Origin of the sequence: Pseudodesulfovibrio indicus (genome assembly GCF_001563225.1) — a bacterium.
GTDB lineage: Bacteria > Desulfobacterota > Desulfovibrionia > Desulfovibrionales > Desulfovibrionaceae > Pseudodesulfovibrio > Pseudodesulfovibrio indicus.
Genome location: NZ_CP014206.1, coordinates 967,377 through 1,421,804, shown reverse-complemented (window position 1 = coordinate 1,421,804; position 454,428 = coordinate 967,377). Strand labels below are relative to the sequence as shown.

The window sequence follows — 454,428 nt, the reverse complement described above, 5'->3', positions numbered from 1 at the left end:
GGGCGGCCTCGAAGTCGTTGATGATCATCTCGGCGACCTTCTGCGGGTCGGGATCGACGTTCATGCAGGAGCCGATAAGCTCTTTGGTTCCGCCGTAGAGGAAGTCGCGGACCTTTTTCGAACCCTGCACCGGCGCGTGCACGCAGTGGTAGGAGTCGAAACCGAGCATGCGGAAGGCCAGGGCAGCGCCCACGCCCTTCTCGTTGGACCATTCCGGCGTGACTTCCGCGAACGGCAGGTCCTTGATGGGATGCCCGGCGAAACCGGCGATGGTCGCGAAGGTGCCCACGGCATGGGCGTTGTCGATGCATTCACCGAAGTGCAGAACCGGCGGCAGGTTGTCGCCGAGAAACGCCTTGAGGCTGTCGCCGCACTTTTCGCGGGCTTCGGGCCTGCAATAGCCGAGCTTGGCCATGGGGAAGGAAGCGCAGCCGTTGGTGAAGACCAGGATGTTGTTCTTCAGCAGGATGTCCACGATGTCCACGATGGCCTTTTCAAAGACGATGCGGGTGTTCGTGCAACCGGCCAGGTTGATGATGCCCCGTATCTTGCCTTCCTTCAGGGCCTCGGCAATGGGCTCCACGCTGCCGCCGAAGTGTTCGCTCAGCACCTCGAGGCCGAAGCCGACCTGGGCCTCCATCTCGTAGGGCGGGATGTGCCGTTTCACGTCGCGCCGGTTGGTGAAGCTCTCGATGGCGCGGGTGACGATCTTCTCGGCCAGCTCGGGCAGCTTGTCGATGTCTTCCAGGTCGCGCTTGTAGCCGATGTGCTCGGCGCCGGGCAGCCGGTTGGACTCGTTGGTGGTCACGACCACGGTCTTGTAGCAGTTGGCCACGTCCATGATGCCGGGGAAGACCTCCTGGATGTCCGCCAGCCACAGGTCGAGCGCGCCGGTGGCGACCACCAGCTCGGAGCCGTTGGCGTTGGACAGGGGGATGACCCCGCCCAGCCGGTACATGGAGGACAAGCCGGAGCAGCAGATGCCGTAGAACTGGATGCCCTTGGCCCCGGCCTCCTCGGCCATCTTGACGAACTTGTCGGTCCGGGCGGTCTCGATGACCTTCATGGCCATCATCGGGGCGTGGCCATGGATGGCAATATTGACGGTATCCGTTTTCAGCGCGCCGAGATTGGCCTTGATGGTGCTGCGGCTGGGAACGCCGAACAGGCAATCCTGGGCAATGGAGCCGCCCACCACGCTGTTGAGGGAGAAGGTCAGTCCCAACCGGAGGAAGTGGTCCATGGCCTTGCGCCAGTCGCCCTGGGTGCCGACCGTGGTCTGATGCAGCGCCTCGAACACCTCGTGATAAGAGCTGATCGGGGTCAGGCCGAGCTCTTCCCATACCTTCTGGCGCTCTGCCGGGGCGATTGCCTTGAGGGTCTTGTGCGTCCCGGGCACGGTGCGGCTCATGTCTTCGAGCAGGATGTCGGCGATCTCGCCGGCCAAGGTCTCGACGGTCTTGCCCTCGGTCTCCAGCCCGTAGGCCTTGGCCACGCCCATGACCTTGTCCTTGCCGACGATGGGCAGATCAACATTGCCCTCGGCGGCCTTCTTCATGGTCAGCATGACCTCGCGGGCGCGGGCGCCGTGTCCGGCAACGCCGCCGGCCGCCGAACGGACCATGTTGCGGGCCACGATCAAGTCGGCGTTGGCCCCGCAGGTTCCCCTGGGCGAACGCTCCGTGATCTTGCACGGCCCGAGGGAGCAGATCCGGCAGCAGACCCCGGCAAGGCCGAAGGTACAGTGCGGTTTCTGCTTGTCGAACCGATCGAAGCAGTTTTCCACGCCCTGCTCGTCCATGTACTTGAGCATCTCCCGGACCGCCGGGTCCGGGGCGTGGTTCATCACATCCTCTTTGCTGGCGAAGGATTCGCGGTAGGCTTTGACCGCATCCTTGTAGTCGGTAAAATCGTTGTCGTGGTGGTGATGGCCGTGACCATGCTCATGCGAATGGTTGTCGCCGCACATAGCAAAACTCCTTGGCTTGAAGATTATTCAGCAAGCGGCGGCGCGTATCGCAAGACCGAGCGGCAACCCCGCCCCGGCCAAACGTCCTTCCCGGACAGCACCGCCAGACCGCAAACCCTTTCCGTCAAGGGCAATCCTCGTGCCAACACCTCGCATTGGTTAATCAGCTGATATAACGATGTATTTGCTGATATTCACAAAAGGCTGAGCGACGAAATTCCGTTGCATAACGATATTTCGTTCCTTCATCACCGAGTTCTCGTTGATGAACGCTGCCCGGAAGACGTGGAAGGGGAGGACTCGCGGTCGCCGTCGGAAAGTTTCGAACTAGAGAGGGAGGAAATAGCAGCCCGCACGGACGGCCCCGGAGCGGATAACCACCCGCCGTCACGGGAACTTTATTTCCGACGATCTGTGACCTTACCCAAAACACGCCCGGCCTTGGCGACAAGCTGCGAAACCGGGCATGCTCCTTGCTCAGTAACAAGGACTCATTGCGAGTATCCATTCCAAAAGTTCACTCCCGCAGGTCGGCAGAGACATAATAAACGCCATCAACCAGCCTAAAACTCTCCGATTCTGTACTGCGGGAGTGAACAACAAACTCAGGAGACGAAATGATGACCTATAACGAGATGCAATCCGTATTGATGAAGGAGCTGCGCCTGTACCACTATCCGGTCGCGGTCAAATTCTTCTTCGACGAGAACGAGCTGGAGGCATTCCGGCAAAACGCCCCGGAAATCCACGCGCCGCTCAAGCCCATGACCTTCTGCCAGTGGGAGATCGCCGCCCGCATGCAGGGCCAGATCGTCTACGCCGAAGTGGACGGCCTCGGCTGCGGCAATGCCCGATTCTGCTTCGGTTGGAAGGACTTGGACGACGCCGAGATCAAGGGCCACGCCAAGTATGTTCAGGACCTTGAACAGGCGAAGCGCTTTGTCGTCAGCAAACCCATGCTCGAGACAAAGCCGCTCGGCATTGCCGTGGCTCCGCTCGGCTCCATCGACGGCCTGTACGAGCCGGACACGGTGCACTTCTACTGCGACAACATGCAGGCGTATCACCTGGCCGTGGACTACATGGCCGCGACCGACACCCATCCGCTCCGCCCGAACATCACCATGAACTCCTCCGCCTGCGGCGGCAACGTGTTCTCCTTCATGGAGCAGGAGTTCAACATGCTTCCCGCCTGCTCCGGCAGCTACAACGCCGGCAAGACCGAACGCGGCGAGATCAACGTGATCATCCCCGGCAGCAAGTTCACGGCCACATTCCAGCGGCTCATGGACCGCATCGAGAAGGCGAGCAGCTCCATCACCCGGCCCGGCGACGGGTTCCCCGGTGCGGACATCTGCAAGAACTGTCCGCTGATCATCTTCAAGAAACAGTAGACAGCATCCGGACCACGAGAAGACAGGCGGCTCCCGACGGGGCCGCCTTTTTTCGCGCCGATGACCGACGCAAAAAACATGGGGCGGCCCGCCAGTTCGGCGGGCCGCCCCTTTTACGTCGCGAGCCGGGCTATGCGACCGGGGTTAGCGCCAGCACAGGTTCGACCGCGCTTCGTTGAAGTCGGCGAGGATCATCGCGGCGACCCTCTTGGGATCGGTGTCCACCTTCATGCTGGAGCCGAGCAACTCCCGGGTGCCGCCATAGAGGAAGTCGCGCACCTTTTCCGAGCCCTGCACCGGCGCGTGCACGCAGTGATAGGAGTCGAAGCCGAGCATGCGGAAGGCCAAGGCCGCGCCCACGCCCTTCTCGTTGGACCATTCCGGCGTGACCTCGGCAAAGGGCATGTCCTTCATCTGATGCCCGGCGTACCCGGCGATCTCCCTGAATGTGGCCACGGCGTGGGCATTGTCGATGCATTCACCGAAATGCCACACCGGAGGCAGCTCACCCCTGAGGAACATCTGCAGCTTCTCGCCGCACTTGTTCAGGGCCTTCTTGCTGCAGTACCCCAGCTTGGCCATGGGGAACGAGGCGCAGCCGTTGGTGAAGACCAGGACGTTGTTCTTCAGCAGGATGTCGACGACTTCCACGATGGCCTTTTCGTAAACGACCCGGGTGTTGGTACAGCCAGCCAGGTTGATGATGCCCTTGATCTGCCCGTTGATGATGGCGGACGCCACGCGCTCCATGCACCCGTAGTGGGCGTCGAGGGTCTCCAGGCTGAAGCCGACCTCTGCCTCCATCTCGTGGGCCGGGATGTGCCGCTGAACATCCCGGCGGTTGGCGAAGCTCTCGATGGCGCGGGCGACGATCCTGTCCGCCAGCTCGGGGAGCTTGTCCAAATCCTCCAGGTCCCGCCGGTAGCCAATGTGCTCGGCCCCGGGCAGCCGGTTGGATTCGTTGGTGGTGACGACCACCGTCTTGTAGCAGTCGGCCACGTCCATGATGCCGGGGAACACTTCCTGAATGTCCGCCAGCCACAGGTCCAGGGCGCCCGTGGCGAGCACCAGCTCCGACCCGTTGGCGTTGGACAGGGGAATGACGCCGCCGAGCCGGTAGAGCGAGGACAACCCGGAACAGCAGATACCATAGAACTGAATGCCCGCCGCCCCGGCCTCTTCCGCCATCTTCACGAACTTGTCCGAGCGGGCCGCCTCAATGACCTTGGTGGCCAGCATTGGAGCGTGCCCGTGGATGGCGATGTTGACGGTGTCCGTCTTCAACGCGCCGAGGTTCGCCTTGACGGTGGTCCGTTTCGGTGTGCCGTAGAGACAGTCGCTGGCGATGGAGCCGCCGACCACGCTGTTCATGGAGAATGCGATGCCCAGCCGCATGAACTGATCCATGGCCTTGCGCCAGTCGCCCTGAGTGCCGACCGTGGTCTGGTGCAGCGCCTCGAAGACCTCATGATAGGAGCCGACCGGCAGCAGGCCCAGTTTCTCCCAAGTCTGCCGACGCTCGGGAGTTGCGACCGCATCCAACGTCTTGTGCGGCCCCGGCACAGTGCGGCTCATGTCTTCGAGCAGGATGTCGGCGATCTCGTTCGCCAGCTCCTCGACGCTCTTGTCCTTGGTGGCAAGGCCGAAGGCCGAGGCCATATTCCTGACCGTCCCCTTGCCGAGGATGGGCAGGTCGACTTCCCCGGCGGCGGCCTTCTTCAAGGTCAGCATGACTTCGCGCGCCCGCGCACCGTGGGCCGCCACGCCGCCAGCCGCCGCACGCACCAGATTGCGGGCCACGATCAGGTCCGCATTGGCCCCGCACGTGCCCCGGGGAGAACGTTCGGTTATCTTGCACGGTCCGAGCGAGCAGATGCGGCAGCAGACGCCCGCAAGGCCGAAGGTGCAATGCGGCTTCTGCTTGTCGAAACGGTCGAAACAGTTCTCGACGCCCTGCTCATCCATGTATTTGACCATCTCCCGAACCGCCGGGTCAGGGGCCTGGTCCATCACCTCCGCCTTGCTGGCGAAGGTTTCGCGGTAGGCTTTGACCGCTGCGGTATAGTCGGTGAAGTCATTATGGTCATGGTGATGTCCATGCTCATGGGAATGCTGTTCTTTTTCCATGTAATGCCCCTTCTGGCTGTGTTGTTCGAAAGGGCTGTGGAGGACGCTTGCGTCACTCAACCCCCTCGGAAGTAGGGTTGTGGATTGGCAAGAGGCGTGCCAGGTGGCATTGATCGCTTTACAAATTGAATTTATTGGATAAACAGATTTACCCCCACAACCGGAGCAACGAAATTCCGTTGATCCAACCTTCTCCGCCGTTGCAACAACGGAATACCGTTTTCAGCACTATGACGAGAGGGATTCCAAGTCGGTTGTCGCTCCTGTGGAAGCTCTATCCCCGGCAATACGGATGCACGGCTTGATTGTTTCCACCCATTCACGCTGTTATCAGAGGTTCAATCCCTCATGGGTCGCCAAGGAAATGCACGGCTGCGCGCAGATTGCGCAGGGCATATCCTCTTGGCCGGCTCCAGGTTGTCGGCTCGTTTCCTCTCGGCCACCCGCGCGAAAGCCGAAACTTCGGGATCGTCTGCCCCACGTTCCCCCACGCCGCGGCATCCGGCGTGCAGCCGGGTTCGGCCCGGCGGACGGTGCCGCCCCATCGCCCCCCTGAACGACGCTGCCGCACCGTCGGCGTCGCACCCGCCGCATCAATTTTCACCCGCTACTCTTTACCACGATTTGGCACTAAACTTACCAACGGTTTGACACCGACTTTGCAGGTGTTACGGAATCCCACATCGTGCATATGATAGATTTCATCTATATTACCCATTGACGAATCTGATATCTGAAGGCCTTGAAAATAAGGGGGTTACCTTCATTTTTGTCGTTTACCCCGATCGCACCTTCTCAATATTTTTCTATGTGCTTAATTTAACAACTTGTAATAATTGAATTTTATTTTATTATTCAAGTCGAAACCCCTACGTCGTGTTCCATTATTCCGCAGCGGCGATTCCGCCCTGCTCAACCAAGGAGGCCATCTCATGAAATGTGACCGCCGAAGATTTTTGAAGCTCACTGCCTCTTCGGCAGCGTGTCTCTCCCTGGCTCAGATCGGAGTCGTCCTGACGCCGATAAAGAGCTACGCCGCCGGTCTGAAGATCGACGGGGCCAAGGAGATCCTGACCGTCTGTCCGTTCTGCTCGGTGAGCTGTTTCGCCATCGGGTACGTCAAGAACGGCAAGCTGGTCAGCGTCGAGGGCGACCCGGACTATCCCATCAACGAGGGTTCCCTGTGCGCCAAGGGCGCCGCCATGTTCTCCATGACCACGTCCCACCACCGGGTCCAGAAACCCATGTACCGCGCTCCCCACAGCGACAAGTGGGAAGAGAAGAGCTGGGACTGGATGATCGACCGCATCGCCCGCAAGGTGAAGGACACCCGCGACAAGCAGTTCGTGGCCAAGAACAAGGCCGGGAACCAGGTCAACCGGCTGGAATCCATGTTCCTCATGGGCACGTCCCACGCCAGCAACGAGGAGTGCGCCCTGACGCACCAGTTCGCGCGCGGCCTGGGCGTGGTGCACATGGACCATCAGGCCCGCGTCTGCCACAGCTCCACCGTTGCCGCCCTGGGCGAAAGCTTCGGCCGGGGTGCCATGACCAACCACTGGATCGACATCAAGAACGCCGACTCCATCCTGATCATGGGCAGCAACGCCGCCGAACACCATCCCATTTCCTTCAAGTGGGTGCTCCGGGCCAAGGACAAGGGCGCGACCGTCATGCACGTGGACCCGAAGTTCTCCCGAACCTCGGCCCGTTCCGATTTCCACGTCCCCCTGCGTTCCGGCACCGACATCGCCTTCCTCGGCGGCATGATCAAATACATCATCGACAACGAGAAGTACTTCAAGGAGTACGTGGTCGAATACACCAACGCCTCGATCATCGTGGGCAAGGACTTCGACTTCAAGGACGGCCTCTTCTCCGGCTATGACCCCAAGACCCGCACCTACGACAAGTCCAAGTGGGCCCTGGAGTTCGGCGCCGACGGCGTGCCCAAGCGCGACAAGACCCTCAAGGACCCGCGCTGCGTGTTCCAGCTCCTGAAGAAGCACTACTCCCGCTATTCCCTGGACAAGGTCTCGGCCACCACCGGCGTGCCCGAGGAAACCCTGCTCAAGGTCTACAAGACCTACACCGCCACCGGCACCGGCACCAAGGCGGGGACCATCCTCTACGCCCTGGGCTGGACCCAGCACACCGTGGGCGTGCAGAACATCCGCACCTCCGGCATCATCCAGCTGCTCCTGGGCAACATCGGCATCGCGGGCGGCGGCATCAACGCCCTGCGCGGCGAACCCAACGTCCAGGGGTCCACGGACCACGCCCTGCTCTACCACATCCTGCCCGGCTACATGGCCATGCCGCAGGACAACTGGGACACCTACGAGGCCTACAACAAGGCCAACACCCCGATCAGCAAGGACCCGCAGTCCGCCAACTGGTGGCAGCACAAGCCCAAGTACTTCGCCTCCCTGCTCAAGGGCTGGTTCGGCGACAACGCCACCAGCAAAAACGGCTTCTGCTACGAGCTGCTGCCCAAGATCGACAAGGGCGGCGACTACTCCTACCTGTTCATGTTCGACCGCATGTACCGGGGCGAGATGACCGGCGGCTTCTTCATGGGCCTCAACCCCATGAACAGCGTCCCCAACACCAACAAGATCCGCAAGGCCATGGACAACCTGGAATGGGTCGTCTGCGCCGAGCTGCACAACTCAGAGACCACCGACAACTGGCACCGGCCCGGCGTGGACCCGAAGGACGTCAAGACCGAGTTCTTCCTCCTGCCCTCCGCCCACCGCCTTGAAAAGAGCGGCTCCGTGACCAACTCCGGCCGCTGGCTGCTGTGGCACGGCCAGGCCGTTCCACCCCAGTACGAGGCCCGGCCCTTCGCCGAGATGTACATCCCGATCATGAACAAGGTCCGCGAGCTCTATGCCAAGGAAGGCGGCACCTTCCCCGACCCCGTGCTCAAGCTCGACTGGCCCGACAAGTTCGATCCCGAAGACCTGTGCCAGCGGATCAACGGCCGCTTCACCCGCGACACCAAGGTCGGCAACAAGACCTACAAGAAGGGCGACCAGGTTCCCTCCTTCACCGCGCTGGGCGACGACGGCTCCACCTCCAGCCTGAACTGGCTCTACGCCGGCAGCTGGACCGAGGAAGAGGGCAACAAGTGTCTGCGCCGCGACCCGAAGCAGACCCCCATGCAGGCCAAGATCGGCCTGTTCCCCAACTGGTCGTGGTGTTGGCCCGTCAACCGCCGCATCCTTTACAACCGCGCCTCCGTGGACCTGAACGGCAAGCCCTTCAACCCGGACAAGGCGGTCATCGAGTGGAAGGACGGCAAGTGGATCGGCGACGTGCCCGACGGCGGATGGCCGCCCCTGGCCACCGGCAAGGGCAAGTACCCCTTCATCATGCACACCCACGGCCTGGGCCACCTGTTCGGCCCCGGCAGGCAGGACGGTCCCTTCCCGGAACACTACGAGCCGGTGGAGACCCCGGTGGACAGCAACCTGTTCTCCAAGCAGTTGAACAGCCCGGTGTACAAGTTCGCCACCAGCGCCATGGACATCCTGGCCAAGCCGGCAGACCCCAAGTACCCCATCGTGCTGACCACCTACAGCCTGACCGAGCACTGGTGCGGCGGCGGCGAGACCCGCAACGTGCCCAACCTGCTCGAGGCCGAGCCGCAGCTCTACGTCGAGATGAGCCACGAGCTGGCCGAGGAGAAGGGCATCAAGAACGGCGAGGTGATCATCGTGGAGTCCATCCGCGGACAGGTCGAAGCCGTGGCCATGGTCACCATCCGCATGCGCCCGCTCAAGGTGCACGGTCGCATCATCCACGAGATCGGCATGCCCTACTGCTTCGGTTGGACCACTCCCGGCAGCGGCGACTCCACCAACAGGCTGACGCCGTCGGTGGGCGATCCGAACACCACCATCCCGGAGTACAAGGCGAGCTGCGTGAACATCCGCAAGGCGGCCAAGATCACCGAACTGGCCACCCCATAAGGAAAGGAGACCGTCATGACCAAATCCATATTGATCGACACCTCCCGCTGCACGGCGTGCCGCGGATGTCAGATCGCCTGCAAGGAATGGAACGAGCTTCCGGCCAACAAGACCTACCAGGTCGGCTGGGGAAGCCACCAGAACCCCAAGGACCTGAACCCCAACAACTACAAGCTCGTCCGCTTCAGCGAGAACCTGGACAACGGCGTGGTCCGCTGGAACTTCTTCCCGGACCAGTGTCGGCACTGCGAGGTCCCGCCCTGCAAGGAAGTGGGCGACGTGTACCTCGATGAGGCCATCGTCAAGGATGAAAAGACCGGCGCGGTGATCTTCACCGAAAAGACCGCGAAGTTCTCCGCCGACGAGGCCGAGCAGGTGCGCGAGGCGTGCCCGTACGACATCCCCCGGCGCAACGACAAGACCGGGCTGTTGTCCAAGTGCACCATGTGCAACGAACGCATCCATGCGGGCATGCCCCCGGCCTGCGTCAAGTCCTGCCCCACCGGGGCCATGAACTTCGGCGATCGCGCGGACATGCTCAAGCTGGGTGAACAGCGGCTCGCCGTCCTCAAGAAGAAATGGCCCGGCGCGATGCTGGCCGATCCCGAGGACGTCAACGTCATCTTCCTGCTGATCGACAAGCCCGAGCACTACCACACCAAGGCCGTGGCCCAGGCCGGAACCGGCCCCATGTCCAAGCAGCAGTTCCTGGCGACGCTGGCCCGCCCCTTCAGGGCAATGAAAAGCTAGAACACCTCTCAACCTTCCCTCTCCGGGCGGGGCGCATCGCGCCCCGCCAAAGGGGGGAGCATGGAGCAACCATGACCATGACCACCGCCCTGGCAAGAATTGAATCCACCGTCGAAGGCATCCGCACCCGCGACGCCGCCTACCACCCGCTGACGGAGCGGTTCGGACCGCTCTTCATCATGGGGGAGCGCGCCCGCGAGGCAGCGCGCAACCAAGGACTCCTCGTCCCGGACGTGGACGAGGCGAGGCTGGCCGACGGCGTGCCCGTCCTGACCGGGCTGGACCTCACGCCGTGGGGCGAAGCGCTGACGAAATCCGCCGGGCTCCTGCTGCCCGTGATCGTCAAGACCCTGGCCCTCGCCCCGGACCACGCCGAACGGCTGCGCGAGCTGCTCCTGGCCCCCGGAAAAACGGCCGAGCTCCTGCGGTCCCGCCTGGACGGCGGCCCGGACCGGCTGGTGGACCCCGCAATCTCCGCCGGGATCACGCCCACGGCGGCGCTGCCCTTTGCGGTGGACGCCGCGTCCGGCCCGGTCCTCGGCTGCCTGGCCGAATCCGTGGGCGGGAAACTGGCCGGGATCACCTGGGAGCGCGGCCATTGCCCGGTCTGCGGCTCCGCCCCGTCCATCGCCCAGCTCGCCCCGCCGGACAGCGGACAGTCCGAGTACCTGGTGGGCGGTGGCGGCAAAAAATTTCTGCACTGTTCCCTGTGCGGGCACGACTGGCACTTCAGCCGGACCGCCTGCGCCGCCTGCGGCAACGCGGACGACAAGACGCGGGAGCTGCTCTTCGTCGACGGGGCCAGGCATGAACGGATCGAGGCCTGCCGCGCCTGCGGCAGCTACCTGCTCTGCGTGGACCTGCGCGACTACGCCGAACGGCCCGACCCGGACGTCCTCCAGCTGGGGCTGATCCACCTGGACATCCTGGCCCGGAAGCAGGCCCTCAATCCCCTCGCCAACACCCTCTGGAACACCCTTACCTAGGCGGACCCATGACCACTTCGCTCCTGCGCATCCCGACCGTTCCCCTCTCCCCGCTGCCCGAGCCGGTCCCCGCCGCCACGTCCCGCGAATGCACGGTCCCCTTGCGGCGAATGGGCGAAGGCGGACTGGCGGACCGCGAGGACGTCATCGCCGTGGAGGCCGACCTCCTGGTGCGGGCCGGGGATCATCCCGAAACGGTCCTGTCCAGGACGCCGGGAGACGACCTGAACCTGGTGGTCGGACACCTCCTTTGCGAGGGAAGAATCCGCTCGGCGGCCGAGGTGGAGCGGATCTCGTTCACCTACGGCTCTCCGGCCGAAGTGGCGGTGACCCTGCGCAAGCCCGGCCCCGCGCCCTGACCGCGGAGCGCCCGCCCCTGCGCATCGCCCCCGGGATGCTCTTCAAGCTGAAGGAACTCTTCGAACGCAGGCAGAACCTCTTCCGCAACACCGGCTCGACCCACGCGGCCGCGCTCTTCGATGCCGACGGGGCGCTGCTCGCCTACGGCGAGGATGTCGGGCGGCACAACGCCTTTGACAAGGCCATCGGCCGCGCCCTGCTGGAAGGCACGCTCGGATCGGCGGCCATCGGCATGCTCTCGTCGCGCATCGCCCTGGCCATGGCGGCCAAGGCCGCCGCGGTGCGCCTCCCGGTGCTCTGCGGCTTCTCGGCGGCCACCAGCGCCGGGGTGGACGTGGCCAGGGCGCACGGCATCACCCTCGTGGGCCGGCTTCGGGGCCGGTCCTTCGACGTCTACGCCAATCACTGGCGGCTCGGAAACGAACAGGACTTCTAGCGGGTCTGGAGCAGCATCAGCCCGACCAGGGCGGCCAGCAGCACGGTCCAGATGAGGGCCGCCTGCAGGGTGGCCTTCTTGGCGCGCTCTTTTTCATACCAGGAAAGGGGACGGATGCCCTGGGCCAGGAAGGTGACCACGCCCGCCAGGTTCAGGCAGATGACGTTGGCCGCGAAGAGCAGCCCCGCGCCGCCCGCCTCCGGGAACATGGACGCACCCAGGAACAGGCCGCAGGCGATGAGCGGCGGAAGCAGGGACAACGCGACCATGACCCCCACCAGGGAGGTGGGGACGCCCAAAGTCACGGTGATAATCCCGGCCGCGCCCGAGACCATGGCCAGGATGATGTCCGAAAATTCGGTCACGCTGCGACTCATCAGCTCCTCGGACGGGTCGGGCAGGCCGAGCAGCAGCCCGGCTCCGGCGGACAGCGCAAAGCACAAAACCACGCCCACGGTCAGGGTCTTGATGGACTCCCAGGTGAGCTTCCTGTCCCCCAGGGTGGTGGCCAGGGCCAACCCCACGTTGGGACCGAGCAGCGGGGCCAGGACCATGGCCCCGATGATGATCGCCACATTGCCGCGCATGAGGCCGATGATCCCCACCAGGGACGAGAACAGCACGAGCATGGCGTAATGCCGGGAGAGCAGGGTCGTGTCCAGGACGTCGGCATACAGCTCCTCGCGGCTGATGCGGCCGTTGCCGTTCCCGTTGTCCTCTTCCTCCCCTGCCTGATCCCCGTTCTTCTCCGCCTCCTCTTCCTTGGTCAGCGGGTCCAGCCGGGGCAGGGTCGCCTCGGCCGGATAGACCACGATCCGATACTTGTCGGTCCAGGCGAAGAGGTTCTCCATCTTGTCCAGGACGTCCTCGGTCTCGCGCACGTCCAGGACCACGCGAAAGGACAGGGACTCGCCGTCGTCCAGGGGCGAACCCCAGAACACGTAACCCTCGTCGGACTGGCGTTCCTCAAGGGACTTGGCCACGTCCTCCTTGTCCTCGCGGGGAGTGACGATCTCTATAACGCGCAGTGCCATGCAATACCTCGCAATGGTTGATCCGCGAGGAGTAGCACAAAGGGCGGGGTGAGTACATCCGCCGATCGGCCCGCCCCCCGCTTGCGGGGGGCGGGCCGTCCGTCCGGACTAGGAGGCGCCGAGCTCTCCGATCAGGCCGTCCAGCTCCTTGGCGATGGAGGCCAGCTCGTGGCAGGCGCGGGCCGATTCGGCCATGGCTTCGCTGGTGTTCCTGGAGATGCCGTGCATCTCATCGGTAGCCTTGGTGATCTGTTCCGAGGCCGCGGACTGCTCCTCGGCGGCTGCGGCGATACCCTGGACTTGGTTCACGGAGTCGCGGGAGACCTCCACGATGGCCTGCAGGGAGTCGCCCGCGTCGCGAGCCAGGGAGGTACAGATCTCGACCACGCGGGCCACCTTGTCGGTCTCGCTGACGTTGCGCTGGGCCATGCTCTGGATGGCGCCGATGGCGTTGCCCACCTCGGTGGTGGCGACCATGGTCTTTTCAGCAAGCTTGCGGACCTCGTCCGCGACAACGGCGAAGCCGCGCCCGGCGTCGCCCGCGCGGGCCGCCTCGATGGCCGCATTGAGCGCCAGCAGGTTGGTCTGGTCCGCGATGTCGTTGATCACGGTCATGACCTTGCCGATGCCGTCGGCCTGTTCGCCCAGCTCGCCCATGTTCGCCTTCAGGGTGGAGGCAAGCTCCCGGACCTCGCCGACGGTGGAGGCCACCTTGACCACCACGTCGCGTCCGGCCTGGGCCTGAACCTGGGCCTGCTCGGCGTTGAGCGCCGCCTCGTTGGCGTTACGGGCCACCTCCAGCACGGTGGAATTCATCTCGTCCATGGCCGTGGCCGTCTCGGTGGCGCGGGCGCTCTGCTCTTCGGCCCCCCGGCGCGATTCCTCGACTCGGTCCAGGAGCTGGCCCGAGGCCGTGGTCATGCGCTCGGACAGCCGACCGGCCCGGTCCGCGACCCGCTGCATCTTGCGCTGGGAATCGAGGATGTCGGTCTGGTCCACCACCACTTCCAGCGCGCCGACCACGTTCTGGTGCTCGTCGAACAGCGGCGAGGCGTACCCCTTGATGTCCACCGCGCCCTTGTCCAGGGTCCCTCTGGTGGTACCCACGCTCCGTTTGCGGGTGCGCATGGACTGGGTGCAGACACAGTTTTCCGTTTCGCAGATGTCGGTATTGAAGACCCCGCTGCACGGCTTGCCGAGCAGTTCGTGGTCGCTCCTGCCCGCGATCTCCTGGGCGTTCTTGTTGAGGAAGAGCAGCTTGTGGCTTTGGTCCACGGAGAACACCGGGAACGGGAAGGAATCAAAGGTGGCGGTGTAGGTGTCGGCCACCCGGTTCATGGACCGGATGAGCTGGGCGTAGGCCCCCTCGTAGCGCGTGGCGTCGCCGCGCGTCCGGATCACGCCGCGCCCCACCTCGCGGGCCGTGGCCTCACAGTCGTCGATGAGCGCGCTCAGGGTCGCCGGGATGCGGCTCACCGAACGGTGGATGGAGCCGATCTCGTCCTTGGAGGCCACGGGCTCGCCCTCGGCCAGGTTGCCGCGCGAGACGTCCTCGGCCAGGGCGCGGATGCGGTCCAGGGGACGGAACACGGCGCTCGGCCAGGGCGCGGATGCGGTCCAGGGGACGGAACACGGCGTAGCGCAGGACCACCAGGAGGGTCAGGAGAGGGACCACCACGGCCAGGCCGAAGAGGACCAGGACCAGCACCGAGGCGCTGTCCAGGATGGCGTTCTGCAGGGAGATGTCGCGGGCCAGGGTGATCACGCCGATGTTCTTGCCCTGATAGTCCTTGACCGGCAGGTAGGCCACGGCAAAATCCCCGACAATGGCCACGTAGCGCCCGTCCTCGGCCCGGCGCAGCAGGTCCGCCGTGACCGCGCCGTCGAGCTGGGCGTTTTCCTTGCCCGCCACCCGGACGAAGGCGTCGTCCACCAGCGGGTATTTGGCCGGGTCCTGGAGATTGGTCGTGGTCGGCAGCAGGGAACTGTTCATGTACAGGGTGTAATAGCTGCCCTCCTCGTCCTGGAAGAGCTTGAACACGTCGCCGTAGCTCTTGAGCACCTCCACCGAGCCGAGGCGGTTGCCCGCCGCGTCCTTGACCGCCACCAGGCCGCGGATGGCGAACCCGCCGCGTCCGGGCTCGATGCCCCGGCGGGGCTGGCCGTCGCGGTTCACGTCGATGACGGTCTTGCGGAAGCTCGAAATGTCGTCCGAGATGTCCACCCAGTTCCCGTTGCGCTTGGCCTGCTTCTCGCGCCACATGCGGGCCAGGCTGCGCGCGTTGGGCAGGTGGAAGTGGAGCTGGAGCTTGGACCCAAGGGTCTCGCTGTACCCGGCCATGGTGGAGGCCAGGGCCAGGCGAAGCCCTTCGCGGGCGGACTGCACCACCGGGTCGCTCTCGTCGTTGATGTTCCCCTGGTGGGCCAGGGTGAAGGCCTCGATCACCGCGGGCATGCGGCTGAAGAGGGCTGCCTCCTCCTGGGCGCGGACCGCCGCTTCCTCGGTGTTCTGCTCCAGGGTTCTCGCGGCGTCGCCGACCAGCATCTCCGCATAGGAGGTCCTCAGCTCGTCGAACTGCCCGCTCAACAGCAGATAGCCCCCGCAGCCGATCAGAAGGACCAGCGGGATGGTCGGCAACAGGATCTTGAATTTGATGCTCATATTCGTGCTCCGATGACCAGGGATACCGCCTCCTAGGACAGCCCCCCGAAATGTATAAAGAAATGGCACCCGGCATAGAAAAACAGCCGTACCGTAACACGGTTTAATAGGAACGCAACACGTCGGACACAATTATATTGGACAAGTTCCAACATTCACAAAATAGGTTTCCCCATCCGGCAACGGTTCTCCCCAGACCCAACACGCTTGTGAAAAATCGACATATCTCCCGGGAACGCCCGATCCCGGCTTCCATGGCCGAAAAGGGTTGCGCAGGAGATTGTTTTATGTAAGAAGGCGACCTCCACGGACGGGCAACCCTCCGCGGAAGATCGCACCCACCGAGGGAGCGCCTTCCGCCCCATGCGTCCCCATCGTCTAGCCTGGTCCAGGACGACGGCCTTTCACGCCGTTAACAGGGGTTCAAATCCCCTTGGGGACGCCAAGGAAACACAAGGCCTTACGCACACCGCGTAAGGCCTTTTCCTTTTCGGGCGCGGCGTGGATATGGCGGTGTGCGGGGCTGGGTTCCGGGACGGAGGGGTCATTCCCCGGAGGACAGGAAACGGCCCAGGGCGGCGGCGAGAGCGGACAGCTCCAGGGGCTTGGACAGGTAGTCGTCCATGCCCGCGTCCAGGAAGGAATGCTGCTCCCCGGCCATGGCGTAGGCGGTCAGGGCGATGATGTGTATGGCCCGGTTTTCCTTGCCCGCATCGCCCTGCCGGATGGCCCTGGTGGCGGTCACGCCGTCCATGACCGGCATCTGGGCGTCCATGAGCACCACGTCGAAGCGCTCCGTCCTCAGGATGTCGAGGGCCTGCCTGCCGTTTTCCGCCCACACCACCCGACACCCCAGGAGCGACAGGTAGCGCTTGGCCAGGATGGCGCTGACCTTGTCGTCCTCGGTCAACAGGACGCGCAAGCCGGTCAACGACACGTTGTCCTGGCGGGCCCATTCGGGGCGGTGGATCTCCTCGTCGATGCGCTTGAAGGGGATGCTCACGTGGAACGCGGTTCCCTTGCCCACCTCGCTTTCCACCGAGATGCTGGCGTCCATGAGTCCCGCCAGCCGCCGACAGATGGCCAGCCCGAGCCCGGCACCCTGGTTCTTGCGGATGTTGCCCTTCTCTCCCTGAGTGAAGGGGGAGAACAGCTCCGTGAGCTTGTCGTCCGGAATGCCGAGGCCCGTATCCAGGACCGACAGGAGGATGCGGACTTCGTTCTCCCGCGCTTCGGGCAACTGGCGGACCTCCACCGAGATGGACCCTCCGGCGGGCGTGAACTTGAGGGCGTTGCCGATCAGGTTGATCAGGATCTGCTGCAGGCGGACCGCATCGCCGATCAGTTTGGTGTGCGTTTCCGGGTCCAGCATGGAGGTCAGTTCGACGCCCTCCTGGCTGGCCAGGGGCAGGAAGATGTCCAGCGCCTGGTTGAGGACCTCGAACAGATCGAACGGCTCGTTGATGATCGACAGCTTGCCCGCCTCGATCCGCGACAGGTCGAGGATGTCGGAGAGCAGCCGGGTCAGTCTCCTTGAGGACTGGGCGGCCAGAGAGACGTACTCCTTCTGGTTTTCGTCCAGGTCGGTGGATTCCAGCAGTTGCAGCATGCCGAGAATGCCGTTCATGGGCGTGCGGATTTCGTGGCTCATGTTGGCCAGGAATTCGGATTTCGACCTGTTCGAGGCCTCGGCGGCCTCCTTGGCCTTGAGCAGATTCTGCTCGGCGGTTTTCAGGCCGGTGACGTCCTGCACGGTCTCCACCGCTCCCAGGATGTCGTTGTCCGGCCCGACGATCAGGGCCGCGGAAAAGGTCAGCCACTTGCCGTTCTCCCCATGTCGGGGAAAAAATCGGTGAACACGCAGATCTCCAGCATGTTCTCGACGCCGCATTCCGCCTTGTAGATTTCGGCAATGGCCCGGTCGTCCTGATTCAGGAGCAGATCGCACAGGCAGGGCCGCCCGTCCTTGTAGAACGCCTTCCAGTGATTGCTGCTGTGCTGGACATCCTTCTCGGCAATGCCGGTCAACTGTTCGATGGCCGTATTCCAATGCAGGACCTTGTGGTCCCGGTCGATGAAGAACATGGGGACAGGGGAGCCGTAGACCACGGCGTTCAGTTTCCGCTCGCTGTTCTCCAGCCGTTTCTCGGCCAGCTTGCGCGAGGTGATGTCCTGGTTGGCGCCGACGGTCTTGATGGGCATTCCCCGCTCGTCGCGGATCAGCCGGTAACGGACCACCATATACCGTTCCTTGCCGTCGCGGCGGAGGATCCGGTGCTCCAGATTGACCTCGAAGAAGGGGTCGCTGGTGGAGAACAGCTCCTCCAGCGCATTGTTGACCAGATGCATGTCGTCCGGGTGCATGAACTCTCTGGTATAGGTCTCGGCGGGCATGCGGCAGCCGCCTTCCTGTGCGGCGGTTGTGCCGTAGAGGGCGTAGAACCGGTTGTCGAAGGTGAAGATGTTTGTGGCCAGCTCCATCTCCCACGGCGCCATTTCCGCGAGGTCCAGGACGAGATCCATCTGGGCCTGCCGGACAGTCAGGTCCTGGGAATTTCCGGTGCCGGGAAGCGGGCCGGGATGAATGACCTGTAGCTCCCGGATGGTCTTCCTGGCACGATCCAGCTCCTGGACGAGGCTTTCATTACGGGCAAGAAGCTGTTCATAGGTCGGTTTGTCTTCGTCAGTCATGGCGTTCCATTCTACCCGTGCGGTTCTCCCGTTTCGCTCCATAGAATCATAGAACGCCAAGTATTCCAATTAGAATATTCGCCACGGACGGCCTCTTGGCGAAAACGGCCTGCCCCGGCGCAGCGCGGGTCGGCTCCTCTTCGCCCCTGGAAGGACGGCGCTCCGGCCGGGGCGGGGTCAGGCCGTGGAGTCGAGCAACAAGCGCACGGCCACCCTCTCGCCGGGCGCAAACCTCGGCCCGAAGGCCGGGCAATGGGCCTCCACATCCGGGAACCCGGGGGCGTCCTCCCGGTGCAGGACGTAGCGGACGTACGGCCCCATGAACTGGGCTTCAACCACCGTGAACGGTCCGCCGGGGGCGCGCTCGGGCAGGACCCGTTCGGGCCGGACCACGACCTGCCCGTCCACCACGGCCGGGGGCGCGCTCCACTCCCCGTCTGGCCAGACGGCGCGGGGGATGCGGTTGGCGCTGCCCAGGAACGCGGCGGCGAACGGCGTGGCCGGGCGCGCGTACAGATCTTCCGGGCTTCCCACCTGCTCCAGCCGCGCGTCGCGCATGAGCACGATGCGGTCGGCCAGGGCGAACGCCTCCTCCTTGTCGTGGGTCACGAAGATGGTGGTGATGCCGAGGCGACGGCGCAGCTCGGCCAGCTCGCCGCGCATGGCCTCGCGCAGCCGGGCGTCCAGGTTGGAGAACGGCTCGTCCAGCAGGAGCGCGTCCGGGCCGGTGACCAGGGCGCGGGCCAGGGCCACCCGCTGCTGCTCGCCGCCCGAAAGCTCGTGTACGCGGCGCTCGCCGTACCCCTGAAGCCGGACCATGGCCAGCCCGTCGAGGGCCGCCGCGCGGATGGCCGCCTCGCCCATGTTGCGGCGCGAGCGCAGGCCGTAGGCCACGTTGTCGAGGACGTCCATGTGCGGGAACAGGGCATAGTTCTGGAACACGAAGCCGAGGTTGCGTTCCCGAGGGGGCAGCGCGCGCACGTCGCGCCCCCGGATGCGGATGGTCCCGGAGTCGGGCTGCTCCAACCCGGCGATGAGCCGCAGGGTGGTGGACTTGCCGCACCCGGACGGACCGAGCAGGCAGCACAGTTCGCCGGGGTGGAAGCGCACGGTCAGATCGCTGACCGCCGGAGTCCCTCCGAAGGTTCTGGTCACCCCGGCCAGCTCGATTTCAGCGCCGGGAGAGGAGTTCTCGTTGCTCGTCGATCGCGTCATGACTCTTCCTGTTTCCGTTTGCGGCCACGGCGATGAGCGCCGCGCCGATGCCGGCCATGGCCAGCATGACGGTGGAGAAGGCCGCCGCCTGCCCCACCTCGCCCCGGACCACGGCCTCGAACACGTCTACCGCCAGCAGCCGGGTGCCGGGGGTGATGATGAAGATGATGGACCCCAGGGCCTGGACCGAGGTCACGAAGGCGTACAGACCGCCCGCGAGCATGGCCGTGCGCACCGACGGCAGGATGACCCGCAGGAAGGTCCGCGTGCGGGACGCGCCCAGGCTCAGGGAGGCCTCCTCCTGGGAACGGTCCTGGGTCGCCAGCACCGACGCCCCGGCGCGCAGCCCCATGGGCAGCTTGCGGATGACCAGGTTCAGGACCACGATGGCCCAGGTCCCGGTCAGGATCAGGGGCGGCTTGTTGAAGGCCAGGGCGTAGCCCACGCCGATGAAGGTGCCGGGCACGGCGAACGGCAGGGTGGCCAGGATGTCCAGCGCCCTTGAGCCGGGAATGCGCACCCGCTTCACCAGATAGGCGAGCAGCTGCCCGCCCACGGCGGAGAGCACGCCCACGGCCAGGGAGAAGAACAGGGTGTTGCGCGCGCTGGCGAACCCCCGCGTGAACACGGTCTCGAAATACATGAGCGTGGGCGTGAACCCGCCCCCCAGGTGGCGGGTGAAGGCCGCAGCCAGGACCGCGCCGAGCAGGGCCAGCATGAACAGGGAGAAGAGCAGGCACGCGGCCCACACCGCGCGTCCGGCAAAGCCGCCCAGCTCCAGTCGGGCCGTCCCCCCGCCCCGGTCCGCTACCCGGTCGCGCCCGAACCGCGACTCCAGGACCCCGTAGCCGGAATAGGCCAGGAGGCAGAAGCCGAGCAGGACCACGTTCAGGGCCGAGGCCATGGACGGGTCGTACCGCCCGATGAGCTGGGTGTAGGAGGCCGAGGCCAGGGTGTCGAAGGGGCCGCCCACCACCAGCGGGGTGCCGAAATCGGACATGGCGTGCATGAAGTTGAGCAGGAACGCCGCCGCGCCCAGGGGCGAGGCCAGGGCCAGGGTGATGGTCCGCAGCACCCGCCAGGGGCGCGCCCCCAGGGAGCCCGCCGCCTCCTCCAGGGCCGGGTCGATATTCCGCAGGGCCGCCGCCGAGAGCAGGAACGCCGTGGTGGTCATGTCCACCACCTGCAGCACGAGCACGCTCTTCCAGCTGTACACGTCCCAGGAAATGTGCAGCCAGCGGTAGGTGACCAGGCCGTTGCGGCCGAACAGGAAGATGTAGGCGATGGAGGTCACGAACCCCGGCAGGATGATGGGCAGCAGGGCCGCCGCCCCCATGAACCGCCGCAGGGGGGCTCTGGTCTTGACCACCACCACGGCCATGGCCCCGCCCAGCAGGGAGGCCAGCATCGCCCCGGCCAGGGCCACGCCCAGGCTCGACCGGACGACCCCGGCAAACCTCGGCCCGGACCACAGCCGGGCGTAGGCCGCAAGCCCCCACTCCCCTCCCGGCCGCAGGCTCTCCAGCAGCACGGTCAGCGCCGGGTACCCAACCAACAGGAGGAGCACGGAAAAGGCGACGCAGGAGATCGAAAGCCCCTGCCAGGTCCGCACGGGGGTCATGGGCGGCTCCTCAGGCCGACGGCCGGGCTTCCGACAACAGGGCCGGAAGCCCGCACCGGGCCGCTATTGATACTTGGGGAACCGCTTGTTGAACTCGCCCACCACCCGCTCGCGCTCGCTGCCCCAGTGCTGGATGTCGTAGGGCACGAGGTTCAGGTCCGCGAGCCGGGGCACGCCGGGCAGGGGCTCCACATTCGTGGTCGGCACGCGGGGCGAGGCCTGCATGAGCACCTTCTGCCCCTCCGGGCTCAGGCACCAGTCCACGAAGGCGCGGGCGTTCTCCGGGTGCCTGGCGTTGGCGATGACCGACACGGGCGAGGGCCAGGCCAGGACGCCGTCCTCGGGATAGACCACCACGAGCGGTGCGTCCGGGTTGGCGTTGGCCATGATGTGCGGGTCCGGGGCGATGCCCACGGCGTACTCGCCGGACAGGGCCATCTTGCCGGGGGCCGACCCGCTCTTGGTCAGGAACGGGATGTTGGCGTAGAGCTTGTCCAGGAACGGCCAGCCGTCCTGCTCGCCCTTGATCTGGAGCACGCCGGAGACCGTGGTGTAGGCGGTGCCGGAGGTGTTCAGGTTGGAGGCCGAGACCTCGTCGCGGTAGTCCGGCGAGGCCAGGGCTTCCCAGGTCATGGGCACCGCGAGGTTCTTGGAGGCCAGCCGGTCCTTGTTGGCCAGGAACCCGACCACCACCAGGGAGACGCCGGTCCAGTAGCCGTCCGGGTCCTTGAAGGCCGCGTCCACGCGGGAGCCGTTGGGCGCCTTGTACGGGGCGGTCAGCCCTTCCTTCTTGGCCTGGATGAAGGCGTCGGACCCGCCGCCGAACCAGACGTCCGCGCCGGGGTTGGCCTTCTCGGCGCGCAGCCGGGTCAGGACCTCGCCAGACGACATGGTCAGGAACTCCACCTGGATGCCGGTGGCTTCCTTGAATTTATCCGCAATGACCTCGGGGCCGCCGTAGGCCACGTACATGGTCAGTTTCTTTTCTTCCTGTGCCGAGGCCGGGGTGGCGAACAGACCGGCCGTCACCAGCAGGGCCGCAATGAACCCCGCGAATTTCAATACGCGCATTTCGCTCTCCAACTCCTAGAGGTTGCCGCAGGACATTTCCACCAATGCGGCAACGTTACAGAAAAGGGCGGATGCCGAACAATTGTAATGAACTATAATTCAGGACACTCGAATAGATTGAAACTATTCCACTGACAGCTATCCGGCCACGTCCAGCGGCTCCCAGACGTTGACTTCGGCGGGCCCGGCCACGAGGTCGGCGGTGGCCTCGCGCATGGCGGCCATGTGCGGGGCCTTGGCGTGGGCAGCCAGGTGGGCCGGACTTTCCCATATCTCTTATCTATAGCTCCATTAATTTGGTTATTTTTAATGGAAATAAATCATTATTTTAGATAGTTAAATATAAACCGATATCAACATTCAATTAATGTTGACTTGAATATAAACTGCATTTATTTTTTAGTAAATTTATGAAAAAGCCATGGTCAACAGATTTAAAATTCTAGAAATAACCCTTGAGGGCGGAGAACGGCTCCCTGTTCTGCTTGCGCCAGACGGAACGCTTCCATTTCTTCCGGCTTATTATGTTATGAGCATGTGCAGGCCACGAGATTCAGCCAACACCATAACTGTCAAGCTGACGGCTATTAAAATTCTGCTCGAATGGGCTGCTTTAAATGAGATTGATCTGAAAGAGCGATTTCGATCTGGTAAAATGCTCACCGGCTCTGAAAGAGACAACTTGCTCCATGCCTGCCGCTTACATTTCAATACTCTTATGGCCCTCCAACAAACCACCGTTGTCAAGCTTGGTGGTGACGCAATCAAAACCGTAAATAATGCTACTGCTGCTCAAAGAATTCACTATATTGCCCATTATCTGAACTGGATGGGCTCAGAGCTCATCAAAAACATAGATAGAAGCAGGCCTGAGTTTGGCCAACTACATAAAGTCAGGGCAAATTTTGTAGACGAGTTGAGACTAAGAGCTGTGAGGCGCATAGGCCGGAGCCAAAGCCGAAGTAACCCCCCAAGGGGATTTAGCAAGAAAGTTCAGGATCGAATCGTAGAAGTGATCGTTCCTGGACATCCTGACAATCCATGGAAGAATGCCTTTGTTCAAATTCGAAACCAACTCTATATCACGATGTGCCTAGCTTTTGGCCTACGCATTGGCGAATCTCTTTGCATTAAGCTTCAAGATGTAAGGCTATCTGGCAACTGCCCCCGTATTGAGATTGTTCGCCGCCCTGACGATCCAGAAGATGATCGGAATCCAGCCCCTCAAGTTAAAACATTGCCCCGTCCGCTCCCCCTCAATTCAAATCAGGAGAAAAGCTGGACACCGCTGATTCATCGATATCTTACTAACTACCGAAGACGACTAAAGAAAGCCAGAAACCACAAATTCTTCTTCGTTGCACGTAATGGTGAAAAGCTCTCTTACAGTTCGGCCATTTCAATCTTAAAAACACTCAGAAATGTGTCTGGAATTCCCGACGATCTGACCCAACACTTAGTTCGCCATGCCTGCAACGAACGATTCTCCGAAAACGCAGAAGCTCTACAAATGTCAGCAGATGATGTTCGTGAGGCTCGACGACAATTAATGGGATGGGGACCAGCATCTAGGATGCCAGAGCTATATGATCAAAGATTTATCCAGAACAAGGCTCACGAAATCTCGATGGAGATGCAGGAGGATTTTTTTATCAATAGGAAGCTTAAATGAAGCAGCTGCAAGAGAATCTATTTTATGAACTCCCTAGGGTAGCCTTCACGCTTGACGGACAAACTTACGACCCAAGAGAAGATACCTGGATGTTCTATGACGGGGTACACAGACACTATATTCACTTCAATTTTCTCAGAGAAATTTTTACTGATGCATTGTTTAATAGCACAAAACGCTATTTCATATGGCGAGTGGCTAATTACACGTTTGCCACATCTGAAAAATACTATACAAGTCTAAAAAAATTTGTTCAGTCGACATACTGTGACAACACAAAAATCGCAAGCATAACATCTTCTGAAGTAATATCCTTTATTTCAACGCACAACAACCCAAATACCAGCGCACAGATAAAGACCCTATGTTGCCATTATCACAAGCTTGGCCTCACTGGAGTAACTAAAGAGACTTATGAACAATTAAAAGATATCAAAGTAAAGCACCCACCGCCACACACTGCAGTTAAGACTTGCGACCCAAGACAAGGACCATTCACTGAAGCTGAGTTTCAATCACTAAGCGATGCTGTCCACGAAGCATATTTAAATCATAGCCTTGATGATAATACGTTTCTTCTTTGGCTTTTGCTTGCAAACCTTGGACAACGCCGGAGACAAATAGCTTGGCTAAAAGTGTGTGATTTTATCACTGAACACGACGGAAGGAACTCAATTAGATTTTTTATCAACATGCCAATGGACAAACAAGGGCATGTTGAACCTCGCACTGATTTCAGAAGGCTGCAAATTCATACGGAATTTGCAGCGTTTATTCAAACAAGAATCGAAGAAATAAAACAAGACTATCTCAGACTAGGTTTTGATGAAGATTATGATCTGAATCAGTTGCCTTTACTTCCAAAGTGGACAAACACAACTAAAGGGCGTTTAAAATACCACATGCCCACTGAAACCATTGCTTATTTAATTTCTAATAAGCTTCTTAAGCACACGGGGAAAATCCTAAATCGTCAAGGTGAGAATTTGAATATCAACTCACGAAGATTCAGGCATACTCGCGGCACCAATTTAATGCTCAACGGCGCCTCATTGGATTCAATTGCTTACAACCTATGTCACTCAAGAAGGAGTTCAGCAAAGAGTTATATCGAACTTGGGGCAAAGCATGCTGAGATTGTGGACAAAGGCGTCGCTCCCTACCACAAACCTGTAGTCGAAGCTTTCAATAACAAAATCTTCAAACGTCCCAACATTACCGGCACTCGCCAGACATATATTCCTGTAGGAGCTGCGCAACAATTTGAAGAAGCTGGCCTTTGCGTTAAGCCTACTGGATGTGCAATTTATTTGCCCGATTCAAACGAACCGGAGACCTTTCTCGCTCGAGTCCCATTCTCTTGTTATCGCTGTCTATCCTTCAATGCTTGGGACAATATCGAGGTGCACAAAGAGCATCTTGAAATATTGGAACAAGAACGTGACCGATCGCTACAAGCGTTCAAAGAGGACGGCCCAGCCAGACAACCCGGCATGGCCGTGGCCCTAGACCCAACCATTATTGCTATAAAAAGTGTCATCGCCAGGATCGAGGCTGGGACCATTTCCGAATTTGAAGAAATGGAAACCGACATGGTTGATTCCTTTTGAGGTTGCTTATGCCCGAGAATATCACCCCTCAAATCCTCGCCAAACTGGAACCGTACCTTGAGCAACTAGACCAAACCTGGGAAGCTCAACCCGAAAACCAGCGTCACCCCACGCTACCTCTAACTGTTGATGGTAAAGTCAACGTGCGAGGTATTGCAAAAGTCATAGGCCTGCGCCAAAGCCAGGAACAACATTTCTTCCGCAAGCCAGAGCTGGCCGCACCGATTAACTCTCTAGCTCAAATTCAAGGGGTCAAACCCATTGGCTCCCGTATGTTAGCAGACCACAGCGATAAAGCTGCTGCAGATCGCCTTGCGAGGACGGCTACAGAGAAGAACAACCTTGCCCGCGTTCTAGCTGAAAAAGAGGCTGAGATCGAATCCTTGCGCGACGAAAATGCCATGCTGCACGCGCGGCTGGCTCAGATCGAATCCGCCGGGACTGCAATCCGTACCGATTGGCCGGAGGACTAATGCAGATCCGAGTCACGCGCATAGTCAGCCAGAAGACTTTCGGGACGATTTTTTCCGGAGAAATTCTTGATGGCGAACAGATCGGCGACCATGTCCAGGTCAAATTCATTGCCGCTAGGATTGTAGGCGTTCCCTCTGTAGATGAGACATGGGAAGTCTCCGGGCCTATCACGAGAACCAAATGGGGAGATCGGGTGGAGGCTGAGTACGCCTATCGTCAAAGACCCACAGGCAAGCTCATGATACCTTTTCTCGCCAACAACTGCCCCGGCGTAGGGTCTATCAGGGCTAAGCGGCTATGGGACCGCTGGGGTAATGACCTACCATCTGCCCTTTCCAGTGGTAATGTTGCTGAAATAGCAGAAGTGATTGCGCCAAACCGTCCTCTTCTCTCTCTCCGACTTGCATCATTAGTTATCCGTGAATGGAAACTGCAGGAAACAAAATCCGACCTGGCTGCATGGTTCCAAAAACACGGAATTGATTCCCCCCAGCTTTTTAAAACATGCTTCGCCACATTCGGTACAAATGCCGTGAAACGGCTCCGTAGCAATCCGTGGTGTATGGCTTCAATGATGAATTGGGAACAGTGCGATGCGCTTGGCTTAAAGGTACTTTCTGAAATTGGATCAGATGCACCTCTTGACTCAAACAAGCGCCTCCTTGGGGCCGTTGATTCATCCGTCAGAGACATTTTAACGTCCGGCTCTACCTCAGTTAGCCTGTTCGGCTTAAAAGAACTCCTGAAGGCCAAACTGGGGGACTCCAAGCTAGTGCATGACGCCATACAACTAGGACTTAGATATGGTGCGATCCTCCATGACGACAGCAAATGGATGGCGCCAGGATCGGCTTACATGGAAAGCGCTGTTGTCGGTGCCTTGCGGCGGCTTGAAGACAGCGGCAAAATCAAGGTCGATGAGCAAAACGTCAAAGATATACTGGCGACGCTCAGTGTTGGCCACGTGAAGCCCGACGTTGAGCAGTTTCGGGCTATGTTTCACATCCTGCGCTCTCCTTTATCGTGCCTGGTGGGCGGCGCTGGAACCGGCAAGACCACGATACTGCGCTACATCGTGCGGCTCTGGCATCGGCTAGGCGGCAATGTTTTGATGGCTACATTGAGCGGCAAAGCGGCGTTGAAACTATCACAGTCAACTGGCCTACTAGCAAAGACGCTGACCCGCACCTTGGCAGAGCTCGAAGAAAAGAACGACACCAATAACGACCTGGCTGAAATCAACGAAAAGACGTTGGTTGTTATAGATGAAGCCAGCATGGTTGATCTAGCGACGTTCCATGCGCTGATGAAGCACATGAAAAAAGGTTCCCGGCTACTTCTATCTGGTGATCCGGCACAACTCCCCCCTATTGGCTTCGGTCTCGTCTTTCATGAACTTGTGAAGGACTCTTCCATTACGGTTAGGCTCAAAAAAATTTATCGCCAGAACGCTGATAGCGGTATTCCTTTGGTGGCAAAAGCTTTACGCAAAAGGTATATGCCTGCTTTTTCTCTCTATCAAGGTAGGGGCGAAGGTGTCTCCTTCATCCCTGCTGCGCTGGAAACAATTCCGGCAATTATTGAACAGGTAGTTACCGACTTCGGTGGCTTTGATTATTTGACGATCGTCACCTCAACAAACAGTGGCCCGGCTGGTGTGGATCGTCTCAACCGCCTGTTCCATGATAAGCACAAACATCAGAATGGACAATTTGAACTCAAAGGAAGCTTGGGCCAATACTTCTGCCCTGGGGAGCCCGTAATCCACCTCAAGAACGACTATCAACGGGGGGTCTACAACGGAAGCCTAGGCCACATATTGGGTGTTGATATCGACAAATACAGTCTCACCGCAAAACTTGACGAAAGGATTCTTACTTTCGATGCAGATCAGCTCATAGACCTTTCTTTGGCTTATGCGATGACTTGTCACAAGTGCCAAGGATCTCAGGTAAAGCGAGTCATTGTGCCGGTTTACAGAACGAGACTACTTGACCCTTCATGGCTCTATACAGCAATCACAAGGGCCGAGAAACAGGTTGTACTCGTGGGTGATAAAAAAGTGATTGAACAGGCTCTAGCACAAAAGTTCGCGGCCGATTGCCGTAGCGTTGGATTTAGGTGGTAGAATGAAAAAACCACAGATCATACACTTCACACCAAAGCGTGGAGTAGACGCAATCGAAAACATCACCGCCTTCATTGAGAAAGCCAAAGGGTGGAAAGTCTTTGGTGACGGAGTTAATTGGGAAGACAACAAATGGGACATGAATGAGCATGCACAATATCGAGTGCGCGCGACTGCATCAATTCAGTGGACAAACTTTGATACCGTACCTGGCAGATGGAATAATAAAACTCCACTTTTGAAGCAACCTTTCCTCGATTTCGCCAAAGCCTATTTAACCTACACACAGGGTTTAAAGCCTACAAAAACATATCTGAACACATTGTATGCGATGCGGGCATTGGAAAGAGCTCTCTGTAATCGCTCAAATAAACCATGCCCCACGAGAATCGATGCTAATGCTCTCAATGCCGCCCAGAAACTGCTTTATGATAAAGACAGAACGAATAACAAAAAGCAAGTTTCCATTCTTTGTAAAGAGTTGGAGAGGTTGAGCCTTTTCCTCAACGAAAGATGTATGTTGCGATGCGCGCCTTTCGTTTGGAAACACTCGGTCAAGTTCACTTCTCCGGACCAAGTTATCGGGAATGATTTCAAAACATACAGGGCTGACAAACTACCTACTGATACTTGCATCTATGCCCTAGCCGACATCTACAACGGCACGGATAATCCAAAGTTCAAACTGGCCGCGACTGTCGCTTTACTGCTTTTTTCAAATCCCTCTCGAATAGGAGAACTTCTTACGCTTGATCATAAATGCCTCATACGTGACTTTCAAAACGACCCAGAGGCTCTGGCAATTAGATGGTTCCCGGAAAAAGGGGCTGATCCATTCATAAAAAGTATAATGCCCTCTTGGCGTGATCTAGTCGTAAAAGCAATCGCTGAGATTCAACAAATTACAAATGAAGCTCGCAATATCGCCAGATGGTATGATAAAAGACCTGACACAATCTACCTCCCTAAAGAACATGAACATTTAAGGGGGAAAAATGAATTAACATCAACAGAGGTAAAAGAGCTTTTATCTGTGCCCGTTGCGGCATCTTATTTTGCTAATAATATTGCTAAACTAGGAAAAAGAGATGGATTTGAATGGCACTATTCCTTTCATGAAATTGAACAATTGGTCATCTCTCGACTACCTAACGGAATGCCATTTCGTCTAAATGAACAAAAGCTAAGGTTTAGCGAAAGCCTATTCATTGTACCATATAACTTCTTTAACCCCCGCTCCAACGCGCTCTCCAACGTTCTATTTGAGCAGGTTAAATACTCTCATCTGAAATCGCTGTTTGGAAAGAAAAACAAAAAATCAATGTTCGACAAACTGGGCATGTTTGAACCTGATGGGTCAAAAATCATATTCAATCCTCATTCAGCGCGGCACTGGAACGAGACCACATCAGAATACGGCCTTGTCGATCAGAATGTTAGAGCGGCATACGCAGGAAGAAAAAGCGCAGGCCAAAACAACTGGTACAGTCACGCAGACAAAACCATCACCTCTCGAAAAGCGATAGAGATTAGAGACCAGGCTGATATTATCCCCCCTAATGTCGATACAGGGATAGATATTTACAACCAACCAGCGACTTTATCTAGTTTAGTAAAAAACAGATTCAACCCCATGAATGATACCTTCAACGAAATAAAGGCTGAAGTGACCAATGCTGGCTTTTGCCTTTTGGGGATGGATCAGACGTGCAAAAAACTCCATGACCACTACCTCTGCAGTGACCACCTCTACATTAAAGGCGACCCTAGACTTGAATCCGTAATCCCTGTTGAAATTGAAAAATTGGAATCAGATAATAAGCAATGGCAGGAGACCGCCAATGGAGATAAAAACCCAATTGTGGTCAGGAATAGGCAAATTCTCCAGGTTCTTAACAACATCATGGTGATCCTGGCCGATTCACATATCCCCAAAGGTTCTTTTTTTCGACTCGCGCACGGCAAGGATTACTCTAAAACCCGAGTGACCTATTATCAGAGAAACAAAAAACTCCTGGGCGATATCAAAGGTGGAGCCATCCCTTTAATTAAAGTCGGTGATTTATGCCTAAGCACTTAACTCCGGAACTAGTCGAGCAGATAGTTGAGATCTTAAATGACTGGTGCGGTAAATTGACTTGGCCACTTGTTGTGGCAGCCGTTGAGCGCGATCTTGGCTGGAAATATACTCGTCAAACGCTCGCAAAAAATGATGACATCAAGGACGCCTTTCTTGTCAAAAAAGAACAGCTGAGCGTCGAGGGGTATGCCCCGGCCTATTACACCCCCCGCGAGATGAAGAAGGCTCTGGATCGCTTGGATCGACTTGAAGCCGAGAATAAAATATTGAAGCAAAAAGTTAAGGCCCAGGCCGCCCAGCTAATGCAGTGGGCATATAATGCTGGCATTGAGGGGATAACTGAGGACAGGCTTAATTCTCCGCTACCGTCTGTGGATAGACGTTAGGGACCCTTCAAATTTCACCTGCGCACGCTTGAGCAAACGACCCCATCATGATCGCACTCATTGTTTCCAAGGCCAGGAGATGGGCCCAAAAAAGATCGCAAAAACAAGAGCCAGCCAGCTCGTGCCTGCCAAACCAACTGGAACAACAATATCAAACCAAAAAAAGCGGTGTATTATACTTCTTTGATGAGCCCAAAAACTTCTAGAAAAATGGGTTCATCCGGTTAAAGCTAAATTGAACCTAAGTATTTTTAATCACAATGAGTTAGGCCATTCCAACTTTCTTGTAACAAGAAAGTTGGAATGGCCTTTTTGTTGTTGTCTGTTTGAATTTTAAGGAGGACCATCATGGCCTGCTGTTCGAGTATCGCCTTCCTCGTTCTTTTTCAGAAAGATAGGATTTTCAGACCCAGAACAGCTGACATTCACCCCTTTTTTACCGGGCAAATTCCATTTTAAATAGAACAATTCATCCTGCAGCCATTAATGAAATATTTCGCCCATCGAACCGGTTTTGAGTGGCCTGAAACCCAAACAGATGGCCTATCCCATCCTTTGCGCCAACAGCAGCCAGTGTCGATTATACTTATTAAACGGTAGCTTATTGGAAATAGCTACGATAGTTTTGCTGCTCGAAGCATCAAATATCGGACAATAGCTTATCAAGCTCTACCGACAAGGCCTTGGCCAATTTGATCATGGTCAGCAGGGATATATTCTGGAGCCCTCTTTCCATTCCGCTGATATACGTTCTATGTACATTGGCCAATTCAGCGAGTTTTTCCTGGGACAATCCAACTTTTTCTCTTTGGCAACGCACGGAAGCGCCAAATCTTTTCATAGCCTGGCGTTCCCGTTCAGTATAACTCTCAACGTCTTTTGTGGGCACAGCACACTCCTTGGGTGTACCCAAGAGTGCTTGACGAGATGAGTATATTTCTACAGAGTATACTCTTCATCTGTGCCAGTTTTTTTGAGAGTGACCTAGTCAACTCTATTTGTGAGGAGAGGACAAATGGTTAAAGTTGAATCAGAAAAAGAACTTGAAAACTTTTTGGCTCGCACTCTCGCCGGAATTCCCAATATGTTGGTGGAAAGACAGGTAAGACTTGGCCCCTATGGCAGAGCGGACATCTTAGCTTGGACAGTTTTAGATCTTGACGGAGTCAAGACGCTGTTGGGACATGTCATTGAAGTTAAAAAAGAAGACGCCGGCCTAAAAGCTATTTTCCAACTTAGTAGGTATGTAAAAGGGGTTGAAGTTTCATTTATTGACTTAAAGAATAAAAATCCAAGCGTTGTAGATGACGTATTTGTTCTTGGCTCATTGTTTTGTAATAATGTCATTGATACAGAAGAAGTTGGGTACTTGTTGGCGCAAATGCAAAATATGTATATATATAAATACTTAATTAGCATGAAGGTTGGAATAAAGGCGAAGAGATGGCCTGGATGGATTAATGGAATAATTGATCATCCAAAAGGCTGTGCCATCATAGACATAAATGATTTACTAGCGGCTGAAGAGAAAAGCGCTGATAATATAAATTTTACAGCAAAATACTATAATCCATTTTGGGATATATGTATTTAATACGGCATGATGCCTTACTCGTGTCTGGTATATAGTAGGTTAAACTCGATAAGGGGAATTAATGGCAATACTCGGGCGATGGCGCTGTATTAAAGATTATGAGGGTAAATATTTTCTGACTGGTTACGTGTCTGGCCATCCACGGTTAGGCTGGGGAGAGATCGTAACTAACGAAGTCAACCCTGCGGAGTGCAAGCCAGGCGCTAAAGTTATCTCAGCTTCCGGCACAGAATATGAGTTACTTGAGGAACTGCCAGCTGATCAAGTCCCCCACTATGCTGTGGATATTATTCTTGACCGGGCAATGAGCCGCCTAACAAAGCGTGAGATTGGCACACTTCACGATGAAGATTTGTTAAAGCTACGCAGCTTAGTTGAGAAGATGGTATGCGGAGAGTTGGATTAATCAAGATAGAAGTGGGTCCACTTCTACCGAGAATCAAAACATAAAAAACCAAGTAAACAATCAGATCATCCAAATTGTCTGATGGGCATATAATGCTGGAGTAAAAAGTCTCACAAAAGAAATTTTGCCCCCCTCCCCCTGGTTCATAGAGAATAGAGGCATCTCAGCCCGTAAGGTAGTGTAACAATGGCCGGACGACACTCTCCCCAGCACGTCAACAAAAGTCCATAAGTGTTTGGAGCGGAAGGACCCTATTTCGAGTTGTGAAGGAATGCTTTCGAGCGATCCTGTAAGCTTCTTTCAGCCTGGTAGTCTTGGTGAAATCAACCTCTGGACTCGCTCCTGAAAACATGTCCTCAAGTTCTTCAAGATCAAAGCAGTTGCAATTAGGTTCTCCGTTGTCCGACAAAACTATTGTCCTACATCTAGGACACTCTCCCCACCTGATCGAATCACGCGTAAATACGGGTCTAGTATTCGTGCCGATTAGGCTATGCCCTTTTCTGATTGGAAAGCCTTCAAGGATAACCAGATCACCATTGAATTCTACCCAAAGCAAAGCTTTTTCCATTTCCCGTTCGGCCAACGCCCCTGCGGGTTTGATTTCGAGAAAACTATCATAGTTGGGCAACCAAAAATCAGGACAGTATCCGATCCCCTCATCCAATAGAAAACTATAGGGCTCATAGTCATATTTGATGGATAGGGCATCCATAAAAACCGCCCATTGAGCTTCCAGTTTGGATCGAAAAGTGTGTTCCCCGTACACCACCCTATGTGCCGAACGAGAATATTCACGGCGGTATTTCATAAAAAGACAATCTTAGTTGATAATGTGAGAATCAATAAATGATGTAGCGAAATGATCTCATTAATATATCCTTGCCCTTTTCCATTTTGGTATGAAGCATAAATGACGTACCCATGGAATTCAGTACCAGATGTGCTACGCCGCTATTGAACGGAAAACTTCATCCAAAGCGGCCTGTGGTCTGACACCAACTCTTTCATCGGATCATGGCCAAGTTGCTCCCAGCCTGGTTGGTGGCTGCATCCTCCGACTTCGTCAAAATGGAGAATGCCCCAGTCCTGGCCGAACTGACCGCCTGATGGCCCTCCAGTGAACTTTTCGGCAACACTCGGGCTGAGCATGACGATGTCATACACCTTGGCATTATCATCAGATATTGTCGTTGAAAGCCACTGAGGATCATCATTAGGTAATCCCAATCCCGAGGCATGTGAGAAAGTTGGTTCGACGATTTCATTAAAATTCGGGTCAAAGATCGTGATGTTCGGCGCGGAGAAGTCACCATCATATTTAAGGTGTTTTACGGACTCTTGCTCATCGCCAAACCGGTTGAAATCCCCCAAAACGATAATGTCCGGATCTTGACTGTATTTCGAAGGAGTCGGCGTAGAAAAGATCATGTCGATCTCTTGGTAGCCATCGATTCGTTTAGATTCATTACCCCACGCTAAGTGAGCAGAAATAAGCGTGAAGTCGAAGTTGCCAGTTAACCATTTTGTACGGACAAGATCGCGCCCGTCAATTGGGATGAGTTGGGTGTACTTGTTAGTCCCAGGAATTACTTGTGGCGTCACCACTTCCGCCTTGAACATGAATGCCATGCTTTCATACATACGAAACCCGTATCCAATATTGTCGCTGACGAAGTAATCGTAGTTAATGCCGTGACGAGTTTTCAGTGTAGCAACTAAATCTCGCATTGCAGCCTTGCCTGGGTCACCATATTCGAGTTCCTGAATCGCCACTAGGTCAAATGCCCCCACGGCAATGACATCGGAAATCGCGGTGATGCGCTTGGGAATTTCAGGAGAGTTAAGAGTCTCAGGATTAGTGTACTTTTCTGCGAGATTCCCGAGAATATAAACATTGAAAGTACCGATGATGATCTCCCCATCAGCTCTACTGGGGCAGTCCATGCCCGCATGCGCGGGGGCGATGGCTAAAATCAGAATGAAAGAAATCAGGAATCTCATTGTATACCTCCTTAATATGTCCAGACCATATCAGAATCGGACGTACTGGTGGCTAAATTATCAAATGATCGTTAAAACATCCAGAAGCACCCCTTATTCTCTACCAGTCCATTATCCGACTAACGCAGTATGGAATATAAATTCAGACAGATAGCCTTGACATATAGGCGGCACGAATTATTTTCGACTATCCGGGGTAACATCCAAGAAGTGGAGGAGAAATGTCACTCGACCTTCAAAAGCATTTCAAAAAATTTCACGAGGCCATTGAGCTGGGGAATCTGGATGACACGAAAATCCTGCGCGAAAAACGGGATCTGCTGATCGCTGAACTCAACGAGAACCTGGAGGACGGGCTCAGCTTCGCGCATTTCAACCAGGGCTCCTATGCCATGGGCACCGGCATCTTCCCCAAGGACGGCGATTATGACATCGACGTCGGGCTGCTTTTCAACGCGACCACTGACGATTACAAGAACTCGGTGGAGCTCAAGGAAAAGGTTTATGACGCTCTAGATAGGGCTAGCCGCAATGCCGATATCCGGCGCTCCTGCGTGACTGTCCAATATGTCCGTGAGAACGTACCTCAGTACCACGTTGATCTAGCCATCTATGCAAAAGACCCCAACGAGTATTCCAACGATATCTACATTGCAAAGGGCAAGCGGAACTCTGATGCCGACAAGAAGTTCTGGGAGAAGTCCGACCCCAAGGGGCTGCTTGCCAAGGTAAACAAATATTCCGACGACCCGGATGAACGCGCCCAGATGCGCCGTGTCATCAGGTATCTGAAGAAGTGGCGCGACAAGACGCTTGGTGGCGAAAAACCCTACAGCATCGCCCTGACGGTCTGTGTCCTGAACCACTTTATTCCTAAGCGAAACTTTAATGCGACCTACAACGACCTTGAGGCCCTGATCCTCCTGGTCGACACTCTACTGTTCGTCTGGGGGGACGGCCTCAAAGCCATGTTGCCAGTCGAACCGTTCTGCGACCTCAACGCGGATTTGACTGATATTCAGATGAGCAATTTCAAAAAAACCATGGAAACCCTCAAGGGAGCCTTGCTTGAGGCCGCCGACTGCGACCTTGAAACTGACGCCTGTAAAATCCTTCGCAAGCAGTTCGGCGACGATTTCCCGGTGCCGACTGAGGCAGAGACGTCCCAAAAGACCAAGCGGGCTGTTGCCCCGGCCGGAGCGAGTGCGTGAACCTGGATCTGGATCAGGTTGAAGAATGGTTGGCCGCACATCCAGAGATCCACGACGTCGCCAGGCGAGAGGTTCTGGATGGCAAGCCTTCTTTTGAGCACGAGAAGACCTGTCTGGCTGCATGGGATGTGACCTGTACCATTGATGGCGAGCCCCATGATCTCGTCGTCGTCATCACCAATCAGTTCCCGGCGGACATGCCCAAGGTCTATCTGCGTAATCCGGAAAGGTACGAACTGCTCAACCATGTGAATTGCCATGGCGATATCTGTTTCTGGGATCGGCGCGCGGGTGGATTCTTTGCAACCTCCCGCCCCCGGGACATTCTGTCGTCCGGCATATACGCTGCCCTTAAGAGGTTGGAGGAAAGCCTCAAGGAGCCAGATCCAGACAACCTCGTCGACGAATTCGAGGGATTCTGGCGCTGGCTCAAGGGCAAGCAAACTGTTGCCTTCTTTGCCCCGCCAGCCAGGGAATCGGTTCGGATGACAGTCAGATCCACTCACAAAGGATCCACTATCACGTATGCCGGAGAACTCCCGTCGGCGGCTTATGCCCAGCGTTTCAAAAACGGTGATCCCGAGACAGCCTGGTACTTTCCCCTCGACACTCCTGTGTTGCCGCCCTCCTCCGACACAGTGTCGGCGGCCTACGTGCGCTCGCTGTTTGGTTCGGTCAAGGTGAAGACTTCCAAGTTCGACGTCTGGATGAAAAACGGAAAGTTCCGTAAAAAACCGTCAGGGAAGAAGTCCAAGTTCAGGAAAAAATCGGAGAAGGACAGGCCCAGGACATCCCAGACTCAGCACTATACCTTTTTCTTCTCCACCCCTCGGCCCGCAGGCGGGCATGCCCTCTTCGGGGTCCACATAAAAGGCAGGAGCAAGGAGAATTTTTTTGAGAGCGACAGCGAAAAGCCGTGGGAGATCACTCCAATTGAAATCGAACACCACTACAGGGAATTCATGACCGAAAGAGCTGGTGCAGAGTACGACCTAACGGAGGTGTCCGTGGCCGTCGTCGGCTGTGGGGCTGTCGGCTGCCGGGTGGCCGAGAAGTTGACACTCATGGGAGTTGGCGAACTCGTCCTTGTGGACTCCGATTATTTCACTCATGAGAACGTCTTTCGCCATTATCTCGGGAGCAGTTCAATTGGAACAAAGAAGGCCAAGGCGCTTGCCGACAACCTAGCCAGTGAACATGTCGGCCTTTCGACCGTTTGGAGACATATGGGTCGGGAGGAATGGCTTGAGGACCACGAGGGCGAAGCAAAACGAATGGATTTTATCGTCGACGCAACCGGCGACTTCAACGGAATGCGCGAAGTCAGCCGACAGCGGGAGGGCATGGGGCTGCCTCCAATACTTTTCACCTGGGTGGAAGCCGCGGGAGTCGGCGGCTTCGCCGTTTTGGACGGCGATACCAAGGGCTGTTTCAACTGCCTGGTCAGGGATCGTGACCAGGGCCCGTACATGACCTGCCACTATCTAAAGCCCGACCAAGTCGTGGCTAAGGACTTGACCGGTTGCGGCAGCTTCATACCCTTTTCTGCCCTGGATGCCGAAAAGACTGCTATCATGGCCTGCGAAATGCTTTTGGACACCATCAATGACCCAGAAGGATCCCCGAGCATGTACCGTTCATGGCGAGGCCGGGCAGACGTGGCCGAAAAGATGGGGCTGGAATTCAATCCTTCTTTTGAGGCGGACTCTCCTCTCTCAGTGAAGGATTCCCGAGACTTTGCAAGTGTCATCTGCCCGGTATGCAGGGGGAGATGATGAGGATGAATTTTGCGCTGTCAAGCGGCAAGCTGATTCTCATGGAGGAAGCTGTCGAACAGATGCTTGGGTATCGCCAGCTTGACCTCAAGGACAAGGAAGCCGGTGGCTTGCTCATCGGACGCTTTCCTCTTCAGGGAAACCATCGCGTAGTCGAATCGGTGACCGTCCCGTATTTCATGGACCGCCGTCGCAGATCGTTTTTCTTCCGGTCCTGTTTCCACAACCTGAAACTCCATAGGGCATGGAAGATATCTAGCAGCACCCTGACGCTTCTTGGGGCATGGCATACACACCCTGAGCCGGTGCCCACCCCGTCTTCGACTGACCTGAAGGACTGGAACAGTCTTCTTCGAAAAGGGAAATACGAGGGCTCAAGTCTCGTTTTCCTCATCGTTGGGACAGAAAGGACCAACGCCTGGATCGGATTCAAAAACGGCGTGTGCAAACAACTCACGGAGTTATAAAATGAAACTTTTTCAGACGATATGGAACGGGATCACGTGGCTATTCACCATGTGGCTGAAATACAGATCTATGGACCCGGGTCTTAGGGCTGCCAACGGGGTGTTTTTGGCCGGGACGTTTGGGGCAGGGGGGGCTGGGTTTTGTCTCAAGGCCGACCTGGAGTTTCCTGTCTTGTCTTCGGTCACCGCATCGTGGGGCGCACAGGCCCCGCTTTGGATGTCTATCAGCCTAATGGCTGTCGGTATTGTCTGTTTCATCTTGCGCATCAAACATTGCGAGAAGAGCTGGTCGACCGCCCTAGTGTATGTTCGCGGCCTATCCAGGATGGCTGAGGCTCCTCCCAGAGATGACCTACCATCCAAGTATACCTTGGGTCGTGTAATCCCCTTTTCCTACCCGATCATTGACCGGGCAACTCCAGAGGAGAGACTCGACGAATTGAAACAAATTGAGCGGGACCTGAAACATCGGATATCCTCCGAGGAGCAAAGCCCCAAGCACGTGCTTTTCGCCGGTTTGGCAGATGTCCCCCTGCTGTATGCCGCAGGATGCCTCCTGGGGACGCGCAAAGGCCTTGAGGTTATGGATTATGACCGCAATGCACTTAAATGGAGCACTCTTGATGAGTGCGACAGCGGCAAGCGGATTGAGATAGCCAAGCCCAAGGAACTTAAAAAAGACTTGGCTATCGTTATCCCTTTCACCATTCCCATACATGATGAGCAGATCCCAGAGCACCTGCGTGACTGCATTGCCCGGGTCGAGCCTCAGTGGGACATCAAGACCGATGCAGTCCTTTGCGAGCGGCAACTCACGGAGATTACGGCTGCAATCAATGATTACATCCGTGACGTCCGCGGAAAGATCGAGCGGGTTCATCTCTTCCTCGCCACCGGCGCTTCGAGCGCTTTCAAACTGGGGATGTATTATCAGGAAAATGCCTATCCCGAGACGTTCGTTTACCAGTACGACTCTAAGACTAACCAGTACGTATGGGCTGTCAGAGTAGATAAGGGGCGGCAAGAAATAGTTCAGGGGTAACCTACATAGCTGCTAATAAACCAGTTAGAATCGGTTAAGATAAAAAATAATTATGAGGCAAGGACCCGCAGCGTATCAGCTTTGGAAGACGCAATTAACAGTTATGGCGTGCCAGCACATCCATAGGTGGCATATGGCCCTGGGCCTAGCTCTGGGTTTCAAGCCTCGTTAAATCCTCTCTATGTTGGAAGATAACGCTAAAAAATGATTACCGCCTCTTCCTAAAAAACGCCGCTCAGTGGTTCAACAAAGTGGACCCACTTCTGACTTTACAGTTTGACGTCCTGTTTTGATGAGGTATATCAAATTCTAAAACTATCAAAACATAATACGTTTATGATATTTTGGCTTTTGTATAATCCTTGCCATTCCAAATTTTAGGGTAATTTTGGGGTATGAAATATGTCTACAACTGAAACCAAAAGAGATGTGATCGACTATCTTTGGGAATGGGCCGAAGAAACCGGGAACTGGGCAAAGATTCTTGTTCAGAAGGTAGTCCAGAAAGAAGGCCACTTGGTAGAAGCTGAAAGGGACGAGGTCTATTCCGCTTTTCTGCAGGGCATTGGTCTTGGTAAAAAGGGACAGGAAACTCCAGAAATCACGAGGCCCGCATTTAGTGCTTCAGCAGTAGATATTGAGCTTGTTAAAATTAGCGATATTTGCGGTGTAAACCGTCTTGCCTCTAAACAGTCCCTTGAGTTCTCCAAGGACATGACCGTAGTTTATGGTGAGAACGGAACTGGTAAAACTGGTTATGGTCGTGTTCTAAAGAATTTTGGATACTGCTACGATGCTGAAACCAAGATTCATCCTGACGTAAATGGTGGCTGTAGTTGCAAACAGTCAGCCTTGATTACTTACAAGGCAGGAGGCATAGACCAAGTATTCACTTGGGACGGAGCCAATGAGTGTATCGATTTGGCTGGCATTTCTTTTTTCAACAATAATTGCGTTCATTTAAGTTTGGATGGTGAACGGACTTTGTTGGTAAGTCCTATTGGATTCCACCTATTCACCGTTATGATCAAAGAGTTAGACGAACTGTCAAAGCTTCATAAAGCAAAGATTGCGACGATAGACACCTCTCTATCATGGGAAGATTCTTTGCATGACGAAACCGAGGTGCAAAAATGCGTTTCTTCTTTAAATAAAAAGACAAGAGATAAAGATATCGATGATCTTGCCTTATTTACAGTTAAGCATGAGGCTGACCTGAAGGCCAAAAAAGACGAGATAAAAAAGGTCAACAAAGAACTTCTGAGCAAAGAGATCACTGACCGAAATCAGCATATCACTGAGCTTGATAGGCTAATCAAGGTTATTGAAGGACAGCAGACCAAAGTGTCTGAAAAGTCTTTGAAAGAATTTGCTGAGAACCTTACCAGCCTGGATATGCTAAAGAGTAAGGAACAGGTCGGTCTAAAAGATGTTGTCGAGGAGAAAGGGGTTCAGCTTTACGACTCTCCTGAGTTCATAGCTTTCATCAAGGCAGCTGACCAGTACATCACCAAGATCGGCAAAAAAAATTACCCGTCAGGGGAAGAAGAGGTTTGCGTTTACTGTCAACAGAAATTGTCTGACAAATCCTCGCTTGAGTTGTTGCAAAGCTATCGAAAGCTTCTGAACGATACAACTCAACAAGACATTGCCAAGGTTACAAAAAATATAAAAATTTTTGCAGACATAATTGCTTTGTTTTCAGAGGAAAACCAATTCAATATTGCTGTGTATGGGATAGATGATGACTCTGCCGCAATCCAGCCAGATTTTTTAAAGACGTACAACTCTGCGATTAAAGAACTAAAAAAGGTTGTCTCGCGCCAGGTTGCAAAAGATGTCGCAGATTATAAATTCGCAGTACCATTCGATGAAACTATTTCAACTTTGGAGGCCAAAAAAGAAGAAATTGAAATCTCTCTGGCAAACAAAAATGAAACTCTTTCAAACCTCAACGAGGTAGAAGCTAAGCTGCAAAAGGCAATCAATGAATTGGAAGACAGGAAGACACTCAGCGAGAATATGGCAGATGTCACAACCGCTCTTGCTAAGTTTAAAATCAAATATGTCCTTGAATCAAACTCCAAGCTGTTCTCGTCTAGGAAAATCAGCGACAAGACCACTGCTGCGCGAAATGAGTTAGTCGCTGATGAATTCCAGAAGACCTTTGAAGCTGAGTTAAAATTTTTTAGACGTTCAAATGCTCCTGTGAGCATGAGCTTTAAGACTGACAAGGGGCAGTCCAAAATTGTTCAGTCTATCAGCGATAGCTACAAATTAAATGAAATTTTGAGCGAGGGAGAGCAGAAGGCAATTGCTCTCGCTGAATTTTTGACTGAGCTGCAATTTGATAAAGGCAAGTCTCCTGCGGTCTTCGATGATCCTGTCACCAGTCTTGACCACAAAATTATTGATGAAGTCGCCAGACGACTTTTAAAGCTGTCAAAAGAGAGGCAAGTGATTATCTTTACGCACAGTATTCTTCTTCTAAACAGTATCAGGCAGCTATCTACATCTCCGCTCTATTCAGGCGTAATGCTCAATATGTATGAAGTTCAAATGGATGAAAAGAATACAGGGTACTTAGAACGGATTCGTGCTCCCAAAGAAGAGTCTTTTAATAAGTTTAAAGCTGATATTAGCAATATATTCAATCTCCCCGCTGAAGAGCGCGATTCAAAGAGAGATCAGTTGGCTGCTGATGGGTACGGCCTTTTGAGATCTGCTATTGAGGTCCTAGTAGAATCGCACGTGCTTTGCGGTACGGTAAGAAGGTATCAGAAGAATGTTGCCGTTACGAATTTCGAAAAAATTAAGACCGACAAGATTGATGAGCATCGAGAGAACTTGTCGATCATTTTCAGTCGCTGTTGTGGGTTCATTGACGGGCATACGAACCCTGATGAAATCCCAGACAAGCCCGACCTTTACTCTTTGAAGGCAGACTTTGATGCTGTCCAGGTAATATTCAAGGCATTTAATTAATTTCTAACTTTGCCACTGAAACAAGGTGTTCAGACCTCTGCCCGTAGAAGTGGGGTGGACCACCGAGCGACGATTATAAGGTGGACATGTTAACGAGCGCTCTTCCGGTCCAGGCCAGAGGGGGTACCCCCTTTGGCTTGGTCCCGCCAAGCAGCGTAGCTAAACTGTTCACCTTCAAAACGCTGTTGGTGGTCCGAAGAACCGAGGCCACTTCTTGCGGGCCATGCAATGGCAAAGCATTACCAATTGATAAAATCCAGAGGCAAACGGCACACCCGTTTGCAGGGGTACTAATCTACCTGTACTGGAATGATCCTCGAATCATGGTATTGGTTCTGAACAATACAGCAATTTATCCAAAGTTCCTTTGCTAAAACTCATATGATACAGATAGATAGTATCAATATATTTATCTACGATGCTAACTAAAGATCTGACTGAATCGCAATAAATTCCATAGCTGTTCCATCTACAACGCCCCCGACACACTTCAAATAGATCACACACATAGCATCTTGTATCGGGCTGATGCAATGAAGGCGTTAAAGAGTCGGAATAAATGTTTCCCATTGAGCAAGCTGCAGTGTCACCATGGACGTTATCGCCAGCTCCTTCGGGGCATACGAATATATTGCCATCCACATCTATAGTAATACCTTTATATCCAGATAGGCAGTGAAGATAATTATGCTTTTCTTTAACACCTTCCTTTCTAATCATAGCTAATGATAAAAAAGGTAGTATGATTTTTTTGCAAGTACCAGAATCGATATCTTCAAGCCACCTGTTCATTAGTATTTCATAACCAGTTATCAATTTTGAAAGAAAAACTTTTTCCGATCCATCTAGTCGACTATCAAGTTGAAAATGAATGTAATCAAAATGTTCATATAAGCTTAGAAGGTCTTTCCCAATATCCCCATCTTCAGTAATAGTAGCACGCCCAATAACGAGACCTTTATACCCAACAGACTGAAGCCAATTAATAGATTCACAAATTTTATGATAGACTTCACTTCCTCTGGAGTTAGAAATTGTATCACACGTTCCATCAAATGATATGTGAATTATTTCCAGTTGGTTAAGAGCTTCAATTGGGATTTTACTGATCAAAATGCCATTTGTTTGAATCTGAAATGAGGCGTTTCCTTGAAATTCACTTGTGTAAGTATCAATAATTTCTGTGATATATCGGATATTACAAAGTGGCTCACCTCCAAAAAAAATAAATGTTGGATGTGTGCAATTCACTTTATCTAAATAGTTCTTTAGTTCTGATTTGCTGTATGTCGGCGTTCTATTTATGCCTCTTTTCTCATAACAATATTTACATCTTAAATTACAAGAAGTAGTTGTGTGCAAATTAATATATAAATCATGCGGTGGATTTTTTGTCAGTTTGTAGTTTGATAATTCCAATATATAATTAGGCACATAAGATCTCTCTAAGTAGAAGACTTTAACCTTTTCGGGCAACTCCCAGAACGCTCTAATCTGACTCCTACAGTTACTTGAGCCACACATGCATTGGACGGGCTTATCTTCATAGTTTATCGTAGTCGAGTAATCCCAAGTTAGCTCTTCTCCCAATTCAATATATTTTATTGCTTGGAAAGCAAAACCATCTTCATAGGAGATAAAAGCACAGTTTGGGTCGCAGGAATGGTTTAAGAACTCATCTATTGACTGTTGTGCCTTGGACCCTTTCATCGGACCAAGATATTCGTTTACTCCGACTTGAACAAAACGGTCACTAGTTTCATCATATGAATCTAGAAATTCCTTAGTGCTATAAAGTTCTCCATCTATAGATGTAATTATTGCACCTTTTTGAATGTTTTGCTTAGCGTATGCGCCAATTCCAGAAATATCACTGTCTTTTATGGTGACATCAATACCCGTATCCGACTTAAGCACTCTTTCAGATTCGAGACATATAGAATCTTTTGGAATTTCTTCCCAAAAAATGCTTAGATCATGCATTTTTTGCCGCAACTTACCCCAAAGCGAATTTTGAATAGGCAATTGGGTGGCATTGCAACCATTATTTGGTTCAATCAAAGATTCACGGATTAAATCACAGAAAAAGCGGACTGAAGCACTTACCTGGAATTGCACAGAATTTATATGATATTTTCTCCATGTTTCGTTATGATCAATGCTCCATCCGTAGACTTTAGAAACACCTCTATCAGCATCTGAAATCTTAACCACAATCGTATCATTTCCAAAAAGCTCTTGTTGGCTATCAGGAAGGTAAAGATGATTTTTTGCGCATTCCATTTTATCCGACAAAATATTCATTACATCATCACTGAAGGAATATGCATAGACGCAATTTCTAACCTTTATATTTTTTAAATCATGTAAATTCCATATATCCTCATGTCCAACTAAACGTGCAGGAATAATTTCTCCAAACCATGAAATATAGCCTATTTGCGTTGGTGCTGAGCTTGCTTCAATTAGATCATTGTTGTGTATCTCAAGCGTTGGGGAAAGTACAACTTCATCAACCAAAGTATCAACAGACCAGCTTACAGGAGCATTCCCTTCAAATTGGTTTGCTGTAGAGATGGTATCTCTTTCAAATATCGTAATGTCAATTTTTTCTGAATCTTTGAAATGCTCGAATATGACAAAACGAATCATTATTTCAATGATGCCCGGATTTAAACCGCAACACATCAAAAATGTATTACCATGCTCATTTACCTGCTGGTATGTATAGGGCATTAGTTCAGAGTATCGATATTCGTCCTTATATTTTATTGAACTACAGGCTGTATCTATATATATGGAATCAAATTCATTGATAGTCTGTCTAATTTTATATGTATCTAATCCAGCTGTTAGATTTAAAAAGAATATTTTGTCTTTGCTGATACTTTCTAAGAATTGGTGGAAGCTTGTGTCATCTGATATGTCCAACTGTTTAAATTTAACGAAATCATCATTACAGTCCATTAATTTAATATCAACAATATAGCAACATGAGAAACTCCTGATATAATCTGAGTACATACTATAAAAAGCCGTCCCAATGGATCCAAAACCGGCTATAATCAATGTATATTCATGCATGAGATCAACCGCATATAAATTATGGAGTTACATCTGTAAATTGAACGAAGTATGCTGACTCACTATATATGTCATCTACTGATATCATTTTTATCTTCATGACATCTCTTATTTCATCGATGTACTCAGAAACAACTGCAACATGCAAACGCAACAATTGGCAATATTGATTTACTCTTACAGCGTTACTTGTAATTGCTTGTACTGGGCATCTGCCTCCACAGTAGGCATGAATGCCACAATCATAGCAATTTAACACTTTCTTATATTCAACTAGATGCGATAGGTCTTGGTCATTAATACTGATGGACCCATCATCATTTATCCTGCCTAGACTATATTCCATCGGAAGATCAGCGCATGTTTGTATATTCCCCGACACAATGTCGTAATTTCTGGATAACTCGACTCCACATGCTGAAGAACCCCGATTTTTCCTGCATAGCAAATATAAAATTAATTCATTTATATGCAAGATTGACAAAATCGAACCGCAAACTTTCATCCGATCAATGTATGTCCTCATGATATAGTGAAGATCATTCTCGTAATCTTTTGAGAAAGATCGAAGGTCGCAGAATGGATCATCCTCCTCAACAAAATGCCAAAAGAAATGGTTAACCAAAGATTCTGACTCGAGGCTAACAAATGAATTGAAAGCACTTCTTAAAGACTGCTTTTCTCTTAATGTTGTCCACATCAGTTTTTGTGCTGAGCATTTTTTGTCTCTGAGTTGTCGCAAGTTGTCTACTATCTGCTTGTAATTTGTTCCTATCCGGATATTGTCATGCTGCTTTTGCTCGCCATCTATCGAAATAGAGTAAAGCCAAATATTATCTAGAAATATATCATGTGTAGATATGGCTTCAGGAATATTCATTCCATTGGTGTAAAGCATATATTTTATGTGACATTTTGACGGCTTGCTGTTCTCAAGGATTTCAATTGTTTTTATGATAGAACGTGGAGCAAGAAGAGGTTCTCCTCCATAAAAACACACTGCAACATCAGTAGCATTATCCCTATTAATTAATTGGATGATTGCTGCCGCATCTCGCTCAGGAACACTATCATGATTTTTTTTGATCGTAGAGCTGTTAAAAGTAATACAAGAGTTTATACAGCCTTTACACCCTGCATTACACTTCATGGTTACCGTTAGATGGATGTAAAGTGGAGTATGCTCTTTGGGATAATCCAGTGCGCATTTCTTATTATGAATAATGACTGCATCATGTGCACTGAGGTCACCATATTTATCATGAATAATATTTTCTACTTTCAATATACTTATCCTCTTTGATTATCTTCGTTGAATATCAACTTGAGCATTTATCCAGTTATCAATCCGATCTTTGTCAAACCACACGGGTTCTAATCTTTGAAGCTAGAATCTTCCCCTTTCTAGTCATAGATAGCACTTGGATCGTCTTATCCTAACTAAAGGAAATGTTATTAACTCTTCAAATCTTCGCCATCTTGTTATCACGTCAGCTTTTCAACGGCAATATTCTGCGGCAACAAGATTCTTCTCATGTCATCGACATCATGCCCCGAGTCTTTCACAATGAAAACTCAGATACCGTTGCAGTTCCGTAGCATTGGCCTTCGCCGTGACCTGTCCCTCGTCACGGTTCAGGACTGGTACAGCCGGGCCGTCCTTTCCTGGCGGCTCTCAAACACGATGAATGCCGATTTCTGTGTGGCAGCCCTGGAGGAAGCTATGAACCGCTATGGCGTGCCGGATATCTTCAACACGGATCAAGGGTCGTAGTTTACCAGCTACGAATTCACACGGACGCTCAGGAAAGTGGGAGTGCGCATCTCTATGGAATGGCCGTGGCCGATGGATGGACAATGTCATGGTAGAGCGCCCGTGGCGTTCGCTGAAGTACGAATGCATCTATTTGCGGGAGCTGGAAACGGGAAGCGATCTGAGGCGGACCTTGGCTTGGTGGTTTGATTTCTACAACACACGCCGGCCACATTTCACTTTTGACGGCAGGAAGCCGATGGGAATATATCAGAATGGCTCCAGGCCAGAGGCGGTACCCCCTCTGGCCTGGACCGAAAGAGCGGCGTAGCTCGTAAACATGTCCACCTTTAAATCGCCGTTCAGTGGTCCGAAGAACCGAGGCCACTACTCAACCTATTTACTCGAAAACAACCCCACTCTAGGGACGTTGTCCTTTGAGAATTAAAAATAGCAGCAAATGAAAATGACGGTAGATTGATTCTATCGATTTTTTGCCCAATCCGAAGATCTAGACAACATGTCACTCTAGATAGAGGACATCGTAAGTCGATTTGAGGTGTTAGGTCTTGTTGGACCACTCCGCGGCATTTTAGATGAATAGAATTGTCCTAGGTCATTTGGGCGGTTATCAGAGGCGAATATATGAAGTTGTTCGGTTGTTAAGTTTTGGGCCAAGTTTTAGCGGATCTTGACCAAAAACCTTACCGAGATGAGAAAATCAGTCCAATAATATCCAAAATACATACATTAAATCAAGTAGCTACATACATACTCAACACATAGTTCTTACACATATGCCAGTATAGAAGAGGAAGGCGGCCCCGTATTCCGAGCGGTGCAGGTCGTAGCGCAGACACCCCTCCTCGCCCCGGACCAGGGGGACGACCTTGAGCAGTTCGCGTTCAAGGGATGCTTCGCTCCCTTCCTTGGCCATGATCGAGGCCGATACGTACGTCGGTGCCATTGGTACTCCTTGTGTTGGCCGAGGGGGGCATGCCCCACGGCGCGGCCAGCCTAGCCCACCGCTTTTCGGAGGGCAACCGGACGGATGTGGTCCGGCGCGATAAAACATTGTAACCCCGGGCGCGCGACGAACGATAAAAGCAATGGAGCCCGGACGCTCCACGCGCAGGAGCGGTCCGGGGGAATCGACACGGGACCCGCCTTCGCGCAGGCTGCGGACGGAGAATCTTCCTCCTCCGCCGCGGGCCGGGCGCAGTCCTTTCGACCCGTCAGCCCCAACGCTTCGGGCACCGTCTCCCGCCCTGCATGGGACAAGGTCGATCTCCGCGGGGCCGCGCCCGTGTGCGGCCCCGCAACGAAAACCGGAACGTCTCCACTTGTGGCCGGGCGCTCCATGGGGCATGTTGGAATGCATGACTCCACAACGGTAAAAGGGTCGAATGGCCGGACAACTGGAAGACGTACAGGTCATCGAGCGGGTGCTCGATGGCGACCGGGACGCTTTTGCGCTCCTGTTGCAACGGCACGAGGCCCACGTGGCCCGGCTGGTGTCCGCCCATGTCCCGGCGGGCCAGTCGGCCGAGGTGGCCCACGAGGCGTTCATCCGCGCCTTCAGGGGATTGCCGTCCTACCGTCCGGTGAAGCCGTTCAGGAACTGGCTGACCACCATCGCCCTCCGCTGCTGCAAGGATTACTGGCGAAGGGAGTACCGGAACAGGGAAGCTCCGGTGTCCGATTTGAGCGAGGACGGGCAGCGCTGGCTGGACACGGCGCTGGCCTCGGACTCCAGGGAGACGTTCGAGACCCAGGTCCGGCAGCGGGAATACAGGGAGATCCTGAACGCCGTGCTGGCCCGACTGGCCCCCCTGGACCGCATGGTCCTGACCTTGAGTTACATCGAGGAACGGACGACCGGGGAAACGGCGGAGATGCTCGGCATCAGCGTACCCAACGTCAAGGTGCGCGCCTTCCGGGCGAAACGGAAGCTCAAGGGCTTTCTCAAACGCTACGGCATCCAAGGAGAGGAGCATGAAGCGTAACACCATCATCGAATCCTTTCGCGAGATATTGCGCCAGGGCCACGAGGCCCGGCCCCGGTGGCGTCCCGACCAGGCGTGGCGCGACCGCGTCATGGCCGACGTGGCCGCACTGCACGGTTCGGCCATGGCCGGGGAGCTCGACCGGCTGGCCCCGCGCTTCACCCTGGCTGCGGCGGCCCTTTCCGGCGTCTGCCTGCTGGCTTCGGCCTGGGTCCTGCGCGATCTCTCCATACAGATCATGGTCTCCCTGTCGAGCCAGGCGCTCCATTACGGGACCTTCGGTCCGGGAATATAGGGGGCCGCCATGCTGAGATGGAAGATATGGACGGCATTCGGCGCGGTGTTCCTGGCGGGCGCCCTGGTCGGCGTGTTCGGCACGGGCGTGTTCCTCAAAATGCGCTTTGCGCCCCCGTCGGACCGGGAGACGTACCGGGCGGAAATGACCGAACGGCTGACCCGGACCATAGCCGACGGGCTCGAACTGACCGCGCCCCAGACACAGGGCGTCCGCGCCGAGGTGGCTGAAACCCTGATCCGGCTGGACGGCGTGCACGCCGAGCTGCGCCCCCGCGCCCAGGCGATCATCACCGAGGGCATCGAGCGGGTGAAGCAGGCCCTCCCCGAGGCCAAGCGGCCCGAGTTGGACGAGCTCATCGAGCAGACGAGAAAGCGACCCTTCGGCCTCTTCCGCCTGCCCCCGCCCCCGCCGCCGCCCCCCTTCCCTTAGGGGCCGGTGCTAAACCCCACCCAAACGAAATCCCCTTGTCCGCAGGGACCAAAGTTGATAGGGGACTGTTTCCACAGGCAGCCACCCTGCGCCGCACGGCGCAAGGGCATCCCGGCAGGACAACGCATCCCGGTGCGCACCGCCGGGACTGCAGCAACAAACGGCGCGCCCCCGCGATTTTCGCGCAGGTGCGCCAGCTGCAAGGCGCAAGGAAAGTTCAGGACCGCCGCGTATTCTTCATACGCAAGGGTCTGAAATTTCCGCAGCAACGCCCCAGACGGCGCGCCCCCGCGATTTTCGCGCAGGTCCGCCGGCTGCAAGGCGCAAGGAAAGTTCAGGACCGCCGCGTATTCTTCATACGCAAGGGTCTGAAGTTTCCGCAGCAACGCCGCAGATGGCGCGCTCTCGCGGTTTTCGCGCAGGTGCGCCAGCTGCAAGGCGCAAGGAAAGTTCAGAACCGCCGCGTATTCCTCATACGCAAGGGTCTGAAGTTTCCGCAGCAACGCCCCAGATGGCGCGCTCTCGCGGTTTTCGCGCAGGTGCGCCAGCTGCAAGGCGCAAGGAAAGTTCAGGACCGCCGCGTATTCTTCATACGCAAGGGTCTGAAATTTCCGCAGCAACGCCGCAGATGGCGTGCCTGCGCGAAAACCGCACGGAAGCGTGTCGGCACCGGTGTGTCGCTTGGTCTTCAAAACCAATGTGTGGCAGTGATGTCACGGGCAGGTTCGACTCCTGTACGCTTCCGCCAATGGCTACAAAAAGGGGACAGTCCGAAGACTGTCCCTTTTCTTTTACGCGATGATCCCAGCGCCGGGCCTGCGCGCAAGCGGCAGGACTTGTCCGGCAAAGCGGTTATCCTCTTTTCATGCTCAATCCGATTCGCCGCCGTTGAACATCGATGCTGAGCACGGTCACTTCCACCTCTTTGCCGGCGGCCACGACGTCCGAAGGATCACGGACAAAGCTGTCCGAGAGCTGGCTGATATGCACCAGGCCGTCCTGATGGACGCCGATATCGACGAAGGCCCCGAACTTGGTGACGTTGGTGACGATGCCGGGCAGCTTCATGCCCTCGTGCAGATCCTTGATGTCGCTCACACCTTCGGCAAAGGAAAACACGCTGAACTCGGCTCGCGGGTCGCGGCCGGGCTTGGCCAGTTCATTCATGATGTCCCGGAGGGTCGGCAGGCCCACCTCATCGGAAACATACGCTTCGATGTCCACGCGAGCCCGGGAATCCTCATTTGCGACCAGTTCGGAAACAGAGCACCCGGCGTCCTTGGCCATCCTTTTCACCAGCTCATACCGCTCGGGATGGACGGCGCTGCCGTCGAGAATCTCCTTGCCCTTGACGCGGAGGAATCCGGCGGCCTGTTCAAAGGCCTTGGGGCCAAGCCGGGGCACCTTGAGCAACTCGCGCCGTGAAGCAAACGATCCGTTCGCGTCGCGGTAAGCCACGATGTTCTCGGCCAACACCGGGCCAAGACCGGAGACGTGGGTGAGCAGCTCCACGCTGGCGGTGTTCAGGTCCACGCCTACGGAGTTCACGCACCGCTCCACAACGTCGTCGAGCCCCTTTTTCAAGGCGACCTGATCCACGTCGTGCTGGTATTGTCCCACGCCGATCGACTTGGGATCGATCTTGACCAGCCCGGCCAGCGGGTCCATGAGCCTGCGGCCGATGGAGACGGAGCCGCGCACGGTGAGATCAAGGTCCGGGAACTCGCGCCTGGCCGCTTCGGAGGCCGAATATATGGAGGCACCGGACTCGTTGACCAGAATGACGGGAATACCGAGCCCAAGCTCGCGCACAAAGGTTTCGGTCTCGCGGCCCGCCGTGCCGTTGCCTATCGCCACGGCTTCGACGTCGTACCGTGAACACAGATTGCGCAGTATGTGCGCCGCGTCGGCCTGCTGCTTCTTCGAGCCGGTCGGGTAGATCGTGGTGTGATCCCGGAGTGCGCCCTGGGCGTCGAGAACGGTGAGCTTGGCACCCGTTCGAAAACCGGGATCAAGGGCCAGCACGCGCTTCTGGCCAAGGGGCGCAGCGAGCAACAGCTCGCGCAGGTTCGAGGCGAAGACGCCAATGGCTTCGGCGTCCGCCCTCTTCTTGATTTCCGAACGGACCTCGTTTTCGATGGAGGGGCGAAGCAGTCGCTTGTAGCAGTCTTCAAGGGCCGCCTCGACCTCCCGGGCATCGGGGCCGGAACCGTGGACCAGCTCGCGGACCAGCAGGGCCACGCCGTCATCGTCCGCCGGTCGCAGAGAGAGCCGGAGAACCTTTTCCTTCTCGCCTCTGAACATGGCCAGGGCCCGATGTCCCGGCACGCGCACAAGCGGCTCGTCCCAGTCGAACCAATCCCGGAATTTCTGCCCTTCCTCCATCATCTTCTTGACGACCTTGGACTGAAAACGGCCCCGCTTCACGAACAGGACGCGGAGGGCACCGCGTATCCCGGACCGCTCGCTGACGTCTTCGGCAATGATGTCGCGCGCTCCGGCAAGGGCGGTCTCAACGTCGGGGACACCCTTGTCGGCGTCGACAAAGCGTTTCGCCTCCAATGCGGGATCAACGCCCACCTGCCTGAAGATCAGCTTTGCCAAAGGAGCCAGGCCGCGTTCCTTGGCAATGCTCGCGCGGGTCTGGCGTTTGGGACGGTACGGAAGATAGATGTCCTCAAGGATCGTTTTGTCCCTGGCGTTCCCGATGGCTGTTTTGAGTTCATCGGTGAGGAGGTCCCGTTCGGCCAAAGAGGAAAGGATGGAGTCGCGGCGCTTGTCCAGTTCGGCCAGCTCGGTGAGCCGGTCGCGGATCTTGCCGACGGCCACCTCGTCCATGCTGCCCGTGGCTTCCTTGCGATAGCGAGAGATGAACGGGACCGTGGCCCCTTCGCCGAGGAGAGAGGCCACGGCCTGTACATGCCTGCCGGAGAGCGCCAGCTCTTTCGAGATGCGCTGGATATGATTGTCGTTCAAGCTGTTGTTCCTGTTTCTTGTACTACATGGGTGATTGTCTCTTCACCGGGACGGCATCCCTGGCCGGCGAATCGACACACTCCCTATCATGGCCTCCCTGCCGACGCCACCGTCCTTGGGGGCTTCCCCTGCATTGCCCTCCACGGCCCTTTCGTCTTGGCCCTGTATGGTGAACCGCCCTTGGAAAGCCGACGAGCACCGGCCCTCCCGAGCGCTCCCGCCGATTTTCATCCTGACGCTCACCGATGCCGTTCCGCGCGGCGGATTCCGGCCACCGGCAGGGCGGGACAAACAAAAGAGCGCCTGCCCTTCGAAAGAAGGACAGGCGCTTGAGCCGTCAGGCCTGGTACGGGAACTACCAGCGAGGACGCTCTTCGCGGGGCTTGGATTCGTTGACCTTGAGATTGCGGCCACCGAATTCCTTGCCGTCGAGAGCAGCGATAGCTTCCCGGGCGCCGGCATCGTCCATCTCGACAAAACCGAAGCCACGCGGGCGGCCGGTTTCGCGGTCCTCGATCAGCTTCACGGAAGTGACTTCGCCAAACGCCTCGAAAGCGGCGCGCACTTCGTCTTCAGTGGTGGACCAGGACAGATTGCCGACATACAGATTCTTAGACATTCAAATTCTCCAAAAGAGTGATAATGTATGGCGCCCGTGCGCCGAAAAAAGGGAGCCGCGTACAAGATGCGTACACGGCTCCTCGATAGACTTGTAAACTTGAAACCAGCGCTGGCCACAATTTGACCGCGCCTTCACGGGTGCGGCTGGTGCAAGCCGTATTCATCCCCCACTTGCGCCCATAAGTCAAGAAATATTCGATAACAATGAAAAATAGTTAGTAAAGCACACCCAAACCCGCGACAAAGCTGCAGAGAATCAACCTGTTAGGGATGAAACCGAGACAGGCCCGGGTGCGCTTGTCCAGATCGGGAACAGGTCGATCCGGAGACGGCCCTTCCCTTTCCCCCATGCCGGACCGGAGCGCTTCCGCCCTCCCCCATATCTCTTCGACGGCCGAACAGTGCCGACCATGCAAAATTTCGGGCAGCGCATTTTCCCTCCTGTAAAAATTATGATAACGCATATCCATAAACAGGAGGTCCAAGAGGGGAGGACGACAGCAAAGGAGAGAATTATGAGGAGACCATTCCTTTCAACGGCGGCGGCCATCGCCGCCCTGCTCCTGGCCGCGGGGTTCGCCTTCGGCTACGGAGGCGGAGGCGGAGGCGGAGACATCGGCGGGGTGGGCAGCACGAATCTCTACGGCAACACCGGCACCACCGGCCACGGGGCCACGGTGAACAACCCGGCTGCGTACACGCCCTACTGCAACGGGGTCACCGACAGGGACTCCTACATGGCCGAGCGCCAACGGCTCGATCAGGAGTACGAAGCAACCCAATCGGCGGAGACCCTGGAACAGATCCAGCATGGCGTCTTCGTTTCCCAACTGGCCTGGAACGAGAACCTCCAGGTCACCCCGGGCGTCCGCCACCTGGCCTTTGTCCTGGAGTGCATGATGGCCCAGGGCGCGATTCCGCCGCGCCACGCGGACACCATTCTCGGCATCTACATCCTGAACCAGGTCCAGAACGGCAACATGCCGGACCCTTCGCAGACCCCCGGCGCGTGGGAACTCAGCGCCCCGGCCGTCAAGGATGAGGGGACCGGTTCGCAACAGACCGCAACGGCACCTCCCGCTCCCGCCGCTCCCGCTGCTCCCGCCTCTCCTCCCGCACCGACCACCACGCCCGCCCAGTTCCAGAACGACATCCACGACCACCAGTCCGCCCAGGCCGCGTTTCAGCAATACAGGGACACCCACGAGCACAGCGAGATGAGCGGACTCATGGTGAACTTCAACGACGAGGAGCAGGTCAGCCTGGTCATCTCGGCCATCGCCTGGGACGAGACAAAGGACCTTGATCCCGCCACCCGCAAGCTGGCCGTGGTCCTGGAGAGCATGATCGCCAGCGGCTCGATCACCCCCCGGGCGGCCTACGCCATGCTCGTGATACGAACGATCGGCAAGAACGGCTGATCCGACACCAAAGGGAGAAACAATGCGAAATCAGACAAGACATATCGCTGTTGCCCTGCTCTGCCTGGCCCTGGCCACGGCGGGGTGCGTATCGGCCAACAAGAACACGGCCGCCACGGCGGTCGCGCCCGCGCCGACCTACCAGCCCATGCTGGACGGCGAACTCGCCGGGCACCAGCAGATCGCGGCCCTGACCCTCGACCTGGCCCGCAGGAACATCCTGCCGCCCGGGCCGGACGTGACCCTGGCCAAGGACGCCTTCGTGCGTCTGCCCCCGGCTCCCCAGGGGTTCCGGGAGACCGGCTCGGCAGTCTCCGGCGCGGCCCAGCCTGGCGACGGGCTGTATTCCCTGGAGATGGTCAGGACCTTCGAGGACGGCTACGGCCGCCGGTCCGCCGTTCTGGACCTGGCGGTCTACACCCTCTACAAGCCGGACGGCCGGGCCGACAAGGCCAGGGCCGAAGCGCTGCGCGCCGACTACGTGACGGCCATGCGCGGCAGCTCCGGCGAGACCCGCGCCGAGATCGGCCAGGCCGTGGCCGACTACCAGCGCAAGGCCGGGCTGCTCCCGGACGGCGTGCTCGGCCCGCAGACCGCCGCGTCCCTGGCCGCGTCAACGAACATCCAGGAATTCCAGGCGCTCACCTCGACCCCGCTGTACACGGCCAGCCCGGAGATAGAGTTTCACCTCCTGGACGAGAGCTACGGCCGCAACGCCCCCGCCACCTACCTGAACGGATACGGCAGCCTGCTCGCCGTACGCCAGCAGGCGGTCCAGCCGGAACAATACGCCGCCACCGTGAAGAAGGGCGGCCAATACCTGGCCCTGGTCTACTTCAAGGACCTTCCCGCCCCCGGCACCCTGATCCAGATGGCCTTCTCGTCCAGCGCCGGGTCCCCGGGCTCCCGGTCCGATTCACAGTCCCCGGTGATGTACGCGGAGGGGACCGACTGGCCCGTGATCGTCACCCCGGTGACCCTCAAGAACACCTCCGGGAGCCTCTACGCGCATGTGCTGGTCAATGGCCGGATCAACGGCTCCATAAAGCTCAAGTGACCGCCGACCGCTCTGCCCGGAAACGGGGGACGTCCTGACGGGCGTCCCCTTTTCATTGGAATAACTGACTATTGTCCCACCGGGGAAAACCATCCGATTCTGGTGGACTGGCGCAGGCGTCGGTGCTAGGTTCCGTCCCTTGCAGGATTGGAGGTTCAGCGATGTTCAGTTTATTCACCAATTACAGGAAAGCGGCCTTGAAGTTCCTGGCCCAGCATCAGATCGGCCAACGACTGTTCTCCACCGGAGACGGCGGTCGCAAGATGCGCTACCTGCGCGAAAAGGGCTACGTGGTTTCGGAGCGGGTCTCCGAAAACCGCTGGGTCCACGAGATCGTCAAGAAGCCTTAGACACCCACCTTCGGGCGATTCGGCCTGCCTTCCGGCAGGCCTTTTTTTTTGGCCTCCGGCCACGGCCTCCCCCACCCCGGTCCCGGCCAGTCCCGGTCCGCCCGCCTGCTCCCCCCTTCGAGCCGCGACACCCCGTCCCCAGGCGCGCCTATTTTACAATAATATACTTTTTCAGTCTGATTTATGCACAGTGTGAATTTTATCGCAAACCCCTTGCCGGGCCTGCGCTTGAGCCCCCTCTTGAAAATGATTTTCATAAAACCTACTCAACAGGTTCCTGCTTTAAATCGGATAGTTACAGCGATAACAAGAACAATTATCAACTTAGAATTTCTTCTTGACGAACCCTTTATAACTAACATACCGGGCCAGTATGGATTAAAAACCTCGTGGTTGAGTAGGTATTTTAACCTACCGAACCAGGGGAGTTTTAAGACCAGTTTTTCAGCGCGGCGGACAGGCCGCGCGTGGGGGCCGGAAGGGTTCCGGGAACGGAATCAGGGGAACGGGCCGAGGAGGCCGGTTCATTGCCATCAACGCTTTTGAGTAAAGGGATCGACACATGGCAAACGGTAAACGGATACTGCGATTGACTGTCCTCGCGATCGCGCTGGCCGGCGTGCTCGGCTTCCAGTTGGAAGCCATGGGCATGCTTTCCGCGGCGGACGACGCCGCCGGACGGCCCGACGTGATCATGATCGACACCATCGCCAAGCTGGAGTCACTCGAACAGTCTGCGGCCGTGTTCAAGCACGACGCACACACCAAGGCCCTGAAGGATCAGGGCATGAGCTGCGAGTCCTGCCACAAGAAGGATGAGAAGGGGAATCTCTCCCTGACCTTCAACCGGACGGCGGGCGAGGAATTGTCCGCGTCTCAGCTCAAGGACATTTATCACGACGGCTGCATCACCTGCCACGTCAAGACCGACGAGAAGGGCTTCAAGACCGGCCCCATGGTCGGCGAGTGCCGCGGCTGTCACCAGGCCGAACCCGAGGCCGTAGCCGCCCGGGTGGACGCCGGCATGGACAACATGCTCCACTTCATCCACTGGGATTCCAAGGTCATCAAGGCCGATCCCGGCAAGGACACCAACTGCGGCGCCTGCCACAAGAAGGCCGGTGAAGAGGATTCCTGGCGCTTCTCCGAGGCCGCCAAGACCGAGCCGGTCAACGAGCTGTTCCACAACCAGTGCGTGACCTGCCACCAGTCCCTGGCCGAGAAGAAGGCCGAGCGGACCGGTCCGGTGCAGTGCGCCGGCTGTCACGGCGACAAGGAAACGGCCGAGCGCAGCGCCGAGCTGGCCAAGGATCTCAAGGCCATGGGCGGCATCGTCCCGAGGCTCCCGCGCAAGCAGCCCGACGCCGTGCTGATGGCCCCCGAGGTCAAGCCGGAAGCCGCCGATCAGGTGGCGGGCATGGCCGGCGTGGCCTTCGACCACAAGTCTCACGAAGCCAAGACCGACTCCTGCCTGGCCTGTCACACCTCCGGCGTGAACGCCAAGATGGACACGTCCTTCCAGGCCCTGCACGACGTGGCCGACCCCGCCTCCTGCGTGGGCTGCCACGCCGTTGAGCAGAAGAAGCCCGAATGCGCTGGCTGTCACGCCCTGCGCCCGGCCGCCAAGGTCCTGACCGAGACCTCCTGCGCCGCCTGCCACAACGTCCCGGCCGAGAACGCCGAAGGCGTGAAGCTGGTCGCCGCTCCCGAGGAAGTGCGCGAGGCCGAGGCGGCACTGATCATCAATGCCCGCCCGCAGGCCCCTGTCTACGTGGCCGAGGCCGACATCCCCGAGTTCGTGAACATCGGCGCCATCGCCGACAAGTACCAGGCGAGCAAGATGCCGCACCGCAAGATCGTGCTCTCGCTCATGAAGGGCATGCAGGACAGCAAGCTGGCCACCGCGTTCCACGGAACTCCCGAGGCGATCTGCGCCGGCTGCCATCACAACAGCCCGGCCACCAAGACCCCGCCCAAGTGCGCGTCCTGCCACGGCAAGCCCTTTGCCGTCGAAGGCCGTCCGGGTCTGAAGGCCGCCTACCACGGCCAGTGCATGACCTGCCACACCGAAATGAAGCTCGAAAAGCCCGCCGCCACCAACTGCGTCGCGTGCCACGAGAAGAAAACCAACTAACCGAAGGAGAATACGATGTTACGCAGAACCTTCCTCGGATTGTTGGGCGCCGCTGGCGCGAGCGCAGCGCTGACCACGTCGGCCCAGGCCGGAGGCAAGCAATTCGGCCCGCACCCCGACACCCACGGCGTGCTCTTCGACGCCACCCGCTGCATCGGCTGTCGCAAGTGCGAACTGGCCTGCAACGAGGTCAACGAGCTGCCCGCTCCCGACAAGCCGTTCGACGATCTGACCGTGCTCGACACCGAGCGCCGGACCGACGAGAAGACCTATACCGTCGTCAATAAATACCAGACCCCCGCCGGGCCGGTGTTCCGCAAGAACCAGTGCAACCACTGCCTGGAACCCGCCTGCGCCTCCGCCTGCTTCGTGCGGGCCTTCAAGAAGGAGCCGAACGGCGCCGTCACCTACGACGCGTCCGTGTGCGTCGGCTGCCGCTACTGCATGGTCGCCTGCCCGTTCTCCATCCCGGCGTACGAGTATGACGAACCCCTGACCCCGCGGGTCATGAAGTGCACCATGTGCTACCCGCGCCTCCAGGAAGGCAAGCTCCCCGGCTGCGTGGAGAAATGCCCCAAGGAGGCCCTGACCTTCGGCCTGCGCACCGATCTGATCAAGATCGCCCGCAAGCGCATCGAGGCCTACCCGGACCGCTACCAGGACCACATCTACGGCGAGCACGAGATGGGCGGCACCAGCTGGATGTACATCTCCGGCGCGCCGTTCTCCGAGATCGGCCTGCGCGAGGACCTGGGCACCGTCTCGGCTCCCGAGCTGACCGCCGGTCCCCTGGCCGCCGTTCCCATGGTCGTGGGCCTGTGGCCGGTGCTTCTGGGCGGCATCTACGCCGTGAGCAAGCGCAACGCCAAGATCGCCAACGACGAGCGCGTCATGGCCGTCAAGGACGCCTTGAAGAAGGCGGGCGCAGAGGCCGAGAAGAAGCTCCACGAGGAGCTCGGCAAGGCCGAAAAGGCCAGCCAGCGCCGCATCGAGGTCGAAGTCAAGAAGGCCGTGGAAGAGGCGCTCGCGCCCAAGCCGGAGGACGCCGAAACCAACGAGGAGGAGTCCTAGGATGTCTGTTGAAACCACTGCGGCCGCGAAGAAATCGCTCTTCACGCCGTTCAATATCATAGCTGGAATCATTCTCATCGCCGGGCTGGTGGTCACGGTGATGCGCTTCACCGGCGGCCTCGGCGCCGTCACCAACCTGGACCAGAACAACCCGTGGGGCATCTGGATCGGCTTCGATCTGATGTGCGGCGTTGCCTTGGCCGCGGGCGGCTACACCACCTCCGCCGCCTGCTACATCTTCGGCCTGAAGAAATACCACGCGGGCGTCCGCCCGGCCATTCTGACCGCCTTCCTGGGCTACGCCCTGGTGGTCTTCGCCCTGGGCTACGACGTCGGTCGTCCCTGGCGGCTGCCCTACCCCATCTTCGTCCAGCAGGGCACCACGTCGCTGCTCTTCGAAGTGGGCCTGTGCGTCATGCTCTACCTGACCGTGCTGTTCATCGAGTTCACCCCCGCCATGTTCGAATGGCTGGGCTTCAAGAAGATCCGCAGCATCGTGGTCAAGATGACCCTGGCCCTGACCATTCTGGGCGTGGTGCTGTCCACCCTGCACCAGTCCTCCCTGGGCGCCCTGTTCACCATCGCGCCGTCGAAGCTGCACCCGCTCTGGTACTCCCCGTACCTGCCGGTCTTCTTCTTCGTCTCGTCCATCGCGGCGGGCATGTCGATGGTCATCTTCGAGGGCACCCTCTCCCACAAGCCCATGCACCACTTGATGGACAGGGAGTACCTGGACAACCACGACGGCCTGATCCTCGGTTTCGGCAAGGCCGCTTCCCTCGTGCTGTTCGGGTACTTCGCCATCAAGCTCATCGGCCTGGCCTACGACAACAACTGGCACTACCTGACCACCGGCTACGGCGCGTGGTACCTGGTCGAGATGCTCGGTTTCGTGGCCCTGCCCTCCTTCCTGTACGCCGTGGGCGCACGGGACAGGAATATCACGCTGATCAAATGGGCCGCGGGCCTGACCGTCCTCGGCATCATCGTCAACCGGTTCAACATCTCCATGATCGCGTTCAACTACCAGCTCCCGTCCGCCCAGCGGTACTTCCCGAGCTGGGGCGAGATCACCATCTCGCTGTTCGTCGTGACCATCGGCGTGGTGGTCTTCCGGTTCATCACCACCAGGATGCCCATCTTCTACGAGCATCCCGACTACAAGGGCGAACACTAGGAGGTTGCCATGGAATTCTACACTGTGCAGGACTACTACACCTTCACCAAAGGCTGCGTGTACCTCATCATGGGCGGAATCCTGGTAGCGGCGACCCTCTACTGGCAGTTCCTGATGGGCGGAAACAAAAAGGACGACTAGCCGTCACGGCCATCGTTTCAACCACAACGACATGACAATCAAGGAGAAGCGGAAATGTACGATTTCCTGACAGGGCCGATGCTCTGGGCGACGTTTCTCGTCAGCTTCGGCGGCCTGCTCGTTCGCGCCGTGATGTATGTCAGAGGCCTGAATTGGCAGCTCGACCGCGTCGCGTACCGTCCTCAAATGAAATACGGCCTGCGGGGGGCATTCGCTCCATCCTGGCCTTCATCATCCCGTTCAAGGCCCGGCTGTGGCGCGTGCGCCCCGGTTTCACCATCATCTTCTTCGCCTTCCACATCGGGCTGCTCGTCACCCCGATCTTCCTGGAGGCCCACAACGTGATGCTCAAGGACGCCTTCGGCATCAGCCTGCCCACGCTGCCCACCTCGGTGGCCGACGTACTGGCATGGACCTGCCTGGTCGGCGGGCTGTTCCTGACCCTGCGCCGCATCGCCTTCCCCGAAGTGCGCATCATCACCACCTTCTACGACTACCTGCTGCTGGTCATCACCGTGATGCCGTTCATCACCGGCCTGATCGCCAGGTACGAACTGGGTGACTACAACTTCTGGCTGGCCGCCCACATCCTGAGCGGCGAAATCTGGCTCCTGGCCCTGCCCTTCACCAAGCTCAGCCACGTCCTGCTCTTCTTCATGTCCCGCATGCAGCTCGGCATGGACTACGGCATCAAGCGCGGCGGCATGAAGGGCACCGACATGGCCTGGTAAACGGGCGCAAGCCTACTTAACGGAGAACCGAAATGCCTGAAGGAAAATTCTGCAACAAGACGCCCATCAACACCGACGAGCAGCTCAAGGCCACGCTCGGCGACAAGGGCGGCAAGCAATATTACGAAGAGATGAACCATCTGGACGTGGACTCGGACAAGCTCTGGGCCACCATCCAGAAGACCATGAAGTCCAGGACCAAGACCTGGCTCGAAATCTGCGCCCACTGCGGCCTGTGCGCCGAGTCCTGCTTCCTGTACCAGGTCAACGGCCGGGTGCCCGAACAGGTCCCGTCCTACAAGATCCAGTCCACGCTCGGCGTGATGGTCAAGAAGAAGGGCAAGGTCGACAACGAGTTCATGCAGATGTGCATGGAGACCGCCTGGTCCAAGTGCACCTGCTGCAACCGCTGCGGCATGTACTGCCCCCACGGCATCGACATGGGCGTCATGTTCGGCTACCTGCGCGGCCTGCTCTACTCCCAGGGCTTCGTGCCGTGGGAGCTGAAGATCGGCTCCGGCATGCACCGCGTGTACCGCGCCCAGATGGACGTGACCACCGAAGACTGGGTCGAGACCTGCGAGTGGATGGCCGAGGAGAACGAAGAGGAATGGCCGGGTCTTGAGATCCCCGTCGACAAGGAAGGCGCGGACATCATGTACACCTGCAACGCCCGCGAGCCCAAGCACTACCCCGAAGACATCGCCGAGGCGGCGATCCTCTTCCACGTGGCGGGCGAGAACTGGACCGTGCCCTCCGAGGGCTGGGAGCAGACCTCCCTGTCCATGTTCGCCGGCGACTGGGAATGCTGCAAGGACAACGTCCTGAACGTCTACTCCGCCCTGGAGCGCCTGAAGCCCAAGCGCGCCATCGGCACCGAGTGCGGCCACGCCCACCGCGCCACCGTCATCGAAGGCCCGTACTGGGCCGGCCGTCCCGACGGCCAGCCGCCGGTCCCCTACATCCACTACGTCGAATGGCTGGCCGAGGCCCTGCGCACCGGCAAGCTCAAGATCGACCCGTCCAAGCGCATCAAGGAGCCGGTCACCCTCCAGGACTCGTGCAACTACGTGCGCAACCAGGGGCTCAAGGACGTCACCCGCGAGATCATCAGCTACATCGTCGAGCCGGGATACTTCGTGGAGATGGCGCCCAACAAGGAGCACAACTACTGCTGCGGCGGCGGTGGCGGATTCAACGGCATCGGCAAGTACCGCGAACAGCGGAACATGGCCCTGCGCAAGAAGATGGAGCAGATCCTCGACACGGGCTGCAAGCTCGTCATCGCGCCTTGCCACAACTGCTGGGACGCCATCCGCGACCTGGAGGAAGAGTACGAGATCGGCATCCGCTGGTCCTTCCTCAAGCCGCTGGTCATCAAGATGCTGGACGTGCCCGAGCATCTCCGCCCCGAGGAATAAACGGACGAGCAACCAAAGGATGAGGTGAACTATGTTCAAGAAGATTCTACTGGCAACCAGCGGTGCTCCGTCCACCTTCGGCGCCGCCCGCGTGGCCTTCGACATGGCCAAGCGGTACGGGGCCGAGGTCCTGGTGTTCAACGTCATGGGCGTTCCCACCAAGGCCTTTTCCCAGGTGGTCAACGACGTCCGCACCGGCGAGGAGATCGAGGTTGACGACGAGTACCGGTCCTGGGTCGAGGAGGAGCTGAAATCCACCTTCGAGAAGCAGATCGAGTCCGTGAAGTACGCCAAGATCATCACCACCACCGGCGTGCCGCACCGCGAGATCCTGCGGGTCGCCCGCGCCGAGGACGTGGACCTGATCGTCATGGGCGCCAGCTCCGGCGACTCGTCGGCCTACCGCAAGGGGTACCCCGGCTCCACGCTGCAGCGCGTGGCCAAGGCCGCCCGCTGCCCGGTGATGACCGTGCACCGCGAGACCGCCTCCTACTGGGGCGGCTTCGGCAACATCGTCTTCGCCACCGACTTCTCCAAGCAGGCGGAGAACGCCTTCAAGTTCGCCCTGGCCCAGGCCAGGGACCTGGACTGCGACCTGACCCTGTTCCACGCCCTGGACATCAGCGGCAAGGTGCTGGACCAGAACGCCATCGAAGACCAACTCATCGCCGCCCGGACCCGCATCCGCGAGACCTACGGCCCGATGATGGGCGACTTCAAGAACTTCGACATCGAAGTCTGGGAAGGCGTGCCCTACGTGGAGATCGTCAAGCTCGCCCGCGAGCGGTCCGCCGACCTGGTGGTCATGGCGCACCATTCGCGCGAGCTGGACCCGGAACTGGCCCGCATCGGCTCCACCATGGAGCAGGTCATCCTGCGCGCCGGTTGCCCGGTGGTCAGCGTGTCCAAGCCGGACAAGGTATAGAGTTGAGAGGGCGCGCCCGACGGGTGTCGGGCGCGCCGTGAAAATATTAATGCCGCAGCCGGCCTTGGCGGGAGCGGCTGCGGCAAATCAAGAATCAACCGAATGATTCGTGAGTACCAGGAGGAATGCTATGTCCAAGAAGATCCTGATCGTCGACGACGACAAGGAAATCCGTTCGTATCTGTCCGAACTGCTCGGTGACAACGGTTATGAGACCGTGACCGCCACCGACGGGGCCGAGGCTGTCGAGATCGCCAAGACCGAGAAGCCCGACCTGATCACGCTGGACCTGGAAATGCCCAACGAATGGGGTCCGCGGTTCTACCGCAAGATCAGCCAGGACGAGACGCTGAAGCGCACCCCGGTGGTGGTCATCAGCGGGCTCAACGCGATCAAGTACGCTATTCCCAAGGCGATCGCAAGCCTTACCAAGCCTTTTGAACCCGCCCAGCTGCTGAAGATCGTCAAGGACGCAATCGGCTAAGGGCAACCGGGTTGGATTTACCGGCCCGCGGATCGTTCACGGTTCGCGGGCCGAATTTTCCGACTTGAACTCGTGCGCAGGTTGAGTATACGTTTCATCCGTTGCGGGATAATCCCGCCACTTGAACACAGGTAGAGCTCATGCCAAAGAAAATCATGGTGGTGGACGACGATCCGGACATCGTCGATTACCTCATCAGCGTATTCGAAGACCACGGATACGATACCTGCCGCGCTTCCGACGGAATCTCAGCCTATGAAGTGGCCATGGCCGAAAGGCCGGACCTCATCACGCTGGACATCGAGATGCCCCACGAATGGGGCCCGCGATTCTACCGTCGGCTTACCAGTGAGAAGGAATTCTCCGACATCCCGGTGATCGTCATCTCCGGGCTTTCGGGAATCCACCTGGCCATCAGGCGGGCCGTGGCGACCATCAAGAAGCCCTTCGACCCGGCGGATGTGATCCAGATCGTGCGGGAAGCGCTGGGCGATTAGCCCGGCACGTCAATCCAGGGACTGGGGACCCGTTCGCAGGCGGCAGCAGGGGGCGGCGGCCGGAACGGAACTCCCGGAGGGTGTAATGGATTTCAAACGGTTGCTGCTCGTTGATGACGAGGAAGGCGTTCGCCGCTTCCTCGGCCTGTCGCTGATGGACCTCGGCTACGAAGTCGAAACCGCCGCCAACGGCCGCGAAGCCCTCGACATGTTCGACGGGTTCAGGCCCAATATCGTCTTCACCGACATCAAGATGCCCGTCATGGACGGCATAGAGCTCCTTAAGGCCATCAAGGAGAAGTCCCCCGACACCGAGGTGGTCATGATCACCGGCCACGGCGACATGGACCTGGCCATCGAGTCGCTCAAGTTCGACGCCTCGGACTTCATCACCAAGCCCATCAACAACGACGTCCTCGAGGTCTCCCTGGAGCGCGCCCGCGAGCGGTACCGGATGAAGCTCCAGCTGCGCGAGTACACCGAGAACCTGGAGCGGCTGGTGGAGGAGAAGACCCAGCGCATCGTCGAGCTGGAACGCCAGAAGGCCGCCTCCCAGGTGGTCGAGGGGCTGTCCGCGGCCCTGTCCGACGCGGCCCGCGACGTGGAGACCGGCTACGGCCTGTTCAACGAGCTGCCCTGCCTGGTGTCCATCCACAACCGCTATCTCGAGATCGTGGCCCACAACACCCTGTTCGAGGAGCGCCTCGGCAACCAGGTGGGCAACAACAGCTTCGATATCTACTCCGACCGCAACTCGCCGGGCAACGCCTGCCCGGTGCAGCGCACCTTCGAGACCGGGCGCGGCCAGCGGAGCAAGGAAAATTTCCTGGGCAAGGACGGCGAGGAAATTCCGGTAACGGTCTTCACCGCCCCCCTGCCGAACACCGAGGGCGACATAGAGCTGGTCCTGGACATCTCCGTGGACATGACCGAGCTCAAGCGCCTCCACGACGAGCTTTTGACCACCCAGTACAAGTACCAGCGGCTGTTCGACGAGGCCCCCTGCTACATCACCGTGCAGAACCCGGACCTGTCCATCGCCGAGGCCAACCGGCGGTTCATCGAGGACTTCGGCGAGGCCTCTGGCAAGCCGTGCTACACCGCCTACAAGCACCGCGACGAGCAGTGCGGCGACTGCCTGGTCCGCGAGACCTTCAAGGACGGCCTGTCGCGCCAGCACGAGACCGTGGTCACCACCCTCAAGGGCGAGCGCAAGAACATGCTCGTCCAGTCCGCGCCCATCCACGACGTCTCCGGCAAGGTCGTCCAGGCCATGGAGATGTCCACGGACATCACCGAGATCCGCAGGCTCCAGGACCACCTGACCTCGCTCGGCATCATGCTCGGCTCCATGTCCCACGGCGTGAAGGGCATGCTGACCTCCCTGGACGGCGGCATCTACCGCCTCGAATCCGGCCTGAACAAAGGCGACGAGGAGCGCGTGGCCGCGGCCACCAAGACCCTCAAGTCCATGATCGGCCGGGTCAAGAAGATGGTCCTCGACATCCTCTACTACGCCAAGTCGCGGGAGCTGGAGACCGAGACCGTGGACGCGGCCGAGTTCCTGCGCTCCACGTCGGACATCGTGGCCCCCAAGGCGGAGACCGCCTGCGTGGAGTTCATCCGCGACATCCCCGACGGCCTGGGCATGCTCAAGGCCGACACCGCGGCCCTGTCCGCGGCCCTGGTCAACTTCCTGGAGAACGGGGTGGACGCCGGCGAATGCCGCATGGGCGCCCGGCTCGAGTTCTCGGCCCGGCGCGAGGGCGCGGAACTCATCGTCACCGTGGCCGACAACGGCATGGGCATGGACCGCGAGACCAGGGACAAGATATTCACCCTCTTCTTCTCCTCCAAGGGCAAGAAGGGCACGGGCATCGGCCTGTTCATATCCAACCAGACCATCGAACAGCACGGCGGCTCGATCACCGTGGAGTCGGCCCCGGACAAGGGTTCGACCTTCACCATCACCCTGCCCGCCGGCGACGGGGCGTAGGGGCTCGGGAGGGACGGCGCGCCCGATTGATTGTCGCGCCGATTTTCCCTATGCTTCCGGGGCGCACCCTGCGCGACACCTTCTTTCGCCCCCAGGAACGGTTTTATGAAACTGACCACACGCAGCAGATACGGCACCCGGTTGCTTCTGGACATCGCCCTCCACTCCCCGGACGGCAGCCCGGTCCCGAGCAAGGACACCGCCGACCGCGAGGGACTCTCCCTCAAATACCTCGAAAAGCTCATCAAGATGCTCAAGCAGGCGGGCTATGTGAAGGGCAAGCGCGGCCCCAACGGGGGCAACGTGCTGGTCCGAAAGCCCGAGGACATCTCCATCGGCGAGGTGGCCCGCATCCTGGACGGCGAGGAACAGGTCCTGGGCTGCGAGGGCGACCCGTCCACCTGCCCGCGCGCGGCCGTCTGCCTCAAGCGCTCCATCTGGGACGACGCCTCCCTGGCCATGTACCGGATGCTTGATTCCTACACCCTGCGCGACCTGATGAAGGACGCGTTCCTCTGCCCCGAGAACCCGCCCGAAATGACCGAATAGCCGGGCCCCGGCCCGCACCGCGAGGGAGGTGTGAAGGTGCTCAAGAGATTCCGCGAGAGTCTGATCGCGAAGATGATCCTGTCGGGCGGCGTGACGCTGCTCCTGTGCATCTTCCTGTGGACCGGGTTCAACGTCTACTACTTCAAGAGCAACGTGGTCTCCAACGTCATGTCCGACATCGAGATGGTGTCCGACACGATCATGCTCGCCCTGCACTATGCGATGATGCTCGACAACGAAGAGGACATCAAAGAGAACATCAACAACATCAGCAAGCAGGAAGAGATCGAGTCCATCCGGGTCTACAACAAGCAGGGACGCATCGTCTTTTCGAACATCCCGGAGGAGATAGGCAAGGTCATCTCCCAGCACGCGCCCTCCTGCTGGATCTGCCACCAGTACGACCCGCCGCCGCCCAACATGCCGCTCGAGAAGCGCACCCGCATGGTCGAGTCGGGCAAGCGCCAGCTCATGGCCATCATGACCCCCATCGCCAACTCAGAGGGATGCTCGCCCGGCCCGTGCCACGTGCACGAAAAGGACGAACAGGTCCTCGGCCTGCTGGACGTGACCGTGAACATGGAGTCCAAGAACGCCATGATCCTCATGTTCGAGCGCGCCAACATGGGCATCTCGGTGGTCGTGTTCGCGGCCACCTTCCTGGCCCTGTTCGCCTTCACCTACCGGTTCATCTTCCGGCCCATCCGGCGGCTCATCACCGCCACCCGGGGCATCAGCGGCGAAAAGGGCCACACCGACATCGACATCGAGCAGGTGGACGAGATCGGCACCCTGGGCGAGGCCTTCAACATGATGGGCCGCAGGGTCACCGAGAAGCACCGCGAGCTCATGGAGCAGCGCGAGGAGTTCCGCAACCTGTTCGACAACGTACCCTGCCTGGTCTCGGTGGTGGACACCGACTACCGGGTGATCCGGCACAACAAGGCGTACGAGCAACACTTCGGCCTGCCCATGGGCAAGCGATGCTGGCAGGTGAACAAGGGACGGCTGGAGAAGTGCGAGGTCTGTCCCGTGGACCGGACCTTCCAGGACGGGCTGCCGCACATGTCCGAGGAGTCGGGCATGGCCAAGAACGGGCATCCCATCCACTGGATCGTGTACACCTCCCCGGTGCGCAACGAGGACGGCAAGGTGGTGGCCGCCATGGAGATGATGATCGACATCACCCACCGCCGCGAGCTGGAATCCAAGCTGGCCGCGTCCGAACACCGCTACCACGCCATCTTCGACTCCATCCCCAACGCGGTCTTCGTCCTGGACCGGGAGACCCTGGAAATCCTCAACTGCAACGAGCCCTCCCAGGAGATGTACGGCTGGACCCAGCTGGAGCTGCGCGGCCGTTCGTTCATGGGCTTCTTCCGGCCCGGCGAGGCCAAGGACTGGGAGGAGCAGCTGCGCACCTGCCCGGCCATCGAGCTGTGCACCCACGTGGACAAGTCCGGGCGGCAGTTCTTCGTCTTCCTGCGCATCTCCCCGGCCCGGTTCGAGGAGCGCGACACGCTCATCGTCACCTGCACGGACGTGACCCGCAAGGTCGAGGCCGAGCAGCAGCTCATCCAGGCCAGCAAGATGACCACCCTGGGCGAGATGTCCACGGGCGTGGCCCACGAGCTGAACCAGCCCCTGACCATCCTCAAGGCGATCTCGAACCTGCTGACGCGCAAGGTGGAGAACGGGACCGAAGTGGCCCCGGACATCATGCGCGAGATGGCGGACGGCATCTCCACCCACGTGGACCGCGCCGCCAAGATCATCGAGCACATGCGCGAGTTCGGGCGCAAGTCCGACCTGCGGACCATGCCGGTGCAGGTCAACGAGGTCCTGGAACGCGGCTTCGAGTTCTTCCACCAGCAGCTCATGGTCCACAACATCGAGGTGGTCTGGGACCTGGACCCGGACCTGCCGCTGATCATGGCCGACTCCAACCGGCTGGAGCAGGTGGTCATCAACCTGCTGCTCAACGCCCGCGACGCCATCGAGGACCGCTGGGCCGGGAACAAGGAGAACCCGGACAAGCGCGTCCTGATCACCTCGGCGGGAACGCCCGACAAGGTCGTGTTCCGCATCTGCGACACGGGCGAGGGCATCCCCCCGGCCATCCGCGAGCGGCTGTTCGAGCCGTTCTTCACCACCAAGAACGTGGGCAAGGGGACCGGCCTGGGGCTGTCCATTTCCTACGGCATCGTCACCGACTACGGCGGGGACATCCGCGCCTCCTCCTGGGACGAGGGCGGCGCCTGCTTTGAAATCACCTTCCCCAGGGCCGAGTGCGAACTGTAGGAGACCTTCACAACCCTTCGGTTTTTCTGTATGCGACAGTGACAAGACCATTTCAGGAGCCTCCATGCGCACATTGATCCTTGTCTCCCTCGCCGCCGTCCTGCTCGCCCTTTCCTCACCGGCCCGGGCCTCCTCCCGCGTCGCCCTTGTCATCGGCAACAGCGACTACGAACAGGCCCCGCTGCAGAACCCGGCCAACGACGCCACCGACATCGCCACCGCCCTCATCGAGCTCGGCTTCGAGGTCAACCTGCTCAAGAACGGCGACAGGAACCAGATGGAACGCGCCATCAACGCCTTCGGCAAAAACCTACGGGGGGCGGAGATCGGGTTGTTCTATTTCGCGGGCCACGGCGCCGAGGTGGAGGGCATCAACTACCTCTTCCCGCTGCACGCGGGCATAGACTCCGAGGCGGACGTCAAATACCGGACCGTGGACTCGCGGTACGTTCTGGCGGAAATGGAGGGAGCCGGGCCGCGCTCGTCGATCATCATCCTCGACGCCTGCCGGAACAACCCGTTCGTCCGCAAATTCCGCTCGGCCAACCGGGGACTGGCGATCATGGATGCGCCCCTCGGCTCGGTGGTGGCCTTTGCCACCTCTCCGGGCAAGCTCGCTTCCGACGGCCAGGGGCGCAACGGCGTGTACACCAAATATCTGCTCAAACACCTGCGCGATCCCAAGCTCTCCATCCGCGAAATACTGCTCAAGACCCGCATAGACGTGGTCGCGGAGACCGGCCGCCGCCAAATCCCCTGGGACGCCTCCTCCCTTCTGGCCGAGGTCTACCTGGGGGCTCCCGTGTCCGACGCCGACCGCCCCGTCCCGTCCGTCCCTGCATCCGACGAGATCAAGGACAACCAGGCCATGGTCTTCAACCGCACCACCTGGACCGAGCCGACCACGGGCATGGAATTCGTCTGGGTCCCGGCGGGCTGCTTCACCATGGGCGAGGACCGGCTAATGGGCGACAACTCCCCGGCGCACAAGGTCTGCCTGGACGGCTTCTGGATCGGCAAATATGAAGTGACCCAGAGACAATGGACAACGGTCATGGACTCCGATTCCTTCTACAACAAAGGCCTCGGCAAGCCCGCGGACGGCATCTCCTGGGAGCAGGCCATGGAATTCGTGCGCAGACTCGGCGAAACGGGCTCCGGAAGATACTCCCTCCCGACCGAAGCTCAATGGGAATACGCCGCTGCGGGGGGCGCCAACCCCGACCAGGACGTCACGGACTACAGAGACGTGGCCTGGTATCACAGCAACAGCAAGGACGGCTCCCATGACGTCGGGACCAAGGCCCCGAACGCACTCGGGCTGCACGACATGTCCGGCAACGTCTGGGAATGGTGCCGGGACGACTACGACTCCTCGGCGTACGAGAAGCATGATCCGAACAACCCGGAGGTCCGGGAGGATTCCCGCCTGAAGGTCATTCGCGGCGGAGGATACATGTCCCAGGTGCGGGATTTGAACGTCAGGAGCAGAGACAGAATGGCCAAGAGCCAAGGCGCCAGACAAGCCTCCATAACGAGCAAACTCGGTGAACGAAGAGGGCATGACTATCATCTGAGTTCGCAGTTCTCGGACGTCATCGGCTTCCGTGTTGTCCGCATGGACCAGTGATCCGGATCGAGACTAACGCCGATTCAAACAATAAAGGCCGGGAACGTTTCCCGGCCTTTTTTCGCGTCCTGCCCCTCAAAAACGCAAAAATCTGACACTTTCCTGAAAAAATAACCTCTTTCTACTGCCAAACTGCGCCAATCTCTGCTATGAGGGTCACAATCCCCCACTGCATCCGGGCCGGGGGCTTGTGGTCCGGAGCGACGGGGCATCGCAACCAGGAGGAGGTATGGAGCGAAAAACCAAAGCGGTCCTGTTGGTCCTCTGCGGCATCGTGATCGCATTCCCGCTCTTCAGCATGACCTACTACACCATGGTCAGGACCTCGACGCCGGAGTTCTGCGGCTCCTGCCACGAGATCCGGCCGGCCGTCATGGCCTGGAAGACCTCGACCCACGTCAACAACGCCCAGGGCTTCGTGGCCGACTGCATGGACTGCCACCTGCCCGCGCCGCACGACACGGTCGATTTCTTCTTCACCAAGACCATGCACGGGATGAAGGACGTCTTCGCCCATTTCACGGGCGGGGACGAGACTTATGATCGAAAGGTCATGCGCGAGCGCATCTGGTCGACCATGAAGAACGACCAGTGCATGAAGTGCCACCGCAACATCCTGCACATCCCCGGCAAGCGCGGGGCCATGCTGGCGCACCGCAAGGTGCTCTATGCCGCGGGCGGCCAGGAGTATCGCTGCACGGACTGTCACCGGGACCTGGTCCACAACGACAGGCAATTCTTTGACTACAAGCAGTTCAGCGCGCCCTACCGGGCCAGCGGGCTGCCCCATCTGGGCATCTAGGAGGTTTGCTTATGTATCGCAAGGTCATTCTCATGCTCGCGGCCCTGGTGGCCGTCACCGCGCTGGCCACCGCCGCCGGCGCGCAAAACTTTCCCAAAATGCGCGAGCTGCGCATGGACCGGGCCACCCCGCCCCAGGGCACGGCCTGCATCGAATGCCATAAACAGGAGACCCCGGGCATCTTCGCGGACTGGGCCATGAGCCGTCACGCCTCGGCGGGCATCACCTGCCTCGACTGCCACCAGGCCGAGCCCGGCGACCAGGACATCAGCGTGGACCACGAGAAGTACTACTCCATGGGCAACCTGCCCATGGGCGAGAAGCAGTACTTCGTGCCCATCGCCTCCCCGGTCACGCCCAAGGACTGTTCCCGCTGCCATCCGGACGAGGCCAAGTCCTACGCCAAGAGCAAGCACGCCAACACCATCGAGATCATGTGGAAGCTCGATCCGTGGCTGAACGGCGGCATGAACTCGGACAACGAGCGCAAGACCGGCTGCTTCTACTGCCACGGCACCGTGCTCAAGATGAAGGACGGCAAGCTCGATCCCGACACCTGGCCCAACGTGGGTGTCGGCCGCCTGAACCTGGACGGCTCGCTCGGCTCCTGCACCAGCTGCCACACCCGGCACCGCTTCTCGGTCATGGAGGCCCGCAAGCCCGAGACCTGCGGCCAATGCCACCTCGGCCCGGACCATCCGCAGATCGAGATCTACAACGAATCCAAGCACGGCGACATCTACCAGGCGTTCAAGCAGGAGTACAACTTCAACTCCGCCCCCGGCGCCTGGACTCCCGGCGTGGATTACCGCGCCCCGACCTGCGCCTCCTGCCACATGTCCGGCTCCGGCAACCAGCCCACCACCCACGACGTGACCGAGCGGCTGTCCTGGGAGACCCAGGCCCCGCTGACGGTCCGCCCGGCGGACTTCAAGCCGTTCCCGTCCGGCACCGACTGGAGCGTGGAGCGCGACAAGATGAAGGACATCTGCAGGCAGTGCCACGGCCAGTCCTGGATCGACGACTTCTACACCCAGCTCGACACCTCGGTGGAGGAGTACAACGAGGTTTACTTCAAGCCCGCCAAGAAGACCCTGGACGAACTGTACGAGAAGGGGCTGCTCGACAAGACCAAGTACTTTGACGAGCACCTCGAGGTCCAGTTCTACGAGCTGTGGCACCACGAAGGCCGCCGCGCCCGCATGGGCACGGCCATGATGGCCCCGGACTACGCCTGGTGGCACGGTTTCTACGAGTGCAAGCACCGCTTCAACCAGTTCATGGAAGAGGCCAAGCACCACATCGACTCCAACACCAAGGCGTACCGCTACCCCGACTTCCCGAACGCCACGGGCGATCCGACCCGTCCGGAGCAGATCTTCGGCAAGAAGTAGCCGCATCCCGAACAACCAACCGCAAGGGGGCCGAAAGGCCCCCTTTTCCGTGCCCGGGGCCAGGCCCTCCTTTACGTTGACCTACCGAAAAAAAACCGTGATATTAAACAAGAACGATTACTGGCGGCAACGGCGATCCCGGAACGGAGTACAGTGATGAGCGACCAATCCCCCAAGAAAGACTGGCCGCGGCCCAGCGCCGCATCGCCGAGCTGGAAGCGAGCCTGGAAGAGGTCTCGGCGGCCGCCTGCGAGGACCGCTACAGACAGGTCTTCGACAATGCTCCGAGCGGCATGGCCATCGTCAATCTGGAAGGAGACATCCTCCTCTGCAACGCCGAGGCGGAGCGGTTCCTGGGGCTGCGCGACGTCCCGGAGGAGGAACGCAACACCAAGCGGCTGTACGCCAACATCAAGGATCGCGAGCGGCTCTTCACCTTGCTCGGCCGCGAAAAGCACATCCGCAACTACGAGGTCCCCATGCGCCGCCTGAACGGGGACCCCATGTGGGCCAGCCTCAACGTCCGGAACATTCTGTACGCAGGGCAGGATGCCTATCTGGTCGCCTTCTCGGACATCACCGAGCACCGCGAGGCCCTGCGCCACCTGGAGCTGGACGAGATCCGCTTCGAGAAGCTGTATGCCCTGTCCCAGATGACCCAGCGGTCCGAGGCCGAGATCCTCGATTTCGCCCTGGCCGCCATCACCGAGGTCACCGGCAGCCCCATCGGCTTCATCTTCCGGGTCAGCGAGGACGAGTCCGAACTCTCCCTCTTCTCCTGGTCGGGCGAGGTCATGGCGCAGTGCGGGCTCGGCGCCTTCCCCGACAGGCACCGCCTGGAAACGGCCGGGCTGTGGAGCGAAGCCCTCCACCGGCGCGAACCGGTGATCATCAACGACTACCAGGCTCATCCCGACCGGCGGGGGTATCCCGATGGCCACATGCACATCGTCCGCCTCCTGAACATCCCGGTCTTCGACGAGCAGCGCATAGTCCTTCTCGCGGGAGTCGGGAACAAGGAACAGAACTACACCGAAGAGGATATCCGCCAGATGATGCTGATAATGAGCGGCACCTGGCGCACCATTCAGCGGCGGCGGTCCCGTGCGGAGCTGGCCGAGGCCCGGGCCCGGCTGGAGGAGAAGGTCATGGAGCGCACGGCCAGCCTGGAGGCCGTGAACCACCAGTTGGTGGAAAAGGACCGGGAGCGCGAAGAGGCCCGCGCCGAGCTGCTGCGCTACGAGCGGATCATCGAGACCAACCCCGACCTCATCTCGCTCATAGACAGGGAGTACCGCTACATCATCATCAACGAGTCCTGCGCGCGCATGTTCGACCGGCGGCGGAGCGAGGTGGTCGGCCAGACCGTGGACCAGCTCTTCGGCGAGGACTGCTTCGACATCCGGCTGCGGCCCGCCATCGACCGCGCCTTTGCCGGGGAGACCGTGCGCGAGGAGGCGTGGATCGAATTTCCGACCCGGGGGAGCGGTACATGTCCATCTCCCACCAGCCCGTCCGGGTCCAGGGCGACCCGGAGACCTACGTCTCCTTCGAGGCGCGGGACATAACCGACCTCAAGCGCAGCGAAGAGACCCTCAAGGCGTTCGCCGAGCGCCTGGACCTGGCCACCAATGCGGCCAACATCGGTATCTGGGAGTGGGACCTTTTGACCGACGCCCTGCACTGGGACCAAAAGATGTTCAATCTGTACCGGATCGCCCCGACCGACCCCGACGAGCTCTACGACCTCTGGCGGCTGCAAGTGCACCCCGACGACCTGCCCGCTGTGGAGCGCGAAGTGGCCCGGACCATCGAGGGCCAGGGACTGCTGAACACCGAATTCCGGATCATCCGCCCGGACGGGGCCACGCGGATCATCCGCGCACATGCCCAGGTCCAGGTTGACGACAACAACGTTCCGCACCGGCTTATCGGCCTCAACCAGGACATCACCGAGCAGCGAAACATGGAGGACGAGCTGCGCACCCTGGCCTCCACCGACCCGCTCACCGGGGCCAGCAACCGCCGCCAGTTCATGAGCCGCCTGAGCGAGGAGTTCGAGCGCTGCAAGCGGTACAACACCTCCCTGGTGCTGCTCTCCCTGGACATCGACCATTTCAAGCGCATCAACGACACCTACGGCCACCCTTCGGGCGACGACGTGCTCAAGGAGCTGGTCATCCTGTGCCAGTCCACCCTGCGCACCACCGACCTCTTCGGGCGCGTGGGCGGCGAGGAGTTCCAGGCCGCCCTGATCCTGACCCACATCGCCGCCGGCAACAACACCGCCGAGCGGTTGCGCCGCCGCGTGGAGCAGACCCGCGTCTCCACCCACGGCGAGGTCATCTCCTTCACCATCAGCATCGGCATCACCGCCCTGCGCCCCGAGGACAACTCCATCGAAGACATCCTCAAGCGCGCGGACGACGCCCTCTACGAAGCCAAGCGCAGCGGCAGAAACCGGGTCGTGCAGCTCTAGCCTTGACTCTCCCGCCAGCCCCTCCTACCCTGTAACGGTTGGAAAAAAGCAAAACCGCGAGGTGACCCCATGCCCCTCTTCACGAAAGACAAGGAAGACGACAACGGCGGGTGGTTCCTGCCCGAGGACGTCCGCAAGCAGCTGACCGAGACCTTCAAGGCCCTCAAGGAAAACGTGGTCCTGGAACTGTTCGCCGAGCCCGGCGTCAACGACGAGTTCACGGAATACACCGCCACGTTCTGCGCCGACCTCGACCGTCTGCACGAAAAAATCGAGTTCCGCCGGACGGCCATCCCGTCCGAGCGGGCCGAAGCCCTGGGCGTGACCGCGTCGCCCACCCTGTGCGTCAACCCGGACGACTACCATATCCGGTTCCTGGGCGCGCCCATGGGCGAGGAAGGCAAATCCTTCATCACCGCCATCATGCTCGTCTCCCTGCGCATGAACGGGCTGTCCGAACAATCCCTGGCCCTGCTCGAGCCGCTCGAGGACGAACGGCTTTGCCAGGTCTTTGTCTCGCCCTCCTGCCCCTATTGCCCGGGCCAGGTCATGCACGCGATCAAATGCGCCATCGCCCGGCCCGACCTGGTGAAGGCCGAGTGCGTGGAGATGAACGAGAATCCCGACCTGACCCAGGAATTCAACGTCGGGTCCGTGCCGCACACCATATTCAACTCCGGGGCGCACGACGGACTGGGCCTCATGCCCGAGGAACGGTTCGTGGTGGAGATGGTCCACCTCAAGTCCGTGGAGATGCTCCTGGAGGAAGGGACGCTGCCCGGCATGAAGGACGGCTCGGCCCCGGCCGGCTTCGGCGCGGCCGAACCGGGCGAGGTGGACCTGGTCATCGTCGGCGCAGGCCCCGCCGGGCTGACCGCGGGCATCTACGCCGTGCGCGCGGGCCTCAAGTCCGTGATCCTGGAGAAGTCCATCGTGGGCGGCCAGGTGGCCCTGACCCCGGTGGTCGAGAACTACCCCGGCTTCACCAACGTACCCGGCAAGCAGCTCATGGACATCATGAGCGAGCACGCCCGGCAGTACGTGCCGGTGAACGAGGGCGAGGGCGTGGAGTCCATCACCCCCGGCGACCCGGCCAAGGATGAACCGTTCACCGTGACCACCAACCGGGGCGCGTACCCGGCCCGGGCCGTGATCCTGGCCACGGGCGCGAGCTACCGAAAGCTGGGCATTCCCGGCGAGGACGCCTATTTCGGACGCGGGGTCAACTACTGCGCCTCCTGCGACGGGTACCTCTACAAGGGCAAGGCCGTGGCCATCGTGGGCGGCGGCAATACCGCCCTGACCGACGCCCTGCACCTCAAGAACCTCGGCGTGTCCGTGACCATCATCCACCGCCGGGACGAATTCCGCGCCCAGAAGCCGCTCGTGGACTCCGTGGAGCGCGAGGGCATCCAGGTGCTCTGGAACACCGTGGTGGACGAGATCCTCGGCGACGACCGCAAGGCGCACACCCTGAAGCTGCGCAACGTCGAGACCGAGGCGGTCACCGAACTGCCCGTGGACGGCGTGTTCATGGCCATCGGCCAGAAGGCCGCCACCGAGCTGGCCGTGTCCCTGGGCGCGGAGCTGAAGGAGAACGGGTTCGTCAAGGTCGGCCCGGACATGCGCACCTCGGTGCCGCGCGTCTACGCCTGCGGCGACCTGACCGGCGGCCTGCAACAGATCGTCACCGCCATCGGCGAGGGGTCCATCGCGGCCATGTCCGCCTTCGAGGACCTGTCGCACCCCTACTGGAAGGAATAACCATGCGGGACCGGGACGGGGCCGAGCGGGCCCCGGACCGGTTCTACCGGGGAATGGGTATCAGCGCCGGGACCTGCTCCCGATAGCGCTCGTAGGCCGGACCGAAGCGGTCGAGCATGGACCGCTCCTCCACCGGAGCCCAGCGGCGGAAGGCGAACCAGCCCGCGACCGAGGCCGCAACGATCGCCCACGCCCCCGTGACCAGGGCCAGGCCCGGGAACAGGAACACCAGCCAGGCCGAATACATGGGATGACGCACGAGGGCGAAGGGGCCGTCCGTGTCCAGGCGGTCCTCCTTCATGGCCCTGAGCAAACGGACCATGCCCCAGAAATAGAGGCCGAACGCGGCCAGGACGAGCATCCAGCCGATGAGCGCGCGCAAGGGCTGGAGGAACCCCGCCGGAAACAGGAACACCGACGGCCACGCCCACGCCGCGGCGCCGCCGAGCGCAGCCGCCAGCATGGCGGGACGGATCATCTTCGGTCCCTGGCCGAAAAACATCTCCCTTTGCGATCCCATGTTCTTCTCCTCCTTTTCCATCCCAGTAAATCGATCGGAGACGTGTTGTCCAGAAACACCCCTTGACTCCCAATCGCCTCCCTGCTACCTGTGATTTCTCCGATGTGACCATCGGTCATTTTTTGACCGCCAGTCGCATCATGACCACAAGTCACAAAAAACCGGCTGTTATTCCGGCGGACAAGGGGCGAGGATGGCGACCAAACAACAGGAAAAATCCCAGCAGACCATGCAGGAACTTATGGCCTCGGCCATCGAGCTGTTCGGGACCAAGGGGTTCGCCAACACCTCGGTGGCCGAGATCACCGACCACGCGGGATACGCCAAAGGCAGTTTCTACCGGCATTGGAACTCCAAGGACGAACTGTTCCTCCAGATCGTGGAGCAGAAGTTCCGCCAGTACCGCGCCACCCGGCACGACCGGGTGCAGAACGCCGAGAATCTCGAAGCGGCCATGAACATCATCTGGGACTTTCTGGAGACCATCGTCTCGGACCGCAACTGGTCCTCCATCTTCCTGGAGTTCACGGTCTATTCCGCTACCAGCGAGCCGCTGCGCAAGCTCATGAACAAGTCCGACTACCGGCTCTCCAACAAGGTCTTCGCCGATCTGGTCCGCGACCACGTGGAGACCGATTTCCCGCCGGAGAAGATCGGCGCGCTGAACACCGCCCTGTTCGAGGGCTATCTCATCCACCGCGCGCTGGGCACCGAGGTCCTTTCCCTGGCCGAGGTGCGCAGGGCGGCCATCGCCCTGGCGCTCATGAACGGAACCCGGCAGGGCTGAACCCCTGCTCGCCCCATATCACCCCCACCACAAGCGAGATGCACATGCGTAAAACCCTTTTCACCCTGACGGCCATTGCCCTGTTCCTGTTCGGCCTGACCTCCGTTGCCTGCGCCGAATCCGTCCGCCTGACCTACTCCAGCTTCTTCCCGCCCACCCACGTCCAGTCCAGGCTGGCCGAGCAGTGGTGCGCCGAGGTCGAGGCCCGCACGGGCAAGGCCGTGATCATCGACTTCTATCCCGGCGGCACCCTGACCAAGGCCAAGCAGACCTATGACGGCGTGGTCGAGGGCATCTCCGACATCGGCCAGTCCTGCCTCGCCTACTCGCGCGGCCGCTTCCCGGTCATGGCCGCCGTGGACCTGCCCATGGGCTACAAGAACGGCGTCCAGGCGACCGACGTGGCCAACGCGGTCTACACCAAGTTCAGCCCGGCGGAGTTCGACGACGTCCAGCCCATGTACTTCCACGCCCACGGCCCGGGCCTGCTGTTCACCACCGAAAAGCCGGTCCGCACCCTGGCCGACCTGAACGGGCTCAAGATCCGCTCCACCGGCAACTCCGCCAAGCTCATCGAAGCACTGGGCGGCACCCCGGTGGCCCAACCCATGCCCGCCTCCTACCAGTCCCTGCAAAAGGGCGTGGTGGACGGTTCGGTCCATCCCATGGAGTCCAACAAGGGGTGGAAGCTCGGCGAGGTCGTCAGGCACTGCACCCTGTCCGACTGCGTGGGCTACACCACCACCTTCTTCGTGGTCATGAACAAGGACAAATGGGCCATGATCTCCCCCGAGAACCAGCAGATCATCCTGCAGATCAACGCCGAATGGGCGCTCAAGCACGGCCAGGCCTGGGACGAGGCAGACGCCGAGGGCAAGGAGTTCCTGACCTCCAAGGGCGGCGACTTCATCGAGCTGGAGCCCGCCGAGGCGGAGCGCTGGGTCAAGGCCGCGCAGCCGGTCCTCGACGGCTACGCCGCGGGCGAAGGCAAGGCGGTGGACGGCCAGGCCGTGGTGGACTTCATCAAGGGTGAAATGACCAAAAGTCCGTAGGACTCATCATATACAAGGGGGGAGCCGAGCGCTCCTCCTCGGACCCCAAGCAACTTCCCCGGAGGGAACCAATGAAAAAACTTCTTACGACGCTCCTGGCGCTGGCCGTGATCTGTGTCGCCCTGCCCACCGCGTCCAGGGCCGAGGTGAAGCTGACCTACTCCAACTTCTTCCCGCCCACCAACCACCAGTCCCAGCTGGCCGAGGCGTGGTGCAAGGAAGTGGAGAAGCGTACCGGCGGCAAGGTGGTCATCGAATACTACCCCGGCGGGACCCTGTCCAAGGCGGCGCAGTGCTATGACGGCGTGGTCGAGGGCATCTCCGACGTGGGCCTGTCCTGCCTCGCCTATTCGCGCGGGCGCTTCCCGGTCATGGCCGCCGTGGACCTGCCGCTCGGCTACCAGACCGCGGCCCAGGCCACGGCCACGGCCAACGCGGTCTACGAGCACTTCAAGCCCGAAGAGCTGGCCGACGTCGAACCCATGTATTTCAACGGCCACGGTCCCGGCCTGCTGTTCACCGTGAACAAGCCGGTCAAGACCCTGGAGGACATGAAGGGCGAGAAGATCCGCGCCACCGGCAACTCCGCCAAGCTGGTCGCGGCCCTGGGCGGCACTCCGGTGGCCAAGCCCATGCCCGAGAATTACCAGCTCCTGCAGAAGGGCGTGGTGGACGGGTCCATGCACCCCATCGAGTCCAACAAGTCCTTCAAGCTGGGCGAGGTCTGCAAGTACGGCACGGACTCCTTCTCCGTGGCCTACACCACCGTGTTCTTCATTGTCATGAACAAGGACAAGTGGGCGTCCATCGACCCGGAATCCCAGGCGATCATCCGCGACATCAACAAGGAATGGGCGACCAAGCACGCCGCTGCCTGGGATGCCGCCGACGCCGAGGGCCGTCAGTTCTTCCTCGACCAGGGCGGCCGGATCGTCGAACTGAGCGCCGAGGAATCCGCGGCCTGGGCCGCTGCGGGCCAGCCCGTGCTGGACGGCTACGTGGCCGAGGTCGCCGAAAAGGGCCTCGACGGCAAGGCCATCCTGGAATTCACCCAGTCCACACTGAAGTAACCCCAACCGTCCGGGGCGGGCTTACGCTCGCCCCGGACGACGTTTACAGGATCAATGATGGAAGAGACCAAGCGGCTGCTGCCGCTGACGGAAAGGATAATGCGCATCATCGCCGCGGCCTGCCTGGTGGGCATGGCCGCCATGACCGGTGCGGACGTGGTCATGCGCGGGGCGTTCAACACCCCCATCTTCGGGTGCGAGGAAATCGTCTCCATTCTCGGCGTCGTCGCCGTGGGATTCGCCCTGCCCTACGCCCACTACCAGAAAAGCCACATCGGCGTCGAAATCCTGGTCCGGCGGCTGCCCAAGCGTGTCCGCGACGTGTTCGGGCTGGTCACCAACCTGGCCACCCTGTTCCTGGCCGCGATCATCACCTGGCGCATGTACGATTACGCCGGGACCCTGTCCGAATCGGGCGAGGTCTCCATGAACCTGGAGCTGCCCGAGTACATGGTGGTCTACGTCCTGGCCTTCGGCTTCCTCGTCTATTCCGTCTGCCTGCTGTCGGACATCGTCAAATATTTCACCGGACGCAGGGGGTAACCATGGAACCGACCACCGCCGGAATCATCGGCATCGTCATCATGGTCTTCCTGTTCATGACCCGGATGCCCGTGGCCTTCGTCATGATGCTCGTGGGGTTCGTGGGGTTCTCCCTGCTGACCTCCTGGAAGGGCGGCCTGAACCTCATGAGCCGCAACATCTACGACGCCTTCGCCTCCTACGAGCTGTCCACCATCCCGCTGTTCATCCTCATGGGCCAGATAGCCTTCAACTGCGGCATCTCGCGCCGCCTGTACCAGACGGCCTACCGCTTCCTGGGCAATACCCGGGGCGGGCTGGCCATGGCCACGGTCTCGGCCTGCACCGCCTTCGGCGCGGTCTGCGGGTCCAGTCCGGCCACCGCCGCGACCATGTCCACGGTCGGCATCCCGGAGATGAAGCGTTACGGCTACGCCAACTCCCTGGCCGCCGCGTCCGTCGCCTCGGGCGGCGGGCTGGGCATGATCATGCCCCCGTCCGTGGTGCTGATCATCTACGGCGTGCTCACCGAGCAGTCCATCGGCGCGCTCTTCGTGTCCGGCATCCTTCCGGCCATCCTGCTGACCTTCCTGTTCATCGTGGGCATCTACCTGCAATGCAGGATAAACCCGGCTCTCGGCCCCAAGGGCGACACCTTCACCTGGCCCGAGAAGCTGCGCTCCCTGGCCAACCTGATCGATACCCTGCTGATCTTCGCCCTGGTCATCGGCGGCCTGTTCCTGGGGTGGTTCACGCCCACCGAGGCGGCCAGCATCGGCGTCATCGGCGTGCTCGCCCTGGCCGTGGTCAAGCGCCAGCTCTCCTGGGAGGCGTTCGTCAACTCGCTCTACGAGACCCTGCGCACCTCCTGCATGGTCTTGGTGCTCATCGCGGGCGCGGTAGTCTTCGGCAAGTTTCTGGCCGTGACCCGCATACCCTTCGACATCGCCAACTGGGTCTCGGGCTTCGACATGCCGCCGTTCGCCATCATGGGGGCCATCATCCTGATCTACTTCATCGGCGGCTGCTTCATGGACTCCCTGGCCCTGATCATGCTGACCATCCCGGTCTTCTTCCCGGTGGTCACGGGCATGGGCTACGACCCCATCTGGTTCGGCATCATCATCGTGCTGGTCACCGAGATGGGCGTCATCACCCCGCCCGTGGGCATCAACGTGTACGTGGTCTACGGCATGTGCCAGAAGATCGCTCCGGACGTGACCCTGGAGGACGTGTTCAAGGGCATCCTCCCGTTCATGCTCTCGATCATCGTGGGCATCGCCCTGCTCTTCCTGTTCCCACAGATCATCCTGTTCCTGCCGGGACTGATGTACTGATCCCAAACGACGCAAAAAAGGCCCCGGATTGCTCCGGGGCCTTTTTCTTGCCGCGCCGTGCGGCCCTAGTATCGAGCCAGTTCCTCCCGGTCGCCGTCCGCCCCGCCGGAAGGCAGGGCCGCTTCGGCCCGGGCGGCCGTTGCCGCGTACTGGGCCGAGGCCCGCCCCTGTCCGCAATCGAAGAAGGACATCATGCGGCGCAGGGATTCGGCCTGGCCGGCCAGTTCCTCGGACGTGGCCGCGACCTCCTCGGCCGCCGAGGCCGTCCCCTGGGTCACGGCCTCCACCTGGGACACGGCGGTGCCGATCTGCCGGATGACATCGTGCTGCTCCTCGCAGGCGGCGTTGATCTCGTCGATCAGTTCGGAGGTCCTGGTGATGTCCGGCACCAGCTCGCCGAGCATCTGCACGGCCCGGTCCGCCACGTCCACCGTGGACCCGGAAAGCTGTCCGATCTCCCCGGCGGCCCGCCCGCTGCGCTCGGCCAGCTTGCGGACCTCGGCGGCGACCACCGCGAACCCCTTCCCGTGCTCGCCCGCCCGCGCCGCCTCGATGGCCGCGTTCAGGGCCAGCAGGTTGGTCTGCCGGGCGATTTCCTCAATGATCGAAATACGCTCCGCGATCTGCTTCATGGCTTCCACGGCCTGGACCACGGCCTGGCCGCTGTCGGACGCCTTGCCCGCGGCATCGGACGCGATCCGGGCGGTCTCCCTGGAGTGGCCCGCGTTGCGGGCGATGGAACCGGATATCTGGGTGATGGAGGCGGACAGTTCCTCCACACTGGCGGCCTGCTCGGTGGCGGACTGGGACAGGGTTTCCGCCGTGGCCGACAGCTCCTCGCTGCCGGAGGCCACGTTGCTCACCGCGTCGTCGACCCCGAAGACCACGTCGCGCAACCGCAGGACCATGTCCCCCATGGCCGAGAGCAGCGCCCCGATCTCGTCCCTGCCCGAGGATTCGACGTCGCGGCTCAGGTCGCCTTTCGCCATGGCCCCGGCCACGGACACGGCCGAGGACAGGGGGCGGGTGATCATCCGGGACAGCCGCCAGCCCACGAACAGGGCCAGGATCATGGCCGCACTCACCCCGGCGTAAATGGCCGCGTCGGACTCCGTAACGCTGAAGGAAAGGTTGTCGTCCGCCATGCCGCCCACTTCGTGGAGCATGGCCATCATCTCTTCGCCCACGCCGTCGACCCGGTGGTCCTCGGCATTGATCTCCTGCAGAATGCGGGCCGCGTTCTCATGGCTCTTCATGGCCGTTGCCGCCGCCTGCTGAAAGACCTCGTCGTGAATCCTGGCCATCTGTTCGGTCAGGGTGCGCAGGTCCGGCTCGTCCACGGGCATGATGATATCGCTGCCCACCTTGCCGCCGTTCAGCAGCGCACCCACCTGTTCGTCGAACTCGGCGACCGTTTCGGCGAACCGGGCCCGGAGGATTTCGAACTCGGCCTTGTCCTCGGCCTGGACGAATTCCTCCAGCACGATGCGCGCGCGGCCGATGCCCGCCTTGATCTCCATGCCCATGTCGGCCCAGGAAATCTCCTTGGAGAGGATGTCGAAGGCGTCCGCCCCGTCGTTCAGCCGCCGGTCCAGGTAGGCCGCCACCTCCTCCTCGAACTGCTCGCAGGAACGGATCACCGAACGATAGGCCTCCTCCATCCGGGCCATGCCCGCCTCCCGCTCGCCCAACGCGGTAAAGGACTCGCGCTTGAGGGCCAGAACCCGTTGCACGCCGGGTTGAAAGTCCTTGGCGCGCAGCTCCCCGATCCGCTTCATTCGTTCGCGGATGGCCGCGTCGCGGGTGGCATGGAGGGTGCGCTTTTCGTCGGTCCAGCCGTCCACGATGCCCCCGGCGAACAGGTCGTATTCTTCGGAAAACCGTTCGTGCTCCTTCCAGGACCGGTCCAGCTCGGCCGGTGTCTCGGCGTCGAGCATCTCCATGAGTATCTGCATCTCCGAACGGACCGTATATTCCAGCGTGGCCGCCCCCTCGGACACGGAGGCCGCGACCACCATGCTCTGCTGGAAGGTTTTGACCAGCGCTCCCGTGAGCAGGAACAACAGGACGATGACGGCGAACCCGCCGATGATTTTGACCCCCACCCTGACGTCGGACAATCGCATACACTAATCCTCGGCATTAACGTTTATCCCGGACGGAAATCCGCCCGGTGCAAATAATTCTACCGAATTATAGAGTATTAACTTCTGAAATATTTATTCAATTATAATCTAAGAAAGGAAAATACCCTGTAAGACTAGGCCACAGAAGACGCTTCGCAGCGGATGCGCCGGGCGTTGAGCCGCCCGTCCATGTACTGGGCCAGGGCCGCCACGGCCTGGTCCGAGGTGCGGAAGGTGCACAGCCCAACGGACTTGAGCCGATCCACCAGCGGGTCGTACTGACGGCCGCCGTCCACCACGCCGATGACCGGGGTGTCCAGGGTCGGCAGCAGGGAGGCCAGGAGCGCGGCGATGGACCGTTCGTTGTCCATGGTCAGGGGAGTGTCCGGGTCGGCCAGGGTGCGCATGACCGGAGACATGGGGTCCAGCCCGGCCACCACGGCGTCCACCCGGGGGTCCGTGGCCAGCAGCCGGATGGCCTCGGCGTGCACGTGGTCGTCCGCGCCGGGGGTGATGTCCAGGGGGTTGGCCACGGTGACCAGCCCGGACAGCCCGTTCTCGGCCATGAGCACGGCCAGCGCCTCGCGGGTGGGGCCGGAGAGCGGGGCGAGGCACATGGAATAGTCGTCGCTCTGGATAGAGTCGGCCATGCCCACGGCCTCGAATCCCGCGCCGGACATGGCGGCCAGCCGGTTGGAGCCGATGGTCTTGCCGCTCAACCGCTCGGCCAGCATGAACAGGTTCTCGAACTGGGTGAAGGAGCGGGCCACGATGGCCCCGGCCTGGCGCACGCAGGACTCGCACACGGCGTAGTCCCCGGCCAGGGAGGCGGTGTGCCCGCTGGTGGCGGACTTGCCCTCCGGGGTCCGGCCCGCCTTGTAGAAGACCACGTCCTTGCCCGCGCACACCGCCCGGCGCACGCTGCGGCAGAACGCCAGCCCGTCCATGTCGTTGAACCCCTCGGCATAGACCGCGATGACGTCCACGTCGTCGGAGTCCGCGAAATGCGCGACCATGTCGCCAAGGGTCAGGTCGGTCTGGTTGCCCATGGAGACCATATAGGCCGGGTTGAGCATGGGGCATTGGGAGAGCCGGGTGAGCATGAACGCCCCCGACTGGGAGATGAAGGCCGCGCGGTGGGGCGCGCCCGCCGGGAAGTCGGGCAGCTTCTCCTTGGGGATGAACCAGGTGTCGTACCCGCCGGGCCGGGAGACCACGCCCATGCAGTTGCCGCCCAAAAAGACCGGGCCGCCGCCCGCGCCGTGGGCCTCGTCGATGCGGGCGATGACCGCCGCCGCCCGGTCGCGGCTCTCCTCGGTCTCGCCCAGGCCTCCGGGAATGAGCATCACGGATTCGGCGCAGTCCAGGGCCACCAGTTCGTCCACCAGGGCCGGGACCTGGGGAGCGCCCACGGCGACCACGAACAGGTCGAGCCTGCGGTCCAGGGACTTCAGGTCCGGGACGCAGGCCACGCCGTCGATCTCGTCCGCCCCGGGGCGGACGATGCGCACCTTGGCCGGGTCGAACCCGGCGGCGAGCACGTTGTTGAGGATGATCCGCCCGAAATTCATGCGCGAGGCCGAAACCCCGACGATGCCGATGGACTCCGGCTTGAGCAGGGAGCCGATCTTGCCCACGGGACGCGGGGCGCGCACCGTTCCCGGCGCCGAGAACCGGCACATGCCGTCCAGGGGAACCATCAGGTAATCGGCGTAGGCAAAGGGGTTGATCTCCAGCTCCTCGATGTGGAACGGCGCGTCCGGGTTCTCCGGGGAATAGTGGTTGGCCATGTCGATGAACGAGGAAAAGCACTCGATGAGCTGCTCGTCCGTGACGATGCGCCGCTGCCCGCGCGTCAGCCCGGCCAGCTTGCGGTAGGAGATGGTCTTGCGGAACAGCTCGAAAAACTGCGCCCCGTCGGTCAAGGCCGTGGAGGAGATGGTCACCGCCTGGCCCTTGCGAAATCTTTCGGCATACAACTCGGTGTCTGTTCCGCCGAGTCCGGCAGTGATGACGGCGCCGAATTCCCGAGTCTTGCGGATTCCGACCAGGAGTTCGTTGCCGAACGCCGTGGAGTCCGGCTCCATGAACTGGACCATGAGCACGCCGCGCAGGTCACGGGACACGGCCGAGGCCAGCGATTCGCCGCTCAACCCCCGGTATCCTTCGGGCGCTGCCTCGGGCCGCCGCTCCAGGAAGGTCGCGTAGTTCTCCGGCACCTCGTAGAGCATGCGCCGCCAAGCCGAGCGGATGGCGTCGGGCCGGTTCTCCACCACGCGCACGCCGCCCACCTCGGTCTTGTGCACGATGGTCGGGGAGACGATCTTGAGCACCACCCGGTCGCCGGGGAGCACGGCCAACTGCTCGTCGCGCAGCCGGGCGGACCGCTCCAGCAGCACGCAGCGCGGCGGCGTCTCGGCCCCGGACGCCTTGAGCAGGTCGTAGACCTCGTACTCGAACAGCGAGTCGCGGCCCTGGCCGTGGGCCTGTTCGAAGAGAGCGTCAATGGCCTCGAAATTGATCTCCACCTGCACCGAACCGAAGGCGAAATGGGGGTCCGCCATGATTGCCTCCTTGGGCGGCTATTGCCTGCCGCCGTACTCCGCCGTGTCGTACCGCTTCAGGATTTCATCGTAAAGGCCGCTGGCCCGGATGGCGGCCAGCCCCTGGTCGAACCGTCGGCAGAGCGAGGGGGTCCCGAAGACCACCTGCCGCGCCTGCTCCTGGAACAGGGGGGCCATGACCACGTCCTGGTCCAGGTTCACGACCCTGGCCACGGGCGTGGACTCCAGGCGATCGCGCCAACAGAGAAAGACCCGCCGCTCCGAGATGACCGCGTCCACGCGGCCGGAGAACAGCATCCGCACATGCAGGGCCTGGTCCGACAGCTCGCTGTAGAGGTCGTTGCCCCTGGCGTAATCCGCGAACTCAGGGCCGAGATAGTTGCACGCGTCCTGAAATCCCAGGACCACCAATCCGTTGAGGTCCTCCAGCAAATCGAACCGCAGATGCCGGCTCGCCAGGCTGACCACATGGTTGCGGAAGGCGATGGTCGGCTTGGAGCCGTACACACGGCGTCCGGCGATCTTCTCCAGATCGTAGCCCACGCTCAGGGCCAGGCAGTCCACGTCCCGCCCGGCAAAGGCGATGGGCAGCCGGAGGTTGGGCAGGAAGGAGAATTCGACGCTCACCCCGGCGGCCTTGAACGCCTCGCGGATGATGTCGACTTCGAGCCCCGAATTCTCGGCCCGCAGGACGTAGGGGGCGATGGAGAACCCCATGCCGACCCGGACCGACTCCGACGGTTCTGCGGCGGAGGCGGTAGGGAACCCGGCGAGGAGGAGCAGGGCGAACAGGAGAAGACGAACGGGGTTCGGCATGAATGCTGTTTACGCAAATATACAGCCAGAGTCTACCGCCCCCCGGTCACAACCAGGTCACGCCCGGCTCGGGGCGCGGGGGGATGGCCTGGTTCCGCACAGCGGGATGGCCGAGCATGAGCGCGCCGTAGACCCGGGCGTCGCCCTCGGCGCCGAGCCGCTTGGCGATCACCGGGGAATTGGCGGCGGCGATGAGCGCGTAGCCGCACCAGCAGGCGCCCAATCCGTGCGCGTTGGCGGCCAGCTCCAGGTAGGTCACGGCGACGACCGCGTCCTCCCTGGGGGTGATGCCCTTCCTCGGCCCCCAGGCCACGGCCAGGGCGGGGGCGTTGCGGCAGATCATGTCCACGCCCAGGTCCCAGACCCGAACGATGCCCGGAAGGTGCAGGGCCGAGGCCAGCGGGGTGTCCGCCTCGATCTCCTCGCGCATCCACTCCGCCACCGCATCGGCGATTTCGGCCACCTTGTCCGTGCCCAGGGCCACGGACCAGCGCGTGGGCCGCGCGTTGTGGCCGGACGGACAGTACTCGGCGGTCCGCAGCAGCCCTTCGACCGTTTCGCGCTCCACGGGCCGGTCGCGGAAGGCGCGCACGGACCTGCGGCCGCGCAGGAACTGCTCGATCTGCTCCGGCTCGGGCCGCAGCGCCCGGTCCAGGGGCGTGGACCCCGCCTTGAAACGGTCCAGGCGGATGGCCTCCGCAGGACACACGGCCATGCAGTGGCCGCACTCCAGACAGTAGAGATACTTCTTCTCGTGGGGCTCGGGCAGCCCCCCTTCCTCGAAAACGATGCATCCGGCCGGGCATACGGAGGCGCACAGCCCGTCCCGTTTGCACCGGGTCCTGTCGATGGTGAACAACATGGAATACGCTCCTTTTTGCAACCCCGGCATTGTGGCCGTTTGCCGGGCCGGGGGCAAGCATTGCGTTGACCAGTGGATGGTTTTGCCGTATTTCCTGTGCCACGGACAGGACAAGGGATTCCGTCCCCAAGCGACTTACCGACCCCCAGCGGTCCAGCCATACCACGAGGTTTATTTCATGAGCACCAAACCCGAGGCCCCGGAAAAGGGCAAGGACTTCATCCGGCAGATCATCGACAAGGACCTGGAGAAAGGGGCCTACGGAGGCCGCGTCCACACGCGCTTCCCCCCGGAACCCAACGGGTACCTGCACATCGGCCACGCCAAGTCCATCTGCCTGAACTTCGGGCTGGCCCGCGACTACGACGGCAAGTGCAACCTGCGCTTCGACGACACCAACCCGGTCAAGGAGGACGTGGAGTACGTGGACTCCATCCGCGAGGACGTCCGCTGGCTCGGCTTCGACTGGGACAACAACTTCTACGCCTCGGACTACTTCGAGCGGCTCTATTTCATCGCCGAACTGTTCATCAAGATGGGCAAGGCGTACGTCGACCACCAGACCGCCGACGAGATCCGCGAGAACCGCGGCACCCTCAAGGAGCCGGGCGTGAACTCCCCCTACCGCGAGCGGTCCGTGGACGAGAACCTGGCCCTGTTCCGGTCCATGCGCGCGGGCGAGCTGCCCGACGGCGCGTGCATCCTGCGGGCGAAGATCGACATGGCCGCGCCCAACGTCATGATGCGCGACCCGGCCCTGTACCGCATCAAGCACGCCACCCACCACCGGACCGGCGACGCCTGGTGCATCTACCCCATGTACGACTTCACCCACGGGCTGTCCGACGCCATCGAGGGCATCACCCACTCCATCTGCACCCTGGAGTTCGAGAACAACCGCCCGCTGTACGACTGGTGCGTGGACACCCTCATGGACGGGCTGAAGCGGACCGAGCTGTTCGGCGAAAATGCGGCCATATATACTGAACTGGCCGCGCTGCCCGGCTTCACCGACCGCCCCCGCCAGTACGAGTTCGCGCGGCTGAACATCACCGGCACCGTGCTCTCCAAGCGCAAGCTCATCCAGCTGGTCAAGGAAAACCACGTCAACGGCTGGGACGACCCGCGCATGCCGACCATCTCCGGCTTCCGCCGCCGGGGATTCACCCCGGAATCCCTCCGCGATTTCTGCGACCGCATCGGCGTGGCCAAGGCGGACTCCATGGTCGAGTACCCGCTCCTGGAGGCCTGCCTGCGCGAGGACCTGAACAAGCGCGCCCCCCGGTACATGGGCATCATGGACCCGGTGAAGATGGTCATCGAGAACTACCCCGAGGACCAGGTGGACGAATTCGAGATCGCCCTGAACCCCGAGGACGAGTCCTACGGCACGCGCACCGTGCCGTTCTCCCGCGAGGTCTGGATCGAGCGCGACGACTTCATGATCGACCCGCCCAAGAAGTTCTTCCGGCTGGGACCGGACCGCGAGGTGCGGCTGCGCGGGGCCTACTACGTCCTGTGCACCGGCTATGAGACCGACGCCGACGGCAACGTGACCCTGATCCGCGCCACCTTCGACCCCGCCTCCAGGGGCGGCTGGCTGGAAGGCGGCCGCAAGGTCAAGGGCACCCTGCACTGGGTCTCCGCCCGCCACGCGCTCTCCGCCGAGGTGCGCAACTACGGGCCGCTGTTCACCACCGAGAACCCCAACGCGGTGGAAGAGGGCAAGACCTTCGTGGACTACGTGGACCCCAACTCCCTGGAGATTCTCGCGGACTGCAAGGTGGAGCCGGCCATGGCCGACCTGCCCGCCGGGACCAACCTCCAGTTCGAGCGCACCGGCTACTACTGCGCCGACCTGCGCGACCACAAGCCGGGCCAGGCCCTGGTCTTCAACCGCACCACCACCCTGCGCGACACCTGGGCCAAAATTCAGAAGCAGACTGCCTAGAAGCAAGCAGCTATAATACTTACAAAAAGGCCGCCGCAAGCGGCCTTTTTTTCGTTCCGGGCATTATTTTTACTTTTTCCCGCTTGACACTGATTGCACAATCAATCTATACAGAAATCAACAGACTGATTGCACAATCAATCGATACAGGAAAACCGACCGATGACAAAGAAGGAAGCCATACTCAGCGCAGCCCAGGAGGCCTTTGGCCAGCTGGGTTTCCACGCCGCCACCGTCAAGGACGTGGCCGGTCGCGCCGACGTGTCCTTCGGTCTGGTTTCCCACTATTTCGGCAGCAAGCAGGAGCTGTTCCTGGCCGCCGGCTTCGACATGGCGGACCGGCTCATCGCCCGCCTGGGCGAGGCCACCGCGGATGCCGAAAACGGGCTTGAGGCCATCCGGGCCTACATGACCGCCTATTTCGATTTTACCGAGCAGCACCGGACCGGTTTTCCCGTCCTGCTCCGCTGCTCCCCCTTCAGCCACATGGAGCCCGGTGTCGACGGCGCCAAGGTGGCCGAAAAGTTCAGCGTCTTCATTGACCTGCTGAAACGCTGCGTCTCCAAAGGCATCGAGGACGGCTCGATCCGCTCCCTCCCCACGGAGCAGACCGCGCTGATCATCTACGGCAACATCGTCGGCTCGGTCCGCACCAGCCTCCTGTCCCCCTACGAGTCCGACAACCTCTTCGCCGAGACGATCAACCACGTGGAGCGCAGCCTCACACACAGCCCCGGCACGGGCGGCTGTTAAAAAAGCCCGGCATGTCGTTGAAGCATTGAGACGGATCGACAACGGTACGAAAGAAACGAGGTAAAGAGATATGTTCAATAACCTTACCGCATCCAGAATTTTGGAGATCGTCCTGGGCACCCGCGCCTGGGTCAATTACATCGACTCCTGGAAGACCTGGTCCCAGGACTGGGCCAACAGACAGAATTCCTAAACAGCACCCTTAGTCCCGAACGGATCACACCTCCTAAGGCGCACAGAAATGGACCGCAACCCACACCTGACAGCCTGACGATACGTTTCGGACGACCCGGCGCCAGCCGGGATCCAGGGAGCCGCGAAAGCGGCTCCCTTTTTTTGCGCCGCCATACCGCCTTCCCGCTTGCCCCGCCCGAATTCGATTGCCCCGCAGAGGATGCCCCGTCGCGCGTCACGAGCGCGCCGAATGACGCGAATCCCTGGCGCGACACCGTGCGCACCGCCATGAGCGCCCGCCGCGTGGAGTTGTCCGACATATGTCGCAAATGCGACACACATGTCGCAGTTGTCGCACTGCGACACATTGTGCGACACATGTGCGACACCTGTCGGGAAACAAACAAATCTTTAGAGTTTTTATAACCTATCGAAATGGCGAATTATAATAAAAATAACGAGATTGTGGCACGGCGGTTGCTTTATTAGCTCCAACAACTCGCCACAAACCATCAAACTCTGCGGGAGGGCACGATGTTTGAAAAGAACGTAACCAAGGTTGTCCAGGACTGCATTCTCGACAGCGGCATTCAGGCCAAGATCGTTGCACAGAAGATCAACAAGCCGTATTCGACCCTGATGCGGGAAATCAATCCCTTCGACGCCAGCGCCAAGCTGGGCGCGGAGACCCTGCTCGAAATCATGAAGGTGACCCACGACGTCCGTCCGCTCCAGTTCATGGCGACGGAGATGGGGTTCACCCTGGAACAGGGCATGGCCTAGATTTCCGAACAGGTGACCATTTTTCCGGCCGGGCCTTGCGCCCGGCCTTTTTTTGCCCTTCGCTCAGCCCGGAAGAAGCGGAGAAACCCGCTTGTCTCCTTGCCAAAATCGCCCGATCAGCTTAGAAATATGCTGTATCCAAAAACCCGAGGGCTGTAACGACCGATGCTTTCCATTCCCAGAACGAGGCTCACCGCGGCAGGCTCCCTGAGCCGGAGGGCCAAGCTCGCCCAACTGGCCTTCATCACCGCCATCGTCCTCGTTTTCTCCTGCGCACTCATCCTGTTCAACGCCTACCGGCTGCATGTCCGGCTGGCCGAGCGCGCGGACAGCATCGCCCACCTGGCAAAGACCAGCCTGGCCAGCGCGGTCTGGCAGGTGGACCACGCCTCGGCCCGCGACTTCATCGACGCCGTGCTCCAGGACGAGGACGTGGCCTTCGCCCAGGTGGTCACCGGCCGCGAGATCATGGCTTCCAAGTCCCGCCCCCGGTTCACGGGCCACGACTTCGAATACTTCGCCCGCGACAAGCGGTTCCTGACCCGGTCAGTGGAGATCCGCAAGTACGGCGACTGGATCGGCTCCTTCAACCTGGCCATGTCCACCGAAGGCTACATCCAGGAGATGGGCATGTACGTGGCCCTGACCTTCGCCCTGGGGCTGCTCCTCATCCTGGCCCTGACCGTGGCCGCCATCCGCTACATGCGGAAACATTTCCTCAACCCGCTCACCGCCCTGGAGGAGTCGGCCACGACCATCGCCGACGGCAATCTCGACGCCTCCATCGACACCTCGGCCTCCAACGAGCTGGGCAGCCTGGCCCGGGCCATCGACGACATGCGCCAGTCGGTCAAGCACCTGATCAACGACCTCAAGGAGGCCAACGCCAAGCTCCAGAATCACCAGAACCTCCTGGAGAGCACGGTCAAGGAGCGCACCGAGGAGCTCAAAAGCAAGAACGAATCCCTGAACGCAGCCCTGGAGGATGTGCGCAGCGCCAAGAAGGCCGCCGAAGTGGCCAACCTGGCCAAGAGCAGCTTCCTGGCCTCCATGAGCCACGAGATCAGGACGCCCATGAACGCCATCCTCGGCATGGCCGACATCCTCTGGGAGACCGAGTTGTCCGAGGCCCAGGCCCGTTACGTGGACGTCTTCCGCACCGCGGGCGAGAACCTGCTGGAGATCCTCGACGACATCCTGGACCTGTCCAAGATCGAGGCCGGACACCTGGAGCTGGAGCACACATGGTTCGTGCTCGGAGAAGTCCTGGACAAGACCTGCGGGGTGATCAACACCAAGGCCGAACAGAAGGGGCTGACCCTTTCCTGCACCATGGCCCCGGATATCCCGTCCCGGCTGACGGGCGATCCTTCCCGGCTGCGCCAGATCCTCATCAACCTGCTGGGCAACGCGGTCAAGTTCACCGACAAGGGATCGGTCAGTCTGGCGGTCGATCTGGCCGCCCAGGAGGGCGAGCAGGTCCTGCTCCACTTCTCCATCACCGACACCGGCGTGGGCGTGGCCGGAGACAAGCTCGGCGCGATCTTCGAGGCCTTCACCCAGGCGGACAGCTCCACCACCCGCCAGTTCGGCGGCACCGGCCTGGGGCTGGCCATCAGCAAGGAGCTGTCGCACATGATGGGCGGCCGCATCTGGGCCGAGAGCACGCCGGGCAAGGGCAGCACCTTTCATTTCACGGCCCGCTTCGGCACCGCAGGGCAGCCCGCGCAGGCCAGGACGCCCGACCAGACCGACGAAACAGCCGCGCTGCCGCCCATCAACATCCTCATGCTGGAGGATTCCAAGTACAACGCCTTCGTGACCCAGATTTACCTGCAATCCACCCCCTGCCGCCTGACCGTGGCCGAGGACGGCAAGACCGGGGTCGAGATGTTCAAGAAGGGCGGCTGGGACCTGGTGCTCATGGACATCCAGATGCCGGTCATGGACGGTTTCCAGGCCACCCGAGCCATCCGCGACTGGGAGCGGGAGCAGAAGCTTCCGCCCACGCCCATCGTGGCCATGACCGCCTTCGCCCTGGACGAGGACGCCCGGCGCTGCCGTGACGCGGGCGCGGACTACCACCTGCCCAAGCCGGTCAAGAAAAGCGCCCTGTTCGAGACCATCCACCTGCTGGCCGGGAAGGATGGGAAAGAGCCTGGAGGAACGGACCATGACTGACGCGCGCCTGATCTGGTGCCACGGCTCCCTGAGCACCCCCTGGGGGACCAAGAGCCTCGCCCTGGCCGAAACCGCCAAGGGGTTGGGACTGACCATGGAGGGGCCGGACTTCTCGGACCTCGATGACCCGGACCTGCGGGTGGAACGGCTGGCCGGGCTGCTTCGGGAGGACGACCGGCCCGCGATCCTGGCCGGGTCCAGCATGGGCGGCTACGTGGCCGCCGCTGCCGGGTCCGGCGCGGCAGGACTGTTCCTGCTGGCCCCCGCCGTGTATCTGCCCGGCTATGCGGTGCACGTCTTTTCCGGCCTGCCCGACCGCGTGACCGTGGTCCACGGATGGGACGACGACATCGTTCCGGTGGACAACTCCGTCCGCTTCGCCCGGACCCACAACGCCGCCCTGCACGTCCTTGCGGACAACCACCGGCTCGAACATTCCACCCCGGAGCTGTGCGCCCTGTTCGCCCGGTTCCTGACCGACGTCCTGGAGGCGTCCCGACCATGACCCGCTCCGCCGCCCCGCTGCTCGCCCTCCTGCTCGCCCTGTTGGTCTTCCCGCCGGCGGGCGGCTCCCCGGCCCGCGCCCAGGACGACTTCCCCCTGCGGCCCTACTACCCGGAGGTCCCCTGGATCACCACGGAACGGCTCATGGCCGACTACGACGCCGCCGTGGTCGTGGATATCCGCTCGCGCTTCGAATACGAGGTGGCGCACATCAACAAGGCCGTGCTCCTGCCCCTGACCGAGGAGGACTTCAGCCAGAAGCTCGAGTACCTGCGCCCCAAGCAGGCGTCGGAACCCATGGTCTTCTACTGCAACGGGCACTCCTGCGCCAAGAGCTACCAGGCAGCCCAGATCGCCCTGTCGCAGGCCTTCGAAAACGTCTTCGTCTACGACGGCGGCATCTTCGACTGGATCAAGGCCGCGCCGGAACGGGCCACCCTCATGGGTGAGACCCCGGCCCGCGAGGACAGGGTCATCTCCAAGACTACCCTGAACCGCAGGCTGATATCCTACCAAGAGTTCGCCGAGGAAGCGGCCAGGCCCGGCACCGTGGTCATCGACATCCGCGACCCGTTCCAGCGGGACGTGGTCCCCAGGCTGCCGGACATCCGGGCCATTCCCCTGGACCCCCTGCTCGACCTGGTGACCTCGCGCATCTGGACCGAGAAACGGTTGCTCTTCTTCGACGCGGTGGGGAAACAGGTCCTCTGGCTCCAGTATTTTCTCGAATCCTACGACTATTTCGACTATGCCTTCCTGGACGGCGGCATCCGCCCCATCGCCGGGGACCCCGCCCTGGTCAAGCCGGTCATCGAGGTGGACCGGACCGTGGCCAGCGACCAGGCCCGGCTCCTGGAACTGACCGCGGACCAGCGGCTGGACAATGCCGACCGCAAGGTGGTCAGCTACCTCCTGGCCAACATCAAGTTCGACAACTACGTGGTCATCGACATGGGCAAGGTCAGCGAGGACACCGGAATGACGGAAACCATCCTCTTGAAATCCATGCGCAAACTGACCGAGGACGGGTATGCCGTCCACTCGGTCATGCAGGGCATGCTCATCGTCCAGGTGGACCCGCGACTGGCCTGGAAAGGGGAAACCGGAGACCCGCTCTGGAAGGACAAGGTCGAGGAATTCGACCGGGTTATAGGGAAATAGCCGACATGCGCACCCATATACGACCGCCCCGCCTCGCCCTGTTGGGCGTCCTGCTCCTGGCCCTCATCCTGCCCGCGCCCGCCTCGGCCCTGGAAAAGGCCACCCTGATCCTGCAATGGCTGCCCCAGGCCCAGTTCGCGGGATTCTTCGCGGCCAAGGACCTCGGCTTCTACGAGGAGGAGGGCGTCGACCTGACGCTCCTCTCCGGCGGGCCGGACATCCTGGCCAGCGAATACCTGGAGTCCGGCAAGGCGCAGTTCGCCACCATGTTCCTGGCCACCGGCATCCAGCGGCGCGAGAACCTGCCCATCGTCAACATCGCCCAGATCGTCCAGCGCTCCGCCCTCATGCTCATCGCCATGAAGTCCTCGGGCATCACGTCCTTCCAGGACCTTGAGGGCAGGAAGGTCGGGCTGTGGGCCAACGAGTTCCAGACCCAGGCCCGCGCCCTGTTCCGGCAATACGGCATCAACGCCACGGTGGTCCCGCAGACCTCGTCCCTGGACCTCTTCCTGCGCGGCGGCGTGGCCGCTTGCTCGGGCATGTGGTACAACGAGTACCATACCCTGACCACCTACGGACTGGACCAATCCGACCTCCAGCCCCTGTTCTTCAACGACGCGGGGCTGAACTTCCCCGAGGACGGCATCTACTGCCTGGAAAAGACCGCCGAGCAGCGGCCCGACCTGTGCCGGGGGCTGGTCCGGGCCACCATCCGGGGCTGGCAATACGCCTTCGCCCACCCGGAGGAGACCCTGGACATCGTCATGCAGCGCATGCGGGCGGCCAAGGTCCCGGCCAGCCGCGTGCACCAGCGCTGGATGCTCCGGCGCATGGAAGACATCATCATGTCCGACATGGACACCACCCTGGGCGTGCTCCGGAAGGATGACTTCGAGAGCGTGGCCAAGGCGCTGGTGGATACCGGTTTCCTGGACGAACACGTCCCATACGAGGATTTCTACAAGGGGATGGCGCAATGAAACGGTATCCCATCGCCTTCAAGCTGACCTTTTTCATCCTGAGCTGCGCCTTCGTCATCGTGGCCGCCATCGTGGCCTACAACTTCACCGCCTCGCGCGGGATCATCCTGTCCCAGGCCGAGGAGAACTCCCGGCTGCTCGTGACCGGCACCGCCGAACGCATCGACTCGGTCCTGTCCGGGGTCCAGAAGGTGGCCGAAAACATCGCCTTCTCCCTGGAGGACGCCACCCTGTCGCGCAAGGAGATCCTCGACCTCAACCGCCGCGTCCTGGCCAACAACCCGGAAATCTACGGCATGGCCATCGCCTTCGAGCCGTACTTCCTGGAGCGCGACAAGCTCTACTTCGCCCCCTACTATTTCCGCTCGGGCGGGCGCATCGGCTTCACCATGCTCGGCGACGCCCATTACCGGTATTTCTACATGGACTGGTACCAGATCCCCAAGGAGCTGGGCCAGAGCGTCTGGACCGAGCCGTACTTCGACGAGGGGGGCGGCGGCGTGATCATGGCCACCTATGCCGTGCCCTTCTACCGCACCGTAGAGGGGAGGTCCGTGTTCGCGGGCGTGGTCACCGCCGACATCTCTTTGGAATGGCTCCAAAAAATGGTCGGCTCCATCCGGCTGTTCGACACCGGCTACGCCTTCCTGCTGTCGCGTCACGGGACCTTCATCACCCACCCCGACGACAACCTGGTCATGAACCAGACCGTCTTCTCCCTGGCCGAGGAGCGCGGCTCCGAGGAACTCCGGCAGTTGGGCAAGCGCATGCTCTCCGGCGAACCGACCTTCGCCCCGGTGGGCAAGGTCATCGACGGCAAGGAGAGCTACATGTTCAGCCAGGGGCTGAAATACGGCGGCTGGTCCATCGGCATCGTCTTCCCCAAGGAGGAGATGCTGGCCGGAGTCTACAGCCTGTCCAAATCCATGATCATCATCGGCGTGATCGGCTTCGTGCTCCTGGTCCTGGTCACGGTGGGCATCGCCCGGCGCATCACCCTCCCCCTGCGCGAGCTGTCCGGCTCCGCCCGCGAGATCGCCTCCGGCAACCTGGACCTCATGCTGCCGGAGATCCGGGCCAACGACGAGGTCGGCGACCTGGCCGACTCCTTCCGGTACATGAAGAACTCCCTCAAGGACTTCATACGCGACCTGACCTCCACCACGGCGGCCAAGGAGCGCATCGAGTCCGAACTGCGCATCGCGCGCGAAATCCAGATGGGCATCCTGCCCAAGCTCTTCCCCGCCTTCCCGGACCGCAAGGAGTTCGAGGTGTTCGCCTCCATCGAACCCGCCAAGGAGGTGGGCGGCGACCTCTACGACTTCTTCTTCGTGGACGAAAAGCACTTCTGCTTCCTGGTGGGCGACGTGTCCGGCAAGGGCGTGCCCGCCGCCTTCTTCATGGCCGTGACCAAGACCCTGCTCAAGGTCGTGGCCGAGCGCGGCCTGGACCCCGGCGAAATCCTGACCAAGGTCAACGCGGACCTGGCCTCCGAAAACGAGTCCTGCATGTTCGTGACCCTGTTCCTGGCCATCATGAACATCGAGACCGGCGAGACCCGCTACGCCAACGCGGGCCACAATCCGCCCATCTACCTGCCCTGCGGCGGCAAGCCCGAGTGGATTCCCCCGCTGGGCGAGCCGGTGGCGGGCATCATGGACACCATGGTCTACACCACCAAGACCATGACCCTGCGTCCGGGCGACATCGTCTTCATCTACACCGACGGCGTGACCGAAGCCATGGACCCGGAGAAAACCCTCTTCTCCGAAGACCGGCTCCTCGGCCTGCTGACCAAGGACGACGAACCGTTCGCCCCCAAACTGGTCAAGGACGTGGCCGCGGCCATCAAGGAATTCGCCAGGGGCGCGGAGCAGTCCGACGACATCACCATGCTCGCCATGCAGTTCATGGGACAGTGCAAAAAATAGATTGATCTATACTTCGTAGGTCAACCCGACCCTGATCAAAACGCTATTTCCACCCTCGCGGACTCGGAAAATCTGTTTTTTTATCCTGAAAAGCCCCCCATCTGGCCTTCTTCTGACAGCATCTTTGCTTTCTTTTCAATTTTCGTTGACGCAAAAGAGGAAAAAGGGATAACGTCTTTTACATGGCAGAATATCCAACATGTGGGGGGTAAACATGTTCGAGAAAAACCTGACTAAGAAGGTCCAGGACGTGGTCCTGGAGGGACACATCCCTGCCAAAGATGTCTCCCGTGCGATCAAGAAGCCGTATTCCACGCTGCTTCGGGAACTCAACCCGTTCGACGCCCACGCCAAGCTGGGCGCCGAGACCATGTTCGAGATCGTCAAGGCGACGCGCAACGTCTCCGTGCTCGAATTCATGGCCAGGGAAATGGGGTACACGCTGATGCCGGTCCTCAAGACCGCCCGGCGTCCCAGGCAGGAGGATGCGGTTACAAAGGTCCGCGAGCGGGAAGCCACCATGTAGCGGTCCCGCACCCGCCGACTCCCCGCTGCCCGGGGCATGCCGCGCATGCCCCGGGCAGCGACGCTTGGTCCGCCGCTTTCATTTTGACTTTGCGCACCGTTTGGTTTCTACTGTCCAAAGCAATCCAACGCTCCAAGGAGGAAGGGCATGTCCCAGGATACATTCAAAAAAGCACTCGCCGTCGGCCGCCCGCCGAACGTCGTCAAAAATTTCCCCAACTCGCAGGCGCTCATCGTCAGCGGCAAGGTCATCGACCGCGCCATGCTGGCCAAGGGCCAATGCATGACCATCGCCGCCAACGGCCGCAACCTGTTCATCATCGAAGGCGCGCTCATGGCCGCGCAGAAGGCCAACGCCGCCCTGATCATCGAGATCGCCCGCAGCGAAGCCACCTACTGCCCGACCACCCTGTGGAACGTCGCGCGCCGCGTGGACTACGCCTGCAACAAGCTCGGCATCACCATCCCGGTGGCCGTGCACGCGGACCATTACTTCATGAAGAAATGGGACGACGTGGCCCCGGCCAAGGCCGAGATCCCCACCGTCTTCGAGTCCGGCGTAACGTCCATCGCCATCGACGCCTCGCACATGACCGATGACCTCAACCTGCTCGGCAACCTGGCCGTGTCTTCCTCAATCCCGGCCTGGGCCGGATACGAGACCGAGATCGGCGAGATCAAGGGCGAGTTCGGCCTGTCCAGCCCGGTGGAGGCCAAATACCTCATCCAGGGCCTCAACGCCCACGGCCTGTGCCCCGACTGGATCGCCCTGAACAACGGCACCACCCACGGCATCGAGGCATCCGGCGAAGGCATCCAGGTGGAACTGACCGCCGAGATCCACCAGGCCCTCAAGGCCTACGGCACCTCCGGCGCCCAGCACGGCACCTCCGGCAACGACTCCGCGAGACTGCGCGAGATCGCGGCCAAGACCTCCACCACCAAGGCCAACGTGGCCACCGCCCTGCAGATGATCTCCTGGGGCGTGAAGGTCAACGAGTTCGGCAACGCCATCATGGACGGCGACCGGTTCGCCAAGGTCTCCGGCCAGGGCGTGGAAGACGCCCTCTGGGACGAAATGGTCGCCTACGCCGACGCCAACGGAATCAAGGGCGGCAACTACAAGAAACTCAACCTGGTGTTCGAACGCCGCTGGCAGGGACAGGCGGAAGCCGTGCGCAACCGCATGTCCGGCGCGGTCATGGACTTCGTCTACGACCTGCTCGTCAATGTCTTCAACGCCAAGGACACCGCCCCCATCGCCTGCGACCTGATCCTCGAAGCCGGCTCCTACGACCTCGGCCCCAAAGCCGAACGGTTCGAAGACCCGGCACAGTGGACCGAAGAAAAAATCAAGGCCATGGCCGCCGAGATCGACACCGACAAAGGCCCCAAAGGCAACTTCGACGACTAAAGCCGATACGCCCGACAACAAAAAGCCCCCGCCCGGATACTCCGGGAGGGGGCTTTTTTATCCGAAGCTCCAGCACGCCGCCTTGACTCATCCTGCTTTCCGCCGTCTTGACCGGCGGCGTGGGCAACCGTCCCCCTGCTCCCGCACCTTCGCCGCAGGCGACAACGGGATTCCAAAGGGCCCCTGCCCTTTGGCCGCCGGAGGCGAAATCACCCGACATATCCGCCGCAGGCGGCCTCCCCTTCCTCTCCGGCCTTTTACCGGAGACGAAAGACCGCCGCCTACACGTTGAACAGGAAATGGACGACGTCGCCGTCCTTCATGACGTATTCCTTGCCTTCCACGCGCAGCACGCCTTCGCTGCGGCATTTGGCCTCGGAGCCGTGCTTGACGTAGTTGTCGTAGCCGATGACTTCGGCGCGGATGAAGCCCCGTTCGAAGTCGGTGTGGATGACGCCCGCTGCGCGCGGGGCCTTGTCGCCGTCGTGGATGGTCCAGGCGCGGACCTCCTTCACTCCGGCGGTGAAGTAGCTGATCAGCCCCAGGGAGCGGAAGCCGGTATGGATGATCTGGTCCAGGCCGGACTCGGTGATGCCGTAGGATTCCAGGAACTCCTGGTACTCCTCGTCTTCGAGGCCCACGAGCTCCTCTTCCATCTTGGCGGAAATCTTGACGAACTCCGAGCCGCGCTGTTCGGCCAGAGCGCGCACGGCCCGGACGTGGTCGTTGTCCTCGGCCACGCCTTCCTCGTCCACGTTGGCGCAGAAGATGACGTTCTTGGCGGTGATGAGCCGCAGCTCGGCCAGCAGTTCGGGCAGCGCCTTGGCGTCGCTCTCGAAGGTGGCGGCGGGCAGCCCCTTGTCCAGGTGGGCCATGAGCTGTTTGCCGGCCTCGATCTTCGGGCCCAGGGACTTGTCGCCCTTGAGCATCTTTTCCATGCGCTCGATGCGGTTTTCCAGCACCTGGACGTCGGCCAGGATGAGTTCGGTCTCGATGATCTCGATGTCGCGCAGGGGGTCCACGGAGTTGGCCACGTGGATGACGTCGTCATCGTCGAAGCAGCGGACCACGTGCAGGATGGCCTGGGTCTCGCGGATGTTGGCCAGGAACTTGTTGCCCAGCCCCTCGCCCTTGCTCGCGCCCGCCACCAGCCCGGCGATGTCCACGAAGTCCACGGTGGAGCTCTGGACCCGCTGCGGCTTGACCAGCCCGGCCAGCACGTCGAGGCGCTTGTCCGGGACCGGGACCACGGCCTTGTTGGGTTCGATGGTGCAGAAGGCGTAGTTCGCGCTTTCGGCGTTCTGGGCCTTGGTGAGCGCGTTGAACAGGGTGGATTTGCCCACGTTGGGCAGGCCGACGATACCGATGCTGAGGGACATGAAAACTCCGGTGAGATGAATTGCCGGGCAGGAACGCCCGGCGGGGGACTCAGTACCCCGGTTCGCCGAGGGAGGCAAGTGATAATCCGGTAACGAAAAAGGCCCGCTTGAAGCGGGCCTTGTGTTCGTGCGGTCTGGGAGCGGCTATTTCTTCGGCCGCCGGGCCTCCACGCTCTTGCCGGGCTTGAGCTCGAAGGGCTGGCCGTAGATCTCCACGGGCAGGGTCTTGTCGCCCTGGTGGAAGGCGGTCATGTTGACGCGGTCCTGCTCGATGACCAGGTCGAACCAGGTGGATTGCCAGATGAAGGAGAGGCGCATTTCGCCCCAATGGCTCGGCGGGTCCGGGGCCACCTGCATGGGGGTGGCCGAGAGGTTCAGCCCGGCGAAGTCCTGCTTGGCGACCTCCAGGGTCCCGGCCATGACGCCGGTATGGATGCCCTCTATGGTGGTCCCGCCCTGGGTGTCCCGGATGTCCGACTCCATGGCCTCCATGAACCAGTCCCAGGCCACGTCGCTGGGGTAGATGTACTTGGCGATGACCGCGTGGACCACCTTCGACAGGGTGGAGCCGTGGCTGGTGCGCTTCTCGTAGAAGTCGTAGTTGCGCCGGAGCAGCTCCACCGGGTCGTCCACCGCGTGGCCGAGCTGGCGAAGGATGCGGGCCACCTCGTCCGGCTCCAGGATGAACCAGGTCATCAGGGTGTCGGCCTGCTTGGCGACCTTGTAGTTGTCCGGGCTGTCGCCTTCGGCCTTGAGGATGCGGTCCATGCGGTGGATGGAGTAGAACCGCTGACGGTAGGAGTCCCAGTCCAGCTCGGGCAGGTCCATGTAGCCGTCGAACTGGCTGACGATGCCGTCCTCGGTGACGATGACGTTGAGCTTGGTGGTCATCTCGCGCCACTTCTCCACCTCGGCGTCGGTCAAACCGATGCGTTTGGTCACATGGGCGCGCACCTTGGGCGGCAGGATGTCCAGCACGGACAAGGACTTCTCCATCAGCCAGACGACCATGATGTTGGTGTAGGCGTTGTCGCGCAGGCCCGGTTCGCCGGAGCCCGGCAGGGACTCGTGGAATTCGTCCGGCCCCATGACCCCGTCTATGTGGTACTTGCCGGTATCCTCGTCCAGGGTGGCGATGGAGCCCCAGAACCGGGCGATGTCGAGCATCAGTTCCGCGCCGTATTCGCGCAGGAAGGTCTGGTCGCCGGTCCAGGAGACGTAGCGCCAGGCGTTGACGAAGACCGCGATGGAGACGTGCCGCTGGCGGCGGGAGAGGTCCGGGCCCCAGTCCTTGGACTCGGGGTTGTAGTGTACCTCCTGGGTCTCCTCGCTGCCGTCGTCCGCGGTCTGCCAGGGGAACATGGCCCCGACGTAGCCGTTCTCGCGGGCGTATTCCCGGGCCGCGTCCAGCCGGTTGTAGCGGTACATGAGCAGCGCCCTCGATATCTCCGGGAAGTTGGAGTCGAAGAACGGCAGGATGTAGACCTCGTCCCAGAAGATGTGGCCCCGGTAGGCCTCGCCGGACAGGCCGCGGGCGGGCATGCCCGCGTCGCGCCCCACGTTGTGCGGGCTGGCCGTGACCAGCAGGTGGTAGATGTGCAGGCGCAGGACCCGCTGGACGAACCGGTCGCCCTTCACGCGGATGTCCGCCTTCTGCCACAGCCCCTTCCAGGTCTTGGCGTGAGGCCCGAACACGCCCTTGTACGTCTTCACCGGCTTCAGCCCGTCCTGGCACAGCTCGCGCAGGTCTCCCGGCTCGCGGTCCAGGGAGGTCCGCACAAAAACGAACTTCTCCAGGCAATAGCAGTGATTCTCCTGCACCTGGAGGCAGATTTCCTCGGAGACCATGGCCCGGTCCTGAACCACCTCCTTGCGGGTCTCCACGGCTTTCCCGTCCTCCAGCACGCGGGTCTTGGCGGCCATGACGATCTGGTAGCGGGAGTGGGAGGTCTCCATGTGCAGATAGATGCCGTCCTTGGTCTTGCCGCCGCCCACCCGGTTCAGGTGGTGGGTGTTCAGGCTGTTGTACCGCGCCACGCCCTCGTTGCTGACGTTGCCGTCCAGGGAGGAGCGGAAGGTCAGCTTGGCCGAGTAGTTCAGCGGGGTGAAGTCGAACTGCATGGCCAGCAGGTGCGGGTCGGCCATGGAGGCCACGCGCCGGGAGGAGATGCGGGTGATGCGGCCCACCGGGTCCTTGACCACCAGGTGCCGCTCCATGACCGCCTCGCGCATGTTCAGGCGGTGGGAATAGCTCAGTATCTCCATGGACAGCGGGCTGACGAACTCGCCGTTGCCGATGCGGAAGGCCACGGGCAGCCAGTTGGGGCAGTTGACCAGGTCGTTGTTCCAGATCTCGCGCCCCTCGACCATGCTCGGGGTCTTGTTGAAGATGCCGGAGATGTAGGTGCCGGGATAGAAGTAGTAGGACGAGCACTCGCACTCGTAGGCCCCGCGCGAGCCGAGGTAGCCGTTGCCCACGGTGGTCAGGGTCTCGCGCAGCTTCTCGTCGCCCGGCTCGAAGCCGTGGTAGGAGAGGAACCACTCGTCCGTGGCCATGCCGCTCTCGAACCACTCGATGAGGTCGTCCACCGTGATCTCGCCCAGGTCGGAGACCACCAGGTCCGCGCCGAACCGGCGGAGCATCTCGCCGCCGATGTTGCGGGCCACGCCGAGCGTCAGGCCGAAATTGCCCGCGCAACCGGCCTGCACGCCGGAGATGGCGTCCTCGACCACCACGCACTCGCCTGGGGTCAGCCCCATTTTTTCGGCGGCGGCCACGAAGATGTCGGGGTCGGGCTTGCCCTTGAGGTCCAGCTCGGCCGAAACCACGCCGTCCACATGGGCGTCGAACAGGTCGGACAGCCCGGCCAGCTCCAGGACCAGGGACCCGTTGCGGCTGGAAGTGGCCAGGGCCACCAGCACGCCGTGCCGCTTGAGGTCCTCCACCAGGTCCACGGAGGTGGAGAAGACCTCCGGCCCCTGCTCCTTGAGAATCTCCTGGAACAGCTCGTTCTTGCGGTTGCCGATGGCGCAGACCGTGTCGAAGCCGGGCGCGTCCTCCGGGTCGCCGGGATCAAGGCGTATGTTGCGGGACTTCAGGAAACTGAGCACGCCCTCGAAGCGCGGCTTGCCGTCCACGTAGTTCTGGTAGTCGGCGGTCCGGTCGAACGGTTCGAACGGGGTGTTCGTCGCGTCCGCATGGTGCTTGAGGAAATCGTTGAAGGCCGTTTCCCACGCCTGGGCATGCACCCTGGCGGTTCGTGTTATGACGCCGTCGAGATCGAAGACCACGCCTTTGAGTGTGATTGCTGCCACGGATCACTCCTTGGATTTTCGGTTCCTTGGTGTCCGGGTCACAGGGTACCCAGAATGGTCACGAGCATGTCCGGCTCCGGCACGACAAGCGCCGAACCGGTCAGACCGGCGACCCTCTCCCTCAGGTCGTTGTTTCGGGTCACAAAAATTGCTCTGGCGTCGGGCGAGCGGGTGAGCGCCGCCTCCAGCATGGGCACGTCCGAGCCGGTGTCACCGCAGACCAGGCACGCGCCCCCGGCCAGATTCAGCCCCAGCTCGTCGTCCAGAAACTTCACCCCGTCGCCCTTGTCGAAGTCCTTGAGCCCTTCGCCCTCGGCCTCCACGGTCAGGATGATCTCCACGTCCAGCCCGGTGTCCTCCATGCGGAAGTTGCGCGCGTCCGGGTCCAGCCCGGCGACCAGGGATTCGAGGACGGCCAGGAACGACTCGGATTCGGCCGGGTCGATGGAGGTGTTGATGTCCTGGCGGGCCACGGTGGACTGGCCGAACTTGAACTGCAACCCGGAACCGATGAGGGTGAATTTCTCGTATTCGGGCCGTTCGGTCAGCCGGGCAAGCTCCTCGTTGAGCCTGTCCATGGCCGCCTGTTTCTCCGGGGGAATGGCCAGCCGCCGAAGACGCCCGGCGCGGTCCAGGCACTCGCGCCCCTTGGACGCGGCATAGTGGAACGCGCCCTCGGGGTTCACGGAGATGGCCACCAGCCCGTCCAGGGGCGCGGAGGTCAGGATGACCGGGCTCTCGACCTTGCGGGCGAACCGGGACAGGAAGACCGCGTTGTACACGGACTGGATGGAGGTCAGGTAGCGGGCGCAGTAATTGTTCACCGTGCCGTCGCGGTCCGTGACCAGGCAGCGGAGATCCGCGCCGCCGAGCAATTCCCTGCCCCCGGCCACGAACTCGTCGAAGCCGGGGTGGTAGTCCGAGAGCATCTCCAGGAAGGTTTCCTCCCCTTCCTCCAGGTAGAAGAGGTCCTTGCGGGTCTCGTCAATCTCATAGCCCATGTCCAGGCCGATGGTCCGTCCCCGGTCCAGGGCGAGCCGTTTCCTCCCCCCCTCCTCCGGGACGCCCTCCAGCGACGCCAGGACATTGGCCAGCGAGGTCGGGATGTCCGGGTCGATCGATTCGCCGGCGAGCACCGCCGCCACGGCCCTGGCCCGCACCTCGCGCGAGGCGGCCATGAGCGCGTAGAAATCCTTGAGCGTATTCAGTTCGACGTAATCGATCCCGGCCATCAGACCTCCCTGTTTAGTACTCCATGTGAACGGTGTAATTGACGACCTTCCCGCCCTTTCCGGAGGTGGGCGCAATGCCCTTGAGGTCGAATTCGATGCTTCCGGCGTCCTTTTCCTTGTACTCGGCGTCCGCGCTCAGGACCTTCCACTGGCCTGACAGCCCTTCGACGAGCCGGATGTCGCACGGCTCGGCCCCGCCGTTGCGGACCGTGATCTGCCAGCCGATCTCCACGGCGTTCTTGCCGATGCGCTTGAAGCTCGTCTGGGTGCGCTCCACGTTGACGTCGAAGGAACGGCCGATGTCCAGCCGGACTTCCTCGCCTTCGGCGGTGTGGCCCAGCCGGACCTCGCCCGCCAGCAGCCGGGTGTTGTCCGAGGTGGGCATGAAGACCCGGACCAGCCCTGCGGGCATGGGCTTGCCGAGCTTGTTTTCCTTGGTGTTGGTGAAGACCACGGCCGACTCCACGGGCTGCGTGATCTTGCCGGACATCTGGCCCCTGTGGGTGGACCAGCGGCTGGTCAGTTCGGTCCGGACCGGAATCCCGGCGGCGGAGAACAGGCCGATCTGCTTGGTCCCCTCGGCGGGCAGGGAGACGTACCGGCCCGGCGTGTAGACGTGGTACTCGGAGAAGGATTCCTCGTTGGCCATTGCGGGCGCGGGAGCGGCGTCCATGACCATGGCCTCGGCCATCACCGGGCCGCGCGCCATGAGCTTGTGCTGGGGCGCGCGCTGCACGTCACCCGCCACGAGCCGGAGGTCCGCGCCGGTGAAGGGCTGGCCCGAATCGTTGCTGATGGTGGCCCAGGCGTCCAGGTCGGCGGTCCCGCCGTTGTGCGCCACGGTCAGGGTGTAGTCCGCGCGCCAGTTGAGGCCGCCCATGAGGTAGGTCAGGGCGAGATTCTTGCGTCCGGCCGAAGAGGTCCGCGTGGTCAGGGTCAGGGTCGGCCCCTGGTCCAGCCCCTTGGGCATCTCCGGCAGAAGCAGGGCCTCGTAGTCGCCCACGTAGACCTCGCTGCCCATGGAGAAGATGGGCCGGTCCGTATTGGACAGCAGTTTGGCCTTGCGCAGGATGCGCGCATTGGCGTCCGCGGGGTCGGGCAGGATCACGGTCAGCTCCTTGCCGACATAGGCATTCAGCAGGTTGGCGGCGGTGACCGGCCGGTAGCTGTACTGGATGTCGTCCACGGTCATGTCCGGGGCCGTGGCGCGGATGGAGGAAGCGTCGATGGTCTCGGGTATCTCGGTGAAGACCACGGCGGCGGCCCCCTCGGGGAGCGTCACCACGCGGGTTTCGGAAACCAGGGCCTGGCCGGAATTGTAGATGGCCAGGACTCCGGACGCGGCGGCAGCCGAACCGGCGAGAGGTGCGAGCAGAAGGAGCAGTGCCGCGCAGAGCAGGGCGAGGTCAGAGTGAAGCCGTTTCATCGGTCCTCCGGGTTTGGTTGAACGTTTCTCATTGCAAATTACCAGCGCTTATACTTGAAGATACACGCCCCCGAACGTTTTTGCAAAAATATAACAGAAACTATCCGTCCGCCTATGAATCGCCCGTTACGGCAGGCCGGGCATGGGGAACCGGGCTTTCCCCTCGCCTTCTCCACCCGAATCTGGTATGCCGAAAACGCCATGAAAATCCTTATCGTCGATGATTCCAGGCCGGTAGCGCGGGAGCTGGCCGAAATCCTGAACGGGGCGGGATACGCCGACGTCAGTGATGTGCCGACCCTGGATCTCGCGGTGACCACCATGCGCGAGGCCTCGGACCGGGACGCGCCGGTGGACCTGGTGCTCATCGACCTGGACAACAACGACACCGACGGCATCGCCGCCATCCTGACCCTCAAGTCGCACCGCGAGTTCGAGGACATCCCGATCATCGCCATCACCGCCGAGGACAGCTCCGCCGTGCTCGACCGCGCCTTTGCCGCCGGGGCATCGGACTATATCGTCAAGCCCGTGGGGCGCACCGAACTCCGCGCACGGGTGCGTTCCGCACTGCAACTGCGCCGCGAGATGATCAAGCGCATGCTGCGCGAGCGCGAGCTGGAGCGGCTCGCCCGCAAGCTGGAGCGAATGTCCAACCAGGATGGATTGACCGGGCTGGCCAACCGCCGCTGTTTCGACGACACCCTGATCCGCGAATGGGTGCGCAACGGACGCGAGGACCGGCCCGTGGGACTGCTGATGATCGACATCGACCACTTCAAGGCCTACAACGACGCCTTGGGCCATGTGGACGGCGACGGCTGCCTGCGCGCCGTGGCCGAGGCCATCCGCGCGGCCACCAACCGCCCCGGCGACCTGGTGGCCCGCTACGGCGGCGAGGAATTCGCCATCATCCTTCCCGCCACGGACTACGACGGCGCCCGCGTGGTGGCCGAAAACATCCACGCCGCCCTAGCCAAGTCCTGCCTCGCCCACCCCAAGTCCCGTGTGGCCTGCAACGTCACCGTGTCCATCGGCGTCGCCTCGGGCATCCCCTCCATCGAGACCACCCCGGAACACCTCATCCAGGCCGCCGACCGCGCCCTCTACCTGGCCAAGCAATCCGGCCGCAACCGCACCGAGTCCATCTGCCTCCCCAACCCCGACTCCCTGCGGCAGTAGACGGAATCGGGGGAAGGGGAGGGACCCTTTTGCAAAAGGGTCCCTCCCCTTCCCCCGAACCCCCATCCCCTCCCCCCAAAACTTTTTGCCGCCGCTTCGCGGGGTCATGCAACGGACGTTTTACTTTTGAGTGCGCCTCTGACCCCCGAGCCTCTGTTGGAGCGCCTTCGAGTGCCCCCGGCTCGAACAGCGGGTCTCCCTCCCGCGCTCGCACAAGGCTTTGATTCGCCCCGTCCCGGGGCTCACCCCTTCGGGGCGTTGCGGAAAGACCGCAACGCCCAAATCCGCTGTCCTGCGGACTTGTCGAGAGTGGGTCAGCCGTGCATTTTTAAGTGAATTGTAGGCGAGTCTTCGAGCCGTACAAGATCTTATGCCTTAGGTACTTTCGGGGGGGGGCTTTCACCGCAGCGATAGCCGTCTACGTGAGGATGAAAGCCCACCAGGAAAAATGTGCGCATGGCCCGCTATCGGAAGCCGCCCTTCGAACCAGGTACGGACAAAAAGGAAGCGAGAGCGTTCCGGGGGAGGACGCTCTCGCAACAGGGATGTGGCAGCCGCCCGCAAGGATCGGACGGCCGCAAGGAACTATGGGGAGGATTATCTGAGGAAATGTATGGACAGGTAGCTGCCACAGCAGGGACAGACCTTCACCGGGGTGACCTGGAGCTCATCGTCGCTGATGACCGCCTCCCACGGAAGGAAACCATCAAGGGTGTACTGGACCATCAGCCTGTGACCGCACTTGCAAAAACGTTCCTGCATGACTCTCTCCTTGATCTATGGCAGCGCCTTTGGCGTGTCGTTGTTATTGACTCAACGTGACTCTTTAATAAACAACCCCTGTTCTTTTTGTCAACTAATATTTTACAAAATGTTTCCATTTTTTCTACACTGTCAACTTACAAAGCAAAAGCCAATAATCCCGACCAGATAAAAAAAGGCCCCGGCAGCGCGTCGCGCTGCCGGGGCCTTGGGAGTCGATGATTCCGGGGCTAGCGGTATTCCCGCGAGGCCCACAGTATCTGGCCGATGACGCGCACGTTGTCGAGCTCGTCGCCGGAAAGGTGGATGGGAGTGTAGTCCACGTTGTCGCTGCGCAGCACCAGGGTGCCGGGCAACCGCTCCACGCGCTTGACCATGACCGTGTCCTCCACGCCCACGGCGTAGATGCCGCCGGACAGGACATCGGTGCGGGACTGGTCGATGAGGACCATGTCGCCCTCTTTGATCTCCGGCTCCATGGAGTTGCCGATGACCTCCATCAGCACCATGTTGGCCGGGTTGCCGCGCCGGGAAAGCCAGTCGGAGCGGAAGGAATAGTACCCCTCCACCTGGCCCTCGGTCTCGAAAGACCCGCCGCCCGCGCAGAGCCGGGCGCGCACCTTGGGGATCTCCTCATAGTACGCCCCCTCCTCGGCTGCGGCGGCCAGGGCCGCCTCGGGCCGGGGGAACCCCTTGCCCTGCTCCAGCCAGAGCGGGTTCAACCCGAACCGGGCCGACAGGTCCAGAATCCAGCGGGCCGGGACCGCGCCCTTGCGCTTGGCCAGAGAGACCGCCGCGCGGCCCACGTCCAACTCCCGTGCCAGTTGCGACTGGTTCTTGATCTCCGTTTCCGAACAGAGCCGTTTGAAAAAAGCTTCGAAGCCGTTGCTCATCGTTGCGCCTTGGTTAATGAATGTTGCTGAGCAAATGTTTACTATCGATTAACCGCACTGTCAACCTCAGAGACATTTTTTGCTTGCCTCCGGGCCTCCAGCCGTTGGCGAGTCTTCGAGCCCTACGGATGAGGACAGCAGCGATCTGCCAGGGGGGAAACCTCTTGAGAGAGGTTTCCCCCCTGGCCCCCCCCTTCCAGAACTTTTTGTGTGCCTTCGGCAAGGGCGTGCGGGCGCGGCTATCGGCGGTTCTAAATGAAAAAACAAGGTTAAGAAGCACACCCTTCCTCGACCTTCAAAACTCGCGAAGCGACCCGAAAAGTTTTGGAAGAGAGGGGGATGGGGGTCTGGGGGAAGGGGGAGAGAAACCTTTCTCAAAAGGTTTCTCTCCCCCTTCCCCCAGCCGCCGGAGGCTCCCTAAATCAAATCTTTATAATCCATGGCGGCGGCGACCACGGATTTCAGGCTGAAGTTGAGTTCGAGGCGTTCGATGCTGGCCTCTTCGAGCACGACCTCCACGGCTTGGCCGAGGGAGAAGGCGCGGCCGGTGCGTTCGCCCACGAGCATCTCGCGTTGCGGCCAGTAGGTGTAGTAATCGTCGTCCATGGTGGACAGCCGGATGAGCCCTTCGGCCATGACCTCCTTGAGCTCCACGTAGAAGCCGAAGTCGGTGATGTGCGAGATGACGCCGTTGAAGGTCTCGCCGACCTTGCCGTGCATGAACAGCACGGTGACGCGCTTGAGTATTTCGCGCTCGGCATCCATGGCCACGCGCTCGCGCGAGGAGATGTGGTTGGCCACGTTGAGCAGCTTCTTGCGGCCCGGGATGGGCGCGGGCGTGCCTTCGCCCTGTTGCAGCGCGGACTTGACCAGCCGGTGCACCACAAGGTCGGCGTAGCGCCGGATGGGCGAGGTGAAGTGGGCGTACTCCTCGGAGGCCAGGCCGAAGTGGCCCTCGTTGTCCGGCGAGTACTTGGCCTGCTTCATGGAGCGCAGGAGCATGCGGTTGACGATGTATTCCTTGTCCGTGCCCTGCATGGACGCCACGAGCATCTGGAGCTTCTTGGGCGTGATCTCCTTGGGCATGACCACGGACTTGTCCGTGCGCGAGAGCAGCCGGAAGAGGTTCTTGAGCTTTTCCTCGTCCGCCGGAGGGTGGATGCGGAACAGGCAGGGCAGGTCGCGCTCTATGAGGAAATGGGCCACAGCCTCGTTGGCCGCGATCATGAACTCCTCGATGAGCTGGTGGGCGAAATTGCGCTGCTTGGGCCGGATATCCGAGGTCTCGCCGTGCACGTCGAAGAATATCTCCGGCTCGGGCAGGTCGAAATCCAGGGACCCGCGCTTGGAGCGCAACGCGTTGATCTTGCGCGCCAGCTCCTCGGCCAGCTCCAGCATGGGTAGCAGGTCCGGGGCGATCTTCCTGCGCGCCTCGTCCTGTTTCTCGATGACGGCGTCGTTGACCAGGGAGTAGGTCAGCCGGGCGTGGCTGCGGATGACCGCCGGGAAGATTTCGGTCTCCACGGTGCGGCCGGTCTCGTCGGTATCCATCTTCACGACCATGGTCAGGCGGGGCACGTCGGGGTTCAGGGAGCACAGCCCGTTGGACAGGCGCTCCGGGAACATGGGCTCAACGGACCGGGGGAAATAGTAGGAGTTGCCGCGTTCCAGGGCCTCGCGGTCGAGCGGCGAGCCTTCGGCCACATAGTGGGCCACGTCGGCGATGGCCACCCAGAGGCGGTAGCCGCGCTTGAGCCGCTCCACGAGGACGGCGTCGTCGAAGTCGCGGGCCGTGGCCCCGTCGATGGTCACGAACGGCTTGGCGGTCAGGTCGCGCCGCGAGTGGAGGTCCTTGTCCGACGGTTCGGGCGGCAGGGATTCGGCCTGGCCCATGGAGCCGGACGGGAACCGGGTGCGGATGTTGTGGTTGGACTTGACCAGGGCTTCCTGGACGGAGACGTCGGTCTCCACCCCGAGCCGCTGGGTGATCTGGCCCTCCCACATGGTCGGGTCGATGCGTTCGCCCGGCGCACAGAGCACGATGTCGCCCGGTTCGAGCTTGACGGACGCGTCCTTGAGCGCGGCGATGATCCCGAAATTCAGCCTGGGGTCGGACGGGCGGCAGAGCCAGTCCCCGCCGGACATGCGCTTGATCACCTTGGCGGGCAGCACCTTTCGGCCGCGTTCCAGAATGCGGATGATGCGGCCCTCGGCGCTGCGCCCCGCCTTGGGTTCGCCGACCACGGAGACCACCACACGGTCGCCGTGCCAGGCGTCGTTGAGGTCCCGCTGGTTGACGAAGATGTCCTTGCGCCGCGAGTCCTCCGGGACCACGAAGCCGAACCCCTGACGCTGGATCTCCAGCCGCCCGGTGATGCAGTGCATGGCCTCGGCCAGGCCGTAGCCGCGCCGGATGCGCACCAGCTTGCCCTTCTGGGCCAGCTCCTTGAGCATGTCCTTGACCGCGGCCTTGTCCTTTTTCTTGAGCTTGAGCTGGCGGATGACCTCGGCCCTGGACATGGGCCGCTTCACTTCCTTGAACAGCTTGAGCAGGGTCGCCGGGGACAGGGGCGGGGTGCTCGGCCTGGGCTGGCTGCGCTTCTTCTTAACCATTGTTCTCACTTCCCTTTTCGGAATGTTGTATTGCGTCGTCGAGACTGTCCGCGCGGCGCAGCTTGAAGGATTCGTACCGCCGGTCCCACCACTTGGCAAAGGTCGAATCCTTGCCCAGGGTGGACGGCCCGAACTCCAGGCCGAGGTCGAACTGCCAGAATTCGTCGGTGCACATGGAGCCGAGCTTGACCGCGTCCTTGGGCGTGCACAGGATCGCATTGCAGCCGAGCCCGGCCGCGCGCGCCCCGAGGGCCAGAACGTCCCGCTTGGTGTAGGCGTAGTGGTCGGCGAAGACAACGTGCTCCACGGGCGGATAGCCGAAATAGGCCGTGGCCGTGGCCTTGACCTGGGCAGGGTCGCCCACGCCCGTGGCCAGCAGGTACGGGCCGCCTTCGAAATCCCGTGCGGTCTCGCCGTTGACCACCCGGCGCACCCCGGAGGGCGCGATGCGGAAGCTGAAGACCGGCTTGCGCAGGCCCGAGAGCCGCGCCTCGATGTACGGAGTCAGCGCCTTGAACCCCTTGGGACCGATCTTGATCAGGAAGGCGTCGGCGCGCTTGAGGGCGGTTTGCGGCTCGCGCCATTCCCCGGCCGGAAAAACCTGGTTCCAGCCGTCGGTCAGGTCGGCGGGCTTGAGCAGCACGAGGTTGACGTGACGCTCCACGGCCATGTGCTGGAACCCGTCGTCCAGGATGATCAGTTCGGGCCGAAACCGCTTGGCCGCCAGCCGCCCCGCCCTGGCCCGCACCGGGTCCACCAGGACCACGGCCTCCTCGTGGGCGCGGGCGAGCATCAGCGGTTCGTCGCCCGCCTCTTCGGCCAGTGCGCCCGGCTTGACCTCGTAGGGGAGATTCTTCGGTTTGGCGCGGTAACCGCGCGTCAGCAGGGCTACGGGGATGGACCGGGACCCGGCCCAGCCGAGCAGCCAGTCGGCCACCGGGGTCTTGCCGCTGCCGCCCCAGCCTATGTTGCCCACGGACACGGTCAGCGCGGGCGGCTCCCAGCGGCGCAGCAGGCCCCTGCGGTACAGCCCGGCGCGCACCCGCATGGCCCCCGCATAGACCCAGGAAATGGGGGTCAGCACGGGGCGCAGAACGCGTTGCAGCTCGCTTATGGTCTTGGACATGGTACTCCGTCGGGATAGTTCATCTTCCCCCTTCATACGTGGCTAGAACCCCGGTTGCAAGCGGCGCGGGACGACTTTGCGGCCAAACAAAAGGGCCGCGCCCGGAAGGCGCGGCCCTTGGGGGGCTATTCGAAATTGGTGGTTGTCGAGAAGTGGTCAGATGCTAGGCGCAAGACAAATCCAGGGCCGACGCGTATGAGCAATACGCGAGGGTCTGGATTTTTCGAAGGACACCTGGGGCGTAAGATCTTGTACGGCTCGAAGACTCGCCTACAATTCACTTAACGACGCAGATGGCCGCTTATCGGCAGCCTACCTGCGGTCGCCCATCAGCCTGAGCAGCATCAGGAACAGGTTGTAGAAGTCCAGGTACAGGGTCAGGGCGCCCAGGATGGTGCCGCGCCGGATGGCGGCGGTGTCGCCCAGGGGCACGTTCTCGCCCATGGTCTTCAGCTTCTGGGTGTCGTAGGCGGTCAGGCCCACGAAGATGATCACGCCCAGGACGGAGATGGCGAAGGACATGCCCGGGCTCTGCAGGAACATGTTCACGACCATGGCGATGATGATGCCGATGAGGCCCATGAAGAGCAGGCTGCCCCAGCCGGTCAGATCCTTCTTGGTCAGCAGGCCGTACAGGGACATGGCCCCGAACATGCCGGCGGTGGTGATGAAGGTCGTGACCACCGAGGAGGTGGTGTAGGCCCACAGGATCGGGGCCAGGGAGAATCCGTTCAGGGCGCTGAAGGCCAGGAACAGGCCGGTTGCCGTGGACGGATTCATGGTCGAAATCTTGAAGCTCATGAAGAAGACCATGCCGAAGGCCGCGAACAGGGCGATCATCGGCAGCATGGTCGGCGCGAGCATGCCGGTTTCGGGGTTGTAGACAAAGGCGAGGCTGTTCAGGGCCGGCACGGTCAGGGTGGCGAAGGCCACCAGGGCGGTGAGGCCCAGGCCGGCGGACATCCAACCGTAGACGCCGCGCATGAAGACGTTGACCATCTCGGCTCTGGCTGCGCCCGCCTGGGGCATGCTGGGATACTGGGACATGGATATTCCTCCGGATTGTTGGCTTTCTTACGGTCGGGAATCCGCCCGACGCTGGTACTATCTAAGCAGCTTTTCGCGATCTGGCAAGAGGATGCATCAAATTGCACAAGTGGCCGGAAACTAGCGCCCCGTGCGAATTCCGTAGATGCGCTCGGCCTCCTCGACCGAAATCGAGGTCATGCCCACAGGGGCCAGGGTGATGGCCGCCAGCTTGAGGTGCTGCCAGCCCCAGGGGATGCCGAGGATGGTGATGAAACAGCCGAGCGCGGCCATGATGTGGCCCAGGCAGAGCCACCAGCCCGCGATCACGAACCAGATGATGTTGCCGATCAGGCCCAGGTCCGAGGTGCCCAGGTCCTTTTCGCCGGTGACCAGGTCGCGCCGGATCAGGGTCCGCCCGAAGGGCACCAGCGAGAACTTGGCGATGACGAATGCGGACCGCGCCCACGGCAGGCCGATGATGGAAATGGCCATCAGGCAGCCCGCGAAAAACCAGCCGAGCGCCATGAACAGGCCGCCGATGATCCACCAGATCAGGTTTCCGAGAAACGAAAGCATAGGTACTCCTTGCGGTTGCGTTCGCCTCCGGTGTTCGCCCATCCCGGCGGTTTCGTCAATGGCGAAGCGCGCTTTCCCGTTTGCGTCCGGCCACCAGCAGCACGCCCCCGGCCAGGGCGGTGAACGGGGCCACGGTGACCAGCCCGAAGCTGCCCACCAGGGTCTTGAGGACCTCGGCGGCCACGTAGATGAAGTTGAAGGTCGTGTCGAGCGGGATGCCCTGGGCCATGAAGGCCATGAGCAGGGTCACGTACCCGCCGGAATAGGCCAGGAGCAGCGTGGTGGTCATGGTCCCGACCACGGCGCGCCCCACACGGACGCCGGACCAGACCGCCTCCACCCGCGAGATGGAGGGCTTCTTGTCCACCACCTCGCTCATGGCCGCGGCCACGTCCATGGCCAGGTCCATGACCGCGCCGCTGGAGGCCAGGAACACCCCGGCCATGTAGATGCGCGTCAGGTCCAGGTGGTTGTATCCGGCGTAGAGCAGGGTCTCGGCAAACGGCATGACCGCGCCGTGCACGTGGAACCGGCCGGTGAAGTACACGGCCAGGCCGCAGCTGGCGACCACGCCGAGAAACGCGCCGAGAAAGGCGGTCAGCCCGGTGCGGGTCAGCCCGGCCACCAGGAAGATGATCACCGCCGAGAGCAGGGCCACCACGGCCAGGGCCAGCCGGACCGGGTCCGCGCCGAGCAGCATCTGCGGCACCAGCACCTTCCACAGGACCATGCCCGTGAAGGCGAAGGAGAGCAGCGCCTTGAGCCCGGTCATGCCGCCGAAGAGCAGGAGCAGCGCGGCGAACAGGCCGAGCAGCAGCAGCTCCAGGCCGAGCCGGTAATGGTCCTGCGGGTTGACGTAGGTCACCTCGCCCCGCTCGTCCAGGGTCAGGACCACATAGGCCGTGTCGCCGGGCCGGAACAGCTTGTCCCGGTCGAGCTGGCCGAGCAGCTGATTGTGGGCGTCGAATTCGCGTCCCGCAAAGGGGCCGTCCAGGATGCGCACGGTCAACCCCTGCTCGCCCGAGCGGATCAGGCCGAGGTGCAGGATGTTGTCGTCGTCCACGGAGAGGACCTCGGCGGTGCAGCGGATCGCGTCCTTGTCGCCCTTGTCCTCGAACCCGGTGGGCAGGAAATAGAGGGCGGCGGCCAGCACGGTGAACACGGCCACCAGCAGCCAGTCGCGGGATTTCTTGTCGGAATTGTACATGGGAGTCCTGGCGGGTGAGGGGAACATGCGCGGGCGGACCGGAAACCCGGCCCGCCCGCGCCTTTCATCATCGGGTCGTCTAGTTGGCGGCCACGCGGACCTTGGCCGCGTCCACGTACTGCGGCTTGGCCGGAATGCCCATGCTGGACATGATCTTGGTGGCCACGTCCACGTTGTCGTAGGAGCCGTTGAACGCTTCCGCGCCCACGCCCATGGCCGAAGTCGAGACCGGCACGCCGGTGTGCGAGTAGGAGGTCCAGGCCAGCCCGGCCTTCTGGTTCAGCAGGTGGGTCAGGGTCACGGACAGGGGGTCGTAGCTGCCGTAGAGCAGGTACTCGCTGCCCTCGGGCTTGCCGGAGGCCATGGAGCGGGCAAAGGCCTCCTTGAGCTCGGCCACCTGGAAGTCGGCCAGGACCAGGGTGTCCTTCTTGGGATCGCCCTCGAACTTCAGGCCGAAGTTGGCGGTGATGACCGGCTTCATGGCCTCGAAGTCGCCGCCCTCCTTCTTGAAGGCGGCCAGGATCTCGTCGGTGAACTTCTGGAAGGAGACCTTCTGGGCGGACAGAACCTTGAAGTCGGTGTCGTACTTGGTTCCGGCAAAACCGAGCGTCAGGCCGCCGCACTCGTGATCGCCGGTGACCACGATCAGGGTCTCGTCGGGGTGCTTTTCATAGAAGGCGATGGCCTCGAGCACGGACTCGTCAAAGGACACGGTGTTCAGGATGGAGGCGGTGGCGTCGTTGGCGTGGCACGCCCAGTCGATCTTGCCGCCCTCGACCATCAGGAAGAACCCCTTGTCGTTGTCGAGCATCTCGATGGCCTTCTTGGTGAATTCGGGCAGGGTGATGTCGTCCTTGGTCATGTCCATGACATAGGGCAGGGCCTCGCCGTCCTGGAGCCAGGCGTTCCAAGCCACGACCTTGCCGTCGGCCGGGGTCAGGGCCATGAAGTCCTTCTTGTTGTTGACCAGCTTGTACCCCTTGGCCTGGGCCTGCTTGTAGGCGTCGCCCAGCGGGGCCTTGGATTTCTTGCCGGTGGGATCGACCAGGCCGCCGCCCGCGAAGAAGTCGAAGCCGGAATCGGCCATGGCGAACCCGATCTCGTGGTACATCTTGCGGGTCTTCACGTGGGCGTAAAACGCGGCCGGGGTGGCGTGGTCGATGGACACCGAAGACACGATGCCGACCTTCATGCCGCGCTCCTTGGCCATCTCGGACAGGTTCTTGACCGGCTTGAACTGCGGGTCCACGCCGATGTAGTTGATGTTGGTCTTGACGCCGGTGGCCAGCGCCGTGGCCGAGGCCGCCGAACCGGTGATGAACCGGTCGTTGGCGAAGGTGGAGGTCACGCCCTGGGCGGGCATGGCGTCGATGGCCAGCTTCTTGCCGGTGTAGGCGGCGGTGGCGGCGCGCTGGGGCAGCCCCATGCCGTCGCCGATGAAGAAGAACACGTACTTGGCGTCCTTGGCCTGCGCCGGTCCGGCCATGAACAGCATGACCAGGGCCAGGGCCATGAAGCCCCTGAAAAGCAGTTTGTCCGTTTTCAACATGGGAAACCTCCTCGGGTCCTGTTGGTGTGGGTTCAAGCACCAGTATGTACGCCGGGAAGGTTACGGAAAGATGGGCCAAGACGAAAAACGGGTCACGGCCCGGTGACAAGTACGTCACAGCCATCCCGCCGATTATCAAGGACAAACCGGGACCAGCTCCTGCCCCACCCTCCCCCGCGCCTCGGATTCGTCCGCCCCCGCCGGGAATTTTCCCTTGCCATTTGCGGACACCTGTTTCAAAAACAAGCATTGTCCGTGCCACAAATTTTGACAACGTATCCCGACCGCAGGTCCGGGACAAGCGACAACCGGAGCCGAAGCACCATGAAGCAGGACGCCGACAATCCCATGACCAAGGAATTCTGGAACGCCAAGGCGCGGACCTTCCCCCGCTTCGAGGAGGGCGAGGACAACTACGAAGCCGGGGTGCTGCGGAAGATACGCGGCCACGGAGTGGATTTCCGGGGCGCGTCCGTGCTGGACGTGGGCTGCGGCAGCGGCATGTACACCCTCCGCCTGGCCCGCGAGGCCGCAAGGGTCACGGCCCTGGACATTTCGGAAGACATGCTGGCCGTCCTGCGCGAGGACGCCGAATCCCTGGGGCTCGGGAACATCGAGTGCGTGCGGTCGGACTGGATGGACTGGACCGGGGACGGTATCTACGACGTGGTCTTCTGCTCCATGACGCCCGCCATCGAGAGCGAGGAATCCCGGCTCAAGCTGCTGGCCCACGCGGGCCGCTGGACCGTGTTCATGGGATTCGCCGGGGTCATGGAGTCCGACGTCATGAACGGGCTGTACGCCCATTACGGCGTGACGCCCCGCATCTACGTCAACGGCCCCGAGATGCGCGAGTGGCTGGAGGGTTGCTCCATCCCCTATGCCCATTACCCGGTGAACGGCACCTGGGTGGTACCCAAGTCCCTGGACAGGCTCGCGGACTCCGCCGCGACCTTCCTGTCGCAATACGGCGTCACCCCGGACCCGGCCCACCTGCGCGACTACCTGGCCGCCTTCGAGGAGGAGCCGGGCAGATTCGTGGAGCGGACCCGATACGAGATCGATCTGCTCATCTGGGAGAAGGAAGCGAAATCCTGATCCGGGATATCCGGGCAGCGCCCGGGCCTATTGCATGAAGTCGTGGCCCCAGCGCGCCAGGTTGATGGCGATGAGCAGCGCGCCTTCCCAGCGTCGGACCTTCCAGCCCGTGCGCAGCAGGATGAGCACCAGGCCGACCATGGCCACCAGGATGATCAGGCCGGACTTGGCCTCCGGGGAGACGGGCAGCGGCTTGAGCAGGCAGGTCAGGCCGAGCACGCCCGCGAAATTGAAGAAATCCGAACCGATGAGATTGCCGAGCAGCATCTCGTTCTTGCCCTTGACCGACGCGGCCAGGCAGGTGACCAGTTCCGGCAGGCTGGTGCCCGCAGCCACGATGGTCACGCCGATGACCCAGGAGGACACGCCCAGCGCGGCGGCGATGGAGGTGGCGGCCGAGACCATCAGGTGGCCGCCCGCGGCGATGGCCAGGAACCCCGCCACCAGCAGCATGGCGTCCATCCATGAGGCGACCTTGCCCCGGGTCTCCTCCAGCTCCTCCCCGCCCACGGGTTCGCGCTTGATCCCCAGGACCACCAGGTAGCCCACGAGCAGGGCCATGAGCGCCCCGCCGAACCAGCGTCCCAGCTCGCCGGTGAAGGACACGGCCAGGATGCCCGCCGTGGTCAGGAACAGGAGCAGCCCGTCGCGATAGACGATGGTCCGGTTGGAGACCAGCGGCTTGATCATGGCCATCAGGCCGAGGATGAAGCCGAGGTTGAAGATGTTGGACCCGACCACGTTGGACAGGGAGATGTCGTTCTGGCCCCGGAAGGCTGCGTTGATGGTCACCAGGAACTCAGGCGCGGACGTGCCGAAGGCCACGATGGTCAACCCGATGACCAGTTCCGAAACGTTGAATTTCCGGGCGATGAGGGCCGCGGAGGTGACGATCCAGTTGGCGCCGAACCAGAGCAGCAGCGCCGAGACGCAGAAGGTGACGATGTCTATGAGCATTCGATTATTCTATGTGATGGCGGAGGATGACGCAACCTAAGCCTGCGTCCGGCCCTTCTTCCACTCGCGGACCAGGGCGGGAGCGGGCTCGGCCCAGGCCAGGCCGGTCTCGCGGGCCGGGATGACGGCCAGGGTTTCGGTCGCGCCCTTGCGCTGCACGTGGACCCGGACCGGCTCGCCCGTGGCCTCAAACTTTTTACGCGCCTTGCCGGAGTATGAGGCGATCAGGGCTGCGGCGTCGCGCACGGCCTCGGGCTCCCAGTCGCCCTTGAGCGGCCGTCCCACGGCCAGCGGGCCGGGGAAGTCGGCCAGCTTGAACACGTAGTCGTCCGGTTCGGCCAGCCCGGCCAGCTCGTCGTTGTCCTCGGCGGTGCGTCCGAAGGCCAGCCAGCGGTGGTCGGCCCAGACCTGCCGCCCGGCGCGGGCCAGCGAGAAATCGCCGGGGGACGGACGGTCCCGGTGGGTCAGAAGCTGCACGAACCGGGCCGCGCCGTGGGCCTCGGTCAGGCAGCAGCCGCCCGCCGGAGTGGGGATCTCGGTGAACCCGTACAGCTCGGCCTGGGCGTACTGCGGCTTGCGCCCGCGCCCGTACCAGTCGTGGAGCCGCTCGCGGTCCACCAGACCGGACTCCTCCATGGGCGTGGGGGGCAGGTTCCGGGCGCACAGCGGGCGCAGGAGCAGGTCGCGGACTCCGGCCTTCTTGGTGATCAGGTTCAGGGCGTCCTCGCGCTGGCTCATGGGCCGCTGGCCGATGACCTCGCCGGAGATCAGAAATTTCGCGCCGTATTCCGGGAGCAGCCGGGCCGCGTGCGTGAGCATGATGATCTTGCAGTCCACGCAGGGGTTGAGCCACTTGCCGAATCCCTGCGACGGCCCGTCCAGGACCATGTCCACGTACGGCTGCCGTATGTCCACGGCCACACCCTCCACCCCGTAATGGGATTTCCAGAACGGGATCAGGTGGGGCTTGCCGAAGAACGGCGTGACAAAGTGCAGGCCGAGGACGGTCAGTCCCTGGTCCATGATGGTCCGCACGGCCAGGAGGGAATCCAGGCCGCCGGAGAGCAGCGCCAATGCGTCGTACTGTTTGCGTTCCGCCATGGAGGGGACCCTTATGTGAGATCGGGTCCGAGGGCAAGCCCTACCGGACGGTGCCGGCGGCGGCGTGCGCCGCCAGGCTCTCGTTGAGGCGGGTCAGGAAGGCCTCGGCGTCAAGCTTGTGCTTGTCGAAATATTCCTTGGAAACCGGATAACTCAGCGAGATGGACTGGCCCACGGGGCGGGGGCAGGGAACGATGTCGTCGAAGAGCGGGCGGTTTTGGGCCTTGAGGTATTCGCCTATGCTCCGGTCGCACAGGATCAGGTCCATGCGGCCCGCCTCAAGCATGAGGAACAGCGTCTTCTCGGGATTCTTGCCGCCCTCCTCCGTCAGGTCCAGCCGATACTCCCTACGCAGCCGCTGCAATTCGGGGCCGTAGACATAGCCGAGGGCGATCCCGATGCGCTGCCCGACCAGGTCCGCGGGGGTCTCCCAGCATCGGACCGGGGCCGAGTCCCGCTTCCAGAACACCGATTCCATCCGGGCCACGGGCTTGGAAAAAAGCATGAACGCCGAACGTTCCGCCGTCTTGACCACGGGCAGCATCATGGCCAGCTCACCGTGGAGCATGCCCTCCAGGCAGCGCTTCATGGGCAGGACGCGGTATTCCGGGACATAGCCCATATCCTGCAACGCGCCCGCCAGTTGGTCGACGCTCTCGCCGCGCAGCCGCCCGGAATCGTCCAGCGAGGTCAGGGGAGGCAGGATGTAGGCCCCGACCTTGAGAACACGCCCGTCCGCACGGGCGATCGAAACCGTCAGACACAGTGCGGTCAAGGCTGCAGTGCATATTTTGAATGCTCTCATGGACGTCTTGCTCCAGAAGGAAACATAGCATGTTTTTTCAGGACGGGTAAATGCGCCATGCCTCCTAACCGCCCCGAGTCCCCTATATATATGGTTGTTGCCCGCGCGGGAGGTATCTGGTATCGAGACGTGTTGCTCGTTTGTTGCCGCCTGACTAATCCCGGAGGAAGACCACATGGCCCGTAAAGCCGTTGATCCCGATGCCCTGCGCAAGGAAGCGCTGGGGACCGCACTGACCACCATTGAACGCAAGTTCGGCAAAGGCTCGATCATGCGCCTGGACGACGAGGCGTCCCATTCCATCCCCGCCATTCCCACCGGCTCCATCGGCCTGGACATCGCCCTGGGCATCGGCGGCGTGCCGCGCGGCCGGGTGATAGAAATCTACGGCCCGGAATCCTCGGGCAAGACCACCCTGGCCCTGCACATCATCGCCCAGGCCCAGAAGATGGGCGGCTCCGCCGCGTTCGTGGACGCCGAGCACGCGCTCGATCCCGGCTACGCCAAGCGGCTGGGCGTCAAGACCGACGACCTGCTCATTTCCCAGCCCGACTACGGCGAACAGGCGCTGGAGATCGCCGACCTGCTGGTCCGCTCCGGCGCGCTGGACGTGGTGGTCATCGACTCGGTGGCCGCGCTCATCCCGCAGGCCGAGCTGGAAGGCCAGATGGGCGAGACCCAGGTGGGCAGCCAGGCGCGGCTCATGTCCCACGCCCTGCGCAAGCTGACCGGCACCATCCACAAGTCCAACTGCGTGGTCATCTTCATCAACCAGATCCGCATGAAGATCGGCATGACCGGCTACGGCAACCCGGAGACCACCTCCGGCGGCAACGCGCTGAAGTTCTACGCCTCCTGCCGGTTGGACATCCGACGCATCCAGACCCTCAAGGACAAGGAAGAGGCCTACGGCATCCGCGCCCGCATCAAGGTGGTCAAGAACAAGGTCGCGCCGCCCTTCCGCCAGGCCGAGGTGGACGTGCTCTACGGCGAGGGCATTTCCCGCATGGGCGAGCTCATCGACATGGGCGTGGAGAACGGGATCATCGAGAAGTCCGGCGCGTGGTACGCCTTCGGCTCCGAGAAGCTGGGCCAGGGCAAGGAGAACGTCCGCGCCCTGCTGACCGACAACCCCGACCTCGCCCACGCCATCGAGGAAAAGCTCATGACGCACCTGGGCTTCCGGGACGTCCCCGAAGACGAACCCGCAGGAGACGCCGGCGAATAACAAGTTTTCAAGCCCGAATGAAGCGCCCCGGGCCTTAGGCCGGGGGCGCTTTTCTTCGGAGATTTTCTTTTTTTGGAGAACGACACGAGATGAAAGCCAACGAAATCCGTCAACGGTTCCTTGAGTACTTCGAGCGCAACGGCCATTCCATTGTGGAATCCTCGCCGCTCACCCCCAAGGACGACCCGACCCTGCTCTTCACCAACGCGGGCATGGTCCAGTTCAAGAAGCTCTTCCTGGGCCAGGAGAAGCGCGACTACAACCGCGCCACCACCGCCCAGAAATGCCTCCGCGTGGGCGGAAAGCACAACGACCTGGAAAACGTGGGCCGCACCGCCCGCCACCACACCTTTTTCGAGATGCTCGGCAACTTCTCCTTCGGCGACTACTTCAAGGAAGACGCCATCCGGTTCTGCTGGGAGTTCCTGACCGAGGAGCTGAAGCTCGACAAGAGCCGCCTGTACATCACCATCTACAAGGATGACGACGAGGCGGGCGAGCTGTGGCAGAAGGTCGCCGGAGTCCCGGCCGAGCGCATCTACCGGCTGGGCGAGAAGGACAACTTCTGGTCCATGGGCGACACCGGCCCCTGCGGCCCCTGCTCCGAGGTCCACTACGACCAGGGCGAGGAAGTGGGTTGCGGCCCGAACTGCGGCATCGGCAAGTGCGACTGCGACCGGTTCCTGGAAATCTGGAACCTGGTGTTCATGCAGTTCGACCAGGCCGAGGACGGCACCCGTTCCGACCTGCCCAGGCCGTCCATCGACACCGGCATGGGCCTCGAGCGCATCGCCGCCGTGGTCCAGGGCGTGGCCTCCAACTACGAGACCGACCTGTTCCAGTCCATCATCCGGTACACCGCCGACCTGGCGGGCGTGAAATACCGCACGTCCGAGGAGATCGACACCGCGCTCCAGGTCATCGCCGACCACTCCCGGGCCATCGCCTTCCTCATCCCGGACCAGGTGCTGCCGTCCAACGAAGGCCGGGGCTACATCCTGCGTCGGCTGATCCGCCGCGCCTACCGGTTCGGCAAGCTCATGGGGCTGACCGGCACCTTCCTGTGGAAGACCGCCTCCAAGGTCATCGACGACATGGGCGGCCACTACAAGGAGCTGGAGGAGACCCGCGACTTCATGGTCGAGGTGGTCAGGAACGAGGAGGAGTCCTTTGCCAAGACCCTGGACAAGGGCCTTGAAATGCTCGAAACCGAGCTTGAGGAGCTGAAGAAGGCCAAGGCCGCGATCGTGCCCGGCGAGACCACCTTCAAGCTCTACGACACCTACGGCTTCCCCATCGATATCGTCCGCGACGTGGCCGAACAGCACGGCATGGGCGTGGACGAGGTCGAGTTCGACAAATTCATGCAGGAGCAGAAGCAGCGCTCCAAGGCCGCCTGGAAGGGTTCCGGCGAGAAGGACGTGGCGTCCATCTTCCAGACCCTGCTGGAGCAGGACGTGACCTGCGAATTCTCCGGCTACGAGACCATGGCCGACCAGTCCGAAGTCACCTACGTGCTGACCCCGGAAGGCGAGGTCGTGGACGCGCTCAAGGCGGGCGAGTCCGGCTGGCTGGTGGCCGAGGTCACCCCGTTCTACGGCGAGTCCGGCGGCCAGGCGGGCGACACCGGGGCCATCGCGGCCTCCGGCGGCAAGGCGGACGTACTCGACACGGTCAAGCCGTCCCAGAAGCTGACCGCCCACAAGATCAACGTCACCGAGGGCGCGCTCAAGGCGGGCGACCCGATTTTCCTGAACGTTGACCGCACCCAGCGGCTGGCCACCATGCGCAACCACACCACCACCACCACCTGCTCCACGCCGCCCTCCAGAAGGTGCTCGGCGACCACGCCAAGCAGGCGGGCTCCCTGGTGGCCCCGGACCGGCTGCGCTTCGACTTCACCCACATCAAGGGCCTCTCTCCCGAGGAGATCGCCCAGGTGGAGGCCCTGGTCAACCAGGCGATCTTCGACGCCATCCCCGTGACCCGCGAGGTCATGTCCATCGAGCAGGCCCAGGCCAAGGGCGCCACCGCCCTGTTCGGCGAGAAGTACGGCGACACCGTCTCGGTCATCGAAGTGCCGGGCGTGTCCATGGAATTCTGCGGCGGCACCCACCTGGACAACACCGGCATCGCCGGGTCCTTCGTCATCACCAGCGAGTCCGGCGTGGCCGCGGGCATCCGCCGCATCGAGGCGGCCACCGGCCACAACGCCGTGGCCTGGCTGAACGAGCGCCGCGAGGCCGCCACCGACGCCGGTGCCATGCTCAAGGCGCAGCCCACCGACCTGCCCAAGAAGGTCAGGGACCTCCAGCAGCAGGTCAAGGACATGCAGAAGGAGATGAAGTCCCTGCAGGCCAAGCTCGCCTCGGGCGCGGGTCGCGACCTGATGAGCGAGGTGCAGGAGATCGGCGGGGTCAAGGTCCTGGCCGTTGAGCTGGACGCCCCGAACATGGGCGTCATGCTGGAGCAGATGGACGCCCTGCGCTCCAAGCTGCCCTCCGGCATCATCTGCCTGGTGGCCCCGCACGAGGACGGCAAGGTCTCCGTGGCCCTGTCCGTGACCAAGGACCTGCACGCCAGGTTCAAGGCGGGCGACCTGATCAAGCCCGTGGCCGGCGAAGTCGGCGGCGGGGGCGGCGGACGCCCGGACCTGGCCCGCGCCGGCGGCTCCAACCCGGCGGGCGTGCAGAACGCCCTGGCCAAGCTCAGGGAGCTGGTCGCGGCCTAACGGTCCGAATCAACACGACAACAAGGCCCTCCCCGCCCCGGCGCGGAGGGCCTTTGCCTTATCCGGGAGCAGCGGCGGCGCGCATGTATATATGGTAGTGAACGACCGGAATTCCGTTTGGGCCAACAAAACACTTGTGGGGTGCGCCCAATTCAGGTAAGAACCTCTTCCCGGTCTGTGCCACCGGACCCGAAGGACTACCCGTTACAACCCTGTCCTTCCTGTCCCGGCGGCCTGGTCGCGTGACCTCGATATATACAATTGAAATGGGTTGACAGTCGGGCGAGATGCCCGTAAATGTCCCCTTCTTGAGAATTTGCAAGGAGCATTTTTATGAAGACATATAGCCCGAAGCCGGAAGACGCGAACCGCGAATGGTTCATCGTTGACGCCACGGACAAGATCCTGGGCCGCCTGGCCACCGAGATCACCACCCGTCTGCGCGGCAAGCACAAGCCCGAGTTCGCCCCCCACATGGACATGGGCGACTTCATCGTCGTCATCAATGCCGAGAAGGTCAAGGTGACCGGCCAGAAGATGGACGCGAAGATGTACTACAAGCACACCAACCATCCCGGCGGGCTCAAGGAAAAGACCCTGCGCGAGATGTTGGACATCAAGCCTGAGAACGTCATCACCGCCGCTGTGAAGGGTATGCTGCCCAAGAACAAGCTGGCCGCCCAGCAGCTGAAGAAGCTGAAGGTCTACGCCGGCTCCGAGCACCCGCACGCAGCCCAGGCACCCAAAACTCTGGATTTCTAATCGGGGATTATCATGAGCAATTTCACCTACGCCACTGGCAAACGCAAGAACGCGATCTCCCGCACCCGCCTCTACGCCGGTACCGGGCAGATCACCGTCAACGGCCGTCCCTTTGAGGACTATTTCCCCCGCAAGACCCTGCAGATGGTCGTGCAGCAGCCGCTCAAGCTGGTCAAGATGCTCGACCGTTTCGACATCAAGGCCAACTGCTCCGGCGGCGGCGTCTCCGGCCAGGCCGAGGCCCTGCGCCACGGCATCGCCCGCGCCCTCTGCGAGCTCGATCCCGAGCTGCGCGGCCTGCTGAAGCCCGCCGGTCTGCTGACCCGCGACGCCCGCAAGAAGGAGCGCAAGAAGTACGGCCTCCGCGGCGCCCGCGCCTCCTTCCAGTTCTCCAAGCGTTAAGCCGAACTGGATACCAGACGATCTCGCAAGGCCGGTTCCCGAACGGGAGCCGGCCTTTTCGCGTTGGGCGAAAGCCCTCCGAACCCATTCATTTCTTGCCCCGAAACCGGTTTTGCCCTTAGGATGCCCTCACCATGACCGCCAAGAAGAAACCACAGCCGCACATGCTCTTCGCCACGCCCGACGGCGAAATATTCGATCACCCCGACCTGCTCATGATGGTCCGCAGGGGCAATGAGTTCGGCCTGCCCAGGCCCGACGAGATCACCCCCCTGCCCGACGAATCCGAGTTCTTCATGCTGCCCGGCCGCCACGCCATGGGCTACAGCCAGGAACACGGCCAGGTGGAGGTCATGGAGGAGCTGGCCGTGGCCGCCTTCGCCTGCCCCGGCAACACCGTCACCGGCATCGCGGCCTACGAATCCGACGACGACGCGCCCGTCCTGCCCCTGCTCTCCTACGCGGGCATCGGCTACGCCAACGGCAAGTTCTGGGTGGCCGCCAAACAGGTGGACGAGGACAAGCGCCAGGTGTTCAGCCACATCCCGCCCGACCGCATCGAGGCCGGGGCGCACCAGATCATCTCCGAGCTGCCCGACAACCGGCTGGTCAACCACCTGGCGGGCTGCGCCCTGACCAGCGGCTGCCCGGCGGCCAAGAACCTCGCGCTTGGCCGGTTCGAATGCCCCCTGCCCACCTCGCGCGCCTGCAACGCCGAGTGCGTGGGCTGCATCTCGCTCCAGCGGCCGGACTCCGGCTTCCCCTCGCCCCAGTGCCGCATCGCCTTCCGGCCCACTGCCGAGGAGATCGTCCAGGTCATGCGCCGCCACGAATCCCGCGAACGCCGGCCCATCTTCTCCTTCGGCCAGGGGTGCGAGGGAGAACCGCTGCTGGAGGCCGAACTCATCTGCGAGGCCGTCAAATCCTACCGCGACGACGGCGGCACCGGCACCGTCAACGTGAACACCAACGGCTCGCGCCACCAGGCCATGCCCGCCCTCAAAATCGCCGGGGTGAACTCCATCCGCGTGAGCCTCAACTCCGCGCGCAAAGACCCCTACGAGGCCTACTACCGGCCCACCGGCTACACCTTCGAGGACGTCCGCGAAACCATCTCCAAGGCCCACGACGTCGGCCTGTTCGTGTCGCTGAACCTGCTCTTTTTCCCCGGCATCACCGACACCGAAGAGGAATTCGACGCCCTGGTCGAACTGGGCGAGACCTGCCGCTACGACTTCATCCAGCTGCGCAACCTGAACCTCGACCCGGAACTCTACCTCCGCCTCATGGCCCCCTTCGGCCACTCGCCCGCCATGGGATTCAACAACTTCAAAAAACGACTCAAAAAAGCCCTGCCCTGGATCGAATACGGCTACTTCAACCCATACCTGGGATAGCCGTCGAGAGTCGCCTCCGGCGGCCAGGGGGAAAGGGGAAGAGGGGAACCTTTTGGAAAAGGTTCCCCTCTTCCCCTTCCCCCCTGGCCCCCCCCATCTCCATCTCCCCTCCCAAACTTTTCGGGTCGCTACGCGAGGTTCGAGGGTCATGAGCAGGCGTGCCGCTTTGCGGAACGTTCACGACCACCCCAGCACAAAACCCGCTCCCGCACGGACTTGCCGAAGGCACACAAAAAGTTTGGAAGGGGGGAGTCCAGAGGGGGGAAACTTTTTCAAAAGTTTCCCCCCTCTGGCCGCCGGAGGCATCAAAAAAAGGGCCGCGCATCAGCGCGGCCCTTTTTTTATATGGCAACCAGTGGTCCCGGTTAGGGGAAGACGACCTCGACTTGTTCGGCGGCTTCCTTGCGGGTGGTGATTTCGCCGATGCGGTAGGCTTCGACATCCGGGCGGGCGTCGAGTTTTTCGAGCGCCTCGTCGGCGTCGGCGGGATCGACGATGAGGATGTAGCCGATGGAGCAGTTGAAGATCTGGAGCATTTCGGGCCAGGACAGGTCGCCCTGGTTCTTGATCCAGTCGAACACGGGCAGCATGGCCCAGGAGCCGAAATTGATGGACGCGGCCACGTTTTCGGGCAGGACGCGCGGGATGTTGTCGTAGAATCCGCCGCCGGTGACGTGGACCATGCCTTTGACGGTCATGGACTGCATGAGTTCGAGGACCGGCTTGACGTAGATCTTGGTCGGCTCGATGAGGGTCTCGGCCACGGTCTTGCCGGAGCCGGGGAAGGCGTCGTCGTTTTTCAGGCCGGATTCGCCCAGGATCTTGCGCACCAGGGACCAGCCGTTGGAGTGCACGCCGGAGGAGGCCAGGCCGATGAGCACGTCGCCGGGGGCGATCTCCTTGCCGGTGACGAGCTTGGGGGTATCGACCATGCCGACCGCGAAGCCGGACAGGTCGTATTCGCCGTCGGGATAGAAGCCGGGCATCTCGGCGGTCTCGCCGCCGAGCAGGGCGCAGCCGGACTGGCGGCACCCTTCGCACACGCCGGACACGACCGAGGCGGCCACGCCGGGTTCGAGCTTGCCGGTGGCGAAGTAGTCGAGGAAGAAGAGGGGCGTCGCGCCCTGGACGAGCACGTCGTTGACCGACATGGCCACCAGGTCGATGCCCACGGTGTCGTGGATGCCGAACATGAAGGCGAGCTTGAGCTTGGTGCCCACGCCGTCGGTTCCGGCCACCAGCATGGGCGCTTCCATGCCCCCGATCTCGGGCTTGAACAGGCCGCCGAAGCCGCCGATATCCGTGGCCACGCCGGGGGTGAAGGTGGACTTGACCATGTCCTTGATGCGGCGGACGAACTCGTTGCCCGCCTCGATGTCCACACCGGCCGCGGTGTATGCCTGGGAACGCTTGGCGCTGTCGCTCATGGGTGTCTCCTCTGATGCCGCGCCCGGGTGTCGGGCGCGGGGGTCGTTGGCTTTGGTCGCTTATAGATGGTTGCCGGACCAAGTTCAAGCGACAAGTTCCCGGCCCGGCAATTGCATTTGCCAAGGGGATACCGCGTGCGTATAGTGGGTGAATGGAAGAGTATCAATCAGCCATGGAGGAAACCATGCGCTTTTTCAGTATCATAGCCACATTGCTCCTGACCGTTGTCCTTTTGACGCCGGGGCTCGGCGCTGCCCAGTCCAAATTCCCGAACAAGGACACGGCCAAGAACCGGCAGGACAACGCCTTCGGCACCCGGCCCGCGGAGGACGGGGACGCGGTCACGACCTTCGGGACCAACGAGCGCGGCGACACGACCATCGACTCGCACCAGCCCAAGCAGGAAGAGGTGGATTGGTACGACAAGGTGATCATCGCCGTGGACCCGGACGTTTCCTGGCCCAGCAAGCGTTCCACGACCACGACCACCAAGTCCACGGACCCAGGGGGCAACACCTCCACCTCGACCACCACCACGACCACCGAATAGCCGCCCCGTTTCGGGGCAGGGAGGACCGGCGGGATGATCGAAGCGAGACTCTGGAAACCCCTCAAGGACGGCGCGGTCCAGTGCCGGTTGTGCAATCATTTCTGCGCGGTGAAGCCGGGCGCGCGCGGCAAGTGCGGCGTGCGCGAAAACCGGGAGGGGACGCTGTGGTCCCTGAACTACGACAAGGTGGCGGCGGTCAACCTTGACCCGGTGGAGAAGAAGCCGCTCTATCATTTCCTGCCCGGCACCCGGACCTTTTCCTTCGCCACCATGGGGTGCAACCTGTCGTGCACCTTCTGCCAGAACTGGTCCCTGTCCCAGCCCCCGCGCACGGACGGGACCATCCGCGGCCAGCGGACCTCGCCCGAGGAGCTGGTGGACGAGGCGGTCCGGCGCGGCGCGGCGTCCATCTCCTACACCTATTCCGAGCCGACCATCTTCTTCGAGCTGATGCAGGACACGGCCCGGCTGGCGCGCGTGGCCGGGCTGAAAAACATCATGGTCTCCAACGGATTCATGAGCCCGGAGTGCCTGGAGGCGCTGGGGCCGGACATCGACGCCATCAACGTGGACCTCAAGTGCTACACCGAGTCGTTCTACGAGGAGATTTCCGGGGCGCGGCTCAAGCCCGTGCTCGACAACTTGCGGACCATCAAGCACGAGCTGAAGTGGTGGCTGGAGGTGACCACGCTGCTGATTCCCGGCAGGAACGATTCGCCCGAGGAGCTGGACCGGCTCACGGACTTCCTGGCCACGGAGATCGGCGCGGACACGCCGTGGCACATCTCCCGCTTCCATCCGGACTACAGGATGACGAGCGCCCCGCCCACCTCGGGCGGCTCCCTGGAAGCGGCCTACGCCGTGGGCAAGGCCAAGGGGCTGAAGTACGTGTACATCGGCAACATGCCCGGCTCCAACCGGCAGACCACCCTCTGCCCCGGCTGCGGACGGGAGGTCATCGACCGGTCCGGGTTCTCGGCCAACATGCACGGCCTGCGGCACGGGCGGTGCGCGGCGTGCGGCGAACCCGTCGACGGGGTGGGCCTGGCCTGACCGGCTTGCAAACGGCCCTCTTTTCCAGTAGGTATGCACACCCTCGGGGCGTGGCGCAGACTGGTAGCGCGCCTGCTTTGGGAGCAGGATGCCGGGGGTTCAAATCCCTTCGCCCCGACCAAACGGCAACAGAGCCTTGAATCTTGGTACTCACCTTGATTCAAGGCTTTTTTGTTCCGCCCCGGCCCTCTGGCGCCGTGGCACCGCCCCGGCGCACACCCGGGACAAGGACCGCTTCACCGCGCCGAGATAGACGGATGGAACTGAAGTCCGGGCCGAATATAACGGCGTTGGCAACTCCGGGGCAAACGCGGTATGGTTCATCATAGGGTAAAAGTTGCTATCGGGTGGAGCTGCCATGGCGTTTACTCATATTTTCCGCAGAAAGGACCTTTGCCTCCTTGCCGGGGCCGTTTTTGTCTGCACCATCCTCTCGGGCGGCTATTTCCCCTGCGCTGCCGATTCCCTGCGTGTTCTGACCGTCAACGAGCCCCCCGCCAACTATATTGATACGGATGGGAATATCACCGGTTTTTCCGTGGACGTGGCCAAGGAAATTCAGCGGAGGATCGGAGACCCCACGCCCATCGAGCTGCTTCCGGAAAGAAGGCTGCTCAGCCTGGCGGAAAACGGCAGCCACATCGTCATCGGCATCTCGCGCACGCCCGGCAGGGAGCATCGTTACCACTGGATCACCAAGCTCTTGTTCAAGCCATGGATTTTGTATTCCTATAAGGACAACAATACCCATATCGCCACGCTCGACCAAGCCAAGGAGGTCCGGGTCGGGGTCGTGAACGGCGATGTCCGGGAAGAATTCGCACGGGAGAACGGGTTCAAGCGCATCGACACGACCAACAGCCATCTTTCCAACATGAGGAAATTGATGGAGGGCCGGATCGACCTGGCCTTTCTCGAGCCGCAGGGTGTGGCCTATGAATGCTCCGTGAACAAGCTCGAACTCTCGGCGTTCAAGCCGAGGCTGGTGCCGTATGCCTCCGAGGTCTACATCGCCATGCCCCGGGACACGGATCTGGACCTGTTCCGGCGCTGGGAAGAAGCTGCACGGGACATGAAGCGGGACGGCACGTTCTTCGCCATCGCAGTGACCTGGTCCATGCGGCTCCGCGACAAGTATGGAATAGAATCCATCCCCACCGCCGACGAGTTGATTTTTACCCAGTAGAACGGACCGGCCCTCTTTCCCCAACCGCCGGGTGCGCCTTGCCGTGGGGGCGGGTTCCGTCATAGGATCGGATAATGAAATATCTTCTCATCTTTCTCGCCGTGGTCATGCTGGTCGCGCTCGGGCTGCTTGCACTTTCCTTTTACTCCGCCAGGGTCCCGGAAGGGCTCGGCGTGAACGAAGACGGGCTGGCCGACTGCCCGGACCGGGACAACTGCGTGGCGTCCGAGGCCTCGGCCCCCGGCAGGCGCGTTCCCCCCATCGAGGCCGTCGGGCCGGAGAACGAGGTCATGGACCGGCTTTCGTCGGCCGTCCTGGATCTGGGCGGGGAGATCGCCGAGCGCCAAGGGCCTTACCTGCGGGCCGTGTTCACCAGCCCGCTGTGGCGGTTCCGGGACGACCTGGAATGCCTGTACCGCCCCGCCGAAGGGCGCATCGAGATCCGCTCCGCATCGCGGGTCGGGTATTCCGACTTCGGCGTCAACCGGCGGCGGGTGGAAACGTTGCGCGAGGCCCTGGCCCGGCCTTAGGCCTTTCCTTTCGTCGCATTGTTGCATACAACGGCAACCATGGCACAGATAGAATGGTGTGACTCCCACTCCGTCGGCATCACGGCGCTTGACGATCAGCACAAGGCGCTCGTGGCCCTGACCAACCAGTTGTTCCTGGCCATCATGCGCGACGAGGGGCCGAAGGAACTGGGCCGGGTGCTTGCCGAACTGGCCCGCTACGCCGACTACCACTTCGATTTCGAGGAACAAATCCTGACGGAACACGGCTTCCCGGAATCCGGGTTCTCCCACCACAGGGAAGAGCACCGGAAGCTGACAAGCCGCGTTCAGACGTTGCTGAGACAACACGAAGAGGGTTCGGTGGCACTGGACCTGGACGTGTACAGCTTCCTCCGCGAATGGATGACCGAACACATGATCGGGACCGATTCCGAATACGCCGCTTTCCTCGCCTCCAAAGCCGTCCGCTGATCCCCTCCCGCCCCCTGCCCCGGGGGCATGATCCGGGTGACGTGGGAGATATCCCTGGTCTTTGACTGAATTCCCGGCTGACGAACCGGCGGACCCCTGGTATATGTCGTGGCATATGGCGGGGGGCCTGTTCTTTCGCCCACCCAAACCAAGGAGCGACCATGTACTGCCTCTACGCATTCAACGGCGAACTCATGTGCTTCGTCCACGTCCTGCTCAACGCGCTCGACCTGAAGGAAAAAGGCAAGGAAGCGATCATCGTCTTCGAGGGTGCGTCCGTCACCCTCGTGCCCGAACTGGAAAAACCGGACGCGCCGTTCGGCAACCTCTACCGCAAGGCCAAGGAAGCGGGCCTGATCGAAGGCGCGTGCAAGGCATGCTCGGCCAAGCTGGGCGTGCTCGAAGCGGTCAAGGAAGCCGGGCTGCCCCTGCTCGACGACATGTCCGGCCACCCGTCCATGGCCGCCTACATGGACAAGGGGTACACCATCCTGACCTTCTAGCCGCCCGATCTTGCCCGGCGCGTTTCGACGCGCCGGGCAAAAATTCTCTTTTTCCCTGCCTTTCACCCGAATTATCGCATTCCAGGACAGAAAAACCGGATAAAAATCGTATTCCACCCCCGAAACAGGGGTTCCAAAGTGGACAACCGGTAGGATTTGTCTTACAGACACCCCGCTTTTTGTTGAACTCCGTTCAACGGACTAAGGGGAAGGGACGCCCGAAAAGGCTGTCCCGTTCTCTTTTTCAACGCCGCGCGGTGCCGACAATACGGCGCGCCGGACCTTCATTCCCGCCGGGGGGCGGGACATACTTTTATCATCACAGGTGAACAATATGGCTCAACGTGAACAATGGGGCTCCCGCGCAGGATTCGTCCTGGCCGCGGTCGGCTCCGCCATCGGGCTGGGGAACATCTGGCGCTTCCCCTACATGGCCTACGAGAACGGCGGCGGCGCCTTTCTCATCCCGTACCTCTTCGCCCTGCTCACCGCGGGCATCCCCTTCATGATCCTCGAATTCGGCATGGGCCAGAAATACCGGGGTTCCGCGCCCAAGGTCTTCCGCGCCCTCGGCTCCAAGTGGGAATGGCTCGGCTGGATGCAGGTCATGGTCGCCATGGTCATCACCATCTACTACGTGGCGGTCATCGGCTGGACCATCAACTACACCGGCTTCGCCCTGAACCAGGCGTGGGGCAGCGATCCCAAGGCGTTCTTCTTCGGCGACTACCTCGGCCTGTCCGACTCGCCCCTGAACCTCGGCGCCGTGCGCTGGCCCATCCTGGGCGCGTGCACCCTGGCCTGGGGCATCACCTGGCTGGCCATCACCTCCGGCGTGCGCAAGGGCATCGAGCGGGCCTGCAAGATCCTCATCCCCCTGCTCTTCCTGCTCGTCATCGTGCTCATCGTCCGCGTGGTCAACCTGCCCGGCGCCATGACCGGCCTGAACTACCTGTTCACCCCGGACTTCTCCAAGCTCGCCGACTTCTCTGTCTGGGCCGACGCCTACGGCCAGATATTCTTCTCCCTGTCCATCGGCTTCTCCATCATGCTGGCCTACTCCAGCTACCTGCCCAAGGACTCGGACATCAACAACAACGCGGCCATGACCGTGTTCATCAACTGCGGCTTCTCCATGCTCGCGGGCGTGATGATCTTCTCCGTGCTGGGCAACATGGCCCACGCCACCGGACAGGACGTGTCCGACGTGGCCGGCGCGGGCGTCGGCCTGGCCTTCATCACCATCCCGGCGGCCATCAACACCATGCCCGCCCCCGTGTTCGTGGGAACCCTGTTCTTCCTCTGCCTGACCATGGCGGGCGTCAGCTCCCACATCTCCATCGTCGAGGCCGTGTCCTCCTCGTTCATCGACAAGTTCGGCATGAGCCGCAAACGGACCGCCACCCTGGTGTGCGCCGTGGGCTTTGCCTTCACCATCGTCTTCACCACCGGCGGCGGACTGCTCATCCTCGACATCGTCGACCATTTCATCAACAACCTCTGCATCCTCGGCCTGGCCCTGGTGGAGATCGTGCTCATGAGCTACATCGTGGGCCTCGACGACCTCAACCAGCACGTCAACACCGTGTCCGACTTCCGGGTCGGCACCGCCTGGAGACTGTGCCTCAAGCTCGTCACCGTGGCCGTGCTCGGCTACACCTTCATCATGAACGTCGTCACCGACCTCGGCACCCCCTACGGCGGCTACGCCCAGCAGGACCTCATCCTCCTCGGCTGGTCCCTGCTGCCCGTGGCCTTCGTCATCGCCCTCGCCCTCAGCCGCCGCGAACCCGCCTACGGCTTTGTGCGCAAAAATTAGGAGAACGCCATGAATACCTCCGCTCTCATCATGATGTGCCTCGGCCTCGGCGTCACCTGGGGCGGCGCCGCCTACTGCATCCGCCTCGCCATCAGGAAACGGGGCTGATCCCCGTTACCGACGAAACCAATCAAAAGGGCGCTCCGCAAGGAGCGCCCTTTTGTTTTTGCCTCCGACGGCCAGGGGGAAAGAGGAAGAGGGGAACCCTTTGAAAAGGGGTTCCCCTCTTCCTCTTTCCTCCCCGGACCCCCCAATCCCCTTCTCCCCTCCCAAACTTTTTGGGTCGCTTCGCGAGGGGTGACGGGTCGAGAGAGGCCGACTCTCTTCACCCATGTTCCAACACGCCGCCCTGACACGTTCCCTTGTCCTCCGCCCCGGCACAAACCCGAGCGAAGCGAGCGACAAAAAGCTTGGAAGGGGGAGTCCAGAGGGGGAAACTTTCTCGACAAATCCGCAGGACAGCGGATTTGGACCGCGCCCTCTTTGGGGCGCGACCCCGTAGGGGTGCGGGCCATGGACGGCCCGCATCAAAGTTTCCCCCTCTGGCCGCCGGAGGCATTCCCCCCTACAATCCCTTCTTCTCGAAGAACCGAAACAGGACGATTGCGCCGACGGCGAGGACGAGGACGGGTATCCAGTGGTTGATGCCGAAGAGGGAGGCCCAGGTGAGTTTGCCGTAGTCGCCCCAGGCGAGGACCGAAACCTTCATGGCCGGGTAGAGTTCGGCATAGAGGGCCGCGCCGAGCCAGCCGCCGAGGATGCCCCAGAGGCCGTCGTAACGACCTTCGCCGAAGGCGCCCCAGGAGGTGCCGGGGCAGTAGCCGAGCATGGCCCAGCCGACGCCGAAGAGCAGGCCGCCGATGCCCTGCGCGCCGATGGAGGTCGCCTTCACGGACAGGGCGGCGAGGTCCAGGTCCACGAACAGGTGGATGAGGACGGCGGCGGTGACGATGGCCGAGAACATGAACTTGACGATGGTCATGTCGCGCAGCAGGAGCGCGCCGAGCTGTTTGTCGAAACGGAGAACGCGGCTGCGCTGGAGCAGCACGCCGAACAGGACGCCGGTGAAGAGGCCGAACATGAGCGTCATGTTATTTCCCTCCGTAGAGCAGGCGGGCCATGATCATGCCGCCGACGAAGAAGGCGACCATGGCCAGGGTGCCGCTGACGGTGAGCTGGGCCATGCCGGACAGGCCGTGCCCGCTGGGGCAGCCGCCCGCCATGCGCGCGCCGAACAGGGCGACGGCCCCGCCGGCAAAGGCCATGACGGCCCGCTTGCCGGGCTTGTAGCCGTAGCGCGCCTTCCAGATTTCCGGGAGCGGGTTCCACTCGAAGGACCCGGTGAAGTTGGACGCCAGGAACGCGCCGAAGAAGATGCCGAGCACGAACATCCACTGCCAATCGATGCCCGCGTTCTCGCTGAAATACTTCATGAAGTAGCTGGTCGCCTCGACATGCTGCGGAACCAGGGACAGCTCGACAAGGCCCACGGACCGAACAAAGGACGTGGACGCCCCGAAATACTTGCCCACCAGCAACACGGACAGGGCCAGGAGCAGCCCGGTCAGCGCGCCTCCCAGATACGGGTTCATGCCTGAATCACGTTTGTTCATGGAAGCCCTCCTTACAAGTTTGGGACAAAGTATCGCAGACTGACAAAAAAAAGGAAAGAAAACGACCACCCCGGGAGGAAATCCCTCGACCCCTCACCTCCCAGCGTCGGACACAACCCCCTTCCCCCTCCCCTGCCTTTCAGCGTCGGAAGCGTAGCGACCCCGACGTCCACCCCCGCCGTACCGAGGCTTTCGAGAGTGGTGTGGCAGTGCATTTTTCGAGGGCGCGGCCGACCGCAGCGTATTGCGGCATACGTGAGGATCGGCCGCGCCCTCTAAAAATGTGCTGACGCGCCGCTATCGGAAGCCGTCGCCAAGAGGCAGCGCCCTCGAAGAATGTGCTGACGCGCCGCTATCGGAAGCCGCCGCTACACGTACCAATACATCAAGACGAAGTGGCAGAAGGAACCGCCGATGACGAAGAGGTGGAAGATTTCGTGGAAGCCGAAACGCTTCGGGAAGGGGTCGGGCCACCTGAGGGCGTAGATGACCGCGCCCAGGGAGTAGACCACGCCGCCCGCCACGAGCCAGGCGATGGAGGCGGCGGACATGGCCTGGGTCAGGGGGTAGATGCCCACCAGGACCAGCCAGCCCATGCCCAGGTAGAGGCCGGTGGACAGCCAGCGTGGGGCGTTCATCCAGAAGATTTTCATGACAATGCCGGCCAGGGCCAGCCCCCAGACCGACCCGAACATGGACCATCCCCACGGCCCGCGCAGGGGAATGAGGCAGATGGGGGTGTAGGTGGCCGCGATGTAGAAGAAGATCATGGAATGGTCCACCCGGCGCAGGACGCGGACCCACTCCTCGGACACGGGCAGCCAGTGGTACAGGGTGGAGGCGGTGTAGAGCAGGATCATGCCCCCGCCGAAGATGGAGAAGGTCACGATGTGCCACGGCAGGGTCGGGTCCAGCGAGCGCTCGATGAGCAGGACGGTGCCGAGCACGGCGAGTCCGGCTGCGATGCAATGGGTCAACCCGCTGATCGGGTCCCTGAGCGTTCTGGTCATATCGGCTCCCTGGCTGTTAGCGCCGTCTTCAGTGTGGCACACTTGGCGATATCAAACAAGCGTTCGAGGCGGTTTGTGCCCGCCGTGGGAGCGGAAAACCTAGAATCCGCCGCGGCTCCAGGGCTTCACGGAGTTGCTGCCGCACTGCTCTGCGTCGTCGATCAGGTCGGCCAGGGTGAAGGTGTTCAGCCGCTCGTACATGGCGTCGGCGGCCTCCTGCCACAGCCTGCGGGTCAGGCAGAGCTTCATGCGCGCGCACCCCTTGTCCCCGGAACGGCACTCCACCAGGGAGCCATCGCCTTCCAGGGCGTGGACCACCTCGCCGATGGGGATCTCGGAGGCGGGCTTGGCCAGGGAGTGGCCGCCCCTGGGGCCGCGTTTGGACTTGACGAAACCCACGTCCTTGAGCTTGCGAATCAGCTTTTCCAGGTACTTGGCGGACACGCCCTGGCGGTCGGCAATGTCCTGGATACGCACCGGACCTTCCTTGCCGTGCTGTGCGATGTCGAGCATCATGCGTGTCCCGTAGCGGCTCCGTGTGGTCAGTTTCATAAGTGTTCCTCGCAAGTTGACGCGCCCGGCTCGGGTGCTGATTCACAAACTGGTATGTTCCCGTAGGGGAATTAGCACAAAAAAAAGGCCGCGACAACAATCGCGACCTCTGAGGTCTGTTTAGGAATTCCTTGCGGTTCAGGGCTTGCGGCTCTTCATGTACGCGGCCACGCCGAACAGGCCGAATATCCAGCCGATGCCGCCGAATATCTCGACCAGGGACGGGCCGGAGTCGTGCATCTCTGCCACCATGCGGTTGAGCGGGGCCAGCTCGCGGCGGACGATGGCTTCCACCTGGGCTTCGGTCAGGGTCCCCGCCGGAGCGGCTGCGGCGGCAAGGGCGGCGGGCGTTTGGGGCGCGGCCTGGATCGGGTCCTCGACCACCACGTCGCTGACCGGCCTGGGGGCGTCGGCGAACTCGTCGTACTTCACGGTCCATTCGGCCTGGTGCCCGGTTCCGGCCTTGAGCAGCAGCCGCAGGTCCGCCTGGCGCTCGCGGGCCTCCTTGGGGATGACGAAGGTGAACAGCCCGGCCTCGTCGGTGTTGCCGGAGAGCAACAGCTCGCCGGACGATCCGTCGTAGACCTCGACCACGCCGTCGTTGACGCGCTTGGAGCGGCTGTAGCCGCTGTCGGTGACGATCGTGTCACCCTCTACATAGGCGAAGATGTTGACCTTGTGCGCCTCGGACACGGCGGACAGGCAAAGCGTTGCGGCCAGGGCCAGGCAGACGATGAGCAGAAGACGGTTCATGGAAACTCCTTGTCGGTTTTCCGGTGGCACGGGCGTCCCCGGATCAGCAGGTCAGGACCTCGGGCTTGACCTTGGCCAGGAAGGAATAGGTAAAGGCCGTGACCAGCCCTTCCACCACCATGATCGGCAGGTGGGCGACGAGCAGCACCTGGGCTGCCTCGCGGAACTCGTCGCCGGACAGGGCCAGCGCCCCGGCGGTCAGGACCGCGCTCAGGAGCATGGCCAGGAACCCGCAGGCAAAGGCGGCCGCGAACCGGTTGGGGCCCGACTTGGCGAGCATGGGCCGGAAAACGTAGAAGCAGGCCACGGCGGGCGCGGCCATGTTGAAGGTGTTCACGCCGAGCACGGTCAGGCCGCCGTACTGGAAGAGCACGGCCTGGAGGGTCAGGGCCACCAGGATGGACGGGAACGCGGCCCAGCCCAGGACCACGCCGAGCAGCCCGCCAAGGATCAGGTGGCCGTTGGCCGGGCCGATGGGTACGTGGATCAGCGAGGCGATGAAGAACGCGGCGGACAGGATGGCCACGGACATGATCCGGTCGTAGTCGATGCTCTTCAGGCCGACGGCCGTGCCGCCAACGGCGAGCGCGGCCCCGCCCAGGAGCACCGGGCCGGAGAGGACCCCTTCGGAGATGTGCATGAACACCCGCTTTGGCTTGATCGCTGGAGAATCAACCTCTTGGTTTTCAAGTAGATTCCGCAATCGTGTTAACAAATTTGAATTTGTATACACCCAGCCGTCCCTGTTGACAAGAAGTGTTTGCACCGGCGCGGGCGGTCCGGCATACTGCCCTTGCCGTCGGCTACAGGCGCATTGCGCACGGCGACCAAGGGAGCGAACATGTCCGTCATCATCAGAAAAAGCCTGCTCGAACTCATTTTTTCCGGCGCGTTCATGAAACGCTGGAACGACAAGTTGCGCCCCATGGAGCTGGTGGAGGTCGACAAGCAGGGGCACAAGATGATCGTGGCCTGGCTCCTCTTCCTGCTCAATTCGCGCGGCATGGACGTGGCCCGCAAGCGCGCGCTGGGCGAGGCGATCATCGAGGGCGGCATCTACGACTATCTCTACCGGCTGGTCATAACGGACATCAAGCCGCCGGTCTTCTACCGCATCAAGGAGAATCCCGAGGACTACCGGACCCTGACCAACTGGGTGCTCAAGGAGCTGACCCCGCGCATCTCGCCCCTGGGGGACGACTTCATCCGGCGCATGGGCGAATACCTGATGCACCCCGAGGACAAGGGGTTGGCCCGGCGCATCCTGCACGCCGCCCACCTCTACGCCAGCTACTCCGAGTTCAAGCTGCTCAAGTCCATCAACCGCATGGACCACGAGCTTCAGGAGATCGAGCAGTCGTTCATCGACCGGCTCAACGCCATGCGCGACTTAAGCGGCGTGGCCGAGCTGCTGGACGAGGACGGCACGGTGCTCGGCGGGTTCGCCCGCATGTGCGGCAGGCTGCGCTTCCAGAAACGGTGGTCCCAGACCCCGCGCGTGCCCGAGACCTCGGTCCTCGGCCACATGTTCATCGTGGCCGCCTTCTCCTGGTTCTTCTCCATGGAGGTCGGGGCGTGCCGCGCCCGCAGCCAGAACAATTTCTTCTCCGGCCTGTTCCACGACCTGCCCGAGCTCTTGACCCGCGACATCATCTCCCCGGTCAAGGGCGCCTCCCGCGACATCAGCGAGCTGATCCACGAATACGAGATACTGGAGCTGCACCGCGTGGTCCTCAACCCCCTCAAGGAGGGCGGATACACGGACATCACCGAGCGGCTGGAGTATTTCCTGGGGTTGGAGGTTGGCAGCGAGTTCAAGGCCACGGTGGTCCTGGACGGCAAGATCACCGAGACCTCCGAGACGGACCTGGCCGGGCGGCACAACCAGGACACCCTGGACCCCAAGGACGGCCCGCTGCTCAAGGTCTCGGACTCCCTCGCCGCCTACATAGAGGCGCACACCGCGCTCAAGAACGGCATCTCCTCGGGCCAGCTGCACCACGCCCTGTACCGCATCCAGCAGACGTACAAGGAGAAGCCGGTCATCGCCTCGGTCCAGGTGGGCGCGCTGCTCGCGGACTTCGATTAGTCTCTAGGGATTGGTCAGGCCATACGGGCTGAAGCCGTCCGGGGAAGTGACCAGCACGGCCTCGGTGACGATGCGCTTTTCCACGGGTTTGCCCGCCAGCGCGTCGCAGGCCGTCTCCACCCCGACGCGGCCCATGCGATAGGGCTGCTGGACCATGACGCCCTGAAGAACCCCGTCCGCCAGGGCGCGCCGGATATCCGGCGTGTCGTCGAATCCGACCACCCGCACCTTGCCCGCCAGTCCCAGTTCGCGGATGGCCTGGATGCAACCCATGGTGGCTATCTCGCCCGAGGCGAACACGCCGCTTATTTCGGGGCGGCCGCGCAGCAGGCTCATGGTCCGGTGGTAGGCGTTGCCTTGGCTGACGCCCAGGTAGTCGCTCAGAAGGATATCGTGCCTGCCGCCCGCCTCGACCTCGGCCGCGAATCCGACTTCGCGCTTCTCGGTGGCGCTGCTGCCCTCCTTGTGGCGCAGGAGCAGTATCGTGCCGCCCCCGGGCACGCCGGAGAGCAGGAAACGGGCCGCGACGCGCCCGGCCTCGAGGTTGTCCGTGGCCACGAAACTGACTTGCCAGCCGTCCCCCAGTGCGGAATCGATGACCACCAGCGGGACGCCCTTGTCGCGTGCGGCAAGGGTGACGTCCGTCAGCGCGTCGACGCTGCTCGGCGCGACCACAACGGCGTCCACCCCCTGGGCCAGCCCCTGCTCGATGATCGCCCGCTGCCGATCGTCGCTCTCGTGGGCCAGGGGGCCGCGGTACAGCACCCGGACGCCGCGTTCGACCCCGGCGTCCATGGCCCCCTGCCGCACCATGCCCCAGAACTGGATGGATTCGACCTTGGGCACGACCAGCACCGTGTCCTCGCAGGCCGCGGGAACGGGCCAGGCGAGCGGGAGCCACGCCACGAGCGCAAGGATCGGGTGCATCAGGAATCGCGTCAACTCGTCCGTCCTCCGGATCAACAGATTTGGAAACTCACTCCGATACTGCCATCCGGACCGGGAAACGCCATTATTTTCCTGACTATCGGCGTTCCAGCAGAGCCACGGTCTCGATGTGGTGGGTGTGCGGGAACAGGTCAACGGCCCGGGCGCGCTTGAGTTCGTAGGCCTCGGAAAGGCGCTTCACGTCGCGGGCCAGGGTGGCCGGATCGCAGGACACGGCGAGAATCCTGGCCGGGGCCAGCTTGAGGATCGCCTGGGCCGTGTTTTCGTGGATGCCAGCGCGGGGCGGGTCGATGACCAGCACGTCCGCCTTGGGCAGCCCCTTGAGCACGTCCCCGCCGTCCAGGGTCCCGGCCGTGAACTCGCAGTTGGTCAGCCCGTTGAGCTTGGCGCTGGACCACGCCTTGGCCACGGCCTCCTCGCTGATCTCGTACCCGACCACCTTGCGGACCGTGTCGGCCAGGAAGATGCCGATGGCCCCGCAACCGCAGTAGAGGTCAAGCAGCGTCTCGCTGCCGTCGAACGCGCCGTACTCGCGGACCGCGCCGAAGAGCGCGCCCGCACCGGCGGTGTTGGTCTGGAAAAAGGCGTTGGGCGCGATGTGGTAGCGCGCCTGGCGGCCGTCGTGTTCGACCATCTCCTCCACGGTGCGCGATCCCAGCCGGAACTCGATCTTCTCGCCCGTGGCGGCCAGGGACCGCTTGGCGCGGGAGGAGTGGATGAAGGAGGTCAGCTCCGGAAAGCGGTCCACCAGGGTCTCGCCCAGTCCCTCGGCCCGGCCGTAGAGCTTCTCGTCGTCCGAAGTGATCAAATGGACCATGACCTCGCCCAGCGCGGTATGGCGCACCACCAGGTGACGCCAGAACCCCTCGTTGGCCGAGGGGTCGAAGGCGGGCAGGCCGGACCCCTGTGCGAACTCCCGGGCCAGGCGCAAAATCTCCACGTCCCGCTCGGCGCAGAGGTGGCACTCCTCGATGTCCACCACCGGGGGCAGCCCCTTGTCGCCGGCGGCCTGGGCCGCGCGCAGGCCGAGGTGCAGCTTGTTGTCCCGCTGCTCGAAGACGAACTCCATCTTGTTGCGGTAGTTCCACACGGCGGGCGACGGCAGGGCCGGGTCCATGGACAGGGACTCCACGCCGCCGATACGCCGGAGCGCGTTCTCCACCTGGGCCGCCTTCTGGGCCACCTGCTCGGCGTAGTCCAGGTCCTGGACCGCGCACCCGCCGCACTCCCCGAAGTGGGGACAGCGCGGCTTCACCCGGTGCGGTGACGGCGCGACCACGGACACGGCCTCGGCCTCGGCGAACCGTTTCTTGGCCTTGACCACGCGGGCGGTCACGACATCGCCGGGCAACCCGCCGGCCACGAACACGGCCATGCCGTCCACGCGGGCCACGCCCCGGCCGCCGAAGGCCAGGGATTCGATGGAACATTCTATGATTTCGTCTTTGTGCAAGGGCATGGGAGCCTCCTCGGTTCCGTGAGCGTACACTGTGGCACGACGGGACGCGGTATACAATGATTGATGGCGGAAAGGCGGTTTGACACGGATTGAAGCGGCTGTCTATGGTTAAGGCCATGATCGACAAGGCCACCGCCATGACAACGGTCCTGCGCAAGCTCGACAAGCTCCCCCAGGGGTGCGCCATCGACCTGCGCACCTACAAACGCAACCGGTCCGTGCTCATCCGCCGAACCGGGCCGGACGAGTTCGACGTGGTCGAGGACGGATTCTTCCAGGACCGCTTCCTGGTCCCTCTCTCGGGCATGAAAAAACTGCTCAAGACCCTGTTCAAGAAGGAATTCCCCCGCTCCACCAAGATCCGGGCCTACGACCTTGGCGACGCGGACGAGCGCGACTTCGAGGGGCGCAAGACCCTATGATCGACCTCGGCTCGGCCCTGCCGTCCGCCCTGAACCGCCTCAAGCGGCTGGAGGTGGGCGGGTTCGTGGAGCTGTTGACCTTCAAGCGCGACCGGGGCGTGGAAATCCTGCGCACCGGCGAGGACCGGTTCGAGGTCCGCGAGTTCGGCTACCGCGACGAGACCGTGCAGGCCGGGCAAAAGGACCTGCGCAGGCTGCTCAAAACCGTTCTCAAACGGGAATTCCCGCGCTCCAACAAGGTCCACCTGCGCGAGGGTCAGCGCGGGTCGGGCGGACGATAGCCGTTCAGGGTCATGGTGAAGTGGCCCACGGCCACCTTGGACCGGACCTTGACCGGGATGCGCCGCTCGTCGGCCGTGAACCAGACGTACAACTCGGCGTCCCTGGACTTCTTGAACACCCCGGACAGGTGGCTGATGTCCAGCCGGACCTTGTGGGCGTCCACCTCCCCGATGCCGGTCTCGACCTTCTCCACCCCCTCGACGTAGGCCGTGCCCACCACCGATATCTTGCCGTCGGACACGTTGGCGTCGAAGCGCAGCCCCTTGTACAGGACCTGCTTGCGGAAGGCGAACAGGATGGACATGGGATCGAACACGTCGCACGGCTGGTCCAGGGTATGCTGGAGCTTGCCCCGGGCGTAGCGGTAGGACAGGTTGGCGGCCTTGTCGAAGACCAGCTCCACCTTCTTGTGGTAGGACCCTTCGTTCTGGTCCTTCTTGTAGAGCAGGGAGTGGGTCACGTCCAGGTCGGTCCACGCCTCCATGGTGTCCCGCACCTTGTAGAACGTGTCCACCCACCCGAGCGTCCGGGCCTCGGCCCGGAAAAGGCGGGCGGGAGCGCCGTCCAGCTCGGTGTCCGGGGCGCAGGTCAGCTCGGCCGTGCCCGCGTGGATGAAGGTCCAGTGGATGTCGTAGGACATGCGCTCGCCCGGCCCGAAGGGCGGGACCGGTTCGCTCCCCGCGGACGGGGGCGCGACCAGGAGCAGCAGAAAGAGGAGCGGCAGAACCGCCGAAAGCATCTTGCGCATGGCCGATAATCGCCGCCTTCGGATGCCAAGTCAAGGCGGACTCCTCCAACCTCCCCGTTGTTATGGACAAATCCCTGCACACAAGGTAGGAGGATGAGAGAAAAGGCCCAGACTCAAGCATGTTACCGGAGGATTTGCCCTTATGATGCTCAGAAAGCGCGCCTGGGACATGATGCGCGACGAATTTCCGACCGTGCGGGACGACGCCAGCCTGGCCGAGACCATCCGCGTCATGCGCGAGGCCATGGTCGATGCCCCGGACTCTCAGGTGGTGGTGGTCAAGACCAAGGGCGGCAAGCTCAAGGGCACCATCAACCTGTGGCAGCTCTTCAAGGCGGTCAAGCAGTCGGTGCTCAAGGACGAGAACCTCAAGGCCGACGGCGAGGTCGACTGGGACCAGCAGTTCGCCAACGCCTGCCTGATCTGCACCCAGCTCAGGCTCGACGAGTACCTGATCACCAACCCGCCCCTGCTCAAGCCCAACGACCCCATCCTGGTGGTCCTGGACGTGTTCCTCAAGTCCCGCCGGGACTGGGCCCTGGTCATGGAAGCCGACAAGGTCATGGGCGTGGTCTACGTCACCGACGTATACCGCGAGATGACCCGCGACATGGTCCAGATCTTCAAGTAGCCCGAACCGCGATGAAAACGAGGCGGCCCGCTCCGGATGGAGCGGGCCGCCTTTTTTTGCGAAATACGGTCGGGACCTAGCGGGTGTAGCCCGCGGCCCGGTCCAGGTTCCCGGCAATGTAGTCGTCGATCCAGGCGATGTCCTCCCCGGAGCACTCCTCCTTGTAGCCGCCCACCTTGCCCTTGCGGACCTTGAAGGTCTGGGGATCGTCCGGGTCGCCGGGGCGCATGCGCTCGTTGGTGAACGCGCCCTTCTTCTCCAGCTTCTGCATGCGCGCGAAGCTCGACGCCTCCACGGCGTTCTCCAGAATCCGGTCCGGGATGAAGTCCACCCCGAAGAAGGCGCGCAGCCGCCGGAGCTGGCCCTGGGTATCGCCCTTCAGGTCCTCGTAGCGCAGGATCATGTGCTCGCGGGTCACGCCGATGCCCCGGAGCCATTCGTTGTAGAACTTGACGATGCACGGCAGGCCGCCGTCCTCGGAGCGGATGAAGGTCGACAGGTCGGTGTCCACCAGCCCCTGGCGCTTGGACAGCTGGTGGAACTGGGAGACCACCACGTCGCGCGGGTCGCGCATCAGGAAGAGGACCCGCTTGCCCGTGTACCGTTTGGTGCGGAAGGCGATTTCATCCACGTGCTTCTTGTAGGCGTCGCCGTCGTGGTGCATCTCGATGAACGGGATGCGCAGGTTCCGCCAATGGACCTTCTTCTTCAGCTCCAGCATCTCGTCGTTGTCCAGGCCGAGCTCGAAATATTCGTTGAACATGTTGCCCAGCATGAACCGGACCCAGGTGCGGCCGCACTTGGGGTAGGAGACGATCTCGTACTTGCGCTTGAAGAGCTCGCTCACGTGGCGAAGCTGATACTTGATGTAGTGCATAGGGTCCTTGAGACGGGTTCGGGTGATCTCGGCGCGGGCCTCGCCCGCCGGACCTGAGCTACCCTGCCGGGCGCGGATTGGCAAGCCCGGGCTACTTCATCTTGAGGTCCAGCAGCAGGAGCATCTGCAACGCCTTGGTGATCTCGCGGTCGTAGCGCGCGTCCTGGGCCAGGGAGTTGGCCGCCTCAAGGAAAGTCATGGGCGCGGCGTAGGGGCGCTTGGTGACCATGGCGCAGAACGAGTCGGCCACCGCGGTCAGCCGGGCCGGAAACTCCTGCTTCACGGACTTGAGGGGATAGCCGGACCCGTTGATCCGCTCGTGATGCCCGGTGACGCAGTCGTCCAGGTCGGCGTAGCGCACGCCGAGCTTGCCGAGCATCTCGTACCCGACCTTGGTGTGGGCGTTGATCTTGGTCCGCTCCTCGCCGGTCAGGGGCTTGTCCTTGGTGCGCAGGAAACCCGGCACCTTGGCCATGCCCAGGTCGTGCAGGAACAGCCCGGCCAGGACGTGGTCGAAGGTCTTGCGCTTGACCCCGTCCTGGAACCCCTTCTCCTTGATCTTGCCCCACAGGGCCACGCCCAGGAAGCCGGTGTTCACGGAGTGGTTTTCCAAGGTGTGCTCGGCGTGCAGCCGCCGAACCAGGGCGCGGGCGCGGCGGATGTCCGCGTAGAGGTACTCGGACAAGACCATGAGATCGACCCACAGCTTCTCGAAGACCGCGGCCACGGGCTGCTCGAAGAACTCGGCCAGCCTGCGGGTCAGGGCCTGGGTGAAGATGTCGGCGATCTCCTTTTCCTTGAGATTCTTGTCCACCAGCACGAGATCCAGCTGGTAGCTGATGTGCTTGACGTAGACCGGATGGTCCTCGCGCGAGACGAAGACCAGCCCCTCGTTGGTCATCCGGGCCAGCTCCTCCACCTGTTCGTTGGACAGCCGGCCCCCGGCCTTGAAGTAGGGGATGACCCGCGCCACGTCCTCCTTGAAGGTGAAGATGTTCAAGGGCGGGCGGTACTTGTTGAAGCTGCCCAGGATGTCCGAGCTGATCTGGTAGTACTCTTCGTTCAGTCCGTCGGGGATGTCGTGCTTCTGGTCGGCTCTCATCGGGTCTGCTAGCCCTCTTCCTTGCTCTGTTTCTCGTACAGCTTGACCACGTTGGTCTGGGTGGCGGAACGGCCCCGCTCGGGCTGGCCCGCGGTGATGATCACGATGTCCCCCTCGGCAAAGGCCGGGGACTGGCGGACGAACACCTCGGCCCGCTCCTGGTGGTCGTGCAGGACGTCCAGGGGTATGGCAGGGATAACCCCCCAGGAAAGATTTGTGAAGTGCCTAACCGTATGGTTGGACGAAAGGGCGTAGACCGACTGCTTGGGCCTGCACGACGAAAGCAGCCTGGAGGTCGCGCCCGAAGTGGAGTGGCAGACGATGGCCTTGGCGTTGGTCTTGCCCGCGAGCATGGCCGCCGCGTAGGCCAGGAAGGTGGACGGGTGCTCCTTGGCCACGCCCCGCTCCAGGTCCGCCTGCCCGGACTCGAACAGGTACGACTCGGTCTCGTAGGCGATCTTGCGCATGAACCGGACGGTCTCGCCGGGATAGCGGCCGATGGCCGTCTCCTCCGAGAGCATCACGCAGTCCGCGCCGTCCAGGATGGCGTTGGCCACGTCCGTGGTCTCGGCGCGGGTGGCCATGGGCGAGTTGACCATGGAGAGCAGCATCTGGGTGGCCACGATGACCGGCTTGCCCGCCTTGTTGCACGCCTTGATGATCCGCTTCTGGGCCACGGGCAGCTCGGCCAGGTCCAGCTCCAGCCCCAGGTCGCCGCGCGCGACCATGATGCCGTCGGCCTCCTCCAGGATTTCCTCCAGGCAGGCCAGGGCCGCGGTTCGCTCCAGCTTGGCCACGATGGGCAGCTGCTTGCCGTGCTTGGCCATCTCGGTGCGCAGGTTGCGGATGTCCTCCGGTTTCTGCACGAAGCTCATGGCCACCACGTCCACGCCCAGCTCCAGGCCGATGGCCAGGTCCGCCTTGTCCTTTTCGGTCAGCGGGGCCAGCGGGGTGACCGTGCCGGGGAAGGTGATGCCCTTGCGCGGGGGACACATGCCGGAGTTGGTGGCCTGCAGCCGGATAAGATGCTCGTCCTCGATGGCCACCACGTTGAACCGGATCATGCCGTCGGACAGGGCCACGGGATCGCCGACCTTCACGCCGTGGTACATCTCCGGGATGTCCAGGCAGATGAACGGCTCGGTGGCGGCCTCGGCCTTGTCCGAGGTGCCGAGCAGGACCTCGGTCCCCTTGGAGACCTCGATGGCCCCCAACCCCACGTCGCAGGTCCGGATCTTGGGGCCGGACAGGTCCTGGAGCACGGTCAGGGTCAGGCCGGTCTCGCTCTCCAGCCTGCGGATAATCTCCACCATCTTGGAAAAGAAGTCGCGTCCCCCGTGGGAGAAGTTGAGCCGGAAAATCTTGGCGCCCGAGGCGACCAGCTCCTTGACCGCCTCGTACGTTTCGGTGCCGGGTCCCAGAGTGGCGATGATCTTTATGTGCCGGTCCATGACAGCCTCCTTGCCCCGGAGGGCGTCCCGTTGGAGGCCGTTGCGGGGCTCGTCTTGTATTTGATTTTACGAGACATTCCTCGAAAGGAAATATCCCGGATTGGTGCAACCTTAGGCGCAGGGACCGAAAAAAGCAATGAATGGCCATGATTTTTGCCGACCATTTCCTTTTGATCGGTTGACTTTCCCTTGAATTTCGAGCAGAGGTGGGAAGAAGTGGAATTTAGTGTAGAATAGGTGTAAAGATGTGGAGCAAGGAATTGTTCCGGGGGAAACGATGAAATTCAGAGGTCACGCACACAGAAGCCTGGACGACAAGGGTCGGCTCATCCTGCCGCCCGAGTTCCGGGACGCGATCCACGGCGAACTGCCGGACGGGATCATGGTGCTGACCATCTTCGACAAGCACGTCATCGGCATCACCCCGGCGCAATGGGCCAAACTCGAAAGCGAACTGGAGTCCATCCGGACGCCCAGCCGCGCGCTCCAGAACACCATCCGTCTGCTCAACTCCGGCTACACCGAGACTCCGGTGGGCAAGCAGGGGCGCATCGCCATTCCCGCGCACCTGCGGAAATCCGGCAAGTTGGACAGGGACGTGGTGATTCTCGGCGCGGGCAGACGGTTCGAGATCTGGTCCGCCGAGAGCTTCGAGGCATTGCTGGACGAGGATTACGACGTGTCCTCCGAGCTGGCGGAAAACAACGTCTCCCTGCCCTTCTAGATGAAGCCGGGAGAGGTCAGCCCCGCATCGCTGCACACCACGGTTCTTTTGCATGAAGTGGTCGAGTGGCTCAGGCCCCGACCGGGCGGCCGTTACATGGACGGCACGCTCGGCATGGGCGGCCACAGCCTGGCGCTCATGGAGGCGGCGGGCGGCGAGGCCGAGCTCGCAGGGCTTGACCGGGACCGGGAGGCATTGGCGCTGGCGACGAAACGGCTCGAACCGTTCCGCGACCGGGTGCATCTCTTTCACCTCCCCTTCTCCCGGTTCGAGGAGGCCCTGGACGAGATCGGCTGGGAGACGGTGGACGGCGCGGTCCTGGACCTCGGCGTCTCATCCATGCAGCTGGACGAGGCTGATAGAGGATTCAGCTTCATCCACGACGGCCCGCTCGACATGCGTATGGACCCGGACGCCGGCCCCTCGGCCGAAGAACTGGTGAATACGCTGAAACACGGAGAGCTGGCGCGGATCATCCGGGTGTACGGGGAAGACCCCCTGGCCGGAAAAATCGCGTCGGCCATACTGAAGGCACGGGAGAACGAAGCGATTACGAGGACGCTTCAGCTGGCCGAGATCGTGCGCCTGGCGTACCCGCCCAAGATGCGGCACGCGGCGCGCAACCACCCGGCGACCCGGACCTTTCAGGGACTGCGCATAGCGGTCAACAGGGAAACTGAGGAACTTGAACAGTACCTTGCAACCATAGTCGGACGCCTGAAACCGGGCGCGAGGCTGGCCATCATTTCGTTTCACTCCCTGGAGGACAGGGCCGTGAAGCACGCATTTCGGGATGCCGCCAAAGGGTGCAAATGCCCCCCGCATCAACTCCACTGCACCTGCGGCGGCGTACCCGAGATGAAAGTGCTGACAAAGAAACCGGTGGTCGCCTCGGAGGACGAGCGGGATGTGAACCCCCGCGCCAGGAGCGCCAAGCTCCGGGTGGCGGAGAAGCTCGGCCCCGACGGAGAGAATTGATGAGCAAGACCGACAAGACGCTCCTGTGGATGGTTCTGGGCCTGCTCGGCATGGCCCTGAGCCTCGGCATGGGAGCGGTTTGGTTGAACATCGAGCGCATGGACCTGGCTTACGACCTGCGCAAGATGGAATTGAGCCTGGACCAGAAAGAGGATCTGGCCGTGAAACTGACGGTTGAGAGGAACAACCTGGTTTCACCTTACAGGCTCAAGAAGCTCGCGGGCCAGCTTGGCCTCGAAGTGGCGGCGCCGGGCCAGATACGGCGAATCGCCGCGCAATAGCGACGCGCATACGCCATACGCGCGCCGCCAGAGTGGGAAACAGGGAATACGATGGCAAAGGACAATACAAGGCGCACGGATCACAGCGGGATCAAGATGGGGTTCGTCATGGCCCTCTTCGCGGTCGCGCTCGGTGCTCTGTGGGTGCGTGCGGGATGGGTGCAGCTCCACGAGGGCGACACCCTCGCCCTTCGCGCGTCCCGCCAAAGCCTCGCCGCCGAATGGGAATACGGCGCACGGGGCCGCATCTTCGACCGCAACGGCGAGATGCTGGCCACCTCCGTCGAGGCCAAGTCCGTCTTTGCCCGGCCCTTCGAGATCGAGAACCTCGACGTGGCCTGCGACGTCCTGTCCCGCGACCTCAAGATGCCCCGCACCGAGGTCTACAAGAAGCTCAAATCGAACCGCAAGTTCGTGTGGATCAAACGGCAGGTCACGGACCGCGAGGCGGGCGCCGTGGAGCGGGCCGGACTCAAGGGCGTGCGCCAGACAAGCGAATTTTCCCGCATCTATCCCAACGGCCACCTGGCCGGGCAGGTCCTCGGCTTCGTGGACATCGACGGCCGGGGCCGCGAGGGCATCGAGCACGTCTTCGACAAGCTGCTCTCGCCCGGCAAGGCCGAGTTCGTGGTCCAGCGCGACGCCACCGGCCACCGCCTCTATCTCGACGCCCACGGCCGCGAGGTGGACATCAACGGCAAGGACGTGCGGCTGACCATCGACACCCACATCCAGCACGCCGCCGAGCAGGCCCTGGCCACCTCCATCGCCAAGTACGACGCCCGCGCGGGCATCGTCCTGGTGGTGGACGTCAAGTCCGGCGACATCCTGGCCATGGCCAACGAGCCGTTCTTCAACCCGAACACCGTGCGCACCTCCAAGCCGTCCCATCGCAGGCTGCGGCCCGTGACCGACATCTACGAGCCCGGCTCGACCATGAAGCCGTTCCTGTTCGCCGCCGCCCTTCAGGAGGGGACCATCACCCCGGACACGCTCATCGACTGCGAGAACGGCCGCTGGACCGTGGCCCGCAAGGTGATCCGCGACACCCACCCGGAACGGTGGCTCCCGGCCCACAAGGTCCTGCGCTACTCCTCGAACATCGGCTCGGCCAAGATCGGCATGGAGCTGGGCGCGGGCGTGTACCACGACTATCTTTCCAAGCTCGGCTTCGGCGAAAAGACCGACATCGGCATCCCCGGCGAATCCACCGGCATCGTGCGCCCCGCTTCGTCCTGGACATCCGTGGACCTGGCGGCTATCAGCTTCGGCCAGGGCATCGGCGCCACGGCGGTACAGCTGGCCCGGGCGTATCTCTGCCTGGCCAACCAGGGCGCCACCCGCGAGCTCAATTTGATTATCGATCCCCAGTCCCGGCGCAGGAACGCCTCGGTTCAGGTGTTCAGCCCGGAGACCGCGGCCACGGTCCTGGCCATGATGCACGAGGTCGTCCACGAGGACGGCACCGGGCGCAGCGCGCGCATCGAGGGCATCAGCATGGCGGGCAAGACCGGCACGGCCCAGAAGGCCTCCTCCAGCGGCGGATACGGCGACCAGTACCTCTCCTCCTTCGTCGCCCTGGTTCCTTCCGACGACCCCGAACTCCTGGTCATCACCATGATCGACGAGCCGCAGAAGGCCAACTACGGGTCCATGGTCGCCGCCCCGGTCTGCCGGGACGTGACCGTCCGCACCCTGGCCTACCACGGCCAGCTGTCCGAGACCCTGCACGCCAACGTGACCGACACCGAATCCGTGGACCGGCTGGCCGAGGAGCCGCTGGACCAGGCCGTGACCGTGCCCGTGGCCCGCGCCGAGGACGGCAAGGTCCCGAACATCGAGGGCATGCCCGTGCGCAGGGCCCTCGAGGCTTTGGTCAAGATGGGAATCGTCCCGGTCCTCAAGGGAGAGGGGATGACGGTCAAGCGCCAGCAGCCCGCCGCCGGGCAGCCGTGGCCGGGAAACCGCACCAAGGAGGGAGCGGATGATGTTTTTGTTCTCTGGCTCTCATAGCGAAAAGGAAAAGGTAACGGGCGTCATGGAATTCGAGACCCTGTTGGAAAAAGCGAAAAAAGGGCTGGTGGTCCGCACGGACTCCCGCAAGATCCAGGACGGCGAATGTTTCGTGGCCATGCCCGGCACCGCCGTGCGGGGCATCGACTACATCCCCATGGCCCTGGACAACGGGGCGCGCTACGTGGTGGCCCCGGAGTCCGCCCGCGACCTGGTGGCCCCGGTGGTCGAGAAGAGGGCCGTGGCCGTCTACGTCCCCAATCCGGCCATCGCCCTGGGCGAGCTGGCCCGCGCCCACTTCCACATCATGGACCGCGACCTCAAGCTGGTCGGCGTCACCGGGACCAACGGCAAGACGACCACCACCTATATCCTGGAGCACCTGCTCGCCTCCAGCGGGCTGAAGGTCGGCGTGCTCGGCACGGTCAACTACCGCTGGCCCGGTTTCGTCATGGACGCCCCCCTGACCACCCCGGACTGCTGGATGATCCACGAGCTGCTCTTCAACATGAAGAAGGCGGACGTGGACGTGGCCATCATGGAGGTCTCCTCCCACGCGCTCGACCAATACCGCGTGGCCGGGCTGGACTTCGACGCCGCCGTGTTCACCAACCTGACCCAGGACCACCTGGACTACCACAAGTCCATGGAATCGTATTTCAAGGCCAAATCCAAGCTGTTCGCCGAGTATCCCCGGCCCGGCAAGTCCGCCATCCTGAACTACAACGACCCCTACGGCCGCAGGCTGCTGGCCGAGTGCGAGACCGGCATCGGCTACGGCATCGGCGACACCGACCTGGTGGAGCAGGAGACCGGCCCCCGACCCATGGTCAAGGGGCGCATCCTGTCCATGACCGGCAAGGGCATGGAGATCGAGACCGCCTGGAAGGGCAAGAGCTGGGTCATCCAGTCCCCGCTGGTGGGCGCGTTCAACGCCATGAACCTGCTGGCCGCCCAGGCCGTGGGACTCCAGCTCGGGCTGAACTGCAAGGACATGCGCAGGCTGTCCACCTTCCCCGGCGTGCCGGGACGGCTGGAGCGGGTCATGAACGACCGCGACCTGGACATCTTCGTGGACTACGCCCACACCCCGGACGCCCTGGAGAACGTGCAGCACACCCTCAAGGGGCTGGACTTCAAGCGGCTGATCACCGTGTTCGGCTGCGGCGGCGACCGCGACCGGACCAAGCGCCCGCTCATGGCCGAGTCCGTTGCGCGCTACGCCGACGTGGTCGTCCTAACCTCCGACAACCCGCGCACCGAAGACCCCGCCGCCATCATGGACGACGCCCGGCCGGGCCTGAAACGCGCCAAGCGGGTCATCGAGAACCCGGACCGCGAGGCGGCCATCGCCGTTGCCGTGACCGAGATGGAGCCGGGCGACGCCCTGCTCATCGCGGGCAAGGGCCACGAGGACTACCAGATCATCGGCACCACCAAGCGCCACTTCTCGGACAAGGAAGCCGCGCTCAAGGCCATCGAGGAAGTGTATTCGTGAACCTGACCCTGGCTGAAGTCGCACGCTGCCTCGGCGCGCTGCCCGACGACGGGTTCGAGGAAACCGTGATCACCGAGGTGAAGACGGACTCCCGCACCGTGACCGGGGGCGACCTCTTCTTCTGCATCGCCGGCGAGAATTTCGACGGTCACGAGTTCGCCGCCCAGGCCGCCAAGGGTGGCGCCGCCGCCGTCATCGCCTCGCGCATGATCGACGACGTGGACTGCCCCGTGATCATGGTCCGCGACACCGTGGCCGCCCTGGGCCGCCTGGCCGCCTGCTGGCGCGACACCTGCGGCGCGATGCTGGTGGCCGTGACCGGCACCGCGGGCAAGACCACGGTCAAGGAACTGCTCTACAACGTGGTTTCGCAGCGGTTCGCCACGGCCAAGAACTACCGGAATTTCAACAACCAGATCGGGCTGCCCCTGTCCATGCTCAAGGCGACCGCCGAGCAGGAGGTCTGGATCATGGAGCTGGGCATCTCCCGGCGCGGCGACATGGAAGAGCTGGCCCCGGTGGCCAGCCCGGACCTGGCGGTCATCACCAACGTCGGCCCCGGCCACCTGGAAGGGCTCGGCAACGAGGCGGGCGTGGCGAGCGCCAAGACCTCCCTGCTGCGCTTCCTGCGCCAGGGCGGCACCGCCGTGGTCTCCAAGGACTACCCCCTGCTGTGGAACGCGGCCCTGGAGCTGGTCGGCTCCCCGGTGGGCTTCACCGGACACGACGCCCCCGGCACGGACTTTTGCGCCCGGTTCCTGGGCGCGGACGAGAGCGGCGACGGCCGGTTCCTGCTGCGCACCCCGGAGGGCGAGGTCGAGCTGACCGCTCCCTTCTGCGGCGCGCACTACGCCGAAAACCTGGCCTGCGTGGCCGCCGCGGCCCACCACCTCGGGCTGACCCTCGACGACGTGGCCGCGGGCGTGCAGTCCATGGCCGCCGACCCGCAGCGGTTCTGCCGCAAGCTGGGCGGCGGGGTCATGGTCATCGACGACACCTACAACGCCAACCCGCTGTCCATGGCCGGGTCCATCCGCACGGCCCGCGAGATGGCCGGGGACCGCCCCCTGGTCCTGGTCCTGGGCGACATGCGCGAGCTGGGCGAAGAGGCGATCCCGCGCCACGAGGAGCTGGGGAAGGTCATCCGCGAGGCCGCGCCCGCCATGGTCTTCTACAAGGGCGACCACTTCCTCGACGTGGAGCGCGGCTTCGGCGGGTACATGCGCCGGGCCGGGGAGCCGGACGAATTTCTGGAGGCGTGGCGCGAGCTGTGCATTTCCAAGGGCGTGGTCCTGGTCAAGGGCTCCCGCTCGCTGAAGATGGAACTCCTGGCCAATGCGCTGTGCCGGGAAGTGAACGCGGAAGCCCAAGGAGGCCCGAAGTGATCTACAACCTGCTCGTGCCCTTCAGCACGGACGTCGGCGTCCTCAACGTCTTCCGGTACATCACCTTCCGGTCCGTGTGGGCTCTTTTGACCGCGCTCATCCTGTCCATCCTGTTCGGCCCGGCCATGATCCGCTGGCTGACCCGGATCAAGTGCGGCCAGTACATCCGCGAGGACGGCCCCAAGCACCAGTCCAAGCAGGGCACGCCGACCATGGGCGGGATCATGATCCTGTTCTCCGTGGGCATCTCCACCCTGCTCTGGGCCGACCTGTCCAACATCTACGTCTGGCTGACCCTGCTGGTCTTCGCCGGGTTCAGCGCCATCGGCTTCGCCGACGACTACCTCAAGGTGGTCAAACGGCGGAACCTCGGCCTGTCCGCCAAGGCCAAGTTCCTGCTGCAATGCCTGGTGGCGGCGGCGGCCATCGCCATGCTCATCCACGAGCCCGCCTACTCCACCCGGCTGTCCGTGCCGTTCTTCAAGAACTTCAACCCGGACCTCGGCTGGTTCTACCTGCCCTTCGCCATGGTCGTCATGGTCGGCGCGAGCAACGCCGTGAACCTGACCGACGGGCTGGACGGGCTGGCCATCGGGCCCATGGTCGTGGCCATGGCCTGCTTCGCCATCTTCATCTACGTGTCGGGCCACGCCACCATGGCCGAGTACCTCCAGGTCCAGAACATCCAGGGCATCGGCGAGGTCACGGTCTTCTGCGGGGCCATGGTCGGCGCGGGGCTCGGCTTCCTGTGGTTCAACGCCCACCCGGCCCAGGTGTTCATGGGCGACGTGGGGTCCCTCGGCCTGGGCGGCGCGCTCGGCTTCGTGGCCGTGCTGGCCAAACAGGAGCTGCTGCTGGCCATCGTGGGCGGCGTGTTCGTGTTCGAGACCCTCTCGGTCATCCTCCAGGTGGGCTATTTCAAACTCACCGGCGGCAAGCGCATCTTCAAGATGGCCCCCCTGCACCACCATTTCGAACTGAAAGGCATCCCGGAATCCAAGATCATCGTCCGGTTCTGGATTCTCTCCATTCTCATGGCCCTTATGGCCCTTTCCACATTGAAGCTGAGGTAGTCAGGTGAACAGGATCGTCCGCAACTTCATCAACGACGCCATCCTGACCGGCAAGAAGGCCGTGGTGGTGGGCACCGGCAAGTCCGGGCTGGCCGCCGCGCGGCTGCTCGACGTGCTCGGCGCGGACGTGCGCGTGGCGGACCGCGACGAGGCCGTCACCGAGGAAAAGCTCGGCGCGCTGGCGGGCAAGGTCGAACTGGTCACCGGCCCCCACGACAAGGGTCACTTCGCGGACGCGGACATCATCGTCTTTTCCCCGGGCGTGCCGGTCAAGAAGCTCGCCCCGGTGCTTGAGGGCATCCCGCCGCAGAACATGGTCTCGGAGCTGGAGTTCGCCTCCTGGTTCATCGAGGCCCCGGTACTGGCCGTGACCGGCTCCAACGGCAAGACCACGACCACCACCCTGATCTCGGCCATTCTCGAACACGCGGGCCGCAGGGTGTTCACCGGCGGCAACATCGGCGTGCCCCTGTGCGAATACCTGCTGGACATGGACCCGGCGGAGATCATCGTCCTCGAAGTCTCCAGCTTTCAACTCCAGAACTGCCGACTGTTCAAGCCGCACGTCGGCCTGTTCCTGAATTTCTCGGCCAACCACCTGGACTACCACGAGGACATGGACGAGTACCTGGACGCCAAGCTGATGCTCTTCGCGCGCATGACCGGCGAGGACACGGCCCTGCTCCACGAGTCCCTGCACCCCCTGCTGGACGGCCGCTCCTTCACCAACGCCCACGTCGAGTGGTTCGGCTCCACGGACCGGTTCGAGGCTCCGCACCTGCCGGGCGAGCACAACCGCTCCAACGTGGAGGCCGCGTGGCAGGCCGTGAAGCGGTTCGGCGTGACCGAGGAACAGGCCGCCGAGGCCATCCGCGACTTCACCTCCCTGCCCCACCGCATCGAGCCGGTGACCGAGAAGCGCGGCGTGCTCTACGTCAACGACTCCAAGGCCACCACCCTGGACGCGGCCTGCTCTCACGTCAACGACTCCACCAAGGCCACCACCCTGGACGCGGCCCTGGCCGCCGTGCGCTCCTTCGACCGCCCGGTGCGCATCCTCATGGGCGGCGTGTGGAAGGGCGGCGACGTGGCGCAGTTCGCGCGCGACGTCAGGGACCGCGTGGTCCACGTGGGCCTCTACGGCGGCTCCCGCGAGGTCCTGGAGCCGGAGCTGAAACGACATTTCCCCGTGACCTGGGACGAGACCCTGGAGCTGGCCGTGAAGCGCCAGGCCGCCATGGCCGCGCCCGGCGACGTGGTCCTGCTCTCCCCGGCCACCTCGAGCTTCGACCAGTACACCGGCATGGCCCAGCGCGGGGCGGACTTCAAGCGCGTGGCGGGAGAGCTCGATGACTAGCTCCCTGAACGCCAAGAAGGGCGGCGACAACGCCCGCATCGACGCATGGCTGCTGACCGCCACCCTGCTCCTGGCCGGGTTCGGCCTGGTCATGGTCCTGTCCGCGTCCGGCATCATGGCCGAGCGGGATTTCGGCGACAAATACTTCTTCTTCAAGCGCCAGCTGATGTTCACCGGCGTGGGCCTGGCGGCCATGCTCGCCTGCATGCAGATTCCCCGCAAGGTGCTCTACTCCCTGACCTACGTCTGGGTCGGCCTGGCCGTGACCATGCTCGCCCTGTGCCTCACCCCGCTGGGGGCCTCGGTCAAGGGCGCCAGCCGCTGGATCTCGGTGGGGCCGTTCAGCATCCAGCCCCTGGAGTACGCCAAGGTCGCCCTGGTCTTCTACCTGGCCTACTTCTTCGCCCGGAAGCAGGACCTGGTGCGGACCTTCTCCGTGGGCTTCCTGCCCCCGTTCATGGTCACCGGCATCCTCTCCGGCCTGCTCCTGCTGCAGCCGGACTTCGGCGGGGCCGTGGTCCTGTGCGGCCTGCTCTTCTTCATGTGCCTGGCGGGCGGCACCCGGTTCAGCTACCTGTTCATCTCGCTCATCTTCGCGGCGGGCGCGGGCTGGATGCTCATCTCGTCCTCCCCGTACCGATTCAAGCGCTGGACCGCCTTCATGGACCCCTTCGCCTCGGCCCAGACCGAGGGGTATCAGCTGGTCCAGTCCCTGTACGCCTTCGGTTCCGGCAAGATCTTCGGCACCGGCATCGGCGCGGGCCAGCGCAAGCTCTTCTTCCTGCCCGAGGCGCACAACGACTTCATCATGGCCGTGGTGGGCGAGGAGCTGGGCTTCGTGGGCATGTCCCTGTTCTTCCTGACCATCGGCTTCTTCCTGTACCGCGCCTTCCGCATCGCCATGAAGCTCACGGACCTCCAGGACCGGTTCACGGCCTTCGGCACCACCTGCATCCTGGCGCTGGGCATGGTCCTGAACCTGGCCGTGGTGCTCGGCACCGTGCCGCCCAAGGGCGTGGCCATGCCGTTCATCAGTTACGGCGGCTCCTCCCTGACCGTGTCCTTCATCTGCGCGGGCATCCTGCTGAACCTTTCCCGGAGGGTGGAGGCATGATCCTGAACCGCGTGGTCCTGACCACCGGCGGCACCGGCGGCCACATCTTCCCGGCCCTGGCCGTGGCCACGGCGCTGACCCTGCGCAACCGGGGGGTGGACATCCTTTTCATGGGCGGTCCCGGCCCCGAGGGCGACCTGGCCCGCAAGCACGGCCTGAAGTTCATGGAGCTGCCCGCCAGCGGCATCATGGGCAAGGGGCTGCCCGGCCTGGTCTCCGCCGTGGGCTGGATCGGCACCGGCGTGCCCCGGGCGGCCTGGGCCCTCTTCCGCTTCCGGCCCGACGCGGTCATCGGCTTCGGCGGGTACGCGGGCTTCTGCCCGGTGGTGGCCGCGCGCCTGCTCGGCATCCCCGCCGCCGTGCACGAGCAGAACTCGGTGCCGGGCGTGACCAACAAGGCGCTGGGCAAGCTGGTCAACCGAATTTTCCTGAGTTTCCCGGACCGCATGGGCGTGTTCCCGGCGCACAAGACCGTGCTCACCGGCAACCCGGTGCGGCTCGACATCGTCCAGGCCGCCGACCGGCGGCGCGGACGACCGCAGGGCAAGCGGGTCCTGGTCCTGGGCGGCAGCCAGGGGGCCAAGCCGATCAACGACGCCTTCATCGAGGCCCTGCCCGCGCTCATGGAGGCCGGGGTGACCCTGGTCCACCAGGCGGGACGGGCGGACTTTTCCCGCGTGCGCACTGCCTACGAGGCCGCGGACGCGGACCCGGCGCAGGTCCGGGATTTCATCGAGGACATGGCGACCGAGTATGCCCTGTGCGATCTGGCCGTGTGCCGGTCCGGGGCGTCCACGGTCTTCGAGGTCGCCGCAGCCGGGGTCCCCGCACTGTTCGTGCCCTTCCCCCAGGCCGCCCACGACCATCAGACAATGAACGCACAAGCCATGTCGGACATCGGCGCGGCCATCCTGCTGCCCCAGTCGGAACTGACCGGGGCGCGGCTGGCGGACGCCGTGACCAGGCTGCTCGCGGATCGCGGCAGGCTCGACGGCATGGAAGCGGCGGCTCGCTCCTTCGCCAGGAAGGACGCGGCTGCGGATATAGTGGCGGGCCTGGAAGGGCTCGCATAGGAGTTTTCGAAATGGCAGCACAGGGACCGTATCTTACCGTGGGCGGCGAGGCCTGCCCGGCCATGCGGGCCAGGGTGAACAACATTCACATGGTCGGCATCGGCGGGTCCGGCATGAACGGCATCGCCGAGGTGCTCATCAACATGGGGTTCAAGGTCACCGGCTCGGACCTGTCCGCGTCCGCGGCGGTCCGGCGGCTGGAGAAGCTCGGGGCCACCGTGTTCATCGGCCACGGGGCCGACAACGTGGGCGAGGCGGACGTGCTCATCAAGTCCACGGCCATCCCGGACAAGAACCCGGAACTGGTGGTGGCCCGCGAGCGCGGCATCCCGATCATCCCCCGCGCCGAGATGCTGGCCGAGCTGATGCGGCTGCGGACCGGCATCGCCGTGGCCGGGACCCACGGCAAGACGACCACCACCTCGCTGCTGGCGACCATCTTCACCGAGGCGGGGCTGGACCCCACCGTGATCATCGGCGGCAAGCTGAACACATACGGGGCCAACGCCCGGCTGGGCGAGGGCGACTACCTGATCGCCGAGGCGGACGAGTCCGACGGCTCCTTCCTGCGGCTGGCCCCGATCATCACCGTGGTCACCAACGTGGACAAGGACCACATGGATTTCTACGACAACCAGGACGCCATCGACCTGTCCTTCATGCGCTTCATGAACTCCACGCCCTTCTACGGCATGAACGTGGTCTGCGGCGACGACGAGGGCGTCCAAAGGCTGCTGCCGCTCATCAAGCGCCCGTACCTGACCTACGGCCTGGGCAAGCACAACAAGCTGCGCGCCGAGATTATCAGCTCCCACCTGCGCTCCCTGTTCAAGGTCTTTCTCGACGGCGAGGAGTGGGGCGAGGTCACCGTGGCCCAACCCGGCACCCACAACGTCCTGAACGCCCTGGCGTGCATCGGCGTGGCCCTGGAGGTCGGCCTGGAGAAACAGGAGATCATCGACGGCCTGGCCAATTTCGGCGGCGTGGGCCGCCGCTTCGAGCGCAAGGGCGAGCGTAAGGGCGTCATCGTGGTGGACGACTACGGTCACCACCCGGCCGAGATCATGGCCAACCTGCGCACGGCCAAGGAGTGCTACCCGGACCGGCGGCTGGTGGTCGCGTTCCAGCCCCACCGCTTCTCCCGCACCCAGGCCCTGTTCGGCGAGTTCTGCAAGGCGTTCGCCGACGCCGACCTGCTCCTGCTGACCGAAATCTACCCGGCCTCGGAGTCGCCCATCCCCGGCGTCTCCGGGCTGTCCCTGGCCCAGGGCATCAAGCAGGTGTCCGACACCAAGGTCCAGTTCTTCCCGGATTTCGAGTCCCTGGAGAAACGGCTCAAGGACCTGCTGCACCCCGGCGACCTGTTCATGACCCAGGGCGCAGGGTCCATCTGGCGCATCGGCGAGAACTGGCTCGAACAGGGTGACGGGCCGGACGACGAAGACAACGGAGCATAGGAGATTTTATGGCCCTCGAATTGACCGCGAACCCCTCGCTCTCGGAGCGGACCACCCTGCGCGTCGGCGGCACCGCCGTCGTGGAGGCGGTGGTGCGCGAGGAGAAGGACCTGGACGAGCTGTCCGAGTTCCTGCTCCGCGAGACGGTGCGGCCCTTTGTCCTCGGCGCGGGCAGCAACCTGCTCGTCACGGACGAGCCCCTGGACCTGGCCCTGATCCGCGTGGACGGTTCCTTCGGACCCGAGCGGGTGGAAAGGGACGGATCCACCCTCATCGTGCGCTGCGGCGCGGGGCTCAGGCTCCCCGGCCTGCTCGGCTGGGCGCAGAAGGCGGGCTTCTCCGGCCTGGAGGGCATGACCGGCATCCCCGGCACCGTGGGCGGGGCCGTGGCCATGAACGCGGGGTCCTACGGCGTGGAGATCGGCGATTTGGTGACCCGGGTGCGCATCTGGTCCCCGGCCCAGGGGCTGGTCTGGCTGGACTCCAACCAGTGCATTTTCAGCTACCGGCACTTCTCCCTGGCCAAGCCCGCGGGCAAGTGCCTCGTCTGGGAGGTCGAGCTGGCCCTCAGAGAGTCGGACCCCAAGGCGGTGCGGAGCGCCATGCGCGACGTCTACGGGAAGAAGAAGGAGACCCAGCCGGTCACGGCCCGGACCGCGGGCTGCGTGTTCAAGAACCCGGCCGACCAGAGCGCGGGCAAGCTGCTCGACCAGGTCGGCATGAAAGGCGCGCGCCGGGGGGGCATGGCCTTTTCCGAGCTGCACGCCAACTTCCTGGTCAACCTGGGCGGCGGCACCTGCGCCGACGCGCTGGAGCTGATGAACATGGGCCGCGAAGAGGTCAAGGAACGATTCGGCGTCAACCTCGAACCGGAGGTCATCATACTGTGAGCACCCTGACCATCGGCAAGCAGAGCCGGTTGCCCCTGGGCGGCAAGCGCGCCGCGCGCGGCAACTCCCGCAAGCGGGTCAAGCCGGCCAACACCCTCAAGCCTCGTCAAAGCTCCCACCGCAAGCTGGCCGGAGCCGGGCAGTTCATGGTCCGGCTGGTCATGGCCAGCCTGGCCCTGTCCCTGGTGGCCGTGCTCGGCGTGGGGCTGCTCTACGGCTACCGGTTCATCACCGCCCACCCCTATTTCAACCTCGAGGAGATCCGGGTCACCGGCAATTCCCGCCTGAGCTACGGGACGATCATCGACACCGCGCAGGTGGGGCTTGGCCTCAACAGCCTGGAGATGAACGTGGGCGAGGTCAAGAACCGGCTGGACCGGAACCCGTGGATCGAGTCCGTGACCGTGCGCCGCGAGCTGCCGGACCGGCTGCTCATCGACGTGCGCGAGAAGGTGCCGGCCTTCTGGATTCGCCAGGGCGACGGCCTGTACTTCGCGGACGCGCGCGGCAAGGTCATCGCCCCCATGCACCCCGGCGAGGCCGGTTCGCTGCCCATCTTAAGCGTGGCGGACGACCTGCCCGAAGGCCCGGAGGTGCTGTCCGGCATCCTGGCCAAGATGGCCGCCCAGCAGACGCCCTTCACCCAGGCCCAGACCGCCTGGATCAGGCTGACCAGCGCCCACGAGATGGAGATTTTCCTGGACGGCCACGCCGACGGCAAGGGGCTGACCGTAAAGCTCTCCACGGACCGCTGGGAGGTTCAGCTGGAGCGCCTCAAAGTGGCCTGGCGCGACCTGATGCGGCGCAACGAGTTCAAGGACGCCACCATCATCGCGGCCAGCGGAGACAAGGTCTGGATCAAAAAGCGCCTGGACCCGGCAGCGGGCTAGCGCAAAACAATATTTCACAGGGAACAACGTAAGGAGTTACCATGGCAAAGAACGATCTCATTGTGGGCCTCGACGTGGGCACCACCAAAATATGCACCGTGGTGGGCGAAGCGTCGGAGACCGGCGTGGACATCATCGGCATCGGCACCGCCCCGTCCACCGGGCTGCGGCGCGGGGTGGTCGTCAACATCGAGAAAACGGTCCAGTGCATCAAGAAGTCCCTGGAGGACGCCGAGCTCATGGCCGGCTGCGACATCCGCACCGTGTACGCGGGCATCGCGGGCAGCCACATCCAGGGCTTCAACTCCCACGGCGTCATCGCGGTCAAGGGCGGCGAAGTCACCCAGCGCGACGTGGACCGGGTCATCGAGGCCGCCAAGGCCATCGCCATCCCCATGGACCGCGAGGTGCTCCACACCCTGCCCCAGGAATTCATCGTCGACGACCAGCGCGGCATCGCCGACCCGCTCGGCATGGCCGGCGTCCGGCTGGAGGTCAAGGTCCACATCGTCACCGGCGCGGTGACCTCGGCCCAGAACATCATCCGCTCCTGCAACCGTTCGGGGCTCGACGTCTCGAACATCGTCCTGGAGTCGCTGGCATCGAGCAAGGCCGTGCTCTCGGCCGAGGAGCGCGAGATCGGCGTGGCCCTGGTGGACATCGGCGGCGGCACCACCGACATCGCGGTCTTCTCCAAGGACTCCATCAAGCACACCAGCGTGCTGGCGCTCGGCGGCCACAACCTGACCAACGACATCGCCTACGGGCTGCGCACGCCCATGATGTCCGCCGAGAAGATCAAGATGGACTACGGCTGCGCCATGGCCGACCTGGTGACCAACGAGGAGATCATCGAGGTCCCCAGCGTGGGCGGACGCGAGTCCCGGCGCATGAGCAAGCGCGTGCTGGCCGAGATCTGCGAGCCGCGCTGCGAGGAAATCCTCGCCCTGGTGGACCAGGAGCTGATCAAGTCCGGGTTCAAGAACATGATCGCGGCGGGCGTGGTCCTGACCGGCGGCACCGTGCTCATCGAGGGCATGCAGGAGCTGGCCGAGCAGATTTTCGACCTGCCCGTGCGCATAGGCATCCCCCACGACGGCATCGGGGGCCTGGCCGAGGAAGTCAGGAGTCCCAAATACGCCACCGCCGTCGGCCTGCTGCTCCACGGGGCCGAGGAGGAAGGACTGCACAAGAAGGTCCGGCCCTTCAAGATCCGCGACGACTCCGGCTTCGACCGCATCGTCGGCCGGATGAAGAAGTGGTTTTCGGACATTGCATAACCGACCTTTGAAAACCGAGGCTGTTCGAAAATGGTGAGCTGCAAGACGCAAAAAAAGTTCAGGGCCGACGCGTACTCCCCGTACGCGAGGGGTTGAACCTTTTGCAGCACCGCAGCGGATCGCCGTTTTAGAACAGCCTGATTTTGAGGATACAGGGAAACCAACAACAGGGAACAAACTGAGGAGGACGAGGAAATGGAATATTTCGAGATCGAACATGAATCAAACGCCAAGATAAAGGTCGTGGGCTGCGGAGGCGGCGGCGGCAATGCGGTCAACAACATGATCCTGTCCGCGCTCAAGGGCGTGAAATTCATCGTGGCCAACACCGACAGCCAGGACATCCACAAATCCCTGGCCGAGCACAAGATCCAGATCGGCGAGAAGCTGACCAAGGGTCTGGGCGCCGGGGCCAACCCGGAGATCGGCCGGTCCGCGGCCATGGAGTCCGTGGAGCAGATCCGCGAGGCCCTGGAAGGCTCGGACATGGTCTTCATCACCGCCGGCATGGGCGGCGGCACCGGCACCGGCTCCGCCCCGGTCGTGGCCCAGGTGGCCAAGGAGCTGGGCGCGCTGACCGTGGGCGTGGTCACCAAGCCCTTCTACTTCGAGGGCAAGCGCCGTCTGGCCCAGGCCGATGAGGGCACCCGCGCCCTGGCCGAGGTGGTGGACTCCATCATCACCATCCCCAACGACCGGCTGCTCCAGCTGGCCGCCAAGAAGGCGTCCTTCTCCGACATGCTCAAGAAGGCCGACGAAGTGCTCTACTACGCGGTCAAGGGCATCGCGGACCTGATCACCGTGCACGGCCTGATCAACCTGGACTTCGCCGACGTCAAGGCGGCCATGTCCAACTCCGGCATGGCGCTCATGGGCACCGGCATCGCCTCGGGCGAGTCCCGGGCCAAGGAAGCGGCCATGAAGGCCATCACCAGCCCGCTGCTGGAGGACGTCTCCATCGAGGGCGCCAAGGGCGTGCTCATCAACATCACCTGCGGCCCGGACATGCTCATCGACGAGGTCTCCGAAGCCGCCGACATCATCTACAAGGAAGCCCACGACGACGCCGAGATCTTCTTCGGCACGGTCTTCGACCCGGACGCGGGCGACGAGATGCGCATCACGGTCATCGCCACCGGCATCGAGCCGGCCATGGAAGAGGCCGAACCGGTGCTGTCCAAGGCCGAACAGCAGAAGCTGCTGCTCCTCGGACCCCGGGGCGTGAACAAGACCGCCGAACAGCCCCGCCGCTCGGGACACCAGCGCGTGCTGAACACCGACCGGAACATCCCGGCCTACCTGCGCAAGGCGGGCGGCGAGCTGAACACCACCGAGCTGCCCCGGCAGCAGGTTTCCCAGCGCGCCGTGGCCGGTCCCGGCGAGGAGGAATTCATCTTCGAGGAAGACAACCTCGACGTCCCCGCGTTCATCAGAAAGAACGTGGACTAGGACCCACATGAAGCGCGTGCTAGGGGGGTGACCCATCGATCCCCGTACCCTGTATCACGGCGTGTCGGAGCCCAAGGCTCCCGACCTCGGAGGACGGCTGCCCGTTGCGCTGGCCGTCCCCGGAGGGGACAAGGCCGCCCTGTCCGCCATCGGCTGGCAATCCGTCTACCGGACCCTGGCCGAGGCGCCGGGGCTGGCCGTGGAGCGGGTGTTTCCCGACAAGCTGGGGCTGACCGACGGCACCGACCCCAAGACGCGCGAATCAAAGAGCCCACTATCCTCATTCCCTGTAATAGCCTGGAGCATCACGTTCGAGGAGGACTTCCTCAGCCTCCCTCGAACGCTCCGGGCGACGGGCGTTCCGCCGCTGGCGGCGGAACGCCCGACCCTCCCTCTGGTCATTGCCGGAGGCCCCATCGCCTTCCTCAACCCGGCCCCCATCGCGCCCTTCGTGGACTGCTTCTGGGTGGGCGAGGCCGAGGAACGGTTTCTGGATTTTTTCGACACCCTGCGCACCCTGGTCTTTGACGGCGCGGGCAAGGACGCCATCCTCGACGCGGTCAAGGACCTGCCCGGCGTCTACGTCCCGGGGCGGTCCAAGACCCCGGTCAAGCGCATCGCCTCGGGCGGTGCCGGTCCGCTCTGCGACCCCGCATTCTCGGCCTTCATCTCGGGCCAGGCCGCCTTCCGCGACACCCTGCTGCTGGAGGTCAACCGGGGCTGCCCCTACGGCTGCCGGTTCTGCGCCGCCGGGTTCATCTACCGCCCGCCCCGCCACGCCGACCTGGACGAGCTCAAGCGCATCGTGGACCTGGCCGACCCGCCCAAGGTGGGGCTCATCGGCACGGCCCTGACCGACTGGCCGGACCTGCTCCCGTTCCTCAAGTGGCTGCACGGACGCAAGAAGAAGTTCTCCCTGTCCTCCATGCGCGCCGACGGCATCACCGAGGAGCTGCTCGTGTACCTTCGCGAGCGCGGCATCCGCACCGTGACCCTGGCCCTGGAGGGCGCGAGCGAGCGGCTGCGGAAAATGATGAGCAAGAAGCTCGACCCGGCGGATTTCCTGAACGCGGTCCGGCTCTGCGCCCGGTACGGCGTGAACCACCTCAAGATCTACATGATCGCGGGCTGGCCCGGCGAGACCGAGGCGGACTACGACGAGCTGGCCGAATTCCTGGCCGAGATCGTGCGCATCCGATCCGAGGAGCCGGGCGGGCGCAAGAAGCAGTTCATGCGCATCACCATCGGGGTCAGCTCCCTGGTGCCCAAGCCGTTCACCCCGTTCCAGTGGTCACCCATGATGGATGAGGCGGCCCTGAACGAGCGCATGAAGCGCCTGGTCAAGATGGCCAAGCCGTACAAGGGCGTGACCCTGCAGCACGACGACCCGTTCCAGGCCCGGCTCCAGGGGCTGCTGGCCCGCGGCGGCGAAGAGCTGGCCGAGTTCATCCTCCTGGCCGCCGAACAGGGCGGCTGGAAAAAGGCGCTCAAGCTCTGGAAGGGCGACCCGTCCGACATCCTGGACCGCGAGCGCGGCGAGGACGAGCCCTTCCCCTGGGAAGTGGTGGACATCGGCGTGCGCCGCGAACACCTGTGGAAGGAATGGCAGCGCGCCAAGGAGTCCAAGGTCTCCCCCGGCTGCTCCCCCAGGGGCTGCGCCCACTGCGCCGGATGCGGGGTGGAAGAGGCGTGAATCGCCTGACGGACCGGGAAAAGACCGCCATCTGGTCCGCAATCGGGAATTTCCTTCTCGGCCTGCTCCTCGTTCCCTGGGGGTTCGACATCGTGGAGACGGGCGTTGTCCGCAAATATGACGATTTTCCCGCTTTCGAGTTCTCCGGCTGGGCATTCGTCGCGGCAGGCGTCATCTTCATGGCTTTCGGTCTCTACCGCCTTTTGAAGTGCCTCTTCTCCCGCAAATAGGGAACGGCGCGGACCGCCGGAAGCGGAAGGGACTCTCCAGTTCGCGAAGCGGATGGGGAGGGAAGCTGGGGCCTCCTGAACCTTCCCCCGCCTGATCGGCAGCTTCTTCTCGCAGGCCCGCGCGGTCGGGCTCCCAGGCCTCCCTCCGCCCCGATTCGCCGACTCTATAATTAATAGATATTTTCATTGTAACCTATCACATTTCATAATACATTCTCCTGCAACACGGGCCGACCGGAAACAGCGCTCTCTCAGCCCCACGGCCCGACAGGAGTCATGCACATGCGCAGCTTCCGTGCCGGGTTCTTCGCCCTGATACTGCTCCTGGCGGTCGCTCCCGCCTGGGCCGCCGAGCCCGTGGTCATCTTCGGCAACCACGCCACACCGCCCAAATCCTGGATGGAAAACGGAACGCCAAGGGGCATCCTGGTGGACATCCTGCATGAAATCGAGGCCCGCACCGGGATATCCTTCGACATCCGGCTGATGCCCTGGAAACGGGCCTACATGCTCGCCCAGGCAGGGAACGGCGGCCTCATCGGCCTGTCCAAGACCAAGGAGCGGCTGACCATCTTCGATTATTCGGGGGCCATGTATTACGACGAGATCCGGCTGGTGGTCCTCAAGGGGAACGAGTTCCCCTACAAAACCGTCAGCGACCTCAAGGGCAAGGTGGTGGGCGTGACCCGAGGCGCTTCCTACGGCGACGATTTCGACTCGGCCAAGGGACGGGTGTTCACCCCCAGCGAGGACACCGGCCCGCTGTGCAGGCTGCGCATGCTGCTGGTCAAGCGCATCCAGGTCGCGCTGATCGGGCCCGGCGAGGCCTCGGTGCGACACACCATCGAGAACGACACCGACCTGCGCAAGCACCGCGACGAGTTCTCGATCCTGCCCGCCCCCTTCAACCACGACCCCAACTACATCGGTTTCGAAAAGGGCATGCGCATGGGCGATACCCTGCGGGAGATCGACAAGGCCCTGGCCGACATGTGGAAGGATGGCACCATACAGGCCATCGAGGCCCGCTACTGAGCCGATTTTCCTCGCGCGCACCCGGCCCGCCGTGCTATCCTGCTTCCAAAGTTCCCCAAAGAACCAAGGAGAAACGCCATGAAGTCACTGCTCATCATATTGTCGTTGCTGCTCATCCCCCAGACGGCCCTGGCCTTCCAGGGGCAGACCGTGGACTACGCCGTGGACGGCCAACCCTTTGAAGGCTATTACGTCAGCCCGGCGGAGAAAGCGCCCCTCGTCTTCCTGGTCCACGACTGGGACGGGCTGACCGGCTATGAGATCCAGCGGGCCGACATGCTGGCCGAGCTGGGCTACGCCGTGTTCGCCGTGGACCTGTTCGGCAAGGGCGTGCGCCCCGACTCCGTGGACGAGCGCAAGCGGCTGACCGGCGAGCTCTACAAGGACCGGGCCGCCATGCGCGCCCGGCTCATGGGCGGCCTGAACCAGGCCGCCGACCTGGGCGCGAACCTGTCCGACGCCGTGGCCATGGGCTATTGCTTCGGCGGCACCGCGGTCCTGGAGCTGGCCCGGTCCGGCGCGGTGCTCAAGGCGTTCGTGCCGTTCCACGGCGGCCTTGCCACGCCCGAGGGGCAGGACTACAAGGCCACCAAGGGATTCATCCTCGTGTTCCACGGCACGGCCGACGCGTCGGTGCCCATGACTCAGTTCGCGGCCCTGGCCGCCGAGCTGGAGGGTACGGGCGTGAAGCACGAGATGATCACCTACGGCGGCGCGCCCCACGCGTTCACCGTGTTCGGCTCGGACCGCTACCGCAAGGACGCGGACGAGAAGTCCTGGGCGCGGTTCACCGCGTTCCTGCACGACACCCTGAAGTAACCCCGCAGCCCCGCCGCCGGGCCGGTCCCCGCGGCGGGGCGCGAAAACCACCGGGATATGCCCATGCGCCTGAAACGACTGCTCCCGATTCTTCCGCTCCTGATCGCGCTCCTCGTCGCCCTACTGCCCGCCCCCGCCCCGGCGCAGCCCCGGCCGGAAGGGTTCGTCACGGTCAACGACTTCCTCCCCACCGCTGCCGTGGACGTCAAATACTACACCGGCGACAACTTCGTGGGCGCGCGGGTGGACGGCTACCTCGCCCCCAAGGTCATTCTCACGGTGGAGGCGGCCACGGCCCTGAAGGCGGTCCAGGCGTACCTGGCCCCGTTCGGGCTGTCCCTCAAGCTGTTCGACGGCTACCGCCCCCAGCGCGCCGTGGACCACTTCGTGCGCTGGGCCGAAGACCTCGACGACACCCGCACCAAGGCGGCCCACTACCCGGACGTGGAAAAGCGCAACCTGTTCAACGACGGGTACATCGCGGCCCGCTCCGGCCACTCGCGCGGCTCGACCATCGACCTGACCATCATCGACAAGGAGACGGGCGAGGAGCTGGACATGGGCACCCCGTTCGACTTCTTCGGCCTGGAATCCTGGCCCGACCACGCGGGCTTCACGGCCCAGGTCCGCGCCAACCGCGCCCTGCTCCGCGCAACCATGATCCTGCACGGCTTCAAGCCCTACGAAGCCGAATGGTGGCACTTCACCCTGCGCAACGAGCCCTACCCCGAAACCTACTTCGACTTCCCGGTGGAATAATTATCTATTTTTATTCTAATAAGTACAACAATTACGGCGAGGTTATAGCCTAAACATCAACTATAGATCGTCATTAAGAGTATATGCTGATTCTAGACATGACCTTACATCATCATGGATTTGAAATTTCATTATTTTCAAATTATCCATTTCCACCCAACATTTCGCTGGTAGTAATAACAACCGAACAATCACACCTGAACGTCTAATAATGTTTGAAAACATTATATCCTGAAAATATCTTTTGAAAAAAAACTCATACTTACTTTCAAAGACATCCCAGGAGATAAATGCATCTGCTGATTCTCCGGCTGGAATTTCTTCAAGCAAGGCTATGTGCCGAAGGCTATCCCCTTCTGGGGCCATAGTTATACGACGTTTACAAAATACTCCTATTTCAAAGCCAACCTTATAGTTTGCAAGTGTCGAATCACCAAAATTACAGACTGAAACCAATATGCCATGGGTGCTGACATGGCTACCCAATTTACATTTCACGTAAACTTTGGGAGCTTCCTTTTTATTATAAATGTATATCGACACGAACACGGCCCACAGAGCGGCCAAGGCAGTAACACCCTGAAAAAGCAGGCTCATAACCTGGTAAGCGCTGTCACTCATAACCCTCTCCTTAAATATTGCATACAATATACGTCATGCTTTCAACAACCACCTTATGGCAAACATAAATTGCCATAATGGGCAGAAGGCATAATAAAAACCGCCCCGCAGGATCACCTGCGGGGCGGTTTCATTCAATAGCGTCGAAGCGCGGTCTACCAGGCGTAGAGGGGGAATTCGCGGGCGAACTCCTCGACTTCGGAGGCGATCTCGCCGAGGGTCTTGTCGTCGTTCATGTTCTCGAGGGCGGCCACGATGGCTTCGGCGACCACGATCATGTCTTCCTCGATCATGCCGCGGGTGGTCAGGGCCGGGGTGCCCAGACGGATGCCCGAGGTCTGGAACGGGGACTTGGTCTCGAACGGGATGGTGTTCTTGTTGGCGGTGATGCCCGCCTTGTCGAGCGCGATCTGGGCGTCCTTGCCGGTGTAGTCCTTCCCGGACAGGTCCATGAGCATCATGTGGTTGTCGGTGCCGCCGGAGACCAGGGTGTAGCCCGCCTCGGTCAGGGACGCGGCCAGCTGCTTGGCGTTCTTGACCACCTGCTGCTGGTACTCCACGAAACCGGGGGACAGCGCCTCGCCGAAGGCCACGGCCTTGGCCGCGATGACGTGCATCAGCGGGCCGCCCTGGATGCCCGGGAAGATGTTGGAGTTCAGCTCCTGCTCCAGGTCCTCGGCCCCAAGGATCATGCCGCCGCGCGGGCCGCGCAGGGTCTTGTGGGTCGTGGTGGTGGTGTAGTGGGCGTGCTCGATGCAGGACGGATGCTCGCCCGCGGCGATCAGGCCCGCGATGTGGGCCATGTCGACCATCAGCTTGGCTCCGACCTCGTCGGCGATGGCGCGGAAGCGGGCGAAATCGATGATCCGGGGATAGGCGGACGCACCGGCGATGATCATGGTCGGCTTGTGCTCCTTGGCCAGCGCCTCGACCTGGTCGTAGTCGATGGTCTGGGTCTCGCGGGACACGCCGTAATGCACCATGTTGAACAGCTTGCCGGAGAAGTTGACCGGGGAGCCGTGGGTCAGGTGGCCGCCGTGGGACAGGTCCATGCCGAGCACGGTGTCGCCGGGCTGGCAGGCCGCGAAGTAGACGGCCATGTTGGCCTGGGAGCCGGAGTGGGGCTGGACGTTGGCATAGGCCGCGCCGAACAGCTCCTTGGCGCGGTCGCGGGCCAGGTCCTCGACCTCGTCCACGAACTCGCAGCCGCCGTACCAACGTTTGCCCGGATAGCCCTCGGCGTACTTGTGGGTCATGACCGACCCCTGGGCCTGGCGCACGGCCGTGGACACGAAATTCTCGCTGGCGATCAGCTCCAGCTTGGAAACCTGGCGATCAACCTCGTCGGCAATGGCGGCGGCAACCGCCGGGTCCTGGATAAACAGCTCTTCCATGGTGTTTTCCTCACAAGTAAGAAGTGGATGCGAATGGCTTCCCAACCCAATCGGAGAAACCCGGCGATCCTCGCGCCACCATCAACGGTCACGGCTTTTTCACCGCTCCCGGCAGGCGCTCCCGCCATGCCCCGTGGGCTGGAGATCCGTCCTTATATCAATAACGGCCCGCCCGTTCGGGCGACCCGGTTGTGCCAAGGAGGGGGGAATGCCTCCGGCGGCCAGAGGGGAAACTTTTGAAAAAGTTTCCCCTCTGGACTCCCCTTCAAAACTTTGTATCGCCGCTTCGCGGTGCGCGTCGGCAGCCTCATGCCCGCCTCTTGTATCCATCATACTATGGGTTAGGCAAGAAAGTTCGGCTTAGAAATTCGCTTTTCCATCCCCCCCTTCGCGAAGCGACCCAAAAAGTTTGGGAGGGGAGATGGGGATGGGGGTCCAGGGGGAAGGGGCAGAGGGGAAGCCCTTTTCCAAAGGGTTCCCCTCTGCCCCTTCCCCCTGGCCGCCGGAGGCAACAAAAAAAGGGCCGCTTGCGCGGCCCTTTGGGTGATCTTTCGGTTACCCGGTGAACCGTTTGAAGAGGACGCAGGCGTTGGTGCCGCCGAATCCGAAGGAGTTGGACAGGGCGTATTCGGCCTGTTGCTTGCGCGGGCCGTCCACACAGTAGTCCAGGTCGCATTCGGGGTCGGGTTCGGTCCTGTTCAGGGTGCCGGGGATGATGCCCTCGGAGAGGGTCTTGACGGCGAAGACGCCTTCGACGCCGCCCGCCGCGCCGAGCAGGTGTCCCATCTGGGACTTGTTGGCGCAGATGGCGAGGTTGTAGGCGTGGTCGCCGAACACCTTCTTGAGCGCCCTGGTCTCGCACAGGTCGTTCAGGTAGGTGGAGGTGCCGTGGGCATTGATGTGGTCGATCGCGGAGGGATCGATCCCGGCCTCGCGGATGGCGGCGGCCATGGCGAAGGCCATGCCGGAGCCGTCCTCGGGCGGCGCGGTCATGTGGTACGCGTCGCCGGACGCGCCATAACCGACGATCTCGGCCAGGATGGTGGCCCCGCGCTTCTCCGCGTGCTCCAGGGATTCGAGGAGCAGCAGGCCGCACCCTTCGCCCATGACGAAGCCGGTGCGGTCCTTGTCGAAGGGCCGGGACGCGAGCTCCGGCTCGTCGTTGCGCACGGACAGGGCCTTCATGGCGTTGAATCCGGCCACCGCCAGGGGGGAGATGGTGGATTCCGCGCCGCCGCAGATCATGGCGTCAACGCGGCCCATGGCGATGTCGGTGTACGCCGTGCCGATGCCGTGGGTGCCCGAGGCGCAGGCCGTGGTGGTGCAGATGTTGGGGCCCATGGCCCCGGTCTCGATGGAGACCTGTCCGGCGGCCATGTTGGCGATGAGGATGGGAATGAAAAAGGGCGAAACCTTTCTCGGTCCCCGTTTCAGGAGCTTCTCGTGGGAGTCCTCGATGGTCTCCAGTCCGCCCAGCCCGACGCCGATGATGGTGCCCACGCGGGACCGCTCGGCCTCGGGGATGGACCAGCCGGCGGCCTCGAAGAGCATCCTGGAGGCGCCCACCGCGTACTGGGTGAAGGTCTCCATGCGCCGCGCCTCTTTCTTGCCGATGTAGAGTTCGGGATCGAATCCCCTGACCTCTCCGGCAATGGTCGTGGCGTATTCCGAGGTGTCGAACTTGGTGATCTGTCCGATGCCGGATTTCCCGGCCAGGAGGTTCTGCCAGCTGGTTTCGACGTCGTTGCCAAGCGGCGTGACGGCGGCTACGCTGGTAACAACTACCCTGTTCATAGTACCTGCCCGTTGTGTCTGGGTTGGGATAATGAAAGGAGCGCCTTAACCCGTTGTCACGGGAAAGACGCTCGCAATATATGTACTTTAGTCGATCAAGCCTAGATGGCCTTCTCGATGTGAGAGATGGCGTCGCCGACCTTGAGGATCTTCTGGGCCTGTTCGTCGTCGATTTCCAGGTCGAATTCCTCTTCCATGGCCATGATCAGTTCGGTCAGGTCCAGGGAATCGGCGCCCAGGTCTTCCACGAAAGCGGCGCTCTCGACGACTTCGTCTTCGGACACACCCAGCTGGTCGACAATGATCTCTTTCACTTTAGCTGCTACGTCGGACATAATTTCCTCCACTACCAAATGAGTTTTTATTTCTTGATTACATGTACATGCCGCCATTGACTCCGATCACCTGGCCGGTGATGTACCCGGCTCCGGGGCCTGCCAGGAAGGAGACGGCGGCTGCGATATCCTCGGACTGCCCGAGGGACTTTAACGGAATTTGTTCGAGCATGGCCGCGACCGTCTTTTCGGGCAGTTCGGCGGTCATGTCGGTCTCGATGAAACCGGGGGCCACTGCGTTGACCGTGATGGAACGACCGGCCAGCTCGCGGGCGGCGGACTTGGTCAGGCCGATGAGGCCCGCCTTGGCGGCGCAGTAGTTGGCCTGGCCCGCGTTGCCCATCTGTCCGACCACGGAGGAGATGTTGATGATCCGGCCGGAACGCTGCTTGCCCATGATCTTGGACGCCTCCTTGAGGAAGACGAAACAGCCGGTGAGGTTGATCTCCAGGACCTTGTCCCAGTCCTCGTCCTTCATGCGCATCATCAGGCCGTCGCGGGTGATGCCCGCGTTGTTGACCAGCACCTCGAGGGCGACCTTGCCCTTGATCTCGTCCTTGAAGAAGGCGGCGACGGACTCGCGGTCGCCGGAGTCGAGCTTGAAGGCACGGGCCTTGCCGCCCGCCTTGACGATGGCGTCCACCGCCGCGTCGGCGGCCTCGGGACGGCTGACGTAGGTGATGTACACCTCGAATCCGTCGGCGGCCAGCCTCTCGGCCACCGCCTTGCCGATTCCCCTGGAACCGCCCGTCACCAGTGCGACTTTGGAAAGCTCGCTCATCGAATAACCTCGTGATGTTCTCTAGTGGTCAGGACCCAATATACCAATTGACCACGGACTGCAAATTGCGTCCCTGATTGTAACCAAAAAGTTTATTCCCCATTTATCTGCAAAAGGCAAACAAACAGTAGTTTGAAAAATCTAGAACCGAATGAGCGCCGCGCCCCAGGTGAAACCGCCCCCGAAGGTGGGGACGATGACCAGGTCGCCCTTCTTGATGAACCCGGAGTGCACGGCCTCGGCCAGGGCCACGGGCACCGAGGCGGCGGAGGTGTTGCCGTACTTGTCGATGTTCACGAAGATGCGCTCTTCGGGGATCTCGAACCGGCGGCCCACGGCGTCGATGATGCGGTAGTTGGCCTGGTGCGGCAGGAGCACGTCCACGTCCGACTTGTCCAGCCCGTTGCGCTTGAGGATGGCCTCGCAGATCTCGGTCATGTTCCGCACGGCGTGCTTGAAGACCTCGCGGCCCTGGAACTCGACGAAATATTCGGGCCCCACGGGTTCGCCCAGCTTGTAGGAGTAGGCCGAGCCGCCGCCGTTGACCGTGAGCAGGTCGCCGAGCGCGCCGTCCGCCGCGAGCATGATGTCCAGGACGCGGGGACCGTCGTCGGGCTCGCCGCCGGTCAGGACCACCGCGCCCGAGGCGTCGCCGAACAGGACGCAGGTGGCCCGGTCCTCCCAGTTCATGCGCCGGGTGACGATCTCGCTGGCCACCACCAGGACCTTGCTGTCCGGCTCCAGGCAGAGATAACCGCGCCCGGTCTGCAGGGCGTAGAGGAAGCCGGAGCAGGCCGCCTGAACGTCCAGGCACATCTGGCCGGAGATGCCGAGCTTCTCCTGCAACCGGCAGGCGGCCGAGGGGATCACGGAGTCCGGGGTGAAGGTGGCGCAGACGATGTGGGTCAGCTCCGAGGGGTCGATGCCCGCCTGGGCCAGGGCCTGGCGTGAGGAGTTGAGGGCCATGTCGGATGTGGCCTCTCCCTCGGCGGCGATGTGCCGTTGCTTGATCCCGGTGCGGGTGGTGATCCACTCGTCGTTGGTATCGACGATTTTCTCGAGATCGGCGTTGGTCATCACCTTTTCAGGCGCGTACAGGCCAAAGCCGCGAAGGATGAAATTGGTCATGGATTGGGTCTCTATGCCAATGGAAAGGCGCGGTCAAGCTGCGCAAGGAATTGCACACGCCCCGCGTCGGGGCTGCGTCAGGCAGCGTTCCTGTCGGGTTTGGCGGCCAGGTCCTTGTGCGCGGCAAGCCCTTCGGCCAGGTGGCCGTGGACGTTGTTGCGGACGCTGGTGGCGGCCATGCGGATGCAGTTGGTCATGGCCAGTTCGTTGGACTTGCCGTGGGCCACGATGACGATGTCGCGCAGGCCGAGCAGCGGCGCTCCGCCGTATTCGGCGTAGTCCACGATCTTCTTGAAGCGCTTGAAGGCGCCGAAGGAGAGCAGCGTGCCGAGCATGGACAGCCAGCTCGACTTGAGCTCGTCCTTGAGGATGCGGCTCAGGGAGCGGGCCAGCCCCTCGGACAGCTTGAGGGCCACGTTGCCCACAAACCCGTCGCAGACCACGATGTCCACCTCTCCGGTGAAGATGTCGCGGCCCTCGACGTTGCCGATGAAGCGGAGCTGGGAGCGTTTGAGCAGGTCGAACGCCTCGCGCACGGCCGCGTTGCCCTTGCCCTCCTCCTCGCCGATGGACAGGATGCCCACGGACGGGTCCTGCACGCCGAGGACGTGCCGGGCCAGGACGTCGGCCATGAGGCCGAACTGGAGCAGGTGCTGCGGCTTTGAGTCCACGTTGGCGCCCACGTCGATGAGCACCACGGGATTCTTCTCCGTGGGCAGGATGCCGGCCAGGGCCGGGCGCTGCACGCCGGGAATCCGGCCGAGCACGAACATGCCGCAGGCCACGGAAGCGCCGGAGTTGCCGGCCGAGACCACGCCGTGAGCCCCCCCTTCCTTGACCAGGCGGCAAGCCACCTGGATGGAGGAGTCCTTTTTGCGGCGCAAGGCGTCGGCGGGTTTGTCGTCCATCTCGACCACCTGCGAGGCGTGGACGATTTCGATGTCCAGCCCTTGGGTGTCGAGTTTGTCAAGCTCTGCCTTGACCCGCTGTTCGTCGCCCACGAGGACAATGGAAATGCCCTCGCGAGCGGCATCCACCGCTGCGGGTACGACGATCCGGGGGCCGAAATCTCCCCCCATGGCGTCCACGGCGATCCGTGGCGCCTGAATTTCGCCGGTGTTAGGCATCGTCTCCGCTGACGACCTGACGGCCCTTGTAGGAGCCGCAGACGGCGCAGGCGCGATGGGGAAGGTTCGGCTCACCGCACTCGCAGTAAACGACGTTGGGGGTTGCGACGTGATCGTGGGAACGGCGCATGCCCTTACGGGACTTGGAAGTTTTCTTCTTAGGGACAGCCATGATGCATACCTCTTATTGTGTACTTTTTACGTCGACCCGCCTGGCAACCATCGGGCTCCCGGGCAGGGGGCGTTACTTTATCTTCAAGTCGCGGAAAACCGCAAGCCTTTCGTCGCCCTCATCCCGCTTGCAGGTGCATTCGCCGGAATTGAGGTCCGCGCCGCAGCCGGGGCAGACGCCCTGGCAGTCCTCGGAACACAGCGGCTTGAACGGCAGGGCCAGGGCGAATTCCTCCCAGAGGATGGCGCCCATGTCCAGCTGAAGCTGGCCGTTCTCCAGACGCATGCGCGGCTCGCCGTCGTCCTCGCCGTCAGGCAGCTGCTCATAGGCGTCGAAGTCGACGTCGATGGCGTGCTCGAAGGATTCGGCGCAGCGGTCGCAGGGCAGCTGCACGGCGCCCTTGAGGGTGCCGCGCACCAGTGCGCCCTCGTCGCCCTGGGGCTGAACGGTGTACTCGGCCACCAAGTCGCGGGCCGGCCGGACCTCCAGCTTGAATTCACGCCACGCCTCACGCCAGAGCGCCTGGTCGTCGAAGACGAACGTCTTGCCCTCCGCGGCGATATCACTGATCGGCAGCCAAAATTCAAACATGGGTATTCTCCGGATTCGGCACGGCTCCTCCGCCGGGCAACCGGTGCTTCCTATATGGTATCATTTTCTCCTGTCAAGAAAAAAACCCTTGCCATTTGCTGCGAGGCTCGGTAAGGATTCTCTCCCGCCGCATGGGGAAGCTACCATCATCCTACGGCGAACAACAAAGAAAAACAAAGTATTTCATTTGAATACATAGGAGGTCGCAATGTCCCAGGTTTGCGATATTTGTGGAAAGGGTCCCCAGACCGGCAACAACGTCAGCCACTCTCACATCAAAACCAAGCGCCGCTTCATGCCGAACCTGCAGAAGGTCCGCCACCAGCTGGAGTCCGGCCAGGTCGTGAGCATCAAGGCCTGCACCCGCTGCATCCGCAACGGCGCGGTCAACAAGCCCGTCGTCTCCAAGAAGCCCGAATAGGCTTCGCGCTTTTCCGCTTTCGAGCACTGCTGCCGCCGAGATGATCGGCGGCAGCTTTTTTGCGCCCATTGTCCGGCGCGCCCCCTGCCCCGCCGCCCCGCTCGCCTTGTGCAGAAACCCGTATCTCCGCCAGTGCAAATTCTGCACACGTGCACATCGCGTGCGGCCTCGGCAAAGCCCAACCAGCTGAAATCATTAAGCCTGCCGTTTGGCACGGTCCATGCTTTCTTCCAGGCAAACCTACTGTGGAGGCAACATGGAATTTTTGACGTCATTCGGGAACTGGTGCTCCGGGCCGGGCCTGTGGCACGGCGGAGGCTATGGGAACTGGGCTGGCGGAATGCCCTTCCATTTCGGGGGGATCTTCCAGCTCCTGGTCATAGGACTGATCATCTATTTCACGGCGCGCCTGTTCCGCAAACCCGCCACCTCTTCAGGTCCGGGCACGCCCGAGGAAGTCCTCAAACGGCGCTACGCCGCCGGCGAGATCGACGAGCCGACGTACAAGCGCATGAAGGATGAGTTGCAACGCAGCTAGTGGACATAGAAAAGCACTCCTCTCCCCAAGACAAAGCCCCCGCCGGACGCACCGGCGGGGGCTTTTCTTCACTTTTGCAGGCGGCCCGCTCTCCGCAGCCGCTACAGCTCCAGCGCGCGCCGGATGCGCGCTATGGTCTGGGCCTTGCCGAGCACGACCATGGTCTCGAACAGGCCGGGGGACTGGGTCTTGCCCATGATGGCCACGCGGATGGGCTGGGCGATGGCCTTGAACTTGATGTCCTTCTCCTCGATGAACTGCTTGTGCAGCTCCTCCAGGGAGGCTTCCGTGAACTCGGGGAGCGCGTCCATGCGGTCCGCGATCTCCTCCAGCAGCGGCTTGGTCTCGGCGGTCAGGAATTTCTTCACCGCCGCCTCGTCATAGGGCAGGAATGCGGCGTCCACGATGAACGGGCGGGACTGCTCCAGCATGTCCAGCACGGACTTGGCCCTGGGCTGGAGCAGGGGCGCGATCTTGGCGAAGTCGGCGCGGGACACGTTCCCGGCCTCCTCCTCGCCCACCTCGCGGGCCAGGAAATCGCAGAGCAGTCCGGCCAGACGGTCCGGGTCGGCCTTCTGCATGTACTGGCCGTTGACCCATTCGAACTTGGTCAGGTCGAAGACCGACGGCGAGTTGCCGAGGTTGTCCGTGGAGAACAGGGCGACCATCTCTTCCATGGTGAACAGCTCCTGGTCACCGTGGGACCAGCCGAGCCGCGCCAGGTAGTTGGTCACGGCCTCGGGCAGGTAGCCCATCTTCTCGTACTCCATGACCGACAGCGCGCCGTGGCGCTTGGAAAGCTTCTTCTTGTCCGGGCCGAGGATCATGGGCACGTGGCCGAACTCCGGCACGTCCCAGCCCAGGGCGCGGTAGATCAGGATCTGGCGCGGGGTGTTGTTCACGTGGTCGTCGCCGCGCAGCACGTGGGTCACGCCCATGTCGTGGTCGTCCACCACCACGGCCAGGTTGTAGGTCGGGGTGCCGTCCGTGCGCCGCAGGATCATGTCGTCCATCTCGGTGTTCTCCACGGAGATGAACCCCTTGACCATATCCTTGTACCCGGTGGCGCCCTCCACGGGAGCCTTGAGCCGGACCACGCCGGAGGTCAGCCCCTTTTCGCGGCAGGTCCCGTCGTACTTGGGCTTGCGCCCTTCCTTCATGGCCTTCTCGCGCATGGCGTCCACGTCTTCCTTGGAGCACTGGCAGTAGTAGGCGTGGCCGGACGCGATGAGCTGGTCTATGACCTCGTTGTGGCGGTCGGAACGCTCGGACTGAAACACGATCTCGCCGTCATGCTCGAGCCCCAGCCAACGCATGGAATCGATGATGGCGTCCGTGGCCTCCTGGGTGGACCGCTCGCGGTCCGTGTCCTCGATGCGCAGACGGAACTCGCCGCCCGCGGCGCGGGCCAGCAGCCAGGAAAACAGCGCGGTGCGCGCACCGCCGATATGCAGGAACCCGGTCGGGCTCGGCGCGAAACGGGAAACGATCTTGGTCATGTAGGATGCCTCCGGCGGCCAGGGAACCTTTTGAAAAAGGTTCCCTGGACCCTCCAAAACTTTTTAGCGCCGCTTCGCGGGTCGTGCGGGCGCGGCGGGTACTACCTTAAACGAAATTTCAACTATCCCCATCGGCGACCTCCCGCTTTCCGCCAGCCCTCGCGCAGCGACCCAAAGAGTTTTGGAGGGTTGGGGGATGGGGGTCCGGGGGAAGGGGGAAGGGAACCTTTTGCAAAAGGTTCCCTTCCCCCTTCCCCCGGCCGCCGGAGGCGCGTGCCTTATTCCTGAACGGCCTCGACGCCCTTCACTTCGGGGATTTCCTTGAGAATGATCCGTTCGATGCCGTTTCGTAGCGTCATCTGGGACATGGGACAGCCTTTGCAGGCCCCGGTCAGGCGGACCTTGACGATGCCGGTGTCGGTGACCTCCACCAGTTCCACGTCGCCGCCGTCGGCCTGCAGCATGGGCCGGACCTTGTCCAGCACGGCTTGCACTTTATCGAGCATGGGACATGCCTCCGTGTTGCGGTTTCGGACGGAACCACTACGGCCTGGACCGCGCGTTGTCAAACCAAAGCGCGTCGGTCCGGCCGGTCCGGGTTGATCCGGGAAAGGGTCAGGGCTTTATGAGGATGCCGAACGCCTCTTCCAGTTCCTCGTCCAGGTCCTCGACCATCTCGTCCAGCCGCTCCGGGGTCAGCCCCATGGCGTCCCAGACGGTACGGTTGGGCGGCTGCACGAAGTATTCGCCGCTGGACCCGACGCCCAGACCGGTGGCGATGGTCTCGGCGCAGTGGACCAGGAACGGCTCGGCTTCCTTGTTCGCGGGCTTGGGGTGATGGTGTTCCAGCACCGCCGAGACCAGAACGTAGGGGAAATTCCATTTGCGCAGCAGCATGCCGCCAAGGGTGGCGTGGTCGAAGCCGAGCAGCGCCTTCTCCTCGGCGAACAGGAGCACGTCCTTGGCGCGGGCATGGGCGTGGACGGCCACGGCCCGTTCCGACTCGGTCTGGAGCAGGATGAGCTGGCCGATGTCGTGCAGCAGGCCCGAGACGAAGGCCCGCTCCGGGTCCCCCTTGCCGGTGATGCGGCACAGCCTGCGCGCGATCAGCCCGCAGCAGACCGAGTGTTTCCAGAATTGCTCCATGTCGATGATGTCGGCGGGCACGTCCTTGAACAGGGACATGACCGAGGTGCCCACGGCCAGGGTGGAGAGCTGGTTCACGCCGACCACGGTCACGGCCCGCGAGATGGTGTCGATCTGCATGGGCAGGGAGTAGAAGGCGGAGTTGACCATGCGCAGGAGAAACGCGGTCAGGCCGGGGTCCTGGCTGATGATCGAGGCCAGGTCGTCGGCCGAGGTGGACCGGGAGCCGATGGCCTGCTGCAGCTCCAGGAACACCTGGGGCAGGGCCGGAAGCTGGTGGTCGTGGCGCAGGATGTCCAGCGGGTCCAGGGGCTGGATGTCGGGCAGGGGCGACACGCTCTCCATGAGCGCGTACCGCTCCGGGTGCCGGGTCATGTCCACGGCCACCCGGCGCGCGCCGAGCCGGGCCAGCCGCTTCAGGGCGTCGTCGGGTTTGCTGATGTATTTGAACCGCTTGGTCAGCAGTTTTTTCGCGGCTTCAAGCGTTTCAGGGCTGTATTCGGCCCCGTTTGTGGGAGAAACGTTTTCAACTGCCATCTGTAGATCCTTAAAGATTATGGAAGCAAGCCGAAAACAAGGCTAAAATAAAAAACGATGAATAAAAAGTTGTTTTTTGAAAACCGCGGTCAAACATCGACGCCGTCTATAGCAGCTGGAAATTATACTGCAACCGCAGCCGGACCTGGAAACCGTCCTTGCCGCCCAGGTCCCCGTCCGCATCCTGGTAGGAGAACCGGCCGAGCAGGCTCAGCCCCTTCAGTTCGCCGTCGAAATCGTAATACGTGTTCAGGTCGTACTCGTTGCGGTCCGGGGACGCGTTGCGGCCCGAGTCCGGGGTGTCGCCGAACCCGGCCTTGACGTCGGCCTTGAACCCCTTGAACCCCACGCGGGAGAAGTCGTACCCCACGCCGAGGAGCAGCGTCTTTTCGCCCGCCCGGTTGAAGGCGTAGCTCATCAGGTTGTTGAAGAACGGGTAGTTGCCCCAGGAATTGCGGATGCCGTAGGAGTCGTCCACGATGGACCCGCCCACGTTCAGGGATATCCCGGCGTACTTGAGCGTGCCCATCAGCCCGGCCTCGCCGGTGGAGTAGTTGCCCGCGCGCTGCTCGCCCACGCTGCGCTGGTCCACGCCCTGGAAGAGCAGCTCGTAGGCCACGCCCTGGGGATCGCCGAACAGATACTTCAACTCGGTGAAGAAGGTGTTGTCCAGGTCCGGGGCGTAGTAGTTCCAGAACCGGGTCGGGTAGTCGTCCACCGGGGTCCAGTCCACGCCGGCCATGAGCACGCCGCCGTCGGTGCCGTCCAGCCCGGCCATTTTGGTCATGGGCTCGAAGACCTCGGAGTCCCGCGCCTTTTCCTTGTCCACCCAGTACAGGCTGGCCTGCACGGTGTCGATGTCCGAGGATTTGAACCCGTAGGCCTCATAGGACTGCGGCAGCATCCGGCTGTCGTTGCTGTTGATGAACGGGGTCTCCAGCCGCTGCCGCCAGACCCGCGCCTCGGTCTCGGAATAGCGCGCCTTGAGGTACGCCTCGCCCAGGACCGCGAAGCCCTCGTTGTTCGCGGGGTCGAGCAGCCCGGTGCCGCCCTGCTTCCGCTGGTTCAGCTCCCCGGAGATCGGCATGGTCCCGTACAGGGCCGCGCCGCCGCCGAAATGATCCATCAGCCACGGGGTCTCGTATTTGAGCCAGCCGCCCAGGGCGAAGGACTCCTTGATGTTGTCGAAATCGTCTCCCGTGGTCTTGTTCCGCTGGGTGAAGTAATAGAGCCGGGCCTGGCCGGTGACGGTTCCCCATTCCGACGCCTTCTTTTCCTCGTCGGCGGCGAAAGCGGCGGCGGTGAACAGCAGGGACAGCAGCAGGGCCAGGGCAAGGCCGGTGATTTTTCTGAGCACGGGACGATCCTTTGTTATGGGAAAACCTCTCCGCTGCCGGACGCAATCCCCGCAGCACCGCGTACAATATGCGCTTTCCCGCCGACGGGATCAACCCCCGAACGGTTTTCGAGTTCGCGAACTCAGGAAAAAATAAAATGCGGGTTGTTCGCCTGTTCGTGGCACACCGTGGTCATGGGGCCGTGGCCCGAATAGATGCGGGTCTCTCCGGGCAGGCCGAATATCCGCGAGCGGACGGACCCGAGCAGGTCGGACGAGCTGCCGCGCGGCAGATCCGTGCGCCCCACCGCGATCATGAAGATCAGGTCGCCGGTGAACACGCACCCGGCCGCCGGGAAGAAGTAGGACAGGCTGCCCGGCGTATGTCCCGGCGTGTCCAGGACGAGCATGGGCTGGCCCAGGACCGTGCGCTTGCCCGGGCCGATGGCGGTGTACGGAAAATCGATGAACGGCGCGAACTCCCGGTTGCCGCCCGCCTCGAAGGACAGCTCCCGCAGGAACTCGTCCCCGGCGCTGGCGAAGACCGGCGCGGGATGGACCTCAAGGAGTTCCTTGACCCCGCCGATATGGTCCATGTGAAAGTGGGTCAGGTAGACCGCTTCCAGCGTGAGCCCCAGGGCCGAGATGCGCTCGACGAGCCGCTTCGGCTCGATCCCGGCGTCCACCACGACCGCCCGCCCCTCCCGGCTGAGAAGGTAGCAGTTGGTCTCCTGGGGACCGAGGATGAAGGTCTCGACGGTCAGCTTGACCACGACTTGCCCCCACGGTTGTCCTTGGCGTATGGATGCGGTGACGAAAACGAATACACTGGAATGAAAATGCTGTACTTTCTGGGCAACTGTCAAATGGATTTCCTGAGCCGCGCCGTGGCCGGGCTGGGCCACCCGGCCGCCTACCGCGTGCTCGCCTCCCCCTGACCTATCCCAGCGCCGGGGGGACGGTGCCGGACGCGCTCCGCGAGCTGCTCGCCGGAGCCGACGCCGAGGACTGGTTCCACGGCAGGACGCCCTTCAACCAGTTCGAGATCATCGCCCCCTCGGACGAGCCGCCCCGGCTCCTGGTCCTCAACCTGTTCCACGAGAACACGCCGCTGCTGGTCCACAACCGCGACGGGTTCGCCTTCTACCTGGACCATGCCGCCCTGGCCGCCCGGCCCGACCTGGCCCAACGCGTCCAGGCCGAGTGCACCGGGCTGCGCCCCAACCCGGCCACCTACCTGCAGCGGTACGGCCGGTTCCTGGCCGTGCTCCGCAAGCGGTTCCCGAAGGTCCCGATCCTCGTCGCCTCACGGCTCTCGCACCACCCGGCCTTCGGCCCGGACCCATATTCATACCTCAACGGCTGGTCCGGCCTGAGCCGCGAGGCGCCCAGCCATTTCAAAATTTGGGAGCACGAACTCGGCGTGCGCGTGCTGGATGCGGACCGGGTCTTCGCCGGAGCCTGGTCCGAGTCCGACCGGTGCATCGAGCCGCACTGCCCGTTCCTCAAGATCCGGCTGGAGGAGTCCGGCGGCCGCGTCACCGGGCTGCACGCCGGCCGCGACCTGGAACACGTCGGCTCCCTGTGGGCCAGGCTCGCGGACAAGATCGCCGCCTTCCTGGAAACCGGGCGCGTCGAGTATTCGGAAAACGAGGCCGTGCCCCCGGAGTGGAGCCGCCCCTGGCGACCCGCCGTCATGGACGAGGAGACCATGATCGACCGCTTCGCCACCCGCGACAACTACCCGTGGGCCGAGGCCGTGGGCGCGTTCTTCCTGGACCTCCGGCAGGATTACACCCGCCTGCTGGCCGCCGCCGGGGAGTTCATGCCCGTGTGCCACAACACCCTGCACATGATCCGCAACTACGGGCGCATCTTCAAGAACCCGCTCATGGCCCAGTTCTGCGACAACCACCGGCCCGCCGCCCAGGCCTTCCTCGGCAACGGCCCCCTCTACCAGGCCAACTACCTCGCCCGCCTCGACGAGATCAGGGCGCATGCGTTGAGTTAGCCGGGGCGTGGGACCGCCGCCTTTCTCCCCTATGGGATCAGGCGCGGTCCATCTGCCGGTCTTGACGTCGTAGTCGCGCCAGCCGAAGCGGACGAAACCCAAATCCGGTCGTGCAGGCCGCCCGCGAAGCCGAGCGGGATGCGGAAGGCCGGGTTGGTGTCCTCGATGATCCCGCCGAACGGGTCGTACACGATTTCCTTTATCACGTTGAAGGAAACCCGTTCAGTAGAGCGATTGAATAATTTCAGAAAGTGCTGATGAGCCATACCCAGCTCCATATTGGGTATGGCTCACTATTTCAGACAAGCAATCTATTTAGCCACGAGCACATCTTGGAGGTGTATTGGTGAGTTTGCTAATTTTGCATTTTTTACAGCGAAGAAGATATTTCTCCCCTCGAAGAATCCAGATGCCAAGAGCCGTGAATATAGCTGCCGATATCCAATCAAATCCAAAGAGGTTTATATTATCGGTGTCAATGAGCATGTCTAGCACGGCAACAATTGCCATCAACACCGCAACGGAAAGAGTCCATACACCCCATTTTCTTCGATTAATAATTTGCAATGAACAACCGCATATATCACACTTTATTGCATTTGTATCATCTGAAGTTTTTCCAATCATACCTTTTCCCTTTGTCGAAAACCTCTTCTTTCCCGTCGAGAGATTTTTCAACAGCGTCATTTCGGGGATCTTCTTTTGTCTTTTTGTATTTAGCCCAGCCTTCTTTGATGGTGCCTTCCAGCATTCCCACGGGAAAGCCGATCAGCCCTCCAGCAACAGCTCCGGGGACAGTACCAAATCCCAGCCCACCTACAGTTCCGGCGACAGCTCCTCCACCGGCCATTTGCATGGACCTGTCAAAACCCTTTTCTAATATTCGTCCTAAGGGGCTATTCGAGTCAAACAACCCCGCCGGGTCCACCCCGTTTACCGGGTCATCCAAGCAGTAGCCGTACCAGTCCGGGTCACCGCCCCGGTCCCCTATGGGATCAGGCGCGGTCCATCTGCCGGTCTTGACGTCGTAATCTCTCCAGCCGAAGCGGACGAAACCCAAATCCGGTCGTGCAGGCCGCCCGCGAAGCCGAGCGGGATGCGGAAGGCCGGGTTGGGGCACCCCCGGCGACCGGGGGAGTACAAATTCTGAAGGAATCACAACCTCACTACCGGCGACGGCACTGTCCGAGGCAACTTTTCAGCCATTGGATGACGGTCGGAGCGGTTCGGCTACGTTCCACGAACAATCCCACTGCAACCGCCTTTGTTGCGTTTTCATTGTCGCTGATTCCAATCGGAGGAGTAGAGTCTCGCAGAAGAGTTCGGACTCTTCTCATAAGCTCATCGTTCCCATTTTCCCCTTCCAGGATTTTGCATTGGACGTCCTTGTTCTCGTCAACCAAAAGCCCCAGGTGGCGACCGGTGAAATCGAATCCTCTGAAGATGCCATCTTCAACATCATACCATTCAATATAATCAGATAAGTCTTTAGCCGTCAGGAAAACGCTGAGGTCCTGCCCCTCAAAGATGAAAACAGGAAATGTAACTTTCATTAGCATATATTCTCCGTTGCAAAAAAAAGGGGGGGGTCCCCCTCCTCTCATTATCGCACAGTTAGAAACGATCCCAGAAGGAGGTGTCACCCTCTTTGCTTTCTGCGGGACGATGCTGCTTCTTGCCTTGCCCCTTGACGGGTTCCCCTGTGGCGGGATTGAGCTTTCCCCGTCGGTGATAGTGAGGATATTTCCCCAAGGGGTGATCTGTCCTGTTGCCAAACGGGGCTACTCGGACATTTTTACCGACATTGAATTCTCTGCCTGTCTGATAAGCTCTGCGACTGGCCGCTCCGACTTTTTTTTACAGCTTTGCCAACGGGGATAGCCGGTAGCCAATCCATTACGGGGTCTAGCATAAAATCCGGAGGCTCCAGACCTAGTTCGTTGGTTGGAATTCCATTTTTATCAAACTCAACTCCTGGCACTGGCGACGAGCCTTCCAACCCCGCCGGGTCTACCCCGTTTACCGGATCATCCAAGCAGTAGCCGTACCAGCCCGGGTCACCGCCCCGATCCCCGATGGGATCAGGCGCGGTCAATCTGCCGGTTTTGACGTCGTAGTCGCGCCAGCCGAAGCGGACGAAACCCAGGTCCCGGTCGTGCAGGCCGCCCGCGAAGCCGAGGGGGATGCGGAAGCCCGGGTTTGTGTCCTCGATGATCCCGCCGAACGGGTCGTACACGATTTCCTTTATCACGTTGTCGTGCTTACCCACAACCTGGTACGGGGAGCCGAACTGGTTGTGGGAGAGCCGTCGCTGGCGCTCCTCCAAGTTTTAACAGCCCTCCCGGCGGGGTTCTTTCTTTTTCCAAAGCAAAAAAGAAAGAACCAAAGAAAAATGCTTTGGGGGGCGGCCCCGCCCGAGTTTGGCCGCCAAGAATCCGATCCGCTCGGGGCGGCTCCATCTGATCAAAAGTATAGGGACAGTCTCCACGAGAGCGCCCCTTATATGGAATACCTCCGGGTCACGGAAGCGGAGCCGCCGCCCCTTCGCGGTCGGCTTCTAGGCGTCCAGAACAGGGCTCGCTCCCTGCCGCTTAACGGTACGAAGAGCGAAGGAAGAGGGGCCTTCGGACGGGACTTCGGGGTAGGAGAGCCACTGTTTGAGGCTGCGCCTCAAAGGCGTTCCAGAAGAGGAGTTTCGGACGGAGTGGCGGGGTGTGAAAGCCGCTGTTGGGGCTGCGCCCCAAGGCGCTCCGGAAGAGGAACGTTGGGCGGGGTTCGTATTTCTCTCCTGAATGGAGCGATTCGGGTGGCGATGCACCCGGCAGCGGCTCTTCCCCCGCGCTCGCACTAGGCTTTGATTCGCCCCGTCCTGGGGCTCACCCCTTCGGGGCGTTGCGGAAAGACCGCTATCGGAAGCCGCCTACCGCCTCGTCAATCCGTACTTCTTGAGTTTGTACTGGAGGGTGCGCCGACTGATGCCCAGGGCTTCCGCCGTCCGTTCCCGGTGGCTGCCGTTCTCCTCAAGGGCCTGGATGATGGCCTGCTTTTCGGCCTCTTCGAGGTTGGCCGGTGAGGGGGCCATGCGGCCGGATGCGGGGAGCTGCATGTCGATGACGTTCTCGCGCGCGCCGGTGATCTGGGGCGGCAGGAGGTCCGGGCCGAGGGCGTCGGAACGCGACAGGATCAGGGCGCGCTCCAGGACGTTCTCCAGCTCGCGGACGTTGCCGGGCCAGTCGTAGCCGGACAGGGCGTCGAGGAAGGCCGGGGTCACGGTGCGGATGATCTTGTTGTTCTTGTTGCCCAGCCTGCGCAGCAGGAAGCTGACCAGCAACGGCAGGTCCTCCTTGCGCTCGCACAGCGGCGGGATGCGGATTTCGAGCACGGCCAGCCGGTAATAGAGGTCCTCGCGGAACCGCCCCGCCTCCACCTCGCGCTTGAGGTTGCGGTTGGTGGCCGCGATGATTTTTTTTGCGGCGGGGGCCCCCCCCCCCCGCCGCGGGGGGCGGCGCGCGGGGTTGGTGGTCTGGGGGGGTGGTGGCCGCGATGATCCGGGTGTCCACCTGGAGCGTGCGCACCGAACCGAGCGGCTCGATGGTCTTTTCCTGGAGGGCGCGCAGCAGCTTGGCCTGGAGCGCGCCGGGCATTTCGCCGATCTCGTCCAGGAACAGGGTGCCGCCGTCGGCCAGCTGGAACCGGCCCGGCTTGTCCTTGACCGCGCCGGTGAAAGCGCCCTTCTCGTAGCCGAAGAGCTCGGACTCCAGCAGGTCGTCGGGCAGGGCCGCGCAGTTGACCTTGATCAGCGGCTTGTCCGCCCGCTGGCTGGCGCGGTGCAGCCCCTCGGCCACCAGCTCCTTGCCGGTGCCGCTTTGCCCCAGGATGAGCACCGTGGCCTCGGTGGGCCCGGCCTGGGCGATGAGGTCGCGCACCCGCTCGATGCCGGGACTGCCGCCGATGAAGTCCGGCTCGCTGCCCACCTCGGCGCGCAGCCGGGCGTTTTCTTCCAAAAGCTTGTGGTATTCATACGCCTTGCCCAGCACGGCGGTGAGCTCGTCGTTGTCCGCGGGCTTGGTCAGATAGTCGAAAACCCCGCGCTTCATGGCGTCCACGGCGGAGCCGACCGAGCCGAAAGCGGTCAGCAGGACCACGGGCATGGAGGGCCGCCGGACCTGCAATTCCTTGAGCAGCTGCATGCCGTCCATGCCGGGCATCTTCATGTCCACCATGGCCACGTCGGGATAGGTGTCGGACTCGGCCTCCTCGGCCAGCACGGTCAGGGCGCGCTCGCCGGACTCGGCTTCCAGCACGGTCCAGCCGTCGTCCTCCAGCACGGCGCGGACCATCATCCGGTGGCCCGGCTCGTCATCGACAATGAGTGCAATGCGTTCTTCGGTCATATCTGTTCCTTAGTCGCCTTCGGCGACGTGATCCGGGAAGAAGAGCTTCATCTCGGTCCCCTTGCCCGGTTCGGATTCGATCAGCACGCGGCCCTTGTGGGCGCGCATGATGTTCTGGACGATGGCCAGCCCCAGCCCGGTGCCGGTCTTCTTGCCGGTGACGAAGGGCTTGAACACCTCGTCCCGGATCTCGGGGTCCATGCCCGGACCGTCGTCGGCCACGATGATCCAGACCCCTTTGTGTCCCTGGCTGGAGGTCAACCGGATGTGGCCGGGCTTGTCGCAGTCGGCGCACCCCTGGATGGCGTCCAGACTGTTGGAGATGAGGTTGAGCAGCACCTGGCGCAGGGCGTCCGGGTCGGCGTAGACCGGCTCGGCCCCGAAGTCGAACTCCGGCTCGATCTGCTTGTCCTCGAAATCAAAACGCATGAGCTGCCTGAGCGAGTCGCCGACCTTGGCCAGGTCGATGGGGGACGGGTCCAGCTGGCGGGGACGCGCCAGGTAGAGCAGGTCCGTGACCACGCGGTTGAGGCGGTCCGCCTCCTGGACCATGGCCGCGGCGTACTGGTCCAGCGGGGCCTGGCCCTTGAGCTTGGTGGCGAAGAGCTGGGCAAAGCCGCGCAGGGAGGAGAGCGGATTGCGCACCTCGTGGGCCACGCCCGCGGCCAGGGAGCCGATGGCGGCCAGCCGCTTGGCCTCGTTCAGGTCCTCCTCCAGGGAGCGGATGTGGGTGCGGTCGCGGATGAGCACCAGCAACTGCCGGGACTCCGAGGCCTCGTCCTCGTCGTGCTCCTGGAAGGGCAGGGAAAGAATCTCCAGGCTGCGGTCCTGGTAGTCGAACTGTTCCCATTCCACCGGGCCGGAGGGGTTGTTCTCGGCGGTCCGTCGGCCGAAGTCGAAGTCGTGCCAGTTGGCGCCCACGATCTCGGGCGGGTTCCGGGAAGCGCTGCCGTCCTCCTCGTCCGGGGCCAGAAGCTCCCGCGCCGAGCGGTTGGCGGCCAGGATCTCGCCGTCCTCGGCCAGGGTCACCAGGCCGTCGGGCATGTTGTCCAGAAGCTTGTTCTGGAACCGCTCCAGCCGGACCAGTTTGCGACTCGCACCGCGCCTGCGCAGGTAGGCGAAGGCCAGGGACCAGAGCACCACGGCGGCCAGGAACACGTACCCGGTCTGGTAAGTGGCGGCCTGCCGGTACTGGCGGAACTGGCGCATGTGCTTTTCGGCGTTCAGGCCCACCACCAGGTAGACCGAGGAGCGGGAGTCGTCGAACATCATGCCCGGTCCCATGCCGGGTCCCATGCCAGGTCCCATCCCCCGGCGCTGGCCATGGCCGCCCCCGTGCTCTCCGCCGGGCTCTTCCAGGCCGAGGAGCGCGGCGATGCCGGAACGGACCTGCAACCCGGAGAGCAGGACGCTGGTCTTGCCGACCTCGGCCATGACGTGCCACGCGCGGCCCGGCTCGATGTCCTCGGCCACGGCCTCCGGCAGCTGGAAGATGGGATGCATGCCCTCCTTGACCGAGGTCACCAGGGGCTGGCCGGACCGGTCGAACAGGGTCACGAACTCGATGTCCTCGGACTTGGCCAGCTCGGTGAACAGCTCTTCGGTCATGGTCCGGAACAGGGGCGCGGACTGGTTGCCCATGCGCAGGGTCCGGGCGATGCGGAAGATATTGTTGTCCACGCCGCGCAGGATGGAGTTGCCGGTCATGATCATGTGATCCTCGACAATCTTGCGCTGCTGCGCAATGGACTGCCAGGTCAGATAGAGGCTCCCCAGCCCCAGCACGATGAGCGCCAGGACCAGGGCGACCAGGGGACCCTTCTCCCTTCCTTCCGGGTGGACGACATCCATGCGGCTATTCGCCCCTTACGTAGAGATAGAGTTCCTTGGGCGACACGCCGCTCGTCTCCGCGAGCTCCTTGAAGGTGCTCCCGGCGTCCGCCGTGACGCCCTTGGCCTCCAGGCGGGCCAGGACCTCGGCCATGTCCAGGCCGTAGGTCTTGCACACGGTGGCGATGGTCATCTTGCCGGTCCCTTCGGGCGGCTGCGGGGGCATCATGGAGAACGGGTCCGCGCCCTGTCCGCCCCGGATCACGTCATAGACCTGCTGCGGGCTGACGCCCTTGGAGCGGGCGATGTCCATGACCAGGGTGTTCTCGTTGATGGAGGGATCGTACCCGGCGGCGCGCAGGGCTTCGAGCGCCTTGTTCACGTCCAGGCCGAGGAAGCCGCAGAACTTCTTGAGCGGGCTGGTCTCGGCGTGGCCGTAGGGCGGATTGCCGTAGGTCTCGGTGGCGGCGTCCTTGATGGAGGCGCTGAAATCGAGGATCTGGCGCATGGGCGGCAGCCCGGCCAGGGTTCCGGCGAAGACCACGAAGGTCAGCACGAAGCTGACGATCATGGGCGCGGTCATGACGACCATCTCGCGGGCCCTGTTCTTCATGTAGGCCATGAGCGGCTTCCAGTTGAGCCAGATGTGCAGCAGCAGGGCCACGATGAACAGGACGCCAACGGTGATGTGGGTGTCGCCCCACTGGGATTTGGTCAGGCCGAGCAGATGCCAGTCGGCCCAATAGGCAACGCGCCCCTCCGGTACGATGTACAGGATGACGCTGGTGAAAAGCGTGACGATGAACGAGAGAAACGCGGTCAGGGATGTGATCTTGCGAAACATCGGTGATCCTCCTCACGGATTGTGATGAAGCGAAGCCGCCATTCCCGCTTCGTTGCGTCCGCCGCTTGCTGCGGTTGAATATGCATTTTGCGGGGCAGGCGGCACCACGCCGCCTGTCCCGCAATATCCTGTTTTCCGTGTTAATCGGAAAAATCGTCGCTCGCCGCTAGTTCATCATGGAACCGGGGCCGTATCCCATGCCGGGACCGTAGCCCATGCCGCGGCCCTGGCCGCGCCCCATGCCGAACCCCTGGCCGCCGCCGTAGCCGGGGCAGTCGCCGCGACCGAAGCGCGGACCCTGGCCGAAACCGGCGATGCCGGAAACCTTGACCAGCTCATCGGACATGGTCTGGCGCAGGTCCCACATCTGGGTGCGCAGCTTGGAAATGTCGGAAACCAGGCCGCCGATGGTCTTCTCGTCGGCCTTGCCGCCGTTGACCAGGGCCTGCAGGGTGCTGTGCTTGGTCCACATCTGCTCGCGCAGCTGGTCGAACTGGGGCTCGAACTTGTCGTACACGGCCTGCACTTCGGCCTGCTTCTCCGGGGTCAGCTGGGCATAGCCGTTGCCCTGGCCGTAGCCGGGACCGCCGCAAGCACCGCCGAAACCGCGCCCGTAACCGGGGCCGGCCACGGCGAAAGCGGCCATGCTCATAACCAGGACAGCTGCCAGCGCCGCGATGGAAACGTTCTTCTTCGTCATTTGGGTTGCCTCCTAAAAGGGTTGTCGTTCATGCAATCAGGAAGAAGGGAGTGTGCGTCCTTCTGCCCTTCTAAAGCATACGCCATGCCAAACAGACAACACTTCGTAATAAATGACAATTTACCCAGTTCGCCACATCCCGTCCGCGCGTCGAATGTGCAGTCTTATGCACACATTTTGCACATATTTTGTGCAACGTGCAAGGAAAAACCCTTGACATCCCCCGCTCCGAAAGAAAAAACTCGCTAGCGGTTACGCCAATGGGTTGCGGGAGATTGCACAATGCCAATCTATGAGTTCGGTTGCAAGGATTGCGGGAACGAGTTCGAGGAACTCGTCTTTTCCCGCGACGCCGTCCCTCCCTGCCCCAGGTGCGGGTCGATGCAGACCGAGAAGCTCATGAGTGCGTGCGCCTCCCGGGTCCAGGGAAGCGGCCCCGACCCCGAGGTCCTGAAGAATCTGAGCTGCGGCTCGGGCGGGGGGTGAGGCGTCTGATTTTCCCGCCCCGGTCCGGGGCGGTTCCGCCGACCGCCATGTCCACTTGCCGAATTCCCCATCCCAGCCCCGCCCTGCTCGCGACCGTCCTGCTCGCCTGGGCCCTGACGGCCGTCTTCCCGAACCGGGTTCTGGCCGAACGGTTGATCCTGGCCGCCGACGCCTGGTGTCCGTTCAACTGCGCCCCCGAGGCGGACCTGCCCGGTTTCATGATCGACATAGCCAGCGCCGTGTTCGAGGAAAGCGGCCACACCGTGGAATATGTGGTCATGCCGTGGAAACGGGCCGTGGACGAGGCGCGCAACGGCGGCGTGGACGGGGTCGTCGGCGCGCTCAGGGACGACGCGCCCGGCTTCATCTTTCCGGACAACGAGAGCGGCATGGCCCGGATCGGCTTCTATACCCTGAAGGATTCCGACTGGACCTACTCCGACCGGGATTCGCTCGGGACGCGGATCTTCGGCACGGCACGCGGTTACTCCTACGGCAGGGAAATCGACGCCATGATCGCCGAAAAGGTCCTGAAGGTGGACGAAGTAGGCGGCATCTCCCCGCTGGTCTACAACCTCTGCAAGCTGCGCGAGGGGCGCATCGACGCCGTGGTGGCCGAGCGGTCCGCCCTGGAAAGCGAGACGCTCCGGCTGAATATTACCGACGAGATCCGGTACGCCGGTTCCCCCGAAGAGGGAGAGCCGGTCTACATCGCCTTTGCGCCCGGCAAGCCCCGGTCCGGCGAATACGCGCGGATGCTTTCAAGGGGCATGGACGCGCTCCGCAGGAGCGGCAGGCTCGAGGCCATCCTCAAGCGCTACGGTGTCCGGGACTGGAAATAAACCCGCCTCCGACCCCGTTTCCTTTCGGGGCAAGAAGTGATAGGTGGACCGAACCGGCCCCGACCTCCGACCGAACGAGGAACATCATGCCCAACAGAATGCCCTGGCCCGACTACTTCATGCGCATCGCCCACCTCGTGGCCCAGCGCTCCACCTGCACCCGCAGAGCCGTGGGGGCCATCGCGGTCCGCGACAAGCGCATCCTGGCCACCGGATACAACGGCGTGCCGACCAACATCGCCCACTGCGAAGAGGTCGGCTGCATCCGCGACAAGCTCGGCATTCCCTCAGGAGAGCGCCACGAGCTGTGCCGGGGGCTGCACGCCGAGCAGAACGTCATCATCCAGGCCGCCACCCATGGGCTGGACCTCAAGGGGTGCGACATCTACTGCACCACCAAACCCTGCATCCTGTGCACCAAGATGCTCATCAACTGCAACGTCGAGAACATCTATTTCGCCGAAAACTATCCCGACGCGCTGTCGGAAGAAATGCTCCAGGAAGCCGGGGTCAATTATGTCTTTATGGAAGGCGACTTCAGCTAGCGAGGAATACATGGGGCTGGCCGTGGAGCTGGCCCTGCGGGGTCGTGGCGCCACGGCCCCGAACCCCTGCGTGGGCGCGGTCCTGGTCTCCGGCGACCGGGTGGTCGCCTCGGGCTGGCACACCCGCTACGGCAAGCCCCACGCCGAGCGCGAGTGCCTGGCCGACGCCAGGGCCAAAGGCGTGGACCCGAGCGGCCTGACCATGTTCGTCACCCTGGAGCCGTGCAACCACCACGGCAAGACCCCGCCCTGCACCGAGGCCCTCATCGAGGCCGGCGTGGCCCGGGTGGTGGTCGGCGCCCGCGACCCCAACCCGGTGGCCGCGGGAGGCGTCGAGACCCTGCGCGAACACGGCATCGAAGTGGAGACGGGCGTCCTCGAACAGCGCTGCCGGGACCTGATCGCCGATTTCCTGCTCTGGCAGAACTCCCATTCGCCCTTCAACATCCTCAAAATGGCCGCCACCCTGGACGGCAAGATCGCGTCCTCGGCGCGCAGGCCCGAGCCGGTCTCCTGCCCGGAGTCCTTCGCCCGGGTCCACGACCTGCGCTCAAAGGTCGACGCGGTGGTCGTGGGCGGCAACACCTTCTATGCCGACAACCCCAGCCTGACCTGCCGCAAGCAGGGACTGCCCGACGACTTCGAGCAGCCCCTGGGCGTGATCGTCACTTCGCGGCTGCCCGAGGACCCGGCGCGGTTCACCCTGCTCCGGGAGCGCCCCGAGCGGGCCATCTTCATGACCACCCGCGAGGCCGCGGTCTCGCCCCGGGCCGACGCGCTGCGCAGCCGGGGCACCTCGGTCTGGCCCCTGCCCGGCAATCCCGGAGCGCTGGCCCTGCCCTGCGGGTTCGAGCGGCTGCGCTACGAGCGCGGCTGCCACTACACCCTGTGCGAAGGCGGCGGACGGTTCGCCCTGGCCCTCCTGAACCAGGGGCTGGCCGACGAAGTGGTCCATTTCGCGGCCCCTCGCATACTGGGCGACGCCTCCGCGCCCTCGGCCTACTCCGGGCGCGGCCACATCCCCATGGCCGAGGCCGTGAACCTGCGGCTGGTGGATGTCGAGCTGTCCGGCGACGACGTCATGCTGACCCTGCGCCCCCGATAACCCTCCGCCCCGCGCCGCTCTTGCCTATTGGGCCGGTATTAGCTATTGTTTTTGAATGGGGATTTTCTTTTTCAACTGCCTTTTTTTCCTGTGCAGCCTGTTGATGGCCGCCCCTTGTCTTGCGCACGAAACCGGCCGAATGGAGGACCTCGTCTACCTGACCGAGGACCTGCCGCCGTTGAGCTTCGCCGTGAACGGCGAAGCGACCGGGCTGGCCGTGGACGTGCTCAGGCTCATGTGGCAGCGGATGGGCGAGAAGGCACAGCCCATCAGGATCGTGCCCTGGGTCCGGGCGTACTACACGCTCCGGGAAGAAAAACACGCCGTTATTTTCTCCACCTACCGAACCGCCGAGCGCGAAACGCAATTCAGGTGGGTCGGCCCCATCATCGAGGGCGAACTCGCGGTCTACGCCCTGCGCGCCCGGGCTCTCCGGGCCGAATCCCTCAAAGACCTCGCCACGTACCGGATCGCCGGGTTGCGTGATGCGGCCGCAACCATCAAGCTCGAACGGGCGGGCATTCCGGTGATGATCGCCTCCAAACTCGAAAACGCGCTGAAGATGATGGACTCCGGCCGCATCGAAGCCCTGACCACCGACCGCTTCCGCCTCAGGGCCACCCTCAGGGACATGGGCCGCCCGTTCTCCGACATCACCGAACTCTGGGTCCTGAGCCGGGACTCCCTGTTCTACGCCTTCAACAAAGAGACCTCGCCGGAGCTCATCCGGCGTTTTCAGGAGGCCCTGGACGGGGTCAGAAGAAGCCCGGAATACAAGAATCTGCTCAACTATTATGGAATCTGACGTTTTTAACAGCCGGAAAGCCTCCTGCTAAGGGTCGTCCCATGGTCAGCCACTTCCCCGTTTCCGCCCTCAAGGCGACGCACCGGCACTCGCCCGGGCTCGCCCTGGCCGCGCTGACGCTTTTCGTGCTGCTCCTGGCCCCGTCCGCCCGGCCCGCACTGGCCGAGCCCCTGCCCGGGCTGACCTACCTGACCGAGGAATACTACCCCTTCAACTACACCGAGAACGGCGACCTGAAAGGCGTTTCCTACGAGCTGCTGCGAATGGTATGGGAGGAGCTGGGCATGCCTCCGAAACCCGTGGAAGTCCTGCCCTGGGCCAGGGGGTACGAGCGGGTCCGCTTCGAGAAGGGAACCGTGCTCTTCAGCATGGCCCGCACCCCGGAACGCGAGCGGTTGTTCCACTGGGTCGGGCCGATCATGGCCGTCCGGTTCGTGCTCATCGCCCGCAAGGACCGCGCCATCCGGCTCGACTCCCTGGACGATCTCAGGGGGATGACCGTGGGGACCCTGCGCGGCGACGTCTCCGACACCCTGCTGACAGCCTACCAGACCATCGCCAGCATCCAGCCCGTGGCCGACATGCGCCAGAACATCGACAAGCTGATGAACAACCGGCTGGATATGGTCGCCTACGAGGAACTCTCCTGGGACAAGATCGCGGCCCGCTCCGGGCTGACCGTCGACGACTTCGAGACCGTGTACGTCCTGCGCGAGACCCCGGTCTACTTCGCCTTCAACAAGGACGTCTGCGAAGTGGTCGTCAAGCAATTCCAGGAAGCCCTCGACCGGGCCAGGAAGCGGAGCCGTTTCCGGCAGATCCTGGACGACTACCTGAACTGACCCCTGATTTACACCCGGCCTCCCGGCTGCTACAACGGGCCATCCAATCTCTGAAACGAGGATTCTTCTATGTTCACCGGACTGATCATGGGCATGGGCCGCATCGAGGCGGCCGACACCAGGGGCAATGAGACGCGGTTCCGCATCAAGGCGCTCTTCGACCTGCCAGACATCGAACTCGGCGAGTCCATCGCCGTGAACGGCGTGTGCCTGACCGTGGAAACCTTCGGGGACAACTGGTTCACCTGCTACGCCAGCCGCGAGACCCTGTCCGTGACCAGCCTGGGGGGGCTGCGCGTGGGCGGCAAGGTCAACCTGGAACGGGCCATGGCCATGGGCGACCGCTTCGGCGGACACATCGTGTCCGGCCACGTGGACTGTCTGGCCGAGGTGGCCGAGGTGCGCCCCGCGGGTGAATCCAAGGTCTACCGACTGTCTTTCGACGCGGCGGACGGACGCTACGTCATCCCCAAAGGGTCCGTGGCCCTGGACGGCATCAGCCTGACGGTCAACGCCTGCGCCCCCACCTGGCTGGAGGTGAACATCATCCCCGAGACCCAGAAGGTGACCACCATCTCCGGCTGGACCCCCGGGACCCGGGTGAACATGGAGACCGACATCATCGGCAAGTACGTGGAGCGCATGGTCCAGCCCTGGACCGCGGGCAGCGCGGACGCCAAGTCCGGCTCCGGCATCACCATGGACTACCTGCGCGAACACGGCTTCTAGCCCCCCCAAGCACGACCACTCAGGCGCGCCCGGAAGGACGCGCCTTTATTTTCGCCCGCTTGACGAAATCTCCCCGCGCGGATACCGGAATACCATCACCCCTGTCCGCGAGGAGGACCGCATGACCATCATCAATCTCATCATCCTGATCGCCGTCATCGTCGGCATGTGGAAAGTGTTCGACAAGGCCGGCGAATACGGCTGGGCCTCGCTGATCCCGTTCTACAACCTGTGGGTGCTCAACCGCATCGGCGGCAAGGAGTGGTACTGGTTCATCGGGTACTTCATCCCGCTGGTCAACCTGATCCTCTTTGCCCTGCTTTCCCTGGCCATAGCCCGCCGCTTCGGCCAGCCCGGCATCTTCGCCGTGGGCCTGTATTTCCTGCCCTTTTTTTTCTATCCCATCCTGGGATTCGGCGGCAGCCGTTTCCAGCCCTACGCCGCATAGCGGTTGGTGGGGGTGCCCTTAGGGGCGAAGGGAAGGAGAGGGAGGAGCGCGGAAGAGTCGTCCGCGCGTCCGCGTCTGGAGTTTTGCCTGTCGCGAGAGACCGTTTTGCGCTCTTACAGCGCCTTACTTTTTGGCTTGCGCCCCAAAAAGTAAGCAAAAAGTGCGCTTGCGGTGCGGGGGCGCGAAAACAGTGGCCAAGAGCCTGTAAGCGCCTTTCGCTGCCCTGACGGCATGTCTGCCGGGGCAGACTCAGTCGGGCTCCGCTTCGGCGCTTGAGACAGGCTCTAGGCCCCGGTTTCCGAATGACCGCTCTTCGGGCCGGGATTGTCCGAGCTTGGGAGGGATGGTGGAAGAGGCGGGGCGCGGGGAGGCTGCGGATTTTGGCGTGTGGAGTGTGCGGAATCCTTTTCCTAGTGCATGGGAAGAGGGAGGAGCGCGGTAATGATGTCCGCGCGTCCGCGTCTGGGGTTTTATCTGTTGCGGGAGACCGTTTTGCGCTCTTACAGCGCCTTACTTTTTGGCTGGCGCCCCAAAAAGTAAGCAAAAAGTGCGCTGCGGTGCGGCTGCGCGGAAACAGTGGCCAAGAGCCTGTAAGCGCCTTTCGCTGCCCTGACGGCATGTCTGCCGAGGCAGACTCAGTCGGGCTCCGCTTCGGCGCTTGAGACAGGCTCTAGGCCCCGGTTTCCGAATGACCGCTCTCCGGGCCGGAACTGTCCGAGCGTGGGAGGGATGGCGGAAGAGGCGGTTTGCGGGGAGGCCGAGGATTTGGCGGGAGAGTGTACGGATTTTTTTATGGATGAGAGGAAGAGGGAGAAGCGCGGTGGTGGCTCCCGCGCGTCCGCGTCTGATGTACCCCTGTCGCGAGAAGTCGTTTTGCGCTCTTACAGCGCCTTACTTTTTGGCTGGCGCCCCAAAAAGTAAGCAAAAAGTGCGCTTGCGGTGCGGCGGCGCGGAAACAGTGCCCAAGAGCCTGTAAGCGCCTTTCGCTGCCCTGACGGCATTGTCTGCCGAGGCAGACTCAGTCGGGCTGCGCTTCGGCGCTTGAAACAGGCTCTAGGCCCCGGTTTCCGAACGACCGCTCTTCGGGCCGGGACTGTCCGAGCGTGGGAGGGCGTGTGGAAGAGGCGGAGCGCAGGGAGGTTGTGGGTTTGGCGGGAGTGAGTGCGGATTCCTTTTTATGGATGAGAGGAAGAGGGAGAAGCGCGGTAATGACGTCCGCGCGTCCGCGTCTGGGGTTTTTCCTGTTGAGATAGACCGTTTTGCGCTCTTACAGCGCCTTACTTTTTGGCTTGCGCCCCAAAAAGTAAGCAAAAAGTGCGCTTGCTGTGCGGCGGCGCGAAAACAGTGGCCAAGAGCCTGTAAGCGCCTTTCGCTGCCCTGACGGCATGTCTGCCGAGGCAGACTCAGTCGGGCTTCGCTTCGGCGCTTGAAACAGGCTCTAGGCCCCGGTTTCCGAATGACCGCTCTCCGGGCCGGGATTGTCCGAGCGTGAAGGGGCGTGCGGAAGAGGTGGAGTGCGGGAGGCCGAGAATTTGGCGGGAGAGTGTACGGATTTCTTTTTGTGGATGAGAGGAAGAGGGAGTAGCGCGGTAATGATCTCCGCGCATGAGAGGGACGGCAAAAGAGGTGGAACACGCCCTGGCCGATTCAACTCCAAACCATCCCCTCTCGCGCCTTTGAGGCGCAGCCTCAAAAAGCCGTCACCCCCAAACCTCCGCCCTTAGCACCCCTGGAGCGCCTTGGGGCGCAGCCCCAACAGCGGCTCTCATCACCCAACCCCCGCCCAACGGCCCTCCCATGGAACACCTTTGAGGCGCAGCCTCAAACAGTGGCTCTCCTACCCCGAAGTCCCGTTCGAAGGCCCCTCTTCATTCGCCCTTCGTACCGTCAGGCAGCACGCAGCGAGCCCTGTTCTGGACGCCTAGAAGCCGACCGCGAAGGGGCGGCGGCTCCGCTTTCGTGGCCCGGAGGTCCCACATAAAAGGGGCGTTCCCGTGGAGACTCGCACTTTACTTTTGATCGGATGGAGCCGCCCCGAGCGGATCGGATTCTCAGCGGCCAAACTCGGGCGGAGGGCTACCCCCCCGGCGTTTCTTTGGTTCTTTCTTTTTCGCCCGGAAAAGAAAGAACCCCGCCGGGAGGGCTCCAAAAAAACTTGGAGGAGCGACAGCGACGGCTCTTTCTTCCTCTTCTCTTCTCCCAAAAAACAAATAAACCCCATTACTCCCCCTAAACAAATCCCCCCAAACACCGATACATCAAAAGGACACGCCGGGTCCCTCCCGGCCACCCCACCGACGATCATCAGGGCCACCCGCCCCACCAACCCCGCACGGATGCGGGAGGGAGACACCAATATGGCCATGGACGGCGATATTCTGTTTTCCATCGTCACCCCTTCGACCGGCAATCGGCCGAACGCGCTCCGCAACGCGGTGGACTCCGTCGAGCGCGCGGCCCGTTTCGCCGGGCTGGAGAGGCGACAGGTGGAAATTCTCATCGGTTTCGACGGGACCAGGGGGTGCGCACCCGAATGCGCCTACCCGGTCCGGACCTTCAGCCTGCCCCGCGACCACAACCGGGGCAACGGCGTCCGCGACACGCTCCTCAAACTCGCGGGCGGCGATAAAATCGTCTTCCTGGACGACGACAACGTGCTCAAGCCCAACGCCCTGGACCTGTACCGCCGTCACTTCGACGCCGAAATGGTCATCGGGCGCATCGACACCCAGCTGACCCTGGGCCAGCCCCTGCTGCCGGAGTTCGAGCGCACCCCGCTCTTCCGGCCGGACAACCTGGACCTGCTCTGCCTGTGCCTGTCGCGAAGCCTGGTCATGGACCGCTGCGGCGGCTGGCGTCACCACGGAGAACCGGGTTCCGCATTCCTGAACATGCGGGACTGGCACCGCAGCGCACGCAGCGTGACGCTCCTGGAAGAGGTGGTCGGCATCCACGACGCGGGCAGGAGCCTGGACTCCTCGGCCCTGTCCTCGCGCCAACGGGCGTTCCTGGACGGCCTGATAGCACGGCGCGGCGCGCCTCTTGCGCCTCCCGCCGTACTCGGCGCTCGGACCGGCCCGGTCCTGGCCTGATCCGCCCGAGCGGGCGCGGGACACCCCGAGCGATGGGGGTCCCGCGCCCACTTTTCTTTTTTCCCGATCCGCGTACAATACGCCAGCTCCACCAGATCAAAGGGGAAGTCGTCCATGACCCAGACCACCAAAGGAACTCTCCGCCGCCAGGCATGGCGGGCGTTCCTGATCCAGTCCGGCCTGTCCGTGGCCGTGATCGTCCTCGCCCCCCCCCCCCCGCCGCGCTGGCCTGTCCGTGGCCGTGATCGTCCTCGCCCTGCTCCCCGCCGCGCTGTTCGACGACCGCACCCTAACCGTGATCGCCCTGCTCGGGGCCTCCCTGGTGGTGCTGGCCATCTCCGTGGCGGCGGCCAGCCGGCTCATGCGGCTGCTGGAAACGGCCAACGACAAGATAGCCACCCTGACCACCCACGACGACCTGACCGGCCTGCCCAACCGCCGCTGGTTCTTCGACCGGCTGGACGAAGAAGTGGACCGCGCCCGGCGCTACGGCAACGAGCTGTCCCTGATCATGGTGGACATCGACCACTTCCGACAGGTCAACGACACCTTCGGCCATCCCCTGGGCGACCTGGCCCTGGCCGAGGTGGCCCGGCTGCTGTCGGCCAACATCCGGACCTCGGACATCGTGGCCCGCTACGGCGGCGAGGAGTTCGTGATCATCATCCCGGAATCCGGCGCCGAAAAAACGGTCCAGGCCGCGGAGAAGCTGCGCATGGTGGTGGAGGTCAACGACATCAGCCTGGAGGGGCCGGAGGTCAAGGTGACCGTGTCCTGCGGCGTGGCCGACCTGAAGTCCGTGGTCCCGGGCAAGGGTGGGCTGCGCGACGCCTTGGTGCTGGCCGCGGACCACGCCCTGCACCGGGCCAAGGAAAACGGCCGCAATCAGACCCTGATGCACGTGGCCGAACACGAACGCCAGCTGCCCCTGGTCTGATCCCGGTTGCCATCCTTTGATGGATGCTTATTCTTTGGGCACGGCGGGGACGACGCCGGGCCGCCCCCCTGCATGTCATTACACAACTATCTGATTTAAATACGCTTTCGACGGGGAATTTTCCCCTTTCCCAGCGAGGCCATTTGCGCTAAGTACATTGGTTCCCCGCCGAATGGCGTCGGAAGCGGGTTTTCCCGCGTTTTTCGGGTACAACATCATCGAGGAAGACAGCATGTCCCTTTGCAAGATCGAAGAAGCCATTGAGGATATCCGCCAGGGCAAAATGGTCATCATGGTGGATGACGAGGACCGCGAGAACGAAGGCGATCTGGTCTGCGCCGCCGAGGCGGTCACGCCGGAACTGATCAACTTCATGGCCACCCACGGCCGCGGGCTCATCTGCCTGCCCATGTCCAACGAGATGGCGGACGCGCTCGGCCTGGAGCTGATGGCCAAGAAGAACGAGTCGGGCTTCGGCACCAATTTCACGGTTTCCATCGAAGCGCGCGAGGGCGTGACCACCGGCATCTCCGCCAAGGACCGGGCGACCACCGTGCTGGCCGCCGTGGCCGACGGGGCCGGGCCGGAAGCGATCGTCACTCCGGGCCACATCTTCCCCCTGCGTGCCAAGGACGGCGGCGTGCTGGTGCGCGCCGGCCAGACCGAGGGCGGCAGCGACATCGCCCGCCTGGCCGGGTTCAAGCCCGCCGCGGTGATCTGCGAGATCATGAACGAGGACGGCTCCATGGCCCGCATGCCCGACCTCGAAAAATACGCCAAGAAGCACGGGCTGAAGATCTGCTCCGTGGCCGACCTCATCGCCTACCGCATGAAGTTCGACGGCAAGTCCGTGACCAAGGTGGCCGAGGCGCACCTGCCCACCCGCTGGGGCAACTTCGAGTCCGCCGCCTTCCACTCCGAGGCCGACGGCAAAACGCACATCGCCCTGTACATGGGCGACATCCATCCCGACGAGCCGACCCTGGTCCGGGTCCATTCCGAGTGCCTGACCGGCGACGTGTTCGGCTCCCTGCGCTGCGACTGCGGCCCCCAGCTGGCCGACGCCATGTGCATGATCCGCAACGAGGGCAAGGGCGTGCTGGTCTACATGCGCCAGGAAGGCCGGGGCATCGGCCTGGGCAACAAGATCAAGGCCTACCACCTGCAGGACCAGGGGCTCGACACCGTCGAGGCCAACGTCAAGCTCGGCTTCCCGCCGGACCTGCGCGAATACGGCACCGGGGCCCAGATCCTGGTGGCGCTCGGCGTGACCAAGATGCGGCTCATGACCAACAATCCCAAGAAGATGGTCGGCCTGGAGGGCTACGGACTGGAGGTCGTGGAGCGCGTGCCCATCGAGGTCGGTTCCTGCGAGCTGAACGAGCGCTACCTCAAGACCAAGCGCGACAAGATGCACCACCTGCTCAAGGTGGACGGGAAGTAGCCCGCGCGCGAGTTGACTTTTCTTGAACTCGTAACATATTACACCGCTATATATTTCATACAGTAGGGAGAACAACATGTCCGTGAAGACCATCGAAGGGCAACTGGACGCCAAGGGACTGAAATTCGCCATCGTGGCCGCCCGGTTCAACGACTTCATCGTCGATCGCCTCATCTCCGGGGCCGTGGACTACCTGGTGCGCCACGGCGCTTCCAAGGACGACCTGACCCTGGTCCGCCTACCCGGCGCCTTCGAGCTGCCCATCGCCGCCCAGAAGCTGGCCCGGTCCGGCTCCTACCACGGCATTGTCGTGCTCGGCGCGGTCATTCGCGGCGCCACCCCGCACTTCGACTACGTGTGCAACGAGTGCGCCAAGGGCATTGCCCAGGCCTCCATGGAGTCCGGCGTGCCCATGGGCTTCGGCCTGCTCACCTGCGACTCCCTGGACCAGGCCATCGAACGGGCCGGTTCCAAGGCGGGCAACAAGGGCGTGGAAGCCGCGTCCGCCCTGCTTGAGACCGTGCGGGTCCTGGAGCAGCTCTAGGAATGCAGCCGAAAAAGAAGGGCAACAGGCCCGGCATACGCCGGGTGGGACGCACCCTGGCCTTTCAGGTGCTCTACTCGACCCATTTCCTGGACAAGGAAAATCCCATGGACCTTGACACCATGTTCGACATCAACCCCATGGTGATGGAACAGGAGTCCGAGACCGCGCGAACCTTCGCACGCGACCTGGTCATGGGCGTGAACGTCAACCTGCACGACATCGACAAGGCCATCGAGGAACACTCCCAGCACTGGAAGATCGAACGCATCGCCATCGTGGAGCTGTCCATCCTGCGCCTCTCGCTGTACGAGATGCTGTTCACCGACATCCCGGTCAAGGCGGCCATCAACGAGGCCATCGAGCTGTCCAAGACCTTTGGCGACGACAAGTCCCGGTCCTTCGTGAACGGCATCCTGGACGGCGTGGCCAAGACCATAAAATAGAACTGACGGGCCGCGAGCCGGATACGGCTCCCGGCGGGGTTCGGCGCGCCCGGCGATCGGCCCGGACAGACGCCCGCGGACAGGCCGCTCCAGGCCGCCCAGCGGGGCCGAAACGACCCAATAGGAAACATCGACATGGCATTAGGCAAATATTCTCCCGAGGAAATCGAGCTGAAGTGGCAGGATATCTGGAAGGAATCCGGCTGCTTCCAGGTTGAAACCGACCCGTCCAAGCCCAAGTACTACGTCCTGGAGATGTTCCCCTATCCGTCCGGGAAGATCCACATGGGCCACGTGCGCAACTACTCCATCGGCGACGTGGTGGCGCGGTTCAAGACCATGCAGGGCTTCAACGTGCTGCACCCCATGGGCTGGGACGCCTTCGGCCTGCCCGCCGAAAACGCGGCCATCAAGAACGAGACCCATCCGGCGGACTGGACCTACCAGAACATCGCCGAGATGCGCGCCCAGCTCAAGCGGCTGGGCTACTCCTACGACTGGCGGCGCGAGCTGGCCACCTGCCGCCCGGAATACTACAAGTGGGAGCAGAAATTCTTTCTCAAGTTCCTGGAAAAGGGACTGGCCTACCGCAAGGACTCCCCGCAGAACTGGTGCCCCACCTGCAACACCGTGCTCGCCAACGAGCAGGTGGAGGAAGGGCTGTGCTGGCGCTGCGACTCCGAGGTGGAGCAGAAGGACATGGAGCAGTGGTTCCTGCGCATCACCGACTACGCGGACGAGCTGCTGAACGACCTCGAAACCCTTGAGGGCGGCTGGCCCGAGCGCGTGCTGACCATGCAGCGCAACTGGATCGGCAAATCCTACGGCGCGGAACTGACGTTCCAGGTCAAGGATATGGACGAGACCATCGACGTCTTCACCACGAGGCCCGACACCTTGTACGGCGCGACCTTCATGTCCGTGGCCGCCGAGCATCCCATCGTGGAGCGGCTCATTGCCGACGCCCCGAACAAGGCCGAGATCGAAGCCTTCGTGACCAACATCCGGAACATGGACCGCATCAAGCGCGGGGCCGACGACCTGGAGAAGGAAGGCATCTTCACCGGCAAGTACTGCGTCAACCCGGTGACCGGCAAGGACATCCCCATTTTCGTGGCCAACTTCGTGCTCATGGGTTACGGCACCGGCGCGGTCATGGCCGTTCCGGCCCACGACCAGCGCGACTTCGAGTTCGCCACCAAGTACGACCTGCCCAAGCAGGCGGTCATCAACCCGCCCGAGCTGCACGACAAGGGCGAGAAGCTCGACGCCGGCTCCCTGACCGAGGCGTACACCGCCCCCGGCTTCCTGATCCACTCCGGCGAATTCGACGGAATGCCCAACGAGGACGCCAAGAAGGCGATCGTCGAGCACCTGGACAAGTCCGGCAAGGGCAAGATGGCGGTCAACTACCGGCTGCGCGACTGGAACGTGTCCCGCCAGCGGTTCTGGGGCGCGCCCATCCCGGTCATCTACTGCAAGGAGTGCGGCGTGGTCCCGGTCCCCGAGGACCAGCTGCCCGTGCTGCTGCCCGAGGACGCCCAGGTGCGCAAGGACGGCAAGTCCCCGCTGCCGACCATGGAGTCGTTCGTCAACTGCGACTGCCCCAAGTGCGGCAAGCCCGCACGGCGCGAGACCGACACCTTCGACACCTTCTTCGAGTCCTCCTGGTACTACATGCGCTACTGCGACCCGCGCAACGAGGCCGAGCCGCTGGGCGCCGAGCACCTGGACTACTGGATGAACGTGGACCAGTACATCGGCGGCATCGAGCACGCCATCCTGCACCTGCTCTACTCCCGGTTCTTTACCAAGGCCCTGCGCGACTGCGGCTACGTCAAGAACGCCGAGCCGTTCGCCAACCTGCTGACCCAGGGCATGGTCCTCAAGGACGGCGGCAAGATGTCCAAGTCCAAGGGCAACGTGGTCGACCCCAACGCCATGATCAACCGGTACGGCGCGGACGCTACCAGACTGTTCATCCTCTTCGCCTCCCCGCCGGTCAAGGAGCTGGAGTGGTCCGACCAGGGCATCGACGGCGCGTACCGTTTCCTGTCCCGGCTGTGGCGGCTGGTTGAGGAGCTGGAGGACGTGCTCACGCCCCTGACCCCTGCGGCGCACCAGACCCCCGGCAGCGAAGCGGCCAAGTCCCTGCGCTTCAAGGAGCACGACACCATCCGCCGCGCCACCCGCGACATCGAGAACGAATTCCAGTTCAACACGGTCATCGCGGCCATCATGGAGCTGGTCAACGAACTGTACCAGGTCAAGGACGAGCTCAAGGAGACCGAGCCTGCGGCCCTGTCCTCGGCCATCGCCACGGCCGTGACCCTGCTCTCCCCGGTGGCTCCGCACATCTGCGAGGAGTTGTGGGCGGCGCTCGGCCACACGGCCCACCTGACCACCCAGTCCTGGCCCACTTACGACGAGAAGGCACTGGTGCTGGACGAGGTGACCATGGTCGTCCAGGTCAACGGCAAGGTGCGCGGCAAGTTCGAGGCCCCGAACAACGCCCCCCAGGCCGAGGTCGAAAAGCTCGCCCTGGAACTGGAGAACGTCCAGAAGTTCACCGAGGGCAAGACCGTCCGCAAGGTCATCGTCATTCCCAACAAGCTGGTCAACATAGTGGTTGGTTAGGCGGGTACGCATCGAATTCAAAAGGCCGGGAGGGTGAACCTCCCGGCCTTTTTCATTTGGGGAATGGGAAGAGGGAAGAGAGCGGAAGGAAGAGGGAGGAGCGCGGTAAAGACGTCCGCGCGTCCGCGTCTGATGTACCCCTGTTGCGAGAAGCCGTTTTGCGCTTTTACAGCGCCTTACTTTTTGGCTGGCGCCCCAAAAAGTAAGCAAAAAGTGCGCTTGCGGTGCGGTGGCGCGAAAACAGTGGCCAAGAGCCTGTAAGCGCCTCCCGCTGCCCTGACGGCATGTCTGCCGAGGCAGACTCAGTCGGGCTCCGCTTCGGCGCTTGAAACAGGCTCTAGGCCCCGGTTTCCGAATGACCGCTCTCCGGGCCGGGATTGTCCGAGCGTGGGAGGGATGGCGGAAGAGGCGGGGCGCTGGGAGGTAGGGGATTTGGCGGGAGAGTGTACGGTTTTCTTTTTATGGATGAGAGGGAGAGGGAGGAGCGCGGTTGGTTTGGGCCGCGCGTTCGCGTCTGATGTATCCCTGTTGCGAGAAGCCGTTTTGCGCTTTTACAGCGCCTTACTTTTTGGCTTGCGCCCCAAAAAGTAAGCAAAAAGTGCGCTTGCGGTGCGGTGGCGCGAAAACAGTGGCCAAGAGCCTGTAAGCGCCTCCCGCTGCCCTGACGGCATGTCTGCCGAGGCAGACTCAGTCGGGCTCCGCTTCGGCGCTTGAAACAGGCTCTAGGCCCCGGTTTCCGAATGACCGCTCTCCGGGCCGGGATTGTCCGAGCGTGGGAGGGCGTGTGGAAGAGGCGGGGTGCGGGGAGGTTGGGAGCTTGGCGGGGGAGAGTGCACGGATTCCTTTTTATGGATGAGAGGAAGAGGGAGGAGCGCGGTAATGATATCCGCGCATGAAAGAGACGACAAAAGAGGTGAAACACGCCCTGGCCGATTCAACTCCAGACCATCCCTCTCGCGCCTTTGAGGCGCAGCCTCAAACAGCCGTCAACCCTAAACCTCCGTCCATCGCACCCTGGAGCGCCTTGGGGCGCAGCCCCAACAGCGGCTTTCATACCCCGCCGCTCCGACCGAAGGCCCTCCCATGGAACACCTTTGAGGCGCAGCCTCAAACAGTGGCTCTCCTACCCCGAAGTCCCGTTCGAAGGCCCCTCTTCCTTCGCCCTTCGTACCGCCAAGCAGCACGCAGCGAGCCCTGTTCTGGACGCCTAGAAGCCGACCGCGAAGGGGCGGCGGCTCCGCTCCCGTGGCTCCTCGGTATTCCATAAAAGGGGTGTTTCCGTGGAGACTCGCACTTTACTTTTGATCGGATGGAGCCGCCCCGAGCGGATCGGATTCTCAGCGGCCAAACTCCGGGCGGGGATGTCCCCCCCCCGGCGTTTCTTTGGTTCTTTCTTTTCGCCCGAAAAAGAAAGAACCCCGCCGGGAGGGCTCCAAAAAAACACGGAGGAGCGCCAGCGACGGCTCTCCTCTCCTCTCCTCATCACACAATCAAAAAAGAAGGGTGCGCCCCTCACCGGACCGCACCCTTCTTCAAAAAACAAAAATCCTTTTTAAAATTCAACATCACCAGCCATCACAATCTCACAAAACCTCCCCCCCAAAGTCATATTGTGATGCGCCACTATCTGCTCCCCCTCAAAACCTCAGTATCAAACGTGGTATGCGCATCCCCGACCAAAACCGACTCAAACCCGTGCGCCAACGCGCTCCGCACGGTCGTATCCACGCAAAATTCCGTCTGCAACCCGCAAAAAACAAGCCTCCCGGCCCCCAACCCCCGCAACGTCTCCTCCAACCCGGTATCCCAGAAGGCGTCATAGGAATACTTCCGGGAAACGGTATCCCCGGGCTTCGGGGCGATTGACGAATGGATCTCCCAGTTGCGGGTCCCGGCCTCGCAACAGCTGCCCTCTTCGCGGGTGGTGTGCTGAACATAGTGGACGGGCACGCCCGCCTCTCGGGCCGACGCAATCAAGGCGGCAATGGTCTCGAGGACGCGCTCGCCCTCGAACGGGAACTCGCCGGGGGTTTCGAACATGACGTTCTGGACATCGACGACAACCAGGACAGAAGCGGACATGGGAACTCCTTGGATTGAGGAAGTGAAAGCGCATCTTTCCCGGCAGGCCCGACCATGTCAAGAGGCCGCTTCCCCGCCGAACCCCGTCACCTCTGGACCTTTGGCGCAATTCCCTTTACCATTCGCGAATCACTGAATCCCTGGAGAAAATAATGGCCGCGCTTCGACATATCGCCCTGTTCCTGCTGCTCGCCCTGGCGGGCTGCTCCGGCTACTCCTTCGGCGAAGGAAGCGGCTCGGTGCTGCCGCCGCAGTACCGCGTCCTGGCCGTGAACGAGATCAAGAACCCGACCACCCTGGCCTGGCTGGAGCCGCGCCTGCGCAAGCTCCTGCGCGACGAGCTGAACAAGCGCGGGACCATCACCTGGGCGGACGTCAGGGACGATGCCGACGCCCTGATCACCATCGACATCGAGCGCTACTACCGGCCCACGGCGGTCGAGGGCAAGGACGAGCAGACCCTGCTGACCGAAGCGATCTTCGATTTTCGCGCCGTGATCCGATCCGCCACGGACGAGTCCGTGCTCTGGAACTCCGGGCTGATCAGCCAGACCTGGCCCTACACCGCGGGCAACGGCGCCCAGGCGGACATGGAAGTCACGCGGCAGGGCATCCAGCGCCTGGCCGACCGCATGTCCCAGGACTACTAGGCGGGAGCCATCGTGAACCGGCCCAAATACCTCTTTCTGGTCTGCCCGGACCCGCAGCTCATCAAAACCCAGGTGGCCGAGCGGCTGAAGGCGTCCGGCCAGTCCGGCTGGGAGACCAAGCCGTTCTGGGGCGACGATGACGAGCCCCTGCCTCAGGGGTTCTGGACCGACCTGACCATCAAGTCGCTGTTCCCCCAGCCCAAGGCGCTGGTGGTGCGCCGCGCCCACTCCCTGAAGGCGGACCACTGGGACAAGCTCGACGCCTCGGTCAAGGGGTTGGGCGGCGACATCTACCCGATCTTCTGCCTGGAGGGCGAATGGAAGGGCAAGAAGGCCCCGATCCCTCCGGCCCTGTCCCGCCGCTCCCTGTTCAAGAAGGCCAAGAAGGAAGGGTGGATATGGGAATCGCCCGGCCTGGACCAACGGTCGCTGACCGACTTCGTCAAGGGCTGGGCGGCCAAGGCCGGACTGACCTTCGAGCCGGGCGCGGGCCAGGCCCTGACCATGGCCCTGCCTACCGACGCCGTGGCCGCGCGGCTGGAGCTGGACAAGATCGAGCTGGCCGCGGGCGACGAGCGCGTGGTCAGAAAGGAGCACGTCTCCCTGGTGGCCCGGACCGGCGAAATGCCGTTCTTCGACCTCATGGACGCCCTGGGCAAGCCGGGCGCCGAGGCCTCGGTCTGGAAACGGGTCATCGACGACCACTCCAAGTCCGCCAAGGACCAGATGCTCTTCAACCTGATCGGCTTCCTGGCCAGCCAGGCGCGCATGTACTGGATGCTGGCCCACGGCGAGAATCCGGCGGGCAACCCGTACATGCTCCAGAAGAAGGCCCCGCTGGCCAAACGGCTGGGCGCGCCGGGCGTGGCCCGGATGATCGACCTGGCCATGGAGGCCGAGCTCTCCCTCAAGACCGGCGAGCGCAAGTACGAGGAGGCCCTGGACATGCTCATGGCCGGGCTGATCGACCTGTTCCAGGCCAAACCGCAGCCCCGGCGGTAGCCCATGCCCGACAAGCCCAAGGAAACGCCCCACTACGCCGGACACCGCCAGCGGCTCAAGGCGCGGCTCATGGAGAACGCGCGTGGGCTGGCGGACTATGAAATTCTGGAGCTGCTCCTGGCCCTGACCCTGCCCCGGCGCGACACCAAGCCGCTGGCCAAGGCGTTGATCGAGCGGTTCGGCTCCCTCAAGGAAGCGGTCCTGGCGCAGCCCGCCCAGCTGGACGGGATCAAGGGGCTGGGCGAGGCGACCAAGGCGCAGTGGGCGCTCCTGCAGGAGCTCCACGCCCGGCTGGGCGAGGCCCCGGCGCGGCGCGGCCAGGCCGTCACCGGCCCCCAGGACGTGGCCCGCGCGGCCATGGCCCGGCTGGGGCACAAGGACATCGAGGAATTCTGGGCCGTATTCCTGGACACCAAGAACCGGATCATCGCCTGGGAGCAGATGAGCCGGGGCACGACCAACGCCACCGCCATCTTCCCGCGCGAAATCGCGGCCGCGGCCCTGCGCCTCGACGCCACCTACGTCATCCTGGTCCACAACCATCCCGGCGGCGGCAGCGACCCGTCCGAGGCGGACATCCGGCTCACGGACAAGGTCGCGGACGCCTGCGGCGCGCTGGACATCGAGGTCCGCGACCACCTGATCGTCACGGACCACGACTTCTACAGCTTCCGCGAATTCGGGAGGCTCTGATGTTCGAACTGACGGCCATCGTCCGGGGAAAGGTCCAGGGGGTCTGGTTCCGCTCCTGGACCCGCGAGACGGCCCGCGAGATCGGCGTCTCCGGCTGGGTGCGCAACCTGCCCGACGGGTCCGTGGAAGCCCTGGCGCGCGGCACCGAAGAGCAGCTCGACCGGTTCGAGCAGCGCCTCTGGGACGGCCCGCCCCTGGCCAGGGTCAACGCGGTGGAGTCCCGCCGCGAACCCGTGGACGGTCCCTTCCCGTCCTTCGACGTCCGCCGCTGACGCTCCCCCGCCCCCGTCGTCCTCCTGCGCCCGGCGCATTCATTTCACGATCCTTTCGCGCTCCCGTTCGCGCCTCGCGAAGATTCTCGATTTTACATTAATAATATACTTGCCAACGCGGATTAACGACATATCTTGGGTAACACCATCTGTTTGCACACAAATCAGAGGATATTCATTTGAGTCAGAAAAAGAAGAAATCCCCCATCCGTCCCACCAGCATCCGGCGCAAGCCCTCGGATGGCGAGAACGATACACCCCGCGACCGCGAGACCCCCGGCGAGGCACACCAGGGCGAGGACCTGCCCGACATCATCGAGGCCCTGACCGGCCCGGCGGGCGCTTCGCTGTTCGGCGAGGGCGACGACATGCCCGTCCGCAACCCGGCGGACATTCCCGAGACCCTGCCGGTGCTCGCCGTGCGCGACATCGTGGTCTTCAACTACATGATCCTGCCGCTCTTCGTGGGCCGCGAGAAATCCGTCCAGGCCGTGGACGCGGCCCTGGCCGGCGACCGCTACATCCTCATCCTGACCCAGAAGGACGAGGCGGTGGAGGACCCGACCCCGGACGACCTGTACCGCACCGGCACCGTGGGCATGATCATGCGCATGCTGAAGATGCCCGACGGCCGCCTCAAGGTCCTGGTCCAGGGCCTGGCGCGCGCCAAGGTCCGGCGGTTCACCTCCAACGACCCGTACCACATCGCCGAGCTGACCCCGATCATGGAGCCCGAGGCCGATCCGCTGACCCCGGAACAGGAGGCCCTGGTCCGCTCCTCCCGCGAGCAGTCCGAGCGAATCCTCTCCCTGCGCGGCATATCCAGCGCCGACATCATGTCCGTGCTGAACAACGTGTCCGAGCCGGGCAGGCTGGCCGACCTCATCGCCTCCAACCTGCGTATGAAGGTCGAGGCCGCCCAGAACATCCTGGAGTGCGTGGAGCCGCTGCGCCGCCTGGAGCTGGTCAACGAGCAGCTGCTCAAGGAGGTCGAGGTGGCCTCCATGCAGAACAAGATCCAGGCCATGGCCAAGGAAGGCATGGACAAGGCCCAGCGCGACTTCTACCTGCGCGAGCAGATGAAGGCCATCAAGCGCGAGCTGGGCGACGACGGCGACGAGTCCGAGGAGATGGAAGGGCTGCGCAAGGGCTTGGCCGCCTCCGGCATGCCCAAGGAGGTCATGAAAGAGGCCTTCAAGCAGCTCAAGCGGCTCGAATCCATGCACGCCGAGTCCTCGGAGGCCACGGTCATCCGCACCTATCTCGACTGGATGATCGACCTGCCGTGGAAGAAGCTCTCCCGCGACAGGCTGGACATCAAGAAGGCCGAGGAAATTTTAAACGACGATCACTACGACCTGGAAAAGGTCAAGGAGCGCATCCTCGAATACCTGAGCGTGCGCAAGCTGAACCCGCGCATGAAAGGCCCGATCCTGTGCTTCGTGGGGCCTCCGGGCGTGGGCAAGACCTCGCTGGGCCGGTCCATCGCCCGGTCGCTGGGCCGCAAGTTCCACCGCATGTCGCTGGGCGGCATGCGCGACGAGGCCGAGATTCGCGGCCACCGCAGGACCTACATCGGAGCCATGCCGGGCCGCATCATCCAGGCCATCAAGCAGTGCGGCACCCGCAACCCGGTGATCATGCTCGACGAGATCGACAAGCTCGGCTCCGACTTCCGGGGCGACCCGTCCTCGGCCCTGCTCGAGGTCCTGGACCCGGAACAGAACTACTCGTTCACCGATCATTACCTGAACGTGCCCTTTGACCTGTCCAAGGTCATGTTCATCTGCACGGCCAACATGCTCGACTCCATCCCCGGCCCGCTCATGGACCGCATGGAGGTCATCCGCATTCCCGGCTACACCGAGCAGGAAAAGACCGTCATCACCCGGCGGTACATCATCCCGCGCCAGACCAAGGAAAACGGCCTGGAGCCGGAGGAGCTGGTCATCACCGACAAGCTGGTCTCCAAGGTGGTCCGCGAGTACACCCGCGAGGCCGGGCTGCGCAACGTGGAGCGCGAGATCGGCACCCTGTGCCGCAAGATGGCCCGCAAAAAGGCCGAGGGCGAAAAGGGGCCGTTCAAGATCACGGCCAACAACCTGTACAAGCTCCTCGGACCGCCGCGCTTCCTGGACGATGAAAAGGAACCCATCCTGCCTCCGGGCGTGGCCGTGGGCCTGGCCTGGACCCCGGTGGGCGGCGAGATACTGCACATCGAGGTGACCACCATGCCCGGCAAGGGCAAGCTGACCCTGACCGGCAAGCTCGGCGACGTGATGAAGGAATCGGCCCAGGCCGCCCTGTCCATCGCCCGCGCCCGGGCCGACGTCTACGGCATCGACCCGAACTTCGCGGACAACCTGGACATCCACGTCCACGTCCCGGCGGGCGCGACCCCCAAGGACGGCCCGTCCGCAGGCGTCACCCTGGTCACCGCGCTCATCTCCGCCCTGACCGATACCCCGGTCTCCCCGGACCTGGCCATGACCGGCGAAATATCCCTGCGCGGCCGCGTCCTGCCCGTGGGCGGCATCAAGGAAAAAATCCTCGCCGCCGTGTCCCGGGGCATGAAAAAAGTCCTCATCCCGGCCCAGAACAAAAAGGACCTGGCCGAAATCCCGGACGAACTGCGCAAGCGCATCACCATCAAAACAGTCGAAAAAGTGGACGAAATCTGGCCCCTGGCCCGACTCAAATAGTCCCGAAACAAACACCCAAAGGCCGCAACGGAACTCCGCTGCGGCCTTTTTTTTCGTCTCCCCCCTTAAAAAGACCACCAATCACAACCCCACCGCATCCCTCCCCGGCAGCCAAAGCCCGGTATCGCCGGGCTTTGGCTGCCCGGCCTCCCGCTCCTCCGCCAAGAGATTCCTCTCCTCAACCCGCTTCCGCCGCCCTTCATCCACGGTAAACACCGACTCGCACAGGGCGTCGGCCCGTCCGGCCACCCCGTCGGGGACCGGCGGTTTCCCGTACTTCCGGCGCAGGGCCGGATTCCCGGCCAACGCCGCGACCAGCACCACCAGATCGCGCGCCAGCGGCAGCGCCGGGTTCAACTCGAAGCAGCGGGCCAGGTGGTTCATGCAATCCCACCACTGCCCCTGGTCGTAGAAGGCGCGGGCCAGGTTGTAGTGCAGATGGTCGTCCAGGTCCGTGTACTTGAGCGCCCTGCGGTAGCAGATCACCGCCCCCTCGGGGTAGCCGATCTTGCGCAGGTTGATGCCGAACTCGTTGAACAGGAACTGGTTCTTGCCCGGAAACGGGGCGCGCACCCGGAGCAGCTCGCTGATCAGATTCCGCCCCTTGGCCGACCGCCCGGCCAGGATGTACTCCATGCCCAGCTCGAACAGGCCGCGCATGTTCGTTTCGTCCATGGCCAGGAGCTGGCGCTTGACGCCCGACTCCCGGTGGGCGGCCACCAGCCGGTAATTGCGCCGCTTGGCCGACGGCAGCAGCCGCTCCTCGAAGACCGCCACCTCCGGGGTGTAATGGCGCAGCAACTCCTCGGCGGAGATGTGGCTCTCGTCGCCGAAGGGCAGGTAGTCGCCGTCCACGCCGCGCACGGCGTAGCGGTCCTCGCCCAGCTGGCGGACGAGCCAGAAGTGCACGCGACCGTGGCCGCGCAGGGTGGTCCCCCGGCCGGGGTTCCTGGATTTGGCGGTGGAGAAGATGCAGCACAGGGGGCCGCTGCACCCGCGTTCGGGGCGGCTGTTCAGGCGGCCGTCCAGGGAAACGTGCGGATCGATGCTCATGGGTCACCTCGGCAGGAACCTCGCGTCCCGGTCCGTCCGTCCCGACCGCGCCTTTCCCCGACGCGGACCGGAACGTGTGCGAACGGACCGGACCGATTGTCCCTGCGCCGTGCCGGCGAATCCCGCTCTCGCCTGGCGCAATGCAATGGATGAAACCCGTTTCCGGGCGACCATTCCACCCCGTTGTCCCGATTCTTATCGGACCGGAGCGCGGAACCCTTTAGCGGGGGAAAGCGGATAAGGCGGATTTTAGGAGACTAGTCCCTGCGGCCGTGGGGCTTGAGGTCCACGCGCCCAATGCGGTCGCGGCGCACGCCGCCGGAGCGGGCGCGGCCCGCTTCCACGGACGTCCCGATGGGGCTTTCGTCCAGCTCCACCCGGCCGGACCCCGCGGCCAAGAGCTCCCTGGCACGCATGGCCACGGCAGGCGGCACGGGCGGCTTGCCGAACCGCCGAAGCAGCCGGTCGTCCTCGTCCAGCCCGATCATCAGCCGAAGCAGGTCCCCGGCGACCTTGAGGTCCGGGTTGCAGGCGTTGGACCGGACCAGGTAGTCCATGCACCGGGTCCAGTCGTCATTCTCGTAGTGGGCGCGGGCCAGGTTGTAGAAGAGGTTCTCGTCGTCCCGGGCGAAGTCCAGGGCGCGGGTGAAGAAGGCGATGGACGCCTCGAACTGGCCGCTTTTGCGCAGGGCGATGCCGAAGTCGTTGAACAGGAACTGGTTGCGCCCCTCGAAATCGGTCCGGACCCCGGCCATCTCCGCAAACAGCTTCCCGGCGCGATCGGTCTCGTTGCGGCTGACGTAGACCAGCCCCAGCCCGAACAGGCCGGTTATCGCGTTCAGGTCCAGGACCGCCGCAGTGTCGCGGCCGCCCTTGGCCTGCATGGCCGGGATGACCATCTCCTCGTAATAGGCCAGCTCCGGGGTGAACTCCACGGTCAGCTCGGCCACGGAGACCGGGCGGGCGTCGCCCTTGGGCAGGTGGCGGTCGCCCAGCAGCCGGGCGGAGAACGACTCCATGCCGGTCTGCTCCAGGAACCAGAAGGCCCGGCTGTCGTGGGTGCGCGTGTTGACGCCCATGCCCATCTTCACCGACCGGTTGGAGGAAAAGGCGCAGCGGACCACGCCGTCCGCCATGTAGGCCCAGCCCGACGGCCGGGGGGTCCGCGCCCCGGCGTCCGGGGTGTCGAGATGCAGCGCAAAGAAGTCGTCGCCCATTGAGATCCGTCCTTGGGTTTTCCGGGCAGGAGCCCGGCCTGCATACTTTCCCATCCGTTCGGCGGAGTGTAAAGGATTGTTTTCCGGCGGCAAGGGGTGGACATGCGCGGCCCAGGCATTACCTTGATGCCGGGCCGCGCCATTGCCAGCCCAGCCCTTTTCAGCTATGCAAACCCTCTGCCGGGGCGACCCGGCACGGATCAACCGTTCTGGAGCGATACGATGCCCATATTCGAATACAAATGCGACGACTGCGGCCACGAATTCGAGGAACTGGTCTTTGACCGCGACGAATGTCCTCCCTGCCCCAAATGCCAGTCCGCCAAGACCGGCAAGCTGATGAGCGCCGTGCGCTCCAAGGTCGGCGGGTTCTCCCCCGACGCCGGGGGCGATTCCGGCCCGGCCGCGCCCAGCGCGCCTTCTTCCGGCTGTGCGGGCTGCTCCGGCGGCAACTGCTCCAGCTGCCACTAATATTCCCCGAAAGACCAAGGTACGAACCGATATGAAAAAGCTCACCATCGCCACCCGAGGCTCGGCCCTGGCCCTGTGGCAGGCCAACCACATCAAGGACCGGCTCGAAGCCGAGCACCCCGGCCTTTCCGTGGACCTGCTCAAGATCAAGACCAAGGGCGACAAGATCCTGGACGTTCCGCTGGCCAAGGTCGGCGGCAAGGGGCTCTTCGTCAAGGAGATCGAGGAGGCGCTGCTGGACGGCCGCGCCCAGCTGGCGGTCCACTCCATGAAGGACGTGCCCACCGAGCTGCCCGAGGGGCTGGAAGTGGGCATCATCCCGGAGCGCGAAGCGCACACCGACACCCTGTGCTCGGTCAAGTACGACGGTCTCAAGGACCTGCCCCGGGGTGCGGTGGTCGGCACCTCCAGCCTGCGCCGCCAGTCCCAGATCATGGCCCTGCGGCCGGACCTGAAGATCGAATCCCTGCGCGGCAACGTCGGCACCCGCGTGCAGAAATTGCTCGACGGCGAGTTCGACGCCATCATCCTGGCCACCGCCGGGCTCAAGCGCCTCGGCCTGTCCGCGCCCAAACAGGAGATCCTCTGCCCGCCCGACTTCCTGCCCGCCGTGGCCCAGGGCGCGCTCGGCATCGAATACCGCATCGACGACACCGAGCTGCGCGAGATGATCGCGTTTCTGGACCACCCCGCCACCAAGCACCAGGTCCTGGCCGAACGCGGCTTCCTGACCGGCCTGGACGGCGGCTGCCAGGTACCCATCGCGGCCTGGTCCGTGATCGAGGGCGACATGGTCCGGCTGACCGGGTTTGTGGCCGATGTGGACGGCTCCCGTCCCATCCGCATGATGGCCGAAGGCCACGTGGACAACGCCTGGGACGTGGGCATGGTTCTGGCTGGCAAGGTTCTGGAAGCGGGCGGCAAGGCGATCCTCGACGAGGTCTATGCCCGCGAAGCCCGGTAGCACCATCGTCTTTGCGCATTTCTAGAGAAAACTTTATATGAAAAAAATCAGCAAAATCAGACTGATGGGTGACCGTTACCCGCGCGCCGGGGTACCCGGCCTAAAGGTTTCCAAATATTTGCCGATAAAGTCAGCAAGAAACGTGTTTGCCACTCCATGCAAGGAGGTACGAATCATGGAAGTTGCTGGTTTTGAAGCACAAGGCTCGAATTTAGCCGATCAGATCAAGTCGATCCGAAAGGTCCGCCTCCAGCGCGAGGTGCTGGAAAATCCTGAAATGGCCCGTGAACTGGTCAAGGTGGAAGCTACCGGGACGTACAACGCCAGGGGCGATGTGGTTCAGGCTGTGTCCACGGACTTGGGTGACGCGTAGTGCGGCCCCCGCAAGAAGAGTAGGCCGGTCAGCGTGAAGCTGACCGGCCTACTCTTTTTTTGGGGGCTGTGAAGAAAGAAAAAAGAGAGAGAGAGAGAGAGAGAGAAGAGGAAGAGAAGAGGAAGAAGAGGGGAGGAGAGCCGTCGCTGGCGCTCCTCCCTGTTTTTTTGGAGCCCTCCCGGCGGGGTTCTTTCTTTTTCCAAAGCAAAAAAGAAAGAACCAAAGAAAAATGCTTTGGGGGGTCATCCTCGCCCACAGTTTGGCCGCTGAGAATCCGATCCGCTCGGGACGGCTCCATCTGATGAAAAGTAAAGTGCGAGCCTCCACGGGAACGCCCCATTTATGGAATACCGAGGGACCTCGTGAGCGGAGCCGCCGCCCCTTCGCGGTCGGCTTCTAGGCGTCCAGAACAGGGCTCGCTCTCTGCGTCCTGACGGAACGCCGTGCGAAGGAAGAGGGCCTTTGAACGGGACTTCGGGGTAGGAGAGCCACTGTTTGAGGCTGCGCCTCAAAGACGTTCCATGGGAGGGCCTTCGGTCGGAGCGGCGGGGTATGAAAGCCGCTGTTGGGGCTGCGCCCCAAGGCGCTCCAGGGGAGGTCCGTTGGACGGGGCGTGGTTGATGGAGAGCCGCTGTTGGGGCTTTGCCACAAGGCGCTCCGGGGTGCGATGGACAAGGCGATGGGGTGACGGCTGTTTGAGGCTGCGCCTCAAAGGCGCGAGAGGGAATGGTTTGGAGTTGAATCGGCCAGGGTGCGTTCCACCTCTTTTGCCGTCCCTCTCATGCGCGGACGTCTTTACCGCGCTCCTCCTTCTTCCGCCAAATCCCCAACCTCCCCGCAACCCTCCTCTTCCCCACACCTGCCCACGCTCGGACAATCCCGGCCCGGAGAGCGGTCATTCGGAAACCGGGGCCTAGAGCCTGTTTCAAGCGCCGAAGCGGAGCCCGACTGAGTCTGCCTCGGCAGACAATGCCGTCAGGGCAGCGAAAGGCGCTTACAGGCTCTTGGCCACTGTTTCCGCGCCGCCGCACCGCAGCGCACTTTTTGCTTACTTTTTGGGGCGCAAGCCAAAAAGTAAGGCGCTGTAAAAGCGCAAAACGGTCTCCCGCAACAGGCAAAACCCCAGTCGCGGACGCGCGGCCCAAACCCACCGCGCTCCTCCTCTCATCCATAAAAAGAAATCCGTACACTCTCCCGCCAAATCCTCACCCTCCCCGCAAACCACCTCTTCCTCCATCCCACCCACGCTCGGACAATCCCGGCCCGGAGAGCGGTCATTCGGAAACCGGGGCCTAGAGCCTGTTTCAAGCGCCGAAGCGCAGCCCGACTGAGTCTGCCCCGGCAGACATGCCGTCAGGGCAGCGAAAGGCGCTTACAGGCTCTTGGCCACTGTTTCCGCGCAGCCGCACCGCAAGCGCACTTTTTGCTTACTTTTTGGGGCGCAAGCCAAAAAGTAAGGCGCTGTAAAAGCGCAAAACGGTCTCCCGCAACAGGCAAAACCCCAGTCGCGGACGCGCGGCCCAAACCCACCGCGCTTTTTCCTCTTCCCCTCATCCATAAAAAGAAATCCGTACACACTCCCGCCAAATCCCCAACCTCCCCGCAACCCTCCTCTTCCGCCATTCCTCCCACGCTCGGACGGTCCTCGTCCGAAGAGCGGTCATTCGGAAACCGGGGCCTAGAGCCTGTTTCAAGCGCCGAAGCGCAGCCCGACTGAGTCTGCCTCGGCAGACATGCCGTCAGGGCAGCGAAAGGCGCTTACAGGCTCTTGGCCACTGTTTCCGCGCCGCCGCACCGCAAGCGCACTTTTTGCTTACTTTTTGGGGCGCAAGCCAAAAAGTAAGGCGCTGTAAAAGCGCAAAACGGTCTATCTCAACAGGCAAAACCCCAGACGCGGACGCGCGGACGACATTGCCGCGCTTCTCCCTCCTCATCCGCAAGGCTCAAGCTCCCCCCTACGGCTGGAGGCCCGGAGTCCCGGAAGCCCCCTTAAATCTTGATGTCCGCGCCTTGGAGAAAACCGATGAAGTCGGTGACGCCCGCTTTGCGGGCAAGGACGTAGTTGGCGGCGTAGCGGGCGAAGGTCAGTTTGCGGCCGTAGATTTGGTATTCGGTCTGCGGCCCGGCAAAGGCCCAGCCGAAGTGGGCGGCCACCGATGGGTGGATGGGCTGTTCGAACTCCGGGAACGGGTCGCCCAGGACGGCGAGAGCGGCGGCATCGGGTTCGGGCAGGCCGAGCTCGCGCAAGATGGCACTGGCCGCGTGGTTTATGAGGCGCGGGCCGGGATGGTTGACGGTGTTGAACAACCGCTCGGTGCCGAGCCGCTCCTCCATGAAATCCATGTACTTGATCGGGGTGCGGGCTTCGCGTTCGCGCTCCAACCGCAGGGTCTCGCGAAGCAGGGCGTCCAGGTCGTACTTTGCCGCGAGGTCGGTGCGCAGGTAGAGCAGAATCGCCTCGTCCTCGGACAATCCCCGGTCTATGTACCCGTCGAGCAGTTCGCACCGGTAGTCGAACCCGGCCTTGCCCGACCAAGTGGGCCAATACCCCTTGAAGAACATGTTCGGGATGCACAGGGAACGGGCGGTTTGCGGCAACTTGCCGAGCAGCGATTCGGACGCCAGTTCGTTCCATTGCGGGCCGAGGTACTGGTACAGGAACAGGGAACAGCGGGCCAGATCCGCGTCCGGGATCGGCTCGCGCACGTAGTTGGTGAACAACCGGCATTCAAAGCGCGCGGCGAAATCCGGGCACAGGTTCAGCCGGTCGATGAGCGGCTCGCCCTGGCAATTGGCGTGGACGATGCAAAGTTCCCTTTCCATGATCATTCCGGTCCTGCGAATTGGTTGATTTTCCAGATGGATAGCACGGAAAGTCCAACCCGGCAACCATTCTTGCCGGTTTACAGGCGTGTCCCGAAGGGGTATTTCACCCGGACCAAACAATCACCAAGGAATCCGACATGGAAACACGACTCGAAGAGGTTCTCGCCTCCATATCGCCTGTTGACCGCACCCCCGAGGCCGAGGGCCAGGCCCATCTCGACAATCTGACCAAGCCCATCGGCAGCCTCGGCAGGCTGGAGGAGCTGGCCCTGCAACTGTTCCTGGTGCAGGGCGGCGCGCCCCAGCCCGATCCCATGCGCATCTACACAATCGCGGGCGACCACGGGGTGAACGAGGAGGGCGTCAGCCCCTACCCCCAGGAGGTCACGCGCCAGATGGTCCTGAACTTCCTGAACGGCGGGGCGGGCATCAACGTCCTGGCACAGACCGTGAGCGCTCAACTGTTCGTGGTGGACGCGGGTTGCTGCGGCGGTCCCTTTGACGAGCATCCCGCCCTTATCCGGGCCAAGGTCGCGCCCGGCACGGCCAACCTGGCCAACGGCCCGGCCATGACCCGCGAGCAGTGCATCGAGGCGCTGCTTCTCGGCGTGTCCCTGGCCGACCGAGCCCATGCGGACGGCGTGCGCGTGCTGGCCACGGGCGACATGGGCATCTCCAACACCACCCCGTCCACGGCGCTCTACTCCGCGTTCCTCGGCCTGGACCCGGCGGCCCTGACCGGCCCCGGCGCGGGACTGCCCGCGGCCAGCCTCCCGGCCAAGACCGCCGTTATCCGGCGCGGCCTGGAAGCGAACAAGCCGGCCATCGACTCCGGCGACCCCGTGTCCATCCTCGCAGCCCTCGGCGGCCTGGAAATAGCCGCCCTGGCGGGGTTGATCCTCGGCGGGGCCAAGAACCGCCAGCTCGTCTGCGTGGACGGTTTCATCTCCACCGCCGCCTACCTCAGCGCCTGGAAGATCGCCCCGGCGGTCAAGGACTACTGCGTCATCTCCCACGGCTCCGCCGAACCCGGCCACGCCCAGGCGGTCAAGGCCATGGGCCTCAACCCGTACCTGCACCTCGGCTTCCGCCTCGGCGAAGGCACCGGCTCCGCCTGCGCCCTCTTCCTCGTCCGAGCCGCCGCCAATATCTATAACAACATGGCCACTTTCGCCTCCGCAGGCGTCTCGGAAAGCAGCTAGAGGAAAAGCAGCCTCCGGGCCTCCAGCCAGGGAGGAGGCTTGAGCCTTGCGGATGAGGGCGGTTGCGATCGGTATTGGGGAGGGGGGAGCGCGGTAAAGACGTCCGCGCGTCCGCGTCTGGGGTTTTTCCTGTTGAGATAGACCGTTTTGCGCTTTTACAGCGCCTTACTTTTTGGCTGGCGCCCCAAAAAGTAAGCAAAAAGTGCGCTTGCGGTGCGGCTGCGCGAAAACAGTGGCCAAGAGCCTGTAAGCGCCTCCCGCTGCCCTGACGGCATGTCTGCCGAGGCAGACTCAGTCGGGCTGCGCTTCGGCGCTTGAAACAGGCTCTAGGCCCCGGTTTCCGAATGACCGCTCTCCGGGCCGGGATTGCCCGAGCGTGGGAGGGATGGCGGAAGAGGGAGGAGCGCGGTAAAGACGTCCGCGCTTGAGAGGGACGGCAAAAGAGGTGGAACGCACCCTGGTCGATTCAACTCCAAACCATTCCCTCTCGCGCCTTTGAGGCGCAGCCTCAAACAGCCGTCATCTCCAAACCTCCGCCCATCGCACCCTGGAGCGCCTTGGGGCGCAGCCCCAACAGCGGCTTTCATACTCCGCATGTCTTACGAAGGCCCTCCCATGGAACACCTTTGAGGCGCAGCCTCAAACAGTGGCTCTCCTACCCCGAAGTCTCGTCCGAAGGACCCTCTTCCTTCGCCCTTCGTACCGTCAAGCGGCAGGGAGCGAGCCCTGTTCTGGACGCCTAGAAGCCGACCGCGAAGGGGCGGCGGCTCCGCTCACGAGGTCCCTCGGTATTCCATAAAAGGGGCGTTTCCGTGGAGACTCGCACTTTACTTTTCATCAGATGGAGCCGCCCCGAGCGGATCGGATTCTCAGCGACCAAACTGTGGGCGGGGATGCCCCCCCAAAGCACTTTTCTTTGGTTCTTTCTTTTTTGCTTTGGAAAAAGAAAGAACCCCGCCGGGAGGGCTCCAAAAAAACAGGGAGGAGCGCCAGCGACGGCTCTCCTCTTCCTCTTACTCGTACTCTTCACAAAAAAAGAAGGCCCCCATCCCCGGGGGCCTTCCATCTCAACCTTTCACAACCGCAACCAACCACATCGAATCCCCCGGCTGGGGCCAATCCCCGCACCACTCGGGGGCTTCAAATCCGGCCTCGGCCAAAAGCCGCTTGACCTCCGCCTCCTCCCACGCCTTGGTGGTGGACCGGTACACCACCGTCCCCCCCCTTTCCAGCCGGACATGGAACCGCTGCAACGCGACCCCCTCCTCCTCATACCAGAAGTTCTCGGTCAGACAGACATACCCCTCGTCCGCAAACAGCCCGCCCTCTTCAGCGCGGGTCTGGGTGGCACCCCCCTGCCCGACGGCCCGGACCGCCTCGGGGCGTTGCAACTCCAGCAACAGCACCCCGCCGGGGTTCAACGCATGGAAACACTTGGCGAGCAGCCCCCGCGCCTGGTGCGGCGAAAAGACGTTGAATTCGCCATAGACCATCATGGCCAGGTCGAATCCTTGGCCGAAATCGGCCTCGGTCACGTCCGCCAGCCTGAACTCGCAGCCGGGCAGGCCGACCTCGCGCCGGGCGTAGTCGATGGATGCGGGGCCGAAGTCCAGCCCGACGTAGCGGCGGCAGCGGGCCGCCAGCTGCCGGGCGTAGAGACCGGGCCCGCAGCCGAGGTCGAGCACGGCGGGGGCCGGGCAGGGGAAGCGGCGGGCGATCCAGTCCGCCTGGGCCCGGACAAAGGGCAGGGACCGGCTGGCCAGGTCGTGCTCCTGGCTGAGGTGTTCATTGAGGATGCGCGCGCTGAACGCGGGATCGTTCCAGGGGATCTTGTGCACGCCGTCCCACAGGGCGGCGGGTTCCGGGGCCACGCCCGGCATATCGACTATTCTATTGTTCATGATTCGCTCCGTTGAAAGGGACAAGGGGCCGCCGTTTCCGGCAGCGGGCCGAGAGCCGTATGGCAAGGTCAGGAGCGCATGGAGACCGGATAGCGCAGGGCGTGCGCCGGGTCAACGGAGGAACATCAAGTTTTCTAAAGAAGGGCCGATAAGAGGGGTACGCGACCAGCACGGAGGAAGGTCATGTACATCGAACTGGACACCACCCAGATACAGGGGAGCGGCGTCTACGAGCTGCTCCCGGAGGACCCGGCGCACGAATCCATCGTCGGCCCGGCGGGCGACCTGGTGGAGATTTCCAAGGAGGCGATCAAGGCCTTCCGCGAGGCGGCCATCGAGCCGATCAAGAACGGGACCTTCACCCTGGACCGGCTGGAGCAGCGCATCAACACGGTCCGCGCCGAGATCGCCCACATCTGGAACTCCGCCCTGCCCGACGAGGAGAAGTACCTCCAGATATCCGCCCGCCAAAACGAGATCGCCCTGCTCCAGGCGGGCCAGTTCACCTTTGCCAAGGCGGGCTTCCCGCTGTCGGTCTAGCCTACGGCTTGCAGATCTTGCAGGGCCGGAACCCGGCCTTGAGCGCGGCCTGACGGGTCGCGAAAACCACCGTGCAGTTCTTGCAGTTGTAGTGCCTGCACCCCGCCTGGTGGAATATGTGTGAATTGCGGTTGCCGTGATACTCCGCCTGGGCCACGGTCAGCGGCGCGGGCGTTGAGACAATCCGCTCCCCGGCCGCCGCCCCGACGGCCAGCGACAGCAGGAGCAGGCAGCAGACAATCGATTTTCTCATGGCTCCCCCATACGCCCCCACAGGCAAAAAATCCACAGCCCGCGAAAAAGGGCGCCGGGAGTATTCCCGGCGCCCTTTTTCGTGCCTGAAGACCGCTATTTCAATCTCGGCGGTCCGAGCACGATCATCTCGGCGATGGTGTGGTCCACCTTGGGCAGCATGCGCAGGTTCTTGCCCACGAACTGCATCTCCAGCATGACCAGGTCGCGATAGAGCGGGGTGCGGTCCACGGTGGGCACCGGGTCCATTCCCTCGGTCAGCTCCTGGCAACGGTAGCAACCGGGGAAGCGAATCTCCTGGCCCGTGTTGCGGATGAGCATGTTGGGCACGCCGTGCATGCGGCAGATCATCAGCCGATGCTCGTACAGGCCGCAGACGCCCTGCTTCTCGTCGATGTTCAGCGGGCACATGAGGTGCGGGCGCTCGCCGCGCGCCAGGGCCGCCTGGGCCTGGTCCACGTACTCGCGCGCCTTTTCCCGGATCGTTTCGAGGCGGTCGGCGGGGAGCTTGTTCAGCCCCTCCCACATGTACGCCCACTCCACGTAGGTGTGGTGCTGGAAAAAGGACAGGCAGCAGTTGTCCGTGCACCCTTCGCAGCTCATGCCGATGGGCTGGGCCACCTCGTCGTAGCGGGCGACCATCTTGTCGTATATGGCGGCCAGCTTGCGGAAGGCGGCCTTGGGGGTCAGCTTGTTCATTGAATGTCGATGTGGTTGAGGATGCGCTCCACGCACGCTTCCGGGGTCAGCCGGTCGGTGCGGACCGTGAGGTCGGCCGCCTTGCGGTACAACGGGAGCCGCTCGTTGTAAAGGTCGACCATGGTCTTGCCGGGGCCGATGGCCAACCCCCGGTTCTCGCCGCTGCCCACCCGCTCAAGGAAGGTGGGTTCGTCGATGTCGAGCAGCACGACAGGGCCGAGCTCCTTGAGCCGGGCCACGGCGCGTTCGCCGTAGATGACCGAGCCGCCGGTGGAAATCACCGTGCGGGTCAGGTTCAGGCCGGAAACCAGCTCCTCCTCGATGCGCAGAAAGTCGTCCAGTCCGTAGCTGTCCATGATCCCTTGCAGGGTCAGGCCGTAGTAGGATTCCATGTACCGGTCGGTGTCCAGTTGGCCCCAGTCCAGCCGCGCGGCCAGCAGCCCGCCCAGGGTGGACTTGCCCGCGCCCGCCATGCCCACCAGGGTGATGCACGGCTGCAAAACCTTGTCGCGCTCGATGCGGTTGAAGACCATGCCTACTCGCCCCGGACCAGGCAGACGCGATCCTCGCCGTCGCGCTCGGTGACCAGCACGTTGACGTGCTCGTCGCCCATGGTGTCGAGCCGCTTGCCCACGTAGTCCGCCTGGATGGGCAGCTCGCGATGGCCCCGGTCCACCAGGACCAGCAGCTCCACGCGCCGGGGCCGCCCGTAGTCCAGGATCGCCTCCAGGGCCGCGCGCACGGTCCGGCCCGAGTAGAGCACGTCGTCCACCAGCACGATGGACGCCCCGTCCACGTCGAAACCGATCTCCGAACAGTTGATGGTCGGGGCCAGCTCCAGGTTGGTGGTCCAGTCGTCGCGGTACAGATTGATGTCGAGCTTCCCGAGGGGAATCTTGCGCCCCATCCGCTCGTCCAGGAGCTTCTTCAGCCGCTCGGCCAGGTCCGCGCCGCGCCGCTGGATGCCCAGGATGGCGAGTGAGGCGTCGTCGCCCCGCCGTTCGTAGACCTCGACGGCCAGCCGCTCCAGGGTTCGGCTCATCTCCTTGTCGGACAAAATGGTGCCGCAGTCTTTCATCATCCCAAGCCTCGCTCGTGGCGTTAACGGTTGAAGGAACTTTGGAAATTAGCCCATCCCCCAAGGGGGGTCAACTTCCGCCCGCAGGCCGTCGCAACTTTCGATTTGACAAAGGGTACTATTGATCTTACCTCTTCAATTCCCGACCACAATTAGGAGGCATTATACATGTTCGAAGTCACCGAGGCTGCCCAGAAGCAGCTTGAAGGGTATTTCCAGGACAAGGAAGCGTCCCCCATCCGCGTGTATCTCGCGGCGGGCGGCTGAGCAGGCCCGCGCCTGACCCTGGCTCTGGATGAGCCTAACGATAAGGATGAAGTGTTCGAGACCGCCGGTTTCACTTTCCTGATCGACAAGGAGCTGGCCGCACAGGTCGGCAACGTCAAAGTCGATATGACCTACTACGGTTTCGTGGTGGAATCCGAGAACCCGGTGAGCGGCGGCGAAAGCTGCAGCTGCTCCTCGGCTGGTTCCTGCGGTTCCGCCGGTTCCGGCGGCTGCGGCTGCTAGCGACCGACACGCTGCATTGCAAAAAGGCCCGGACCCTTGCGTATGAAGATACGCTTCGGTCCCGGGCCTTTTTTGCGCCTTGTACCCCCCTTCCCACCCGCCGACCTCCCACCCGCCCCTCTGCGCTGACTTGAGGCTTCTCCGTGCAGCCGACACCTTCCCCCGGCGCGGCTCCGCCCTATTGTAAGGTAATGGGGGAGCCTGGCCAGCCGGGCAAACGGGAACCGATCGCATTTTTTAAGCTCGTTATGTCGGCTGGTTAGGGGCAACTCTCGGGGCTATCGATCATTTTTCTCTTTACATCGGATAGATGAAACTTATTGTCTTGGGACACGAAACCATTCAGGAGTATGAATATGATCACAGTCACCGAATCGGCCCAGAATGAACTGACCAAATATTTTGCGGACAAGGACGTACAGCCCATCCGGGTGCATCTGGCGGACGGCGGTTGCGCCGGTCCCCGCCTGGCCCTGGCCCTGGACGAAGTCCGCGATAACGATAAATCCGTCCAGCAGGGCGACTTCACCTTCCTGATCGACGCCGAGCTGGCCGAGGCCACCGGTGCGGTCGCCATCGACATGACCGCCTACGGCTTCACCGTCGATTCCGAGAACCAGGTCGGTGGCGGCGGCTGCGGCTGCTCCTCTTCCGGTTCCTGCGGTTCCGCCGGCTCCGGCGGCTGCGGCTGCTAGCTGGGGATACGACGCCATCCGCGGCGTTGCTGCAAAAGGCCCGGACCCTCGCGTATTGAGATACGCTTCGGTCCCGGGCCTTTTTTGCGCCTTGCGGCTGACGCCGTCTCCCCAGCTAGCCCATCTCCCGTCCACATAATGGGCAGGGTCGCCCTGCGGGCTGCTGCCTTTTAAAGGCAAGCGGGGCAGCGAGATCGAGGACTTTCAAAATAAAAAATGGACTCGGATTTCTCCGGTCCCTTTCCAAATGCAAATCCCATGGAGCGCCTTTGGGGCGAAGCCCCAAACAGCGGTTCTTGTCGCCCAGAGGCAGGTGCAACGGACCGGCGACGTGGCCGGATGACCGACGCCCGCCGACATCAGGCTTGGGAGAGTGGTGCTGATGCGCCGCTATCGCAAGCCGCACCCGACATTGCCGGAAACCAAAAAGGGCGGTGCTCGCATGGCACCGCCCACTTCGATTAGGACCGCAATCCCGGCCCTGACAGCCGGGTTAATCGAAAGTCCTGCTATCGACGAGCCGGGGCGCATCGCACGGCAGGGTGCCGGGTGCGCAGGTCTCGACGACTGGTTTCAATTTCATCACTGCCTGGAAGTCGGCAATGAAGGTTTCCGTATCGAAAGGTTCCGCCGTTTCGGCCAAAACCACGAGAACGTCCCTGCCCTTAACATGCTTTACGAGAATCTGCCAGCCGGAAATGCACCCGTATTTGGCGAAAACCGCGCCCGCCTGGCCCGGATAGATGAACTGCCCCTTGACCTTGGCCGTGTCGTCGGCCCGCCCTTTCCATCCGGTAAGCTTTCTGGCCGTGCGGCCGCAGCCGCAGACCGAGATATCGATGGACGACAGGTCGCCCGTGGCCAGCCGCACCAGCGGATAGTCGGTGAAAAACGGGGTGACCACCACCTCGCCCACCTCGCCGTCGGGCAGCGGCAGCCCGGTGGCCGGGTCGCATATCTCCACGTGCCGGTAATTGGACAGGTGCATGCCGCCCAGCTCCCGGCACTCGTAGGCGATGCAGCCCACGTCCGCCGTGCCGTACCCCTGGCGCACGGTGATGCCGAACAGCTCCTCCACCTCGGCGCGCAGGGACTCCGGCAGCGGTTCCGCCGCCACGTACGCCTTCTCCAGATGAAAATCCGCGCGCGGGTCCAGCCCCAACGCAATGGCCTTCTCGCCGATGACCTTCAAATAGCTGGTCATGCCCACGAACGCCGTGACCGGAAGCCCGGTCAAAAACTCGATCTGCTTCTCGGTGTTGCCCGGACCCGCCGGGATCACCGCGCAGCCGATGTTCCGAAGCGGCTCCTCCAGCATCAGCCCGGCCGGGGTCATGTGGTAGGAAAAGGTCATCTGCGCCAGGTCGCCGGGCCGGAACCCGGCGGCGAAAAACCCCTCGGACCACGCCCAGTAGTCCGGCTCGCGCCCCTCGGGATCAAAGATCGGGCCGGGCGACTGATAAATGCGTTTCAGCTCGCCGGGCTTGCAGTCCAGGAACCAGCCGATGCCGTGCTCCCGCTGCCACTCGATGATGTCCCGCTTGCGCAGCGGCGGAATCTTCCCGTAGTCGTCCCAGTCCTTGAAATCCTTGGCGCACGCGCCCATCCCGTCCAGCCGCGCCCGAAACTCGCCCGACGCCCGCTCCGCCGCCAAGAGCACGTCCTTCACGCCCTTCCACTTGCGCTTCATCCGCTTCTCGCGCGGCTCGGTCTCATACTCGGTGTAGTACATGGATGATGCCTCCAGGGATGCCTCCGGCGGCCAAGGGGGAAACCCTTTGAAAAGGGTTCTCCCCCTTGGAACCCCCTTCCTAAACTTTATATCGCTCCGCCTCCGGCGGAGGGCCTCCAGTAAAAATATGCCATGCCACGGTACGACAGAAACCCGTTTCTCGCCACCACCATGCCCCCAAATATCTTCGCCCACGCACGCCCCCTATAGGCGCGGCAGCAAAGCGGCCCCGCGCCCAGCACCGTAACCGCACAGAGGTTTTCGAGAGTGGGTCGAATGTGCATTTTCTCGCCGGGGGCTTTCACCGCAGCGTAGCCGTCTACGTGAGGATGAAAGCCCCCGGCGAAAAATGTGCAGGCGGCCCGCTATCGGAAGCCGCCGCTATTTACCCAAGCCAGCGTTTCCTGCGCCGATAATGCTTAACATCCCTATAGCTTTTTTTGTCGCCCGCATTGCCCATGCCCAGGTAGAACTCCTGGACGTCGGGGTTGTCGAGCAGCTCCCTGGCCGAGCCGTCCATGACCACGCGGCCGTTCTCCATGATGTAGGCGGTCTCGGCCACGGACAGGGCTGCGCGGGCGTTCTGCTCCACCAGCAGGATGGTCACGCCCTCCTTCTGGTTGAACCGCTTGATGATGTCGAAGATCTCCTCCACCAGCAGCGGAGCCAGCCCCAGGGACGGTTCGTCGAGCAGGAGCAGCCTCGGCTTGGCCATGACCGCCCTGCCGATGGCGCACATCTGCTGCTCGCCGCCGGACATGTAGCCCGCCAGCTGCTTGCGCCGTTCCTTGAGGCGCGGAAAATACTCGTAGACCAGGGCCAGGGAGTCGGCCATCTCGCCGCGCGGACGGGTGAACGCGCCGCAGCGCAGGTTCTCCTCCACGGTCAGATCCTCGAAGATGCGGCGGCCCTCCATGACCTGGAAGATGCCCTTGCGCACGATCCTCTCCGGCACCAACCCCTGGATCGGCTCGCCGCGATAGACCACCGCGCCGTCCGTGACCTCGCCGTCCTCGCACTGCAACAGGCCGGAAATGGCCTTCAACGTCGTGGACTTGCCCGCCCCGTTGGCCCCCAGCAACGCCGTGATCCGACCCTCCGGGCAGGCCAGGGACAACCCCTTCAGGACCAGCACCACGTCGTTGTAGACCACTTCCAGATTCTCGACTCGCAATATCTCGTTCACGCTTGCCTCCGGCGGCCAGGGAACCTTTTGAAAAAGGTTCCCTGGACCCTCCAAAACTTCATGTCGCGCCGCAGCGACGCCGTGCGGAATCGTCGTTGACGTAGGCGGCGAAAGGCAGGTTTTGAACTGAAAACCATAACCTCGCGCCCGCACCTCCACGCCGCCCTCTCTCATTCTCTCAACCCGCCCCTTCCCTGGCGGCGTGGCGCCAAAAAGTTCTGGAAGGGGGTCCGGGGGAAACCTCTTCCAAGAGGTTTCCCCCGGTTCGCTTTCAACTTTAGTGCCCCAGCCATTCGGCGCGGCGTTCGAGGATCTGTTCCTTGACGAAGGTCAGTTTGCCGTCCCGGATGGTGTAGAGGAACACGGCCATGTTCGGGCGGTGGTCATCCGGGAAGTAGGAGATGAGCGGGGCCAGCCCCATGGGATCGAAGTCGCGCAGGGTCTCCAGGGAAGTCTTGAGGGACTCGCCGGTCAGTTCGCCGTTGGCCAGCGCCCGCTTCATGCCTTCGGCCATGACGAGCATGGACACGAAGCCGCGCGTGTAGTGGGTCATCTGCGGCTCGTTGCCGGTGAGCTCCATGATGACCTTCATGCCGGGCACGTCCTGGCCGTAGACCGCGGCGGCCTGGTTGGAGTAGGAGCCGTCCGCGTCGCTGCCCGCCAGCTTGGGCAGGGTCTCGTCCGTGCCCCAGATGTTGGTGAAGAACACGGTGTCCATGCCGATGTTCTTGGCCGACTTGAGGATGACGGACGTGGACGGGGTGGTGCCGCCGACCCAGCAGAAGTCGGGGTTCTTTTCCTTGAGGGGCAGCAGCTCGGTGGTGGCGTCGATGGCGTTCAGGGCCACGTTGGCCTCGCCCACGATCTCGAAGCCGATTTCGGCGGCGTATTCCTTGCCGCCCGCGATGGGCGCCAGGCCGTAGGGATGGTCGGGGTAGACCAGGGCCAGCCTGGGGGCGCGCTCTTCCTTCCAGTTGTCGCGGAAGTACTTGAGCGCGGCGCGCATCTGGGTGGTGTAGTCCGCGGCGATGAAGAAGTTGTAGGGGGCCACCTTGGGGTCGGTCAGGTGCGCCGAATAGGACGCGGACAGGTTGGGGATCATGTCCTTGGCCAGGGTGCGGACCAGGGCCTCGGTCACGGCCGAGCCGAACCCCTGGATGCAGACCACGTGGTCGGTGTTGACCATCTTCTTGTACAGCGAGAGGCCCTGCTGCACGTTGTAGGCCGTATCCTGGAGGTCGAATTCGACCATGCGGCCGTCTATGCCGCCCTGCTCGTTGATGTACTTGGCTCCGCCCTTGAGGCCCTCGGCGTAGGGCACGCCCACGGACGAGGTCGGACCGGAGAGGTCGATGAGCCCGCCGACCCGGATGGGGGTCGCTTCCTTCTTGGTGGTTGCAGCCGGTTTCTGGTCCTCGCCTCCGCAACCGAAAAGCATCAGCCCGGCAAGAAGCAGGACGCAGGTCGCGGTTATGATTGTACCAACCCTCATTTCGAACTCCTAAGGGTTTGAGGTTGACGCGCCCCCATACCTTCGAGGCGTCGTTTGATATGTTCACCCGCGCGTTCGCGGGATTGCCGCCGCAGCCCCGCCCTAGTGGGCGAAGGGATAGAGTTTCCAGTACGCCTTGACCAGCCGCCAGCGGTGGGCCAGCCCTTCCGGCTCGAAGATCAGGAACAGGATCAGCACCAGGCCGAACACGCCCTCGCGCAGGGCCACGATGTACTGGGAGATGTCCGGCAGGAACGCGGACAGGGTGTTGGCCAGCGCGTTGAGCACCTCGGGCAGGAGGACGATGAACACCGCGCCGAAGACCGAGCCGAGCACCGAGCCCAGCCCGCCGATGATGATCATGGCAAGGTAGGAGATGGACAGCCCGATGTTGAACTGCTCTGCCGAGATGTAGCCGGTGTAGTGGCCCCACAGGCCGCCCGCCACGCCCGCCAGGAACGAGCTGACGCCGAACGCGATGAGCTTGTACCAGAACAGGTTCACGCCCACGATCTCGGCGGACAGGTAGAAGTCGCGGATGGACACGAAGGCCCGCCCGTACTTGGACCGCATGATGTTGGTGACCATCAGCAGGGAGGCCGCCGCGAAGAACAGCAGCAGGAAGTACATGCGCCCCTCGGAATCAAAGGAGAAACCGAGCAGCGAGGGCGGGTCGAGGAGCAGGCCGTTGGAGCCGCCGGTGAGCGCCCCGCCGTGCAGGAACACGTATTCCAGCACCAGCTGGGCGGCCAGGGTGGCGATGGCCAGGTAGATGCCCTTGAGCCGAAGCGACGGCACGCCGAAGACCATGCCCACCATGGCCGTGATCAGCCCGCCGGTGAGGATGGCCAGGGGAAACGGCACGCCGTGGAGGGAGCACTGGCCGGCGGCATAGGCCCCCACGCCGATGAACGCGCCGTGGCCGAGGGATATCTGGCCGCACACGCCGGTCAGGAGGTTCAGGGAGACCGCGCCGATGACCGAGATGAAGATCAGGTTCATGATCGAGGTCTGGTGCGTGTTCAGGATCAGGGGCGCGACGCAGAGCAGGACCAGGAACAGCCCGATCACGAGCTTCTGGAACCCGGACTGGAAGACCTGAGCTTCGCCCTCGTAGGTGGTGAAGAAGAGACCGCATTTGCCCTGCATGGCTAGACCCTCTCGATCTCTTTGGTCCCGAACAGACCGTATGGCTTGATCATCAGGATGACCACCAGGACGATGAACGCCGCCACCTCGCGGAAGCCGCCGAGCCCCAGGAACTGGCGGGCCGCGCCGTCGCAGACGTTCTCCAGCACGCCGATGATCAGCCCGCCCAGCGCCGCGCCGAGCAGGGAATCCAGCCCGCCGAGGATGACCGCCGGAAAGACCTTCAGCCCCAGATGCCCGATGTGCGAGTTGATGCCGTTGATGTTGCCCAGGATCACGCCGCCCACGGCGGACACGATGCAGGCGATGCACCAGCTCATGGCGAAGATGTTCTTGATGCCGATGCCCATGGACTGCGCGGCCTGCTGGTCGAAGGCCGTGGCCCGCATGGCGATGCCGGTGCGCGAATACTTGAAGAAGACCGAGAAGATGGCGAAGAGCACCGCCGAGAGGATGAAGGCCGCGATGTACACCGGGGCCACGGGCAGCCCGGCGATGACCACCGGCTCGGTGGGCAGGACCTGCGGATAGACCTTGATCTGCGTGCCCCAGAAGAGCTGCACCAGGGATTTGAGCACCGAGCTCATGCCCACGGTGACCATGATCACCGAGATGTGCTCCTCGCCGATGAGCGGCCGGAGCACCATGCGCTCGATGGCCAGCCCGAGCAGCACCGAGAAGGCCAGGGTGAGCAGGAACGCCCAGATGAACGGGATGTTGAACTGGACCGTCAGGGCGAAGCAGACGTACGCCCCGACCATGACCAGCTCGCCCTGGGCGAAGTTGACCACCTTGGTGGCCTTGTAGATGACCACGAAGCCGAGCGCCACCAGGGAATAGATGGAGCCGACCACCAGGCCGTTGACGATGAGTTGCAGGTAGTATTCCATTAGCCCTCCATGTCCTCGATGCGAATATCGCCGCACATCTGCCGCACCCGGCCGTCCTGATAGGTTATCTCGGTCTGAAGATTCAGCGCGCAGGCGTCCGTGTAGAGCGCCTCGATGAGCGCGCCGTAGCGTTCGTTGATGGTCTTGCGCCGGACCTTGCGCGTGCGGGTCAGCTCGCCGTCGTCCGGGTCCAGCTCCTTGTAGAGCAGGCAGAACCGCTTGATGCGCGTCTCCTCGGGCAGGCTCGCATTGGTCTTGGCCACCTCCTCGCGGACGAGCGCGTAGACCTCGTCCTTGGCGGCCAGGTCCTGGTAGGTCGTGTAGGTGATCATCCGCGACTCGGCCCAGTGGCCCACAATGGCCATGTCGATGCACAGGATGGCCGCCGTATAATCGCGCCCGTCGCCCAGGACCACGGACTCGCGCAGAAACGGCGAGAACTTGACCTTGTTCTCCAGAAACTGGGGCGAGAACCGGGTGCCGTCCTTGAGGTGCATGACGTCCTTGAGGCGGTCGATGACCACCAGCCGCCCGTTCTCGTCGAAGTAGCCCGCGTCGCCCGAGAGCAGCCAGCCGTCTTCGGTCAGGGTCTCGCGGGTGGCCTCCTCGTTGCGGTAGTAGCCCAGGAACACGGCGGGCGACCGGGAGACGATCTCGCCCTCCTCGGTGATCCTGACCTCGGTCTCCGGGATGGGCGCGCCCACGGAGGTGAAGTCCACCTCGCCCTCCTTGTGGATGCAGGAGATGCCCGCGATCTCGGTCTGGCCGTAGATCTGCTTCAGGCGCACCCCGATGGCGTGGAAGAACCGGAAGATGTCCGGGCCGAGCGCCGCGCCGCCGGTGGTGGCGCTGCGCATGCGCGAGAACCCCAGCCGGTCGCGCAGGGCGCGGAACAGCCCCTGGTCGGCCAGGAAATACTTGAGCTTCAGCCAGGCGGACGGGGTCCGGCCCGCGAACACGGTGTCCACGTACTCGTACCCAACGGGCAGGCAGAGGTTGTACAGAAACCGCTTGAACGGGGTGGTCTCCATGATGTCCCCCGCCACCTTGGCGGCGATGGACTCGTACACGCGCGGCGGGGAGAAGATGAAGTGCGGGCCGATCTCGCGGGAGTCGGCGGTGGCCGTGTCCGGCTCCTCCGGGAAGTTGACGCAGAACCCGAAGAGCAGGGCCGAGGCCACGGCCATCATCTGCTCGCCCATCCAGGCCAGCGGCAGGAAGGAGACGAACTCGTCGCCCGCCGACTTGGGGTCGTACTTGCCCAGGTTGTGGGCCATGGACAGCAGGTTCCGGTGGGACAGCACGGCCAGCTTGGGGCGGCCCGTGGTCCCGGAGGTGGTGGCGATGAGGCACGGGTCGTCCGGCTTGACCTTGCGCGACAGTTCGCGGAACCGGTCCACGCAGTCCTTGCACTTCTCGCGGCCCAGGCGGCGCACCGAGTTGAAGCTGCACAGCCCGCGGACCGAGCCCTCGTAGGCCTTCAGCCCCTTGGGGTCGTGGTAGACGATGTGCGCGAGGTTCGGCAGGTTGCCCCGGAAGGAGAGCATCTTGTCCACCTGCTCCTGGTCCTCGGCCACCACCAACCGGCACTCGGACAGGGCGAAGACGTACTCGATCTCCTCGGCCGGAGAGTCCTGGTACAGGCCCAGGGCCATGCCGCCCAGCCCCTGGATGGCCAGCTCGGCCCAGATCCATTCCGGGCGGTTGTTGCCGATGAGGATGACGATGTCCCCGCGCCCCAGGCCGAGAGCTTCCAGGCCGCAGGCGAATTCGGCGGTGATGCGCAGGGATTCCTGCCAGGATACGGGCTGCCAGACGCCCCACTCCTTTTCGCGCAGGGCGGTCTTGCGGGGTCTCTCCTCGGCCTGCCGCGCCAGCAGCCTGGGCAGCGTGGTCATATATGGTTTGGCCATGAACGTTCCTTCTCCTTGTCCGGCGCGGGGCCGGTGCATCCGTGTATCGGGTCCCGGGGCAGGCCCGGGCCTGCCTCCTGTTCGCGCCGCGCCCCCTTTCGGGCCGGCGCGGCGGGACCTATCTCCCCATGAACGCGGCGTCCTCGGTGCCCAGGTAGGCGGCGATGACGTCCTTGTCCGCCTGCACCTCTTCGGGCGTGCCCTCGGCGATCTTGGACCCGAAATCGATGACCACGACCTTGTCGGAGATGTCCATGACGACCCCCATGTCGTGCTCGACCAACAGGACGGTGACGCCCCATTCCTCGGCTATGTCCAGGATATATCGGGCCATGTCCTCGGTTTCCTCGAGGTTCATGCCGGCCATGGGCTCGTCCAGCAGGATGAGCTTGGGCTCCGCCGCCAGGGCGCGGCCCAGCTCCACCCGTTTCTGCACCCCGTAGGGTAGTCGCCCGGCGTGCTGGTGCCGGTAGGGCGAGAGGTTCAGGAAGTCGATCACGTCCTCCACCCGGCGGCGGTGTTTGCGCTCGGTGCGCAGGGTCCGGCCGAAATAGAGGATGGAGGAGAGCAACCCGTAGTTGATCTGGCTGTGCCGCCCGACCATCAGGTTGTCGAGTACGGAGAGGCCCTTGAACAGGGCGATGTTCTGGAAGGTGCGCGAAAGCCCCAGCTCCGTGCGCTTGTGCGCGGGCAGGGAGAGCAGGTTTTCACCGTCCAGCGAGATGGAACACGGTCCGCGCGCGCCACCGTCGGGCATGTAGCGGCCGCTGATGCAGTTGAGCATGGAGGTCTTGCCGGCCCCGTTGGGACCGATGAGGGACGCGATGGTCCCCTGCTCCACGGAGAAGGACACGCCCAGGAGAGCGGCGATGCCCTTGAAAGTGAGCGTTACGTCGCTGACGTCAAGATAGGCCATAATCGTTCCATTATGGTCTTGAAGCCCGCCGTCTCAGACGACGTTTGCACGGCCCGTCGGTGAATGTCGAAACACCGCCGGGTCCATATGCTGCCGGATGGCCGGACGGACTCTTAGGTCCACTCCCCTTCGAAATCTTCGGGGGCGACCAGTTTGTAACCCCTGTCCTTGAGCGCCGTGGCGACCGTGGACGGGTCTTCGGTATCTATGCGGACGACCACTATCCTGCGTCCGTTAAAGAAGAAGGTGCCGGTGGAGATGATGGATATCTTCATGTTGGCGATGACCCCCGCGACCTCGTAGAGAACGCCGGAACGGTCCTCGACCTCCAGGGTCAGGCGGCTGCCGCCCTCGCGGTAGCCCATCTCCTCGGCAAGCACGTCGAGCATGACGCTGCGGTTGATGTACCCGATGAGCTCGCCCTCGGCGCCGACCACGGCCAGTCCGGCCAGGTTCATCTCGAACATCATGTCCGCGGCGCCCTCGATCTCGGTCTCCGGGGCCACGGTCTTGATGTCGGTGCGGTAGATTTTCTCCACCGTGAGTTTGCTCATGAGGTAGTTGATCTCGTGCTTTTCCAGGGAAGTCATGATGCTCGGCAGGGCGGCCATGATGTCCTCCTTGCGGACATAGCCGACCAATTTGCCCGTGTCGTCCACCACCAGCAACATCCACAGCTTGCTGTCGTCAAGCTGCTTCTGAGCATCCTTGACCAGGGTCTGGGGGGTGACGGTGACGAAGTCACGAAGCATTTTCAGTCCGACGTACATGATATCCCTCCTTGGCGGAGCACCGCAGGCTCCATGTTGGCCGTGAATGGCATAGATTCGTCCCGGATGGATACACGTTTTCATTGAACGGCGCAATTCCAACCGTGAACGGCGCACCCGGCCTACGGTAGACCTAAAAACCTGTTTTTGAAACACAAGTCAATAGTCAAACAACTGTTTTGCCTAAATAACCCGAAACGCACACCGCAACTGTTCACCCATGGAAGCATTGACATTTGTGTTCGTTTGGATGATTTGCAATACAGATAACAAATCGAGCGCCCTGCGCCATAGCCGACTCCGACGAGCGAGCAAGCCCATGACCGCGCAAGAAATGGAAGCAGCGTTCCCCTCGGCCAACGTCCAGAGGGAAAACCAGAAGGTCATCCGGAAGGCCATGAACCTGTTCATGCTGCTCTTCCTGGTCGTCATCTTCCTGCTGGGCGGAGGCGCGGCCGTCCTGTACCGCATGGACATGCGCTCCTACGTCCAGGAGCTGATGTCCCTGGAGGTCCACTCCCTGGACCTCCAGGTGGCGGCCATCGACAACGCGCTGACTTCGGTGGTCGGGGACGTCCTCTTCCTGGCCGAGGAGAACGAGCTGATCCTGCACCTCGATTCCGGCGACCCGGCACTGGTCCGCGACATGCGGCGGGAGTACGAGCGTCTGGCCAAGAACCGGCCTGCCTACGACCAGATCCGCTTCCTCGACGCGACCGGCATGGAGCGGGTCCGGGTCAACAACCGGGACGGCATCCTCCGGCCCGTGCCCGAAGCCGAGTTGCAGGACAAGGGCAACCGCTATTATTTCCGCGACTGCTTCGCCCTGGACGAGCGGGCCATCTATCTCTCTCCCCTGGATCTCAACGTGGAGAACGGCCAGGTGGAGCAGCCGCCCCGGCCCATGATGCGCATCGGCACCCCGGTCTTCGACTCCGCGGGCAACAAGCGGGGCATCGTCCTGATCAACTACGCCGCCGCCGATATGCTTGAGCACATCCTCCGGGCGGGCATCGTCGCCGACGGGACATCCATGCTCCTCAACGAGGACGGATACTGGCTCCTGGGTCCTGACGAGACCAAGGAATGGGGGTTCATGTACCTCGACAAGGGGGACGCGACCTTTGCCCGCGACTTCCCGGACGAATGGCTGAGGATGCGCGACGCCGAACAGGGCCAGTTTCGCACCGGCAACGGGCTGTTCACCTTCAGGACCATCCACCCCCACAAGAAACTGGCGCGATTCGGCAAGAGCCTCAATGCCCAATGTCCCGCGCCCGGCAAAGACGGCAAAGGCCCCTACCACTGGGTGCTGCTCTCCCGCATCGGGCCCGAGGTCCTCAACGACTTCACCCGCGCCCTGCTGATCAAGCTCTTCCTGGGCGGGGGCGCGTTGTTCATGGCCGTGGCCCTCGGCGCGTGGAACCTGGCCCTGGCCGTGTCCCGCCGCCGCCTCTACCAGGCGCAGCTCTTCGCCATGGCCATGTACGACGCCCTGACCGGCCTGCCCAACCGCAAGCTGTTCTTCGACCGGCTGGGGGGAGGCATCGAAAGCGCCCGGCGCTACGGACGCAGGCTCGCCCTGCTCTACGTGGACCTGGACGGATTCAAGCAGGTCAACGACACCATGGGCCACCAGACCGGCGACGAGCTGCTGGTCCAGGTGGGCAAGGCCCTGCGCCGGACGGTGCGCAAGTCCGACACCGTGGCCAGGCTGGGCGGCGACGAGTTCGCGATCATCCTCTCGGAGGTCGGGAGCGTCGAGGAAGCGGTCAAGGTGGGCGAGAAGATCGTGGACGAGCTGTGCCGTCCCTTCGAGCTGCGCACGGCCACGGCCAAGGTCGGGGCCAGCGTGGGCGTGGCCGTGTTCCCGGACCACGCGTCCCAGGCCGACACCCTGGTCCGGGGCGCGGACAAGGCCATGTACCGATCCAAGTCCAAGGGCAGGGGAACCTGCACCGTGGCCGAGGCTGTTTCGGCCTGATCCCGGCTCAACCCTGGCCGGAAAGCCGGTGGAACAGGCTGGCCTGGGCGCAGCAGCCCGATAGGCCGAGCGCCCTGTACACGCGGCCCATGTCCACTGCCTCCCGAACCACCGACGCCAGGTGATCCAACGCGTCCTCCATGTCGAAGGCGGTCTGGATCGACTCCAGCGGCGACAATCCCTTGTCCATGCGCAGCTGGTCGATGAACCAGCGGCGGAACCCGTCCGCGTCGAACACCCCGTGCAGGTAGGTGCCGAGCACCCGCCCGTCCGGGCGCATGTAGCCCAGGGGGTTGCCCGCGTTGTCGCGCAGGGCCACGCGCAGCTCGTCGGACAGCGGCTCGGTGTGGCCGTGGTGGATCTCGTAGCCGTGGACCGGCAGCCCGGAGGCCGAGTGCACCCCGAGGGTCCGGGTCAGGGTCTTCTCCGCGGCCAGGGTGGTCTGCACGGGCAACAGCCCGAATCCCTCCACCCGGGTGGTCTCGGACTCCAGCCCGTAGGGGTCGTCCACGGTCCGGCCGAGCATCTGGAACCCGCCGCAGATGCCCACGATGCGGGTCCGTTTCTCGGCCAGGTCGCGCAGCACGGCGGCCATGCCCGTGCCCTTGAGCGCGCGCATGTCCGGCACCGTGGACTTGGAGCCGGGGATGATCACCGCGTCGGGCGTGCCCACGTCGCGGGCGTCGGCCACCACGCGGATGCGCACGTCCGGCTCGGCGTGGAGCGGGTCGATGTCGTTGAAATTCGAGATGCGCGGCAGGTCCAGGACCACGATCTCCACGCACCGGTCCTCCGGGAACTTGTCGCCCTCGGGCCGGAACCCGTCCTTGAACGAGACCGAGTCCTCCTCGGGCAGCCCCAGGGAATGGATGTACGGCACCGTGCCGAGCACCGGCTTGCCCGTGCGCTCGAACATCTGGCCGAAGGCCGGGTCGAGCAGCGAGGCGTCGCCACGGAAGCGGTTGATGACGTACCCCTCCACCAGGGACCGCTCCGCCGGGGTGAGCAGGCTCATGGTCCCGACGATGGAGGCGAACACCCCGCCCCGGTCGATGTCGCCGGTCAGCAGCACGCGGGCTTCCGCGTAGCGGGCCATGGCCATGTTCACGATGTCGTGGTGCTTGAGGTTGACCTCGGCGGGGGAGCCGGCACCCTCCAGGACGATGACGTCGTGCTCGTTGGCCAGGGAGTCGTAGGCGGCCTTGACCGCCTCCCAGGCGCGGGGCTTGAAGTCCACGTACTGGCGCACGGACATGTTGCCCACCGGGCGGCCCATAACGATGACCTGGGACCCGACGTCCGAGCCGGGCTTGAGCAGCACCGGGTTCATGCGCACGTCCGGGTTCAGGCGGCAGGCCATGGCCTGGGTCACCTGGGCGCGCCCCATCTCCCCGCCCTGGTCGGTGACGTAGGAGTTGAGCGACATGTTCTGGGCCTTGAACGGGGCCACGTCGTACCCGTCCTGGAGCAGGATGCGGCAGAAGGCGGCGGCCAGCACGGACTTGCCCGCGTTGGAGCTGGTCCCCTGGATCATCAGGGCCGGGGTCTTGCGCGCCCGCCGGACCACCGGCCCGCGCGCCGTGCCCGAGACCGCCTCCATGGCCCGGATGAGCCGCTCGTTGGCGTCCTTGTCGCGCACGGCCACCCGGAACCAGTTGTCGTCCAGCCCGGTGTAGTTGCCGCACAGCCGGATGCCGATGCGGTGCTCCATGAGCAGCCGGTCGCGCAGCCATCCGGCGTCCTGGCCCACGCGGTCCATGCGGCAGAAGAGATAGTTGGCCGTGCCGGGGTGGACCTTGATGCCCGGCACCTGCCGCAGCCCGGCGGCCAGGGCGTCGCGCAGCAGCCGGGTCTGCTCGCGGGTGGCAGCGGCGTAGCGGTCGTCCTTGAGGCAGCGCACCCCGACCTTCTGGGCCAGGGTGTTCACGGACCAGGCGGGCATGTTCCGGCGGATGCGCAGGACCACGTCCGGGTCCGCAAAGGCCAGCCCCAGCCGCAGGCCGGGAATGGCGTAGAACTTGGTCAGGGAAAGGACGGTGACCACGTTGGCGGGCCGGTCGCGCACCAGCCGGTCGGCGTCCTCCGGGAGAAATTCGGCAAAAGACTCGTCCACCACGAACAGGGACTGCGGAAACATGGCCGCCACCTCGCGCAGGTCGTTGGGCGGGACCAGCGTGCCGGTGGGGTTGTTGGGGGAGCACAGGAAGACCAGGGACGGGGTGGCCATGAGCGTGCCCATGGACGGGAAGTCCACCCGGAAGTCGTCGGTCATGGGCGGCTCCACCACGGACAGCCGGTGCACCCGGCACGCCCTGGCGTAGTCCACGTAGGTCGGCGCGGGGATGACCGCCTGGCGGAACCCCTTGAGCGCGGCGATGGCGAAGAGCAGCTCGGACGCGCCGTTGCCCGCCACCACCTGGGAGGGCCAGACCTTGTACCGCTCCGAGGCGGCCATGACCAGCGCGGTGCAGTCCGGGTCCGGGTAGGCGTCCACGTCCTGGAGCGCCTGGCCCACCACCTGCCCCAGCCACGGCGGTGGCCCCAGCGGGTTCACGTTGGCCGAGAAATCGAGGATGTCTTCGGGCGCGCACCCGGCCTGCTCGGCCATGCGCCGCACGTTCCCCCCATGGGCGAACTTGCGCTCGTCCAACACATCGGGTATCCCCGCGAAAAGATTCTGCTTTGTCATGAAAACCCGCCGCTTTCGCGCCAACTGTAGAGAAATTCGAGACTTTTCATTTGAATACGCGCAAAGCGTTCGGGTGTCCACTTCAAGGGCGGGCAAAACGGGAGTGAGGGGAAAATAGCGAAGGGAACTATTGAAGAACCAGAGCCAGCACCCCCAGGAGTATTCCGCAGCACAAGAGCCGGTAGGCGTATGTCAGCAGCCGCTGGCGCTTGAAAAAGATCGCCTCCTCCCGAATGTGCCGCTCGTAGGGGTTGTCGGTGCTTTGTTTCAGCGAGGTCAGCCCGTACCGGGGACGCAGGACCACCAGGCTGACCATCACGGAACTGAGCAGCAGGAACAACGACGCGTAACAGGCCCAGCGGACATAGGCGGCGGTCTGCGGGGCGGGCTTGAACAGACCGCCCACGAGACCGACGATGGCCAGCGCCGCGGCGGTCAACACCGCGGCAAAGGCCTGTAGATGCGTCTGCCGCGTCGCCCGGTCATTGGCGGCCACCCGCAGGCTCTCGCGAACCTTGGCCTCTATGGCCGGGGTCGCCTTGCGCGGTTTCCTTTTTTCGCTCATCGCACGCCCGGGACGCTAGAGATAAATCATGCTCTTGCAATAGGAACAGTAATAGGACTCTTCCCAGTCCTCCTCGGCCTCAAACGGCTCGGGGCCGGCTTCATCGATGCCCGCGCGGTCACCGCCGATGCGGTGCGGGCTTCGCCTTCTCAGAAAGCCGGTCCGGTCGGAATCCACCGCCCCCACGAGGGGAGACATGAACCCGCACTCACCGCATTCCGGACAAGGGTCCGTCTTGTAATCGAAGTCCACTTCAGCACCTCCGCACACTTAGACATCGCACCCATAGAACCCACAATACAGCACACATTGTATCGTGTCCATGGATCAGTCCATGGATCAGTCTCCCCCTCCGGGATCACAACTCGCGCCGACAACCATTCCCGGCCGGACCGCGGCTTCCGGCTGGAAAATTCCGTCCGTTTGTGCGACCCTGCCGCCAGGCGAAACATCACGATCATACGGAGACTCATCATGTGGAAGCGCGCGGTATGCACCAAGGACTGCCCGGACACCTGCGGCCTGCTGGTCAAGGTGGAGGACGGGCGGATCGTCAAGGTCAAGGGCGATCCCGACCATCCCTACACGCAGGGATTCATCTGCCGAAAGGGGGCGCGGTTCCCGGAACATGTGCACGGTGAGGCGCGGCTCACCACCCCGCTCAGGCGCACCGGGCCCAAGGGGAGCGGCGAGTTCGCGCCCGTGACCTGGGACGAGGCCCTGGACGAGGTCGCGGCCAACATCCGGCGGGTGGCGGACGAATACGGGCCGGAGGCGATCCTGCCCTACTCCTACGCGGGCCACATGGGGCTGGTCCACCGCCACGCGGGCCACGCCTTCTTCAACAAGCTCGGCGCAAGCGCCCTCGGCTACACCATCTGCGGTCCGGCGGCCACGGCCGGGTTCAAGGCCAGCCTGGGGTCCGGCCCGAGCACCGAAATCCAGGAGTCGGCACAGTCCGACTACATCGTCATCTGGGGCAACAACACCCTGGTGACCAACGTCCACGCCTGGCCCCACTTCACGGCGGCCCGCAAGAACGGCGCGCGGATCGTGGTCATCGACCCCTACCGCAACCCCACGGCGGCCGAGGCGGACCTGCACCTGATGCTCCGCCCCGGCACGGACGCGGCCCTGGCCCTGGGCGTGATGCGCGTGCTCATGGACGAGGATCTGCTGGACCGCGAATTCATCGCCGAGCGAACCATCGGCTTCGACGCCCTCAAGGAGCGGGTCGCGCAGTGGCCGGTCTCCCGCGCGGCCGAGGTCTGCGGACTCGACGAAGCGGCCGTCCTGGCCTTTGCGCGCGGCTACGGCCGGGCGCGGGCGCCCTACATCCGCACGGGCTGGGGACCGGCGCGGCAGCTCCGGGGCGGCATGGCCATGCGCGCCATCTCCCTGCTCCCGGCCCTGGTCAACGCCTTCGGCCCCCCCGGCGGGGGCATCACCCGGTCCCTGGGCGGCGGGCCGGGCAAGGCCGCCAGCCTGCTGCGCACGGACCTTAGGCCCGAGGGGACGCGCACGGTCAACATGGTCCGGCTGGGCCACGCCCTGACCGAACTCACGGACCCGCCGGTCAAGCTGCTCTACAACTATCTCTCCAACCCGGCGGCCGTGGCCCCGCAGTCGGCCGTGGTCATGCGCGGCCTGGCCCGCGAAGACCTGTTCACCGTGGTCCAGGAGATGTACATGACCGACACCGCCAAGTTCGCGGACGTCATCCTGCCCGGCGCGAGCTTCCTTGAGGTGGGCGACGTGTACGGCTCCTACGGCCACAACTACGTCCAGGTGGCGCGCCCGGTCATCGATCCGGTGGGCCAGAGCCGCCCCACCCTGCGCATCTTCCAGGACCTGGCCGCGCGGCTCGGCTTCACCGAGGAGGTCTTCACCCTGACCGAGGCCCAGTGCATCGAGCGCACCCTGGCCGAGTCCGAGTCCGAATACATGGCGGGCGTGGACCTCGATGCGCTCCGGGCGGGCGATCCCGTGCGCCTGTCCGTCCCGGCCAATCCCTACGCCGACGGATTCAGGACCCCGTCCGGCAAGGTCGAGTTCTTCTCGCAGTCCATGGCCGACCAGGGGCTGGACCCGCTGCCCGACGGCGAGCCGTGGCGCGACCCCGAAGGCGGCGACGCGTTTCCCCTGGAGTGCCTGACCCCGCCCCACCCCCTGCTGCTCAACTCCGCCTTCAACGAGGTGGAGGCCATCCGGGAGCGGATCGGCGGCCCCAGGGCGCTGATTCACCCCAGGACGGCCTCGGCGCGGGGGATCGTCCAGGACGCGCGCATCCGGGTCTTCAACGGGCGCGGCGAAACCGTGGTCCGGGCCGAGGTCACGGAGGACACCCGCGAGGACCTGCTGGTCATCGAGGGGCTGCACTGGCCGGGCGAACGCCCCGGCACCGGCTCGAACCAGCTGACCAGCCAGCGCATCACGGACATGGGCGACACCTGCGCCTTCCACTGCAACCGGGTCGAGGTCGAACCGGCCTAGCCTCGGTTGCCGGAACGGACGGTTCGCGTTGCCTTCCCGGACGCTTGAGGGTATGTAGGCGTATTGTCCGCACTGCCGGGCGTCCCTGAACCATAGAGATCATGCGAACCATACCGGCGCTCATCCTCCTGATCCTGCTCCTGCCCCTGGCCTGCCCGGCGGCGGAGGACCCGCCTTTTCCCTTTGACGACCCTTACAAGGCCACGGTCCTCGGCACCCCGCCCGAGCTGCGCTACCACTTCAAATCCCCGGTGCGGCCCGACACCCTGGCCGTCCGCATCCAGGACCGCAACGTGCCGGAGCTGTTCGAATACAGCCGGGACATGTTCTTCACCACGGCCATGCAGTCCGGCCCGGCCCCGCTGCTGTTCCTCATCGCTGGCACCGGCGCGGAGCACAACTCCGCCAAGATGGCCTTCCTGACCCAGGTATTTCACGAGGCAGGCTTCCACGTGGCCGCCCTGTCCTCGCCCACGCACATGAACTTCGTGGTCAGCGCCTCGGCCCACGGCGTGCCGGGCTACGTGCCCTACGACGTGGAGGACCTCGACCGGGCCATGCGCTGGGTGCGCAGGGAGCTGGCCGGAAACCACAAGATCACCGGCTACTCCGTGGCCGGATACAGCTTGGGCGCGCTGCACGCCGCCTTCCTGGCCGAATGGGACACCCGCAAGCACGATTTCGATTTCGACCGGGTGCTGATGATCAATCCGCCCGTCTCCCTGTACAGCTCCGTGACCAAGCTGGACTCCTGGCTGACCGCCGAAAACCTGGGCAAGTCAACGGTCCACCAGAAGATCGAGGAGTTCATCGACCGCCTCTCCGAATACTACCTCAAGGCGGACGTCACCGACCTGGACGACGACTTCATGTACGACATGATCATCAACGTGGACTTTCAGGACCAGGACCTCAAGACGCTCATCGGCGCGGCCTTCCGGGTCTCCTCCTCGTCCATGATCTTCACCTCGGACGTGCTGCTGCAGGCCGAGTACCTGGTCCCGCCCCAGGACTATCCGCTCAAGACGTCCACCCCGCTCCTGCCATACGCCCAGCAGGCCTTCGGCATCAGCTTCGAGGACTACCTGGACGAATACCTGCTGCCCTTCGTGCAGTACCGTGAACCGTCCATGGACCGGGCCACCCTGCTCCGCAACTCCAGCCTGGAATGCATCCGGCCCTTCCTCGCGTCCTCGGACAAGGTCTCCGTGGTGGGCAACCGGGACGACGTCATCCTCCGGCCCGACGACCTGCGTTTCCTCGACGAGGTTTTCGGCGACCGCGCGCACCTCTTCGAGCACGGCGGCCATTGCGGCAACCTCATGTACCCGCCCTTTGTCCGGGCCATGATCGCGGGGGTAAAGCCTTGAGCCGCGCCGCCCCGCTCCTGCTCCTGTTCCTGCTCCTGGCCCTTTCGGCCTGCGGCCCCAAGGTCGTGGACGTGGTCGATCCCCAGGCCGATCTCCAACCCACCGGGTTCAAGGCCAAGGCGCACCACTGGCCCGACCCCGACTCCGAGGCCCTGCGCTTCCTGGTCATCGACGACCCGTGGGAAGGGGTCAACCGCAACCTGTACGAGGTCAACGCGACCCTGGACAAGTACGTCATGCTCCCGGCGACCAACGTCTACACCACCGTGCTGCCCCAGCCGGTGCGCAAGGGTATTTCCAACGTCTACGGCAACCTCAACGAGATGCCGACGGCCCTGAATTCCATACTCCAGGGGCGACTGGAAAAGGCGTTCATCTCCTTCTCGCGGTTCTTGATCAACTCCTCCTTCGGCGTTCTGGGGCTCATGGATCTGGCCTCGGACAATGAAAAACTGCCGCGCCAGAGCGAGGACGTGGGCCAGACCCTGGGCTACTGGGGGGTCGAGCCCGGTCCGTACTTCGTCATGCCCCTGCTCGGCCCGTCCAACGTGCGCGACACCGTGGGCTTCGGCGGCGACATCGTGATCCTCTACCTGGAGGTCGAGATGATCTACCAGGCCGTGGGCATGGACGACAGCCGCCCCCTGGACCTGGCCGACCTGGTCCTGCGCGGCCTGAACCTGCGCGCCAACAACCAATTCCGCTACCACTCCACGGGCTCGCCCTTCGAGTACGAGATGGTCCGCTTCATCTACACCAAGAAGCGCGAGCTGGACATCGAACGCTGATCCGCCCTCGCGCCGGACGCAGAAAGGCCCGCCCCCGTCAGGGGGCGGGCCTTTCTGTTATGCAGTGACGCCGTTGGCCGCCCGCGGCGGCTAGGCGGAGGTCTCGACGGCGGTCTTGCCGGAGAACACGTACTTGACCATGAAGGCCGCGAAGACCACGGCCGCGCCGATGAGGCCGATGACCACCGAGGTGTCGTAGGACAGCCCGAAGCCGATGGTCGCGTTGCTGATGAAGGTCACGCAGACCGCGGTCATGAAGGTGGCCGGGATGGTGGCGATCCAGTGCAGCTTGCCGCGCTGGGCCAGGTAGGCGGCGGAGGCCCACAGGACCAGGGCGCTCAGGCACTGGTTGGAGAAGCCGAAGTAGCGCCAGATGGTCGAGAAGTTCTGGGTGGAGATGACGTAGCCGATGACGAACAGCGGGATGGAGATCATCAGCCGCTTGGACACCGCGTTCTGCTTCACCTTGAAGGTCTCGGCCACGATCAGGCGGGTGGACCGGAAGGCGGTGTCGCCGCTGGTGATGGGCAGGATGATGACCGCCAGGATGGCCAGGCCGCCGCCGATGGTGCCCAGCAGGGAGTGGGAGATCTCGGCGACCACGGCGGACGGGGAGCCCGCGTTGATGACCGCGGACAGGGCCTCGGGATTGTCGTAGAAGGAGATGCCCAGCGCGCACCAGATGAGCCCGATGATGCCCTCGATGATCATGGAGCCGTAGAACACGGCGCGGCCCTGACGCTCGTTCTCGACGCAGCGGGCCATGAGCGGGGATTGGGTGGAGTGGAAGCCGGAGATGGCGCTGCAGGATATGGTGATGAACAGCAGGGGCCAGATGGGCTTGTCCGCCGGGTGCATGTTGGCGAAGGAGAGGTTCGGCAGGACCTGGTGGCCGGAGAACATGAGCGCCACGAACAGGGCGGTGGTCATGGCCAGGAGCAGGAAACCGAGCGCCGGGTAGATGCGGCCGATGATCTTGTCGATGGGCAGGATGGTGGCCAGGAAGTAGTAACCGAAGATGGCGGCCACGAACAGGCCGGTGCTGATGCCGGTCAACCCGGTGAGCAGCTTGGCCGGAGACAGGACGAACACTACGCCCACGAGCATCAGCAGGATGAAGGAGAACAGGCGCATGACCTGGCGGGCGGGCATGCCCAGGTATTCACCGACCACTTCCGGGATGGACGCGCCCTTGTTGCGCACCGAGAGCATGCCGGAGAAGTAGTCGTGCACCGCGCCGCCGAAGATGCAGCCGATGACGATCCAGATCATGGCCACCGGGCCGTAGAGCGCGCCCAGGATGGGGCCGAAGATGGGGCCGATGCCCGCGATGTCGAGCACCTGGATGAAGATCAGTTTCCACTTGGGCATGACCATGTAGTCGATGCCGTCGGCCATGGCCACGGCCGGGGTGACGCGGTTCTCGTCGGAACCGAAGACGCGGTCCACGAACGTTCCGTAGACGAAGTACCCGGCGATGAGCAGGGCGATGCAACCGAAGAAGAAGAGCATGTTGTCGATACCTCCAAAAAAGTTCCCGCACATTGCGGTTGGCTTCTTGTAGGAGGTTCCGGGGATTCGGCGCGACGGTTTCCGGCTGAAACGACCTATCGGACGACTGAACGGACCGATCCGCGGCCCGGAGGGGTCAGGCCCGTTTGGGGACCCGGAAGCGGATGGTCGTCCCTTCTCCCGGCGTGCTGCAGACCGACGGGCTGAACTGGCGGCCGTAGATGTGCTCCAGGCGGCTCAGGCAGTTGCGCATGCCGATGCCGCCCGTAACCGAGTCCGCGCATTCGCCGGACAGGACCCGGTCCAGGGTCTCCCGGTCCATGCCCACGCCGTCGTCGGCCACGCTGATCTCCAGGCAGCCGTCCTCCCGGCGGGCGCGCAGGCTGACCGTGCCGCCCCGCTCCCGGCCGAGCACGCCGTGGCGGATGGCGTTCTCCACCAGCGGCTGAATGATCAGCGGCGGGATGGGCCAGGTCTCGCACCCGTCCTCGATGTCCGAGTCCACCCGAATCCGCTCGCCGAACCGCGCCTGCTCGATGGCCAGGTAGGAGCGCACCTGCTCCAGCTCCTCGCTCAGGGGGATGAACCCCCGGCTGAGGTCGAGGTTGCGGCGCATGTACAGGGAAAGGTCCATGAGCAGTTCGCGGGCGCGCTCGGAATTGGTCCGGCAGAACGAGGTGATGGTGTTCAGGGAGTTGAACAGGAAATGCGGGTTGATCTGGGCGTGCAACCGGCGGATCTCGGCGTGGGCCAGCATCTGCTCCTTGATCTGGATGTCCTCCAGCTCCACCTGGGTGGAGAAGAGGTTGGCCAGCCCGTTGGCCACCTCGAAGAGCGTGGCGCTCAGCGGGAGCTTGCGGCTGCCGTAGAACTTGAGGGTGCCCACGATCTCGTCGTTCTTCTTCAGCGGCACGATGATGGCCGAGGTCATGGGGCAATCCGCCTGGTTGCAGCCGATGGCCTCTGAGCTGTGCAGGAAGGTCGGCTCGCCGGTCTCGATGACCTCGCGGGTGGCGCTGGTGCGGATGGCCCGGCCGGGCAGGTGGTGGTCCGACCCCGCGCCCACGTGCGCCAGCACGTCCCGGGTGTCGGTGATGGCCACGGCGGCCACGCCCACGCGGGAGTGGATGATCTCGGCGGTGGCCGCGGCGGTCTCCAGGGAGAGCCCCATGCGCAGGTAGCTGACCGCCATGTTGGCGATGTCCAGGATGATCTGGGCGTGCAGGGAGTCGCGCCGGTCGCGGTCGCGGGAGAAGAGGTTGATGACCTCCACGAACAGGGCCGCGCCGAAGGCGTTCACCAGGATCATGGGCGGGGCGATGATCTCCACCAGGGCCATGGCGTCCGCAAAGGGCCGGGACATCAGCAGGACCAGCCCCATGTGCATGGACTCGCCCGCCAGGGCCAGGAGCGAACCGGTGCGCCAGTTCATGGCCCGGTCGCCCATGCGCAGGGCCACCAGCCCGGCAACCAGCCCCTCGATGGCCGTGGCGATGCCGCAGGGATAGGCGCTGAACCCGTTGAGGTCCATGAGGATGCGGTGCGCCCCGGCGATGAAGCCCGCGCCGATGCCGACCACCGGGCCGCCGAACAGCCCACCGGTGATGACCACCATGGCCCGCAGGTTGGCCACGGAGTCGAAGACCGCGTTGCCGGTGTAGGTGCCGAGGATGCCGAGCACGCCGAAGAGCACCGTGACCAGGCCGGTGCGCAGGCGCGAATCCCCGGTGGTGAAGTGCATGCGCTGCACGGGCATGATGGTCATGAACAGGAAGACCAGGCCGACCATGAGGCCGAACCGCTCGGCCAGGGTCAGGATGATTTGATAGGTATTCACCGCGCGCCCCCTAGAGTTCCATGGCGTCGCGGAAGGCCCGGACGCGCCCCTTGCTGACCGCGACCTCGGTTTCGGCCCCGTCGTTCATGGTCAGCACGTACTTGCCGTTGAACCACGGCGCGTAGGTCCGGACCAGGGCCAGGTTGACCAGCTGCGAGCGGTTGGCCCGGAAGAAGGGGAATCCCTCCAGCCGCTCCTCCAGGCGGTCCAGGGTCAGGTCGCACGAGCAGGGATAGACCTGGCCGCGCGTGACCGCGTGGACCCGCCGGTTCTCGTAGTTGAAATAGGCGATCTCGCGGGGGTTGAGGAGGATGTTGCGCCCGCCGTGCTCCACGCTGATGCGCGTCACCCCCGGCTTGAGCCCGGCCCCGGCCAAGAGCCTGCGCAGCATCTCGCCCGCATCGTTCCCGTCGTCCGCGCCGGCCCGCTTGCGCACGCGGTCCAGGCTGGCGGCCAGCCGCCTGGGGTCCACGGGTTTGAGGATGTAGTCCACCGCGTTCTCCTCGAAGGCGCGGATGGCGTATTCGTCGAAGGCGGTGACGAACACGACCAGGGGCTGGGGCTCCAGCTCCATGATCTCCCCGAGCACGGAAAAGCCGTCGCGGCCCGGCATCTGGATGTCCAGAAAGACCAGGTCCGGGCGTTTGGCCGCGATGGTCCGCGCGGCCTCGGCGGCACTGGCCGCCGTGCCGACCACGTCCACGTCGGGGTGGGCGGAGAGCAGGTAGTTCAGCTCGTCCAGGGCGGGCGGTTCGTCGTCCACGAGTATGGTGCGTATGGTCCCGTTCATAATAATTCCTATCAGCAGGCTCTGCCCTGTTAAGGCATCCGGCCGGGCTTGGCAAGGACGGGCAAGGTGACCGCCTCCCCGCTTTCGGGCCGGCTTGCCCCCCTGCCGAAACCGGGCCCGGGCGCACCGAACACCGGTCGGGCCGGACGCCGGACAAAAAAAAGCCGCTCCGGAGAGCGGCTTTTTTTGTCCGGTAATCCGGCTCTAGTGGAACATGGTCCCGATGCGGTTGAACCGGATATCGGTGAGCGAGCCCCAGGACCAGTAGATGACCAGGGCCTTGCCCACGATCTTCTGGCGCTTGACCGGTCCCCACCAGCGGGAGTCGTAGGACCCCTCGCGGTTGTCGCCCATGACGAAGTACTGGCCTTCGGGGACGACCACGGGGCCGAAGTTGTCGCGCACCGGCAGGGTGTCCGACTTGGTGTGCAGGACGTACGGCTCGTCCAGGGGCTGGCCGTTGATGTAGACCACCTTGTTGCGCACCTCCAGGGTGTCGCCGGGCAGGCCGATGACCCGCTTGATGAAGTCCTTGGTCTCGTCCTCCGGGAACTTGAAGACGATGATGTCGCCCCGCTTGGGGTCGCCGGTCTTCATCAGCACCTTGCCGTCGGTGGTGTCCAGCCAGAGGGTGGACGGCAGCCGGACGTCGTAGGCGAACTTGGAGACCAGCAGGTGGTCGCCGATCTGGAGGGTGTCGAGCATGGAGCCGGACGGGATCTTGAATGCCTGGACCACGAAGGCGCGGATGACGAAGGCCAGGAGAAGGGCCACCACCACGGCTTCGAGGGTGTCGCGAAACGATTTCAGAGAGCTTTGAGTCATGGGATTCCTTATGGGATGGCCGACTAATCCTCGTCGGCTTTCAATACTGACAGGAACGCCTCCTGGGGAATCTCCACGTTGCCCATGCGGCGCATGCGCTTCTTTCCCTCTTTCTGCTTTTCCAGCAGCTTGCGTTTCCGGGAGATGTCGCCGCCGTAACACTTGGCGGTGACGTCCTTGCGGAAGGGGGCGTTACGTTCCTTGGCAACGATCTTGTTGCCGATGGCGGCCTGGATGACCACCTCGAACATCTGGCGCGGTATGCTGCGCTTGAGTTTCAGCGCGAGCGAGCGGCCGATGCGGGCGGAGTTCTCGCGATGGACGATGCACGAGAAGGCGTCCACGGGGTCGCCGTTGATCAGGATGTCCAGCCGCACAAGGTCCGCCTCGCGGTAGTCGATGACCTCGTAGTCCAGCGAGGCATAGCCCTTGGTGGAGGACTTCAGTTTGTCGAAGAAGTCGTACATGACCTCGGCGAAGGGCATCTCGTAGGTGATGACCACGCGGGTGGAAGTGATGTAGGCGATGTTCTTCTGGATGCCCCGCTTCTCCTCGCACAGGGCGAGGACAGCGCCCACGTACTCGTTGGGCACGTGGACCTCCAGCCGGACGAACGGCTCGCGGATGGCCTTGATGCGGGTCGGGTCCGGGAGCTTGGACGGGTTGTCGATGATCAGGTCCTCGTCGGTCACGGTCAGGACCTTGTAGATGACCGACGGGGCCGTGGTGATCAGCCGCGCCTCGAACTCGCGTTCGAGCCGCTCCTGGATGATCTCGATGTGCAGCAACCCGAGGAAGCCGCAGCGGAAGCCGAAGCCGAGCGCCTGGGAGGTCTCGGGCTCGTAGGTGAAGGCCGCGTCGTTGAGCTGGAGCTTTTCGAGCGCCTGCTTGAGGGTCTCGTACTCGCTCGGCTCCACCGGGTAGAGCCCGGAGAAGACCATGGGCTTAACCGGCTTGAAGCCGGGGTACGGCTTGTTCACCGGGCGGTCCGCCAGGGTGATGGTGTCGCCCACGGGCGCGTCGCCCAGTTCCTTCATGGAGGCGCACAGGAAGCCGACCTCGCCGGGGCCCATCTCCTTGATGTCCACGGCCTCGGGCATGAACGCGCCGAGCCGGGTGACCTCGAACTTCTTGCCGCTCGAATAGATCATGATCCGCTGGCCCTTCTTCAGGGTGCCATCGATGATCCGGAACAGGACCACCACGCCCTGGTACGAGTCGTACCAGGAGTCGAAGATCAACGCCTTGAGCGGGGCGTCCGGGTCGCCCTGGGGCGCGGGCAGCAGGTTGATGACCGCGTCCAGGACCTCCTGGACGTTCAGCCCGGTCTTGGCCGAGACCATGATCGGGTGCGAGCAGTCCAGGCCGATGACGTCCTCGATCTCGCGGCTGATGCGCTCGGGCTCGGCGCTGGGCAGATCGATCTTGTTCAGCACCGGGATGACCTCAAGGTTGTTGTCCAGCGCCAGGTACACGTTGGCCAGGGTCTGGGCCTCCACGCCCTGGGTGGAATCCACCACCAGCAGCGCGCCCTCGCAGGCGGCCAGGGACCGCGAGACCTCGTAGGAGAAGTCCACGTGGCCGGGCGTGTCGATGAGGTTCAGGATGTATTTCTTCCCGTCGTGGTCGGTGTACGGAATGCGCACGGTCTGGGCCTTGATGGTGATGCCGCGCTCGCGCTCCAGCTCCATCTTGTCCAGGTATTGGTCCTTCTTCTCGCGGTCGCCGACCATGCCGGTGAGTTCGAGAATGCGGTCCGCCAACGTGGACTTGCCGTGGTCGATGTGGGCGATGATGCTGAAATTGCGTATTTTATCGATCTTGCTCATGATTTCCATTCTAAGATGAATTTTCCGCCGGGCAGGGCACAAGACCCCGTCCTCCGGGCATCGGAATGGTCTTGTAAGGCATTTACCCCCGTCTGTCCAATATATATGGGCCGGGGAAATCAGATGTCCACGGAGAACGGGTTCAGGAACTGGCGGCCCCAGAGCGCGGCGCGGTCCACGGGGGACAGCCCGGCCTGGTCGCAGACCGCGTCCCAGTTGTCGCGGATGGCGGCTTCCGTGGCCTCCATGATCCGCCGGGCCTCGTCCGGGGGCAGGAGGTAGTCCGGGGCCGCCGCAAGGCAGGTGGACAACCGGCTCAGGTTGTCCTCGCCCTTGATGCGCATGCCCTGGGACGCCTCATTGCCCGTGCGCCCCTGGGGGCAGACGTCGTAGGCCGGGGTCAGGACCGGGGCCTGCCCGTCCCAGAAGGCCGCGTGGTTGCGGGCATGGTCGTCCGTGTTGCCGCACAGGACGTTGAAGACCAGCCGGGTGAACAGCTCGCGCAGGGTCTCGCAGGGGGAGGCGAACCGGTGGCGGACCACCTCGGCCAGCCGTTCGTAGCTGGCGTAGCGCGCCACGGTCTCGTCCAGGCCGAGCAGGGTCAGGGCCGAGACCATGGATTTCCGCAGCCAGCCGCCTTCGGCCCGCTCCCGGTCGAACCGCCGGACCAGCAGCACGTCGCGCCCGGCGGCGCGCTCCAGACGGACCTCGGCGGCGTCGATCCCGGCCAGCGCGGCCAGCCGCATGGCCACGAACTCCGCCTTGACCACGTTGTACACGTCCGTGCTCGACGAAAACTTGGCCACGAACTTTTCGGCCCCGTCCTCGATGAGCGCCTTGGGCCGGGCCCCGCCGATGGAGCTGCCGTGGAACAGCGCCTGGTCCAGGGCGGGCGACAGGGGCACGCCCCGCTCCACCCGCCGGGCCGACTCCAGCAGCTCCTCCAGAGTGGCGGACTGGCCGCCGCGCGGTACGTACTCCGTGGGCGAGCGCTGGAAATCGAGCGCACCGACGCGGTCCGAGCCGGACTCCAGGAGATAGGTCAGCTCATCCAGGTCGCCGGTGTCCGCGCCCGCGCCCCTGGCGCCGAGCAGCCGGTTCAGGATGACCCGCCGCCCCCAGGCGTCGGGCGCGGCGTCGCGGATGCACCCCGGCATGTTCAGCCCTCGGGGCAGGGGCAGGGCCCCGCGCCGCAGGGGCAGCTCCGGCTCGTAGAGCGGGATGGCCCCCTCGTCGCGGTCGGCCATGTCCAGATAGGAACGCCCGTAGTTGAAACGGACCAGCACGCCGTCCCGTTCGAGCTTTCCGGCGACCACCGGCTCCACCCGGCCCGGCAGCCAGATCCAGACGTACGCGCCGGTCTCTCCGCCCCTAGAAGTCATCGTCCACCTCGCCCCGCTTCACGCGGACGGCCTTGGGCAGCAGCCGCAGCTTGTCCTCCACGTGGCGCAGGTGCTTGGCCAGCCCGGCCCGGTCCGGCTCGAAGAGCTGCACGCCCACCAGGGTCGCCGCCTCGAAGACCGCCCCCACCTGGCAGCGCGGGTCGCCGGTCTCGATGCGCTGCATGGTCCAGCGGGACACCCCCACCCGGTCAGCCAGCTCCTGCACGGTCCAGCCGCGCTCCTTGCGCCCCTCGCGGATCAGGCCGCCGAGCAGCCTCACCGCCTCCTGGGCGTATTGGGAATAGGTCAATACGGAACGCTTGGCCAAAGGACGCCTCCTCTCATTTGGGGCATTAAATGCACACGAAATAGCTTGATGGTGAATATATACACCATTCTTTGAGGTGAGACAAGTACCCGGCACAAAAAAAAGCCGCCCCCGGGGGAGCGGCTCTATCCGACGGTAAACGAAATTACTTGAGCAGCGATTCCAGGCGGTCGGTGATGTATTGCTGGATCTCGGCGACCTTGGCCTCGGACACGGCGGTCACGGTCTTGGCCTTTTCGGCGATGGCCTCCTCGTCGAGGTCGGACATCATGCCGATGGTGAACTCGTCCACCTCTTCGTCGTCCGGGACCACGCCGCAGCCGCCCACGGCGCCCACGACCTCGCCCTTGACCACCACCGGGACGCTGACCCGGAGCATGCCGCCGTCGCAGTATTCGGCGAACGGCTCGCCCTTTTTCATCAGTTGGGTGAACATCTGCCCGGCCGGGGCGCAGATGGCCCCGAACCCCTTGGCGTCGTCGCGGATGGCGCGGCACAGCTGGTTGCCCCAGGTGTTGCCGAGCAGCCGGCGGCCCTCGGCGTCCATAATGTCGGCGTTCAGGCCGAAGGTGTCGTGCAGGTCCTGCTGGAGCCGGGCCAGTTCCTCTTCCGCAATCATATCCTTGAGCGTCATGTCGATTCTTCCCTGTGAATAGCGTGGGTTGCCTCTAAAAGCCCCACCCGTTTACTCGGATTTTCCCTGGGGCGCAAGGCACGGACCGGTTCCGTTTTTTGGTTCCCACCTTCCGGAAAACCGGCTAGAAGGTGGGGCGGAGACACACCATGACCGACACCATCAAAGACAAGCTGCGCGCCATGACCTTCGGCGTGCCCTGGAATCTCGCCCTGCTCACCCTGGGCTCCTTTCTCATCGCCTTCTCGGTGAAGGCCATCGCCGTGCCGCACGGGCTTCTGACCGGCGGCATGTCCGGCATATCCCTGCTCTGCTATTACGCCTTCGGGGGCTTGAGCACCGGCCAATGGTACTTCGTGCTGAACCTGCCCGTGTTCATCCTCGGCTGGGTCTTCGTCAGCAAGCGGTTCTTCTTCTACTCGCTCTACGGCATGGTCATCTCGTCCATCTTCATCGACGTCATCCCCTACTCCCTGCACATGGACGACATCTGGCTGGCGGTCATCACCGGCGGCGGGATCATGGGCGCGGGCGTGGGCATCGCGCTCCGCTCGCTGGGCTCCACGGGCGGGTCCGACATCCTGGCCGTGATCTGCAAGGAAAAATTCAACATGTCCATGGGCGCCTTCGAGTTCTGGTTCAACATGCTCGGCTTCATCGGCGGCTTCGTCTACCTGGACATGCACATCGTCTTCTATTCCATCGCCATGACCTTCGTCATCGCCTTCGGCATCGAGTACGTGCTCGGCATGTTCTCGGAACGCATAATGGTCATGATCGTCTCCGACCACCACGCGGCCATCAACGCGGCCATCCTGACCGACCTCGACCGGGGCGTGACCATCATGGACGGCACCGGCGGCTACACCGGCGAGCCGCGCAAGGTGATCATGACCATGATCTCGTCCATGCAGCTCAAGGAGCTGGAGGAGCTGGTCTACACCATCGACCCGGACGCGTTCTTCATCATGGGCTCGGGCTTTCACGTCCAGGGCCAGGGCTTCTCGTCAAGGAAGGTGTACTGATGATCTTCACCCCCAAGAAGGAAACGGTCCCGCCGCGCACCATCGGGCTGATCACGGATTTCGGCCTGACCGACCCCTACGTGGGCCAGGTCAAGGCGGTGCTCGCGCGCAAGGCCCCGCACTGCCCGGTGGTGGACATCTCCCACGAGGTGGAGCCGTTCAACGTGGCCCAGGCCGGGTTTTTCCTGGCCGCCAGCTTCGAGCACTTCCCGGAGGACGCGGTCATCCTCTCCGTGGTGGACCCCGGCGTGGGCACCGACCGCCGCATCGCCTGCCTGGAGATCGAGAACCGGCTGCTCATCGCCCCGGACAACGGGCTGCTCACCCTGGCCCTGAACCGCTGCTGGTCCGACGTGCGCGCCTTTGACCTTTCCCGGGCCGTGGACGCGCCCAAGAAGGTCTCCCACACCTTCCACGGCCGCGACGTGTTCGCCCCGCTGGCCGCCTGGCTCGCCCTGGGCGGCAGGCCCGAATCCCTGGGCGCGGAGATCGACCCCGCCGGTCTGGTCTCGTGCACCTGGTCCGCGCCGGAGATCACCGACCGCCGGGCGCGCTGCCACGTCCTGCACATCGACCGGTTCGGCAACTGCGTGCTCAACCTGGAGCCGGGCAGCCTCGGCACCCCGCAGGGGCTGACCATGGAATCCCCGGCGGGCGGCCCCCTTGCCTACGCCGTGCGCTACGCCGACATGCCCGAGGGCGAACCCGGCCTGCTCGAAGGGAGCCAGGGGTTCCTGGAGATCGCCGTGAACCAGCGGTCCGCGGCCAAGCGGTTCGGCCTGTCCATGGGCGATGCCGTGGAACTGGCCTGGGAGGCGTAGCCCGCCATGCGCGAATTTCTCGACACCCTCGGCTTCCTGACCCGGCTGGCCCCGGCCCGCGTGATCCCGGAAGCCGCCATGAACCGCTGCATGCGATGGATGCCGCCCGCCGGGCTGGTCCTCGGCGCGGTGGTGGTCCTGCCCTTCGCCCTCGGCCTGTTCCGCTCCGCGCCGTGGGTCCAGGCGTGGCTCATGGTCGCGCTCTCCGTGTTCCTGACGCGCGGCCTGCACCTGGACGGGCTGGCCGACGTGGCCGACGCGGTCACCACCCACACCGACCCCGAGCGGTTCTGGCAGGTCATCAAGGACAGCCGGTCCGGCCCCTTCGGGGTCATCGGCCTGGCCCTGGCCCTCATGGGCGAGGTCATCCTGTTCCACGAGATGGCCGCGCGCGGCGCATTCCCGGCCATAGCCTGGACCTTTGTCCTGGGCCGCGCCGGAGCGGTCTGGCTCGGCTACCACGTCCGGCACCTAGTCCGCCCCGGCCTGGGCAAGCTCTACATCGACGGGGCCACCCTGGGCGTGGCCCTGGCCGCCGCCGTGTTCACCTTCGGTGCCGGGCTGTTCATGGCCGGGTTCCTGCCCACCGCGGCCGGAACCGCCATCGCCACCGCCGCGCTGCTCGGCCTGTACCGGCTGGCCGAAAAGGTCGGCGCGGCCAACGGCGACTTCCTGGGCTGCGCCGTGATCCTCGGCGAACTGGCCGGGGGTTTGGGGTTCGTCCTGGCCTCCTGATTCCCGGCGCACCACGCCGAATAAATCTTAACATTTCTTAATATTCAATGGCCGATACCTGGCCCATCCCTTGCTGCGCCCCGGGTTTGAGAGGCCCACGGCAATTATTGCCGGTTCATCAAACCCCAACCTAGGAGAGCAGCATGAGCATCTCTGCTATTTCCGGCTCGGATTCATTCGGGCTGGCGGAAATGATGCAGTCCCGCCGCAACAGCACGTCCGATCCCGGCGAGTTTGCCTCGTCCATCGTCGAGAAGGACGACCAGGACGGCGACGGGTTCCTCAGCCTGGCCGAAACGCGGCTGGATGAGGATCGGTTCAACAAGATCGACGCCGACAGCGACGGCCTCATCTCCACCGACGAGCTGAGCGCCGACGCCGAAGCGCGCATGGCCGAGGGGCCGCCGCCCATGCAGGGCATGGAAGGCATGGCCATGGGCGACTCCGGCGAGACTCAGTCGTCCTCCGGCTCGGGCGAAGAGTCCTCCTCCGAAGAGGAGTACGACGAACTCGACCTCAACAAGGACGGCGTGGTCAGCATGGACGAGTTGCTCCAGGCCTACCAGCAGGGCGACACCAGCTTGCAGTCCCTGTTCGACGGCCTGGGCGGAGGCAACACCTCCCTGGTCCAGCGCCTTGCCAACGAGGCCTATCTGGCCCAGTCAGCGGTCTAGCCAGCCCCTTTCACCGGCAGCATCTCCCTCATGGACGAGAGAGATGCGTGTCCGGCCTTGGCATCCCTCCTCCGAGCCGGTAGGATTGAAGCCTCAAACCGAAATCCCCGGAGGACTCCATGCCGCTCAAACGTATCCTGCCCCCCCTTGTGGCCCTGCTCCTGCTGCTTCCCGGCTGCGCGCCCAAGATCAAGATATTCGCCTCCCAGGCCACGGAACCGCTCAAGGAATACGTGGTGGACGGCAAGGGCGAGGGCAAGATCGCGCTGATCCACCTGCGCGGTTTCCTGACCACCCAGCCCAACCAGGGCATGCTTCGCTCCCAGCCCAGCCCGGTGCAGGAGCTGGTCAACGCCCTGAAGCTGGCCGAAGCCGACGACGAGGTGGGCGGCGTGGTCGTGGCCATCGACTCACCCGGCGGCACCGCCACCGCCTCGGACGTGCTCTACCACGAGTTGCTCGACTTCAAGACGCGCTCGGGCAAGAAGGTCGTGGCCGCCATGTTCGACGTGGCCGCGTCCGGCGGGTACTACGCGGCCCTGCCCGCGGACTGGATACTGGCTCACCCGACAACCATCACCGGGTCCGTGGGCGTGGTCTTCATGCGCCCCAAGCTGAGCGGGCTCATGGACAAGGTCGGCGTGGACGTGGAGGTCTCCAAGTCGGGCAAGGACAAGGACATGGGGTCCCCGTTCCGGCCCACCACCCCGGAGGAGGAGGCGCTCTTCCAGGGGATCATCGACGACCTGGCCGCCCGGTTCCACGAGTTGGTCATGGCGAACCGCAAGCTCACCGAGGAGAACATGGCCACGGTCAAGACCGCGCGGGTGTTTACCGCCAACCAGGCCAAGGCGATCGGACTCATCGACCAGATCGGGTATGTTCAGGACGCCTTTGCCAAGGCGCGGGAGCTTGCCGGGCTGGAGGAAGACGCCAAGGTCGTGACGTATCGGCGGGATTTGTATCCGGACGACAACCCGTACAACACGTTGGATTCGGCGGAGCCGTTCCGGCCCACGCTGCTCGGGGTTGATGCGAGGTATGTGATGCCGCCGAGTGCGGGGTTTTGTTATGTTTGGGTGAGGGGGGTCACGCGGTAGATTGGTTTTGTTTGTGTGTGGCGAAGGGTGCGGTCCGGTGAGGGGCGCACCCTTCTTTTTTGTTTGTGTGATGAAAAGAGGAGAGGAGTGAAGAGAAGAGAAGAGAAAGAGGAAGAAGAGGGGAGGAGAGCCGTCGCTGGCGCTCCTCCAAGTTTTTTTGGAGCCCTCCCGGCGGGGTTCTTTCTTTTTCCAAAGCAAAAAAGAAAGAACCAAAGAAAAATGCTTTGGGGGGGCATCCCCGCCCACAGTTTGGCCGCTGAGAATCCGATCCGCTCGGGGCGGCTCCATCTGATCAAAAGTAAAGTGCGAGTCTCCACGGGAACACCCCTTTTAAGGAATACCGAGGGGCCACGGGAGCGGAGCCGCCGCCCCTTCGCGGTCGGCTTCTAGGCGTCCAGAACAGGGCTCGCTCTCTGCGTCCTGACGGAACGCTGTGCGAAGGAAGAGGGCCTTTGAACGGGACTTCGGGGTAGGAGAGGCACTGTTTGAGGCTGCGCCTCAAAGACGTTCCAGGGGAGGGCTGTTGGGCGGGGTTGGGTGATGAGAGCCGCTGTTGGGGCTGCGCCCCAAGGCGCTCCAGGGGCGCTAAGGGCGGAGGTTTGGGGGTGACGGCTTTTTGAGGCTGCACCTCAAAGGTGCGAGAGAGGATGGTCTGGAGTTGAATCGGCCAGGGCGTGTTCCACCTCTTTCGCCGTCCCTCTCATGCGCGAAGAGCATTACCGCGCTCCTCCCTCTTCCTCTCATCCATAAAAAGAAATCCGTACACTCTCCCGTCAAATCCCAAACCTCTCCGCAACCTTCCTCTTCCTCACGCCCTCCCACGCTCGGACAATCCCTCGCCCGGAGAGCGGTCATTCGGAAACCGGGGCCTAGAGCCTGTTTCAAGCGCCGAAGCGAAGCCCGACTGAGTCTGCCCCGGCAGACATGCCGTCAGGGCAGCGAAAGGCGCTTACAGGCTCTTGGCCACTGTTTCCGCGCCGCCGCACCGCAAGCGCACTTTTTGCTTACTTTTTGGGGCGCAAGCCAAAAAGTAAGGCGCTGTAAAAGCGCAAAACGGTCTCCCGCAACAGGTAAAACCCCAGACGCGGACGCGCGGAAAAACCTCCCGCGCTCCTCCCTCTTCCTCTCATCCATAAAAAGAAATCCGTACACCCTCCCGCCAAATCCCCAACCTCCCCGCAACCCGCCTCTTCCACACGCCCTCCCACGCTCGGACAGTCCCGGCCCGAAGAGCGGTCATTCGGAAACCGGGGCCTAGAGCCTGTCTCAAGCGCCGAAGCGAAGCCCGACTGAGTCTGCCTCGGCAGACATGCCGTCAGGGCAGCGAAAGGCGCTTACAGGCTCTTGGCCACTGTTTCCGCGCCGCCGCACCGCAAGCGCACTTTTTGCTTACTTTTTGGGGCGCAAGCCAAAAAGTAAGGCGCTGTAAAAGCGCAAAACGACTTATCGCGACAGGGGTACACCAGACGCGGACGCGCGGACGCCATTACCGCGCTCCTCCCTCTTCCCTCTTCCCTCTTCACAGCAAAAGGCCGACACACGGCCAAACATCCAGCGAACAGGAGCCCTGACCGCGTATTGCAGGTGCCTAGGCTTTGTCGTAGGGTACGGGCTTCACTCGACCTCAAGGAGTTATTCACATGCAGCTTATTTCCGATCAGATCGCCGGGTACATGGAGCGGTCTTCCTGGATTCGCAAGATGTTCGAGGAGGGAATCGCCCTCAAGAAGCAATTCGGCGAGGACGCGGTCTGCGACTTCAGCCTGGGCAACCCCGACCTGCCGCCGCCCGCGGCCATCAAGGAGGGCCTGCTGGCCCTGGCCGAGGAGGCGGACAAACCGTTCTTCATGGGCTACATGCCCAACTTCGGCTATCCCGACGTGCGCGCCAAGCTGGCCGCCGAGGTCTCCAAGGAGCAGGGCGTGGCCGTGCCGCCCGAATCGCTGGTCATCACCTGCGGCGCGGCGGGCGCGCTGAACTCCTTCTTCCGCGCCGTGCTCCAGCCCGGCGACGAGGTCATCAGCCCGGCCCCGTTCTTCGTGGAATACACCTTCTACTGCGAGAACCACGGCGCCAAGCTGACCCTGGTCCCGGCCAAGCCCCTGACCTTCCAGCTCGACCTGGAGGCCATGGACAAGGCGATCACCGACAAGACCCGGGTTATCCTCATCAACTCGCCCAACAACCCGTCCGGCGCGGTCTACGACAAGGCATCGCTCGAAGGGCTGGCCGCCATCCTCGAAAAGCACAACAAGGGACGCGAACGGCCCATCTTCATCCTGGCCGACGAGCCGTACCGGTTCCTCGCCTACGACGGCGTGGAAGTGCCGAGCCTGCTGTCCATCTACAAATACTCCGTGGTCTGCTCGTCCTTCTCCAAAAACCTGTCCATGGCCGGCGAGCGCATCGGCTACGCCCTGGTCAACCCGGCCATGGAGGGCATGGCCGCCCTGGTGGGCGGCATCATCCTGGCCAACCGCATCCTCGGCTTCGTCAACGCGCCGGCCCTGGCCCAGAAACTGCTCGCCCGCGCCCTGGGCAGCGGCGTGGACGTGTCCATCTACGACCGCCGCCGCAAGGCCATGGCCGAAGTCCTGGACAACGCGGGGCTGGAATACACCATGCCCAAGGGCGCGTTCTACTTCTTCCCCAAGGCCCCGGGCGGCGACGACGTGGAATTCTGCGCCACCCTCCAGGAAGAGAAGATCCTGGCCGTGCCCGGCACCGGCTTCGGCTTCCCCGGCTTCTTCCGGCTCAGCTTCAGCGTGCCCGATGTCGTCATCACCCGCTCCAAGCCCGGCTTCGCCGTGGCCGCCGGGAAATACTAGCCCCCGCACAGACCAATAAAAAAGGGCCGCCATGAGGCGGCCCTTTTTTTATTGGTGGGGCGCGCGTGCCGCTAGAACTTTTCGAACTCGTCGTCCGCGGCTTCGAGAGCCGGGGGCTGTCGCCGGACCACGGTCTTGCTGATGCGCACGTCGCCTTGTCCCTGGCGCAGCTTGAAGTAGCCGATCATCTGCTGCAGCTGGACGGCCTGTCCGGACAGCTCCTCGGAGGTGGAGGAGGTTTCCTCGGACGCTGCCGCGTTCTGCTGGATGACGCGGTCGAGTTCCATGGTGGCGGTGTTGATGTCGCTGGCTCCGGTGTTCTGCTCCTGGGTGGAAGCGGTGATCTCACGGATCAGGTCGGCGGTCCGCTGGATGTCTGGCACGAGCTTTTCGAGCATCTTCCCGGCCTTGTCGGCCACGGCCATGGAAGAGGAGGACAGGGTGCTGATCTCGCTGGCGGCTATGCCGGATCGTTCGGCCAGCTTGCGCACTTCGGCGGCGACCACGGCGAACCCCTTGCCGTGCTCGCCGGCGCGGGCCGCTTCGATGGCGGCATTCAGGGCCAGGAGGTTGGTCTGGCGGGCGATCTCCTCGATGATGGAGATCTTCTCGGCGATGTCGCCCATGGCGGACACGGCCTCGGCCACGGCCTCGCCGCCTTCCTGGGCGTCCTCGGCGGCCTGGGAGGCCAGGGCCTCGGTTTCACGGGCATTGGAGGCGGTGGCGTCGATGGAGGAGGTCATCTGCTCGATGGCGCTGGACAGCCGCTCGACGCCCGAGGCCTGCTGGGTCGCGCCCTGGGCCAGGGCCTGGGCCGTGGCCGAAAGTTCCTCGGCGCCGGAGGCCACGTTCTCGCTGCCGGACTGGATGTTCTCGACCACCTCGTGAAGGCTCTCGACCATGGTCTCGAAGGAGTCGCGTAGCCGCGCCAGTTCGCCGCTGAAACTGCCGGAAAAGTCAACGGACAGATCGCCCCTGCTGACCTTCTCGGACTTCTCCACGATGATGCCGAGCGGCTTGGAGACCAGCTTGCGGATGATGTAGTAGACCAGGCCGAGGATGACGAGCAGGGCAAGGGTACCCACGATGATCAGCTGGTTCTGGAGCCGGGTCGCCTCGGTCAGGTAGTCGGACCGTTCGGCGGTCAGGGCCACTATCCAGCCGGTGGACCTGACCTGGCTGAAGGCCATGTACTTGACCTCGCCGTTCCAGTCATACTCGATGAAGCCGTTCTTATCCTTAATGCCTGTCTGGATGAAATGGTACTTGCTCAGGTCCTGAAAAATAAGCTTCTGGTCAGGGTGGGCCAGGATCTTGCCGGAATGGTCGAACATGAAACAGTAGCCGTTGGCACCGACCTTGATGGGTGCGAGGAAATCGCTGAAGGCCTCGCCCTGAATGGACATGCCCACGTAACCGACGGTCCTGCCTTCGCTCTTCACCGCCCGGACAAAGGCGATACGCGGCTTGTTGGTGGCCGGGGAGAGGGTGATCTCGGAGATGTACGATTCCTTCCCGTCCTTCATGATGGCCGTATAGTAGGGGCGGGAGCTGTAGTCCTGGCCCCGTCCGCCCTCGTTGGTGGTGACCACGCTGATGCCCTTGGCGTCGTGGACAAAGAGCGATTCCAGCATGGGGTCCTGGGCCTTGGCACGCTTGAGCCAGGCGGTGGCGGTTTCCCAGTCGCCACCGTTGGCGGCATCAATCACGGCTTGGGAAGTGGCCGCCAAGCCGAGAAAGGTCTTCTGGTCATCGACCCAGCCGTCCAGGGTGGCCGTCACGGTCCGGGCGTTCTGCCCCAGGGTGTCGCCCACCGTGGACAGGGTCAGGGCCTTGGTGCCGATGGACACGGATACAAGAAAAAAGATCACCAGAGCCACCATGAAAAAGGCGAGTACCGCCACCAGCCGTTGACCTATACCGATATTCTTAAGCTGCATGATCCGCTCCTTGATTGCGGGTTTATAAGACATTCATATAGCTGAATCATCATTTTATGCCATTGCAAATTTACATTTATGCCGAGTATATAAAACAAACGGATTCCCGGCCTCCCTGTGTTCGCTCACGAGGACCAAATATTTGGACCATCCGCCGGTTTTTTCCGCGCGAGTCAAAATTATTGAACCCCTCTTCCTTCGGCGTCCTTCGGCCCACATCTCTTCAAAAACCGTCAACAGGTTGTAATGAATTGATAAAACCTATTTAACACGACCGTAACATACTTTGGCACGACTTCTGCTTAATTGAAAGTATCTTCCTTCTTTTTGCACCGAGAAAATACGGCCCCCTCTTGGGGGCCTTTCTCGTTTCTGCGCCCTTGCAAAAAATCGGAGGGACCCCCTCCCGGGAGGGTGCCTATTCCGACTATCTCTGGTAGGAAAGCCCACATGCGCACCTCCCGGTTTCACACACTGTCTCAGACCGCGCTGTGGGCGGCTTTGGGCTTCCTCCTGCTCCTGCCCGGCCAGGCGCGGGCCAAGGAATTGCGGGTTCTGGCCGAGCTGACCGCGCGCTCCGCACGCATCGAAAACGGCAACCTCACAGGCTGGGCCGTGGAAATCGTGCAGGAGATCATGGACCGGTCCGGCATCCACGCGGAGATCGAACCCACGCCGTGGGCGCGGGGCTACTCTGTCGCCCTGGCGAGGCCCGACGTGGCCCTGTTCCCCACCACCCGGACCAAGGAGCGCGACGCCCTGTTCCACTGGGTGGGGCCGATCTTCCGCGTGCAGTGGAGTTTCATGGCCCGCAAGGGATCGGGCATCGTCATCCGCAGCCTGGACGACGCGCGCCAGGTCCGGGCCATAGGCACCTATATCAACGACGCCCGCGACCGGTTCCTGGAGGACCACGGCTTCACCAACCTGGAACGGTCCGCCAGCGAAGACAGCATCTACCGCAAGCTGGAGTACGGGAGGCTGGACCTCATCGTGGGCAGCAACACCGGATTGGCGGGCATTGCCGAGACGGCCGGGGTGGACCCGGAGAATTTCGTGGAGGTCTTCCCGCTCAAGGAGGTGGACCTCTACATCGCCCTGTCGCACGCCACCGCGCCCGAGACCGTGACCGCCTGGCAGAAGGCGTTCGAGGGGATGAGGGCGGACGGGACGTTCAAGCGGATCATCCAGCGCTGGTTCCCCGGCCTGAAGCCGCCCACGGACACGCGCTGTCCCTGGCTCGGCAACAACCGATAGACGCAAAAAGGCCGGCCCCGGAAATCCGGGACCGGCCTTTCTCTTGCCGCGCCGTCGCGAACTATTTTTCGTACACCGCACCGCGCGAGGCCGAGGTGACCAGCTTGGCGTAGCGCCGCAGGAAGGGCGACGAGACCTCCTTGACCAGGGGCTTGTGGTCCTTCTTGCGGGCCTCGAGCTCGGCGTCGTCCACCAGCAGGTTGATCTTGCGGGCCGGGATGTCGATCTCGATGCGGTCGCCCTCGCGGATCAACCCCACCGGGCCGCCCGCAGCGGCCTCGGGCGAGACATGGCCGATGGCCGCGCCGCGCGTGCCGCCGGAGAACCGGCCGTCGGTGATCAGCGCCACGGACTCGCCCAGCCCCATGCCGGAAATGGCCGAGGTCGGGGTCAGCATCTCGCGCATGCCGGGGCCGCCCTTGGGACCTTCGTACAGGATGACCACCACGTCGCCGGGCTTGATCTCGTTGCCCAGAATGGCGGCCACGCCCTCCTCCTCGCTGTTGAACACCCGCGCCGTGCCGGTGTTCCGCATCATCTCCGGGGCCACTGCGGACTGCTTCACGCAACATCCTTCCGGCGCGATGTTGCCGTACAGGATGGCGATGCCGCCTTCCTCGGAGTACGGGTTGTCGATGGGCCGAACAATCTCGTGATTGGTCACGCGGGCGTTCATTTCCTTCAGGTTCTCGCCCAGCGTCTTGCCGGTCACGGTCATGACGTCCAGGTTGAGCAGGTCGCGCTTGGCCAGCTCGGACATGACGCCGGGGATGCCTCCGGCCTCCTCCAGCTCCTCCATGTAGTGCGGCCCGGCCGGGGCGAGCTTGCAGAGGTTCGGGGTCTTCATGCTGACCTCGTTGAACATGTGCAGCGAAAGATCCAGACCGGCCTCGGCGAACAGCGCGGGCAGGTGCAGGGTGGTATTGGTGGAGCAGCCGAGCGCCATGTCCATGGTCACCGCGTTGTGCACCGACTTCTCGGTGACGATGTCGCGCGGGCGGATGTTCCGCTCCAGCATCTCCATGACCTGCATGCCCGCCTTCTTGGCCAGCCGGATGCGGGCGGACATGACCGCCGGGATGGTGCCGTTGCCGGGCAGGGCCAGGCCGATGGATTCGGAAAGACAGTTCATGGAGTTGGCCGTGAACATGCCCGAGCACGAACCGCAGGTGGGACAGGCGCCCGCCGTGTATTCCTCCAGCTCCTCCTCGGTCATCTTGCCCGCGCGGACCTTGCCCACGCCCTCGAACACGGTGATCAGGTCCGAGGTCCGCTTGTGCCCGGCCAGCATGGGGCCGCCGGAGACGATCACCGCCGGAATGTTCAGCCGCAGCATGGCCATGAGCATGCCGGGCACGATCTTGTCGCAGTTGGGAATGCAGACCAGGGCGTCGAAGGGATGCGCCGTGGCCATGATCTCCACGGAATCGGCGATGATCTCGCGGCTGGGCAGGGACATCTTCATGCCCTCGTGGTTCATGGCCAGCCCGTCGCACACGCCGATGGCCGGAAACTCCAGCGGAGTGCCCCCCGCCATGCGGATGCCCGCCTTCACGGCCTCGGCAATGGTGTCCAGGTGAACATGACCGGGGATAATCTCGTTCTGGGCGTTGCATACGCCGATCAGCGGCCTGTCCATCTCCTCCTTGGACAACCCGCTCGCATACAACAGCGAACGGTGCGGGGCCTTCTCCAATCCACCAGTCATCTTCTTGCTACGCATCAGGATACCTCTCGGTTAAAGAAAAATCGGATGCACAGTTCACTACCGATCAGGCCGGGCTGTCAACTTTTTTGAGGAAGATGCCTCCGGCGGCCGGGGGAAGGGGAGAGGGAAACCTTTTGGAAAAGGTTTCCCTCTCCCCTTCCCCCGGACCCCCATCCCCTCTCCCTTCCAAAACTTTTTATCGCCGCCTTCGGCGGAAGGCATGTATAGGGCCGAACTATTTCAGGAGGCCCCCAACATCTCGACCGAACCCCCTTATCTCCTGCTTGAGTGCGCCGTCCGAGGGATTTTCGCCAGCGCTATTCGCGGCGATGTCGATGACGGACTCGAACTCTTCCTTGCTCAGCACCCCTTTGTCGTTGAGTACATAAAACAGCCCGGCAATGACGAGTGTGGCGGTATGAGTGCTCCTCATACTGAGTTCAACGAGGTGGTGCAGCTGGTTCAGATCGTGGCCCATGGCGAATCTCCTGTTATCGAATTTCAAACGCAATACGTATAACCGATTCAACCTCTTTTATCCGGTCATCCCTCCCCTGTCACCACCCGCCCCCGCACGCACCCGAGCGAAGCGAGCGACAAAAAGCTTTGAAGGGGGAGTCCAGAGGGGGAAACTTTCTCGAAAGTTTCCCCCTCTGGCCGCCGGAGGCATTCCCAAAAAAAGCCCCCGCCGGGCGAAACGGCGGGGGCTTGGGTTTTAGGAGGAGAGGGTTGAGGGTGTCGTGCGGACGTCTACCGGCCCGCGGCGAAGGTGCTGCGGGGGAAGGTCCGGGTGGCCTTGCTCAGTGCGGACGAGTTTTCCGGCACGACCATTTCGGCGTTGGTATCGCCGATGTGTTCGCGGTAGGCGATGATGTCCTGGACGGTGCACATGGCCATCTGGTGCTTGATGGCGAAGGCCACGATCTCGTGGAGCTTGGCCATGGTGCCGTCCGGGTTGGTCAGTTCGCAGAGCACGCCGCAGGGGGCCAGTCCGGCCAGCCGGGTGAGGTCCACGGTGGCCTCGGTGTGGCCGCCGCGCTCCAGCACGCCGCCGGGGCGGGCGCAAAGCGGAAACACGTGGCCGGGCTTGTGCAGGTCGGTCGGCTTGGCTCCAGGAGCCGCAGCCGCCTTGATCGTGGTCACGCGGTCGGCGGCGGACACGCCGGTGGTCACGCCCTCGGCCGCCTCGATGGAGACGGTGAACGCGGTACCGTACCGGCTGGAATTGTCCTCGACCATCATGGGCAGGTCGAGCTGGCGGGCTTTTTCCTCGGTCATGCAGAGGCAGACGATGCCGCTGCATTCCCGGATGAGCATGGCCATTTGGTCTTTGGTCAGCGTTTCGGCGGCAAAGATCAGGTCGCCTTCGTTTTCGCGGTCGGCGTTGTCCGTGACCAGGACGCCGCCCCCTTTGCGAAGGGACTTGAGCGCTTTCTCGACCCGCGAGATAGGGCCACCGAACTGTTTGAGGATAGGCTGATCCATCATGAATCTCCTTTAGAAGAGTATGAATGAATCAGGGCGCGTAGACAGGCAGACGGACGCAAGAGCGCCGTCGCGGCAGGCGTCGGCCGAGGCGAAGTACGCCCGGCGACGGATGCGGGACTGCCTTATTCTCTTTCATCCGGACTGTTACCGTCGGCCCCGGAATCGCACCGGGTCTGCTTGACCCCCTCCACCCGGAGGGGCGCTCGCGGGCTCTCTGGCGAACCAGATCACCGCCGGTGGGGACTTCCACCCCGCCCTGAGAACAAGTGGTGCGAACGTAAATGTAACGTCTTCGGTCGTCAACTCTTTTTGGTGCGCCGGCTGGGGATAGCGGGCCGTCTGCGAATTTTCGAGGGGGTGGTTGATCCTCACGTACCGGGTGTACGCTGCGGTCAAACACCCCCTCGGGAAATCCACATCCGACCCACTCTTCCCAGCCTCCCTCCGTTTGAGAGCCGCTGTCGGTTGGCGTGGCCAACCGAGGCGCTCCAAGTATGGGCAGAAAACGAGTTGGGCCTCCCGACTCTCTGAGCGACTCGGATGTCACCGACATCCGACAGCGGGTTGCCGCACGACTTACCCAACGAGAGCCCGTGCCGTACCGAGGCTTTTGAGAGTTGGTCAGGCGTGCATTTTCTTCCGGGGGGCTTTCACCGCAGCGTAGTCGACCTACGTGAGGATGAAAGCCCCCGGAAAAAATGTGCGAATGGCCAGCTATCGGAAGCCGCCGCCCACCCCCCTTGCCCCTGTCTGGAAATCGGTGTACTGCTCTCGCCATGCATGAAATGTCTATCGTAGAGTCCATCCTCGGCATCCTGCGCGAAGAGATGGTCAAGCATGAAGGCCACAAGCTCAAGAAGGTGACCCTGAAAAACGGCCGTCTGGCCGGGGTGGTCACCGAAGCCCTGCAATTCGCCTGGGAAGCGCTCATTCCCGGCGGGGAGTTCGACGGCGCGGAGCTGGAAGTGATCGAAGTGCCGGTGAAGGTGGCGTGTGGCGAGTGCGGCGAGGTGTTCAGCCCCGAGCACAACCGGTGCATGCCCTGTCCCAAATGCGACGCCCTCCTGGGGCACCAGGTCCTGGAAGGCAAGGAACTGCTCATAGCCTCCATCGAAGTGGACGACCAGCAGTAAATTCAAGGAGTTGACATGTCCAAGGAAGTGACCATAGTCCGCAACGTGCTGGAGGCCAACGACCGGCTGGCCGAAGAACTGCAGAACAAGTTCCGGGTCAAGAAGATCCTCTGCCTGAACCTCATGAGCTCGCCCGGCGCGGGCAAGACCACCCTGCTCGAGCGCACCCTGACCGAGCTCAAGGACGAATTCAAGATGGCGGTCATCGAGGGCGACCTGCAGACCGACAACGACGCCCAGCGCGTGGCCGCCACCGGCGCCCAGGCCGTGCAGATCAACACCGAGGGCGGCTGCCACCTCGATTCCGGCATGGTCATGGACGCGCTCAAGGCCATCGACACCGACGGGCTGGACATCCTGTTCGTGGAGAACGTGGGCAACCTGGTCTGCCCCGCCGAGTTCAACGTGGGCGAAGACTACAAGGTCACCCTGCTGTCCGTGGCCGAGGGCGACGACAAGCCCGAGAAATATCCCTTCATGTTCCACATCTCCGCGGTCATGCTCCTGAACAAGACCGACCTGCTGCCCTACGTGGACTTCGACCTGGACAAGGCCACCAACCACGCCAAGAAGCTGAACAAGGACATCGAGGTCATGCCCATCTCCGCCCGCACCGGCGAGAACATGGACCAGTGGTATGACTGGCTCCGCAAAAAGCGGGCCGAGAAGCTCTAAGTCCGACAACGCCGATTGTTTGTTTTCAAAGCCGCCTCCGGGCGGCTTTTTTCATGCCCGGCCACCCAACTCTCGAAAGCCTCTGCCGCCATCGCGGGCCGTCTTCGGACGGGTTTCTTTTTTTGATCATCCACAAATGTGTGGGCGAATTTTTCGCCCGGTTTTTCTTGGCAAGGGATTCCGGGGGATGTAGGGTGGCACCATGTCCTTTCCGAAGAACCTGCCGCTCGAGGACGTGCTCGACTCCATCGCCGACGGGCTGTTCACCGTGGACGCGGACTGGAACGTGACCTATTTCAACGGGGCGGCCCAGCGGATCACCGGGATAACCGGGGACGACGCCCTGGGGCGCAAGTGCTGGGACGTGTTCCGCTCCTCCCTGTGCGACGGCCAGTGCGCGCTGGGCGCGTGCATCGAGCACGGCGGGCGCATCGTCAACAAGTCCATCTTCATCGTCCGCTCGGACGGCACCACCCTGCCCGTGTCCATCTCGGCCTCGCCCCTCAAGGACCGGGACGGCAACGTGGTCGGCGGGGTGGAGACCTTCCGCGACCTGACCGAGATCCACGTCTCCCGCCAGCAGGCCAAGGACATCTACCGGTTCGAGAACATCGTGGGCCGCAGCCAGGCCCTGGACAAGATCTTCCGCATCCTGCCGCAGATCAGCGAATCCGAGGCCACCACCCTGCTGCTCGGCCAGAGCGGCACCGGCAAGGAGCTGTTCGCCAAGGCGATCCACTCCCTGAGCCCGCGCAAGGAAGGGCCGTTCGTGGCCGTGAACTGCGGCGCGCTGCCCGACACCCTGCTGGAATCCGAGCTGTTCGGCTACAAGGCGGGCGCGTTCACCGGGGCGCGCACGGACAAGCCGGGCCGGTTCGAACTGGCCGACGGCGGCACGGTCTTTCTGGACGAGATCGGCGACATGCCCCAGAACCTCCAGGTCAAGTTGCTCCGCTTCCTCCAGGACAAGACCTTCGAGCCGCTCGGCGGGGTCTCCCAGGTGCGCGCGGACGTGCGCGTGGTGGCCGCCACCAACCGCAACCTGGAGGACGCCGTGGCCGAGGGGACCTTCCGACAGGACCTCTTCTACCGCCTCAACGTGGTCACCCTGACCCTGCCGCCCCTGACCCAGCGGCAGGAGGACCTGCCCCTGCTCGTGGACCACTTCCTCCAGGAATTCAACGGGCTGCGCAACAAATCCATCCAGGGCGTGAGCGAAGACGCCATGGCCGTGCTCCTGCGCCACGACTTCCCCGGCAACGTCCGCGAGCTGGAAAACATCCTCGAATACGCCTTCATCCTCTGCGCGGACGGGTTCATCCAGGTGGAACACCTCCCGGAATACCTGCACCCGGCCAAGGGCTCGCCCCGGTCGGCGGGCCTGTCCGGCACCATGGAGGCCATCAAGCGCCGCGCCGCGCGCCAGGCCGTCAAACGCAACAACGGGAAAAAAATGGCCGCCTGCCGCGAGCTGGGCATCACCAAGGACACCCTGCGACGGCTCCTCTCCGACAAATAGGCGAATTTTTCGTCCACCTTCCTTGCGGTAATGGCGAATTATTCGCCCAAATGCCCATATCGCTTAAACCTAACACACTGTAATAAATCAATATTTCTGTTGGCACGATCTATGCTCTATTGCCATCAATCGGTCAGGGTCCTGCCGGAGAGTTTTTTGGAGAGTGATGATGAAAGTGGATTCCGCCAAGCTCATCTGCCTGGCGTGCTACCAGGACCGGTTGGCCTCCGTGTGCGAGAACGCGGACGGCTACAAGTTATTTGAAATACGCGATCATAAATCTTACCCCGCAGGCCTCCTATCCCTTCCCTCAAAGGACCCTATGGACAGGACATCCGCCATATTGGCCTGCGGGGTAACCATTTTTCTGTGCGGCGCCATCCGCAACCGCACCCGCGAAGCCCTCGAAGAAGCCGGAATCCAAGTCATCCCGTGGCTCACCGGCTCCCTCGGCCAGGTAGTCGACGGCTATCTGCACGGGTCGCTGGCCGAGCTGGCCATGCCCGGCGCATCAGTTTGACATTTTCCCGCCGATGGTTATCTCTCTCGGACCCGGACGCGACCGTCCGCTGGTCCGGGATCTGCGCGTACTTTCAAAGGCGGCCCTGAGCCGCCCTATTTCAGGAGAATCCTATGAGTGGTTGTGAAGGATGTGCGTCTGCCGCACCTGACGGGAGCTGTTCCAGCGCCAACGGCTGCGACAACCCCGAAGAGCAGAAACTGCAAAAAACCCTGAGCCGCATCAAGCACAAGATCGTGGTCATGTCCGGCAAGGGCGGCGTGGGCAAATCCACCGTGGCCGCCAACATCGCCGTGGCCCTGTCCCTGGCCGGCAAGAAGGTCGGCCTGCTGGACGTGGACGTGCACGGCCCGAGCGTGCCCCGGCTTCTCTCCCTCAAGGGCCAGCAGCCGCACATCGGCGACCAGATCATGGAGCCGGTGCCCTGGTCCAGGAACCTGTCCGTCATGTCCCTGGGCTTCATGCTGCCCGACGACCGACAGGCCGTCATCTGGCGCGGACCGGTCAAGATCGGCCTGATCAAGCAGTTCGTGGAGGACGTCATGTGGGGCGACCTCGACTTCCTCGTGGTCGACTGTCCCCCCGGCACCGGCGACGAACCGCTGTCCGCCCTCCAGACCCTCGGCCCCACCGCCATGGCCGTCATCGTCACCACCCCCCAGGGCGTGGCCGTGGACGACGTGCGCCGGTCCGTGTCCTTTGTGGGCGAAGTGGGCAACCGCGTGCTCGGCATCGTTGAAAACATGTCCGGCTTCGCCTGCCCCGACTGCGGCAAGGTGCACAACATCTTCAAGTCCGGCGGCGGCGAGGAACTGGCCAAGGAAGCGGGCGTCCGGTTCCTGGGACGCATCCCCCTCGACCCCGCCGTGGCCGACTCCGGCGACGAAGGGTTCCCCTTCATGAAGGTCCACCGCGATACCGCCACCGGACAAGCCATGGAACAAATCATCCAGCCCATCCTCTCCCTCCCCGACCCGCCCAAGGCGTAGCCGGGCCATCAGCCATCAAAAAGGGCGGACGCGCTGCGCGCGTCCGCCCTTTTTTTTTGCGCCTCCGGCGGCCGGGGGAAGGGGAGGAAAAACCCTTTGAAAAGGGTTGTTTCCTCCCCTTCCCCCGGACCCCCATCCCCTCCTTTTCCCAAACTTTTTGGGTCGCTTCGCGAGGTTCGAGGTTCAAGATAAGGCCTCTTCCTTTCCAGAGTTTTAACACGCCGCCCTGACACTTTCCCTTGGCCCCCGTCCGGTCCGGCGGCGTGGGCAACCGTCCCGGATGGTTCGCGCCGGGCGGCTGACCGCGCGCCGCAGACGTCCGGCGCGAACCATCAGGGACACCGCATCCCCGCCACCCGCCGACACTCCCGCCAAACCGCACACCTCCCCCTTCCACCTCCCCCAAAACTCGACCCTCCGCGCCCGCACGGACCCGAGCGAAGCGAGCGACAAAAAGTTTGGGAGGGTCCAGGGAACCCTTTTCAAAGGGTTCCCTGGCGGGGTCTGGGGCAGCGCCCCAGCCGCCGGAGGCTTCCCTCGACGGCATCCAGGTCGCCGGCAGCTCCGCGTCATCCCTCGCCGGGCGGCGTGACCAGGCGCCGAATGTCGTCGAATGCGGAACGGAAGGCCACGACCACGGTGGGGTCGAACTGGGTTCCGGCGCAGCCTGAGATTTCTCCGCACGCGCGGTCCATTGACAATGCATTGCGGTAGGGCCGGTCCTGGAGCATGGCGGACAGGGTGTCGGCCACGCTGATGATCCGCGCGCCGAGCGGGATCATGGTGCCCTTGAGGCCGTGCGGATACCCCTTGCCGTCCCATCGCTCGTGATGGTGCAGGACCATGTCCACCACGCCGAGGTCGCGCAGGGCGGCCACGGGCTGGAGGATGGCGGCCCCGGCCTCCGGGTGGTTGCGGATGGCGCGCCACTCCGTGGTGTCCAGGGGGCCTTTTTTCCGCAACACCGAATCCGGCACGCCGATCTTGCCGATGTCGTGCAGGTGGCCCGCCACGTGGATGATGTCCGCGGCGCGCCGGGGCAGCCCCATGGCCAGGGCAAGGACGCGGGACACCTCGGCCACCTCGTCGGAGTGCATGGACGTGTGCGGGTCCTTGGCGTCGATGGCATTGCCCAGCGACTCCGCGAACTGGTGCAGGGCGGTGGTGATGCAATGGTTGGAGGACGCCCAGTCGCGTTCCGGCCTCGACAGCGAATGGACCGCTGCCGAGGCCGACTGAAATGCGGACATGCCTAGGCCTCCGCGCCCTTGGACCGGGTGAGCAGGTTGTCCAGGTTGCGGTTGATGGTCCGGTGCAGGCAATTGCCGTCCCCGGCTCCGGCCACGGCGCGGTCGGCGGCGATGCGGAAGCAGACGCGCGCCTCCTCGAACTTGCCGTTCATCTGGTAGACCACGCCCATGTTGTTGCGCACCTTGGCTTCGTGCAGCGGAGATTCCATGGACCGGGCCAGCCGGTCGGCCTGGGTCAATTGGAACAGGGCGTCCTGGCAACGGCCTTCGTTGCAGGCGAGCATTCCCTGGCGGTTCAGCAGTCCGAGTTTCTTCAGCGAGCTCATGGCAGTACTCCTTCGGGTTGGGTTGATGGACACCGGCCTCGCCCCTGGCGGACCGGCGGGTACATCGCCCGGCGGAAAGCGGACCCGAAACGGCGGGACGGCGCACGGCGGGAAGGAACACTCGGACAACGGATCGAGGTCGGACTGGGACATTCGGCATGGGCGCAGTGTATTGAAACTGATTTTCAATATCAAGACTTTTCCGCACGGAAATTCAAGGGTCCCGAGGGCGTCCCCCGCCACTGGAAAGGGAGAATGAAAAGATGTAGGATGCCGCAACGATGGAGGTGCGATGAAACGAACGATCCCCGGACCGGTCCTGTGGACCGCCACGCTCCTGGCCCTGCTTCCGGCCCTTCTTCTGGGTGCCGGATGCGCCGAAAAGCGGACCGAAGGCCCCGCCGTCGACCCGGCGGCCACGGCCCAGCTGCGGGCCTCGGTGACCTACCGCGCGCGGATGCTGCTGCCCCCGCGCTGCACCCTGTTCCTGTCCCTGGAGGACCTCTCCCGGCTGGACCCGACGGACCGCACCGTGGCCTCCACCTTTATCCCGGTCCAGGCCGCCCCGCCCTTTCCGGCGGTGCTGCGCTACGACCCGGCCAAGATCCACCAGCGGCTGCGCTACGCCCTGGCCGCGCGCATCGAGCTGAACGGCCAGGTGCTCTTTGCCGGGAGCGCGCGCATCGATCCCTTTGCCCAGCCAGAGGACGAACCGGTGGAGATTCAGGTCGTCCCTCCCTCCAAGAAGACCCGATAAAAAAGGCCCGGCGCGAGAAAACGCCGGGCCTTTGGCCGTGCCGTGAAATGTTTGGGGAACGCGCTCGGCGCCCCGTCTACCGCGCGATCATGGAGCGCAGCAGCTCCGCGCAATTCTCCGTGTTGTGGCCCATGTTGTCGAGGCAGTCCACGAAGTGGATGAGCTGGTAGATGTCCTTGAAATCAATGTCCATCTGGTAGATTTTCTTCTGCAGATCGTTCTTCTGGCGGCGGACCTCGTCGCGCTCGCGCCGGACCTTGCGGTAGCACTCCTTGGTGCCCTCGCGGTCCAGGGACTCGCCGTTGGTCAGGGCGATGGTGGACTTGAGCGCCGGTCCGAGCAGCACGGTGCATTTGGCCACGGAATCCAGGAGGTAGATCATCCCCTTCTGGATTTCCTCGGGAATGAGCACCGGGCGCATGGCCAGCCAGTGCAAGGCGTCCTGGGCCGCGTCCAGGATATTGTCCTGGCTCTTGGTGTAGGACAGGAACAGGTGCTTCTCCACGGCCATGAAGAGCCCCTTGGGCAGGTGGTTGCGGATGTTCCGCTTGATCGAGTCGGCGTGGTTCTCGATCTCGTCCACGGCCTTGGTCAACTCCTCGAACTCGCGGCACATGCCGCCGGAGACGTAGCACTCCAGGGAGTCGTCGATGGCTGCGATGCACTCGGCGATCTTGTCGTAGTGCTCGACAAGGCCTTCCATGGGGGAACGGTTGCCGAGCAAACCGAAGAAGGGAATTCTCAAAGACATATCATGCGACCTCGTTGAAAGGGGTTTTTGCAGTTTCGTAACCTAGCCGTAACACAACCATTTGAGCAGCACAAAGATAACAATGCTGGTCAGGGCGGCGATGGGGACGGTGGCGATCCAGTAGGCGACGATGCGCAGGAGCACGCGAAAGTCGACCGCCGAAAAGCCGCGCGCCAGACCCACGCCGACCACGCCGCCCACGGCGGCATGGGTCGTGGAGACCGGCAGTCCAAGGTTGGAGGCGACCAATACGGTGGAGGCGGCGCCGAAGTCAACGGCGAATCCGCGCGTATTGGTCAGGGTGGTGATTTTTTCGCCCACGGTGGACATGACCTTGTGGCCCAGGACGGCGATGCCCACGGCGATGCCCAGGCCGCCCAGCACGAGCATGGGCCAGGGCACGGCGGCGGTGGCCAGCAGCTTGTGCTCCTTGGCGATCAGGTAGATGGCCGCCACCGGGCCGATGGCGTTGGCCACGTCGTTGGCGCCCTGGGACAGGGCCACGTAACAGGACGTGCCCACCTGCATCTTGCGGAAGACCCGCTCCACGCCCTCGGCCCCCTCCTCCTCGTCCATGACGAACCGCGCCACGAAGATGCGGGCGCCGAGCCAGGCCAGGAAGGACAGGGCGGCGGCGATGCCGAGGGAGCTCAGCCAGTGCAGCCCCAGGGACTTGCCGGCCGGGGTCTTGTACAGGAACGAGAGGGAGATCATGGACAGCGTGATGGCCACCCAGATGGGCGCCCATACCTTGGCCTGGTGAATGAAGTTTCGTTTGAAGAGGATGTATTTTCGAATGTGGGTGAAGATGAAGTAGGCGATGGCGGCGGCGAAGAACGGGGAGATGATCCAGGACAGGACGATGCCGCCCATCTTGAGCCAGTTGACCACGTCCGGCCCGCCCGCCACCAGGCCGAAGCCCATGATGGCCCCGACGATGGAGTGCGTGGAGGAGACCGGCAACGACGTCAACGTGGCCACCAGGACCCACAGCCCGGCCGCCAGGAGCGCGGCGAACATGCCTATCATGATCAGCTTGGGATCGGTGATCACGTCGGGGTTGATGATCCCCTTGCTGATGGTCGCGGTCACGTGAGAGCCGAGAAAGACCGCGCCGATGAAGTTCAGGATGCCCGCAATGAACACGGCCTGCTTCACGGTGATGGCCCGGGCGCCCACGGCCGAGGCCATGGAGTTGGCCACGTCGTTGGCTCCCAGGTTGAACGCCATGAGGAACCCGGCCCCCACGGACATGTATAGGAACAGATCGTAGATATCCATCGTAACGCCCCTCTTCCGAGGGAATTGGTTAGAGATTGCCTACGGCGTCTTCTCCGCAGGCTTGTTCAGGCGGAAGCAGAACCGCGCCCCCCGAACATCCTCGCCGTACCCGTCGTGCCAAATCTCGCCGCCGAAGTTCTTGACGATGCGGCGGCAGATGGCCAGGCCGAGCCCGGCGCTGCCGGAGCCGTCTATAGTATTCTCGTCCACCCGGTAGAACCGTTCGAACACCTTGGTGGAATGTTCCCTTGATATGCCCGGCCCCTGGTCTTCCACGCAAAAGACGATGGACTCGCCGTCGTCCTCTGCGCTGACCGTGATCACCCCGCCGTGGGGCGAGTATTTCACGGCGTTGTTCAGCAGATTGTGGAAGACGTGCAGCAGCCCGTCGGTCTCGCCCATGACGTACATTTCGTCTTCCGGGGTCCGGGTGCGGAAGGTCACGGACCGCTCCCCGGCCCACACGGCCAGGTCGTCGATGGCCCGCGACAGATGCTCGCGCCCGGACAGCGGGCCGAGCCGGAGCCGCTTGCCCGCCTGCTCGGACTTGGCCAGGGCCAGCATGGACGAGATGACCTTGTCCATGTGGTCCGCGTTCTTGAGCACGGTCTCCAGGAACCGCCGCCCGTCGGCGGGGTCCGCCGGGGGCATGTCGAGCAGGGTCTCGGTGTATCCCTTGATGGAGGTCAGGGGGGTGCGCAACTGGTGCGAGGCGTTGGCCACGAAGTCCTTGAGGCTCTTCTCGCTGCGCTTCATTTCGGTGATGTCGTAGAAGACCAGGATGATCTTGCGCACGCCGTTCTGGTCCAGGAACCGCTCCGCCGAGACCTCCACGGTGCGCGTGTCCATGATGTCGATCTGGATGGAACGCGCCTGCTCCGAGGGGTCGGCAAGGACCCGGTCCACCAGGTCCTGTATCTCGTACCGCCGGATGACCTCGATGGGCGAACGCCCCACGGCCGTCTCCGGGATGTTGAACATGTCGTCGAGAGCGGTGTTGAAGGACTCGATGCGCCCGTTGGAATCCAGGGTCAGGACGCCCTCGCGCATGCCGCCGAACACGGCCTGGAGCTGTCCCTTCTGGTCCTTGATCAGCTCGATGTTGCGCTCGATGGACTGAGCCATGGCGTTGACCGCGTGGGCCAGGGGCTTGAACTCGCCGCCGGGCAGGACGCGCAGCCTCTTCGAGTAGTCGCCCTCGCCGATGGACCGGGCCAGCTCGGAGAACGCCCGGATCTCGCGGCCCATGTTGCGCGACATGAACATGCTCAGGAGCACCGCCGCGCCGAAGGTCGAGAGGAAAATCCAGATCAGGTTGGACCGCAGCAGGTTGAGCCGCGCGCTGACGTGGGAGAACGGCACGGCCATGCGCAGCACGCCCTCATCCACGGCGGGCACCCCCGGGAACTGCCGGGCCACGTAGAGCATCTCCTTCTCCAGAGTGTCGGAATGGCGGGAGTTGACCCCCCATCCGTCCTTGAGAGCGGCCACGACCTCGGGCCGATGGCTGTGGTCGTCCAAAGTGCCGAGATCGGCGAAGGGCACTTCGGAATCGGCCACCACGCGGCCGTCGACGATGTAGGTGATCCGTGAATTGAGCTTGAAGGCAAGGGCGTCCAGCCACTCCGCGAAGTCCTTTTCGGACTCGAACAGCGGGTGATCCCGGATGAGCCATTCGATGGCCTCGATCTGGTGCCTGGTCCTGATCTCGGCTTCGGTGACCAATTCGTCGCCCACGATGCTCGTGGAGTAGAAGAAGATCACGGCCATGGCCATGAGGAGCAACCCCCAGGTCCACAACAGGATCCGCATCTGAAAAGAGCGCAGTTTCATTGCCTCGTCCTTGATGGCGCGTTCAGCGGTTACATTGTTGATCAACCTGATCAAGTACCTCTTTCGCCGAACGCGTGCGCTGTGTAACACAATCGTAACTGAATTGTAATGTTTCCATTTGTTACAGTTATGTGACAAACGGGGCAACAAAAAGACGGAAATTCAGGCGTTCGGAAAAGAAGTTCCGGCCTGGCGGCAGGTTAGAAAAACAGGGGGGTGCGAGCCCCGTTCGGGCCGGGCCAGGACCGCCCGAAAAAACCACGAATTTGTCGCTCGCGCCCCACTTCCCACAGAAAAGCCCGGCCCCCGCATCGGGGACCGGGCCTTCGCTCCCGGACGCGCTGACGGCTAGAAGCCGCGAACGCACTCCATGAGGTAGGTGGAGACCTCCACCCGGCAGACGCCGTTCTCGATGATGAGCCGCACGTTGTTCTCCGGGATCAGGGCCATGTCCTCGGCCACGTCGTACCACTTGCCCGCGACCCAGTCCGGGGTCACGCCGTTGGTTTCCATTTCCTTGACGGGGTAGCTCTCGGCCACGACCCATTCGTCGTCTTGTACTGCAGGCATTTCCATGCTCCCCGGCCGCCTTCGGGCGGCCTCGCGTTGTTCGTTCAGGTTCGGTTCAAGATCACAAAAATTCGCGCGGGTTCTGCCCCAGCAGGCAGAACGCCTCGTAGGTGATGGTCCCCCACCACCCGGCCAGGTCCTCGGGGGTGATCGGGTTCGCGCCCGGACCGCCCAGGAGCCAGGCTTCGTCGCCCGGCCGGACCTCAATCCCTTCGCCTATGATGTCGGTTACGTCAACCGCGGTCATCTGCATGCACACCCTCCCCCGGATCGGCGCGCGGCGGCCGTGGATGACCATCTCGCCCGCGTTGGACAGGGAGCGGCTGTAGTTGTCGGCGTAGCCCACGCCCACGATGGCCACCATGGACTCGCGCTCGGCGGTGAAGGTCCAGCCGTAGCTGATGGACTCGCCCTTCTTCAGCGGATGGACCTGCATGACCGGGGTGGAGACCTCCATGGCGGGCTTGAGCAATTTGCCAAGGCCCGGGCCGTTGCCCTCCAGGGGATCGCAGCCGTAGAGCGCGATGCCGAGCCGCATGGAGTCCAACCGGCAGTGCTCGAAGGCCATGCCCCCGGCGGAGTTGGCCAGGTTGGCCTCGACCTCGAACCCGGCGCGGGCCAGCCCGTCCAGGCAGGCCTGGAACCGTTTGGCCTGCAACGCGACCTCCCCTTCCCTGCCCGGCACGTCCGCCGAGGCCAGGTGGGAGGTGGCCATGACCGGGGTCAGCCGGGTCCCCTTCAGCAGGGCCGCGACCTCGTCCACCTCCTCGGGCAGGAAACCGAGCCGCCGCATGCCGGTGTCGAACTTCAAGCCGATGGCCAGGGGACCGTTCTTCTCGGCGGCCTCGGCCACGCGCTCAAGCTGGGCGCGATGGGAAATGGGGGTCAGGATGTCGTGGTCCCAGAGGGCCTGGACGTCCGCGTCGTCCACCGGGCCGAGCAGGGCCATGATCCGCTTGGCGCAGCCTGACCGGCGCAGCTTGGCCGCCTCGTGGACGAACCCCACGGCAAAGGTGTCCGCGCCCTCCGCCTCCAGGGCGCGGCCGACCTCCACCAGGCCGTGGCCGTAGGCGTCGGACTTGATGACCGGGATGACCCGGTCGTGGAGGTCGGTGAAGAGACGGTAGTTGTGGCGCAGGTTGTCGAGGTGGATGCGAACGCGCAGCTTGTTGTAGTCGATCATTATTTTCTCTTGAACAATTTTTCGAGATCGTTGGGGCTCCAGCGCAGGACCACGGGCCTGCCGTGGGGGCAGAACTCGCGCTCCGGGGTGTCGAGCCATGTTTCGAGCAGGGCCAGGGCCTCGTCCACTGCCAGCGGCTGGTTGGCCTTGATGGCGGTCTTGCAGGCCATCATGGTCCACAGGTCGTCCAGCCCCCCGGCCTTTTCCGCCAGGGCGTCCTTCAGATACTCCCTGGCCTTCCCGGTTTCAAGTGTCGGGGGAATGCCCCGGACCAGCGCCTTGGCCGGGCCGTCCATCTCGATGACGAACCCCATGGAGCGCAGGTCCTCGCGCAGCCCGGCCAGGACCTCGGCCTCGGCCGGGTGCAGGGATATCTCCAGGGCCAGGGCCAGGGGCTGGGTGTCGCCCCGCTTGCGCTGGTCGCGCATGGCCGCCAGGATGACCCGCTCGTGGGCCGCGTGCTGGTCCACCAGCAGCAGGTCGTCGCCCTGGCGGATGACCAGATAGGTGTCCGCCACCTGGCCGAGATAGGTCATGCCCCGCCCCTTGAGACTCGCCGGGCGCAGGGAGTCCGGCCCCGGCTCGCGGACCATGGGCGCTCCGCCGGGGAACGGGCCGTCTTCGCGACGGGACGCCTCTCCGCCGGACGGGGAGTACGGGCGCGGGGGCGGCAGGGGCAGGTCCAGGGACCTGGCCCGGTCCGCCTCGAAGGCGCGGTAGGTGGAAAATTTCGGTCCGTCGCCCACGGGGGCGGGACGGTGCGGTGCGCGGGACGGCTCCGCGCCGCCGGAACCGGTCGCCGGGTGCACGCCCCCGGAAAGCGCGCCGCCCGCCAGTTCGGCGTCCGTGCCGGACAGCGCCTGCATGACCCCGCTGCGGATGACCGAGAACACGCGGCTCTCGTCGATGAACCGGACCTCCAGCTTGGCCGGGTGCACGTTGACGTCCACCTGGTCCCTGGGCAGGTCCAGGAAGAGCACGATCTGCGGGTATTCGCGGGACAGGAGCATGCCCCGGTACGCCTGGCGCACGGCGGAGAGCATGACCTTGTCCTGGACCGGGCGGCCGTTGACGTAGAGCAGGATGCGGTCGCCGCGCCCCTGGGCCGTGGCGGGCGAACCGGCCACGCCGCGCGCCCGGTAGCCGTCGCGCTCGAAGTCGAAGGGGGCCAGGGCCGAGGTCACGGCCGGAGGCCAGAACGCGGCCAGCCGGTCGGCCAGGGTCTGGTCCGGGGGCAGGCGAAACGCTTCGCGCCCGCCGAGCGTCAGGGAAAAGCCGGTGGAAAGATGGGCCAGGGAGACGCGCATCAGGGCGTCCTGGCAGCGCCGGTTCTCGGTCGCCTCGGTCTTCAGGAACTTGAGCCGGGCCGGGATGTTGGCGAACAGGTCCCGAACCTCCACGCGGGTGCCGGAGGCCAGGGCCGCAGGCCCCTCCGCCGCCACCTCGCCGCCGCGCACCTCGATGAAGGCGGCCTCGTCCGCGCCTGTCGCACGGGAGGTCATGACGAAGCGCGAGACCGAGGCGATGGACGGCAGCGCCTCGCCCCGGAACCCGAAGGAGCCGATGTCCGAGAGGTCGCGCAGGTCGCGGATCTTGCTGGTGGCGTGCCGGGTCACGGCCAGGTTGAGCTGCGCGGCGGGGATGCCCGAGCCGTTGTCCTGGACCACCATGAGCGAACGCCCGCCCTGCTCCAGGGCGACGTCCACGCGGGTGGCCCCGGCGTCCAGGGCGTTCTCCACCAGCTCCTTGACCACGCTGGCGGGCCTTTCCACCACCTCGCCCGCGGCGATCTGGTTCTTCAGCCCCGGGGGCAGGATGCGGATTTCGGACGGTGCGCTCATATCCATAATAGATAATCCCCCTGCCGGACGGGGCAACCCGGTTCCGGCGCGGCGGCTAGAAGTTCAGCAGGTCGAAGCCGACCTCGAACCGGTTGTCGCCCGGCTTCTGGCTGTAGGAGAAGTACAGGGTGTAGCACTCGGCGGCCCAGTCCAGGCGCAGGGTGCGCTCCAGGTCCTGCTCGTCCATGAAGTCGTGGCGGTACATGGCGCTCAGGGTGAAGGTGTCGTTGATGTGCCACTTGCCGCCCACGCGGATGATGGACATGTCGTCGTCCTGGGTGCGCAGATACTCGTCGAGGCTCTTCACGAAGTCGTAGCCCAGGGTGATCTCGCCCAGCCCGTCCTTGAAGAACCGGATGGAGGTCTCGCTCTGGGTCATGTCGCCCCGGTAGGGCGAGAACCAGTTGCGGGTCAGCAGGTCCACGAAGGTGGCGGGCTTGACCTTCAGCTCGGCCATGACGTCCGAGAACGGCCTGCGCTTGTACAGGTTCAGCTCGTCCATCCGGTTGGCCTCGTTGTAGTCGTAGGACTGCTCCAGGCGGAACATCAGGAAGTCGAGGTAGTCGCGGGCGACCAGGGCCACGGGCTCGTCGTCGGAGCCGGGGGACAGGATCACGCTGTCGCGGCGGCGGTCCAGGACGTTGGTCAGCGAATAGGTGACCTTGTTGCTCCCGGCCAGCCGGTCGTCGGTGTCGAAATAGGGCAGCTTCTCCTGGCCGGTCAGGTTCGGGGTGTAGGTGTAGTCCACCCGGGGCTGGATCGAGTGCTTGAGCCGCGTCCAGCTGGAGGTCCCGGCCAGGCCGGGGTCCGCCTTGGGAAGGTCGGCCAGGGAGAAGGTCCGGGTCATCTCGGAGAAGGCCGAGAACCCGCCGGTCCAGGTGGTCCGGTTCTGGTAGCCGTCCTCGATCTTGGAGGTGTCGATGACCGCGGTCTTGCCGCCGGGGGCGGACACGGACATGTTGCCGGTATCCTCGTGCGAGGTCAGGCTGTAGGAGGTGTGGTCCAGGGCCAGGGACGGGATGACCGTCAGGTAGTCGCTCTTGAGCGGCAGCTTCAGTTCCGGCTTGGCCTCGAAGCGATGGCCGGAGTTGCCGTACTCGCGGTAGAAATAATCGTATTTGGCGTCGAACGCCCCTTCCAGCCCGCCGGGCAGGGACTGCTGGAAGGCGAAGGCGTTCAGCTCGGGCAGGGTCTGGACCGTGTCGTTCTCGCCGTCCCTGCCGTTGCCGTTCATGAACGCCAGGTTCTCGTCGTACTGGGCGAAGCCCACCACGCCGAAGCGGTCCCAGCTGCGGCTGACGTACGCCTTGCTCAGCCGGTGCAGGGAGTCCTTGTTCTCGATGTCGCGGCCGAACTCGTCCAGGAACTCCTCGCGGGAGCGCTCGAACCCGGTGGGGCCGTGCTGGAAGTCACGCAGGTAGTTCTGGTCCGAGACCACGTCCAGGTCGAGCTTGACCTGCCACCGGGGGCTGCCGAGCCAGCCGTCGTACTTGCTGCGCACCCACCAGCGGTCGCTGTTGGGCCTGGTCAGGCCGTCGCCCTGGTACCCCTTCCACTCGTCGTATTCCGAAGTGGCCCGCCGCTGGTCGTTCATGATGTCCACCTGCCACAGCCCCTTGGTCGAGGCGTCCTCGGTGTGGCGGAACTGCACGCCCTGCATGTAGCCGCGCCTGGACATGTAGTTCTGGTAGAAGGTGGCGTCCATCTCGTCGTCGATGACCCAGTAGTAGGGCATGTTCAGCTGGAAGCCGAGCTTCTCGGACGAGGACACGTAGGGCATGAGGAAGCCGCTCTGCCGCTCGCGGCGCCCCGGCAGGGCCATGTAGGGCCAGAAGAAGACCGGCACGTTCTTGACGCGGAATGCGGAGCGGTAGAGCTGGATGCGACCGTCCAGGTTGACGTCGCCCTCCTCCGAGGTCACGGACCAGGCGGGCCGGTCGCCGGAGCAGGAGGTCACCTTGGCGTTCTTGAAGGTGTAGGAGTCGCCCACGGCCTTGCCCACGCGCTCGGCCTCGACGTAGATGTGCGGCTTGGCCATGAACAGCTTCCCGTTCTTGAGCCAGCCGGTCATGTTGTTCAGGTCGAACTCGCCTTCGTCGGCCTGGAGAAAATCACCGCCCCAGTGGGCCCGGATGTCGCCCTTGAGAAAGACCCAGCCCGTGTTCCGGTAGTAGCGGGCGAAGTCCGCCCGCAGCTGGTCCTCGCCCAGGCTCAGGGAGACGTTGCCGAACGCCTCCACGTACTCGCTGGTGTGGTCGCCCACCACCCGGTCCGCGGAAAAGGTCCACTCGTCCTGGTCCGGGGCCTGGACCGGCGTGTCCGGCACGTATTTCCTGACCCTGTTCAGCTCGGGCTGCTTGCCGATGAGCGTCCACGGCAGGCAGAGCGTCAGGACCAGGACCGCCAGGGCGGCCAGGGATATGCGGGTGAACTTGCGTCGCAAAAAGACCTCTCGGCTATCTGGACCTGAGGTATCTGTCGTCTTTGTCCAGGTAATTCCGGACGTAATCCGCGGCCCCATCCTCCAGGGAAGTCATCTCCACCGGGCAGCCTGCCGCCTTGAGCTTGTCCATGTTCGCCTGGGTGAAATACTGGTATTTGTCCCGGATCGTCTCCGGCATCGGGATGTACTCGATGACCGGCTCGCGGTCCATGGCGGCAAAAACCGCATTCGCCAAATCATTCCATGTTCTTGCAGTTCCCGTACCGATGTTGAAGATGCCGCCCTTGTCCCGGTTCTCCAAAAACCAGGCCATGATGTCCACGCAGTCCTTGATGTACACGAAGTCCCGCTTCTGGCCGCCGTCCGGATACTCCGGGCGGTAGGACTTGAACAGCTTGAGCTTGCCGGTCTCCAGAATCTGGCTGTGCGCCTTGCAGATGACCGAGCGCATGTCGTCCTTGTGGTACTCGTTGGGGCCGAAGACATTGAAGAACTTGAGCGAAACGATCTGGTCGAGGATGCCCGCGTCCTTGGCCCAGAGGTCGAAGAGCTGCTTGGAGTAGCCGTACATGTTCAGGGGGCGCAACCGGTCGATGCCGTCATGGTTGTCGTCGAAGCCGCACTCGCCGTTGCCGTAGGTGGCGGCGGACGATGCGTTCACGAACCGCGCCCCGTGCTCCATGCAGAACCGGCAGACGTACTGGGTGAAGCGGTAGTTGTTCTCCATCAGGAAGTCCGCGTTCAATTCGGTGGTGGAGGAGCACGCGCCCATGTGGACCACGGCGTCGGTCTCGAACGGGTCGTCCCCTTCGAGGATGAACTTGAGGAACTGATCGCGGTGCAGGTAATCCTGATATTTCAGGCCCACCAGGTTGTTCCACTTCTCGCTGGTGGACAAATTGTCCACCACCAGAATGTCGTCGATGCCCATGGTGTTGAGCTTCCAGACCATGGCGCTGCCGATGAATCCCGCGCCGCCGGTGACTATGTACATGGCTTCCCCTTGCTTTCTCGATGACGCCCTTGCGGCGTAAACGTCTTTACATACTGTGTTCATGGCCAGGACGCAACCGCAAGAACCCGCGCGTTTTCCTAGACAACCGCGCATATTCTGGTACTATGTGCCTTAATCGTTGTTGCGACCGACTACTATTTTGCGTATATGCTTTTAATGATTCCCGAATGGGAGCAGCGACAAAGAAAACAATCTCTAAAGGAGTGAGATCATGACACATTCTAGAAAACTGATTTTGTTCATGCTGGCCGCGATGTTGACTTTCTCCTTCGCGTTTGCCGCCACCGCCAACGCCAAGATGGTCAAGAAAGTCGATAACTTCATCTTGTTCCTCGACCAGTCCGGCTCCATGGCCATGAAGAATGCCGACGGCATGAAAAAGATTGAAAAGGCCAAGAGCGACATGCTCGCGCTGAACCAGGCCATCCCCGCCCTGGACTACAATTCCGCGGTAATCCTGTTCGCGCCGTTCGAGGTGCAGTGCTCGCCCAAGCCCTATTCCGAGGCCACCGTGGCCGCAGCGGTCTCCGCCGTGGACACCGAGTTCGGCATCTTCAACCGCCAGACCCCCATGGGCAACGGCCTGGCCGACATCAACCCGACCCTGGGCCAGCTGTCCGGCAAGACCGCGCTGATCATTTTCACCGACGGCGAGTCCAACATCGGCACCGACCCGGTTGCCGTGGCCCAGGACATGGCCTCCAAGTACGGCAGCAACCTGTGCGTGCACGTTGTCAGCTACGCCGACTCCGCCAAGGGACAGGCCGTTGTTGACGGCATCCGCTCCGCCTTCTCCTGCTCCGTGGCCGCCGACGGCGCCACCTTCGCCGACGCCAACGCCCTGAGCAAGTACGCCCGCGACGTCTTCTACGACGAAGTCGCCGACCCGGCCCCGGCTCCGGCCCCGGTTGTCGTCGCCCCGGCCCCGACCAAGGAAGTGGTTACCTTCAACCTGAACTTCGGCTTCGACAAGTACCAGATCACCGACGAGATGATCCCCGTGCTCGAGCAGGCCAAGATGATCCTCGAGGAAGACGCTTCCGCCACCTACGAGATCTCCGGCCACACCGACTCCACCGGTACCGAGGAGTACAACCAGGGACTGTCCGAGCGCCGCGCCAATTCCGTCATGGAATGGCTGGTTGCCAACGGCATCTCCGCCGACCGCCTGGAAGCCAAGGGGTACGGCGAGCTGAGCCCGAAGTACGACAACACCACCAAGGAAGGCCGCAAGCTCAACCGCAGGGTTGAAATCCAGACCAAGTAGCAGTATGGTAAGAATGGCTGGGCGGCGCTGCCGCCCAGCCACCTGCTCTGGTTAGAAGGACTAAACCATGCATAAGTTTGCCATTTTGGCCATTCTGGCCCTGCTCTCCACCGGAGCCTTTTTTGCGTCCGGCGTTCCCGCTTCCGCACAGGAAGTGGCTTCCGTTGCGCCCGGCAACGCATCCCAGCCCGTGACCGCGGCCAACATGCCCCTCTATCTCGACGAGGGACTGGCCACCAAGCACGCGGACTTTGAAAAATTCGCCAAGACGCGGGCCCAGGCCCTGAACCGGAACCACCGGTTGTCCCGCCAGCGCATGCAGATCGTCAAGCAGCCCGACGGCTCCTACCTCGCCCGCTACCACGCCATCGACCTCGACTCCATCTCCACCAAGGTCAGCCGCTCCAAGTCCAAGACCATCCCCTTCGTGGGCGTCATGCGCTTCCAGGAAATGGTCATGGAGGCCGTGGGCAACTCGCCGGAGCTCTGCCGCACCGCCCATTTCAAGCCGGTGTCCGCGATCCCCAACCGCCAGATCTTCAGCTACAAGAAAGGGACCTGGCAGTAACCCCGGCCCCCGATCCGAACCGCGCGGTCTCGCCGCTCTTTTCGCACGCCCCCGGTCAACGGCGAGGGCTGGACATCGGGCCGCGCGCCGAGCATGATGCCCGCGAACCGCAACCCAGGACACAGACCATGGACGGACGAAAACGCGCCGACATCAAACCCGGCATGCTCGTGGACATCGTGCTCAAGAAGGACCAGCGCACCGGCGCGCTGACCCGCGGCACCGTGGCCAACCTGCTGACCAAATCCCCCACCCACCCCCACGGCATCAAGGTCCGGTTGACCGACGGCCAGGTGGGCAGGGTCAAGGCCGTCCTCGGCCAGAGCGAGGGTTGATGCGCATCTGGGTCGACGCAGACGCCTGCCCCAACGCCATCAAGGATATCCTCTTCCGCGCCGCACAGCGCCGGTCCGTGGAGATGATCCTGGTGGCCAACACCACCCTCCAGGTACCGCCCTCACCGCTCATCACCGCCATCCGCGTGGACGCGGGCTTCAACGAGGCCGACAACGAAATCGCCGCCCGCGTGGCCCCCGGCGACCTGGTCATCACCGCCGACATCCCCCTGGCCGACGCCATCGTCACCAAAGGCGCCACCGGCCTCAACCCGCGCGGCGAACTCTACACCGAAGACAACGTCAAAGGGCTGCTGCGCATGCGCAACCTCATGGAAGAACTCCGCTCCGGCGGCCTGGCCCAAGGCGGCCCCCCGCCGCTCGGCCCCAAAGACAAACAAGCCTTCACCAACCAGCTCGACCGCTACCTCACCAAACACGCCTGACCGGAGAAGAATGCTTCCGGGCTCCCTTTCAAAACTTCTTGTCGCCGCTTCGCGAGGCAATGCCACGGACCATCTTCCTTGGAGCGCCTTTGAGGCGCAGCCTCAAACAGCGGCTCTCCTACCCCGCCAACCCTTACGAAGGCCCCTCTTCCTTCGCCCTTCGTCCCGTCAAGCCGCACGCAGCGAGCCCTGTTCTGGACGCCTGGAAGCCGACCGCGAAGGGGCGGCGGCTCCGCTCCCGTAGCCCCTCGGTATCCCTTAAAAGGGGCGTTTTCGTGGAGGCACGGACAATACTTTTAATCGGATGGAGCCGGACCGAGCGGATCGGATTCTTGGCGGCCAAACTGTGGGCGGTGATGTCCCCCCAAAGCATTTTTCTTTCGTTCTTTCTTTTTTGCTTTGGAAAAAGAAAGAACCCCGCCGGGAGGGCTCCAAAAAACCTGGAGGAGCGCCAGCGACGGCTCTCTCTTTTCTTTCCTCTCTTCCTCTCTCCTTCTCTTCTTCTCTTCTTCTCCTCCCCTCAAAAGAAAAGAGGCCCGGTCGTCTCCGACCGGGCCTCGCCATGCAATCAATAAGGTAGAAAGCCTACAGCTTGGCCTTGATGGCCGCCGCGATCTGCTTCCCCTGCTCATAGCACTTACCCAACACATCGTGGGTCGGAATGAACTGGGTCTTGATCGGCTCGATCACTTCCATGTTCATATCCTCCAGCCACTGGGTCAGCACCTTCACGCACTCGCCGGACCAGCCGAACGAACCCACGGCGGAGCCGATCTTGTGCTGCGGCCGCAGCCCCTTCATGTAGGTCAGCATATCCGCCATCAGCGGCAGGATTCCGTTGTTGTGGGTCGGCGAACCGACGATGACGGCGGCGGCGTCGAAGACCTCGGTCATCACGTCGGAGTGGTGGTTGCTCTTCATGGACATGAGGCGCACGGACACGCCCTCGTCGGCCAGGCCCGAGGCCACGGCTTCGGCCATCTTCTCGGTGGAGTGCCACATGGTGTCATACACGATGACCGCCTTGTTCTTCGGCTTCTGCTCGGCGTACTCCTGGTACTTGTCCATGGCCCAGGCGCAGTCCTCGCCGCGGAACATGAGGCCGTGGTCCGGGCAGATGGTGGCGAGCTCGAGACCCATGTCGCGGATACCGGCCAGGGTTTTGAGCACCACCGGGGAATACGGCAGGACGATGTTGGCGTAGTAGGTCTTCATCAGCTCTTCGAGCTTGGCGCGATCAACCTGGTCGGCCCAGCGTTCGGAGGTGGCCCAGTTCTGGCCGAAGGCGTCGTTGGTGAAGGCCAGCTTCTCCTCCGGGCAGTAGGTCAGCATGGAGTCGGGCCAGTGGAGCATGCGGGTCTCGATGAAGGACAGGGTCCGCTTGCCGATGGAAATATTGGTGCCGGTGGGCACGACCTCGACGGGCCATTCCTGGTACTGGAAGTGGGCCTTCATGGCCTTCTGTCCCATGGGCGAGGTGTAGATCTTCTCGGGGCGGTATTTCTCCACGGCCAGGGCCAGGCAGCCCGCGTGGTCCGGCTCCAGGTGGTTGACAACGAAGTAGTCGATCTTGCGGTCGCCGAGCACCTGGGCGAGGTTGCACTGGAGGGTTCCCCAGAATTCCTCGGCCACGGTGTCGACCAGGGTCACCTTCTCGTCCATGATGAGGTAGTTGTTGTAGGTGGTGCCCATATGCGACTTGGAATAGCCGTGGAAGTTGCGGCGGTTCCAGTCCACCGCACCGATCCAGAAAATTCCTTCTTTGATTTCAACAGGTCTCATTCTCTTCTCCACATTGGGCGGCTTCATGCCGCCAAAGTAAAAGGAGCGCGTCCCGAAGTCCGCGCTCCCTGCCCTCGGTGGGGCGAAAGATTAATCTTCGGGTACGAAGTTGTCCTTGGGCGCGCCGCAAACCGGACAGGTCCAGTCATCGGGCAGGTCTTCGAACTTGGTGCCGGCCGGGATGTCGGAATCGGAATCACCCTGTGCCGGGTCGTACACATAGCCGCAAATTTCACACACGTATTTCTGCATGGGGTCAGTCTCCTTTTGCTGGGTCATATTTGCAGCAGCGGCAGCCGCTGTCAACTTACCGGGATCGGTTTCCACCGGAAGTTCACAGTCCGAACGAGTGGAGCCGGGGCCGACCATGGGGCGGAAGCACTTCTTGGTGCCGCCGCAGATGGGACAGCGCCAGTCGTCCGGCAGCTCCTCGAACCGGGTACCCTTGGGGATTTTCCCTTTGCGGTCGCCCTTGTCCGGATTGTAGATGTAGCCGCAGTTGACGGTCTGGCACTGGTATATTTCATGGGGCTCGGCCATGTTCGCTCCGGTGGAGTATAAAGGGGCGGACCTAGGTCCGCCCCGATGGTGCTTGCTGGATCGCGCCGTTGGCGCAGCGCCGGTCGGCGCTTACGCGGTGGCGGCCCACAGGCCGTGGATGTTGCAGTACTCGCGGGCCTTGAGCGGGCCGGAGAGACCGCAGATGCAGAACTCGGCCTCGGGTTTTTCGCCGGGCTTGAGCATCTTGGTCAGGACCACGTCGCCCACCTGGAGCTCGATCCACTCGATGTAATGTTTCTCTTCCATGGGGTGCGCGACTTCGCCGACCTTGACGGTGACCTTGTCGCCGTCGCGGACGATGACGGGGACGTGCTTTTCCTTGGCCGCGTCAACGGTGTTCTCGGTCATCAGAACCATGTCCTCTCCGCAGCAGACCAGGTCGCCGCCGCCTTCGTGAATGGCCATGACGATATTGCCGCAGGTATTACATTTGTACACTTCGCCCAGTTTGATAGCCATGTCGAATCCTCCTTGGATGATGGATGTTACCAGTTGGTGTCCTTGATTTCGAAATGGGCCTGGGGGTGGTCGCAGGCCGGGCATTTGACCGGAGCGGTGGAACCCTTGTGGTTGTAACCGCAGTTCTGGCAGCGCCAGGTGATCTCCTCGTCTTTGACGAAGACGCGATCGTTCTCGATGTTGGCGATGAGCGACTTGTAGCGCTCCTCGTGGTAGCGCTCGGCCACGGCGATGTTTTCCATGACCGCGGCGATCTCCGCGAAACCCTCGGCGCGGGCGACCTTGGCGAAGTCGGGGTACATCTCGGAGTACTCCTCGTGCTCGCCTGCGGCGGCGGCGCGCAGGTTGTCCAGGGTGTTGCCGATGACGCCCGCCGGGAAGGCGGCGGTGATCTCGACGTCGCCGCCCTCGAGGAACTTGAACAGCCGCTTGGCATGTTCTTTCTCGTGGTTGGCGGTCTCTTCGAAAATCTTGGAAATCTGCACGTAACCTTCTTTCTTGGCTACGCTGGCAAAGTAGGTGTATTTATTGCGAGCCTGCGACTCGCCGATGAAGGCGGTAAGAATGTTCTTTTCGGTCTGCGTTCCTTTCAGCGACATCTGTATCCTCCTGTCTCTGTTTCCTGTTTTTTCGACTCACCTTTCACCTTACACAAAAATCCCGAGCTTGTCGTATTATTATGTGTAAAGTTGCGGTTAATTCAGACGACGTAAATTTTATTTCGCCATGCTGATGACTTGCAGTCACCTTGATAATGATTCCTATTTTATCACAGCATCCCTGTCAAGGAATTTCACCGATCATTTTCCATAAATAAAGCCGGTTGCCCAAAGAGGCAACCGGCTTTACCAGACTAATGGTCTTTTTTTCTACTGCTGCGCAGCCTGGCATTTGGGGCAGATGCCCACGAACTCCACGTTGGTGGAAAGCACCCTGTAGCCGCTGGTGCAGGATTCCGGGATGATGGGGATCTCGATTTCGCATTCCACGTCGGCCACGGCGGTACAGACCTCGCACCGGATATGCGGGTGCGGTTCAGGGGTGCCGTCGAACCGCTTCTGTTCACCGGGAGCACCGAGCTTGAGGACCAACCCCTTGGACGAAAGAAATTCGAGGTTGCGATAGACCGTGCCCAGGCTGATCCTGGGAATGATCTTGCGCACCATGTCGTAGACCTCGTCCGCCGTGGGATGGGTCTTGACCTTCTGTAGTTCTTCCAGGATCACTTTCCGCTGTTTGGAAAGCCTGAAACCCATTTCATGTGCCATGGACATCCTCCATATTTGATAACAATTACTATTCCCCCACCCTGCAAATGTCAAGAGGAATCCGTTGAAGCGGAATTAAGGCTCATTATCCCAGAATCAAAATTACTGCAAACACGCCAACAGCCATGTTATCCAATTCAAATACAAGGATAAATATTAAACTACACCCCGGTCAACCGGCAAAAAAAGGACCCGGCCAAGCCGGGTCCTTTGAGTTTCGATGATCTTAGTTGCGGAACTTGGCAACCAACCCCGCCAGCTCCTCGGCCATCTCCGAGACTTCCTGAATGCCGCGGTTGGACTCCCGGATGCCCGACAGGACTTCCTGGGAGAGGTCGTTGATCTGGGTGACGCGGTTGTTGATCTCGTCCGAGGTGGAGGACTGCTGCTCCGCCGCCGTGGCGATGCCGTTGACCATGTCCGCGATGGAGTTGGAGTGCTCCACGATCTGGTCGAGAACGCCGCCCGCTTCCTTGGCCATGCCGGAGGTATTCAGGACGCGCTCCTTGGCGGTATCCATCTCGCGGACCACGTTGGTGGTGGACTGCTGGATCAGGGATATGGCTCCCTCGACCTCCTTGGTGGCGTCCATGGTCTTCTCGGCCAGCTTGCGGACCTCGTCCGCGACCACGGCGAACCCTCGGCCGGCCTCGCCCGCGCGCGCCGCCTCGATGGCCGCGTTGAGCGCCAGCAGGTTGGTCTGGTCCGCGATGTCGTTGATCACGGCCATGACCTTGCCGATGTTCTCGGCGCGGCTGGACAGGGAGGCCAGGGCCTCGGCCAGGTTCTCGGTGATGGCGGCCACGGAGTTGATCTCCTCCACGGTCTTGTTCACCACCTCGCCGCCGGAGGCGGCCACCTTGTTGGCCTTGTCCGATGCGTCGGCGGTCTCGGAGGCGTTCTTGGCTACCTCGAGCACCGTGGCGTTCATCTCCTCCATGGCCGTGGCCACCTGGCTGGTCTGGTTGGCGGTGGTGTCCACGCCGTTGGCCAGCTGGTCCATCTGCGCGGACAGGAGGTTGGACGCCTCGTTCAGCTTGTTGGCCACCTCGGTGACCTCGTTGGCGACCTCCAGCAGGTTCTGGCGCTGGAGCTCGATGTTCTTCTTGTCCTCTTCCTCGCGCGTCAGGTCGATGAGCACGCAGATGACGCCCACGGTGTCCCCTTCCGCGTCCTTGAGCGGAGAGGCCTCGAAGAGCAGGGGGAAGACCGTGCCGTCGGCGCGGCTGTAAATGAATCGCCCGGTGATGGGTTCGCCCAGTCCGATGACTTCGCCCGCGTTGCAGGAAGAGCCGTCCGAGGACTCGCAGTCGAAGATATCGGCCACGTTGCGGCCCTCCAACTCGTCCTCGGTCTGGCCGAGAATGGCCTGAAGCGGCGGGTTGACGAACTTCATCTTCTGGTGGGCGTCGGTCACGAACAAGGGGACCACGATGCCGCTGAGCACGGACTGGTTGTATTCCAGCTGGTCCTTGATCTGGTCCACCATGGCGCCGAGATAGCGGGACAGGGACCCGAGCTCGTCGGTGCCGGAAACCGTGAACTGCGCGTCCAGGTTGCCGTGGGCCACGTCCTCGGCCGTGGTGGCGATGGAGGTGATGCGGTTGACGATGGCCCGGCGCATGAAGATGATCAGCGCGGCCAGCAGGGCCAGCACGCCCAGGACGGAGATGCCCGCGGACTTGATCTGGTTCTCCTTGAGCGCGTCGAACTGGCGGCTGACGTCCACGGCCACGACCATGGCGCCCAGGATCTTCCGGGACCGGCCGTGACAGTGGTAGCAGAACGGGTTGTTCTCGATGGACTTGACCTCGGCGAAATGGAGCTTGTCGTCGATCTCCATGAGCTCGCCTTTGGACATCTTCTCCACCAGGCCGCTGCGGATCATGTCGGGCAGGCCGTTCTCGGACCGGACCTCGTAGATGGAGTTCCGCTCGGCCTCGTGGATCGTGGAGTAGGTGATCTCGCCCTTGTAGTCGGTCAGGTAGACCTTGATGTCGGGGTACCGCTCGGCCATCTGCAGGAACTTGACCTCGGTCCCGTCGTTGTCGCCCTTGGCCATCGGGTCTTCGATGGCGATGTAGAGCATGTCGGCCACCCGTTCGGCGGCCGCCGCCACCTCGGACAGGGTGTGGTCCCTGTTGGAGATGGAGGTGTAGAAGAACAGCCCCGCAAAGGCCAGGATGGTCAGCAGGGAGGACAGCAGGATGAGCTTGACGCCCAGGGAGCGGGTGATGAAATTGTCCATGCCGCCCTCCTAGTGCGCGCCGCCGTAGAGCAGCGGCTTGAAGTCGAACGCGTCCACGCGCTCGGGATTATGACAGACCTGACAGTCTTCCAGGGACAGATCCTTCTTGATCAGGTCCGGATCGCCTCCGGATTCAACGTGGTCGTAGCCGGGGCCGTGACAGACTTCGCACCCGGCCTCGCCCATGGACGGGGTCTGGTCGAAGCTGACGAACCCGCCCGGCTGGCCGTACCCGGTGACGTGGCAGCCGTAGCATTCAACCAGCTCTTCCTTGGTCAGGTCGGCCATCATGATCTTGACGGACTCCCCGGAGTGGGCCTTCTTAGCGAATTTCTTGAAATTTCCGTACTCTTCTTCGTGACATTCGCCGCACGGTTCCGAGCCCACATACTGGCCCGAACTCGTCCGGCCCGTTCCCGCCAGGAGGGCGGAAACGACAAAGGCTGCCAGCAAAAGAGCCAGACAGCCTCTGTAAAGGACCGTTGTCTTAGTCATGAACCAACCCCCATAGCTAACCAACACGGTGCTGCAGCGGCCGGGCACCCTTGAACCCGGCCGGATGCAAAGATGGCGTTACCTTAGAGAATTATTCGGAACTGGTAAAGCACTCCCTGCATATCATTTGCTTCCCTGAGCGGGTTACCACGCCAAAGTCCCCTTGAAAGAGGCTGCGAGGGCATCGACTTCCACATTCAGGACCGTCTTATCGGCAAATTTGGCGGTCAATTGAGACGAATCTGCGACTTTACCCACCATTTGGCAGTACTGGCCGGAGAAAAGTTCCTCGAATCGTTCCCGGGCGGAAGCCGGGACCGACACCACAAACCTGCTCGCGGACTCCGAATACAACACTTCGGTCAGGTTCAGCTCACCGAGAACCGGCACCAGGGAGAGGTCAACGTCCGCACCCAGTCTGCCGCCGATGCACATCTCGGCCAGGGTCACGCCCAGGCCGCCGTCGGAGCAATCGTGGCAGGCCGAGACCAGCCCTTCCTGGGCCGCCTTGAAGACCGTCTCGTACCGCGCCTTGGCGGACAGCAGGTCCACCTGGGGCACGCGGCCGTTTGAGAAGCCGAGCTGGTCGGCGATCTCGCTGCCGCCCAGTTCGGCGCGGGTCAGGCCCAGCGCGTAGATCAGGTCGCCCGGCTGCTTGAAGTCCGAGGTCAGGCACTTGTTCACGTCCGGGATCACGCCGATGACCGAGAAGAGCACGGTCGGGGGGATGGAGATCTTGCGGCCGCCGCCCTTGTAGTCGTTCTTCATGGAGTCCTTGCCGGACACGCAGGGCACGCCGAAGCCGAGGCAGTAGTGGGCCAGGGCCTGGTTGGCGCGGACCAGCTGGGCCAGCTTGTAGTGGCCGTCCGGGGTGGACTCGGACTGGACCGGGTCGCACCAGCAGAAGTTGTCCACGCCCGCCATGTAGCTCACGTCGCCGCCCACGGCCACCGCGTTGCGGATGGCCTCGTCGATGGCGTTGGCCATCATCCAGTAGGTGTCGAAGTCCGAGAACTGCGGGCAGATGCCGTGGGAGACCACCAGACCCCGGTCCGAGCCGTATTCGGGGCGGATGACGCCCGCGTCGGACGGGCCGTCGCCGACCACGCCGACCATGGGCTTGACCGCGGACTTGCCTTGGACCTCATGGTCGTACTGGCGGACGACGTACTCCTTGGAGCAGATGTTCAGCCTGCCGAGCATGTCCTTGAGCAGCCCGTTCTGGTCCTCGGCCACCGGGACCGGGTCGGATGCGACTTCGGGCCGCTTCCAGACCGCCTTCAGCTCCATCTGCGGCACGCCGTTGTGCAGGAAATCCATATCCAGGCAGGTGACCATCCTGTCGCCGTAGCGCACCAGGTACTTGCCGGAGTCGTTGAACACGCCCAGCGCGGTGGACTCCACGTCCATCTCCTCGGAGAGGCGCATGAAGGCGTCGAGCTTGTCCGCGGGCACGGCCATGGTCATGCGCTCCTGGGCCTCGGAGATGAGGATTTCCCAGGGACGCAGCCCGTCGTACTTGAGCGGGGCCTTTTTCAGGTCCATGTCGAAGCCGCCGGAGTCCTCGGCCATCTCGCCCACGGAGGAGGACAGGCCGCCCGCGCCGTTGTCGGTGATGGCGTTGTACAACCCCAGGTCCCGGGCGCGCATGAGAAAGTCGTACATCTTGCGCTGGGTGATGGGGTCGCCGATCTGGACCGCCGTGGCCGGGGAGCCCTCGTGCAGCTCCTCGGAGGAGAAGGTCGCGCCGTGGATGCCGTCCGCGCCGATGCGGCCGCCGGACATGACGATGACGTCGCCGGGCATGGCCTGCTTCTCGTGGGACGGGCGGCCCGCCACGGTGACGGGCATGGTCCCGATGGTCCCGCAGTAGACCAGGGGCTTGCCCAGGTACCGCTCGTCAAAGACGATGGACCCGTTGACCGTGGGGATGCCGGACTTGTTGCCGCCGTGCTCCACGCCCTCGCGCACGCCCTCGAACACCCGGCGCGGGTGCAGCAGCCTGGGCGGCAGCTCGCCCTCGTGGAACGGGGAGGCGAAGCAGAAGACGTCGGTGTTGCACAGCAGGTTGGCGCCCATGCCGGTGCCCATGGGGTCGCGGTTCACGCCCACGATGCCGGTCAGGGCTCCGCCGTACGGGTCCAGGGCGGACGGGGAGTTGTGGGTCTCCATCTTGACGCAGATGTTGGTGGTCTCGGAAAAGGCGATCACGCCCGCGTTGTCCTTGAACACGGACAGGCAGTAGTCGCCGCCCTCGCGGGTGGCCGCGTTGCGGGCGCGGATCTGCTTGGTGGAGCCCTGGATGAAGGTCTTGTACAGGCTCGACAGCTCGATGGTCTTGCCGGTCTCGGTGTTCTCGTACTCGATTTTGGCCGAGAAAATCTTGTGCTTGCAGTGCTCGGACCAGGTCTGGGCCAGGACCTCGATCTCCGCGTCCGTCGGGTCGGCGGACATGCCCAGCCCCTCGCGCTCGGCCCGGACCGCCGGGTTCGCGTAGTAGGCGCGGATGTCGTGCAGCTCCTTGAGCGACAGGGCCAGGGTGTTGGCCCGGGAGAAGTCCATCATCTCCTCGTCGGACATGGTCGAGAGCGGGACGACCGCGACCTCGTCCGAGGCCTTGCCCGTGACCCGGGCGGCCTTGGGCTCGAAGCCGGGATCGGCCGCCCACTGGGCGGCGGACTTGTACTCGAACCGCTGGATCAGCTCGTTGGCCAGCAAATCCTTGGCAATGTGGTGGACGCCGTCCTGGTCCAGGTCGGCCTGGATCAGGTACTGGCGGGAGGTGTAGACCTTGAGCCCCTCGCGCTCGGACTTGGGCAGCCCCAGGACCACGCCCAGGGTCTCGCGGGCGGTGCGGCCCTCGTTGTCGGTCACGCCGGGGCGGAAGCCGACCTCGATGATCCAGTCGAAGTCGCGGGCCAGGGGAGAGAGCGACGCCTCGTGCAGCACGGGGTCGTGCAGGGCGGCCCGCTCCAGGGCGAGGTCCACCTGCTCCCGGGTCACCCCTTCCAGGGTGAAGACGTTGACGATGCGGACGCCGCCGACGTCCATGCCGAGCTCGTTCCTGATCTTGCGGGCGATCTTCTCGCCCAGCACGTCCCGGACGCCTTCCTTCAGTCCAACGATCACGCGACAAAGCATATCTGGTCTCTCCTCTCGATGGGAAAAAGCGGGAGGCCGGTCCCCGCTCGGGACCGGCCTCGGAATCACTTGGTTCTGGTCAAAACGAAATCGGCGGCCTGCCGGAGCACGGTCACCTCTTCTCCGGTGCCGAGCCCGTCCAGCCGGGACTTGGCCTCCTCCACGTAGAAGGCGGCCTCTTCGCGCGTCCGCTCGGAGTAGCGTCCCTCGCGGACCTGCTCCAGGATGTCGGCGCACTGCCCGTCGCTCAGCGACCCGTCCTTCAGGGCCTCCAGCAACGCCTCGGCCCCGGCCTCGTCGCCCTCCTCCATGAGCAGGATGAGCGGCAGGGTCACCTTGCCCTCCTTGAGGTCGCCCCCTTCGGGTTTGCCGGTCTCGGAGGTCGGGGAGGCGTAGTCCAGGGCGTCGTCCACCAGCTGGAAGGCGATGCCCAGGTTCAGGCCGTAGTCGCCCGCCGCGTCCTCCTGCTCCGGGGTGGCCCCGGCCAGGGCCGCGCCGCACCGGCAGGCGCACTCGATGAGCCGCGCGGTCTTGCCGATGATGATGCCCATGTAGGTCTCGCGGTCCAGCGACGGATTGCGTGAAAATTCGATTTCCTCGATCTCGCCGGCGGCGGTCTCCATGATGCCCTTGGCCAGCAGCCAGGACAGCCTGGGGTTGCCGTAGCGCGCGCCCATCTCGTTGGCCAGGGCGAGCAGCGCGTCGCCCGCCAGGATGGTCTCGGTGCGCCCGAAGACCAGGTGGGCGGCGTCCCGGCCGCGCCTCAGCTCGGCGTCGTCCAGGTAGTCGTCGTGCAGCAGGGTGGCGGAGTGCAGCAGTTCCAGGGCGCAGGCCATGGCGTGATGATCGTCCTTGGCATAGCCGAAGGCGCGGGCGAACAGCAGCGTGAGCATGGGCCGGATGCGCTTGCCGCCGGACCCGAGGATGTGCTTGGCAACGTCCCGGACCAGCCCGTTGAGCTGGTCGGCCTCTTTGTCGAGAAAGTCATTGATGGCGGGAAGTTCCCGTTGGAAATAGCGTAAGAGTTCGTCCATGTTCGTCGTACTATGTCAGGTTGCTGGTTGCGGGGCAAGCCCCGGTTACGCCGGAAAAAGCGCTGCTGCCGCCGTTTCGAGCGCCCTGAGCGCGCCCTTGAGATCCCAGTCCCCCGGCTCGCGGGAGCCGGCCAGGTTCGAGACGGTCCGTACTTCGAGGAACGGGAGTCCAGCCCCCGCCGCCGCATAGGCCAAAGCGAACCCCTCCATGTTTTCCGTGCCGTTCCCGCCGCAGGCCGCCTTGAGCAGCGCCGCCCGCTGCGGGGTCCCGGCCACGCCCGACACGGATACCGACGGGACGCGTTTCCAGTCGCCGGGCAGCCGCAGCCCCATGGCCGCCGCGTCCCGGTCCGGGGTGAGCGCGATCCGGTTCCAGACCAGTTCGCCGCCCGCCCTGCCCAGGGGAAATCCGATCCCCTTGGGGTCGGCCAGGCCGTCCTCGCCGATCAGGCCGTACTCCGGCCAGATCTCTTCCGTGGCGCAGCAGGGCGCGCCCATGGGGGTCGCGTCCAGGTCGTACGCCCCGGCGATGCCGAGATTGACGACCCCCTCGACCTCGGGCCGCGCCAGCAGCCGCCCGGCGCACAGGGCGGTGTTCACCAGCCCCACCCCGGACACGGCCAGGAGCAGTTTCCTGCCGCCCGCCGCGTATTCGGCCACGCCGCCCTGGGCCACGGCCGGAGCCGAAGGGAACGCCCCCTTCATCTCGTTGGCCGTTGCGGTCATGACCAGGAGCATCGCCTTGCCTACAGCCGCCAGTAGGCGACCCCGGCGGCTTCAAGCTCCGCGCGGTCGAAGAATCCCTTCACGTCCACCACCAGGGCGCGCTCGGGGTCGCGGAACCAGCCCTTCAGCTCGGACGGGCGGACCTCGGCGTACCCCCGGTGGGGTACGGCCAGGATCAGGGCGTCCAGGTCGCGCAGCTCGCCCAGCGGCAGCAGGGTCACGCCCAGCTCCTCGCGGGCCTCCTCCGGGTCGGCCTCGGCGTCGGTGACCAGCACCTCCACGCCGTAGTCCGCGAGCTCGGCCAGGATGTCCACCACGCGGGTGTTGCGCAGGTCGGGCACGTTCTCCTTGAAGGTCAGGCCGAGCACGCCCACGCGCGCCCCCTTGATCTTGCAGTCGGAGTTGATCAGCCGCTTTATGGTCGATTCGGCGATGAACTTGCCCATGGTGTCGTTGATCTCGCGGCCCGCCAGGATGACGTGGGGGTGCAGCCCCAGGGCCTGGGCCTTGAAGGTCAGGTAGTACGGGTCCACGCCGATGCAGTGGCCGCCCACCAGGCCGGGCCTGAAGGGCAGGAAATTCCATTTGGTCCCGGCGGCCTCGAGCACGTCCAGGGTGTCGATGCCCATGGTGTCGAAGATGACGGCCAGCTCGTTCATGAGCGCGATGTTCAGGTCGCGCTGGGTGTTTTCGATGACCTTGGCGGCCTCGGCGGTGCGGATGTTCGGGGCCAGGTGCGTCCCGGCCTTGACCACGGTGCCGTAGACCTGCCGGAGCAGCTCGCCGGTGGGCTCGTCCTGCCCGGCCACGACCTTGGTGATGGTCTCCAGGCGGTGGACCTGGTCGCCGGGATTGATGCGCTCGGGCGAGTAGCCCACGGTGAAGTCCACCCCGCACTTGAGCCCGGACTCGGCCTCCAGGATGGGCACGCAGACCTCTTCGGTCAGGCCCGGGTAGACCGTGGACTCGTAGACCACCACCGAGCCGGGTTGCAGGTGTTTGCCCACGGACACGGACGCGCCGCGCACGGGGCGCAGGTCCGGGGAGCGAAATTCGTCGATGGGGGTGGGTACGGCCACCAGGATCAGGCGCGCCTTGGCCAGGTCCGCGAGGTCGGCGGAGAAGGTCAGGTCCACGTCGTCGCCCACGGTGGCGAAGTCCACCTCGTTGGTCCGGTCGATGCGGCGCTTCAGCTCGTCCACGCGCTTCTCGGACACGTCCACGCCCAGGACGCGGAAATGGCGGCCCAGGGCCACGGCCAGGGGCAGCCCGACGTAACCGAGCCCGACCACCGCCACGGCGTCTTCCCGATTCTGCAACTGTTCGAAGGTAATCATGCTCATCGTATCTGCTCCGTCACCCGTTCGGGTGGACACCGACGGTGTTTAGCGGCTAGGCTGGGTCCCATGAACATCGACTGGACGCTCCTCATCACCGCCGTCGGGTTGGCCCTGGTCTTCGAGGGCATCCCCTATTTCCTGTTCGCGGAGCGGATGCCCGCCCTGCTCACCAGGCTGGCCATACAGCCGCCCAAATTCCTGCGCTTCATCGGCCTGGCGGCCATCATCCTCGGCCTGCTGGTCATCTCGTTCGGCCGCTCTTTATCCTCATAGGGCCGGACTGTCCAGAAACCCGGGCCCGAGCCTACTGCTTCGCCCCGCTCTTTTTCGGGGCCGACTTCTTCGCAGCCGACTTTTTCGCGGCCGACTTTTTCGCGGCCGGCTTTTTCGGGGCCGCCTTCTTGCCGGTCTTTTTGGCGACCGTCTTTTTGGCGGCCGTTTTCTTCTCCGCGGATTTCTTCGCGGCAGCCTTCTTCGGTGCCGCCTTCTGCTCTTCGGCCTTCTGAGCCGCGGGCTTCTCGGCTTTCGGGACAACCTTGGGGGCCGCCGGTTCCGGCGCAGGCTGCGCGACGGGGGCGGCGGGTTTCTCGGCCACGTGCAGGTAGACGATGCCGGACATCATCGGCACGTTGTAGACCCGCTCGAAACCGGCCTTGAGCAGTTCCTCGCCGAGCGCCCGCTCGTCCGGGAAGCTCTTGATGGTCTCGGCCAGGTAGCGGTACGCGCCGGGGTCCCCGGAGATGCGGTCGCCGATGAACGGCAGCAGCTTGTCGAGATAAAAATTGTACAGCCCCTTCCAGACCCGCTTGGACCCGGTGCCGAACTCCAGGATGCACAGCCGCGCGCCCGGTTCGAGCACGCGCATGAACTCGGCGTAGGCCTCCTCGCGGGGCAGGATGTTGCGGATGCCGAAGGCGATGGTCGCGGCGGACATGGACTCGTCGGGCAGGGGGAGCGCACGCCCGTCGGCCTGGACCGGGAAGATGCGTTTTTCGCGCCCGTCCTTGAGCTTGCGGACCTTGCCGGTCTCCAGCATGGGCAGGGCGAAGTCCAGGGCGGCCACGGTGCAGTCGGGGTACTGGCGCAGCAGCTCCACGGACACGTCCATGGTCCCCGCGGCCAGGTCCAGGACCGTTGAGCCGGGGCGGGGCCGGGCCGCCTTGGCCAGCCGGTAGCGCCAGTAGATGTCCTGGCACCCGGACAGGGCGTGGTTGAGAAAGTCGTACCAACCGGCGATGCGGCCGAACATGTCGGCCACCCGCCGGCCATGTTCGGCGTGGGTGGAGGCCCCGGTGTGGGACTCGCATTCGGGCCGGGCCATCTACTCGCCCTCTTCCGCCGAATCGATCCCCACAGGCGCGTCCCCGGCGGTGACGCCGGTGATGGTCCGCATGATGTCCTTGTAGATGACGTCGAAATTCTGGCCGAAATTGGAGGGGGAGATGCGCCCCACCTCGATGAATTTGATGACCACTTCCTTGGCCACCTGGAGTGCCTGCTTGTCGTACTTGTCCATGGAAACGCTCCCGTTTTTCAAAGGAAAAACCGCCCGGTGGGAAATGGCCTTGACCAACGTAGTCAGGGTATGCCGGGCGGGTAAAAGGGAGAAACCGTAAAGCCCCTCTCTTTTTTCGGGGTTCAGTACCATGCGCGGCCCGGTTCGTCGAGGGATTTGGAGCCCCGCGCCCCGCCGGGCGGGAGCGCGATTTCCCTTTACTCGGGCCGGACCTTGCCCTACCGTCGCGCAGCCCGGCGAGCCGGGCATGCCCCCACCCCGAGGTGACTATGAGAATCCCGCTCCTGACCGCGCTGCTGCTCACGGCCTCCAACGTGTTCATGACCTTTGCCTGGTACGCCCACCTGAAGGAGCTGAACCAGCGCCCGTGGTACATCGCGGCCCTGATCAGCTGGGGCATCGCGCTCTTCGAATATCTCATCCAGGTCCCGGCCAACCGGCTGGGCTACACCGCCCTGTCCCTGCCGCAGCTCAAGATCATGCAGGAGGTCATCGCGCTCGCGGTGTTCGCACCCTTCTGCCTCTTCTACATGAACCAGCCCCTCAAGCTCGACTACCTGTGGGCCGCGCTCTGCCTGCTGGGAGCGGTCTATTTCATCTTCCGATCATAATGGAACCCGGCGGGGAGCCGGGAAAGGGAATCAGCCCACCGGGCAGTCGTCGGCCTCGGCCAACCGGTTGCGCCCGCCCCGCTTGGCCCGGTACAGGGCCGCGTCCGCCGCGTCCAGGATGCGCGCCGGGGCCACCGGGGAGCCGTCGTGGACGCACAGCCCTATGCTGGCCGTGACCTGGAAGTCCCGGCCGTCCACGGTGAACGGCTCCTCGGCCACGGATTTCAGGATGCGCTCGGCCACCACGCGGGCCGAGGGGCAGCGCTCGCCGGGCAACAGGATAACGAACTCGTCGCCGCCGAGCCGGGCGACCACGTCTCCCGCGCGCACCGCCTTCATGCACCGGGCGGCGAACTGCCGGAGCACGCCGTCGCCCGCCACGTGGCCATGGGTGTCGTTCAGGGTCTTGAAACGGTCTATGTCGAGGATGAGCAGGGCCAGGGGCTCGCGGTATCCGATGGAACGGTCGAGCCTGGATTGCAGCTCGCGCCAGAACACCCGCCGGTTGAGCACCCCGGTCAGCGGGTCGGTGACCGCCTCGACGCGCAACCGTTCCTCCTCCTGCTTGCGGGCGCGAATGTCCACGGCGATGCCCGCGAACTGTTCGGGCCGCCCGCTCCGTCCCCGGCTCAGGTTGCCGATGAGCTCCACCCAGCGCTGGTCGCCGCAGTCGGTGAACAGCCGCACGTCGTAGCGGAAGACTTCCTTGTCCCCGTCCATGTAGGCCCGCACGGCACGCAGCAGCGGACGCCGGTCCTCGGGATGGATGTGGCGCAGCCCGCCGCGCAGGGATAGGTTCAGGTTCTCCACCGGCATGGGCACGGTGTGGATCAGTTCGGCGGCCAGCCAGACCTGGCCGGTCCGGAAATCGTAGGACCAGGCCGCGCTGTCCGTGATGCCGCGCAGGATCTGGAACTGCTTGCGCTTGGCGCTCAGCCGGTCGCGCAGCACGGCGTTGGAGATCAGGTAGGCGGCCGTGCGCAGCAGCGCGATCTCCACGTCGTCCCAGTCGTACTCCCGCTCGCAGTCGTCGAAGCCCAGCGTCCCCCACCACTCCTCGTCCACCATGATCGGGATGGTCAGCATGGACTTGATGTTCTGGATGGTCTGGCTGTCCAGCAGGTAGCCCGGCTCCAGGTCGCGGGTCATGGTCTTCTGCCATTCCCCCCGCTGGCGGCTGCGGATCAGCTCGCGGTATTCGTTTTGGTCGATGGCGTTGGTGAACATGTTGAACATGGACATGCCGAGCTGCGCGTATTCGGGCGCGGCGGCCCACTCGAAGGTGTAGTTCTGGGTGATGTGCGTGGGGGTCACGGACACGGTCTGGAAGATCCAGACGCGGCTGACGCCGGTGGCCCGGCCCAGGGTCTCCAGCAGGTCGTTGACCCCGTCGGGCCAGCCCTTGCCCGAGGTCAGCTCCTCGGCGTTCCGGGCTATGGCGGACAAAAGGGAGGCCTTGGTCCCCTCCTCGTAATCCCCGCCCAGGCTGTTGAATGTTCCCGTCTGCATCGGCATGTAATCCCAAAAGACCATATACCGGTCCGCGAGGTCAAGTAATGAGAATCAGTCCTGCTTGATTTACTTTGCCGGGACTGCTAGTTGGAACGCTATGAAAGCTCTAGATTTTCTCTCCTTCATGCGGAAGCGGACGGTCGCAATGGCCGCCATCCTGGTCCTCGCCCTGCCCCTGCCCGCGGCCTCCGAGGTCATCGGCACCGTGGACACGGTCTTCCACATGTTCTCGCGCGACGACGACATCGTGGTCGAGGCCTTTGACGACCCGGACATCCCGGGCGTGACCTGCTATCTGAGCCGGGCGCGCAAGGGCGGGGTCAAGGGCATGATCGGGGTGGCCGAGGACCCGTCCGACGCCTCCATCATGTGCGTGGGCACCGGGGAAATACAGGTGCCGGAGAAAGTCAGGAACGGGAAGGCCGACGGGGAAAAGGTCTTCAAGAAGGGCACCTCGCTGGTGTTCAAGTCCATGCAGGTGGTCCGCTTCTACGATGCCAAGCGCGACGTCATCGTCTACATGGTCTACAGCGACCGGGTGGTCGAGGGATCGCCCAAGAACAGCATAACCTGCGTGAAAGTGCAGTAGTATTCGGGGAAAGGCGGGAAACAATGAGCAGGGAAGAACTTTCGAGACTGATCGGTGACGCCATGGCCGATCCGGGCATGATCCGGGACGCCATGACCATCAAGGACAGGCCGTCCTTGGACGCCTACGTCCGGGACAAGGGCTACACCCTGACCCCGGAGGAGCTGGACGAGATATGGGAATTCTCGGCCCGCGTGATGAACGGCTCGGCCGACCAGGAGGGCGCGGCCCGCTGGCGCATGGACACCGTGGGCGACGCGACCCTGGACAACCGGGACGACTAACCCCGTCCGCGGCTCAGAACCGCCAGACCATCCGAAGATAGCCGCCCATGGCGTTGTCCAGATCGTGGGACGATTTGTAGCTGCCCGTCTTGTTGTACAGCTTGTATTTGCGCGCGTAGTGAATTTCCGGACCGAGGCTGAAGCTCAGCCTGTCGTTGGGCGCGTAGTCCACGTACAGGCCGACCTTGGAGCGCACCAGGCCGAGATACCCGTTGCTGTAGACCGGGTTGTCCGCCGACAGCCGGTAGGTCTTGTCGGATGTGGACAGGGCGAAGCTCAGGCCTACCTTCTCCGAGCCCGGTTTGGGGTCGTCGAGGATGCCCACGGCCTTGAGGGCCTCGCGCAGGGTCTTCTGCGACACCGCCACGGCCAGCCCCAGCTCCACGTCGCCGAACAGGTCGCTGGAGAGCGCTGACACGGCCACGGTCCTGGCGGTGATGCCGAGCATCCAGCCGTCCCAGAAGTCGTAGGCCACACCGCCGTCGAACCCCACGCCCACAGCCCCCGGCACGCACTCCTCGAAGGAGGAGTCGATCTCGCCGTTGACCCAATACCGCCACTTCTCGTTGAGTTCGTCGTTCAGCAGCCGCGCCTGAAAGGTGATGTCGTGCAGGGTGTCCCAGGGCGTGACCGAGCGCTTCCTGATGCCGAAGGAACGGGCCACGTCGTCCTGGCTGGACCAGTCGAAGGAGGACAACTCGTAGGACAGGTGGAAGATGGAGTAGTCGGCGGACACGCCCGCGCGGGTGATGGACACCCCGCCCAGCCCGTTGGTGAAGTCCGCGTCCGCCACGTGGCCGAAGTCCACCTGGAACTGGAGATCCTTGTTCACGTTGGTCGGCGCGGTGACCATGAAGCCCGGCTCCTGCCCCATGGTCAGGGCGGTGTCGGCCAGGGCCGGGGTCGCCCACAAGGCGAGCAGCAGAGAGAAGACACACAGCGGGCGCAGCATCATACGGGACTCGATACACGTGCGGTTCGGGGAACGCAATAGCTCCCGGCCCGGCCGGAGCGCGAGAAAAGGCCCGGGCCGACGGACGTCGGACCGGGCCGGGAATGCGTTCTCGCCGGGACTTATGCCCCGCAGCACTTCTTGTATTTCTTGCCGCTGCCGCAGGGGCAGGGGGCGTTGCGGTTGACCTTGGCGTCCTTGCGGACCGTGGCCGGTTTCTTCTCGGCGGCGGATTCGGAGTCGGTGTACTCCAGGTTGTCGGCACCCTCGTGCTTGAACTCGTCGTCCTTGACCTCGGCCTGGATGCGCAGGTGGGAGAAGGCGCGCAGGACGTTCTCCTTGATGGTGTAGATCAGCTCGGAGAAGAGCTGGAATCCCTCGCGCTTGTACTCCTGCTTGGGGTCCTTCTGGCCGTACCCGCGCAGCCCGATGCCGTCGCGCAGGTGGTCCATGTTCAACAGGTGCTCCTTCCAGTTGCGGTCGAGCGAGTCGAGCAGGAAGTAGCGCAGGATTTCCTGGTAGTGCTCGCCGGTGGAGGCGCGCAGGTAGGCGAAGATGTCGTCCACCCACTTCCGGGCCTGCTCCATGTCGGGCAGCCCGCCCTCCTGCCAGCCCTCGAACCGCTCGAAATTGAAGACCTCTTCCAGCCGGGCGCGGACCGAGTCCACGGTCTCCGGGTCCACGTCGCGCATGTCCAGGGCCGGTTCGAGGATCTCCTCCAGGAGGTCCACGGAATATTCCAGGGCGATGGGCTCCACTTCCTTGGACTTCATCAGCTCGTGGCGCAGGCCGTAGATGGCCTCGCGCTGCTGGTTCATGACGTCGTCGTATTCCAGGAGCTGCTTGCGGATTTCGTAGTGGTGGGCCTCGACCCGGGTCTGGGATTTCTCGATGGCGTTCGAGACCATCTTGTTCTCGATGGCCATGCCGTCTTCCAGGCCGAGCTTCTCCATGATCCCCTTGAGGCGGTCCGAACCGAACAGCCGCATGAGGTCGTCGTCGAGCGCCAGGTAGAAGCGCGAGGAGCCGGGGTCGCCCTGGCGTCCCGCGCGGCCGCGCAGCTGGTTGTCGATGCGCCGCGATTCGTGGCGCTCGGTGCCGATGATGTGCAGGCCGCCCAGTTCGCGGACGCCCTCGCCCAGCTTGATGTCCGTGCCGCGTCCCGCCATGTTGGTGGCGATGGTGACCTTCTTGGCCTGCCCCGCTTCGAGGACGATCTCGGCCTCGCGCTCATGCTGCTTGGCGTTGAGCACGTTGTGGGGGATCTTGCGCTTCTTGAGCAGGCGCGAGATCAGCTCGGACTTCTCGATGGAGACCGTGCCCACCAGGGTGGGCTGGCCGCGCCGGTAGCAGTCCGCGATGTCGTCGGCGATGGCCTCGTACTTCTCCTGCTGGGACTTGTAGATGGAATCCGGGTTGTCCTTGCGCACCATGGGCTGGTGGGTGGGGATGACGATGACTTCCAGGCCGTAGATCTGCTGGAACTCAACGGCCTCGGTGTCGGCCGTGCCGGTCATGCCCGCCAGTTTCTCGTACATCCGGAAATAGTTCTGGAAGGTGATGGACGCGAGCGTCTGGTTTTCGGCCTCGACCTTGACGTTCTCCTTGGCCTCGATGGCCTGGTGCAGGCCGTCGGACAGGCGGCGGCCCGGCATGAGGCGGCCGGTGAACTCGTCCACCAGGACCACCTGGTCGTCCTTGACGATGTACTCCACGTCGCGCTGGAAGCAGTGGTGGGCCTTGACCGCCTGGAGCACGTGGTGCTGGAGCGAGATGTGCTGCGGGTCGAACAGGTTGTCCACGCCGAGCAGTCCCTCGATCTTCTCCACGCCCGCGTCGGTCAGGGTGATGGCCTTGGTCTTCTCGTCCAGCACGAAGTCGCCGTCGGGAACGGCGTTCTTGTCCTCGGGGTCCGTGGGGCTGGACTTGACCAGCTTGGGCACGATGGCGTCCACGCGCCGGTACAGGCCCGAGGACTTCTCGCCGGGGCCGGAGATGATCAGCGGGGTCCGCGCCTCGTCGATGAGGATGGAGTCCACCTCGTCCACGATGGCGAAGTTGAGCGGCCGCTGGACCAGCTGCTCCTTGTAGAATTTCATGTTGTCGCGCAGGTAGTCGAAGCCGAATTCGTTGTTGGTCCCGTAGGTGATGTCGGCGTTGTAGGCGACCTGGCGCTCCTGGTCGGTCAGCCCGTGGACGATGACGCCCACGGTCAGGCCGAGAAAATTGTAGAGTTGGCCCATCCACTCGGCGTCGCGCGAGGCCAGGTAGTCGTTGACCGTGACCACGTGCACGCCCTTGCCGGACAGGGCGTTGAGGACCACGGCCAGGGTGGCGACCAGGGTCTTGCCCTCGCCGGTCTTCATCTCCGCGATCTTGCCCTGGTGCAGGACGATGCCGCCGATGAGCTGGACGTCGAAGTGGCGCATGGGGGTTTCGAAGGCGCGCTTGCCCGCCTCGCGGACCAGGGCGAAACACTCGGGCAGGAGGTCGTCCAGGGTCTTCTCGCCCGCGGCCACCTGGCCCTTCCAGGCCGCGATCTTCGCGGGGAAGTCTCCGTCGGAGAGCTTCTCCATCTCCGGTTCCAGCGCGTTGATCTGCTGGATGAGAGGCTTGAGTTTCTTGAGGTATCGGTCGTTCTTGGAACCGAAGAGCATTTTGAGCATGTATGGGTTCTCCCGGGAATCTTTGGCGGTCTATCTGGCGCGGCCGCGAACGCTCAGCAGCAAGATAAAGTCTGATACCGGAAAGTCAACGCGACAATCGCGCAACAGCGGGTTTTTCCGGCGCAGTCAGGGATAGCACAAACGCGGGCGTCCGTAAAAGGGCACGCGGCGGCGGAACCGGCTACGCCGTGCCGGACGGAGCGCCGCTCACGGAACCGGAACGGAACCGCTCGTACCAGGCCGCAGCCGCAGCCAGGAAAAACACGTTGACGCCCGCCCCGTAGAGCTTGAGCAGCCAGTGCAACCAGTCGAACCCCAAAAGGCGCTCCCCCAGGAGGTTATAGAGCGGGAAGGTTGCGACGCCCGGCACCGCGTGTCGAAGGACATACCACGACAGGCAGCCGTAGAGGAGCGGGCGGACATGGCCCGACGTCAGCCGCCAGGACCGAACCGGGGAGGGAGCGTCACCTGCGGCGGCGGCAGTCAACACCCCGCCGAACCGGCAGACCGCCCAGATGGCGGGCAACCGCACGGCCAGCCCTTCGAGCTGCGAGGCCAGGGTCAGCCACAACCACGTGCCCCTGCGCGCGGAAGGCCCGTCCATCCAGATCAAGGAATAATAGCCCGCCGCGCTCACGTAATAAAGCGCATACAAGGAGAGAACGGGAGGGAGCATCCGTCCGAACCGCCGCCAGCCGTCCGCAAGGACCGGACCGCCCTCCCGCGCCGCCTCGGAATACCGGCTGAACAGGAACAGGCAGACTCCGGCTTTGGCCAGGAGCACGGCCAGAAGGTAGGCCCAGGACAGAATTTCGAGAAGGGTCCGGTATTGCGGTCCCAGCAACAGTTCCCTAGGCAGCAGGGAAAGCGCGGGCAGACGAAGAACCAGCCAGGCCCCCACCGCCGTCCAGCAGACGCCGGGATGGGAACGGATAAACTTCCAGGCATCAAGAAACGCGGCCCCGACCTCTCGCCAATCCCGGCTCCAGGCACCCTCGGCCCGCAGAAACCAGGGGTTGCCGGACATGCCTATCCCACCGTCTCCAGCCAGTGGCCGACCCGCACGCCTTGCGGGGCCGTGGCCGAGAGCTGGGCCAGGCAGGCGGAACAGCCGGAAAGCACGACCTCCGCGCCCGCCAGCGCGTCCCAGCACTTGCGGTTGACCGGCTCGGTCAGCCCCGGCGCGGCCAACCGCATGACCCCGCCGAAGCCGCAGCACTGCGTGTCCGTGGCCCGGACCAGCCGGTCGCCGAGGACGGCAGCAAGGAACGCCCGGTCCGGGTCGTTTTTCCCGGCGTGGCACGGATGGTGGTAGCCCATGCGCTCCGGCGCGTTGCCCGCGGTCTCGAATTCGACGCCTCGCACGGCCTTTGAGAGCGGGAGCAGGGATTCGGCCCACTGCCGGGCCTCGGCCTCGGAGTCGAAACAGTCGTAGGCCCGCAGCCCGGCCAGGCAGGAGGCGCAGAACACGGCCAGCCGGGGGCGTCCGGCCTGGCGCCAGACGCGCACGTTGGCCTCGGCCATGGCCCGGGATTCGTCCGCGAACCCCGCGCCCTTCAGGCCCGAGCCGCAGCATTGGAAGTCGCCGGGCAGGATATCCGCGCCCAGCCCGTCGAGGAGGCGCAGGGCGGCGGTCAGCCAGCGGCCCTGGACGTAATTGGCCGTGCACCCGGCGAAGAGGAGCAATTTCCCGCCGCGAAAGGTATCGGGGAAGGCGACCGGGGTCAGGAACGGATCGAGCCCCGGTCCGCCGGACATCCCGGCGAGCGTCTTGAGCATGGGGCCGAGCCTTTCGGTGCGGAACCGGTCCGGGATGAGGCCGGCCGCCTTGGAGCTCGGCGACCAGAGACGGCGCGCGCGGGTCAGCCAGGTCTTCCACAGCCAGGACTTGAAATCGGGATGCGCGCCGCGCAGCGCGGCCACCAGGGACGGCACGTCCACGGACTGGGAGCAGACCTCGCGGCACCGCCCGCACCCCAGGCACAGTCCGGCCAGGCGGGCGGCGTCCTCCTCGCTCAGCCGGTCCGGAGACTCCAGGAGCACGCGGCAGAGGTCTGACTTGGCGCGCGGGCCGAGCTCCTCGCGTCCGGTGGCGCGCAGCAGCGGGCAGACGTCGAGGCATTTGCCGCACAGGATGCAGTTGTGGGAGAGTTCGGCCATGAGTCATGGTCCTACCCGCGTTGCCGCCCCTTGGCAACAGGGGCGGGCCGGGGGATCAGCGAAAGAGGCGGTTGAAGAGCCGACGGAGCACGCCCCGTCCCAGGGAGTCGCGGGTCTCGGCTCGGTCGCGGTCAACGCGGTCGGCCAGGGCCGGGCGCAGCTCGAAGAGGATGGAACCGGCCATGCGCGCGGCGTCGCCCGTGAACTGGGCGCATTGTTCGAAATGCAGGGCGCTGTCGTGGTTGACCTTCTTGGTCAGCACGCGGCAGCAGGTGGACCCGTTGACCGCCTTGAACCGCTCGTGGAGCCTGCGCACCCCGGCACGCACCAAGGCGGAGTTGCGGTACGCCCCGCCCTCGCCCGCCAGGAACAGCCCCAGGACCAGCGTCCCGCCGGCCACGGCCCCGCACAAACAGCCGGACTCGCCCTGGCCCATGGACATGCCGGCGGTCAGCCCCACGGCCTGCTGCTCGGTCAGCCCGCCGTCCAGCACCTCGTTGAAGGCGAGCAGGATGGCGTCCGCGCAGAGATGCTGCCGGGTGCGGTAGAGGTTCTCGGCCCTGCCGGACAGGGTTTCGACCAGTTGCTTTCGGGATTGCTCGTCCATGGCGGTAAAAAAGCCCTTGCGCCGGAATGCGGCGCAAGGGCGTGTTCTCGCTATTCAGCGGTCTCGACCGGGTAGCCCTTGCCCTTCCAGGCGAAGATGCCGCCGGGGTGACGGACCACGTTGGTGTAGCCGAGCTTCTTGGCCCAGATCGCGCCGTTGTGGCTGCGGGTGCATTTGACGAAACCGCAGTAGACCACGATCAGCATGTCCTTGTCCGAGCCGAGCAGGGCCTCGTAGTCGGCCGGGGACTTGCCAGCGGTCTTGGTGGTGTCCCAGGTCTCCATGAGCGGGACCGGGAACTCGAAGGGCACCGCGCCGGGGATGTGGCCCTTGGCGTAGCTCGCCTCGAAGGGCATGGTGTCCACGATGATCATCTTGCGGCCGCCGTCGATCCAGCCCTTGAGCTCCTCGGTGGTGACCACGTCGTATCCGCCCTGCTGCACCTCGCGCACCAGCTTCACGGCGCTGGTTTCGGTGACGACCTCGTCCTCGAACTTGTCGCCGAACAGACCGGCCGTGGCCGGAACAGCCGCCAGCAGGACGGCGCAAACACACAAAAGCAGTACTCTTCTCAACATCCTAATTCTCCTTGAAGACAACAGATTGAGACGGACTCCGCGCCCCTTCCCTCGCGAACCTCCGCCACCAGAAACAATACAACGCACCGCCCAGCATGAGGAGGTCCCGCCCAAAGGCGGTCCTCAACCCGCTGAACGCCTCGGCCTCCGGGTCGCCCGGGCCGTAACACCCGCAGTCGATGTCCAGCCCCATATGGATGCCCCAGGCCAACACGGCCAGAAAGACCGCCACCAGGAAGGTGACGACGGACAGGCTGCCGCGCAGATCGAATATCAATCCGATTCCGGCAACCACCTCCACCGCCGGGAGAAGGTAGGACATGGGGCGCACCAGCCCCGGCGGCACCAGCCCGAAGGCGTCGATGACCACGGCGAGCTGTTCGGGGGCGGCGAACTTGATGACGCCCGCCACCAGAAACAGCCCTCCGAGGAGCACGCGCGCGAACAGGTAGGTCCTGCGGGAACGGAGCAAGGAGGACAGGGGTGTCATGATTTCACCCCATAGCACGCTGGAATTGTTTCAACAAATAGAGATGTCGCCGACATGGGTCGGGAAACATAGACTTTATCTATGACTGCCCGGGGCGCGAAACCGTTTCGCGAAGGGGTGGGCTACCATCCCTTGCCGGGGTTCATGATCTCGTGGGGGTCGAAGGCGCGGCGGACCTGCTCCATGAGGCGCAGCTGCTCCGGCCCGAGCTGCCCGGCCACGTAGGGGGCCTTGGTCAACCCGGTGCCGTGCTCCCCGGAGATGGTCCCGCCCAGGTCCAGGGCCGCCTTGAAGAGCCGGTCCTTGACCCGGTGCGCCTTGTCCTCGTCGCCGGGGACCGCGCGGTCGTGCATGACGTTGGTGTGGATGTTGCCGTCGCCCAGGTGGCCGTAGCAGAGCACGGGCAGGCCGAACTCGCGCCCCACGGCCTGTGCCGCCGCCACCAGCTGCGGGACCCTGCCGCGCGGCACGGACAGGTCCTCGGAGATCTTGTGCGGCCTGAGCCGGTAGGAGGCCGGGGAGATGTCTCGGCGCACGGCCCAGATCGCCTCCTCTTCCGCGCCCTGGCCGACCTCGACCGAGAGCGGCCCGGTGGGGCCGAGGGCGTCCGTCAGCCTGCGGACCTCGGCGGCCACGCCCTCCGCTGTGCCGTCGAACTTGAAGAGCAATGCGGCCTGCGCCCCCGCGTCCAGCGGGATGTCGCTGCCCAGCCGGATGGCCGACAGGGTGGTGGCGTCCATGAACTCGCAGGCGCAGGGCAGCAGCCCGGCCCCGAAACCGGCGGCCACCCCGTCCATGCAGTCGTCCAGGTTGGCGAAGCCGACCAGGACCGAGGCCGAGGTCTCGGGCAGGGGGATGAGCTTGACCGTGACCCCGGTGATGATGCCCAGCTTGCCGCCCGCGCCCACGAAGAGCCGCTTCAGGTCCAGGCCGACCACGTCCTTGTGCGACCGGCCGCCCATGACCAGGGTGGACCCGCCGGGCAGGACGGCGGTCAAGCCGAGCACCCAGTCGCGGGTCACGCCGTACTTCACGGCGCGCAGCCCGCCCGCGCAGGTGGAGATGTTCCCGCCCATGGTGGATATCTTCACGCTGGCCGGGTCCGGGGGATAGAACAGCCGCTTTTCCGCGCAGGCCGCCTGGAAATCGGAGGTGATCACGCCCGGCTCCACCTCGGCGGCGAAGTCGCGGCCGTCGATGTCCAGGATGCGGTTCATGCGCAGCAGGGACACGGCCACGCCGCCCTTGACCGGCACGGCGTTGCCCACCTGGCCGGTGGCCCGCGCCCGGGGATAGACCGGCATGCGCTCCGCGTCGGCCCAGCGCAGCAGCTCGGCCACCTGCTCGCGGGTCTCGGGCCGGACAGCGGCCCAGGGCATGGCCCGCTCGCGGCTGGCGTCCGTGGAAAAGGCGTTCAGCGCCTCGGGCGCAAAGACACACCCGTCGCCGGGAAAGAGATCGCGCAGGAACGCTTCGTGCGCCGGGGTCAGGGAAGGGGCGTATTCTGGCATGCCCGGAAACTACGGCCCGCGCCCCCCGGTGTCAATGGACCGGGGCGCGCGGGCCGTGTGCTGGTGGCGGCTAGCGGTTCCCGGCCAGATAGGCGTCCACGCGGGTGCGCACGTTGCGCTCCAGGTTGCGGTACCAGAAGGCGTAGTCGAACTTGTGCAGCACGCCGGGCGGGAAGTGGCCGATCTTCAATTCCTCGGGCGGCGTGGTGACCAGCGCGCCCGTGGCCGGGTCCACCTGCGCCCCGGTGTAGTTCGGGACCTCGCGCAGGATTTTACCGGTGAAATCGTCGAAGAAGACCGCGCCCAGGTTCAGGCTCTTGTCCGCCGGGGTGGCGTCGGTCTTCCAGTTGAGCGGATTGATGCAGGCGGCCCCGGGGATCAGCACGGGCGAACCGGTGGCGCCGGGGGCCTGGGTGTTCCAGGACACCACCACGCCGGTGTCGTCCTCGCCCTTGGCGGGCTTGATCCACGGATACTGTTTCAGGTCCTCGCCGGTCACCGAGTAGCCGATCAGGTAGACGGCCACGAGCTTCTTCTGCAGGGCCGGGTCCTTGAACCGGCTGCGCAGCAGGTCGAGCAGGACCACCGACCCCTGGCTGTGGCCGGCCAGGATGAACGGGCGGCCCTGGTTCAGGAAGTTCAGGTAGTGGTCGAACGCCCGGTGAACGTCGTCCGCCCCGATGCGGAAATAGGAATTCAGGGTCATGTCCTGGGTCGGATCGAGGCAGGCGAAGGTCACCTGCCGGTAATAGGGCGCGAACAGGTTGGCCGTGGGCGAATAGACCCCGGCCTGGGCCTTGAGCAGCCCCTGCACGTCGGCCCGCAGCCCCTTGTCGAAGACGTCCATGTTGCGCGGCGACGCTTCGGGATAGATGGTCGGGTAGACGTAGAACACGTCCACGGCCTTGTCCGGATGCGCGGGCCGCGAAGCCCAGGCGACCTCCTGCCGGTAGTCCGGACAGGGGGTGAGGCAGTCATCCGCCCCCTTGGTCCCGTCCCCGGCAAAGGCGGTGGCGGCCAGGGCCAAACAGAGCAGGCAGGAGAGAATTCCGTTCCAGATTTTCAACTTGCGCTTCTCCTCGTTGAGTTTTAACGCCTGAGTAACAACTCATACGAAAAAGATAAAGCCGTACCTGAAAGAACGCACCCGGGCGACACGACCTGGCCCCCAAGGCCGTGTTCCGGCGGCGGAAGCGGAAATAACCGCTCCCGCCTCCTGACAAGCCGGGCCGCCCTGTGCTATCTGCCCAAGCCATGGGCTTCTTCACACGACGCACCCCCAACCGGCGGACCGGCGACCTCGGCGAGGACGCGGCGGCGCGGACGACCCCAACCGGCGGACCGGCGACCTCGGCGAGGACGCGGCGGCGCGGTATCTCGAGACCAAGGGGTTCCGGGTGCTCGACCGCAACTGGCAGCACCGCCAATGGGAGCTGGACCTGGTCTGCCGCGACCGCGACACCGTGGTCTTCGTGGAGGTCAAGACGCGCAAAGCCGGGGCCATGGGCGCGCCCGGCGAGGCCCTGACCCGCGCCAAACGGACCCGCCTGATCAAGGCGGCCAGCCACTACCTGAGCGAGCACGGGCTGTGGGACGAGCCGTGCCGGTTCGACCTGGCCGCGGTCACGGACACCGGCTCCTCACTGGACGTGGAGCACATCGAAAACGTTTTTCAGTCGGACGGACAACTGGCATGAGCGACACCGGCACTCTCTTCGTGGTGGCCACCCCCCTGGGCAACGCGGACGACCTCTCCCCGAGGGCGCGCCACACCCTGACCGAGGCGGACGTGGTCCTGGCCGAGGACACCCGGCGGGCCGGGCTGCTCTTCAAAAGACTGGGGCTCGAGCGCCACGGGCGGCTGATGTCCTTCTTCGAGCACAACGAGGACAAGCGGCTGCCCAAGGTCCTCGACTTCCTGGAGCAGGGGCTCGACGTGGCCCTGATCTCGGACGCAGGCACCCCGTTGCTCTCGGACCCCGGCTTCACCCTGGTCCGCGCCTGCCGCGAGGCCGCAATCCCGGTCAAGCCCGTGCCCGGCCCCAGCGCGCCGGTCACGGCCCTGTCCGCCTCCGGGCTGCCGCCCCTGCCCTACACCTTCCTGGGTTTCCCCCCGCGCAAGAAGTCCCAGACCGAGAAGCTGTTCGAGGCCCACCGCGCCACCGGGGCCACCCTGGTCTTCTTCGAGCGCAAGGACCGGCTCAAGGGCACGCTGTCCATCGCCCGCGACGTCCTGGGCGACCGCGACTTCTGCGTGGCCCGCGAGCTGACCAAGGAGTACGAGGAATTTTTGCACGGCAGGTTGGCCGGGCTGGACGGGTTCGACTTCGAGCTGCGCGGCGAGCTGACCGTGATCATCGGTCCGGGCGGGGATGAGGGCGACGCGGACGAGGGAGCGGTCCTCAAACTCATCGAGGAGGAGTCCGCAGCGGGCGGCAAGCCCAAGGAGATCGCCCGCCGCGTGGCGGACCGCGCTCCCGGCTGGACCGCCAAGACGGTCTACGCCCTGATGCGCGATTAGCAGGCTGTTGAAAAAAGGCGATCTGCGGCGTTGCTGTCCGCATCCGCAGGACTCGCGGGGGGACCGTAAAAAACCGGAAGGCCGGAAGCGGGTTGCGCTTCCGGCCTTCCGGTTTGTGGGCGGGCTGGCGGCTTAACGACCGTACAGGGCGTCCTTGTGAAAGAAGCAATAGAAGTCGTTTGACTCGGCGAACAGGGCCGGATACCGCCGTCCGAAGCGGCGGGCATACCGGAACACGGCCGGGCAGCGCTCCTTCAGAAGACCGCGCATATGGGAGCTGATGCCGTCCAGGAACGCCGTCAGGGCAAAGACGAACAGCACGTCAGCAAAATACAGATCCAATTCCATACTAATCACCTCCAGAATTCATTTGCACATTCCAGTGTAGCCCTTTTCCTCGTCGTGGCAACCCCCTTCGCAAATTCTTTAATTCACATAGTCCGCGTCAAACGGGCGTTTGCGGGCGGCTTGACTTCTGGACGGGAGCGGTCCAATAAGCGCGCATGAGCTTGAAGGCCATCTCCCGCGCGGTCCTCGACGGGCGCGCGCCCTCGGATTCCGAAATCCGCTACCTCATCGACCTGGAACCGGACCGGCTCCCGGAGCTGCTCGGTCACGCGCACCGCATCCGCGAGGCCCGCTTCGGCAACGCGGTCGGGCTGTGCGCCATCATCAACGCCAAATCCGGCACCTGTTCCGAGGACTGCGCCTTCTGCGCCCAGTCCGGCCACCATCGGGCGAACAGCCCTGCCCACCCCCTGCTGGACGCCGGGACCATCGCCGAGGCGGCGGCCCGCGCGGGCGAAGCCGGGGCCTCGCGCTTCGGCATCGTGGCCAGCGGCAAGCTGGTCGGGGGGTGCGACCTGGACGGATTCGAGCGCGGCGTGCGCGCGGTGGCCGCCGCCGGGCTGATCCCGGACCTCTCCCCCGGCATCCTCGACCGGGTCCAGCTGGCGCGCCTCAAGGCGGCGGGGCTGCGCGGCTACCATCACAACCTGGAGACCTCGGCCACCCATTTCCCCAAGATGTGCACGACCCACGCCTACGCCGAGGACGTGGACGCGGTCCGCGCCGGGCTGGACGCCGGGCTGTACGTCTGCTCGGGCGGCATCTTCGGCATCGGCGAGACCTGGGACGACCGGGTGGAGCTGGCCCTGCTCCTGGGCGAACTGGGCGTGCCTTCGGTGCCGATCAATTTCCTGACGCCCATTCCCGGCACCCCGCTGGAGGACCGCGCGCCCCTCTCCCCGGAGGAGGCCCTGCGCATCGTCGCCCTGTACCGGTTCCTGCTCCCGGACCGCCAGCTGCGCGTCTGCGGCGGACGGCCCACGGTGTTCGGCGCGGCGCGCAAGGCCGAGCTGCTCGGCGCGGGCGCGAGCGGGCTGATGATCGGCGACTACCTGACCACGCGCGGCACGGACGCCGCCTCGGATCTCGACGACATCCGCCGGGCCGGACAGGTCCCGGCAAAGGAGTGACCCATGGCCGACCTTCGCGAAACAGGCCCCCTCTCCGACCTGCACCGGCTGGTCTGGACCGCGCTCATGGCCGCCCTCATCGGGGCCGGAGCGTATCTCATCGTGCCCATCGGCCCGGTTCCGGTGTCCATGCAGCCGTTCTTCATCTTCCTGGCCGGGTACCTGCTCGGCCCCCGGCGCGCGGTGCTGGCCATGGGGTTGTACCTGCTGGCCGGGACCATCGGGCTGCCGGTCTTTTCCGGCGGCAAGTCCGGCCTGGCCCATCTCATCGGCCCCACGGGGGGCTACCTGTTCGGGTTCCTGGCCACGGCCCTGCTCTGCGGCCTGGCCCGCACCGCCGACGGGCGTCTGCCCTGGACGCGCGGCCTGGGTGCCGGGCTGGCGGGCGTGGGCGCGGCCTACGTCGCGGGCGCGGCCTGGCTCAAGACCGTCCTGGACCTGACCTGGACCAAGGCGGCGGCCGTGGGCATCCTGCCGTTCATCCCCTGGGACATCATCAAGGTCGTCGCGGCCCTGGCCTGCGCCCGGTATCTCGTCCGCCTGGCCATCGCGCCCCGCTGACGCCGCCCCTCCCCGCCCGGAACAGGGGTTCTCCGGGCTGGTGCGTTTCCCCGAAAAACCTGTTAGGAAACACCCCTATGAACGATTCGCCTCTCTCCGACATACACCGGCTGGTCTGGACCGCGCTCATGGCCGCGCTCATCGCTGCCGGGGCCTACGCCAACCTGCCCATCGGCCCGGTGCCCGTGTCCATGCAGACCTTTTTCGTCACCCTGGCCGGGTTCGTGCTCGGCCCCCGTCGGGGCGCGCTGGCCGTGGGCCTTTATCTACTGGCCGGGACTGCGGGGCTGCCCGTGTTCGCGGGCGGCAAGTCCGGCCTGGGCCATCTGCTCGGCCCCACAGGCGGGTTCCTCGTCGGGTTCATGGTCATGGCCCTGGTCTCCGGCCTGGCGCGCACCGCGTCCGGCGTGACCTGGGCGCGCGGCTTCGTCTTCGGCATCCTGGGCATGGCCGCCCTGTTCGCCATGGGCCTGGTCTGGCTCAAATTCTCCCTAGACCTGACCTGGTCCCGGGCATGGTACGCGGGCGTGGCCCCGTTCCTGCTCTGGGGACTGGTCAAGACCGGCATGGCCGTGGCCGTGGGCCGCGTCCTGGCGCGCGCCCGGCTGATGCCCGCCAACGCATAGGAACCGACGGACCATGGCCCACGGACTCTCCCGCATCCACGCCGACACCCGGACGATGGCCTTCCTGCGCAGCTTCCTGCGCTGCTATCTGACGGGCGCGGCGTTCAACACGCGCGGCATGCAGAACATCGGCCTGATGTACGCCATGCTGCCCGGGCTGCGGGCCATCCACAAGGACCGCCGGGAGCTGCGCACCGCGCTGAAGCGGTACGCCCGCCACTACCAGTCCCACCCGTTCTGGACCCCGTGCATGGTCGGCATCCTGCTCAACGTGGAGACGACCATCTCCGCCGGGCATTTCCCGCCCGCCATGCTGGCCAAGGTGCGCGACACCACCAGCTACACCCTGTCCGCCATCGGCGATTCGGTGTTCGCGGGCAGCCTGCTGATCTTCTGGGCGCTCCTGACCATCTGCCTGCTGCTCTCGGGCAACCCGGCGGCAGCCTTTGCCCTCGGGCTGGCCATGCTCCTGGGATTGCAGGTGTTCCGCGCCTACACCTTCACCTGCGGCGTCCGCCAGGGGTTCAAGTTCCTGGAGCGGCTCAAGCGCTGGGACCTGATCAACTGGGGCCGCAGGGTCAAGTACGCCAACGCCGCGCTCCTGCTCTGGCTCTGGATACTCATCTGGCCGCGCCCCTACCGCTGGTGGGAGATGCTCATCGGCGTGGCCGCCCTGATGTTTTTCGCGCGCTACGTGCGCACCGGGCTGCTTTCCCGCGTGCTGGCCGTGGCCGTATTCGTCGGGTTCATCGAATTGTTTCCCTGGATCGAGGCAACGGCCAGAAACGGATTTGGCTTGTGATTTTTATCTCGATCAGCCATAAACACGATCTGAAAAGCAGGTTATAGATAATGACGGACGACATCACCACGACAGGCGGGGCCGAGGAATACCTATCCCGGAAAGTCGTCGTCGCCTCCGACAACGGGCTGCACGCGCGGCCCGCGGGGCGGCTCGCCCAGGAGGCGCAGGCGTTCGAGGCGGACATCTCTCTGGCCCTGGATGGCCAGACGGTGGACGCCAAGTCCATCCTCGACATCCTGACCCTGGCCGCAGGACCGGGCAACGTCCTGGAGATCCGCGCATCGGGCGCGGACGCCGAGGCCGCCCTGGAGCGACTCGAATCGCTGTTCCTGAACAAATTCGAAGGGGCTTAGATGGCAGACGCGATCCTCACGGGCATACCGGTTGCCACCGGCATTGCCATCGGCAAGGCCTTTTTCGTCAACCGGAACCACATGGCGAACCTGCCCCGGCAGATCGTCGCCTCCGAGGACATGCCTGCGGAGATCGAGCGCCTCCACGCGGCCTTCAAGGACGTGGAAAAGGAGCTGACCGTCATCCGCGCCCAGGTGCCCGAGGAACTCAAGAGCCACGGCTCGCTCATCGACACCCACCTGATGATGCTCAAGGACCCCAAGCTCTCCGGGGCCTCCGAAAAATACATCACCTCCCTCGGCCTGAATGCGGCCTGGGCGCTGGAAAAGGCCGTCTCCGACCAGGAGGCCGCCTTCGAGGCCATCAAGGACCAGTACATCCGCGAGCGCATGCAGGACGTGCGCGTGGTGGCGGACAAGGTGCTGACCAAGCTCATGGGCGTACACACCGACCTGTCCGCCATCTCCGGGCGGGCCATCATCATGGCCCACGACCTGACCCCGGCGGACACCGTCGAGCTCCAGGTGGACAAGATCATGGCCTTTGCCACCGTGCGCGGCGGCAAGACCTCGCACACCGGCATCATGGCCCGGTCGCTCGGCATCCCCGCCCTGGTCGGCGTGGGCCGCCTGGAGGACTCGGTCCACGACGGCGACCTGGTGATCATCGACGGGCTGACCGGCAAGATCGTGGTCAACCCCACCGAGCACGAGCTGGCCGACTACAATGAGCGGGCCGCCCTGTTCGAGGACTACACCCGCAAGATCAAGCGCCACTGCCAGATGCCCGCCGAGACCTTCGACGGGTCGCGGGTCATGGTCTACGCCAACATCGAGCTGGTGGAGGAGGTGGCCGCGGTCATCGACAACGGCGGCGAGGGCGTGGGGCTGTACCGCACCGAGTACGCCTATCTGAACCGGACCACCCTGCCCACCGAGGACGAGCTGGCCGAGAAGTACATCGACCTGGCGGCCATCATGGCCCCGCGCAAGGTGGTCTTCCGCACCCTGGACCTGGGCAGCGACAAATTCATCTCCACCTTCGGCGAGCTGAACGAGACCAACCCGGCCATGGGGCTGCGGGCCATCCGCTTCTGCCTCAAGAACCCCCAGCTGTTCAAGACCCAGCTGCGCGCCATCCTGCGCGCCTCGGCCTACGGCAACGTGTCGCTCATGTTCCCCATGATCTCCGGCGTGAAGGAGGTCCGCCAGGCCAAGGCGTGGCTGGCCCAGGCCAAGGCCGAGCTGCGCCGCGAGGGCGTGGACTACGACCCGGACATGCCCATCGGGACCATGATCGAGCTGCCCGCCGCCGTGCTCATCGCCGAGTTCCTGGCCCACGAGGTGGACTTCTTCTCCATCGGCACCAACGACCTGATCCAGTACTCCATCGGCGTGGACCGCACCAACCGGCACGTGTCCTACCTGTACCAGCCGCTGCACCCGGCCACCCTGCGGGCCATCAAATTGGTGGTTGACGCCGCGCACCAGGCGGGCATAGAAGTGTCGCTCTGCGGTGAGGTGGCGTCCGACCCGTTCTGCGTACCCATCCTGCTCGGCATGGGCATCGATTCCATCTCCATGACCCCGCAGGCCATTCCCGGCATAAAGCGGATCATCCGGCAGACCAACATGCACGACTGCCGCCAGCTCCTCAAGGGCGTCCTGGAGTGCCGCACGGTCAGCCGCATCAACAACCTGGTGATGGACAACATCTTCAAGCATTTCCCGGAGGAAGTGACCTTCTTCTCCTCGCTCCTCGAAAACGACGAGCTGCCCAGCTAGATCATGGCAAAAAAGAAAAACAAGACCCTCTCCCCGGACACCATCGCGGTCAACAAGCAGGCCCGCCGCCTCTACGAGATCCTCGAGACCTTCGAGGCGGGCATCTCCCTGGTCGGCTCCGAGGTCAAGTCCCTGCGCGGCGGCCAGGTATCCTTCAAGGACGGCTACGTCGGCTTCCGCGACGGCTCCGCCTTTCTGCTCGGCGTGCACATCGCGCCCTACGACAAGACCGGGGCATACGACCAGCACGACCCCGAGCGGCCCCGCCGCCTCCTGCTCCACAAGCAGGAGATCGCGACCCTCCAGGCCAAGACCGAACAGAAGGGCCTGACCGTGGTGCCCATGAAGATGTACTTCAGCCGCGGCAAGGTGAAGGTCCAGGTCGGCCTGGGGCGCGGCAAGAACGTCCACTCCAAGAAGCAGGACCTCAAGGAACGCGACATCTCCCGCGACACCCAGCGCCAGCTGGCCGCGTACAAGTAGGTTTTTCGCCTCCGGCGGCCAGGGGGAAGGGGAAGAGGGGAACCCTTTGCAAAGGGTTCCCCTCTTCCCCTTCCCCCCTGGACCCCCCAACCCCATCTCCCTTCCTAAACTCTTTGGGTCGCTGCGCGAGGTGTGGAGATAATCAGAGGCCGCACCGCTTCACGATTCTTTTTCAAAACAATCCCCGCACGAACTTTGCGTCCGCACGGACCTGCCGAAGGCACACAAAAAGTTCTGGAAGGGGGGTCCAGGGGGGAAACCTCTCTCAAGAGGTTTCCCCCCTGGCCGCCGGAGGCATTCCTAGAAAAGGGAGGCCTGGACCTGCGGCTTGTCCTCGGGTTTGACCTTCTTGAAGGTCAGCCGATGGAGGCGGCAAGGGCCGAGGGTGCGGATGGCCTCGACGTGGGCCTTGGTGCCGTAGCCCATGTGGGATTCCAGGCCGTAGCCGGGATAGCGGCGGGCCAAGCGGACCATGAGGCGGTCGCGGAAGGTCTTGGCCAGGACGGACGCGGCGGAGATGGCCGGGACCGAGCCGTCGCCCTTGATGACGAATTCCTGGGGATGTCCAGCTGAAGTGCGTGGCGCGGGATGAGCTTGTCGCCGTCGATGCGCAGGAAGCGCGGCTCGACCTTCATGGCCCGCACCGCCCGGCTCATGGCCCGGAAGGTGGCCTGCAAAATATTGATGGCGTCGATCTCCCACGGCCAGGCCACGCCCACGCCCCAGGCCACGGCCTGCTCCCGGATGAGCGGATACAGCGTTTCCCGCCTGGCCTCGCTGAGCTGCTTGGAGTCGTTCAGCCACGGCAGGTCGTACTCCACCGGCAGGATGCACGCCCCGGCCACCACCGGCCCGGCCAGACACCCCCGCCCGGCCTCGTCCACCCCGGCGATCTCATGGGCTTCGAAACTCCGCCCGCCAAACAACAACACCTGCGCCATCGGTCTTCCTCCGCCCCTGCTTGTGCCTCAAATCGTTCCGAAAAGCCACTCCGAACCGCCCCCGGAAACCAAGGTACCAGACCGTTCCTCCAAGAATCCAAACCACAAAAGCCCGGAGTGTCGCGAGACACTCCGGGCGCAAATTTCACCGGTTTTCTTGCAATATTTTGGAGAAATGGGTGGATGTGCCGACGGGAGCGGAAGCCGAGGCCGTAGCGCATCCCAATAGGCAAGGGTCCGGGTTCCGCGAGCGGCGGTGCAGACGCCCGCCCACCCCAAAACACAAGCACAAAAGCCCGGAGTGTCGATGGACACTCCGGGCATATATTCCTGTCTGATCTTCCTGTAATTTTTTGGAGAAGTGGGTGGCTGTGCCGACGGGAGGCGAATCCGGGGCCGCCGCGTATCCTAATACGCAAGGGTCCGGGTTCCGCGAGCGGCGGTGCAGACGCCCGCCCACCCCAAAACACAAGCACAAAAGCCCGGAGTGTCGATGGACACTCCGGGCATATATTCCTATCTGATCTTCCTGTAATTTTTTGGAGAAGTGGGTGACTGTGCCGACGGGAGGCGAATCCGGGGCCGCCGCGTATCCTAATACGCAAGGGTCCGGATTTGCCGAGCGGCGGTGCAGACGCCCGCTTATCCGAAAAATTACTCCCAGATCTGCTTGGACTTGATGCGGGCGGCCTTACCGCGCAGATTGCGCAGGTAGTAGATGCGCGAGCGGCGGACCTTGCCCTCGGAGACGATTTCCACGCGGTCGATGAACGGGGAGTTCATGGGGAACACGCGCTCCACGCCCACGCCGTCGGAAATCTTGCGCACGGTGAAGGTGGAGTTGGTGGTGCCGCGGCGGCGACGCAGGACCGCGCCCTGGAAGACCTGGATGCGCTCTTTTTCGCCCTCGATGATCCGGTAGTGCACCTTGACGGTGTCGCCGGCCTTGAATTCGGGCATGTCCAAACGAATGTGTTCGGATTCGATTTTCTTGATGATGTCCATGGTGATCTCCTTAAATTTGAGAGTGCTGGACGATGTTCTTGCAGGCAGCGCCCGCCTTTTGTCATCCGCCTCTAGTACTCATCCGCCACGAGCCGGTCCACGATGATCGCCACCGCGCTCCGCACCGACAGATGGTTGTAGTCATCCAAATACCGAAGCGGCCTCACTATGCCGTCCGTCTTGGAGAGGACTTCTTCCGCCAGACCGTGTCCAGTACCAAATATCAATAATACTGGAGTGTTGGCGAGCCAGTTCCGGACATCCCCGAAGGTCAGCGCGGGCTGGGCTTCCCGGCGGCGATCCAGTCTTGCTGAAGTGGCCGCGAGGCGGGGACATTGCCCTGTTTGGGCCTCGATGTCAAGGACCGCACTCTCGATATCGTCAAAAACCTTGACCTTGGAGAAGGCCTCGGCGCGGTCCGGGTTGGCCTTGCCGCCCGCCCCTTCCCGCCAGTGGGAGAGGAGCTTTTCGGCCAGCGCCTTCTGGTCCTGGATGGGCGTGGTGGCATAGAACCCGCCCAGCCCGTAGCTGCGGGCCACGCGGGCCATGTCGTGCAGGTCCAGGTTGGTCACGGACACCGCCACCTTCTCCCCGAACTTGTTGTGCACGGGTAATGGCACAGGGCGATGTACAGGTTGCGCCCCAGCCGGGTGCGCGGCAGGCGGCGCAGGAAATCCACGTCCTCCACGGTCAACCGGGCCGTGGGCAGCAGGTCGGGCCGGTCGCGCAGGGTGGCGGTCAGGGACTGCTCGCGCCGCCACTGGGCGATCTTGCCGTGGTCGCCGGAGCGCAGGACCTCGGGCACGGCCAGGCCGTCGTGCTCCTCGGGCCGGGTGTAGTGCGGGTATTCGAGCAGCCCGGCGGAGAAGGACTCCTCCTCGCCCGAATCCTCGTGGCCCATGAAGCCGGGCAGCAGCCGGGCGATGGCCTCGACCATGCAGACCGCGCCGATCTCGCCGCCGTTGAGCACGAAGTCGCCCACCGAGACCAGCTCGATGGGATAGAGGTCCAGCAGCCGCTCGTCGATGCCCTCGTACCGTCCGCAGATCAGGGTCACGTCCGGCTCGGCGGAGAGCTCGCGGGCCATGGCCTGGTTGAACGGCTTGCCGCGCGGGGAGAGCATCAGGATGCGCCCCTTGGACTCGATGGAATCCAGCGCCGCGATCATGGGATCGAGCTTGAGCAGCATGCCCGGGCCGCCGCCGAAGGGGCGGTCGTCCACGGACTTGTGCACCCCGCCCGCGAACTGGCGGACGTCCACCGGGTCGAGGGTCACCAGGCCGGTCTCCACGGCCTTGGACATCAGCCCGCTGGACAGCGGGGACTCGAAGTAGTGCGGGAAGATGGAGACGAGGTGGAAATTCATGAGGCTTGCGGCTTTTTCGCGCGGGGCGGCCTGGGTTTCTTCGGCTTTGCGGGCTTTTCCGGCGGCGGGGAGAGGTACAGGTCCAGCAGCCCCTCGGGCGGCTCGATGACGATGGTCTCCGAGTCCAGGTCCACGTCCAGGACGAACTCCGGCACGGCGGGCAGCAGGATCTCGACCCCAGCCTCGTTGACGATGACCCAGGTATCCTGTTCGCCGGTCTCGTAGAACCCGGTCAGCTCGCCCACCGGAGACCCGTCGGTCAGGACCACGCGGCAGCCGATGAGTTCGTGGAGGTAAAGCTCGCCGTCCTCCAACTCGGGCAGGTCCTGTTCGCGCACCAGCAGTTCGCGGCCGCGAAGGGCCTCGGCCTGGTCGCGGTCGGTCACCTGGGGCGAGGTCATCAGGATGAGCTCCTTGTGCGGACGCCAGGAAGCGATCTCGATGGGCCTGGGGCGCCCCTTGCCGTCGGACAGGAACAGGGCCGGGACCGCGTCGAAAAGGGCCGGGGAGTCCGCATAGCTTCGTATGCCGAACTCCCCTCGAATTCCGTGCGCCTTGACCACCCCGCCCACGGGGATGAAACCGGGCTCTTTCTTCATGCGCCTTCCGTGCGGTTGGTGCAAAAGACCGGGGCCGCCGCACGGCTTGCGCCGTACGCCGGTCCAGGTCTTCTTTGCGTCCCGCCCGCCTGGAGCGGCGGGCGGACGTGCAATGTTCAGCCGTCCCCGAAGGGGAAAACTACTCGAGGATCTCCAGCACGGACCGTTTCCGGGCCTTGGTGGAGGCGGCTCCGAGCAGCGTGCGCATGGCTCTCGCCGTGCGTCCCTGCTTGCCGATCACCTTGCCGAGGTCTTCCTTGGCCACCTTCAGCTCTATTACCGAGGTCTGCTCGCCTTCGACTTCAGAAACATGCACTTCGTCCGGGTTGTCCACCAGGGACTTGGCAATGTACTCGATCATCTCTTTCAACATGACGTCACCTCCGGTGCTGGCGCGTCGCCGCGCGCCATGAACATGAGCTGCCAAATGTGGTCCGGACTCTTCAAGCCGGGTCTACAAGGCCCGGCCGTCAAAAGAAGCGCAAGCTATTTGCCGGCTTTCTTCAGCAGAGAACGAACCGTATTGCTGGGCTCAGCGCCCTTTTCAAGCCACTTGCTGATCTTGTCCATATCGAGCTGGATGTCGTTCGGCTCGACCATGGGATTGTAGTGTCCCAGGAATTCGACCGGGCGTCCGTCGCGGCGCACGGCGCTGTCGAGAGCCACCACGCGGTAAAAGGGACGCTTCTTGGAACCCATACGGGACAGTCTGATTTTCATAGCCATGATTCTTATACTCCCAATAGTTGATTAATACGTTTTTGCCCACTCATTGGCAAGTTTTATCATTTGAAGGGCCTATTCGCCCTGAACCTACTTTTTCTTCTTTTTCTTGTTCTTCTTTTTGTTCAGCTTTTTCTTGTTGCGCTCTTTGAGCGTCTTCTTGGAGATGGTCCGCTTGGCGCCGTCCTCCTCCATGCCGGGCATACCGGGCATACCGGGCATTCCCGGCATTCCGGGCATGCCGCCGCCCAGGGCGGACATGTCGGGCATTCCGCCGCCGCCCAGTCCGGGAAGCTTGGGCAGGCCGAACTTGCCCTTCTTCTTGCCGCCGCCCATCATGGACTGCATGACCTTGCTCATCTGCTTGAAATTCTTGATGAGCGCGTTGACCTCGGCGACCTTGACGCCGGAGCCCCTGGCGATGCGGTCCTTGCGGGACGCGCTCTTGAGCAGGTCGGGCTGGCGGCGCTCCTTGATGGTCATGGAGGAGATGATCGCCTCGGTGCGCTTCATCTCGTCCTCGGGCAGGGCGTTGTCGCCCAGCTGCTTCATGATGTTGCCCATGCCGGGAATCATCTTGAGCAGCCCCTCCATGGAGCCGAGCTTCTTGAGCTTCTTCATGTGGCCCAGGAAGTCCTCGAAATCGAACTCCGCCTTGGCCATCTTCTCGGCCAGCGCCTTGGCCTCGTCCTCGTCGATCTGGCTCTGGGCCTTCTCGATGAGGGTCATCATGTCGCCCATGCCGAGGATGCGCGACGCGATGCGGTCCGGGTGGAACAGCTCCAGGTCGGACAGCTTCTCGCCCACGCCCACGAACTTGACCGACCGTCCGGTGACGGTCTTGATGGACAGGGCCGCGCCGCCTCGGGCGTCGCCGTCCATCTTGGTCAGGACCACGCCGGTGATGCCGAGCTTCTCGTTGAAGCTCTCGGCCACGGTCACCGCGTCCTGGCCGGTCATGGCGTCGGCCACGAACAAAATTTCCTGCGGCCGACACTCGCGCTTGATGTTCTCAAGCTCGTCCATCAACTTCTCGTCGATGTGCAGCCGGCCCGCGGTGTCGAAGAGCACCAGGTCGCAGCCCAGCTCCTCGGCCTTCTTGAGCGCGTCCTTGCAGATGTCCACCGGGTTCATGTCCGTGGTGGACGGGTAGACCGGCACGTCGAGCTGTTTGGCCAGGGTGTTCAGCTGGTCGATGGCCGCCGGGCGGTAGACGTCCGCCGGGACCAGGTACGGCTTCTTGGCGTGCTGCTTGCGCAGGAAGAGCGCGATCTTGCCCGAGGAGGTGGTCTTGCCCGAACCCTGCAGGCCGACCATCATCAGCTTCAGCGGCTTGGCCTTGAGGTCCAGGTCCTTCGAGCGCGATCTCTGAGGTCGCTGCCCAGTTGCCTGCAGCGCAGCGCTTGCCTTGAGGTCCAGGTCCTTCTGCTCGCCCCCGAGCAGCTCGATGAGCTCCTCGTTGACGATCTTGATGAAGTGCTGGCCGGGCTCCAGGCCCTTCAGAACCTCGTCGCCGAGAGCGCGTTCCTTGACCTGGTCAACGAACTGCTTGACCACCTTGAAGTTGACGTCGGCCTCCAGGAGCGCGAGACGCACCTCCCTCAGACCCTCCTTGATATTGTTCTCGTCAAGGGTCTTTTTGCCGCCCAACTTGGAGAAGGCGGCGCCGAGTCTTTCTTGCAGGCTCTCGAACAACTTATCAACTCCCTGGAATAACTAAATTTATTTCTTTTGGCCGCACGAAAGCCACCGTCCATCGCGGGCAAAGAGGACGTTTGTTAAGCCAGATCGCCCGGATAGTCAAGGGCGGCGCGGCACGGCTCAGAGCAGCGAGCCCTGCCGGGAAGGCGGCGGCGGAACCGGTTCGAGCAGCTCCGGCCCGTCGGCAACGGGCGAATTGACCCGCGCGGACACGGGCCGGGCGCGCATGGCGTCGGCCGGATACGGGACCAGCAGCGGCGCCAGCCCTTCAGGCGATCCCGCGCCGGGGTCGAGCCAGGCCGCCCAGGCCGAGGGCGGCAGGATGACCGGCATGCGGTCGTGGATCTGGGCCACGAGCGCATTGGGTGCGCAGGTCAGGACGGCCAGGGTCTCGAGGAGTCCGCCCGTGGCCGGGTCGGTCCAGACGCTGCCCACGGCGGCCATGGCAAAGCAATCCTCGTCCCGCACCTCCACGGCGAAGGGCGTCCGCACCCGGCCCTCGCGCCGCCACTCGTAAAACGCCTGGGCCGGAACCAGCAGCCGGTCCGAGCGCGCGCCCTCGCGAAAGGACGGCTTGTCGAACACGGTCTCGGCGCGGGCGTTGACCAGCTTCCAGCCGATCTTGGGGTCGTCGGCCCAGGACGGAACCAGCCCCCAGCGGCGGAACACGAAGCCCCGTCCGCTCACGGCGAGCACGTCCGTGCCGGGAGCCGCGTTGTACCGGGGCGCGTATTCTTCGGGTACGGGGAGGCCGAAGACCTCTTCCAGCCGTTTCTTCGGGATGCCGAGGGCGAATCTTCCGCACATGGCTCCCGACATACACCGGCCGTGCCGCTTTTGCCACCCCCGTCCAGCGCCGCTTCCCATCGACTCATTCCGATCGCGTCTGGACACGGAAGAAAGAATGCGGATATAACATTTAAAACCTGATCCCTGAGCAGCATGAACAGCCAAACCCATTCCGCACTCATCTGGACGCCCGAATTGTCCGTCCACATGGAATACCTGGACAACCAGCACCGCAGCATCCTGCGGCTCATCGACACGTGGTGGAACAAGCTCAATTCCGGCAAGTTCAACGCCACCAAGGAAAACCTCGCCAAGATATTCAGCTTCCTGAACCGGTTCACCCAGCAGCACCTGGAGCTTGAGGAGCGCGTCCTGGACATCCTTGAGGACCACTTCGACTACTCCACGGAAACCGTGGCCGGACACAAGATGCGCCACCAGGTGTTCCGCGACGACATCATGGGCCACTTCCACCAGGACATCATGCTCCGGGCGCGGTCCGGCGACAACGGCATGGACCAGCTGCGCCCCATCGCCAAGTGGTGGGTGTCGCACATCAAGACCGAGGACCGGGGCTATGCGGACGTCCTCGCCGCGCTGACCCCGGAACGGCGGGAAGACCTCTACGTCCACCTCATCGACTCCCTGCTGAACAGGCCCATCGTCATCGTGGGCTACAAGCAGTTCATCAAGGCCCTGCGCCAAACCTCCTGACCGGCGGAACCCCGTGACACCCTCTTCCGAACCGACCTTTCTCAAAGTGGTGCTGACCCACTTCGTCCCCTGCTTCTTTGTCGGGGCGATCCTTCTGCTGGCGGCCAAGCAGGCCGGGTTGCCCGACCTTCTTCCCCAAAACGGGGTTGGGGACCTGGCCGGAGGCGCGCTCAACGGGCTGGCCGTGGCCGGGCTGATCACGGTCTTCCACCTGCGCCGCAACCTCACCGCCCGCCGCAGTGCGATCGGCCGCGTGCCGGTGTCCCGGGCCTTCATCCGCAAGGCCGCCCTGGCCGGGTTCCTGGGCGGGGCCGCGGACGTGCTGCTGACCACCGGAAGCTGGACCGTCCTGGCCCTGTCCGCGATCATCTGGACCATCCTGATCTGGAATCTGCGGGCCTTCATCCGCCGCACGGAGATCATGCTCCGGCCCGGCAGCGTCATCACCTGGGAAGACGTGGGCGAGCTGCTGCGCATCTACCTCACCACGCTCATCGGGTTCACCCTGGTCAACGCGGCCCTGGACGGATTGCACATCCTGGCCGGAGCGCCGCCCGCCTTCGGTTTCCCCGACAACGGGGACAGCCTGGTCAACGCCCTGTATTTCACGGTGGTGACCATGACCACCCTGGGATTCGGCGACTTCGTGCCCCGGACCGGAGACGCCAAGGGGCTGCTCATCATCCAGAGCCTGCTCAGCTATTTCATGTTCGCGCTCATGGTCGGGATCATCACCCGCGGAGTGACCGGGAAACGACCTTCGGACAGGGAGTAGCCCGCCGGATTGTGCATCCGCTGTGCAACGGGTTGCCAGCAGGACGCGATGGGTATAGGGACCCGCCAGACAAGACAGGTCCCCATGAAAATCACACCCGCCCGATTCCGGCTGGCCGTCCAGGCCGGCTTCGCCCTATTCTGCCTCTACGTCGGCTACCGCTTCGTCCTCTTCCTGGACTGGGTTTCGGGCCGCACCGAGCTGTTCACCCCCAAACCGGGCGCGGTGGAGGGCTTTCTGCCCATCAGCGCCCTGCTCGGCCTGCGCAAGTTCCTGGCCACCGGGCTGTGGGACCGGGCGCATCCGGCCGGATTGACCATCTTCCTGGCAATCCTGGCCATGGCGTTCCTTCTGCGCAAGGGATTTTGCGGCTACGTCTGCCCGGTGGGGCTGCTCTCCGGCCTGCTGGAGCGGGCCGGACGTCGGCTGGGGCTGGCCAAGGTCCCGCCCCGCTTCATCGACCTGCCCCTGCGCTCCCTCAAGTTCCTGTTCCTCGGCGCGTTCCTGTTCCCGGTCCTGACCATGGACGGGCGCTCCCTGGACGCTTTCCTGCGCAGCCCGTTCAACGTCACGTCCGACGCCCGGATGCTCGACTTCTTCCTGTCGCCGTCGGCCACGGCCCTGCTGGTCATCGGGGTGCTGATCGCGCTCTCGCTGGTGATCCGCAATTTCTGGTGCCGCTGCCTCTGCCCCTACGGGGCGCTGCTCGGCCTGGCCGCCTGGGTCGGGCCGGTGCACGTCACCCGCGACGCGGACACCTGCGTAGGCTGCGGAAAGTGCACGGCCCGCTGCCCGGCCGCCATCGAGGTGGAGAAGAAGGAGACGGTGACGTCCCCGGAATGCATGGGGTGCGCGGAGTGCATCGGGGCCTGCCCGGTGAGGGGGTGCCTCGCCTTCACCGTGCTCGGGCGCAAACGAATCCCCTGGGCCTCGGTGGGCGCGGGCGTGATCCTGGTCCTGCTGATCGCCCGGATATGGGCGGGGTACGCCGGGAACTGGGACAGCGCCATGCCGCAGGAGATGCTCCGGCGGTTCTACACGCTGGGCGCCATGTAGCGCCCTACTCGGCGCAGTCCACGCAGTAGCCGGTCTCGGGCATGGCCTTGAGCCGGGCCATGGGGATCGGCTCCCCGCAGTCCAGACACAGGCCGAAATCCTCGTCGTCCACCCGCTTCACCGCCTCCTGGAGCCGGGCCAGGCGCACCCTGGCCTTGGACAGCTGGGTCTCGGCCACGGACTGGTTGACGATGGTGTCCATGCGCGAGATGCGCCCGATGGCGTTGTCCGGAGCCACCGGCTTGACCTGCTCCTCCAGGCGGGGAATCTCCGCCTTCAGCGCCGTCATTTCCTCTTTCGCGAACTTGATGAATTCCTCTTTCTGGCGCTCGGTCAACGAAGCCTCCCCAGTCGCTGCATAGCATCCTCCAATATATCCATTTCCTTGGCGAAGCAGAACCGCGCCAGGGTTTCGCCCACCGGCCCGGAATAGAACGCCGAGCCGGGCACGCAGGCCACGCCGGTCTTGTCCAGCAGGTACAGGGCGCGCTCCTTGGCCGTGTTTCCCGGCAGGGACGTGACGTCCGCCAGGGTGTAATACGCCCCCGCCGGGACGTGCGGGGTCAGGCCGATCCCGCGCAGGGTCTCGCAGAACCGGTCGCGCTTGAGCTGATGGTCGTCGGAGATGCCCCGGTAATAATCCGGGCCGAGCTCCTCCAGCCCCTTGGCCGCGCCGATCTGGAGCGGGGCCGGGGCGCAGACGTAGACCAGGTCGCTGAAGTGGCCTATGGCCAGCGCCCACTCCGGGTCGCAAATGGCGTAGCCCAGCCGCCAGCCGGTGATGGCGAAGACCTTGGACAGCCCGGAGATGGTGATGGTCCTGCGGGCCATGCCCGGCAGGGTGGCCGGGGCGATGTGCGTGTGACCGTCGAACACGAAATGCTCGTAGATCTCATCGGTGAACACGAAGAGATCGTGCGCCTCGGCGAAGTCGGCGATGAGCGCAAGCTCCTCGCGGCTGAAGACCTTGCCCGCCGGATTGGACGGGGTGTTCAGGATCAGGGCGCGGGTCTTGGGGCTGACCGCCCGCTCCAGGTCCGCCGCCGCGAAACCCCAGTCTGGCGGCTCCAGGGTGACGGAGACCGGCTTGATGCCCAGCGAGACCATGGTCACGATGTGGTAACCGTAGTACGGTTCGAACACGATAACCTCGTCGCCCTCGTCGAGCAGGGCGAGGCAGGCGGCGTAGAACGCCCCCGTGGCCCCGGCGGAGACCACCACCTGGCCGTCCGGGTCCACGTCCATGCCCGCATACGCCTTCTGCTTGGCGGCCACGGCGTTGCGCAGGCGCGGCAGCCCGTCGAACCGGGTATAGATGTTGGTCCCGGCCCGCATGGCCTCCTCCGCGCCCCGGATGACCGGTTCCGGCACGGGCAGGTCGCACACGCCCTGGGCGAGGTTCACGCCGGACACCCTGGCGCATTCCAGGGTCATGTTCCGGATTTCGGACTGCGCGACGAGCGGTCTGCGCTTGCTCACTTTCAGCGACATGGGGTATTCTCCAATTGCAAATGTCCAACAGATAGCGAGGAAACACCATATATGACTTCCCTTAGGAATAAAACCCTGGTGCTCACCGGGGCTTCCGCCGGCATCGGCGCGGCCCTGGCCGAAGAGCTGGCCCGCGCGGGCGTGAACCTGGTCCTGGGCGCGCGCACCGAATCGAGACTCACCGAAGTTCGGAACCGGTGCCGGGCGCACAAGGTCCGCGCCGAATGTCTGGCCGGGGACGTGTCGTCCAGCAACGTGGCCCAGGAGCTGGTCCAGACGGCTTTCGAGCTGGGCGATTTCCACGGCTTCATCCACGCCGCCGGAGTGCTCGCGCCCGGCCCCTCGGTCTGGGAGCTGAACAAGACCCGGTTCCAGGAGGTCTTCGACGCCTCGGTCATCGGCGCGCACCAGCTCATGCGCCACGCCGTTCCCCTGCTCCTGAAGCGCGGCTCGGGGCTGGCCGTGTTCTTCGGCTCCGGCGCGGCGGACCGCGTCCAGCCCGGCATCGGCACCTACTGCGCGGCCAAGGCCGCCGAGGAGCACCTGGCCCGCCAACTGGCCGAGGAGGCCCCGAAGATCACCTCCGTGATCTGGCGGCCCGGCGTGGTCGAGACCGACATGCAGCGCGAGGCGCGCCAGGCCGAGGGCGGCGAGGCCCAGCGGCTGCGGGCGGTCTTCACCAAATGGAAGCGGGACGGCCTGCTCCTCACCCCGCAGCAGTCCGCGCGGGGGCTGGTGGACTTCCTCAAGGGCGATCCGCGCACCTACCACGGCAAGATTGCGGACATACGGGAAATCTGAAACCTACATAGGAGGGATAATGATTGATCTGCCCAACAGAGATAAACGAAAAGAGTTTACACGAGCTCTATTGAAATCTATTGCCCAAGCGACTCCCATTAGCGCAGTTGCAGCTGAATTCTTTGGATATTTATCACCATCAGATTTGGAAAATGAGATACTCAGATGGCAAGAAGATATCACTTCCAAAGTAAATTCACATGATGAACTGCTTACGATTCACGACAGCATTTTAAATCCCCCCCCGATTGAACTAATTGGGGTAGCCAAGGATTTAGCTATCTACTTTACCCAAAATTCAAAGAAGGGAATGTTCAACATATATGGATACTCAGACATCACAAAAGAACTCCCTGCAATCGAAAAACAGGCACTTGATGAAGCTTTACATGAGCTTGAACAGTTAGGCCTGATTAATATTTCTCAGTCCTTAAATGGGATAAGCCACATTAGTTCAACCATAAATCTACACATTTCGGTTGATCCACCGGTTTTAGGTAACAACCCAATCGAGGACGCAAAAACCATAAGCAGCTTGATGCTTAACAACGAAGAATTATCGTCGATAGTCAAACTAGAAAAGCACTTAGGCTGGGACCTTCGCCGTCTTAATCCCGCCATCTGGTACTTGAAAGATGTAGTTTTACCGGAGAACAAACACAGTAAGACATTACATCCAGACTATCCAACAACCTCTTTTATAATCGGCAGCGGTGAACGGCTGATATTAAAACAATTTTTAAATGGATAACCGCCATTGCCAATGGTATAAACTAAACCTGAAAACTCTAAAACTCTTAAAGGGGCGTTCATGAGAAAGTTTCATTATGCATTTTTCCTGCTCCTGGCCCTGTTCCTGCTTGCCGGTTGCTCCGGCGACGAGGTCGCCGACGACCCGAAGCTGTCCGACGAGGGCAAGGAGATCGCCTCCGCCGTGGGCGGCCCCTTCACCGCCGACGAGTTTGAAAAATTCCTGGCCGACCTGCCCGCCATTCCCGGCCTGACGACCCAGGGCCAGCAGGATATGGGCGAGGTCTCCGACGGGCCCTTGTCCGCCGCCATCCTGGGCGCGGTCAAGGCGCGCGGCTGGTCCGAAGAGCGGTTCATGTACATCTACAGCCACGCCATGACCATGATGAACGTGGAGCAGATGCACCGCGCCATGGGCCAGATGCAGGAGCAGTTCAAGGACATGCCCGCCGAGCAGCGCCAGGCCATGGAGCAGATGATGGGCCAGCAGCTTTCCGGCCAGATGGAGGCCTACCAGGCCGAAGTGGACAAGCAGGTCCCGGCCTCGGAGCAGGCCATCATCCTGGACAACATGGACGGGCTGTACAAGGCCCTGGGCATGCAGCGATAGCCGGACCGATGATCGAACTGCTTCCCCTTTGGGGGCTGACCCCGGGCAGGCTGCGGACCGACATCCCCCTGCCCGGCAGTCCCGACCGCTGCCTGCAGCGGCAGGCCGTGGAGGACGGCGACGGCAAGGTCTGGGTCCTGGAGCGGTTGCGGCCGGGCCAGGAACCGCGCCGCGAGCGCATCGGCCGCGCCCTGGCCGCGCTGGCCGGGGCCGGGCTGCCCGTGCCGCCCTACCTTCCCGGCCCGGACGGACGGTACGTCGTGGAGCGCGACAACCATTGCCACCAGCTCTCCCCCTTTGTCCCCGGCGATCCCCTGCCCCGGCCGGAGTTCATCCGCGACGGGGCTCGCGGCGAGAACCTGGGCCGGTTCCTGGCCGGACTGCGCCACGCTTCCCCCACGTCCGCGAGTTCGACGCCGAGCCGCCCTTCCTCCTTGAGGGATACGTGGACGAGCTGATGGCGGCCATGGCCTCGCGCCGCCCGGACCTGCACGACGTCCTGCTGCCCACCCTGTCCGCGCTGCTGCCCCTGTTCGAAGGCTGGGACGACCTGCCGCGCGGACTCTGCCACGGCGATTTCCATCCCCTGAACGTGATCTGGCGGGGCCGCTCCGTGGGCGCGGTCATCGACTGGGAGTTCGCGGGCATCCGCCCCGTCCTGTTCGACGCGGCCAACTGCCTGGGCTGCGTGGGCATCGAGGACCCGCCCGCCCTGGTGCGCGGACTGGCCCCGGCCCTGCTCCTGACCCTGCGCGACGCGGGCTGCCTGGACCGGAAATCCCTGGCCCTGCTGCCCGAGCTGGTCCTGGCCGTGCGCTTCGCCTGGATGTCCGAATGGCTGCGGCGCCGGGACCAGGAGATGATCGACACCGAGGCCCGGTTCATGCGGCTCCTGGCCAACTCCCTGGACACCCTGCTGCCCGCCTGGAACAAACTGCTCGGAGAATGATGCGCTTCCTGAACACCTACGCCCGACTGCCCGAGACCTTCTTTCAACGGATCGACCCCGACCCGGTGAGCACCCCGTCGCTCATCCGCCTGAACCGCGCCCTGGCCCACCGCCTGGACCTGGACCTGCCCGACGACGCGGCGCAACTGGCCGAGATCTTCACCGGCAACCGACTGCTGAACGGCTCCGAGCCCATTGCCCAGGCCTATGCGGGCCACCAGTTCGGCCACTTCGTGCCGCAGCTCGGCGACGGCCGGGCGCACCTCCTGGGCGAGGTCGTCAACAACGCGGGGGAGCGGTTCGAGATCCAGCTCAAGGGATCGGGCCGCACCCGGTTCTCGCGCGGCGGCGACGGGCGCTCCCCCCTGGGGCCGGTGCTGCGCGAATACATCGTCAGCGAGGCCATGCACGCGCTCGGCATCCCCACCACGCGCGGGCTGGCCATGGCCGCCACGGGCGAGACCGTGCACCGCGAGACCCCGCTGCCCGGCGCGGTCATGACCCGCGTGGCGTCGAGCTTCGTGCGCGTCGGCACCTTCGAATATTTCGCGTCCCGGCGCATGGAAAACGAACTCAGACTTCTGGCCGACCACGTCATCGACCGCCTCTATCCCGACGTGCGCGGGGCAGCCAACCCGTACCTCGCCCTGTTCCAGGCGGTCTGCGAGCGCCAGGCGCGGCTCATGGCCAAGTGGATGTGCGTCGGCTTCGTGCACGGGGTCATGAACACGGACAACACCGCCGTGTCCGGCGAGACCATCGACTACGGGCCGTGCGCCTTTATCGACGAGTACGACCCCGGCGCCGTGTTCAGCTCCATCGACCACACCGGGCGCTACGCCTTCAACCAGCAGCCGACCATCGCGGCCTGGAACCTGGCCTGTCTCGGCGGCTGCCTCATCCCCCTGCTCGGCCCGGACGAAAACACGGCGCACGAAGCGGGCGAAGCGGTCCTCGAAGGGTTCATCCCGGCCTTCACCCGCCACTACCGCGAGCAACTGTGCCGCAAGATCGGGCTGCCCGACAGCGACACGAATTTTACCCTTGCGCGCGGATTCCTCGACCTCCTGCGCCGCGCCCGCGCCGATTTCACCAACACCTTCCGCGCCCTGTCCCGGGCGACCGAAGATCCCGAACCGCTGCGCGCCGCGCTTAACGATCCCGAAGCGCTCGCCCCCTGGTTCGCCGACTGGAACGGAGCCCTCCGGGACGCGGGGGTCGCCGATCCCGGCCCCGCCATGCGCGCCGCCAACCCGGCCCTCATCCCGCGCACCCACCGCATCGAGCAGGCCATCCGGGCCGCCGTGGAAGACAACGACTCCACCCCGGCCGACCGGCTCATCGATGCCCTGGCCAATCCCTATGAGGACCGGACCGAATACGCCGACCTCGCCGCGCCGCCCCAACCCCACGAGCGCGTCCACCAAACCTTCTGCGGCACATAGGAAGCCTCCGGCGGCCGAGGGAAGGGGAGGAAAAACCCTTTGAAAAGGGTTCTTTCCTCCCCTTCCCCCGGACCCCCATCCCCTCCTTTTCCCAAACTTTCTGGTGCCGCTTCGCGGGGGCGGAGACGGGACAAAGGGTTCCGGTTCGTCAATGAACCGGAACCCTTTGTCCTGGGCGATAAAAGAAATCGGGTGCGCCAGCACCCATAAAAAAAGACCCCACCATCAGATGAAGTCCCAACCGCCCCCTTGGAGCGATTCGGGCGGCGCAGCCGCCCGACAGCGGCTCTCCGCCCCGGAATAGGCTTGGGAGAGTGGGTCAGCCGTGCATTTTCTCGGACCCGAGACAACCGCAGCGTAGCTTACTACGCGAGGATTGGATCGGGGCCGAAAAATGTGCGGATGGCCCGCTATCGCAAGCCGCCCCGCGTTAGTCCTCGAAATCAGCGGCCAGGGCCGCGATCTCCTCGCGGATGATGCGGGCGGCTTCCGCCGGGACCATCTTGGCGATCTCGTCGCGCAGCCGCCGTTCCAGCTCTTCCACGCGGTCCTCCAGCAACCGGACCTTGTCCTGGAGCTCGCCGATGGTGGCTTCGCCCGCCTCGCTCCGGGCCTCGGCCAGGAGCTGGTCCACGTCCACATCGTCGGACACGTCCATGCCCGCGTCCGGGGGCATGGCCTCGGCGGTCAGCACGTCCTCCAGGGACTCCTCGTCCAGGCCGAGCATGCCCATGTCCTCGTCCTCGCCCTGATCGGCGTCCATGACGTCGGAAACGTCCACCTCGACGTTGTCGAGCAGGGAGTCCACGTCCTCGATATCGTCGTCGTCCAGCCCTTCCAGGCCGGTCAGTTCGGCGTCGGTCGCGAATTCCGGTTCCGGCTCCGTTTCGGGCTCGGCGTAGGCCTCGAACTCAGGTTCCGGTTCCTCTTCGGGTTCGGCATAAGCCTCGAACTCAGGTTCCGGCTCCGGCTCCTCTTCGGGTTCGGCCTCGACAGGCGTGGCGGCGCGCTGGAACACGTTGCCCGCCACGACCAACGGCTCGGGGGCGGGCTCCGGCTCGATGACCGGTTCGGGCTCAACCTCAGGCTCTATTTCGGGCTCGGGCTCTATCTCGGGTTCGATTTCGGGCACAGGCACAGGCTCAGGCTCGGCCGCGACTTCCGGTTCGGATTCGAGCTCAGGCTCAAAATCGAGTTGGGCTTCGGGCTCAAGTTCAAGTTCGGGCTCCGATTCGGCTTCAAGCTCAAGTTCCGGCTCGTCCATGAGGGACTCGATGTCCTCGTCGGCAACGGCCTCTTCGACCGGCACCTCGTCGGCCCCCTCATCGGCGGACACGATGTCCATCATGTCTTCGGGGTCCAGGGAAATCTCCGGTTCCGGGGAAATTTCGGATTCCGGTTCCATTTCGGTCCCGGCGGTCTCCTCGATCAGGGCGTCGAGGTCCATGATGTCGTCGGTATCATCGTCCGCTTCGCCCGGCTCTTCCACCAGGTCGTCCAGGTCGATGACCGGCTCGACCTCTTCGGATTCGTCCGTCACGGTATCGTCCGGCTCGGCGATGTCGTCCACCAGTGCCTCGATGTCCTCCGGTCCGGGAGCCGGTTCCGGCTCCACCGGCTCGGCGGCGGCCGCCCCGCTCTCGGCGGGCAGTCCCTCGATCACGTCTTCGAGGATGATCAGATCGTCGTCATCGTCGTCCAGGCCGGGCAGGGCGTCCAGGTCTTCCAGACCGTCCGCGGAATCCGCCGCGGACGCGACCTCCTCCACGATGTCGTCCAGGATCAGCGGCTCCTCGTCCTCCTCGTCCTCCAGCAGCACGGGACCTTCGCTCTCGTCCACAGCGGGTGCGAGATCGTCCGCGAACAGGTCTTCGAGCTCCTGCTCGAAGTCCGCGTCCACGGTCTCGGGGTCCAGTTCCTTGTGGTCTGCTGCAGGATCGTTCAAGACTTCGCTCACTTCGAGCTTGTCATCGGTGGGAGGCGGGGGAGCCGGGGTCATTGTTACCTCCGGAGGACAGGTTTAAAAAGGGGGGCCGTTCTGGACAGCCCCCCTACGATTCATCCTTGCGGATTACTCAGCGTGGCATTCCTTGCAGCCAACCGGAACGGCCTTGCCGGCCTTCTTTTCCTTCTTGTGGCAGGCGAGGCAGGAAGCGTCGGACTTCTTGCTGTGGAAAGCAGAGTAGAATCCGGCGGGATCCTTCTTGGCGGCCTTGCTGGCGTCGGTGTGGCAACCCTCGGCGGAGCAACCCTTGACGTCGTCCTTGCTCGCGGCCTTGTGGTGACAGACCAGACAGTCGAGTCCGTTGTCAACGTGCTTCTTGTGCGGGAAGGTCACGGCTGCCTTAGTGGCTTTCTGCCCGGCGGGGACTTCCATGGTGTAAGAATCGGCCGGCGCGTTGGCAGCAATAACCACGGGCAGGCAGAAGACACACACCAGGGCGGCCACCATCAGGCTGATGATGAGAGATTTCTTCATTTACCTAGTTCCTCCTGTTGCATAAAAGAATAAACAGTCACACTCTCTACTATGCGGGATAAATAAGTATCCACCCCCTGTCAAGCGGGGGCTGCCATCGTAGACCCTTGCTTTTACCCGAAATCGGCCCTTGTTTGCAAGGACCATTTTCACTTTGCTCCAGCGGGGTTAGAGGTCGTATTTGCGGTGATATCCCCTGGGAGTGAGCATCCTCCCGCCCACCATCCGGGTGGCGGAGTTGCCCACGATGAGCACGGTCTGCATGTCCACCTTTCCCACATCGACCCCGCGCAGGGGAACGGCCTCCACGCTCTGGCCGGGGCGGTAGGCGCGGCCCACCACGCCCACCGGGGTGGACGGTCTGCGGAACTCGCCGATGATGTCCAGCGCGCGGCGCAGGTGGTCGCTGCGCTTGCGCGAGCGGGGGTTGTAGATGGCGATGACGAAATCCGCGCTGGCCGCGGCCCGAAGCCGCTGCTCGATGCGCTCCCAGGGGGTCAGCAGGTCGCTCAGGGAGATGGAGGCGAAATCGTGCATCAGCGGCGCGCCGAGCAGGGCCGCCGCCGCGTTGAAGGCGGGGACGCCGGGGATGACCTCGAAGGGGACCGCATCCAGCAGCCCCTCGGCCTCCAGAATCTCGAGCAGCAGCCCGGCCATGGCGTAGATGCCCGCGTCGCCGGAGCAGACCATGACCGTGGCCTTGCCCTGCCGGGCGGTCTCCACGGCCTGCCTGGCCCGGTCCACCTCGCCCATCATGCCCGTGGACACCACCTGCTTGCCCTTGAGCAGCTCGGCGGGGATCAGTTCGATGTACGCCTTGTACCCGGCCACCACCTCGGCGTCGGCAATGGCCTGCAGCGCCGCCGGGGTGAGCAGCCCCGGATCGCCCGGCCCCAGACTGACCGCCTTAAGCACGGCTGGTCAGGGCCACGGCCAGGGTCACGGTCGAGGTCTTTTCCTTGGTCACGATGAGTTCTCCTCCGTGGGCCGCCAGCAGGGCCGAGGCCTCGGCCACGCTGGGCACGCCCATGTGCTCCTGCACCCTGTCCGACGGGGTGGGAGCGTCGATGGCCGCAAGCTGCGCCGTTGAATAAAATACAGGTTCCGCGCCGAGTTCGGCGGCGGCCTCCAGCAGCCCGGCCTCGTTGCGCTTGGCCTCCACCGACCCCACCGAGGCGATGGACTCCATGGCGAAGCCGTTGCGCCGGAAGACCTCGTGCACGTGATCGAGGATCTCGTAGGCCGTGACGTCCCGGCGGCAGCCGATGCCCAGATGCAGGACGCGCGGATGCAGCGACAGCGCGCCCTCGGGGCTGTCCGCGTGCCAGGAGACCCAGATGCCGGGCCGGTGCGGATTCCACCCGTCGGGTCCGGCCACCTCGAAACTGGTGTCCCAGGCCAGGCCGAGCCAGTCCTCCGGGTCGTACAGCTGCACGGTGTGCCCTTCCAGCAGGGCCATGTTCACGTTCTTGACCTTCTCGATGTTGCCGATGACCAGCCCCTTGGCGTCGGCCAGGGTGTCGATGGACAGCACGCCCGCCGTGTCCGTGGCCGTGGTGATCACCGGCAGGCCGCCCATGATCCGCGCGCAGCGGTCGGCCAGCTCGTTGGCCCCGCCCAGGTGGCCGGACAGCAGGCTGACAGCGTACCGCCCGTTCTGGTCCATGCAGACCACGGCGGGGTCGGTCTCCTTGCTCTGGAGATGCGGGGCGATGCAGCGCACCACGATGCCCGCGGCGGCCACGAAGACGTGTCCGTCGAAGGTGTTGAAGGTGGCGGACACGAGATGGGTCAGCGACTCGAACGGCATGGCGTCGTCCGGCTCCAGCGACTTGGAGGCATAGAGGGTGCCGGGCAGCTTGGCGGCCAGGCGGGTCCCGACGGCCAGTCCCCTGGAGGTCAGTGCGTAGATGGCGATTTTCTTTGCTGGCATTATTTTGAGATACCAGTAACCGGCAATCGCGAAAAGCGAAAACGTAACATGACTGGGAGTTTTTTCACCACTGCGGGGAGCGTGGACGACGCGAAAAACGGGCCGGGGAGCACCGCGCCCCCGGCCCGCCAAAGGATCGAATCCGGCCTGTTTGATGCTAGAACTTCACGTTCCGGGCCGCGTCCAGGGTCCGCTCGAAATCCTCGTCCGAGTGGGCGAAGGAGGTGAAGGCGCACTCGAAGCCCGCCGGGGCCAGGTAGACGCCCGCCGCCATCATCTGCTTCCAGTAGGCGGCGTAGGCCTGGTAGTCGCACTGCCCGGAGGAGACCATGTCGGTCACGGGCTTGTCCGAGAAATACATGGTGAAGGCGGAGCCGACCTGGGCCAGGTACACGGGCTTGCCCTTGGACTCGATGATCGAGACCAGCTCCGAGGTCAGCGCCTTGGTCCGGGCCTCCAGCCCCTCGTAGTTGCATTCCTGCAGCCGCTTGAGCGCGGCCAGGCCCGCGGCCATGGCCACCGGGTTGCCGGACAGGGTGCCCGCCTGGAACACGCCGCCCACCGGGGCCATGTGTTCCATGATCTCGCGCTTGCCGCCGTAGCAGCCCACCGGGAACCCGCCGCCGATGATCTTGCCCAGGGTGGTCAGGTCCGGCTTGATGCCGTAGCGCGCCTGAGCCCCGCCCAGAGCCAGGCGGAAACCGGTGATGACCTCGTCGAAGATGAGCAGTGCACCGTACTGGTCGCACAGGTCGCGCAGCCCCTGGAGGAACCCGTCCTTGGGCAGGACCAGCCCCATGTTGCCCGCGCACGGCTCCACGATGACGCAGGCGATCTCGTCGCCGGACGCCTCGAAGTGGGCGCGCACGGCGTCCAGGTCGTTGTAGTGGGCCAGCAGGGTGTGGCTGATGACCGCCTCGGGCACGCCGGGGGTGCCGGGCACCGTGCCCGCGGCCGAACCGGCGGCGGCCAGGAAGGCGTCGGCGTGGCCGTGGTAGTTGCCGATGAACTTCACGAACTTGTCGCGGCCGGTGTAGCCGCGCGCCAGCCGCAGGGCCGACATGGTGGCCTCGGTGCCGGAGGAGACCATGCGCATCATCTCCATGGACGGGATGAGCTTGTTGATCTCCTCGGCCAGGGCGACCTCGTCCAGGCAGGGCGCGCCGTAGCTGGAGCCGTGGTCCACGGCCACGTGGGCGGCCTCGGTCACGGCGGGGTCCTGGTGGCCCAGGATCATGGGACCCCAGGAAAAGACGTAATCGATGTACCGGCGGCCCTCGACGTCCCACAGGTACGCGCCCTTGGCATTCATGATGAAGACCGGCTCGGAGTTGACGTACTTGCAGGCGCGCAGCGGGGAGTTGACGCCGCCGGGCATGAGGGTCTGGGCCTTGGCGTAGAGCGATTTGGAGTCCATGGCTTTTCCTATTTGAAATAGACCATCGAGGTCTTCTTGAGTTCCTTGAGGGATTTCAAGGTGCAGTGGTCGTCGATGTTCACGGCGCGCTCCAGCTCGGCCACCACCTCGTCGGTGTGGCCCGGCCGCTCGCCGTGGATCATGGTGTAGAAGTTGTACGTCCACTCCGGGTAGGTCCGGCGGATGTAGCAGTGGGAGATCTCGGGCCGGGCGGCGAAGATCTCGCCCACCTCGTCGGACCGCTCGGGCGGCACCCGCCAGGCGACCATGGCGTTGTGCCCGTAGCCCGCCTTCTGGTGGCGCAGGGTGGCCCCGAATCGCCTGATGATCTTCCGTTTCTTGAGGTCGGCCAGGAGATCGAGGACCTCCTGCTCGCTGACGCCCACGGCCTCGGCAATGGTCTTGAACGGCTGCTCGGTGTCCGGCAGGTCCGTGCCGGCCAGGGCGAGAATCCGTTCCTCGGTGGTGGTGAATTGTATGGCCATGGGTGGGTCTATACCCGTCACCGGGACCGGATGCAACTTGGATGAGCCGGAAAAACCGCGCCGAAGCCCCGGACCGGGACGCCCGCGCCCCTTGCCACCGGCCCCTGCGCGACGTATGCTCCTGAACTCGACAAGACAACGAAGGAGACCCGACCATATGAAGATAGCAGTAATGGGCGCGGGCGCCTGGGGAACCACCCTGGCCGACATGCTCGCCAAGAACGGCACCGAGACCACCCTCTGGGCGCGTGAGCCCGAGGTCGTGGCCGACATCCGCCAACACCGCGAGAACCGCGTGTTCCTGCCGGGCGTGACCCTGAGCGACAAACTCCGGGTGGAGTCCGATCCGCAGGCCGCGTTCGAGGGGGCGGGCTGTTTCCTGGTGGTCATCCCCAGCCAGTTCATCCGCCCGGCCCTGGCCGGGTTCCGCGACCTGCTGCCCGAACGCCCGGTGATCGTCTGCGCGTCCAAGGGCATCGAGCTGTCCTCCCTGGCCCCCATGTCCCGCGTGGTGGCCGAGTCCCTGGAGGGCAAGCGGCCCCGCTACGCCTCGCTGTCCGGCCCGTCCTTCGCCGCCGAAGTGGCGGCGGACATGCCCACCTCGGTGTCGCTGGGCTGCGAGGACCACGAACTGGGCCGCGAGCTGCAGGAGGCCTTCTCCACCCCGTATTTCCGCGTCTACTTCACCCCTGATTACCGGGGCGTGGAGCTGGGCGGCGCGGTCAAGAACGTCATCGCCATTGCCGCGGGCATCGCCGACGGGCTGGGCTTCGGCCACGACGCCCGGGCCGCGCTCATCACCCGGGGACTGGCCGAGCTGTCCCGTCTGGGCGAGGCCATGGGCGGCCAGGAGCGGACCTTCATGGGGCTGTCCGGCATGGGCGACCTGGTGCTGACCTGCACCGGCGACCTGTCGCGCAACCGCCAGGTTGGCCTGCGGCTCGGCCAGGGCGCCAGGCTCGACGACATCATCGGCGAGATGAAGGCTGTGGCCGAGGGCGTCAAGACCACCCAGGCGCTCTACGACCTGTCCAAGAAGCTCGGCGTCGAACTGCCGATCACCGACCAGGTCCACAAGATTCTCTACGAGGGCAAGGACCCGGCCCAGGCCACCAGGGACCTGATGAGCCGGGACCTGAAGGACGAATAACCAGGGAGCCGACATGCGCAATGCCACCCTTCCCGCCGTGCTGATCGCGGCAGCCGTCCTTTTGGGCGGCTGCTCCAAGCCGTGGACCCACCCGGACTACTCCGGCAGTCTCGCGGACCAGAAGTTCAAGGAGGACTCGCTGACCTGCGAGGTCCAGGCGGGCGAGGCGTTCCCCCTGGAAAAACAGAAGCAGAGCAAGCGGTTCCTCATGTGCATGAGCGACCTCGGCTGGAGCTACCACCCCGAGGGCCAGGGCTTCACCTTCCGGACCAAACCCCGCTAGGCAAGGGAGGCTCCCATGGCCGACCGGCGCATCCTCGTTCTCGGTTCCACTGGCTACGTGGGCGGGCGGCTGGTGCCGCTGCTCCTGGAGCGCGGCTACGCCGTGCGCGCCGCCGGACGCAGCGTGGACAAGATCCGCGCCCGCTCCTGGGGCGACAAGGTCGAGGCCGTCCAGGCCGACATGCACGATTCCGAGGCCCTGAAGCGGGCCTGCGAGGGGTGCTCCGCCGCCTACTACCTGGTCCACTCCATGGCCAAGCCCGGCCGCGACTTCGCCGAGCAGGAGCGCGACGCGGCCTACAACATGGTCCGCGCCGCGACCCATTCCGGCCTTGAGCGGATCATCTACCTGGGCGGGCTGGGCGAGGACCGCGCGGACCAGCCCCTTTCCAAGCATCTGCGCTCGCGCGCCGAGGTGGGCCGCATCCTGACGCTCGGTTCGGCCAGGGTGACCACCCTGCGCGCCGCCCAGATCATCGGCTCCGGGTCCTCCTCCTTCGAGCTGGTCCGCTACCTGGCCGACCGGCTGCCGTTCATGATCACCCCGGCCTGGGTCCGCACCCGGACCCAGCCCATCTCCGTGCGCAACGTGCTCGGCTACCTGGCGGGCTGCCTGGAGAACGAGGCCACCGCCGGGCTGACCCTCGACATCGGCGGCCCGGACGTCCTGACCTACGAGGAACTTTTCCATCTCTACTCGGAGGTGGCGGGCATCCCCAGGCGCCATTTCCTGCCCCTGCCCTTCGTCACCCCGCGCCTGTCCTCCTTCTGGGTGTCCCTGATCACCCCGGTCCCCATGGCCCTGTCCCGCGCCCTGATCGAAGGGCTGCGCAACGAGGTGATCTGCCGCGACGAGCGCATCCGCACGCTGGTCCCCCAGGAGCTGCTCTCCTGCCGCGAGGCCATCCGCCGCGCCCTGGAAAAGACCGAACAGCAGGCAGTGGAGACCTGCCTGTTCGACGTGGGCTCGGCCTGCATGCCGGAATGGGCCTCGGCGGACGACCCCCACTACGCTGGCGGCACCCGGTTCGAGATGGGCTACAAGGCGCGGCTCCAGGGCGACCCGGACAAGGTCTGGGAAGTGGTCGAACGCATCGGCGGCGAGCGCGGCTGGTACTACGGCGACCCGCTGTGGCGGCTGCGCGCGCTCATCGACCGCGTGCTGGCCGGGCCGGGCCGCCGGGGCAGGCCCCACGGGACCGGTTCGCCGCGCGTGGGCGACGCCCTGGACTTCTGGCGCGTGCTGGCCTCGGACAAGGGGCGGCGGCTGCTCCTCTTGGCCGAGATGCGGCTGCCCGGCGAGGCGCTCCTGGAATTCCGCCTCGACCCCCTGTGGGAGAAGACCGTGGACCTGTCCATGACCGCCAAGTTCCTGCCGCGCGGTCTGACCGGCATGCTCTACTGGTACGCCATGTACCCCTTCCACGTGATCCTCTTCCGGAACATCATCGAGAACATCTCCGACCTGGCCGGGACGCACCTCTACGAACCGCCCCGGCGGGTGGTCTAGCCCATGGGCGGGGGACTCCGCACCGGGCGGACCACCGGCACCTGCGCCGCGGCCGCGGCCATGGCCGGAACCCGCTTCCTGCTGACCGGCGAGACCCCGGAGGTCGTGGACGCGCCCCTGCCCCCGGGCGGGACCCTGGCCGTGCCCATCGAGCGGTACGAGCGGGACTTCGGACGCCAAAACGGGGACCGCGATTCGGTGCGCGTGACCGTCATCAAGGACGGCGGCGACGACCCGGACGCCACCCACGGCTGCGAGGTCCGGGCCGTGGTCCGGCTGGACCGGGACGCGGACACCCCGCTGGCCGTGACCCTGGACGGCGGCGAAGGTGTGGGCCGCGCCACCCTGCCGGGGCTGCCCGTACCCGTGGGCCAGGCGGCCATCAACCCGGAACCGCGCAAACAGATCGAGCGCGCGGTCCGGCTGGCCGCCGAGGGCCTGGCCGCCGGGCGCGTGGACGTGGTCATCGAGATCCCGGAGGGCGAAACCATCGCCCTGAAGACGCTGAATCCCCGGCTGGGCATCCTCGGCGGCATCTCCATCCTCGGCACCCAGGGCATCGTCAAGCCCTACTCCCACGCCTCCTGGAAGGCGACCATCGAGGAGGGGCTGGACGTGGCCCGGGCCATGGGCTTGCCCGAGCCGGTCTTCACCACCGGACGGCGCAGCGAGCGGTTCTATCTCGAAGCGCATCCGGACATGCCCGAGCAGGCCCTCATCCAGGCCGCCGACTTCTTCGCCTTCGCCATGCGGGCCGCTGCCGATCGCGGCTTCGAGCGCGTGACCTGGGCCGTTTTTTTCGGCAAGCTGGTCAAGCAGGCCCAGGGCGTGGAGTACACCCACGCCCGGACCCACCCCGTGGATTTCGGGCTGCTGGCCGAGCGCTGCCTGGAGGCGGGCGCGGACCCGGCCCTGGCCCCGGCCGTGTGCTCGGCCAACACCGCGATCCAGGTTCTGGACCTGCTCAAGGACGACCCGGCCCGGCCCGCGCTGGTCCGGCTGCTCGCGGACAGGGCGGCGCGGGCGGCGGGCGGCCATTGCGCCGGACGCTGTCGGGCGACGTACGCGGTGTTCGACTTCGACGGCCACCCGCTGTAGGCTGAATCGGAACAGGGAGGAACCAGCCATGCCGACCATCTCCATCGTCATTCCCAACCACAATTATTCGCGGTTCTTCAGCCGCTGCTTCAACTCCCTGGCGACCCAGCACCTGGGCCTGGAGGACGTGGAGATCATCTTCGTGGACGACGCCAGCACGGACGACTCCCTGGCCCGGATCGAGGAGTGGGCCGAGAGGATCGAGTGCGAGAATTTCATCATCGAGGCCCTGGACCGGCAGGGGCACCCCGGCCCGGTGCGCAACCACGGCCTGTCCCTGGCGCGCGGCGAATATCTCTTCTGCCTGGACCCGGACGACGCCCTGCGCCCCGAGTTCACGGCCGTCTGCCTGGAGGTCCTGAAGGAAGATCCGCGCGCCGCCGGGGTCTACCCGGACTACTTCCGCTGCACCCCGGAGGGGCGGTTCCTGGTGGAGCTGCCCGACTTCGACCAGGCGCTGCTGCGCATGCAGAACATCCTGCCCACCACCGCGCTCTACCGGCGCGAGCTGTGGGACGCGGGCGTGCGCTACGCGGACAACACCGACTACGAGGACTGGGACTTCTGGATCCAGTGCGTCTCCCTGGGCGCGCACTTCGAGCACATCTGCGATCCCCTCTACGACTACCATTTCCACGACGACAACTTCTCGCGCAAGGCCGAGTCCAACGACGGCCCGTCCAAGGCGGCCATCGTGCGCAACAACCCGGACTTCTTCCACCCCCTGGTCCGCCAGTGGGCCGAGGACTTCCGGCGGGGGCGGCTGCACGCCCAGGCCTTCCCGCGCGGGCACATCCCCTCCCCGGACGACGTCCGGGCGCTGCTCAAGACCGTGGAGAGCACGGTACTGGGCGCGGGCGACAAGTGAACCGTCAAAAGGAAAGGGTGCCGGGACGAATCCCGGCACCCTTTTTCGTGCAACGGGCCGCGCAGCGGCGGCTATTTCTTCTGGAACGCCTCCCAATCCGCCAGGAAGGCGGCCAGGCCGCTGTCGGTCAGCGGGTGCTGCACCAACTGCATGATGGTCGAGTACGGGAGGGTGATGACGTCCGCGCCGATCAGCCCGGACTCCAGGACGTGCAGGGGGTGGCGCACCGAGGCGACCAGGATCTTGGTGGAAAAGTCGTAGTTGTCGAAGATGGTCCGCATCTGCTCCACCGCCTCCATGCCGGACTGGCTCAGCCCGTCCAGCCGCCCCACGAAGGGGGAGACGTAGGTGGCCCCGAGCTTGGCGGCCAGCAGGGCCTGGGCCGGGGAGAAGACCAGGGTGACGTTGGTCTTGATGCCGCGCTCGGTCAGCTCCCGGAGCGCCTTGAGGCCCTCGGCGATCATGGGGATCTTGACCACCACGTTGGGGCCGAAGGAGACCAGGTCCTTGGCCTCCTTGATCATCGCCTCGTGATTGGTGGCGATGACCTCCAGGGAGACCGGGCCGTCCACCAGCTCGCAGATGCGCGCGGCCTGCTCGCGCCAGTCGCCGCCCTCGCGGGACATGATGGTGGGGTTGGTGGTCACGCCGTCCAAGAGCCCGAGGTCGGCGACTTCGCGAATCTGATCCAGATTGGCCGTATCGAGAAAGAATTGCATGGGTCCTCCTAGGTGAGGGGAACAGGACGGTCCGCTCATTGATGCGCAGGTCATAACATAAACAAAATAAAGTGGAAACCTTCCGCAAACGTTTTCGCCGGGACCGCTTTTGCTTCCCCCCGTCACGGGTTTCGTTTACATTGCGGCAATGACCGACAGGAAACCCGTGCGCATCATCGGGCTGCCCCCCGGCACCCTCGCCCCGACTCCCGCCGCCGCCGAAGCCCTGGCTTCCGCGGACCTGGTGGTGGGCGGCAAACGGCTGCTCGACGCCTGCCCCGACGGGATGATCCCGGAACGGGCCGAGCGGCTGGCCATCACGGGCGCGCTCAAGCCGGTCATCGACCAGGTGCGCAAGGCCGCGGGCAAGGGCCGGTCCGTGGTCGTCCTGGCGGACGGCGACCCGCTCTTCTTCGGCATCGGCAAGCGGCTGGGCGAGGCGCTGGGCCGCGAGAACCTGGTGGTCGAGCCGAACGTGTCCACGGTCCAGATGGCCGCCGCCCGGCTGGCCCTGCCCTGGCAGGAGATGGACTTCGTCTCCCTGCACGGACGCGACGACTTCTCGCCCCTGTACGCGGCCCTGGTCCGCGCCGACCTGATCGCGGTCTTCACCGACGCGGTGAACACCCCGGCCGAGGTGGCCCGCGCCCTGCTGGAGCGCGGCGCGGACTGCTTCTCCATGACCGTGCTGGAGAACCTGGGCTCCCCGGACGAGCAGGTCCGGCCCCTGGCCCTGTGGGAGACCTGGGGCATGGAGTTCGCGCCGCTGAACCTGGTCGTCCTGGAACGCCAGTACCCGCCGGAGATCGCCCTGGCGCTGGGCATCCCGGACCATTTCTACATGCACCAGAAGAACCTGATCACCAAGCTGCCCGTGCGCGCCGCCGGGCTGGCCCACCTGAACGTGACCCCGGACTCCACGGTCTGGGACCTCGGCGCGGGCTGCGGCTCGGTGTCCATCGAGGCCTCCCACCTGGCCCGGCGGGGGCGTGTCTTCGCCGTGGAGCGCAACAAGACCCGCGCGGCCATGATCCGCGAGAACATCCGGCGCACCGGGGCGTGGCTGGTGGACACCGTGCTCGGCGAGATGCCGGACGCGCTCAAGGGGCTGCCCGAACCGGACCGCATCTTCATCGGCGGCGGGCTGGGCGGCGAGTCCAACCAGGAGAGTTCCCTGCTCCGCACGGCCTGCGAACGGCTCCGCCCCAACGGCAGGATCGTGGTCCACTGCATCCTGCTCGACTCCCTGCACGTGGCCAAGGACCATTTCAAGGCCATGGGCTGGCACTTCGGCGTGACCCAGCTCCAGGCCTCGGCCACGGACTCCCTGGCCGGGGACCTGCGCTTCAAGGCCCAGAACCCGGTCTTCATCCTGTGGGCCGAAAAGCCCTGACCCGCTACTTCAGATAGCTTTCGACGATGCGGTCGTAGGCGCCGCTGTCGCGGATCGCCCAGAGCCCGGCGTTGAACCGGTCCATCAGCTCGCGCGCCCCGGGGTACGCCTTGGAGACCATCAGGTGCTGCGGGTTGAGGTTCCACGGGGTGGGGGTCCATCCGAACCGGTCGCGGCGGGCGGGGAAGATGCGCGCGATCAGTGTCCGGCCCACCAGTTCGTCCTCGGCGAACAGGGCGGTCCGCAGCTCCCACAGCTTGCGCACGCCCGACGCCTCGCCCGGCGCGTAGTCCACGGTCAGCCCCTTCTCCCGAAACACTTCCTCGTAATAGTTGCCGGAGGTCCCGGCGATGAGATACGGCCGCAGCGCCTCCAGGGTGGTAAAGTCGAACTCGCCCATGCGCCCCTTCATGTAGAAGAAGACGTTGCGGCAGACCCAGATGACGTCGCTGAACCAGGCATAGCGGGCGCGTTTGTCCGTGCGGGCGTAGGGGAAGGCGGCGAACGCCTCGCCGGTCTCGACCATCAGGGCGCACCGCCGCCAGGGGTAGAAACGGATTTCGACCCGGATGCCCTGCTCGGCAAAGGCCTGGGTGACGATTTCGGACAGCAGGCCGGGCCGCGTCCCCTGGGCGATGACGTACGGCTCGTAGTTGCCGGAGACCAGGAGCAGGGGTTCTTCCCCGGCATGCGCCGGATGGACGGCGGGAGAGAGCGAGAGCAGGAGGGTCAGGCAAAGGACGGGCAGGAGAAGGGAGGAATGAGCGCGCATGGCTTCTCCGTATCACAGGGTGCGGGAGCGGCATATCTTTTTTGCGCCCTGCCGGACCTTGTGCTGGCGGGCGGGGGGCGCATGTATTACCCTCGCGCCATGTCCGAACCCCGCCCCTCCGCCCGGCCCGTTAGGGCGCTCGTCGCCTGGGCCCTCTACGACTGGGCCAATTCCGGCTTCGCCGCGTTGGTCCAGACCTTCGTCTTCGCCGCCTACTTCACCCGGGCCGTGGCCGAAAACGAGACCCTGGGCACGGCCCTGTGGGGCAACATGATGGGCGTGGCCGGGCTGGTCATCGGCCTGGGCGGGCCGGTGCTCGGGGCCGTGGCCGACCGCTCCGGCCGCCGCAAGCCGTGGCTGGCCGCCTTCACCGCGCTGTGCATCCTGGCCACCGGGCTGCTCTGGTTCATCCGGCCGGAGGCCGACTTTGTCTGGCCCGCCCTGCTCCTGGCCGGCGCGGGGACCATCGGCAGCGAATACGCCATGGTCTTCTACAACGCCATGCTCCCGGACCTGGCCAGGCCCGGCACCGTGGGCCGCTGGTCCGGCTGGGGCTGGGGGCTGGGCTACGCGGGCGGGCTGGTCCTGCTGGTCGTGGCCCTGTACGGCCTGGTCCAGCCGCCGGGCTGGTTCGGGGTCTCCCGCGACCACGCCCTGCACATCCGCGCGGTCATGCCCCTGACAGCCCTGTGGTACCTGCTCTTCTGCCTGCCGCTCTTCCTGTTCACCCCGGACGCGCCGTCCACCGGCATCCCCCTGTCCCGCGCCGTGGGCCGGGCCATGGTCCAGCTGCGCGACTCCCTGCGCGACCTGCGCGGCCACCGCGACATCGCCCTGTTCCTGCTGGCGCGCATGTTCTACAACGACGGGCTGACCACCATGTTCGCCTTCGGCGGCATCTATGCGGCGGCCACCTTCGGCATGGAGCCGGGCGAGGTCATCCTTTTCGGCATCGGCCTGAACGTCACCGCCGGACTGGGGGCGGCCTCCTTCGCCTGGCTGGACGACCGGATCGGCCCGCGCCGGACCATCCTCCTGTCCCTGGTGGGGCTGGTGGTGCCGGGCGCGGCCATCCTGCTGGTGCAGGACAAGACCCTGTTCTGGATTTTCGGGCTGGCCATCGGTATATTCGTAGGGCCGGTCCAGGCCTCCAGCCGGTCGTACCTGGCGGCCGCGGCCCCGGCCGAGCTGCGCACCGAGATGTTCGGGCTGCTCGCCCTGTCCGGCAAGCTGACCTCGTTCATCGGCCCGTTCCTGGTGGGCTGGCTGACCCTGGCCTCGGGCAGCCAGCGGATCGGCATGGGGGCGGTCGTCGCCCTGTTCGTTCTCGGCCTGGCCGGCATGCTGTTCGTACCCGACCCCCCATCCCCCAAGGAGGATTGAACCGTGTCCGATTTCCGTTTCGAACTCACCGACGAGGAAAAGAACTACCTGCGCTCCCTGGTGGCGGCGTCCATCGACTCCGGGCTGCACCCCGGCCAGGGCGCGGCCCGACCGGACGAGCCGCCCACGGACAAGCTGCGCGAGCACCTGGGCGCGTTCGTCACCCTCAAGCTCGGCGGCTCCCTGCGCGGGTGCATCGGCAACATCGTGGGCACGGGCGAGCTGTTTCGCACGGTCTGGAACATGGCCCGGTCCGCCGCCTTCCAGGACCCGCGCTTCCCGCCCCTGACCGAGGGCGAGTTCGGGGCCGTGGAGTACGAGATTTCGGTCCTCGGCCCGATCACGCCGTGCCCGGACCCGACCCTGGTGGAGGTCGGCCGCCACGGGCTGATCATGCGCCGGGGGGGGCGGTCCGGCCTGCTCCTGCCCCAGGTGCCGGTGGAGTGGAACTGGGACCGCGAGACCTTCCTGGCCCAGACCTGCGTCAAGGCGGGGCTTCCCCGCAACGCCTGGAAGGAGCCGGACACCGACATCCTCTGGTTCGAGGCCGTGGTCTTCTGAGCCCTCCCCGGATCGGAAACCGTGGCATTCCCCTATCGACAAGCTTTCTCACTTTCGTGTACCATTGACGTTGCTGTATAGAAACTGCCACGCTCCGCCACTCAACCCGGACTCGCCATGAAGGACCTCACCCGGAAAGATCCAGACGGCGCCATGACCGTGCAAGCCGACGCCAAGGTCATGAAGATACCCGGCGTCCAGCTTTCGATCTCGCTGGGCAAGGACGTCATCGTCCGGGTGCCGGGAATGGACCTCGCGTACCGTGGCAAAATCGTCGGCTTCGATCCCTACGACTACCTCATCGCCTCCATCCGTCTGCCCTCCAGCCTTCGCGAGGAGCTGGCCATGGGCGGCCAGATCATCGTCAAGTACGTCCACCAGGGAACCGTCTACGGGTTCAAGACCCTCGTCCGCAACGCCATCAGCTCTCCCACCTCCCTCCTCTTCTTCGACTACCCGACGGTCATGGAAAAAGTGCAGCTGCGCCGGGATTCCCGGACCAACTGCAACCTCGACGGAACCCTCTATTCCGACGAGGGCGAACACGACTGCCTGATCTTGAACATCAGCAGCACGGGCTGCAGAGTGTCGGTCCGCGCCAAGGCGCGTGACCGAATCGCCGCCGTGGAGGCCGGGGCCATCCTGATCCTCAGCCTGAACCTCGGCGCCGAGGGCGCCATCAAGCTGCCCATCATGGTTCGCAACGTGCAGCGCGAGCAGGGGTTGCTCACGCTGGGGTCCATGTTCCTCGACCCCAACGCCGAAGAAGAGGAACGCATCGGCAACTACCTTGAACGAATGCAGCGACTGACCCGGTAAGCGAGCGGGACAAGCATGATCAAAAAAATTTCCATAGAAGAGCTGGAACCCGGCATGGAGGTGGTCCAGGTGGCCCACGACATGTGGCAACGGCTCCCCTACCTGTACATGGAACCCGGCATCATCGAGTCCGAGGAGGAGGTGGCCCGGTTGCTGGAGCTGGGCTACAAGGAGACCTTCGTGGCCCTGGACGACGGGGAGGGGATGACCGACGAGGAGCGCCTCAACGAGCTTATCGCCGGGCGCGACCACGACCGCGAGCAGAAGCCGCGCGTGCCCTTCCACCAGGCTCTGGGCGACGCCATGGTCACCTACGAGGACGCCATGGCCCACGCCATGCACATCGTCCGAGACGCCAAGCTGGGGCGCAAGATGGACTACGCCACCTCCCTGGAGACGGCCAGCGCCATCGTCGAGTCCGCGGTGTCCAACCCGGACACCCTGGTCTGCCTGGCCAAGCTGTCCGACTTCGACGACTACACCTACACCCACTCCATCAACGTGGCCGCCATCGCCGTGGTCTTCGGCGAGTACATCGGCATGTCCCGCGAGGAGCTCATCCTGCTCGGCGTCTCCGGCATGATGCACGACCTGGGCAAGACCACGGTCCCGGCCGCGATCATCAACAAGCCGGGCCGCCTGAGCAAGGCCGAGTGCGAGGAGATCAAGCGCCACCCGGCCTACGGACGGACCATCCTGCAACGCAACGGCGACATCCCGACCCAGGTGCTGGAGGCGGTCAAGCACCACCACGAGAAATACAACGGGTCCGGCTATCCGGGCGGCCTGGTCCGCAAGGACATTCCCGCGTTCGCGCGCATCCTCTGCCTGGCGGACGTCTACGACGCCCTGACTTCGGACCGCTGCTACAAGCAGGCCATCCTGCCCAACAAGGCGCTGGGCATCATGTACGGCATGCGCGACCAGGACTTCGACCCCATGGAGGTCCAGCTGTTCATCAAGTGTCTGGGCATCTTCCCGGCGGGCAGCTTCGTCCGGCTCAACACCGGGGAGTACGCCCTGGTCTTCGAGTCCAACTCCAGCCAGCCGCTGACCCCCAAGATACGGATCGTCATGGACCAGGCAATGAACCCGATCCAGACGCGGGACGTGGACCTCATGGACCAGGAGGAACCGCCCTCGCGCATCGAGATCGTTGATTGCGCCGATCCTTCGGCCTACCGCAAGAACCTCTTGTCCTACCTGAGCGGGAACTGAGCCGTGCCCGCCGCGAAACCACGGCTCCGCAGCGCAGGAGAGCGTCGATGCTGGATATGAACATATGGCTGGGGGTGATCGTCCTGACGCTGGTGCTCTACGGGGTCCGCTGGTGGCACTCCAGCACGCGGAAGGTCCGGGTCTACCGGATTTCGCCCGAGTCCCTCAAGCGGGCCAAGGAGGTCCTGATCGCGGTGCTCCCCCTGGTGGAGGACGGCGAGAGCTTCCCCCTGGACCAGGGGCGTCTGCCTCACTCCAAGGAGGACGTCAAGAGCGCGGCCAAGATCATGGCCTACTATTTCTGGCGCAGCAAGCAGCACGACGAGCTGGCCCGGGTCAAGCAGTGCTTCGTGGCCCTGTCCCGGTTCCAGGACAACTCCACGGACATGGAGGCCCAGGAGCGCCAGGCCTCGCGCGAGCGCGCCCAGCTGGAGCGGGAACTGAGCTACTACATGACCCACTCGCCCTTCAACGCCAGGCGGGGCTGCTGACGGTTCATTCCTCTCCGACCCCGTCCCGGACCTCGGCGAACCGCTGCCGCAGCCGCGCCAGGATGTGATCGTATCCCTCCGGGGTGTGAGGGATCAGGCAGTCGGTGCAGTCCTTGACCCCGGAATCCAGAATCCGGTAGTTGCCGCCGCACTCCTCGAAAAAGTAGAGCGGGCAGTAGCAGAACAGGCAGTTGAACCGTTCCGGCCGCCGGGTCTTGTGGCAGGGAAAGTACTCGCAGTCCGTGTTGCTGAAAAAGCGGTAGCTGTTCTTCATCTCAGCGGAACTGTACCTGCTTCACCGGCGGCTCGCAATCCTCGTCCGACGGGAACTCGGCAAAGGGGAACGGCCGCCTGTTGTCGTTCAGGGTGGCGTAGCGCAGCAGCCGGTAGCCGTATTGCGAAAGCACGTTGCAGTATGCCCGGAGCGGTTCGCTCCGCTTCCTGGAGACCAGCAGGTAGCCGTACTGGAAGAGGACGGCCACCTGGACGATGAGCTTCAGGACTTCGAAAAAGATCATGCACACCAGGGTGACCAGGAACCGTTTCAGGATTTCAGTGCGGCTGACGGTGGTGGCGCGGGTTTCTGTGGCCATGGGGAACCTCCATTCTTGCATTTCGGGACCTGTAGCGTACCCCACGGTGCCCCTCCGACGCAACCTGGGGGCGCAAAAAGCTCCTTCCCTTTTCAAAACGGCCGTTTGTCCGTAGGCTGGGCTGAGAACGAAACAGCAAAAGGAGACCCATGCCCGAAAACGTGAATCTCGTCGCCTACCTCGCCGGCATAACCTTCGCGGCCCTGGCCGCCTATCTCTGGCTCCACGCCAGGGTGACTTCCTTCCGGGAAAGCCGCGTGCGACGGATAACCAAGCTGCTCAAGGACCCCGAGACCGCAGCCGCCATGCCCACCGAGGTCCTGTCCGACAGCCAGGAGCGCCAGGAACGCAACCAGATCATCAAGGGCGTCCGGTCCCGGTTCACCATCATCCGCAGGACCCTGGTCCTGTGCGTGTTCGTGGTCTGGGTCATGGCCCTGACCTTTCCCTTCATCGGCAAGCTGCCGAGCACCATGCTGTCCATCATCATCGCCGTGACCACGGCGGTGGTCGGCATCGCGGCCCGGCCCCTGGTGGAGAACATGATCTCCGGCATCGTCATCAGCTTCTCGCGCCAGCTCCGGGTGGGCGACACCCTGATGATGGACGGCCAGTACGGAACCGTCGAGGACATCTCCATCACCCACACCAAGATCAAGACCTGGGACTGGAAGCGGTACGTCATCCCCAACAGCCGGATGCTCAACAAGGAGTTCGTCAACCTGACGCTCAACGACTCCCTGCTCTGGGCCTATCTGGAATTCTCGGTCTCCTACGAGGCGGACCTGGGCGAGGTCAGCGACATCGCCACGCGCGTGGCCGCCACCAGCCAGCACCACAACGCGCAGGAGCCGCCGCAGTTCTGGGTCATGCGCATGGACAAGGAGAGCGTGACCTGCTGGGTGGCCGCCTGGGCAGACTCCCCGGCCGAGGCGTGGAACCTCAAGAGCGACATCGCCACCCGGCTCATCCGGGAGTTCCAGGAGCGGAACATTCCCACCCACATGAACAACGTCAATCTGGCCGGAGCCGCCCCGGCCTGATCTTCCCGGTCTCTTCACGCCTTCGTCACCGGGCCGTGACCCCCGGACGCCGTCCGTGGCGTACTCTGGGCCTGCCCATGGGGGCCGAGGGACCGAACGTGAGCATACTCCAGGCCAGATTCTGCCCGCACTGCGGGGCCACCACCTACCACCGCTACCTGAGCCGGCTGCGCAGCCGGTTCAACCACAGCGACGGGTGGGCGTGCGTGTCCTGCGCCAAGCGGGAACGGGAGTTGCGGCGCAAGGCCGCGGGGGACGGAACCATAAGGACGGAATTGAAGCGGCTGGGGGTGACCAACCCGTTGGGGGACGCGCCCGGCTGAGGCCTAGCGGAGATCCACGAAATAGAGGCCGGAACCGATGATGTAGTCGGTGCCGGGGATGGCTTCCACGTAGCCGATCTTGTCGAAGTCGCCCTCGCTGCCCGGCTTGGGCCAGGCGTATTCTATGTAGCCGCCGCCCTTGCGGCCCACTTCGACCAGGGCTCGGATCACGGAGAACCCAGACGCATCCTTCAGATTTATGAGGGAGCGGCCCACCAACTCGGGCTGAACGCCGTGGGCCACGCAGATGCCCTCCAGATCGTAGACGAAGAAGTACCCCTCGCCGTCGGGGAAGAAACGGGCCTTGGCCACATAGCCGCGAATGAGGCGCAGCCGCTCCTCCCGCCCTTCGACGCCCGCCACCAGTCCGCCCAGGCCCGAGGCCGCCACCTGAACGGCCAGCTGGATATCCGAGCGCACGGCCTTGGGACGGGGAGGCTTCTCGGCGGAAAACGCCGGGATTGCGGCCAACCAAACGGCCAGTATGACGCCTGTCCAACGGAGCACCGCGACCTCCTTCCTCTCAACTCGGCCTTTCTATGCCCTGCCACGAATATAGCAAAATTCGCGGCGGAACACCATGCCCGACCGCCCGCCCCTTCCCGGCCGGGAATCCCCTGCCTCGTCACCGGCGGAGGGGGCGGGAAAAACTACAACAGGAAGGTGGACTTCCTCGGGATTTTATCCCACCTTGTAGGTCAGTAAATCATATGTTCACATGAGGTCGCGCTTGCGCATGGCCCCTCAAAGGATTTGCAACCATCTTCCAAAAACGGATAATAGAGTATGAAGTTCAACAGGTTGCCTATCTTCGCCAGACTCGCCATCGGTTTCTCTCTCCTCGCGCTGCTCTTCACCGGGTTCGCCGTGTTTCAGGAACAGGCCATCGACGGCCTTTCCGACTTTCAGGAACAACAGAAAACGGCCGCCGCAGAGGTGGTTTCCCTCCTTCGCCTGGATTCGAGGCTCGAAGCCATAAACGGATTCTTCGCCCACGCGCTGATCCGCCAGGACCTGTCCGATGCCAGAAAAAAGTCGGTCGAACTCAAGGCCCGGGCCGCCGAGGACCTGAAACTGGTCGAAGGGCTGGGCAAGGAGCTGGGCATGGAGTCCAACGTGGCCGAACTCACCGCGGCCTACGGACAGCTCATGGACATGATGGACAAGGAACTCCTGCCGCTGCTGCAGAAGAGCGACGCCAGCCGGTTGCGGCTCTACTCCATGAGCCAGCGGGTGGAAAAGCAGTTCCAGATCGCCATGGACCAGACGGACGCCCTGCTTGAAGGCGTCAACGAGCGGCTGCTCTCCCGCCAGGCGTCCTTCACGACGACCCTGGAACATCTGAGCGAGACCACCACCCTGGTCACCGTTGGCTGCGTGGCCGCCGCAATCCTGCTGGCCGTGATCATCTCCCTCGGGCTTTCTCGCCCGGCGCGCAAGGCCGAGGCCTTTGCCCGCGAGATCGCCAGGGGCAATTTCGACGCCGCCCTGGACGTGCGCCAGGGAGACGAGATCGGCCGCCTCTGCGCCAGCCTGGTCTCCATCACCGGGGTGCTCAAGGACCTCTCGGCCAGACTGGCCGAGACCACCGAGGCGATCACCGTGGGCAAGCTGCGCACCAAGGCTTCGGCCGAGGGGCTGGAAGGCGAGTTCGCCGTGGTCCTGGGCCGGGGCAACGAGATCGCCGACGCGCTGATCAAGTACCTGGACACCATCCCGCTGCCGGTGATGACCGTGGACACCGAACTGAACGTCCTGTTCCTGAACGAGCAGGGCCGGACCCTGGGCGGGTTCGCGACCCACGGCGACTACGCCGCGGTCAACTGCCACGACATCTTCAGGACCTCGGATTGCCATACCGCGCAATGCGCCTGCACCCGATCCATGCGCTCCGGCGAGATGGAGACCTCCGAGACCGACGCCCATCCCCAGGGCATGGACCTGGACATCAAGTACACGGGCAAGCCCATCCTCGACGCGCGCGGCAAGGTGGTCGGCGCGGTGGAGATCGTGGTGGACCAGACCGAGATCCTGGGCATGCAGCGCAAGGTCGAGCGGCTGGCCCAGCAGGCGTCGTCCATTTCCCACACCCTGGCCGAGGCCTCCACCGACCTGGGCGCGCAGGTGGAACAGGCCAACCGGGGCACCCAGATCCAGAACGCCCGCACCGAGGAGACCGCCACGGCCATGGAGGAAATGAACGCCACGGTTTTGGAAGTCGCCAAAAACGCCAGCCGAGCCGCCGAAAACACCGGCGAGACCATGAACAAGGCCCAGGAAGGGGCCAGGGTGGTCAATCAGGTGGTCGAGGCCATCCGCGAGGTCCAGGCCCACGCCGAGCGGCTCAAGGCGGACATGACCGGCCTGGGCGACCAGGCCCACTCCATCGGGACCATCATCGAGGTCATCAGCGATATCGCGGACCAGACCAACCTGCTGGCGCTGAACGCGGCCATCGAGGCCGCCCGCGCGGGCGAGGCCGGGCGCGGCTTCGCCGTGGTCGCGGACGAGGTCCGCAAGCTGGCCGAGAAGACCATGTCCGCTACCACCGAGGTCAACAACGCGGTCGGCGCCATCCAGCAGTCGAGCCGCGTGAACATCGCCTCCACGGACACGGCGGCCAAGGCCATCGAGGCCAGCACCCGGCTGGCGGACAAGGCCCTGGTGGTCCTGGACGAGATCGTGGCCTTCTCCGACGATTCCTCCGAGCAGGTTCAGTCCATTGCCGCCGCCTCGGAGCAGCAGTCCGCCTCGGCCGAGGAAATCTCCCGCGCCACCGAGGACATCAGCCGGGTCTCCAGCGAAACCAGCAAGTCCATGAACCACGCGGCGTCCGCCGTCAACGACCTGCAACGGTTGGCCGCCGAGCTGGACGACCTGATCCAGCAGATGGTCGCCTAGCCTCACTCCCGGAACAGCAAAAAGCCCCCGTCTCCGATCGGAGACGGGGGCTTTCTGCCGGTCGGGGCCGGGGCCTACCGCTCGGCGGTGGCCAGCTTCAGGGCCAGGCCGAGGAAGACCAGTCCGGCCAGCCGATTGAGGATCACCTGGGCGCGGGCGGACCGGGCCAGCCATTGGCCCAGGGTCCCGGCCAGCAGGGCGATGGCCCCGAAGACCAGGACCGTGGCCGCGATGAACAGCCCGCCCAGGAGCAGCATCTGGACCGTGACCGAGCCGCGCGCTGGGTCCGCGAACTGCGGCAGGAAGGCCAGGAAGAAGACCGACACCTTGGGGTTGGTGACGTTCATCAGGATACCCCGCCGGTAGAGCTTCCAGCGGCTCACGGCGGGCGTCGAGCCGGGCGGCAGGGTCGAGGCCGGGGCGCGCAGCGCGCCCCACGCCAGCCAGGCGAGATAGGCCGCGCCCGCGTACTTGAGCAGCGAGAAGGCCAGGGCCGAGGTCTGGAAGATCACGGCCACCCCGAAGGCCACGGCGGAGGTGTGGACCAGCAGCCCGGTGCACAGGCCGAGCATCACCGAAAGTCCGGCGCAACGCCCGTGCAGGGCCGACTGCGAGAGCACGAACAGGTTGTCCGGCCCCGGCGCCAGCCCGAGCAGCACGCTGGCCGCGAAAAACGCGCCGGTCACCTCCGGGGTCAGCATCACTTGTCCCCCAGCCACTTGACCCACAGCTTGCGGGTGCGCGGGCCGTCGAACTCGCAGAAGTAGATCTTTTGCCAGGTGCCGAGCATCAGGTTGCCGCCCTCGACGATGACCATCTGGTCGCAGCCGAACAGGGAGGACTTGATGTGCGCGTCGGAGTTGCCCTCGGCGTGGCGGTAGTCGCCCCGGTGCGGGACCAGCTTGCGCATGTTGACCACGATGTCGCGGACCACGTCCGGGTCCGCCCCCTCGTTGACGGTCACCGCGCCCGTGGTGTGCGGGCAGTAGAGCAGCAGCGCGCCGTCGGACCAGCCGTTGGCCGAAATCATGCGTCGCACCGCGCCGGTGATGTCCGCCAGCTCTTCCCGCTCGTGGGTGCGTATCTCCAAAATCTCCATGCTGTCTCCTATTTGCGGTACATGTGCCTGAAATGCTCGTCGTAGAGCAGGGAGCGGGCCGTACCCGCGTCCGCGCGCCCCTGCCCGGGCAGGACCAGGAACACGGTCTGGCGGGTGAAGCCGGACTCGCGGGCGCTCACCGCCAAGCGGCCCAGCTCGGTCTCGACCACCTTCTCGTCCGGCCAGCCCACGCGGTAGGCCATGACCACCAGGGTGGCCGCGTCCAGTCCCCCGGCCAGCAGCTCGCGCTGCACGCCCTCGGGATCGCCCGCCGAAAGATAAATGCACATGGCCGAGCCGTGGGCCGCCAGCTTCCGCAGCGCCTCGCGTTCCGGCACTGGAGTACGGCCCTCCAGCCGGGTGAAGATCAACGTCTGGGTGACCTCGGGCACGGTGTACGACCGCCCCGCCGCTGCCGCCGCCGCAAACCCGGCGGTCACGCCCGGCACCACCGCGCACGGGACGCCCTCAGCCTCAAGCAGCGCCATCTGCTCGCGGATCGCGCCGTACAGCGCGGGGTCGCCGGTATGCACCCGGGCCACCGTGCCGCCCGCGCGCACGGTCTCCATGATCAGCGCGTGGGTCTGCTCCAGGCTCATGGACGCGGAGTCCGCCACCTTCGCGCCCTCCTTGGCCCCGGCCACCACCTCGGCGGGCACCAGGGACCCGGCGTAGAGCACCAGGTCCGCCTCGCCGATGAGCCGCCGCCCCTTGACGGTCAGCAGCTCCGGGTCGCCCGGCCCCGCGCCGATGAAACAGACCTGCGCCATCACAGCACCTTGCCCAGGAACGCGGGATTCTCGCGCAGCCCGCTGACCGCGATCAGGGCGCACGCCTCGGCGTCCGAGGCCGCGTTGTGGTGGTTCAGCTCTATGCCCAAGTGCGCGCACACGGCGGGCAGCTTGTTGGAAGGCAGGGCCCAGGTCTTCTTGGACAGCTGCACCGTGCACAAAAACGGCTGGACCGGCGCGTCCCAGCCGGACTCGCGGCAGCAGGTGTGCAGCACCGACTTGTCGAAGGCCGCGTTGTGGGCCACGATGAAATCCGCGTCCCGGAACCACAACTGCAATTCCGGCCACAGGTCGCCGAAACTCGGCTCGCCACACACGTCCGCCCAGTGGATGCCGTGCACCTGCACGCAAAACGGGTTGAACTTCGACCGGGGCGGGCGGATCAAGCGGTAGTCGCGGGCCACGATCTCGCCGCCCTCGACCACCACAATGCCCACCGCGCACGCCGAATCCCGCTTGGGGTCCGCCGTCTCGAAATCAATGGCCACAAACCGAACGTCATTTACATCAGGCATGAAGAGCGCCTCCGGCGCCGGGGAAGGGGAGGAAAAACCCTTTGAAAAGAGTTCTTTCCTCCCCTTCCCCCGGACCCCCATCCCCTCCTTTTCCCAAACTTTTTGGTGCCGCTTCGCGGGTCGGGTCGCGGGGATGGATCTGTCTTATCGGGTTAATTCAAAATATCGTTTTCGGATCTCCCCCCCGCTCCCGCACGCCCCTGCCGAAGGCACACAAAAAGTTTTGAAGGGGAGTCCAGAGGGGAAACTTTTTCAAAAGTTTCCCCTCTGGCCGCCGGAGGCATCTCTAAAAGCCTTCTTCCAGAGGCGGCCAGACCAGGGCTTGGGTTTCGACGTCCACGTCGGCCATGGGTTGGATGGCGAGGTTCCGGGTGGACGGTTTGAGGTGCACGAACCGGCCGTCCACGGTGAGCCGATCCTCGGCCAGCCATTGCAGGGCCTGGGGCAGGACGCGGTGTTCGAGCCGCAGGATGCGCGAGCCGAGCCTGTCGCCGCCCTCGCCCGGTTGGCACGGCACGGCGGCCTGGATGATGACCGCGCCGTGGTCCATCTTCTCGTCCACGAAATGCACGGTGCAGCCGGCGATCTTGACCCCGTAGTCCGCGGCGTCGGACTGGCCGCGCACGCCGGGAAAGCTCGGCAGCAGGGCCGGGTGGATGTTCACGACCCGCCCCTTGAATGCGTTGAGGAACACCGGGGTGACCATGCGCATGAATCCGGCCATGGCCACGACGCCCTGCGGGGTCACGCCGGACTCCCGGATGGCTTGGACCATGGCCTCGTCGAACGATTCGCGCGAGTCGAACTCGGTGTGCAGCAGCACGCGGGTCGGGATGTGATGGTTTTTGGCCCGGGTCAGGCCCAAGGCGTCGGCCTTGTTGGACACCACCACCTTGATCTCGGCGTCGAGCATGCCCGCTTCGATGCGGTCGATGATGGCTTGCAGATTGGACCCGCCCCCGGATACGAGGACGGCAATGGGCATTGGCATGGACGCTCCCTTGAACGATTGGCGGGACGCGGAATCGCCCCGCCCCAGAACTTGGCTTAAAGCGGCCGTTTTTTCAAGGACAGCGTAACGGGAATTTGGCACCGGCCGGTGGCCCTGCGCGGCGAAACATGATAGAGGTAAGCATTGTCGAACAAACTCAATGAATTGTCACGGCGGCCGCGATCGGCTTCCGGTCAACGCAAGGAGAACGCCCATGCCGGGAAAATACGAACGCAAACCCACCACGGACGGCCAGTGGATGTTCAACCTTCTGGCCACCAACGGCCAGATCATCCTGACCAGCGAGCGATATACGACCAAGGACGCCTGCACCAACGGCATTGCGAGCGTGCAGACCAACTCCCCGCTCGACGAGCGCTACGAGCGCCGCCAATCCAAGGCCGGGGAGCCCTATTTCGTGCTCAAGGCCGCCAACCACCAGATCATCGGCGTGAGCGAGATGTACTCCTCCGCACAGGCCATGGAAAAGGGCATCGAATCGGTCAAGGCCAACGGCCCGACCACGACCATCATCGACATCCTGCCATAAAAACGGCCCGGACCGCAGAGAGCGGGCCGGGCCTTTTCTTGCGTCTGTCGGCGAGGGTTATTCGCCGGTGGCGTCCTTGATCAGCGCGTCCACCAGGCCGGGGATGGTGTAATCCTCGGGTTCCAGGGCCGGGGTGAAGCCGAACCGCTTGACGGTCTCGGAGGTCACCGGGCCGATGGAGGCGATCTTGACGTCCGGGTAATTCTTGAAAACGTCCGCCGGGACGAGCTCGAAGAAGTTCTCCACCGTGGACGAGGAAGTGAAGGTCACGTACCGGATCTTGCCCGCGCCCAGGGCGGTCATGATCTCGTCGCCGTCGGCCTGGACCAGCCGGGTCTCGTAGACCGGCAGGACCGTGACGTTGCACCCCGCCTCCTTGAGCTCGCGGGGCAGGACCTCGCGGGCGACCTTGGCGCGGGGAATGAGCACGTCCGAGCCCTGGATGCCGCGCTTGAGCAGCCCTTCGACCACGTGTTCGGCCACGTATTTCTCGGGGATGAAGTCCGGCTCGATGCCGCGTGCGCGCAGCTCGTCGGCGGTGGCCGGTCCGATGGCCGCGATCTGCATGCCGCCGAAGATGCGGGCGTCCAGGCCGATCTCGCGCAGCTGTTCCCAGAAGAACTTCACGCCGTTGACCGAGGTGAACACCACCCACTGGTAGCGGGCGAGCTGCAGGATGGCGGTCTCGACCTCGTTGTAGTCGGCAAGCGGCTCCACGGAGATGGTCGGGAACTCGTGCACGCACGCGCCGTGGGAGCGCAGCACGTTGACCAGGCCGGAGGCCTGTTCGCGGGCGCGGGTGACGACCACGCCCTGGCCGAGCAGCGGTTTCTTCTCGAACCAGCCGAGCTTGTCGTGCAGCGAGCAGACGCCGCCCACGATGATGATGGACGGGGCCTTCCAGTTGCGCGCCTGGGCCTCTTCGGCCACGTGTTCCAGGTCGGACACGAAGGAGGTCTGGTTGCAGCGGGTGCCCCAGCGCACGAGGGCCACCGGGGTGTCGGCGGGCCGCCCGTTTTCCATGAGATTTTGCGCGATCATGGGCAGGTTGCCCACGCCCATGTAGAAGACCAGGGTGGAGTTGGACCGACCGTAGACTTCCCAGTTGTTGCCGGACTCGGCCTTGGTCGGGTCCTCGTGGCCGGTGATGAAGCAGACCGAGGTGGTGAAATCGCGGTGGGTGACCGGGATGCCCGCGTAGGCGGCGGCAGCCACGCCCGCGGTGATGCCGGGCACGACCTCGAAGTCGATGCCCGCCTCGACCAGCTCCTCGCCCTCCTCGCCCCCGCGCCCGAAGACGTACGGATCGCCGCCCTTGAGGCGGCAGACGACGAGGCCGGACCTGGCCTTCTCCACGATCAGGTCGTTGATCTTGTCCTGGGGCAGGGTGTGGTCCCCGCCCTTCTTGCCCACGTACAGGATCTCACAATCCGGCTTGCACCACTTCAGGAAGTCGGCGTTGGCCAGGTAGTCGTAGATCATGATGTCGCAGGTCTCGATGATCTCCTTGGCGCGCAGGGTCAGCATGCCCGGATCGCCCGGACCGGCTCCGACGAGGAATACGTTTGCCATCTGTTTCTCCGATTATGCGCGGTCACCCCAGTGCCGCGATTACTTCCTTATAGGGTGCCGTCCCTTCCCCGTGGATCGTCTCAAAGCGATCCACCCCTCGGGAAACGACGAACAGCTCGTAGTTGAGCCAAGCGATATACTGCAAAATCTGATTGTGCAAGGAGGCAAGGTTGGGGTTGTTCCAGATCGGCTCATGATGGAACACCCTGTTGCGCAACTTACGGATAGTATCCAAATCCCCAACAACCGATGACCGTCTAATTGACCGCCGCTTTCCGGGAAACGCCGATTTCATGATTTTGGGAACCAAAGAGTCATGGTATCGTTTGTGGAGCAGGGAAACCCAAAAACCGAATCCCAATTCGGCTATGAACTTACCCGCCAGTTTTCTCTTGTTCCGGGGGATCGTTCGCTCCGCCCTGCGGATGCTTTCCAGCTCCCCGGCCTTGAGCAATCCATCCTCGAAAAACCAAAACTCGGTTCCATAGGAAGTCGAAAGCGCGCTATGGATTGCGTTTCGCAAAGCGATCTCAAGGTTCTGAAGGCCCGGATACAGAGATTCGCACAACCTGATGTTCCAGATATAACGCAGCAGCCAGTCGAATTCGCTCTCGTCGGGATTGGAGCGGCGGGGGAGCCGATAGGGCATGAGCCGCTCGACAGACAGGCTTTTCACAAGCTCTTCGAGGTTACTTTGTCCGTCCTGGCCAGCCATATCGTGGTTGCTTGCTTTTTTTACGAACCGTGTTTATATCTATCTTGCCGTCCTTGAGAGAAACCCCTCCCGAGCCAGACTCGGTGATGTCCTCAAGGTTCAATGCGAAGCCCCTCTCTTGAGGGGCTTCGTTTTTTCTTCTACCCCATGACGGACTCAAGGCGCGCCTTGAGCTGGGTGAGTTTGGTTTTTTCTTCTTCCATTTCGGCGAGCTTGGTCTTTTCGCCTTCCACGACCTCGGCGGGGGCGTTGTTCACGAAGCCGGGGTTCTTGAGCTTGCCGGCCACGCCCTTCATGGTCTTTTCGAGCTTGGCCAGGTTCTTGTCCAGCCGGGCCAGCTCGGCCTCGAAGTCCACCACGCCCTCAAGCGGCACGGACAGTTCGTTGCCCCGCACCACGGCCGCGCCGGACGCCTTGGGGCCCTTGGCGTCGGGGCCCACGGTGATGTTCTCGATGCGCGCCAGGGACTGGATCAGCCCGAGGTTCGCCGTGAGGACCGCCTTGTCGTCGTCGTTGACCGTGCGGATGAGCAGGTCGAGCTTCTTGGCCGGTTCGATGAGCAGTTCGGTGCGGATGTTGCGGGTGCCGGAGACCACGCCCATGAACAGGTCCATCTCGTCCACGGCCTTGGGGTCCAGGCAGGAGGGCCGCTTTTCCGGGGCCGGCAGGGTGGCGATGTCCTCGCTGCGGTCGTCGCCGGCGGGGCGGGGCAGGACGTTCCAGATCTCCTGGGTGATGAACGGGGTCACCGGGTGGAGCAGGACCATGGTCTCGGAGAGTACGGTCCACAGGACCTTCTGCGTGGCCGCCTTGGCCTTTTCGTCCTCGCCGTACAGGGCGGGCTTGATCATCTCCAGGTACCAGTCGCAGAACTCGGACCAGATGAACTTGTACAGGGTCTGGGCGATCTCGTTGAACCGGTATTCCACAGTGGCCTCGGCCACGGCCGCCTTGACCTCCTCCAGACGATGGAGAATCCAGCGGTTGGCCAGCCCGTCGGCCTCGGACAACTCCACCGCCGGAATCTCGTCCGGCAGGTTCATCATGGCGAACCGGGTGGCGTTCCAGATCTTGTTCATGAAGTGCTTGTAGCCCTCGATGCGCTGCTCGGAGAGCTTGATGTCCCTCCCCATGGCCGCGAAGCTCGTCAGGGTGAAGCGCAGGGCGTCGGCGCCGTACTTCCCGATCATGTCCAGGGGGTCGATGACGTTGCCCGTGGACTTGCTCATCTTCTTGCCCTGCTCGTCGCGGACCAGGGCGTGGATGTAGACGTGCTTGAACGGGACCTGCTCCATGAACTGGAGGCCCATCATCATCATGCGCGCCACCCAGAAGAACAGGATGTCGAACCCGGTGACCAGGCAGGAGGTCGGGTAGTAGCGGGCCAGTTCACGGGTGTCGTCCGGCCAGCCCAGGGTCGAGAACGGCCACAGGGCCGAGGAGAACCATGTGTCCAAAACGTCCTCGTCCTGAACGAGCTTGGAGGAGCCGCACTTGGTGCAGACGGTCGGGTCGTCGATGGAAACGATCAGCTCGCCGCACTCCTCGCAGGTCCAGGCCGGGATGCGGTGGCCCCACCAGATCTGGCGGGAGATGCACCAGTCGCGGATCTCGTCCAGCCACTGGTAGTAGGTCTTGGTCCAGTGCTCGGGGAAGATCTGGGTCTCGGCGGGCACGGCGGCGCGCGCCTTCTCGGCCAGCGGCTTCATGGACACGAACCACTGGGTGGAGACGTGCGGCTCGATGGTCGACTTGCAGCGGTAGCAGACGCCGACCGAGTGATCGTGGTCCACGATCTCCTTGAGCAGCCCTTCGGACTCCAGTTCGTCCAGCACCATCTTGCGGGCGTCGGTCACGGACAGGCCACGGTATTTCTCGGGCGCGTTCTCGTTGACGAATCCCTGCTCGTCCAGGATGGAGATGACCTCAAGGTTGTGCTTGCGGCCCAGCTCCCAGTCGTTCATGTCGTGGGCCGGAGTGACCTTGAGGCAGCCGGTGCCGAACTCGATGTCCACGTAGCTGTCGCCGATGATCGGCAGCTCGCGGCCCACCAGGGGCAGGATGGCGGTCTTGCCGATATACTTGTTGAACCGGTCGTCGTCCGGGTTCACGGCGATGGCCGTGTCGGCCAGCATGGTCTCGGGCCGGGTGGTGGCCACGATCAGATGGCCGGTCCCGTCCGCCAGGGGGTACTTGATGTGGTGGAGCTTGCCGGGCTTGGCCTCGTGCTCGACCTCGTCGTCGGCCAGGGCGGTGTGGCAGCGGTTGCACCAGTTGATGATGTAGTCGCCCTTGTAGATCAGCCCCTGCTCGAAGAGCTTGACGAAGACCTGGCGCACGGCCTTGGCGCGCTGGTCGTCGAAGGTGAAACATTCGCGGGTCCAGTCGACGGACGCGCCCATGCGGCGGATCTGGCTCAGGATGTGATCGCCCTTCTCCTTCTTCCATTCCCAGACGCGCTCAATGAACTTCTCGCGGCCCAGGTCGTCGCGGGTCAGCCCCTCGCCCTTGAGCTGGCGCTCGACCACGTTCTGGGTGGCGATGCCCGCGTGGTCGGTGCCGGGGACCCACAGGACGTTCCTGCCCTGCTGCCGGTTGAAGCGGCAGAGGATGTCCTGGAGGGTCAGGTTCAGGGCGTGGCCCATGTGCAGGACGCCGGTGACGTTGGGCGGGGGAATGACGATGGAGTAGGACTCGCCCGGACCGTCGGGATCGGGGCTGAAGGTCCTGCTCGCTTCCCAGTGGCTCTCCCACTTCTCCTCGACATCCCACGGTTCGTAGGCTTTGGCTAACTCTTTCCGGGCCATGCGGTTCCTTCCTTTATGCTGCGTGCGCCGGTATCCCGTGACCGACGGCTTGAAATTTCGTATGGTTACGCTTGCGCAAGTGGCTGCGCCTTTGATAGCGTCGGGCTACCCTTGTCAAGAGAGCCGCACATGTCAAGCATACATATATATTGGGACGAATCGCACTTCTGGGGACTGCTGGTCGCCAGGGCGCTCAGGGCGTGGTCCGTGCCCCACCGTCTCGTGCGCGGCTCAGAAATAGCCGATGGCGCGCTTGCTGGCAAGTTCGGCGAGGTCCCGCAGGCGCTCATCGTGCCCGGCGGCCGGGCCAAGGGCAAGGCGGACCGCTTGGGTACGGACGGCATGGACGCCGTGCGCTCCTTTGTGGAGGCGGGCGGCACCTATCTGGGGTTCTGCGGCGGGGCCGGTCTGGCGCTCACCGGACCCTTCGGGCTGGGGTTGTCCCCCTGGTCGCGCAAGCCGTACACCAACCGGCTGCACCATTTCATGTCCGGCCACGTGGAGGCCCGACTCGACACCGGGTCCGAGCTGGTGCCGGACGGCATGGACGAGGTCCTGCTCCCGGTCTGGTGGCCCGGGCGGTTCGAGCCGTCCGACCCGTCCGTGGAGATACTGGCCCGCTTTGGCGCGCCCGGCCCGGACTTCTGGGTGGCGGACCTGAACCTGGCCACCCTGCCCGGCGGGACCATGAACGACTGGGAGGCCCTCTACGGCGTGGACCTGAGCCCGCGGTTCATGGAGGGCCAGCCCGTTGTGGCGGCCAACCGGCTGGGCCGGGGGCGCGTCATCCTGAGCTACGCCCACCTGGAGACCCCGGCGTCGCCCCAGGCCAACCGCTGGCTGCTGCACCTGCTGGCCACGATCCTGGGCGAGGACCCGGCGGCCATGGCCGCCAAGGGACCGGTCCCGGCCTGGGACGTGGCCGCCCGCGAGATCGCCTGGGAGGACGAGGTCCTGCTGGAGGCGCGCCGGGCCATGGAGGAGATCATCCGCACCGGCGCGGACCACTTCCTGCTCTTCTGGCGCAACCCGTGGCTGCTCGGCTGGCGGCGCGGCATCCCCGGCGCGGGGATCAACACCCTCTACTCGCTCATCTGCGAATCCCTGGCCGGCGAGCCCGACCAGGACACCCTGCGCTTCTGGGAGGGCGAACGGGACCGCTTCCGGGTGCTCATGCATTTGCTCAAGAACGGGCTGACCGGCTACCTGCTGGCCGAACGGCTGGCCATGACCGTATTTCACTCGGACACCGGCGCGGTCTCCAAGGAAGGCCTTCGGGACCAGCGCCGCGCCCTGTTCGGGCTGCCGCCGGAACCGGGCGGCATCTTTGCCGATCTTGCCGGCTCCCTGGAGGAATTGTACTGGCGCCTCTCCCGTCCCGCCTCATCGTAACTATTCCTGAAATTCCCGAATTATCAGTCAATTGCCAGATTCCCGCCTCCTGTGATATTGTTACAGCACGTGTCGCCGCCCCTTCACGGCATGGGCCGGAAAAGGGACCGCGTTCTCCGAGTAACACCACGGTGAGCCATGCCCGACGACAAGGGCCAGAACAACAGCAAGGACGCCCGGTTCCGTTTCTGCCTGTCCGAGGACGGCATGAAGCTCGGCGTCAACCGATACTTCCCGCCCTCCGGGGGGGAAGGCCCGAGCGTCGAACTGTTGCGCCGCCAGGTGGCCGAGGCGGGAGTCCGGCTTCCCATCGACGAAGAGGCGGCCCGGCGCATCGTGGAGGCCGTGGAACTGGGGAACGAGTTCAGGGGCATCACCCTGGTCCGGGGCGTGCCCCCCACCGAGCCGCGCGATGCGAGCCTCGCCGCCCTGGGCGACCTGGAATATCCCGTCTTTCCCAATGATCAATTCCTGCGCTTCCGTCCGGCGGCCAAGGCCGCCAACGGCGTGACCATCGACGGCCGCCCCCTGACGCCCGAACGAAAGTTCGTGCCCAAGGAGCTGGAGGCCGAACCCGGCGAAAACGTGGAATGGGACCCGGCGGCCAAGGCGTTCCGCTCCCGCGTCTGGGGCACGGCCCGGATCACCGACGGCGTGGTCGCCGTGGACCCGGCGGCCCGCATCACCGAGGACGAGGTCGAGGTCATCGGCACCATTCGCCACAAGGATTTCAAGGGCGAACCCATCACCCCGGCGCGCATCGACAAGGAACTGCGCGACATGGGCGTGCTCATCGACCCGGACCTGGACAAGCTCGAAGCCAAGCTGAACCAGGCCGCCGAGCTGGACATGCCGTTGCCGAATCAGGTCCTGGTCAAGGGCCAGCACCCCATCCCGGGCCGCGACGGCTGGCTGGAATACCTGGTCTCCACCCGCGAGGAAGCCGGTACCGAGGACGACACCGGACGGCTGGACTTCCGCAACCGGGGGATCTACCCCATGGCCGCTCCGGGCCAGATCATCGCCCGGCTGCACCGCCCCACCTCGGGCGAGGGCGGCATCGACATCTACGGCAAGACCATCCCGGCCAGCGCAGGGCACGAGCTGCACGTCCACCTGGGCGAGAACGTCCTGCTCATGCCCGACGGCGTGTCCTACGAGTCCCGGACCAACGGCGTGGTGGTCATGGAGCGCGGCACCCTGTCCGTGACCGATTGCCTGCTGGTCAACGGCAACGTGGACCTCAACTCCGGCAACGTGAAGGTCGAGCACGGCTCGGTCAAGATCCGGGGATCGGTCCAGTCCGGGTTCTCGGTCTCGGCTCCCAAGCACGTCATCGTCGAGGGGTCCATCGAGAGCGCCACCATCCACGCGGGCGGCCAGGTGGAGGTCAAGGGCGGCATCCTCATGCCCGACGGCGGCGAGGTGGTCTCCGAAGGCGACGTCGTCGCCAGCTACGCGGCCAACGCGCGCATCCGGGCCGGCGGGGACGTGCACATCACCAACGAAATCCAGAATTCCGTAATCCAGGCCGAGGGCAAGCTCTACGCCCTGTCCGGCAAGGGAACCATCCAGGGGGGCGAGATCCTCACCAGGAAGGGCGTGGAGGTCAACGAGATCGGTTCGGAGCTGGGCGTGGCCACCGTGGTCGGCGTGCACATCGAAAGCGCCCAGGACGAGGAGCTGCGCCAGGAGCGGGCCAAAGTCGTCCAGGCCATCCAGAAGATCGACGGCGCCCTCGGCACGGAATCGCCGCAGGCGCTCCTGGCCCGCACCCCGCCTTCCAAGCGGCCCGCCGTGGCAGAGGTGCTCAAGCACCGCCAGACCCTGGTGCGCCGCCGCAAGACGCTGAGCGAACGGATCAACCAACTCGCCCTCCAGCACCAGGAAGAGCTGGAAGGGGTGACGATCAAGGTCAACCGACTCGTCCATCCCGGCGTGGTCATCCGGTTCGGCACCGTGCGCCGCACCGTGGACAAGCGGCTGGAGGCCTCGGTCTTCTATTGGGACGCCCGGCGGCGCGAGATCGGCTGCAAGTAATCAGGACCCGTAGACCACGGAGATGAGGGTCAACCCCTGGGGCGGGACCGTGGCCGGAGCCGTGGTCCGGTCGCCCGACGCAAGGATCGTCCGCACCTCCTCCACCGACAGCTTGCCGCGCCCGCAGGCCACCATGCAGCCCATCAGGTTGCGGACCATCTGTTTCAGGAACCCGTCCGCCGAGAACCGCCAGGCGGATTCAAGGGGAGAATCAGCGGCCAGCCGCTCGATGGAGGTCACGGTGCGCACCGTGGACCCCACGTCCGTGCCCACGTTCTGAAAGGCCGCGAAGTCGTGCTCGCCCGTGAGGACGCGGGCCGCCGCCTCCATGCGCTCGAAATCCACCGGGCCGCACGCCCAGACGAACCGCCTGCGCTGGGGCAGGCAGAACTCCCGCTCGTGCCACAGCCGGTATTCGTAGGTCTTGGACCGCGCCCCGAACCGGGCGTGGAAGTCGTCGGCGGCCATCCCCGCGTCCACCACCCGTACGTCGGGCGGCAACAGGGCGTTCAGGCTGCGCCGCCAAGGGAACCCCTCGCGGCCGTCGGGACAGTCGAAATGGGCCACCTGGCCCAGGGCGTGAACCCCGGAATCCGTGCGTCCCGAACCGTGCACCCGCACCGGGCCGCCCAGGATCACGGACAGCGCCCGCTCCAGCTCGCCCTGCACCGTGCGGTCCGAAGGCTGCAACTGCCAGCCGCAAAAATCCGTGCCCTCATAGGCCAAGGTCAGTCTGATCCGCATCATGCAAAGCCTATACGCCAACCCCCGCCGTTGTTCAATGAAAGGCACGGGGGAGGGGGAGAAGGGGCCCTTTTGGAAAAGGGCCCCTTCTCCCCCTCCCCCGGACCCCCTCCCCCTCATCCTCCCAAAACTTCTTGGGTCGCTTCGCGAATGGCGAGGGTGAAGAAAGGCCGTGCCGTTTCACCTGTTTTAGTTAAAAAAAGCCGCACGGACACCTGCGTCCGCACGGCCCTGCCGAAGGCACACGAAAAGTTTGGGAAAAGGGAGGGTTGGGGGTCTGGGGGAAGGGAGGGAAAGAACCCTTTTCAAAGGGTTTTTCCCTCCCTTCCCCCAGCGCCGGAGGCATTCCCCTTCTATTCGAAGGGGATCTGCAACCGGGTGAGTTCTTCGGAGAGTTTGGCGGCTTTTTTGGATTCCACGAAGGAGAGGATTTCGCCCGCCTGTCTGCCGCGCATGCCGGAGAGCACCTTGACTGCCAGGACGTCGTCCATGGACTGGAGGATTTCGGCGGCTTTCTTGGCCTTGGTGTTGGAGAGCATGTCGACCAGCTGCTTGACGCGCTGATCCTTGATCTGCTTGGCCTCGTCGAGCATGGACTTGATCTCGGCGTGGAGCTTGGCGACCTTTTCGGCCTCGGCCTTGATGGACGCTTCCATCTCGCGCAGGGTGCGCTCCTTGATGGCCAGCTCCTCTTCCTTTTTCTTGAGGGCCTTCCATTCCGCGGGCATGTCGGCTTCGGTGCGGGCCTTGGCGGCCTGATCCAGCTCGGCCTCCTGTTGCGCGGCGCGGTTGGCCGCGGAGTCGGCCTTGTCGGCGATGGGCGTGGCCGGGGGCGCAGCGGCGGAACCATTGGCACCGGCGGCACCGGAATCTTGGGCGGCGGCGATGCCGGTCACGGAATCCGGAAGGACCGAAGCCACGGTCTTGAGCGTCATAGAATCGACGCTGAGGAGGCCGAACACGGCGAGCTTGAGCAGGGCCAGAAAGACGAGGCTGGCGAGTACCCTAGTGATCCTGACGTTCGTACCGGATCGTTGCCATTTCGTCGTTTTCCTTTTCTTCTCGGGCGTTTTCTTGATCATGGTGCTTCTTGGCTTGCGTTTGCTTGAGCTTCTCCAGGAGCTTTTTCTCCTTGGAGCGTTCCACCGCCTCCAGGCGGCATCTTTGCAATTTGAGTTCCAAACCGCTCAGCTCCACCCGACCGATGGACAGGTCCTGTTCCAGCGCTTCCTTGTACTGTCGCCACAGCCACATGTCGTTGGCCGACTTGCGGGACGCGGCTTCGGTTTGCAGGTGGGCGCGCAGCTGTTCTTCCAGGGCCTCGACGGCCTCGGCCTTGGCGTCTCGCGCGGCCCGGGCGCGGGCCAGGACGCCCTTGGCCTGGTCTTCCAGCTGCTCGCGATAGTCGAGCACCTTGTCGAGCTTGAAATGAAACGGTTTGGCCATGGAACATCCTTGCCGCGAAACCGGGGCCGGGGAAATGGGGTTAGCCGGACACCTGTACCGGGTTTACGGGCTTCGCAGGGCTTCCAGCCAGGCCGCAGTAGCCGGTCTCGGCCTCGCGGTCCACCCAGCGCCACATCATGCACTGGGCCACCTGGCACATCTTCATCTTGTCGTCGTGGGTCATGAGCAGGGGACAGAACAGGAACCGGGCATCACAGGCTTTGACGAGCATGGCTTTCCTCCTCGGGAAAAATGAAACGGCGCGCCGGAACCCCGGCGCGCCGCCAATATACCTCGTATCCCTGCCGCTGGCTAGCTGCCGGGCAGAACTTCGCGCTCGGCCACCTGCTCGCCCACGGGGGAAGCGGTTTCGGCCACGGGCTGCGGGCGCGGGGTCTCGTCCAGGGTGACCAGGGTCTCCATGCCGAGCATGGACTTGAGCTTTTCGAGCGCCAGCACCGAACGGCGGGCGTTGGCGTCCAGGACCTCGGCGTAGCCGCCGTCGCGAATGACCTTGGCGTAGTCGGAATCCTGAAGCTTGGGATCGTTCTTGAACCGGGCCTCGAAATTGCGCGCGTATTCGTTGATCAGGGTGTTCATGCGGCTTTCGGGCATGTTCAGCACCGTCTTGAGGCCGTTGACCAGAAACTCGGGGGTCAGGTCCTTGGACTCCACCACCTTGGAGAAGCTGCGCACGTAACGCAGGGTTCCGTCATAAATATGGCTGCGCTGGACCACGTTCATCCCCGCCCAGCCCGCGCGGAGCCACTTGAACAGAAAAACCGTGCTGCGCGGGGCATCCGCGTCCTGTTCGGCAAAGACCTGGACCGAGCCGGAGGCGTAGGTGAAGGTGTCCATCCAGCCGATCATGCCCCGGTTGAGGCCCTCAAGCCCGGAATAGAAATAGTCCCACTGGCGGTCGTCCAGGATCGCGCCCTTGCGTCCCACCTCGGACTTGTCCTCCTGCCGGGACACGGAGATGAGCACGTTCTTGCCGTTGTGCTTGAGCAGGATCATCAGCCGGTTCAGGTTGTAGCCGTAGTACGCCTCGGCAAAGGAGTCCGGGGTGGTGACCTCGAACTCGCGGCCCCGGGTGATCACGGGCCGGTCGAGGTTCGGCAGTTCTTCCCACAGCCCGCTCGAGCGGTTCAGGAACTCGCTGCCCTGGTGCCAGCCGGACATGCGCAGCACCGCCGGGCAGAGCAGGTAGTTGGGGATGTCCGGATTGTAGAAATACTTGAGGATGTGGGCCAGGTCGGTCTTCACGTCGCGGCGCAGGCAGATGCCCCGGCCGTTGAACCGCTTGGCGGGCTCGATGTCCTTGGGGTCCGCGTCCACGCCGATGACGAAGTCGAGCATGGGCGCGATCTCGGCCACGGACAGGGGAACCGTCTTGTCGTCCAGGACCTTGAACAGGTGCGAAATGCCCTTCTCCACGGTCTCGTCCAGGGGGGCGGGCTTGGGGGAAAGGTCCACTTCCATGATCCCCTTGGGATCGTCCTCGGCCATGGCGACGGGCGCGAACAGGCACAGGGCCAGCAGCGCGGCAAAGAGGGGGAGCAGCCCCCGGGGACAGGACAACGCTTTGTATTTATTATTCATCAATAATTGTATTCCGCTTTTGCGCCGCCAAAAGGCGGGCTTGTTTGTTTATCCCTTCAACAGGAACTATGTAGTAATCTTCATCAGCTTTGGCAAGCCGCTTCCGGCGCGCCCGGTTCCGGGAAATCACTCCTCCGAATTGATTGGCTTTTTCCTGAACTCCATGAGCTCCACGCGGGTCACGGCCTTGCCGCCGAACTTGCGGCGTACCGCGTCCACGGCCTTGTCCAGCTCGCTGGTGGCCTCCACGCCGCGCGGCTCCTCCTCGAACAGGCCGACCTGCCGGGAGCGCGGTTCGAAATTGGACACCCCCACCCCGATGAGCCGGACCGTGCGGTGCAACCGGACCTGGTCCAGCAGCTCCACGGCCGTGGAAAAGATGACGTCCGTGTTGTCCGTTCGCGCGGGGAGGCTTTTGGAGCGGGTGATCTGGGTGAAGTCCGACCACTTGATCTTGAGGGTCACGGTGCGCCCCTTGTACCCGTGGCGGCGCAGGTCCTCGCCCACCCGCTCGGACTGGGCCAGCAGCCACTTGCGCAGCAGGTCGCGGTCCGAGGTGTCCTCGCCGAAGGTGTTTTCCGCGCTGCAGCTCTTGGCCGGTTCCGTGGTCTTGACCGGGGTGGGGTCGATACCCCGCGCGCGGTCAAACAGGGCCGAGCCGTACTTGCCCAGCCGCGCCTCCCACCAGTCCGCGTCCTTTTGCAGGATGTCGCCGCAGGTGCGCACGCCCAGTTTCTTCAGCACGTCCAGAAGCTTGGCCCCCACGCCGGGGATCTTGCCCACCGGCAGCGTGCGCAGGAACGCGTGCACCTCGTCGTGGCGGATGATGAACAATCCGTCGGGCTTGTCCATGTCCGAGGCGATCTTGGCCAGGAAGCGGACCGGGGCCGCGCCCACGGAGCAGGTCAACCCGGTGGCCTCCTTCACCCGCGCCTTGATCCGCCGCCCGATCTCGTCGATGGGGCCGAAGAGGCGCTCCAGGCCGGTGCCGTCCAGGTACGCCTCGTCCACGCTGGCCTGCTCCACCAGCGGGGAGAATTCGTGGAGCACCGCCATGACCTTTTGCGACAGCTCCTTGTACCGGTACATGCGCCCGGGCACGAGGATGATCTCCGGGCAGAGCTTGCGGGCCTTGACCACGGACATGGCCGAGCGGACCCCGTATTTGCGGACCTCGTAGCTGGCGGCGGAGACCACGCTGCGGTCGGAGGTGCCGCCCACGGCCACGGGCTTGCCCCGCAGGTCGGGGTTGTCGAGTTGTTCGACGGAGGCGAAGAAGGCGTCCATGTCGATGTGGAGGATCCAGGGAGTCATTTGTTTATTCTACTAGGGGTGGGGTCGTTTGTTAAGGGGCTGGGGGCCCCTTGCCCCCCCGGAAATGCGAAGGGAGATGAAGAAGGGAAAACAGGGGAAAGAAGAGAAAGAGCCGTCGCTGGCGCTCCTCCAGGTTTTTTGGGAGCCCTCCCGGCGGGGTTCTTTCTTTTTCCAAAGCAAAAAAGAAAGAACCAAAGAAAAATGCTTTGGGGGGTCATCCCCGCCCACAGTTTGGCCGCTGAGAATCCGATCCGCTCGGGGCGGCTCCATCCGATCAAAAGTAGAATGCGAGTCTCCACGGGAACGCCCCTTTTAAGGGATACCGAGGAGCCACGGGAGCGGAGCCGCCGCCCCTTCGCGGTCGGCTTCTAGGCGTCCAGAACAGGGCTCGCTCCCTGCTGCTTGACGGTACGAAGGGCGAAGGAAGAGGGGCCTTCTGACGGGACTTCGGAGTAGGAGAGCCACTTTTTGAGGCTGCGCCTCAAAGGTGTTCCAGGGAAGGGCCTTCGATCGGAGCGGCGGGGTATGAAAGCCGCTGTTTGGGGCTGTGCCCCAAAGACACTCCAGGGGAGGTCCGTTGGGCGAGGGTTGGGTGATGAGAGCCGTTGTTGGGGCTTTGCCCCCAGGCGCTCCAGGGTGCGAAGGGCGGAGGTTTGGAGGTGACGGCTGTTTGAGGCTGCGCCTCAAAAGCGCGAGAGGGGGTGGTTTGGAGTTGAATCGGCCAGGGCGTGTTTCACCTCTTTCGCCGTCCCTCTCGTGCGCGGAGATCATTGCCGCGCTACTCCCTCTTCCGCCATTCCTCCCACGCTCGGACGGTCCTCGTCCGGAGAGCGGTCATTCGGAAACCGGGGCCTAGAGCCTGTCTCAAGCGCCGAAGCGCAGCCCGACTGAGTCTGCCTCGGCAGACATGCCGTCAGGGCAGCAAAAGGCGCTTACAGGCTCTTGGCCACTGTTTCCGCGCCGCCGCACCGCAGCGCACTTTTTGCTTACTTTTTGGGGCGCAAGCCAAAAAGTAAGGCGCTGTAAAAGCGCAAAACGGCTCATCGCGACAGGGGAACATCAGACGCGAACGCGCGGCCCAAACCCACCGCGCTCCCCCCTCTTCCACCATCCCTCCCACGCTCGGAGAATCCCTCGCCCGAAGAGCGGTCATTCGGAAACCGGGGCCTAGAGCCTGTTTCAAGCGCCGAAGCCCAGCCCGACTGAGTCTGCCTCGGCAGACAATGCCGTCAGGGCAGCGGGAGGCGCTTACAGGCTCTTGGCCACTGTTTCCGCGCCGCCGCACCGCGAGCGCACTTTTTGCTTACTTTTTGGGGCGCCAGCCAAAAAGTAAGGCGCTATAAAAGCGCAAAACGGTCTACCTCAACAGGAAAAACCCCAGACGCGGACGCGCGGAACAAACCACCGCGCTCCCCTCCTCCACCGATCAGGCAAAAAGAGCGCCTACCTTTGGAATCACCGTCTATTTCTGACAGTCGATGCAGGCCTGGACAAACGCCCGAGGGACCTCGGGATTGGAACCGAAGTGAAGATGGACATAGGAACCGAGGGTGTTCCCGGCGAGGAAGCCCTCGCGGGTGTCGATGTGTCCCTTGCGGCCGGACAGGGAATAGGCGGCGGGCAGCAGCGCGGCCTCGCGGTCGTCCTGCATGGCCGAATAATGAAACTCGTGCCCGCGCGCCACGGTGCCGGCGGGACCAAGCACGGTATTGGCACGCGTGGATATCTCCCGATAACCCAGGGCGCGGAATTTCTCGCTCATCTCCGCTCGCACCGGAAAGACCCCGGCCATGGCGTACCGGCCCCTGCCGGTGATGATGTCGTTCATGAGCAGCATGAACCCGCCGCACTCGGCGTAGACCGGGCGGCCAGACTCGCAGAACTCCTTGATGGCCCTCCGGATGCGGGTGTTCTGACCGAGTTCGAAAGCGTAGAGCTCTGGATAGCCGCCGCCAAGGTAGAGGCCGTCGATGTGTTCGGGCAGATGGACGTCGGCCAGCGGCGAGAACTCCACCAGCCTGGCTCCGGCCTCGCGCAACAGCCGGAGATTCTCTTCGTAGTAGAAGCAGAAGGCGTTGTCCCTGGCCAGGCCGATGGTCACGCGCGGCAGCTGCGGCACGGGCTCGAAGGGCGGCACGGCCGCGGTCTCGGGCAGGGAGGCCAGGAGCCGGTCCGGGTCCAGGCCGGTCTCCACCCAGTCGGCCAGCCGGGCGTAGCGGTCCAGGTCCGGGCCGTCCTGGTCCGGGGTGACCAGACCGAGATGGCGCGACGGGGTGGCGATGGCCTCGTCGCGGGGAAGTACGCCGAGCACCGGGATGTCCGGGACCAGGGTCATGGCCTCGCGCAGCAGTTCGGCATGGTTCGGGCTGCCCACGCGGTTGAAGATCACGCCCGCGATGTTTACCTCCGGGTCGAAGTCGGCGTAGCCCGCCACCAGGGCGGCGGCGGAACGAGCCATGGACCGGGCGTCCACCACCAGGATCACGGGCAGCCCCAGGATCTTGGCCATCTGGGCCGTGGACCCGGAGTCCTCGGTGCCGGAGAAGCCGTCGAACAGCCCCATGACACCCTCGATCACGGCCACGTCGCCGGTCGCGGCGTAGCGGTTGAAGATGTCCAGGTTGGTGGCGGGATCGAGCATCCAGCCGTCGAGGTTGTGGCTGGGGACCGGAACGGCGTCAACGGCGCAGGCCAGGGCATGGTGTCCGGGATCGATGAAGTCCGGGCCGCACTTGAAGGGACGCACCCGGTTGCCGCGCCGGGCCAGGGAGGCCATCAGCCCCAGGGAGATGGAGGTCTTGCCGCACCCGCTGTGCGTGCCGGCGATGACGAATGCCTTGACCGTGCTCATGCGGCTCCCTGCCGGGCGGTGATCAGACCAGCCCCTTCTTGGTGATATATTCCATCATCTTCCGCCCTTCCAGGTGGAGCGGATCGAGGTCCAGACAGCGAGCCACGGCCTCGACGCACTTGGGCCAGTCCTGGCGCTCGTACTGGGCGCGGGCCAGGTTGTACCACAGGTTCTCGTCGTCCGGGGCCAGCTCCAGGGCACGCTTGTAGTAGTCCACGGCCTGTCCGAAGAGGTTCTTCTTGCGCAGAGCGATGCCGTATTCGTTGAACAGGTGCTTGTGATCGTCGGAAAAGGCGCTGTCCAGGGAGATGATGCGGTCGAAAACCTTCTTGGCCTTGTCCTCCTCGTCGCGGGCCAGCAGGCAAAGGCCGATGCCGAAGTTGGCGCGCACGTTCTGCTCGTCGAGGTTCAGGGCGTTTGCGTATTCGTACTCGGCGGTGAAGTTCTCGCCGCGCTTGCGGAACTTGTCGCCGCGCGCCACGGACTTCTGGACCATGCGGACGTTGCCCACGACCTCCTTGAAGAGCTGGGGCAGGGGCAGGTAGTCGGCCAGCAGCTCGTCCTTGGTGACCAGCTCCACCGGGCCGGAGGGAACGTGCTTGTTGTTCAGCCCCTGCAACTCGATCTTCTCGCCCTCGACCTCGCGGGCATAATACAGTGCGGTCTGTTTCACCCGGCGGGCCGTGGTGCCGGTGCCGATCTTGGCCATCCGCTCGATGGAGAAGACCCCTTCTATCATTCCGTTATCGCTCGTTATCATGGTGCTGTGCTCGCGTATGGTTGCTGGTTTGGCGCATGGCGCGGCCGTCCGGGGATGATACACGGTATCGGACCCGATAGGAAGCGCCTACCGGGAGGACGCGCCCGCCTGCCGCTCCGGGGGCTGGGCGGTGCGCAGGACCAGGTAGCCCGCGACCCCCGCCAGCAGGGACGCCCCCAGGATGGCCGTCTTGGCCGAGGCAAGCAGCCCCGGCGACCCGACAAAGGCCAGGGTGGCGATGAACAGCGACATGGTGAACCCGATGCCGCCGAGCAGTCCCGCGCCCACGAAATGGCGCAGGGTCGTGCCATGGGGATACCCTGCGGAAAAGCGGACGATGAGCAGGACCATGAGCACGATGCCCACGGGCTTGCCCAGGACCAGCCCGAGAACCGTACCCAGGGCTACGGGAGCCCCTCCGGGAGCCAGGCCGCCGGACAGGGACACGCCCGCGTTGGCCAGGGCGAAGATGGGCATGATCACGAAGTCCACCAGGGGATGCAGCCCGTGCTCCAGCCGCTGGAGCGGGGTCTGGGCGCGGACCACTATCTGCTGCATGGAGACCAGGGCCGAGTGCATGGTCGGGTTGGTCAGCACCGAGCCGCCCGGCTCGATGGCCTTGTTGTAGTCCTCCAGCAGCCGGACCGCGTTGGCCGAGAATGCCTCGGCGTCGCAGCGTGTGCGGGCCGGAATAGTGAAGGCCATGAGCACGCCCGCCACCGTGGAATGGACCCCGGACTTGAGCACCAGGAGCCAGACCACGCAGCCCACCAGGGCATAGAACAACGGGGTGCGGACGCCCATGCGGTTTCCGACGAAGGCCACGCCGAGCATGATCGCCGCGCCGAGCAGCATCCAGCCGGAGATGTCGGCGGTGTAAAACAGAGCAATGACCAGGATGGAGCCGATATCGTCCACGATGGCCACGGCGGTGAGGAATATCTTGATCTGGTACGGGACGCGGTCGCCGAGCAGGGCCAGGATGCCGAGGGCAAAGGCGATGTCCGTGGCCATGGGCACGCCCCAGCCGGAGATGGAGGGCAGCCCCTGGTTGAAGGCCGCGTAGATGGACGCGGGCACGACCATGCCGCCGATGGCCGCGGCGATGGGCAGCACGGCCTGGCTGCGGGTGGACAGCTCGCCGACCTTGAATTCGCGCTTGATCTCCAGGCCGACCACGAAGAAGAACAGGGCCATCAACCCGTCGTTGACCCACAGGATGATCGGCTTGGACAGGGCCGCCGCACCGAACCCCACCGAAAACTCGGTGGACCACAGGGCCTCATAGGAACCGGCCCAGGGCGAATTGGCCCAAACCAGGGCCGCGAGCGCGCCGATGATCAGCAGGATGCCGCTGGTGGACTTGGAACGGAAGAACACCTGGAAGGGCATGAGCACCTGTTCGATGGGCTCCACGCCGCAGGTTATGAAATCTCGTATGGCCATGCCGTCTCTCCTCGGTCACCCGCGTCAGGCCCGCCGTTGGCCCTCCAGGAGGTTGTCCACCTCGGTCACGGTCAGTGGTTTGTAGAAGAAGTATCCCTGCACGAACTGGCACCCTTCCCGCTCCAGAAAGTCGAGCTGGCCGGACGTCTCCACGCCCTCGGCCACGATCTTGAGGCCCATGGATTCGCCCAGCGAGAAGATGGTCCGCACGATGGCCTGGCTGTCCGGGTCCTTGTCCACGGCGATGATGAAGGAGCGGTCCACCTTGACCACGTCGATGGGGAACCGCTGCAGGTAGGACAGGGAGGAATAGCCGGTGCCGAAGTCGTCGATGCAGATGTGCACGCCGAGGTCCTTGAGCTGAAGCAGGATCTCCTCGGCCACATTGGGGTTGTCCATGAGGGCGGACTCGGTGATCTCGATGTTCAGCGAGCCGGGGGCCAGCCCGGAATCTTCCAGGGCGCGGGAAATCTGCCCGGCCAGCATGGACTGGCCGAAATGCTTGCCCGAGATGTTGACGTTCACGCTCAGCGGCCCGTCGCAGTCCACGGACAGGGACTGCCAGCGCCGGACCTGGGCGCACGCTTCCTCCAGGACCATGTTGTCGATGGCGTAGATCAGCCCGGTGTCCTCGGCCAGGGAGACGAAGTCGCCGGGGCCGATGATGCCGTGTTCCGGGTGCCGCCAGCGGACTAGGGCCTCGAACCCGCAGACCTGGCGGGTGTCCAGCCGGACCACGGGCTGATAGACCACCTCGAACTCGCGCAGGTCCACGGCGCGCCGCAGGTCGGTCTCCAGCTCCATGAGCTGCAGGGCCTGATCGTGCATCTTGCGGTTGAAGACCTTGAACCGGGACTTGCCCAGCTCCTTGGCGCGGTACATGGCGGTGTCCGCGTCGCGCAGCAGCGCCTCGGGCCGGTCGTACCCGTCGGTCTTGAGCACGATGCCGAGGCTGGCCGAGGTGAAGACCTCGTTGCCGCCGATGCTGAACGGCTGGCGCACGCCCTCCAGGATGCGCCGGGCGATGGCGATGGCGTCCTTGGGCGCGGAAATCTCTTCCTGGAGGATGGCGAACTCGTCGCCGCCGAACCGGGCGATGGTGTCCACGGACCGCCCGCACTTCTCCAGCACGCGCGCCACGCCCCGGAGCAGCTCGTCGCCCGCGTCGTGGCCCAGGGAATCGTTGACCACCTTGAACCGGTCGAGGTCCATGTACAGGACCGCGAACATGTGCTTGCGCCGCCTGGAGCGCTCCATGGCCATGCGCAGGTGGTCCAGGAACAGGGCGCGGTTGGGCAGCCCGGTGAGCGGGTCGTGGAACGCCTGGCGCTTGAGCTGGTCCTCGGCCTTCTTGCGCATGGTGATGTCCTCGATGGACCCCTCGAAGCAGACCAGGTTGCCGTTCTTGTCCTTGATCTGGCGCGCGTTCTCCGCGATCCAGATGATCCGGCCGTCGCGCTTGCGCACCTTGGACACGAAATTCTTGACCTCGCCCCGCTCCTCGATGAGCCGCAGGAACTCCTTGCGCCGGTTGGGGTCCACGTACATCTGGGTGCCGATGTCGTAGATGGAGCTCATCAGGTCCTCGGGGGACTTGTACCCCAGGATGCGCGCCAGGGCCGGGTTGGTGTCCTGGAACCTCCCGGACGGCGAGGACTGGTAGATGCCCTCCACCGCGTTCTCGAAGATGGCCCGGTACTTCTTCTCCGCCTTGCGCAGGGCGTCGCCGATGACCTTGCGCTCGGCGATCTCGATCTTGAGCTGGGTGTTGGTGCGCATCAGCTCGCTGGTGCGCTCCTCGACCTTCTGCCTGAGGGCGTCGCGCGCCTCCTGCAGCTCGCGGGTCTTCTGGCGGACGCGATCCTCCAGGTTGCCGACCAGCTCGGATATCTGGCCGGTCATGGCCTCCATGGCCCGGGCCAGCTGGCCGACCTCGTCGTCGGATTCGATGAGGGGGACCTTGCCGAAGTCCTTGACCGCCACCCGGCCCGCGTAGTCGGTGAGCTGCCTGAGCGGCTTGGAGATGTTGACCACGAACAGGAAGACCAGGAGCAGGCTGGCCCCGAACAGGATGAGCATGACCACCTGCTGCTCCAGCACGGCCTCGTGGATGTTGCTGTCGATGACCTCGTAGTCCATGCCGATGTGCACGTCGCCCGCCAGCCCCGACAGGATGGGGCTCGATACGTGCAGGTACCGTTTCCCGTCCAGCTCGATATCGCGCATGATGTGCTCTTCGCGCGTCTCCACCCTGGGGGTCTCCCGCACCAGGGACAGGATGCGGTCCGGGATGACCGGCACGAAGGTGTGGGCCAGGACGTCGCCCTTCTCGTCGGCCACCAGAACGTAGGAGACCGCCGCAATGCCCAGGTACTGGTCGATGCGCGCCTGAAGCGCGCCCGCGTCCTGGCTGAGGATGGTGGCGATGTCGGATTCGGCCACGGAACGCGCCAGGGCCAGGGCCTTGGACTCGTACTCGCGGGTCATCTCGCGCCGGAGCCGGCTGGAGAAGGTCATGGAGGTGACCACGGCGATCATGCCGAAGACCACGACCATGAACAGCAGCGGTTTGACGAAAAGTTTGGGGGCCTTCATCGGCGCCACCTCTCCCAGTTCTCGATGGCCCGGAAGTGGCCGTCCTCCACAGTGGTCATGTAGACCTGGTCAAGCCCCTGGTGGCGGCCCGGGCCGAACCGGACGTCGACCCCGATGCCGAGGTCCAGGTCGCGGATGCTCTCCATGACCTCCGGGATGCGGGCCGGGGACGGGGCGTCGCCCATGCGGTCCACCAGCTCGCCCAGCAGGATGCCGTTCAGGAACCCCTCGAAGCTGACGAAGCTGTAACGGCGCGGGGCGTACCCCGCGTCCGAGGGTACGGTCGCACCCTCGTAACCGGCCATGACCTCGCGGTAGAAGCGCACGCCGGGCAGGTCGTTCTCCTCGTAGCTCGGGACCACCTGGGACTGGATGAGGTCCACGGTGTAGTCCCGGCCGGTCCGCCCGCTCTCCTCCTTCAGCAGAGTCAGCATCTTGTCGCTGTCCGTGAAGGAGACCCCGGCGATGGGCACGTCGTAGCCCAGGTTGCGGGCGTCGCGGATGAAGGCGGCCTGGGAGGCGTAGGTCCCGATGACCACGATGGCGTCGACGTCGGCTTTCATCAGATGGCGGACCTCGACCGTAAAGTCCTGGGCAAAGGTCGCGCCCCGGCGGTAGGCGGCCTCGGCCACGATGCTCAGATCGTACCGGTTCAGCGCGCGACGCACCCCGTCCCAGCCGTTCCGCCCGTAGGCGTCCAGCTGGTAGAACACGGCGATGCGGCTGCGCCCGGCGGCCACCAGGTTGTCCACCAGGGCCGAGGTCTCGTCGAAATAGGAGGCGCGGAGGTTGAAGACGTACTCGCCGAACGGTTCCACGCGCAGCGGCTGCGCCCGGTGAACGGGAAGAGCATGTACACGTGACGGTCCTTGAACTTCTGGAGCAGCGGCAGGATGCGCGAGGTGGTCGGGGTCCCGACGTAGGCGGCCAGGGCGAAGACGTCGTCGTCGAGGATGAAGCTGACGGTGTTCTGGAAGCAGGGGCCGGGATTGTACCCGTCGTTGGCGGGCTTGACCTTGATGGTCCAGCCGTTCTCGCCCACCCGGGCGTTGCGGTACTCCAGATAGGCGGTCAGTCCCCGGTAGTACTCGATGCCCAGCTCGCCGTTGGCCCCGGTGAACGCGGCGGACATGCCGAAGAGCAGCTCTCCGCGCCCTGCCGCGCCTGCCGGAACAGGAACGAGGCATGCGGAGGCGGCAAGCCAGAGCGCCAAGGCGGCGGACAGGATACTCCTCAGTTTAATCACGTTGGGTTTATGCCATTCCTGGGGGGAAAGCGCAACCGTCGCGCGTATTTCTCAGGCTTGGAGTCTGGAATGGAAAACGGATCGGAAAGGATCAGAAGACGTCGACGAATTCGCAGCTCAAATTCCCGTCGGCGGCCACGGTGACCAGGGCCAGGGAGCCGGATTCGCCCAGCGAGCCGGGGTTGACCAGCCGCACTCCGGAGACCACGGACCAGTCCCTGGCGTGGGTGTGTCCGTAGCAGACCAGGTCGTAGTCCGGGCCGAACGCCTCGGCCACCTTGACCGGCACCTGGGAGCGCGGCCCCCAGCCGTGAGTCACGCCCACGGTCAGCGGGCCGACCTTGGCGGTGAGCGCGGGCTTCAGGTCCGCGAGGGCGGGGTCCCAGTCGCAGTTGCCGCGCACGCACAGAAAATTCGGGTGCTGCATGAAATAGGACCAGGCGGACGGCGAGGTGATGTCCCCGCAATGGATCAGAAAATCGGCGGGCGCGAGCCATCCGGCATAGACGTTGTCGAGCCAGGAGGGCGGCGTACCCATGTGGGTGTCCGAGATGACGGCGATCAGCATCGGGAGGGGGAGGGGCCTATTCTTCGACCTTCTTGGCCCTGAACCGGATGTAGGCGTCCCGAATGGCGGCGTACTTGTCCACGGCGCCGTCGGTCAGGGCCTCGTACTCGTTGCCTTCGAGCTGGAGGGAGAGGGTGTTCAGGTTCTTGTAGGCGCGGATGGCCAGAAATTCCACGAAGGTAAACCGGCCGTAGGTCAGCGGATCGCAGTAGGCGTCCGCGACCCAGCCCACGGTGCCGCGGATGGAGCTGGGGCCGATGAACGGCCAGACCAGGTAGATGCCGTTGCCGATTCCGGCCTTGCCCAGGGTCTGGTCGAAGCCGTCGGCGGTGGGCCGCTCGGGCTCCCAGTTGCGGGGCCTGCCCTCGGTGACGTCGCCCAGGCCGAGCACGCCGAAGGTGGTGTTGGCCACGAACTTGGAGGTCTCCATGAAGGCGGCGTCGAACTTGCCGGTCAGCATGTCGTTGATGAACCTGACCGGGAAGAGCAGGTTGGTGAAGAAATTGTTCACCCAGACACGGGGGCGCGCCGGGACCAGCCAGGCGTACCCTTGGGCCGTGGGCTTGAACACGCCCCGGTAGAGCAGGTCGTTGAAGTCGAACCAGAAGAGGTTCCAGTAATACAGGGGGTCGGCGACCGTATCCTGGCTATTGTAGCCGGCGTCGATCTCGTCGAAGTCGTCTTCGGTGTGGGCCGGGGCGGCGGAGAACTGGGCCAGCTGGATGGTCGGGTCGGCGGGGGCCGCTTCGGGCCCGGACGCAAAGGAAGATCCCGCACACCCCAGAAGGAGCGCGGCGATCAGCGCAAAGGCAGCCAGTCGGCTTCCGATGTCTTCTCCCCTCGTCATGATTCGCTGTTGCCCTCCGGCTCCTGTCCCTCGTCGATCTTCCGAATCCGGTCCTCTATCACCTTGAGCAGGTCTTCGCCCGTTCCCTGATTGAGAATTTCGGCGAATTGACTGCGATAATTCATCACCAGGCTGACGCCTTCGGCGACGATATCGTAAATCATCCACTTTTCCTGAACGATTTTCAAACGAAATTCAACAACTATTTTCTTGTCATTGTCAATGATTTCCGTGACGACCTTGGCGCGGTCCCCCTGGACGAGCTCGCTTTTGTAGTCCACGTTCTGGCCGCCGTACGTCGGAATCTGCTTCAAGTAGGACCGTTCGAGGAGGTTGACGAACGCCTCGGTCAGCTTGGTCCGCAGGTCGTCGGACATCTCCAGCCACGGCCGCCCCACGGCGTATTTGGTGACCAGGCCGAAGTCGATGTATTCGTCGGCCACGGCGCGCAGCCGGTCGATGGCCGCATCGTGCTTCGCGGCGTCCTGCATGTCCGGGTCGGAGAGCATCTCGATGAGCTTGTCCGCACCCTCGCGCACGCGCTCCGTGGGGGTCTGCCCCGCCAGGGCGGCGGAGCCGGCCGTCGCCAGGAGACAGGTCAGAAACAATGCCGGAATCAGTCTTCTTAACACCATGGTCTTCCTTCTGAATATCCAGAGATAATGACTATACCTCGCCAAAGGCGAACTTGCTTATCAGGTCCTCGAGGTCGATGGCGGGCTGGGTGTCGAACAGGGTGTCGCCCGGCTTGACCGGGTCGCCCACGCCGCCCGGGGCGATCTTCACGTACTTGTCGCCGATCAGCCCGTTGGTCTTGATGGCCGCAATGGCGTCGTCCGTCAACTCCACTTCCTTGAGGATCATCATCGAGACCGAGGCCACGCCCTTCTTCTGGTTCAGGGCGATGGTGCTGACGAAACCGATCTCCACGCCGTACATCTGCACCGGGGCGTTGACTTTCAGCCCGGAGATGTCGGTGAAGTCCGCCTTGAGCATGTAGTACTTGTCAGAGAAGAGCTGCACGTTGCCGAGCTTGACGCTCATGTAGACCACGGCCAACAGGCCCATGATCACGAAAATTCCCACTGCGGTCTCTTTCTTTAGCTTGAACATCGGTTATCCTTCCGGATCGTTATTTTTTCGCCCAGCGCCCTGGTGCAGTCGATCTTCATCATGGACGGATCGATGGGCGGCATGGTCAGCCTGGGGGCGTCCCGCTCCTCGGCCTTGCGGTCCAGGAAATGGCGCAAATACGGATCTTCCGTCTTCTCCAGCTCCTCTATGGTCCCCTGGTACAGGCAGCGGTGCTCGCCCAGGATGACGACGAAGTCCGCCAGGGCGCGCATGCTGGCCAGGTCGTGGGTGACCACCACCATGGTCATGTCGAAATGGCACATCATCTCCAGCAGCAGCAGGTCCAGCTCGGCCGAGAGCACCGGATCCAGCCCGGAAGTCGGCTCGTCGCAGAACAGCACTTGCGGGTCCATGACCAGGGCGCGGGCCAGCCCGGCGCGCTTGCGCATGCCGCCGGACAGCTCGTTGGGGAACAGGTCCAGCGCATGCCCCAGCCCGACCATCTCCAGCCGGTCCTGGACGATGCGCATGATCTCCGGCTCCTTGAGCTTGGTGTGCTCGCGCAGGGGCAGGGCGATGTTGTCCTTGAGCCTGAGCGACCCGAGGAGAGCGCCGTCCTGGAAGAGCACGCCCGTGCGCTGCCGGATGCAGTGCCGCTCCCGCCCGGACAAAGCCCCCAGGTCGAGGTCGCCCAGCAGGATGCGCCCGCTCATGGGCGGGTGCAGGCCGAGAATGTGTTTGAGCACCGTGGACTTGCCGCAGCCGGAACCGCCCACGATCATGGACAGCTGCCCGCCGGGGAACTCGATGTCGAGCCCCCCGACCACGGCCTTGTCGCCGTAGCCGACAGTCAGGTTCTCCAATCGTATGCTCGGGGCTTTGCTCACGGGATCACCCTACCACAACAGCGAGGTCAGAATATAGTCAGCGGCCAGGATTATCACGCACGACTTGACCACCGCGTTGGTCGTGGACTGGCTCACGCCCTCCGGACCGGCGTGGCCCGAACGGGTGTGGGTGAAATACCCCTCGAAACAACAGACCGTGCAGACCAGGGCGGCGAACACGATGGACTTGATGAACCCGCCCTCGATGTCGTCCCAGTCCAGCGATCCCTGGACCCGCGACCAGTACACGCCCGCGTTGGCCCCCAGCAGCTTGACGCCGGTCAGCCAGCCGCCCCAGACGGCGATGAGGTCGAAAAACGCGGTCAGCAGCGGGAAGCTGATCAGGCTGGCGGCCATCTTCGGGGCCACCAGATAGCGCATGGGATTGATGTCCATGATGGACAGGGCGTCGATCTGCTCGGAGATGCGCATGACCCCGATCTCGGCGGTCATGGCCGAACCGGCGCGCCCGGTGAGCATGATCGCGGTCAGCACCGGCCCCAGTTCGCGGACCATGGACAGGGCCACGCCCGTGCCCAGGAACCCGTCGGCCCCGAACACGGAGAGCGCGAAATAAAGCTGCATGCCCATGACCATGCCGGTGAACAGCCCGATCAGGGCGATGACCGACACGGACTGGACGCCGATGAAATATATCTGGCGGACGATCTTGGGGAACTGGCCCACGCCGGCAAAGACCAGGCGCAACGAATCGAGCATGAACAGCGTCATGCTCCCGATCTCGTCCACTACCTGGCGGCATATTCCGCAGGGCAACAGCGCAGGGAGAATGCTCCCGCGTGTCTTCTCCGTCATCCGTGGCTCCCCGCCCTTGCGCGGCCTCTATTCGCCGCTCCATCCAACAGCACCAGCCGCCTTGCGGCGGCTGTACACATGTCACTCGATTCAAGGTCCTTAACGAATATGAAGATAAACGGCAAGAGCATTAGATATTTCGGCGGCTGATCGGGAAATTCTCCCGGTTCGGCAACCCCTTGCCCTACCGGGACTTGCCGTTCTTGCGTTCCCACCAGTCCCGGTCCGGCCCGAGATACCACCAGTCCTTGTGGTCCGTCTCCAGCACGGTCCGGGCCAGCTCCCTGCCCCACTGGGTGCGCACCCGCTCCACCGCGCTCTTCAGCCACTCGCCCGCGTACTTGTTGCCCTGGTCCAGCTCCTCCTTGAGGTTCAGGATGAAGTCCAGCTGGTCCGCGTCCTGCGCCAGCTGCGCCTCCAGGGTCTCGGTCTCCTCCAGCTCGGCCCAATAGCCCAGGATGTCCTCGTCCAGGCCCGTGCCTTCGGTGGCGTGCTTCAGCGCCTCGGTGCGGGCGGATTTATTATAGATATGGGCCACGTAGTTGAAGTCGCCGGTGCGCGCCTCGTGCAGGTCGTGGAACAGGCACATGTACGTGGTCCGGGCCACGTCCGCCCCGGCCATCTTGGCCAGGACGTGGCCGATGACCGCCGTGCGGTAGGAGTGCTCGGCCACATTCTCCGAGCCGGACCCCAGGAACTGGTACCCGGTTCTCGGCGTCCTGCGCAACATGCCGCACTCGTTGAAAAAGTCCACGATTCTCGTCAGCCTGCCCCGGTCCTTCATGTCTGCCATTGGATGCCTCCGGCGGCCGGGGGAAGGGGAGGAAAAACCCTTTGAAAAGGGTTCTTTCCTCCCCTTCCCCCGGACCCCCATCCCCTCCTTTTCCCAAACATTTCGGGTCGCCTGCGGCGAAGGCGGAGATCGGGGGGCCGTCTATAGATTATTCGTTAGCTGCGGTAGTCCGCGTTGATGGAAATGTAGTCACGGGTCAGGTCGCTGGCCAGGAGCATGGTGGAGCCGGGGCCGTCGCCCACGTCGATGTGGATGACGATGTCGCGCTCCTTCATGATCGGCTTGAGCAGCCCGTCCATGTCGCCCGGCTCCGGGGTTCCGTTGCGGAAGACCAGCACGCCGCCGATCTTGAGCACCAGGTCCTCGGGCTTGAAGTCCGCGCCGGAATAGCCCGCCGCGCAGATGATCCGTCCCCAGTTGGGGTCCGAGCCGAACAGCGCGGTCTTGACCAGCGGGGAGTTGCCCACGGCGCGCGCCACCTTCTCGGCGTCCTCGTCGGACTTGGCCCCGGAGACCTCGATGAAGGCCACCTTGGTGCCGCCCTCGGCGTCCATGACGATCTTGTACGCCAGCTCCTCCAGCACCGAGAGCAGGTGCTTGCGCAGCAGGATGTAATCCTCCTCGCTCTCGATGGCCACGCCCGACATGCCGTTGGCCAGGGCCATGACGCAGTCGTTGGTGGACATGTCGCCGTCCACGGTCACTCGGTTGATGGTCAGGTTCACGCAGTCGGTCAGCATGACCTGCCACGCCTCGGCGGAGATGTCCGCGTCGCAGACGATGAACGAGAGCATGGTGGCCATGTTCGGGGAGATCATGCCCGCACCCTTGCACATGCCGAGCAGCCGGACCTCGCCGTTCTTCAGCGCGAAGGACGCTTCGGCCAGCTTGTGCACGGTGTCCGTGGTCATGATCGCGCGGGCCGTGTCCTCCGGACCGGCGTGGCCCAGAGTCCCGGCCAGGGCGGGCATCGCCGCCTCCCACTTGGCCATGTCGAACTGCGCGCCGATGACCCCGGTGGAGGCGGGCAGGAGCTCGTCCGCGGGCACGCCCAGATGGCTCGCCGCCAGGTTCAGGGTCTCGCGGCAGTTGGCGCGGCCCTGGTCGCCGGTGCAGGCGTTGGCCTGGCCCGAGTTGACCAGGAAACCGGACATCTTGCGACCGTCGGCCAGCATCTCCTTGCATTGGAGCACCGGCGCGGCCTTGAATTTATTGGTGGTGAACACGCCCGCGGCAACGGCGGGGACATCGCTGACGATGGCGCCCAGGTCGAGCTTGCCGGGCTTCTTGAAGGACGCCGCAGTGGCGGCGAACAGATATCCTGCGGGTATTTTCATCGGGTTCTCCAGATGGATTTTGCAAACAGTCCCCTGCCATACCCCAGAGTCGCGCCGCTGAAAAGAGGCAAGCGGTTGCCTCTTCCGGCAGCCGGGCGTATGCACGAGCACATGGAACCACTCACCCTCATCCTCGTGTTCGCCACCTTCTTCTTCGCCGCCTTCCTCAAAGGAACCGCCGGGCTCGGCTTCGCCACCACCTGCCTCGGCATCATGGCGGCCTACCTCGACATGCGGCTGGCCATCCCCCTGGTCATCATCCCCTCGCTGCTGTCCAACGCCCTGGTCATGATCGACGCCGGAGGATTCCTGCCCATCCTGCGCCGCTTCTGGATGCTCTACCTGGGCGCGATCCCGGGCCTGGCCTTCGGGCTCTGGGTGCTGGGCAGCGGGTCCACCGCCCTGCCCCGGCTGGTGCTCGGCGCGGCCATGTTCCTGTACGGGGCCTGGGGCCTCTGGGGCGGCACCATCCACCTGCGCCAGAACAAGCCCCTGGACGCGGTCATGGGCCTGGCCACCGGCACGGTCAACGGCCTCACCGGGTCCCAGATCATGCCCATCCTGCCCTACCTCATGTCGTTGGACATCACCAAGGATGAGCTGGTCCAGGCCATCAACACCTCCTTCACCATGGCCTCCGTGATCATGCTCCTCGGCCTGGGCAAGCTCGGCCTGGTGAACACCGAGGTGCTGCTCGTCTCCGCCGCCGGACTCATTCCCGTGGCCCTCGGCATCCGCATCGGCGGGCGCATCCGCAGCCGGTTGCCCGAAGCGGTGTTCCGCCGCATCGTGCTCGGTATGATCGCCCTGCTCGGCCTCGGCCTGATCGTCCGCTCCATCGGGTAATCCTTGCAAATGGTGCGGTGAACGGGCATAGATTGAGATACAAACCGGTTCACCCAAGGAGAGACTCGAAATGCGCAGCACGCTGCTTCGTCTGCTGACGGCCGCCGTGGCCGTCGCCGTCCTGTCCCTGCCCGCCCTGGCGGGCCGGAAGCTCAACGTTGCCTCCGGGCAGACCGTCTACGTCCCCATCTATTCCTATATCTATCAAGGCCCCAAGGGTAAGCCGTACAACCTGACCTGCCTGCTCTCCATCCGCAACGTGGACAGCAAGATGGCCATCACCGTGACCTCGGTCCGCTACTTCGACGGCAACGGCAAGCTGGTCAAGGACCACTTCGCCAAGCCCGTGGTCGTCCCGCCCCTGGCCACCAAGGAAGTCTTCGTCCCCGAACGCGACATCTCCGGCGGGTCCGGCGGCAACTTCATCGTCCGCTGGCAGGCCATCGACGACACCGCCGTGCCCATCATCCAGGCGGTCATGATCGGCACCGCCTCGGGACAGGGCATCTCCTTCGTCTGCGACGGCGTGGCCATCGAAGAGGACTAGCCGAACACGAAAAAGGGCCGCCCCATCCGGGACGGCCCTTATCTTTTCCTCACCAGGCGATTACGCCTCAAGCTCCTTCATCAGCCACTCCTTGATGGGCGGCGTCAGCTCGAGGATGCCCTTGATCCCCTTGATGTCCTCCAGCAGCTCCGCCGCCAGGGCCTCGGGAATCTTCTTCGAACAAAGGATCGTGGACCCGTAATTGTCCATCTTCATCAGCACCACCTTGGGCTCGGCCCAGGTGTCGATGGCGAAATAGACGGAATATTCGCCGCTGGTGGTCACCGGCGAACGCATGGCGTCACGATAGTTGTTGTTGCCCCATTCCAGGTACAGGGTGACCGCGTCCTCGTGGATCATGTCCCAGTTCACTTCGTTCAACCACTGCTTGCAGGCGTTGGCTCCGTCGCTCATATGCTTTCCTCCGATTGCGTTCTTTCCATCTATCGATAATAAGTATCAAGGAACGATCTGTCCACCTGAATCGTCAGGGATCGATGCCGCTCTCCCGATTCTCGCGCCGAATACGCCACAGGACCGCAAAACAGGCCAACAGCATCAGCGTGGCCAACTCGCCCTCCCACAACGCCCAGACCAGCACCGCACCGACCAGCAACGAAAACCCCAGCCGCGCCCACTTCAGCCAGGTCCACGGGACCGCCGACCAGTTCTTCTCCCACTCCACGCCCCGGCGCACCAGCCCGGACCACCGGCCCGCAGGCAGCTCGCCAAGGTTCAGCTCGAAAAAGCCCGCCCCGAACAGCACCGCGCCGGCAGACAGCGCCAGATAACTGCGCCACAGCAGCGCGCAGCAGAACAGGGCCAGGGCCGCGCAATGCAGGCTCCAGTTCCACGGCTGCCGGTGCCTGCGCACGGCCAGCTCGAACAGACTCGACGGGGTGACGATCATCCATGCCTCCAGTCCGGACCCTACCGTCCGCGCCGCCGTCATTGCAACCCATTCCGGCTTTGGGTACAACCTGCACCGGAGGAACTAACCATGGACACCTATCTCGTCGCCCGCGCCGTCGCCGAAATCGGCGAATGCCTGCGCGTCCAAGACCATCTCCTGGCCACAGCCGAATCCTGCACCGGCGGCCTCATCGCCAGCACCCTGACCGACACCCCCGGCAGCTCCGAATGGTTCGCCGGGTCCGTGGTCGCCTACGCCAACCAGGTCAAAACCAAACTCCTCGGCGTACCCGAAACCACCCTCGAACAATACGGCGCGGTCTCCGAACCCGTGGTCATCGCCATGGCGCAGGGCGCGCTCAAGGCCCTGGACGCCGACGTCTCCGTGGCCGTCTCCGGCATCGCCGGACCCGGCGGCGGTACGCCCGACAAACCCGTGGGCACCGTCTGGATCGCCTGGGCCTGGCCCGGCGGCAACCGCGCCCGTCAATACAACTTCCAGGGAACCCGCGACCAGATCAAAGGCCAAACCGTCATGGCCGCCGTCAACGGGCTGCTCGGCGTGACCAAGTAGGGCCGCGTAACGACATGCGGGGGGAGGCCTCCGGCGGCCAGGGCGCTGTCCTAGACCCGCTTAAGAACCTTTTGAAAAAGGTTCTTAAGAATCTCCAAAACTTCTTGGCGCTCGCTTCGCTCGGGTTCGTGCGGCGGCGAAAGGCCGGGCCGGGACGCCTTCCGCCGTGCCGGTTGGCGATTTCGGGCGGAAAAAACGGACGAAACTGCGTGCTTCTTCACCAAAAGAAGCACGCAGTTTTTTCCGCCCGAAATCGCGGGTTTATATTTGGAAGAGTCTGGACTCGTTAAAAACGATTTCTTTAGGACGCCGTCCGAAAACGCCGCGAAGCCGACTTGTCGCGTTCCGGCAAGCGTGCCCGCGGCGTTGGGCAACCGTCCCGGAGTGTTCGCGCCGGGCAGCTGACCGCGCGCGGCAGATGTCCGGCGCGAACACTTCGGGACACCGCCTGCCCGCTCCCAGCCAAACCACCGCCCGAAACGCCCCCCTCCCCCGCTTTCATCATCCCACGACGCGGACCGCGCGACGCATCCCCGCGTCCGCACGCACCTGCCGAAGGCACACAAAAAGTTTGGGAGGGTCCAGGGAACCCTTTTCAAAGGGTTCCCTGGCGGGGTTCGAGGCAGCGCCCCGGCCGCCGGAGGCGTCTTTTCCTATTCCATGCCCTCGTCCACGAGCAGCCCACCGCCGGAGGCCGCGCCTCGGGCGAGGTCGTCCACGCGCTCGTTGAGCAGATGTCCGGCGTGGCCCTTGACCCAGTGGAAATCGACCTTGTGGTTTTCGAGCAGGGGCATGAGCCTGCGCCAGAGGTCCTGGTTCTTGACGGGTTTCTTGGCGGCGGTTTTCCAGCCGTTGCGCTGCCAGTTCTTGAGCCACCCCTGGGTGATGGCCTGCTGGACGTATTTGGAGTCGGTCCAGAGGTCCACGGTGCAGGGCCGGGTGAGGGCGGTGAGGCCTTCGATCACGGCCAGCAGCTCCATGCGGTTGTTGGTGGTCCGCTTGTAGCCCTGGGCGAGTTCCTTGTAGTTGTCGCCGGATGCGCCCTTGTATTCGCCGTGGATGAGGATTGCGCCGTAGCCGCCGGGGCCGGGGTTGCCCAGGCAGGAACCGTCCGTATACATGGTCACGCTCTCGCTCACTCTTTGGCTCCCTTGTTCAATGATTCGAGTTTTTTAAATATTTCCACCAATACTTCCTGAATGGCCATGGGCCAGTCGTCCTGCTCGAAGGAGGGGAGCAGGAAGGTTGTCTTGAGATACTCGGCGTAGTCCGGGCCCAGCGCGGTGCGCATGAGCGGCGGGAAGCGCAGCTCGGCCACGCCGATGGACGGGGCGAGGCCCATGTACAGGGTCTTGTCGTCCAGTTCCGGGACCACGAAGTCGCCGCCGTAGATCTGGATGCGGCAGGTCAGCCCCCACTCGTCCTTCAGCGATTTGGTGAAGGAGACGATGAACTTCTTGTCCTCCTTGTCCAGCCGTTTGGTCTCGTCGTAGACCGCGCTCTGCTGGTTGAGGACGTCCACCACGTGCTGGTTGTTCTTGACGAACGCCCAGATGACGGCGGCGAAGACCAGGATCAGGGCCAGGGACCGGATGATCTTTTCCTTGGACGACTCGCCGTACACTCGCGGGATGTTGATGCGCATCGCTATTCTCTATCTTCTGGCCGGGATCGAGGCAAGCCCGGATACAACGGCCATGATTTCTTGGCAGGACGTCGAGACAGGGTCGAGTGCAAGGCGCAAAACCAGTTCAAGACCGAAGCGTACGGAACAGTACGCGAGGGTTTGAACTGGTTGCAGCAACGCAGCAATCGGGCCTGTATCGGCGTCCTACCCCTCGCCGCGAAGGGCCTGGATGGGATCGAGGGAGGCGGCCTGGCGCGCGGGCTTGAGGCCGAAGATCAGGCCCACGGCCTGGGACCCGGCCAGGGCCATGAGGAACGCCTTCCAGGAGAACTGGATGGTCAGGATGTCGAGGCGGGAGAGAAACTGGCCCAGCCCCAGGCCGAGGAACAGGCCGAGCACGCCGCCGAGCAGGGTCAGGGCGCAGGCCTCCACCAGGAATTGGAGCATGATGGCCGAATTGCGCGCGCCCATGGCCTTTTTCAGGCCGATCTCCTCGGCCCGCTCCGAGACCGAGATGGAGAACAGGTTGGCCAGCACGAACCCGCCCACGAGCACGGCTATGCCCGCAGTGACGCCCAGGAACAGGGTCAGGCCGCCCTTGAACATGGACAGGAACTTGAGGACCTCGTCGGCGGTCAGGATGGTGAAGTCGTCGTCCTCTTCCGGGGCCAGATGGTGCAGGTGGCGCAGCAGGGAGCGCAGGTTTTCGGTGTAGGCCCCCATGTGCTCGGCCTCCACGAACTTGACGCGCAACGCCCGGAAATACTGGCGGTCCATGTTGTAGCGCTGGACCAGGGTGGAGAGCGGGATGATGATCCGGTTGTCCACGTCGCCGCCCCGGCCCGAGGTCACGCCCCGGTAGGCGAGCTTGCCCACCACCTGGAACGGGATGTCCGAGATGTAGACCACCTTGCCCACGGGCGACAGGTCGCCGAACAGCTCGCGGGCTGGCGTCTCGCCCAGGATGGCGACCTTGGCCCCGATGCGCTCGTCCTCGGCGGTGATGTCGCGGCCCTCGGCCAGCGGCCAGTTCCAGGCCTGGGCATAGTTCTCGGTGGTGCCGACGATCTGCACGTCCTGATAGTTGCGGCTGCCCGCCTTCACGGTCTGGCCGCCCTTGGACCGCATGGGCAGCACCTGGTACGCGCCCGGCAGGGAATCCCGGATGCGCGCCGCGTCCTCGCGGCTGAGCGTCAGGGTGCGCATGCCCACCGCCCGCTTCTGGAAATTGCCGCCGAACACCAGCGCCGCGTCCGGCCCGAACATCTCGACCATCTCCACGGCCTTGCGGTTCGCCCCGTCCACCGCCGTGACGATCAGGGTCAACGACGCGATCCCGAAGGCCACGCCCAAAACCACGAAAACAGACCGCAACTTGAAGGCCCAAACAGCCTCCAAGCCCATGCTCACCACACGCATCACGGTCCGTATCATCGTTGTCGTCGCCTCCCCCGGACCCCCATCCCCTCTCCCTTCCCAAACTTTTCGGGTCGCTTCGCGAAGGGGGTATCCGAGTTATCGTCGTTCTAACCGTTCAAATTCCAACCAAACCTTTTGACGCCGTCATATCACGCCTCCCCCCACTCTTCTCTCCCCCAACACTCGCCTTCCCGCTCACGCACGGACTTGCCGAAGGCACCCAAAAAGTTTTGAAGGGGGGTCCAGGGGGGAAACTTTTTCAAAAGTTTCCCCCCTGGCCGCCGGAGGCATTCTTCATGACGTCTTCGGCGATGCGGCCGTCGTGGAGCCGGATGATGCGGTCGGCTTCGGCGGCCACGTCTTCGTCGTGGGTGACGAGGATGATAGTCTGCCCGGCGCGGTGCACGTCGTGGAACAGTTTCATGATCTCGGCGGAGGTATTGGAATCCAGCTGTCCGGTGGGTTCGTCGGCCAGGAGGATTTGGGGATCGTTGAGCAGGGCGCGGGCCATGGCCACGCGCTGTTGTTGTCCACCGGACAGCCGCGAGGGCTTGAAGTGCATGCGGTCGGCCAGGCCGACGCGGTCGAGGAGCTCCTCGGCGCGGGCCACGAGCCGGCTGCGCGGTTTGCCGGAGTAGAGGCCGGGCAGGATGACGTTTTCCAGCGCGGTGGCGTAGGAGATGAGGTAGAAGGACTGGAACACGAAGCCGAGCGCCCGGTTGCGCAGGTCGGACTGGTGGTCGTCGTCGAGGCCTGCGGCGTCCTGGCCCAGGAGCCGGTATTGTCCGTCGGTGGGCCGGTCGAGCAGGCCGATGATGTGCAGCAGGGTGGACTTGCCCGACCCGGAGGTTCCCTGAAGGGCGACGAACTCGCCCTGGGCCACGTCCAGGGTGATTCCCTTGAGCACCTCGATGCCGGGCTCGTCGTCCTGTTTGCCCTGGAAGAAGGTCTTGGTGATCCCGGTCAGGGAGATGGCGGGGTCGCTCATCACAATCCCTTCTTGCCGACCTTGGCGCCGGGCAGCACGAGCTGGGTGGCGACCACGTCCCCTTCGGAGAGGCCGTCCAGGACCTCGGAGGTTTCGAGCCCGATCAGGCCGAGGGTCGGTTCGACCTCTTCGGGTTCGAGCTTGGGGTCAGTGACCCGGAAGCAGACCTGGCGGTCCTTGACCCACTTCAGGGCGTTGTTGGGCACGATCAGGACGTCGTCCTTGGTCTGGACGACGATCTTGCACTGGGTGGTCATCTCCGGGCGCAGGAACCCGGCCTGGTCGGCGGTGACCTTCACCAGGGTGCGGTAGTAGACGATGTTGTCGCGGATTTCCGGTTCGGGATAGATGCGGTCCACCTCGCCCTCGAAGACCTTGTCGCGGTAGGCGTCCACGGTGTAGCGCACGGGCAGCCCGGCCTTGACCCGGCCCACGTCGGTCTCGTCCACGTAGATCCACATTTCGAGCTTGTCCGGTTCGAGCACGGTGATCAGGTTGGACACGGACAGGCCGGAGACCACGGTCTCGCCCTCCTGGGCCGCCACCTGGCTGACCACGCCGTCGATGGGCGAATAGATGCTGGTGTAGGAAAGCTGAATCTGGAGGGTGCGCAGCTTGGCCTCGGCCGAGGCCACGGTGTGCCGGGCGATCTGTGCGTCCTGGGTGGCCACGTCCAGGGTGTCCTGGGCTTCGAGCTTCTTCTGCACCAGGGACCGCTTGCGCGGCAGGTTCTTTTCCATGTAGTCGAGCTTGGCCTGGGCCAGTTCGAGGTTGGCGCGGGCCTCGGCGATGCGCGCCTTGAGCTCGCGGGAGTCGATGCGGGCCACGAGGTCGCCCTTCTTGACGCGGTCGCCGACCTTGACGGGCACGGATTCGAGCACGCCGGTGGCCTGGGCGCCGATCTTGACCTGGGCGCCGACCTGGGCCTTGACGATGCCGGTGGCCTCCAGCACGCGGGCCACGGAGCCCCGCTTGACGGTGTCGGTCTTGAGCACCTTGATGCGGTCCTTGGACTGGCCCGCGGTGAAGTACCAGACCCCGCCGCCGGTGAGGAGCAGGGCGATGAGTATGAAGAGGAGCTTTTTCATTACGATCCGTCTTTGTTTTGTTCTATTTTCCGTTGCAGCAGGGCGGAGAAATCCGGCGGCCTGAGCGGTTTGCGCCCGAGGAGCACGTCGCGAAAGGTCACGGCCCGGTAGGCGTAACCGCAGTCGTCCGGGAGCCGTCCTCCTCTGTAATATAGCGACTTGGACGGGTAATTACTACATAAAGCGGGCCTGGCGTCGTGGCAAGAGCAGGTGTTGTCCCCGGCGAGCATGGCGCAGTCGAAGAGGAGAAGGCCGTCCTCGGCCCTGCCGATGGGCCGGAACCGGCCGTGCTCCGGGGCCTCGGCCACCAGCCGCTCGAACCGGGACATGCGGCGCAGCCAGCGGCCCCTGTCGCTGAGCAGGATGGAGCGGCAGCATTTGCCGCAGAGGTTGCAGCGGCCGACCACCTCCACGTCCCTGCGGAGGACGAAGGCGCGGAAACGGCGGAAAAGGCCTATGAGCGGGGGGAACTGAATCACGTCCATATCGAGAGCGCCCGGTCGGGCGTGGTTGAAATCCTGGTTTTTCCTCCGGCTCTTCTTGACCTGCTCACGCAATGTGCCTACTTGTGGGTCATTATGAACTGGGATTGGGAAAAACTACAAAAGCAACAACAGGGGCGTCCCGGCGGCAAGCCGCCGAGCTTCGACGACTTCCAGCAGCAGTTTGACAAGCTGAAGAAATTCAAGCTGCCCGGCTGGAAACTCGTCCTTCCGATCATTGTCCTCCTCTGGATTGCCAGCGGGTTCTACATCGTGGAACCCGACGAGGTCGGCGTGGTCAAGCAGTTCGGGCAATACAACCGCATCACCACGGCGGGTCCCAACTACCACATCCCGTATCCGGTGGAAAGCGTGCTCACCCCCAAGGTGACGCAGATTCGCCGCGTGGAATTCGGCTTCCGGTCCGTGGGCCGTCCGCTGACCCAGGCCTTCCAGCAGGGGGCCAGCCGCGAGGTCAAGGAGGAATCCCTGATGCTCACCGGCGACGAGAACATCGTCTCCGTTCAGTTTATCGTCCAGTACATGATAAAAGATGCAAAAAATTACCTGTTCAACGTCAACGACCCCGAACAGACCCTGGCCCATGCGGGCGAGGCGGCCATGCGCGAAGTCATCGGCAACGGCCGCATCGACGACGCTCTGACCACCGGCAAGCAGGAAATCCAGGTCCAGACCCGCGACCTGATGCAGCGCATCCTGGACAGCTACAACACCGGCCTTTCGGTGGTGGCCGTGCAGATGCAGAACGTGCATCCGCCGGACGAGGTCATCGAGGCGTTCAAGGACGTTGCCTCCGCCCGCGAGGACAAGAGCCGCTTCATCAACGAGGCCGAGGCCTACCAGCGCGACGTCCTGCCCAAGGCGCGCGGCGAGGCGGCCCACATCATCAACATCGCCCGTGCCTACAAGGAGACCAAGGTCCGCAAGGCCGAGGGCGACGCGGCCCGGTTCCTGTCCGTGCTGACCGAGTACAACAAGGCCAAGGACATCACCCGCGAGCGGCTGTACCTGGAGACCATGGAAGAAATCCTGTCCAACCCGGACGCGGAGAAGCTGATCATGTCGAGGGACGCCCTCAGGCAATCCGTTCCCTACCTGCCCCTGGACAAGCTGCCCCGGCAGCCCGAACCCAAGCCGGCGCAGTAAGGAGGACCGGACATGAAGAAAACCACCATCCTTCTCGGCGTCGGCATCGTGCTCGGCGCCCTGGTCCTGACCTCCGCGGCATTCACCGTGGACCAGACCCAACAGGCCATCGTCATTCAGCTCGGCCGCCCGGTGGGCGACAAGTCGCTCGGTCCCGGCCTGCACTTCAAGCTCCCCCTGGTCCAGAACGTGGTCTTTTTCGACGCGCGTATCCTGGACTTCGACGCCAAGCCCGAGGAGATCACCACCACGGACAAGAAGTACATGAACGTGGACTCATACACCAAGTGGCGCATCACCGATCCCCTGACCTTCTACACCAAGGTCCGCACCATCCAGGGCGCGCGCGCCCGGCTGGACGACATCGTCCGCTCCCAGCTGCGCGTGGCGCTGGGCCGCTACACCCTGATCGAGGTCGTTTCGCACAAGCGGCAGGAGATCATGGACGCGGTCACCCTGCGCTCCAAGGAGCTGCTCCAGCCCTACGGCATCGAGGTTCTGGACGTGCGCATCAAGCGCACGGACCTGCCCGCGGAGAACGCCCGCTCCATCTACGGCCGCATGAAGGCCGAGCGCGAGCGGCAGGCCAAGCAGTACCGTTCCGAAGGTCTGGAGGCCTCGGCCAAGATCAAGGCCACGGCCGACAAGGACCGGGCGGTCATCCTGGCCGACGCGGAAAAGCAGGCCGAGATCATCCGCGGCGAAGGCGACGGACAGGCCACGAAGGTCTATGCGGACGCCCTGAGCCGTTCCCCGGAATTCTACGAATTCACCCGCAGCCTGGATGCATACAAGCGCGGCTTCGAGAAAAACTCCCGGTTCATTATGACCCCGGAGAGCCCCTTCCTGAAACACCTGAAGTAATCCGCTATACGTTATTCGGATGAGGATGTGGTCACATGTAGACCACATCCTTTTCTTTTGCCAAAAATTTCCCTAAACGATATTATTGACATTATCGGGATATTCTCCCAAAGTCTCCGGGAGATTTTCCCGATTGCGGAATTGTCCTGGCGGAACCGAGCGTATTCGGTATAGGGGAACCTTTTCCCCATTGGAAAAAATATAATGGAAGGCATGCCGTATGGCCGTTATCCCGATCATAGGGGCGGCATACGCGCAGGCCCTCTGCACCCTTTCAAGGAGCAAACATGCCCAAGAAGAAACGGAGATGCGACGAGGCGCAGCTCAAGTGGTTCGAAGAAGCCCTTGAGCGTATCAAGAAGGCGACCGGGGCGCGCACCCAGGTCCAACTTGCCGAGGTACTGGACGTTCGTCAGTCGAGTATTTCCGACGCCAAGCGCCGTTGTTCGATCCCCGCTGACTGGTTTCTGAAACTCTACCGCAGCCACGGACTGGACCCGGACTGGCTGTCCGAAGGCGTCGAGCCGGTGTACATCAACGCCGACAAGGCCAAGGTGCCCGCCGATACCCTGCTCCGCGAGACCCCGGCCCCCTATGGCCGCATGAATTCCCGCGGCCGCGTGGTGCCCGTCTCCACCATGGCCGGCGCCGACAAGGACGCCGAGGAATGGGAGCCCAAGTCCATTGAAGAGCTGTCCGTGCCCGAGTCCTTCTGCCGTCCCAGGCTGCTGGTGGTGAAGGTCGATTCCGCGAGCATGGACCCGGTCATCACCCGCGGCGCCTTCGTGGGCATCGACCGCGACCAGACCGAACACCCCGACGGCGACCTGTGCGCGGTCCACTTCCCCCACCAGGGACTGACCATCCGCCGGGTCTTCCACCAGGGAGACAACTTCCTGCTCAAGGCCGACAACGGCCAGTACTCCGACCTGACCATCCCCGCCTCGGAGATGAACGCCCGCACCGTGGGCCGGGTCATCTGGGTGCTGCAGAACCTCGCCCCCATGTAGACCGGGGAGACACGAGTCACTTGAAGGGCCGTCCGGCAACGGGCGGCCCTTTTCCGTTCCCTCCCCGCCGGACCGGGGCCAAGGGCGAGAAACCTTGACTTGGGAGCCCAAGCGGCCCTACTCTCCCGGCCATGAGCACCAAGAAGACCTCCCCCGCTGCGGCACAGGCCAAGCCCCTCACCGCCCCCGACATCCAGGCCATGAAGGGCGGCGACAAGATCTGCTGCATGACCGCCTACGACTACCCGTCCGCGCTGATCTCGGACCAGGCGGGCGTGGACGTCGTCCTGGTGGGCGACTCCCTGGCCATGGTCGTGCTCGGCATGGAGGACACCCTGTCCGTGACCATGGACCAGATGGTCCACCATACCCTGGCCGCCAGCCGGGGCGTGAAGCGCGCCCTGCTGGTGGGCGACATGCCGTTCATGTCCTACGCCACCGTGGACCTGGCCCTGAAGAACGGGGGCAGGCTCATGGCCGAAGGCCGGGCCAAGGCGGTCAAGCTGGAGGGCGGCCTGCCCGTGGTCCCGCAGATCGAGGCCCTGACGGCAGCGGGCGTCCCGGTCATGGCCCACGTTGGGCTGACCCCGCAGCACGTGGCCAAATTCGGCGGGTTCAAGGCCCAGGGCAAGTCCGCGGACGCCGCCCGCGCGCTCATCGAGGATGCCCAGGCCGTCGAAGCCGCTGGCGCGTTCGCCGTGGTCCTGGAGGCCATCCCGGTGGAGGTCGCCGCACTGATCACCGACGCCCTGACCATCCCGACCATCGGCATCGGCGCGGGCAACGTGACCGACGGCCAGGTCCTGGTCTACCACGACGTGCTCGGCCTCTTCGACCGCTTCACCCCCAAGTTCGTGCGCCGCTTCGCCGAGCTGGGCGAGGCCTCCCGCGAGGCCATCGAGACCTACTGCGCCGAGGTCAGGCGCACCACCTTCCCCGGCGACAAGAACACCTTCTACATGCCCGAGGGCGAGGTCGCCCAGGTCCGCAAGATCAAGGTCAAAACCAAAAAGAAATAGACAGTATGGAACTGGACCTCTCCTGGCCGGTCCTGTGGAACGGCCTGTTCTGGCCGCTCATCAGGCTGACCTTCTTCATCTCCGTCGGCCTCCTGGTGGGCAACCTCATCGAGTCCCTGCAATGGACCCGCTACGCCGCCAAACTGGCCGATCCCCTGGCCCGCCGTGCGCGGCTCAAGGACGTATCCGCCGCCTCGTTCACCATGGCCTTCTTCTCCGGGATCACGGCCAACACCATGCTCTCCGAGGCCCATGAGAAGGATATCATCTCGGACCGCGAGCTGATCCTGTCCAACCTGTTCAACTCCCTGCCCACCTATTTCCTGCACCTGCCGACCATCTTCTTCATCGCCGCACCGTTCATCGGCGCGGCGGCTGCGACCTACGTCGGCCTGACCGCCTTCGCGGCCGTGATCCGGACCATGGCCATCGTCTTCGCGGGCAAGTTCCTGCTCCCGCCGCTGACCGAAGGGTGCCTCCCCTGCCGCCTGAAGGAAATGGAGGAGAAGCGCGACACCCGCTCGGCCCTCCTGAAGACCTGGAAGCGGTTCAAGAAACGGCTGCCCAAGGTGCTGTACCTGACCTGCCCCATCTACACCATGTTCTTCGTGCTCAAGCAGCTCGGCCTGTTCGCCTGGCTGGAGTCGTTCATGGCCGGCGGGGCGGGCCTGTTCACCTTTCTCCCGCCCGAGGCGCTGTCCATCGTGGCCTTCCACATGGCCGCCGAGTTCACCGCCGGGCTGGCCGTGGCCAGCGCGCTCATAGCGGACACGGCCCTGACCCAGACCCAGGTCATCCTGGCGCTCATGCTCGGCAACGTGCTCTCCTCGCCGGTGCGCGCGTTCCGCCACCAGTTCCCCTACTACGCGGGCATCTTCCGCCCGCGCATGGCCTTCAAGCTGATCCTCTACAACCAGCTCCTGCGCTGCCTGACCATCGCCCTGGTCGGCGCGGCCTATGCCCTGATCGCGGCCTGATCCTTCCCGGCGCCCGGATGAAAGGCGTACCTCGGCCCGCCCGACAACCCCTTCGCTTCACCCGTTTTTTTGTGCAGATGTGCACATCTGCTTGTGCAATACACATCACATTGCACAAATGTTGCGCCTGCAACAAACCCTTATCATGCTGAAATAATTTATTATGAATGTTTGGCACGCCCTATGCTTAAAGCAAGTCATGATTGATGCAGTTACTGTCACTCTCATCATCCTGGCCGTCGTTTTGTTACGGCGGTCCCTCCTCACCGACCCGGACGCCGCCCCCGGCGTCCGGGAAGAAGGTGGGGCGAATTTCGGCCTTACGGCCCGGGTCCCCGTTCCAGCCCGGACGACAACCCCCCATCCCGTCCGGAAAATGCGGAGCAGGTAGCCCGGCCATAGCGCACATACCATACCTCCCTTGAAAAGCAGTTTCTAACCTCAACCCCTCCTCAAAAGCAGACCTCTAACCCCAGAAAGGGCCGCAACCGCGGCCCTTTCGCCTTTCTGCGCCCTTCGGCATCCTCCTGCCGCCTTTCCTTGTCAGAAACCCGACGACCGCGTATAACAGGCGGGAATTGCCCCTCCAACTGAACCGGAAGAGAGGCGTATGAACGATTTCGACAGGGAACAGCCCGCGGGGGGAACCGCAGAAACCGACCCGCTCATCGGCCTTTCCGGCGAGGAGCGACTCGCCTACGCGGTTCACCGGGTCGAGGCCAAGCTCCTCGACTACGACGGGTACGACTTCTCCCGACGCCAGATCCTGGCCCTGAACATCTTCTTTGAGCTGGCCCAGGAGCTGCGCGGGCGCGAAATGTTCTACGCCATCTGCATGGCCATTCCCCGCGCGCTGTTCGGGCTGGAGTCCACCCTGTACATCCTGGAGGACGAGGAGACCTTCTCCCTGGCCGCCTGCTCCACCGGCAGGTGCGACCTGGCGTCGACCCGGCCCTGGGGCGAGGAGATGAACCAGCGGCTCACCGTCCAGGGCGAGGAGCTGTACATCCCCATCCCCGGCAACCCGGAATACGCGGACATGCTTGCCTTTGTGCCGCCCCACAACATCCTGGGCAGCTTCGTCATACGCCCCTGCGCCGACATGCCCGGCCACGCCCGCCTGTTTCTCGAGAAATACGTCAACCGCGTGGGCTACCAGCTCCATCACAGGATCATCCGCGCCCGCAACCGCGAGCACATCGCGTTCATCAAGTCCATGGTCCAGGACATCGGCCACAACGTCATCGTGCCCAACATGTACTTCAAGCTCTATTTCAACCGGCTCAAGCGCAAGATCGAGGAGCTGCACCTGACCACCGGCCGGGTGCTGGAGATGTTGCGCCAATGCGAGGGGGAGGATTACGTGCGCGAGGGCAACCGGCTGGCCGAGATCGCCGGGGGCATCGAGGCCCAGTACCAGGAGATATACAGCCACTACGAGTCCACCTCCATGTTCCTGGAGACCCTGCTTCGGCGGCGGCACTTCGAGGAGGGGCGGTACGTGCTGGACAAGCGCGACGTGAATCTGCGCACCACGGTCATCGACCCGGCGCTGGAACGGTTCCGGCTGCGCTTCGAGGAGCGCGGGATCGAGGTCGAGGTGGACGGGGAAGGCGACGAGGAGCAGGTCATCCGGGTCATCCTGGACCGGGGCCTGATCTCCCAGGTGCTGGAGAACCTGCTGTCCAACGCCCTGAAATACACCGAGAAGGTGGTCCGCGACGGGCGAAAGGGGCGGTTCGTGTTCTGCGGCTGGAAAATCCTGAACGACTACTTCGGACCCGGCAAGCCGGGCATCCGCATCTGGGTCACCTCATCGGGCAACCCGCTGGACCTCGACGACCCCATGGAGGTCTTCAAGCCCGGCTTCCGCGCGACCAACGTGGCCCGCGAGTCCGGCACCGGCCGCGGCCTCTACTTCGTCCGCCAGGTGGTGGAGCTGCACGGAGGCAAGGTCGGCTACTCCCACGCCGCCAACGGCAACGAATTCTACCTCGTGCTCCCCTACGAACACGCCTGATCGGCGGCCGCCCCGGCTATTCCCTTGCCGGGGGGAGTTCCTCCCGCGTCTCGGCGCGCTTGGCCAGGAGCCTGCGGTACCAGGAGAGGCACAGGCAGGTCATGGGCAGGGCGATGAGCAGGCCCAGGAACCCCAGGAGCCTGCCCCAAACGGACAGGGACAGAAGGATCAGCCACGGGGAGAGGCCCAGGCTCTCGCCCTGGATGCGGGGGACCAGGACCGCGTCCTGGATGACCTGGACCACGGCCATGACCGCCACGGCCAGGCCGATGCCCACCCACACGGACTCGCCCGCCTCCAGGGAGTCCAGCCCGGCCAGGAGCAGAACCGGCACCGCGCCCACCGCGCCCAGGTACGGGGCGATGTTCAGGATGCCGATGAGCATGCCCATGACCAGCCCGAGGGGCAGGCCGATGAGCACGAACCCAAAGGACATGAGCACCCCCACCAGCAGGCAGACGATGATCTGGCCCCGGAAATACAGCCCCATGGTCTTTTCGAACTCGGCCACGAAATCGGTCACGCCCTGGCGGTACTCGTCGGGCAGGTAGTCCTGCCAGCCCGCCTTGATGCGCCCGAAATCGGCCAGCAGGAAGATCACGTAGAGCAGGATGACGAACAGGCCGAACACCCCGGTCGCCGCGTTGATGGCTCCTACGGCCACGCCCCGGATGCCCGGCACCACGTTGCCCGCCACGGTCTTGACCGCATTGAGCGCGCCCTGGGCCGTGAACAGGTCGCGGACCTCGGGCGACTGCACGGTCTCGCGCACCCAGTTCCAGAGGTCGGGCGGCAGATGCGCCGCCACCTTGTCCGCCAGCTCGGTGTTCGAGACCATCCGCGACAGGACCTGGCCCATGTGCGAGAACTCGTTGACCATCATGGGAACGAGCAGGAGGATTACCCCGGCGCCGGCCAGGGTCACGAGCAGCATGGTCAGGAGCACGGCCACGCCCCGGCTGCGCACCAGCCGCTGGATGCGGCTGGTCAGGGGGTTGAGCAGGTAGGCCACCAGCAGCGCGGCCACGAACGGCACGAGCACGCCGGACAGGTAGCCCAGCAGCCAGACCATGCCCACGAAAAACCCTGCTCCCAGGACCATCCTGACCACGGAATCCAGGGTATACGGCTTGCCGCTCTCGAACATGCTCCCTCCAAAGGTTTCAAGGTTCCCCATTCCTTACGTGCATATCCCCCTTTTGTGAAGCCGCACAAAAAGGAACGCCTGTCGCCGGAGCGGCAGGCGTTCAAAAAGGTCGCAGGGGAGCGTGCGCTAGAGCACTTCGCGGGCGCGCATGCCCAGCAGGAAGAGGATGGCGTCCAGCCCCAGGGTGGAGATGGACTGCCGCGCGCCCTCCTTGACCTTGGGTTTGGCGTGGAAGGCGATGCCCAGCCCCGCAAGGTTGAGCATGGGCAGGTCGTTGGCCCCGTCGCCCACGGCGATGACCTGCTGCAACGAGATGGACTCCTGGTCCGCGATGGACTGGAGCAGCTCGGCCTTCTTCTCGGCGTCCACGATGTCGCCCAGGGCCTTGCCCGTGAGCTTGCCGTCCCTGATCTCCAGCTCGTTGGCGTAGACGTAGTCGATGCCGTACTTGCGCTTCAGGATGTCGCCGAAATAGGTGAACCCGCCGGACAGGATGGCGATCTTGTAGCCCACGTTCTTGAGGTTGGAGATGAGCTTTTCCGCGCCCTCGGACATGGGCAGCCGGGCGGCCACCTTCTTGAGCACTGACTCGTCCAGCCCTTCGAGCAGGGAGAGGCGCTTGCGCAGGGACTGCTTGAAGTCCAGCTCGCCGCGCATGGCCGCCTCGGTGATGGCCGCCACCTGGTCGCCCACGCCCGCCTCCTTGGCCAGCTCGTCGATGACCTCGGCCTGGATCAGGGTGGAGTCCATGTCGAAGGCCACCAGCCTGCGGTTGCGGCGGAAGATGTTGTCCTCCTGGAAGGCGATGTCGACCATCAGCTCCGAGGAGATCTGGAGGAAGCGGGAGCGGATCTCGGCCACGTCCGTGGGGGTGCCGCGCACGGTGAACTCCACGCAGCCGCGCGAGCACTCGTAGTCGTTGCAGTCGAGCGGCACGCGCCCGGACAGCCGGTGGATGGTCTCGATGTTCAGCCCGCAGTCCGAGACGACCTTGGTGATGGCCGCGATCTGGCCCGAGGAGACCGAACGGGCCAGCAGCGTGATGATGAACCGGGGCTTGTGCGCCTCGCCCACCCAGGAGGTGTAGTTCTCCTCGGCCAGGGGATGCAGCCGCATGGTCACGCCCAGCTCGTGGGCCTTGAAGAGCAGGTCCTTGAGCACGGGCTGGGAGTTGGCCGGAAGGCGGATGAGGATGCCGAGCGTCAGGAAGTTGTGGATGACCACCTGGCCGATGTCGAGGACGTCCACGTCGTAGCCCGCGAGCACGCCAGAGAGTTCGGAAGTCAGGCCGGGGCGGTCGCCGCCGGTCACGTGTACCAGTATGATCTTTTCCATGGATAACCCCCGTGAGAACTTGGGCGGACCTTCTCATATATTGGGGCGGCAGTAAACCGTGCGGGGGAGGGGGAATGCGGGCCGCGCCCGCCCCGCTTTTTTGGAGGGAGGAATCCGCCCGCGAGGCCCTGCGCCGCCTTCTGTCCCCCCGCCATGGCCGTTGTGGAATCCTTCGGGTTCCGCCTCGCCGAACAGCGGCAACCCACCCCGCGACAACAAAAAAAAGCCGCCCGAAAGCGGCCTTTTCCCGTCCCGCGGCACGGAATGCTACACGTAGTTCGGGTAGTCCGTGCACAGGAGGTGCAGGGGCGGCTCGTCCTCTTCGATTTCGGGGAAGCGGGCCTGGGGTTGGTGGAAGCGGTTGTCGGTGTTGTCGTCGTTGACCGACGAGACCTCGCCCACCAGGACCTTGCCCTTGCCGGGTTCGCCGTAGAAGCGGTGGTACATGCCCTGCTCCAGGAAGATGGATTCGCCCGGGGTGAGGACGACCTTGCCGCCGGGCTGGACGATGCGGGTGAAGCCGTCCACGGACACGGCCAGGGGTTCCGCGCCCAGCTCTTCGGACGGGGTGGAGCCGTACAGCTCGATGACCAGGTTGCCGCCGCCCCGGTTGATGATGTCCTCGGTCTTGGACCAGTGGAAATGCATGGGGCAGATCTGGTTCTCGCGGACGATCATGATCTTTTCCGCATATTTCTTGGGATGTCCGGCGGCCAGGTTGCCGTTGCGGATGGTGAACAGGATCAGCCCGCGCCGCTCGAAATCGCCCGCGCCGTAATCGGTCAGGTCCCAGCCGAGCTGGTTGGCCACCACCTCGGACCCGCCCTTGCCCTTCCACTGTTCGGGACCCCAGAAGGCCCAGGGCGGCAGGGCGAATTTGAAGGAACCGAAGAACTCCTTGGCGTCGCGGATGAGTGCGTTGATTTCGCTGCGTTTCATGCCACCCTTCTAGGTGAGCGGGTAGGACCCGTCAAGCGGTTCCGGCACCACCAAACCTGGACACCGGGACCGGTCCGGGGCAGACTGCGCCCATGACCGATAACCATCCCGCCATTCTGCCCTTCGAGGACCGCCACCGGGACGGCGTGACCGCCCTGTGGCGCGCCGTGTTCGGCTACCCCGCCGACTACAACGAGCCGGGGTTCGTCATCGACGCCAAGGTCGCCCGCGACCGCCTCTTCTGGGTGGCCGAAGCGGGCGGTGTGGAGTCGGGCCTGGTGGTCGGGACAATCATGGCCGGGTACGACGGCCACCGGGGCTGGATATACTCCCTGGCCGTGCACCCGGACCAGCGGGGCCGGAGGCTGGGAACCCGGCTGCTGGACCGCGCCCTGGCCGAGCTCAAGGCCCTGGGCTGCGTCAAGGTCAACCTCCAGATCCTGGAGTCCAACGAGACCGTGCGCCGTTTCTACGAGGCCAACGGCTTTACCGTGGAGCCGCGCCTCTCCATGGGCAGGCGGCTGGACTAGCCGGTTTCGCCCCGGCCCGTATTTCCCGGGCCAAAAAAAAGTGGCGCTCCACTGCCACCGGGTATATAGGAGAACCCTGCTCTGCTGTTTTGACCTGAAGCGGGGGGTCGTCCCTATGCACCCCCCGGAACGCGCGAGGAACATGAGATGGGACTGTTTTCCAGCAAGAATACCAAAGAAAATTCCGAGCTGAACGCCTTCCTGGGCGTCGGGACAGAATACCGGGGCAAGCTCGAGTTTGTCGGCACGGTCCGCATCGACGGGCGGTACGAGGGTGAAATCACCACCGACGGCAATCTGATCCTCGGCCGCAAGGCGTATATCGAAGGCGTGGTGCGCGTGGGGCAGTTGACCTCCTGCGGCGAGATCCGCGGCGACGTCCACGTCAAGGAAAAGGCCGTGTTCGAAAAAACGAGCGTCCTCAAGGGAAGCCTTGACACCCCGGTGCTTGTCGTGGAAAAGGGCGCCGTGGTCGAAGGGACCATCAACATGACCAGGGGCGAGGGCGTTGCCGCCAACCCCAAGGTCGTGTCCGCAAATTTCGGCGGCCAATCCAAGACGGCCGCCAGGGAACCCGAGGTCGCCAAGACCGGCTCCGACGACACCGGAGCGTAACGGAGGTACGACATGTTTGAACTGGTCATCGAAAACAAAGGCGCGGAATACGTCGCCTTCACCGCCGAGAAGAAGCGCGAGGTGGAGCTGGTCATGCAGTGCCACATTCGCTCTCTGACCGACGGCCTGGCCTACATCCGTGAGGCCAAACCCGAAAAAGAAAAGAAATAATCGGCCCGACCAAGCCGACGACAAAGGGCCGCTCCCAAACCGGAGCGGCCCTTTTGTTTTGCCCCTTCACAGCGGCACCCTCCCCCGCCATCAGGCCCGAAGGCCCTCTTCCTTCGCACGTTGTTCCGCCAAGCCGCAGAGAGCGAGCCCTGTTCTGGCCGCCTAGAAGCCGACCGCGAAGGGGCGGCGGCTCCGCTCCCGTGGCCCGGCGGCATCCCATAGAAGGGGCGTTCCCGTGGAGGCACGCACTCTACTTTTGATCGGATGGAGCCGTCCCGAGCGAATCGGATTCTCAGCGGCCAAACTTCGGGCGGGGATGTCCCCCCAGGGCCTTTTCTTTGGTTCTTTCTTTTGGCCCAACAAAAGAAAGAACCCCGCCGGGAGGGCTGTTCGAAACTTGGAGGAGCGCCAGCGACGGCTCTAAAAAAAGGACTAAGCCACTCTCCCCTCCACCATGGTCACCATCCTGTCCGCCCTCGCGGCGTACTCCCCGTCGTGCGTGACCATGACGATGGACAACCCATCCCCCTTCAAATCCCCCAGCAACTCCATGATCGACTCGCCGGTCGCCTTGTCCAGGTTGCCGGTGGGCTCGTCCGCGAACAACAGCGCGGACTCCTTGACCAGGGCGCGGGCGATGGCCACCCGCTGCTGCTCGCCGCCGGACAGGTGGCCGGGCAGCTTGTCGCCCTTGCCGGACAGCCCCACCCGCTCCAGGCAGGCGTCGGCCCGCTTGCGCTGCTCGGCGGTCACGGGCCGCACGCCCTGCATGTAGGGCAGGAGCACGTTCTCGCGCGCCGAGAGATACGGCAGCAGGTGATGGAACTGGAAGATCACGGCGAAGTCCCGGCTCCTGAGCTCGTTGAGCCGGGCGCGGGAGAAGTTGGTGACGTCCTCGCCACGGTAGAGCAGCTCGCCCCCGTCCGGGGCCAGGAGCGTGGACAGGATGTTCAGGAAGGTGGTCTTGCCGGACCCGGAACGGCCCACGATGGACACGAACTCGCCCGGCTCCACGGTCAGGTCGGCCCCGCACAGGACGCGGGACTCCAACCCTTCGGACCGGAAGGTCTTGGTGATGTTTCTGGCTTCGAACATGATCACTCCTACAGGGATATGAGGGCTTCGGACGGTTCCACGGACGCGGCCTTCCAGGCCGGGAAGAACGCGGACAGCACGGACACGGCCACGATGAGCAGCCCGGTCAGGGCCATGTGGCCAGGGTTGAAGACGAGCGTCGCGTCCTTGGCCATGTCGAGCAGGGCCAGGACCTTGAGGCTCAGGCCGTAGCCCGCCGCATACCCCGCCGCACCCGCCACCAGGCCGATGACCACGGCCTCGAAGCAGAAGATGGCGAACACGCCCGATCTGGCAAAACCGAGGGAACGCATCAGGCCGATCTCCTTGATCCGCTCGTTGACCGAGGCGAGCATGGTCACGCCGACCATGCAGCAGGCGATGAACAGGATGACCAGGGACACGGTCAGGATGAGGTCCTTGACGAAGTTCACCGAGTACATGCGCTGCTTGACGATGGACTGCAGCGCCTGGATGTCCGTGCCGGGCAGCGCCTTTTGCAGCTCGGCCACGATCTCGTCGATGGGGCAGCCCGCGCACAGGGCCGCGACCTCCACGAAGCTGACCCGGCCCGGCGAACCGAAGTGCGCCTGGGCGAAGTCCATGGACGCGAAGATCACCGAGTCGTCGTCCGAGCCGGTGGGCATGAGCACGCCCGCCACGCGCACGGGTACGTCGTTCAGGGTCAGGTCCGAGCCGGGGACCAGCCCCAGGTTGGCGGCGGCCTTGGCCCCGACCAGCACGCCGTTTTCGGCTTCCGGGAAAGCGCCGTTCACGGCCCAGTAGCCCTTGAGGATCTTCTCCCGGTCCCAGCGCACGCCGACCACGCCCACGGCGGTGTCGCCCGCCTTGGCCATGGCCACCAGCTTGGGCGCGACCACGGCGATGCGCTCCCGAAGCTCGATCCCCGCGACCCGCTCGGCCACCAGGGTTTCGTCCAGGTCGTGCACGCCGAGCGCCATGTCCCCCATGGCGAAGCCGCCGTAGCTCACGGTCAGCTTTTCGCTTTGGGGCATGATCAGGATGTTCGCGCCGTAGGCGGTGAGCTTCTTCTCAAGGGAGTCGCCCACCACGCTGGAGACGTAGTTCAGGGACACGATGGAGGTCACGCCCAGGGTGAAGACCAGCAGCAGGAGCAGGGTCTTGACCCATTTCCGGCGGATGTTCCTGAGCGGAATGGTCAGGATGTTCATGTTAGAAGTACCCGGCCCCGGCACTGATGTCGGCGGCCGGGATGACCACGCTCTCGCCGCTCACGGTGCGGGCCAGGGGCGAAGGATTGCAGCCGCCGCGGACCTCATTGATGCGCGAGGAGTGGAACTTCTGGCCGCAATTGTTGCAGACCATGAACTCGCCGTCCTGGGAATACCCCTTTTTCTCCAGATAGCAGACGTCGCAGGCGTCGAAGGCCGCGCGGATCACGCCGTCGCTGCTCTTGAGCACAAAGAATTTCACGTCCTTGCCGTTGGCATCAAAGGAATAGTAATGCGCCGCGCCGTCCGACACGGCCGCCACCGGCAGGGTCACGCTCCCGTTCACCGCCTCGACCTTCTCAGGCCCGCCGAAACCCCAAAACGCCTTGCCCTCGGCAGCAAAACCCAGGGCGAACAACATCACGATCACGCCGACGTATTTCAGTCCGTTCATAATTTCCTCCGTCCCAATTCCAGACTTCTGTGGTATGAAAATAGTGCAAGCTCTCGCTGAAAACAGTTACTAAACCATTCTACTATGCAGACACCATACCAAACACGAACTCATATCTTTCCGACAACTTGCCGCCAAACCAACGCCGCAAACCGGTGCACCACTCCGCACCCTTGCACAAGTCTGTGCAATTTACAGCACACATACCGACACGCCTCCGGCGGGCAGGGAGAAGGGGGGGAAACCTTTTGCAAAAGGTTTCCCCCTGGCCCCCCATCCCCTTTCCAAGACTCATTGTCGCCGCCTTTGGCGGAGCAGGACAACGGACGGGCTGCTCTCTGGAGCGGTTTTTGGCCACCCGCAAACGGCATACCCAAGCCCCGTCCAAAGGCTCCCCCTGGAGCACTTTGGGGCGAAGCCGTACCGAGCGGAGCGGAGCGGATTCTTGGCGGCAAAACTCGGGGGGGGGGGGATACCCGCCAAAGCACTTTTCTTTGGTTCTTTCTTTTTTGCTTTGGAAAAAAAAGAACCCCGCCGGGAGGGCTCCCCAAAAAACATGAAGGAGCGACAACGTCGACTCTCATGACGGACAACAACTCCCGCGCGACATCGTGCACCACCTCTCCCGCATCACGCAAAAAAAAGGCCGCCCCAAGGGGCGGCCTTCCGTATCGCTTCCAACAAGGGAACCGATTCTACTTTCCGAACGGACACTTCGGGAACGAACACGTCTTGCAATTCATGCAGAACCCGCCCTCTCCGAGCCGCGCCAGATCCTTCCGGCTCAACTGCTGTCCGGCCAGGATCCTCGGCAGCACCACGTCGAACGCCGTGGTCTTGTAGAACAACGCACAGGCCGGAACCCCGATGATGTCGGCCTGCTTCAGCTTGCCCACCAGCGTCATGGTGCCGGGCAGCATGGGCACGCCGTAGAGGTCGCCGTGCAGCCCGGCGTCCACCAGGGCCGCACGGGTCACGTCGTCCGGGTCCACGGACATGCCGGCGGTGGTCACCACCAGGTCGCAGCCGCCTTCGAGCATCGCCTTGGCCGCCTTGGTGATGGCCTCGCGGTCGTCGGGCACGATGTCGGTCATGTGCACCTCGGAGCCGAGGTTGATGACCTTGGACGAGACGATGGGGATGAACTTGTCCTCGATGAGGCCCTGGAACACTTCGGTGCCGGTGACCAGGATGCCGACCTTGGCCGTCCGCAGGGGCAGGACGGACAGCACAGGCCCTTCGCCAAGGGCGGTCAGGGCGCGGCTGAACCGGTCGCGGGAGATGTACAGTGGGATGGCGCGGGTGCCGGCCACGCCCTTGCCCTCGGGCATGACGGACCCGTCGTGGCGGGTGGCGAGCATGACGTCCGGGGACAGGTTGAACCGGGTCAGGGCGTCCAGGTCGATGGACAGCATGCCGGGATACTCGGCGAAGAAGTTGATCTTGCCCTCTTCCGGGTTCGGGTCGTAGGTGATGCCCGGCCCGGCCATGCGCTTGGCGAACGCCTTGACCGCGTCGTTCTCGTGCACCCACTCGTCGCCCGGCAGGGCCTCGCCGTCAAAGACGTTGAACTTGCCGATGCGCTGCAACCGGCAGACGTCGCCCACGTCCAGGACGTCGCCGGCGCGGGCGATGGGGCCCTTGGATTCGCCCGGCTCGATGCCGGTCATGTCGTGGACGACCTGCTTGCCCACGGCCTGCTCCACCGGGACCACCCGAAGTTCCGGCCCGTCGGGGGCGTCGTCGGCGCAGGCCACGTTCTCCATGGCCACGTAGGGGTCCTCGCCCTGGCAGCCGCGGCAGATGGAGCCGTCCGAGCCGGGATACGCCTCGCCACAGACCGGACAGACGTCGATGGTGGTCATGTGGCCGTGGCCCAGGTATTTCTTGGAAATGGTCACGGGCCGGATGGAGCAGATGGTGTCCCCCGCCTCCTCGATCTCGGCGAACAGCTTGTCGGTGTCCTGTTCCGCCTTGGGCTTCTCCTTCATGAACCAGCCCCGGATCTCCGGCCACTTGTCGAGCTTCTTCCGATCAATGGCCACGCGCACGCCAACACCCGTGAACTTGTCGTACAGGGACACGGCGTACCGGCCCAGCAGCTTGACCTTCATCCAGTTGTTGCCCGTGGAGCAGAGGGTCAGGAGCTGGACCGCGTCGGGCAGACACTTGCCGGACTCGACCATGGCCTCGAACAGGGTGCCTTCGGGCAACCGGGCCTTGGCCGCTTCCACCATGTATCCGCCGATGAGCAATCCCGGAGCGGGATACCCGTGAAATTCCTTGGCCTTCTGCTTGAACTCTTCAAAGGTGTACTGACCGATGTTCATGTTTGCCTCACTGTTCGCGTTCGCGGGCGGCATGACCGATGCCGTCTTTTCCCCGATTATGACCATAAAAATGGAAACGCACTATGCCACGGCCATTCCACCAGCGCAATAAACCGGTATTATGTACGATTCGGCACAATGTGCCATGGCTGCATCATTCCCGAGGCGGGACGAACTCGCGCACGCCCAGTATGGCGCCCGAGGGGTCGGCGAACACGGCGGTGCGGTTGGGACGGGACGCGGGATCGGGCCGAAGCAACACGGTGCCGCCGTTCTCCTCCACCCGTTGCACCGTGCCTTCGATGTCCGACACGGCCACCTGGGGTATCCACAGCGCGGCGGGCAGGGACGCGAGGGGCGCGGTGAGGCCGCCGCGCGGCTTGCCCTCGGCCAGGAGCATGACGTAGGTCCCCTGCTTCAGCCTGACGGCGGCGAGCTGATAGCCGAGCAGCCCGGCGTAGAATTTTGCGCCAGCTTCCACGTCCGGGGTCCACAGCTCCGCGCCGAGGAAGAGGCCGTCTCCCGGCCCCTCGTCGCGCGGGTCGCCCACCGGGGAATGGAGCAACGCCATGCGCGCGGATTGCGGGTCGCGGATGGTGGCCATGCGGCCACGATAGGGTTTGTCCGTCGGCGCGGCGACCACGCGCCCGCCCTGTTTCACGGCGCGCGCTGCCGCGCCGTCCACGTCCGGGACCGAGGCGCAGGCAACCCAGCCCGCGGCCGGACCGGCCTCGGTCAGCTCGAAGACGCTGCCGATGAGCCGCCCCTTGTGGAAGATGGTCTTGACCTTGGAGGAACCCGGGTCCGTGCGCTCCATCCCCCAGTCCAGGACCGCGTCATAAAACCGGGCCACGCCGTCGATGTCCGGGACATGGAGGTCGTACCAGACGAACTTGCCGGTGTAGGACAGGCCGCCCGCGTCAGGGGTGACGGGCGGAAGGTTGATCTTCGAAGAGCAGCCGAAGAGGAGACCCGCCAGGAGCGCGGCCGCCAGGAGCGCATGAACGGGGAGAAGATGGACGCCGGGGGAGCGTGTCATGGTCTTGCCTGCCTGTTGTTCTGTGGCCGTTTGATGCCGTTTGACCGCCGGTAGCAACCTAGCACAGGCCCGGGGAAAAAGTGAACCCCGCGTTGTCGCACGACCCAAAAAAGGGGCCGCCCCGTTTCCGGGGCGGCCCTGATTCAGCCTATCTGCCTAGCGAGGTGACGTTACGTGGCCAGGCTGTGCCGATTTCACGCCTCGGCAAGGCTTATTCGGCTTCAGGAGCGCACTCGCAGGTGTCCTCGGAAGAACAGCCGCAAGGCAGGGTCTGGGAATGCCCGACCTCTTCCTTGACTTCGGTGGCAATCTTGAAGAGCACGGTCACGACCAGCGCGCCGACGGCGTAGACCATCATGGAGACCATCAGCTCCTTGAGCGTGGGCCAGTAGGTGGTCACGGTCTCGAACGGCGTGGGGTTGAAACCGCCGATGAGCAGTCCGAGGCCCTTGTCGATCCAGGTCGCGATGATCAGGATGCCAAGGGTCCAGGGCAGCAGCTTGTAGTTGTTGCGGAAGCGCGGGGTCACCAGCAGGGTGATGGCGATCGCGGCAAAGGCGATGAAGACCCACATCAGGGTGACCAGGCCCGGGGTGGCATGCGAGAACAGGTACACGATCGGATGCATGTGGCCCGGGATGTTGGAGTAGAAGGAGGTGAAGATCTCGAGCGCGAAGAAGAACATGTTCACGCACATGGCGTAAGCGATGATCTTGACGAGGGTCTTCACGGCGTTCTTGGCCATCTTGAAGGTGGTGAACTTCTCGGTGAGCATCATCACGAGCAGCAGGATGGCGGGTCCGGAGCAGAACGCGGAGGCCAGGAAGCGGGCGGCCAGGATGGCGGTGAGCCAGTAGTGGCGGCCGGGCAATCCCTGGTACAGGAACGCGGTCACGGTGTGGATGGAGAACGCCCAGATGATCGAAGTGTAGATGAACGGCTTCAGCCACTTCGGGTGAGGCAGGTGCTGGCGGTCCGCCTGCAGGCAGGTCCAGCCCACGAGCAGGTTGAGGAACAGGTAGCCGTTGAGCACGATCATATCCCAGAACAGGATGGAGTTCGGGGTGGGATGGAAGATCATGTTCATCATGCGGGTGGGCTGCCCGATGTCCACGACGATGAACAGCAGGCACATGATGCACGCCGCGATGGCCATGAACTCACCGAAGATGACCATGTGCTTGTTGGTCTTGTAGGAGTGGAAGTAGTTGGGCAGCACGATCATGACGCCGGAGGCGGCCAGGCCGACCAGGTAGGTGAACTGGGAGATGTAGAATCCCCAGGACACGTCGCGGCTCATGCCCGTGATCTTCAGGCCGTTCATCCACTGGTCGATCAGCGCGGTGGAGCCGATGCCGATGACCACCAGGAGGAACGCAATCCAGCCGTAGTATCTCTTGGAACCTTTCAGAGCTAATTCAAGCATTCCGATTCCTCCTAAATGATGTAGTAAACACTGGGCTCAGTGCCTGCCGAGGGTTTACGACGAATGGTGAACTTCTCGCGAAGCACCTTGCGGACTTCGGAATCCGGGTCCTTCAGGTCGCCGAAGAACATGGCGCCTTCGGAGGCTTCGACGCAGGCGGGCTGTTGGCCCACGGCGAGGCGCTCGACGCAGAAGTTGCACTTTTCGACCACGCCGCGCATGCGGGTGGGGAACTCGGGATTCAGCTTGGTCACGTCCAGCCCGAGCCGGGGTTCGCCCCAGTTGAAGGACCGCGAGCCGTAGGGACAACCGGCCATGCAGTAGCGGCAGCCGATGCAGCGGTGGTAGTCCATGGCCACGATGCCGTCCGGGCGCTGGAAGGTCGCCTTGGTGGGGCAGACGCGCACGCACGGGGGATTTTCACAGTGGTTGCACAAGAGCGGGAACACGCGGTGATGGACCTCTTCGGCCAGGTGCGGGTTCTCCTGCTCCGGGAAGGAGTGACCGTAGGTGTCGTGCCACAGCCACTTCACTTCCTTCTTGCCCTCGATCTTGGGGACGTTGTGGATGTGGTGGCAGACGGCGGCGAGCTTGTCGATCTCTTCCGCGGTGTGCAGCTTGGTGGTGTCGATGACCATGGCCCAGTGCTTGGCGTGCACGGCCTTGGGATTGACGGAAACCGGGGAATGGCCGCCGCTCGAGGCCAGGGCCTTGGGGGCCACGGCCAGGCCGGCAGCAGCGATTCCGGCAAGCTTGATGAAGGCTCTTCTGTTGTTCTTCATTATTTCAAACCCTCCGGCTGAACGTGGCAATCCCAGCAGTAGGGGGAGACACCGGCGTCGTTATGACACTTGTCGCAGAAGTCCGCCTTGCTGGTGTGGCACTTCATGCAGGTGTTCTGCAGGGAGATGACGAACTCTTTGCCCTTGTGGTTGGTGTAGATCCGCTTGCCGTCGCGCAGGGCCCAGTCGCGCCAGTCGTTCAGGAGCTGCATGTGCTCGGTGCGCATGAACTCCTTCGACTCGATGCATTCCTTCTCGTTGGCCGGCATCTTGAGCTCGGGCTCTTTGTACTGGTGCGTGACGGTCTTGCCCCAGACGAACGGAGCGCAGAGCGCGCCGATGAATATGGCGAGACCCACAATGATCGGGAAACCGTTTTGCATTTTCATTTACGCATCCTCCATGTTCGGGGGCGTCCAATCGTCGTCTTCGTCCTCGAACCCGGGGAGGGGTTCCTGGCGCATGTCCATGGTCCGGACCTCGCCCTCTTCGAGGACAAGGGCGTTCGCCACCAGCTCGTGGGTGCCGGAGATGGCCACGCCGGGGGCCCAGTAGTCGGCAAGCGGGATCAGGGTCGCGCGGTCGATGGCGCAGATGCAGGCCATGAGGTTGACCCCGTGCTTCTCCTGGACGTACCTGAGCGCGTTGCCGCGGGGCAGGCCGCCGCGGAGACGGATCTCCATGATCTCGTCGGTGTTCAGGCCGGAACCGCCGGCGCAGCAGAAGGTCTGCTCGCGGATGGTCGCCGGAGGCATCTCGAAGAAGTTGTTGCACACGTGCTTCAGGACGTAACGCGGCTCTTCCAGCAGACCCATGCCCCGCGCGGGGTTGCAGGAGTCATGGAAGGTGACGCGCAGATGGTCGTTGCGGCTGGGATCCAGCTTCAGCTTGTTGTGCTTGATGAGGTCGGCGGTGAACTCGGTGATGTGCAGCATCTTGGTGGCCGCGGCGGTGTCGAACACGGTGCCGGTGATCGGGGACTTCGGGGTGGTCATGCCGGACCACTGGTTGTCGCCGTTCATGGTGTCCATGTACTGGTGGATGACGCGCCACATGTGGCCGCACTCGCCGCCCAGGATCCACTTGCAGCCCAGCCGCTCGGCCTCGGCGTACATCTTGGCGTTCAGCTTCTTCATGGACTCGTTGTTGGTGAACGAGCCGAAGTTGCCGCCCTCGGAGGCGTAGGTGGACAGGGTGTAGTCCAGGTCGAGGTAATCGAACAGGAGCAGGTAGCCCATGAAGGTGTAGATGCCGGGATCGGCGAACACGTCGCCGGACGGCGTGATGAACAGGATCTCGTGGCCCTTCTCGTTCAGCGGGGCCTTGACCCTGCGGCCGGTGACCTCTTCGATGTCGTCGACCATGAAGTCGACGATATCCTTGAAGGCGTGGGGCTGGATGCCGAGGTGGTTGCCGGTGATGTTGCAGTTGGAGACCGGCTCCATGATCCAGTTGGTGTTCAGGCCGACCAGGTGCATCAGCTCTCTGGCCATCATGGTCATTTCAGCGGTGTCGATGCCGTAGGGGCAGAACAGGGAACAGCGGCGGCACTGGGTGCACTGGTAGAAGTAGATGAACCACTCCTTCAGGACGTTCTCTTCCATGACCCGCGAGCCGGTCAGCTTGGACAGGATCTTGCCGGCCAGGGTGAACTCGCCGCGATACACGGAGCGCATCAGCTCGGCGCGCAGGACGGGCATGTTCTTGGGATCGCCGGAGCCGATGAAGTAGTGGCACTTGTCGGCGCAGGCGCCGCAGCGCACGCAGATGTCCATGAACAGCTGGAGGGAGCGGAACTTCTTGAGCCGCTCGCGGAAGCCGTTGACCACGGTCTCCTTCCAGTTGGCGGGAAGCTTCCAGTCCTCTTCGGACGGCACCCATTCGCGGGGGGTTCCCCACAGGCCGGGCAGCTTCTTGTCCATGTACGCGATCTTCTCGGGCTTGGCGGGGTAGCACCAATGGCCGGGCGAGAAGTCCACCGGGGTTTCCATCCACCCGGTGAGCGGCGGATTGTAGTCTATGCTCTTGAAGAGCTCATCTGCTTTGGGGATGTCGGACATATTCTTATCTCCTCGGATAAAGAAAGTATCACCAGTTGGTGAACCCTGGGCCTAGGCCTTGTCTTTGGGGATGCCGTTCTCGGGGTTGTCGAGGGGCAGTCCCGCCTCGGCCATGGGCACGCCGAATTCCTTTTCGTAGTCGGCGTAGGCATGGGCCTTGATGTTGGGATCGTTCCAGGGGTTCACGTGGTGCTTGGCGCGCGAGTCGTTCGGCAGATTGCGGGTCGGGGACAGGAAGACGCCCGGCATGTGCATGAGTTTGCTGAACGGGAAGTACACCATGAGCGTGCTGACCAGGAAGACGTGCACGAAGAAGGAAACGGAGATGGTCTCGGGGACGACGTAGTGGAACGTCACGAGGCCCATGGTCAGTTCCTTGATGGCGATGATGTCCACCTTGGCGTAGTAGCGCATGTAGATGCCCGACAGGGCGATGGCCAGGATCAGGAACAGCGGGAAATAGTCGGAGACGTAGCTGATGTAGTTGATCCTGGGGAGAACGAGCCTGCGGCCCAGAAGCAGGAGCACGCCGACCACCAGGCCGACGTCGGCCAGGTACATGACCGGGGCGCCGATCTGCAGGAGGCCGTCAACGAACTCCAGCCCCTTCACGAAGAACGGGATGGGCTCCAGGAACAGCCGCAGGTGCCGCAGGGCGATGATGAAAAAGGAGTAGTGGAACGTGATGGCGAAGAGCCACAGCCACTTGCTCGATTTGTAGGCGACTACGGGGTAGTCCTTGCCTTCGTACAGGGACACCGCGGTGTTCCTGAACAGGGACCGGAACGCGAAGACTTCCAGCACCATGCGGAAGAAGGTCTGGGCCCCGGTCTGGGGACAGTCCAGCTTGTTCTGTTTGAAAAGCTGGGGATCGAAGGATTGAAACTGTCCGCCGGTTGTGGGGATGCGGAACGGCACGGCGCTCCGGCCCCAGGTGATGACTTTGTACACAAAGCCGACGACGAAGATGATGAACGCCGTTGTCGGGATGCAGACACCGAAGAAAGTCCTCAGGTGTGCCGCATCAACCCCGAACAACGGGATCAACACCAGGAGAAAGACGAACAGAAGTGAGTAAAGAGCATTCATCTACCGTCACCTCGCTTGAAGGTTGGACCGCCGGAATTGCCGGCGGCCTGCCACTTTCGGAACGGCGGGAATCGGTCGATGCAGGACGGGAACATGTGTGGAAACAGACCCGCGCGACCATTCGCGCGGACCTCACCCCTCATCACAGCAAACCCGGCACCTCACACCACGTGCCAACCCCGCGGGCGTTCCTAATCGGCCGAATTGTCGGCCGTAACGTCCACGATCATCCGGGCCTTGCGGAGCAGGTTGTGCTGCGAACGCTTGACCTCCTCCACCCGGAACCGGAATACCTCTTCGCGACTTTTCGTGTAGATGTCGAACGACATCATGGCCAGGTTGTCCACCTTGGCCTCGAACCTCAAGAGGTCCTCCAGGGTCCCGTCCTTCTTCATGTCCTTGAAAAACTCGTCGCGCAGGAGCTTTTTCAGAAGGAAGACGAAACTGATGGCCTGGGACGGCGAGAAGTCCTGCACCGCCCTGATCCGGATGAGCCGGTCCAGGGAGGCGGCGATGACGTCCGCGTCCCGCCACTCGATCAACTGGCCGAACAGATCCCCGGTAGCCTCGTGAATGGCTGCCCCCACGGGGTTCTGGAAACGGTCTTTCTGCCGGGCCCAGACCTTCTGGGTTTCCTTGGGGTAGGTCTGGAGGACCAGATCCGCCCACTTCTCCGACAGCTCCGTCCGGCGCTCGGCCAGCTTGTTTTCAAAAGTCATTATATAACCCGCAACAATCCGGAAATCCGGCCTCGCCCAACCCCTTCCAGAGGGGAAGGCTCGCCGTTTCACGGACTGGCTTTTGATAAATTGTGAAAAGCGTCACTTAAAACTCAGAACCATATTCCAAACACCTTGGAAAACGTCAAGGTTTTTTCATGGAAAAACCGCCTAATGATAAGGGTTATCAGGGGTTCGAGGCGGGTTGTCCGCCGCGATCAGATTCGCGGTTTTCAGCCCTTTACCACCCGGTTGCGGCCCATGCGCTTGGCCCTGTAGAGCGCCTCGTCCGCCCGGTTGAGGACCTCCTCCATGTCCCGGTCCGAGGCCCGGACCTGGGTCACGCCCAGGGAGACCGTGAAGGAGATGACCGCCTCGTCCACCCGGACCGACAGGGCGGCGAACGCCGCGCGCAGCCGCTCGGCCACCTCCAGCCCTTCCTCCAGCCCGGTCTGGGGCAGGAGCGCGGCGAATTCCTCGCCCCCCAGCCTGCCGAAGACGTCGTTGACGCGCAGGGCCGTCCGGGCCGTCTCCGAAAAGACCTTGAGGACCACGTCCCCCGCGTGATGGCCGTAGGTGTCGTTGATGGACTTGAAATAGTCGATGTCGAGCATGATCACGCTCAGCGGGTTGTCGTACCGCTTGGCCCTGGCCACCTCGTGGGCGGCCTGGGAGAAGAACTGGTGCCGGTTGTTGGCCCCGGTCAGGGCGTCGGTGGTGGCCAGCCGCTTCATGTCCTGCTCCAGCCGGATGCGCTGGGTCACGTCGTGGATGACCGAATACAGCCGCTGGACCCCCTGGACCATGATCGGCCCGGAGTAGACCTCGACGTCGCGGACCTCGCCCCCGGCCAGCAGGTGCTTGACCACGAAATAGGTCCGCCCCTCGTCCATGGACCGGCGCATCTCCTCGAACATCTCGTCCCGCGACAGCCCGTTAATCTGGCTCATGCTCATGGTCCGCATGACCTCCACGGGATACCCGTAGAAGTCGCTGGCCGCGGGGTTGGCGTCGATGATGCCCTCGGTTTTGGGGTCGGTCAGGAGCATGATGGCGTGGTTGTTTTCAAAGAACGCCCGGTACTGCTTCTCGCGCTCGCGCAGGACCTTCTCGGCCTCGATGCGCCTGGTGATGTCGCGGAAGGTCCCCTCCATGGCCACGGGCTCGCCGCGATGGTTCCGGACCAGGTGGGCGTTGGCCTCGATGACGATGGTGGTCCCGTCCTTGCGCAGGGCGTTCATCTGGCGGCTGCGGATGGTCCCTTCGGCCTCCAGCGTCTTGCGGAACCCGCCCCGCTCCTCCGCTATCCGGTACAGGGAGTCTATGGAGCGGCCGACCAGCTCCCCGGCCTCGTACTGCAGAATGCGGCAGGTGGCCGGGTTGACCATCATGATCGTCCCCTCCAGGTCGGTGACCATGTACCCTTCCTCGATGGACTCGAAGATGCGCCGGAACTTCTCCTCGCTGCGGCGCAGCTCGGCCTCGGCGTGCTTGCGGTCCGAAATGTCGCGGATGACGTTGACCACCCCCAGGGTGGTGCCGTCGTCGCCGTCGATGATCGACACGGAGTGGTCGGCCGGAAAGATGACCCCGGAACGCCGCTTCAGGGGCAGCTCGAACACGGCCCGCTCGCCCGCCTCGAAGGCGGACCGGGCACGGGCCAGAAAATCGTCGTAGTGGGCGGGATTGACGTGCAGGTCGCCCACGGGCAGCCCGTCCAGCTCCTCGTTGGTCATGCCGAACATGGTCTCGGCCGCCGGGTTGGCGTCCAGGATCTTCATGTCCGGGGTGAGGATAAGGACCGCCTCGCCCAGGGCCACGAAGGTGTTGCGCAGCCACAGCTCCTTCTCGGCCAGGGCCTCCTCGATGGCGCGCCGCTCGGTGACGTCGGTCCCGGACAGGAGCAGCCCCACGGGCAGGCCGCCCTCGTTGGTCAGCAGCTTGCCCTGCCACTGCACCAGCCGGTGCTCGCCCTCCCGGGTGGTCACGTAGTGGAACCGCTCGTCCTCGTCCTCCAGCTGGCCCGAAAAGATCATGTACAGGCAATCCCGGACTTCGTCGCGCTGTTCGTCCGGGACCAGGGCGTCCACCCAGTCCCTGTCCAGCAGCGCCCGCTCCTCGTACCCCAGCACGCGGCAGGCGGTGCGGTTGACCATGGTCACCCGTCCGGCGGCGTCCAGGGCGAAGACCATGGAGCCGACCACGTCCAGGTAGTGGGCCACCCGGTTGCGCTCCTCGGCCAGCTGGCGCTCGCCTTCCACGCGCTCGGTGATGTCGTCCAGGACCACGGCGAATCCGTCGTGACGGTCGGAAAAATCGGAAGTCCGGGACACGGACACGTTGTAGTGCCGCTCCCCGTGCTTCTGTGACACGGCCACGCCCATGCGGCACGCCTCGGCCTCGGACGACTCCTGCCGGTGGTCCTCCAGGGGCGCGGCCAGCCAGGGGGCCAGCTCCGCCAGCGGCACGGGAACGTGCGTCCCCTCGGCCCAGGCGTCCATGCGATCGCCCTCGACCAGGGCCACGGCGGCCGGGTTCATGACCTCCACCTCGAAGTCGGCGTTGAGCAGCAGGACCGGGGTCCGAAGGCTCATGAACAGGGTCTGCATCCGCGCCTGGCGGGTCTCCGGGGGCGGGCATTCCGCGGTCTCGCAGTCGGCCAGCTCAAGGCACAGGGATTCCCAGAACGCGACGGGATCGTCGCCCTCCCGGAAGAGGGCGGCGTGCTGCCTGACGCGCTGGCGGACCTGCTCTTCGCAGGCGGCTGGAGGGGTTTTCGAACGTTTCATCCTCAGTCCGGGATGCTTGGGATTACTGCTTCCCGGAAGGCATACCAGAAACGGCCGCGCCAGGGTAGAAAAAACCTGGCCGCCACATCGGCGAAAAGGAACGAGGCACAAAAAAAGGCCCGCCGTTGGGCGGGCCTTCGGGGCTAATCCATATTGTCGGCGTCCGGGGCGTCCGCACCCTCCGGGGCGTCGGGCAGCTCCTCCCGGTCCTCTCCGTCCTCGTCGTCGAGCCGGGCCGGGGCCGCAGGCTCCTCCATGTATCGGGCGAAGACCAGGAACCCGGTGTGGGCCACCATGCGGTCGTCCGGGCGCAGCCGGTCGGCCACGGGCTTCCAGCGCCGGACCAGGATTTCCAGGACCTCCAGGTCGGCGAAGGGACCGTCCTCCAGCCCGCGCAGCAGGTCGGACACCTGGTTCACCGTGGGCAGCAGGAAGCCGCACATGGCGCCGGGGATGACCGCCTGGGGGATGGAATGGAGATATTCCCAGGGGGTGCGCACGTCCAGGAACAGGGCGTCCGCGCCGGAGTGCAGGAACCCTTCCTCGATGTTCTGGTTGACCTGCTCCACGCGATGGGCCAGGCCCACGCGCTCCAGGTTCTTGCCCGCCAGCTTGTAGAAGTCGGCGCGCCGCTCGTAGGTGATGACCTTGCCGGTGTCGCCCACGAACCAGGCCAGGGCCGTGGTCAGGCCGCCGGAACCGGTGCCGGACTCGATGACCGTGGAGCCGGGACCGATGCCGAGCTTCATCATCAGGTACCCGATTTCCTTGGGGTACATGATCTGGGTCTGGCGCTTCACGCCCTTGATCAGGTCGTGCAGGGTCGGCTTGAGCACGAGATACGCCTTGCCGAGGTGGGTCTTGACGTACTGGCCGTAGCCGGCCTCGGCCACCTCGTCCATGAGCAGCTTGCCGTCATGGGTGTGGACCTCGCCGCCCGCCTCGAGCTTGCGCAGGTACCGCTTGCCCTTGTGGCTGATGAGCAGAATGAGCTGTCCCGGTTCGATCATAGATGTTGGCCTCCTGGAAAAGATGGCACTGAGTACGGCCCGCATGGCCGGAAGTCAAGGAAAAGGGGGTCACCCCTCCATGGGCAGCCGCACGGTGATGGTGGTCGAGTCGTCCTCGTCGGACACGGAGAGGTCCACGGTCCCCCGCATGGCCGTTGCCGCCAGCCTGACGGAATAGGTCCCCAGGCCGGTGCCGCCGCTCTTGCCCAGGGTGGTGTACTTTTCAAAAAAGGTGTCGCGGATGGCTTCGGGCACGGCCCCGTTGTTGGTCAGCGTCAGGACGGCCTCGCCGTTGCCGGACACCTCCAGCCGGATCTCGGTATCGTCCGGGGCGGCCTCCAGCGCGTTGAGCAGCAGATTGGAGAGCATGGCCTCCAGGAGCAGCGGGTTGGCCGGGATCATCAGGGACGCCCGCCCGTTGTCCGGTTCGCCGCCGAGCCGGACGGACAGCTCCAGCCGCTTGGTCCGCAAGTGCCCCTCCAGGTTCCGGGCCGCCTGGCGCACCGTGCCCATGAGATCCACCCGGACGGGGCGGTATTCGTAGGTCCCGGCCTCGATCTTGTAGAGGTCCAGGGACAGCCCGATCATCAGCAGCGCCTTGCTGCCCTGCGTCTCGATGAGTTCGAGCATCTCCCGGATCTCGCCGTCGATCCGCCCCTCCTCCATGAGCAGGAGGCGGCAGCCGTTGATCATGCCTATGATCGGCGCCTTGAGGTCGTGGGCCACGATGCGGGCCACGTCGGCACGCAGCTCTTCCAGCCGCTTCTGCTCGGTCATGTCCTGCACGCCGACCACCAGACACCGGCGGCCGTCCACCTCGGCCCCGACGATGTTCTTCATCACCGGCACCCGGGTCCCGTCCTTGCGGGTCAGGTCGCTCTCGCTCACGCAGGTCAACCCGTCCCTCAGGTCCAGCGGGCAGTCGCCCTCTCCGCCGCACAGCGTCCCCCTGCACGGCGACCCGACGATCTCCTGGCGCTCGTAGCCGACCAGCCGCAGGGCCGCCGGATTCGCTCCGAGCAGGGTGTGGCTCTCCAGGTCCACCACGAAGATGCCCACCGGCAGGGAATTGATGATGGCCTGCAACCGGTTCTCGTTGCGCGCCAGGGCGTCGCGGCTCAGCTTCTGCTCGGTGATATCAAGGGCGAAGGCATAGAAATAATAGCTCTTTCCCTGGTGGTCCAGGATGGTCGTGGCGTCCAGCCGGACCCAAATGATCTCCCCGTCCTTGCGGCGCATGCGGACGTTCATCCCCTTGGCGGACTTGCCCTCCGCGGCCAGCGAGTGCAGCAGCTCGGCGTCCTCGCGGTCCGCGAAATGGGAGTAGGGATCGCCCGCCGCGGCCTGGGCCTCGACCATCTCCCGGGGGGAGCCGTAGCCCAGCATCCGGGCGAAGGCCTGGTTGCGCTCCACGTGCTTCCCGCCCACGAAACCGTGGGAGATGCCCACCGGACTCTCATCGTAGATCGCCCGCCGCCGCTCGTCCTCGATGCGCATCGCGGCCTCGGCCTTGCGCCGGGCCTCCACCGCGCGCTCCAGTTCGTCGGTCCTGGCCTGGAAGTGCTCCTGCAGGTCCCGCCGGACGCAATCCAGCTCTTCCTGGACCTCGTCCATGGTCCGGATGGACGGCAGCCAGTGCCACAACCCGACGAGCAGCAGAAGCGAACCGGCCGCATAACCCACCAACTTCTCCAGGAAGACCTGCATGCCGATGCCGCCCACGGTCCCCCAGCCCGGAATGTTCAGGGTGCCGATGATGCTCATGAACACCCCGAACAGGATGAGCAGAAAGCCGATCTTGATGAGCAGGAACCCCCGGCGGCAGTAGCGGACCGACTTGTCGGCCCGGATGAACAGCCACAACGCCGCGGCCAGGGCCAGGAATCGGACTATTTCGAAAAAGGTTTCCAGCATCGACGGCTCCTCCGGAATTCACCGATGAACATACATGACGGCGGTCGACACACAAATGATTTATTGGTCGCGCCCCTCCGTCCGCCGTCCCCGGGACCCCGCCGCCCTTGACAGAACCCCCCCAGTACTTAATAAGCTGGCTAGGGTTATAGGAATTCCTACCCACAAGGAAAGCGACGCGCATGGCATACAAGTACGTCTTCGGCCCCGTGATGAGCGGGCGGCTCGGCCGATCCCTCGGCCTGGACCTGCTGGGGGACCGCATCTGCTCCATGGACTGCGTCTACTGCGAGGTGGGAGCCACCAGGGACCGGACCTGCGAACGCAGGGTGTACGTCCCGGCGGCCGACATTCTCAAGGAGCTGGCCCTGTGGAAGGAAGAGGGGCTGGAACCGCCCGACATGATCACCCTGGGCGGACTGGGCGAGCCGTGCCTGAACCTGGATATGGAGACCATCATCCTCGGTTCGCGGCGGCTGTTCCCGGACACCCCGGTGGCGGTGCTGACCAATGCCAGCCTGATGACCGACCCGCAGGTGCGGCGCGAGCTGTGCGCCGCCGACGTGGTCCTGCCCAGCCTGGATTCCCTGGTGGGCGACGAGTTCGCCGCCGTGAACCGGCCGGACCGGACCATCACGCCCCAGGCCGTGGCCGAAGGGCTCCTTGAATTCAAAAAGGAATTTAAGGGACAGATATTTTTGGAAATTTTGCTTGCCGAGGGAATTAACGATTCCGACGAGAACCTCGGCTTGCTACAGGATTTTTGCAAGCGGCTTGCCCCCGACCGGGTGGACGTGGTCACCCTGACCCGCCCCGGAACGGTCAAGGGGGTCCGCCCCGTGGACGGGGCGGTCCTAAGCCGCTGGCGCCTGGCGCTGGGAGGCGGGGAAACCCGCAACCGCGAGCGGTCGGGCACGGGGGGAAAGGAGATGAGCCTGGAGCGGATGACCGCTGCCGTGACCGCCTCCCTGAACCGCCGGCCCCAGACCGCGGAACAGCTCGCCCAGGCCCTGGGAGCGGACCCCGAACGGGTCCGCCAGGCCGTGGAAGCCCTCGAGAAGATGGGCGACGTCACCCGCCGGGATGACCGGGGGCAGACATTCTACCACGGAACGGGCCACGTCATAGAGGACTGAAAGGGCGCGCCGGGACTTCAAACACACTTTTCTCGTCGCGAGGGTTGCATGACCAACAAGAAGAAACGGCAGAAGATGTTCATCTCCGTACTGCCGGGAGAACAGGTAGAGGTCGTCATCGCCGAAGAGGGCAAGGTCAACGAATACTACGTTGAAATGGTCCACCAGGCCAAGACCAAGGGCAACATCTACAAGGGCTACATCCACAACATCGACAACGGGCTGCAGGCCGCGTTCATCAACTACGGGGCCGAGCGCAACGGGTTCCTCCAGATCGACGAGGTCCACCCGGAATACTACATCGGCTCCCCGGCCACCAAGAAGGGCCAGCGGTTCCCGCTGATGCAGAAGGTTCTCAAGCCCGGCCAGGAGGTCCTGGTCCAGGTGGTCAAGGAACCCACCGGCAAGAAGGGCGCCTTCCTGACCTCCTATCTCTCCCTGCCCGGCCGCAGCTTCGTCTACACCGTGGGCCGCAACCAGATCGGGGTCTCGCGCAAGATCGAGGACGAGAAGGAGCGCGTCCGCCTGAAGAAGATTCTCGAAGGGTTCGAGACCACCGAGGGCGTGGGGCTCATCGCCCGCACCGCCGCCGTGGGCCAGTCCAAGGCCGCGCTGGAGCGCGACTTCAAGTACCTGAACCGGCTGTGGACCGACATCCGCTCCAACGCCCAGAAGGAAAAGGCCCCGGCCATCGTCTACGAGGAGCTCGGCCTGGCCGCCCGCGCCGTGCGCGACTACCTGACCAGCGACGTGACCGAGGTCTGGGTGGACGACAAGGAGACCTATGAGCAGGTCCACCAGTTCGTGAAGCTCGCCTTCCCGCGCAAGAACAACCTGGTCAGGCTGCACGAAGACAGCGACCTCTCGCTGCTGGAGCGGTTCAACCTGGTCAAACAGGTGGAGGAGATATACTCCCGCGAGGCGTCCATGCCCTCGGGCGGGCGGCTGGTCTTCGACGCCACCGAGGCCCTGACCGCCGTGGACATCAACTCCGGCAAGATCGGCGGCGAACGGAATTTCCAGAAGATGGCGCTCAAGACCAACGTCGAAGCCGCCGTGGAGATCGCCCGGCAGCTCCGGCTGCGGGACATCGGCGGCCAGGTGGTCATCGACTTCATCGAGATGAAGAACCCCAAGGACTGCCGCGAGGTGGAGAAGGTCATGCGCGCCGAGATGAAGAACGACCGCGCCCGGACCGACGTCTCGCGCATCTCGTCATTCGGCCTCATGGAGCTGGTCCGCCAGCGGCTGGGGTCCTCGGCCATCGCCATCTCCACCGAGCCGTGTCCGTGCTGCAAGGGCACCGGCATCCGCCGCAACATGGAATGGCAGGCCCTCCAGGCGCTCAAGGACATCCACCGCGACCTGCGCAAGCCCGGTTCCGACACCGTGGAGTTCGACTGCGAAGAGGAGCTGGCCATCTACCTGCTCAACAACAAGCGCGGCATTCTGGCCGACCTGGAGCAGCGCTACGGCAAGTCCATCCACATCGACATCGAATACGAGTACGACGAATAGGCGCGAGCCTCTTCTTGAAATGCGGGCGGCCCGAAGAGGAATCTCCGGGCCGCTTTTTTGATGGGAAAAGAGGAGGAGAGAGAGCCTTCGCCGGCGCTCCTCCAAGTTTCGAACAGCCCTCCCGGCGGGGTTCTTACTTTTGTTGGGCCAAAAGAAAGAACCAAAGAAAACGCCCTGGGGGGTAGCCCACCGCCCGAGTTTGGCCGCCGAGAATCCGATCAGCTCGGTCCGGCTCCATCTGATCAAAAGTAGAGTGCGGATTGACGGGACGGCGAAAGAAGAAATCAGGGCCTTCGCAAGGCTTGGCAGGGTATGAAAGTCACTGTTTGAGGCTGCGCCTCAAAGGCGTTCCAGGGGAGGGCCTTCGGGCGGGACTGCCGGGTAGAGAGCCGCTATCGGAACGCCTACTGCATGGCAGGAAGAGTGAAAATGAAGGTGGAGCCTACGCCCACTTCGGACTCGACCCAGATGCGGCCGCCGTAGTGCTCGATGATCTCGCGGCAGATGGTCAGGCCGAGGCCGGTGCCCTTGGGCTTGTTGACCATGGTGTCGTCGGTGTGGGTCTGGTGGAATTTCTCGAAGATCTGGGACTGGTCCTCGGGGTGGATGCCGGTGCCGGTGTCCACCACCTCCACGCGAAGCTGGCCGAAGCGCGGGAAGGCGCGGATGGTGACGTGGCCCGACTCGGTGAACTTGGAGGCGTTGTTCAGCAGGTTGATGAGCACCTGCTGCATGCGGTCGCGGTCCGCGAAGATGGCCGGGAGGTTCGGCTCGACCTCGGTCAGCAGCTCCAGGGAGGTCTGGGCGAACATGCCGGACACGGAGTTGGCGGCCACCTCGATGACCTCGTTCATGTCCAGCTTCTCGTCGCGCCAGCCCATGGAGCCGGACTCGATCTTGTTCAGGTCCAGCACGTCGTTGATCAGCCGGGTCAGCCGTTCGCCCTCGTGGCTGATGATGGCCAGGTTCTCGCGGATGCGCTTGCCCTTGCGCGCCAGGCTGCTGTCCGGGCTGACCAGGGGCAGGAAGTTGCGCGTGAACTCCTTGTTCAGCAATTTGGCGAAGCCGAGGATGGAGGTCAGCGGGGTGCGCAGCTCGTGGGAGACCGAGGAGAGGAAGGCGGACTTCATCTCGTCAAGCTCGCGCAGCCGCTGGTTGGCCTCTTCCAGTTCGCGGGCCTTGTTGACCAGGTCCTCGGTGCGCTCGCGCACCAGCTGCTCCAGGTGGCGGTTGAGGTCGGCCAGGTCCTGCTCCGCCTTCTTGCGGTCGGTGATGTCCTCCAGGATGCCCTCGACGAACACGAAGTTGCCGTCGTCGCCGTAGATGGCGCGGGCGTTGAGGGACCCCCAGATGGTCTTGCCGTCGCGCCGGTAGTACTCGGCCTCGAACCGCTTGACCTCGCCCTTCTCCCGCACCAGGTCCGTGAATCCCTTCATGTTCTCCGGGTTGACCATAATCCGGGAGTTGAGGGAACGGACGTTGGACAGGAACTCGTCCAGGGAGTCGTAGCCGAAGATGCGGGCCATGGCCGGGTTGGCGCGGCGCAGCACGCCGTCCGGGGTGGCCTGGAAGATGCCCTCGATGGCGTTCTCGAAGATACCGCGGTATTTCTCCTCCGCTTCCTGGAGGGTCTTGTTCATGGTCTGGAGCTTGTTCTCGCGGCCCTCGATCTCGATGGACATGCGCCGGAACCGCTTGGCGATCTCCTGCAGCTCGGCATGGTAGACCTCGCCGAAGTCGTAGGAGAAGTCGCCCTTGGCCACGCGGGCGATGCCCGACTGGAGGACCATGAGCGGCTTGTTCAGGAAGACGCGCAGGAGCAGGCCGGTGATGGCCAGGATAACGGAGATGGCCACGACGATGATGATGATCGAGACGAACATCTGCTCGTCGAGCCGCTTCTTCTCCTTGGCCAGGGTGAAGTCGATCTCGGCCCGGCCGATGGTCCGGCCCTCGAAGACGATGGAGCGTATTTTGCTGAAATCGGCGGGCGCGCCGGAGAATTTTTCGTGGGCGAAGACGACCTCGTTGCGCGAGCCGTAGATGCGGATGCCCTGGACCATGTCGTCATGGGTGTAGACCGAGCCGATGAGCCGGGCGTTGTCGTAATCGAGGTTCCAGATGGGCACGGCCAGGATCTCGGCCACGGAGGTGATGGTGTCCTCGCCCTTCTCCTCGGCGCTCTTCCACATGTCCTGGGATTGCTGCCAATAGATGTAGCCGCCCATGGCGGTGGCGATGATCATGACGATGACGACGAGACTGAGCGTCAAATCCCTGGAAATGGATCTGCTGGTCAGGAGAGGCCTGGTTCTCTTGGGTTGGTCTGCTCGCATCGTCTATCCGGGCAAAGGGGGCTGAACAAAACTCCACGCCATTAGGGAGTCATCCTTACACCACTCGGGAAATCCTGTCATCAGGGTTATAACTTGTACTTTTCCATGATCCGATCAAGGGTTCCGTCGTCCCGGAGGCGCTGCAACGCCCCCTTCAGGCGGTCCGCCACGTCGGGGTCCAGGGAGTCGGAGACGATGAAGTGCAGGGACAGGCTGTCCAACGGCAGCATCCTGCCCAGGACGCTGCGGTCAAGGCCCAGCCCCTTGGCGGCCAGGACAAGGGGGTTGACCGGCCCGACGACCGCGTCCACGCGCCTGACCATGAGCAGCTTGAGACTCATGTCGTAATTTCGCGTCGGGATCGGCACGATTTTCAGCTCCCTGGCCCTGGTTTCGAACTGGCCGCCCCGGACCACCGCCACGGGCTTTCCCTCCAGGTCGCGGAGATCGCGCAGCGGCGTCTCCGCCCTGGCCCAGGCCGCGAACTCGATGCCCCGCACTTCGCCGAGAATCCGGGCCTTGCCGCCCAACGCCCCGTCCGGGACCAGGACGGACAGGTCCACGTCCCCGGACTGGAAATCGTCCAGCACCCGGGGCAGCGGCCTGACGGTGGTGACCGTCTCCAGACCGGCCTCGCGGGCCAGCTCTTCGGCGATATCAACGCAATACCCGACGGGTTTGCCGTTCTCCATGTCGCCGCAACGCACCAGCTCTGGAATGGCCACGCGCAACGTCTCCGCCCGGACCGCGAGGGGCCACAGGAGCTGCGCGGCTATGAGCAAGACGAATAAAGACAAAAACTTGAATCGGAACATCACGTATCTCGTTTAGGGAGTATTTCACATTGAGCCTATAATGCAACGGTTCCGATTGCAATGCGCAGCCACCGCCCGAAAACGAAATACCCTTGCCAGCCAGGGGTTCCTCCCGTAATGCTCACCCCAGCCGCCATGCGCATATTTTTCGCCCCCCTCCTTGTCCTGGCCCTGGCCTGCCCGATCCTCGGCTCCGGCCCGGCCCAGGCCCATCCCCACGTCTACGTGGACGTGTCCCTGACCTTCCGTCTCGACGAAAAGGGACTCTCCTCGGTACACCAGAACTGGCTGTTCGACGAGATCTTCACCCGCGCCATCCTCTCGGACCTGGGACTGTCGCCCGAAGCCCTGGCCACCCCGGAGGGGCAGAAGGCGGTGCGCGAGGGCGCGTTCCAGTACCTGGCCAACTACGGCTATTTCACCCTGATCGAGGCCGGGGGCAAGCGCGTGCCGGTGACCGTGGACAACTTCCGGGCGTCCCTGTCCGGCGAGCGGTTCGTCTACGACTTCGACGTCCCCCTGAACCTGCCCCCGGAGCGGCTGGAGAAATTCCGCATGGCCGTGTTCGACCGCGAATACTACACGGATATGATCTACGCCGAGAACGGCATCCGCTTCGACGTCAAGGGCGGGGTCAAGGTCAGCCACTCCATGCTGCCCGCCAAGGACCAGACCTACTGGCGCTACATCGTGCCTGACGCCGTGCACCTGGTGGTCTCGGGCGCGGCCGGTCCCGCGCCGCAGATCGTGACTGCGCCGCCCTCGGAAGCGCCCGGCCCGCTGACCCGGCTCATGGGACTGGTGCGCTCGGCCCAGAAGGAGCTGACCACCCGGCTCAACGCGTTCGGCACCGACCTGCGCGACAACCCGCTCGGCCCGGCCCTGTGGATGTTCCTGGGGCTGTCCTTCGTCTACGGCGTGATCCACGCGGTGGGACCGGGGCACGGCAAGGCCGTGGTCTGCTCCTATTTCCTGGCCAACCCCGGCTCCCTGGCCAGCGGCGCGCTCATGGGCAACGCCATCACCTTCGTGCACATGGGGTCCGCTGCCGCCGCCGTGGGCGTGGCCTACCTGATCTTCTCCTCGGGCATGGGCGGATTCGCCGCCGCCAGCCGCGCCCTCCAGCCCGCCAGCTACGGGCTGCTCGCGCTCATGGGGCTGGTCCTGGTGATCAAGGCCGTGCGCGATCTGCTCAAGGGCGGCATGCTCGCGCCCGGCTGCGAACATACGGACGGCAACGGGGGCGACCTCCGGTCCATCCTGGCCGTGTCCTTCGTCACCGGCCTGATCCCCTGTCCGGGCGCGGCGGTCATCCTGGCCTTTTCCATCGGCCTGAACATCTTCTGGACCGGGGTCATGGCGCTCATCGTCATGGCCGCGGGCATGGGGCTGACCACCACCCTGTTCGCCTGGTTCGCGGTCACGGCCCGATCCGCCGCCCTGAAGCTCTCCGGCCGCAACCGGCGGTTGTTCAACGTGGTCTACGCGGGGCTGTCCATCTGCGGCGCGGCCGCCATCTGCCTGTTCGGCACCGCCCTGCTCGTGTCCAGCCTGACCGCCTGATCCCGCCCGGCGACCCAACGCCACCCCCCTGAACGACCCGGCCCGCGTCCCCAGCGCCCAGGCCCGCGGCTCCACGCCATCTCCCCGGAACCTCCGGCATCCTTGACGCGCGCCTTTGTCCCGCCCGGCGCACCGATCGTTTTCCGCCCCTTTTCCTCGGCGATTTTTTTAGAAATATTTAATTGACAAGTTTTTTCGCTTTTAGATAAAAAAGATTCACTTCGCTTTCAAAACTGAAAAACGCGAGACAAAGAAGCATGAAGAACGCATTGGATTCACAGGACAGGCGGCTGGTGGCCGAGCTCACCCGCGACGGGCAGCTGTCGCCGGGCAAGATCGGGTCGGTCACGGGAGTGACCGCGCCCACCGTGCGCACCCGGCTGAAGAACCTGATGCAGGCCGGCGCGCTCAAGGTGGCAGGGTTGGTGAACCCCATGCGGGTCAAGGGGCTGACCGTGGCCCTGGTGGGCATCAGCCTGATGAGCCATGAGCAGCTCGGCGAGAAGCTGGACCAGATCGGCGCGTTGCCGAGGGTGAACTGGTGCGCGGTGGTCACCGGGCGCTACGACATCATCGTGGAGATCGTCTGCCAGGAAGGCATGGACGACCTCTACGCGTTCCTGGACCAGGACCTGTCCAAGCTGGGCGGCATCACCGCCTCCGAATCGTTCGTCGTCATGAAATCCCGGCGCAAGTGGCTGCTGTTGCCCGACGCCGTGTTGGACACCTTCACCAAATAACCTAAGCCGCCGGAGAGGGCGGAGAGTATTTCAAAGGAGCATGAGATGATTATCGGTATCCCCAAAGAGATCAAGACGCTGGAAAACCGCGTTTCCATGACCCCCGGTGCGGTCGAATCCCTGGTTCGCAAGGGCAACGAGGTGCTGGTCGAGACCGGTGCCGGTCTGGGCAGCGGCCTGACCGACGAAGAGTACGTCGCCGCCGGCGCCAAGATGGTCTCCGCCGATGACGCGTGGGCCGCCGAGATGGTCATCAAGGTCAAGGAGCCGCTCAAGAGCGAATTCAAGTACCTGCGCAACGACCTGATCCTGTTCACCTACCTGCACCTGGCCGCCGCCGAGGACCTGACCCACGCCCTGCTGGAGTCCGGCACCACCGGCATCGCCTACGAGACCGTCAAGTCCGCGGACGGCACCTTGCCCCTGCTGACCCCCATGTCCGAGGTCGCGGGCCGCATGGCCACCCAGGTGGGCGCGCACTACCTGGAGAAGACTCAGGGCGGCCGCGGCATCCTGCTGGGCGGCGTGCCCGGCGTGTATCCCGCCGAAGTCCTGGTCCTGGGCGGCGGCGTGGTCGGCACCAACGCGGCCCGCATCGCCATGGGCATGGGCGCGCGCGTGACCATCCTCGATCTTTCCCACCAGCGCCTCCAGTACCTGGACGACGTGTTCCAGGGCCGCATCACCACCATGATGTCCACCGAGCCGAACATCCGCCAGATGGTGCAGCGCGCCGACCTGGTCATCGGCGCGGTCCTGCTGCCCGGCGCCAAGACCCCGAACCTCATCACCCGCGACATGCTGCCGATGATGAAGGAAGGCTCCGTCATCGTCGACGTGGCCGTGGACCAGGGCGGCTGCGTCGAGACCATCAAGGCCACCACCCACGACAACCCGACCTACGTCATCGACGGCGTGGTCCACTACGGCGTGGCCAACATGCCCGGCGCGGTGCCCCGCACCTCCACCTTCGCCCTGGTCAACCAGACCGCTCCCTACGCCCTGCGCCTGGCCGCCGGCCTCGCCTCGCCCCGCCTCCCCGGACCGCTCCCTACGCCCTGCGCCTGGCCGCCAAGGGCGTGGACGCCCTCAAGGACGACGCGGGCCTGGCGCTCGGCCTGAACACCTGGAACGGCAAGCTGACCTGCCCCGCCGTCGGTGCCGCCCTGAACCTCGATTCCCTGACCCCCGAAGAAGCCCTGGCCCAGATGTAGCCTCCGCTTCATAAGCGATCCCGAAGGCCCCGATCGAAAAATCGGGGCCTTTTTCTTTCCCCGGTCCTGACCGGCCCGTGCTATGCTCGGCCCCACGCAACGACAAAGGAGACCACATGGCCAAAGACATCCTCTTCACCCTGGCGGCGGGCTTCACCCGCGACCTGCAAGGCCCCCTCTACTGCCCGGAATGCGCGATCACCGAGGGCCTGCTCCACTACCATCCCGAACTCCGCGAAAGGCTCGACGTCCGAACCATCGACTTCAAGCGCCCGCGCCCCGAAATAGTGGCCCTGCTCGGCGAAACCAACCAGGACTGCCCCTGCCTCATCGTTGCCGAGCCGGCCAAGGCCGACGGCCTCCCGGTCTCGACCTTTGAGGACAAGACCTTCATCAACGACCACAAGGCGATCATCGAATACCTGGCGAGGAACTACGGAACATCCCGCCCGGCCCATGATTAGCGTGGGGTGATCTTTCGGGAAGCGGCTTTCGACAGCGGATTTGGACGTTGCGGTCTTTCCGCAACGCCCCAAAGGGGTGATCAAAGCCTCGTGCCAGCGCGAGGGCGAGAGCCGCTGTCGGATGGCTGCTCCATCCGAATCGCTCCATGGGGGCCAAAACGTACTCCGTGCCCGCCCTCCCCTGGAACGCCTTTGAGGCGCAGCCTCAAACAGTGGCTCTCCCGCACCCAAGGCCCGCCCAACGTTCCTCTTCTGGGGCGTCTTTGGGGCGCAGCCCCAAACAGCGGCTTTCATACCCCGCCAAGCCTTACGAAGGCCCCTCTTCCTTCGCACGCAGTTTCGTCAGGCAGCACGGAGCGAGCCCTGTTCCGGACGCCTAGAAGCCGACCGCGAAGGGGCGGCGGCTCCGCTCCCGTGGCCCGGAGGCATCCCTTAAAAGGGACGTTCCCGTGGAGGCACGAACTATACTTTTGATCGGATGGAGCCGTCCCGAGCGGATCGGATTCTTGGTGTCCAAACTCGGGCGGTGGTCCCCCCCCAGGGCGTTCTTTGGTTCTTTCTTTCGCCCTGAAAAGAAAGAACCCCGCCGGGAGGGCATGGAAGCCGAGGCGGCGCAGCCGCCTCACTGGCTCTCGCGCCTCAGCGCGCATCCCACAAAAAAGCCGCCCTCAAGGCGGCCTTCCTCATCTCTTCAACTCTTCTACTCTTAATTCACCAATACTTGGTGCACCCTACTGGTGCACCAACAACTTCTGCCCCGGATGAATCGTCGCCCGCGTGGTCAACTTGTTCAACCGACACAACTGATGCAGCGTCATGTCGTGCCGCCGCGCGATCTCGGTCAGCGAATCCCCGGACTTCACCACATAGGTTTCCGGCTTGAGCGTCTCCCGGTACTTGGCCATGAGCGGCTGGTACTTCGCGGTGAACTCCTCGGCCGCGCCTTCGGGCAGAAACACGGTGTGCTGTCCGGACGGCACGGCCTCGCCCAGGAACTGCGGGTTCAGGTCGCGGATGTCCTTGTAATAGGTCCCGGCGGCCTTGGCCACCAGGGTCAACGGCGTGGGGTACTTGCCCCTGAGCTTGACCCGGTCGAACTTCACGGGCCGGTAGAAGTCCTCGGGGTGCAGGTCGAACCCGTACCGCGCCGGGTCGGTCAGGATGAGCTTGGCCGCGATGGCGCGCAGCACGTACCGCTCGGTCTCGTCGGGCAGGTGCAGGTGGTAGTAGTCCGCCACCTCCTGCATCTCCACCTGCCGGGCCAGCCCCTGCTCGCCCATGTTGTAGGCGGCGCAGGCCAGGGTCCAGGAGTCGAACTGGTCGTGCAGGGCGCGGAGGTACTCGGCGGCGGCGCGGGTGGCAAAATAGAAGTTGCGCCGCTCGTCGATGAGTCCGTCCACGGTCAGGCCGTAGTTTCGGCCCGTTGACGGGATGAACTGCCAGATGCCGCGCGCACCCCGGCTGGACCCGGCCAACGGCTTGAGGGCGGACTCGATGACCGCCACGTACTTGAGGTCGTCGGGCATGGACGCGCCCCGGAGCACGGTCTCGATATGCGGGAAGTACCGCCCGGTGCGCTTGAGCCAGAGGATGACCTGGGCGCGGTCCCAGAGCATGAGCAGGAGTTCCTTTTCCAGCCGCTCGCGCACCTCGGGCAGGTGCAGGGGAACGAATTCGCCGCAGAAGTTGAGCGGCCCCTTGATGCGGATGGCGGACTCCAGCGACGGGAACGCGGCGGTGCGCATGGGCGCGAGCATCTCCGGCGACTCGGCGCGGGCCGGGCCGGGAACGGCCAGGACGAGGCAGAAGAGCCAGAGCCCGGCCAGGAGCGGGAGGAGGGTGCGCCGATGCGCCATGCGTATTCCCCATGGCCGCCGGGGCGGCGGCCTTACAGCTTGGATTTCAGGACGATGTCCGTGATCGGACCGCGCGACCGGTCCCCCTTGAGAACCATGTGCGCATAGTTCTTGTACCCCTTCAGCTTGCGCACTGTCCAGTTAAGCCCGTTGTTGGACTCGTTGAGGTACGGGTTGTCCACCTGCCGGGTGTCGCCCAGGCAGATGCACTTGACCCCCTCGCCCATGCGGGTGAGCAGGGCGCGGGTCTCGCCGCGCGACAGGTTCTGCATCTCGTCCACGATGACCACCGCGTTCTCGATGTTCATGCCGCGCAGGAAGGCCACGGGCTGGACCTCGAACTTCTTGGGGTTGAACTTGAACGAATCGGACTGCGGGTCGAACCAGATGCGGTTGCAGGGCCGGATGTCGTGGAGCTTGATGAGCAGGTCCTGGATGTACTTGATGTACGGCAGCATCTTCTCTTCGATGTCGCCGGGCAGGTAGCCCATCTTGGCCCCGATCTCCACCACGGGCTTGACCAGGTATATCTTGCGGTAGGGATTGTCCTTGCGCTCCAGCATCAGGTACAGGGCGGCGGCCAGGGACAGGAAGGTCTTGCCGTAGCCCGCCTCGGACTGGATGGAGACCAGGTCGATGCCCTCGCAGAGCATCAGCTCCAGGGCCAGGTTCTGGTACACGCTGCGCGGCTTCACGCCCCATATCTCGTGGGTGTAGCCCACTTCCTTGGGCCCTTCGGGGCCGTGGAAGACGGGCACGCCGTTCTCCCAGCGGAAACAGTTGCGCACCAGCTCGTCGCCGTCCTCCACGAACCCGGTGTAGCGCTGGGACTCGGACCGGAACGGGTCGGAGTCGCGGTATTCCTCGCTGGGAATGCCGTAGCACTTGGCCTTGATCTGCAGGATGCGGTCGTTGGTGATCAGCGTCGCCTCTTCCGGCCCCACGTGCAGGATCTCCTTCAGGATGCGGTCGTCCATCAGGGTGTCGGTCAGGGTGGCCGCGAAATCGGGCGGGAAGATGTTGACGTCGGGGTCTTCGAGG

Annotated in this window: 418 protein-coding genes, 3 tRNA genes, 9 pseudogenes and 1 riboswitch (2 of these 431 running past the window's edge); of the genes and pseudogenes, 210 read left to right on the top strand and 220 right to left on the bottom strand. The window is 63.7% G+C overall.

Annotated features, from left to right (window positions below; translation table 11 throughout):
- Positions 1 to 1,969 carry the 5' portion of an anaerobic carbon-monoxide dehydrogenase catalytic subunit gene (gene cooS / locus AWY79_RS06535; protein WP_066801791.1) on the bottom strand. The gene continues 23 nt to the left of window position 1, outside the view, so 1,969 of the gene's 1,992 nt are visible here — the first part of the coding sequence; the start codon lies at positions 1,967 to 1,969; its stop codon lies beyond the left edge, outside the window.
- A gap of 620 nt (positions 1,970 to 2,589) precedes the next feature.
- Here cooS (AWY79_RS06535) and AWY79_RS06530 point away from each other — a divergent pair.
- Entirely contained in the window at positions 2,590 to 3,363 is a 774-nt protein-coding gene (locus tag AWY79_RS06530; RefSeq protein WP_066807070.1) for a DUF169 domain-containing protein, read from the top strand.
- A 144-nt stretch (positions 3,364 to 3,507) separates the two neighbouring features.
- On the opposite strand, the gene cooS (AWY79_RS06525) is transcribed toward AWY79_RS06530, so the two are convergent.
- Complete coding sequence (gene cooS, locus AWY79_RS06525) at positions 3,508 to 5,490, bottom strand: anaerobic carbon-monoxide dehydrogenase catalytic subunit (RefSeq protein ID WP_066801790.1); 1,983 nt, start codon at positions 5,488 to 5,490, stop codon at positions 3,508 to 3,510.
- 932 nt (positions 5,491 to 6,422) lie between these two features.
- Between cooS (AWY79_RS06525) and fdnG the strand changes: the two genes are divergently transcribed.
- The 5 genes from fdnG (at position 6,423) to AWY79_RS18980 (ending at position 11,999) form a co-directional block, all read left to right on the top strand.
- Positions 6,423 to 9,467: a formate dehydrogenase-N subunit alpha gene (gene fdnG / locus AWY79_RS06520; protein ID WP_066801789.1), complete on the top strand. Its 3,045-nt coding sequence runs from the start codon at positions 6,423 to 6,425 to the stop codon at positions 9,465 to 9,467.
- Positions 9,468 to 9,482: 15 nt separating this feature from the next.
- Entirely contained in the window at positions 9,483 to 10,217 is a 735-nt protein-coding gene (locus AWY79_RS06515) for a 4Fe-4S dicluster domain-containing protein (protein WP_066801788.1), read from the top strand.
- A 71-nt stretch (positions 10,218 to 10,288) separates the two neighbouring features.
- Positions 10,289 to 11,203, top strand: coding sequence for a formate dehydrogenase accessory protein FdhE (locus tag AWY79_RS06510; protein ID WP_066801787.1), 915 nt, complete (start codon positions 10,289 to 10,291; stop codon positions 11,201 to 11,203).
- A gap of 8 nt (positions 11,204 to 11,211) precedes the next feature.
- The gene (locus AWY79_RS18985; RefSeq protein ID WP_066801780.1) at positions 11,212 to 11,562 is read left to right on the top strand and encodes a formate dehydrogenase accessory sulfurtransferase FdhD; all 351 of its coding nucleotides are present in this window, start codon (positions 11,212 to 11,214) and stop codon (positions 11,560 to 11,562) included.
- Positions 11,563 to 11,597: 35 nt separating this feature from the next.
- Positions 11,598 to 11,999 (top strand): formate dehydrogenase accessory sulfurtransferase FdhD, encoded by a 402-nt coding sequence (locus tag AWY79_RS18980; protein WP_066801778.1) that lies wholly within the window; start codon positions 11,598 to 11,600, stop codon positions 11,997 to 11,999.
- Here the strand turns inward: AWY79_RS18980 and AWY79_RS06495 are convergent.
- The 3 genes from AWY79_RS06495 to AWY79_RS19330 all read right to left on the bottom strand — a co-directional run bounded on the left by AWY79_RS06495 (position 11,996) and on the right by AWY79_RS19330 (position 15,695).
- Positions 11,996 to 13,033 (bottom strand): TIGR00341 family protein, encoded by a 1,038-nt coding sequence (locus AWY79_RS06495; RefSeq protein WP_066801776.1) that lies wholly within the window; start codon positions 13,031 to 13,033, stop codon positions 11,996 to 11,998. The genes AWY79_RS18980 and AWY79_RS06495 overlap by 4 nt on opposite strands.
- A 108-nt stretch (positions 13,034 to 13,141) precedes the next feature.
- Entirely contained in the window at positions 13,142 to 14,371 is a 1,230-nt protein-coding gene (locus tag AWY79_RS06490) for a methyl-accepting chemotaxis protein (RefSeq protein WP_233491044.1), read from the bottom strand.
- Positions 14,372 to 14,462: 91 nt separating this feature from the next.
- On the bottom strand, positions 14,463 to 15,695 hold the full coding sequence (locus AWY79_RS19330) for a cache domain-containing protein (RefSeq protein ID WP_066801767.1): 1,233 nt from the start codon (positions 15,693 to 15,695) through the stop codon (positions 14,463 to 14,465).
- Positions 15,696 to 16,062: 367 nt separating this feature from the next.
- Between AWY79_RS19330 and AWY79_RS06480 the strand changes: the two genes are divergently transcribed.
- Positions 16,063 to 16,140, top strand: a tRNA-Glu gene (locus AWY79_RS06480).
- Between the two features lie 99 nt (positions 16,141 to 16,239).
- Here AWY79_RS06480 and AWY79_RS06475 read toward each other — a convergent pair.
- From AWY79_RS06475 to AWY79_RS06455, 5 genes are all read right to left on the bottom strand, one after another.
- Positions 16,240 to 17,586: an ATP-binding protein gene (locus tag AWY79_RS06475; protein ID WP_078063647.1), complete on the bottom strand. Its 1,347-nt coding sequence runs from the start codon at positions 17,584 to 17,586 to the stop codon at positions 16,240 to 16,242.
- Positions 17,508 to 18,386, bottom strand: coding sequence for a PAS domain-containing protein (locus AWY79_RS06470; RefSeq protein WP_066801763.1), 879 nt, complete (start codon positions 18,384 to 18,386; stop codon positions 17,508 to 17,510). The genes AWY79_RS06475 and AWY79_RS06470 overlap by 79 nt, the downstream gene beginning before the upstream one ends.
- 177 nt (positions 18,387 to 18,563) lie before the next feature.
- Positions 18,564 to 19,601: an ABC transporter ATP-binding protein gene (locus AWY79_RS06465; protein WP_066801761.1), complete on the bottom strand. Its 1,038-nt coding sequence runs from the start codon at positions 19,599 to 19,601 to the stop codon at positions 18,564 to 18,566.
- Positions 19,558 to 21,222: an ABC transporter permease gene (locus AWY79_RS06460; protein WP_066801759.1), complete on the bottom strand. Its 1,665-nt coding sequence runs from the start codon at positions 21,220 to 21,222 to the stop codon at positions 19,558 to 19,560. Before AWY79_RS06460 ends, AWY79_RS06465 begins: the two co-directional genes overlap by 44 nt.
- A gap of 63 nt (positions 21,223 to 21,285) precedes the next feature.
- Positions 21,286 to 22,293 carry an ABC transporter substrate-binding protein gene (locus AWY79_RS06455; protein WP_066801757.1) on the bottom strand — a complete coding sequence of 336 codons (1,008 nt, stop codon included), beginning with the start codon at positions 22,291 to 22,293 and terminating at the stop codon, positions 21,286 to 21,288.
- A gap of 421 nt (positions 22,294 to 22,714) precedes the next feature.
- On the opposite strand from AWY79_RS06455, the gene AWY79_RS18170 reads away from it, so the two are divergent.
- Genes AWY79_RS18170 through AWY79_RS18975 form a run of 7 tightly spaced genes read left to right on the top strand, consistent with a single transcriptional unit; the run spans position 22,715 to position 30,849 of the window.
- Positions 22,715 to 23,965 (top strand): tyrosine-type recombinase/integrase, encoded by a 1,251-nt coding sequence (locus AWY79_RS18170; RefSeq protein ID WP_078063645.1) that lies wholly within the window; start codon positions 22,715 to 22,717, stop codon positions 23,963 to 23,965.
- A complete protein-coding gene (locus AWY79_RS18700; RefSeq protein WP_133987010.1) occupies positions 23,962 to 25,575 on the top strand; it encodes a site-specific integrase in 1,614 nt (537 codons plus the stop codon). Before AWY79_RS18170 ends, AWY79_RS18700 begins: the two co-directional genes overlap by 4 nt.
- 8 nt (positions 25,576 to 25,583) lie before the next feature.
- Entirely contained in the window at positions 25,584 to 26,048 is a 465-nt protein-coding gene (locus AWY79_RS06445; protein ID WP_066807067.1) for a hypothetical protein, read from the top strand.
- Complete coding sequence (locus tag AWY79_RS06440) at positions 26,048 to 28,177, top strand: AAA family ATPase (protein ID WP_066801755.1); 2,130 nt, start codon at positions 26,048 to 26,050, stop codon at positions 28,175 to 28,177. The genes AWY79_RS06445 and AWY79_RS06440 overlap by 1 nt, the downstream gene beginning before the upstream one ends.
- Position 28,178: 1 nt before the next feature.
- A complete protein-coding gene (locus tag AWY79_RS18695) occupies positions 28,179 to 30,257 on the top strand; it encodes a hypothetical protein (RefSeq protein WP_133987008.1) in 2,079 nt (692 codons plus the stop codon).
- Positions 30,242 to 30,643 (top strand): hypothetical protein, encoded by a 402-nt coding sequence (locus tag AWY79_RS06430; RefSeq protein WP_066801752.1) that lies wholly within the window; start codon positions 30,242 to 30,244, stop codon positions 30,641 to 30,643. Before AWY79_RS18695 ends, AWY79_RS06430 begins: the two co-directional genes overlap by 16 nt.
- Before the next feature lie 47 nt (positions 30,644 to 30,690).
- Positions 30,691 to 30,849 (top strand): hypothetical protein, encoded by a 159-nt coding sequence (locus tag AWY79_RS18975; protein ID WP_158509863.1) that lies wholly within the window; start codon positions 30,691 to 30,693, stop codon positions 30,847 to 30,849.
- Between the two features lie 434 nt (positions 30,850 to 31,283).
- On the opposite strand, the gene AWY79_RS06425 is transcribed toward AWY79_RS18975, so the two are convergent.
- On the bottom strand, positions 31,284 to 31,532 hold the full coding sequence (locus AWY79_RS06425) for a helix-turn-helix domain-containing protein (protein WP_233491018.1): 249 nt from the start codon (positions 31,530 to 31,532) through the stop codon (positions 31,284 to 31,286).
- A gap of 126 nt (positions 31,533 to 31,658) precedes the next feature.
- Here AWY79_RS06425 and AWY79_RS18690 point away from each other — a divergent pair, with 126 nt between their 5' ends.
- Together AWY79_RS18690 and AWY79_RS18685 are read left to right on the top strand one after the other, a co-directional pair.
- Positions 31,659 to 32,237 carry a PDDEXK family nuclease gene (locus tag AWY79_RS18690; RefSeq protein ID WP_133987006.1) on the top strand — a complete coding sequence of 193 codons (579 nt, stop codon included), beginning with the start codon at positions 31,659 to 31,661 and terminating at the stop codon, positions 32,235 to 32,237.
- Between the two features lie 61 nt (positions 32,238 to 32,298).
- On the top strand, positions 32,299 to 32,643 hold the full coding sequence (locus AWY79_RS18685; RefSeq protein ID WP_133987004.1) for a hypothetical protein: 345 nt from the start codon (positions 32,299 to 32,301) through the stop codon (positions 32,641 to 32,643).
- A 214-nt stretch (positions 32,644 to 32,857) separates the two neighbouring features.
- Here the strand turns inward: AWY79_RS18685 and AWY79_RS18970 are convergent, their stop codons facing one another.
- Positions 32,858 to 33,454, bottom strand: a complete 597-nt coding sequence (locus AWY79_RS18970; RefSeq protein ID WP_158509862.1) for a PDDEXK family nuclease — start codon at positions 33,452 to 33,454, stop codon at positions 32,858 to 32,860.
- A 143-nt stretch (positions 33,455 to 33,597) separates the two neighbouring features.
- On the bottom strand, positions 33,598 to 34,647 hold the full coding sequence (locus AWY79_RS06420) for an exonuclease/endonuclease/phosphatase family protein (RefSeq protein ID WP_066801750.1): 1,050 nt from the start codon (positions 34,645 to 34,647) through the stop codon (positions 33,598 to 33,600).
- Positions 34,648 to 34,868: 221 nt separating this feature from the next.
- Between AWY79_RS06420 and AWY79_RS06415 the strand changes: the two genes are divergently transcribed.
- From AWY79_RS06415 to AWY79_RS06395, 5 genes are all read left to right on the top strand, one after another.
- Positions 34,869 to 35,858: a nucleotidyltransferase domain-containing protein gene (locus AWY79_RS06415; protein WP_066801748.1), complete on the top strand. Its 990-nt coding sequence runs from the start codon at positions 34,869 to 34,871 to the stop codon at positions 35,856 to 35,858.
- Entirely contained in the window at positions 35,855 to 37,633 is a 1,779-nt protein-coding gene (locus tag AWY79_RS06410; RefSeq protein WP_066801746.1) for a ThiF family adenylyltransferase, read from the top strand. Before AWY79_RS06415 ends, AWY79_RS06410 begins: the two co-directional genes overlap by 4 nt.
- 5 nt (positions 37,634 to 37,638) lie before the next feature.
- Positions 37,639 to 38,100 (top strand): Mov34/MPN/PAD-1 family protein, encoded by a 462-nt coding sequence (locus tag AWY79_RS06405; RefSeq protein WP_066807054.1) that lies wholly within the window; start codon positions 37,639 to 37,641, stop codon positions 38,098 to 38,100.
- Between the two features lies 1 nt (position 38,101).
- On the top strand, positions 38,102 to 39,142 hold the full coding sequence (locus tag AWY79_RS06400; protein ID WP_066801744.1) for an SAVED domain-containing protein: 1,041 nt from the start codon (positions 38,102 to 38,104) through the stop codon (positions 39,140 to 39,142).
- Between the two features lie 429 nt (positions 39,143 to 39,571).
- Positions 39,572 to 42,127 carry an AAA family ATPase gene (locus tag AWY79_RS06395; protein WP_158509861.1) on the top strand — a complete coding sequence of 852 codons (2,556 nt, stop codon included), beginning with the start codon at positions 39,572 to 39,574 and terminating at the stop codon, positions 42,125 to 42,127.
- A gap of 321 nt (positions 42,128 to 42,448) precedes the next feature.
- Here AWY79_RS06395 and AWY79_RS18165 read toward each other — a convergent pair whose 3' ends face one another.
- Both AWY79_RS18165 and AWY79_RS18160 read right to left on the bottom strand, forming a co-directional pair.
- Positions 42,449 to 45,094, bottom strand: a complete 2,646-nt coding sequence (locus tag AWY79_RS18165; protein ID WP_158509860.1) for an SET domain-containing protein-lysine N-methyltransferase — start codon at positions 45,092 to 45,094, stop codon at positions 42,449 to 42,451.
- A 136-nt stretch (positions 45,095 to 45,230) separates the two neighbouring features.
- The gene (locus AWY79_RS18160; RefSeq protein WP_133987002.1) at positions 45,231 to 46,496 is read right to left on the bottom strand and encodes a radical SAM/SPASM domain-containing protein; all 1,266 of its coding nucleotides are present in this window, start codon (positions 46,494 to 46,496) and stop codon (positions 45,231 to 45,233) included.
- Between the two features lie 333 nt (positions 46,497 to 46,829).
- On the opposite strand from AWY79_RS18160, the pseudogene AWY79_RS19325 reads away from it, so the two are divergent.
- Positions 46,830 to 47,295: pseudogene (locus AWY79_RS19325) on the top strand (transposase); the annotation flags it as partial.
- Between the two features lie 444 nt (positions 47,296 to 47,739).
- Here AWY79_RS19325 and AWY79_RS06380 read toward each other — a convergent pair.
- On the bottom strand, positions 47,740 to 47,931 hold the full coding sequence (locus tag AWY79_RS06380) for a putative quinol monooxygenase (protein WP_066801736.1): 192 nt from the start codon (positions 47,929 to 47,931) through the stop codon (positions 47,740 to 47,742).
- 439 nt (positions 47,932 to 48,370) lie between these two features.
- Here AWY79_RS06380 and AWY79_RS06375 point away from each other — a divergent pair, with 439 nt between their 5' ends.
- From AWY79_RS06375 to AWY79_RS06365, 3 genes are read left to right on the top strand one after another with little or no spacing between them, the layout of a single operon-like run.
- Entirely contained in the window at positions 48,371 to 48,970 is a 600-nt protein-coding gene (locus AWY79_RS06375) for an RNA polymerase sigma factor (RefSeq protein WP_066801735.1), read from the top strand.
- Positions 48,960 to 49,265: a hypothetical protein gene (locus AWY79_RS06370; protein ID WP_066801734.1), complete on the top strand. Its 306-nt coding sequence runs from the start codon at positions 48,960 to 48,962 to the stop codon at positions 49,263 to 49,265. The genes AWY79_RS06375 and AWY79_RS06370 overlap by 11 nt, the downstream gene beginning before the upstream one ends.
- Positions 49,266 to 49,274: 9 nt before the next feature.
- Positions 49,275 to 49,697, top strand: a complete 423-nt coding sequence (locus tag AWY79_RS06365; protein WP_066801732.1) for a hypothetical protein — start codon at positions 49,275 to 49,277, stop codon at positions 49,695 to 49,697.
- On the opposite strand, the gene AWY79_RS06360 is transcribed toward AWY79_RS06365, so the two are convergent.
- Entirely contained in the window at positions 49,694 to 50,395 is a 702-nt protein-coding gene (locus AWY79_RS06360) for a hypothetical protein (protein ID WP_078063641.1), read from the bottom strand. The two genes, AWY79_RS06365 and AWY79_RS06360, sit on opposite strands and share 4 nt — an antisense overlap.
- Between AWY79_RS06360 and AWY79_RS06355 the strand changes: the two genes are divergently transcribed.
- Positions 50,352 to 50,445 (top strand) — tRNA-Sec (locus AWY79_RS06355). The genes AWY79_RS06360 and AWY79_RS06355 overlap by 44 nt on opposite strands.
- A gap of 104 nt (positions 50,446 to 50,549) precedes the next feature.
- Here AWY79_RS06355 and AWY79_RS06350 read toward each other — a convergent pair.
- Both AWY79_RS06350 and AWY79_RS06340 read right to left on the bottom strand, forming a co-directional pair.
- Positions 50,550 to 52,673, bottom strand: coding sequence for a Tex family protein (locus AWY79_RS06350; protein WP_066801727.1), 2,124 nt, complete (start codon positions 52,671 to 52,673; stop codon positions 50,550 to 50,552).
- A gap of 355 nt (positions 52,674 to 53,028) precedes the next feature.
- Positions 53,029 to 53,292: an RNA recognition motif domain-containing protein gene (locus tag AWY79_RS06340; RefSeq protein WP_066801723.1), complete on the bottom strand. Its 264-nt coding sequence runs from the start codon at positions 53,290 to 53,292 to the stop codon at positions 53,029 to 53,031.
- A gap of 517 nt (positions 53,293 to 53,809) precedes the next feature.
- On the opposite strand from AWY79_RS06340, the gene AWY79_RS06335 reads away from it, so the two are divergent.
- The 21 genes and pseudogenes from AWY79_RS06335 to AWY79_RS06235 all read left to right on the top strand — a co-directional run bounded on the left by AWY79_RS06335 (position 53,810) and on the right by AWY79_RS06235 (position 77,618).
- Positions 53,810 to 54,715 (top strand): hypothetical protein, encoded by a 906-nt coding sequence (locus AWY79_RS06335; RefSeq protein ID WP_066801721.1) that lies wholly within the window; start codon positions 53,810 to 53,812, stop codon positions 54,713 to 54,715.
- Between the two features lie 22 nt (positions 54,716 to 54,737).
- Positions 54,738 to 55,772 (top strand): peptidoglycan-binding domain-containing protein, encoded by a 1,035-nt coding sequence (locus AWY79_RS06330; protein WP_066801718.1) that lies wholly within the window; start codon positions 54,738 to 54,740, stop codon positions 55,770 to 55,772.
- A 161-nt stretch (positions 55,773 to 55,933) separates the two neighbouring features.
- The gene (locus tag AWY79_RS18675; RefSeq protein WP_133986998.1) at positions 55,934 to 56,122 is read left to right on the top strand and encodes a hypothetical protein; all 189 of its coding nucleotides are present in this window, start codon (positions 55,934 to 55,936) and stop codon (positions 56,120 to 56,122) included.
- A gap of 562 nt (positions 56,123 to 56,684) precedes the next feature.
- Positions 56,685 to 58,256 carry a sulfate respiration complex hexadecaheme cytochrome HmcA gene (gene hmcA / locus AWY79_RS06320; protein ID WP_066801714.1) on the top strand — a complete coding sequence of 524 codons (1,572 nt, stop codon included), beginning with the start codon at positions 56,685 to 56,687 and terminating at the stop codon, positions 58,254 to 58,256.
- 15 nt (positions 58,257 to 58,271) lie between these two features.
- On the top strand, positions 58,272 to 59,327 hold the full coding sequence (hmcB, locus tag AWY79_RS06315) for a sulfate respiration complex iron-sulfur protein HmcB (RefSeq protein ID WP_066801712.1): 1,056 nt from the start codon (positions 58,272 to 58,274) through the stop codon (positions 59,325 to 59,327).
- Position 59,328: 1 nt separating this feature from the next.
- Complete coding sequence (hmcC, locus tag AWY79_RS06310) at positions 59,329 to 60,504, top strand: sulfate respiration complex protein HmcC (RefSeq protein ID WP_066801711.1); 1,176 nt, start codon at positions 59,329 to 59,331, stop codon at positions 60,502 to 60,504.
- Between the two features lie 9 nt (positions 60,505 to 60,513).
- Positions 60,514 to 60,645 (top strand): sulfate respiration complex protein HmcD, encoded by a 132-nt coding sequence (gene hmcD, locus AWY79_RS06305; protein WP_066801709.1) that lies wholly within the window; start codon positions 60,514 to 60,516, stop codon positions 60,643 to 60,645.
- 54 nt (positions 60,646 to 60,699) lie between these two features.
- Positions 60,700 to 61,376: pseudogene (gene hmcE / locus AWY79_RS06300) on the top strand (sulfate respiration complex protein HmcE).
- 32 nt (positions 61,377 to 61,408) lie between these two features.
- Entirely contained in the window at positions 61,409 to 62,797 is a 1,389-nt protein-coding gene (gene hmcF, locus AWY79_RS06295; RefSeq protein ID WP_066801708.1) for a sulfate respiration complex iron-sulfur protein HmcF, read from the top strand.
- Positions 62,798 to 62,828: 31 nt separating this feature from the next.
- Complete coding sequence (locus AWY79_RS06290; protein ID WP_066801707.1) at positions 62,829 to 63,722, top strand: universal stress protein; 894 nt, start codon at positions 62,829 to 62,831, stop codon at positions 63,720 to 63,722.
- 130 nt (positions 63,723 to 63,852) lie between these two features.
- A complete protein-coding gene (gene divK / locus AWY79_RS06285) occupies positions 63,853 to 64,206 on the top strand; it encodes a DVU0259 family response regulator domain-containing protein (protein ID WP_066801706.1) in 354 nt (117 codons plus the stop codon).
- A gap of 140 nt (positions 64,207 to 64,346) precedes the next feature.
- Positions 64,347 to 64,703, top strand: a complete 357-nt coding sequence (gene divK, locus AWY79_RS06280; protein ID WP_066801705.1) for a DVU0259 family response regulator domain-containing protein — start codon at positions 64,347 to 64,349, stop codon at positions 64,701 to 64,703.
- Between the two features lie 85 nt (positions 64,704 to 64,788).
- A complete protein-coding gene (locus AWY79_RS06275; protein WP_066801704.1) occupies positions 64,789 to 66,699 on the top strand; it encodes a response regulator in 1,911 nt (636 codons plus the stop codon).
- Between the two features lie 105 nt (positions 66,700 to 66,804).
- The gene (locus AWY79_RS06270) at positions 66,805 to 67,248 is read left to right on the top strand and encodes an RrF2 family transcriptional regulator (protein WP_066801703.1); all 444 of its coding nucleotides are present in this window, start codon (positions 66,805 to 66,807) and stop codon (positions 67,246 to 67,248) included.
- Between the two features lie 36 nt (positions 67,249 to 67,284).
- Positions 67,285 to 69,549, top strand: coding sequence for a PAS domain S-box protein (locus tag AWY79_RS06265; protein ID WP_066807052.1), 2,265 nt, complete (start codon positions 67,285 to 67,287; stop codon positions 69,547 to 69,549).
- 64 nt (positions 69,550 to 69,613) lie between these two features.
- The gene (locus AWY79_RS06260) at positions 69,614 to 71,179 is read left to right on the top strand and encodes an SUMF1/EgtB/PvdO family nonheme iron enzyme (RefSeq protein ID WP_066801702.1); all 1,566 of its coding nucleotides are present in this window, start codon (positions 69,614 to 69,616) and stop codon (positions 71,177 to 71,179) included.
- A gap of 229 nt (positions 71,180 to 71,408) precedes the next feature.
- On the top strand, positions 71,409 to 71,981 hold the full coding sequence (locus AWY79_RS06255; protein WP_066801699.1) for a NapC/NirT family cytochrome c: 573 nt from the start codon (positions 71,409 to 71,411) through the stop codon (positions 71,979 to 71,981).
- Positions 71,982 to 71,992: 11 nt separating this feature from the next.
- Positions 71,993 to 73,375 carry a multiheme c-type cytochrome gene (locus AWY79_RS06250; protein WP_066801697.1) on the top strand — a complete coding sequence of 461 codons (1,383 nt, stop codon included), beginning with the start codon at positions 71,993 to 71,995 and terminating at the stop codon, positions 73,373 to 73,375.
- 116 nt (positions 73,376 to 73,491) lie between these two features.
- A complete protein-coding gene (locus AWY79_RS06245) occupies positions 73,492 to 74,943 on the top strand; it encodes a GAF domain-containing protein (protein ID WP_335343137.1) in 1,452 nt (483 codons plus the stop codon).
- Positions 74,868 to 75,854, top strand: a complete 987-nt coding sequence (locus AWY79_RS06240; protein WP_066801693.1) for a GGDEF domain-containing protein — start codon at positions 74,868 to 74,870, stop codon at positions 75,852 to 75,854. The genes AWY79_RS06245 and AWY79_RS06240 overlap by 76 nt, the downstream gene beginning before the upstream one ends.
- A 69-nt stretch (positions 75,855 to 75,923) precedes the next feature.
- Positions 75,924 to 77,618 (top strand): FAD-dependent oxidoreductase, encoded by a 1,695-nt coding sequence (locus AWY79_RS06235; RefSeq protein WP_066801691.1) that lies wholly within the window; start codon positions 75,924 to 75,926, stop codon positions 77,616 to 77,618.
- 43 nt (positions 77,619 to 77,661) lie between these two features.
- On the opposite strand, the gene AWY79_RS06230 is transcribed toward AWY79_RS06235, so the two are convergent.
- A complete protein-coding gene (locus AWY79_RS06230; RefSeq protein ID WP_158509859.1) occupies positions 77,662 to 78,138 on the bottom strand; it encodes a methyltransferase family protein in 477 nt (158 codons plus the stop codon).
- Between the two features lie 193 nt (positions 78,139 to 78,331).
- Between AWY79_RS06230 and AWY79_RS06225 the strand changes: the two genes are divergently transcribed.
- From AWY79_RS06225 to AWY79_RS06205, 5 genes are all read left to right on the top strand, one after another.
- Complete coding sequence (locus AWY79_RS06225) at positions 78,332 to 78,925, top strand: TetR/AcrR family transcriptional regulator (RefSeq protein ID WP_066801686.1); 594 nt, start codon at positions 78,332 to 78,334, stop codon at positions 78,923 to 78,925.
- Between the two features lie 44 nt (positions 78,926 to 78,969).
- Complete coding sequence (locus tag AWY79_RS06220; protein ID WP_066801685.1) at positions 78,970 to 79,977, top strand: TRAP transporter substrate-binding protein; 1,008 nt, start codon at positions 78,970 to 78,972, stop codon at positions 79,975 to 79,977.
- A 71-nt stretch (positions 79,978 to 80,048) separates the two neighbouring features.
- Positions 80,049 to 81,047, top strand: coding sequence for a TRAP transporter substrate-binding protein (locus AWY79_RS06215; protein WP_066801684.1), 999 nt, complete (start codon positions 80,049 to 80,051; stop codon positions 81,045 to 81,047).
- Between the two features lie 57 nt (positions 81,048 to 81,104).
- Positions 81,105 to 81,590, top strand: coding sequence for a TRAP transporter small permease (locus tag AWY79_RS06210; RefSeq protein WP_066801683.1), 486 nt, complete (start codon positions 81,105 to 81,107; stop codon positions 81,588 to 81,590).
- A gap of 2 nt (positions 81,591 to 81,592) precedes the next feature.
- Positions 81,593 to 82,906 carry a TRAP transporter large permease gene (locus AWY79_RS06205; protein ID WP_066801678.1) on the top strand — a complete coding sequence of 438 codons (1,314 nt, stop codon included), beginning with the start codon at positions 81,593 to 81,595 and terminating at the stop codon, positions 82,904 to 82,906.
- Positions 82,907 to 82,971: 65 nt separating this feature from the next.
- Here AWY79_RS06205 and AWY79_RS06200 read toward each other — a convergent pair whose 3' ends face one another.
- The 4 genes from AWY79_RS06200 to AWY79_RS06185 all read right to left on the bottom strand — a co-directional run bounded on the left by AWY79_RS06200 (position 82,972) and on the right by AWY79_RS06185 (position 89,274).
- Complete coding sequence (locus tag AWY79_RS06200) at positions 82,972 to 85,032, bottom strand: methyl-accepting chemotaxis protein (RefSeq protein WP_066801677.1); 2,061 nt, start codon at positions 85,030 to 85,032, stop codon at positions 82,972 to 82,974.
- 134 nt (positions 85,033 to 85,166) lie between these two features.
- On the bottom strand, positions 85,167 to 87,596 hold the full coding sequence (locus AWY79_RS06195) for an acetate--CoA ligase family protein (RefSeq protein WP_066801676.1): 2,430 nt from the start codon (positions 87,594 to 87,596) through the stop codon (positions 85,167 to 85,169).
- A gap of 18 nt (positions 87,597 to 87,614) precedes the next feature.
- On the bottom strand, positions 87,615 to 88,412 hold the full coding sequence (locus AWY79_RS06190) for a substrate-binding periplasmic protein (protein WP_078063640.1): 798 nt from the start codon (positions 88,410 to 88,412) through the stop codon (positions 87,615 to 87,617).
- 46 nt (positions 88,413 to 88,458) lie between these two features.
- The gene (locus AWY79_RS06185) at positions 88,459 to 89,274 is read right to left on the bottom strand and encodes a nitroreductase family protein (protein ID WP_066801669.1); all 816 of its coding nucleotides are present in this window, start codon (positions 89,272 to 89,274) and stop codon (positions 88,459 to 88,461) included.
- Positions 89,275 to 89,452: 178 nt separating this feature from the next.
- On the opposite strand from AWY79_RS06185, the gene AWY79_RS06180 reads away from it, so the two are divergent.
- The 11 genes from AWY79_RS06180 (at position 89,453) to AWY79_RS06135 (ending at position 101,634) form a co-directional block, all read left to right on the top strand.
- Positions 89,453 to 91,225, top strand: coding sequence for a glutamine--tRNA ligase/YqeY domain fusion protein (locus AWY79_RS06180; RefSeq protein WP_066801668.1), 1,773 nt, complete (start codon positions 89,453 to 89,455; stop codon positions 91,223 to 91,225).
- Between the two features lie 162 nt (positions 91,226 to 91,387).
- The gene (locus tag AWY79_RS06175) at positions 91,388 to 91,978 is read left to right on the top strand and encodes a TetR/AcrR family transcriptional regulator (RefSeq protein WP_066801667.1); all 591 of its coding nucleotides are present in this window, start codon (positions 91,388 to 91,390) and stop codon (positions 91,976 to 91,978) included.
- A gap of 70 nt (positions 91,979 to 92,048) precedes the next feature.
- Entirely contained in the window at positions 92,049 to 92,171 is a 123-nt protein-coding gene (locus AWY79_RS19525; RefSeq protein ID WP_257721332.1) for a hypothetical protein, read from the top strand.
- 515 nt (positions 92,172 to 92,686) lie between these two features.
- Positions 92,687 to 92,935 (top strand): phage regulatory CII family protein, encoded by a 249-nt coding sequence (locus tag AWY79_RS06170; protein WP_066801666.1) that lies wholly within the window; start codon positions 92,687 to 92,689, stop codon positions 92,933 to 92,935.
- Positions 92,936 to 93,100: 165 nt separating this feature from the next.
- A complete protein-coding gene (locus AWY79_RS06165) occupies positions 93,101 to 95,116 on the top strand; it encodes an ATP-binding protein (RefSeq protein ID WP_066801661.1) in 2,016 nt (671 codons plus the stop codon).
- The gene (locus AWY79_RS06160; RefSeq protein ID WP_066801660.1) at positions 95,109 to 95,621 is read left to right on the top strand and encodes an alpha/beta fold hydrolase; all 513 of its coding nucleotides are present in this window, start codon (positions 95,109 to 95,111) and stop codon (positions 95,619 to 95,621) included. The genes AWY79_RS06165 and AWY79_RS06160 overlap by 8 nt, the downstream gene beginning before the upstream one ends.
- The gene (locus tag AWY79_RS06155; RefSeq protein ID WP_066801658.1) at positions 95,618 to 96,781 is read left to right on the top strand and encodes a rhodanese-like domain-containing protein; all 1,164 of its coding nucleotides are present in this window, start codon (positions 95,618 to 95,620) and stop codon (positions 96,779 to 96,781) included. The genes AWY79_RS06160 and AWY79_RS06155 overlap by 4 nt, the downstream gene beginning before the upstream one ends.
- A 5-nt stretch (positions 96,782 to 96,786) precedes the next feature.
- Complete coding sequence (locus AWY79_RS06150) at positions 96,787 to 97,764, top strand: ABC transporter substrate-binding protein (protein ID WP_066801656.1); 978 nt, start codon at positions 96,787 to 96,789, stop codon at positions 97,762 to 97,764.
- Positions 97,761 to 99,695 carry a SpoIIE family protein phosphatase gene (locus AWY79_RS06145; RefSeq protein WP_066801653.1) on the top strand — a complete coding sequence of 645 codons (1,935 nt, stop codon included), beginning with the start codon at positions 97,761 to 97,763 and terminating at the stop codon, positions 99,693 to 99,695. The genes AWY79_RS06150 and AWY79_RS06145 overlap by 4 nt, the downstream gene beginning before the upstream one ends.
- Before the next feature lie 214 nt (positions 99,696 to 99,909).
- Positions 99,910 to 100,221, top strand: coding sequence for a phage regulatory CII family protein (locus AWY79_RS06140; RefSeq protein WP_066801652.1), 312 nt, complete (start codon positions 99,910 to 99,912; stop codon positions 100,219 to 100,221).
- A gap of 147 nt (positions 100,222 to 100,368) precedes the next feature.
- Positions 100,369 to 101,634 carry a class II fructose-bisphosphate aldolase gene (locus tag AWY79_RS06135; RefSeq protein ID WP_066801650.1) on the top strand — a complete coding sequence of 422 codons (1,266 nt, stop codon included), beginning with the start codon at positions 100,369 to 100,371 and terminating at the stop codon, positions 101,632 to 101,634.
- 281 nt (positions 101,635 to 101,915) lie between these two features.
- On the opposite strand, the gene ychF is transcribed toward AWY79_RS06135, so the two are convergent.
- The 4 genes from ychF to AWY79_RS06115 all read right to left on the bottom strand — a co-directional run bounded on the left by ychF (position 101,916) and on the right by AWY79_RS06115 (position 108,986).
- Positions 101,916 to 103,013, bottom strand: a complete 1,098-nt coding sequence (gene ychF, locus AWY79_RS06130; RefSeq protein WP_066801648.1) for a redox-regulated ATPase YchF — start codon at positions 103,011 to 103,013, stop codon at positions 101,916 to 101,918.
- Positions 103,014 to 103,157: 144 nt separating this feature from the next.
- Positions 103,158 to 106,328, bottom strand: coding sequence for a beta-phosphoglucomutase family hydrolase (locus AWY79_RS06125; protein WP_066801646.1), 3,171 nt, complete (start codon positions 106,326 to 106,328; stop codon positions 103,158 to 103,160).
- Positions 106,329 to 106,366: 38 nt separating this feature from the next.
- Complete coding sequence (locus tag AWY79_RS06120; protein WP_066801644.1) at positions 106,367 to 107,560, bottom strand: trehalose 6-phosphate synthase; 1,194 nt, start codon at positions 107,558 to 107,560, stop codon at positions 106,367 to 106,369.
- A gap of 13 nt (positions 107,561 to 107,573) precedes the next feature.
- Positions 107,574 to 108,986 carry a DUF4139 domain-containing protein gene (locus AWY79_RS06115; protein WP_066801643.1) on the bottom strand — a complete coding sequence of 471 codons (1,413 nt, stop codon included), beginning with the start codon at positions 108,984 to 108,986 and terminating at the stop codon, positions 107,574 to 107,576.
- A gap of 201 nt (positions 108,987 to 109,187) precedes the next feature.
- On the opposite strand from AWY79_RS06115, the gene AWY79_RS06110 reads away from it, so the two are divergent.
- Positions 109,188 to 110,168 carry a GGDEF domain-containing response regulator gene (locus tag AWY79_RS06110; RefSeq protein WP_066801642.1) on the top strand — a complete coding sequence of 327 codons (981 nt, stop codon included), beginning with the start codon at positions 109,188 to 109,190 and terminating at the stop codon, positions 110,166 to 110,168.
- A gap of 597 nt (positions 110,169 to 110,765) precedes the next feature.
- Here AWY79_RS06110 and AWY79_RS19090 read toward each other — a convergent pair.
- From AWY79_RS19090 to AWY79_RS06075, 8 genes are all read right to left on the bottom strand, one after another.
- Positions 110,766 to 110,930, bottom strand: coding sequence for a hypothetical protein (locus AWY79_RS19090; RefSeq protein WP_166671359.1), 165 nt, complete (start codon positions 110,928 to 110,930; stop codon positions 110,766 to 110,768).
- A 230-nt stretch (positions 110,931 to 111,160) separates the two neighbouring features.
- A complete protein-coding gene (locus AWY79_RS06105; RefSeq protein WP_066801641.1) occupies positions 111,161 to 111,823 on the bottom strand; it encodes a LexA family transcriptional regulator in 663 nt (220 codons plus the stop codon).
- A gap of 417 nt (positions 111,824 to 112,240) precedes the next feature.
- Positions 112,241 to 114,436 carry a ribonuclease R gene (gene rnr, locus AWY79_RS06100; RefSeq protein ID WP_066801640.1) on the bottom strand — a complete coding sequence of 732 codons (2,196 nt, stop codon included), beginning with the start codon at positions 114,434 to 114,436 and terminating at the stop codon, positions 112,241 to 112,243.
- Entirely contained in the window at positions 114,429 to 115,562 is a 1,134-nt protein-coding gene (lpxK, locus tag AWY79_RS06095; RefSeq protein WP_066801639.1) for a tetraacyldisaccharide 4'-kinase, read from the bottom strand. The genes rnr and lpxK overlap by 8 nt, the downstream gene beginning before the upstream one ends.
- Before the next feature lie 312 nt (positions 115,563 to 115,874).
- Positions 115,875 to 116,609, bottom strand: coding sequence for a Bax inhibitor-1/YccA family protein (locus AWY79_RS06090; RefSeq protein ID WP_066801638.1), 735 nt, complete (start codon positions 116,607 to 116,609; stop codon positions 115,875 to 115,877).
- A gap of 120 nt (positions 116,610 to 116,729) precedes the next feature.
- Entirely contained in the window at positions 116,730 to 117,167 is a 438-nt protein-coding gene (locus tag AWY79_RS06085) for a YccF domain-containing protein (protein WP_066801636.1), read from the bottom strand.
- A 55-nt stretch (positions 117,168 to 117,222) separates the two neighbouring features.
- A complete protein-coding gene (locus AWY79_RS06080; RefSeq protein WP_066801628.1) occupies positions 117,223 to 118,374 on the bottom strand; it encodes a YibE/F family protein in 1,152 nt (383 codons plus the stop codon).
- Positions 118,375 to 118,453: 79 nt separating this feature from the next.
- Complete coding sequence (locus AWY79_RS06075) at positions 118,454 to 119,923, bottom strand: alkaline phosphatase (RefSeq protein WP_066801626.1); 1,470 nt, start codon at positions 119,921 to 119,923, stop codon at positions 118,454 to 118,456.
- A gap of 324 nt (positions 119,924 to 120,247) precedes the next feature.
- On the opposite strand from AWY79_RS06075, the gene AWY79_RS06070 reads away from it, so the two are divergent.
- On the top strand, positions 120,248 to 121,021 hold the full coding sequence (locus AWY79_RS06070) for a class I SAM-dependent methyltransferase (RefSeq protein ID WP_066801624.1): 774 nt from the start codon (positions 120,248 to 120,250) through the stop codon (positions 121,019 to 121,021).
- Positions 121,022 to 121,048: 27 nt separating this feature from the next.
- Here the strand turns inward: AWY79_RS06070 and AWY79_RS06065 are convergent, their stop codons facing one another.
- The 3 genes from AWY79_RS06065 to AWY79_RS06055 are packed head-to-tail and all read right to left on the bottom strand — an operon-like array spanning position 121,049 to position 123,854.
- Positions 121,049 to 121,978 (bottom strand): calcium/sodium antiporter, encoded by a 930-nt coding sequence (locus tag AWY79_RS06065; RefSeq protein WP_066801622.1) that lies wholly within the window; start codon positions 121,976 to 121,978, stop codon positions 121,049 to 121,051.
- Positions 121,979 to 122,014: 36 nt separating this feature from the next.
- Entirely contained in the window at positions 122,015 to 123,079 is a 1,065-nt protein-coding gene (locus AWY79_RS06060; RefSeq protein ID WP_066801620.1) for a DUF814 domain-containing protein, read from the bottom strand.
- Between the two features lie 40 nt (positions 123,080 to 123,119).
- Entirely contained in the window at positions 123,120 to 123,854 is a 735-nt protein-coding gene (locus AWY79_RS06055; protein WP_066801617.1) for a substrate-binding periplasmic protein, read from the bottom strand.
- A gap of 205 nt (positions 123,855 to 124,059) precedes the next feature.
- Here AWY79_RS06055 and recA point away from each other — a divergent pair, with 205 nt between their 5' ends.
- The 5 genes and pseudogenes from recA to AWY79_RS06030 all read left to right on the top strand — a co-directional run bounded on the left by recA (position 124,060) and on the right by AWY79_RS06030 (position 130,404).
- Positions 124,060 to 125,112, top strand: coding sequence for a recombinase RecA (recA, locus tag AWY79_RS06050; RefSeq protein WP_066801615.1), 1,053 nt, complete (start codon positions 124,060 to 124,062; stop codon positions 125,110 to 125,112).
- Between the two features lie 89 nt (positions 125,113 to 125,201).
- Positions 125,202 to 127,843: pseudogene (gene alaS, locus AWY79_RS06045) on the top strand (alanine--tRNA ligase).
- Positions 127,844 to 128,176: 333 nt separating this feature from the next.
- Positions 128,177 to 128,605, top strand: a complete 429-nt coding sequence (rplM, locus tag AWY79_RS06040; RefSeq protein ID WP_066801612.1) for a 50S ribosomal protein L13 — start codon at positions 128,177 to 128,179, stop codon at positions 128,603 to 128,605.
- Positions 128,606 to 128,617: 12 nt separating this feature from the next.
- Positions 128,618 to 129,007: a 30S ribosomal protein S9 gene (gene rpsI / locus AWY79_RS06035; RefSeq protein ID WP_066801609.1), complete on the top strand. Its 390-nt coding sequence runs from the start codon at positions 128,618 to 128,620 to the stop codon at positions 129,005 to 129,007.
- 134 nt (positions 129,008 to 129,141) lie between these two features.
- Positions 129,142 to 130,404, top strand: coding sequence for a radical SAM family protein (locus AWY79_RS06030; protein ID WP_066801606.1), 1,263 nt, complete (start codon positions 129,142 to 129,144; stop codon positions 130,402 to 130,404).
- Positions 130,405 to 130,769: 365 nt separating this feature from the next.
- Here AWY79_RS06030 and purM read toward each other — a convergent pair whose 3' ends face one another.
- Positions 130,770 to 131,831, bottom strand: a complete 1,062-nt coding sequence (purM, locus tag AWY79_RS06025; RefSeq protein WP_066801602.1) for a phosphoribosylformylglycinamidine cyclo-ligase — start codon at positions 131,829 to 131,831, stop codon at positions 130,770 to 130,772.
- 185 nt (positions 131,832 to 132,016) lie between these two features.
- On the opposite strand from purM, the gene AWY79_RS06020 reads away from it, so the two are divergent.
- The 9 genes from AWY79_RS06020 (at position 132,017) to AWY79_RS18670 (ending at position 138,034) form a co-directional block, all read left to right on the top strand.
- Positions 132,017 to 132,382, top strand: a complete 366-nt coding sequence (locus AWY79_RS06020; protein WP_066807050.1) for a hypothetical protein — start codon at positions 132,017 to 132,019, stop codon at positions 132,380 to 132,382.
- A gap of 33 nt (positions 132,383 to 132,415) precedes the next feature.
- Positions 132,416 to 133,435 carry an AmmeMemoRadiSam system radical SAM enzyme gene (gene amrS, locus AWY79_RS06015; protein ID WP_066801599.1) on the top strand — a complete coding sequence of 340 codons (1,020 nt, stop codon included), beginning with the start codon at positions 132,416 to 132,418 and terminating at the stop codon, positions 133,433 to 133,435.
- Positions 133,436 to 133,479: 44 nt separating this feature from the next.
- Positions 133,480 to 133,556 (top strand) — tRNA-Pro (locus AWY79_RS06010).
- A 237-nt stretch (positions 133,557 to 133,793) separates the two neighbouring features.
- Positions 133,794 to 134,621: a substrate-binding periplasmic protein gene (locus AWY79_RS06005; protein WP_066801596.1), complete on the top strand. Its 828-nt coding sequence runs from the start codon at positions 133,794 to 133,796 to the stop codon at positions 134,619 to 134,621.
- Between the two features lie 74 nt (positions 134,622 to 134,695).
- A complete protein-coding gene (locus tag AWY79_RS06000; protein ID WP_066801594.1) occupies positions 134,696 to 135,151 on the top strand; it encodes a DUF1499 domain-containing protein in 456 nt (151 codons plus the stop codon).
- Between the two features lie 39 nt (positions 135,152 to 135,190).
- Positions 135,191 to 135,604 (top strand): bacteriohemerythrin, encoded by a 414-nt coding sequence (locus AWY79_RS05995; protein WP_066801591.1) that lies wholly within the window; start codon positions 135,191 to 135,193, stop codon positions 135,602 to 135,604.
- Positions 135,605 to 135,765: 161 nt separating this feature from the next.
- Positions 135,766 to 136,107 carry a DsrE family protein gene (locus tag AWY79_RS05990; RefSeq protein ID WP_066801588.1) on the top strand — a complete coding sequence of 114 codons (342 nt, stop codon included), beginning with the start codon at positions 135,766 to 135,768 and terminating at the stop codon, positions 136,105 to 136,107.
- Between the two features lie 334 nt (positions 136,108 to 136,441).
- Positions 136,442 to 137,926 carry a sodium-dependent transporter gene (locus tag AWY79_RS05985; protein WP_066801586.1) on the top strand — a complete coding sequence of 495 codons (1,485 nt, stop codon included), beginning with the start codon at positions 136,442 to 136,444 and terminating at the stop codon, positions 137,924 to 137,926.
- Positions 137,927 to 137,935: 9 nt separating this feature from the next.
- Positions 137,936 to 138,034 (top strand): MetS family NSS transporter small subunit, encoded by a 99-nt coding sequence (locus AWY79_RS18670; protein ID WP_133986990.1) that lies wholly within the window; start codon positions 137,936 to 137,938, stop codon positions 138,032 to 138,034.
- Positions 138,035 to 138,491: 457 nt separating this feature from the next.
- Here AWY79_RS18670 and AWY79_RS05980 read toward each other — a convergent pair whose 3' ends face one another.
- The 6 genes from AWY79_RS05980 to cbiM form a co-directional block, all read right to left on the bottom strand.
- Positions 138,492 to 139,016 carry a YeeE/YedE thiosulfate transporter family protein gene (locus tag AWY79_RS05980; protein WP_066801583.1) on the bottom strand — a complete coding sequence of 175 codons (525 nt, stop codon included), beginning with the start codon at positions 139,014 to 139,016 and terminating at the stop codon, positions 138,492 to 138,494.
- Position 139,017: 1 nt separating this feature from the next.
- A complete protein-coding gene (locus AWY79_RS05975) occupies positions 139,018 to 139,539 on the bottom strand; it encodes a YeeE/YedE thiosulfate transporter family protein (RefSeq protein WP_066801581.1) in 522 nt (173 codons plus the stop codon).
- 368 nt (positions 139,540 to 139,907) lie between these two features.
- Positions 139,908 to 140,549, bottom strand: a complete 642-nt coding sequence (gene trhA / locus AWY79_RS05970; protein WP_066801579.1) for a PAQR family membrane homeostasis protein TrhA — start codon at positions 140,547 to 140,549, stop codon at positions 139,908 to 139,910.
- Positions 140,550 to 140,648: 99 nt separating this feature from the next.
- Positions 140,649 to 141,101 carry an RrF2 family transcriptional regulator gene (locus AWY79_RS05965; RefSeq protein WP_066801577.1) on the bottom strand — a complete coding sequence of 151 codons (453 nt, stop codon included), beginning with the start codon at positions 141,099 to 141,101 and terminating at the stop codon, positions 140,649 to 140,651.
- A 138-nt stretch (positions 141,102 to 141,239) separates the two neighbouring features.
- Positions 141,240 to 141,854: a hypothetical protein gene (locus AWY79_RS05960; protein ID WP_066801575.1), complete on the bottom strand. Its 615-nt coding sequence runs from the start codon at positions 141,852 to 141,854 to the stop codon at positions 141,240 to 141,242.
- A gap of 43 nt (positions 141,855 to 141,897) precedes the next feature.
- Positions 141,898 to 142,494, bottom strand: coding sequence for a cobalt transporter CbiM (cbiM, locus tag AWY79_RS05955; RefSeq protein WP_066807048.1), 597 nt, complete (start codon positions 142,492 to 142,494; stop codon positions 141,898 to 141,900).
- Between the two features lie 201 nt (positions 142,495 to 142,695).
- Here cbiM and AWY79_RS05950 point away from each other — a divergent pair, with 201 nt between their 5' ends.
- Positions 142,696 to 143,943, top strand: a complete 1,248-nt coding sequence (locus tag AWY79_RS05950) for an HD domain-containing protein (RefSeq protein ID WP_066801572.1) — start codon at positions 142,696 to 142,698, stop codon at positions 143,941 to 143,943.
- A 3-nt stretch (positions 143,944 to 143,946) separates the two neighbouring features.
- Here the strand turns inward: AWY79_RS05950 and AWY79_RS05945 are convergent, their stop codons facing one another.
- Positions 143,947 to 144,870 carry a substrate-binding domain-containing protein gene (locus AWY79_RS05945; RefSeq protein WP_066801570.1) on the bottom strand — a complete coding sequence of 308 codons (924 nt, stop codon included), beginning with the start codon at positions 144,868 to 144,870 and terminating at the stop codon, positions 143,947 to 143,949.
- 97 nt (positions 144,871 to 144,967) lie between these two features.
- Positions 144,968 to 146,350, bottom strand: coding sequence for a 23S rRNA (uracil(1939)-C(5))-methyltransferase RlmD (gene rlmD / locus AWY79_RS05940; RefSeq protein ID WP_066801567.1), 1,383 nt, complete (start codon positions 146,348 to 146,350; stop codon positions 144,968 to 144,970).
- Positions 146,351 to 146,466: 116 nt separating this feature from the next.
- On the opposite strand from rlmD, the gene AWY79_RS05935 reads away from it, so the two are divergent.
- Positions 146,467 to 146,772 carry a hypothetical protein gene (locus AWY79_RS05935; protein ID WP_066801564.1) on the top strand — a complete coding sequence of 102 codons (306 nt, stop codon included), beginning with the start codon at positions 146,467 to 146,469 and terminating at the stop codon, positions 146,770 to 146,772.
- The gene (locus AWY79_RS05930) at positions 146,769 to 147,053 is read left to right on the top strand and encodes a hypothetical protein (RefSeq protein ID WP_066801560.1); all 285 of its coding nucleotides are present in this window, start codon (positions 146,769 to 146,771) and stop codon (positions 147,051 to 147,053) included. The genes AWY79_RS05935 and AWY79_RS05930 overlap by 4 nt, the downstream gene beginning before the upstream one ends.
- Here the strand turns inward: AWY79_RS05930 and AWY79_RS05925 are convergent.
- Positions 147,029 to 147,802: a DUF3108 domain-containing protein gene (locus AWY79_RS05925; protein ID WP_233491016.1), complete on the bottom strand. Its 774-nt coding sequence runs from the start codon at positions 147,800 to 147,802 to the stop codon at positions 147,029 to 147,031. The genes AWY79_RS05930 and AWY79_RS05925 overlap by 25 nt on opposite strands.
- Positions 147,803 to 147,944: 142 nt before the next feature.
- On the opposite strand from AWY79_RS05925, the gene AWY79_RS05920 reads away from it, so the two are divergent.
- Positions 147,945 to 148,433: a CBS domain-containing protein gene (locus tag AWY79_RS05920; protein ID WP_066801557.1), complete on the top strand. Its 489-nt coding sequence runs from the start codon at positions 147,945 to 147,947 to the stop codon at positions 148,431 to 148,433.
- Positions 148,434 to 148,509: 76 nt separating this feature from the next.
- On the opposite strand, the gene AWY79_RS05915 is transcribed toward AWY79_RS05920, so the two are convergent.
- From AWY79_RS05915 to pyk, 3 genes are all read right to left on the bottom strand, one after another.
- A complete protein-coding gene (locus tag AWY79_RS05915) occupies positions 148,510 to 149,310 on the bottom strand; it encodes a sulfotransferase domain-containing protein (RefSeq protein WP_066801554.1) in 801 nt (266 codons plus the stop codon).
- Positions 149,311 to 149,401: 91 nt separating this feature from the next.
- Complete coding sequence (locus AWY79_RS05910) at positions 149,402 to 150,412, bottom strand: HD-GYP domain-containing protein (RefSeq protein WP_066801551.1); 1,011 nt, start codon at positions 150,410 to 150,412, stop codon at positions 149,402 to 149,404.
- Between the two features lie 8 nt (positions 150,413 to 150,420).
- Positions 150,421 to 151,863, bottom strand: coding sequence for a pyruvate kinase (gene pyk, locus AWY79_RS05905; protein WP_066801548.1), 1,443 nt, complete (start codon positions 151,861 to 151,863; stop codon positions 150,421 to 150,423).
- 277 nt (positions 151,864 to 152,140) lie between these two features.
- Between pyk and AWY79_RS05900 the strand changes: the two genes are divergently transcribed.
- From AWY79_RS05900 to AWY79_RS05805, 20 genes are all read left to right on the top strand, one after another.
- Positions 152,141 to 152,587 carry a division/cell wall cluster transcriptional repressor MraZ gene (locus AWY79_RS05900; protein ID WP_066801537.1) on the top strand — a complete coding sequence of 149 codons (447 nt, stop codon included), beginning with the start codon at positions 152,141 to 152,143 and terminating at the stop codon, positions 152,585 to 152,587.
- A complete protein-coding gene (gene rsmH / locus AWY79_RS05895; protein ID WP_066801534.1) occupies positions 152,588 to 153,565 on the top strand; it encodes a 16S rRNA (cytosine(1402)-N(4))-methyltransferase RsmH in 978 nt (325 codons plus the stop codon). It abuts the gene before it with no gap.
- The gene (locus AWY79_RS05890) at positions 153,565 to 153,846 is read left to right on the top strand and encodes a hypothetical protein (RefSeq protein ID WP_066801531.1); all 282 of its coding nucleotides are present in this window, start codon (positions 153,565 to 153,567) and stop codon (positions 153,844 to 153,846) included. The genes rsmH and AWY79_RS05890 overlap by 1 nt, the downstream gene beginning before the upstream one ends.
- 51 nt (positions 153,847 to 153,897) lie before the next feature.
- Positions 153,898 to 155,859 (top strand): penicillin-binding transpeptidase domain-containing protein, encoded by a 1,962-nt coding sequence (locus tag AWY79_RS05885; RefSeq protein WP_066801528.1) that lies wholly within the window; start codon positions 153,898 to 153,900, stop codon positions 155,857 to 155,859.
- A complete protein-coding gene (locus tag AWY79_RS05880; RefSeq protein ID WP_066807044.1) occupies positions 155,834 to 157,357 on the top strand; it encodes a UDP-N-acetylmuramoyl-L-alanyl-D-glutamate--2,6-diaminopimelate ligase in 1,524 nt (507 codons plus the stop codon). Before AWY79_RS05885 ends, AWY79_RS05880 begins: the two co-directional genes overlap by 26 nt.
- On the top strand, positions 157,354 to 158,742 hold the full coding sequence (locus AWY79_RS05875; protein ID WP_066801525.1) for a UDP-N-acetylmuramoyl-tripeptide--D-alanyl-D-alanine ligase: 1,389 nt from the start codon (positions 157,354 to 157,356) through the stop codon (positions 158,740 to 158,742). Before AWY79_RS05880 ends, AWY79_RS05875 begins: the two co-directional genes overlap by 4 nt.
- Positions 158,739 to 159,815: a phospho-N-acetylmuramoyl-pentapeptide-transferase gene (gene mraY, locus AWY79_RS05870; RefSeq protein WP_066801522.1), complete on the top strand. Its 1,077-nt coding sequence runs from the start codon at positions 158,739 to 158,741 to the stop codon at positions 159,813 to 159,815. The genes AWY79_RS05875 and mraY overlap by 4 nt, the downstream gene beginning before the upstream one ends.
- Before the next feature lie 4 nt (positions 159,816 to 159,819).
- Positions 159,820 to 161,172, top strand: coding sequence for a UDP-N-acetylmuramoyl-L-alanine--D-glutamate ligase (gene murD / locus AWY79_RS05865; RefSeq protein WP_066801519.1), 1,353 nt, complete (start codon positions 159,820 to 159,822; stop codon positions 161,170 to 161,172).
- Positions 161,165 to 162,286, top strand: coding sequence for a putative lipid II flippase FtsW (ftsW, locus tag AWY79_RS05860; RefSeq protein ID WP_099093193.1), 1,122 nt, complete (start codon positions 161,165 to 161,167; stop codon positions 162,284 to 162,286). Before murD ends, ftsW begins: the two co-directional genes overlap by 8 nt.
- Before the next feature lie 2 nt (positions 162,287 to 162,288).
- Positions 162,289 to 163,359 (top strand): undecaprenyldiphospho-muramoylpentapeptide beta-N-acetylglucosaminyltransferase, encoded by a 1,071-nt coding sequence (gene murG / locus AWY79_RS05855; RefSeq protein WP_066807040.1) that lies wholly within the window; start codon positions 162,289 to 162,291, stop codon positions 163,357 to 163,359.
- 62 nt (positions 163,360 to 163,421) lie between these two features.
- The gene (gene murC, locus AWY79_RS05850; protein ID WP_066807038.1) at positions 163,422 to 164,816 is read left to right on the top strand and encodes a UDP-N-acetylmuramate--L-alanine ligase; all 1,395 of its coding nucleotides are present in this window, start codon (positions 163,422 to 163,424) and stop codon (positions 164,814 to 164,816) included.
- Positions 164,817 to 164,824: 8 nt separating this feature from the next.
- On the top strand, positions 164,825 to 165,706 hold the full coding sequence (gene murB, locus AWY79_RS05845; protein ID WP_066801516.1) for a UDP-N-acetylmuramate dehydrogenase: 882 nt from the start codon (positions 164,825 to 164,827) through the stop codon (positions 165,704 to 165,706).
- Positions 165,703 to 166,596: a cell division protein FtsQ/DivIB gene (locus tag AWY79_RS05840; RefSeq protein WP_066801513.1), complete on the top strand. Its 894-nt coding sequence runs from the start codon at positions 165,703 to 165,705 to the stop codon at positions 166,594 to 166,596. Before murB ends, AWY79_RS05840 begins: the two co-directional genes overlap by 4 nt.
- 41 nt (positions 166,597 to 166,637) lie before the next feature.
- Positions 166,638 to 167,876, top strand: coding sequence for a cell division protein FtsA (gene ftsA, locus AWY79_RS05835; protein WP_066801510.1), 1,239 nt, complete (start codon positions 166,638 to 166,640; stop codon positions 167,874 to 167,876).
- A gap of 195 nt (positions 167,877 to 168,071) precedes the next feature.
- Positions 168,072 to 169,325 carry a cell division protein FtsZ gene (ftsZ, locus tag AWY79_RS05830; protein ID WP_066801507.1) on the top strand — a complete coding sequence of 418 codons (1,254 nt, stop codon included), beginning with the start codon at positions 168,072 to 168,074 and terminating at the stop codon, positions 169,323 to 169,325.
- Between the two features lie 61 nt (positions 169,326 to 169,386).
- Entirely contained in the window at positions 169,387 to 171,018 is a 1,632-nt protein-coding gene (locus AWY79_RS05825) for a radical SAM protein (protein WP_233491015.1), read from the top strand.
- Positions 171,015 to 171,248 carry a hypothetical protein gene (locus AWY79_RS05820; RefSeq protein WP_066801501.1) on the top strand — a complete coding sequence of 78 codons (234 nt, stop codon included), beginning with the start codon at positions 171,015 to 171,017 and terminating at the stop codon, positions 171,246 to 171,248. Before AWY79_RS05825 ends, AWY79_RS05820 begins: the two co-directional genes overlap by 4 nt.
- Positions 171,249 to 171,530: 282 nt before the next feature.
- Positions 171,531 to 172,283 carry a substrate-binding periplasmic protein gene (locus tag AWY79_RS05815; protein WP_066801500.1) on the top strand — a complete coding sequence of 251 codons (753 nt, stop codon included), beginning with the start codon at positions 171,531 to 171,533 and terminating at the stop codon, positions 172,281 to 172,283.
- Positions 172,284 to 172,361: 78 nt separating this feature from the next.
- On the top strand, positions 172,362 to 173,102 hold the full coding sequence (locus AWY79_RS05810) for a dienelactone hydrolase family protein (protein WP_066801498.1): 741 nt from the start codon (positions 172,362 to 172,364) through the stop codon (positions 173,100 to 173,102).
- Positions 173,103 to 173,165: 63 nt separating this feature from the next.
- Positions 173,166 to 173,861, top strand: a complete 696-nt coding sequence (locus AWY79_RS05805) for a M15 family metallopeptidase (protein ID WP_078063637.1) — start codon at positions 173,166 to 173,168, stop codon at positions 173,859 to 173,861.
- A gap of 60 nt (positions 173,862 to 173,921) precedes the next feature.
- Here the strand turns inward: AWY79_RS05805 and AWY79_RS18665 are convergent, their stop codons facing one another.
- From AWY79_RS18665 to AWY79_RS05770, 9 genes are all read right to left on the bottom strand, one after another.
- The gene (locus AWY79_RS18665; protein WP_133986984.1) at positions 173,922 to 174,482 is read right to left on the bottom strand and encodes a hypothetical protein; all 561 of its coding nucleotides are present in this window, start codon (positions 174,480 to 174,482) and stop codon (positions 173,922 to 173,924) included.
- Between the two features lie 155 nt (positions 174,483 to 174,637).
- Positions 174,638 to 175,876, bottom strand: coding sequence for a serine hydroxymethyltransferase (gene glyA, locus AWY79_RS05800; RefSeq protein WP_066801496.1), 1,239 nt, complete (start codon positions 175,874 to 175,876; stop codon positions 174,638 to 174,640).
- 555 nt (positions 175,877 to 176,431) lie between these two features.
- Positions 176,432 to 177,670 (bottom strand): beta-ketoacyl-ACP synthase II, encoded by a 1,239-nt coding sequence (gene fabF / locus AWY79_RS05795; RefSeq protein ID WP_066801493.1) that lies wholly within the window; start codon positions 177,668 to 177,670, stop codon positions 176,432 to 176,434.
- Positions 177,671 to 177,771: 101 nt separating this feature from the next.
- On the bottom strand, positions 177,772 to 178,005 hold the full coding sequence (locus AWY79_RS05790; RefSeq protein WP_066801491.1) for an acyl carrier protein: 234 nt from the start codon (positions 178,003 to 178,005) through the stop codon (positions 177,772 to 177,774).
- Positions 178,006 to 178,042: 37 nt separating this feature from the next.
- Entirely contained in the window at positions 178,043 to 178,786 is a 744-nt protein-coding gene (gene fabG / locus AWY79_RS05785) for a 3-oxoacyl-[acyl-carrier-protein] reductase (RefSeq protein WP_066801489.1), read from the bottom strand.
- Positions 178,787 to 178,927: 141 nt separating this feature from the next.
- Positions 178,928 to 179,914: a beta-ketoacyl-ACP synthase III gene (locus AWY79_RS05780; protein ID WP_066801486.1), complete on the bottom strand. Its 987-nt coding sequence runs from the start codon at positions 179,912 to 179,914 to the stop codon at positions 178,928 to 178,930.
- A gap of 77 nt (positions 179,915 to 179,991) precedes the next feature.
- Positions 179,992 to 181,023, bottom strand: coding sequence for a phosphate acyltransferase PlsX (plsX, locus tag AWY79_RS05775; protein WP_199533853.1), 1,032 nt, complete (start codon positions 181,021 to 181,023; stop codon positions 179,992 to 179,994).
- 10 nt (positions 181,024 to 181,033) lie between these two features.
- Positions 181,034 to 181,213: a 50S ribosomal protein L32 gene (rpmF, locus tag AWY79_RS18155; protein ID WP_078063636.1), complete on the bottom strand. Its 180-nt coding sequence runs from the start codon at positions 181,211 to 181,213 to the stop codon at positions 181,034 to 181,036.
- Between the two features lie 72 nt (positions 181,214 to 181,285).
- Complete coding sequence (locus AWY79_RS05770) at positions 181,286 to 181,804, bottom strand: YceD family protein (RefSeq protein ID WP_066801480.1); 519 nt, start codon at positions 181,802 to 181,804, stop codon at positions 181,286 to 181,288.
- A gap of 208 nt (positions 181,805 to 182,012) precedes the next feature.
- Between AWY79_RS05770 and rpmB the strand changes: the two genes are divergently transcribed.
- Together rpmB and AWY79_RS05760 are read left to right on the top strand one after the other, a co-directional pair.
- Positions 182,013 to 182,225, top strand: a complete 213-nt coding sequence (gene rpmB / locus AWY79_RS05765; protein WP_066801477.1) for a 50S ribosomal protein L28 — start codon at positions 182,013 to 182,015, stop codon at positions 182,223 to 182,225.
- Between the two features lie 256 nt (positions 182,226 to 182,481).
- Positions 182,482 to 182,763: an SHOCT domain-containing protein gene (locus tag AWY79_RS05760; RefSeq protein ID WP_078063635.1), complete on the top strand. Its 282-nt coding sequence runs from the start codon at positions 182,482 to 182,484 to the stop codon at positions 182,761 to 182,763.
- A 101-nt stretch (positions 182,764 to 182,864) separates the two neighbouring features.
- Here AWY79_RS05760 and gltX read toward each other — a convergent pair whose 3' ends face one another.
- The 5 genes from gltX to AWY79_RS05735 all read right to left on the bottom strand — a co-directional run bounded on the left by gltX (position 182,865) and on the right by AWY79_RS05735 (position 188,054).
- Entirely contained in the window at positions 182,865 to 184,262 is a 1,398-nt protein-coding gene (gene gltX / locus AWY79_RS05755) for a glutamate--tRNA ligase (protein ID WP_066801472.1), read from the bottom strand.
- 278 nt (positions 184,263 to 184,540) lie between these two features.
- Positions 184,541 to 184,768: a NifU family protein gene (locus AWY79_RS05750; RefSeq protein ID WP_066801470.1), complete on the bottom strand. Its 228-nt coding sequence runs from the start codon at positions 184,766 to 184,768 to the stop codon at positions 184,541 to 184,543.
- A 109-nt stretch (positions 184,769 to 184,877) separates the two neighbouring features.
- Positions 184,878 to 185,945: an HDOD domain-containing protein gene (locus tag AWY79_RS05745; RefSeq protein WP_066801467.1), complete on the bottom strand. Its 1,068-nt coding sequence runs from the start codon at positions 185,943 to 185,945 to the stop codon at positions 184,878 to 184,880.
- Positions 185,946 to 186,051: 106 nt separating this feature from the next.
- Positions 186,052 to 187,302, bottom strand: a complete 1,251-nt coding sequence (locus tag AWY79_RS05740) for an OprD family outer membrane porin (protein WP_066801465.1) — start codon at positions 187,300 to 187,302, stop codon at positions 186,052 to 186,054.
- A 122-nt stretch (positions 187,303 to 187,424) separates the two neighbouring features.
- Positions 187,425 to 188,054: an MBL fold metallo-hydrolase gene (locus AWY79_RS05735; protein WP_066801463.1), complete on the bottom strand. Its 630-nt coding sequence runs from the start codon at positions 188,052 to 188,054 to the stop codon at positions 187,425 to 187,427.
- Positions 188,055 to 188,242: 188 nt separating this feature from the next.
- Here AWY79_RS05735 and AWY79_RS05730 point away from each other — a divergent pair, with 188 nt between their 5' ends.
- On the top strand, positions 188,243 to 189,292 hold the full coding sequence (locus AWY79_RS05730) for an SGNH/GDSL hydrolase family protein (RefSeq protein ID WP_233491014.1): 1,050 nt from the start codon (positions 188,243 to 188,245) through the stop codon (positions 189,290 to 189,292).
- Positions 189,293 to 189,321: 29 nt separating this feature from the next.
- Here the strand turns inward: AWY79_RS05730 and AWY79_RS05725 are convergent, their stop codons facing one another.
- The 9 genes and pseudogenes from AWY79_RS05725 to AWY79_RS05695 all read right to left on the bottom strand — a co-directional run bounded on the left by AWY79_RS05725 (position 189,322) and on the right by AWY79_RS05695 (position 197,060).
- Positions 189,322 to 189,558, bottom strand: coding sequence for a hypothetical protein (locus tag AWY79_RS05725; protein WP_066801461.1), 237 nt, complete (start codon positions 189,556 to 189,558; stop codon positions 189,322 to 189,324).
- Between the two features lie 338 nt (positions 189,559 to 189,896).
- Positions 189,897 to 190,241: a hypothetical protein gene (locus AWY79_RS19320; RefSeq protein WP_233491065.1), complete on the bottom strand. Its 345-nt coding sequence runs from the start codon at positions 190,239 to 190,241 to the stop codon at positions 189,897 to 189,899.
- A gap of 21 nt (positions 190,242 to 190,262) precedes the next feature.
- Positions 190,263 to 190,412: pseudogene (locus AWY79_RS18660) on the bottom strand (RHS repeat-associated core domain-containing protein); the annotation flags it as partial.
- A gap of 46 nt (positions 190,413 to 190,458) precedes the next feature.
- Positions 190,459 to 190,845, bottom strand: coding sequence for a hypothetical protein (locus AWY79_RS05720; protein ID WP_133986980.1), 387 nt, complete (start codon positions 190,843 to 190,845; stop codon positions 190,459 to 190,461).
- Between the two features lie 242 nt (positions 190,846 to 191,087).
- Complete coding sequence (locus AWY79_RS19315; protein ID WP_066801456.1) at positions 191,088 to 191,618, bottom strand: RHS repeat domain-containing protein; 531 nt, start codon at positions 191,616 to 191,618, stop codon at positions 191,088 to 191,090.
- Between the two features lie 594 nt (positions 191,619 to 192,212).
- A pseudogene (locus AWY79_RS05710) lies at positions 192,213 to 193,686 on the bottom strand (sigma-54-dependent transcriptional regulator).
- Between the two features lie 9 nt (positions 193,687 to 193,695).
- Entirely contained in the window at positions 193,696 to 195,537 is a 1,842-nt protein-coding gene (locus AWY79_RS05705; protein ID WP_066801448.1) for a two-component system sensor histidine kinase NtrB, read from the bottom strand.
- A gap of 4 nt (positions 195,538 to 195,541) precedes the next feature.
- A complete protein-coding gene (locus tag AWY79_RS05700; protein ID WP_066801445.1) occupies positions 195,542 to 196,360 on the bottom strand; it encodes a DUF4405 domain-containing protein in 819 nt (272 codons plus the stop codon).
- 166 nt (positions 196,361 to 196,526) lie between these two features.
- On the bottom strand, positions 196,527 to 197,060 hold the full coding sequence (locus AWY79_RS05695) for a periplasmic heavy metal sensor (RefSeq protein ID WP_066801442.1): 534 nt from the start codon (positions 197,058 to 197,060) through the stop codon (positions 196,527 to 196,529).
- Positions 197,061 to 197,342: 282 nt separating this feature from the next.
- Between AWY79_RS05695 and AWY79_RS05690 the strand changes: the two genes are divergently transcribed.
- The 14 genes from AWY79_RS05690 to leuS all read left to right on the top strand — a co-directional run bounded on the left by AWY79_RS05690 (position 197,343) and on the right by leuS (position 211,962).
- A complete protein-coding gene (locus AWY79_RS05690; protein ID WP_066801439.1) occupies positions 197,343 to 197,546 on the top strand; it encodes an FmdB family zinc ribbon protein in 204 nt (67 codons plus the stop codon).
- Between the two features lie 47 nt (positions 197,547 to 197,593).
- A complete protein-coding gene (locus tag AWY79_RS05685; protein ID WP_066801437.1) occupies positions 197,594 to 198,388 on the top strand; it encodes a substrate-binding periplasmic protein in 795 nt (264 codons plus the stop codon).
- A gap of 86 nt (positions 198,389 to 198,474) precedes the next feature.
- Positions 198,475 to 198,933 carry a deoxycytidylate deaminase gene (locus tag AWY79_RS05680; protein WP_066801434.1) on the top strand — a complete coding sequence of 153 codons (459 nt, stop codon included), beginning with the start codon at positions 198,475 to 198,477 and terminating at the stop codon, positions 198,931 to 198,933.
- Complete coding sequence (gene ribD, locus AWY79_RS05675; RefSeq protein ID WP_233491013.1) at positions 198,905 to 200,038, top strand: bifunctional diaminohydroxyphosphoribosylaminopyrimidine deaminase/5-amino-6-(5-phosphoribosylamino)uracil reductase RibD; 1,134 nt, start codon at positions 198,905 to 198,907, stop codon at positions 200,036 to 200,038. Before AWY79_RS05680 ends, ribD begins: the two co-directional genes overlap by 29 nt.
- Before the next feature lie 139 nt (positions 200,039 to 200,177).
- Positions 200,178 to 200,843 (top strand): substrate-binding periplasmic protein, encoded by a 666-nt coding sequence (locus AWY79_RS05670; RefSeq protein WP_066801426.1) that lies wholly within the window; start codon positions 200,178 to 200,180, stop codon positions 200,841 to 200,843.
- Positions 200,844 to 200,884: 41 nt separating this feature from the next.
- Positions 200,885 to 201,685, top strand: a complete 801-nt coding sequence (locus AWY79_RS05665) for a substrate-binding periplasmic protein (protein WP_066801424.1) — start codon at positions 200,885 to 200,887, stop codon at positions 201,683 to 201,685.
- Positions 201,686 to 201,754: 69 nt separating this feature from the next.
- Positions 201,755 to 202,414 carry a riboflavin synthase gene (locus AWY79_RS05660; RefSeq protein ID WP_066801421.1) on the top strand — a complete coding sequence of 220 codons (660 nt, stop codon included), beginning with the start codon at positions 201,755 to 201,757 and terminating at the stop codon, positions 202,412 to 202,414.
- A 121-nt stretch (positions 202,415 to 202,535) separates the two neighbouring features.
- On the top strand, positions 202,536 to 202,862 hold the full coding sequence (locus AWY79_RS05655) for a DUF5684 domain-containing protein (RefSeq protein ID WP_066801419.1): 327 nt from the start codon (positions 202,536 to 202,538) through the stop codon (positions 202,860 to 202,862).
- A 2,357-nt stretch (positions 202,863 to 205,219) separates the two neighbouring features.
- Positions 205,220 to 205,954: a glycosyltransferase family A protein gene (locus AWY79_RS05645; RefSeq protein ID WP_066801415.1), complete on the top strand. Its 735-nt coding sequence runs from the start codon at positions 205,220 to 205,222 to the stop codon at positions 205,952 to 205,954.
- Positions 205,955 to 206,189: 235 nt separating this feature from the next.
- Positions 206,190 to 206,891: a GGDEF domain-containing protein gene (locus AWY79_RS05640; protein WP_066801411.1), complete on the top strand. Its 702-nt coding sequence runs from the start codon at positions 206,190 to 206,192 to the stop codon at positions 206,889 to 206,891.
- Between the two features lie 232 nt (positions 206,892 to 207,123).
- A complete protein-coding gene (locus tag AWY79_RS05635) occupies positions 207,124 to 208,335 on the top strand; it encodes a bifunctional 3,4-dihydroxy-2-butanone-4-phosphate synthase/GTP cyclohydrolase II (RefSeq protein WP_066807030.1) in 1,212 nt (403 codons plus the stop codon).
- Positions 208,336 to 208,411: 76 nt separating this feature from the next.
- A complete protein-coding gene (gene ribH, locus AWY79_RS05630) occupies positions 208,412 to 208,879 on the top strand; it encodes a 6,7-dimethyl-8-ribityllumazine synthase (protein ID WP_066801409.1) in 468 nt (155 codons plus the stop codon).
- Positions 208,880 to 208,881: 2 nt separating this feature from the next.
- Positions 208,882 to 209,325 carry a transcription antitermination factor NusB gene (gene nusB, locus AWY79_RS05625; RefSeq protein ID WP_066801407.1) on the top strand — a complete coding sequence of 148 codons (444 nt, stop codon included), beginning with the start codon at positions 208,882 to 208,884 and terminating at the stop codon, positions 209,323 to 209,325.
- A 135-nt stretch (positions 209,326 to 209,460) separates the two neighbouring features.
- The gene (leuS, locus tag AWY79_RS05620) at positions 209,461 to 211,962 is read left to right on the top strand and encodes a leucine--tRNA ligase (protein WP_066801405.1); all 2,502 of its coding nucleotides are present in this window, start codon (positions 209,461 to 209,463) and stop codon (positions 211,960 to 211,962) included.
- Positions 211,963 to 213,585: 1,623 nt separating this feature from the next.
- Here the strand turns inward: leuS and AWY79_RS05615 are convergent.
- Complete coding sequence (locus AWY79_RS05615) at positions 213,586 to 214,044, bottom strand: cysteine hydrolase family protein (RefSeq protein WP_078063631.1); 459 nt, start codon at positions 214,042 to 214,044, stop codon at positions 213,586 to 213,588.
- A 152-nt stretch (positions 214,045 to 214,196) separates the two neighbouring features.
- Between AWY79_RS05615 and lptE the strand changes: the two genes are divergently transcribed.
- The 5 genes from lptE (at position 214,197) to lon (ending at position 219,363) form a co-directional block, all read left to right on the top strand.
- A complete protein-coding gene (gene lptE, locus AWY79_RS05610) occupies positions 214,197 to 214,694 on the top strand; it encodes an LPS assembly lipoprotein LptE (protein WP_066801403.1) in 498 nt (165 codons plus the stop codon).
- A 12-nt stretch (positions 214,695 to 214,706) separates the two neighbouring features.
- A complete protein-coding gene (locus AWY79_RS05605; protein WP_066801400.1) occupies positions 214,707 to 215,696 on the top strand; it encodes a DNA polymerase III subunit delta in 990 nt (329 codons plus the stop codon).
- A 3-nt stretch (positions 215,697 to 215,699) separates the two neighbouring features.
- Positions 215,700 to 216,389 (top strand): RadC family protein, encoded by a 690-nt coding sequence (radC, locus tag AWY79_RS05600; RefSeq protein WP_066801397.1) that lies wholly within the window; start codon positions 215,700 to 215,702, stop codon positions 216,387 to 216,389.
- Complete coding sequence (locus AWY79_RS05595) at positions 216,389 to 216,661, top strand: acylphosphatase (RefSeq protein ID WP_066801394.1); 273 nt, start codon at positions 216,389 to 216,391, stop codon at positions 216,659 to 216,661. The genes radC and AWY79_RS05595 overlap by 1 nt, the downstream gene beginning before the upstream one ends.
- Before the next feature lie 179 nt (positions 216,662 to 216,840).
- Positions 216,841 to 219,363: an endopeptidase La gene (gene lon / locus AWY79_RS05590; protein WP_066801391.1), complete on the top strand. Its 2,523-nt coding sequence runs from the start codon at positions 216,841 to 216,843 to the stop codon at positions 219,361 to 219,363.
- 81 nt (positions 219,364 to 219,444) lie between these two features.
- Here lon and AWY79_RS05585 read toward each other — a convergent pair whose 3' ends face one another.
- Positions 219,445 to 220,416: a tetratricopeptide repeat protein gene (locus AWY79_RS05585; protein WP_066801389.1), complete on the bottom strand. Its 972-nt coding sequence runs from the start codon at positions 220,414 to 220,416 to the stop codon at positions 219,445 to 219,447.
- Between the two features lie 257 nt (positions 220,417 to 220,673).
- Complete coding sequence (locus tag AWY79_RS05580; RefSeq protein WP_078063629.1) at positions 220,674 to 221,633, bottom strand: tetratricopeptide repeat protein; 960 nt, start codon at positions 221,631 to 221,633, stop codon at positions 220,674 to 220,676.
- Between the two features lie 222 nt (positions 221,634 to 221,855).
- Here AWY79_RS05580 and AWY79_RS05575 point away from each other — a divergent pair, with 222 nt between their 5' ends.
- The 3 genes from AWY79_RS05575 to AWY79_RS19310 are packed head-to-tail and all read left to right on the top strand — an operon-like array spanning position 221,856 to position 223,441.
- A complete protein-coding gene (locus AWY79_RS05575) occupies positions 221,856 to 222,104 on the top strand; it encodes an FmdB family zinc ribbon protein (protein ID WP_066801387.1) in 249 nt (82 codons plus the stop codon).
- Between the two features lie 31 nt (positions 222,105 to 222,135).
- Positions 222,136 to 223,068, top strand: a complete 933-nt coding sequence (gene hemC / locus AWY79_RS05570; protein WP_066801385.1) for a hydroxymethylbilane synthase — start codon at positions 222,136 to 222,138, stop codon at positions 223,066 to 223,068.
- A gap of 37 nt (positions 223,069 to 223,105) precedes the next feature.
- The gene (locus AWY79_RS19310) at positions 223,106 to 223,441 is read left to right on the top strand and encodes a hypothetical protein (protein ID WP_233491012.1); all 336 of its coding nucleotides are present in this window, start codon (positions 223,106 to 223,108) and stop codon (positions 223,439 to 223,441) included.
- A 1,989-nt stretch (positions 223,442 to 225,430) separates the two neighbouring features.
- Here AWY79_RS19310 and AWY79_RS05560 read toward each other — a convergent pair.
- Positions 225,431 to 226,264, bottom strand: coding sequence for a WcbI family polysaccharide biosynthesis putative acetyltransferase (locus AWY79_RS05560; RefSeq protein ID WP_066807026.1), 834 nt, complete (start codon positions 226,262 to 226,264; stop codon positions 225,431 to 225,433).
- Between the two features lie 140 nt (positions 226,265 to 226,404).
- Between AWY79_RS05560 and cobT the strand changes: the two genes are divergently transcribed.
- The gene (gene cobT, locus AWY79_RS05555; RefSeq protein ID WP_066801380.1) at positions 226,405 to 227,469 is read left to right on the top strand and encodes a nicotinate-nucleotide--dimethylbenzimidazole phosphoribosyltransferase; all 1,065 of its coding nucleotides are present in this window, start codon (positions 226,405 to 226,407) and stop codon (positions 227,467 to 227,469) included.
- Positions 227,470 to 228,536: 1,067 nt separating this feature from the next.
- On the opposite strand, the gene AWY79_RS05550 is transcribed toward cobT, so the two are convergent.
- On the bottom strand, positions 228,537 to 229,370 hold the full coding sequence (locus tag AWY79_RS05550; RefSeq protein WP_078063628.1) for a class I SAM-dependent methyltransferase: 834 nt from the start codon (positions 229,368 to 229,370) through the stop codon (positions 228,537 to 228,539).
- Positions 229,371 to 229,553: 183 nt separating this feature from the next.
- Here AWY79_RS05550 and AWY79_RS05545 point away from each other — a divergent pair, with 183 nt between their 5' ends.
- Positions 229,554 to 229,910: a hypothetical protein gene (locus AWY79_RS05545; protein ID WP_066801376.1), complete on the top strand. Its 357-nt coding sequence runs from the start codon at positions 229,554 to 229,556 to the stop codon at positions 229,908 to 229,910.
- A gap of 1 nt (position 229,911) precedes the next feature.
- Here AWY79_RS05545 and AWY79_RS05540 read toward each other — a convergent pair whose 3' ends face one another.
- The 4 genes from AWY79_RS05540 to pyrR form a co-directional block, all read right to left on the bottom strand.
- A complete protein-coding gene (locus tag AWY79_RS05540) occupies positions 229,912 to 230,163 on the bottom strand; it encodes a sunset domain-containing protein (RefSeq protein ID WP_066801374.1) in 252 nt (83 codons plus the stop codon).
- Positions 230,164 to 230,258: 95 nt separating this feature from the next.
- Entirely contained in the window at positions 230,259 to 230,861 is a 603-nt protein-coding gene (locus AWY79_RS05535; RefSeq protein WP_066801372.1) for a hypothetical protein, read from the bottom strand.
- A complete protein-coding gene (gene thrB / locus AWY79_RS05530) occupies positions 230,858 to 231,394 on the bottom strand; it encodes a homoserine kinase (protein ID WP_066801369.1) in 537 nt (178 codons plus the stop codon). Before thrB ends, AWY79_RS05535 begins: the two co-directional genes overlap by 4 nt.
- A gap of 2 nt (positions 231,395 to 231,396) precedes the next feature.
- Positions 231,397 to 231,939, bottom strand: a complete 543-nt coding sequence (pyrR, locus tag AWY79_RS05525; RefSeq protein ID WP_066807024.1) for a bifunctional pyr operon transcriptional regulator/uracil phosphoribosyltransferase PyrR — start codon at positions 231,937 to 231,939, stop codon at positions 231,397 to 231,399.
- Between the two features lie 168 nt (positions 231,940 to 232,107).
- Here pyrR and AWY79_RS19305 point away from each other — a divergent pair, with 168 nt between their 5' ends.
- Both AWY79_RS19305 and AWY79_RS05515 read left to right on the top strand, forming a co-directional pair.
- Positions 232,108 to 232,449 carry an IscA/HesB family protein gene (locus tag AWY79_RS19305; protein ID WP_078063627.1) on the top strand — a complete coding sequence of 114 codons (342 nt, stop codon included), beginning with the start codon at positions 232,108 to 232,110 and terminating at the stop codon, positions 232,447 to 232,449.
- A 356-nt stretch (positions 232,450 to 232,805) separates the two neighbouring features.
- On the top strand, positions 232,806 to 233,144 hold the full coding sequence (locus AWY79_RS05515) for an IscA/HesB family protein (RefSeq protein WP_066801367.1): 339 nt from the start codon (positions 232,806 to 232,808) through the stop codon (positions 233,142 to 233,144).
- Between the two features lie 493 nt (positions 233,145 to 233,637).
- On the opposite strand, the gene AWY79_RS05510 is transcribed toward AWY79_RS05515, so the two are convergent.
- The 8 genes from AWY79_RS05510 to AWY79_RS05475 all read right to left on the bottom strand — a co-directional run bounded on the left by AWY79_RS05510 (position 233,638) and on the right by AWY79_RS05475 (position 243,192).
- The gene (locus AWY79_RS05510; RefSeq protein WP_066801365.1) at positions 233,638 to 234,876 is read right to left on the bottom strand and encodes a phenylacetate--CoA ligase family protein; all 1,239 of its coding nucleotides are present in this window, start codon (positions 234,874 to 234,876) and stop codon (positions 233,638 to 233,640) included.
- A 385-nt stretch (positions 234,877 to 235,261) separates the two neighbouring features.
- Positions 235,262 to 236,062: an ABC transporter ATP-binding protein gene (locus tag AWY79_RS05505; RefSeq protein WP_099093190.1), complete on the bottom strand. Its 801-nt coding sequence runs from the start codon at positions 236,060 to 236,062 to the stop codon at positions 235,262 to 235,264.
- 277 nt (positions 236,063 to 236,339) lie between these two features.
- A complete protein-coding gene (locus AWY79_RS05500) occupies positions 236,340 to 237,554 on the bottom strand; it encodes an ABC transporter substrate-binding protein (protein ID WP_066801363.1) in 1,215 nt (404 codons plus the stop codon).
- Positions 237,555 to 237,656: 102 nt separating this feature from the next.
- A complete protein-coding gene (locus tag AWY79_RS05495; protein WP_066801361.1) occupies positions 237,657 to 238,703 on the bottom strand; it encodes a branched-chain amino acid ABC transporter permease in 1,047 nt (348 codons plus the stop codon).
- 2 nt (positions 238,704 to 238,705) lie between these two features.
- Positions 238,706 to 239,593, bottom strand: coding sequence for a branched-chain amino acid ABC transporter permease (locus tag AWY79_RS05490; protein ID WP_066801359.1), 888 nt, complete (start codon positions 239,591 to 239,593; stop codon positions 238,706 to 238,708).
- The gene (locus AWY79_RS05485) at positions 239,593 to 241,506 is read right to left on the bottom strand and encodes an AMP-binding protein (RefSeq protein WP_066801357.1); all 1,914 of its coding nucleotides are present in this window, start codon (positions 241,504 to 241,506) and stop codon (positions 239,593 to 239,595) included. Before AWY79_RS05485 ends, AWY79_RS05490 begins: the two co-directional genes overlap by 1 nt.
- Positions 241,507 to 241,624: 118 nt before the next feature.
- Positions 241,625 to 242,422, bottom strand: coding sequence for an ABC transporter ATP-binding protein (locus AWY79_RS05480; RefSeq protein WP_066801355.1), 798 nt, complete (start codon positions 242,420 to 242,422; stop codon positions 241,625 to 241,627).
- A 113-nt stretch (positions 242,423 to 242,535) separates the two neighbouring features.
- Positions 242,536 to 243,192, bottom strand: a complete 657-nt coding sequence (locus tag AWY79_RS05475; RefSeq protein ID WP_066801352.1) for a CBS domain-containing protein — start codon at positions 243,190 to 243,192, stop codon at positions 242,536 to 242,538.
- A gap of 319 nt (positions 243,193 to 243,511) precedes the next feature.
- On the opposite strand from AWY79_RS05475, the gene AWY79_RS05470 reads away from it, so the two are divergent.
- Complete coding sequence (locus tag AWY79_RS05470) at positions 243,512 to 245,176, top strand: sensor domain-containing diguanylate cyclase (protein WP_158509858.1); 1,665 nt, start codon at positions 243,512 to 243,514, stop codon at positions 245,174 to 245,176.
- A gap of 7 nt (positions 245,177 to 245,183) precedes the next feature.
- On the opposite strand, the gene AWY79_RS05465 is transcribed toward AWY79_RS05470, so the two are convergent.
- The 3 genes from AWY79_RS05465 to AWY79_RS18965 form a co-directional block, all read right to left on the bottom strand.
- Positions 245,184 to 247,865, bottom strand: coding sequence for a cobyric acid synthase (locus AWY79_RS05465; RefSeq protein WP_066807020.1), 2,682 nt, complete (start codon positions 247,863 to 247,865; stop codon positions 245,184 to 245,186).
- Positions 247,866 to 247,992: 127 nt separating this feature from the next.
- Positions 247,993 to 248,430 carry a hypothetical protein gene (locus tag AWY79_RS05460; RefSeq protein ID WP_066801346.1) on the bottom strand — a complete coding sequence of 146 codons (438 nt, stop codon included), beginning with the start codon at positions 248,428 to 248,430 and terminating at the stop codon, positions 247,993 to 247,995.
- Positions 248,431 to 248,445: 15 nt separating this feature from the next.
- Positions 248,446 to 248,682, bottom strand: a complete 237-nt coding sequence (locus tag AWY79_RS18965) for a hypothetical protein (RefSeq protein WP_066801343.1) — start codon at positions 248,680 to 248,682, stop codon at positions 248,446 to 248,448.
- A 222-nt stretch (positions 248,683 to 248,904) separates the two neighbouring features.
- On the opposite strand from AWY79_RS18965, the gene AWY79_RS05450 reads away from it, so the two are divergent.
- From AWY79_RS05450 to AWY79_RS05440, 3 genes are all read left to right on the top strand, one after another.
- Entirely contained in the window at positions 248,905 to 250,923 is a 2,019-nt protein-coding gene (locus tag AWY79_RS05450; RefSeq protein WP_066801341.1) for a molybdopterin-containing oxidoreductase family protein, read from the top strand.
- Between the two features lie 101 nt (positions 250,924 to 251,024).
- A complete protein-coding gene (locus AWY79_RS05445) occupies positions 251,025 to 252,293 on the top strand; it encodes an alpha/beta fold hydrolase (RefSeq protein ID WP_066801338.1) in 1,269 nt (422 codons plus the stop codon).
- Positions 252,290 to 253,081, top strand: coding sequence for an MlaA family lipoprotein (locus tag AWY79_RS05440; RefSeq protein WP_066801336.1), 792 nt, complete (start codon positions 252,290 to 252,292; stop codon positions 253,079 to 253,081). The genes AWY79_RS05445 and AWY79_RS05440 overlap by 4 nt, the downstream gene beginning before the upstream one ends.
- Before the next feature lie 90 nt (positions 253,082 to 253,171).
- Here AWY79_RS05440 and AWY79_RS05435 read toward each other — a convergent pair whose 3' ends face one another.
- The 8 genes from AWY79_RS05435 to AWY79_RS05400 form a co-directional block, all read right to left on the bottom strand.
- Positions 253,172 to 254,593, bottom strand: a complete 1,422-nt coding sequence (locus AWY79_RS05435) for a carbon starvation CstA family protein (protein ID WP_066807018.1) — start codon at positions 254,591 to 254,593, stop codon at positions 253,172 to 253,174.
- Between the two features lie 136 nt (positions 254,594 to 254,729).
- Positions 254,730 to 256,430, bottom strand: coding sequence for a LytS/YhcK type 5TM receptor domain-containing protein (locus AWY79_RS05430; RefSeq protein ID WP_066801334.1), 1,701 nt, complete (start codon positions 256,428 to 256,430; stop codon positions 254,730 to 254,732).
- Between the two features lie 10 nt (positions 256,431 to 256,440).
- Entirely contained in the window at positions 256,441 to 257,220 is a 780-nt protein-coding gene (locus AWY79_RS05425; protein WP_066801331.1) for a LytR/AlgR family response regulator transcription factor, read from the bottom strand.
- Between the two features lie 204 nt (positions 257,221 to 257,424).
- Positions 257,425 to 258,045 (bottom strand): signal peptidase I, encoded by a 621-nt coding sequence (lepB, locus tag AWY79_RS05420; protein ID WP_066801328.1) that lies wholly within the window; start codon positions 258,043 to 258,045, stop codon positions 257,425 to 257,427.
- Positions 258,046 to 258,068: 23 nt separating this feature from the next.
- Entirely contained in the window at positions 258,069 to 259,874 is a 1,806-nt protein-coding gene (lepA, locus tag AWY79_RS05415; protein WP_066807016.1) for a translation elongation factor 4, read from the bottom strand.
- Positions 259,875 to 259,993: 119 nt separating this feature from the next.
- On the bottom strand, positions 259,994 to 261,256 hold the full coding sequence (locus AWY79_RS05410; RefSeq protein WP_066801325.1) for a type II toxin-antitoxin system HipA family toxin: 1,263 nt from the start codon (positions 261,254 to 261,256) through the stop codon (positions 259,994 to 259,996).
- Positions 261,246 to 261,584: a helix-turn-helix transcriptional regulator gene (locus AWY79_RS05405; RefSeq protein ID WP_066801322.1), complete on the bottom strand. Its 339-nt coding sequence runs from the start codon at positions 261,582 to 261,584 to the stop codon at positions 261,246 to 261,248. The genes AWY79_RS05410 and AWY79_RS05405 overlap by 11 nt, the downstream gene beginning before the upstream one ends.
- A gap of 145 nt (positions 261,585 to 261,729) precedes the next feature.
- Positions 261,730 to 262,218 carry a PocR ligand-binding domain-containing protein gene (locus AWY79_RS05400; RefSeq protein ID WP_066801319.1) on the bottom strand — a complete coding sequence of 163 codons (489 nt, stop codon included), beginning with the start codon at positions 262,216 to 262,218 and terminating at the stop codon, positions 261,730 to 261,732.
- A gap of 149 nt (positions 262,219 to 262,367) precedes the next feature.
- Here AWY79_RS05400 and AWY79_RS05395 point away from each other — a divergent pair, with 149 nt between their 5' ends.
- From AWY79_RS05395 to AWY79_RS05370, 6 genes are all read left to right on the top strand, one after another.
- Positions 262,368 to 263,243, top strand: coding sequence for a YitT family protein (locus AWY79_RS05395; protein WP_066801316.1), 876 nt, complete (start codon positions 262,368 to 262,370; stop codon positions 263,241 to 263,243).
- A complete protein-coding gene (locus AWY79_RS05390) occupies positions 263,243 to 264,064 on the top strand; it encodes an SAM hydrolase/SAM-dependent halogenase family protein (protein ID WP_066801313.1) in 822 nt (273 codons plus the stop codon). The genes AWY79_RS05395 and AWY79_RS05390 overlap by 1 nt, the downstream gene beginning before the upstream one ends.
- A gap of 6 nt (positions 264,065 to 264,070) precedes the next feature.
- Complete coding sequence (locus AWY79_RS05385; RefSeq protein ID WP_066801310.1) at positions 264,071 to 264,799, top strand: adenosylcobinamide-GDP ribazoletransferase; 729 nt, start codon at positions 264,071 to 264,073, stop codon at positions 264,797 to 264,799.
- Between the two features lie 143 nt (positions 264,800 to 264,942).
- On the top strand, positions 264,943 to 265,473 hold the full coding sequence (locus tag AWY79_RS05380) for an EF-hand domain-containing protein (RefSeq protein WP_066801307.1): 531 nt from the start codon (positions 264,943 to 264,945) through the stop codon (positions 265,471 to 265,473).
- 119 nt (positions 265,474 to 265,592) lie between these two features.
- Positions 265,593 to 266,573, top strand: coding sequence for a signal peptide peptidase SppA (gene sppA / locus AWY79_RS05375; protein ID WP_066801304.1), 981 nt, complete (start codon positions 265,593 to 265,595; stop codon positions 266,571 to 266,573).
- Positions 266,574 to 268,213: 1,640 nt separating this feature from the next.
- The gene (locus AWY79_RS05370; protein WP_066801301.1) at positions 268,214 to 269,401 is read left to right on the top strand and encodes a pyridoxal phosphate-dependent aminotransferase; all 1,188 of its coding nucleotides are present in this window, start codon (positions 268,214 to 268,216) and stop codon (positions 269,399 to 269,401) included.
- Positions 269,402 to 269,472: 71 nt separating this feature from the next.
- Here AWY79_RS05370 and AWY79_RS05365 read toward each other — a convergent pair whose 3' ends face one another.
- Positions 269,473 to 271,341, bottom strand: coding sequence for a methyl-accepting chemotaxis protein (locus tag AWY79_RS05365; protein ID WP_066801298.1), 1,869 nt, complete (start codon positions 271,339 to 271,341; stop codon positions 269,473 to 269,475).
- Positions 271,342 to 271,791: 450 nt separating this feature from the next.
- On the opposite strand from AWY79_RS05365, the gene AWY79_RS05360 reads away from it, so the two are divergent.
- Positions 271,792 to 272,598, top strand: coding sequence for a substrate-binding periplasmic protein (locus AWY79_RS05360; RefSeq protein ID WP_066801295.1), 807 nt, complete (start codon positions 271,792 to 271,794; stop codon positions 272,596 to 272,598).
- A 61-nt stretch (positions 272,599 to 272,659) separates the two neighbouring features.
- On the opposite strand, the gene ilvD is transcribed toward AWY79_RS05360, so the two are convergent.
- The 3 genes from ilvD to ribB form a co-directional block, all read right to left on the bottom strand.
- Complete coding sequence (gene ilvD, locus AWY79_RS05355; protein WP_066801292.1) at positions 272,660 to 274,321, bottom strand: dihydroxy-acid dehydratase; 1,662 nt, start codon at positions 274,319 to 274,321, stop codon at positions 272,660 to 272,662.
- Between the two features lie 220 nt (positions 274,322 to 274,541).
- Positions 274,542 to 274,784 (bottom strand): hypothetical protein, encoded by a 243-nt coding sequence (locus tag AWY79_RS05350; RefSeq protein ID WP_066801290.1) that lies wholly within the window; start codon positions 274,782 to 274,784, stop codon positions 274,542 to 274,544.
- A gap of 272 nt (positions 274,785 to 275,056) precedes the next feature.
- Complete coding sequence (gene ribB / locus AWY79_RS05345) at positions 275,057 to 275,791, bottom strand: 3,4-dihydroxy-2-butanone-4-phosphate synthase (RefSeq protein ID WP_066807014.1); 735 nt, start codon at positions 275,789 to 275,791, stop codon at positions 275,057 to 275,059.
- A 123-nt stretch (positions 275,792 to 275,914) separates the two neighbouring features.
- Positions 275,915 to 276,062: riboswitch (FMN riboswitch) on the bottom strand.
- A gap of 517 nt (positions 276,063 to 276,579) precedes the next feature.
- Here ribB and AWY79_RS05340 point away from each other — a divergent pair.
- The 5 genes from AWY79_RS05340 to AWY79_RS05320 all read left to right on the top strand — a co-directional run bounded on the left by AWY79_RS05340 (position 276,580) and on the right by AWY79_RS05320 (position 280,630).
- Positions 276,580 to 276,927 (top strand): hydrogenase maturation nickel metallochaperone HypA, encoded by a 348-nt coding sequence (locus AWY79_RS05340; protein WP_078063624.1) that lies wholly within the window; start codon positions 276,580 to 276,582, stop codon positions 276,925 to 276,927.
- A 15-nt stretch (positions 276,928 to 276,942) separates the two neighbouring features.
- Positions 276,943 to 277,602 (top strand): hydrogenase nickel incorporation protein HypB, encoded by a 660-nt coding sequence (gene hypB / locus AWY79_RS05335; RefSeq protein WP_066801286.1) that lies wholly within the window; start codon positions 276,943 to 276,945, stop codon positions 277,600 to 277,602.
- Positions 277,603 to 277,804: 202 nt separating this feature from the next.
- The gene (locus AWY79_RS05330) at positions 277,805 to 279,121 is read left to right on the top strand and encodes a sigma-54 interaction domain-containing protein (protein WP_066801283.1); all 1,317 of its coding nucleotides are present in this window, start codon (positions 277,805 to 277,807) and stop codon (positions 279,119 to 279,121) included.
- Between the two features lie 322 nt (positions 279,122 to 279,443).
- Positions 279,444 to 279,641, top strand: coding sequence for a NifB/NifX family molybdenum-iron cluster-binding protein (locus AWY79_RS19300; protein WP_233491011.1), 198 nt, complete (start codon positions 279,444 to 279,446; stop codon positions 279,639 to 279,641).
- A gap of 113 nt (positions 279,642 to 279,754) precedes the next feature.
- Complete coding sequence (locus tag AWY79_RS05320) at positions 279,755 to 280,630, top strand: Mrp/NBP35 family ATP-binding protein (RefSeq protein WP_066801280.1); 876 nt, start codon at positions 279,755 to 279,757, stop codon at positions 280,628 to 280,630.
- A gap of 569 nt (positions 280,631 to 281,199) precedes the next feature.
- On the opposite strand, the gene AWY79_RS05315 is transcribed toward AWY79_RS05320, so the two are convergent.
- Together AWY79_RS05315 and AWY79_RS05310 are read right to left on the bottom strand one after the other, a co-directional pair.
- Positions 281,200 to 281,880 (bottom strand): HD-GYP domain-containing protein, encoded by a 681-nt coding sequence (locus AWY79_RS05315; RefSeq protein ID WP_078063623.1) that lies wholly within the window; start codon positions 281,878 to 281,880, stop codon positions 281,200 to 281,202.
- 2 nt (positions 281,881 to 281,882) lie between these two features.
- The gene (locus AWY79_RS05310; RefSeq protein ID WP_066801277.1) at positions 281,883 to 282,206 is read right to left on the bottom strand and encodes a tetratricopeptide repeat protein; all 324 of its coding nucleotides are present in this window, start codon (positions 282,204 to 282,206) and stop codon (positions 281,883 to 281,885) included.
- Between the two features lie 292 nt (positions 282,207 to 282,498).
- On the opposite strand from AWY79_RS05310, the gene AWY79_RS05305 reads away from it, so the two are divergent.
- Positions 282,499 to 282,963, top strand: a complete 465-nt coding sequence (locus AWY79_RS05305; protein WP_066801274.1) for a YbaY family lipoprotein — start codon at positions 282,499 to 282,501, stop codon at positions 282,961 to 282,963.
- 76 nt (positions 282,964 to 283,039) lie between these two features.
- On the opposite strand, the gene AWY79_RS05300 is transcribed toward AWY79_RS05305, so the two are convergent.
- From AWY79_RS05300 to rfaD, 8 genes are all read right to left on the bottom strand, one after another.
- Entirely contained in the window at positions 283,040 to 283,714 is a 675-nt protein-coding gene (locus AWY79_RS05300) for a DUF47 domain-containing protein (protein WP_066801271.1), read from the bottom strand.
- Between the two features lie 42 nt (positions 283,715 to 283,756).
- Entirely contained in the window at positions 283,757 to 284,995 is a 1,239-nt protein-coding gene (locus AWY79_RS05295; RefSeq protein ID WP_066801268.1) for an inorganic phosphate transporter, read from the bottom strand.
- Positions 284,996 to 285,034: 39 nt separating this feature from the next.
- Positions 285,035 to 286,807, bottom strand: a complete 1,773-nt coding sequence (locus AWY79_RS05290) for a sensor histidine kinase (RefSeq protein ID WP_233491010.1) — start codon at positions 286,805 to 286,807, stop codon at positions 285,035 to 285,037.
- Between the two features lie 369 nt (positions 286,808 to 287,176).
- Positions 287,177 to 287,398, bottom strand: a complete 222-nt coding sequence (locus tag AWY79_RS05285; RefSeq protein ID WP_066807007.1) for a hypothetical protein — start codon at positions 287,396 to 287,398, stop codon at positions 287,177 to 287,179.
- Between the two features lie 61 nt (positions 287,399 to 287,459).
- Positions 287,460 to 288,581 carry an alanine racemase gene (alr, locus tag AWY79_RS05280; protein WP_078063622.1) on the bottom strand — a complete coding sequence of 374 codons (1,122 nt, stop codon included), beginning with the start codon at positions 288,579 to 288,581 and terminating at the stop codon, positions 287,460 to 287,462.
- Positions 288,581 to 290,422 (bottom strand): DNA mismatch repair endonuclease MutL, encoded by a 1,842-nt coding sequence (gene mutL, locus AWY79_RS05275; RefSeq protein WP_066801263.1) that lies wholly within the window; start codon positions 290,420 to 290,422, stop codon positions 288,581 to 288,583. Before mutL ends, alr begins: the two co-directional genes overlap by 1 nt.
- 55 nt (positions 290,423 to 290,477) lie before the next feature.
- Positions 290,478 to 292,865, bottom strand: coding sequence for an LPS-assembly protein LptD (locus AWY79_RS05270; protein ID WP_066801261.1), 2,388 nt, complete (start codon positions 292,863 to 292,865; stop codon positions 290,478 to 290,480).
- A gap of 13 nt (positions 292,866 to 292,878) precedes the next feature.
- Positions 292,879 to 293,859 (bottom strand): ADP-glyceromanno-heptose 6-epimerase, encoded by a 981-nt coding sequence (rfaD, locus tag AWY79_RS05265; protein ID WP_066801258.1) that lies wholly within the window; start codon positions 293,857 to 293,859, stop codon positions 292,879 to 292,881.
- A gap of 232 nt (positions 293,860 to 294,091) precedes the next feature.
- Here rfaD and AWY79_RS05260 point away from each other — a divergent pair, with 232 nt between their 5' ends.
- The 4 genes from AWY79_RS05260 (at position 294,092) to AWY79_RS05245 (ending at position 296,496) form a co-directional block, all read left to right on the top strand.
- Positions 294,092 to 295,147 (top strand): OmpA family protein, encoded by a 1,056-nt coding sequence (locus tag AWY79_RS05260; RefSeq protein WP_066801255.1) that lies wholly within the window; start codon positions 294,092 to 294,094, stop codon positions 295,145 to 295,147.
- 67 nt (positions 295,148 to 295,214) lie between these two features.
- A complete protein-coding gene (locus tag AWY79_RS05255; protein ID WP_066801254.1) occupies positions 295,215 to 295,715 on the top strand; it encodes a hypothetical protein in 501 nt (166 codons plus the stop codon).
- 128 nt (positions 295,716 to 295,843) lie between these two features.
- Positions 295,844 to 296,050 (top strand): YwbE family protein, encoded by a 207-nt coding sequence (locus tag AWY79_RS05250; protein ID WP_066801251.1) that lies wholly within the window; start codon positions 295,844 to 295,846, stop codon positions 296,048 to 296,050.
- A complete protein-coding gene (locus AWY79_RS05245) occupies positions 296,050 to 296,496 on the top strand; it encodes a YaiI/YqxD family protein (RefSeq protein ID WP_066801249.1) in 447 nt (148 codons plus the stop codon). Before AWY79_RS05250 ends, AWY79_RS05245 begins: the two co-directional genes overlap by 1 nt.
- A gap of 585 nt (positions 296,497 to 297,081) precedes the next feature.
- Here AWY79_RS05245 and AWY79_RS05235 read toward each other — a convergent pair.
- From AWY79_RS05235 to AWY79_RS05185, 12 genes and pseudogenes are all read right to left on the bottom strand, one after another.
- Positions 297,082 to 298,278 (bottom strand): FprA family A-type flavoprotein, encoded by a 1,197-nt coding sequence (locus AWY79_RS05235; protein WP_066801243.1) that lies wholly within the window; start codon positions 298,276 to 298,278, stop codon positions 297,082 to 297,084.
- Between the two features lie 90 nt (positions 298,279 to 298,368).
- Entirely contained in the window at positions 298,369 to 298,530 is a 162-nt protein-coding gene (rd, locus tag AWY79_RS19295) for a rubredoxin (protein WP_233491041.1), read from the bottom strand.
- A gap of 72 nt (positions 298,531 to 298,602) precedes the next feature.
- A pseudogene (locus AWY79_RS19290) lies at positions 298,603 to 298,818 on the bottom strand (rubredoxin); the annotation flags it as partial.
- A gap of 90 nt (positions 298,819 to 298,908) precedes the next feature.
- Entirely contained in the window at positions 298,909 to 299,298 is a 390-nt protein-coding gene (locus AWY79_RS05225) for a desulfoferrodoxin (RefSeq protein WP_066801238.1), read from the bottom strand.
- 26 nt (positions 299,299 to 299,324) lie between these two features.
- Positions 299,325 to 299,897 carry a rubrerythrin gene (gene rbr / locus AWY79_RS05220; protein WP_066801235.1) on the bottom strand — a complete coding sequence of 191 codons (573 nt, stop codon included), beginning with the start codon at positions 299,895 to 299,897 and terminating at the stop codon, positions 299,325 to 299,327.
- 270 nt (positions 299,898 to 300,167) lie between these two features.
- Positions 300,168 to 300,566 carry a Fur family transcriptional regulator gene (locus AWY79_RS05215; RefSeq protein WP_078063874.1) on the bottom strand — a complete coding sequence of 133 codons (399 nt, stop codon included), beginning with the start codon at positions 300,564 to 300,566 and terminating at the stop codon, positions 300,168 to 300,170.
- 226 nt (positions 300,567 to 300,792) lie between these two features.
- Positions 300,793 to 302,814 carry a methyl-accepting chemotaxis protein gene (locus AWY79_RS05210; RefSeq protein WP_066801229.1) on the bottom strand — a complete coding sequence of 674 codons (2,022 nt, stop codon included), beginning with the start codon at positions 302,812 to 302,814 and terminating at the stop codon, positions 300,793 to 300,795.
- Positions 302,815 to 302,823: 9 nt separating this feature from the next.
- Entirely contained in the window at positions 302,824 to 303,309 is a 486-nt protein-coding gene (locus AWY79_RS05205) for a cytochrome c family protein (RefSeq protein ID WP_066801227.1), read from the bottom strand.
- 144 nt (positions 303,310 to 303,453) lie between these two features.
- The gene (locus AWY79_RS05200; protein WP_066801225.1) at positions 303,454 to 306,450 is read right to left on the bottom strand and encodes an AIR synthase-related protein; all 2,997 of its coding nucleotides are present in this window, start codon (positions 306,448 to 306,450) and stop codon (positions 303,454 to 303,456) included.
- Between the two features lie 65 nt (positions 306,451 to 306,515).
- On the bottom strand, positions 306,516 to 307,484 hold the full coding sequence (locus AWY79_RS05195) for a polyprenyl synthetase family protein (RefSeq protein ID WP_066801222.1): 969 nt from the start codon (positions 307,482 to 307,484) through the stop codon (positions 306,516 to 306,518).
- Positions 307,485 to 307,529: 45 nt separating this feature from the next.
- Positions 307,530 to 308,222 carry a futalosine hydrolase gene (gene mqnB / locus AWY79_RS05190; protein WP_066801220.1) on the bottom strand — a complete coding sequence of 231 codons (693 nt, stop codon included), beginning with the start codon at positions 308,220 to 308,222 and terminating at the stop codon, positions 307,530 to 307,532.
- 8 nt (positions 308,223 to 308,230) lie between these two features.
- The gene (locus AWY79_RS05185) at positions 308,231 to 309,553 is read right to left on the bottom strand and encodes a nucleotide sugar dehydrogenase (RefSeq protein ID WP_078063621.1); all 1,323 of its coding nucleotides are present in this window, start codon (positions 309,551 to 309,553) and stop codon (positions 308,231 to 308,233) included.
- Between the two features lie 63 nt (positions 309,554 to 309,616).
- Here AWY79_RS05185 and AWY79_RS05180 point away from each other — a divergent pair, with 63 nt between their 5' ends.
- Positions 309,617 to 309,823 carry a DUF2065 domain-containing protein gene (locus tag AWY79_RS05180; RefSeq protein WP_066801218.1) on the top strand — a complete coding sequence of 69 codons (207 nt, stop codon included), beginning with the start codon at positions 309,617 to 309,619 and terminating at the stop codon, positions 309,821 to 309,823.
- A 31-nt stretch (positions 309,824 to 309,854) separates the two neighbouring features.
- Here the strand turns inward: AWY79_RS05180 and AWY79_RS05175 are convergent, their stop codons facing one another.
- Positions 309,855 to 310,871, bottom strand: a complete 1,017-nt coding sequence (locus tag AWY79_RS05175) for a ubiquinone/menaquinone biosynthesis methyltransferase (RefSeq protein WP_066801207.1) — start codon at positions 310,869 to 310,871, stop codon at positions 309,855 to 309,857.
- Entirely contained in the window at positions 310,872 to 311,066 is a 195-nt protein-coding gene (locus AWY79_RS05170) for a hypothetical protein (protein WP_066801205.1), read from the bottom strand. It lies immediately after the preceding gene.
- 269 nt (positions 311,067 to 311,335) lie between these two features.
- On the opposite strand from AWY79_RS05170, the gene AWY79_RS05165 reads away from it, so the two are divergent.
- Positions 311,336 to 311,677 carry a DMT family protein gene (locus AWY79_RS05165; protein WP_066801203.1) on the top strand — a complete coding sequence of 114 codons (342 nt, stop codon included), beginning with the start codon at positions 311,336 to 311,338 and terminating at the stop codon, positions 311,675 to 311,677.
- A gap of 30 nt (positions 311,678 to 311,707) precedes the next feature.
- On the opposite strand, the gene AWY79_RS05160 is transcribed toward AWY79_RS05165, so the two are convergent.
- A complete protein-coding gene (locus AWY79_RS05160; protein WP_233491009.1) occupies positions 311,708 to 313,186 on the bottom strand; it encodes a sensor domain-containing diguanylate cyclase in 1,479 nt (492 codons plus the stop codon).
- Between the two features lie 148 nt (positions 313,187 to 313,334).
- Here AWY79_RS05160 and AWY79_RS05155 point away from each other — a divergent pair, with 148 nt between their 5' ends.
- Positions 313,335 to 313,778: a CreA family protein gene (locus tag AWY79_RS05155; protein ID WP_233491008.1), complete on the top strand. Its 444-nt coding sequence runs from the start codon at positions 313,335 to 313,337 to the stop codon at positions 313,776 to 313,778.
- 23 nt (positions 313,779 to 313,801) lie between these two features.
- A complete protein-coding gene (locus AWY79_RS05150; protein WP_133987223.1) occupies positions 313,802 to 314,062 on the top strand; it encodes a hypothetical protein in 261 nt (86 codons plus the stop codon).
- Between the two features lie 13 nt (positions 314,063 to 314,075).
- Here the strand turns inward: AWY79_RS05150 and AWY79_RS05145 are convergent, their stop codons facing one another.
- The 9 genes from AWY79_RS05145 to AWY79_RS05105 form a co-directional block, all read right to left on the bottom strand.
- Complete coding sequence (locus AWY79_RS05145; RefSeq protein WP_066801189.1) at positions 314,076 to 315,017, bottom strand: hypothetical protein; 942 nt, start codon at positions 315,015 to 315,017, stop codon at positions 314,076 to 314,078.
- A gap of 119 nt (positions 315,018 to 315,136) precedes the next feature.
- Complete coding sequence (gene secA, locus AWY79_RS05140) at positions 315,137 to 317,680, bottom strand: preprotein translocase subunit SecA (protein ID WP_066801187.1); 2,544 nt, start codon at positions 317,678 to 317,680, stop codon at positions 315,137 to 315,139.
- A 181-nt stretch (positions 317,681 to 317,861) separates the two neighbouring features.
- Positions 317,862 to 318,707: a hypothetical protein gene (locus AWY79_RS05135; protein WP_066801185.1), complete on the bottom strand. Its 846-nt coding sequence runs from the start codon at positions 318,705 to 318,707 to the stop codon at positions 317,862 to 317,864.
- 2 nt (positions 318,708 to 318,709) lie between these two features.
- Complete coding sequence (locus tag AWY79_RS05130) at positions 318,710 to 319,840, bottom strand: (Fe-S)-binding protein (protein ID WP_066801183.1); 1,131 nt, start codon at positions 319,838 to 319,840, stop codon at positions 318,710 to 318,712.
- A gap of 55 nt (positions 319,841 to 319,895) precedes the next feature.
- Positions 319,896 to 320,447: a C-GCAxxG-C-C family protein gene (locus AWY79_RS05125; protein ID WP_066801181.1), complete on the bottom strand. Its 552-nt coding sequence runs from the start codon at positions 320,445 to 320,447 to the stop codon at positions 319,896 to 319,898.
- Between the two features lie 50 nt (positions 320,448 to 320,497).
- Positions 320,498 to 321,025, bottom strand: coding sequence for a rhodanese-like domain-containing protein (locus AWY79_RS05120; RefSeq protein ID WP_199533839.1), 528 nt, complete (start codon positions 321,023 to 321,025; stop codon positions 320,498 to 320,500).
- A gap of 1 nt (position 321,026) precedes the next feature.
- Positions 321,027 to 321,515 (bottom strand): DoxX family protein, encoded by a 489-nt coding sequence (locus AWY79_RS05115; RefSeq protein WP_066801179.1) that lies wholly within the window; start codon positions 321,513 to 321,515, stop codon positions 321,027 to 321,029.
- A gap of 122 nt (positions 321,516 to 321,637) precedes the next feature.
- A complete protein-coding gene (locus AWY79_RS05110; RefSeq protein ID WP_066801176.1) occupies positions 321,638 to 323,026 on the bottom strand; it encodes an FAD-binding oxidoreductase in 1,389 nt (462 codons plus the stop codon).
- A gap of 70 nt (positions 323,027 to 323,096) precedes the next feature.
- Positions 323,097 to 324,092: a DUF3089 domain-containing protein gene (locus tag AWY79_RS05105; protein WP_066801174.1), complete on the bottom strand. Its 996-nt coding sequence runs from the start codon at positions 324,090 to 324,092 to the stop codon at positions 323,097 to 323,099.
- 175 nt (positions 324,093 to 324,267) lie between these two features.
- Here AWY79_RS05105 and AWY79_RS05100 point away from each other — a divergent pair, with 175 nt between their 5' ends.
- Both AWY79_RS05100 and rsmI read left to right on the top strand, forming a co-directional pair.
- On the top strand, positions 324,268 to 324,723 hold the full coding sequence (locus AWY79_RS05100; RefSeq protein ID WP_078063620.1) for a YraN family protein: 456 nt from the start codon (positions 324,268 to 324,270) through the stop codon (positions 324,721 to 324,723).
- Complete coding sequence (gene rsmI / locus AWY79_RS05095) at positions 324,720 to 325,547, top strand: 16S rRNA (cytidine(1402)-2'-O)-methyltransferase (RefSeq protein ID WP_066801171.1); 828 nt, start codon at positions 324,720 to 324,722, stop codon at positions 325,545 to 325,547. Before AWY79_RS05100 ends, rsmI begins: the two co-directional genes overlap by 4 nt.
- Positions 325,548 to 325,679: 132 nt before the next feature.
- On the opposite strand, the gene AWY79_RS05090 is transcribed toward rsmI, so the two are convergent.
- Positions 325,680 to 325,895 carry a hypothetical protein gene (locus AWY79_RS05090; RefSeq protein ID WP_066801168.1) on the bottom strand — a complete coding sequence of 72 codons (216 nt, stop codon included), beginning with the start codon at positions 325,893 to 325,895 and terminating at the stop codon, positions 325,680 to 325,682.
- Between the two features lie 155 nt (positions 325,896 to 326,050).
- On the opposite strand from AWY79_RS05090, the gene bioB reads away from it, so the two are divergent.
- From bioB to smpB, 7 genes are all read left to right on the top strand, one after another.
- A complete protein-coding gene (gene bioB, locus AWY79_RS05085) occupies positions 326,051 to 327,025 on the top strand; it encodes a biotin synthase BioB (protein ID WP_066801165.1) in 975 nt (324 codons plus the stop codon).
- 3 nt (positions 327,026 to 327,028) lie between these two features.
- Positions 327,029 to 327,586: a biotin transporter BioY gene (locus tag AWY79_RS05080; RefSeq protein ID WP_066801162.1), complete on the top strand. Its 558-nt coding sequence runs from the start codon at positions 327,029 to 327,031 to the stop codon at positions 327,584 to 327,586.
- A gap of 77 nt (positions 327,587 to 327,663) precedes the next feature.
- A complete protein-coding gene (locus AWY79_RS05075; RefSeq protein ID WP_066801159.1) occupies positions 327,664 to 328,212 on the top strand; it encodes a biotin transporter BioY in 549 nt (182 codons plus the stop codon).
- A 13-nt stretch (positions 328,213 to 328,225) separates the two neighbouring features.
- A complete protein-coding gene (locus AWY79_RS05070; RefSeq protein WP_066801157.1) occupies positions 328,226 to 329,014 on the top strand; it encodes a PTS system mannose/fructose/sorbose family transporter subunit IID in 789 nt (262 codons plus the stop codon).
- A gap of 50 nt (positions 329,015 to 329,064) precedes the next feature.
- Positions 329,065 to 329,370 (top strand): HPr family phosphocarrier protein, encoded by a 306-nt coding sequence (locus AWY79_RS05065; protein WP_066801155.1) that lies wholly within the window; start codon positions 329,065 to 329,067, stop codon positions 329,368 to 329,370.
- Positions 329,371 to 331,155: a phosphoenolpyruvate--protein phosphotransferase gene (ptsP, locus tag AWY79_RS05060; protein ID WP_066801153.1), complete on the top strand. Its 1,785-nt coding sequence runs from the start codon at positions 329,371 to 329,373 to the stop codon at positions 331,153 to 331,155.
- 3 nt (positions 331,156 to 331,158) lie between these two features.
- On the top strand, positions 331,159 to 331,638 hold the full coding sequence (smpB, locus tag AWY79_RS05055) for an SsrA-binding protein SmpB (protein WP_066801150.1): 480 nt from the start codon (positions 331,159 to 331,161) through the stop codon (positions 331,636 to 331,638).
- A gap of 300 nt (positions 331,639 to 331,938) precedes the next feature.
- Here smpB and AWY79_RS05050 read toward each other — a convergent pair.
- The 8 genes and pseudogenes from AWY79_RS05050 to AWY79_RS05015 all read right to left on the bottom strand — a co-directional run bounded on the left by AWY79_RS05050 (position 331,939) and on the right by AWY79_RS05015 (position 338,780).
- Positions 331,939 to 332,579 (bottom strand): annotated as a pseudogene (locus AWY79_RS05050) (ribonuclease HII).
- 654 nt (positions 332,580 to 333,233) lie between these two features.
- Complete coding sequence (gene rplS, locus AWY79_RS05045) at positions 333,234 to 333,584, bottom strand: 50S ribosomal protein L19 (protein ID WP_066801148.1); 351 nt, start codon at positions 333,582 to 333,584, stop codon at positions 333,234 to 333,236.
- Between the two features lie 71 nt (positions 333,585 to 333,655).
- A pseudogene (gene trmD / locus AWY79_RS05040) lies at positions 333,656 to 334,950 on the bottom strand (tRNA (guanosine(37)-N1)-methyltransferase TrmD).
- Positions 334,947 to 335,549 (bottom strand): ribosome maturation factor RimM, encoded by a 603-nt coding sequence (gene rimM / locus AWY79_RS05035; RefSeq protein WP_066801145.1) that lies wholly within the window; start codon positions 335,547 to 335,549, stop codon positions 334,947 to 334,949. Before rimM ends, trmD begins: the two are co-directional and overlap by 4 nt.
- 139 nt (positions 335,550 to 335,688) lie before the next feature.
- Entirely contained in the window at positions 335,689 to 335,922 is a 234-nt protein-coding gene (locus AWY79_RS05030; protein WP_015414977.1) for a KH domain-containing protein, read from the bottom strand.
- Between the two features lie 113 nt (positions 335,923 to 336,035).
- A complete protein-coding gene (gene rpsP / locus AWY79_RS05025) occupies positions 336,036 to 336,275 on the bottom strand; it encodes a 30S ribosomal protein S16 (protein WP_066801141.1) in 240 nt (79 codons plus the stop codon).
- Between the two features lie 87 nt (positions 336,276 to 336,362).
- Complete coding sequence (ffh, locus tag AWY79_RS05020) at positions 336,363 to 337,967, bottom strand: signal recognition particle protein (RefSeq protein WP_066801138.1); 1,605 nt, start codon at positions 337,965 to 337,967, stop codon at positions 336,363 to 336,365.
- A 126-nt stretch (positions 337,968 to 338,093) separates the two neighbouring features.
- Complete coding sequence (locus AWY79_RS05015; protein ID WP_066801136.1) at positions 338,094 to 338,780, bottom strand: SOS response-associated peptidase; 687 nt, start codon at positions 338,778 to 338,780, stop codon at positions 338,094 to 338,096.
- 135 nt (positions 338,781 to 338,915) lie between these two features.
- Here AWY79_RS05015 and AWY79_RS05010 point away from each other — a divergent pair, with 135 nt between their 5' ends.
- From AWY79_RS05010 to AWY79_RS05000, 3 genes are all read left to right on the top strand, one after another.
- The gene (locus tag AWY79_RS05010; protein WP_066801134.1) at positions 338,916 to 339,476 is read left to right on the top strand and encodes a bacteriohemerythrin; all 561 of its coding nucleotides are present in this window, start codon (positions 338,916 to 338,918) and stop codon (positions 339,474 to 339,476) included.
- A 13-nt stretch (positions 339,477 to 339,489) separates the two neighbouring features.
- Positions 339,490 to 340,251, top strand: a complete 762-nt coding sequence (locus tag AWY79_RS05005; protein WP_066801131.1) for a potassium channel family protein — start codon at positions 339,490 to 339,492, stop codon at positions 340,249 to 340,251.
- 84 nt (positions 340,252 to 340,335) lie between these two features.
- A complete protein-coding gene (locus AWY79_RS05000) occupies positions 340,336 to 341,307 on the top strand; it encodes a 4Fe-4S binding protein (RefSeq protein WP_078063619.1) in 972 nt (323 codons plus the stop codon).
- 4 nt (positions 341,308 to 341,311) lie between these two features.
- Here the strand turns inward: AWY79_RS05000 and AWY79_RS04995 are convergent, their stop codons facing one another.
- Together AWY79_RS04995 and AWY79_RS04990 are read right to left on the bottom strand one after the other, a co-directional pair.
- Positions 341,312 to 341,644 carry a TraR/DksA family transcriptional regulator gene (locus AWY79_RS04995; RefSeq protein WP_066801126.1) on the bottom strand — a complete coding sequence of 111 codons (333 nt, stop codon included), beginning with the start codon at positions 341,642 to 341,644 and terminating at the stop codon, positions 341,312 to 341,314.
- Positions 341,641 to 342,798: a pyridoxal phosphate-dependent aminotransferase gene (locus AWY79_RS04990; RefSeq protein WP_066801115.1), complete on the bottom strand. Its 1,158-nt coding sequence runs from the start codon at positions 342,796 to 342,798 to the stop codon at positions 341,641 to 341,643. Before AWY79_RS04990 ends, AWY79_RS04995 begins: the two co-directional genes overlap by 4 nt.
- 51 nt (positions 342,799 to 342,849) lie before the next feature.
- Between AWY79_RS04990 and AWY79_RS04985 the strand changes: the two genes are divergently transcribed.
- Genes AWY79_RS04985 through AWY79_RS04970 form a run of 6 tightly spaced genes read left to right on the top strand, consistent with a single transcriptional unit; the run spans position 342,850 to position 347,353 of the window.
- Complete coding sequence (locus AWY79_RS04985; protein WP_066801112.1) at positions 342,850 to 343,599, top strand: SDR family NAD(P)-dependent oxidoreductase; 750 nt, start codon at positions 342,850 to 342,852, stop codon at positions 343,597 to 343,599.
- Positions 343,600 to 343,618: 19 nt separating this feature from the next.
- Positions 343,619 to 344,350: a hypothetical protein gene (locus tag AWY79_RS18655; RefSeq protein ID WP_133987233.1), complete on the top strand. Its 732-nt coding sequence runs from the start codon at positions 343,619 to 343,621 to the stop codon at positions 344,348 to 344,350.
- Positions 344,351 to 344,410: 60 nt separating this feature from the next.
- Positions 344,411 to 344,959, top strand: a complete 549-nt coding sequence (locus AWY79_RS04980) for a lipoprotein (RefSeq protein ID WP_066801109.1) — start codon at positions 344,411 to 344,413, stop codon at positions 344,957 to 344,959.
- Positions 344,960 to 344,967: 8 nt separating this feature from the next.
- Positions 344,968 to 345,417, top strand: coding sequence for a phosphotransferase (locus AWY79_RS19285; protein WP_233491007.1), 450 nt, complete (start codon positions 344,968 to 344,970; stop codon positions 345,415 to 345,417).
- Positions 345,405 to 345,908, top strand: a complete 504-nt coding sequence (locus AWY79_RS19280; protein WP_233491006.1) for a phosphotransferase — start codon at positions 345,405 to 345,407, stop codon at positions 345,906 to 345,908. The genes AWY79_RS19285 and AWY79_RS19280 overlap by 13 nt, the downstream gene beginning before the upstream one ends.
- Entirely contained in the window at positions 345,905 to 347,353 is a 1,449-nt protein-coding gene (locus AWY79_RS04970) for a protein adenylyltransferase SelO (protein WP_233491005.1), read from the top strand. The genes AWY79_RS19280 and AWY79_RS04970 overlap by 4 nt, the downstream gene beginning before the upstream one ends.
- A gap of 430 nt (positions 347,354 to 347,783) precedes the next feature.
- Here AWY79_RS04970 and AWY79_RS18960 read toward each other — a convergent pair whose 3' ends face one another.
- From AWY79_RS18960 to ahbB, 6 genes are all read right to left on the bottom strand, one after another.
- Positions 347,784 to 349,352: a hypothetical protein gene (locus tag AWY79_RS18960; RefSeq protein WP_066801105.1), complete on the bottom strand. Its 1,569-nt coding sequence runs from the start codon at positions 349,350 to 349,352 to the stop codon at positions 347,784 to 347,786.
- Positions 349,353 to 349,424: 72 nt separating this feature from the next.
- Positions 349,425 to 349,832: a cytochrome c3 family protein gene (locus AWY79_RS04960; protein WP_066801103.1), complete on the bottom strand. Its 408-nt coding sequence runs from the start codon at positions 349,830 to 349,832 to the stop codon at positions 349,425 to 349,427.
- Positions 349,833 to 350,000: 168 nt separating this feature from the next.
- Positions 350,001 to 350,747, bottom strand: a complete 747-nt coding sequence (cobJ, locus tag AWY79_RS04955; protein ID WP_066801101.1) for a precorrin-3B C(17)-methyltransferase — start codon at positions 350,745 to 350,747, stop codon at positions 350,001 to 350,003.
- Positions 350,740 to 351,765, bottom strand: a complete 1,026-nt coding sequence (locus AWY79_RS04950; protein WP_066801099.1) for a cobalt-precorrin 5A hydrolase — start codon at positions 351,763 to 351,765, stop codon at positions 350,740 to 350,742. The genes cobJ and AWY79_RS04950 overlap by 8 nt, the downstream gene beginning before the upstream one ends.
- Before the next feature lie 157 nt (positions 351,766 to 351,922).
- Positions 351,923 to 353,182: a glutamate-1-semialdehyde 2,1-aminomutase gene (gene hemL, locus AWY79_RS04945; protein WP_066801097.1), complete on the bottom strand. Its 1,260-nt coding sequence runs from the start codon at positions 353,180 to 353,182 to the stop codon at positions 351,923 to 351,925.
- Between the two features lie 8 nt (positions 353,183 to 353,190).
- Positions 353,191 to 353,667, bottom strand: a complete 477-nt coding sequence (ahbB, locus tag AWY79_RS04940) for a siroheme decarboxylase subunit beta (RefSeq protein ID WP_066801095.1) — start codon at positions 353,665 to 353,667, stop codon at positions 353,191 to 353,193.
- 157 nt (positions 353,668 to 353,824) lie between these two features.
- On the opposite strand from ahbB, the gene AWY79_RS04935 reads away from it, so the two are divergent.
- The 5 genes from AWY79_RS04935 to AWY79_RS04915 are packed head-to-tail and all read left to right on the top strand — an operon-like array spanning position 353,825 to position 358,575.
- Complete coding sequence (locus AWY79_RS04935; protein ID WP_066801093.1) at positions 353,825 to 354,817, top strand: NAD(P)H-dependent glycerol-3-phosphate dehydrogenase; 993 nt, start codon at positions 353,825 to 353,827, stop codon at positions 354,815 to 354,817.
- Between the two features lie 13 nt (positions 354,818 to 354,830).
- The gene (locus AWY79_RS04930) at positions 354,831 to 355,100 is read left to right on the top strand and encodes a hypothetical protein (RefSeq protein ID WP_066801091.1); all 270 of its coding nucleotides are present in this window, start codon (positions 354,831 to 354,833) and stop codon (positions 355,098 to 355,100) included.
- A gap of 15 nt (positions 355,101 to 355,115) precedes the next feature.
- Positions 355,116 to 356,609 carry an SDR family oxidoreductase gene (locus AWY79_RS04925; RefSeq protein ID WP_066801088.1) on the top strand — a complete coding sequence of 498 codons (1,494 nt, stop codon included), beginning with the start codon at positions 355,116 to 355,118 and terminating at the stop codon, positions 356,607 to 356,609.
- 3 nt (positions 356,610 to 356,612) lie between these two features.
- Entirely contained in the window at positions 356,613 to 357,707 is a 1,095-nt protein-coding gene (cbiD, locus tag AWY79_RS04920; RefSeq protein WP_066801085.1) for a cobalt-precorrin-5B (C(1))-methyltransferase CbiD, read from the top strand.
- A gap of 28 nt (positions 357,708 to 357,735) precedes the next feature.
- Positions 357,736 to 358,575 carry a glycosyltransferase family 2 protein gene (locus AWY79_RS04915; RefSeq protein WP_066801082.1) on the top strand — a complete coding sequence of 280 codons (840 nt, stop codon included), beginning with the start codon at positions 357,736 to 357,738 and terminating at the stop codon, positions 358,573 to 358,575.
- A 71-nt stretch (positions 358,576 to 358,646) separates the two neighbouring features.
- Here the strand turns inward: AWY79_RS04915 and fsa are convergent, their stop codons facing one another.
- Entirely contained in the window at positions 358,647 to 359,294 is a 648-nt protein-coding gene (fsa, locus tag AWY79_RS04910) for a fructose-6-phosphate aldolase (RefSeq protein WP_066801080.1), read from the bottom strand.
- Between the two features lie 148 nt (positions 359,295 to 359,442).
- On the opposite strand from fsa, the gene AWY79_RS04905 reads away from it, so the two are divergent.
- On the top strand, positions 359,443 to 360,687 hold the full coding sequence (locus AWY79_RS04905) for a bifunctional cobalt-precorrin-7 (C(5))-methyltransferase/cobalt-precorrin-6B (C(15))-methyltransferase (protein ID WP_066801078.1): 1,245 nt from the start codon (positions 359,443 to 359,445) through the stop codon (positions 360,685 to 360,687).
- Positions 360,688 to 360,691: 4 nt separating this feature from the next.
- Here the strand turns inward: AWY79_RS04905 and AWY79_RS04900 are convergent, their stop codons facing one another.
- The gene (locus tag AWY79_RS04900) at positions 360,692 to 361,459 is read right to left on the bottom strand and encodes a substrate-binding periplasmic protein (protein ID WP_066801075.1); all 768 of its coding nucleotides are present in this window, start codon (positions 361,457 to 361,459) and stop codon (positions 360,692 to 360,694) included.
- A gap of 99 nt (positions 361,460 to 361,558) precedes the next feature.
- On the opposite strand from AWY79_RS04900, the gene AWY79_RS04895 reads away from it, so the two are divergent.
- The 5 genes from AWY79_RS04895 (at position 361,559) to AWY79_RS04875 (ending at position 365,931) form a co-directional block, all read left to right on the top strand.
- Positions 361,559 to 362,842 (top strand): MFS transporter, encoded by a 1,284-nt coding sequence (locus AWY79_RS04895; protein ID WP_066806997.1) that lies wholly within the window; start codon positions 361,559 to 361,561, stop codon positions 362,840 to 362,842.
- 3 nt (positions 362,843 to 362,845) lie between these two features.
- Positions 362,846 to 363,403, top strand: coding sequence for an AmmeMemoRadiSam system protein A (gene amrA / locus AWY79_RS04890; RefSeq protein WP_066801072.1), 558 nt, complete (start codon positions 362,846 to 362,848; stop codon positions 363,401 to 363,403).
- Between the two features lie 153 nt (positions 363,404 to 363,556).
- Positions 363,557 to 364,222, top strand: a complete 666-nt coding sequence (locus AWY79_RS04885) for a flagellar brake protein (protein ID WP_099093231.1) — start codon at positions 363,557 to 363,559, stop codon at positions 364,220 to 364,222.
- Positions 364,223 to 364,237: 15 nt separating this feature from the next.
- Positions 364,238 to 365,440, top strand: a complete 1,203-nt coding sequence (locus tag AWY79_RS04880) for an HD-GYP domain-containing protein (protein WP_066801064.1) — start codon at positions 364,238 to 364,240, stop codon at positions 365,438 to 365,440.
- Between the two features lie 47 nt (positions 365,441 to 365,487).
- Positions 365,488 to 365,931 (top strand): hypothetical protein, encoded by a 444-nt coding sequence (locus tag AWY79_RS04875; protein ID WP_066801061.1) that lies wholly within the window; start codon positions 365,488 to 365,490, stop codon positions 365,929 to 365,931.
- Between the two features lie 4 nt (positions 365,932 to 365,935).
- Here AWY79_RS04875 and AWY79_RS04870 read toward each other — a convergent pair whose 3' ends face one another.
- Together AWY79_RS04870 and AWY79_RS04865 are read right to left on the bottom strand one after the other, a co-directional pair.
- On the bottom strand, positions 365,936 to 366,205 hold the full coding sequence (locus AWY79_RS04870) for a cysteine-rich small domain-containing protein (RefSeq protein ID WP_066801058.1): 270 nt from the start codon (positions 366,203 to 366,205) through the stop codon (positions 365,936 to 365,938).
- 1 nt (position 366,206) lies between these two features.
- On the bottom strand, positions 366,207 to 366,524 hold the full coding sequence (locus AWY79_RS04865; protein ID WP_066801055.1) for a DUF4389 domain-containing protein: 318 nt from the start codon (positions 366,522 to 366,524) through the stop codon (positions 366,207 to 366,209).
- Positions 366,525 to 366,673: 149 nt separating this feature from the next.
- On the opposite strand from AWY79_RS04865, the gene AWY79_RS04860 reads away from it, so the two are divergent.
- Both AWY79_RS04860 and AWY79_RS04855 read left to right on the top strand, forming a co-directional pair.
- The gene (locus AWY79_RS04860) at positions 366,674 to 367,567 is read left to right on the top strand and encodes a mechanosensitive ion channel family protein (RefSeq protein ID WP_066801053.1); all 894 of its coding nucleotides are present in this window, start codon (positions 366,674 to 366,676) and stop codon (positions 367,565 to 367,567) included.
- A gap of 98 nt (positions 367,568 to 367,665) precedes the next feature.
- Positions 367,666 to 367,890, top strand: coding sequence for a hypothetical protein (locus tag AWY79_RS04855; protein ID WP_133987236.1), 225 nt, complete (start codon positions 367,666 to 367,668; stop codon positions 367,888 to 367,890).
- A 3-nt stretch (positions 367,891 to 367,893) separates the two neighbouring features.
- Here AWY79_RS04855 and AWY79_RS04850 read toward each other — a convergent pair whose 3' ends face one another.
- On the bottom strand, positions 367,894 to 368,397 hold the full coding sequence (locus tag AWY79_RS04850; protein ID WP_066801047.1) for a cache domain-containing protein: 504 nt from the start codon (positions 368,395 to 368,397) through the stop codon (positions 367,894 to 367,896).
- Positions 368,398 to 368,676: 279 nt separating this feature from the next.
- On the opposite strand from AWY79_RS04850, the gene AWY79_RS04845 reads away from it, so the two are divergent.
- Positions 368,677 to 370,791, top strand: coding sequence for a methyl-accepting chemotaxis protein (locus AWY79_RS04845; RefSeq protein WP_066801044.1), 2,115 nt, complete (start codon positions 368,677 to 368,679; stop codon positions 370,789 to 370,791).
- Positions 370,792 to 370,865: 74 nt separating this feature from the next.
- Here the strand turns inward: AWY79_RS04845 and AWY79_RS04840 are convergent, their stop codons facing one another.
- The 5 genes from AWY79_RS04840 to purN form a co-directional block, all read right to left on the bottom strand.
- Entirely contained in the window at positions 370,866 to 371,492 is a 627-nt protein-coding gene (locus AWY79_RS04840; RefSeq protein ID WP_066801042.1) for a LysE family translocator, read from the bottom strand.
- Complete coding sequence (locus tag AWY79_RS04835) at positions 371,492 to 371,890, bottom strand: secondary thiamine-phosphate synthase enzyme YjbQ (protein ID WP_066801039.1); 399 nt, start codon at positions 371,888 to 371,890, stop codon at positions 371,492 to 371,494. Before AWY79_RS04835 ends, AWY79_RS04840 begins: the two co-directional genes overlap by 1 nt.
- A gap of 8 nt (positions 371,891 to 371,898) precedes the next feature.
- Positions 371,899 to 372,660: a precorrin-4 C(11)-methyltransferase gene (gene cobM, locus AWY79_RS04830; RefSeq protein WP_066801035.1), complete on the bottom strand. Its 762-nt coding sequence runs from the start codon at positions 372,658 to 372,660 to the stop codon at positions 371,899 to 371,901.
- Positions 372,660 to 373,196, bottom strand: coding sequence for a 3'-5' exonuclease (locus tag AWY79_RS04825; RefSeq protein ID WP_066806996.1), 537 nt, complete (start codon positions 373,194 to 373,196; stop codon positions 372,660 to 372,662). The genes cobM and AWY79_RS04825 overlap by 1 nt, the downstream gene beginning before the upstream one ends.
- Before the next feature lie 286 nt (positions 373,197 to 373,482).
- Positions 373,483 to 374,187 carry a phosphoribosylglycinamide formyltransferase gene (purN, locus tag AWY79_RS04820; RefSeq protein ID WP_066801032.1) on the bottom strand — a complete coding sequence of 235 codons (705 nt, stop codon included), beginning with the start codon at positions 374,185 to 374,187 and terminating at the stop codon, positions 373,483 to 373,485.
- Between the two features lie 214 nt (positions 374,188 to 374,401).
- Here purN and AWY79_RS04815 point away from each other — a divergent pair, with 214 nt between their 5' ends.
- Positions 374,402 to 374,737 (top strand): YegP family protein, encoded by a 336-nt coding sequence (locus tag AWY79_RS04815; RefSeq protein WP_066801030.1) that lies wholly within the window; start codon positions 374,402 to 374,404, stop codon positions 374,735 to 374,737.
- 57 nt (positions 374,738 to 374,794) lie between these two features.
- Here AWY79_RS04815 and cobA read toward each other — a convergent pair whose 3' ends face one another.
- The 3 genes from cobA to AWY79_RS04800 form a co-directional block, all read right to left on the bottom strand.
- Positions 374,795 to 376,309 carry a uroporphyrinogen-III C-methyltransferase gene (gene cobA, locus AWY79_RS04810; RefSeq protein ID WP_066801027.1) on the bottom strand — a complete coding sequence of 505 codons (1,515 nt, stop codon included), beginning with the start codon at positions 376,307 to 376,309 and terminating at the stop codon, positions 374,795 to 374,797.
- 22 nt (positions 376,310 to 376,331) lie between these two features.
- On the bottom strand, positions 376,332 to 377,024 hold the full coding sequence (locus AWY79_RS04805; protein ID WP_066801024.1) for an Abi family protein: 693 nt from the start codon (positions 377,022 to 377,024) through the stop codon (positions 376,332 to 376,334).
- Between the two features lie 140 nt (positions 377,025 to 377,164).
- Complete coding sequence (locus AWY79_RS04800) at positions 377,165 to 379,831, bottom strand: valine--tRNA ligase (protein ID WP_066801021.1); 2,667 nt, start codon at positions 379,829 to 379,831, stop codon at positions 377,165 to 377,167.
- A 129-nt stretch (positions 379,832 to 379,960) separates the two neighbouring features.
- On the opposite strand from AWY79_RS04800, the gene AWY79_RS04795 reads away from it, so the two are divergent.
- Positions 379,961 to 381,223 (top strand): BPL-N domain-containing protein, encoded by a 1,263-nt coding sequence (locus AWY79_RS04795; protein WP_066801019.1) that lies wholly within the window; start codon positions 379,961 to 379,963, stop codon positions 381,221 to 381,223.
- A gap of 138 nt (positions 381,224 to 381,361) precedes the next feature.
- The gene (locus AWY79_RS04790) at positions 381,362 to 383,263 is read left to right on the top strand and encodes a FapA family protein (protein ID WP_066801017.1); all 1,902 of its coding nucleotides are present in this window, start codon (positions 381,362 to 381,364) and stop codon (positions 383,261 to 383,263) included.
- Here the strand turns inward: AWY79_RS04790 and truA are convergent, their stop codons facing one another.
- The 20 genes from truA to argJ form a co-directional block, all read right to left on the bottom strand.
- Positions 383,264 to 384,010, bottom strand: coding sequence for a tRNA pseudouridine(38-40) synthase TruA (gene truA, locus AWY79_RS04785; protein WP_066801015.1), 747 nt, complete (start codon positions 384,008 to 384,010; stop codon positions 383,264 to 383,266).
- Between the two features lie 350 nt (positions 384,011 to 384,360).
- On the bottom strand, positions 384,361 to 385,089 hold the full coding sequence (locus AWY79_RS04780) for a MotE family protein (RefSeq protein ID WP_066801013.1): 729 nt from the start codon (positions 385,087 to 385,089) through the stop codon (positions 384,361 to 384,363).
- A complete protein-coding gene (gene fliJ, locus AWY79_RS04775) occupies positions 385,013 to 385,453 on the bottom strand; it encodes a flagellar export protein FliJ (protein ID WP_066801010.1) in 441 nt (146 codons plus the stop codon). Before fliJ ends, AWY79_RS04780 begins: the two co-directional genes overlap by 77 nt.
- A 40-nt stretch (positions 385,454 to 385,493) precedes the next feature.
- The gene (locus tag AWY79_RS04770) at positions 385,494 to 385,685 is read right to left on the bottom strand and encodes a hypothetical protein (RefSeq protein ID WP_066801008.1); all 192 of its coding nucleotides are present in this window, start codon (positions 385,683 to 385,685) and stop codon (positions 385,494 to 385,496) included.
- Positions 385,686 to 385,765: 80 nt separating this feature from the next.
- On the bottom strand, positions 385,766 to 387,055 hold the full coding sequence (locus AWY79_RS04765; protein WP_066801006.1) for a hypothetical protein: 1,290 nt from the start codon (positions 387,053 to 387,055) through the stop codon (positions 385,766 to 385,768).
- 126 nt (positions 387,056 to 387,181) lie between these two features.
- Positions 387,182 to 388,369: a DNA polymerase IV gene (locus AWY79_RS04760; RefSeq protein WP_066801003.1), complete on the bottom strand. Its 1,188-nt coding sequence runs from the start codon at positions 388,367 to 388,369 to the stop codon at positions 387,182 to 387,184.
- A 1,462-nt stretch (positions 388,370 to 389,831) separates the two neighbouring features.
- Positions 389,832 to 391,220, bottom strand: a complete 1,389-nt coding sequence (locus AWY79_RS04755; RefSeq protein WP_066801001.1) for a cobyrinate a,c-diamide synthase — start codon at positions 391,218 to 391,220, stop codon at positions 389,832 to 389,834.
- Positions 391,221 to 391,242: 22 nt separating this feature from the next.
- Positions 391,243 to 391,959, bottom strand: coding sequence for a tetratricopeptide repeat protein (locus AWY79_RS04750; protein WP_233491004.1), 717 nt, complete (start codon positions 391,957 to 391,959; stop codon positions 391,243 to 391,245).
- A gap of 108 nt (positions 391,960 to 392,067) precedes the next feature.
- Positions 392,068 to 393,426: a Na+/H+ antiporter NhaA gene (gene nhaA / locus AWY79_RS04745; protein ID WP_066800997.1), complete on the bottom strand. Its 1,359-nt coding sequence runs from the start codon at positions 393,424 to 393,426 to the stop codon at positions 392,068 to 392,070.
- 24 nt (positions 393,427 to 393,450) lie between these two features.
- Positions 393,451 to 396,021 (bottom strand): EAL domain-containing protein, encoded by a 2,571-nt coding sequence (locus AWY79_RS04740; protein WP_066800995.1) that lies wholly within the window; start codon positions 396,019 to 396,021, stop codon positions 393,451 to 393,453.
- Positions 396,018 to 396,773 (bottom strand): ABC transporter substrate-binding protein, encoded by a 756-nt coding sequence (locus AWY79_RS04735; RefSeq protein ID WP_250636891.1) that lies wholly within the window; start codon positions 396,771 to 396,773, stop codon positions 396,018 to 396,020. Before AWY79_RS04735 ends, AWY79_RS04740 begins: the two co-directional genes overlap by 4 nt.
- Positions 396,674 to 397,267 carry an ABC transporter substrate-binding protein gene (locus AWY79_RS19505; RefSeq protein ID WP_250636889.1) on the bottom strand — a complete coding sequence of 198 codons (594 nt, stop codon included), beginning with the start codon at positions 397,265 to 397,267 and terminating at the stop codon, positions 396,674 to 396,676. Before AWY79_RS19505 ends, AWY79_RS04735 begins: the two co-directional genes overlap by 100 nt.
- Positions 397,268 to 397,358: 91 nt before the next feature.
- Positions 397,359 to 397,835, bottom strand: coding sequence for a metallophosphoesterase family protein (locus tag AWY79_RS04730; protein WP_066800993.1), 477 nt, complete (start codon positions 397,833 to 397,835; stop codon positions 397,359 to 397,361).
- Between the two features lie 16 nt (positions 397,836 to 397,851).
- A complete protein-coding gene (locus AWY79_RS04725; protein ID WP_066800991.1) occupies positions 397,852 to 398,682 on the bottom strand; it encodes an MlaA family lipoprotein in 831 nt (276 codons plus the stop codon).
- The gene (locus AWY79_RS04720) at positions 398,679 to 399,317 is read right to left on the bottom strand and encodes a Tgt2/MlaC family protein (RefSeq protein ID WP_066800989.1); all 639 of its coding nucleotides are present in this window, start codon (positions 399,315 to 399,317) and stop codon (positions 398,679 to 398,681) included. The genes AWY79_RS04725 and AWY79_RS04720 overlap by 4 nt, the downstream gene beginning before the upstream one ends.
- Positions 399,318 to 399,348: 31 nt before the next feature.
- Positions 399,349 to 399,795: an outer membrane lipid asymmetry maintenance protein MlaD gene (gene mlaD / locus AWY79_RS04715; protein ID WP_066800987.1), complete on the bottom strand. Its 447-nt coding sequence runs from the start codon at positions 399,793 to 399,795 to the stop codon at positions 399,349 to 399,351.
- On the bottom strand, positions 399,783 to 400,643 hold the full coding sequence (locus AWY79_RS04710; protein ID WP_066800985.1) for an ABC transporter ATP-binding protein: 861 nt from the start codon (positions 400,641 to 400,643) through the stop codon (positions 399,783 to 399,785). Before AWY79_RS04710 ends, mlaD begins: the two co-directional genes overlap by 13 nt.
- Positions 400,644 to 400,652: 9 nt before the next feature.
- The gene (locus AWY79_RS04705) at positions 400,653 to 401,459 is read right to left on the bottom strand and encodes an MlaE family ABC transporter permease (RefSeq protein WP_066800983.1); all 807 of its coding nucleotides are present in this window, start codon (positions 401,457 to 401,459) and stop codon (positions 400,653 to 400,655) included.
- A 184-nt stretch (positions 401,460 to 401,643) separates the two neighbouring features.
- A complete protein-coding gene (locus AWY79_RS04700) occupies positions 401,644 to 402,252 on the bottom strand; it encodes an HD domain-containing protein (RefSeq protein ID WP_066800981.1) in 609 nt (202 codons plus the stop codon).
- 155 nt (positions 402,253 to 402,407) lie between these two features.
- Entirely contained in the window at positions 402,408 to 403,589 is a 1,182-nt protein-coding gene (gene argJ, locus AWY79_RS04695; RefSeq protein WP_066800980.1) for a bifunctional glutamate N-acetyltransferase/amino-acid acetyltransferase ArgJ, read from the bottom strand.
- A 111-nt stretch (positions 403,590 to 403,700) separates the two neighbouring features.
- Here argJ and AWY79_RS04690 point away from each other — a divergent pair, with 111 nt between their 5' ends.
- Together AWY79_RS04690 and AWY79_RS04685 are read left to right on the top strand one after the other, a co-directional pair.
- Positions 403,701 to 404,435 (top strand): sulfite exporter TauE/SafE family protein, encoded by a 735-nt coding sequence (locus AWY79_RS04690; RefSeq protein WP_066806995.1) that lies wholly within the window; start codon positions 403,701 to 403,703, stop codon positions 404,433 to 404,435.
- Between the two features lie 70 nt (positions 404,436 to 404,505).
- The gene (locus AWY79_RS04685; RefSeq protein ID WP_066800978.1) at positions 404,506 to 404,982 is read left to right on the top strand and encodes a DUF3124 domain-containing protein; all 477 of its coding nucleotides are present in this window, start codon (positions 404,506 to 404,508) and stop codon (positions 404,980 to 404,982) included.
- A gap of 60 nt (positions 404,983 to 405,042) precedes the next feature.
- On the opposite strand, the gene AWY79_RS04680 is transcribed toward AWY79_RS04685, so the two are convergent.
- Both AWY79_RS04680 and AWY79_RS04675 read right to left on the bottom strand, forming a co-directional pair.
- Positions 405,043 to 405,396: a DVU0772 family protein gene (locus AWY79_RS04680; protein WP_066800977.1), complete on the bottom strand. Its 354-nt coding sequence runs from the start codon at positions 405,394 to 405,396 to the stop codon at positions 405,043 to 405,045.
- Between the two features lie 73 nt (positions 405,397 to 405,469).
- Positions 405,470 to 405,892, bottom strand: a complete 423-nt coding sequence (locus tag AWY79_RS04675) for a hypothetical protein (protein WP_066800975.1) — start codon at positions 405,890 to 405,892, stop codon at positions 405,470 to 405,472.
- A 90-nt stretch (positions 405,893 to 405,982) separates the two neighbouring features.
- Between AWY79_RS04675 and AWY79_RS04670 the strand changes: the two genes are divergently transcribed.
- Positions 405,983 to 406,468 (top strand): CinA family protein, encoded by a 486-nt coding sequence (locus AWY79_RS04670; RefSeq protein ID WP_066800973.1) that lies wholly within the window; start codon positions 405,983 to 405,985, stop codon positions 406,466 to 406,468.
- A 653-nt stretch (positions 406,469 to 407,121) separates the two neighbouring features.
- Here the strand turns inward: AWY79_RS04670 and rnhA are convergent.
- The 6 genes from rnhA to AWY79_RS04640 all read right to left on the bottom strand — a co-directional run bounded on the left by rnhA (position 407,122) and on the right by AWY79_RS04640 (position 412,147).
- Positions 407,122 to 407,589, bottom strand: coding sequence for a ribonuclease HI (gene rnhA / locus AWY79_RS04665; protein WP_066806994.1), 468 nt, complete (start codon positions 407,587 to 407,589; stop codon positions 407,122 to 407,124).
- A 14-nt stretch (positions 407,590 to 407,603) separates the two neighbouring features.
- Complete coding sequence (locus AWY79_RS04660) at positions 407,604 to 408,113, bottom strand: hypothetical protein (protein WP_066800971.1); 510 nt, start codon at positions 408,111 to 408,113, stop codon at positions 407,604 to 407,606.
- A 186-nt stretch (positions 408,114 to 408,299) separates the two neighbouring features.
- Positions 408,300 to 409,529 carry an ABC transporter permease gene (locus tag AWY79_RS04655; protein ID WP_066800968.1) on the bottom strand — a complete coding sequence of 410 codons (1,230 nt, stop codon included), beginning with the start codon at positions 409,527 to 409,529 and terminating at the stop codon, positions 408,300 to 408,302.
- Positions 409,530 to 409,773: 244 nt separating this feature from the next.
- Positions 409,774 to 410,502 carry an ABC transporter ATP-binding protein gene (locus AWY79_RS04650; protein WP_066800962.1) on the bottom strand — a complete coding sequence of 243 codons (729 nt, stop codon included), beginning with the start codon at positions 410,500 to 410,502 and terminating at the stop codon, positions 409,774 to 409,776.
- Positions 410,502 to 411,590, bottom strand: coding sequence for an efflux RND transporter periplasmic adaptor subunit (locus AWY79_RS04645; protein ID WP_078063616.1), 1,089 nt, complete (start codon positions 411,588 to 411,590; stop codon positions 410,502 to 410,504). Before AWY79_RS04645 ends, AWY79_RS04650 begins: the two co-directional genes overlap by 1 nt.
- Entirely contained in the window at positions 411,590 to 412,147 is a 558-nt protein-coding gene (locus AWY79_RS04640; RefSeq protein ID WP_233491002.1) for a YkgJ family cysteine cluster protein, read from the bottom strand. The genes AWY79_RS04645 and AWY79_RS04640 overlap by 1 nt, the downstream gene beginning before the upstream one ends.
- A 21-nt stretch (positions 412,148 to 412,168) precedes the next feature.
- On the opposite strand from AWY79_RS04640, the gene hflK reads away from it, so the two are divergent.
- The 6 genes from hflK (at position 412,169) to AWY79_RS04610 (ending at position 419,129) form a co-directional block, all read left to right on the top strand.
- The gene (gene hflK, locus AWY79_RS04635) at positions 412,169 to 413,239 is read left to right on the top strand and encodes an FtsH protease activity modulator HflK (RefSeq protein ID WP_066800946.1); all 1,071 of its coding nucleotides are present in this window, start codon (positions 412,169 to 412,171) and stop codon (positions 413,237 to 413,239) included.
- Positions 413,240 to 413,251: 12 nt separating this feature from the next.
- Positions 413,252 to 414,103: a protease modulator HflC gene (gene hflC / locus AWY79_RS04630; protein ID WP_066800943.1), complete on the top strand. Its 852-nt coding sequence runs from the start codon at positions 413,252 to 413,254 to the stop codon at positions 414,101 to 414,103.
- A 287-nt stretch (positions 414,104 to 414,390) separates the two neighbouring features.
- Complete coding sequence (locus AWY79_RS04625; protein WP_066800940.1) at positions 414,391 to 415,113, top strand: LexA family transcriptional regulator; 723 nt, start codon at positions 414,391 to 414,393, stop codon at positions 415,111 to 415,113.
- Positions 415,114 to 415,244: 131 nt separating this feature from the next.
- Entirely contained in the window at positions 415,245 to 416,132 is an 888-nt protein-coding gene (gene panB / locus AWY79_RS04620; protein ID WP_066800937.1) for a 3-methyl-2-oxobutanoate hydroxymethyltransferase, read from the top strand.
- A gap of 5 nt (positions 416,133 to 416,137) precedes the next feature.
- Positions 416,138 to 417,109 carry a hypothetical protein gene (locus tag AWY79_RS04615; protein ID WP_066800935.1) on the top strand — a complete coding sequence of 324 codons (972 nt, stop codon included), beginning with the start codon at positions 416,138 to 416,140 and terminating at the stop codon, positions 417,107 to 417,109.
- A 610-nt stretch (positions 417,110 to 417,719) separates the two neighbouring features.
- Positions 417,720 to 419,129, top strand: a complete 1,410-nt coding sequence (locus AWY79_RS04610) for a sensor histidine kinase (RefSeq protein WP_066800932.1) — start codon at positions 417,720 to 417,722, stop codon at positions 419,127 to 419,129.
- Between the two features lie 16 nt (positions 419,130 to 419,145).
- Here the strand turns inward: AWY79_RS04610 and AWY79_RS04605 are convergent, their stop codons facing one another.
- From AWY79_RS04605 to AWY79_RS04595, 3 genes are all read right to left on the bottom strand, one after another.
- Positions 419,146 to 420,276, bottom strand: a complete 1,131-nt coding sequence (locus AWY79_RS04605) for an AI-2E family transporter (RefSeq protein ID WP_066800929.1) — start codon at positions 420,274 to 420,276, stop codon at positions 419,146 to 419,148.
- Between the two features lie 126 nt (positions 420,277 to 420,402).
- Positions 420,403 to 421,611, bottom strand: a complete 1,209-nt coding sequence (gene serB / locus AWY79_RS04600; RefSeq protein ID WP_066800926.1) for a phosphoserine phosphatase SerB — start codon at positions 421,609 to 421,611, stop codon at positions 420,403 to 420,405.
- Positions 421,612 to 421,878: 267 nt separating this feature from the next.
- Positions 421,879 to 422,550, bottom strand: a complete 672-nt coding sequence (locus AWY79_RS04595; protein ID WP_066800924.1) for a D-lyxose/D-mannose family sugar isomerase — start codon at positions 422,548 to 422,550, stop codon at positions 421,879 to 421,881.
- Between the two features lie 92 nt (positions 422,551 to 422,642).
- Here AWY79_RS04595 and AWY79_RS04590 point away from each other — a divergent pair, with 92 nt between their 5' ends.
- From AWY79_RS04590 to AWY79_RS19080, 3 genes are all read left to right on the top strand, one after another.
- Positions 422,643 to 423,080 (top strand): GNAT family acetyltransferase, encoded by a 438-nt coding sequence (locus AWY79_RS04590; RefSeq protein WP_066800922.1) that lies wholly within the window; start codon positions 422,643 to 422,645, stop codon positions 423,078 to 423,080.
- A gap of 147 nt (positions 423,081 to 423,227) precedes the next feature.
- Positions 423,228 to 423,695, top strand: coding sequence for a bactofilin family protein (locus AWY79_RS04585; RefSeq protein ID WP_066800920.1), 468 nt, complete (start codon positions 423,228 to 423,230; stop codon positions 423,693 to 423,695).
- A gap of 12 nt (positions 423,696 to 423,707) precedes the next feature.
- Complete coding sequence (locus AWY79_RS19080) at positions 423,708 to 423,866, top strand: hypothetical protein (protein WP_166671388.1); 159 nt, start codon at positions 423,708 to 423,710, stop codon at positions 423,864 to 423,866.
- A 432-nt stretch (positions 423,867 to 424,298) separates the two neighbouring features.
- Here AWY79_RS19080 and AWY79_RS04580 read toward each other — a convergent pair whose 3' ends face one another.
- The 14 genes from AWY79_RS04580 to AWY79_RS04515 form a co-directional block, all read right to left on the bottom strand.
- Positions 424,299 to 424,961 (bottom strand): ABC transporter ATP-binding protein, encoded by a 663-nt coding sequence (locus AWY79_RS04580; RefSeq protein WP_066800917.1) that lies wholly within the window; start codon positions 424,959 to 424,961, stop codon positions 424,299 to 424,301.
- A gap of 8 nt (positions 424,962 to 424,969) precedes the next feature.
- Complete coding sequence (locus tag AWY79_RS04575; RefSeq protein ID WP_066800914.1) at positions 424,970 to 426,133, bottom strand: ABC transporter permease; 1,164 nt, start codon at positions 426,131 to 426,133, stop codon at positions 424,970 to 424,972.
- Position 426,134: 1 nt separating this feature from the next.
- Positions 426,135 to 426,587, bottom strand: a complete 453-nt coding sequence (locus AWY79_RS04570) for a DUF2318 domain-containing protein (RefSeq protein ID WP_066800911.1) — start codon at positions 426,585 to 426,587, stop codon at positions 426,135 to 426,137.
- 695 nt (positions 426,588 to 427,282) lie between these two features.
- Positions 427,283 to 428,917, bottom strand: coding sequence for an FmdE family protein (locus tag AWY79_RS04565; protein WP_066800908.1), 1,635 nt, complete (start codon positions 428,915 to 428,917; stop codon positions 427,283 to 427,285).
- A 154-nt stretch (positions 428,918 to 429,071) separates the two neighbouring features.
- Entirely contained in the window at positions 429,072 to 429,956 is an 885-nt protein-coding gene (locus tag AWY79_RS04560; protein ID WP_066800905.1) for a VOC family protein, read from the bottom strand.
- Between the two features lie 211 nt (positions 429,957 to 430,167).
- Positions 430,168 to 431,382, bottom strand: coding sequence for a sulfate reduction electron transfer complex DsrMKJOP subunit DsrP (gene dsrP / locus AWY79_RS04555; RefSeq protein WP_066800903.1), 1,215 nt, complete (start codon positions 431,380 to 431,382; stop codon positions 430,168 to 430,170).
- A gap of 11 nt (positions 431,383 to 431,393) precedes the next feature.
- Positions 431,394 to 432,164, bottom strand: coding sequence for a sulfate reduction electron transfer complex DsrMKJOP subunit DsrO (gene dsrO, locus AWY79_RS04550; protein WP_066800900.1), 771 nt, complete (start codon positions 432,162 to 432,164; stop codon positions 431,394 to 431,396).
- The gene (gene dsrJ / locus AWY79_RS04545; protein ID WP_078063615.1) at positions 432,164 to 432,553 is read right to left on the bottom strand and encodes a sulfate reduction electron transfer complex DsrMKJOP subunit DsrJ; all 390 of its coding nucleotides are present in this window, start codon (positions 432,551 to 432,553) and stop codon (positions 432,164 to 432,166) included. The genes dsrO and dsrJ overlap by 1 nt, the downstream gene beginning before the upstream one ends.
- A complete protein-coding gene (gene dsrK / locus AWY79_RS04540; protein WP_066800897.1) occupies positions 432,554 to 434,224 on the bottom strand; it encodes a sulfate reduction electron transfer complex DsrMKJOP subunit DsrK in 1,671 nt (556 codons plus the stop codon).
- 51 nt (positions 434,225 to 434,275) lie between these two features.
- Positions 434,276 to 435,313 carry a sulfate reduction electron transfer complex DsrMKJOP subunit DsrM gene (gene dsrM / locus AWY79_RS04535; RefSeq protein ID WP_066800895.1) on the bottom strand — a complete coding sequence of 346 codons (1,038 nt, stop codon included), beginning with the start codon at positions 435,311 to 435,313 and terminating at the stop codon, positions 434,276 to 434,278.
- Positions 435,314 to 435,504: 191 nt separating this feature from the next.
- Entirely contained in the window at positions 435,505 to 436,032 is a 528-nt protein-coding gene (locus AWY79_RS04530; RefSeq protein WP_066800893.1) for an RsbRD N-terminal domain-containing protein, read from the bottom strand.
- A 233-nt stretch (positions 436,033 to 436,265) separates the two neighbouring features.
- Positions 436,266 to 438,821 (bottom strand): PAS domain S-box protein, encoded by a 2,556-nt coding sequence (locus AWY79_RS04525; protein ID WP_078063614.1) that lies wholly within the window; start codon positions 438,819 to 438,821, stop codon positions 436,266 to 436,268.
- A gap of 143 nt (positions 438,822 to 438,964) precedes the next feature.
- Positions 438,965 to 439,831: a tRNA (adenine-N1)-methyltransferase gene (locus tag AWY79_RS04520; RefSeq protein ID WP_066800891.1), complete on the bottom strand. Its 867-nt coding sequence runs from the start codon at positions 439,829 to 439,831 to the stop codon at positions 438,965 to 438,967.
- A gap of 69 nt (positions 439,832 to 439,900) precedes the next feature.
- The gene (locus AWY79_RS04515; protein WP_066800889.1) at positions 439,901 to 441,745 is read right to left on the bottom strand and encodes a sensor histidine kinase; all 1,845 of its coding nucleotides are present in this window, start codon (positions 441,743 to 441,745) and stop codon (positions 439,901 to 439,903) included.
- Between the two features lie 182 nt (positions 441,746 to 441,927).
- On the opposite strand from AWY79_RS04515, the gene AWY79_RS04510 reads away from it, so the two are divergent.
- Together AWY79_RS04510 and AWY79_RS04505 are read left to right on the top strand one after the other, a co-directional pair.
- On the top strand, positions 441,928 to 442,881 hold the full coding sequence (locus AWY79_RS04510) for a radical SAM protein (RefSeq protein ID WP_066800887.1): 954 nt from the start codon (positions 441,928 to 441,930) through the stop codon (positions 442,879 to 442,881).
- A gap of 48 nt (positions 442,882 to 442,929) precedes the next feature.
- A complete protein-coding gene (locus AWY79_RS04505; RefSeq protein WP_066800885.1) occupies positions 442,930 to 444,399 on the top strand; it encodes an Rne/Rng family ribonuclease in 1,470 nt (489 codons plus the stop codon).
- Positions 444,400 to 444,803: 404 nt separating this feature from the next.
- Here AWY79_RS04505 and AWY79_RS04500 read toward each other — a convergent pair whose 3' ends face one another.
- Positions 444,804 to 446,672 carry a sensor histidine kinase gene (locus tag AWY79_RS04500; protein WP_233491001.1) on the bottom strand — a complete coding sequence of 623 codons (1,869 nt, stop codon included), beginning with the start codon at positions 446,670 to 446,672 and terminating at the stop codon, positions 444,804 to 444,806.
- A 149-nt stretch (positions 446,673 to 446,821) separates the two neighbouring features.
- A complete protein-coding gene (locus tag AWY79_RS04495; protein WP_066800880.1) occupies positions 446,822 to 447,550 on the bottom strand; it encodes a substrate-binding periplasmic protein in 729 nt (242 codons plus the stop codon).
- A gap of 117 nt (positions 447,551 to 447,667) precedes the next feature.
- Here AWY79_RS04495 and AWY79_RS04490 point away from each other — a divergent pair, with 117 nt between their 5' ends.
- The 4 genes and pseudogenes from AWY79_RS04490 to AWY79_RS04475 all read left to right on the top strand — a co-directional run bounded on the left by AWY79_RS04490 (position 447,668) and on the right by AWY79_RS04475 (position 451,531).
- Positions 447,668 to 449,113, top strand: coding sequence for a HoxN/HupN/NixA family nickel/cobalt transporter (locus AWY79_RS04490; RefSeq protein ID WP_233491000.1), 1,446 nt, complete (start codon positions 447,668 to 447,670; stop codon positions 449,111 to 449,113).
- Positions 449,114 to 449,370: 257 nt separating this feature from the next.
- Positions 449,371 to 449,853 carry an Lrp/AsnC family transcriptional regulator gene (locus tag AWY79_RS04485; RefSeq protein WP_066800878.1) on the top strand — a complete coding sequence of 161 codons (483 nt, stop codon included), beginning with the start codon at positions 449,371 to 449,373 and terminating at the stop codon, positions 449,851 to 449,853.
- 45 nt (positions 449,854 to 449,898) lie between these two features.
- Positions 449,899 to 451,067, top strand: a pseudogene (ald, locus tag AWY79_RS04480) (alanine dehydrogenase).
- 116 nt (positions 451,068 to 451,183) lie between these two features.
- A complete protein-coding gene (locus AWY79_RS04475; RefSeq protein ID WP_066800876.1) occupies positions 451,184 to 451,531 on the top strand; it encodes a DUF3088 family protein in 348 nt (115 codons plus the stop codon).
- A gap of 731 nt (positions 451,532 to 452,262) precedes the next feature.
- On the opposite strand, the gene AWY79_RS04470 is transcribed toward AWY79_RS04475, so the two are convergent.
- Both AWY79_RS04470 and AWY79_RS04465 read right to left on the bottom strand, forming a co-directional pair.
- Positions 452,263 to 453,387 (bottom strand): lytic transglycosylase domain-containing protein, encoded by a 1,125-nt coding sequence (locus tag AWY79_RS04470; protein ID WP_066800874.1) that lies wholly within the window; start codon positions 453,385 to 453,387, stop codon positions 452,263 to 452,265.
- 32 nt (positions 453,388 to 453,419) lie between these two features.
- Positions 453,420 to 454,428, bottom strand: partial view of a PhoH family protein gene (locus tag AWY79_RS04465; RefSeq protein ID WP_066800872.1) — the 3' portion only. Its footprint extends 182 nt past the window's final position; the window shows 1,009 of its 1,191 coding nt (coding positions 183-1,191); its start codon lies beyond the right edge, outside the window; it ends in the stop codon at positions 453,420 to 453,422.

Bases quoted from the DNA above. Each gene is read 5' to 3' on its own strand.
- AWY79_RS06530 (WP_066807070.1), top strand. From the start codon at position 2,590: ATGACCTATAACGAGATGCAATCCGTATTGATGAAGGAGCTGCGCCTG.
- cooS (WP_066801790.1), bottom strand. From the start codon at position 5,490: ATGGAAAAAGAACAGCATTCCCATGAGCATGGACATCACCATGACCAT.
- fdnG (WP_066801789.1), top strand. From the start codon at position 6,423: ATGAAATGTGACCGCCGAAGATTTTTGAAGCTCACTGCCTCTTCGGCA.
- AWY79_RS06515 (WP_066801788.1), top strand. From the start codon at position 9,483: ATGACCAAATCCATATTGATCGACACCTCCCGCTGCACGGCGTGCCGC.
- AWY79_RS06510 (WP_066801787.1), top strand. From the start codon at position 10,289: ATGACCATGACCACCGCCCTGGCAAGAATTGAATCCACCGTCGAAGGC.
- AWY79_RS18985 (WP_066801780.1), top strand. From the start codon at position 11,212: ATGACCACTTCGCTCCTGCGCATCCCGACCGTTCCCCTCTCCCCGCTG.
- AWY79_RS18980 (WP_066801778.1), top strand. From the start codon at position 11,598: ATGCTCTTCAAGCTGAAGGAACTCTTCGAACGCAGGCAGAACCTCTTC.
- AWY79_RS06495 (WP_066801776.1), bottom strand. From the start codon at position 13,033: ATGGCACTGCGCGTTATAGAGATCGTCACTCCCCGCGAGGACAAGGAG.
- AWY79_RS06490 (WP_233491044.1), bottom strand. From the start codon at position 14,371: ATGAACCGGGTGGCCGACACCTACACCGCCACCTTTGATTCCTTCCCG.
- AWY79_RS19330 (WP_066801767.1), bottom strand. From the start codon at position 15,695: ATGAGCATCAAATTCAAGATCCTGTTGCCGACCATCCCGCTGGTCCTT.
- AWY79_RS06475 (WP_078063647.1), bottom strand. From the start codon at position 17,586: ATGCGGCGTCGAGAACATGCTGGAGATCTGCGTGTTCACCGATTTTTT.
- AWY79_RS06470 (WP_066801763.1), bottom strand. From the start codon at position 18,386: ATGACTGACGAAGACAAACCGACCTATGAACAGCTTCTTGCCCGTAAT.
- AWY79_RS06465 (WP_066801761.1), bottom strand. From the start codon at position 19,601: ATGACGCGATCGACGAGCAACGAGAACTCCTCTCCCGGCGCTGAAATC.
- AWY79_RS06460 (WP_066801759.1), bottom strand. From the start codon at position 21,222: ATGACCCCCGTGCGGACCTGGCAGGGGCTTTCGATCTCCTGCGTCGCC.
- AWY79_RS06455 (WP_066801757.1), bottom strand. From the start codon at position 22,293: ATGCGCGTATTGAAATTCGCGGGGTTCATTGCGGCCCTGCTGGTGACG.
- AWY79_RS18170 (WP_078063645.1), top strand. From the start codon at position 22,715: ATGGTCAACAGATTTAAAATTCTAGAAATAACCCTTGAGGGCGGAGAA.
- AWY79_RS18700 (WP_133987010.1), top strand. From the start codon at position 23,962: ATGAAGCAGCTGCAAGAGAATCTATTTTATGAACTCCCTAGGGTAGCC.
- AWY79_RS06445 (WP_066807067.1), top strand. From the start codon at position 25,584: ATGCCCGAGAATATCACCCCTCAAATCCTCGCCAAACTGGAACCGTAC.
- AWY79_RS06440 (WP_066801755.1), top strand. From the start codon at position 26,048: ATGCAGATCCGAGTCACGCGCATAGTCAGCCAGAAGACTTTCGGGACG.
- AWY79_RS18695 (WP_133987008.1), top strand. From the start codon at position 28,179: ATGAAAAAACCACAGATCATACACTTCACACCAAAGCGTGGAGTAGAC.
- AWY79_RS06430 (WP_066801752.1), top strand. From the start codon at position 30,242: ATGCCTAAGCACTTAACTCCGGAACTAGTCGAGCAGATAGTTGAGATC.
- AWY79_RS18975 (WP_158509863.1), top strand. From the start codon at position 30,691: ATGATCGCACTCATTGTTTCCAAGGCCAGGAGATGGGCCCAAAAAAGA.
- AWY79_RS18690 (WP_133987006.1), top strand. From the start codon at position 31,659: ATGGTTAAAGTTGAATCAGAAAAAGAACTTGAAAACTTTTTGGCTCGC.
- AWY79_RS18685 (WP_133987004.1), top strand. From the start codon at position 32,299: ATGGCAATACTCGGGCGATGGCGCTGTATTAAAGATTATGAGGGTAAA.
- AWY79_RS18970 (WP_158509862.1), bottom strand. From the start codon at position 33,454: ATGAAATACCGCCGTGAATATTCTCGTTCGGCACATAGGGTGGTGTAC.
- AWY79_RS06420 (WP_066801750.1), bottom strand. From the start codon at position 34,647: ATGAGATTCCTGATTTCTTTCATTCTGATTTTAGCCATCGCCCCCGCG.
- AWY79_RS06415 (WP_066801748.1), top strand. From the start codon at position 34,869: ATGTCACTCGACCTTCAAAAGCATTTCAAAAAATTTCACGAGGCCATT.
- AWY79_RS06405 (WP_066807054.1), top strand. From the start codon at position 37,639: ATGAATTTTGCGCTGTCAAGCGGCAAGCTGATTCTCATGGAGGAAGCT.
- AWY79_RS06400 (WP_066801744.1), top strand. From the start codon at position 38,102: ATGAAACTTTTTCAGACGATATGGAACGGGATCACGTGGCTATTCACC.
- AWY79_RS18165 (WP_158509860.1), bottom strand. From the start codon at position 45,094: ATGGACTGTAATGATGATTTCGTTAAATTTAAACAGTTGGACATATCA.
- AWY79_RS06380 (WP_066801736.1), bottom strand. From the start codon at position 47,931: ATGGCACCGACGTACGTATCGGCCTCGATCATGGCCAAGGAAGGGAGC.
- AWY79_RS06375 (WP_066801735.1), top strand. From the start codon at position 48,371: ATGGCCGGACAACTGGAAGACGTACAGGTCATCGAGCGGGTGCTCGAT.
- AWY79_RS06370 (WP_066801734.1), top strand. From the start codon at position 48,960: ATGAAGCGTAACACCATCATCGAATCCTTTCGCGAGATATTGCGCCAG.
- AWY79_RS06365 (WP_066801732.1), top strand. From the start codon at position 49,275: ATGCTGAGATGGAAGATATGGACGGCATTCGGCGCGGTGTTCCTGGCG.
- AWY79_RS06340 (WP_066801723.1), bottom strand. From the start codon at position 53,292: ATGTCTAAGAATCTGTATGTCGGCAATCTGTCCTGGTCCACCACTGAA.
- AWY79_RS06335 (WP_066801721.1), top strand. From the start codon at position 53,810: ATGAGGAGACCATTCCTTTCAACGGCGGCGGCCATCGCCGCCCTGCTC.
- AWY79_RS06330 (WP_066801718.1), top strand. From the start codon at position 54,738: ATGCGAAATCAGACAAGACATATCGCTGTTGCCCTGCTCTGCCTGGCC.
- AWY79_RS18675 (WP_133986998.1), top strand. From the start codon at position 55,934: ATGTTCAGTTTATTCACCAATTACAGGAAAGCGGCCTTGAAGTTCCTG.
- hmcA (WP_066801714.1), top strand. From the start codon at position 56,685: ATGGCAAACGGTAAACGGATACTGCGATTGACTGTCCTCGCGATCGCG.
- hmcB (WP_066801712.1), top strand. From the start codon at position 58,272: ATGTTACGCAGAACCTTCCTCGGATTGTTGGGCGCCGCTGGCGCGAGC.
- hmcC (WP_066801711.1), top strand. From the start codon at position 59,329: ATGTCTGTTGAAACCACTGCGGCCGCGAAGAAATCGCTCTTCACGCCG.
- hmcD (WP_066801709.1), top strand. From the start codon at position 60,514: ATGGAATTCTACACTGTGCAGGACTACTACACCTTCACCAAAGGCTGC.
- hmcF (WP_066801708.1), top strand. From the start codon at position 61,409: ATGCCTGAAGGAAAATTCTGCAACAAGACGCCCATCAACACCGACGAG.
- AWY79_RS06290 (WP_066801707.1), top strand. From the start codon at position 62,829: ATGTTCAAGAAGATTCTACTGGCAACCAGCGGTGCTCCGTCCACCTTC.
- divK (WP_066801706.1), top strand. From the start codon at position 63,853: ATGTCCAAGAAGATCCTGATCGTCGACGACGACAAGGAAATCCGTTCG.
- divK (WP_066801705.1), top strand. From the start codon at position 64,347: ATGCCAAAGAAAATCATGGTGGTGGACGACGATCCGGACATCGTCGAT.
- AWY79_RS06275 (WP_066801704.1), top strand. From the start codon at position 64,789: ATGGATTTCAAACGGTTGCTGCTCGTTGATGACGAGGAAGGCGTTCGC.
- AWY79_RS06270 (WP_066801703.1), top strand. From the start codon at position 66,805: ATGAAACTGACCACACGCAGCAGATACGGCACCCGGTTGCTTCTGGAC.
- AWY79_RS06260 (WP_066801702.1), top strand. From the start codon at position 69,614: ATGCGCACATTGATCCTTGTCTCCCTCGCCGCCGTCCTGCTCGCCCTT.
- AWY79_RS06255 (WP_066801699.1), top strand. From the start codon at position 71,409: ATGGAGCGAAAAACCAAAGCGGTCCTGTTGGTCCTCTGCGGCATCGTG.
- AWY79_RS06250 (WP_066801697.1), top strand. From the start codon at position 71,993: ATGTATCGCAAGGTCATTCTCATGCTCGCGGCCCTGGTGGCCGTCACC.
- AWY79_RS06240 (WP_066801693.1), top strand. From the start codon at position 74,868: ATGTCCATCTCCCACCAGCCCGTCCGGGTCCAGGGCGACCCGGAGACC.
- AWY79_RS06235 (WP_066801691.1), top strand. From the start codon at position 75,924: ATGCCCCTCTTCACGAAAGACAAGGAAGACGACAACGGCGGGTGGTTC.
- AWY79_RS06230 (WP_158509859.1), bottom strand. From the start codon at position 78,138: ATGGGATCGCAAAGGGAGATGTTTTTCGGCCAGGGACCGAAGATGATC.
- AWY79_RS06225 (WP_066801686.1), top strand. From the start codon at position 78,332: ATGGCGACCAAACAACAGGAAAAATCCCAGCAGACCATGCAGGAACTT.
- AWY79_RS06220 (WP_066801685.1), top strand. From the start codon at position 78,970: ATGCGTAAAACCCTTTTCACCCTGACGGCCATTGCCCTGTTCCTGTTC.
- AWY79_RS06215 (WP_066801684.1), top strand. From the start codon at position 80,049: ATGAAAAAACTTCTTACGACGCTCCTGGCGCTGGCCGTGATCTGTGTC.
- AWY79_RS06210 (WP_066801683.1), top strand. From the start codon at position 81,105: ATGGAAGAGACCAAGCGGCTGCTGCCGCTGACGGAAAGGATAATGCGC.
- AWY79_RS06205 (WP_066801678.1), top strand. From the start codon at position 81,593: ATGGAACCGACCACCGCCGGAATCATCGGCATCGTCATCATGGTCTTC.
- AWY79_RS06200 (WP_066801677.1), bottom strand. From the start codon at position 85,032: ATGCGATTGTCCGACGTCAGGGTGGGGGTCAAAATCATCGGCGGGTTC.
- AWY79_RS06195 (WP_066801676.1), bottom strand. From the start codon at position 87,596: ATGGCGGACCCCCATTTCGCCTTCGGTTCGGTGCAGGTGGAGATCAAT.
- AWY79_RS06190 (WP_078063640.1), bottom strand. From the start codon at position 88,412: ATGCCGAACCCCGTTCGTCTTCTCCTGTTCGCCCTGCTCCTCCTCGCC.
- AWY79_RS06185 (WP_066801669.1), bottom strand. From the start codon at position 89,274: ATGTTGTTCACCATCGACAGGACCCGGTGCAAACGGGACGGGCTGTGC.
- AWY79_RS06180 (WP_066801668.1), top strand. From the start codon at position 89,453: ATGAGCACCAAACCCGAGGCCCCGGAAAAGGGCAAGGACTTCATCCGG.
- AWY79_RS06175 (WP_066801667.1), top strand. From the start codon at position 91,388: ATGACAAAGAAGGAAGCCATACTCAGCGCAGCCCAGGAGGCCTTTGGC.
- AWY79_RS19525 (WP_257721332.1), top strand. From the start codon at position 92,049: ATGTTCAATAACCTTACCGCATCCAGAATTTTGGAGATCGTCCTGGGC.
- AWY79_RS06170 (WP_066801666.1), top strand. From the start codon at position 92,687: ATGTTTGAAAAGAACGTAACCAAGGTTGTCCAGGACTGCATTCTCGAC.
- AWY79_RS06165 (WP_066801661.1), top strand. From the start codon at position 93,101: ATGCTTTCCATTCCCAGAACGAGGCTCACCGCGGCAGGCTCCCTGAGC.
- AWY79_RS06160 (WP_066801660.1), top strand. From the start codon at position 95,109: ATGACTGACGCGCGCCTGATCTGGTGCCACGGCTCCCTGAGCACCCCC.
- AWY79_RS06155 (WP_066801658.1), top strand. From the start codon at position 95,618: ATGACCCGCTCCGCCGCCCCGCTGCTCGCCCTCCTGCTCGCCCTGTTG.
- AWY79_RS06150 (WP_066801656.1), top strand. From the start codon at position 96,787: ATGCGCACCCATATACGACCGCCCCGCCTCGCCCTGTTGGGCGTCCTG.
- AWY79_RS06145 (WP_066801653.1), top strand. From the start codon at position 97,761: ATGAAACGGTATCCCATCGCCTTCAAGCTGACCTTTTTCATCCTGAGC.
- AWY79_RS06140 (WP_066801652.1), top strand. From the start codon at position 99,910: ATGTTCGAGAAAAACCTGACTAAGAAGGTCCAGGACGTGGTCCTGGAG.
- AWY79_RS06135 (WP_066801650.1), top strand. From the start codon at position 100,369: ATGTCCCAGGATACATTCAAAAAAGCACTCGCCGTCGGCCGCCCGCCG.
- ychF (WP_066801648.1), bottom strand. From the start codon at position 103,013: ATGTCCCTCAGCATCGGTATCGTCGGCCTGCCCAACGTGGGCAAATCC.
- AWY79_RS06120 (WP_066801644.1), bottom strand. From the start codon at position 107,560: ATGGCCGGGATCGATTACGTCGAACTGAATACGCTCAAGGATTTCTAC.
- AWY79_RS06115 (WP_066801643.1), bottom strand. From the start codon at position 108,986: ATGAAACGGCTTCACTCTGACCTCGCCCTGCTCTGCGCGGCACTGCTC.
- AWY79_RS06110 (WP_066801642.1), top strand. From the start codon at position 109,188: ATGAAAATCCTTATCGTCGATGATTCCAGGCCGGTAGCGCGGGAGCTG.
- AWY79_RS19090 (WP_166671359.1), bottom strand. From the start codon at position 110,930: ATGCAGGAACGTTTTTGCAAGTGCGGTCACAGGCTGATGGTCCAGTAC.
- AWY79_RS06105 (WP_066801641.1), bottom strand. From the start codon at position 111,823: ATGAGCAACGGCTTCGAAGCTTTTTTCAAACGGCTCTGTTCGGAAACG.
- rnr (WP_066801640.1), bottom strand. From the start codon at position 114,436: ATGGTTAAGAAGAAGCGCAGCCAGCCCAGGCCGAGCACCCCGCCCCTG.
- lpxK (WP_066801639.1), bottom strand. From the start codon at position 115,562: ATGTCCAAGACCATAAGCGAGCTGCAACGCGTTCTGCGCCCCGTGCTG.
- AWY79_RS06090 (WP_066801638.1), bottom strand. From the start codon at position 116,609: ATGTCCCAGTATCCCAGCATGCCCCAGGCGGGCGCAGCCAGAGCCGAG.
- AWY79_RS06085 (WP_066801636.1), bottom strand. From the start codon at position 117,167: ATGCTTTCGTTTCTCGGAAACCTGATCTGGTGGATCATCGGCGGCCTG.
- AWY79_RS06080 (WP_066801628.1), bottom strand. From the start codon at position 118,374: ATGTACAATTCCGACAAGAAATCCCGCGACTGGCTGCTGGTGGCCGTG.
- AWY79_RS06075 (WP_066801626.1), bottom strand. From the start codon at position 119,923: ATGTTGAAAACGGACAAACTGCTTTTCAGGGGCTTCATGGCCCTGGCC.
- AWY79_RS06070 (WP_066801624.1), top strand. From the start codon at position 120,248: ATGAAGCAGGACGCCGACAATCCCATGACCAAGGAATTCTGGAACGCC.
- AWY79_RS06065 (WP_066801622.1), bottom strand. From the start codon at position 121,978: ATGCTCATAGACATCGTCACCTTCTGCGTCTCGGCGCTGCTGCTCTGG.
- AWY79_RS06060 (WP_066801620.1), bottom strand. From the start codon at position 123,079: ATGGCGGAACGCAAACAGTACGACGCATTGGCGCTGCTCTCCGGCGGC.
- recA (WP_066801615.1), top strand. From the start codon at position 124,060: ATGGCCCGTAAAGCCGTTGATCCCGATGCCCTGCGCAAGGAAGCGCTG.
- rplM (WP_066801612.1), top strand. From the start codon at position 128,177: ATGAAGACATATAGCCCGAAGCCGGAAGACGCGAACCGCGAATGGTTC.
- rpsI (WP_066801609.1), top strand. From the start codon at position 128,618: ATGAGCAATTTCACCTACGCCACTGGCAAACGCAAGAACGCGATCTCC.
- AWY79_RS06030 (WP_066801606.1), top strand. From the start codon at position 129,142: ATGACCGCCAAGAAGAAACCACAGCCGCACATGCTCTTCGCCACGCCC.
- purM (WP_066801602.1), bottom strand. From the start codon at position 131,831: ATGAGCGACAGCGCCAAGCGTTCCCAGGCATACACCGCGGCCGGTGTG.
- AWY79_RS06020 (WP_066807050.1), top strand. From the start codon at position 132,017: ATGCGCTTTTTCAGTATCATAGCCACATTGCTCCTGACCGTTGTCCTT.
- amrS (WP_066801599.1), top strand. From the start codon at position 132,416: ATGATCGAAGCGAGACTCTGGAAACCCCTCAAGGACGGCGCGGTCCAG.
- AWY79_RS06005 (WP_066801596.1), top strand. From the start codon at position 133,794: ATGGCGTTTACTCATATTTTCCGCAGAAAGGACCTTTGCCTCCTTGCC.
- AWY79_RS06000 (WP_066801594.1), top strand. From the start codon at position 134,696: ATGAAATATCTTCTCATCTTTCTCGCCGTGGTCATGCTGGTCGCGCTC.
- AWY79_RS05995 (WP_066801591.1), top strand. From the start codon at position 135,191: ATGGCACAGATAGAATGGTGTGACTCCCACTCCGTCGGCATCACGGCG.
- AWY79_RS05990 (WP_066801588.1), top strand. From the start codon at position 135,766: ATGTACTGCCTCTACGCATTCAACGGCGAACTCATGTGCTTCGTCCAC.
- AWY79_RS05985 (WP_066801586.1), top strand. From the start codon at position 136,442: ATGGCTCAACGTGAACAATGGGGCTCCCGCGCAGGATTCGTCCTGGCC.
- AWY79_RS18670 (WP_133986990.1), top strand. From the start codon at position 137,936: ATGAATACCTCCGCTCTCATCATGATGTGCCTCGGCCTCGGCGTCACC.
- AWY79_RS05980 (WP_066801583.1), bottom strand. From the start codon at position 139,016: ATGACGCTCATGTTCGGCCTCTTCACCGGCGTCCTGTTCGGCGTGCTG.
- AWY79_RS05975 (WP_066801581.1), bottom strand. From the start codon at position 139,539: ATGAACAAACGTGATTCAGGCATGAACCCGTATCTGGGAGGCGCGCTG.
- trhA (WP_066801579.1), bottom strand. From the start codon at position 140,549: ATGACCAGAACGCTCAGGGACCCGATCAGCGGGTTGACCCATTGCATC.
- AWY79_RS05965 (WP_066801577.1), bottom strand. From the start codon at position 141,101: ATGAAACTGACCACACGGAGCCGCTACGGGACACGCATGATGCTCGAC.
- AWY79_RS05960 (WP_066801575.1), bottom strand. From the start codon at position 141,854: ATGAACCGTCTTCTGCTCATCGTCTGCCTGGCCCTGGCCGCAACGCTT.
- cbiM (WP_066807048.1), bottom strand. From the start codon at position 142,494: ATGCACATCTCCGAAGGGGTCCTCTCCGGCCCGGTGCTCCTGGGCGGG.
- AWY79_RS05950 (WP_066801572.1), top strand. From the start codon at position 142,696: ATGTCCGTCATCATCAGAAAAAGCCTGCTCGAACTCATTTTTTCCGGC.
- AWY79_RS05945 (WP_066801570.1), bottom strand. From the start codon at position 144,870: ATGCACCCGATCCTTGCGCTCGTGGCGTGGCTCCCGCTCGCCTGGCCC.
- rlmD (WP_066801567.1), bottom strand. From the start codon at position 146,350: ATGCCCTTGCACAAAGACGAAATCATAGAATGTTCCATCGAATCCCTG.
- AWY79_RS05935 (WP_066801564.1), top strand. From the start codon at position 146,467: ATGATCGACAAGGCCACCGCCATGACAACGGTCCTGCGCAAGCTCGAC.
- AWY79_RS05930 (WP_066801560.1), top strand. From the start codon at position 146,769: ATGATCGACCTCGGCTCGGCCCTGCCGTCCGCCCTGAACCGCCTCAAG.
- AWY79_RS05925 (WP_233491016.1), bottom strand. From the start codon at position 147,802: ATGCGCAAGATGCTTTCGGCGGTTCTGCCGCTCCTCTTTCTGCTGCTC.
- AWY79_RS05920 (WP_066801557.1), top strand. From the start codon at position 147,945: ATGATGCTCAGAAAGCGCGCCTGGGACATGATGCGCGACGAATTTCCG.
- AWY79_RS05915 (WP_066801554.1), bottom strand. From the start codon at position 149,310: ATGCACTACATCAAGTATCAGCTTCGCCACGTGAGCGAGCTCTTCAAG.
- AWY79_RS05910 (WP_066801551.1), bottom strand. From the start codon at position 150,412: ATGAGAGCCGACCAGAAGCACGACATCCCCGACGGACTGAACGAAGAG.
- pyk (WP_066801548.1), bottom strand. From the start codon at position 151,863: ATGGACCGGCACATAAAGATCATCGCCACTCTGGGACCCGGCACCGAA.
- AWY79_RS05900 (WP_066801537.1), top strand. From the start codon at position 152,141: ATGAAATTCAGAGGTCACGCACACAGAAGCCTGGACGACAAGGGTCGG.
- rsmH (WP_066801534.1), top strand. From the start codon at position 152,588: ATGAAGCCGGGAGAGGTCAGCCCCGCATCGCTGCACACCACGGTTCTT.
- AWY79_RS05890 (WP_066801531.1), top strand. From the start codon at position 153,565: ATGAGCAAGACCGACAAGACGCTCCTGTGGATGGTTCTGGGCCTGCTC.
- AWY79_RS05885 (WP_066801528.1), top strand. From the start codon at position 153,898: ATGGCAAAGGACAATACAAGGCGCACGGATCACAGCGGGATCAAGATG.
- AWY79_RS05880 (WP_066807044.1), top strand. From the start codon at position 155,834: ATGTTTTTGTTCTCTGGCTCTCATAGCGAAAAGGAAAAGGTAACGGGC.
- ftsW (WP_099093193.1), top strand. From the start codon at position 161,165: ATGACTAGCTCCCTGAACGCCAAGAAGGGCGGCGACAACGCCCGCATC.
- murC (WP_066807038.1), top strand. From the start codon at position 163,422: ATGCGGGCCAGGGTGAACAACATTCACATGGTCGGCATCGGCGGGTCC.
- murB (WP_066801516.1), top strand. From the start codon at position 164,825: ATGGCCCTCGAATTGACCGCGAACCCCTCGCTCTCGGAGCGGACCACC.
- ftsA (WP_066801510.1), top strand. From the start codon at position 166,638: ATGGCAAAGAACGATCTCATTGTGGGCCTCGACGTGGGCACCACCAAA.
- ftsZ (WP_066801507.1), top strand. From the start codon at position 168,072: ATGGAATATTTCGAGATCGAACATGAATCAAACGCCAAGATAAAGGTC.
- AWY79_RS05815 (WP_066801500.1), top strand. From the start codon at position 171,531: ATGCGCAGCTTCCGTGCCGGGTTCTTCGCCCTGATACTGCTCCTGGCG.
- AWY79_RS05810 (WP_066801498.1), top strand. From the start codon at position 172,362: ATGAAGTCACTGCTCATCATATTGTCGTTGCTGCTCATCCCCCAGACG.
- AWY79_RS05805 (WP_078063637.1), top strand. From the start codon at position 173,166: ATGCGCCTGAAACGACTGCTCCCGATTCTTCCGCTCCTGATCGCGCTC.
- AWY79_RS18665 (WP_133986984.1), bottom strand. From the start codon at position 174,482: ATGAGTGACAGCGCTTACCAGGTTATGAGCCTGCTTTTTCAGGGTGTT.
- glyA (WP_066801496.1), bottom strand. From the start codon at position 175,876: ATGGAAGAGCTGTTTATCCAGGACCCGGCGGTTGCCGCCGCCATTGCC.
- fabF (WP_066801493.1), bottom strand. From the start codon at position 177,670: ATGAACAGGGTAGTTGTTACCAGCGTAGCCGCCGTCACGCCGCTTGGC.
- AWY79_RS05790 (WP_066801491.1), bottom strand. From the start codon at position 178,005: ATGTCCGACGTAGCAGCTAAAGTGAAAGAGATCATTGTCGACCAGCTG.
- fabG (WP_066801489.1), bottom strand. From the start codon at position 178,786: ATGAGCGAGCTTTCCAAAGTCGCACTGGTGACGGGCGGTTCCAGGGGA.
- AWY79_RS05780 (WP_066801486.1), bottom strand. From the start codon at position 179,914: ATGACCAATTTCATCCTTCGCGGCTTTGGCCTGTACGCGCCTGAAAAG.
- rpmF (WP_078063636.1), bottom strand. From the start codon at position 181,213: ATGGCTGTCCCTAAGAAGAAAACTTCCAAGTCCCGTAAGGGCATGCGC.
- AWY79_RS05770 (WP_066801480.1), bottom strand. From the start codon at position 181,804: ATGTTTGAATTTTGGCTGCCGATCAGTGATATCGCCGCGGAGGGCAAG.
- rpmB (WP_066801477.1), top strand. From the start codon at position 182,013: ATGTCCCAGGTTTGCGATATTTGTGGAAAGGGTCCCCAGACCGGCAAC.
- AWY79_RS05760 (WP_078063635.1), top strand. From the start codon at position 182,482: ATGGAATTTTTGACGTCATTCGGGAACTGGTGCTCCGGGCCGGGCCTG.
- gltX (WP_066801472.1), bottom strand. From the start codon at position 184,262: ATGACCAAGATCGTTTCCCGTTTCGCGCCGAGCCCGACCGGGTTCCTG.
- AWY79_RS05750 (WP_066801470.1), bottom strand. From the start codon at position 184,768: ATGCTCGATAAAGTGCAAGCCGTGCTGGACAAGGTCCGGCCCATGCTG.
- AWY79_RS05745 (WP_066801467.1), bottom strand. From the start codon at position 185,945: ATGGCAGTTGAAAACGTTTCTCCCACAAACGGGGCCGAATACAGCCCT.
- AWY79_RS05725 (WP_066801461.1), bottom strand. From the start codon at position 189,558: ATGGCTCATCAGCACTTTCTGAAATTATTCAATCGCTCTACTGAACGG.
- AWY79_RS05720 (WP_133986980.1), bottom strand. From the start codon at position 190,845: ATGAAAGTTACATTTCCTGTTTTCATCTTTGAGGGGCAGGACCTCAGC.
- AWY79_RS05705 (WP_066801448.1), bottom strand. From the start codon at position 195,537: ATGGATGTCGTCCACCCGGAAGGAAGGGAGAAGGGTCCCCTGGTCGCC.
- AWY79_RS05700 (WP_066801445.1), bottom strand. From the start codon at position 196,360: ATGTTTCGCAAGATCACATCCCTGACCGCGTTTCTCTCGTTCATCGTC.
- AWY79_RS05695 (WP_066801442.1), bottom strand. From the start codon at position 197,060: ATGACGAAGAAGAACGTTTCCATCGCGGCGCTGGCAGCTGTCCTGGTT.
- AWY79_RS05690 (WP_066801439.1), top strand. From the start codon at position 197,343: ATGCCAATCTATGAGTTCGGTTGCAAGGATTGCGGGAACGAGTTCGAG.
- AWY79_RS05685 (WP_066801437.1), top strand. From the start codon at position 197,594: ATGTCCACTTGCCGAATTCCCCATCCCAGCCCCGCCCTGCTCGCGACC.
- AWY79_RS05680 (WP_066801434.1), top strand. From the start codon at position 198,475: ATGCCCAACAGAATGCCCTGGCCCGACTACTTCATGCGCATCGCCCAC.
- ribD (WP_233491013.1), top strand. From the start codon at position 198,905: ATGTCTTTATGGAAGGCGACTTCAGCTAGCGAGGAATACATGGGGCTG.
- AWY79_RS05670 (WP_066801426.1), top strand. From the start codon at position 200,178: ATGGAGGACCTCGTCTACCTGACCGAGGACCTGCCGCCGTTGAGCTTC.
- AWY79_RS05665 (WP_066801424.1), top strand. From the start codon at position 200,885: ATGGTCAGCCACTTCCCCGTTTCCGCCCTCAAGGCGACGCACCGGCAC.
- AWY79_RS05660 (WP_066801421.1), top strand. From the start codon at position 201,755: ATGTTCACCGGACTGATCATGGGCATGGGCCGCATCGAGGCGGCCGAC.
- AWY79_RS05655 (WP_066801419.1), top strand. From the start codon at position 202,536: ATGACCATCATCAATCTCATCATCCTGATCGCCGTCATCGTCGGCATG.
- AWY79_RS05645 (WP_066801415.1), top strand. From the start codon at position 205,220: ATGGCCATGGACGGCGATATTCTGTTTTCCATCGTCACCCCTTCGACC.
- AWY79_RS05635 (WP_066807030.1), top strand. From the start codon at position 207,124: ATGTCCCTTTGCAAGATCGAAGAAGCCATTGAGGATATCCGCCAGGGC.
- ribH (WP_066801409.1), top strand. From the start codon at position 208,412: ATGTCCGTGAAGACCATCGAAGGGCAACTGGACGCCAAGGGACTGAAA.
- nusB (WP_066801407.1), top strand. From the start codon at position 208,882: ATGCAGCCGAAAAAGAAGGGCAACAGGCCCGGCATACGCCGGGTGGGA.
- leuS (WP_066801405.1), top strand. From the start codon at position 209,461: ATGGCATTAGGCAAATATTCTCCCGAGGAAATCGAGCTGAAGTGGCAG.
- AWY79_RS05615 (WP_078063631.1), bottom strand. From the start codon at position 214,044: ATGTCCGCTTCTGTCCTGGTTGTCGTCGATGTCCAGAACGTCATGTTC.
- lptE (WP_066801403.1), top strand. From the start codon at position 214,197: ATGGCCGCGCTTCGACATATCGCCCTGTTCCTGCTGCTCGCCCTGGCG.
- radC (WP_066801397.1), top strand. From the start codon at position 215,700: ATGCCCGACAAGCCCAAGGAAACGCCCCACTACGCCGGACACCGCCAG.
- AWY79_RS05595 (WP_066801394.1), top strand. From the start codon at position 216,389: ATGTTCGAACTGACGGCCATCGTCCGGGGAAAGGTCCAGGGGGTCTGG.
- AWY79_RS05585 (WP_066801389.1), bottom strand. From the start codon at position 220,416: ATGAGCATCGATCCGCACGTTTCCCTGGACGGCCGCCTGAACAGCCGC.
- AWY79_RS05580 (WP_078063629.1), bottom strand. From the start codon at position 221,633: ATGGGCGACGACTTCTTTGCGCTGCATCTCGACACCCCGGACGCCGGG.
- AWY79_RS05575 (WP_066801387.1), top strand. From the start codon at position 221,856: ATGCCCATATTCGAATACAAATGCGACGACTGCGGCCACGAATTCGAG.
- hemC (WP_066801385.1), top strand. From the start codon at position 222,136: ATGAAAAAGCTCACCATCGCCACCCGAGGCTCGGCCCTGGCCCTGTGG.
- AWY79_RS19310 (WP_233491012.1), top strand. From the start codon at position 223,106: ATGAAAAAAATCAGCAAAATCAGACTGATGGGTGACCGTTACCCGCGC.
- AWY79_RS05560 (WP_066807026.1), bottom strand. From the start codon at position 226,264: ATGGAAAGGGAACTTTGCATCGTCCACGCCAATTGCCAGGGCGAGCCG.
- cobT (WP_066801380.1), top strand. From the start codon at position 226,405: ATGGAAACACGACTCGAAGAGGTTCTCGCCTCCATATCGCCTGTTGAC.
- AWY79_RS05550 (WP_078063628.1), bottom strand. From the start codon at position 229,370: ATGAACAATAGAATAGTCGATATGCCGGGCGTGGCCCCGGAACCCGCC.
- AWY79_RS05545 (WP_066801376.1), top strand. From the start codon at position 229,554: ATGTACATCGAACTGGACACCACCCAGATACAGGGGAGCGGCGTCTAC.
- AWY79_RS05540 (WP_066801374.1), bottom strand. From the start codon at position 230,163: ATGAGAAAATCGATTGTCTGCTGCCTGCTCCTGCTGTCGCTGGCCGTC.
- AWY79_RS05535 (WP_066801372.1), bottom strand. From the start codon at position 230,861: ATGAACAAGCTGACCCCCAAGGCCGCCTTCCGCAAGCTGGCCGCCATA.
- thrB (WP_066801369.1), bottom strand. From the start codon at position 231,394: ATGGTCTTCAACCGCATCGAGCGCGACAAGGTTTTGCAGCCGTGCATC.
- pyrR (WP_066807024.1), bottom strand. From the start codon at position 231,939: ATGAAAGACTGCGGCACCATTTTGTCCGACAAGGAGATGAGCCGAACC.
- AWY79_RS05515 (WP_066801367.1), top strand. From the start codon at position 232,806: ATGATCACAGTCACCGAATCGGCCCAGAATGAACTGACCAAATATTTT.
- AWY79_RS05510 (WP_066801365.1), bottom strand. From the start codon at position 234,876: ATGTACTACACCGAGTATGAGACCGAGCCGCGCGAGAAGCGGATGAAG.
- AWY79_RS05500 (WP_066801363.1), bottom strand. From the start codon at position 237,554: ATGAGGGTTGGTACAATCATAACCGCGACCTGCGTCCTGCTTCTTGCC.
- AWY79_RS05495 (WP_066801361.1), bottom strand. From the start codon at position 238,703: ATGCAGGGCAAATGCGGTCTCTTCTTCACCACCTACGAGGGCGAAGCT.
- AWY79_RS05490 (WP_066801359.1), bottom strand. From the start codon at position 239,593: ATGGAATACTACCTGCAACTCATCGTCAACGGCCTGGTGGTCGGCTCC.
- AWY79_RS05485 (WP_066801357.1), bottom strand. From the start codon at position 241,506: ATGGCCAAACCATATATGACCACGCTGCCCAGGCTGCTGGCGCGGCAG.
- AWY79_RS05480 (WP_066801355.1), bottom strand. From the start codon at position 242,422: ATGGCCTATCTTGACGTCAGCGACGTAACGCTCACTTTCAAGGGCATC.
- AWY79_RS05475 (WP_066801352.1), bottom strand. From the start codon at position 243,192: ATGTACGTCGGACTGAAAATGCTTCGTGACTTCGTCACCGTCACCCCC.
- AWY79_RS05470 (WP_158509858.1), top strand. From the start codon at position 243,512: ATGACCGCGCAAGAAATGGAAGCAGCGTTCCCCTCGGCCAACGTCCAG.
- AWY79_RS05465 (WP_066807020.1), bottom strand. From the start codon at position 247,865: ATGACAAAGCAGAATCTTTTCGCGGGGATACCCGATGTGTTGGACGAG.
- AWY79_RS05460 (WP_066801346.1), bottom strand. From the start codon at position 248,430: ATGAGCGAAAAAAGGAAACCGCGCAAGGCGACCCCGGCCATAGAGGCC.
- AWY79_RS05450 (WP_066801341.1), top strand. From the start codon at position 248,905: ATGTGGAAGCGCGCGGTATGCACCAAGGACTGCCCGGACACCTGCGGC.
- AWY79_RS05445 (WP_066801338.1), top strand. From the start codon at position 251,025: ATGCGAACCATACCGGCGCTCATCCTCCTGATCCTGCTCCTGCCCCTG.
- AWY79_RS05435 (WP_066807018.1), bottom strand. From the start codon at position 254,593: ATGCTCTTCTTCTTCGGTTGCATCGCCCTGCTCATCGCCGGGTACTTC.
- AWY79_RS05425 (WP_066801331.1), bottom strand. From the start codon at position 257,220: ATGAACGGGACCATACGCACCATACTCGTGGACGACGAACCGCCCGCC.
- lepB (WP_066801328.1), bottom strand. From the start codon at position 258,045: ATGACTCAAAGCTCTCTGAAATCGTTTCGCGACACCCTCGAAGCCGTG.
- lepA (WP_066807016.1), bottom strand. From the start codon at position 259,874: ATGAGCAAGATCGATAAAATACGCAATTTCAGCATCATCGCCCACATC.
- AWY79_RS05410 (WP_066801325.1), bottom strand. From the start codon at position 261,256: ATGACTTCTAGGGGCGGAGAGACCGGCGCGTACGTCTGGATCTGGCTG.
- AWY79_RS05400 (WP_066801319.1), bottom strand. From the start codon at position 262,218: ATGACGCTCAAGGATATGATTGCGGAAGAGGAACTGGCCCGGCTCCAG.
- AWY79_RS05395 (WP_066801316.1), top strand. From the start codon at position 262,368: ATGACCGACACCATCAAAGACAAGCTGCGCGCCATGACCTTCGGCGTG.
- AWY79_RS05390 (WP_066801313.1), top strand. From the start codon at position 263,243: ATGATCTTCACCCCCAAGAAGGAAACGGTCCCGCCGCGCACCATCGGG.
- AWY79_RS05385 (WP_066801310.1), top strand. From the start codon at position 264,071: ATGCGCGAATTTCTCGACACCCTCGGCTTCCTGACCCGGCTGGCCCCG.
- AWY79_RS05380 (WP_066801307.1), top strand. From the start codon at position 264,943: ATGAGCATCTCTGCTATTTCCGGCTCGGATTCATTCGGGCTGGCGGAA.
- sppA (WP_066801304.1), top strand. From the start codon at position 265,593: ATGCCGCTCAAACGTATCCTGCCCCCCCTTGTGGCCCTGCTCCTGCTG.
- AWY79_RS05370 (WP_066801301.1), top strand. From the start codon at position 268,214: ATGCAGCTTATTTCCGATCAGATCGCCGGGTACATGGAGCGGTCTTCC.
- AWY79_RS05365 (WP_066801298.1), bottom strand. From the start codon at position 271,341: ATGCAGCTTAAGAATATCGGTATAGGTCAACGGCTGGTGGCGGTACTC.
- AWY79_RS05360 (WP_066801295.1), top strand. From the start codon at position 271,792: ATGCGCACCTCCCGGTTTCACACACTGTCTCAGACCGCGCTGTGGGCG.
- ilvD (WP_066801292.1), bottom strand. From the start codon at position 274,321: ATGCGTAGCAAGAAGATGACTGGTGGATTGGAGAAGGCCCCGCACCGT.
- AWY79_RS05350 (WP_066801290.1), bottom strand. From the start codon at position 274,784: ATGGGCCACGATCTGAACCAGCTGCACCACCTCGTTGAACTCAGTATG.
- ribB (WP_066807014.1), bottom strand. From the start codon at position 275,791: ATGGATCAGCCTATCCTCAAACAGTTCGGTGGCCCTATCTCGCGGGTC.
- AWY79_RS05340 (WP_078063624.1), top strand. From the start codon at position 276,580: ATGTCTATCGTAGAGTCCATCCTCGGCATCCTGCGCGAAGAGATGGTC.
- hypB (WP_066801286.1), top strand. From the start codon at position 276,943: ATGTCCAAGGAAGTGACCATAGTCCGCAACGTGCTGGAGGCCAACGAC.
- AWY79_RS05330 (WP_066801283.1), top strand. From the start codon at position 277,805: ATGTCCTTTCCGAAGAACCTGCCGCTCGAGGACGTGCTCGACTCCATC.
- AWY79_RS19300 (WP_233491011.1), top strand. From the start codon at position 279,444: ATGGACAGGACATCCGCCATATTGGCCTGCGGGGTAACCATTTTTCTG.
- AWY79_RS05320 (WP_066801280.1), top strand. From the start codon at position 279,755: ATGAGTGGTTGTGAAGGATGTGCGTCTGCCGCACCTGACGGGAGCTGT.
- AWY79_RS05315 (WP_078063623.1), bottom strand. From the start codon at position 281,880: ATGTCCGCATTTCAGTCGGCCTCGGCAGCGGTCCATTCGCTGTCGAGG.
- AWY79_RS05310 (WP_066801277.1), bottom strand. From the start codon at position 282,206: ATGAGCTCGCTGAAGAAACTCGGACTGCTGAACCGCCAGGGAATGCTC.
- AWY79_RS05305 (WP_066801274.1), top strand. From the start codon at position 282,499: ATGAAACGAACGATCCCCGGACCGGTCCTGTGGACCGCCACGCTCCTG.
- AWY79_RS05300 (WP_066801271.1), bottom strand. From the start codon at position 283,714: ATGTCTTTGAGAATTCCCTTCTTCGGTTTGCTCGGCAACCGTTCCCCC.
- AWY79_RS05295 (WP_066801268.1), bottom strand. From the start codon at position 284,995: ATGGATATCTACGATCTGTTCCTATACATGTCCGTGGGGGCCGGGTTC.
- AWY79_RS05290 (WP_233491010.1), bottom strand. From the start codon at position 286,807: ATGCGGATCCTGTTGTGGACCTGGGGGTTGCTCCTCATGGCCATGGCC.
- AWY79_RS05285 (WP_066807007.1), bottom strand. From the start codon at position 287,398: ATGCCTGCAGTACAAGACGACGAATGGGTCGTGGCCGAGAGCTACCCC.
- alr (WP_078063622.1), bottom strand. From the start codon at position 288,581: ATGATCGACTACAACAAGCTGCGCGTTCGCATCCACCTCGACAACCTG.
- mutL (WP_066801263.1), bottom strand. From the start codon at position 290,422: ATGAGCGCACCGTCCGAAATCCGCATCCTGCCCCCGGGGCTGAAGAAC.
- rfaD (WP_066801258.1), bottom strand. From the start codon at position 293,859: ATGTACATAGTCACCGGCGGCGCGGGATTCATCGGCAGCGCCATGGTC.
- AWY79_RS05260 (WP_066801255.1), top strand. From the start codon at position 294,092: ATGACACATTCTAGAAAACTGATTTTGTTCATGCTGGCCGCGATGTTG.
- AWY79_RS05255 (WP_066801254.1), top strand. From the start codon at position 295,215: ATGCATAAGTTTGCCATTTTGGCCATTCTGGCCCTGCTCTCCACCGGA.
- AWY79_RS05250 (WP_066801251.1), top strand. From the start codon at position 295,844: ATGGACGGACGAAAACGCGCCGACATCAAACCCGGCATGCTCGTGGAC.
- AWY79_RS05245 (WP_066801249.1), top strand. From the start codon at position 296,050: ATGCGCATCTGGGTCGACGCAGACGCCTGCCCCAACGCCATCAAGGAT.
- AWY79_RS05235 (WP_066801243.1), bottom strand. From the start codon at position 298,278: ATGAGACCTGTTGAAATCAAAGAAGGAATTTTCTGGATCGGTGCGGTG.
- rd (WP_233491041.1), bottom strand. From the start codon at position 298,530: ATGCAGAAATACGTGTGTGAAATTTGCGGCTATGTGTACGACCCGGCA.
- AWY79_RS05225 (WP_066801238.1), bottom strand. From the start codon at position 299,298: ATGGCTATCAAACTGGGCGAAGTGTACAAATGTAATACCTGCGGCAAT.
- rbr (WP_066801235.1), bottom strand. From the start codon at position 299,897: ATGTCGCTGAAAGGAACGCAGACCGAAAAGAACATTCTTACCGCCTTC.
- AWY79_RS05215 (WP_078063874.1), bottom strand. From the start codon at position 300,566: ATGGCACATGAAATGGGTTTCAGGCTTTCCAAACAGCGGAAAGTGATC.
- AWY79_RS05210 (WP_066801229.1), bottom strand. From the start codon at position 302,814: ATGGACAATTTCATCACCCGCTCCCTGGGCGTCAAGCTCATCCTGCTG.
- AWY79_RS05205 (WP_066801227.1), bottom strand. From the start codon at position 303,309: ATGACTAAGACAACGGTCCTTTACAGAGGCTGTCTGGCTCTTTTGCTG.
- AWY79_RS05200 (WP_066801225.1), bottom strand. From the start codon at position 306,450: ATGCTTTGTCGCGTGATCGTTGGACTGAAGGAAGGCGTCCGGGACGTG.
- AWY79_RS05195 (WP_066801222.1), bottom strand. From the start codon at position 307,484: ATGGACGAACTCTTACGCTATTTCCAACGGGAACTTCCCGCCATCAAT.
- mqnB (WP_066801220.1), bottom strand. From the start codon at position 308,222: ATGCTCCTGGTCATGACCGCAACGGCCAACGAGATGAAGGGGGCGTTC.
- AWY79_RS05185 (WP_078063621.1), bottom strand. From the start codon at position 309,553: ATGAGCATGATTACCTTCGAACAGTTGCAGAATCGGGAAGACGCCGTG.
- AWY79_RS05180 (WP_066801218.1), top strand. From the start codon at position 309,617: ATGAACATCGACTGGACGCTCCTCATCACCGCCGTCGGGTTGGCCCTG.
- AWY79_RS05175 (WP_066801207.1), bottom strand. From the start codon at position 310,871: ATGGCCCGGCCCGAATGCGAGTCCCACACCGGGGCCTCCACCCACGCC.
- AWY79_RS05170 (WP_066801205.1), bottom strand. From the start codon at position 311,066: ATGGACAAGTACGACAAGCAGGCACTCCAGGTGGCCAAGGAAGTGGTC.
- AWY79_RS05165 (WP_066801203.1), top strand. From the start codon at position 311,336: ATGAGAATCCCGCTCCTGACCGCGCTGCTGCTCACGGCCTCCAACGTG.
- AWY79_RS05160 (WP_233491009.1), bottom strand. From the start codon at position 313,186: ATGCAGACGGGAACATTCAACAGCCTGGGCGGGGATTACGAGGAGGGG.
- AWY79_RS05155 (WP_233491008.1), top strand. From the start codon at position 313,335: ATGGCCGCCATCCTGGTCCTCGCCCTGCCCCTGCCCGCGGCCTCCGAG.
- AWY79_RS05150 (WP_133987223.1), top strand. From the start codon at position 313,802: ATGAGCAGGGAAGAACTTTCGAGACTGATCGGTGACGCCATGGCCGAT.
- AWY79_RS05145 (WP_066801189.1), bottom strand. From the start codon at position 315,017: ATGATGCTGCGCCCGCTGTGTGTCTTCTCTCTGCTGCTCGCCTTGTGG.
- secA (WP_066801187.1), bottom strand. From the start codon at position 317,680: ATGCTCAAAATGCTCTTCGGTTCCAAGAACGACCGATACCTCAAGAAA.
- AWY79_RS05135 (WP_066801185.1), bottom strand. From the start codon at position 318,707: ATGTCCGGCAACCCCTGGTTTCTGCGGGCCGAGGGTGCCTGGAGCCGG.
- AWY79_RS05130 (WP_066801183.1), bottom strand. From the start codon at position 319,840: ATGGCCGAACTCTCCCACAACTGCATCCTGTGCGGCAAATGCCTCGAC.
- AWY79_RS05125 (WP_066801181.1), bottom strand. From the start codon at position 320,447: ATGGACGAGCAATCCCGAAAGCAACTGGTCGAAACCCTGTCCGGCAGG.
- AWY79_RS05120 (WP_199533839.1), bottom strand. From the start codon at position 321,025: ATGTTGAGAAGAGTACTGCTTTTGTGTGTTTGCGCCGTCCTGCTGGCG.
- AWY79_RS05115 (WP_066801179.1), bottom strand. From the start codon at position 321,515: ATGACACCCCTGTCCTCCTTGCTCCGTTCCCGCAGGACCTACCTGTTC.
- AWY79_RS05110 (WP_066801176.1), bottom strand. From the start codon at position 323,026: ATGCCAGAATACGCCCCTTCCCTGACCCCGGCGCACGAAGCGTTCCTG.
- rsmI (WP_066801171.1), top strand. From the start codon at position 324,720: ATGAGCGACACCGGCACTCTCTTCGTGGTGGCCACCCCCCTGGGCAAC.
- AWY79_RS05090 (WP_066801168.1), bottom strand. From the start codon at position 325,895: ATGGAATTGGATCTGTATTTTGCTGACGTGCTGTTCGTCTTTGCCCTG.
- bioB (WP_066801165.1), top strand. From the start codon at position 326,051: ATGAGCTTGAAGGCCATCTCCCGCGCGGTCCTCGACGGGCGCGCGCCC.
- AWY79_RS05080 (WP_066801162.1), top strand. From the start codon at position 327,029: ATGGCCGACCTTCGCGAAACAGGCCCCCTCTCCGACCTGCACCGGCTG.
- AWY79_RS05075 (WP_066801159.1), top strand. From the start codon at position 327,664: ATGAACGATTCGCCTCTCTCCGACATACACCGGCTGGTCTGGACCGCG.
- AWY79_RS05070 (WP_066801157.1), top strand. From the start codon at position 328,226: ATGGCCCACGGACTCTCCCGCATCCACGCCGACACCCGGACGATGGCC.
- AWY79_RS05065 (WP_066801155.1), top strand. From the start codon at position 329,065: ATGACGGACGACATCACCACGACAGGCGGGGCCGAGGAATACCTATCC.
- ptsP (WP_066801153.1), top strand. From the start codon at position 329,371: ATGGCAGACGCGATCCTCACGGGCATACCGGTTGCCACCGGCATTGCC.
- smpB (WP_066801150.1), top strand. From the start codon at position 331,159: ATGGCAAAAAAGAAAAACAAGACCCTCTCCCCGGACACCATCGCGGTC.
- rplS (WP_066801148.1), bottom strand. From the start codon at position 333,584: ATGGACATCATCAAGAAAATCGAATCCGAACACATTCGTTTGGACATG.
- rimM (WP_066801145.1), bottom strand. From the start codon at position 335,549: ATGAAGAAAGAGCCCGGTTTCATCCCCGTGGGCGGGGTGGTCAAGGCG.
- AWY79_RS05030 (WP_015414977.1), bottom strand. From the start codon at position 335,922: ATGTTGAAAGAGATGATCGAGTACATTGCCAAGTCCCTGGTGGACAAC.
- rpsP (WP_066801141.1), bottom strand. From the start codon at position 336,275: ATGGCTATGAAAATCAGACTGTCCCGTATGGGTTCCAAGAAGCGTCCC.
- AWY79_RS05015 (WP_066801136.1), bottom strand. From the start codon at position 338,780: ATGTGCGGAAGATTCGCCCTCGGCATCCCGAAGAAACGGCTGGAAGAG.
- AWY79_RS05010 (WP_066801134.1), top strand. From the start codon at position 338,916: ATGAACAGCCAAACCCATTCCGCACTCATCTGGACGCCCGAATTGTCC.
- AWY79_RS05000 (WP_078063619.1), top strand. From the start codon at position 340,336: ATGAAAATCACACCCGCCCGATTCCGGCTGGCCGTCCAGGCCGGCTTC.
- AWY79_RS04990 (WP_066801115.1), bottom strand. From the start codon at position 342,798: ATGTCGCTGAAAGTGAGCAAGCGCAGACCGCTCGTCGCGCAGTCCGAA.
- AWY79_RS04985 (WP_066801112.1), top strand. From the start codon at position 342,850: ATGACTTCCCTTAGGAATAAAACCCTGGTGCTCACCGGGGCTTCCGCC.
- AWY79_RS18655 (WP_133987233.1), top strand. From the start codon at position 343,619: ATGATTGATCTGCCCAACAGAGATAAACGAAAAGAGTTTACACGAGCT.
- AWY79_RS04980 (WP_066801109.1), top strand. From the start codon at position 344,411: ATGAGAAAGTTTCATTATGCATTTTTCCTGCTCCTGGCCCTGTTCCTG.
- AWY79_RS19285 (WP_233491007.1), top strand. From the start codon at position 344,968: ATGATCGAACTGCTTCCCCTTTGGGGGCTGACCCCGGGCAGGCTGCGG.
- AWY79_RS04970 (WP_233491005.1), top strand. From the start codon at position 345,905: ATGATGCGCTTCCTGAACACCTACGCCCGACTGCCCGAGACCTTCTTT.
- AWY79_RS18960 (WP_066801105.1), bottom strand. From the start codon at position 349,352: ATGACCCCGGCTCCCCCGCCTCCCACCGATGACAAGCTCGAAGTGAGC.
- AWY79_RS04960 (WP_066801103.1), bottom strand. From the start codon at position 349,832: ATGAAGAAATCTCTCATCATCAGCCTGATGGTGGCCGCCCTGGTGTGT.
- AWY79_RS04950 (WP_066801099.1), bottom strand. From the start codon at position 351,765: ATGCCAGCAAAGAAAATCGCCATCTACGCACTGACCTCCAGGGGACTG.
- hemL (WP_066801097.1), bottom strand. From the start codon at position 353,182: ATGGACTCCAAATCGCTCTACGCCAAGGCCCAGACCCTCATGCCCGGC.
- ahbB (WP_066801095.1), bottom strand. From the start codon at position 353,667: ATGGCCATACAATTCACCACCACCGAGGAACGGATTCTCGCCCTGGCC.
- AWY79_RS04935 (WP_066801093.1), top strand. From the start codon at position 353,825: ATGAAGATAGCAGTAATGGGCGCGGGCGCCTGGGGAACCACCCTGGCC.
- AWY79_RS04930 (WP_066801091.1), top strand. From the start codon at position 354,831: ATGCGCAATGCCACCCTTCCCGCCGTGCTGATCGCGGCAGCCGTCCTT.
- AWY79_RS04925 (WP_066801088.1), top strand. From the start codon at position 355,116: ATGGCCGACCGGCGCATCCTCGTTCTCGGTTCCACTGGCTACGTGGGC.
- cbiD (WP_066801085.1), top strand. From the start codon at position 356,613: ATGGGCGGGGGACTCCGCACCGGGCGGACCACCGGCACCTGCGCCGCG.
- AWY79_RS04915 (WP_066801082.1), top strand. From the start codon at position 357,736: ATGCCGACCATCTCCATCGTCATTCCCAACCACAATTATTCGCGGTTC.
- fsa (WP_066801080.1), bottom strand. From the start codon at position 359,294: ATGCAATTCTTTCTCGATACGGCCAATCTGGATCAGATTCGCGAAGTC.
- AWY79_RS04905 (WP_066801078.1), top strand. From the start codon at position 359,443: ATGACCGACAGGAAACCCGTGCGCATCATCGGGCTGCCCCCCGGCACC.
- AWY79_RS04900 (WP_066801075.1), bottom strand. From the start codon at position 361,459: ATGCGCGCTCATTCCTCCCTTCTCCTGCCCGTCCTTTGCCTGACCCTC.
- AWY79_RS04895 (WP_066806997.1), top strand. From the start codon at position 361,559: ATGTCCGAACCCCGCCCCTCCGCCCGGCCCGTTAGGGCGCTCGTCGCC.
- AWY79_RS04885 (WP_099093231.1), top strand. From the start codon at position 363,557: ATGACCGTGCAAGCCGACGCCAAGGTCATGAAGATACCCGGCGTCCAG.
- AWY79_RS04880 (WP_066801064.1), top strand. From the start codon at position 364,238: ATGATCAAAAAAATTTCCATAGAAGAGCTGGAACCCGGCATGGAGGTG.
- AWY79_RS04875 (WP_066801061.1), top strand. From the start codon at position 365,488: ATGCTGGATATGAACATATGGCTGGGGGTGATCGTCCTGACGCTGGTG.
- AWY79_RS04870 (WP_066801058.1), bottom strand. From the start codon at position 366,205: ATGAAGAACAGCTACCGCTTTTTCAGCAACACGGACTGCGAGTACTTT.
- AWY79_RS04865 (WP_066801055.1), bottom strand. From the start codon at position 366,524: ATGGCCACAGAAACCCGCGCCACCACCGTCAGCCGCACTGAAATCCTG.
- AWY79_RS04860 (WP_066801053.1), top strand. From the start codon at position 366,674: ATGCCCGAAAACGTGAATCTCGTCGCCTACCTCGCCGGCATAACCTTC.
- AWY79_RS04845 (WP_066801044.1), top strand. From the start codon at position 368,677: ATGAAGTTCAACAGGTTGCCTATCTTCGCCAGACTCGCCATCGGTTTC.
- AWY79_RS04840 (WP_066801042.1), bottom strand. From the start codon at position 371,492: ATGCTGACCCCGGAGGTGACCGGCGCGTTTTTCGCGGCCAGCGTGCTG.
- AWY79_RS04835 (WP_066801039.1), bottom strand. From the start codon at position 371,890: ATGGAGATTTTGGAGATACGCACCCACGAGCGGGAAGAGCTGGCGGAC.
- cobM (WP_066801035.1), bottom strand. From the start codon at position 372,660: ATGGCGCAGGTCTGTTTCATCGGCGCGGGGCCGGGCGACCCGGAGCTG.
- AWY79_RS04825 (WP_066806996.1), bottom strand. From the start codon at position 373,196: ATGCCTGATGTAAATGACGTTCGGTTTGTGGCCATTGATTTCGAGACG.
- purN (WP_066801032.1), bottom strand. From the start codon at position 374,187: ATGCCAATGCCCATTGCCGTCCTCGTATCCGGGGGCGGGTCCAATCTG.
- AWY79_RS04815 (WP_066801030.1), top strand. From the start codon at position 374,402: ATGCCGGGAAAATACGAACGCAAACCCACCACGGACGGCCAGTGGATG.
- cobA (WP_066801027.1), bottom strand. From the start codon at position 376,309: ATGGCAAACGTATTCCTCGTCGGAGCCGGTCCGGGCGATCCGGGCATG.
- AWY79_RS04805 (WP_066801024.1), bottom strand. From the start codon at position 377,024: ATGGCTGGCCAGGACGGACAAAGTAACCTCGAAGAGCTTGTGAAAAGC.
- AWY79_RS04800 (WP_066801021.1), bottom strand. From the start codon at position 379,831: ATGGCCCGGAAAGAGTTAGCCAAAGCCTACGAACCGTGGGATGTCGAG.
- AWY79_RS04795 (WP_066801019.1), top strand. From the start codon at position 379,961: ATGTCAAGCATACATATATATTGGGACGAATCGCACTTCTGGGGACTG.
- AWY79_RS04790 (WP_066801017.1), top strand. From the start codon at position 381,362: ATGCCCGACGACAAGGGCCAGAACAACAGCAAGGACGCCCGGTTCCGT.
- truA (WP_066801015.1), bottom strand. From the start codon at position 384,010: ATGATGCGGATCAGACTGACCTTGGCCTATGAGGGCACGGATTTTTGC.
- AWY79_RS04780 (WP_066801013.1), bottom strand. From the start codon at position 385,089: ATGATCAAGAAAACGCCCGAGAAGAAAAGGAAAACGACGAAATGGCAA.
- fliJ (WP_066801010.1), bottom strand. From the start codon at position 385,453: ATGGCCAAACCGTTTCATTTCAAGCTCGACAAGGTGCTCGACTATCGC.
- AWY79_RS04770 (WP_066801008.1), bottom strand. From the start codon at position 385,685: ATGCTCGTCAAAGCCTGTGATGCCCGGTTCCTGTTCTGTCCCCTGCTC.
- AWY79_RS04765 (WP_066801006.1), bottom strand. From the start codon at position 387,055: ATGAATAATAAATACAAAGCGTTGTCCTGTCCCCGGGGGCTGCTCCCC.
- AWY79_RS04760 (WP_066801003.1), bottom strand. From the start codon at position 388,369: ATGACTCCCTGGATCCTCCACATCGACATGGACGCCTTCTTCGCCTCC.
- AWY79_RS04755 (WP_066801001.1), bottom strand. From the start codon at position 391,220: ATGAGCACGGTCAAGGCATTCGTCATCGCCGGCACGCACAGCGGGTGC.
- AWY79_RS04750 (WP_233491004.1), bottom strand. From the start codon at position 391,959: ATGATAGAAGGGGTCTTCTCCATCGAGCGGATGGCCAAGATCGGCACC.
- nhaA (WP_066800997.1), bottom strand. From the start codon at position 393,426: ATGGCCATACGAGATTTCATAACCTGCGGCGTGGAGCCCATCGAACAG.
- AWY79_RS04740 (WP_066800995.1), bottom strand. From the start codon at position 396,021: ATGAAGGCCCCCAAACTTTTCGTCAAACCGCTGCTGTTCATGGTCGTG.
- AWY79_RS04730 (WP_066800993.1), bottom strand. From the start codon at position 397,835: ATGCTGATCGCCGTCATCTCGGACACCCACATGGGTACGCCGCCCTCC.
- AWY79_RS04725 (WP_066800991.1), bottom strand. From the start codon at position 398,682: ATGACGAGGGGAGAAGACATCGGAAGCCGACTGGCTGCCTTTGCGCTG.
- AWY79_RS04720 (WP_066800989.1), bottom strand. From the start codon at position 399,317: ATGGTGTTAAGAAGACTGATTCCGGCATTGTTTCTGACCTGTCTCCTG.
- mlaD (WP_066800987.1), bottom strand. From the start codon at position 399,795: ATGTTCAAGCTAAAGAAAGAGACCGCAGTGGGAATTTTCGTGATCATG.
- AWY79_RS04705 (WP_066800983.1), bottom strand. From the start codon at position 401,459: ATGACGGAGAAGACACGCGGGAGCATTCTCCCTGCGCTGTTGCCCTGC.
- AWY79_RS04700 (WP_066800981.1), bottom strand. From the start codon at position 402,252: ATGGCAGACATGAAGGACCGGGGCAGGCTGACGAGAATCGTGGACTTT.
- argJ (WP_066800980.1), bottom strand. From the start codon at position 403,589: ATGAAAATACCCGCAGGATATCTGTTCGCCGCCACTGCGGCGTCCTTC.
- AWY79_RS04690 (WP_066806995.1), top strand. From the start codon at position 403,701: ATGGAACCACTCACCCTCATCCTCGTGTTCGCCACCTTCTTCTTCGCC.
- AWY79_RS04685 (WP_066800978.1), top strand. From the start codon at position 404,506: ATGCGCAGCACGCTGCTTCGTCTGCTGACGGCCGCCGTGGCCGTCGCC.
- AWY79_RS04680 (WP_066800977.1), bottom strand. From the start codon at position 405,396: ATGAGCGACGGAGCCAACGCCTGCAAGCAGTGGTTGAACGAAGTGAAC.
- AWY79_RS04675 (WP_066800975.1), bottom strand. From the start codon at position 405,892: ATGATCGTCACCCCGTCGAGTCTGTTCGAGCTGGCCGTGCGCAGGCAC.
- AWY79_RS04670 (WP_066800973.1), top strand. From the start codon at position 405,983: ATGGACACCTATCTCGTCGCCCGCGCCGTCGCCGAAATCGGCGAATGC.
- rnhA (WP_066806994.1), bottom strand. From the start codon at position 407,589: ATGTATACGGACGGTTCCTGCCTGGGCAACCCCGGCCCCGGCGGCTAC.
- AWY79_RS04660 (WP_066800971.1), bottom strand. From the start codon at position 408,113: ATGCGCATCAACATCCCGCGAGTGTACGGCGAGTCGTCCAAGGAAAAG.
- AWY79_RS04655 (WP_066800968.1), bottom strand. From the start codon at position 409,529: ATGATACGGACCGTGATGCGTGTGGTGAGCATGGGCTTGGAGGCTGTT.
- AWY79_RS04650 (WP_066800962.1), bottom strand. From the start codon at position 410,502: ATGAGCGACCCCGCCATCTCCCTGACCGGGATCACCAAGACCTTCTTC.
- AWY79_RS04645 (WP_078063616.1), bottom strand. From the start codon at position 411,590: ATGAAAAAGCTCCTCTTCATACTCATCGCCCTGCTCCTCACCGGCGGC.
- hflK (WP_066800946.1), top strand. From the start codon at position 412,169: ATGAACTGGGATTGGGAAAAACTACAAAAGCAACAACAGGGGCGTCCC.
- hflC (WP_066800943.1), top strand. From the start codon at position 413,252: ATGAAGAAAACCACCATCCTTCTCGGCGTCGGCATCGTGCTCGGCGCC.
- AWY79_RS04625 (WP_066800940.1), top strand. From the start codon at position 414,391: ATGCCCAAGAAGAAACGGAGATGCGACGAGGCGCAGCTCAAGTGGTTC.
- panB (WP_066800937.1), top strand. From the start codon at position 415,245: ATGAGCACCAAGAAGACCTCCCCCGCTGCGGCACAGGCCAAGCCCCTC.
- AWY79_RS04615 (WP_066800935.1), top strand. From the start codon at position 416,138: ATGGAACTGGACCTCTCCTGGCCGGTCCTGTGGAACGGCCTGTTCTGG.
- AWY79_RS04610 (WP_066800932.1), top strand. From the start codon at position 417,720: ATGAACGATTTCGACAGGGAACAGCCCGCGGGGGGAACCGCAGAAACC.
- AWY79_RS04605 (WP_066800929.1), bottom strand. From the start codon at position 420,276: ATGTTCGAGAGCGGCAAGCCGTATACCCTGGATTCCGTGGTCAGGATG.
- serB (WP_066800926.1), bottom strand. From the start codon at position 421,611: ATGGAAAAGATCATACTGGTACACGTGACCGGCGGCGACCGCCCCGGC.
- AWY79_RS04595 (WP_066800924.1), bottom strand. From the start codon at position 422,550: ATGAAACGCAGCGAAATCAACGCACTCATCCGCGACGCCAAGGAGTTC.
- AWY79_RS04590 (WP_066800922.1), top strand. From the start codon at position 422,643: ATGACCGATAACCATCCCGCCATTCTGCCCTTCGAGGACCGCCACCGG.
- AWY79_RS04585 (WP_066800920.1), top strand. From the start codon at position 423,228: ATGGGACTGTTTTCCAGCAAGAATACCAAAGAAAATTCCGAGCTGAAC.
- AWY79_RS19080 (WP_166671388.1), top strand. From the start codon at position 423,708: ATGTTTGAACTGGTCATCGAAAACAAAGGCGCGGAATACGTCGCCTTC.
- AWY79_RS04580 (WP_066800917.1), bottom strand. From the start codon at position 424,961: ATGTTCGAAGCCAGAAACATCACCAAGACCTTCCGGTCCGAAGGGTTG.
- AWY79_RS04575 (WP_066800914.1), bottom strand. From the start codon at position 426,133: ATGAACATCCTGACCATTCCGCTCAGGAACATCCGCCGGAAATGGGTC.
- AWY79_RS04570 (WP_066800911.1), bottom strand. From the start codon at position 426,587: ATGAACGGACTGAAATACGTCGGCGTGATCGTGATGTTGTTCGCCCTG.
- AWY79_RS04565 (WP_066800908.1), bottom strand. From the start codon at position 428,917: ATGAACATCGGTCAGTACACCTTTGAAGAGTTCAAGCAGAAGGCCAAG.
- AWY79_RS04560 (WP_066800905.1), bottom strand. From the start codon at position 429,956: ATGACACGCTCCCCCGGCGTCCATCTTCTCCCCGTTCATGCGCTCCTG.
- dsrP (WP_066800903.1), bottom strand. From the start codon at position 431,382: ATGCTTGAATTAGCTCTGAAAGGTTCCAAGAGATACTACGGCTGGATT.
- dsrO (WP_066800900.1), bottom strand. From the start codon at position 432,164: ATGAAGAACAACAGAAGAGCCTTCATCAAGCTTGCCGGAATCGCTGCT.
- dsrJ (WP_078063615.1), bottom strand. From the start codon at position 432,553: ATGAAAATGCAAAACGGTTTCCCGATCATTGTGGGTCTCGCCATATTC.
- dsrK (WP_066800897.1), bottom strand. From the start codon at position 434,224: ATGTCCGACATCCCCAAAGCAGATGAGCTCTTCAAGAGCATAGACTAC.
- dsrM (WP_066800895.1), bottom strand. From the start codon at position 435,313: ATGAATGCTCTTTACTCACTTCTGTTCGTCTTTCTCCTGGTGTTGATC.
- AWY79_RS04530 (WP_066800893.1), bottom strand. From the start codon at position 436,032: ATGACTTTTGAAAACAAGCTGGCCGAGCGCCGGACGGAGCTGTCGGAG.
- AWY79_RS04525 (WP_078063614.1), bottom strand. From the start codon at position 438,821: ATGAAACGTTCGAAAACCCCTCCAGCCGCCTGCGAAGAGCAGGTCCGC.
- AWY79_RS04520 (WP_066800891.1), bottom strand. From the start codon at position 439,831: ATGATCGAACCGGGACAGCTCATTCTGCTCATCAGCCACAAGGGCAAG.
- AWY79_RS04515 (WP_066800889.1), bottom strand. From the start codon at position 441,745: ATGCTGGAAACCTTTTTCGAAATAGTCCGATTCCTGGCCCTGGCCGCG.
- AWY79_RS04510 (WP_066800887.1), top strand. From the start codon at position 441,928: ATGGCATACAAGTACGTCTTCGGCCCCGTGATGAGCGGGCGGCTCGGC.
- AWY79_RS04505 (WP_066800885.1), top strand. From the start codon at position 442,930: ATGACCAACAAGAAGAAACGGCAGAAGATGTTCATCTCCGTACTGCCG.
- AWY79_RS04495 (WP_066800880.1), bottom strand. From the start codon at position 447,550: ATGTTCCGATTCAAGTTTTTGTCTTTATTCGTCTTGCTCATAGCCGCG.
- AWY79_RS04490 (WP_233491000.1), top strand. From the start codon at position 447,668: ATGCTCACCCCAGCCGCCATGCGCATATTTTTCGCCCCCCTCCTTGTC.
- AWY79_RS04485 (WP_066800878.1), top strand. From the start codon at position 449,371: ATGAAGAACGCATTGGATTCACAGGACAGGCGGCTGGTGGCCGAGCTC.
- AWY79_RS04475 (WP_066800876.1), top strand. From the start codon at position 451,184: ATGGCCAAAGACATCCTCTTCACCCTGGCGGCGGGCTTCACCCGCGAC.
- AWY79_RS04470 (WP_066800874.1), bottom strand. From the start codon at position 453,387: ATGGCGCATCGGCGCACCCTCCTCCCGCTCCTGGCCGGGCTCTGGCTC.